At 53.1% G+C, this 446,087-nt stretch carries 470 protein-coding genes, 8 tRNA genes and 6 pseudogenes (1 of these 484 cut by a window edge); 263 read left to right on the top strand and 221 right to left on the bottom strand.

All coding sequences use genetic code 11. The annotated features are described in order from the left end of the window. The 7 genes from kdpB to ACYJL1_RS14685 all read left to right on the top strand — a co-directional run. Positions 1-318, top strand: partial view of a potassium-transporting ATPase subunit KdpB gene (gene kdpB / locus ACYJL1_RS14715; RefSeq protein ID WP_460896080.1) — the 3' portion only. The gene continues 1,731 nt to the left of window position 1, outside the view; the window shows 318 of its 2,049 coding nt (coding positions 1,732-2,049); its start codon lies off the left edge, out of view; it ends in the stop codon at positions 316-318. Between the two features lie 11 nt (positions 319-329). Next, complete coding sequence (kdpC, locus tag ACYJL1_RS14710; RefSeq protein WP_460896079.1) at positions 330-899, top strand: potassium-transporting ATPase subunit KdpC; 570 nt, start codon at positions 330-332, stop codon at positions 897-899. A gap of 13 nt (positions 900-912) precedes the next feature. Beyond that, complete coding sequence (locus ACYJL1_RS14705) at positions 913-3,600, top strand: ATP-binding protein (protein ID WP_460896078.1); 2,688 nt, start codon at positions 913-915, stop codon at positions 3,598-3,600. Next, positions 3,600-4,286, top strand: coding sequence for a response regulator (locus ACYJL1_RS14700; RefSeq protein ID WP_460896077.1), 687 nt, complete (start codon positions 3,600-3,602; stop codon positions 4,284-4,286). Before ACYJL1_RS14705 ends, ACYJL1_RS14700 begins: the two co-directional genes overlap by 1 nt. Positions 4,287-4,592: 306 nt before the next feature. Next, on the top strand, positions 4,593-4,799 hold the full coding sequence (locus tag ACYJL1_RS14695) for a CsbD family protein (protein ID WP_460896076.1): 207 nt from the start codon (positions 4,593-4,595) through the stop codon (positions 4,797-4,799). After that, the gene (locus tag ACYJL1_RS14690; protein WP_460896075.1) at positions 4,768-5,124 is read left to right on the top strand and encodes a hypothetical protein; all 357 of its coding nucleotides are present in this window, start codon (positions 4,768-4,770) and stop codon (positions 5,122-5,124) included. Before ACYJL1_RS14695 ends, ACYJL1_RS14690 begins: the two co-directional genes overlap by 32 nt. A gap of 60 nt (positions 5,125-5,184) precedes the next feature. Further along, positions 5,185-6,513: a chloride channel protein gene (locus ACYJL1_RS14685; RefSeq protein ID WP_460896074.1), complete on the top strand. Its 1,329-nt coding sequence runs from the start codon at positions 5,185-5,187 to the stop codon at positions 6,511-6,513. A 180-nt stretch (positions 6,514-6,693) separates the two neighbouring features. Here ACYJL1_RS14685 and ACYJL1_RS14680 read toward each other — a convergent pair whose 3' ends face one another. After that, positions 6,694-7,650: an IS481 family transposase gene (locus ACYJL1_RS14680; RefSeq protein ID WP_460896073.1), complete on the bottom strand. Its 957-nt coding sequence runs from the start codon at positions 7,648-7,650 to the stop codon at positions 6,694-6,696. A gap of 562 nt (positions 7,651-8,212) precedes the next feature. Here ACYJL1_RS14680 and ACYJL1_RS14675 point away from each other — a divergent pair. Then, positions 8,213-8,614 carry a hypothetical protein gene (locus tag ACYJL1_RS14675; RefSeq protein ID WP_460896072.1) on the top strand — a complete coding sequence of 134 codons (402 nt, stop codon included), beginning with the start codon at positions 8,213-8,215 and terminating at the stop codon, positions 8,612-8,614. A gap of 197 nt (positions 8,615-8,811) precedes the next feature. On the opposite strand, the gene ACYJL1_RS14670 is transcribed toward ACYJL1_RS14675, so the two are convergent. Next, positions 8,812-8,888, bottom strand: a tRNA-Pro gene (locus ACYJL1_RS14670). A gap of 185 nt (positions 8,889-9,073) precedes the next feature. On the opposite strand from ACYJL1_RS14670, the gene ACYJL1_RS14665 reads away from it, so the two are divergent. Continuing rightward, on the top strand, positions 9,074-11,320 hold the full coding sequence (locus ACYJL1_RS14665; protein ID WP_460896071.1) for an AGE family epimerase/isomerase: 2,247 nt from the start codon (positions 9,074-9,076) through the stop codon (positions 11,318-11,320). A gap of 134 nt (positions 11,321-11,454) precedes the next feature. Here the strand turns inward: ACYJL1_RS14665 and betB are convergent, their stop codons facing one another. From betB to betI, 4 genes are all read right to left on the bottom strand, one after another. Further along, positions 11,455-12,918 (bottom strand): betaine-aldehyde dehydrogenase, encoded by a 1,464-nt coding sequence (betB, locus tag ACYJL1_RS14660; protein WP_460896070.1) that lies wholly within the window; start codon positions 12,916-12,918, stop codon positions 11,455-11,457. 166 nt (positions 12,919-13,084) lie between these two features. Beyond that, complete coding sequence (gene betA / locus ACYJL1_RS14655; protein ID WP_460896069.1) at positions 13,085-14,734, bottom strand: choline dehydrogenase; 1,650 nt, start codon at positions 14,732-14,734, stop codon at positions 13,085-13,087. Positions 14,735-14,741: 7 nt separating this feature from the next. Then, positions 14,742-16,262 (bottom strand): choline-sulfatase, encoded by a 1,521-nt coding sequence (gene betC, locus ACYJL1_RS14650; protein WP_460896068.1) that lies wholly within the window; start codon positions 16,260-16,262, stop codon positions 14,742-14,744. Next, positions 16,259-16,861, bottom strand: a complete 603-nt coding sequence (betI, locus tag ACYJL1_RS14645) for a transcriptional regulator BetI (RefSeq protein ID WP_460896067.1) — start codon at positions 16,859-16,861, stop codon at positions 16,259-16,261. Before betI ends, betC begins: the two co-directional genes overlap by 4 nt. A 154-nt stretch (positions 16,862-17,015) precedes the next feature. Between betI and ACYJL1_RS14640 the strand changes: the two genes are divergently transcribed. Further along, positions 17,016-18,182 carry an acetyl-CoA acetyltransferase gene (locus ACYJL1_RS14640; protein WP_460896066.1) on the top strand — a complete coding sequence of 389 codons (1,167 nt, stop codon included), beginning with the start codon at positions 17,016-17,018 and terminating at the stop codon, positions 18,180-18,182. A gap of 10 nt (positions 18,183-18,192) precedes the next feature. On the opposite strand, the gene ACYJL1_RS14635 is transcribed toward ACYJL1_RS14640, so the two are convergent. Both ACYJL1_RS14635 and ACYJL1_RS14630 read right to left on the bottom strand, forming a co-directional pair. Further along, positions 18,193-18,864, bottom strand: a complete 672-nt coding sequence (locus ACYJL1_RS14635; protein WP_460896065.1) for a class I SAM-dependent methyltransferase — start codon at positions 18,862-18,864, stop codon at positions 18,193-18,195. A 165-nt stretch (positions 18,865-19,029) separates the two neighbouring features. After that, on the bottom strand, positions 19,030-19,770 hold the full coding sequence (locus ACYJL1_RS14630; RefSeq protein WP_460896064.1) for a DUF3750 domain-containing protein: 741 nt from the start codon (positions 19,768-19,770) through the stop codon (positions 19,030-19,032). 89 nt (positions 19,771-19,859) lie between these two features. On the opposite strand from ACYJL1_RS14630, the gene ACYJL1_RS14625 reads away from it, so the two are divergent. After that, positions 19,860-20,882, top strand: coding sequence for an asparaginase (locus ACYJL1_RS14625; protein WP_460898053.1), 1,023 nt, complete (start codon positions 19,860-19,862; stop codon positions 20,880-20,882). An 84-nt stretch (positions 20,883-20,966) separates the two neighbouring features. Here ACYJL1_RS14625 and ACYJL1_RS14620 read toward each other — a convergent pair whose 3' ends face one another. Further along, positions 20,967-21,113 carry a hypothetical protein gene (locus tag ACYJL1_RS14620; RefSeq protein WP_460896063.1) on the bottom strand — a complete coding sequence of 49 codons (147 nt, stop codon included), beginning with the start codon at positions 21,111-21,113 and terminating at the stop codon, positions 20,967-20,969. Between the two features lie 103 nt (positions 21,114-21,216). Between ACYJL1_RS14620 and greA the strand changes: the two genes are divergently transcribed. Then, on the top strand, positions 21,217-21,690 hold the full coding sequence (greA, locus tag ACYJL1_RS14615; protein WP_460896062.1) for a transcription elongation factor GreA: 474 nt from the start codon (positions 21,217-21,219) through the stop codon (positions 21,688-21,690). A 35-nt stretch (positions 21,691-21,725) separates the two neighbouring features. Here the strand turns inward: greA and ACYJL1_RS14610 are convergent, their stop codons facing one another. The 4 genes from ACYJL1_RS14610 to ACYJL1_RS14595 all read right to left on the bottom strand — a co-directional run bounded on the left by ACYJL1_RS14610 (position 21,726) and on the right by ACYJL1_RS14595 (position 26,533). Then, positions 21,726-21,890 carry a hypothetical protein gene (locus tag ACYJL1_RS14610; protein WP_460896061.1) on the bottom strand — a complete coding sequence of 55 codons (165 nt, stop codon included), beginning with the start codon at positions 21,888-21,890 and terminating at the stop codon, positions 21,726-21,728. A gap of 78 nt (positions 21,891-21,968) precedes the next feature. Then, positions 21,969-22,961, bottom strand: coding sequence for a magnesium transporter CorA family protein (locus tag ACYJL1_RS14605; RefSeq protein WP_460896060.1), 993 nt, complete (start codon positions 22,959-22,961; stop codon positions 21,969-21,971). 1 nt (position 22,962) lies between these two features. Continuing rightward, positions 22,963-25,095 carry a methylmalonyl-CoA mutase gene (gene scpA, locus ACYJL1_RS14600; protein WP_460896059.1) on the bottom strand — a complete coding sequence of 711 codons (2,133 nt, stop codon included), beginning with the start codon at positions 25,093-25,095 and terminating at the stop codon, positions 22,963-22,965. 4 nt (positions 25,096-25,099) lie between these two features. Continuing rightward, positions 25,100-26,533, bottom strand: coding sequence for a methylmalonyl-CoA mutase subunit beta (locus ACYJL1_RS14595; RefSeq protein ID WP_460896058.1), 1,434 nt, complete (start codon positions 26,531-26,533; stop codon positions 25,100-25,102). Positions 26,534-26,721: 188 nt separating this feature from the next. Between ACYJL1_RS14595 and ACYJL1_RS14590 the strand changes: the two genes are divergently transcribed. Then, entirely contained in the window at positions 26,722-27,486 is a 765-nt protein-coding gene (locus ACYJL1_RS14590; RefSeq protein ID WP_460896057.1) for an SDR family oxidoreductase, read from the top strand. Between the two features lie 57 nt (positions 27,487-27,543). Here ACYJL1_RS14590 and ACYJL1_RS14585 read toward each other — a convergent pair whose 3' ends face one another. Further along, the gene (locus tag ACYJL1_RS14585; RefSeq protein WP_115051976.1) at positions 27,544-27,909 is read right to left on the bottom strand and encodes a DUF2267 domain-containing protein; all 366 of its coding nucleotides are present in this window, start codon (positions 27,907-27,909) and stop codon (positions 27,544-27,546) included. A 337-nt stretch (positions 27,910-28,246) separates the two neighbouring features. On the opposite strand from ACYJL1_RS14585, the gene ACYJL1_RS14580 reads away from it, so the two are divergent. Then, complete coding sequence (locus tag ACYJL1_RS14580; protein WP_460896056.1) at positions 28,247-29,788, top strand: helicase HerA-like C-terminal domain-containing protein; 1,542 nt, start codon at positions 28,247-28,249, stop codon at positions 29,786-29,788. A 73-nt stretch (positions 29,789-29,861) separates the two neighbouring features. Here the strand turns inward: ACYJL1_RS14580 and ACYJL1_RS14575 are convergent, their stop codons facing one another. Then, entirely contained in the window at positions 29,862-30,572 is a 711-nt protein-coding gene (locus tag ACYJL1_RS14575; protein ID WP_460898052.1) for a L,D-transpeptidase, read from the bottom strand. 504 nt (positions 30,573-31,076) lie between these two features. Here ACYJL1_RS14575 and ACYJL1_RS14570 point away from each other — a divergent pair. The 7 genes from ACYJL1_RS14570 (at position 31,077) to ACYJL1_RS14540 (ending at position 36,411) form a co-directional block, all read left to right on the top strand. Beyond that, complete coding sequence (locus ACYJL1_RS14570) at positions 31,077-31,955, top strand: branched-chain amino acid aminotransferase (protein WP_460896055.1); 879 nt, start codon at positions 31,077-31,079, stop codon at positions 31,953-31,955. A gap of 154 nt (positions 31,956-32,109) precedes the next feature. Next, positions 32,110-32,709, top strand: a complete 600-nt coding sequence (locus ACYJL1_RS14565; RefSeq protein ID WP_460896054.1) for a superoxide dismutase — start codon at positions 32,110-32,112, stop codon at positions 32,707-32,709. Between the two features lie 285 nt (positions 32,710-32,994). Continuing rightward, positions 32,995-33,381, top strand: coding sequence for a hypothetical protein (locus ACYJL1_RS14560; RefSeq protein ID WP_460896053.1), 387 nt, complete (start codon positions 32,995-32,997; stop codon positions 33,379-33,381). A 256-nt stretch (positions 33,382-33,637) separates the two neighbouring features. Further along, entirely contained in the window at positions 33,638-34,357 is a 720-nt protein-coding gene (locus ACYJL1_RS14555; RefSeq protein WP_460898051.1) for a DNA helicase, read from the top strand. 137 nt (positions 34,358-34,494) lie between these two features. Further along, positions 34,495-34,944: a c-type cytochrome gene (locus ACYJL1_RS14550; RefSeq protein ID WP_460896052.1), complete on the top strand. Its 450-nt coding sequence runs from the start codon at positions 34,495-34,497 to the stop codon at positions 34,942-34,944. 10 nt (positions 34,945-34,954) lie between these two features. Next, on the top strand, positions 34,955-35,878 hold the full coding sequence (locus ACYJL1_RS14545) for a c-type cytochrome (protein ID WP_460898050.1): 924 nt from the start codon (positions 34,955-34,957) through the stop codon (positions 35,876-35,878). A 116-nt stretch (positions 35,879-35,994) separates the two neighbouring features. Then, the gene (locus ACYJL1_RS14540; RefSeq protein ID WP_460896051.1) at positions 35,995-36,411 is read left to right on the top strand and encodes a hypothetical protein; all 417 of its coding nucleotides are present in this window, start codon (positions 35,995-35,997) and stop codon (positions 36,409-36,411) included. A 32-nt stretch (positions 36,412-36,443) separates the two neighbouring features. Here ACYJL1_RS14540 and ACYJL1_RS14535 read toward each other — a convergent pair whose 3' ends face one another. Next, entirely contained in the window at positions 36,444-36,779 is a 336-nt protein-coding gene (locus tag ACYJL1_RS14535; RefSeq protein ID WP_460896050.1) for a metallophosphoesterase, read from the bottom strand. Positions 36,780-36,924: 145 nt separating this feature from the next. On the opposite strand from ACYJL1_RS14535, the gene ACYJL1_RS14530 reads away from it, so the two are divergent. Genes ACYJL1_RS14530 through ACYJL1_RS14520 form a run of 3 tightly spaced genes read left to right on the top strand, consistent with a single transcriptional unit; the run spans position 36,925 to position 38,171 of the window. Continuing rightward, complete coding sequence (locus ACYJL1_RS14530) at positions 36,925-37,254, top strand: ArsR/SmtB family transcription factor (protein ID WP_460896049.1); 330 nt, start codon at positions 36,925-36,927, stop codon at positions 37,252-37,254. Then, a complete protein-coding gene (locus ACYJL1_RS14525) occupies positions 37,251-37,715 on the top strand; it encodes an SRPBCC family protein (RefSeq protein ID WP_460896048.1) in 465 nt (154 codons plus the stop codon). Before ACYJL1_RS14530 ends, ACYJL1_RS14525 begins: the two co-directional genes overlap by 4 nt. A gap of 42 nt (positions 37,716-37,757) precedes the next feature. Beyond that, a complete protein-coding gene (locus ACYJL1_RS14520; protein ID WP_460896047.1) occupies positions 37,758-38,171 on the top strand; it encodes a GFA family protein in 414 nt (137 codons plus the stop codon). A 2-nt stretch (positions 38,172-38,173) separates the two neighbouring features. On the opposite strand, the gene bioB is transcribed toward ACYJL1_RS14520, so the two are convergent. The 5 genes from bioB to msrB all read right to left on the bottom strand — a co-directional run bounded on the left by bioB (position 38,174) and on the right by msrB (position 43,316). Next, entirely contained in the window at positions 38,174-39,154 is a 981-nt protein-coding gene (gene bioB / locus ACYJL1_RS14515; RefSeq protein WP_460896046.1) for a biotin synthase BioB, read from the bottom strand. Further along, the gene (locus tag ACYJL1_RS14510) at positions 39,151-39,726 is read right to left on the bottom strand and encodes a biotin transporter BioY (RefSeq protein ID WP_460896045.1); all 576 of its coding nucleotides are present in this window, start codon (positions 39,724-39,726) and stop codon (positions 39,151-39,153) included. Before ACYJL1_RS14510 ends, bioB begins: the two co-directional genes overlap by 4 nt. 213 nt (positions 39,727-39,939) lie before the next feature. Further along, on the bottom strand, positions 39,940-40,575 hold the full coding sequence (locus tag ACYJL1_RS14505) for a GntR family transcriptional regulator (protein ID WP_460896044.1): 636 nt from the start codon (positions 40,573-40,575) through the stop codon (positions 39,940-39,942). 71 nt (positions 40,576-40,646) lie between these two features. Beyond that, positions 40,647-42,752, bottom strand: a complete 2,106-nt coding sequence (locus ACYJL1_RS14500) for a S9 family peptidase (protein ID WP_460896043.1) — start codon at positions 42,750-42,752, stop codon at positions 40,647-40,649. Between the two features lie 159 nt (positions 42,753-42,911). Further along, entirely contained in the window at positions 42,912-43,316 is a 405-nt protein-coding gene (gene msrB, locus ACYJL1_RS14495; protein ID WP_460896042.1) for a peptide-methionine (R)-S-oxide reductase MsrB, read from the bottom strand. Between the two features lie 393 nt (positions 43,317-43,709). Between msrB and ACYJL1_RS14490 the strand changes: the two genes are divergently transcribed. Then, positions 43,710-44,147, top strand: coding sequence for a Ros/MucR family transcriptional regulator (locus ACYJL1_RS14490; RefSeq protein WP_460896041.1), 438 nt, complete (start codon positions 43,710-43,712; stop codon positions 44,145-44,147). Between the two features lie 154 nt (positions 44,148-44,301). On the opposite strand, the gene ACYJL1_RS14485 is transcribed toward ACYJL1_RS14490, so the two are convergent. Further along, a complete protein-coding gene (locus ACYJL1_RS14485) occupies positions 44,302-44,601 on the bottom strand; it encodes a cytoplasmic protein (RefSeq protein WP_460896040.1) in 300 nt (99 codons plus the stop codon). Between the two features lie 197 nt (positions 44,602-44,798). Between ACYJL1_RS14485 and ACYJL1_RS14480 the strand changes: the two genes are divergently transcribed. Both ACYJL1_RS14480 and ACYJL1_RS14475 read left to right on the top strand, forming a co-directional pair. Next, a complete protein-coding gene (locus ACYJL1_RS14480; protein ID WP_460896039.1) occupies positions 44,799-45,248 on the top strand; it encodes a helix-turn-helix domain-containing protein in 450 nt (149 codons plus the stop codon). Continuing rightward, positions 45,248-46,048 (top strand): DUF6456 domain-containing protein, encoded by an 801-nt coding sequence (locus ACYJL1_RS14475; protein ID WP_460896038.1) that lies wholly within the window; start codon positions 45,248-45,250, stop codon positions 46,046-46,048. Before ACYJL1_RS14480 ends, ACYJL1_RS14475 begins: the two co-directional genes overlap by 1 nt. A gap of 1 nt (position 46,049) precedes the next feature. On the opposite strand, the gene ACYJL1_RS14470 is transcribed toward ACYJL1_RS14475, so the two are convergent. Continuing rightward, positions 46,050-46,490 (bottom strand): SufE family protein, encoded by a 441-nt coding sequence (locus ACYJL1_RS14470; RefSeq protein ID WP_460896037.1) that lies wholly within the window; start codon positions 46,488-46,490, stop codon positions 46,050-46,052. Positions 46,491-46,554: 64 nt separating this feature from the next. Next, positions 46,555-47,016: a DUF5330 domain-containing protein gene (locus ACYJL1_RS14465; protein ID WP_460896036.1), complete on the bottom strand. Its 462-nt coding sequence runs from the start codon at positions 47,014-47,016 to the stop codon at positions 46,555-46,557. A 368-nt stretch (positions 47,017-47,384) separates the two neighbouring features. Here ACYJL1_RS14465 and ACYJL1_RS14460 point away from each other — a divergent pair, with 368 nt between their 5' ends. The 3 genes from ACYJL1_RS14460 (at position 47,385) to ACYJL1_RS14450 (ending at position 50,580) form a co-directional block, all read left to right on the top strand. Beyond that, entirely contained in the window at positions 47,385-49,238 is a 1,854-nt protein-coding gene (locus ACYJL1_RS14460; protein WP_460896035.1) for a sensor histidine kinase, read from the top strand. Continuing rightward, on the top strand, positions 49,213-50,088 hold the full coding sequence (locus tag ACYJL1_RS14455; protein ID WP_460896034.1) for a peptidoglycan-binding domain-containing protein: 876 nt from the start codon (positions 49,213-49,215) through the stop codon (positions 50,086-50,088). The genes ACYJL1_RS14460 and ACYJL1_RS14455 overlap by 26 nt, the downstream gene beginning before the upstream one ends. A gap of 144 nt (positions 50,089-50,232) precedes the next feature. Beyond that, positions 50,233-50,580, top strand: a complete 348-nt coding sequence (locus ACYJL1_RS14450) for a DUF1491 family protein (protein ID WP_460896033.1) — start codon at positions 50,233-50,235, stop codon at positions 50,578-50,580. Between the two features lie 177 nt (positions 50,581-50,757). Here the strand turns inward: ACYJL1_RS14450 and ACYJL1_RS14445 are convergent, their stop codons facing one another. After that, positions 50,758-51,696, bottom strand: a complete 939-nt coding sequence (locus ACYJL1_RS14445; protein ID WP_460896032.1) for a DUF2336 domain-containing protein — start codon at positions 51,694-51,696, stop codon at positions 50,758-50,760. 190 nt (positions 51,697-51,886) lie between these two features. Between ACYJL1_RS14445 and ACYJL1_RS14440 the strand changes: the two genes are divergently transcribed. After that, positions 51,887-52,078, top strand: a complete 192-nt coding sequence (locus ACYJL1_RS14440; protein ID WP_460896031.1) for a hypothetical protein — start codon at positions 51,887-51,889, stop codon at positions 52,076-52,078. Between the two features lie 13 nt (positions 52,079-52,091). Here the strand turns inward: ACYJL1_RS14440 and ACYJL1_RS14435 are convergent, their stop codons facing one another. The 4 genes from ACYJL1_RS14435 to ACYJL1_RS14420 form a co-directional block, all read right to left on the bottom strand. After that, the gene (locus ACYJL1_RS14435) at positions 52,092-53,135 is read right to left on the bottom strand and encodes a YdcF family protein (protein WP_460896030.1); all 1,044 of its coding nucleotides are present in this window, start codon (positions 53,133-53,135) and stop codon (positions 52,092-52,094) included. 75 nt (positions 53,136-53,210) lie between these two features. After that, positions 53,211-53,756 (bottom strand): DUF1254 domain-containing protein, encoded by a 546-nt coding sequence (locus tag ACYJL1_RS14430; RefSeq protein ID WP_460896029.1) that lies wholly within the window; start codon positions 53,754-53,756, stop codon positions 53,211-53,213. Continuing rightward, positions 53,749-54,333, bottom strand: coding sequence for a DUF1214 domain-containing protein (locus ACYJL1_RS14425; protein WP_460896028.1), 585 nt, complete (start codon positions 54,331-54,333; stop codon positions 53,749-53,751). Before ACYJL1_RS14425 ends, ACYJL1_RS14430 begins: the two co-directional genes overlap by 8 nt. A 35-nt stretch (positions 54,334-54,368) precedes the next feature. Continuing rightward, positions 54,369-56,516, bottom strand: coding sequence for a transglycosylase domain-containing protein (locus tag ACYJL1_RS14420; RefSeq protein WP_460896027.1), 2,148 nt, complete (start codon positions 56,514-56,516; stop codon positions 54,369-54,371). Positions 56,517-56,782: 266 nt separating this feature from the next. On the opposite strand from ACYJL1_RS14420, the gene ACYJL1_RS14415 reads away from it, so the two are divergent. From ACYJL1_RS14415 to ACYJL1_RS14320, 20 genes are all read left to right on the top strand, one after another. Further along, positions 56,783-57,412 (top strand): LysE family translocator, encoded by a 630-nt coding sequence (locus ACYJL1_RS14415; protein WP_460896026.1) that lies wholly within the window; start codon positions 56,783-56,785, stop codon positions 57,410-57,412. A 224-nt stretch (positions 57,413-57,636) separates the two neighbouring features. Next, positions 57,637-58,266: a phage distal tail protein, Rcc01695 family gene (locus tag ACYJL1_RS14410; RefSeq protein ID WP_460896025.1), complete on the top strand. Its 630-nt coding sequence runs from the start codon at positions 57,637-57,639 to the stop codon at positions 58,264-58,266. Next, on the top strand, positions 58,263-59,129 hold the full coding sequence (locus tag ACYJL1_RS14405; RefSeq protein WP_460896024.1) for a DUF2163 domain-containing protein: 867 nt from the start codon (positions 58,263-58,265) through the stop codon (positions 59,127-59,129). Before ACYJL1_RS14410 ends, ACYJL1_RS14405 begins: the two co-directional genes overlap by 4 nt. Beyond that, complete coding sequence (locus tag ACYJL1_RS14400) at positions 59,126-59,557, top strand: NlpC/P60 family protein (RefSeq protein ID WP_460896023.1); 432 nt, start codon at positions 59,126-59,128, stop codon at positions 59,555-59,557. Before ACYJL1_RS14405 ends, ACYJL1_RS14400 begins: the two co-directional genes overlap by 4 nt. A 25-nt stretch (positions 59,558-59,582) precedes the next feature. After that, complete coding sequence (locus ACYJL1_RS14395; protein ID WP_460896022.1) at positions 59,583-63,458, top strand: baseplate multidomain protein megatron; 3,876 nt, start codon at positions 59,583-59,585, stop codon at positions 63,456-63,458. A 30-nt stretch (positions 63,459-63,488) separates the two neighbouring features. Beyond that, positions 63,489-63,707 carry a hypothetical protein gene (locus tag ACYJL1_RS14390; protein ID WP_460896021.1) on the top strand — a complete coding sequence of 73 codons (219 nt, stop codon included), beginning with the start codon at positions 63,489-63,491 and terminating at the stop codon, positions 63,705-63,707. Between the two features lie 89 nt (positions 63,708-63,796). Next, the gene (locus ACYJL1_RS14385) at positions 63,797-64,051 is read left to right on the top strand and encodes a hypothetical protein (RefSeq protein WP_460896020.1); all 255 of its coding nucleotides are present in this window, start codon (positions 63,797-63,799) and stop codon (positions 64,049-64,051) included. Between the two features lie 27 nt (positions 64,052-64,078). Continuing rightward, on the top strand, positions 64,079-64,750 hold the full coding sequence (locus ACYJL1_RS14380) for a response regulator transcription factor (protein WP_460896019.1): 672 nt from the start codon (positions 64,079-64,081) through the stop codon (positions 64,748-64,750). A 105-nt stretch (positions 64,751-64,855) separates the two neighbouring features. Then, a complete protein-coding gene (locus ACYJL1_RS14375) occupies positions 64,856-66,157 on the top strand; it encodes an ATP-binding protein (RefSeq protein WP_460898049.1) in 1,302 nt (433 codons plus the stop codon). 69 nt (positions 66,158-66,226) lie between these two features. Continuing rightward, positions 66,227-66,652: a hypothetical protein gene (locus ACYJL1_RS14370; protein WP_460896018.1), complete on the top strand. Its 426-nt coding sequence runs from the start codon at positions 66,227-66,229 to the stop codon at positions 66,650-66,652. A gap of 92 nt (positions 66,653-66,744) precedes the next feature. After that, positions 66,745-67,905, top strand: a complete 1,161-nt coding sequence (gene ccmI, locus ACYJL1_RS14365; RefSeq protein ID WP_460896017.1) for a c-type cytochrome biogenesis protein CcmI — start codon at positions 66,745-66,747, stop codon at positions 67,903-67,905. Further along, positions 67,905-68,351, top strand: coding sequence for a cytochrome c maturation protein CcmE (gene ccmE / locus ACYJL1_RS14360; protein ID WP_460896016.1), 447 nt, complete (start codon positions 67,905-67,907; stop codon positions 68,349-68,351). Before ccmI ends, ccmE begins: the two co-directional genes overlap by 1 nt. Continuing rightward, positions 68,348-70,345 (top strand): heme lyase CcmF/NrfE family subunit, encoded by a 1,998-nt coding sequence (locus ACYJL1_RS14355; RefSeq protein WP_460896015.1) that lies wholly within the window; start codon positions 68,348-68,350, stop codon positions 70,343-70,345. The genes ccmE and ACYJL1_RS14355 overlap by 4 nt, the downstream gene beginning before the upstream one ends. Next, entirely contained in the window at positions 70,342-70,827 is a 486-nt protein-coding gene (locus tag ACYJL1_RS14350; RefSeq protein ID WP_460896014.1) for a cytochrome c-type biogenesis protein, read from the top strand. The genes ACYJL1_RS14355 and ACYJL1_RS14350 overlap by 4 nt, the downstream gene beginning before the upstream one ends. Positions 70,828-71,128: 301 nt before the next feature. Continuing rightward, positions 71,129-77,827: a YadA-like family protein gene (locus tag ACYJL1_RS14345; protein WP_460896013.1), complete on the top strand. Its 6,699-nt coding sequence runs from the start codon at positions 71,129-71,131 to the stop codon at positions 77,825-77,827. 11 nt (positions 77,828-77,838) lie between these two features. Next, a complete protein-coding gene (locus ACYJL1_RS14340) occupies positions 77,839-78,402 on the top strand; it encodes an invasion associated locus B family protein (protein WP_460896012.1) in 564 nt (187 codons plus the stop codon). A gap of 267 nt (positions 78,403-78,669) precedes the next feature. Then, positions 78,670-80,205 carry a Do family serine endopeptidase gene (locus ACYJL1_RS14335; protein ID WP_460896011.1) on the top strand — a complete coding sequence of 512 codons (1,536 nt, stop codon included), beginning with the start codon at positions 78,670-78,672 and terminating at the stop codon, positions 80,203-80,205. A 128-nt stretch (positions 80,206-80,333) separates the two neighbouring features. Continuing rightward, the gene (locus ACYJL1_RS14330) at positions 80,334-81,038 is read left to right on the top strand and encodes a response regulator transcription factor (RefSeq protein WP_460896010.1); all 705 of its coding nucleotides are present in this window, start codon (positions 80,334-80,336) and stop codon (positions 81,036-81,038) included. Then, positions 81,035-82,432 (top strand): sensor histidine kinase, encoded by a 1,398-nt coding sequence (locus ACYJL1_RS14325; RefSeq protein WP_460896009.1) that lies wholly within the window; start codon positions 81,035-81,037, stop codon positions 82,430-82,432. The genes ACYJL1_RS14330 and ACYJL1_RS14325 overlap by 4 nt, the downstream gene beginning before the upstream one ends. Next, positions 82,429-85,392 (top strand): bifunctional [glutamine synthetase] adenylyltransferase/[glutamine synthetase]-adenylyl-L-tyrosine phosphorylase, encoded by a 2,964-nt coding sequence (locus ACYJL1_RS14320; RefSeq protein ID WP_460896008.1) that lies wholly within the window; start codon positions 82,429-82,431, stop codon positions 85,390-85,392. Before ACYJL1_RS14325 ends, ACYJL1_RS14320 begins: the two co-directional genes overlap by 4 nt. 9 nt (positions 85,393-85,401) lie before the next feature. On the opposite strand, the gene ACYJL1_RS14315 is transcribed toward ACYJL1_RS14320, so the two are convergent. The 4 genes from ACYJL1_RS14315 to pepN form a co-directional block, all read right to left on the bottom strand. After that, positions 85,402-85,677, bottom strand: coding sequence for a type II toxin-antitoxin system RelE/ParE family toxin (locus ACYJL1_RS14315; RefSeq protein ID WP_460896007.1), 276 nt, complete (start codon positions 85,675-85,677; stop codon positions 85,402-85,404). Then, positions 85,664-85,966, bottom strand: a complete 303-nt coding sequence (relB, locus tag ACYJL1_RS14310; protein ID WP_460896006.1) for a type II toxin-antitoxin system RelB family antitoxin — start codon at positions 85,964-85,966, stop codon at positions 85,664-85,666. Before relB ends, ACYJL1_RS14315 begins: the two co-directional genes overlap by 14 nt. 72 nt (positions 85,967-86,038) lie before the next feature. Further along, a complete protein-coding gene (locus ACYJL1_RS14305) occupies positions 86,039-88,372 on the bottom strand; it encodes a PAS domain-containing sensor histidine kinase (RefSeq protein ID WP_460896005.1) in 2,334 nt (777 codons plus the stop codon). A gap of 250 nt (positions 88,373-88,622) precedes the next feature. Next, the gene (gene pepN, locus ACYJL1_RS14300; protein ID WP_460896004.1) at positions 88,623-91,268 is read right to left on the bottom strand and encodes an aminopeptidase N; all 2,646 of its coding nucleotides are present in this window, start codon (positions 91,266-91,268) and stop codon (positions 88,623-88,625) included. 368 nt (positions 91,269-91,636) lie between these two features. Between pepN and ACYJL1_RS14295 the strand changes: the two genes are divergently transcribed. Next, positions 91,637-92,560 (top strand): DMT family transporter, encoded by a 924-nt coding sequence (locus ACYJL1_RS14295; RefSeq protein ID WP_460898048.1) that lies wholly within the window; start codon positions 91,637-91,639, stop codon positions 92,558-92,560. Positions 92,561-92,563: 3 nt separating this feature from the next. Here the strand turns inward: ACYJL1_RS14295 and ACYJL1_RS14290 are convergent, their stop codons facing one another. From ACYJL1_RS14290 to ACYJL1_RS14280, 3 genes are all read right to left on the bottom strand, one after another. Next, positions 92,564-93,811, bottom strand: a complete 1,248-nt coding sequence (locus tag ACYJL1_RS14290) for an MFS transporter (protein ID WP_460896003.1) — start codon at positions 93,809-93,811, stop codon at positions 92,564-92,566. A 92-nt stretch (positions 93,812-93,903) separates the two neighbouring features. After that, positions 93,904-94,743, bottom strand: a complete 840-nt coding sequence (locus ACYJL1_RS14285; RefSeq protein ID WP_460896002.1) for a uracil-DNA glycosylase — start codon at positions 94,741-94,743, stop codon at positions 93,904-93,906. A 66-nt stretch (positions 94,744-94,809) separates the two neighbouring features. After that, on the bottom strand, positions 94,810-95,415 hold the full coding sequence (locus tag ACYJL1_RS14280) for a hypothetical protein (RefSeq protein ID WP_460896001.1): 606 nt from the start codon (positions 95,413-95,415) through the stop codon (positions 94,810-94,812). A gap of 295 nt (positions 95,416-95,710) precedes the next feature. Between ACYJL1_RS14280 and ACYJL1_RS14275 the strand changes: the two genes are divergently transcribed. After that, positions 95,711-97,378 (top strand): electron transfer flavoprotein-ubiquinone oxidoreductase, encoded by a 1,668-nt coding sequence (locus tag ACYJL1_RS14275; protein WP_460896000.1) that lies wholly within the window; start codon positions 95,711-95,713, stop codon positions 97,376-97,378. An 18-nt stretch (positions 97,379-97,396) separates the two neighbouring features. On the opposite strand, the gene ACYJL1_RS14270 is transcribed toward ACYJL1_RS14275, so the two are convergent. Together ACYJL1_RS14270 and ACYJL1_RS14265 are read right to left on the bottom strand one after the other, a co-directional pair. Beyond that, positions 97,397-98,407: an endonuclease/exonuclease/phosphatase family protein gene (locus tag ACYJL1_RS14270; RefSeq protein ID WP_460895999.1), complete on the bottom strand. Its 1,011-nt coding sequence runs from the start codon at positions 98,405-98,407 to the stop codon at positions 97,397-97,399. Between the two features lie 444 nt (positions 98,408-98,851). Then, entirely contained in the window at positions 98,852-99,298 is a 447-nt protein-coding gene (locus ACYJL1_RS14265; RefSeq protein ID WP_460895998.1) for a MarR family winged helix-turn-helix transcriptional regulator, read from the bottom strand. Between the two features lie 76 nt (positions 99,299-99,374). On the opposite strand from ACYJL1_RS14265, the gene ACYJL1_RS14260 reads away from it, so the two are divergent. Further along, a complete protein-coding gene (locus ACYJL1_RS14260) occupies positions 99,375-100,136 on the top strand; it encodes a VOC family protein (RefSeq protein WP_460895997.1) in 762 nt (253 codons plus the stop codon). 2 nt (positions 100,137-100,138) lie between these two features. On the opposite strand, the gene ACYJL1_RS14255 is transcribed toward ACYJL1_RS14260, so the two are convergent. Further along, the gene (locus ACYJL1_RS14255; protein WP_460895996.1) at positions 100,139-101,647 is read right to left on the bottom strand and encodes an AMP nucleosidase; all 1,509 of its coding nucleotides are present in this window, start codon (positions 101,645-101,647) and stop codon (positions 100,139-100,141) included. Between the two features lie 349 nt (positions 101,648-101,996). Then, a complete protein-coding gene (locus tag ACYJL1_RS14250) occupies positions 101,997-102,428 on the bottom strand; it encodes a winged helix-turn-helix transcriptional regulator (RefSeq protein ID WP_460895995.1) in 432 nt (143 codons plus the stop codon). Positions 102,429-102,517: 89 nt separating this feature from the next. Here ACYJL1_RS14250 and ACYJL1_RS14245 point away from each other — a divergent pair, with 89 nt between their 5' ends. From ACYJL1_RS14245 to ACYJL1_RS14230, 4 genes and pseudogenes are all read left to right on the top strand, one after another. Continuing rightward, positions 102,518-103,333, top strand: coding sequence for an oxidoreductase (locus tag ACYJL1_RS14245; RefSeq protein ID WP_460898047.1), 816 nt, complete (start codon positions 102,518-102,520; stop codon positions 103,331-103,333). A 36-nt stretch (positions 103,334-103,369) separates the two neighbouring features. Next, positions 103,370-103,510 carry a hypothetical protein gene (locus tag ACYJL1_RS14240; RefSeq protein ID WP_460895994.1) on the top strand — a complete coding sequence of 47 codons (141 nt, stop codon included), beginning with the start codon at positions 103,370-103,372 and terminating at the stop codon, positions 103,508-103,510. Positions 103,511-103,774: 264 nt separating this feature from the next. Further along, positions 103,775-104,638 (top strand): annotated as a pseudogene (locus tag ACYJL1_RS14235) (NADP-dependent oxidoreductase); the annotation flags it as partial. A gap of 139 nt (positions 104,639-104,777) precedes the next feature. Then, positions 104,778-105,479 carry a glutathione S-transferase N-terminal domain-containing protein gene (locus ACYJL1_RS14230; protein ID WP_460895993.1) on the top strand — a complete coding sequence of 234 codons (702 nt, stop codon included), beginning with the start codon at positions 104,778-104,780 and terminating at the stop codon, positions 105,477-105,479. A 65-nt stretch (positions 105,480-105,544) separates the two neighbouring features. Here ACYJL1_RS14230 and ACYJL1_RS14225 read toward each other — a convergent pair whose 3' ends face one another. Then, positions 105,545-105,874, bottom strand: coding sequence for a hypothetical protein (locus ACYJL1_RS14225; protein ID WP_460895992.1), 330 nt, complete (start codon positions 105,872-105,874; stop codon positions 105,545-105,547). 225 nt (positions 105,875-106,099) lie between these two features. Between ACYJL1_RS14225 and ACYJL1_RS14220 the strand changes: the two genes are divergently transcribed. After that, the gene (locus ACYJL1_RS14220) at positions 106,100-107,221 is read left to right on the top strand and encodes an ABC transporter substrate-binding protein (protein ID WP_460895991.1); all 1,122 of its coding nucleotides are present in this window, start codon (positions 106,100-106,102) and stop codon (positions 107,219-107,221) included. A 67-nt stretch (positions 107,222-107,288) separates the two neighbouring features. On the opposite strand, the gene ACYJL1_RS14215 is transcribed toward ACYJL1_RS14220, so the two are convergent. Beyond that, complete coding sequence (locus tag ACYJL1_RS14215) at positions 107,289-107,636, bottom strand: DUF2147 domain-containing protein (protein WP_460895990.1); 348 nt, start codon at positions 107,634-107,636, stop codon at positions 107,289-107,291. Positions 107,637-108,080: 444 nt separating this feature from the next. Between ACYJL1_RS14215 and ACYJL1_RS14210 the strand changes: the two genes are divergently transcribed. Both ACYJL1_RS14210 and ACYJL1_RS14205 read left to right on the top strand, forming a co-directional pair. After that, complete coding sequence (locus ACYJL1_RS14210; RefSeq protein ID WP_460895989.1) at positions 108,081-108,347, top strand: sel1 repeat family protein; 267 nt, start codon at positions 108,081-108,083, stop codon at positions 108,345-108,347. A gap of 196 nt (positions 108,348-108,543) precedes the next feature. Continuing rightward, on the top strand, positions 108,544-108,780 hold the full coding sequence (locus ACYJL1_RS14205) for a hypothetical protein (RefSeq protein ID WP_460895988.1): 237 nt from the start codon (positions 108,544-108,546) through the stop codon (positions 108,778-108,780). Between the two features lie 72 nt (positions 108,781-108,852). On the opposite strand, the gene ACYJL1_RS14200 is transcribed toward ACYJL1_RS14205, so the two are convergent. The 4 genes from ACYJL1_RS14200 to ACYJL1_RS14185 form a co-directional block, all read right to left on the bottom strand. Then, positions 108,853-110,832: an acetyl/propionyl/methylcrotonyl-CoA carboxylase subunit alpha gene (locus ACYJL1_RS14200; RefSeq protein ID WP_460898046.1), complete on the bottom strand. Its 1,980-nt coding sequence runs from the start codon at positions 110,830-110,832 to the stop codon at positions 108,853-108,855. 203 nt (positions 110,833-111,035) lie between these two features. Further along, positions 111,036-112,643, bottom strand: coding sequence for a carboxyl transferase domain-containing protein (locus ACYJL1_RS14195; RefSeq protein WP_460895987.1), 1,608 nt, complete (start codon positions 112,641-112,643; stop codon positions 111,036-111,038). A gap of 41 nt (positions 112,644-112,684) precedes the next feature. Beyond that, positions 112,685-113,848, bottom strand: coding sequence for an isovaleryl-CoA dehydrogenase (locus ACYJL1_RS14190; RefSeq protein WP_460895986.1), 1,164 nt, complete (start codon positions 113,846-113,848; stop codon positions 112,685-112,687). Beyond that, entirely contained in the window at positions 113,814-114,470 is a 657-nt protein-coding gene (locus tag ACYJL1_RS14185; RefSeq protein WP_460895985.1) for a TetR/AcrR family transcriptional regulator, read from the bottom strand. The genes ACYJL1_RS14190 and ACYJL1_RS14185 overlap by 35 nt, the downstream gene beginning before the upstream one ends. Positions 114,471-114,607: 137 nt before the next feature. Here ACYJL1_RS14185 and ACYJL1_RS14180 point away from each other — a divergent pair, with 137 nt between their 5' ends. Next, positions 114,608-115,087 carry a hypothetical protein gene (locus ACYJL1_RS14180; RefSeq protein WP_460895984.1) on the top strand — a complete coding sequence of 160 codons (480 nt, stop codon included), beginning with the start codon at positions 114,608-114,610 and terminating at the stop codon, positions 115,085-115,087. Beyond that, on the top strand, positions 115,087-115,359 hold the full coding sequence (locus tag ACYJL1_RS14175) for a hypothetical protein (protein ID WP_460895983.1): 273 nt from the start codon (positions 115,087-115,089) through the stop codon (positions 115,357-115,359). Before ACYJL1_RS14180 ends, ACYJL1_RS14175 begins: the two co-directional genes overlap by 1 nt. A 3-nt stretch (positions 115,360-115,362) precedes the next feature. Here the strand turns inward: ACYJL1_RS14175 and ACYJL1_RS14170 are convergent, their stop codons facing one another. Both ACYJL1_RS14170 and ACYJL1_RS14165 read right to left on the bottom strand, forming a co-directional pair. Further along, the gene (locus tag ACYJL1_RS14170) at positions 115,363-115,725 is read right to left on the bottom strand and encodes a DUF423 domain-containing protein (protein WP_460895982.1); all 363 of its coding nucleotides are present in this window, start codon (positions 115,723-115,725) and stop codon (positions 115,363-115,365) included. Between the two features lie 18 nt (positions 115,726-115,743). Further along, positions 115,744-116,844, bottom strand: coding sequence for a pyridoxal phosphate-dependent aminotransferase (locus tag ACYJL1_RS14165; RefSeq protein WP_460898045.1), 1,101 nt, complete (start codon positions 116,842-116,844; stop codon positions 115,744-115,746). A gap of 233 nt (positions 116,845-117,077) precedes the next feature. Here ACYJL1_RS14165 and ACYJL1_RS14160 point away from each other — a divergent pair, with 233 nt between their 5' ends. Beyond that, positions 117,078-117,596, top strand: a complete 519-nt coding sequence (locus ACYJL1_RS14160) for a DUF1236 domain-containing protein (protein ID WP_460895981.1) — start codon at positions 117,078-117,080, stop codon at positions 117,594-117,596. Between the two features lie 50 nt (positions 117,597-117,646). Here the strand turns inward: ACYJL1_RS14160 and ACYJL1_RS14155 are convergent, their stop codons facing one another. The 3 genes from ACYJL1_RS14155 to ACYJL1_RS14145 form a co-directional block, all read right to left on the bottom strand. Next, entirely contained in the window at positions 117,647-117,913 is a 267-nt protein-coding gene (locus ACYJL1_RS14155; protein ID WP_460895980.1) for a hypothetical protein, read from the bottom strand. 620 nt (positions 117,914-118,533) lie between these two features. Then, on the bottom strand, positions 118,534-121,752 hold the full coding sequence (locus tag ACYJL1_RS14150) for an efflux RND transporter permease subunit (RefSeq protein ID WP_460895979.1): 3,219 nt from the start codon (positions 121,750-121,752) through the stop codon (positions 118,534-118,536). Positions 121,753-121,873: 121 nt separating this feature from the next. Beyond that, positions 121,874-123,094: an efflux RND transporter periplasmic adaptor subunit gene (locus tag ACYJL1_RS14145; protein WP_460895978.1), complete on the bottom strand. Its 1,221-nt coding sequence runs from the start codon at positions 123,092-123,094 to the stop codon at positions 121,874-121,876. 181 nt (positions 123,095-123,275) lie between these two features. Between ACYJL1_RS14145 and ACYJL1_RS14140 the strand changes: the two genes are divergently transcribed. Further along, positions 123,276-123,863 carry a TetR/AcrR family transcriptional regulator gene (locus ACYJL1_RS14140; RefSeq protein WP_460895977.1) on the top strand — a complete coding sequence of 196 codons (588 nt, stop codon included), beginning with the start codon at positions 123,276-123,278 and terminating at the stop codon, positions 123,861-123,863. Positions 123,864-124,085: 222 nt separating this feature from the next. On the opposite strand, the gene ACYJL1_RS14135 is transcribed toward ACYJL1_RS14140, so the two are convergent. Together ACYJL1_RS14135 and ACYJL1_RS14130 are read right to left on the bottom strand one after the other, a co-directional pair. After that, entirely contained in the window at positions 124,086-124,247 is a 162-nt protein-coding gene (locus tag ACYJL1_RS14135) for a hypothetical protein (protein WP_460895976.1), read from the bottom strand. A 168-nt stretch (positions 124,248-124,415) separates the two neighbouring features. Then, positions 124,416-124,790, bottom strand: a complete 375-nt coding sequence (locus tag ACYJL1_RS14130; protein WP_460895975.1) for a hypothetical protein — start codon at positions 124,788-124,790, stop codon at positions 124,416-124,418. A gap of 167 nt (positions 124,791-124,957) precedes the next feature. Here ACYJL1_RS14130 and ACYJL1_RS14125 point away from each other — a divergent pair. The 3 genes from ACYJL1_RS14125 to dapA (ACYJL1_RS14115) all read left to right on the top strand — a co-directional run bounded on the left by ACYJL1_RS14125 (position 124,958) and on the right by dapA (ACYJL1_RS14115) (position 126,387). Beyond that, a tRNA-Ser gene (locus ACYJL1_RS14125) sits at positions 124,958-125,049 on the top strand. A 161-nt stretch (positions 125,050-125,210) separates the two neighbouring features. Then, positions 125,211-125,348: a hypothetical protein gene (locus ACYJL1_RS14120; RefSeq protein WP_460895974.1), complete on the top strand. Its 138-nt coding sequence runs from the start codon at positions 125,211-125,213 to the stop codon at positions 125,346-125,348. Between the two features lie 97 nt (positions 125,349-125,445). Further along, complete coding sequence (dapA, locus tag ACYJL1_RS14115; RefSeq protein ID WP_460895973.1) at positions 125,446-126,387, top strand: 4-hydroxy-tetrahydrodipicolinate synthase; 942 nt, start codon at positions 125,446-125,448, stop codon at positions 126,385-126,387. A 323-nt stretch (positions 126,388-126,710) separates the two neighbouring features. On the opposite strand, the gene ACYJL1_RS14110 is transcribed toward dapA (ACYJL1_RS14115), so the two are convergent. After that, positions 126,711-127,580 carry a LysR family transcriptional regulator gene (locus ACYJL1_RS14110; protein WP_460895972.1) on the bottom strand — a complete coding sequence of 290 codons (870 nt, stop codon included), beginning with the start codon at positions 127,578-127,580 and terminating at the stop codon, positions 126,711-126,713. Positions 127,581-127,692: 112 nt separating this feature from the next. Here ACYJL1_RS14110 and ampC point away from each other — a divergent pair, with 112 nt between their 5' ends. Continuing rightward, a complete protein-coding gene (ampC, locus tag ACYJL1_RS14105; protein WP_460895971.1) occupies positions 127,693-128,856 on the top strand; it encodes a class C beta-lactamase in 1,164 nt (387 codons plus the stop codon). Positions 128,857-129,165: 309 nt separating this feature from the next. Here ampC and ACYJL1_RS14100 read toward each other — a convergent pair whose 3' ends face one another. Continuing rightward, positions 129,166-129,525: a VOC family protein gene (locus ACYJL1_RS14100; RefSeq protein WP_460895970.1), complete on the bottom strand. Its 360-nt coding sequence runs from the start codon at positions 129,523-129,525 to the stop codon at positions 129,166-129,168. Between the two features lie 341 nt (positions 129,526-129,866). On the opposite strand from ACYJL1_RS14100, the gene ACYJL1_RS14095 reads away from it, so the two are divergent. Continuing rightward, positions 129,867-130,613: a L,D-transpeptidase gene (locus ACYJL1_RS14095; protein ID WP_460895969.1), complete on the top strand. Its 747-nt coding sequence runs from the start codon at positions 129,867-129,869 to the stop codon at positions 130,611-130,613. 220 nt (positions 130,614-130,833) lie between these two features. Here ACYJL1_RS14095 and ACYJL1_RS14090 read toward each other — a convergent pair whose 3' ends face one another. Further along, positions 130,834-131,067 carry a hypothetical protein gene (locus ACYJL1_RS14090; protein WP_460895968.1) on the bottom strand — a complete coding sequence of 78 codons (234 nt, stop codon included), beginning with the start codon at positions 131,065-131,067 and terminating at the stop codon, positions 130,834-130,836. A 131-nt stretch (positions 131,068-131,198) separates the two neighbouring features. Here ACYJL1_RS14090 and ACYJL1_RS14085 point away from each other — a divergent pair, with 131 nt between their 5' ends. Further along, complete coding sequence (locus tag ACYJL1_RS14085; protein ID WP_460895967.1) at positions 131,199-132,155, top strand: IS481 family transposase; 957 nt, start codon at positions 131,199-131,201, stop codon at positions 132,153-132,155. A gap of 55 nt (positions 132,156-132,210) precedes the next feature. On the opposite strand, the gene ACYJL1_RS14080 is transcribed toward ACYJL1_RS14085, so the two are convergent. The 3 genes from ACYJL1_RS14080 to ACYJL1_RS14070 all read right to left on the bottom strand — a co-directional run bounded on the left by ACYJL1_RS14080 (position 132,211) and on the right by ACYJL1_RS14070 (position 134,946). Next, positions 132,211-133,155, bottom strand: a complete 945-nt coding sequence (locus tag ACYJL1_RS14080; RefSeq protein ID WP_460895966.1) for a tyrosine-type recombinase/integrase — start codon at positions 133,153-133,155, stop codon at positions 132,211-132,213. Positions 133,156-133,542: 387 nt separating this feature from the next. Next, positions 133,543-134,556, bottom strand: coding sequence for a porin (locus ACYJL1_RS14075; protein ID WP_460895965.1), 1,014 nt, complete (start codon positions 134,554-134,556; stop codon positions 133,543-133,545). A 60-nt stretch (positions 134,557-134,616) separates the two neighbouring features. Next, positions 134,617-134,946 (bottom strand): DMT family transporter, encoded by a 330-nt coding sequence (locus ACYJL1_RS14070; RefSeq protein ID WP_460895964.1) that lies wholly within the window; start codon positions 134,944-134,946, stop codon positions 134,617-134,619. Positions 134,947-135,408: 462 nt separating this feature from the next. Between ACYJL1_RS14070 and ACYJL1_RS14065 the strand changes: the two genes are divergently transcribed. From ACYJL1_RS14065 to ACYJL1_RS14055, 3 genes are all read left to right on the top strand, one after another. Continuing rightward, a complete protein-coding gene (locus tag ACYJL1_RS14065) occupies positions 135,409-136,473 on the top strand; it encodes a porin (protein ID WP_460895963.1) in 1,065 nt (354 codons plus the stop codon). A gap of 152 nt (positions 136,474-136,625) precedes the next feature. Next, entirely contained in the window at positions 136,626-137,288 is a 663-nt protein-coding gene (locus ACYJL1_RS14060) for a BON domain-containing protein (protein WP_460895962.1), read from the top strand. Between the two features lie 255 nt (positions 137,289-137,543). Continuing rightward, on the top strand, positions 137,544-138,146 hold the full coding sequence (locus ACYJL1_RS14055) for a hypothetical protein (RefSeq protein WP_460895961.1): 603 nt from the start codon (positions 137,544-137,546) through the stop codon (positions 138,144-138,146). Positions 138,147-138,379: 233 nt separating this feature from the next. On the opposite strand, the gene ACYJL1_RS14050 is transcribed toward ACYJL1_RS14055, so the two are convergent. Together ACYJL1_RS14050 and ACYJL1_RS14045 are read right to left on the bottom strand one after the other, a co-directional pair. After that, complete coding sequence (locus ACYJL1_RS14050; protein ID WP_460895960.1) at positions 138,380-139,270, bottom strand: alpha/beta fold hydrolase; 891 nt, start codon at positions 139,268-139,270, stop codon at positions 138,380-138,382. Between the two features lie 16 nt (positions 139,271-139,286). Continuing rightward, positions 139,287-141,380: a lytic transglycosylase domain-containing protein gene (locus ACYJL1_RS14045; protein ID WP_460895959.1), complete on the bottom strand. Its 2,094-nt coding sequence runs from the start codon at positions 141,378-141,380 to the stop codon at positions 139,287-139,289. 548 nt (positions 141,381-141,928) lie between these two features. Between ACYJL1_RS14045 and dapA (ACYJL1_RS14040) the strand changes: the two genes are divergently transcribed. Both dapA (ACYJL1_RS14040) and smpB read left to right on the top strand, forming a co-directional pair. Further along, positions 141,929-142,810, top strand: a complete 882-nt coding sequence (gene dapA, locus ACYJL1_RS14040; protein WP_460895958.1) for a 4-hydroxy-tetrahydrodipicolinate synthase — start codon at positions 141,929-141,931, stop codon at positions 142,808-142,810. A 24-nt stretch (positions 142,811-142,834) separates the two neighbouring features. Continuing rightward, entirely contained in the window at positions 142,835-143,323 is a 489-nt protein-coding gene (smpB, locus tag ACYJL1_RS14035) for an SsrA-binding protein SmpB (protein WP_460895957.1), read from the top strand. A 7-nt stretch (positions 143,324-143,330) separates the two neighbouring features. Here the strand turns inward: smpB and ACYJL1_RS14030 are convergent, their stop codons facing one another. After that, positions 143,331-143,984: a uracil-DNA glycosylase gene (locus ACYJL1_RS14030; protein ID WP_460898044.1), complete on the bottom strand. Its 654-nt coding sequence runs from the start codon at positions 143,982-143,984 to the stop codon at positions 143,331-143,333. 66 nt (positions 143,985-144,050) lie between these two features. Further along, a complete protein-coding gene (locus tag ACYJL1_RS14025) occupies positions 144,051-144,626 on the bottom strand; it encodes a LabA-like NYN domain-containing protein (protein WP_460895956.1) in 576 nt (191 codons plus the stop codon). A 301-nt stretch (positions 144,627-144,927) separates the two neighbouring features. Between ACYJL1_RS14025 and rpoZ the strand changes: the two genes are divergently transcribed. The 19 genes from rpoZ to panB all read left to right on the top strand — a co-directional run bounded on the left by rpoZ (position 144,928) and on the right by panB (position 161,254). Next, entirely contained in the window at positions 144,928-145,326 is a 399-nt protein-coding gene (rpoZ, locus tag ACYJL1_RS14020) for a DNA-directed RNA polymerase subunit omega (RefSeq protein ID WP_460895955.1), read from the top strand. Positions 145,327-145,484: 158 nt separating this feature from the next. Beyond that, positions 145,485-147,689: a RelA/SpoT family protein gene (locus ACYJL1_RS14015; RefSeq protein WP_460895954.1), complete on the top strand. Its 2,205-nt coding sequence runs from the start codon at positions 145,485-145,487 to the stop codon at positions 147,687-147,689. A gap of 37 nt (positions 147,690-147,726) precedes the next feature. Continuing rightward, positions 147,727-148,305 carry an orotate phosphoribosyltransferase gene (gene pyrE, locus ACYJL1_RS14010; protein WP_460895953.1) on the top strand — a complete coding sequence of 193 codons (579 nt, stop codon included), beginning with the start codon at positions 147,727-147,729 and terminating at the stop codon, positions 148,303-148,305. Between the two features lie 63 nt (positions 148,306-148,368). After that, positions 148,369-148,926: a DUF2062 domain-containing protein gene (locus ACYJL1_RS14005; protein ID WP_460895952.1), complete on the top strand. Its 558-nt coding sequence runs from the start codon at positions 148,369-148,371 to the stop codon at positions 148,924-148,926. After that, a complete protein-coding gene (gene acpS / locus ACYJL1_RS14000) occupies positions 148,923-149,327 on the top strand; it encodes a holo-ACP synthase (RefSeq protein ID WP_460895951.1) in 405 nt (134 codons plus the stop codon). Before ACYJL1_RS14005 ends, acpS begins: the two co-directional genes overlap by 4 nt. A gap of 79 nt (positions 149,328-149,406) precedes the next feature. Then, the gene (gene lepB, locus ACYJL1_RS13995) at positions 149,407-150,189 is read left to right on the top strand and encodes a signal peptidase I (protein ID WP_460895950.1); all 783 of its coding nucleotides are present in this window, start codon (positions 149,407-149,409) and stop codon (positions 150,187-150,189) included. A gap of 7 nt (positions 150,190-150,196) precedes the next feature. Next, positions 150,197-150,913, top strand: a complete 717-nt coding sequence (rnc, locus tag ACYJL1_RS13990) for a ribonuclease III (protein WP_460895949.1) — start codon at positions 150,197-150,199, stop codon at positions 150,911-150,913. After that, complete coding sequence (gene era / locus ACYJL1_RS13985) at positions 150,906-151,844, top strand: GTPase Era (RefSeq protein ID WP_460895948.1); 939 nt, start codon at positions 150,906-150,908, stop codon at positions 151,842-151,844. Before rnc ends, era begins: the two co-directional genes overlap by 8 nt. A gap of 18 nt (positions 151,845-151,862) precedes the next feature. Next, positions 151,863-152,645, top strand: coding sequence for a DNA repair protein RecO (gene recO / locus ACYJL1_RS13980; protein ID WP_460895947.1), 783 nt, complete (start codon positions 151,863-151,865; stop codon positions 152,643-152,645). After that, on the top strand, positions 152,635-153,153 hold the full coding sequence (locus tag ACYJL1_RS13975) for a PaaI family thioesterase (protein ID WP_460895946.1): 519 nt from the start codon (positions 152,635-152,637) through the stop codon (positions 153,151-153,153). Before recO ends, ACYJL1_RS13975 begins: the two co-directional genes overlap by 11 nt. 185 nt (positions 153,154-153,338) lie before the next feature. Then, the gene (locus ACYJL1_RS13970) at positions 153,339-154,742 is read left to right on the top strand and encodes a PTS galactitol transporter subunit IIC (RefSeq protein ID WP_460895945.1); all 1,404 of its coding nucleotides are present in this window, start codon (positions 153,339-153,341) and stop codon (positions 154,740-154,742) included. Positions 154,743-154,765: 23 nt separating this feature from the next. Further along, the gene (locus ACYJL1_RS13965; protein ID WP_460895944.1) at positions 154,766-155,227 is read left to right on the top strand and encodes a PTS sugar transporter subunit IIA; all 462 of its coding nucleotides are present in this window, start codon (positions 154,766-154,768) and stop codon (positions 155,225-155,227) included. 27 nt (positions 155,228-155,254) lie between these two features. Next, positions 155,255-155,542 carry a PTS sugar transporter subunit IIB gene (locus ACYJL1_RS13960; RefSeq protein WP_460895943.1) on the top strand — a complete coding sequence of 96 codons (288 nt, stop codon included), beginning with the start codon at positions 155,255-155,257 and terminating at the stop codon, positions 155,540-155,542. A gap of 83 nt (positions 155,543-155,625) precedes the next feature. Next, positions 155,626-155,847: a hypothetical protein gene (locus tag ACYJL1_RS13955; protein ID WP_460895942.1), complete on the top strand. Its 222-nt coding sequence runs from the start codon at positions 155,626-155,628 to the stop codon at positions 155,845-155,847. A gap of 199 nt (positions 155,848-156,046) precedes the next feature. Next, positions 156,047-157,129 carry a quinolinate synthase NadA gene (gene nadA, locus ACYJL1_RS13950; RefSeq protein WP_460895941.1) on the top strand — a complete coding sequence of 361 codons (1,083 nt, stop codon included), beginning with the start codon at positions 156,047-156,049 and terminating at the stop codon, positions 157,127-157,129. Positions 157,130-157,146: 17 nt separating this feature from the next. Beyond that, entirely contained in the window at positions 157,147-158,706 is a 1,560-nt protein-coding gene (locus tag ACYJL1_RS13945; RefSeq protein ID WP_460895940.1) for an L-aspartate oxidase, read from the top strand. Then, the gene (gene nadC, locus ACYJL1_RS13940) at positions 158,706-159,575 is read left to right on the top strand and encodes a carboxylating nicotinate-nucleotide diphosphorylase (RefSeq protein WP_460895939.1); all 870 of its coding nucleotides are present in this window, start codon (positions 158,706-158,708) and stop codon (positions 159,573-159,575) included. The genes ACYJL1_RS13945 and nadC overlap by 1 nt, the downstream gene beginning before the upstream one ends. Further along, the gene (gene panC / locus ACYJL1_RS13935) at positions 159,572-160,417 is read left to right on the top strand and encodes a pantoate--beta-alanine ligase (protein ID WP_460895938.1); all 846 of its coding nucleotides are present in this window, start codon (positions 159,572-159,574) and stop codon (positions 160,415-160,417) included. The genes nadC and panC overlap by 4 nt, the downstream gene beginning before the upstream one ends. 21 nt (positions 160,418-160,438) lie before the next feature. Next, positions 160,439-161,254 (top strand): 3-methyl-2-oxobutanoate hydroxymethyltransferase, encoded by an 816-nt coding sequence (panB, locus tag ACYJL1_RS13930; protein WP_460895937.1) that lies wholly within the window; start codon positions 160,439-160,441, stop codon positions 161,252-161,254. A 5-nt stretch (positions 161,255-161,259) separates the two neighbouring features. On the opposite strand, the gene ACYJL1_RS13925 is transcribed toward panB, so the two are convergent. From ACYJL1_RS13925 to purC, 5 genes are all read right to left on the bottom strand, one after another. Further along, on the bottom strand, positions 161,260-161,676 hold the full coding sequence (locus tag ACYJL1_RS13925; RefSeq protein WP_460895936.1) for a hypothetical protein: 417 nt from the start codon (positions 161,674-161,676) through the stop codon (positions 161,260-161,262). A 71-nt stretch (positions 161,677-161,747) separates the two neighbouring features. Next, on the bottom strand, positions 161,748-162,407 hold the full coding sequence (locus ACYJL1_RS13920; protein WP_460895935.1) for a glutathione S-transferase family protein: 660 nt from the start codon (positions 162,405-162,407) through the stop codon (positions 161,748-161,750). A gap of 78 nt (positions 162,408-162,485) precedes the next feature. Next, entirely contained in the window at positions 162,486-163,154 is a 669-nt protein-coding gene (gene purQ, locus ACYJL1_RS13915) for a phosphoribosylformylglycinamidine synthase subunit PurQ (RefSeq protein ID WP_460895934.1), read from the bottom strand. Next, the gene (purS, locus tag ACYJL1_RS13910) at positions 163,154-163,393 is read right to left on the bottom strand and encodes a phosphoribosylformylglycinamidine synthase subunit PurS (RefSeq protein ID WP_460895933.1); all 240 of its coding nucleotides are present in this window, start codon (positions 163,391-163,393) and stop codon (positions 163,154-163,156) included. The genes purQ and purS overlap by 1 nt, the downstream gene beginning before the upstream one ends. Before the next feature lie 21 nt (positions 163,394-163,414). Then, positions 163,415-164,179, bottom strand: coding sequence for a phosphoribosylaminoimidazolesuccinocarboxamide synthase (purC, locus tag ACYJL1_RS13905; RefSeq protein WP_307283868.1), 765 nt, complete (start codon positions 164,177-164,179; stop codon positions 163,415-163,417). A 291-nt stretch (positions 164,180-164,470) separates the two neighbouring features. Here purC and ACYJL1_RS13900 point away from each other — a divergent pair, with 291 nt between their 5' ends. Continuing rightward, entirely contained in the window at positions 164,471-164,791 is a 321-nt protein-coding gene (locus tag ACYJL1_RS13900; protein WP_460895932.1) for a DUF1476 domain-containing protein, read from the top strand. Positions 164,792-164,944: 153 nt separating this feature from the next. Then, the gene (locus ACYJL1_RS13895; protein WP_460895931.1) at positions 164,945-165,709 is read left to right on the top strand and encodes an HpcH/HpaI aldolase family protein; all 765 of its coding nucleotides are present in this window, start codon (positions 164,945-164,947) and stop codon (positions 165,707-165,709) included. A 32-nt stretch (positions 165,710-165,741) separates the two neighbouring features. Here ACYJL1_RS13895 and ACYJL1_RS13890 read toward each other — a convergent pair whose 3' ends face one another. Then, positions 165,742-166,290: an RBBP9/YdeN family alpha/beta hydrolase gene (locus tag ACYJL1_RS13890; RefSeq protein ID WP_460895930.1), complete on the bottom strand. Its 549-nt coding sequence runs from the start codon at positions 166,288-166,290 to the stop codon at positions 165,742-165,744. A 174-nt stretch (positions 166,291-166,464) separates the two neighbouring features. Here ACYJL1_RS13890 and ACYJL1_RS13885 point away from each other — a divergent pair, with 174 nt between their 5' ends. Further along, a complete protein-coding gene (locus ACYJL1_RS13885; RefSeq protein WP_460895929.1) occupies positions 166,465-167,349 on the top strand; it encodes a VOC family protein in 885 nt (294 codons plus the stop codon). 13 nt (positions 167,350-167,362) lie between these two features. Here ACYJL1_RS13885 and ACYJL1_RS13880 read toward each other — a convergent pair whose 3' ends face one another. Genes ACYJL1_RS13880 through ygfZ form a run of 5 tightly spaced genes read right to left on the bottom strand, consistent with a single transcriptional unit; the run spans position 167,363 to position 170,860 of the window. After that, positions 167,363-167,869: a cupin domain-containing protein gene (locus tag ACYJL1_RS13880; protein WP_460895928.1), complete on the bottom strand. Its 507-nt coding sequence runs from the start codon at positions 167,867-167,869 to the stop codon at positions 167,363-167,365. Positions 167,870-167,878: 9 nt separating this feature from the next. Further along, entirely contained in the window at positions 167,879-168,835 is a 957-nt protein-coding gene (locus tag ACYJL1_RS13875; RefSeq protein WP_460895927.1) for an NUDIX hydrolase, read from the bottom strand. Then, the gene (locus tag ACYJL1_RS13870) at positions 168,835-169,356 is read right to left on the bottom strand and encodes a tyrosine phosphatase family protein (protein WP_460895926.1); all 522 of its coding nucleotides are present in this window, start codon (positions 169,354-169,356) and stop codon (positions 168,835-168,837) included. The genes ACYJL1_RS13875 and ACYJL1_RS13870 overlap by 1 nt, the downstream gene beginning before the upstream one ends. 3 nt (positions 169,357-169,359) lie before the next feature. Then, the gene (locus tag ACYJL1_RS13865) at positions 169,360-169,998 is read right to left on the bottom strand and encodes an HD domain-containing protein (protein WP_460895925.1); all 639 of its coding nucleotides are present in this window, start codon (positions 169,996-169,998) and stop codon (positions 169,360-169,362) included. 13 nt (positions 169,999-170,011) lie between these two features. Continuing rightward, the gene (gene ygfZ, locus ACYJL1_RS13860; RefSeq protein WP_460895924.1) at positions 170,012-170,860 is read right to left on the bottom strand and encodes a CAF17-like 4Fe-4S cluster assembly/insertion protein YgfZ; all 849 of its coding nucleotides are present in this window, start codon (positions 170,858-170,860) and stop codon (positions 170,012-170,014) included. Positions 170,861-170,934: 74 nt separating this feature from the next. On the opposite strand from ygfZ, the gene ACYJL1_RS13855 reads away from it, so the two are divergent. Continuing rightward, positions 170,935-172,269, top strand: a complete 1,335-nt coding sequence (locus ACYJL1_RS13855; protein ID WP_460895923.1) for a dihydroorotase — start codon at positions 170,935-170,937, stop codon at positions 172,267-172,269. On the opposite strand, the gene ACYJL1_RS13850 is transcribed toward ACYJL1_RS13855, so the two are convergent. From ACYJL1_RS13850 to ACYJL1_RS13820, 7 genes are all read right to left on the bottom strand, one after another. Then, positions 172,257-173,045 carry a PhzF family phenazine biosynthesis protein gene (locus tag ACYJL1_RS13850; protein ID WP_460895922.1) on the bottom strand — a complete coding sequence of 263 codons (789 nt, stop codon included), beginning with the start codon at positions 173,043-173,045 and terminating at the stop codon, positions 172,257-172,259. The genes ACYJL1_RS13855 and ACYJL1_RS13850 overlap by 13 nt on opposite strands. A 27-nt stretch (positions 173,046-173,072) precedes the next feature. Then, positions 173,073-173,891 (bottom strand): sigma-70 family RNA polymerase sigma factor, encoded by an 819-nt coding sequence (locus ACYJL1_RS13845; RefSeq protein ID WP_460898043.1) that lies wholly within the window; start codon positions 173,889-173,891, stop codon positions 173,073-173,075. A 58-nt stretch (positions 173,892-173,949) separates the two neighbouring features. Beyond that, the gene (locus ACYJL1_RS13840) at positions 173,950-174,405 is read right to left on the bottom strand and encodes a carboxymuconolactone decarboxylase family protein (RefSeq protein WP_460895921.1); all 456 of its coding nucleotides are present in this window, start codon (positions 174,403-174,405) and stop codon (positions 173,950-173,952) included. 92 nt (positions 174,406-174,497) lie between these two features. Continuing rightward, positions 174,498-175,292 carry a hypothetical protein gene (locus ACYJL1_RS13835; protein ID WP_460895920.1) on the bottom strand — a complete coding sequence of 265 codons (795 nt, stop codon included), beginning with the start codon at positions 175,290-175,292 and terminating at the stop codon, positions 174,498-174,500. Between the two features lie 20 nt (positions 175,293-175,312). Continuing rightward, the gene (locus tag ACYJL1_RS13830; RefSeq protein ID WP_122087663.1) at positions 175,313-175,570 is read right to left on the bottom strand and encodes a hypothetical protein; all 258 of its coding nucleotides are present in this window, start codon (positions 175,568-175,570) and stop codon (positions 175,313-175,315) included. Positions 175,571-175,672: 102 nt separating this feature from the next. Beyond that, entirely contained in the window at positions 175,673-176,041 is a 369-nt protein-coding gene (locus ACYJL1_RS13825) for a TIGR02301 family protein (protein ID WP_460895919.1), read from the bottom strand. Between the two features lie 70 nt (positions 176,042-176,111). Then, a complete protein-coding gene (locus ACYJL1_RS13820; RefSeq protein ID WP_460898042.1) occupies positions 176,112-176,552 on the bottom strand; it encodes an NUDIX hydrolase in 441 nt (146 codons plus the stop codon). 98 nt (positions 176,553-176,650) lie between these two features. Between ACYJL1_RS13820 and ACYJL1_RS13815 the strand changes: the two genes are divergently transcribed. Together ACYJL1_RS13815 and ACYJL1_RS13810 are read left to right on the top strand one after the other, a co-directional pair. Beyond that, positions 176,651-177,415, top strand: a complete 765-nt coding sequence (locus ACYJL1_RS13815) for an SOS response-associated peptidase (protein ID WP_460895918.1) — start codon at positions 176,651-176,653, stop codon at positions 177,413-177,415. 34 nt (positions 177,416-177,449) lie between these two features. Continuing rightward, the gene (locus ACYJL1_RS13810; RefSeq protein ID WP_460895917.1) at positions 177,450-178,064 is read left to right on the top strand and encodes a LysE/ArgO family amino acid transporter; all 615 of its coding nucleotides are present in this window, start codon (positions 177,450-177,452) and stop codon (positions 178,062-178,064) included. Here the strand turns inward: ACYJL1_RS13810 and ACYJL1_RS13805 are convergent. Continuing rightward, complete coding sequence (locus ACYJL1_RS13805) at positions 178,041-178,208, bottom strand: hypothetical protein (RefSeq protein WP_460895916.1); 168 nt, start codon at positions 178,206-178,208, stop codon at positions 178,041-178,043. The genes ACYJL1_RS13810 and ACYJL1_RS13805 overlap by 24 nt on opposite strands. Before the next feature lie 375 nt (positions 178,209-178,583). Between ACYJL1_RS13805 and cysS the strand changes: the two genes are divergently transcribed. The 4 genes from cysS (at position 178,584) to rarD (ending at position 183,191) form a co-directional block, all read left to right on the top strand. Next, entirely contained in the window at positions 178,584-180,038 is a 1,455-nt protein-coding gene (gene cysS, locus ACYJL1_RS13800) for a cysteine--tRNA ligase (protein ID WP_460895915.1), read from the top strand. Continuing rightward, the gene (locus ACYJL1_RS13795) at positions 180,035-180,529 is read left to right on the top strand and encodes a GFA family protein (protein WP_460895914.1); all 495 of its coding nucleotides are present in this window, start codon (positions 180,035-180,037) and stop codon (positions 180,527-180,529) included. The genes cysS and ACYJL1_RS13795 overlap by 4 nt, the downstream gene beginning before the upstream one ends. Further along, the gene (cimA, locus tag ACYJL1_RS13790; RefSeq protein ID WP_460895913.1) at positions 180,526-182,139 is read left to right on the top strand and encodes a citramalate synthase; all 1,614 of its coding nucleotides are present in this window, start codon (positions 180,526-180,528) and stop codon (positions 182,137-182,139) included. The genes ACYJL1_RS13795 and cimA overlap by 4 nt, the downstream gene beginning before the upstream one ends. A gap of 101 nt (positions 182,140-182,240) precedes the next feature. Continuing rightward, positions 182,241-183,191, top strand: coding sequence for an EamA family transporter RarD (rarD, locus tag ACYJL1_RS13785; protein ID WP_460895912.1), 951 nt, complete (start codon positions 182,241-182,243; stop codon positions 183,189-183,191). Here the strand turns inward: rarD and ACYJL1_RS13780 are convergent. Together ACYJL1_RS13780 and ACYJL1_RS13775 are read right to left on the bottom strand one after the other, a co-directional pair. After that, positions 183,188-184,177, bottom strand: a complete 990-nt coding sequence (locus ACYJL1_RS13780) for a CorA family divalent cation transporter (RefSeq protein ID WP_460895911.1) — start codon at positions 184,175-184,177, stop codon at positions 183,188-183,190. The genes rarD and ACYJL1_RS13780 overlap by 4 nt on opposite strands. 21 nt (positions 184,178-184,198) lie before the next feature. After that, the gene (locus tag ACYJL1_RS13775; protein ID WP_460895910.1) at positions 184,199-184,804 is read right to left on the bottom strand and encodes an LOG family protein; all 606 of its coding nucleotides are present in this window, start codon (positions 184,802-184,804) and stop codon (positions 184,199-184,201) included. 159 nt (positions 184,805-184,963) lie between these two features. Here ACYJL1_RS13775 and ACYJL1_RS13770 point away from each other — a divergent pair, with 159 nt between their 5' ends. The 5 genes from ACYJL1_RS13770 to pssA all read left to right on the top strand — a co-directional run bounded on the left by ACYJL1_RS13770 (position 184,964) and on the right by pssA (position 190,195). Further along, positions 184,964-186,187, top strand: a complete 1,224-nt coding sequence (locus tag ACYJL1_RS13770) for a LysM peptidoglycan-binding domain-containing protein (RefSeq protein WP_460895909.1) — start codon at positions 184,964-184,966, stop codon at positions 186,185-186,187. 88 nt (positions 186,188-186,275) lie between these two features. Continuing rightward, complete coding sequence (locus ACYJL1_RS13765; protein ID WP_460895908.1) at positions 186,276-186,635, top strand: ArsR/SmtB family transcription factor; 360 nt, start codon at positions 186,276-186,278, stop codon at positions 186,633-186,635. A gap of 71 nt (positions 186,636-186,706) precedes the next feature. Next, entirely contained in the window at positions 186,707-188,524 is a 1,818-nt protein-coding gene (locus ACYJL1_RS13760; RefSeq protein ID WP_460898041.1) for an ABCB family ABC transporter ATP-binding protein/permease, read from the top strand. A gap of 126 nt (positions 188,525-188,650) precedes the next feature. After that, positions 188,651-189,349, top strand: a complete 699-nt coding sequence (locus ACYJL1_RS13755; protein WP_460895907.1) for a phosphatidylserine decarboxylase — start codon at positions 188,651-188,653, stop codon at positions 189,347-189,349. Positions 189,350-189,352: 3 nt separating this feature from the next. Then, positions 189,353-190,195, top strand: coding sequence for a CDP-diacylglycerol--serine O-phosphatidyltransferase (gene pssA / locus ACYJL1_RS13750; protein WP_460895906.1), 843 nt, complete (start codon positions 189,353-189,355; stop codon positions 190,193-190,195). A 15-nt stretch (positions 190,196-190,210) separates the two neighbouring features. Here pssA and ACYJL1_RS13745 read toward each other — a convergent pair whose 3' ends face one another. Beyond that, positions 190,211-191,209 (bottom strand): alpha/beta hydrolase family protein, encoded by a 999-nt coding sequence (locus tag ACYJL1_RS13745; protein WP_460895905.1) that lies wholly within the window; start codon positions 191,207-191,209, stop codon positions 190,211-190,213. Between the two features lie 39 nt (positions 191,210-191,248). Then, on the bottom strand, positions 191,249-191,956 hold the full coding sequence (locus ACYJL1_RS13740; protein ID WP_460895904.1) for a hypothetical protein: 708 nt from the start codon (positions 191,954-191,956) through the stop codon (positions 191,249-191,251). Between the two features lie 143 nt (positions 191,957-192,099). Here ACYJL1_RS13740 and ACYJL1_RS13735 point away from each other — a divergent pair, with 143 nt between their 5' ends. Continuing rightward, positions 192,100-193,152, top strand: coding sequence for a helix-turn-helix domain-containing protein (locus tag ACYJL1_RS13735; protein ID WP_460895903.1), 1,053 nt, complete (start codon positions 192,100-192,102; stop codon positions 193,150-193,152). Positions 193,153-193,165: 13 nt separating this feature from the next. On the opposite strand, the gene ACYJL1_RS13730 is transcribed toward ACYJL1_RS13735, so the two are convergent. The 12 genes from ACYJL1_RS13730 to ACYJL1_RS13675 all read right to left on the bottom strand — a co-directional run bounded on the left by ACYJL1_RS13730 (position 193,166) and on the right by ACYJL1_RS13675 (position 205,704). Then, entirely contained in the window at positions 193,166-193,918 is a 753-nt protein-coding gene (locus ACYJL1_RS13730) for an SDR family NAD(P)-dependent oxidoreductase (RefSeq protein ID WP_460895902.1), read from the bottom strand. Between the two features lie 9 nt (positions 193,919-193,927). After that, a complete protein-coding gene (gene purF / locus ACYJL1_RS13725; protein ID WP_460895901.1) occupies positions 193,928-195,421 on the bottom strand; it encodes an amidophosphoribosyltransferase in 1,494 nt (497 codons plus the stop codon). Positions 195,422-195,555: 134 nt separating this feature from the next. Further along, on the bottom strand, positions 195,556-196,143 hold the full coding sequence (locus tag ACYJL1_RS13720) for a CvpA family protein (protein ID WP_460895900.1): 588 nt from the start codon (positions 196,141-196,143) through the stop codon (positions 195,556-195,558). A gap of 35 nt (positions 196,144-196,178) precedes the next feature. Beyond that, positions 196,179-197,579: a DNA repair protein RadA gene (gene radA / locus ACYJL1_RS13715; protein WP_460895899.1), complete on the bottom strand. Its 1,401-nt coding sequence runs from the start codon at positions 197,577-197,579 to the stop codon at positions 196,179-196,181. Next, on the bottom strand, positions 197,579-198,745 hold the full coding sequence (gene alr, locus ACYJL1_RS13710; RefSeq protein WP_460898040.1) for an alanine racemase: 1,167 nt from the start codon (positions 198,743-198,745) through the stop codon (positions 197,579-197,581). The genes radA and alr overlap by 1 nt, the downstream gene beginning before the upstream one ends. Positions 198,746-198,752: 7 nt before the next feature. Continuing rightward, positions 198,753-200,246 carry a replicative DNA helicase gene (locus tag ACYJL1_RS13705; protein ID WP_460895898.1) on the bottom strand — a complete coding sequence of 498 codons (1,494 nt, stop codon included), beginning with the start codon at positions 200,244-200,246 and terminating at the stop codon, positions 198,753-198,755. Positions 200,247-200,581: 335 nt separating this feature from the next. Further along, entirely contained in the window at positions 200,582-201,862 is a 1,281-nt protein-coding gene (locus ACYJL1_RS13700) for a class I SAM-dependent methyltransferase (protein ID WP_460895897.1), read from the bottom strand. A 191-nt stretch (positions 201,863-202,053) separates the two neighbouring features. After that, entirely contained in the window at positions 202,054-202,623 is a 570-nt protein-coding gene (gene rplI / locus ACYJL1_RS13695; RefSeq protein WP_460895896.1) for a 50S ribosomal protein L9, read from the bottom strand. A 27-nt stretch (positions 202,624-202,650) separates the two neighbouring features. After that, positions 202,651-203,622 carry a DUF2232 domain-containing protein gene (locus tag ACYJL1_RS13690; RefSeq protein ID WP_460895895.1) on the bottom strand — a complete coding sequence of 324 codons (972 nt, stop codon included), beginning with the start codon at positions 203,620-203,622 and terminating at the stop codon, positions 202,651-202,653. A gap of 155 nt (positions 203,623-203,777) precedes the next feature. After that, positions 203,778-204,026, bottom strand: a complete 249-nt coding sequence (gene rpsR, locus ACYJL1_RS13685; RefSeq protein WP_008128538.1) for a 30S ribosomal protein S18 — start codon at positions 204,024-204,026, stop codon at positions 203,778-203,780. Continuing rightward, positions 204,026-204,451 carry a 30S ribosomal protein S6 gene (rpsF, locus tag ACYJL1_RS13680; RefSeq protein ID WP_106664746.1) on the bottom strand — a complete coding sequence of 142 codons (426 nt, stop codon included), beginning with the start codon at positions 204,449-204,451 and terminating at the stop codon, positions 204,026-204,028. The genes rpsR and rpsF overlap by 1 nt, the downstream gene beginning before the upstream one ends. 281 nt (positions 204,452-204,732) lie before the next feature. After that, positions 204,733-205,704 (bottom strand): glycosyl transferase family 90, encoded by a 972-nt coding sequence (locus ACYJL1_RS13675; RefSeq protein ID WP_460895894.1) that lies wholly within the window; start codon positions 205,702-205,704, stop codon positions 204,733-204,735. 311 nt (positions 205,705-206,015) lie between these two features. Between ACYJL1_RS13675 and fabD the strand changes: the two genes are divergently transcribed. The 7 genes from fabD (at position 206,016) to gmk (ending at position 212,572) form a co-directional block, all read left to right on the top strand. After that, positions 206,016-206,960, top strand: coding sequence for an ACP S-malonyltransferase (fabD, locus tag ACYJL1_RS13670; RefSeq protein ID WP_460895893.1), 945 nt, complete (start codon positions 206,016-206,018; stop codon positions 206,958-206,960). A gap of 26 nt (positions 206,961-206,986) precedes the next feature. Then, entirely contained in the window at positions 206,987-207,724 is a 738-nt protein-coding gene (gene fabG / locus ACYJL1_RS13665; RefSeq protein WP_460895892.1) for a 3-oxoacyl-[acyl-carrier-protein] reductase, read from the top strand. Between the two features lie 291 nt (positions 207,725-208,015). Continuing rightward, entirely contained in the window at positions 208,016-208,252 is a 237-nt protein-coding gene (locus tag ACYJL1_RS13660; RefSeq protein WP_008128530.1) for an acyl carrier protein, read from the top strand. A gap of 108 nt (positions 208,253-208,360) precedes the next feature. Further along, complete coding sequence (gene fabF, locus ACYJL1_RS13655; protein WP_460895891.1) at positions 208,361-209,623, top strand: beta-ketoacyl-ACP synthase II; 1,263 nt, start codon at positions 208,361-208,363, stop codon at positions 209,621-209,623. A gap of 172 nt (positions 209,624-209,795) precedes the next feature. Further along, entirely contained in the window at positions 209,796-211,001 is a 1,206-nt protein-coding gene (gene mltG / locus ACYJL1_RS13650) for an endolytic transglycosylase MltG (protein ID WP_460895890.1), read from the top strand. A gap of 33 nt (positions 211,002-211,034) precedes the next feature. Continuing rightward, on the top strand, positions 211,035-211,925 hold the full coding sequence (locus ACYJL1_RS13645) for a YicC/YloC family endoribonuclease (protein ID WP_460895889.1): 891 nt from the start codon (positions 211,035-211,037) through the stop codon (positions 211,923-211,925). A gap of 32 nt (positions 211,926-211,957) precedes the next feature. Beyond that, positions 211,958-212,572, top strand: a complete 615-nt coding sequence (gmk, locus tag ACYJL1_RS13640; RefSeq protein ID WP_460898039.1) for a guanylate kinase — start codon at positions 211,958-211,960, stop codon at positions 212,570-212,572. On the opposite strand, the gene rsmA is transcribed toward gmk, so the two are convergent. From rsmA to ACYJL1_RS13610, 6 genes are all read right to left on the bottom strand, one after another. Next, positions 212,569-213,390 carry a 16S rRNA (adenine(1518)-N(6)/adenine(1519)-N(6))-dimethyltransferase RsmA gene (gene rsmA, locus ACYJL1_RS13635; RefSeq protein WP_460895888.1) on the bottom strand — a complete coding sequence of 274 codons (822 nt, stop codon included), beginning with the start codon at positions 213,388-213,390 and terminating at the stop codon, positions 212,569-212,571. The genes gmk and rsmA overlap by 4 nt on opposite strands. After that, positions 213,387-214,403, bottom strand: a complete 1,017-nt coding sequence (gene pdxA, locus ACYJL1_RS13630) for a 4-hydroxythreonine-4-phosphate dehydrogenase PdxA (protein ID WP_460895887.1) — start codon at positions 214,401-214,403, stop codon at positions 213,387-213,389. Before pdxA ends, rsmA begins: the two co-directional genes overlap by 4 nt. 48 nt (positions 214,404-214,451) lie before the next feature. After that, entirely contained in the window at positions 214,452-215,381 is a 930-nt protein-coding gene (locus tag ACYJL1_RS13625; RefSeq protein ID WP_460895886.1) for a SurA N-terminal domain-containing protein, read from the bottom strand. Between the two features lie 137 nt (positions 215,382-215,518). After that, positions 215,519-217,870: an LPS-assembly protein LptD gene (locus ACYJL1_RS13620; RefSeq protein WP_460895885.1), complete on the bottom strand. Its 2,352-nt coding sequence runs from the start codon at positions 217,868-217,870 to the stop codon at positions 215,519-215,521. 1 nt (position 217,871) lies between these two features. Beyond that, positions 217,872-218,960, bottom strand: coding sequence for an LPS export ABC transporter permease LptG (gene lptG / locus ACYJL1_RS13615; protein ID WP_460895884.1), 1,089 nt, complete (start codon positions 218,958-218,960; stop codon positions 217,872-217,874). Beyond that, positions 218,957-220,120 (bottom strand): LptF/LptG family permease, encoded by a 1,164-nt coding sequence (locus ACYJL1_RS13610; protein ID WP_460895883.1) that lies wholly within the window; start codon positions 220,118-220,120, stop codon positions 218,957-218,959. Before ACYJL1_RS13610 ends, lptG begins: the two co-directional genes overlap by 4 nt. 314 nt (positions 220,121-220,434) lie before the next feature. Between ACYJL1_RS13610 and ACYJL1_RS13605 the strand changes: the two genes are divergently transcribed. The 5 genes from ACYJL1_RS13605 to ACYJL1_RS13585 all read left to right on the top strand — a co-directional run bounded on the left by ACYJL1_RS13605 (position 220,435) and on the right by ACYJL1_RS13585 (position 224,290). Further along, on the top strand, positions 220,435-221,925 hold the full coding sequence (locus ACYJL1_RS13605; RefSeq protein WP_460895882.1) for a leucyl aminopeptidase: 1,491 nt from the start codon (positions 220,435-220,437) through the stop codon (positions 221,923-221,925). Between the two features lie 2 nt (positions 221,926-221,927). After that, positions 221,928-222,551, top strand: a complete 624-nt coding sequence (locus tag ACYJL1_RS13600) for a glutathione S-transferase family protein (RefSeq protein ID WP_460895881.1) — start codon at positions 221,928-221,930, stop codon at positions 222,549-222,551. A gap of 13 nt (positions 222,552-222,564) precedes the next feature. Beyond that, the gene (locus tag ACYJL1_RS13595) at positions 222,565-223,014 is read left to right on the top strand and encodes a DNA polymerase III subunit chi (RefSeq protein WP_460895880.1); all 450 of its coding nucleotides are present in this window, start codon (positions 222,565-222,567) and stop codon (positions 223,012-223,014) included. Between the two features lie 134 nt (positions 223,015-223,148). Next, positions 223,149-223,742: a hypothetical protein gene (locus tag ACYJL1_RS13590; protein ID WP_460895879.1), complete on the top strand. Its 594-nt coding sequence runs from the start codon at positions 223,149-223,151 to the stop codon at positions 223,740-223,742. After that, positions 223,730-224,290 (top strand): GNAT family N-acetyltransferase, encoded by a 561-nt coding sequence (locus ACYJL1_RS13585; RefSeq protein WP_460895878.1) that lies wholly within the window; start codon positions 223,730-223,732, stop codon positions 224,288-224,290. The genes ACYJL1_RS13590 and ACYJL1_RS13585 overlap by 13 nt, the downstream gene beginning before the upstream one ends. Here ACYJL1_RS13585 and ACYJL1_RS13580 read toward each other — a convergent pair. After that, positions 224,269-224,904 carry a helix-turn-helix transcriptional regulator gene (locus ACYJL1_RS13580; protein WP_460895877.1) on the bottom strand — a complete coding sequence of 212 codons (636 nt, stop codon included), beginning with the start codon at positions 224,902-224,904 and terminating at the stop codon, positions 224,269-224,271. The two genes, ACYJL1_RS13585 and ACYJL1_RS13580, sit on opposite strands and share 22 nt — an antisense overlap. Positions 224,905-225,021: 117 nt before the next feature. Between ACYJL1_RS13580 and ACYJL1_RS13575 the strand changes: the two genes are divergently transcribed. Then, a complete protein-coding gene (locus ACYJL1_RS13575; RefSeq protein ID WP_460895876.1) occupies positions 225,022-226,452 on the top strand; it encodes an MFS transporter in 1,431 nt (476 codons plus the stop codon). Positions 226,453-226,548: 96 nt separating this feature from the next. On the opposite strand, the gene ACYJL1_RS13570 is transcribed toward ACYJL1_RS13575, so the two are convergent. Together ACYJL1_RS13570 and ACYJL1_RS13565 are read right to left on the bottom strand one after the other, a co-directional pair. Then, complete coding sequence (locus ACYJL1_RS13570) at positions 226,549-228,444, bottom strand: ABC-F family ATP-binding cassette domain-containing protein (protein ID WP_460895875.1); 1,896 nt, start codon at positions 228,442-228,444, stop codon at positions 226,549-226,551. Positions 228,445-228,699: 255 nt separating this feature from the next. Beyond that, the gene (locus ACYJL1_RS13565; RefSeq protein WP_460895874.1) at positions 228,700-229,212 is read right to left on the bottom strand and encodes a DinB family protein; all 513 of its coding nucleotides are present in this window, start codon (positions 229,210-229,212) and stop codon (positions 228,700-228,702) included. Between the two features lie 66 nt (positions 229,213-229,278). Between ACYJL1_RS13565 and ACYJL1_RS13560 the strand changes: the two genes are divergently transcribed. Both ACYJL1_RS13560 and ndk read left to right on the top strand, forming a co-directional pair. Then, the gene (locus ACYJL1_RS13560; protein WP_460895873.1) at positions 229,279-229,971 is read left to right on the top strand and encodes a glutathione S-transferase family protein; all 693 of its coding nucleotides are present in this window, start codon (positions 229,279-229,281) and stop codon (positions 229,969-229,971) included. Positions 229,972-230,088: 117 nt separating this feature from the next. Beyond that, complete coding sequence (gene ndk, locus ACYJL1_RS13555) at positions 230,089-230,511, top strand: nucleoside-diphosphate kinase (protein ID WP_115051775.1); 423 nt, start codon at positions 230,089-230,091, stop codon at positions 230,509-230,511. A gap of 131 nt (positions 230,512-230,642) precedes the next feature. On the opposite strand, the gene ACYJL1_RS13550 is transcribed toward ndk, so the two are convergent. The 5 genes and pseudogenes from ACYJL1_RS13550 to ACYJL1_RS13530 form a co-directional block, all read right to left on the bottom strand. After that, positions 230,643-231,113 (bottom strand): molybdenum cofactor biosynthesis protein MoaE, encoded by a 471-nt coding sequence (locus tag ACYJL1_RS13550; RefSeq protein ID WP_460895872.1) that lies wholly within the window; start codon positions 231,111-231,113, stop codon positions 230,643-230,645. Between the two features lies 1 nt (position 231,114). Beyond that, positions 231,115-231,369 (bottom strand): molybdopterin converting factor subunit 1, encoded by a 255-nt coding sequence (gene moaD / locus ACYJL1_RS13545; RefSeq protein ID WP_460895871.1) that lies wholly within the window; start codon positions 231,367-231,369, stop codon positions 231,115-231,117. A gap of 3 nt (positions 231,370-231,372) precedes the next feature. Further along, a complete protein-coding gene (gene pgsA, locus ACYJL1_RS13540; protein ID WP_460895870.1) occupies positions 231,373-231,957 on the bottom strand; it encodes a CDP-diacylglycerol--glycerol-3-phosphate 3-phosphatidyltransferase in 585 nt (194 codons plus the stop codon). Positions 231,958-232,066: 109 nt separating this feature from the next. Further along, a pseudogene (uvrC, locus tag ACYJL1_RS13535) lies at positions 232,067-233,983 on the bottom strand (excinuclease ABC subunit UvrC); the annotation flags it as partial. A 155-nt stretch (positions 233,984-234,138) separates the two neighbouring features. Next, entirely contained in the window at positions 234,139-234,921 is a 783-nt protein-coding gene (locus ACYJL1_RS13530; RefSeq protein WP_460895869.1) for an SDR family oxidoreductase, read from the bottom strand. Between the two features lie 471 nt (positions 234,922-235,392). Here ACYJL1_RS13530 and ACYJL1_RS13525 point away from each other — a divergent pair, with 471 nt between their 5' ends. Beyond that, entirely contained in the window at positions 235,393-236,037 is a 645-nt protein-coding gene (locus tag ACYJL1_RS13525) for an outer membrane protein (protein WP_460895868.1), read from the top strand. A gap of 73 nt (positions 236,038-236,110) precedes the next feature. On the opposite strand, the gene ACYJL1_RS13520 is transcribed toward ACYJL1_RS13525, so the two are convergent. The 4 genes from ACYJL1_RS13520 to ACYJL1_RS13505 all read right to left on the bottom strand — a co-directional run bounded on the left by ACYJL1_RS13520 (position 236,111) and on the right by ACYJL1_RS13505 (position 239,052). Next, on the bottom strand, positions 236,111-236,707 hold the full coding sequence (locus ACYJL1_RS13520; protein WP_460895867.1) for a glutathione S-transferase: 597 nt from the start codon (positions 236,705-236,707) through the stop codon (positions 236,111-236,113). A 219-nt stretch (positions 236,708-236,926) separates the two neighbouring features. After that, complete coding sequence (locus ACYJL1_RS13515) at positions 236,927-237,673, bottom strand: ribonuclease T2 family protein (protein WP_460895866.1); 747 nt, start codon at positions 237,671-237,673, stop codon at positions 236,927-236,929. A gap of 13 nt (positions 237,674-237,686) precedes the next feature. After that, on the bottom strand, positions 237,687-238,133 hold the full coding sequence (locus tag ACYJL1_RS13510; RefSeq protein WP_460895865.1) for a hypothetical protein: 447 nt from the start codon (positions 238,131-238,133) through the stop codon (positions 237,687-237,689). 58 nt (positions 238,134-238,191) lie between these two features. Beyond that, a complete protein-coding gene (locus ACYJL1_RS13505) occupies positions 238,192-239,052 on the bottom strand; it encodes a 23S rRNA (adenine(2030)-N(6))-methyltransferase RlmJ (protein WP_460895864.1) in 861 nt (286 codons plus the stop codon). Between the two features lie 143 nt (positions 239,053-239,195). Here ACYJL1_RS13505 and ACYJL1_RS13500 point away from each other — a divergent pair, with 143 nt between their 5' ends. After that, positions 239,196-240,038 (top strand): EamA family transporter, encoded by an 843-nt coding sequence (locus ACYJL1_RS13500; RefSeq protein ID WP_460895863.1) that lies wholly within the window; start codon positions 239,196-239,198, stop codon positions 240,036-240,038. A gap of 70 nt (positions 240,039-240,108) precedes the next feature. Beyond that, on the top strand, positions 240,109-242,220 hold the full coding sequence (locus ACYJL1_RS13495; RefSeq protein ID WP_460895862.1) for a molybdopterin oxidoreductase family protein: 2,112 nt from the start codon (positions 240,109-240,111) through the stop codon (positions 242,218-242,220). A 316-nt stretch (positions 242,221-242,536) separates the two neighbouring features. Here the strand turns inward: ACYJL1_RS13495 and purN are convergent, their stop codons facing one another. Continuing rightward, a complete protein-coding gene (gene purN, locus ACYJL1_RS13490; protein WP_460898038.1) occupies positions 242,537-243,100 on the bottom strand; it encodes a phosphoribosylglycinamide formyltransferase in 564 nt (187 codons plus the stop codon). A gap of 44 nt (positions 243,101-243,144) precedes the next feature. Further along, on the bottom strand, positions 243,145-244,221 hold the full coding sequence (gene purM / locus ACYJL1_RS13485) for a phosphoribosylformylglycinamidine cyclo-ligase (RefSeq protein WP_460895861.1): 1,077 nt from the start codon (positions 244,219-244,221) through the stop codon (positions 243,145-243,147). Positions 244,222-244,383: 162 nt separating this feature from the next. Here purM and ACYJL1_RS13480 point away from each other — a divergent pair, with 162 nt between their 5' ends. The 5 genes from ACYJL1_RS13480 to ACYJL1_RS13460 all read left to right on the top strand — a co-directional run bounded on the left by ACYJL1_RS13480 (position 244,384) and on the right by ACYJL1_RS13460 (position 246,991). Further along, a complete protein-coding gene (locus ACYJL1_RS13480) occupies positions 244,384-245,580 on the top strand; it encodes an AI-2E family transporter (RefSeq protein ID WP_460895860.1) in 1,197 nt (398 codons plus the stop codon). A 34-nt stretch (positions 245,581-245,614) separates the two neighbouring features. Beyond that, on the top strand, positions 245,615-246,307 hold the full coding sequence (hdaA, locus tag ACYJL1_RS13475; protein ID WP_460895859.1) for a DnaA regulatory inactivator HdaA: 693 nt from the start codon (positions 245,615-245,617) through the stop codon (positions 246,305-246,307). Positions 246,308-246,446: 139 nt separating this feature from the next. Further along, a tRNA-Pro gene (locus tag ACYJL1_RS13470) sits at positions 246,447-246,523 on the top strand. A gap of 75 nt (positions 246,524-246,598) precedes the next feature. Then, positions 246,599-246,904, top strand: a complete 306-nt coding sequence (locus ACYJL1_RS13465) for an ETC complex I subunit (protein ID WP_460895858.1) — start codon at positions 246,599-246,601, stop codon at positions 246,902-246,904. A 10-nt stretch (positions 246,905-246,914) separates the two neighbouring features. Next, positions 246,915-246,991: transfer RNA gene (locus ACYJL1_RS13460), tRNA-Arg, on the top strand. A gap of 243 nt (positions 246,992-247,234) precedes the next feature. On the opposite strand, the gene ACYJL1_RS13455 is transcribed toward ACYJL1_RS13460, so the two are convergent. Continuing rightward, a complete protein-coding gene (locus ACYJL1_RS13455; RefSeq protein WP_460895857.1) occupies positions 247,235-248,095 on the bottom strand; it encodes a LysR family transcriptional regulator in 861 nt (286 codons plus the stop codon). A 95-nt stretch (positions 248,096-248,190) separates the two neighbouring features. On the opposite strand from ACYJL1_RS13455, the gene ACYJL1_RS13450 reads away from it, so the two are divergent. After that, on the top strand, positions 248,191-249,090 hold the full coding sequence (locus ACYJL1_RS13450) for a DMT family transporter (protein WP_460895856.1): 900 nt from the start codon (positions 248,191-248,193) through the stop codon (positions 249,088-249,090). A gap of 26 nt (positions 249,091-249,116) precedes the next feature. On the opposite strand, the gene ACYJL1_RS13445 is transcribed toward ACYJL1_RS13450, so the two are convergent. The 4 genes from ACYJL1_RS13445 to ACYJL1_RS13430 all read right to left on the bottom strand — a co-directional run bounded on the left by ACYJL1_RS13445 (position 249,117) and on the right by ACYJL1_RS13430 (position 251,249). After that, a complete protein-coding gene (locus ACYJL1_RS13445) occupies positions 249,117-249,641 on the bottom strand; it encodes an HD domain-containing protein (protein WP_460895855.1) in 525 nt (174 codons plus the stop codon). A 241-nt stretch (positions 249,642-249,882) separates the two neighbouring features. Continuing rightward, positions 249,883-250,134, bottom strand: a complete 252-nt coding sequence (locus ACYJL1_RS13440; protein ID WP_460895854.1) for a hypothetical protein — start codon at positions 250,132-250,134, stop codon at positions 249,883-249,885. Positions 250,135-250,433: 299 nt separating this feature from the next. Beyond that, positions 250,434-251,066, bottom strand: a complete 633-nt coding sequence (locus tag ACYJL1_RS13435; RefSeq protein ID WP_460895853.1) for a LysE family translocator — start codon at positions 251,064-251,066, stop codon at positions 250,434-250,436. Between the two features lie 15 nt (positions 251,067-251,081). Continuing rightward, on the bottom strand, positions 251,082-251,249 hold the full coding sequence (locus ACYJL1_RS13430) for a hypothetical protein (RefSeq protein ID WP_460895852.1): 168 nt from the start codon (positions 251,247-251,249) through the stop codon (positions 251,082-251,084). Here ACYJL1_RS13430 and ACYJL1_RS13425 point away from each other — a divergent pair. Continuing rightward, positions 251,233-252,219: an MlaD family protein gene (locus ACYJL1_RS13425; protein WP_460895851.1), complete on the top strand. Its 987-nt coding sequence runs from the start codon at positions 251,233-251,235 to the stop codon at positions 252,217-252,219. The two genes, ACYJL1_RS13430 and ACYJL1_RS13425, sit on opposite strands and share 17 nt — an antisense overlap. A gap of 284 nt (positions 252,220-252,503) precedes the next feature. Here ACYJL1_RS13425 and ACYJL1_RS13420 read toward each other — a convergent pair whose 3' ends face one another. Together ACYJL1_RS13420 and ACYJL1_RS13415 are read right to left on the bottom strand one after the other, a co-directional pair. Further along, positions 252,504-252,680, bottom strand: a complete 177-nt coding sequence (locus ACYJL1_RS13420) for a hypothetical protein (protein WP_460895850.1) — start codon at positions 252,678-252,680, stop codon at positions 252,504-252,506. Positions 252,681-252,873: 193 nt separating this feature from the next. Then, positions 252,874-253,206, bottom strand: a complete 333-nt coding sequence (locus ACYJL1_RS13415; RefSeq protein WP_460895849.1) for a hypothetical protein — start codon at positions 253,204-253,206, stop codon at positions 252,874-252,876. 488 nt (positions 253,207-253,694) lie between these two features. Between ACYJL1_RS13415 and ACYJL1_RS13410 the strand changes: the two genes are divergently transcribed. Further along, positions 253,695-254,033 (top strand): BRA0787 family protein, encoded by a 339-nt coding sequence (locus tag ACYJL1_RS13410; protein WP_460895848.1) that lies wholly within the window; start codon positions 253,695-253,697, stop codon positions 254,031-254,033. A 75-nt stretch (positions 254,034-254,108) separates the two neighbouring features. Here ACYJL1_RS13410 and copM read toward each other — a convergent pair whose 3' ends face one another. After that, complete coding sequence (copM, locus tag ACYJL1_RS13405; protein ID WP_460895847.1) at positions 254,109-254,495, bottom strand: CopM family metallochaperone; 387 nt, start codon at positions 254,493-254,495, stop codon at positions 254,109-254,111. A gap of 78 nt (positions 254,496-254,573) precedes the next feature. Beyond that, positions 254,574-255,743, bottom strand: a complete 1,170-nt coding sequence (locus ACYJL1_RS13400) for a cystathionine beta-lyase (RefSeq protein WP_460895846.1) — start codon at positions 255,741-255,743, stop codon at positions 254,574-254,576. A 95-nt stretch (positions 255,744-255,838) separates the two neighbouring features. On the opposite strand from ACYJL1_RS13400, the gene ACYJL1_RS13395 reads away from it, so the two are divergent. The 7 genes from ACYJL1_RS13395 (at position 255,839) to ACYJL1_RS13365 (ending at position 262,868) form a co-directional block, all read left to right on the top strand. Continuing rightward, positions 255,839-256,603: a phosphatase PAP2 family protein gene (locus ACYJL1_RS13395; RefSeq protein ID WP_460895845.1), complete on the top strand. Its 765-nt coding sequence runs from the start codon at positions 255,839-255,841 to the stop codon at positions 256,601-256,603. Positions 256,604-256,715: 112 nt separating this feature from the next. Continuing rightward, positions 256,716-257,744, top strand: coding sequence for an amino acid ABC transporter substrate-binding protein (locus ACYJL1_RS13390; protein ID WP_460895844.1), 1,029 nt, complete (start codon positions 256,716-256,718; stop codon positions 257,742-257,744). A gap of 288 nt (positions 257,745-258,032) precedes the next feature. Beyond that, entirely contained in the window at positions 258,033-259,061 is a 1,029-nt protein-coding gene (locus ACYJL1_RS13385; RefSeq protein ID WP_460895843.1) for an amino acid ABC transporter substrate-binding protein, read from the top strand. Positions 259,062-259,167: 106 nt separating this feature from the next. Then, positions 259,168-260,361, top strand: coding sequence for an amino acid ABC transporter permease (locus ACYJL1_RS13380; protein ID WP_460895842.1), 1,194 nt, complete (start codon positions 259,168-259,170; stop codon positions 260,359-260,361). A 2-nt stretch (positions 260,362-260,363) separates the two neighbouring features. Then, complete coding sequence (locus tag ACYJL1_RS13375) at positions 260,364-261,521, top strand: amino acid ABC transporter permease (RefSeq protein WP_460895841.1); 1,158 nt, start codon at positions 260,364-260,366, stop codon at positions 261,519-261,521. A gap of 12 nt (positions 261,522-261,533) precedes the next feature. Beyond that, a complete protein-coding gene (locus ACYJL1_RS13370) occupies positions 261,534-262,337 on the top strand; it encodes an amino acid ABC transporter ATP-binding protein (RefSeq protein ID WP_460895840.1) in 804 nt (267 codons plus the stop codon). 369 nt (positions 262,338-262,706) lie between these two features. After that, positions 262,707-262,868 (top strand): hypothetical protein, encoded by a 162-nt coding sequence (locus ACYJL1_RS13365; RefSeq protein ID WP_460895839.1) that lies wholly within the window; start codon positions 262,707-262,709, stop codon positions 262,866-262,868. Positions 262,869-262,976: 108 nt separating this feature from the next. Here the strand turns inward: ACYJL1_RS13365 and ACYJL1_RS13360 are convergent, their stop codons facing one another. Continuing rightward, the gene (locus ACYJL1_RS13360) at positions 262,977-264,272 is read right to left on the bottom strand and encodes an FAD-dependent monooxygenase (RefSeq protein ID WP_460895838.1); all 1,296 of its coding nucleotides are present in this window, start codon (positions 264,270-264,272) and stop codon (positions 262,977-262,979) included. Further along, positions 264,269-264,514 (bottom strand): zinc-finger domain-containing protein, encoded by a 246-nt coding sequence (locus tag ACYJL1_RS13355; RefSeq protein ID WP_115051746.1) that lies wholly within the window; start codon positions 264,512-264,514, stop codon positions 264,269-264,271. The genes ACYJL1_RS13360 and ACYJL1_RS13355 overlap by 4 nt, the downstream gene beginning before the upstream one ends. 238 nt (positions 264,515-264,752) lie before the next feature. Between ACYJL1_RS13355 and ACYJL1_RS13350 the strand changes: the two genes are divergently transcribed. The 3 genes from ACYJL1_RS13350 (at position 264,753) to ACYJL1_RS13340 (ending at position 269,723) form a co-directional block, all read left to right on the top strand. Further along, positions 264,753-266,888, top strand: a complete 2,136-nt coding sequence (locus ACYJL1_RS13350) for an RNA degradosome polyphosphate kinase (protein WP_460898037.1) — start codon at positions 264,753-264,755, stop codon at positions 266,886-266,888. A gap of 58 nt (positions 266,889-266,946) precedes the next feature. Further along, positions 266,947-268,458 (top strand): exopolyphosphatase, encoded by a 1,512-nt coding sequence (gene ppx / locus ACYJL1_RS13345; protein WP_460895837.1) that lies wholly within the window; start codon positions 266,947-266,949, stop codon positions 268,456-268,458. A 203-nt stretch (positions 268,459-268,661) separates the two neighbouring features. Continuing rightward, positions 268,662-269,723, top strand: coding sequence for a serine hydrolase domain-containing protein (locus ACYJL1_RS13340; protein ID WP_460895836.1), 1,062 nt, complete (start codon positions 268,662-268,664; stop codon positions 269,721-269,723). Here ACYJL1_RS13340 and ACYJL1_RS13335 read toward each other — a convergent pair whose 3' ends face one another. Then, the gene (locus tag ACYJL1_RS13335) at positions 269,724-270,644 is read right to left on the bottom strand and encodes a DMT family transporter (RefSeq protein ID WP_460895835.1); all 921 of its coding nucleotides are present in this window, start codon (positions 270,642-270,644) and stop codon (positions 269,724-269,726) included. A 214-nt stretch (positions 270,645-270,858) separates the two neighbouring features. Beyond that, positions 270,859-272,019 carry a ribonuclease D gene (gene rnd, locus ACYJL1_RS13330; RefSeq protein ID WP_460895834.1) on the bottom strand — a complete coding sequence of 387 codons (1,161 nt, stop codon included), beginning with the start codon at positions 272,017-272,019 and terminating at the stop codon, positions 270,859-270,861. A gap of 142 nt (positions 272,020-272,161) precedes the next feature. Here rnd and aspS point away from each other — a divergent pair, with 142 nt between their 5' ends. After that, positions 272,162-273,952, top strand: a complete 1,791-nt coding sequence (gene aspS, locus ACYJL1_RS13325; protein WP_460895833.1) for an aspartate--tRNA ligase — start codon at positions 272,162-272,164, stop codon at positions 273,950-273,952. A gap of 75 nt (positions 273,953-274,027) precedes the next feature. Here the strand turns inward: aspS and ACYJL1_RS13320 are convergent, their stop codons facing one another. Beyond that, positions 274,028-275,224, bottom strand: a complete 1,197-nt coding sequence (locus ACYJL1_RS13320; RefSeq protein WP_460895832.1) for a hypothetical protein — start codon at positions 275,222-275,224, stop codon at positions 274,028-274,030. A 225-nt stretch (positions 275,225-275,449) separates the two neighbouring features. On the opposite strand from ACYJL1_RS13320, the gene ACYJL1_RS13315 reads away from it, so the two are divergent. Next, positions 275,450-277,765 (top strand): DNA topoisomerase IV subunit A, encoded by a 2,316-nt coding sequence (locus ACYJL1_RS13315; protein WP_460895831.1) that lies wholly within the window; start codon positions 275,450-275,452, stop codon positions 277,763-277,765. A gap of 6 nt (positions 277,766-277,771) precedes the next feature. Here ACYJL1_RS13315 and ACYJL1_RS13310 read toward each other — a convergent pair whose 3' ends face one another. The 5 genes from ACYJL1_RS13310 to hemB form a co-directional block, all read right to left on the bottom strand. Continuing rightward, a complete protein-coding gene (locus ACYJL1_RS13310) occupies positions 277,772-278,671 on the bottom strand; it encodes a DMT family transporter (RefSeq protein ID WP_460895830.1) in 900 nt (299 codons plus the stop codon). Positions 278,672-278,749: 78 nt separating this feature from the next. Further along, a complete protein-coding gene (locus ACYJL1_RS13305; protein ID WP_460895829.1) occupies positions 278,750-279,499 on the bottom strand; it encodes an arginyltransferase in 750 nt (249 codons plus the stop codon). 103 nt (positions 279,500-279,602) lie between these two features. Then, the gene (locus tag ACYJL1_RS13300) at positions 279,603-280,019 is read right to left on the bottom strand and encodes a hypothetical protein (protein WP_460895828.1); all 417 of its coding nucleotides are present in this window, start codon (positions 280,017-280,019) and stop codon (positions 279,603-279,605) included. Between the two features lie 45 nt (positions 280,020-280,064). Then, a complete protein-coding gene (locus tag ACYJL1_RS13295) occupies positions 280,065-280,535 on the bottom strand; it encodes an RDD family protein (protein WP_460895827.1) in 471 nt (156 codons plus the stop codon). 69 nt (positions 280,536-280,604) lie between these two features. Beyond that, positions 280,605-281,642, bottom strand: a complete 1,038-nt coding sequence (hemB, locus tag ACYJL1_RS13290; protein ID WP_460895826.1) for a porphobilinogen synthase — start codon at positions 281,640-281,642, stop codon at positions 280,605-280,607. Positions 281,643-282,078: 436 nt separating this feature from the next. Here hemB and ACYJL1_RS13285 point away from each other — a divergent pair, with 436 nt between their 5' ends. From ACYJL1_RS13285 to ldtR, 3 genes are all read left to right on the top strand, one after another. Continuing rightward, positions 282,079-283,134 carry an enoyl-CoA hydratase/isomerase family protein gene (locus tag ACYJL1_RS13285; protein WP_460895825.1) on the top strand — a complete coding sequence of 352 codons (1,056 nt, stop codon included), beginning with the start codon at positions 282,079-282,081 and terminating at the stop codon, positions 283,132-283,134. Continuing rightward, a complete protein-coding gene (locus ACYJL1_RS13280; RefSeq protein WP_460895824.1) occupies positions 283,131-283,559 on the top strand; it encodes a DUF6163 family protein in 429 nt (142 codons plus the stop codon). The genes ACYJL1_RS13285 and ACYJL1_RS13280 overlap by 4 nt, the downstream gene beginning before the upstream one ends. Before the next feature lie 149 nt (positions 283,560-283,708). Beyond that, complete coding sequence (ldtR, locus tag ACYJL1_RS13275; protein WP_460895823.1) at positions 283,709-284,224, top strand: transcriptional regulator LdtR; 516 nt, start codon at positions 283,709-283,711, stop codon at positions 284,222-284,224. A gap of 67 nt (positions 284,225-284,291) precedes the next feature. Here ldtR and ACYJL1_RS13270 read toward each other — a convergent pair whose 3' ends face one another. Next, positions 284,292-284,960 (bottom strand): hypothetical protein, encoded by a 669-nt coding sequence (locus tag ACYJL1_RS13270; protein WP_460895822.1) that lies wholly within the window; start codon positions 284,958-284,960, stop codon positions 284,292-284,294. Continuing rightward, a complete protein-coding gene (locus ACYJL1_RS13265; protein WP_460895821.1) occupies positions 284,960-285,997 on the bottom strand; it encodes a hypothetical protein in 1,038 nt (345 codons plus the stop codon). The genes ACYJL1_RS13270 and ACYJL1_RS13265 overlap by 1 nt, the downstream gene beginning before the upstream one ends. A gap of 328 nt (positions 285,998-286,325) precedes the next feature. Here ACYJL1_RS13265 and ACYJL1_RS13260 point away from each other — a divergent pair, with 328 nt between their 5' ends. The 7 genes from ACYJL1_RS13260 (at position 286,326) to nusB (ending at position 292,563) form a co-directional block, all read left to right on the top strand. Further along, entirely contained in the window at positions 286,326-287,618 is a 1,293-nt protein-coding gene (locus ACYJL1_RS13260) for a L,D-transpeptidase family protein (RefSeq protein WP_460895820.1), read from the top strand. Between the two features lie 172 nt (positions 287,619-287,790). Continuing rightward, positions 287,791-289,083 (top strand): serine hydroxymethyltransferase, encoded by a 1,293-nt coding sequence (glyA, locus tag ACYJL1_RS13255; protein WP_460895819.1) that lies wholly within the window; start codon positions 287,791-287,793, stop codon positions 289,081-289,083. A gap of 155 nt (positions 289,084-289,238) precedes the next feature. Further along, positions 289,239-289,721, top strand: coding sequence for a transcriptional regulator NrdR (nrdR, locus tag ACYJL1_RS13250; RefSeq protein WP_460895818.1), 483 nt, complete (start codon positions 289,239-289,241; stop codon positions 289,719-289,721). Between the two features lie 5 nt (positions 289,722-289,726). Continuing rightward, the gene (ribD, locus tag ACYJL1_RS13245; RefSeq protein ID WP_460895817.1) at positions 289,727-290,821 is read left to right on the top strand and encodes a bifunctional diaminohydroxyphosphoribosylaminopyrimidine deaminase/5-amino-6-(5-phosphoribosylamino)uracil reductase RibD; all 1,095 of its coding nucleotides are present in this window, start codon (positions 289,727-289,729) and stop codon (positions 290,819-290,821) included. 10 nt (positions 290,822-290,831) lie between these two features. After that, a complete protein-coding gene (locus ACYJL1_RS13240; protein WP_460895816.1) occupies positions 290,832-291,446 on the top strand; it encodes a riboflavin synthase in 615 nt (204 codons plus the stop codon). A gap of 145 nt (positions 291,447-291,591) precedes the next feature. Next, entirely contained in the window at positions 291,592-292,053 is a 462-nt protein-coding gene (ribH, locus tag ACYJL1_RS13235) for a 6,7-dimethyl-8-ribityllumazine synthase (protein ID WP_460895815.1), read from the top strand. A gap of 3 nt (positions 292,054-292,056) precedes the next feature. Then, complete coding sequence (gene nusB, locus ACYJL1_RS13230; protein ID WP_460895814.1) at positions 292,057-292,563, top strand: transcription antitermination factor NusB; 507 nt, start codon at positions 292,057-292,059, stop codon at positions 292,561-292,563. On the opposite strand, the gene ACYJL1_RS13225 is transcribed toward nusB, so the two are convergent. Beyond that, the gene (locus ACYJL1_RS13225; RefSeq protein ID WP_460895813.1) at positions 292,564-292,905 is read right to left on the bottom strand and encodes a hypothetical protein; all 342 of its coding nucleotides are present in this window, start codon (positions 292,903-292,905) and stop codon (positions 292,564-292,566) included. Between the two features lie 230 nt (positions 292,906-293,135). Here ACYJL1_RS13225 and ACYJL1_RS13220 point away from each other — a divergent pair, with 230 nt between their 5' ends. After that, on the top strand, positions 293,136-295,292 hold the full coding sequence (locus tag ACYJL1_RS13220) for a sodium-translocating pyrophosphatase (RefSeq protein ID WP_460895812.1): 2,157 nt from the start codon (positions 293,136-293,138) through the stop codon (positions 295,290-295,292). A 103-nt stretch (positions 295,293-295,395) separates the two neighbouring features. Here ACYJL1_RS13220 and ACYJL1_RS13215 read toward each other — a convergent pair whose 3' ends face one another. Beyond that, the gene (locus ACYJL1_RS13215) at positions 295,396-295,902 is read right to left on the bottom strand and encodes an outer membrane protein assembly factor BamE (RefSeq protein WP_460895811.1); all 507 of its coding nucleotides are present in this window, start codon (positions 295,900-295,902) and stop codon (positions 295,396-295,398) included. Positions 295,903-296,026: 124 nt separating this feature from the next. Between ACYJL1_RS13215 and ACYJL1_RS13210 the strand changes: the two genes are divergently transcribed. From ACYJL1_RS13210 to ACYJL1_RS13185, 6 genes are all read left to right on the top strand, one after another. Continuing rightward, on the top strand, positions 296,027-296,587 hold the full coding sequence (locus ACYJL1_RS13210) for a ubiquinol-cytochrome C chaperone family protein (RefSeq protein ID WP_460895810.1): 561 nt from the start codon (positions 296,027-296,029) through the stop codon (positions 296,585-296,587). Positions 296,588-296,597: 10 nt separating this feature from the next. After that, a complete protein-coding gene (locus ACYJL1_RS13205; RefSeq protein ID WP_460895809.1) occupies positions 296,598-297,164 on the top strand; it encodes a YceD family protein in 567 nt (188 codons plus the stop codon). Between the two features lie 202 nt (positions 297,165-297,366). Next, on the top strand, positions 297,367-298,455 hold the full coding sequence (gene plsX, locus ACYJL1_RS13200; RefSeq protein WP_460895808.1) for a phosphate acyltransferase PlsX: 1,089 nt from the start codon (positions 297,367-297,369) through the stop codon (positions 298,453-298,455). Further along, positions 298,452-299,423, top strand: coding sequence for a beta-ketoacyl-ACP synthase III (locus ACYJL1_RS13195; RefSeq protein ID WP_460895807.1), 972 nt, complete (start codon positions 298,452-298,454; stop codon positions 299,421-299,423). The genes plsX and ACYJL1_RS13195 overlap by 4 nt, the downstream gene beginning before the upstream one ends. 122 nt (positions 299,424-299,545) lie before the next feature. Continuing rightward, positions 299,546-299,866 (top strand): integration host factor subunit alpha, encoded by a 321-nt coding sequence (locus ACYJL1_RS13190; RefSeq protein ID WP_460895806.1) that lies wholly within the window; start codon positions 299,546-299,548, stop codon positions 299,864-299,866. A gap of 168 nt (positions 299,867-300,034) precedes the next feature. Continuing rightward, positions 300,035-300,592, top strand: a complete 558-nt coding sequence (locus tag ACYJL1_RS13185) for a MerR family transcriptional regulator (RefSeq protein ID WP_460895805.1) — start codon at positions 300,035-300,037, stop codon at positions 300,590-300,592. A 30-nt stretch (positions 300,593-300,622) separates the two neighbouring features. Here ACYJL1_RS13185 and ACYJL1_RS13180 read toward each other — a convergent pair whose 3' ends face one another. From ACYJL1_RS13180 to ACYJL1_RS13170, 3 genes are all read right to left on the bottom strand, one after another. Next, on the bottom strand, positions 300,623-300,952 hold the full coding sequence (locus tag ACYJL1_RS13180; protein ID WP_460895804.1) for a hypothetical protein: 330 nt from the start codon (positions 300,950-300,952) through the stop codon (positions 300,623-300,625). A 14-nt stretch (positions 300,953-300,966) separates the two neighbouring features. After that, complete coding sequence (locus ACYJL1_RS13175; protein ID WP_460895803.1) at positions 300,967-301,218, bottom strand: hypothetical protein; 252 nt, start codon at positions 301,216-301,218, stop codon at positions 300,967-300,969. An 89-nt stretch (positions 301,219-301,307) separates the two neighbouring features. Next, a complete protein-coding gene (locus ACYJL1_RS13170; protein ID WP_460895802.1) occupies positions 301,308-302,045 on the bottom strand; it encodes a DUF899 family protein in 738 nt (245 codons plus the stop codon). 15 nt (positions 302,046-302,060) lie between these two features. Here ACYJL1_RS13170 and ACYJL1_RS13165 point away from each other — a divergent pair, with 15 nt between their 5' ends. Next, positions 302,061-302,651, top strand: a complete 591-nt coding sequence (locus ACYJL1_RS13165; protein ID WP_460895801.1) for a DUF982 domain-containing protein — start codon at positions 302,061-302,063, stop codon at positions 302,649-302,651. 223 nt (positions 302,652-302,874) lie between these two features. On the opposite strand, the gene ACYJL1_RS13160 is transcribed toward ACYJL1_RS13165, so the two are convergent. From ACYJL1_RS13160 to ACYJL1_RS13040, 25 genes and pseudogenes are all read right to left on the bottom strand, one after another. Then, complete coding sequence (locus tag ACYJL1_RS13160) at positions 302,875-304,017, bottom strand: tyrosine-type recombinase/integrase (protein WP_460895800.1); 1,143 nt, start codon at positions 304,015-304,017, stop codon at positions 302,875-302,877. A gap of 68 nt (positions 304,018-304,085) precedes the next feature. Continuing rightward, a pseudogene (locus ACYJL1_RS13155) lies at positions 304,086-304,196 on the bottom strand (helix-turn-helix domain-containing protein); the annotation flags it as partial. Next, positions 304,196-304,396 (bottom strand): hypothetical protein, encoded by a 201-nt coding sequence (locus ACYJL1_RS13150; protein ID WP_460895799.1) that lies wholly within the window; start codon positions 304,394-304,396, stop codon positions 304,196-304,198. The pseudogene ACYJL1_RS13155 and the gene ACYJL1_RS13150, both read right to left, overlap by 1 nt. Before the next feature lie 122 nt (positions 304,397-304,518). After that, positions 304,519-304,986: a hypothetical protein gene (locus ACYJL1_RS13145; RefSeq protein ID WP_460895798.1), complete on the bottom strand. Its 468-nt coding sequence runs from the start codon at positions 304,984-304,986 to the stop codon at positions 304,519-304,521. 87 nt (positions 304,987-305,073) lie between these two features. Beyond that, the gene (locus tag ACYJL1_RS13140; RefSeq protein WP_460895797.1) at positions 305,074-305,856 is read right to left on the bottom strand and encodes a Lar family restriction alleviation protein; all 783 of its coding nucleotides are present in this window, start codon (positions 305,854-305,856) and stop codon (positions 305,074-305,076) included. Continuing rightward, positions 305,853-306,308, bottom strand: a complete 456-nt coding sequence (locus ACYJL1_RS13135; RefSeq protein ID WP_460895796.1) for a hypothetical protein — start codon at positions 306,306-306,308, stop codon at positions 305,853-305,855. The genes ACYJL1_RS13140 and ACYJL1_RS13135 overlap by 4 nt, the downstream gene beginning before the upstream one ends. After that, positions 306,305-306,445: a hypothetical protein gene (locus ACYJL1_RS13130; protein ID WP_460895795.1), complete on the bottom strand. Its 141-nt coding sequence runs from the start codon at positions 306,443-306,445 to the stop codon at positions 306,305-306,307. The genes ACYJL1_RS13135 and ACYJL1_RS13130 overlap by 4 nt, the downstream gene beginning before the upstream one ends. Then, a complete protein-coding gene (locus ACYJL1_RS13125) occupies positions 306,442-306,843 on the bottom strand; it encodes a DUF968 domain-containing protein (protein ID WP_460895794.1) in 402 nt (133 codons plus the stop codon). Before ACYJL1_RS13125 ends, ACYJL1_RS13130 begins: the two co-directional genes overlap by 4 nt. Then, on the bottom strand, positions 306,843-307,253 hold the full coding sequence (locus ACYJL1_RS13120; protein WP_460895793.1) for a DUF7694 domain-containing protein: 411 nt from the start codon (positions 307,251-307,253) through the stop codon (positions 306,843-306,845). The genes ACYJL1_RS13125 and ACYJL1_RS13120 overlap by 1 nt, the downstream gene beginning before the upstream one ends. Beyond that, positions 307,250-307,456 (bottom strand): hypothetical protein, encoded by a 207-nt coding sequence (locus tag ACYJL1_RS13115; protein WP_460895792.1) that lies wholly within the window; start codon positions 307,454-307,456, stop codon positions 307,250-307,252. Before ACYJL1_RS13115 ends, ACYJL1_RS13120 begins: the two co-directional genes overlap by 4 nt. Further along, positions 307,453-307,869: a hypothetical protein gene (locus ACYJL1_RS13110; protein WP_460895791.1), complete on the bottom strand. Its 417-nt coding sequence runs from the start codon at positions 307,867-307,869 to the stop codon at positions 307,453-307,455. The genes ACYJL1_RS13115 and ACYJL1_RS13110 overlap by 4 nt, the downstream gene beginning before the upstream one ends. Further along, positions 307,866-308,057: a hypothetical protein gene (locus tag ACYJL1_RS13105; RefSeq protein WP_460895790.1), complete on the bottom strand. Its 192-nt coding sequence runs from the start codon at positions 308,055-308,057 to the stop codon at positions 307,866-307,868. Before ACYJL1_RS13105 ends, ACYJL1_RS13110 begins: the two co-directional genes overlap by 4 nt. After that, the gene (locus ACYJL1_RS13100; protein WP_460895789.1) at positions 308,054-308,467 is read right to left on the bottom strand and encodes a hypothetical protein; all 414 of its coding nucleotides are present in this window, start codon (positions 308,465-308,467) and stop codon (positions 308,054-308,056) included. Before ACYJL1_RS13100 ends, ACYJL1_RS13105 begins: the two co-directional genes overlap by 4 nt. After that, on the bottom strand, positions 308,464-308,886 hold the full coding sequence (locus ACYJL1_RS13095) for a hypothetical protein (RefSeq protein ID WP_460895788.1): 423 nt from the start codon (positions 308,884-308,886) through the stop codon (positions 308,464-308,466). Before ACYJL1_RS13095 ends, ACYJL1_RS13100 begins: the two co-directional genes overlap by 4 nt. Positions 308,887-308,928: 42 nt before the next feature. Beyond that, the gene (locus tag ACYJL1_RS13090) at positions 308,929-309,180 is read right to left on the bottom strand and encodes a hypothetical protein (RefSeq protein ID WP_460895787.1); all 252 of its coding nucleotides are present in this window, start codon (positions 309,178-309,180) and stop codon (positions 308,929-308,931) included. Next, positions 309,177-310,187 (bottom strand): recombinase family protein, encoded by a 1,011-nt coding sequence (locus ACYJL1_RS13085; RefSeq protein WP_460895786.1) that lies wholly within the window; start codon positions 310,185-310,187, stop codon positions 309,177-309,179. Before ACYJL1_RS13085 ends, ACYJL1_RS13090 begins: the two co-directional genes overlap by 4 nt. Before the next feature lie 10 nt (positions 310,188-310,197). Beyond that, complete coding sequence (locus ACYJL1_RS13080; protein WP_460895785.1) at positions 310,198-310,527, bottom strand: hypothetical protein; 330 nt, start codon at positions 310,525-310,527, stop codon at positions 310,198-310,200. Between the two features lie 2 nt (positions 310,528-310,529). Beyond that, positions 310,530-311,561: a hypothetical protein gene (locus tag ACYJL1_RS13075; RefSeq protein WP_460895784.1), complete on the bottom strand. Its 1,032-nt coding sequence runs from the start codon at positions 311,559-311,561 to the stop codon at positions 310,530-310,532. Beyond that, positions 311,558-311,746 (bottom strand): hypothetical protein, encoded by a 189-nt coding sequence (locus ACYJL1_RS13070; RefSeq protein ID WP_460895783.1) that lies wholly within the window; start codon positions 311,744-311,746, stop codon positions 311,558-311,560. The genes ACYJL1_RS13075 and ACYJL1_RS13070 overlap by 4 nt, the downstream gene beginning before the upstream one ends. Further along, a complete protein-coding gene (locus ACYJL1_RS13065; protein WP_460895782.1) occupies positions 311,743-311,994 on the bottom strand; it encodes a hypothetical protein in 252 nt (83 codons plus the stop codon). The genes ACYJL1_RS13070 and ACYJL1_RS13065 overlap by 4 nt, the downstream gene beginning before the upstream one ends. Continuing rightward, a complete protein-coding gene (locus ACYJL1_RS13060) occupies positions 311,991-312,215 on the bottom strand; it encodes a hypothetical protein (RefSeq protein ID WP_460895781.1) in 225 nt (74 codons plus the stop codon). Before ACYJL1_RS13060 ends, ACYJL1_RS13065 begins: the two co-directional genes overlap by 4 nt. Further along, positions 312,212-312,577, bottom strand: coding sequence for a hypothetical protein (locus tag ACYJL1_RS13055; protein ID WP_460895780.1), 366 nt, complete (start codon positions 312,575-312,577; stop codon positions 312,212-312,214). The genes ACYJL1_RS13060 and ACYJL1_RS13055 overlap by 4 nt, the downstream gene beginning before the upstream one ends. Continuing rightward, complete coding sequence (locus tag ACYJL1_RS13050) at positions 312,574-312,726, bottom strand: hypothetical protein (protein ID WP_460895779.1); 153 nt, start codon at positions 312,724-312,726, stop codon at positions 312,574-312,576. Before ACYJL1_RS13050 ends, ACYJL1_RS13055 begins: the two co-directional genes overlap by 4 nt. Further along, positions 312,727-312,903: a hypothetical protein gene (locus tag ACYJL1_RS13045; RefSeq protein WP_460895778.1), complete on the bottom strand. Its 177-nt coding sequence runs from the start codon at positions 312,901-312,903 to the stop codon at positions 312,727-312,729. 32 nt (positions 312,904-312,935) lie between these two features. Then, positions 312,936-313,241 (bottom strand): hypothetical protein, encoded by a 306-nt coding sequence (locus ACYJL1_RS13040; RefSeq protein ID WP_460895777.1) that lies wholly within the window; start codon positions 313,239-313,241, stop codon positions 312,936-312,938. 210 nt (positions 313,242-313,451) lie between these two features. On the opposite strand from ACYJL1_RS13040, the gene ACYJL1_RS13035 reads away from it, so the two are divergent. Continuing rightward, on the top strand, positions 313,452-313,700 hold the full coding sequence (locus tag ACYJL1_RS13035; RefSeq protein ID WP_460895776.1) for a hypothetical protein: 249 nt from the start codon (positions 313,452-313,454) through the stop codon (positions 313,698-313,700). Here the strand turns inward: ACYJL1_RS13035 and ACYJL1_RS13030 are convergent. Further along, positions 313,697-314,368, bottom strand: a complete 672-nt coding sequence (locus ACYJL1_RS13030) for a S24 family peptidase (RefSeq protein WP_460895775.1) — start codon at positions 314,366-314,368, stop codon at positions 313,697-313,699. The genes ACYJL1_RS13035 and ACYJL1_RS13030 overlap by 4 nt on opposite strands. An 84-nt stretch (positions 314,369-314,452) precedes the next feature. Here ACYJL1_RS13030 and ACYJL1_RS13025 point away from each other — a divergent pair, with 84 nt between their 5' ends. The 16 genes and pseudogenes from ACYJL1_RS13025 (at position 314,453) to ACYJL1_RS12950 (ending at position 324,201) form a co-directional block, all read left to right on the top strand. Further along, positions 314,453-314,644 (top strand): hypothetical protein, encoded by a 192-nt coding sequence (locus ACYJL1_RS13025; protein WP_460895774.1) that lies wholly within the window; start codon positions 314,453-314,455, stop codon positions 314,642-314,644. Then, positions 314,641-315,465, top strand: coding sequence for a DUF2312 domain-containing protein (locus tag ACYJL1_RS13020; RefSeq protein WP_460895773.1), 825 nt, complete (start codon positions 314,641-314,643; stop codon positions 315,463-315,465). Before ACYJL1_RS13025 ends, ACYJL1_RS13020 begins: the two co-directional genes overlap by 4 nt. A gap of 507 nt (positions 315,466-315,972) precedes the next feature. Beyond that, entirely contained in the window at positions 315,973-316,287 is a 315-nt protein-coding gene (locus ACYJL1_RS13015; protein ID WP_460895772.1) for a hypothetical protein, read from the top strand. 48 nt (positions 316,288-316,335) lie between these two features. Beyond that, positions 316,336-317,133 carry a hypothetical protein gene (locus ACYJL1_RS13010; protein ID WP_460895771.1) on the top strand — a complete coding sequence of 266 codons (798 nt, stop codon included), beginning with the start codon at positions 316,336-316,338 and terminating at the stop codon, positions 317,131-317,133. Then, on the top strand, positions 317,130-317,624 hold the full coding sequence (locus tag ACYJL1_RS13005; RefSeq protein ID WP_460895770.1) for a LexA family protein: 495 nt from the start codon (positions 317,130-317,132) through the stop codon (positions 317,622-317,624). Before ACYJL1_RS13010 ends, ACYJL1_RS13005 begins: the two co-directional genes overlap by 4 nt. After that, positions 317,621-317,797, top strand: coding sequence for a hypothetical protein (locus ACYJL1_RS13000; RefSeq protein ID WP_460895769.1), 177 nt, complete (start codon positions 317,621-317,623; stop codon positions 317,795-317,797). The genes ACYJL1_RS13005 and ACYJL1_RS13000 overlap by 4 nt, the downstream gene beginning before the upstream one ends. Positions 317,798-317,906: 109 nt before the next feature. Beyond that, positions 317,907-320,411, top strand: a complete 2,505-nt coding sequence (locus tag ACYJL1_RS12995; protein WP_460895768.1) for a DNA methyltransferase — start codon at positions 317,907-317,909, stop codon at positions 320,409-320,411. Continuing rightward, on the top strand, positions 320,408-320,734 hold the full coding sequence (locus ACYJL1_RS12990; RefSeq protein WP_460895767.1) for a hypothetical protein: 327 nt from the start codon (positions 320,408-320,410) through the stop codon (positions 320,732-320,734). Before ACYJL1_RS12995 ends, ACYJL1_RS12990 begins: the two co-directional genes overlap by 4 nt. Then, positions 320,704-320,871: pseudogene (locus ACYJL1_RS12985) on the top strand (helix-turn-helix domain-containing protein); the annotation flags it as partial. The gene ACYJL1_RS12990 and the pseudogene ACYJL1_RS12985, both read left to right, overlap by 31 nt. Before the next feature lie 207 nt (positions 320,872-321,078). Further along, complete coding sequence (locus ACYJL1_RS12980) at positions 321,079-321,591, top strand: hypothetical protein (RefSeq protein ID WP_460898100.1); 513 nt, start codon at positions 321,079-321,081, stop codon at positions 321,589-321,591. A gap of 10 nt (positions 321,592-321,601) precedes the next feature. Beyond that, positions 321,602-322,099: a helix-turn-helix domain-containing protein gene (locus ACYJL1_RS12975; protein ID WP_460895766.1), complete on the top strand. Its 498-nt coding sequence runs from the start codon at positions 321,602-321,604 to the stop codon at positions 322,097-322,099. Between the two features lie 36 nt (positions 322,100-322,135). Then, the gene (nusG, locus tag ACYJL1_RS12970) at positions 322,136-322,717 is read left to right on the top strand and encodes a transcription termination/antitermination protein NusG (protein WP_460895765.1); all 582 of its coding nucleotides are present in this window, start codon (positions 322,136-322,138) and stop codon (positions 322,715-322,717) included. A gap of 12 nt (positions 322,718-322,729) precedes the next feature. Next, complete coding sequence (locus tag ACYJL1_RS12965; RefSeq protein WP_460895764.1) at positions 322,730-322,900, top strand: hypothetical protein; 171 nt, start codon at positions 322,730-322,732, stop codon at positions 322,898-322,900. 178 nt (positions 322,901-323,078) lie between these two features. Then, positions 323,079-323,154, top strand: a tRNA-Met gene (locus ACYJL1_RS12960). A gap of 62 nt (positions 323,155-323,216) precedes the next feature. After that, a complete protein-coding gene (locus tag ACYJL1_RS12955) occupies positions 323,217-323,627 on the top strand; it encodes a hypothetical protein (RefSeq protein ID WP_460895763.1) in 411 nt (136 codons plus the stop codon). Between the two features lie 370 nt (positions 323,628-323,997). Then, a complete protein-coding gene (locus ACYJL1_RS12950) occupies positions 323,998-324,201 on the top strand; it encodes a hypothetical protein (RefSeq protein WP_460895762.1) in 204 nt (67 codons plus the stop codon). A 21-nt stretch (positions 324,202-324,222) separates the two neighbouring features. On the opposite strand, the gene ACYJL1_RS12945 is transcribed toward ACYJL1_RS12950, so the two are convergent. Next, positions 324,223-324,471, bottom strand: a complete 249-nt coding sequence (locus tag ACYJL1_RS12945) for a hypothetical protein (protein ID WP_460895761.1) — start codon at positions 324,469-324,471, stop codon at positions 324,223-324,225. A gap of 23 nt (positions 324,472-324,494) precedes the next feature. Here ACYJL1_RS12945 and ACYJL1_RS12940 point away from each other — a divergent pair, with 23 nt between their 5' ends. From ACYJL1_RS12940 to ACYJL1_RS12890, 11 genes are all read left to right on the top strand, one after another. After that, positions 324,495-324,899, top strand: a complete 405-nt coding sequence (locus ACYJL1_RS12940; protein ID WP_460895760.1) for a terminase small subunit — start codon at positions 324,495-324,497, stop codon at positions 324,897-324,899. Then, complete coding sequence (locus ACYJL1_RS12935) at positions 324,899-326,320, top strand: PBSX family phage terminase large subunit (protein ID WP_460895759.1); 1,422 nt, start codon at positions 324,899-324,901, stop codon at positions 326,318-326,320. The genes ACYJL1_RS12940 and ACYJL1_RS12935 overlap by 1 nt, the downstream gene beginning before the upstream one ends. Continuing rightward, positions 326,317-327,705, top strand: a complete 1,389-nt coding sequence (locus tag ACYJL1_RS12930) for an anti-CBASS protein Acb1 family protein (protein ID WP_460895758.1) — start codon at positions 326,317-326,319, stop codon at positions 327,703-327,705. The genes ACYJL1_RS12935 and ACYJL1_RS12930 overlap by 4 nt, the downstream gene beginning before the upstream one ends. Continuing rightward, on the top strand, positions 327,702-328,817 hold the full coding sequence (locus ACYJL1_RS12925) for a hypothetical protein (protein ID WP_460895757.1): 1,116 nt from the start codon (positions 327,702-327,704) through the stop codon (positions 328,815-328,817). Before ACYJL1_RS12930 ends, ACYJL1_RS12925 begins: the two co-directional genes overlap by 4 nt. Before the next feature lies 1 nt (position 328,818). Continuing rightward, positions 328,819-329,268, top strand: a complete 450-nt coding sequence (locus tag ACYJL1_RS12920; protein ID WP_460895756.1) for a hypothetical protein — start codon at positions 328,819-328,821, stop codon at positions 329,266-329,268. A 12-nt stretch (positions 329,269-329,280) separates the two neighbouring features. Further along, a complete protein-coding gene (locus tag ACYJL1_RS12915; RefSeq protein WP_460895755.1) occupies positions 329,281-330,339 on the top strand; it encodes a major capsid protein in 1,059 nt (352 codons plus the stop codon). A gap of 59 nt (positions 330,340-330,398) precedes the next feature. After that, on the top strand, positions 330,399-330,719 hold the full coding sequence (locus ACYJL1_RS12910) for a hypothetical protein (RefSeq protein WP_460895754.1): 321 nt from the start codon (positions 330,399-330,401) through the stop codon (positions 330,717-330,719). Between the two features lie 54 nt (positions 330,720-330,773). Further along, positions 330,774-331,268 carry a DnaT-like ssDNA-binding protein gene (locus ACYJL1_RS12905; RefSeq protein WP_460895753.1) on the top strand — a complete coding sequence of 165 codons (495 nt, stop codon included), beginning with the start codon at positions 330,774-330,776 and terminating at the stop codon, positions 331,266-331,268. After that, positions 331,268-331,630 carry a hypothetical protein gene (locus tag ACYJL1_RS12900; RefSeq protein ID WP_460895752.1) on the top strand — a complete coding sequence of 121 codons (363 nt, stop codon included), beginning with the start codon at positions 331,268-331,270 and terminating at the stop codon, positions 331,628-331,630. The genes ACYJL1_RS12905 and ACYJL1_RS12900 overlap by 1 nt, the downstream gene beginning before the upstream one ends. Positions 331,631-331,811: 181 nt before the next feature. Continuing rightward, positions 331,812-332,858 carry a phage minor head protein gene (locus ACYJL1_RS12895; protein ID WP_460895751.1) on the top strand — a complete coding sequence of 349 codons (1,047 nt, stop codon included), beginning with the start codon at positions 331,812-331,814 and terminating at the stop codon, positions 332,856-332,858. After that, complete coding sequence (locus ACYJL1_RS12890) at positions 332,858-333,304, top strand: HK97 gp10 family phage protein (RefSeq protein ID WP_460895750.1); 447 nt, start codon at positions 332,858-332,860, stop codon at positions 333,302-333,304. Before ACYJL1_RS12895 ends, ACYJL1_RS12890 begins: the two co-directional genes overlap by 1 nt. Here the strand turns inward: ACYJL1_RS12890 and ACYJL1_RS12885 are convergent. After that, entirely contained in the window at positions 333,282-333,491 is a 210-nt protein-coding gene (locus ACYJL1_RS12885) for a hypothetical protein (RefSeq protein WP_460895749.1), read from the bottom strand. The genes ACYJL1_RS12890 and ACYJL1_RS12885 overlap by 23 nt on opposite strands. 19 nt (positions 333,492-333,510) lie before the next feature. On the opposite strand from ACYJL1_RS12885, the gene ACYJL1_RS12880 reads away from it, so the two are divergent. The 13 genes and pseudogenes from ACYJL1_RS12880 (at position 333,511) to ACYJL1_RS12820 (ending at position 344,188) form a co-directional block, all read left to right on the top strand. Continuing rightward, positions 333,511-333,957 carry a phage tail terminator-like protein gene (locus tag ACYJL1_RS12880; protein WP_460895748.1) on the top strand — a complete coding sequence of 149 codons (447 nt, stop codon included), beginning with the start codon at positions 333,511-333,513 and terminating at the stop codon, positions 333,955-333,957. A gap of 61 nt (positions 333,958-334,018) precedes the next feature. Then, positions 334,019-334,507 (top strand): phage tail tube protein, encoded by a 489-nt coding sequence (locus tag ACYJL1_RS12875; RefSeq protein WP_460895747.1) that lies wholly within the window; start codon positions 334,019-334,021, stop codon positions 334,505-334,507. Between the two features lie 50 nt (positions 334,508-334,557). Then, positions 334,558-334,974 (top strand): hypothetical protein, encoded by a 417-nt coding sequence (locus tag ACYJL1_RS12870; RefSeq protein WP_460895746.1) that lies wholly within the window; start codon positions 334,558-334,560, stop codon positions 334,972-334,974. Then, positions 334,971-335,150 (top strand): annotated as a pseudogene (locus ACYJL1_RS12865) (phage tail assembly chaperone); the annotation flags it as partial. The gene ACYJL1_RS12870 and the pseudogene ACYJL1_RS12865, both read left to right, overlap by 4 nt. 9 nt (positions 335,151-335,159) lie before the next feature. After that, complete coding sequence (locus ACYJL1_RS12860; protein ID WP_460895745.1) at positions 335,160-335,342, top strand: hypothetical protein; 183 nt, start codon at positions 335,160-335,162, stop codon at positions 335,340-335,342. A 2-nt stretch (positions 335,343-335,344) separates the two neighbouring features. Next, positions 335,345-337,546 carry a phage tail length tape measure family protein gene (locus ACYJL1_RS12855; protein WP_460895744.1) on the top strand — a complete coding sequence of 734 codons (2,202 nt, stop codon included), beginning with the start codon at positions 335,345-335,347 and terminating at the stop codon, positions 337,544-337,546. Positions 337,547-337,549: 3 nt separating this feature from the next. Beyond that, on the top strand, positions 337,550-338,206 hold the full coding sequence (locus ACYJL1_RS12850) for a hypothetical protein (protein ID WP_460895743.1): 657 nt from the start codon (positions 337,550-337,552) through the stop codon (positions 338,204-338,206). A gap of 9 nt (positions 338,207-338,215) precedes the next feature. Next, entirely contained in the window at positions 338,216-338,872 is a 657-nt protein-coding gene (locus ACYJL1_RS12845) for a hypothetical protein (RefSeq protein ID WP_460895742.1), read from the top strand. Next, positions 338,869-339,288: a DUF6950 family protein gene (locus ACYJL1_RS12840; RefSeq protein ID WP_460895741.1), complete on the top strand. Its 420-nt coding sequence runs from the start codon at positions 338,869-338,871 to the stop codon at positions 339,286-339,288. The genes ACYJL1_RS12845 and ACYJL1_RS12840 overlap by 4 nt, the downstream gene beginning before the upstream one ends. 1 nt (position 339,289) lies before the next feature. Beyond that, positions 339,290-342,364, top strand: coding sequence for a phage tail protein (locus ACYJL1_RS12835; protein WP_460895740.1), 3,075 nt, complete (start codon positions 339,290-339,292; stop codon positions 342,362-342,364). Between the two features lie 119 nt (positions 342,365-342,483). Continuing rightward, positions 342,484-342,753 (top strand): hypothetical protein, encoded by a 270-nt coding sequence (locus tag ACYJL1_RS12830; protein ID WP_460895739.1) that lies wholly within the window; start codon positions 342,484-342,486, stop codon positions 342,751-342,753. Positions 342,754-342,848: 95 nt separating this feature from the next. After that, a complete protein-coding gene (locus ACYJL1_RS12825; protein ID WP_460895738.1) occupies positions 342,849-343,757 on the top strand; it encodes a pyocin knob domain-containing protein in 909 nt (302 codons plus the stop codon). A gap of 2 nt (positions 343,758-343,759) precedes the next feature. Then, the gene (locus ACYJL1_RS12820) at positions 343,760-344,188 is read left to right on the top strand and encodes a hypothetical protein (protein ID WP_460895737.1); all 429 of its coding nucleotides are present in this window, start codon (positions 343,760-343,762) and stop codon (positions 344,186-344,188) included. A gap of 190 nt (positions 344,189-344,378) precedes the next feature. Here ACYJL1_RS12820 and ACYJL1_RS12815 read toward each other — a convergent pair whose 3' ends face one another. Then, positions 344,379-345,455 carry a porin gene (locus ACYJL1_RS12815; RefSeq protein ID WP_460895736.1) on the bottom strand — a complete coding sequence of 359 codons (1,077 nt, stop codon included), beginning with the start codon at positions 345,453-345,455 and terminating at the stop codon, positions 344,379-344,381. Positions 345,456-345,652: 197 nt separating this feature from the next. On the opposite strand from ACYJL1_RS12815, the gene ACYJL1_RS12810 reads away from it, so the two are divergent. From ACYJL1_RS12810 to ACYJL1_RS12790, 5 genes are all read left to right on the top strand, one after another. Then, positions 345,653-346,297, top strand: a complete 645-nt coding sequence (locus ACYJL1_RS12810; protein WP_460895735.1) for a hypothetical protein — start codon at positions 345,653-345,655, stop codon at positions 346,295-346,297. A gap of 99 nt (positions 346,298-346,396) precedes the next feature. After that, positions 346,397-347,461: a glycoside hydrolase family 19 protein gene (locus ACYJL1_RS12805; protein WP_460895734.1), complete on the top strand. Its 1,065-nt coding sequence runs from the start codon at positions 346,397-346,399 to the stop codon at positions 347,459-347,461. After that, entirely contained in the window at positions 347,458-347,739 is a 282-nt protein-coding gene (locus ACYJL1_RS12800; protein WP_460895733.1) for a hypothetical protein, read from the top strand. Before ACYJL1_RS12805 ends, ACYJL1_RS12800 begins: the two co-directional genes overlap by 4 nt. A 96-nt stretch (positions 347,740-347,835) precedes the next feature. Then, on the top strand, positions 347,836-348,144 hold the full coding sequence (locus ACYJL1_RS12795; RefSeq protein WP_460895732.1) for a hypothetical protein: 309 nt from the start codon (positions 347,836-347,838) through the stop codon (positions 348,142-348,144). Positions 348,145-348,747: 603 nt separating this feature from the next. Next, positions 348,748-350,484 (top strand): DNA methyltransferase, encoded by a 1,737-nt coding sequence (locus ACYJL1_RS12790; RefSeq protein WP_460895731.1) that lies wholly within the window; start codon positions 348,748-348,750, stop codon positions 350,482-350,484. 454 nt (positions 350,485-350,938) lie between these two features. Here the strand turns inward: ACYJL1_RS12790 and ACYJL1_RS12785 are convergent, their stop codons facing one another. The 6 genes from ACYJL1_RS12785 to ACYJL1_RS12760 form a co-directional block, all read right to left on the bottom strand. Then, positions 350,939-351,136 carry a hypothetical protein gene (locus tag ACYJL1_RS12785; protein ID WP_460895730.1) on the bottom strand — a complete coding sequence of 66 codons (198 nt, stop codon included), beginning with the start codon at positions 351,134-351,136 and terminating at the stop codon, positions 350,939-350,941. 276 nt (positions 351,137-351,412) lie between these two features. Continuing rightward, a complete protein-coding gene (locus tag ACYJL1_RS12780; protein WP_460895729.1) occupies positions 351,413-351,724 on the bottom strand; it encodes a DUF982 domain-containing protein in 312 nt (103 codons plus the stop codon). A 310-nt stretch (positions 351,725-352,034) separates the two neighbouring features. Continuing rightward, a complete protein-coding gene (locus ACYJL1_RS12775) occupies positions 352,035-352,169 on the bottom strand; it encodes a hypothetical protein (protein WP_460898036.1) in 135 nt (44 codons plus the stop codon). 37 nt (positions 352,170-352,206) lie between these two features. Further along, positions 352,207-352,449, bottom strand: coding sequence for a hypothetical protein (locus ACYJL1_RS12770; protein ID WP_460895728.1), 243 nt, complete (start codon positions 352,447-352,449; stop codon positions 352,207-352,209). Further along, complete coding sequence (locus ACYJL1_RS12765; protein WP_460895727.1) at positions 352,446-353,156, bottom strand: SOS response-associated peptidase; 711 nt, start codon at positions 353,154-353,156, stop codon at positions 352,446-352,448. Before ACYJL1_RS12765 ends, ACYJL1_RS12770 begins: the two co-directional genes overlap by 4 nt. Next, on the bottom strand, positions 353,149-353,607 hold the full coding sequence (locus ACYJL1_RS12760) for a hypothetical protein (RefSeq protein WP_460895726.1): 459 nt from the start codon (positions 353,605-353,607) through the stop codon (positions 353,149-353,151). Before ACYJL1_RS12760 ends, ACYJL1_RS12765 begins: the two co-directional genes overlap by 8 nt. A 671-nt stretch (positions 353,608-354,278) precedes the next feature. On the opposite strand from ACYJL1_RS12760, the gene ACYJL1_RS12755 reads away from it, so the two are divergent. Then, positions 354,279-354,355 (top strand) — tRNA-Pro (locus tag ACYJL1_RS12755). A 224-nt stretch (positions 354,356-354,579) separates the two neighbouring features. Then, positions 354,580-355,233: a pentapeptide repeat-containing protein gene (locus tag ACYJL1_RS12750; protein WP_460898035.1), complete on the top strand. Its 654-nt coding sequence runs from the start codon at positions 354,580-354,582 to the stop codon at positions 355,231-355,233. A gap of 10 nt (positions 355,234-355,243) precedes the next feature. Here ACYJL1_RS12750 and ACYJL1_RS12745 read toward each other — a convergent pair whose 3' ends face one another. The 5 genes from ACYJL1_RS12745 to ACYJL1_RS12725 all read right to left on the bottom strand — a co-directional run bounded on the left by ACYJL1_RS12745 (position 355,244) and on the right by ACYJL1_RS12725 (position 360,193). After that, complete coding sequence (locus tag ACYJL1_RS12745) at positions 355,244-355,480, bottom strand: hypothetical protein (RefSeq protein WP_460895725.1); 237 nt, start codon at positions 355,478-355,480, stop codon at positions 355,244-355,246. 200 nt (positions 355,481-355,680) lie between these two features. Then, positions 355,681-356,943 carry an O-antigen ligase family protein gene (locus tag ACYJL1_RS12740; RefSeq protein ID WP_460895724.1) on the bottom strand — a complete coding sequence of 421 codons (1,263 nt, stop codon included), beginning with the start codon at positions 356,941-356,943 and terminating at the stop codon, positions 355,681-355,683. Beyond that, the gene (locus ACYJL1_RS12735; RefSeq protein WP_460895723.1) at positions 356,940-358,481 is read right to left on the bottom strand and encodes an undecaprenyl-phosphate glucose phosphotransferase; all 1,542 of its coding nucleotides are present in this window, start codon (positions 358,479-358,481) and stop codon (positions 356,940-356,942) included. Before ACYJL1_RS12735 ends, ACYJL1_RS12740 begins: the two co-directional genes overlap by 4 nt. A gap of 45 nt (positions 358,482-358,526) precedes the next feature. Then, complete coding sequence (locus tag ACYJL1_RS12730) at positions 358,527-359,663, bottom strand: glycosyltransferase family 4 protein (protein WP_460895722.1); 1,137 nt, start codon at positions 359,661-359,663, stop codon at positions 358,527-358,529. A gap of 8 nt (positions 359,664-359,671) precedes the next feature. Continuing rightward, on the bottom strand, positions 359,672-360,193 hold the full coding sequence (locus ACYJL1_RS12725; protein WP_460898034.1) for a polysaccharide biosynthesis/export family protein: 522 nt from the start codon (positions 360,191-360,193) through the stop codon (positions 359,672-359,674). 228 nt (positions 360,194-360,421) lie between these two features. Here ACYJL1_RS12725 and ACYJL1_RS12720 point away from each other — a divergent pair, with 228 nt between their 5' ends. Then, the gene (locus ACYJL1_RS12720; protein WP_460895721.1) at positions 360,422-362,575 is read left to right on the top strand and encodes a GumC family protein; all 2,154 of its coding nucleotides are present in this window, start codon (positions 360,422-360,424) and stop codon (positions 362,573-362,575) included. Here the strand turns inward: ACYJL1_RS12720 and ACYJL1_RS12715 are convergent. Then, positions 362,572-363,702 (bottom strand): GNAT family N-acetyltransferase, encoded by a 1,131-nt coding sequence (locus tag ACYJL1_RS12715; protein ID WP_460895720.1) that lies wholly within the window; start codon positions 363,700-363,702, stop codon positions 362,572-362,574. The two genes, ACYJL1_RS12720 and ACYJL1_RS12715, sit on opposite strands and share 4 nt — an antisense overlap. 154 nt (positions 363,703-363,856) lie before the next feature. Here ACYJL1_RS12715 and ACYJL1_RS12710 point away from each other — a divergent pair, with 154 nt between their 5' ends. Then, the gene (locus tag ACYJL1_RS12710; protein WP_460895719.1) at positions 363,857-364,873 is read left to right on the top strand and encodes a polysaccharide deacetylase family protein; all 1,017 of its coding nucleotides are present in this window, start codon (positions 363,857-363,859) and stop codon (positions 364,871-364,873) included. On the opposite strand, the gene ACYJL1_RS12705 is transcribed toward ACYJL1_RS12710, so the two are convergent. Further along, positions 364,870-365,085, bottom strand: a complete 216-nt coding sequence (locus ACYJL1_RS12705; protein WP_460895718.1) for a DUF2842 domain-containing protein — start codon at positions 365,083-365,085, stop codon at positions 364,870-364,872. The two genes, ACYJL1_RS12710 and ACYJL1_RS12705, sit on opposite strands and share 4 nt — an antisense overlap. A gap of 226 nt (positions 365,086-365,311) precedes the next feature. Here ACYJL1_RS12705 and ACYJL1_RS12700 point away from each other — a divergent pair, with 226 nt between their 5' ends. Together ACYJL1_RS12700 and arsK are read left to right on the top strand one after the other, a co-directional pair. Next, on the top strand, positions 365,312-366,409 hold the full coding sequence (locus tag ACYJL1_RS12700; RefSeq protein WP_460895717.1) for a COX15/CtaA family protein: 1,098 nt from the start codon (positions 365,312-365,314) through the stop codon (positions 366,407-366,409). 78 nt (positions 366,410-366,487) lie between these two features. Next, on the top strand, positions 366,488-367,705 hold the full coding sequence (gene arsK, locus ACYJL1_RS12695) for an arsenite efflux MFS transporter ArsK (RefSeq protein WP_460895716.1): 1,218 nt from the start codon (positions 366,488-366,490) through the stop codon (positions 367,703-367,705). Here arsK and ACYJL1_RS12690 read toward each other — a convergent pair. The 7 genes from ACYJL1_RS12690 to rplM all read right to left on the bottom strand — a co-directional run bounded on the left by ACYJL1_RS12690 (position 367,694) and on the right by rplM (position 372,583). Next, positions 367,694-368,548 carry an aminoglycoside phosphotransferase family protein gene (locus tag ACYJL1_RS12690; RefSeq protein WP_460895715.1) on the bottom strand — a complete coding sequence of 285 codons (855 nt, stop codon included), beginning with the start codon at positions 368,546-368,548 and terminating at the stop codon, positions 367,694-367,696. The two genes, arsK and ACYJL1_RS12690, sit on opposite strands and share 12 nt — an antisense overlap. Next, on the bottom strand, positions 368,536-368,919 hold the full coding sequence (locus tag ACYJL1_RS12685; protein ID WP_460895714.1) for a type II toxin-antitoxin system VapC family toxin: 384 nt from the start codon (positions 368,917-368,919) through the stop codon (positions 368,536-368,538). The genes ACYJL1_RS12690 and ACYJL1_RS12685 overlap by 13 nt, the downstream gene beginning before the upstream one ends. Beyond that, positions 368,919-369,155: a type II toxin-antitoxin system Phd/YefM family antitoxin gene (locus ACYJL1_RS12680; RefSeq protein ID WP_460895713.1), complete on the bottom strand. Its 237-nt coding sequence runs from the start codon at positions 369,153-369,155 to the stop codon at positions 368,919-368,921. Before ACYJL1_RS12680 ends, ACYJL1_RS12685 begins: the two co-directional genes overlap by 1 nt. 74 nt (positions 369,156-369,229) lie before the next feature. Continuing rightward, positions 369,230-370,162 carry an N-acetyl-gamma-glutamyl-phosphate reductase gene (argC, locus tag ACYJL1_RS12675; protein ID WP_460895712.1) on the bottom strand — a complete coding sequence of 311 codons (933 nt, stop codon included), beginning with the start codon at positions 370,160-370,162 and terminating at the stop codon, positions 369,230-369,232. Between the two features lie 222 nt (positions 370,163-370,384). Beyond that, a complete protein-coding gene (gene speB / locus ACYJL1_RS12670; RefSeq protein WP_460895711.1) occupies positions 370,385-371,338 on the bottom strand; it encodes an agmatinase in 954 nt (317 codons plus the stop codon). Between the two features lie 301 nt (positions 371,339-371,639). Beyond that, on the bottom strand, positions 371,640-372,116 hold the full coding sequence (gene rpsI, locus ACYJL1_RS12665) for a 30S ribosomal protein S9 (protein ID WP_460895710.1): 477 nt from the start codon (positions 372,114-372,116) through the stop codon (positions 371,640-371,642). 2 nt (positions 372,117-372,118) lie between these two features. Then, a complete protein-coding gene (gene rplM / locus ACYJL1_RS12660) occupies positions 372,119-372,583 on the bottom strand; it encodes a 50S ribosomal protein L13 (RefSeq protein WP_115051695.1) in 465 nt (154 codons plus the stop codon). Between the two features lie 301 nt (positions 372,584-372,884). Between rplM and ACYJL1_RS12655 the strand changes: the two genes are divergently transcribed. Both ACYJL1_RS12655 and ACYJL1_RS12650 read left to right on the top strand, forming a co-directional pair. Beyond that, entirely contained in the window at positions 372,885-373,163 is a 279-nt protein-coding gene (locus tag ACYJL1_RS12655; protein WP_460895709.1) for a type II toxin-antitoxin system RelE/ParE family toxin, read from the top strand. Between the two features lie 11 nt (positions 373,164-373,174). Continuing rightward, positions 373,175-373,462, top strand: coding sequence for a HigA family addiction module antitoxin (locus ACYJL1_RS12650; RefSeq protein WP_460895708.1), 288 nt, complete (start codon positions 373,175-373,177; stop codon positions 373,460-373,462). Positions 373,463-373,504: 42 nt separating this feature from the next. Here the strand turns inward: ACYJL1_RS12650 and cysK are convergent, their stop codons facing one another. Both cysK and ACYJL1_RS12640 read right to left on the bottom strand, forming a co-directional pair. Then, entirely contained in the window at positions 373,505-374,479 is a 975-nt protein-coding gene (gene cysK / locus ACYJL1_RS12645) for a cysteine synthase A (protein WP_460895707.1), read from the bottom strand. A gap of 141 nt (positions 374,480-374,620) precedes the next feature. After that, positions 374,621-375,241 (bottom strand): LysE family translocator, encoded by a 621-nt coding sequence (locus tag ACYJL1_RS12640; RefSeq protein WP_460898033.1) that lies wholly within the window; start codon positions 375,239-375,241, stop codon positions 374,621-374,623. Between the two features lie 434 nt (positions 375,242-375,675). On the opposite strand from ACYJL1_RS12640, the gene mbfA reads away from it, so the two are divergent. Then, positions 375,676-376,659, top strand: coding sequence for an iron exporter MbfA (gene mbfA, locus ACYJL1_RS12635; RefSeq protein WP_460895706.1), 984 nt, complete (start codon positions 375,676-375,678; stop codon positions 376,657-376,659). 201 nt (positions 376,660-376,860) lie between these two features. Here mbfA and ACYJL1_RS12630 read toward each other — a convergent pair whose 3' ends face one another. Further along, positions 376,861-377,277: a PaaI family thioesterase gene (locus tag ACYJL1_RS12630; RefSeq protein ID WP_460898032.1), complete on the bottom strand. Its 417-nt coding sequence runs from the start codon at positions 377,275-377,277 to the stop codon at positions 376,861-376,863. A gap of 92 nt (positions 377,278-377,369) precedes the next feature. On the opposite strand from ACYJL1_RS12630, the gene ACYJL1_RS12625 reads away from it, so the two are divergent. The 9 genes from ACYJL1_RS12625 to lon all read left to right on the top strand — a co-directional run bounded on the left by ACYJL1_RS12625 (position 377,370) and on the right by lon (position 387,356). Further along, entirely contained in the window at positions 377,370-377,915 is a 546-nt protein-coding gene (locus ACYJL1_RS12625) for a hypothetical protein (protein ID WP_460895705.1), read from the top strand. A 32-nt stretch (positions 377,916-377,947) separates the two neighbouring features. Next, on the top strand, positions 377,948-378,772 hold the full coding sequence (locus tag ACYJL1_RS12620) for an enoyl-CoA hydratase (RefSeq protein ID WP_460895704.1): 825 nt from the start codon (positions 377,948-377,950) through the stop codon (positions 378,770-378,772). 5 nt (positions 378,773-378,777) lie between these two features. Then, positions 378,778-379,302: a CoA-binding protein gene (locus ACYJL1_RS12615; RefSeq protein WP_460898031.1), complete on the top strand. Its 525-nt coding sequence runs from the start codon at positions 378,778-378,780 to the stop codon at positions 379,300-379,302. A gap of 243 nt (positions 379,303-379,545) precedes the next feature. Beyond that, on the top strand, positions 379,546-380,829 hold the full coding sequence (locus ACYJL1_RS12610) for an O-acetylhomoserine aminocarboxypropyltransferase (RefSeq protein WP_460895703.1): 1,284 nt from the start codon (positions 379,546-379,548) through the stop codon (positions 380,827-380,829). 4 nt (positions 380,830-380,833) lie between these two features. Further along, the gene (locus tag ACYJL1_RS12605) at positions 380,834-381,178 is read left to right on the top strand and encodes a cupin domain-containing protein (RefSeq protein ID WP_460895702.1); all 345 of its coding nucleotides are present in this window, start codon (positions 380,834-380,836) and stop codon (positions 381,176-381,178) included. Positions 381,179-381,234: 56 nt separating this feature from the next. Beyond that, positions 381,235-382,338 (top strand): NAD(P)/FAD-dependent oxidoreductase, encoded by a 1,104-nt coding sequence (locus ACYJL1_RS12600; RefSeq protein ID WP_460895701.1) that lies wholly within the window; start codon positions 381,235-381,237, stop codon positions 382,336-382,338. A 147-nt stretch (positions 382,339-382,485) separates the two neighbouring features. Further along, on the top strand, positions 382,486-383,115 hold the full coding sequence (locus ACYJL1_RS12595) for an ATP-dependent Clp protease proteolytic subunit (RefSeq protein WP_460895700.1): 630 nt from the start codon (positions 382,486-382,488) through the stop codon (positions 383,113-383,115). A gap of 217 nt (positions 383,116-383,332) precedes the next feature. Next, positions 383,333-384,607 (top strand): ATP-dependent Clp protease ATP-binding subunit ClpX, encoded by a 1,275-nt coding sequence (gene clpX / locus ACYJL1_RS12590; protein WP_008120789.1) that lies wholly within the window; start codon positions 383,333-383,335, stop codon positions 384,605-384,607. Between the two features lie 328 nt (positions 384,608-384,935). Continuing rightward, a complete protein-coding gene (gene lon, locus ACYJL1_RS12585; RefSeq protein ID WP_460895699.1) occupies positions 384,936-387,356 on the top strand; it encodes an endopeptidase La in 2,421 nt (806 codons plus the stop codon). Positions 387,357-387,695: 339 nt separating this feature from the next. On the opposite strand, the gene ACYJL1_RS12580 is transcribed toward lon, so the two are convergent. Then, positions 387,696-387,771, bottom strand: a tRNA-Val gene (locus tag ACYJL1_RS12580). Between the two features lie 188 nt (positions 387,772-387,959). Between ACYJL1_RS12580 and ACYJL1_RS12575 the strand changes: the two genes are divergently transcribed. Continuing rightward, positions 387,960-388,036, top strand: a tRNA-Asp gene (locus ACYJL1_RS12575). A gap of 155 nt (positions 388,037-388,191) precedes the next feature. On the opposite strand, the gene ACYJL1_RS12570 is transcribed toward ACYJL1_RS12575, so the two are convergent. Continuing rightward, positions 388,192-389,097 (bottom strand): LysR family transcriptional regulator, encoded by a 906-nt coding sequence (locus tag ACYJL1_RS12570; protein WP_460895698.1) that lies wholly within the window; start codon positions 389,095-389,097, stop codon positions 388,192-388,194. A gap of 134 nt (positions 389,098-389,231) precedes the next feature. On the opposite strand from ACYJL1_RS12570, the gene ACYJL1_RS12565 reads away from it, so the two are divergent. From ACYJL1_RS12565 to ACYJL1_RS12535, 7 genes are all read left to right on the top strand, one after another. Then, positions 389,232-390,005, top strand: coding sequence for an SDR family oxidoreductase (locus ACYJL1_RS12565; RefSeq protein WP_460895697.1), 774 nt, complete (start codon positions 389,232-389,234; stop codon positions 390,003-390,005). Positions 390,006-390,259: 254 nt separating this feature from the next. Continuing rightward, positions 390,260-390,442 carry a Flp family type IVb pilin gene (locus ACYJL1_RS12560; RefSeq protein WP_460895696.1) on the top strand — a complete coding sequence of 61 codons (183 nt, stop codon included), beginning with the start codon at positions 390,260-390,262 and terminating at the stop codon, positions 390,440-390,442. Positions 390,443-390,627: 185 nt separating this feature from the next. Continuing rightward, positions 390,628-391,845 carry an LL-diaminopimelate aminotransferase gene (locus ACYJL1_RS12555; protein WP_460895695.1) on the top strand — a complete coding sequence of 406 codons (1,218 nt, stop codon included), beginning with the start codon at positions 390,628-390,630 and terminating at the stop codon, positions 391,843-391,845. Between the two features lie 72 nt (positions 391,846-391,917). Then, positions 391,918-393,234, top strand: a complete 1,317-nt coding sequence (locus ACYJL1_RS12550) for a homoserine dehydrogenase (protein WP_460895694.1) — start codon at positions 391,918-391,920, stop codon at positions 393,232-393,234. Between the two features lie 170 nt (positions 393,235-393,404). Next, complete coding sequence (gene glpX / locus ACYJL1_RS12545; protein WP_460895693.1) at positions 393,405-394,394, top strand: class II fructose-bisphosphatase; 990 nt, start codon at positions 393,405-393,407, stop codon at positions 394,392-394,394. A gap of 62 nt (positions 394,395-394,456) precedes the next feature. Beyond that, positions 394,457-396,247: a single-stranded-DNA-specific exonuclease RecJ gene (gene recJ / locus ACYJL1_RS12540; RefSeq protein ID WP_460895692.1), complete on the top strand. Its 1,791-nt coding sequence runs from the start codon at positions 394,457-394,459 to the stop codon at positions 396,245-396,247. Positions 396,248-396,315: 68 nt separating this feature from the next. Then, positions 396,316-397,560, top strand: coding sequence for a Y-family DNA polymerase (locus tag ACYJL1_RS12535; RefSeq protein ID WP_460895691.1), 1,245 nt, complete (start codon positions 396,316-396,318; stop codon positions 397,558-397,560). Positions 397,561-397,594: 34 nt separating this feature from the next. Here the strand turns inward: ACYJL1_RS12535 and ACYJL1_RS12530 are convergent, their stop codons facing one another. Then, positions 397,595-398,239, bottom strand: coding sequence for an NAD(P)-dependent oxidoreductase (locus tag ACYJL1_RS12530; RefSeq protein ID WP_460895690.1), 645 nt, complete (start codon positions 398,237-398,239; stop codon positions 397,595-397,597). A 151-nt stretch (positions 398,240-398,390) separates the two neighbouring features. Between ACYJL1_RS12530 and ACYJL1_RS12525 the strand changes: the two genes are divergently transcribed. Further along, positions 398,391-398,807: a winged helix-turn-helix transcriptional regulator gene (locus ACYJL1_RS12525; RefSeq protein ID WP_460895689.1), complete on the top strand. Its 417-nt coding sequence runs from the start codon at positions 398,391-398,393 to the stop codon at positions 398,805-398,807. A 62-nt stretch (positions 398,808-398,869) separates the two neighbouring features. Continuing rightward, complete coding sequence (locus tag ACYJL1_RS12520; RefSeq protein WP_460895688.1) at positions 398,870-399,058, top strand: DUF3008 family protein; 189 nt, start codon at positions 398,870-398,872, stop codon at positions 399,056-399,058. Positions 399,059-399,074: 16 nt separating this feature from the next. On the opposite strand, the gene ACYJL1_RS12515 is transcribed toward ACYJL1_RS12520, so the two are convergent. Further along, on the bottom strand, positions 399,075-400,061 hold the full coding sequence (locus ACYJL1_RS12515) for an extensin-like domain-containing protein (RefSeq protein WP_460895687.1): 987 nt from the start codon (positions 400,059-400,061) through the stop codon (positions 399,075-399,077). A gap of 296 nt (positions 400,062-400,357) precedes the next feature. Between ACYJL1_RS12515 and rpsD the strand changes: the two genes are divergently transcribed. The 3 genes from rpsD to ttcA all read left to right on the top strand — a co-directional run bounded on the left by rpsD (position 400,358) and on the right by ttcA (position 402,899). Continuing rightward, on the top strand, positions 400,358-400,975 hold the full coding sequence (rpsD, locus tag ACYJL1_RS12510; RefSeq protein WP_008120815.1) for a 30S ribosomal protein S4: 618 nt from the start codon (positions 400,358-400,360) through the stop codon (positions 400,973-400,975). Between the two features lie 80 nt (positions 400,976-401,055). Then, a complete protein-coding gene (locus ACYJL1_RS12505; protein WP_460895686.1) occupies positions 401,056-401,982 on the top strand; it encodes a glutaminase in 927 nt (308 codons plus the stop codon). Between the two features lie 59 nt (positions 401,983-402,041). Then, positions 402,042-402,899 (top strand): tRNA 2-thiocytidine(32) synthetase TtcA, encoded by an 858-nt coding sequence (gene ttcA, locus ACYJL1_RS12500; RefSeq protein WP_460895685.1) that lies wholly within the window; start codon positions 402,042-402,044, stop codon positions 402,897-402,899. Positions 402,900-402,912: 13 nt separating this feature from the next. Here the strand turns inward: ttcA and ACYJL1_RS12495 are convergent, their stop codons facing one another. From ACYJL1_RS12495 to ACYJL1_RS12470, 6 genes are all read right to left on the bottom strand, one after another. Further along, positions 402,913-404,118, bottom strand: a complete 1,206-nt coding sequence (locus ACYJL1_RS12495) for a multidrug effflux MFS transporter (RefSeq protein ID WP_460898030.1) — start codon at positions 404,116-404,118, stop codon at positions 402,913-402,915. A 256-nt stretch (positions 404,119-404,374) separates the two neighbouring features. Next, the gene (gene grxD, locus ACYJL1_RS12490; protein WP_460895684.1) at positions 404,375-404,707 is read right to left on the bottom strand and encodes a Grx4 family monothiol glutaredoxin; all 333 of its coding nucleotides are present in this window, start codon (positions 404,705-404,707) and stop codon (positions 404,375-404,377) included. Positions 404,708-404,939: 232 nt separating this feature from the next. Then, positions 404,940-405,173 (bottom strand): BolA/IbaG family iron-sulfur metabolism protein, encoded by a 234-nt coding sequence (locus tag ACYJL1_RS12485; protein WP_008120822.1) that lies wholly within the window; start codon positions 405,171-405,173, stop codon positions 404,940-404,942. Positions 405,174-405,185: 12 nt separating this feature from the next. Further along, on the bottom strand, positions 405,186-407,417 hold the full coding sequence (gene purL, locus ACYJL1_RS12480) for a phosphoribosylformylglycinamidine synthase subunit PurL (RefSeq protein ID WP_460895683.1): 2,232 nt from the start codon (positions 407,415-407,417) through the stop codon (positions 405,186-405,188). A 168-nt stretch (positions 407,418-407,585) separates the two neighbouring features. Continuing rightward, the gene (locus tag ACYJL1_RS12475; protein WP_460898029.1) at positions 407,586-407,843 is read right to left on the bottom strand and encodes a YjhX family toxin; all 258 of its coding nucleotides are present in this window, start codon (positions 407,841-407,843) and stop codon (positions 407,586-407,588) included. A 228-nt stretch (positions 407,844-408,071) separates the two neighbouring features. Further along, the gene (locus ACYJL1_RS12470) at positions 408,072-408,563 is read right to left on the bottom strand and encodes an anthrone oxygenase family protein (RefSeq protein ID WP_460895682.1); all 492 of its coding nucleotides are present in this window, start codon (positions 408,561-408,563) and stop codon (positions 408,072-408,074) included. Positions 408,564-408,757: 194 nt separating this feature from the next. Here ACYJL1_RS12470 and gatB point away from each other — a divergent pair, with 194 nt between their 5' ends. The 5 genes and pseudogenes from gatB to ACYJL1_RS12445 form a co-directional block, all read left to right on the top strand. Further along, entirely contained in the window at positions 408,758-410,260 is a 1,503-nt protein-coding gene (gene gatB, locus ACYJL1_RS12465) for an Asp-tRNA(Asn)/Glu-tRNA(Gln) amidotransferase subunit GatB (RefSeq protein WP_460895681.1), read from the top strand. Next, positions 410,261-410,770: a GNAT family N-acetyltransferase gene (locus tag ACYJL1_RS12460; protein ID WP_460895680.1), complete on the top strand. Its 510-nt coding sequence runs from the start codon at positions 410,261-410,263 to the stop codon at positions 410,768-410,770. Next, positions 410,767-411,255 (top strand): GNAT family N-acetyltransferase, encoded by a 489-nt coding sequence (locus ACYJL1_RS12455; RefSeq protein ID WP_460895679.1) that lies wholly within the window; start codon positions 410,767-410,769, stop codon positions 411,253-411,255. Before ACYJL1_RS12460 ends, ACYJL1_RS12455 begins: the two co-directional genes overlap by 4 nt. 70 nt (positions 411,256-411,325) lie before the next feature. Next, positions 411,326-411,724, top strand: a complete 399-nt coding sequence (locus tag ACYJL1_RS12450) for an NADH:ubiquinone oxidoreductase subunit NDUFA12 (protein WP_460895678.1) — start codon at positions 411,326-411,328, stop codon at positions 411,722-411,724. Between the two features lie 191 nt (positions 411,725-411,915). Continuing rightward, positions 411,916-412,251, top strand: a pseudogene (locus tag ACYJL1_RS12445) (DUF2155 domain-containing protein); the annotation flags it as partial. A 12-nt stretch (positions 412,252-412,263) separates the two neighbouring features. Here the strand turns inward: ACYJL1_RS12445 and ACYJL1_RS12440 are convergent. The 8 genes from ACYJL1_RS12440 to ACYJL1_RS12405 form a co-directional block, all read right to left on the bottom strand. Then, positions 412,264-412,677: a VOC family protein gene (locus tag ACYJL1_RS12440; RefSeq protein ID WP_460895677.1), complete on the bottom strand. Its 414-nt coding sequence runs from the start codon at positions 412,675-412,677 to the stop codon at positions 412,264-412,266. Positions 412,678-412,761: 84 nt separating this feature from the next. Further along, positions 412,762-413,376 (bottom strand): leucyl/phenylalanyl-tRNA--protein transferase, encoded by a 615-nt coding sequence (gene aat, locus ACYJL1_RS12435; RefSeq protein ID WP_460895676.1) that lies wholly within the window; start codon positions 413,374-413,376, stop codon positions 412,762-412,764. A gap of 15 nt (positions 413,377-413,391) precedes the next feature. After that, a complete protein-coding gene (accC, locus tag ACYJL1_RS12430; RefSeq protein ID WP_460895675.1) occupies positions 413,392-414,750 on the bottom strand; it encodes an acetyl-CoA carboxylase biotin carboxylase subunit in 1,359 nt (452 codons plus the stop codon). Between the two features lie 28 nt (positions 414,751-414,778). Beyond that, complete coding sequence (gene accB / locus ACYJL1_RS12425; protein WP_460895674.1) at positions 414,779-415,246, bottom strand: acetyl-CoA carboxylase biotin carboxyl carrier protein; 468 nt, start codon at positions 415,244-415,246, stop codon at positions 414,779-414,781. Between the two features lie 39 nt (positions 415,247-415,285). Continuing rightward, positions 415,286-415,726, bottom strand: a complete 441-nt coding sequence (gene aroQ / locus ACYJL1_RS12420) for a type II 3-dehydroquinate dehydratase (protein WP_460895673.1) — start codon at positions 415,724-415,726, stop codon at positions 415,286-415,288. 115 nt (positions 415,727-415,841) lie between these two features. Further along, positions 415,842-416,633 carry a DsbA family protein gene (locus tag ACYJL1_RS12415; protein ID WP_460895672.1) on the bottom strand — a complete coding sequence of 264 codons (792 nt, stop codon included), beginning with the start codon at positions 416,631-416,633 and terminating at the stop codon, positions 415,842-415,844. Between the two features lie 33 nt (positions 416,634-416,666). Then, positions 416,667-418,076, bottom strand: coding sequence for a M48 family metalloprotease (locus ACYJL1_RS12410; protein WP_460895671.1), 1,410 nt, complete (start codon positions 418,074-418,076; stop codon positions 416,667-416,669). A gap of 173 nt (positions 418,077-418,249) precedes the next feature. After that, positions 418,250-421,156 carry an Rne/Rng family ribonuclease gene (locus tag ACYJL1_RS12405; RefSeq protein WP_460895670.1) on the bottom strand — a complete coding sequence of 969 codons (2,907 nt, stop codon included), beginning with the start codon at positions 421,154-421,156 and terminating at the stop codon, positions 418,250-418,252. Between the two features lie 779 nt (positions 421,157-421,935). On the opposite strand from ACYJL1_RS12405, the gene ACYJL1_RS12400 reads away from it, so the two are divergent. From ACYJL1_RS12400 to prfB, 3 genes are all read left to right on the top strand, one after another. After that, positions 421,936-423,165, top strand: a complete 1,230-nt coding sequence (locus ACYJL1_RS12400; protein ID WP_460895669.1) for an N-acetylmuramoyl-L-alanine amidase — start codon at positions 421,936-421,938, stop codon at positions 423,163-423,165. 249 nt (positions 423,166-423,414) lie between these two features. Beyond that, positions 423,415-425,874: a penicillin-binding protein 1A gene (locus ACYJL1_RS12395; RefSeq protein WP_460895668.1), complete on the top strand. Its 2,460-nt coding sequence runs from the start codon at positions 423,415-423,417 to the stop codon at positions 425,872-425,874. An 85-nt stretch (positions 425,875-425,959) separates the two neighbouring features. Further along, a protein-coding gene (prfB, locus tag ACYJL1_RS12390; protein WP_460895667.1) for a peptide chain release factor 2 occupies positions 425,960-427,088 on the top strand; the annotation gives its coding sequence in 2 pieces (ribosomal slippage) (positions 425,960-426,028 and positions 426,030-427,088; 1,128 coding nt in all). A 7-nt stretch (positions 427,089-427,095) separates the two neighbouring features. Here prfB and ACYJL1_RS12385 read toward each other — a convergent pair. Next, positions 427,096-428,361 (bottom strand): peptidoglycan DD-metalloendopeptidase family protein, encoded by a 1,266-nt coding sequence (locus tag ACYJL1_RS12385; protein WP_460895666.1) that lies wholly within the window; start codon positions 428,359-428,361, stop codon positions 427,096-427,098. Between the two features lie 104 nt (positions 428,362-428,465). Further along, positions 428,466-428,939, bottom strand: coding sequence for a peroxiredoxin (locus tag ACYJL1_RS12380; protein ID WP_460898028.1), 474 nt, complete (start codon positions 428,937-428,939; stop codon positions 428,466-428,468). 108 nt (positions 428,940-429,047) lie between these two features. Between ACYJL1_RS12380 and ACYJL1_RS12375 the strand changes: the two genes are divergently transcribed. Beyond that, positions 429,048-432,482: an RNA-binding protein gene (locus tag ACYJL1_RS12375; protein WP_460895665.1), complete on the top strand. Its 3,435-nt coding sequence runs from the start codon at positions 429,048-429,050 to the stop codon at positions 432,480-432,482. A 53-nt stretch (positions 432,483-432,535) separates the two neighbouring features. On the opposite strand, the gene tyrS is transcribed toward ACYJL1_RS12375, so the two are convergent. Next, complete coding sequence (gene tyrS, locus ACYJL1_RS12370) at positions 432,536-433,789, bottom strand: tyrosine--tRNA ligase (RefSeq protein ID WP_460895664.1); 1,254 nt, start codon at positions 433,787-433,789, stop codon at positions 432,536-432,538. A 107-nt stretch (positions 433,790-433,896) separates the two neighbouring features. After that, on the bottom strand, positions 433,897-434,571 hold the full coding sequence (locus ACYJL1_RS12365; protein ID WP_460895663.1) for an alpha/beta hydrolase: 675 nt from the start codon (positions 434,569-434,571) through the stop codon (positions 433,897-433,899). A gap of 208 nt (positions 434,572-434,779) precedes the next feature. Between ACYJL1_RS12365 and ACYJL1_RS12360 the strand changes: the two genes are divergently transcribed. The 8 genes from ACYJL1_RS12360 to ACYJL1_RS12325 all read left to right on the top strand — a co-directional run bounded on the left by ACYJL1_RS12360 (position 434,780) and on the right by ACYJL1_RS12325 (position 442,548). Continuing rightward, on the top strand, positions 434,780-435,955 hold the full coding sequence (locus ACYJL1_RS12360; RefSeq protein WP_460895662.1) for a cysteine desulfurase family protein: 1,176 nt from the start codon (positions 434,780-434,782) through the stop codon (positions 435,953-435,955). Positions 435,956-436,122: 167 nt separating this feature from the next. Further along, entirely contained in the window at positions 436,123-437,652 is a 1,530-nt protein-coding gene (sufB, locus tag ACYJL1_RS12355; protein ID WP_460895661.1) for a Fe-S cluster assembly protein SufB, read from the top strand. Beyond that, a complete protein-coding gene (locus ACYJL1_RS12350) occupies positions 437,652-437,861 on the top strand; it encodes a hypothetical protein (protein ID WP_460895660.1) in 210 nt (69 codons plus the stop codon). Before sufB ends, ACYJL1_RS12350 begins: the two co-directional genes overlap by 1 nt. Positions 437,862-437,936: 75 nt before the next feature. Beyond that, positions 437,937-438,692, top strand: a complete 756-nt coding sequence (sufC, locus tag ACYJL1_RS12345; protein ID WP_460895659.1) for a Fe-S cluster assembly ATPase SufC — start codon at positions 437,937-437,939, stop codon at positions 438,690-438,692. 2 nt (positions 438,693-438,694) lie between these two features. Then, complete coding sequence (gene sufD, locus ACYJL1_RS12340) at positions 438,695-439,975, top strand: Fe-S cluster assembly protein SufD (RefSeq protein ID WP_460898027.1); 1,281 nt, start codon at positions 438,695-438,697, stop codon at positions 439,973-439,975. Between the two features lie 39 nt (positions 439,976-440,014). After that, positions 440,015-441,256: a cysteine desulfurase gene (locus ACYJL1_RS12335; protein ID WP_460895658.1), complete on the top strand. Its 1,242-nt coding sequence runs from the start codon at positions 440,015-440,017 to the stop codon at positions 441,254-441,256. A 5-nt stretch (positions 441,257-441,261) separates the two neighbouring features. Beyond that, positions 441,262-441,657: an SUF system Fe-S cluster assembly protein gene (locus ACYJL1_RS12330; protein WP_460895657.1), complete on the top strand. Its 396-nt coding sequence runs from the start codon at positions 441,262-441,264 to the stop codon at positions 441,655-441,657. A gap of 651 nt (positions 441,658-442,308) precedes the next feature. Beyond that, positions 442,309-442,548: a hypothetical protein gene (locus ACYJL1_RS12325; protein WP_460895656.1), complete on the top strand. Its 240-nt coding sequence runs from the start codon at positions 442,309-442,311 to the stop codon at positions 442,546-442,548. A 28-nt stretch (positions 442,549-442,576) separates the two neighbouring features. Here ACYJL1_RS12325 and ACYJL1_RS12320 read toward each other — a convergent pair whose 3' ends face one another. Then, positions 442,577-443,164: a hypothetical protein gene (locus tag ACYJL1_RS12320; RefSeq protein ID WP_460895655.1), complete on the bottom strand. Its 588-nt coding sequence runs from the start codon at positions 443,162-443,164 to the stop codon at positions 442,577-442,579. Between the two features lie 126 nt (positions 443,165-443,290). Between ACYJL1_RS12320 and sufA the strand changes: the two genes are divergently transcribed. Continuing rightward, positions 443,291-443,665 carry a Fe-S cluster assembly scaffold SufA gene (sufA, locus tag ACYJL1_RS12315; RefSeq protein ID WP_460895654.1) on the top strand — a complete coding sequence of 125 codons (375 nt, stop codon included), beginning with the start codon at positions 443,291-443,293 and terminating at the stop codon, positions 443,663-443,665. Positions 443,666-443,675: 10 nt separating this feature from the next. Beyond that, on the top strand, positions 443,676-443,996 hold the full coding sequence (locus tag ACYJL1_RS12310) for a TfoX/Sxy family protein (protein WP_460895653.1): 321 nt from the start codon (positions 443,676-443,678) through the stop codon (positions 443,994-443,996). Between the two features lies 1 nt (position 443,997). Here ACYJL1_RS12310 and ACYJL1_RS12305 read toward each other — a convergent pair whose 3' ends face one another. Together ACYJL1_RS12305 and ACYJL1_RS12300 are read right to left on the bottom strand one after the other, a co-directional pair. Continuing rightward, entirely contained in the window at positions 443,998-444,405 is a 408-nt protein-coding gene (locus ACYJL1_RS12305) for an NUDIX domain-containing protein (RefSeq protein ID WP_460895652.1), read from the bottom strand. An 8-nt stretch (positions 444,406-444,413) separates the two neighbouring features. Continuing rightward, positions 444,414-445,934, bottom strand: a complete 1,521-nt coding sequence (locus ACYJL1_RS12300) for a DEAD/DEAH box helicase (protein WP_460895651.1) — start codon at positions 445,932-445,934, stop codon at positions 444,414-444,416. Positions 445,935-446,087: the final 153 nt, after the last annotated feature.

Genomic DNA, 446,087 nt, shown 5'->3' with positions numbered 1-446,087 from the left:
TTTTCGATCGCCAATGACGTGGCAAAGTACTTTGCAATCATTCCGGCGCTGTTTGTCGTAAGCTATCCCCAGCTCAACGCGCTGAACATCATGGGACTGCACTCGCCACAATCAGCAATCCTTTCGGCGGTGATCTTCAACGCGCTCATCATTATTGCGCTTATACCGCTGGCGCTTAAAGGTGTCTCATACAAGCCAGTCGGTGCTTCTGCTCTCTTGCGTCGCAACCTTCTGGTTTACGGCCTTGGCGGACTACTGGTGCCCTTTGTTGGCATCAAGGCGATCGATGTAATTGTCGCCGCACTCAATCTCGTTTGAAGGAAACTGCGATGCTCACTCAACTTAGACCGGCAATCGTACTTACGCTCATTCTCACAATCGCTACGGGATTGCTTTACCCGCTTGCGATGACGGGGATTGGCCAGACCCTGTTTGCGGCGCAGGCAAATTCCAGCCAGATAAAACGCGGTGATGTCGTTGTTGGCTCCACCCTGATCGGCCAGAACTTTACCAGCGACATCTATTTCTGGCCGCGCCCGTCAGCAACCGGTCCTGATCCCTATAACGCAGCTGCTTCAAGCGGCTCGAACCTTGGCCCGACATCGGCAGAACTTGTTGATCGTGTGAAAAACTCGGTCGAATCGTTAAAAGCATCCGGCGTAACGGCTGCTATTCCAGCCGATGCGGTGACCAGCTCCGCCTCCGGTCTCGATCCGGATATTTCGGTAGACTATGCAATGCTTCAGGTTACACGTGTGGCTCACGCCCGCGGCTTGTCTCCGGAAGTGGTTTCTCAACAGGTCAAAGCCAACACGCGGCAAGCTATCCTTGGTATATTCGGTGAAGTTAGGGTAAACGTTCTCGCGTTGAACCTGGCACTCGATGATCTGAAGAAGTAACCCCGAGGCATTTATGGCCGAGTACGGTCACCGACCTGACCCTGACAGATTGCTGGAGCTTGCCGCACGTGAAAAACGCGGCAAGCTTACTGTATTCCTTGGCGCTGCACCGGGCGTAGGCAAGACCTATGCCATGCTCCAGCGCGCGCGCAGGCTCAAGGAAGATGGCGTGGATATTGTCATCGGTCTTGCCGAGACTCATGGGCGCGGTGAAACCGCAGAGTTGCTCGAAGGTCTCGAAGTGCTTCCGCGCAAGCAAATCGACTACCGTGGTCGCCCGCTCGAAGAGTTCGATCTGGATGCCGCACTGGCGCGCAAGCCCAAAGTGCTGGTGCTCGACGAGATTGCCCATACCAATGCGCCCGGCAGCCGTCATCCCAAACGCCACCAGGACATTGAAGAACTGATCTGGCACGGTATCGATGTCTGGACGGCAATGAATGTTCAGCATCTGGAAAGTCTGTCTGATCTGGTGACAAATATCACCGGTGTGAAAGTGCGGGAAACCGTGCCCGATATTGTTATCAAGCGCGCCGACGACGTGCTGCTTGTCGATCTGCCTCCCGCTGAACTCATTGCTCGACTGAAAGAGGGTAAGATATATCTTCCCGGCAATGCGGAGCGCGCTGCCGAAGGGTTTTTCAAGCCGGAGAATCTAACCGCGCTGCGCGAACTCGCACTGCGCCGCACTGCTGACCGCGTTGACGATCAGATGATTGATCTGTTGCGGCAAAATGCAATTGAGGGGCCATGGGCTTCTGGAGAACGATTGCTGGTGTGTGTGGGGCCGGATAGCCTGTCGGAAAAGGTCGTGCGCACGGCCAGCCGCCTGGCTTCGGGTCTCAATGCGCGCTGGCTTGTTGTCTCGCTGACCAATGCCAGCACTGCTGGCATGGATGTTGCCGCGAGCCAACGCATCGACAAGATTTTGGACATGGCCGAAAGGCTTGGGGCTGAGACCCGCCGTGTCATCGCGCGGGATTTCGTCGAGGAAATCCATCGATTGTCCCGCCGCGAGAATATCACGCAAGTGGTGTTGGGACGTCCGAGGGGCAAGGCCTTTTCGAATCCGTTCAGACGTTCCCTGCCTGATGAGATAATGAAGCGCCTCACCGATGTCAGTGTGCACATCGTTACCGGCAATGAGGATGATACGGCTTACGTCGCGCCACCTCCCCAACGACGCTCAAGAGCTGAACTGGCGAAATCCATCGCCATCCCTGTCTTGGCGACTGCGGCAACAACATTGCTGGGACTTGGTGCAAGCAGTATTGTTCATCTGCAAAACCTGTCGATGCTCTATCTTGTTGCCGTCATCCTCTCGGCAATGTCGAGCGGTCGCTTTGCAGCCATCATTGCGGCGGGCCTGTCTTTTGTCCTGTATAATTATTTCTTCATCGAACCAGTCCACAATCTGAGCATTGCCAAACCGCATCAGCTGGTCTCATTGATCATTTTCCTCGCAGTAGCGCTCATGATAGGCGATCTGGCCGGGCGCCTGCGCGATCAGGTTGCCCGTTCGCGCAATCAGGCGAAGAGTACGCTGGCGCTTTACGAATTCTCCCGCAAACTTTCCGGTACAGCACGGCTTGACGATGTTCTGGTGGCCGGTGCCATGCATCTTCACGCGACACTGGAAACCGGGGTGGTGATCCTTTTGCCTGAAGACGACGAACTGCTCCTTCAGGCCGCATGGCCGCCGGATATGGTGCTCGATAGCACGGATATGACGGCTGCGCGATGGGCTTTCGACAAGAATGAACGTGCTGGGCACGATACGGCAACGCTGCCGCAAATTTCGTGGCAATTTCTACCCATAGTCGCATCCCATGGCGTTGCGGGCGTAACCGGCATTTCCATGGCAAACCATTCGGGTTCGCTGAGCGAAAACGAAGATCGTAAATTGACGGCTATTCTGGATCAGACTGCGATAGCCATCGACCGCGCTTTGCTCATGCGTGAAAATGCCAAGACGGCGGCGCTACAGGAAAGCGAAAAGCTGCATACAGCCTTGTTCTCCTCGCTGTCGCATGATCTGAAAACGCCGCTTGCATCAATCACCGGAGCGGTAACAACCCTGCGGCAACTCGGAAGCAAGATGAAGCAGGACAGCCGCGACGACCTGTTGCTTTCCATTGAAGAGGAGGCGGGTCGGCTTACCCGGTTTGTATCTAATCTTTTCGACATGACGCGTATCGAGGCTGGAACGCTGAAAGTCAAAAGCAGTCCGGTCGACGCGGCGGATGTCATTGCTTCGGCGATTGAGCGAATGAAACGGCTCAAGCCCGGGATCGCAATCGATACAAGTATTGCCACAGATCTTGCCGTTGCCAGCGGTGATTCCGGATTGCTTGGTCAGGTCCTGTTTAATCTTTTGGACAATGCCGCCAAATATGGCGGGGACAGCCCGATTGCCGTCTATGCCAAGAATGATGCGGGGCGCGTTATCATCAGTGTGACCGATCAGGGAAAGGGCATTCCCGAAAAAGACCTCGATCGCATTTTTGAAAAGTTCTACCGGCGTGTAAAAAGTGACGGCAGAGCTGCGGGGACGGGGCTTGGACTTTCTATTGCCCGTGGATTTGTCGAGACAATGGGTGGAACAATCAAGGCGGAAAGTCCGGCCATTCGAAAACGTGGCACACGGTTCGTCATTAGTCTTCCCACCTATGAAAATGCCGGAAGCGAGGCTGCAAGCTGATGAACGAGAACCGCATTCTGGTCGTCGATGACGAGCCGCAAATACAGCGGTTCCTGCATCCTGCTCTGACCGCATCCGGCTATGATGTCATGGCCGCAGCGACTGCCGCCGATGCGGAACGAATGATCGCGACCAGTGCGCCGGATCTCGTCATTCTTGATCTTGGACTGCCGGACAAGGACGGCAAGGAAGTCATACGGACAGTAAGAGCCTTTTCCGAAGTGCCGATCATTGTTTTATCCGCGCGTGATCGCGAGGCTGAAAAGATCGCAGCGCTTGATCTTGGCGCAAATGATTACGTCGAAAAGCCGTTTGGAATTGGTGAGCTGCTAGCTCGTGTACGGACAGCTTTACGGCAGAAGGCCGCTGGCGCCAGTGTGCCCTCGATATTCGAAAGCAATGGCCTCGTTGTGGACATGGTAAAACGCGTTGTTACGCTGAATGGCGAGGAAGTGCACTTGACCCGCAAGGAATATCAACTGCTGGTGCATCTGGTCCTTCATCCGGGGTTGGTAGTTACACATCGCCAACTTCTGGCGTCAGTCTGGGGCGCGGCGCATTTGGAAGATTTGCACTATTTGCGGGTGTTTGTGGGGCAATTACGCGCCAAGATTGAGGAGGACCCGAACCAGCCGCATTTTATTCGAACGGAGCCGGGTGTGGGCTACAGGTTTATTGCAAGCTAAGAACCTTCTTTCCTCTTTCCACGACCTTACTGGAGGTTTCGTGGAAAGTAGAGGCAACCCAACCATGTTGCGCCAATGCAGCCGACTATGAGAATGAAATCAAGCATGCAGACATGATGGTACATCAGTCGGCAATTATCAAGTCACATTAATGTTTGAAATATTTCGGGATTGCCGGGGCTCTTGGTGCAGGTGTTAAATCGGCTGAAGGGGCCGAGAGTCTGCCGCCCGACCAAGTCAGCTTAAACCAGGGAACCCTTTGTGCAGTTCTCACGTTGGTTTGCATTACCAACAAGGAGGAAAGTCATGGAATGGAACCGGGTGGAAGGCAACTGGAAGCAGATCAAAGGCAAGGTCAAGGAGCAATGGGGCAAACTCACTGACGACGATTTAGATGTCATCGCAGGCAAGAGAGACCAACTGGAAGGCAAAATTCAAGAACGTTATGGCAAAGCCAAAGACGACGCCAAGCGCGATGTCGATGACTGGTATAACAGCCAGACTTGGAATTGACGACGCGGAATCAGCGCTGTCCCATCCTGGAGGATGGGGCGGCGCTCACGAAGACGAGAAGCAGCGCGAGATGGAATACCGGGAGAAAATGCGAAACCGGTTCCTCGACAGGGTTTCTTCAAAAGAAATGTATGCAGTTCACCAGAAGGCAATTAAAGCCGGGTGGGGCATGCCGGAGGTGCAGTGCGCTATTGACCCTAAAGAAGGCCAAAGAGTCTGGGGAAGAATTGCCCAGTTAGTGCTGTCTCATTCTCGGGATGCTTTGTCGCATTCAGGCATTTGCGATCTTGACGGGAATGAACTCCGAAATCAGCTCCGTATTTGAAGTCAGTCGGTCATCGTGGTAGCAGACGGCATTCCGAACGAGAAAGCTTAGGCCAATCCTGTGCGTCCCATGTACCGAAAGTACTCAGTCTTCCGTCGATCCAGAGCAATGTGGGGCAATGTCAGAGTTTGGCGGCCGAGGCTTATATTCTGGGCAGGCGCACTTGCTATAGGGATAGTAAGCGTCATTTTCGCAAAACTTGCCGACCTTGCACAGCATCTTTTCATGTCCATGGTAGGATATGGTGGTCCAGCGCAATATCTGCCGTTAATCATTACGCCCATAGGCTTTATATTCTGCCTGTTCATAGCGCTTCGCCTTTTCCCCAATTCACAAGGCAGCGGGATACCGCAGGCAATAGCCGCAAGGCATCTGACTGACGATGAAGATCGGTCGCGGTTGTTGTCCTTGAAGATGGTATTTGGAAAGATTTTTCTCACCGTCGTAGGATTGTTTTGCGGAGCATCCATCGGAAGGGAAGGGCCAACAGTGCAGATTGGCGCTTCGCTGATGTTGCAGGCTGCGCGCTGGGGCGGCATGGCTCACGCTCGCGGCCTGATAGTCGCTGGATCAGCAGCGGGGGTCGCGGCTGCTTTCAACACGCCGTTGGCAGGCATTGTGTTTGCAATCGAAGAAATGGGCAGGTCTTACGAATCCCGGGCAAACGGACTTGTGCTGACCGCGGTTATTATTTCCGGTCTAGCTGCCATCGGGCTTGCGGGAAACTATACTTATTTTGGTGACAATGGCGTCACGGCGCATTTCTCAGATTGGTTTCTGGTGATTGTCTGCGGCATCGGTGGGGGCACTTGCGGCGCGTTGTTCAGTGCCGTTGCTCTCAGGGCTACAAGAAGAATCAAGCGATGGGCCGTTTCCGCGCCCCTTTATAGAATGATGCTGGTTGCTGGTGCATGTGGGTTAATTGTTGCAGTCATTGGGATCGTTTCGCAAGGAGCAACCTACGGAACCGGATATGAGCAGGCTCGAAGCGCTGTCGAGGGTGTGCCGCTGCCTTGGTACTACTGGATAGCAAAGCTTGTAGCGGGGCTTTTATCCATGATCTCTGGTATACCAGGCGGAATTTTTGCACCGTCATTGTCGGTCGGCGCTGGAATTGGAAGCGCTATTGGCCAATTGGTAGGAAGCAATATCGGGTTGGCGGCAATATTGGGCATGGCAGGTTATTTCGCAGGCGTTGTGCAAGCGCCAATGACTGCCTTTGTGATCATCCTTGAAATGACGGGCAGTCAGAATAGTGTAATAGCCTTGATGTGTACGGCCATGCTTGGGTACGGAACGGCCCGCTTAATATCACACGAGCCGCTTTATCACGCACTATCCCGAGTTTTCATTGCAGACGCCATCCGGCATAAACGGCACGCCCAATAATCTGCACCGCGCATCCCTAGAGCAAGTTTTGTTTATATAGAGTCATTCTGCCGGGTGAATTCTGGCCAACTCCATCGGGCTTCAGTCTCGTCCGATGGATAAACATCGCCCTCGCTAAACCCCTCGATCTTGTCCACGAATTCCCTCCGGCAGAATGACTCTATATAAACAAAACTTGCTCTAGCTGTGGAGCCTCAAGAGGTTGTCCCAGTTTAGACTGAGTCGACTGATGGGTGTTTGTGATTTTAGGCTGCCGTGCGGGCGATGCCAATTGTACATATGCGTCCACTGTGGGAGATGGGCTTTGCGGAGCTCTGACGAAGGATAGGCACGTGCATAGGCCCATTCTCGCAAGGCTGTCTGGATGAAGCGTTCGGCCTTGCCGTTGGTTTGGGGCGTATAGGGTTTGGTTCGGATATGCTTGAGACCGAGCGCCTTGCAGGCCTTTGCAAAGTCCTTGGCTTTGTAGCATGAGCCGTTGTCGGTCATGACGCGTGTGACGGTGACGCCGAGGTGCTTGTAGTAGGTGACCGCCGCCTTGAGAAAGGCAATGGCGCTGACGGCCTTCTCGTCGGGCAAGATATCTGTGAAGGCGATGCGGGAGGCGTCGTCGATGCAGACGTGAACGTATTCCCAGCCGACACCACGTGAGTTGCTCTGCCCTTTGCGGTCACCGGTGATGCGGTGACCGACCCGTTCGAAACGGCCTAGCCGCTTGATATCGAGATGGATCAGGCCACCTGGCTCACTATACTGGTAGCGCACCACCGGTTCGGCCGGTTCAATGTCCTTCATCCGCGAGAGCTTTGCGCGCCGCAGGATACGGCTGACGGTAGCGGGCGAGACGCCCGTTTCGAGAGCAATGTGCTTGCCAGTCAGGCGCTGGCGGCGAAGCGTGATGATACGCTGCGCCAGCGCCTGATCTGTCTGCTGTGGACTGTTTTGCGGGCGCGACGAGCGATCGATCATCTGGGCACGCCCACCCTGTTCGAAGCGTTTGACCCAGCGCGACACGATCTTGAGCGAAACGGCATAAACGCGGCCGGCTTCTGCCTTGGTCAGCGCACCGCAAAGAACCGCGACAGCCATTTCCTCTCGACGCAACGGGGTCAGTCGGGCATTCTTATGAATGTTCATTCGGAGCGATCCTGGAAAACTGAGGTGTGGTAACTCCAGTCTCCTAAATCCGCTCCGAATGGACAACCTCCTGAAAGCTCACATCTAGGGATGCGGAATGACTCTTCGCGAGCGAGCGAATTTACGACGAGAATTCCCGCAAAACTATAGAGACAGTCTCATGCTGTCGAAATGCAACAGTGACGTGCATTGGTCGTGACAAGCCCTTTGGGAAGGTTGGGAGGATTGTACATTTCCGCTGGTTCATTCCTGTGCCGGAAAAAATGAAAGCAATATATCCACATGGCAAAGATTAGAAAAAAATAGCTAAGAGGCTTTTCAATTATCCTCACTGCATTGGTGTTTTGATTTATTAAGGGATTGGGCTGCTCAATTCACAAGAAATTTTATTTGGCTATGAATTATCTATAGTTGCTGAAAAACTATTTTAAATTCCACGGGTTTGGGGCGCGTGACTAAATGAATATTGGTCGAGAAAATTTACATAATGTAACATATTGTGTTGATCCCTTCGTCATTATGCGCAATGCTAGAGGCATAAATAATCAAAAGGGAGTGAAGAATGCAGTTTCCAGTTTGGACAAAACCAGCGATATATGGCGTGGCGGTCGGGGCAGTTGCAACTATGATTCTCGGCTTTGGCTGGGGCGGATGGGTGACTGGCGGATCGGCTCAGGCGGCTGTGGATACTGCAGCCAAAGAAGCACGTACCGATATCGTCGCTTCGCTTTGTGTCAATAAATTCGCTTCTGCTCCAGATGCAAGGTCTCACTTCGACACGCTGAAAAAAGAGTCGTCCTGGAAGCGGGCCGAACTCATCGAAAAGGGTGGCTGGGCAACGTTTGCAGGTATTGAAGCTGTCAAAGGCGCTGCCTCAGCCTGCGCGAGCGAGCTTGCAGCTTTGGATGAGTTGCCAACGCCTGTCGTTCAGCCGAATATCGAACCAAGCTTAACCGAAGGCTGAAACACAATAACAGCCTGTATTCGGTGCCTAGACCAGTGTCCAGGGGCGGGCACTGGTCTTTTTTTATGCGCTTTTTATCATTTTTGAACGGAGGAAATTGCTCTAGCCGCTTGTGGGCAGTCAGCAGTTTGGAGCTGGGATAGATTGCGTAATCAAATCCATCGCCAATGTGATGATAGGCATGAATCGTAAAACACTGGTCGGAGTGAGAGGATTCGAACCTCCGACCCCGTCGTCCCGAACGACGTGCGCTACCAGGCTGCGCTACACTCCGCGACCAGTGGGGGCGGTATATAGCGCCGAGACAAGAGCGCTGCAAGCCGATTCAGAAGCACTTTTTAATTATAGAGGTGCGAAAATACGAGGTGTGAATAGTTAAGACTTTAGTCTGTGATGATTAGAATAAGTCCTGTATTCATTGAACAAGAAGTTTTGAAATGCTGAAATAACGGGGCGTAAATGACAATCGAAAAAGCAACAATTATCAGCTTCGTCATGAGTGGCGGTGTCGGTTCAAGGCTTTGGCCATTGTCGCGTGAGGATTTTCCCAAGCAGTTTCATAATTTGTCAGGGCAGGGCTCCATGCTGCTGCGCACAATCAAGCGCATGGCGGCGCGCAGTAGCACTGTCGTTCCCGTTTATCTGCTGGCATCGGAGCGTCATTCAGACCGCATCAATCAGGATCTGGCAGGGATTGAACTGGCGGGAGGGCGTCCCATTCTCGAACCAATGGGGCGCAACACAGCCTCTGCAGTCGTGCTGGCGACAGAAGTAACCTTGCGCGAACACGGCGACGAGCTGGTGCTTGTTGTGCCATCCGATCATGAAATTACCACCGACCGCGATTTCTGGAACACTGTTGAGGCCGGTGTCGAGGCGGCCAAAGCGGGGCGCATTGTTGTGTTCGGCATCAAGCCGGATCGTCCGGAGACCGGGTTCGGCTACATTGAAGTCAAACCCGAGGCGGCACTGACACGCGATGTCGTGCGCTTCGTGGAAAAGCCGAATGAGGAGACTGCAACGAAGTATCTGGCGTCGGGAAACTTCCTTTGGAATGCCGGTATCTTTCTTTTCCGCGCCAGCGTCATGCGAGACGCCTTCCGGCAACATGCCGGGGAGATTTGGGACAAGGCTATTGCGGCGCTGGATGAGGCAAGCACCAACATATCCGGCACCTATCTGCCGCATGATCTTTACGCTGCCGTGCCGTCCATATCCGTTGACTACGCGATCATGGAGCACGCAAAGGACATTGCGCTTGTGCCAGCGAAATTTCGCTGGAACGACCTTGGCTCCTGGCAATCCCTGTTGGAAGTCGGTTCAGTTGATGGCAATGGCAATGTGCTGGTCGGCGATGTCGTGGCTATTGATTGTGAGCACAGCTATTTGCGCAGCGAGGGACGTTTGCTCTCGGCAGTCGGCTTGCGCGATACCGCCGTTGTAGCAACCGCCGATGCAACCTTCGTGGCTCCTGTCAATGAGAGTCAAAATGTCAGGAAAATCGTCGAACAGCTTGAAAAGACAGGCAGGTTGGAAACCAAATTCACGCCCTCGCAGGACCGGTTGCCGCAAGTCGGCGCTTATGGGAACCGGGTGCGGCATTGGCTTTTTGACGAAACCTTGCCGCTCTGGTCAACGGTGGGCGTCGACACGCGCCATGGCGGCTTTCATGAAGCCATGTCGTTTGACGCCATTCCTATCACCAAGACCAAGCGTATGCGGACGATGGCTCGGCAGATATATGCCTTTGCCGTGGCCAAGGAGATGGGCTGGGATGGACCCGCACACGACCTTATCGAGCATGGCCTGAGCTTCATCACCAAAGGACGCACGGATCGTGGCGGCTGGGTCAAGACGTTCAATCCGGATGGCAGTGTACTGGATGCCTCGGAGGACACTTACGACCAATCCTTCGTGCTCTTGGCGCTTGCTCATGCGCATAAGGCCGGGCACCCGCAGGCATTGAGGCTCGCCACGGAAACCTTCGCTTTCATCGACGAGTATCTCGCAGATTCGCGCATGACCGGTTTTTTGGAAATGCCCGATGACAAGGGCTTGCGGCGTTCCAACCCGCATATGCACCTGCTCGAAGCTTTTCTGGCCTGGTATGGTGCAACGGGCAATCGCGATTATCTGCAACGCGCAGCGCGCATCGTCGATCTCTTCCGCCACCACATGTTCGATGCGGAAACCTGGACGCTTGGCGAGTATTTCAGCAATGATTGGGATCGCGCACCGGGCGAGCAGGGTGAATGGACAGAGCCGGGCCATCACTTTGAATGGGCGCATCTCCTGTCAGCCTTTGCAGCATCTTCGGGACAGAAGGATGCGGTCCGCTTCGCCCGCAAACTTTACGCATCGGCCATTGCCAATGGCCTGAACCGCTCAACGGAACTTGCCTATGGGGCAGTATCACGCCACGGTCTTCCGCTTGACACCAACTCCCGCAGCTGGCCGCAGACCGAAGCCGTCAAGGCGGCTATCGCGCTCGATGGCAATGGCGGGCCTGATCTGAAACCTGAAGTCGAAGCGCGGGTTGGACGGCTCTTCCGCTGGCATATTGAACCCGCACCAAAGGGACTATGGATTGATCTTATTGACGAGAAAGGGCGGGCCAAAGCCGAAGAGGTTCCGGCTTCGATCTTCTACCATCTGGTCAGCGCGCTGACGCAGTATGTCGATTATGTGGGCAAGCGCCCTCAATAGGTTAAGCGCTCACTTCGCCGTCATCCTCGGGCTTGACCCGAGGATCTATGCTTTGGGGAACTAATCACGACGACAATGGGTCCTCGGGTCAAACCCGAGGATGACGGAGAGGTTAGTGATTCTCGCAACGATCCTCAATAAGGGCTGTCCACATTGCCGGTCTCGACATAGACCGACTTGATCTGGCTGTAATGATAAAGCGCAGCCAGACCATTCTCGCGGCCAACGCCTGATTGCTTGAAGCCACCAAAAGGCATTTCCACCGGGGCGAGATTGTAGGTATTGATCCAGCAGGTTCCGGCTTTGAGCTGGCCGATCACGCGATGGGCGCGGGAAAGGTCCTTGGTGAATACGCCAGCCGAAAGGCCGAATTCCGTGTCATTGGCGCGGGCAATGACTTCTTCTTCGTCGGTGAAATCCAGCACTGCCATAACCGGCCCGAATATTTCCTCGCGCGCAATGACCATATTGTCAGTCACATTGGTGAAAATGGTCGGCTCGACGAAGCAGCCGCCTTCAAAACCCTGCATCTGGGGCACGCCGCCACCGAAATGCAATGTCGCGCCTTCGGCTTTGCCCTTTTCGATATAGGACACCACCTTGTCACGCTGTGCAGCATTGACGAGCGGGCCAAGATGGATCTCCGGATCAAGCGGGTCACCAAGGCGGATGGCTTTCGTGCGGGAGGTGAGGCGATCAAGAAAGTGATCCTTGATGCCGTTTTGCACGAAAACACGCGTGCCATTGGAGCAAACCTGTCCAGTTGAATAGAAATTGCCCAGAAGCGCGCCACCGACAGCATTCTCAACATCCGCGTCATTGAAAATGATCAGCGGTGACTTGCCGCCGAGTTCCATTGTGGCGTGCTTCATGTGCGAGCCGGCCTGCGCGAGCACACGCTTGCCTGTCGGAACCGAGCCGGTGAGGGAGACTTTGGCTACCAGCGGGTGATCGACAAGTTGTGAACCGACATCGCCAAAGCCCTGAATGACATTGAACAGCCCGTCGGGCAGGCCAGCTTCCTTGTAGACTTCGGCAAGTGCCAGAGCCGAAAGCGGCGTATTCTCCGATGGCTTGAAGATCATGGCATTGCCCGCGGCCAGCGCCGGGGCGGATTTCCAGCCTGCACCCTGAATAGGGTAGTTCCAGGCGCTGATGCCAACGCATACGCCTAATGCCTCGCGGCGCGTATAGGCATAGGAGCCGCCAAGCTCGATCATCTCGCCATTGAAGCCGGCAATGATACCGCCGTAAAACTCCAGCGCATCGGCAGCTGAAGCTGGGTCAGCGACCAGCGTTTCCTGAATGGCCTTGCCAGTGTCCAAGGTTTCAAGATGCGCGATTTCTGCATTGCGCTCGCGAAGTATATCGGCTGCGCGGCGAAGGATGCGGCCGCGTTCCACGGGCTTGAGAGCAGCCCATGCGGGCTGGGCGGCGTGAGCAGCCTGCACAGCCTGTTCGATGAGCGCTGGCGTTGCGCCGTATAGCTTGGCAATGACTTCACCCGTGGCCGGGTAGATCACGTCGAGAGGCTTGCCTGCCTTGTCTTCGACGAAACGGCCATTGATGAAATGCGATGCTTTCGGCTGCGCGCGCATGATGTTCTCCTTGAATTAAAAAAATAGCATAGGCGTTATGCGTGGTTCGACAAGCTCACCATGAGGGAGGTAGATGCTTGCACAAGCAAATCTCGATGGCGTTCCTGCAATGTACAACCTTCCTCATGGTGAGCTTGTCGAACCACGCATTATGGTATTTGCGGGATCATCTATCACTCACTTCCCAGCGCGGGTTGATCCAAGGTTCCTGATTGGAGCGGGGCAGAAGATCGCGTCCAAGAATGTGATCGGACGCCTTTTCACCAGTCATGATTGATGGGCCGTTGAGATTGCCATTGGTAACGCGTGGAAAGATTGAAGAATCCGCAACGCGCAACCCCTCAACACCGATAACACAGCACTGCGGATCGACCACCGCCATTGGATCGCTGATTGCACCCATTTTGCATGTACCGCATGGATGAAAAGCGCTTTCCGCATGCTCACGCAGAAAATCATCAATTTCATCGTCCGACTGCACATGTGCGCCGGGGGAAATTTCGCGGCCCCGATAAGGCGTCAAAGCAGCTTGGCCGAAAATCTCACGCGTGAGCCGGACCGCATGGCGGAAATCTGTCCAGTCATCGGGATGCGACATATAGTTGAAAAGAATCTTCGGTTTCTCGAAAGGATCAGAAGAACGGAGCGTGACGCTGCCACGCGATTTGGAACGCATGGGGCCGACATGAGCTTGAAAGCCATGGCCTTTGGCCGCGGCCTTGCCATCGTAACGGATCGCGGCTGGCAGAAAGTGATACTGGATATCCGGATAATCGACCCCGGGCTTGGACCGCACAAAGGCTGCCGATTCAAAATGATTTGTCGCTCCGTGACCCGACTTGAAGAAGAGCCATTGCGCGCCGATCAACCCTTTTGAAAACAAACCCAGCTTGGAATTCAACGTGATCGGTTTCAGGCTTTCCTGCTGGATGTAGACTTCCATATGATCTTGCAGGTTTTGGCCAACGCCTGGCCGATCTGCAATGACATTGATGCCGTGTTCTTTCAGATGGGCGGCAGGCCCGATACCCGACAACATAAGCAGCTTTGGCGAGTTGATGGAGGATGCCGCGATAATGACTTCGCGTCGTGCGCGGATCGTTTCAACTTTGCCGCGCCGCGTGATCTCAACGCCAACCGCCCGTTGATTCTCGATAACCACACGCCGGGCAAACCCATTGATCAGATTCACATTTTTCCGCTTAAGGGCAGGGCGCAGATAAGCATTGGCGGCCGACCAGCGGCGACCATTGTGGATGGTCTGCTCCATGGGGCCAAAGCCTTCCTGCTTTGAACCATTATAGTCTTCGGTAACCTCAAAACCCGCTTCTTGTCCTGCTTGCACGAAGGCGTGAAACAAGGGATTATTGCGGTGCCCGCGTCTGACATGCAGTGGGCCATCGGTGCCGCGCCATCCAGCTTCCCCGCCATGAGAATGCTCCATGCGCTTGAAGTACGGCAGCACGTCCGCATAAGACCAACCGGTCGCACCGCTTTGCGCCCAGTGGTCAAAATCATGCGCATGACCACGCACATAGACCATGCCGTTGATGGAGGATGACCCACCGATGACCTTGCCGCGCGGGGTGACAAGCCTGCGACCGCCTAAATGGGGTTCCGGCTCGGAGGCAAAGCCCCAATCATAGGTGCTCATATTCATCGGGAAGGAGAGAGCGGCAGGCATTTGGATAAACGGCCCGATGTCAGTGCCGCCAAATTCGATGACGATCACTGAATATTTTCCATCTTCCGACAGGCGGTAAGCCATGGCAGAGCCTGCCGAACCCGAACCAACTATGACGAAATCTGCTTCCACAATTGTCTCACTCGCCGCGCGGATAGCGGGCGTTCTCTTCCAGAACGTTCAAATCCATATGATTGCGCATGTAGCGCTCGGAAGCCTTTTGAAGCGGCTGATAATCCCATGGATAATAGGAGCCGTTGCGCAATGCCTCGTAGACAACCCAGCGCCTTGCCTGGCTCTCCCGCACATCGGCGTCGAAGGCTGCAAGGTTCCAGCGCTCCCGTACTTTAGCCGTAAATTCTGCCACTGTTTCAGCGAATGCCGGATCGCCTGCAAGGTTCGACAGCTCGCGGGGATCTGATTCAAGATCAAAGAGTTGCGGCGGATCGATCTCGCAATGCACGAACTTGTATCGGCCTGTTCGAATACACACGAGCGGAGCGTTCGAGCCTTCCGCTGCATATTCCATCAGCACAGGTCCATTGCGATCCTTGCCGCTTAGCAGCGGGGTTAAATCCTCACCATCGGTCCATGGGAGAACTTCCGCAATATCGATACCGGCAAGTGCGCCAAGCGTCGGGTTGAGATCGAGCGTCGAGACGGGCTGCTTGATCAATTGGGGGTTGATGCCCTTGCCTGCAATCATCAGCGGCACGCGTGCAGAGCCTTCAAAGAAGTTCATCTTGAACCACAGGCCGCGCTCACCCAGCATATCGCCGTGATCAGAGGTGAAGACGATGATGGTGTCGTCGAGCATGCGGGTTGTTTCGAGGGTTTCGAGAAGTTCACCAACCTTGTCGTCAATATAGGTGATGTTGGCGAGATAGCCTTGGCGTGCCCGGCGAACCTGCTCCGGCGTGATATCAAACGCTGTATGATCGCAGGCATGGAGCAGTCTCCGGGAGTGTTTATCCTGATCATCAAACGGGATAGCCGCGACTTGCGGATCAAGCGCAGGCGAATTCTCGTAAAGGTCCCAATATTTGCGCCGCGCCACATAGGGGTCATGCGGATGGGTGAACGAGACAGTCAGGCACCATGGGCGCCGCGCCGCATCCTCCGACTCTCGTGATAATTGGTAGAGTTTCTGGCGGGCGTGAAACGCCACTTCATCATCATATTCCATCTGGTTGGTGATTTCGGCAACGCCTGCGCCCGTGACTGAGCCAAGATTATGATACCACCAGTCAATGCGCTCTCCCGGTTTGCGATAGTCTGGTGTCCAACCAAAATCAGCGGGGTAAATATCGGTTGTCAGCCGCTCTTCGAGACCATGCAACTGGTCAGGCCCGACAAAATGCATTTTGCCAGACAGACCTGTGTAATAGCCGGCGCGGCGCAGATGATGGGCATAAGTGGGTATGTCGGAAGCAAATTCAGCCGCATTGTCATAGACGCGGGTTCGCGATGGCAATTGTCCAGACATCAGCGAAGCGCGAGCAGGCGCACAAAGCGGGGAAGCTGTATAACTATTAGCGAAACGCGCGGACGTTGCAGCCAGTGCCTTTAAATGCGGTGCATGGATGAAATCGGCTGGGCCATCGGGAAACAGCGTTCCGTTCAACTGATCGACCATGATGACAAGAATATTGGGCTTCATAGGGCAGCTCTTGAGCGTTCGGAGGCGGCAAGTTTGGTGGTGACGTAATCTTCTACAAGGGCAATGGCATTGGCAGCCTCAGGCGCGCCATTGCGTAGCGCGTGGCGGATATAAAGCCCGTCAATCATGGCACCAGTTCCCTCCGCTATTTGGAGCGCGGTTTCCCGGTCTGTCAGTTGCTGCAAGGCATAAGCAAGATTGGAATGCATCCGCCGTGCATAAACCCGCAAGAGGCGGCGCGTCTCATCGGACTGCTGCGCATGAACGTAGAACGTCAGCCAGGCCGCGATAGTTTGGGGCGCAAATTGCGCGGCCGAGAAGTTGACAGCGATGATAGCCGCTATGCGCGCCGCTGGCGTTCGCGCGCCATGCAATGCGCCAAGCAAATCCTGACCAAGTTCGTTCAGCAAATGCCGCATGGTGGCAAGGAGCAATTGCTCCTTGCCACCAAAATAATGATGCGCCAATGCAGCTGAAACGCCAGCTTCCTGCGCAATCTGCGCAACGGTTACATCCAAAGAACCGCGCTCGCCGATCGTGCGGATAGCCGCATCAATCAATGCCCGTTTGCGCAGTGGTTCCATTCCGATTTTTGGCATGAAAACATCCTCGTTCGCTAGGAAGGTTATTCTTGATTGACTGATCAATCAATAAAAAAATTGTGCTGATATTACGTGTTTATACGACATTTACCTTGAAGGGGGGCAGGTTCATGGTTAGCTCAAAGAACAGGACATTTTGTGGAGGAATAAAATGACAGCCTGTATCGTTGGATGGTCGCACTTACCGTTTGGCAAGCTGGAAGGCGAGACAGTCGAAACGCTGATCGTCAAGGCCGCGCTGGGCGCGCTGGATCATGCGGGCATCGGTCCCGAAGATGTCGATGAAATTGTGCTGGGTCACTTCAATGCGGGTTTCTCGCCGCAGGACTTCACCGCCAGCCTCGTTCTACAAGCCAGCGATGCTTTTCGTTTCAAGCCAGCGACACGGGTAGAAAACGCCTGTGCCACGGGTTCAGCCGCCGTCCATCAAGGCATCAAGACTATTCGTGCAGGCGCTGCAAAAGTCGTGCTGGTGGTTGGCGTTGAGAAGATGACCTCTACGCCGGGGCCGGAGATTGGCAAGAACCTGTTGAAGGCGTCTTATCTGCCGGAAGAAGGTGATATTCCAGCGGGCTTTGCCGGTGTGTTCGGCCAGATTGCCGCGGCCTACTTCCAGAAATATGGCGATCAATCCGACGCCCTTGCCACTATCGCTTCCAAAAACCACAAGAACGGTGTCAACAATCCTTATGCGCAGATGCGCAAGGATCTGGGCTATGATTTCTGCCGTCAGGAGAGTGACAAGAACCCATTTGTCGCTGGTCCATTGAAACGCACGGACTGCTCTTTGGTATCCGATGGTGCGGCCGCATTGGTGCTGACCGATACGCAGACAGCCTTGAGAATGCGCCGCGCAGTCGCATTCCGCGCTGCCGCCCATGTGCAGGACTTCCTGCCCATTTCCAAGCGCGATATACTGCAGTTTGAAGGCTGTGCGGAAGGATGGAAGCGGGCGCTCGATCAGGCTGGCGTGACAATTGACGATCTGTCATTCGTCGAAACCCATGATTGCTTCACTATTGCCGAACTGATCGAGTATGAGGCGATGGGGCTGGCGAAGCCGGGAGAGGGCGCAAAGGTAGCGCTGGAAGGTCAGACGGCAATGGGCGGCCGCCTGCCGGTTAATCCATCCGGGGGCCTGAAAGCCAAGGGCCATCCAATCGGCGCGAGCGGCGTTTCAATGCATGTGCTTTCGTCTATGCAGCTGACTGGCGAAGCCGGGGGCATTCAGGTGCCGGGTGCAAAGCTTGCCGGAATATTCAATATGGGCGGCGCTGCCGTGGCAAACTACGTTTCGGTGCTTGAGCGGATCAAGTAACAAGCTGGCATTATTTGTAGCCGACCCAGCCCTTGAATGTGAAACCGGCATAAAACAGCTCGACATTGGAGAACCCTGCCTCGCGAAGCAGGGCCTCATCCTGCTCAGGTGAAAGGACGGGCAATCGTTCTTTCATCGTTCGGATGCTGTTTTCAGATTGAAAAGCAGCCACGCCGGACATGGCCGCAAAAGCCGCATAACGCGCCAACCATTTATCTGCTTCTCCATCCTTGTTCGGAAAGCTGTGGTGCGCGACAATAAAAGGAGCGCCGGGCTTCAGTCGGCGCTGGATACCGCGTAATGTTTCCAGCCGCTCGTGCCGGGGCAGGAAGTGAAGCGTGAGGAGACAGATTGCAGCGTCGAAAGGGCCATCAGGCGCATTTTCAATATAGCCTTCCTGGAATGTAACGCGGGAAGCCAGCGAACCGAGGTTCGCCTTGGCCAATTGAAGCATCTCGACTGATGGATCGACACCAACAAAGTGCCAATCCGGCTGCATTTTGGCAAGCGCTCCAAGTTCCATTCCCCCGCCAGCGCCAAGGACGAGCACACGCGCATCAGCAGGCGACTTCTCTGCCAGTAGCAGACCGGCCATCTGGTGCAAATGGCGCAGTCCCGGCACGAGCTGCTCGGTTCTTGCAGCATATCCTGAAACAACATCGGGATCGGAAAAGGATGCCATTCAAAATCTCCATCTCGTTCAAGGCGCTGGCGGCAAATCAGGGATGACGGACCATATGATGCTTGTATTTCATGTAACTATATATGTTACAAATATGGCAGCCTTCAAAATGTCTCGAATTTTCAGGAAAAATTGTTTCGCAAAAGCGCGCCAATTATGCTGTTTCTACAAACCGATCCTGCCAAATCCGGGAACTTTAAGTCCCGGATTCAAAATATCCAGACCTGCGACCAAGCCCATGAATTGAATCTCGAATCCGCTGCGCGCACCGGCAGAGATCCCGGCATAGCCAAAGAGATTGGCGTGGAAGTTCTTCCAGTCATCATCGATAGCAAAAAATCTGCCTTCCGTGGGAAAGTCCCTGCCAACTGCATTTGAAGGCAGGACGATACCGATTTGCGGCACGGCTCGAAGTACATGCGCCACGAAGCTGTTTGAGTTGGGACCCGGCCAGATCACGTAATTGCCCGGAGCGGCGTAAGGATAGTTGGCAATAGCGTTTTCGATCTGTGGTATCAGTGATGCTGCTTCCTGACCGTGGATCTCATGGATGATGGCGGGCGTGTTGGAGTACCAGCTTCCATCCGCATCATAGGCATTCTTCCGTACTGGATTACCCCAGCCAACCACATCGTAGCGATCATAGCTTGTTGCGCCGGGGCGTTTCAGAACCAGCCAGCTATGCAGGGAGAGCGCGCCTTTGAGCCCGCCTGTGCGTGCCGCCATGATATAGATTGCGGCGTCGTTGACGGCAGGCCGCGCAAGCAGCACACCGCTTGAACTCCAGTCAGCGTCACGCCAGCTTGCTGCGCGAGTCTGTGTCATCCACCACCCGGTTGCCCCCAGGGCTGGGGCGAGAAACAGCACAAATATAAACAGCGCAAAATGACGGAAGAGTTTGAGCAAGCAGTTTCTCCATTGGAAAGGCACGCGGAGCGCATTATAACGGCATAAATTCGGGCCAATTTCAGCCCTATTGATGGGAAAATTTAGGTATCATGAGCAATCCGGTTCTGGTGGAAGTTTTTCGGGGTGAAACGTCAGAAAGCCGTCACCGTGGCGCTGTTGTTGTCACCGATGGTGATGGTAATGTTGTTTTCTCGCTTGGCGATATAGAGCGCCCTACATTTCCGCGCTCGGCAATCAAAGCGATACAGGCCCTGCCACTGGTGGAAAGTGGTGCCGCGGACGCCTATGGTTTTGGCAATGAGGAACTTGCCATGGCTTGTGCCTCTCATTCCGGCGAACAATTGCATGTGGCGAAAGCCGGGGAAATGCTTTCCCGTGCCGGACTTGATTCCACTGCCCTTGAATGTGGTTCTCACTGGCCATTTGAACAATCCGTGCTGATCGATCTTGCCAAAAGCGGTCAGACACCCACGCCTTTGCATAATAATTGTTCGGGCAAGCATGCTGGCTTTTTATGCACCTGCAAGCATCTTGGCGTCGAAACACGCGGCTATTCCGCTTTAGGTTCGCCGGAACAGGATATGGTTCGCGATGCGATGGAAAGCGTGACCGGCGCAGCACATACACTGGACCATTGCGGAACAGATGGCTGTTCTATTCCGACCTATGCAATTCCTCTTCGTAGCTTGGCCCATGGGTTCGCTCGCATGGCAACAGGAACCGGGCTTGAGCCTCAACGCGCCCATGCCGCAAGGCGGTTGCTGGACGCTGCCATGGCTGCGCCATTTTACGTTGCAGGAACGGGCCGGGCCTGCACGAAACTGATGGAAATGGCTCCGGGGCGCATATTCGTGAAAACCGGCGCGGAAGGTGTGTTTGTGGGCGCGCTGCCTGAGCTGGGTTTGGGTATTGCCGTTAAATGCGATGATGGTACGACGCGGGCTTCAGAGGCTATGATTGCAACAGTGTTGGCACGCATCTATCGCGGTGAAAGCGAACTGGAATCAAAGCTCGATCGCTTTGCCGACCGCGAAATGCGCAACTGGAACGGCGTGACTTTCGGTGTCGTCAGCCCCACAGAAGCGCTGACCGATGCAATGATCAACTGATCTAGAGCAAATTTTGTTTATATAGAGCCAATTCTGTTTCTCGGATGACGAGACAGTCCACGCGGAAGGTGGCGAGGTCGATGTTTATCCATCGGACGAAGCTGCCTGACAACGTGGGTGGCCGTCAGCCGGAATCCCGAAGGGCCGGGTGAATTCGCGCCAATTCCATCGAGCTTCAGCTTCGTCCGATGGATAAACATCGCCCTCGCTAAATCCCTTGATCTTGTCCACGAATTCCCTCCGGCAGAATGACTCTATATAAACAAAACTTGCTCTAGGCAGGGCTTTTCAGGTTGCCCTTGCCGCTGGCGCCTGCAATCCCCATCTTAATTGTATGAGTAGAGCTTTTACCAAAGAAGATGACAGCAATTCATCAATTGATCTGGGCGAGCGCCCCATAAGCCCACACCGCAATCTGGTGACGGCCGAAGGACTTGCCATGATTGATGCGGAATTGACTGCGGCCCATGCTGAACTGGCAAAAGGAAACGCCGAGGGCGATCGCAATGTGATTGCCAGGGCATCACGTGATTTGCGTTATTGGTCAGCACGGCGTGAAACGGCTGAACTCTCCCCTCCCGATCCGGACAGCGATGTCGTGCGCTTCGGAATGACGGTTACGATCGCCAATGAGGACGACAAGAAGCAGGTTTGGATGATCGTCGGTGAGGATGAAGCTGATGCCAGTCATGGAAAAATCTCGCACGTATCTCCGATTGCCAATCTGATGTTCGGCAAATCAGTGGGCGATAGCTTCGTGCTGAATGACCATGAGTGGGAGATTGTGGGTATCAAAATCGCCAAGTGATTAATGGAGTAGACGCTAACGCTACTGCTAAAATATCACCGTTCGTTTTGCAATTGTTGAGTGGGTGTAAATTGAAATCCGTCTTTCGTCTCAACCAATTTCAACTCATCGCCAAGCTTTAAGTTGTATTTGGCAATAATTTCTATTGGAAAAACGAAGCCTACCTCATCTTCTATTTCCAATAGTGTAATGGTTTTCATGATTGAGCTCCGTCGCACAAGGTAAAATTACAGCGGCAATTTACGAAGTAGTCAAGCTGACAGGCCTTATTATTTCGTCTAAAGCCAGCCCTTCTTCTTGAAGACGAGTAGCGGGATGATCGCCGAAGCAACCATAACGCCGAGAGCCATGGGATACCCCCATACCTTGTCGAGTTCGGGCATGAAGTGGAAGTTCATACCGTAGATTGAGGCGACCAGTGTGGGCGGCATGAAGGCGACGGCCGCCACGGAAAAAATCTTGATGATGGCGTTTTGCTCGATGGAGATGAGGCCAACCACCGTATCGAGCAGGAAAGTGATTTTGTTGGAAAGAAAATCCACATAGGTGCTGAGCGATTGCGTGTCGCGTTCAAGCGACTTGATCCAGGCGCGGGTTTCTTTCTTGTAGGCATTCTGGTCCGTGATTGCCGTCATATAGACCAACAAACGGCTGACGCCGGCAATGCTTTCACGAATTTTGGAAAGAAACGCGCCTTGCCCGCCAATGCGGGTGAGGCTGTCACGAAAATTCTTGGTTGTCATGGGCCGGTCTTTTTCTGACCGGCGGAAAATCGCAAATGAGCTATGATCGATATCACCCGCAACACCTTCGAGAATATCGGCAATGCGGTCCGTCACAGCTTCGATGATCCCGAGCAGAATCGTCACGCCACTGCATTTGGTGTTGATCAGCCCGTTGCGGGCTTTGGTGACGCGGCTGATATAAAGCGCAAAGGCTTTGGGCTCGCTGTATCGGACTGTGACCAGTTGAGAATCCGTCAGTATGAAGGTAATCGGCGCAATGCTGTGATGTTTACTCTCGGTTGAATGCAGGATGGAAGCCGTCAAATACTGCGAGCCATTGTCGGCATAGAACCGGCTGGACTCCTCAATCTCGATCATGTCTTCCCTGGTCGGAATGGAAGTATTGGCCCAGCCCTCAGTGTACACGTCTTCTTCATGCGTCGGATTCAAAAGATCGACCCAGACCGCATTGTCCGGAGCTGGATCACCAACTTGCACAATGTGAGGAACAAGACGATCGCCATCAAGGGTGTAAATCGTAATCATTTCAAAGCGAATCCAACAGTCTGTCGATCAGTTTCTCAGCTGCTTCGCCTATAACAGTTCCCGGAGGGAAAATCGCAGCCGCGCCAGCTTGCAGAACAGCATCGTAATCCTGTGGCGGTATCACACCGCCGACGATGATCAATATGTCCTCACGGTTTCGCCGTTTCAACGCCTCTTTAAGCTCAGGCACCAGAGTTAAATGTCCGGCTGCAAGCGACGAAACACCGACAATATGCACATTGCTTTCCGCTGACAGTTCCGCAACTTCTTCAGGTGTCTGGAACATCGCCCCAACAATCACCTCGAAACCAAGATCGCCAAAGGCCGTCGCTATGACTTTTTGGCCGCGATCATGACCGTCCTGACCCATTTTGGCGACAAGAATGCGCGGCTTTTCGCCAGTCCGCTTTTCATAGGCCGCACACTTGGCCTGAACGCGATCCATAACTTCGCTCTTGCCAACTTCCTTGCGGTAGACGCCGGAAATCGTATGGATCGTCGCGACATGGCGCCCATAGGCTTTTTCAAGCGCCAGTGAGATTTCACCCACTGTTGCCCTTGCACGAGCGGCCTTGACGGCAAAATCCAGCAGATTGCCCTTGCCGGATTTAGCAGCCAAGGTCAGTGCTGAGAGCGCACCATCAACGGCTGCAACATCACGCGTACCTTTAAGTTGCTGGAGCTTGGAAAGCTGGCGCGCGCGGACCTCGGCATTGTCGACCTTGAGCACATCGACCAGCGTGTCTTCTGTCGGGCGATAGGAATTGACACCGATCACCGGCTGCTGGCCGCTATCGATCCGCGCCTGCGTGCGGGCAGCGGCTGCCTCGATGCGCATTTTGGGAATGCCTTGCTCAATAGCCTTTGCCATGCCGCCCAGCGTTTCAATTTCTTCAATATGCGAAAGTGCGCGCCGCGCCAGATCATAAGTAAGCCGCTCGACATAGGCAGAACCACCCCATGGATCGATGATGCGCGTTGTTCCGGACTCTTTTTGCAGGATGAGTTGCGTGTTGCGGGCGATACGCGCCGAATGGTCAGTTGGCAGCGCCAAGGCTTCATCGAAAGAATTGGTGTGCAGCGATTGCGTATGCCCCTGTGTTGAGGCCATGGCTTCGATCATGGTGCGCATGATATTGTTGTGCGGGTCCTGCGCAGTAAGTGACCAGCCGGATGTCTGCGAATGAGTCCGCAATGATAGCGAACGCTCATCCTTGGGGTTAAAGTTCTTCTTCATCAAAACAGCCCAGAGCAGTCGCGCAGCGCGAAGCTTGGCCACTTCCATGAAGAAGTTCATGCCAATAGCCCAGAAGAATGAAAGCCTCGGCGCAAATGTATCGATGTCCTGACCTGCCGCAACGCCAGCGCGCGCATACTCGATACCATCGGCAATCGTATAGGCAAGCTCGAGATCCGCTGTCGCTCCGGCTTCCTGCATGTGATAGCCGGAAATCGAGATCGAATTGAATTTCGGCATGTTCTCGGACGTATAGGAGAATATATCCGAAATGATCCGCATGGATGGCTGGGGCGGATAGATATAGGTGTTGCGCACCATGAACTCTTTCAGAATATCGTTCTGAATCGTTCCGGCGAGCTTGTTCTGAGGCACGCCCTGTTCTTCCGCGGCAACGATGTATAGCGCCAGAATGGGGAGTACCGCGCCATTCATGGTCATAGAAACAGTCATTTCGCCAAGCGGAATACCGTCGAATAATTGCTGCATATCGAGAATGGAATCAATTGCCACGCCGGCCATGCCAACATCGCCTGCAACACGCGGGTGGTCGCTGTCATAACCACGATGTGTGGCGAGATCAAAGGCAACGGAAAGCCCTTTCTGGCCGCCGTTCAAGTTGCGGCGATAAAAGGCATTGGACTCTTCTGCCGTTGAAAACCCTGCATATTGCCGGATGGTCCACGGCTGCTGGACGTACATGGTCGGATAGGGGCCGCGTATGAAGGGCGCGGCGCCGGGAAAGGAATCCAGATGCGGCTGGCCCCGCAATGCTGAATCGCCGTAGGAGCGATTGACCTTGATGCCTTCCGGGGTTTTCCAGGCTGCATTGTCCGGCTTGGCGACAGAAGCTTTTGGTGCTTGCCAATCGATCTTGGTAAAATCGGGAATTCTCATTGGTTCAAGCCTGCAATGTTTCATCGATGCGCGGAAAAGTCAGTGGTTCGCAGTGAACCACGCCATCTGTCGGCAATGGCATATGCGGAGCGTCCAGCACTTTCACAGGCCGCTCGGTTACGGCCGGAAAGACAGTGGTACCCACGATGGAACGCTCGCCGGATTTATACTGCTCGGCGCGGGCATGGCGGGCGTTGACGATGCGCGCCTGAAGCTTGCCGTCAACAAGGCTTTGAAGAATGCCGCCATCACGCTCAAGGGTTTGAAACTCCTTCCAGGCGGCTTCGCACAGTGCTTCCGTCAAACTTTCCACTGCGCCGGAGCCACAGGCAGGATCGGCAACGAAGGCAAGATTGCTTTCATCGGCCACAATGAGCTGGGTGTTCCGGGCAAGGCGGCGTGCCGCGGCATCCGGTAACCCGTGTGAAAGAGTATGCGGCAGGATCGATATCGTATCTGCGCCGCCGATAGCTGCGGCAAAAGAAGCTATGGTGTTACGCAGAATATTGGTTTCAGAATCTAGCTTCGTCATCATCCGCATGGAAGTTTCTGCATGGATCATCGTTGCTGATGGCTTGATATTGCAGGCTTCCTGCAAGCGCGACCAAAGACGGCGCAGCGCGCGTATTTTCGCAATTGAGACGAACTGGTCCTGATCGACTGACAAGGCAAAACCAATATGTGGAGCGGCGAAATGGATGGGCTGGCGCGCCTCCTCAAACAGCCGGAAATGCCCTGCGGCAATGGAGAGCATGGCACCAAGTTCCTGCGCTTCCGTGGCTCCGGCATTGTGATAAACCCGGCCATCGGCCTCCAACACAATACCGGGCAAATCTTCGGAGAAAAATCCGGCAAGTGATTGAGGCAACGACGCTTTCAGCGCTGCGATGCTCATGCGCAAACGTCCGGTTCCCGCCAGCGTTGCCGCCGGATCGATACCCAAAGAAAAGCTGAGGGTCTTCGGATTAACATCGCGTGGTCGCATGTAATCGACAAACCAGTCGGCGCAAGCGCGGCTTTTTGGATGGACATCCATCCGCAGGTGAATCATGTCAAGATGAACACCCCGCAGCACCTGATCGACAGCTTCGCGGGTGGAGGGTAATCCATATCCGAAAGCGTTGGGTGCACCTTCAAAAACCAGCGCGATTCCAGTCGCTCCATTCTCCAGATCTTCCAGCAATTGCCTGTTTGCCCGGACAGGATCAGGATCATCAATCCGTTGCACGATGTGCCATGCTTGAGAGGGATTTTTGCGCGGTGTCAGCTGTGCCTTGCGGGCGCGCTGATACAATGGGTTGATGGCAATATCATCGTCTGTGCGAGAAATCAGGGTTTCGTCGAAATCTGCGCCTTTCAAGGCCTTTTGCGCAAGTTTTACCCACGTCTCATGGGTCGTCTGTGCGAATTCCGTTTCCTTGATTAGTGACGCGTCCATGCTTTCTCCCGGTAGTCTGTTCGTTGTGTACGACTTTAGGTGGAACCATGCTGCTTCGCAACAAAGCAAAGTGCCGCTAGAGCAACCCACTGAAAAGAATGGTGTTTTTCCTCGCTGCCGGTTTCGGGTGGCTGGCACCGGTGATCCATGAAACTTTGCCGGCACGAAACACTGAAAAGGTTCAATTTATGAAAACACTCAATGGAAAAACAGCCATTATTACAGGTGCAAGCTCCGGTATCGGCTATGAAACAGCAAAGCTTTTCGCAAGCGAAGGTGCTCATCTTGTTGTTGCAGCAAGGCGCCAGAACGAACTTGATAAGCTTGTTGCAGAAATCGAATCGGCTGGCGGCAAAGCTGTAGCGCTGGCGGGCAATGTTGCTGATGAAGCCTACGCCAAGGCATTGGTGGAGCTGGCAGAAACCACATTTGGCAGATTGGATATCGGCTTTAACAATGCGGGTACCAATGGTGAGATGGGACCAACGTCTGACATCTCATTGGAAGGCTGGCAGGGTGCACTTGATGTCAATCTGACAGGGGCATTTCTCGGCGCGAAGTACCAGATTCCGGCGATGCAAAAACGCGGCGCCGGTTCCTTGATTTTTACATCGACTTTTGTTGGCTACACTGTGGGAATGCCGGGAACAGCGGCCTATGCCGCAAGTAAAGCAGGTGTCATTGGCCTGATGAAAACTCTGGCCGCCGAGCTTGGGCCGCAAGGGATTCGCGTCAATGCGATTTTGCCTGGCGGTACTGCAACAACCATGGCGGAAGCCTGGGTCGATACACCTGAAAAGCTTGCCTTCGTCGAAGCATTGCACGCACTCAAACGCCGTGCAATGCCGGCGGAGATTGCCCGTTCAGTGCTTTATCTCGCTTCGGACGCTTCCAGTTTCACAACAGGATCAGCCATGCTCGTCGATGGCGGCGTGTCGATCAACCGGACCTGAAAACGAAAAACGCGCGCCGTGAAGCGCGCGTTTCCAACTGCGTCCTAAGAGCGGTACTTAAACGAACTGGCTAAGGCCCGGGATTGAGTTTACAACCTCGTCAACCGGGCCGCTTCCGGCCTTTTCACGAGCAAAAGCAATGGTTTCCTTGGAAATGCCGCTGATTTCGCCCATGCCAAGACCGATGCCCATCAGTTTCGAGCCAAGGCCCATCACGCCCGGCATAAGGCCGGACAGCAAGCCGCCGCTACCCTTGGCTTCAGCAATTGCCTCTTCGCTGCCAGGTACGCCAGCAATCAGCAGATCAACCTTATCGGCAGGGGCTTCCTTCTGCAAAAACGCCAAAATAAGCCCGACCGCTTTGCGCGCGGTCTCAGGATCGGTGCCGACATTGGCGGTAATGCGAGCGATAAGTTCATCCATAAGTGCAATCTCCCAACTGGCCTGAATTACGTTTACGTAATATGCATGAAATTCTTGTGACACAAGCCTTCGTTTTCATGTGGGTGCATGTTTTCAACCTTACGCCACTAAAATGCAATTGCAGATGGCAATTTTACCGCAAGATTCGCCGTTTTGCTGGGATCTTGTCGAAACCACTGGAAAACGGCCCAGCGCCCAGCACAGTCATCAAACAGGTATTGCAATGGGTGCTCGCCACCTTGTGCTTTTCTGCAACATCGACGTTCTGCCATTGTCGCACGGGATTTGGCTGTTTATACCATGGATGAAGTGACGACAGGGACGAGGACAGAACGATATGGCCGCAGACAGTATTTTCCTTGGTGCAAGCCGCAAGCCGGATGACAGCTACAGCCAAGCCGAGTCGTTGTTGCTCAAATTCGGCAATCGCCATGGGCTGATTACGGGCGCAACCGGCACGGGTAAAACCGTATCGCTGCAAGTTTTGGCGGAAGGCTTCTCCGCAGCCGGCGTTCCGGTTTTCTGCTCGGACATCAAAGGTGATCTTTCAGGGATCGCCGCCAAAGGTGAGGATAAGGATTTTCTCGTCAAACGCGCTGCCGATGTGAAACTCGATCCATACACACTTGCCGCATCGCCTGTCATATTCTGGGATATTTTTGGCGAGCAGGGGCACCCGATCCGCGCGACCATTTCCGAGATGGGCCCGCTGCTTTTGTCGCGGCTGATGAATCTGACGGAAGCGCAGGAAGGCGTATTGAATATCGCGTTCAAGATTGCCGATGAAGAAGGGCTTTTGCTTCTGGACATGAAGGACCTGCAATCGCTTTTGGTTAATATTGCAGAGCGGGCCGAAGAAATATCGGCGCGCTATGGCAATGTGACAAAGCCTTCGGTTGGGGCCATACAGCGTTCGCTTCTGGTGCTGGAACAACAGGGCGGCACAAAGTTCTTCGGAGAACCTGCACTGAAAATCGCCGATATCATGCGCACCGGAACCGATGGGCGCGGGCAGGTCAGCATTCTTGCCGCAGACAAGCTGATGATGAATCCCCGCCTATACTCAACCTTTCTGCTTTGGTTGCTCTCGGAGCTTTTTGAAGAACTGCCGGAAATCGGCGACCCGGAAAAGCCGCGTCTGGTCTTCTTCTTTGACGAAGCGCATCTTCTTTTCAATGAAGCGCCCAAAGCGCTGCTCAACCGCGTTGAGCAGGTCGTCCGGCTGATCCGCTCCAAAGGTGTCGGCGTCTTCTTCATCTCGCAGAACCCGCTGGACGTGCCGGAAACGGTGCTGGCACAACTCGGCAACCGCGTGCAGCACGCTTTACGTGCCTATACGCCGCGCGAGCAGAATGCTGTCAAAACAGCCGCCGATACATTCCGCGCCAATCCGGACTTCAATACATTCGAAGCAATCACCAATCTCGGCACAGGCGAAGCGCTGGTTTCCACCTTGGCAGAAAAAGGCGTGCCTTCCATGGTCCAGCGGACATTGATGCGTCCGCCCTCTGGCCGCATTGGTCCATTGACCAGTGATGAACGTCAAAAGCTCATCAATGCCAGCCCCGTCGCCGGTGTCTATGATGAAATGGTCGACCGCGAATCGGCCTATGAGCTTTTGCAGAAGAAGGCAGTACAGGCCAAGACCGAGGAGGAGGCTCAGGCGGAGCAGGCTCAGGGGGAGCAAGCCGATAACACGGGCGGCTGGAAACTTCCGGATTTTCTCGGCGGCGAAACCAAGACCGGCCCGCGCGGCGGTCAGACCCGCGGCCGCCAAACCGTAGCGGAAGCTGCAATGAAGTCAGTGGTTCGCTCCGTCGGCTCTTCATTGGGCCGCGCGCTGGTGCGTGGTATTCTCGGAAGCCTTAGCAAACGCTAATTTCAAATCTGCTGGAAACAAAGAAAAGGCCGATGGATCGCTCCATCGGCCTTTTGTGTGAATGTTCTCCGCTCTAAATGACCAGAATCGGCGTCTTGTTGGGAACGCGATCATAAAGATCGATGATGTCCTGATTGATGAACCGTACGCAGCCTGACGAAACGGCTTTGCCGATTGTCCACCATTCCGGTGATCCATGCAGGCGATAGAGCGTGTCGACGCCGTTCTGGAAAATATAAAGCGCGCGTGCTCCCAGTGGATTGGTCAGGCCCGGTGCCATGCCGCCATTGGCTGCGCTGTATTTTGCAAGTTCCGGCTGGCGGGCGATCATCTCATCCGGTGGAGTCCATTTGGGCCAATGGCGCTTCCACTGGACAATAGCGCGGCCCGACCATGCAAAGCCTTCACGGCCAAGACCGACGCCGTAGCGGATGGCCTCGCCATTTTCTCGCACCAGATAAAGGAATTTCGTGTTGGTGTCGACGACGATGGTTCCAGGCTGTTCGCCTGTGGGGTCACGAACGATCTGGCGTAGATAGCGCGGGTCCATCTTCTTTACCGGAATGGCCGGCAGCTGATAGCCGCCATCTTCGCGCGCTGCATACATGGCTTGATAGGAGGCTAAACCCGGATCAACGTTCGTTCCGGGTCTTAGCGGATTGCCATAATCATCGACCTTGATGACGGGCATATCACCGCGGATCTGAGCACATCCTGCAAGACCGGCTGCTGCGGTTGCAGTCATTGCGGTCAGAAAACCGCGACGGGTAAGTGTGTTTTGCATCATTCAACCAGGTTGGTGGCGGGAAAGTTCGGCAGGCAGTTACTGTTGAGGTAACGTGCTCTAAACGCACAAAGAATATGGCGATGAACCGTTAGCAATAGGGCATAAACAAGGCAAGGACACAACTGTTGCAAAAGGGCAACAAAAACGCAGTGCATCGATGGGTTTTGAATATCCCGTGACGATAAACACTTTGTGAGGTGGGTGTGGAGGGGGAGGCTGCGACTCACGCTGCCGTTTTCGCTCCCTTGCCACTGATAAGTTGATGCCGATTATCTCCCCCTTTGTGGGGGAGAAATCGCAAGAGAGGGGATTTGTCATGTCTGCTATCCCCTCTCTTGGATTTTCCAGGGATTTAGCAAGAATGGCTAAATCCGGGAAAATCCTTTCTCTCCCGCAAAGGGGAGAGATAAGCGGAGCCAAGTTTCACACTCAAGCATTGACCTTGGCCAGCAAATGGCTTTTCGATGCTCCAAGACAATCAGCATGAACGGAATCAGCATTATGGCAGTAAATTCAGCAGCGCAGTCCACAACCTGGACCTATGTCGATGGCGATTGGTATGAGGGCAATGTACCGCTGATCGGTCCGCGTACCCATGCGATGTGGCTGGCTTCGACCGTGTTCGATGGCGCACGCTGGTTTGAAGGCGTGGCGCCCGATCTCGATCTGCATTGCGCACGCGTCAACACCTCGGCCATTGCAATGGGTCTCAAGCCAACAATGAGCGCTGACGAAATCGTCGGTCTTACACATGATGGTCTGAAAAAATTTGACGGCAATACGGCGGTCTATATCCGTCCCATGTATTGGGGCGAACATGGCGGTTATATGGGTGTACCAGCCGATCCGGAATCCACCCGCTTTTGTCTGAGCATCTATGAGGCACCCATGCTTGAGCCAAGTGGTTTCTCGCTGAGCGTTTCTCCGTTCCGCCGTCCTACATTTGAAACAATGCCGACCAATGCCAAGGCCGGTTGTCTCTATCCGAATAATGGCCGGGCCATATTGGAAGCGCGCTCGCGCGGTTTCGAGAATGCGCTGGTTCTCGACATGCTGGGCAATGTGGCCGAAACGGCAAGCTCCAATATATTCATGGTCAAGGACGGGCATATTTTTACCCCTGCGCCCAACGGCACTTTCCTTTCAGGCATTACCCGCTCGCGCATCATTGATGTTCTGGCTGATTATGGTTTCCGCACAACGCAGACCACCTTGTCGGTACAGGATTTCCTTGAGGCGGATGAGATATTCTCGACGGGGAACCATTCGAAGGTTGTGCCCGTTATCAAGATTGAGGACCGGGAGTTGCAAGTCGGTCCCATAGCTCGCAAGGCGAGAGAGCTTTATTGGGAGTTTGCCCATGCAGGGCCAAAAATTTGACCTGATAATGCGTTCACGCCGAAATATTGATCCGTTTCGCATTGCTCCCGAACAAATACGGACCTATGTAACCAAGGCAGGTTTTGTCAGGATAGGCCATTCCCCGAACGGGCAGCCTATCCCGTCACAGATATAGATCGAAGAGGAGACTTCCATGGCTTTCGAATTGCCCGCACTGCCGTATGATTACGACGCGCTCGCACCTTACATGTCCCGCGAAACGCTCGAATATCACCACGACAAGCACCACAAGGCTTATGTCGACAACGGCAACAAACTGGCTGCCGAAGCTGGTCTTGATGGCCTCTCGCTAGAGGAAATCGTCAAGCAGTCCTATGGAAAGAACGCCGGCCTGTTCAACAATGCCGGTCAGCATTACAACCATCTGCATTTCTGGAACTGGCTGAAAAAAGACGGCGGCGGCAAGAAGATTCCCGGCGCTCTGGAAAAAGCTTTTGAATCCGATCTTGGCGGTTACGACAAGTTCCGCACGGATTTCATTGCAGCTGGCACAACACAGTTCGGTTCCGGTTGGGCCTGGGTTTCTGTCAAGGATGGCAAGCTTGAAATCTCTAAAACACCAAACGGCGAAAACCCGCTGGTGCATGGCGCAACGCCAATTCTGGGTGTCGACGTCTGGGAGCACTCCTATTACATCGATTATCGCAATGCGCGTCCGAAATATCTGGAAGCTTTTGTCGATAGCCTGATCAATTGGGACTATGTTGCCGAGCTTTACGAAAAAGCCAAATAACGCTTTTTCGGGTTCTGGTTTGAACGGCCTCGCTTCGGCGGGGCCGTTTTCATTTCAAACCGCGCCGGGCAGGTGTCTATATTTCAGGAACGTGGCTAGCCCCACAATGCCTTCACGGCGCACAAACAGCCCTTCATTGAAAAATTTTAGCGGAAATTTCACGCCTTCGGCTCGCCATATTGATTGTTCATCTGTCGTTCAGAGCGCTAGTCTTAAGTCTAATGCCTAGGGACTTTTAACATGCTGAACGCCTTCCTTTAGCGGGGGGCATTCACTGGAGGAACGATGAGAAAGCTGATTTCAGCAATTTGCGCTGTTTTGATATCGGTTGGCACTCTGGGAACTGCGGGAACGGCCAGCGCCGCGCCTGCAACGGTGCAAAGGCCAGTTGAAGCGGCAGGAACCACCGCTGACACACTGGTTCAGAAGGTCGATCACCGCCGCTGGCATCATCGCGATCGTTACGAGCGCCGCTGGGACCGTCGCGATCGTTGGGAACGCCGCCATCATCGCCGCTGGGATCGCCGGCATTACCGCCGATATGACCGGCCTTATTACCGCAGATGGGACCGTCCACATTATCGCCGCTGGGACCGCCGTTGGGATCGCCCACGTCACCATCGCCCGCATTACTACCGGACAGGTAACGCACAGATCATCTTCGATCTTTGACAGCTCCTTGCAGACAATGAAAAAGCCCCTCCATCGCAAGACGGAGGGGCTTTTGTTTGCGTTCGCAGGAAAGGTTGCCCGTTGCAGGACGCTCCAATGTTGCGCTATTATTTGATTCTGGCTCGGCCCGCGCCTCCTTCCCTCCATCAGGAAAGTATCATTCATGCGGGGCTCTATGGATTTTGAACCGTCTGTTCGAGCATGACGCATAAGGGGGGATTGCGGAATATAGCTCGCAATAGGAGGTTTGCCAGTGATGAAGTTCTCTGCTCCCATTTACCAGTTGAAGCGTAAGGCGAGGATTCTTTCCCGCTTGCAAAAAGTCCCGCTGCATGAGGCACTCGACAGTATTGCCGTTAGAGAGGGTTTCGGTAATTGGAGCCTGCTTGCAGCCACAATATCGACAGAACCCCACTCAGCCAAGCTCTTTGCACAGCTGGTGCCGGGCGATCTGATGCTGGTTGGAGCACGTCCAGGCCATGGTAAAACACTGCTCAGTCTGGAACTTGCCGTTGAGGCCATGAAGGCTGGCAAACCGGCTGCATTCTTTACGTTGGAATACACCCTTCAGGATATTCTGGATAGTTTTCGCGCTATCGGGGTAGATTGGGAAAAATTCAAGGAATCGTTTGATTTCGATGCATCAGATGCCATCAGCGCAGATTATATCGTCAGAAAACTCGCGTCTGCCACGCGCGGAACCCTGATTGTAATCGACTATCTGCAAATACTCGACCAGAAGCGCGATAAGCCGGATTTGATGTCTCAAATGCATACGCTGAAATCGTTTGCGGAGAGCAGGGGATTGATCATCATACTCCTATCTCAGATCGACCGCTTGTACGATCCAGCAAAGAAGGCGTGTCCCGACATAGCGGATGTCCGCTTGCCTAATCCAGTGGATTTGTCACTCTTTAATAAGACATGCTTCCTGAACAACGGCGAAGTGCAGTTCCGTAGGATTGAAGCTGCATAAACTTGTCATTTCAGTCACGTTCAAGCAAACGAAAATGTGATTGCGTTGCGCCCGTGCAATTCGAAATCTTTTGACTAAAGTGGTCCCAAGCCCTTGAAGCCAATTTGTTATTAGCCACAAGAGTAGGACTCTATTCGATGAAAAGACTGATTGCTTTGTCTGCCGCGCCATTGCTGGCACTTGCAGTTTTTGCCACGACGGCCAGCGCCGATTCCATAACCGACAGACAGGCACTCATGAAGGGGCAGGGAAAGGCCGTTGGAAGCATCGCTCCCATTGCCAAGGGTGAAAAGCCCTTTGACGCTGCTACGGTCATGACTGCGTTAAAAAAGATCAATGATGATGCGCAGAAGCTTGATCCTGCGGCGCTTTTCCCGGCAGGTAGCGATACGGGCGATACAACCGCTTCGCCAAAGATCTGGGAAGACAACGCCGCCTTTGTGGCTGCTATCGACAAATACAAGGACGATGCGGCCGCGGCTGTTGCCGCTGATCCGAAAGATCTTGAGAGCTTCAAGACAGCATTCAATCAGGTGACGCAGAATTGTGGCACCTGTCATCAGGATTTCCGCATAAAGAAGAATTGATTTTTCGGTGATGCGCTGGGTGTTCAAGCTCATCCTCAGCCTGCTGATTCTTGGCGGTGCAGGTTTTTGGCTGCTGTCTGCGCCAACCCGCCTTGACGAGGCAAAGCTTGCGGCCACAACGCCGGGTGATATAGCCCGTGGGCAGGGCATATTCTGGCAGGGGGGCTGTGCCTCCTGCCATGCTGCTCCGGGCGCGAAAGGTGATGCCAGACTGGTTTTGAGCGGCGGCGAGGAATTGGTCACGCCCTTTGGCACCTTCGTGACGCCGAATATTTCGCCTTCCAAACAGGGAATTGCCGACTGGTCGCTTTCTGATTTTGCCAATGCCATGACCCATGGCGTTTCGCCGGATGGAAGGCATTATTACCCTGCCTTTCCCTATACGTCCTATGCTCGCATGGAGTTGCAGGACATTGCCGACCTATATGCCTTTATGAAGACTTTGCCGCCTTCGGATCATGTTACGGGTCCGCACAAGCTGGGCTTCCCCTTTACCGTGCGGCGCGGGATCGGCTTGTGGAAGCGGCTTTATCTGTCCGATCAGCCGGTGCTGACGATTGCCAATGCAACGGATGCGATCAAGCGCGGTCAATATCTGGTCGAGGGACCCGGCCATTGCGGTGAATGCCATACACCGCGCAATGCCATTGGCGGGCCGGATAAGACATTGTGGCTCGCGGGGGCCAAGGCGCCTGAGGGTAAGGGCGTCGTGCCTAACATCACCGGCGGCGCCGGCGGTATCGATTCCTGGTCGGCGCAGGATATCGCTTATTCGCTCGAAAGCGGATTTACGCCGGATTTCGACTCGCTCGGTGGCTCCATGGCCGATGTGGTGCAGAATATGTCCCATCTGCAACCATCTGACCGCGATGCCATCGCGGCCTATCTGAAAGCTATTCCAGCCCACGCGAACGGTTATCCCGCAGCCCAGTGATTGGCTTTGGAGCATAAGATTTTCTTATGCGAACCCTTGGAATTCGTTGCTTGCAGCTTTTCTGTTTGTGTCATCCATTGGCGGCTTCAGTGGTGATAAGAACGACGGCCAGAACAATGTCTTCCAATTCAATCTGTAATTTCTGCATCGTTTTATTCATGGTAGGCGGTCTTGGCCATCCGGCATTGGCGCAAGGTACCGACTTTTCCGATCGCCCGGGCTTGGCTGGACCGGAAGAAATGCCCAAACAAAATGTATCTTGCGAAGGCGTGGCAGCAATGATTGCCGGACTTGAGACTCCTGAAGGCAATCGCATCGATCTGTGGGCTTCGGGACCTCTCAGCTACATACATAGCGACGAAGCGCTTTGGTATCTGGCCATATGTCCCGAACCCGGCGTGCAGGTGATGTGCATCACCTATTCAGGTAACGGGATGAAACTTGGTGACAATATCCTCATTCGCGGCGGCATGAGAATACTGGATAAAACGCATATCGTCCTCGATCCGTGCCTTGCCTCACGCGAAGAATAATGTGCTTTGTAGACATAGACAGGTAGGTGATTTTATCGCCGCTTGCAGCCAATCAGCACCGAATTTCCATCGGTATACTTGCTGCGCATCGTGTAGAGCCAGCCTTGGCATTCGTCCAGTGATCCAAAGCAACGCTGGAATGATACCGACGTCTGGTCACCACCAAAGGAGATCATGGGATTATCCGTGGTGCCGCTATAACGGCCAAAGACAATGCCCGAACCAACAGGCGGAGCGTTGCAGCGTTCACCGGCATATTCGCTGACATTTTTGCGAACGGCATGTGCCTGAGAGATATTCACCGACAAAAGTGCAGGCTGGATGGCGATAACCATGCCAAGCATCAAAAACTGAGTAATGCGCTTCATTCTACTTCTCCTATACGGAACCATGTGATCCCGCTTGGGGCATGGTTCAAGTATATGCCATTCATGGCGAGTCTGCAGCCAATTCATTTATGCAGCTTATTCAATTAGTGTTGACTAATGAATTAGTACACGCTAATGATTTAACATGATTGAAGCCGATCCCATAAACGCCGTCATGCGCGCACTTGCCGATCCTACGAGGCGGGCCGTATTTGAGCAGGTCGTCAACAGTGACGAGATTACTGTTGTTGAACTCACACAGGGGAGTGGTGTGACGCAGGGCGCTATTTCACAGCACCTGAAGACGCTCAAGCAGGCAGGTCTGGTTGCCGAACGACCAGAAGGTCGAAAAGTCTATTATCGTGCCCAGCCGGAAGGCCTCGAGCCGCTGGTCAACTGGATGGACCATTATGGCGCCTTCTGGCGCGAACGCTTTGCAAATCTTAGAACACTGCTGAAGGAAATTGATCCATGAACAACGTAGCATTAAAGCCCGACACGCAAGAAATAGTGGTCGACGAGATTTTTCCGCACACGCCAGAGACGATCTGGAAAACACTGACCACGGCCAGTTTGATGGGCCGCTGGCTAATGGTCCCAGCTGGATTTGAACCCGTGGTCGGCAAACAATTCACCTACAAGACGACGCCAGCTGGCGCATGGGACGGCACCATTCACTGCGAGGTACTTGAGATGAAGCCGAATGAGCGTTTTGCCTATGCCTGGAAAGGCGGTCATGAGGGGAATACCGGATATGGCTCACAGCTCGACACAGTGGTCACATTCATCCTTTCCAGGGTTCAAAACGGCACGCGCCTTCGCCTTATTCATTCCGGCTTTGTTTTGCCGAAGAATGACAGCGCCTTCAATAGCATGAGTGAAGGCTGGAAGAAGGTGGTCCAGAACATCGGCGCTATTGTCGATGAGCAGGACTGACGCGGCCGCACGGTCCTGGTCTATACCTATCGGGAGAGAGATATGAACAAGCCTTACACGGGCGGTTGCGCCTGCGGCGCAGTTCGCTATGAAATCAGCAGCGCACCCGTCTTCGAAAACCACTGCCAATGCCATGATTGTCAGAAACGCAGTGGCACGGGGCATGGCTCTTATCTGACGTTTCCCAGCAACAATATGACAGTTGCTGGCAAAACGAGCACATGGAATGTCGCGGGTGATAGCGGAAACGAAAAAATCCACGCCTTTTGTCCAACCTGTGGGACGCTGGTCTATCTGACATCGGTCGCAACGCCGGAAATGATTGCCGTCCCTGCGACCAGTCTTGACGATCCAAGCCGTTTCAATCCGCAGGTGGTTACCTATACTATCCGTGCCCATAAGTGGGACATGATCGACTCCTCGTTGCAGAGATTCGAGCGAATGCCACCCATGTGAAGTCAGGCACAGGCTCGTCGCTCCTCTGTCACCGGGCCGATCGTGGCGAACAATTCTGCGTCTTCACCTATGCCCGCATTGGGGGTCGTCAATAAAGTATCGCCGTAAAACAGCGAGTTTGCTCCAGCCACGAGACACAGTATTTGCGCCTCGCGGTTCAAATTGGAGCGTCCTGCCGAAAGCCGAACTGTGGAGGCAGGCATGACGAGACGGGCGGTAGCCACCATCCGCACCAATTCAAGGGGATCAATCAATGGTTGATTTGCCAAAGGTGTGCCGGCGACGGGGACAAGGGCATTAATCGGTACGCTTTCGGGGTGTGGCGCAAGCGTTGCGAGGATCTGCAACATGGATGCCCGGTCACGGGTGGTTTCTCCCATGCCGATAATGCCGCCGCTGCAAACATCAATGCCGAAAGACCGCACTGTTGCCAGCGTATCCAATCGTTCTTCATAGGTGCGGGTGGTGATGATACGGCTATAGAATTCGGGGCTTGTGTCGAGGTTGTGGTTATAGGCTGTCAGGCCAGCTGCGGCCAACCGTTCAGCCTGATGCGGCTTTAGCATTCCAAGGGTCACGCAGGCTTCCATGCCCAGTGCGCGGACGCCTTTGACCATTTCAACAACAGCGTCGAAGTCGCGGCCATCACGGACCTCCCGCCAGGCGGCGCCCATACAAAAGCGTTCAGCGCCTGCCTCTTTGGCAATGGCAGCCATCGCAACCACGCTTTCAGGGCGCATAAGCCTGTCACGCGTCAGATCAACCTCGCGATGATGCGCCGACTGCGGGCAATAGGCGCAATTTTCCGGACACCCGCCTGTTTTGATGGACAGAAGGCTGGCTTTCTGGACCTTGTTCGGGTCGTGATAATGCCGATGCACGGCGTTCGCCCGCCCGACCAGTTCGAGAAACGGCAAATTATGCAGACCAACGATTTCATCGACCGTCCAGTCGGCACGAATAACCCCATCTGTGACAGTCATTGGCGTTTGTCCAGAAACCGCTTGAGCGAGACGCCGCTCAGCATACTGCCGACTGCAACAAGGCCGATTTTTACCAGATCGCCAAGCACGAACGGCAATACACCTATCGCGAGAAGTTTACTGGCTGGTACATAGACCGCGAGCCATGCGATACCCACTGCGTAAACCACTGTCAGGCCCACCAGCATGGCTCCGATGCGACCTATGGTGCCTCTGCCAAGCGCCAGCACGCCGACCAGCCAGGAAGCAAACAGATATCCCAACAGATACCCACCCGTGGGACCAACCATATATGCAAGGCCAATGCCCCGCTCGGGAGATCCGGAAAAAACAGGCAAGCCAACAGCGCCCGCCGCAAGGTAAGCCACGAATATTGAAACGGCGATGCGCGGTCCAAATGTCACGGCAAATGCCATCACGGCAAGCGTGTGCAGCGTCATTGGTACGGGCCAGAACGGTATTTGGGTTTTCGCCGCAAGCGTCATTATTGCCACCCCGGCAATGACAGTCAGGGCTGTACGCAGCGACAGGGCGGTGCCGTATTCAGCGAGCAGAGCTGTGGGATTACGCATGGTCATTCCTTCATTGTAAAATTATAGATAATTTATAGAATCTATCTCTAAAAACTTTCATATAACTACAATAATGGCAAGCGCTACCGTTTTTAAATCATGGGGTGCCATTGCCTGTCCTAATAATGGTACAGACTCTAGATGCTCAGAAGGTGATTAAAAACAAGGGGATGGCGTGCTTCAACGCCTTTGCGCAAAACGTCGGCGACGCCCTTACAAACCCGATTTTTGCGGCTTGCGACTGCTCCACCTTATATGCCGGGTGAGTACAGAGGAGGCTAATTCTATTTGTCCGTCGCGCAAAGCAGCCAATATTGCGCGGTGATCACGATCCGTTGGTGCTTCCCATTCTGATCGCCAGCCTAAAAACAGGAACCGGGCGCTGGTTGTGTGCAGGTCATCAATGGCCTTCAGCAGCCGGGGCATACCGCATGGCGTGAGGATGATCCGATGAAAAGCCCTGTTCGCTTCTTCCCATGACTGTACATCGCCGGCCTTGTCTCCCGCTCGAGTGGCGTTTTCGGCTTGATCCAATATGGCTCTGGTCAAATGAGGCGCTGCATGTTGCAGGGCAAGAACTTCGAGGCTTGCCCGCATTTCGGCGACTTCCTTGACCTCATCAAGGCTGATACCTGCAACCCGCACTCCGCGGCGTGGCTCGCTTACGACCAGGCCTTGCGCTTCCAGACGCCGAAAAGCTTCGCGCACAGGGACATGGCTCGCGCCAAATTCCTCTGCAATATGGTTTTGTCCCAGTCTGGAACCCGGTTGGAGTGACCCTGCGATAATGCGATCAGCAAGCGCTCTGCTGATGCGCACCGCGAGTGTATCATCTTTGGCAGTCGTCATTTTTTATAGATAATTGGCAGGAAGTCCGCCGTCCATGGGGAATTACAAGGCATTGCGTTATATGCGCCAGCTCACTCTGTTGCCTTGCCGACCAGCTTCAACGCATAGGCCTGCGTATAGGCGACTTCCTTCAGTCTTGAAAAGCGCCCGGAGGCGCCTGCATGTCCGGCATCCATGTTGATGCGGAAGAGCACCGGATTGTCATCGGTTTTAAGCTCGCGCAGCTTGGCGACCCATTTTGCCGGCTCCCAATAGGTGACACGCGGATCTGTCAGGCCCGCCACGGCAAGGATAGGCGGGTAAGCTTGCGCAGTGATATTATCGTAAGGTGAATAGGATGCCATGTAGGAATAATCCGTGGCCGAGGTGATCGGATTACCCCATTCTGTCCATTCGGGCGGGGTGAGGGGCAGGCTATCATCCAGCATGGTGTTGATGACATCAACGAAAGGCACTTCCGCAATGATGCCGCCAAAGTTTTGCGGTGCCATGTTGACAATCGCGCCCATCAACATGCCGCCTGCCGAACCACCTTGCGCAATAATCCGGTCGTGGCTGGTGAAACCTTCCGCTACCAGATGTTCGGAGGCTGAAATGAAGTCTTTGAATGTATTCAACTTATTGAGGCGCTTGCCATTTTCATACCAGTCATAGCCCTTGTCCTTGCCGCCGCGAATATGGGCAATGGCGTAGATAAAGCCACGATCTGCCAATGAAAGGCAGTTGGTATTGAAGCTTGCAGGAATGCTGTGCCCGTACGAGCCATAACCATAAAGCAAGGCAGGGGCGGAGCCGTCGAGCTTGGTGTTTTTGTGATAGACGATAGAAACCGGCACGGTCTCACCATCATGCGCGGGTGCAAGCAGGCGACGGGTTATATAGTCTTCCGGATTGTGGCCGGAGGGCACTTCTTGCGTTTTAAGCAATGAGCGCTCGCGGGTGCGCATGTTGTAATCGTAAAGCTGCGTCGGCGTGGTCATGGACGAATAGGAAAAGCGGATGACTTCCGTGTCATATTCAGGGCTGCCGGAAAGGCCGAGCGAAAAGGCTTCTTCATCGAAAGCGATTGCATGTTCTTCGCCGGTTTGGCGATCACGAATAACAATGCGGGGCAGGCTGTTTTCACGTTCAAGCCAAACCAGGTGGTTCTTATAGGCCGAGTGTCCAAGCAGCAGACGTCCTGCCTTGTGGGCAACGACTTCTTCCCAGTTGGCTTTTTCCGGCGTTGCCACCGGAACGCTCATGATCTTGAAGTCCTTGGCGCCGTCAGCATTTGTGAGAATGTAGAAAACATCACCGCCTTCGGTAAGACTGTACTCAACGCCGGACTGCCGCTCTGCAACAAGCCTGGGCTCGGCAGAAGCATCATTTGCCGGGATCAGCCAAACCTCCGATGTCTCGTGATCGTGAATATCGATGAAGACGAAATCATTCAGTGAACTTCCGCCGACGCCCAGAAAGAAACCGGGATCCTTTTCTTCGTGTATCAGGCGATCTTCGCTCTCCGGCGTTCCAAGCTTGTGAAAAAACAGCCGCGAAGGGCGGTGATTGGCATCAACGCGCGTGTAGTAAAAGCCATCCGACTGGGCATTCCAGACGCCGCCGCCTGACGTGTCGCTCACTGTCTCAACATTGTCCTGCAATGTTGCAAGATCGCGCACTTTGAGCGTGTAATATTCTGAGCCCTTGTCGTCGAAGCCCCAGATCAGCTTCGTGTGATCGGGCGAGTGATCGGCAGAGCCAAGGCTGAAATAGGCTTTGTCCTGACCCTCAAGATCACCATCGAGCAACATTGTCTGCGCACCGCCATCGCGCGGTGTGCGGAAGAAGCGTGGATGCTGGCCCCCTGTCTTGAATGATGTTCCATAGGCATAGGGGCCGTCTTTGGACGGTACAGACGAATCATCCTCCTTGATACGCCCCTTCATTTCTTCAAACAGCTTGGCCTGCAGTGCCTTGGTGTCGGCCATGAGCGCCGATTGATAGGTGTTTTCTGCTTCCAAATGCTTGCGAATTTCCGGTTCCAGCGTCGATGGATCGCGGAAGACATCTTGCCAGTTTTCAGCGCGCATCCAAGCGTATTCATCAACGCGTGCAATGCCATGACGGGTATCGGAAACAGGCTTCTTTTCGGATTTGGGAGCGGGATGAGCGGAAAAGCGTGGCGAATTCGTCATGGAGAGCTTTCAAATGTTGGCGGGCAATGGAGGCAGAAATTCCACCCTGCGCCCGGCAGGATTGTTCCGGACTGCAAGGCAGATTTCATACAAGTCTGTACTGCGTCAATACGGCTTTGGTTGATAGTATGGCAGATTCGAAAGGAAGTATTTCATGCCCTATGCGGGATCAAAGATCAAAGCGTTGCCATTCATGCAATAACGCAAACCCGTAGGGGCTGGGCCGTCCGGAAAAACATGACCGAGATGGGCGTCGCAATCAGAACACTTGATCTCCGTACGGAGCATGCCATAGGAGCGGTCTTCCACAGCAATCACAGCATCAGGTTCGATGGGGTTTGTAAAACTTGGCCAACCTGTCCCGGACTCATACTTTGCTTCTGACTTGTAAAGGGCACGATCACAGCAAACGCACTTGTAAACACCTTCAAGTTTACTGTCGAAGTTAGGACTGGAGAAAGCGCGCTCCGTTCCATGGTTTCGCGTGATTTGATACTGTTCCGGTGTTAGCTGCGCACGCCATTCTGCATCAGTTTTTACCACTTTAAATGTTGTTATATTCATTTTATGCTCCTTTCGATGCAAATGTAAGCATGAACACTGCGCTCCACAACATCCGTTATTGTAGAATGCTTTGCGTGAAACGTTATATTCCTCATTTTTGCCATTTTTTGTCTTAGATGTAATTTTGGAATTCTCGGATGCACGCCCTGGTTGAGGAGTGCATTTGTTGAGTGGCGTTATTGTGGCTTCTTGATGTGATTGGTGGTTAATCTCTGAGTTTGACTTCATTTGAAATATTTCTTTTGTAAATGAAGTATTGATTTGACAAATTCATCAAAATCCGAAAAAGAAGGTCGCTAAAGGCGTCGGAAAACAGAACGCCATAGAACTTTATATTGGTGTTTTTTACCTCCTCTCCAGATATTTCAAATTAGACGAAGGAATTGGACTTTAATGACCACATTCGACAATTCAAACTCCACGGCCAGCGATGTTTTGCTTGAGCTGACGGCTGAATTGGTTGCTGCTTACGTCAGCAATAATTCCGTACCGGCCGGCGATCTGCCGACGCTTATCGCTGATGTGCATTCAGCTCTTGGTCGCGTTAGCGGCGGCTTAGAGGCGGTTGTTGCTGTTCAGGAGAAACCGAAACCTGCAATCAACCCAAAGAAGTCTGTTGCAGATGACTATATTGTCTGCCTGGAAGACGGCAAGAAGTTTAAATCATTGAAGCGTCACCTTATGACACATTATAGTCTGACGCCGGAACAGTATCGTGAGAAGTGGGATCTTGATCCTTCCTATCCGATGGTTGCGCCGAACTACGCAGCAGCTCGCTCGCGCCTTGCCAAGAACATGGGCCTTGGTCGCAAGCGCAAGAAGGCCGCTTAAGGCTTTTACTTCGATCTGATAGCTGTAACGGGTTTCACTCCTGCAGAGCCAATGGATTACATTTGCGAATGAGTCTGTTGGGTGATGGATGTGGGAAGACCGGATTATTATTCAGTTAACAGAACTGACAACGGCGCCTTGGGCGCCGTTTTTGTTATAGGACATTCGTTGTTTTTGCCGGAAACTGCAGCCTGTCTAGCGCCTGTTTCAAACCGATATGGCGATTGAGGTCGTAGCTCCAGTGCCCGCGTGTCCCCTTGAGTCGTTCACGCTCAATAAGACGTGAAAGACGGCGGCACATGTGGAGTCTGCTCGCCTCGTCCTGGGCAAGCAATTCGTCCAGATCGGCATTGCAGAACATTTGCAGCGCCAGACGTTGCCGTGCCTCACTCTCAATGAAGTCTCTTGCCGCCAGAAACGCGCCTTGCTCTTTCTTCCACTCATTTATCGACATCTGACCACTCCTTTCAGTGTGGCCGGTATTATCGCCGATTGACCGCAGTGTAGGATAAAAGACCTATTAATAGAAAGTGGAAAAACAAATAGTAATTTAAAAACAATAATTTATAGAAAAATCGGGCAAAAACTTATCCCCGTTCTTGATGGGAGGTGTATAAGAAGATATTCCTACTAAAGAGGTGGAGTAGCGTAATGGTCCCGAATTTCAGCCACACGATAAGGTCGCCAGCAGATGCGCGTAAAATGGTCAAAGCCCTGCGCGCTCATCGTTACGGGCCGAAGCTGGTACTGACTGTCATTGCTCAAGATGACACCCTTGACGAGCGGCCTTTCCAAATATGCGACCATGTTCTCGATATATTGTCGGCACTGTTTAACATTTCCGGTGGCGATCTGCGTTCAAACTCGCGTTGTGAGCAAGCCGTCGCGCGCGTTCGTCAAATAGGTATGTATGTGGTGCATGTGACACTCGGCATGTCGATGACGAAAGTTGGCCGCGTGTTCGGACGAGATCGAAGTACAGTTGCTCATGCCTGTCATCTGATTGAGGATATGCGCGAGGATGCGGATTTCGATCGCATCGTTCATATGGTTGAAACAGTCGTGCGGGCAGCATTCGTTCAAAGCGGGAGGGTCCGTTGATGAGTATGCACTCAAGGATTGATCAAGCCATGATCGCACGCCTTTTGCGATTTCTTGCCAAGGGCGCGGTGCAACTCTCAGAAACGGCATCGCCCGAAAAGTTGATGCTTGAGAGTGCCGCATATGGTGTGTTGAGCGCTAAAAGAGATGTTATCGCTCATGCAAAAATGGCGGGACTTGTGATGTCCCGTAAATCGGAATTGAGTATTACCGATGCAGGGACGGCATGGTTGCGGCGCGACGCGGATACTGGCACTGACCCTTTCGCCAGCCAGCACCGGCGCGAAGCCTTCATTACAATACGGAATGAAAACGGACCAAGCAAAGTTCGCGCTAATGAGGCCGAGTCGCCGCTGGCAAATTTGCGTAAACGCAAGGATGCCGCAGGCAGACCTTTGATCAATGAGGCGGCATTCAAGGCGGGTGAGCAATTGCGTGGTGATTTCACCCTTGGCAATCTGCTGCCCTCGATCGGCGTCAATTGGGATGTGAGCGGCAGTGGCTCGCGCACCAATGGCGTGCTTGAAATTACGGACGCGGCTTTGGCTGCACGCCAACGCGTCGAGCGGGCTCTTAATGCGGTCGGGCCGGAACTTGCGGGCGTACTGGTTGATGTGTGCTGTTTTCTCAAGGGATTAGAGTTGATCGAGCGTGAGCGGCAATGGCCGGTTCGTTCAGCAAAGCTGATCCTGAAAACAGCTTTGGCCGTGCTCGACAGACACTACAATCCGCCAGCGCCAGCCCGCCGTTCTTCGAGCATTATTCATTGGGGTGCAGAAGATTACCGGCCTGTGATTTGATTTAATGCTGGGTTGCATCCACCGAGCCGAGTGCGGCTTCCGCTTCACGGCGGATACGGGCGACCATCGAGCGCAGGCCATTGGAGCGCTGCGGCGTCAAGTTTTCATTGAGGCCCAGCTTGCGCAATATAGCTTCCGGGTCGATGGCGAGAATTTCTGAAGCTTTTTTGCCCGAATAAAGCGCCATCATGATGGCGACCAGACCACGGACGATATGAGCGTCGCTGTCGCCAACAAATTCGATAACGGGATCTGGTCCCGCCGAAAGCGTGCTTTTGAGCCAGACCTGACTGACGCAACCATTGACCTTGTGCACCGCATCGCGGGCTGATTCCGGATAAGGCTTGAGATCGCGACCGAGATCGATGACATAGCGATAGCGCTCTTCCCAATCGTCGATGAAGTCGAAATCGCCAATAATGTCGTCAATAGTCTGTGTCATGGTGTTGTCCTGTTCGGGTCACATATAGTGTCCCAAACCGCAAACGTCATCGTTTTTATGCGATTCAGTTCTTTATAACTGAGCCGGTGTGAGCCTTGGTGTCTACCTTGCTTGTCTCTTCACGCTCGCGGGTGGCGGCATTGATAATCTCGCGCAAAGCCATTTCACGCAGCTTTGCCTTGATTGCTTCAGCATCACCAGTGTCCGGAATATCACCATGCGCTCTGGCAACCACAGAGTCCGGGTCATCGGATTTTTTGCCAAGTTGAGCATCAATATACTCATATCCCATCTTGGCGGCTTCGCCCGCGCGTGTGCCAGCATTGGTAAGCGCCGCCTTGCCGGTTTCGCAGGCCTGAGGCTTGCGCGTACAGAAATCCGACAGATCGCTGATTGTATCCTGCGCTGCCAGCAATGCTTCAAGCGGGCTGGGGCCACCCTTTTCACTGGAGAGGGAAGGCATGAATAAAGACACGACTGTCATCCAGAAGCAGAACTTGATCGCAAATCTGATCAAAAAGAACATGGCCCGACCCTTTGGATCAAAATCAAATCGTCGCGAAGACAGTGACACAGGCTTTGCAACATTGGGTTGAAGCCTGCACCTCAATTTGAGCCACTATAGAAACCAAGCATTAACAAGTGCTGAGGCGCCGATCGGTGATTTTGCGATTCGAGGCGTAAAGAGGTCCTTATCCGAAACCCTTCATTTACCATGACTTCTACAATCGTTCGAAACCGGGTTTCCGGGTCACTCGATCCCCTCGCTTTATCCTTTCCTTAAAGCCTCGTCTGCAAAAGTTAACACCGACAAGAGTGCTTGTAAGAGCATTCGTGAAATGACCGCTTCATTCGGGCGCCAGCCGGGATTTTGCGGAAAGCAGGAAAAAATTGGTGCCGATTCATTCCGTCACACATTCTGACTTTGCCGATACTGGCTCGCGCCGGAGGCTTGATGTTGCCAGCCGCTTCCGTGATTTATGCGGGCGTTGGGTCAATACATCAATTGCCTGCCCTGTAACCCGTGATCGCGACACACGAATGGCCGGTGCATTCCTGGCAATGCCGTTGCTGCTCGCCATTGCCGCTTTAACCAATCACGTTTTGGCCGGTGAAATGGCCGGTATTGTGAGCATGGCTATGGGCGTTCTCGCCCTGCCGATGATTTTCTGTGGTGCATTGGCAATATCCAAAGACAGCCGGAGGATCGGCCTTGGCGCAATTATCACTTATGGCGCATCCATTTGCGCTATCGGAATTGCCTCGTCAGCGCCAAATCTGCTGCTATGGCTGTCAACAGCCGCCATTCCGGTTGAAGCATGGTTCGTCTATCGCACCAAACGTTCGCTGCGCGTGGCAGGCGGGATATCTGCAACCATACTGGCTGTTCTACTGATTGTGTCATTGGGCAAGAACGCTGAAGTCGGACTTTCGCCGCTCGTTCTGCTGGCTTCGCTGGCATACTCCGCAACACTGATTGTGCGGATAGCAAAAGGGATTGTTCAGAGCGCTGCTGCCGCACGCCGTGATGATCGTGTTGCGGACCTCGAGAGCGCCATTGACGGCGTGGTTCTGAGTCTCGGCGCCGATGGATTGGTAAAATCACTTTCGGCCAAGGCGCAGGAACAGTTCGGTATTGCCCGCAATCTTCTGATCGGCACACCGCTGTTTGAGCGCGTGCATGTGGCTGACCGCGTTCAGTTTCTTGGTTTCCTCAGCGATTTGAAACATGGTGCGCCAAAGGCCAATGTCGATGTGAAGCTGCGTTGTGTTGCGCCGGCAGAGAATTCCGGCCAGGCGCATCTTGTCAGGTTCGCAACCTATCAATTGAATGCTGTCCCTCACAGTCAGGGCGAGGATTTCCTTGTGGTCGCAACGGATATTTCGCAAGCTGTCGCAGATCGCAACGCGCTTGTTGCAGCACGCCGTGAAGTTGAAACAGTAGAGATAACGAAAGGCCGCTTCCTTTCGACCGTGAGTCACGAATTGCGCACGCCGCTCAATTCCATAATCGGATTCTCCGACATTCTCTTGCAGGAAATTTGCGGCAAGCTGCCGGATAGCCGTCAGCGCGAATATGTCGAGTTGGTCCATCGCTCGGGCAATCACCTGCTTTCCGTGGTGAATGCCATTCTGGACGTGTCGAAGATTGAAGCTGGGGCCTATCCTATCCATGCGGAAAGCTTTGCTTTCAAGGACACGGTAACCATGGTGTACGATATGATGGCGCATCAGGCCGCGCAGAAGCAAGTGACACTGTGCGACCGGGTGAGCCCGCGTATCGGCAATGTCGTTGCGGATAATCGCGCCATCCATCAGGTCCTGATCAATCTTGTATCCAATGCGGTGAAGTTCACGGAGACTGGAGGCGTCGTAACTATCGACGCGCAGATCGAGGATGACATGTTGGTGTTTTCTGTCAGTGATACCGGCATCGGTATTGCAGAAGCAGATTTGAAGACGTTGGGTCAGCCTTTCCGCCAAGTGCAGAATGACTATACGCGCGCTCAGGAAGGCACGGGCCTGGGTCTTGCCACAGTCAAGGGGCTGGTTGGTCTTCATGGCGGTGAATTGACGATCAGGAGCGTTCCGGGGCAGGGCACGATTGTGGATGTTCGCATCCCCCGTTCAGGGCGCATTTCCGCCTGTGATGACCGAAGAGAAGAACCCGCCGCAAATATTGTCGAGTTCAAAGAGATCAGCGATGTAAAGGGAGGTTCCCATGGGGAAGCCCGCAAGTCGGCCTAGCCGCCGCACCGCCAAGCGCCGCGCACCCAAACGAAGCCCTGCATTGCGGGCTTTGATTGCGACCGGCGGTTTGATCGCCAGCAATCCTGGCATTGCAGGCGGTACGACGGCCTTTCTGGTCACGCTTGGCTTCATCTCGGCCAATGCGCTGTGGTATCAGCCGCATGTGCATGAAGGCGTCTTTTTCTCGACGCGACCGGAGCTGGTATTCAAGCCAATAAAGCAGGAAAAGCCTGTCCTGTCGGGTGAGAAGCGAACATCCGTGGATGCGCCGATCCGCAAAGTGAACACTGTTCCGGTTCCCAAGAGCCAGGATGCAATTGCTGCTGCCATCAATGGCGATCCGGTTCTGGGACCGGGTGGCGATCCGGAAGTAGCGCAGCTACAGCAAAAATTGCTGGCGCTCGGTTTCTATAATGGAACTGTTGACGGTATTTCCGGCAAGGGCACGCGCGGGGCTATCGAGGCCTACCGTAAGGCCAGCGCCGAGCTTGGCGTTGATGCTGAAGCTGCGGTCGGCAATGCCGACGACACAACTGCCAGTATTGCAGTGCCGGCCAAAAAGCCGGACGCTGCACCGGAAAAAGCAACAGTACAGAAAATCTCCGCATCGTCGGATGACACAGTAGCGGGCAATCCCTCTGCTGGCCGATTGTCAGCGCCTGAGATCGTTCGCGTGCAAGCCGGCCTTCGCGCCTTTGGCAATGACAAGGTGGAAATCGATGGCAAGGTCAGTGAATCCACCAAAACAGCTGTCAGCGAATTCCAGAAGCTCTTCCGCTTGCCGGTAACGGGCGAGCCCGACACGAAGCTACTGGCGAAAATGCAGGAAATCGGCCTTATCAACTGAATTCACGCCCTGATGGCCTGCAAATGTCGTTTTTCTGTGCTCCGGTGCTCATGAACCCAAAAGTTCACTGCGCTCCGGTGCTCGAAATCCACCACTTTCGGCTCATCATGACGTGAATTCCCCTCCCACCAAGGATTTGTCCCCATGCGCCTGACATCTGATTTTTGGGTTTCAGCATTGGTAAGACGGGTCAATGATACCGGTGCATTTGCTGCTTTGAGCAATAGGGGTGCGATGGAAGCCGGAGCGATCTTCATCAAATTTCGCAATTCCGATGGCACATATGATTTGTTCGGTCCGGCTCCGCAAATGGTCTACGACGAAACGAAACCGGACGAGCGCCTGTTTACTCGACTGAAATCAGGATCGGCCGAGATGGACATCAATGACGATCTGGAAAAGCAGAAGCGTTGGGACCGCGATTTGTGGATTGTTGAAATAGAGGACTATCGCGGGGATCGCTCTGAGTTGTTTTCGGTGGTTGAGATTTAGACTGCAGTATTCTTAATGCGTGGTTCGACGGGGCTCACCATGAGGGAGGTTGTTGGTTGCAATGAGGGCGGCCCGATTACAACCATGTTGCAGATGCGCAAGTAGAATCTCCTTGCAAATATCCAACTTCCCTCATGGTGAGCCCCGTCGAACCACGCATGGAAGCATTTGCAGCGGTCAGGAAACCTTGCGTGCTGTGTTCTCGACATCCTTGGCCATTTCGCGCAATTTCTCGCGCAGCGCGGCAGAGTTTTCCTGAATCTTCCAGCGCGAAACTGTAATGCGGGCCTTTTCCTGGTCGATCTGGCGGTAGGATTGAACAAACAGGCGCAGTGAATGCAAATCCTTATGCACCAGTCCGAAGAGGCCCGTAAGGATCAAGTGCGCCGCTTCCGCCGAAAGACCGAGCGAGGCAAAAGCAATTGTCAGTTCAGCATTGAGCCCGTGGCCAATGATGCGCACAGTGTTCTCCAGGCCAAGGTCAAGCGCCTGCGCAAAATCTTCCTGGAAGGTTGTGGTCTGATCCAGCAGAGCTGCATCAATCAATCGATTGGCTAGCGCCTGATCGTCGGACTGCCCAATATTGCTGTTGAGCATCAGTTCCTTCAGCGCCTGCCGCGTTTCGCGAAGGCGCTCGGACTGAGGAACGGCAACCGTTTCCACTTCCATCGAGGGTTGAAACGCCAGTGTACGTTCAAGTGCGGGATCATTGAAACTGTGCAGCGCGTCAAGCAATAGCGGATCAGACGTTACCCGGCGGGCAATGGCACGTGCGTGGCCGAGACCTTTGCGCCGGATGATGTCGAGCAAGTCTCCGGTCTTGAATACGGGAGAGCGCAGCAGGATAGGCGCGGAAACATCCACATCATCCTCAGCAAGAGCCATGATGAGACGGCGTGGTGCATGGGATAATTCGGAAAGTACGGCTGCCGCATGTCGGCGCACCCGGGGGGAAGTGAGTGGCAGCAAAGGAACAGCGAGATCTTCAAGCAGTTGCGCATCGCTCTTCGCCGGTCTCGCGACGCTGCAGAACGCAGTAATGGACGCGGTCAGGAGATCGTCAGCCTTGCTGCCGCCGCTGCGGTCTTCAAGCGCCCGAAACTCAGGATACTTCACGAACAAACTCCAACACTGCACGCAACGCAATAACAGCTTCTAAAATTAGCCGCTAAGCGTTAGCAACCCGTTAACCATCGACGTGTCTTATTAAATAATGGCGCAAATCGCGCGTATACGGCATAAGTACCAACAGGCATCTGCGTAGCATTCGAGTTCAGGAGAGCAACGAACCTTACGGATGGGCCAAATGGGATTTGTAATTGCATTTCCGGGAAGCATCAGAACCCGAAGCAACCGGAACCAGAAGAAGCGACAGACAACAGCCGAGATCACGATTTTCCCCGGCGTGCGCTATGAGCATTATTCAGCCAAGCCGCAGAAACGTGACAAGGCCAAGCATTGCCCTCAGTTTTTCGACGACCTGCCCCAGCCGGGCTGATTTGACCTGCCTGTTACTGCTGAACGCCGGGATAAGCCCAAAGGCCCGATACCCGCATCAGATCCCGGTAGATCACCAACCTCTCATCGGCCGAGACCTTCGCAGCCTCTTCGACGGAAGGGGCATCCAGAGCCACAACCGGTACGACATTGGTGTCAAGATCATACTGCTTGAACGCATCTTCCAGCAGGGTGCGGGCACGGCGCATATGGCTTGAGCTCGTGACCAGAACAACGCTATCAGCGCTGTGGCGTTTAAGCAGATTGGCAACATTCAAGACGTTGCCGACAGTGTCCTTTGACTTGTCTTCAATGAGAATGCGGTCGCGGCTCACGCCGCGCTCAACCAGCCATTTCATCATGATGTCGCCTTCGGTAACGCCCGCCTGCGGCTGGCCACCTGTGACCATGATGCGCGCTGTGGGATTTGCCTGTGCAGCTTTCAACGCGACATCAAGCCGGTCCAGCAACGGCTTTTCTGCGGTTCCGTCCTTGGCCAAAGCATAACCCAAAGTGACGATCATGACCTTGCCCGAAAGAACAGGCACGTCTGTATTCGGTTTTTCAGCGATAATCTGTTCGGCGCGGACAAAGCGCTGGCGATAGGCTTCAGCGCGGTCGCGGTCGAGACCGGCCAATGCCTGATGCGCCAGACTGGCTTCGGTTTCGTCATTGCGGATACGGCCAAGCGCCTCCAACCATGCCTGCGCGTCGAAAGATGTCGGGTCCCTGACAAGAATTTCCTCATAGGTTGCTCTGGCGCCGTCGAGGTTCTTTTGCAGAATCTGCGAGGAGGCGACGGCAAAACGGAAATCCAGCCGCTCGGGCGCCAGCTTGGAGGCTTCTGCAAAAGATTGTTCGACCACATCATAGCGGCCATGCAAGGTGATGCCCTTGAAAATCTCGGCTTCGGCCTTCTTCACATCACCGCCCGACCAATAATATTGCATGCCGGTATCGACCAGCGTCTTGATGCGCTCGGCATTTTGCGCGTCATAGGCAAAGGCAAATGAAGTGCTTAGCATCAGGGCAAGGGTTGCAGCGGCAATCTTCTTCATGGCGTCACTCTCTTCATGGATTCGGTTGGTCGTATACTTGTTGTGTAACGGCGAAACGACAATTGGCCAAAGAGTTTAAAGGAGGGGTGTGCAGTTCGCATTCTTCAGGAAGGAGGCGACCTGTTCGGCCCAGGACTCATCGGGGACAAAACTGCGGATGACGACGAAACCCTCGTCCATATCAGCTTCGATCAGCACGGAGTTTTCAGCAGCAATGGGCTTGGATTTGGTGAGTTCGATCATTTGCAGAGGTGTTGCAATGACGAGATCCAGCTGATCGGCAATTGCTGTGCGGTCATTGATTGAATAGATATTTTCGCCTTGGCGATTGTAAACCGAGATCGACCAATAGGGCAGTGTTCCAATACCGGTAATATGGGCGGGCAGATCGGTTATATCGAAACGGCATGCGGCGGCTTGAAACAGCGGGTCTAACGCAAGGCGGACAGTACCGGGTCTGGTTTCACCCGTTGCCGTATGGAATTGCCAATCGCTGCCATAGGCTGAAATACGCGACCAGGCATTGCGATCCGAGTAATAGGGAACAAGAAGCACCACGGCGATGTGGATAATACCAGCACCCACCAGTCCGAACAGAAGGGTGCGTAAAATTTTACCCATCACAACTGATCCTTGTGATCGCCGGGAAGGTCATATCGACCAGACCCGAATTGCTGCCGACGGGCGTATCGTACAAAGTCATCACGAGCGTCATGCGCCCGTTGCCGGACGTGGCAAGCCAGTTTTCAGGCTGGGCCTTCGGTGAAATGGTAACGACGAATGCGCCATTCTCCCCGCGCAGAATCTGCCGTGAATGCAATGCAGGCAGGCGGCCAGTGCCGGGATCAAGTGGTAGCAATGCGCGATCTGCCGCATAAAGTGTCCAGAAACGCGAGTTCGGACTGTTTCCGCTCAAACTGTAGGTGCAATTGCGGTCAAGCGCGACGCCTTTATCATCATTGTAAGCGTAAAACGCCAGACCTTCGGCCGACCCTAGCGGAAAAGCGCCTTCGCGTGCGGCACGCGCCTTGGCATAGGGGTCGGAAAGAGGTGTGCCTGCGTCCGGATGGGCTGTCCATTGGCCAATGGCAAGTGCGTTGAAACCCTCGAAACGGTTCACCGCATACCATACGCTCAGTGTTCCGCCGCCGACGGCAATGACAAGCGCAATAAGGGCGAGGAAGACATCACGAAGCATGAATGATGACTACACGGCGATGTGGCCGCGTGCAATTAGCGCGCGGAAACTTTTGTAGGAAGCAGAGGCAATTTCAGCTTTGGCGATGTTCTCAATGCCTGATCGATCTCGCGGAGCACCTGTACAGTCGCATTGGAGAGAACGCGGGGACGTTCCCCGGCATTTATAACTTCGCTATCCGTATCGGCGGTGCGATTTTCGGCTACGGCCTTGTCTTGCTTGGGCAGGGTTGGGTCAATGCCGGGTATCGCTTTCAGATCGATATTCTGGTGCGCATAATTCATGAAGCGCTGCCACGTCATCGCGGGCAGAATGCCGCCTGTCAGTTCGTTGGTCGGCGTGAAATTGTCATTGCCGAACCAGACAGCTGCGGTGAAATTGCCAGTGAAACCGACGAACCATGCATCACGATAGCTCTGTGTCGTTCCCGTCTTGCCCGCTACGCGCGTCATGGGAAGGGCAGCACGACGTCCTGTACCCCATTCCGGCACCTGCGATAGCATGAAGTTCATATCGTTGGCGGCAGTTTCTGTCAGAACCCGGTGCGGTTTTGAACCATCTTTGCGCCAGTCCCACAGGGCTTCACCATTCTGGCTCGATATCTGTGTAAAGGCATGACGCATACCGACAATGCCGCCCGTGGCAAAGACATTATAGCCCGTAGCCTGATCCATGACTGTCATGCTGGAAGTACCGAGCACCATGGTCTTGTGCGAGCTGATGGGTGATTCAACACCCATGGCCTTTGCCAATGCGACAATGGGGGCTGTGGTCAGATAATCTTTGGCAAGACGCACGGGCACCGTGTTGATCGACTTGACCAGAGCGGTGGTGAGATCAATCTTGCCAAGATATCTACGGGAATAGTTTTGTGGTGACCAGTTGCCCCATGACACTGCGCCGCCCGAGACGAGCGTTTTGGGTGTCATGCCCTTTTCTATCGCGGCTGCATAGACATAGGGCTTGAAAGATGAGCCAGCCTGCCGGAGCGCAGCGGTGGCACGGTTGAACTGACTGAGGCCATAATCGCGCCCACCAACAATGGCCCTTACGGCTCCATTGTTTTCAAGAACAACTATTGCCGCCTGTGCAACGCGATATTCCTTGCCATACTGGCGCAGATGGTATTCGGCCGATTCTTCGGCGGCTTTCTGGATACCGGTATCGAGCGTGGTGCGCACAATCAATGTGTGTGTGCTGAAGTTCTGCGCGACCTTGCGAACCTCATCAAAGGCCCAGTCGAGAAAGTAATCAGGGCTTTCCAGACGTCCGCGATCAACCACGCTAGCGGGATTGCGCCGGGCGCCGACAACCTGACCTTCCGTCATCAGTCCGCCCTGAACGAGATTGCTCAGCACCACATTGGCACGCGCACGGGCGGCAGGCAGGTTGACGTGGGGCGCATATTTCGCCGGTGCCTTGAACAGGCCGGCGAGCATGGCCGCTTCGGCAAGATTGACGTCCTTGACGCTCTTGTTGAAGTAGAATTGCGACGCGGCAGCTATGCCGAATGTGCCCCCGCCCATATAGGCGCGATCCAGATAGGTCTGGAGAATTTCTTTTTTGCTCAAGTTCGCCTCGAGCCAAAGTGCAAGGAAGGCTTCCTTGATCTTGCGATCCAGACTGCGCTCATTGGTCAGGAACAGGTTTTTCGCCAATTGCTGTGTGATTGTCGATCCGCCCTGCACCACCGAATTGGCGCGCAGATTTTCGGTCATGGCCCGCGACAGGCCAAGGAAATCGATGCCGAAATGGTCAAAGAAGCGCCGGTCTTCCGTGGCAAGGACTGCCTTTATAACGTGGTCCGGCAGTTCATCAATCGGAACGGCGCTGCGGTGCAGAATGCCGCGCTGGCCGATTTCATTACCATAACGATCAAGAAAGGTGACGGCGAAATCATCACGGGTGCGCCAGTTTTTGTCTGTCTCGTGAAAGGCCGGAATCGCCAGTGTCAACATGACCACAGAGCCGGCTGCGCCCCAGGTGAAACCTTCGCTCAAGACTTCTATAATTGCACGCCGCCAGCTGGAGACATGGAAACGGCGGAAGAATATCGTCAGATCTTCCCAGGTTTCAGCAGCACGGAAACGCAGCTCGTAAAGTGTTGAATCGATCCAGGCATCAAGCCCTAGAAGTGGCGAGACTCTGAAACGTTTACGCTTGTCTGGCTCGGTCTCTTTCATCGAAACTCTGTGCCTGCCCTGTATCCACATTCCTCACGAAGAATATGGTGTAACCGATTACGCTTAACAGCTTCTGAAACTTGTAATTTTTCAAGCGCTGCCTTGTCATTTCACCCCAGAGGACAGATTAGCTCTTTTTTATGTCCGGCGACAAGAGAAGCCCGAAAAACTGGGTCTTTCGGGTATGGAATGCAGCTTTAATTTTAAGCTTGCAAATGGATCATTCTGATGGATTGCTGAACGCCAGTTCAAACAGGAGCAGGAACATGGCTATTGAGCATTGGTTGGCATTCGTGGCGGCATCAGCAATTCTTCTGGCTATCCCCGGGCCGACCATCCTTCTGGTGATTTCCTACGCGCTTGGCCATGGCAGGCGCTTTGCAATGGCAACTGTTGCAGGCGTTGCGCTTGGCGATTTTACGGCGATGACCGCCTCCATGCTTGGTCTTGGCGCGCTGCTCGCTGCATCAGCGACGATCTTTACCGCGTTGAAATGGATCGGTGTCGCCTATCTGATCTATCTCGGCATCAAGCTTTGGCGTGCGCCTGTGGCTGATCCTGTGACAGGAGAGGCGCCAGCAAAGAATGAGAAGGCGCTCCGCATATTCCTGCACACCTATGTGGTAACGGCGCTCAACCCGAAAAGCATTATCTTCTTCGTGGCCTTCCTGCCGCAGTTCCTTGATACGACACGGCCGATCCTGACGCAGATGGTGATTTTTGAGGCAACATTCCTTGTGCTGGCAACGCTGAATGCCGGGGCCTATGCGCTGATGGCATCCATGGCACGACAGACAATTCGCAAGCCCAGTGTCCAGCGCGTGGTCAATCGTACAGGCGGCTCGCTGATGATCGGCGCGGGGTTGTTGGCTGCTGGATGGAAGAAGACTTCATAAGAAAATTTACCTTTATAGGAAAATAGTCCTTGACTGCGTAACGGTGTTGCTGTAGATATTGGTCATCGTCGGAATTGTGACCAAAGGCCTTTCGCCGGTTAACGGGCATGCTGGCGCGCGCCGCACGCCGGGGCGCACGGACGCTTTAAGTCTTTGTTTTTACGCGATTCCGCACGCAAAAACCGCTTCACACTTTTGCTGGAATTGCTTCAAAAGGATACAACATGGCAGACTTTCACGACGTCCGCTTTCCGGCGGCTGTCTCCTTTGGTGCGACCGGTGGACCAGAATGGCGCAATGAAATCGTGCCACTCACATCCGGGTTTGAGCAACGCAATGCCCGCTGGTCGCAGTCGCGGCGTCACTACGATGCGGGCACAGGATTGCGTTCTCTGGCAGATCTTGAAGAAGTGATGGCATTCTTCGAAGCGCGGCGAGGCTCGCTGCATGCATTCCGGTTCCGCGATCCCTTTGATCATCTGTCATGTAAATCCGGCCAGACAATCACTCCCGCAGATCAACCGATTGGGCTGGGGAATGGGCGAAATGCAGTGTTTCAGCTCGTCAAGCGCTATGGCGAGCATGTGCGTCCAATCACCAAAGTGGCAAAGGACAGCGTGCGCATAGCCGTGGCAGGCGTGGAGCAGAGGGAGGCGGTCGATTTTGTTGTCGAACTGATCACCGGGAAGATCATTTTTCAGCCCGGAAGAATACCCAAGCTGGATGCAAAGGTGAGTGCAGGATTTGGTTTCGATGTGCCTGTCCGGTTCGATACGGATCGGCTGATGATCAGTCTCAAATCATTCAGTGCCGGTGATATCCCTTCCATTCCCATTATTGAGGTCAAAGCATGAGTTCACTGCCCGCTGCGCTTGAATCACATCTTTCAGGCGAGATAACAACACATTGTTTTTGCTGGATCATTCGGCGAGCAGACAAGGTTGTATTTGGTTTTACCGACCACGACAAAATATTGTTGATCGACGGTGTGTCGTGCGAACCACAAACCGGACTGAGTGCCAGCGAAGCTGCAAGCGCATTGGGGCTAAGTGTGGATACCGCAGAAATTGAAGGAGCGCTTTCCTCTCTTGCCATCTCCGATAGCGATATCGAGCGCGGTGCATTCGACGGCGCCTCGGTTGAGACGTTCCTTGTCAATTGGGCATCGCCGGAGCAATACAGCTTATTGCGCTCTTCTCGTATCGGTACGATCAGCCGCTCGGGCGGGCGTTTCGTGGCGGAATTGAAGAGTAGCTCTGTCGATCTCGATAAGATAAGTGGCCGCCGTGTAACCCGGCAATGCGATGCACAGCTTGGCGATAGTCGCTGTGGTTATAAAGGCCCTGCACAAAAGGCAAGCGTGACAAGGCTGATCTCGGACCGCGAGATTGTGGTGAACGGTTTGCGGCCACCGGACAGCAATTGGTTTCGCAACGGAATATTGAGCTGGGCAAATGGCAGCAGGAATGTCGTGCTGGCACACCAGACATATGGCGAGGGCATTCGCCTGAGCTTGCGGGACTCCCCAATTCCGGACATCAAAATAAGCGATACATTTCTGCTTAATGCAGGCTGCGACAAGAGCTTCGCACAGTGCAAGGCGAAGTTTGGCAATAGCGCAAACTTTCGCGGATTTCCGCATCTACCGGGCAATGATGCGATCTATAACTTTGCCAATGGCAAGGGTAATTTTGATGGCGGGCCGCTGGTACCATGACGATTGCACAGGAAGTTCTGTCTGAAACCCGGCATTGGCTTGGCACGCCGTATCGTCATCAAGGTTCCAGATGTCAGGTCGGGTGCGATTGTCTCGGTCTTGTGCGTGGCATATGGCGTGCGCTCTATGGCCGGGAGCCGCAGGATATTGCAGCCTACTCGCCGGATTGGGCCGAGTCTGGCGCTGGTGACGCGCTGCTGGAGGCAGCGCACGAGCACATGATTTCGAAAGCTCTGGCAGATGCGGTTCCTGGCGACATGCTTGTTTTCCGCTGGCGCGACGGCGTTGCTGCAAAGCATGTGGGAATACTGACAGGCCCAGACCGCTTCACCCATGCCTATGAAGGGCACTGCGTCATGGATTCAGCCCTGATCCCGCAATGGCGCAGGCGAATTGCGGGTGTGTTCGGATTTCCCCAAAGATTTTAAGCATTTGTCATAGGGACTTGATTGTATGGCGACGCTCGTTCTCACAACGGCCGCAAGCTTTATGTTTACGCAAGGTACGATGGCTGCAGCCTTGGCAACAGCCGGAGCCTCAATAGGCGGCTATCTTATCGATCGCGCGCTTTTCGGACAAAATGCCGAAGGCCCGCGCATGACATCAATGCGCCCGACTATGGCCGAAGAGGGCGCTGCGCTTCCGCGCGTCTACGGCGCGGCGCGCGTATACGGCGCGGCGCGCGTATCGGGTACTTTGATTTGGGGTACGCGTTTCGAGGAGCAGAAAACCAGAAAGCGCCAAGGTGGCAAGGGCGGGCGGAAGGTTGCTGAATATTCCTATTTTGGAAATTTCGCTATTGCGGTCGCAGTCGGGGAGATAAGTCTGATCCGCCGCATATGGGCTGACGGCAAGGAATATGATCAGACGCGGGGCACAATCCGCGTCTATTGCGGTGGCGAAGATCAAATGCCGGACCCCTTGATTGAAGGCAAGCAGGGAAACGGCAATGCGCCAGCATATCGGGGCACCGCCTATGTGGTTTTCGAGCGATTTCCGCTCGACGATTTTGGCAATCGCATACCGCAGTTTCAGTTTGAAGTGATCAGGGCAGTCGGTAGCGTTGCCAGCTCCCTCAAGGCAGTGGCTTTGATACCCGGTTCAACGGAGTTTGGCCTATCGCCGAGACTGGTGACCAATGAACCGGGTAAAGGTCAAACGAACGGTTTGAATCACAATTGCCTGAGAGGCCATACGGACTGGGAGGCATCCATGGACGAGTTGCAGGGACTCTGCCCTGCACTGAAACATGTTGCAATTGTAGTGCCGTGGTTTGGAGCCGATTTACGGGCCGGTTATTGCAGAATTCGACCGGGTGTCATGGATCGGAAACACAATAATGAAAGTGAAAAATGGTGGGCCGGGGGTGTAGATCGTACGGATGCGCATCTGATTTCCCGGACTGATAAGGGTGTGGTCTATGGCGGAACACCATCTGACGAGAGTATTATCGCAGCCATCCGCGACGCCAAGGCGAGAGGGCTGAGCGTTACGCTCTATCCGTTCATCATGCTCGATATACCGGCGGGTAATCAGCTACCTGACCCTTACGGCGCAACAAATCAAGCAACACATCCGTGGCGCGGGCGTATTACCTGTCATCCGGCGCCTTACCATGCGGGCAGCGTCAACAAGACAGCGGCAGCGAGCAGCCAGATCGCCACATTCCTTGGAAATGCCAAAGGGGAAGACTATCGCGTCAGGCATGGGCGCGTGCATTATCAAGGCAATGATGATGATTGGGGTTATCGACGTTTTGTCTTGCATCTGGCGCATTTAGCCCTCTGCGCTGACGGTGTGGATGCCTTTATCCTTGGCTCGGAACTGCGGGGCCTCACAATGATTCGCGGGCAGGGTAATAATTTTCCGTTCGTTGAGGGGCTTTGCAGCCTGGCGGCTGATATACGCAAGGTTTTGGGTCCGGACTGCAAGCTTACTTATGGCGCGGACTGGTCTGAATATTTCGGGCATCACCCGCAGGATGGTTCAGGCGATGTCTATTTCAACCTTGATCCGCTTTGGGCGCATCCAGCGATCAATGCTGTTGGTATCGACAATTACATGCCGCTCAGCGACTGGCGGGATGAAGATTATGGTGTGCCCAACCCCGATGGGTTCGCAACGCCCTATGATCTTTCCGCCTTGCGGGAACAGATTACCGCAGGGGAGGGTTACGACTGGTATTACGCATCACTGAGCGACCGGACCATGCGTATCCGAACGCCCATCTCAGATGGCTTGGGCAAATCATGGATTTACCGCTACAAGGACCTGTCCCTGTGGTGGAGGAATAGCCACTTCAACCGGATCGGAGGCGTGGAGCAGAAAACACCCACGGTATGGCAACCGGCTTCAAAGCAAATCTGGTTGACGGAACTCGGCTGTCCCGCAGTTGACAAGGGTCCGAACCAGCCCAATGTTTTTCCCGACATGAAGTCATCGGAAGGTGCATTTCCATACTTCTCCGATCAGGCAAGAGATGATCTTGCACAAAACCGGTACTTACGCGCCCATATTTCCCACTGGACAGACCTTTTCAGCTCTATGCTTGACAAGGACCGACTCTATGTTTGGGCTTGGGATACACGGCCCCACCCGGAATTTCCGCTAAACCGGAAATTATGGTCGGATGGTGATAATTGGTCATCGGGTCATTGGCTGAATGGCCGGCTTTCAGGAGTGGCGCTGGATGAGTTGATAGCAGCCATTCTCAATGATCATGGGGTCGCCGATTTTGATACATTGCATGTCGATGGATTTGTCAGCGGCTATGTGCTGGACGAACCGGCGAGTGTTCGCTCTGCAATTGAACCCCTGCTTGCGGTTTATGGCATAGACGCATTTGAAAGTGGAAAAACACTCGTCTTCCAAAGCAATGCCCGCACGGATGCACAAACACCTTTAATCGAAGAATTCGTCGAGAAAGAGGATGTTGCCGCACTGACATGGCGGCTGACGGAAATGATGGAACAGCCGGAACGAGTTGAACTGGCTTACCGCGACCCGATGCTGGACTATCAGGCGGCAATGGCTTTTGCCGAGCGTCAGAATGGCAAGGGAACAGAAAGTGTCGGCATTGCTGCCATGCTGGACAGCGGTCAGGCTAAATCCCTTGCCGAAGGATGGATGCAGTCACGAAGGGCATCGCGGCGATCGGTTACGTTTGAGCTACCCTGGAAGCAAGCTGGTTTAAAAATAGGGGACAGGATCAGAATCGCCGACCCGCATGGTACAACTGCGGCCGCGACAGGTGGTTTTGTTATTACCTCGATTGAAGATGGGGCAATAAGGCGTTTGGAGGCGCGGGCTGTACCACAACATATTCGGTATCCTGCTCAAACAGAACTGCCCGTTGCAGCAGACGCAGATGCCTCAATCCGCGGAAGACCGTATTTTGAGCTGATAGACCTTCCCATGTGGCCAGGGATAGAGCATCCCGCCAATCAATTCCGGATCGCTGCATTTTCCAGGCCCTGGAATGGCGTGAGCGTATTTGCTTCGCCGGAACATTCTGGCTTCGAACAGCGCGCAATGCTGACAAGTAGCGTCATCATGGGGGAGTTGGTCAAGCCATTGGATGGAGGCGCTAGCGGGCGCTGGCTTTACAATCAGGCACTGACGGTCAAACTCTATGCTGGAGAGTTGAGCTCAGTAACACATTCTCAGCTTTTTAACGGAGCCAACAGTGCACTTGTTGGAACGCTCGATGGTGAATGGGAACTGCTGCAATTTCTCGGTGCAGAGGAAACAAGCAGCGATGTGTGGCGGCTGACCGGGCTTTTGCGTGGCCAATGCGGTACAGAATCCGAAGCCATGCAGCTGAAAAATGAAGGAACGCCCTTCATCCTGTTGAACGACGCCGTTTCTCCGGCAGGCTTGAAACCACAAGAAGCGGGGCTGGAGCTCAACTGGCGCGTTGGATGTTCTGGCGAAGAGTTTTCCGATCAGTTCTACAGCACGAAGACGAAAATCGGAGGTCTGCGGGCAAGGCAACCGCTGTCGCCCGTTCATATCCGCCGCACAATGCGCTCAAATGGCGATATGGACATAGGCTGGGTCAGACGCGGGCGCATTGATGCAGATAGCTGGCTTTCTCCAGAGATACCGCTGGGCGAAGATCGCGAAGCCTATCATATAGAAATCCTGCTTGAAGGGCGGGTCGTACGCTCTCTTGAAGTTACCGCCAGCAATTGGACTTATAGCGCCTCTCAGCGGTTGAAGGATCTGGGCCATGCTGCTGCCGCTTTCGACTTCACAGTCGCCATGATTTCTGCCGCAGTCGGGCTTGGACAAAAGGCCCGCTGCAAATTTTTTCCAACGTCTTTTTAATCCGGCAAATATTTAAAAAGGAATTTGATAATGACCAACGAAAAATCCTGGTTTGCTTCCAAGACCATCTGGGCATCAATTGTAACCATTGGTCTGTCGTGCTCTGGTTTCTTCAATGGTTCGCTTGATGGTGCAGATCACGTATCCATTGCAGATACAATAGTGCAGTTTTTGACAGCAATTAGCGGTGTTGTGGCGCTATTTGGTCGTATTAGTGCAACGACTGTCATTTCACGTAAAGAAATATGATGTTAAAAGACGTGAACCTATGGCATTTGTAGCTACAAGGCACCAACTGTTCATTCATTGTTCAGACAGCAATTGATAATAATGGCAACATGATGAAACATTTACTCTTCTCCTTACCCTTGGCGGGTCTGATCTCGGGTGTCGGCGTCGTTTTCGCCGGTCCCGCTATGGCTGCGGATTGCTCTTCGGTGGGGCAGCGGGTAGCGGACTCGCAAGGTGGTACCCTTGCGCGTGCAACATCGGTTGTCCAAAACGGCAAAGAGGTCTGCGTAGTGGTTGTTCTGGTTCCCGGCAAGGACGGGGAACGACCGCGGCGTGTGGAAGTTGCTGTTCCGGCAAACTGATCTCATAAGCCCGCGAGGAAGTCCTGCATGAGAATACTTGTCGTCGAGGATGATCGCGACCTTAACCGTCAGCTCGTGGATGCGCTCACGGAGGCTGGATATGTTGTCGACAAGGCCTATGATGGTGAGGAGGGGCATTTTCTCGGCGATACCGAGCCCTACGATGCCGTTGTTCTGGATATCGGCCTGCCCCAGATGGATGGCCTGACCATACTTGAAAAATGGCGTCAAGACGCACGCATCATGCCGGTACTGCTGTTGACGGCCCGTGATCGCTGGAGCGACAAGGTTGCCGGCATTGATGCGGGCGCTGATGATTATGTTGCCAAGCCGTTTCATATTGAGGAAGTTCTTGCACGTCTGCGCGCCCTGATCCGTCGCGCGGCTGGTCATGCTTCGTCCGAAATTTCCTGTGGTCCGTTGCGTCTGGATACGAAAACATCCAAAGTCACTGTCAATGGAAACACGCTGAAACTCACTTCCCACGAGTTCCGGCTGCTTTCCTATCTCATGCACCATATGGATGAGGTCGTATCACGCACCGAGCTGGTCGAGCATCTTTACGATCAGGATTTTGACAGGGACTCAAACACGATTGAGGTCTTTGTTGGTCGGTTGCGCAAAAAGATGGGTATGGACCTGATCGAGACCATCCGCGGTATGGGCTATCGTATCAAGTCGCAAGACAGCAAGGCCTAGGCCTTTTAAAGAGGGCATTGCGTGGCAATCCGGCTGAGAAATTATCTCCCAAGCTTGCGATCTTTGTCGTTCCGCGTCATTTCGTTGTCGACCCTCTGGACCATCATCTCATTCATTGCCATCGCCACCATCATCTCGACGCTATATGGCGAAGAACGGTTGAAAAGCTTTCAGCAGTTGCTTTCGGCACATCTTTTCAGTGTTATCGCATCAGTCAGTGTCAATGACGGTACGTTGGCAGGGCGTCCTGATCCTGGCGAAGTGCGATATTCCAGCCCGCTTTCCGGTTGGTATTGGTCGGTTGAGCCCGCCGCAGACAATTTGAAAGGTTCGCTGCGCTCTGTCTCTCTTGGAGAGCGGAATATCGATTCGCCATCAACTCTCAATGTACCTTTCGATACGTCGTTTCAGCGCCAATATACGGAAGTTGGGCCGAACGGCCAGCAATTGTCGGTTGTCGAAACCGAAGTTGTGCTTGATGCGGAAAACCGGGTTGCACGTTTCAGGGTAATGGGAAATTTAAGTGAAGTTGAGGATGAAATCGCAGACTTCCGCTATACGTTATATTTCTATCTCGGCATTTTCGGTATCGGCGGAACCTTGATCAACGCTGCGGTTATCCTGTTCGGGCTTCGCCCACTTGATCGCGTGCGTCGTTCCCTTGGCGATATCCGCGAGGGCAAGGTCACACGTCTCGATGAAGACCTGCCTAACGAGATTGCACCGCTGGCACGCGAGATGAATGCGCTTATCGATAATAATCGGCGTATCATGGATCGTTCGCGCACGCAGGTTGGTAATCTTGCACATTCGCTCAAAACGCCTTTGTCTGTTCTGGTCAATGAAAGCCGGACAATCGGCGGGACAGAAGGCCGTCTCATTGCCGAACAGACTGTAGCCATGCAGGTTCAGGTACAGCATTATCTGCAACGCGCCCGTGTCGCTGCACAGCGCGACAGTGTTGTTTTCCGTGCACCGGTAACGCCGATTCTGCAACGGTTGGTGCGCGTTACCGCCAAGCTCAATCCTGGCATGGATGTCCAGTTCAACAATTACATGGATGATGCGATCTTTGCTGGTGAGCAGGAAGACCTTGAGGAGATCGTCGGCAATCTGATGGAGAATGCCGGGAAGTGGGGCCGTCAGATTATCAGACTGACACTTGCGCGTGTCGAGCAGGGATTTGAGATTAGCGTCGAGGATGACGGGCCCGGCCTTGCTTCCGAACAAATTCAGGATGCGTTGGCACGCGGCAAACGCCTGGATGAAACAAAGCCTGGAACGGGCTTGGGCCTGTCTATTGTGAACGATACTGTGCGCGAATATGGCGGAACCCTGTCGCTGGAACGCAGTTCTGTACTGGGTGGGTTGCACGCGAGACTGATTCTACCGACGGCTGCGAATTGAATGAAGCTTGCCAGCCGTCATTCAATCGGGTCATAAAGGCCTTAAGATTTATCTGAAAATGAGCTTGTGATGAAATTTCATATCGCTATTCCCCTTCTTGCAATTGCTGCGCTTGCCGGTTGTTCAACAACCTCCGGCGGCAAGGGCGATAGCGGAGTTCTAAGCTCATGGACGGGCGGTTCAAAGGCGGCAAAAGCCAGTGTTCTTGCGGCTCTTGGTAGTGGCCTGGTCGGTAACGCATCGCTGGAACCGGCGGACCGCAAGCAGGCTTTGCAGGCTGAGTATCAGACCTTGGAATATTCCCCAGCCGGCAAGGTCGTAGAATGGAAGAACAGTAGTAACAATCGTTCTGGTGAGGTGGTGGCAGCGCAACCCTATCAGGTTGGGTCGCAGAATTGCCGTCAATATACCCATACCATCCGTATTGACGGTACACCGCAATCCTCGCGCGGCACTGCATGTCGTAATGAAGACGGCAGCTGGACGCGATTGTGATGAGGCCCGTTTGAGAAAACGCATTTGCGGCGAATTGCCCTATCAATAAAATGCGTTTGGATTTTGTATAGGCGAGAGTCTATGTCTCACGCATGATTTTCTGGATTTTCGCTGCATTTCTGACCGTTGTCGCAACGTTGCTGGTGCTTTTGCCATTAACGCGGCGCACGAAGGCTTCTGTGTCGGACAATCAATATGACGTTGAGGTCTATCGAGACCAATTGCGCGAACTCGATGCTGACGAGAAACGTGGCTTGATTGATCCTGTTGCTGGCGAACAGGCGCGCGCGGAAGTCGGGCGCCGCCTTCTGAAGTCTGCCAGGGCTGCCGCAATGGACGAACAAGCGATTCGACCGGCCAAGAGCGCTACCCGCGAATGGATGACACTTGCAACAGTCATCGCTATTCCCCTGATTTCATGGGCTGTTTACGCGATGACAGGCAATCCGGATCTGCCCGGACAGCCGCTTGCAGAAAGGCTTGCGCGCCCGGCTGATCAAAGTACACCCGAAGAGTTGATTGCCCGTGCCGAGGCGCATTTGGCACTGAACCCGGATGACGGTCAGGGCTGGGAAGTCCTGGCACCTATCTATCTGCGCATGGGACGTCCTGCAAATGCTGTTGCCGCATACCAGAATATCATACGCTTGAATGGCGACAGCGCTGCACGGCAGCTCGGTCTGGGGCAGGCGCTTATTGCGGAATCGGGCGGTAAAACGACTGCTCGAGCGGAGGAAGCCTTCAACAAGGCATTGGCGCTGGATCCAAAAGACATGCGCCCGCAATTTTACATTATTGATGGCTGGATGCAGCAGGGCCGCCTGACTGAAGCGCGTGATCTCATCCGCAAACTGCTGGAGGAGGCTCCTCTCGATGTGCCATGGCGTGAACAGGCACAAGCTGCGCTGACCAAACTGGACGCCGAGATCAACGGTGATGCGCCCGATGTCAGCGATGTTGACAGAACCGCGCCGGATGCCGCGCAGGTACAGGCAATGATGGATGCTGACAGCGAAAGCCGTGCCACAATGATTGAAGGCATGGTTGCCAGCCTTGCTACAAAGCTGGAAACGTCTCCGGACAATGTTGAAGGCTGGGAAAGGCTGGTGCGATCCTATGTCGTGCTCAATCGACCCAATGATGCCATTGAAGCGTTGGATCGTGCCAGAAAAGCGTTGAGCGCTGAAAAGATGGCCCGTCTTGACGCTGTGGCCGAGGAGCTCGGTTTGGCCTATGAGCCGGAGAACGACTGATGACGCGCAAGCAAAAAAGACTCTCGGTAATTGGTGGCGGTCTGGTCGTTCTGGGATTGGCGGCCGCGCTTGTTCTGTTTGCGTTGCAGCAGAAAATCGCATTCTTCCGCATGCCTTCCGATATTCAGGCTTCCGACATTCAGTCGCAATCGCGCTTCCGCCTTGGTGGTCTGGTTGAAAAAGGAACAGTGGTTCGCGGCGAGGGAACCAAGATCAGCTTCTCGGTTACTGACAAGATCAAAAGCATCCCCGTCACCTATGAAGGCATATTGCCTGACCTCTTTCGCGAAGACCAAGGCGTGGTGATCGAAGGCGGCTTTTCGCCAGATGGCGCGTTCGTGGCTGACAGCGTACTGGCCAAACATGATGAAAACTACATGCCCAAGGAAGTCGCCGATAGTCTGAAGGCCAAGGGTGTCTGGCAGGAAGAGAGCAAAAAGCCATGATTGTCGAGCTTGGACATTTTGCGCTGGTACTCGCTCTTGCTTTATCCATTGTGCAATCGGTGCTGCCGATATTGGGTGCGCGTCGCAATGATGACCGGATGATGGCGGTTGGTGTTCCCGCTGCCTTTACCGTACTTGCCCTTATCGCAATTTCATTTGCCGCGCTGACAAGCGCCAATGTGCTTTCCGACTTTTCGGTCCAGAATGTCTTTGAGAATTCGCATTCGCAAAAGCCGTTGCTTTACAAATTTACTGGCGTGTGGGGCAATCACGAGGGCTCAATGTTGCTCTGGGTGCTGATCTTGAGCTTGTTCACAGCGCTCGTCGCCTTTTTCGGCAATAATCTGCCGCCTTCATTGAAAGCCAATGTACTTGGCGTTCAGGCATGGATCGGCACTGCATTTCTTACCTTTATTATTGCCACATCAAACCCCTTTGCGCGTCTTAATCCGGCACCGGTCGAGGGGCGTGATCTCAATCCGATCCTGCAGGATATCGGCCTGGCCATTCATCCGCCGCTGCTCTACCTCGGCTATGTCGGTTTCTCCGTCTGCTTCTCCTTTGCGGTTGCTGCCCTCATTGACGGTCGCATTGATGCCGCCTGGGCGCGCTGGGTTCGGCCGTGGACGCTCGTGGCCTGGGTGTTCCTGACAGGCGGTATCTCGATGGGCTCTTACTGGGCCTATTATGAACTGGGCTGGGGTGGCTGGTGGTTCTGGGATCCGGTAGAAAATGCGTCCTTCATGCCTTGGCTCGCTGGCACCGCATTGCTGCATTCTGCACTGGTCATGGAAAAGCGCTCGGCGCTGAAAATCTGGACGGTGCTGCTTGCAATCCTCACCTTCTCCCTTTCACTACTGGGAACATTCCTCGTCCGCTCCGGCGTACTGACGTCGGTCCATACATTCGCAACAGACCCCGGACGCGGCCTGTTTATCCTCGCCATACTTGTTATCTTTATCGGTGGTTCTCTGGCGCTTTTTGCATGGCGGGCACAAAGCCTTGCACCTGGCGGCTTGTTTCAGCCGATTTCGCGTGAGGGTGCGCTAGTCCTCAACAATCTGTTCTTGACCACAGCGGCCGCGACCGTTCTGATCGGTACCCTTTATCCACTTCTGCTGGAATTTCTGACAGGCGAAAAAATCTCGGTCGGCGCGCCCTTCTTCAATCTCACCTTCGGTCCTCTGATGATTCCGCTTCTGGCCGCCGTGCCATTCGGGCCGCTTTTGGCCTGGAAGCGCGGCGATCTTCTGGCCGTGGCGCAACGTCTCATGGCTGCCTTCTTTGTTGCCTTGCTGGTTGTTGCTGCCGTGCTTTACCAGACATCGGCGTCTGGCGTTTTGGCTGCCTTTGGCATCGGGCTTGCCGTGTGGCTCATGCTCGGCGCTCTTACCGATCTCGCTCTTAAAGCCGGTATTGGCAAAGCCTCTTTGAACATCACGTTGCGGCGTCTCATTGGCCTGCCGCGCTCGGTTTTCGGCACTGCCTTTGCCCATTTCGGCCTTGGCGTTACATTGCTGGGTATTGTTGCAACCACCACCTTTGCCACCGAAAGCGTCCTGGTTATGAAGCCGGGCGAAAGCATCCGGGCGGGCGGCTATACGCTGCGCTTCGATCAAATAGAGCCCTTCAAAGGGTCCAATTTCAGTGAAGAGCAAGGCCGGTTTACGGTCTTGAGCGATGAAGGACAGCCGGTAACGTCTCTCATGGCGGCCAAGCGCTTCTTTCCTGTCCGCAATATGCAGACAACCGAGGCTGGTATTCGCACCTTCACCTTCAGCCAGCTTTACGTGGCGCTGGGTGATGCGGCTGCCGATGGCGGCATCGTCGTGCGGATATGGTGGAAGCCACTGGTAACGCTGATCTGGCTTGGAACCGTGTTCATGATGGCGGGCGGCTGCCTGTCCTTGCTTGATCGCCGCTTGCGCATTGGTGCGCCCGCCAAGGGCAGGGCCACGCCCGCACGACCCGCAAAAAGCCGGGTGCCCGCATGAGCCGTGTCCGCAACCCAATGGCAGCTTTGCTTTGCCTGCTGCTTTGTTTCGGCGCAAGCAGCGCCTTTGCACTTTCCCCCGACGAAATGCTGACAAATCCTGTTTTGGAAAAACGCGCCCGCACCATTTCAGCGCAAGTGCGCTGCATGGTCTGCCAGAATGAATCGATTGACGATTCCAATGCAGACCTCGCCCGCGATCTGCGGGTCCTGGTGCGTGAGCGGATTGTGGCCGGTGATACCGACCCGCAGGTGCTGGAATTTCTCGTCGCCCGCTATGGCGAATTCGTACTGCTCAAACCCCGGCTGCAATTGAGCACGATACTGTTGTGGGGTTTTCCGATCGGCGCCTTGCTTCTTGGTGCTTTGGCTCTTGCCGTTTCGATAAGGCGCCGCCGCGCTGTTTCGATGGAAACAGCGCCTCTTTCCGACAGCGAAAAGAAGCAGATCAAGAAGCTCGTCGAAACGCTCGATCAGGAGTAAATTATAGTAAAGTATTATACTTTAGTACGATGGTATTATACTAAAGTATAATGATTTTTTGCTTAAAAAGTAAATTTAACGCGCTGAAAACTAGTTTTTACTCTTGTATTCTAGCGCTTTTCCGGTTATTCAGCCCGCAACAATAGCGGTAATGATTAAGTTCCGGTTTGGCATATTAGCTTTTCCAAGTAAAAATGATCCCGCAATTATACTTTTTTGATTCTTCGCAGTAAGAAATTGCTGTGCGTGCATATCTGTAAGCATATCTGATATTTACACAATATATTTTTTGAGGTCGATAATGAGCAAGGTTGACATCACCAAAGTCACGGCAACCATTTTCTCACCGAAAGCTGCACGTTTTGCCGGCAATTGGCTTGCAGGAGCGGCTGAGAGCCGTTCCGCCCGCCGCCGTCTGAATGCCATTTTACGCCTCGCCTGCCGCGTGCTGGGCGCGAAGCGCCGCAAGGGTCTGGGCATGCTTGGCGTGGCGGGCAGGGCAGCGCTGACCGGTGTTCTTACCGCCTTTTTGACGACCGGCGCATTGGCTGTCGACGAGACGCAGCTCGGCCCTGGCGCGACTGCAAATAGCAATTCTTCCACGGCCATTGGCCATAAGGCGAGCGCGACAGGTCTGCAATCGAGTGCCTTTGGTTTTGAGGCAAAGACGAACAATGAAGCCGCCGTCGCAGTGGGTCGAAAGGCCGCCGCACTTGGCCAGTTTTCCACAGCCATCGGCAATGAATCCGAGGCGACAGGTAAGAACTCGAATGCCATTGGTAATGGTTCGAATGCGGGTGGCATATATGCCACTGCGATCGGCACGCAAGCGATAGCAATGGGCGAGCTTGCTCAGGCTATTGGTGCCAAGACCCAAGCGCATGCAAAAAGTTCAGTAGCTATCGGCCGTTTTGCAGAAGTATCGGATAGCACGTTCGAATTCGGCACCGCCATTGGCAATCTTGCAAAGGTAACTGGCATAAACGGCGTTGCCATCGGTCTATCTGTGACGGCTGGTGCCAATGCCTCAGCCATGGGGGTGGATGCAAAAGCACTAGGCGAGTCGAGTGTGGCAGTCGGGCAGGCGGAGTCAGCAGACGAGAACAGCGTTGCTATCGGATTCGGAGCCAAGTCTCTAATGAAGAACAGCGTTGCTATCGGATACTTGGCTAGGTCTCACAATACGAGCGACCTCGCGCTTGGTGAGGGGAGCGCGGCATCGGGCGGTAACTCCACTGCCATAGGTGCTTTTACCAATACGTCAGGTGTGAATTCAGCTGCCTTCGGCTATGGTGCAAAAGCATCGGCTGAATCCGCCATCGCCATTGGCCGGGATGCGGCTGGGTCGGGCCTTGGCTCCGTTGCTATCGGCTCGAAAGTGGGTATCACAGATGATAAAGGCGTGACCACTACAGTCGCTGCACCCTCGGCGAGCAAGCTTGCCATTGCCATTGGCGCAGATGCCAATGCGTCAGGTGAGAACTCGGCTGCCGTCGGATTCGGAGCCAAGTCTCAAAATGTGAACGCCCTCGCGCTTGGCGTGTCGAGCGAGGCATCAGGCGGCGGCTCCATTGCCATGGGTTCTAATGTCAAAGCGGTTGGACTGCATAGTGTTGCAATCGGCGAGGAAGCCAATACAACCGGGACAGATAGCATTGCTCTCGGCGCGAAAGCCAAGGGCAGTCAGGCCAATGCAGTTGCCATTGGCGCTGGTGCCAATGCGTCAGGCGAGAACTCGGCTGCCGTCGGTATGTTGGCAAAAGCATCGGCTAAATCCGCCATTGCTATTGGCGTTATTGCCAAAGCGACGGACGCGAGCAGCGTTGCTATCGGATACGGAGCTAAGGCTGAAAAAGCGAGCGACCTCGCGCTTGGTCTGTCGAGCAGGGCATCGGGCGGCAACTCCATTGCCATGGGTACTGGGGGCAAAGCGATTGGATTGAATAGTATTGCAATCGGCCGTTATGCGGCTGCGGGTGGTGCAGATGGTCTGGCTCTTGGTCAGAATGCCAGCGCCAATGAGAATAACAGTGTCGCGCTGGGCGCAAATTCGCAAACAGAAGCGGTGCATGCGGTTGATGGCACTGTCACTTTGAATGGCAAGGACTATGCAATTGATACCGGGGCGAAGAGTGTTGTCAGTGTTGGTAATAATGAAGCCGACAAGTCCAAGCGTATCAAGCGGCAGATCATCAATGTCGCGGCGGGGCAGGTGAATGACACCAGCACGGATGCAGTCAATGGAAAGCAGTTGAATGCCGCCTATGATGGTATCAAGCGGCTTGGCGATAGCGCCGTTCAATATTCGGTAGCCACGGATGCGGCTGGCAATGAGGTGGTCGATTATACGAAAGTGCAGCTCAAGGGCAGCGGCGGCACAAAGATCAGCAATGTTGCCGAAGGTGTTGCCGATACGGATGCGGCCAATGTGGGTCAGCTCAAGAAGGTAAATCAGGCTGCGACGACGCTTGGCAATTCCGTTGCCAAGGCACTTGGCGAAGGCACGACGCTGGATAAGGATGGCAATCTTGATCTGCCGGACTTCGGCCTGACGAGCCTTGGCAAGGATGCTAATGGCAAGGACATTGCGCAGCCGACGACAGTGCTTGGCGGCTTGAAGGCGATTGACGGCGTTGTTGCCTCGCAGGGCACGCGGCTTGATACCTTGCAGCAGAATGCGCTGCTTTATGACAAGGGGCTTGGTGCCTATAGCGCTTCCCATGGCGGCGCCACGGCCAGCAAGATCAGCAATGTTGCCGAAGGTGTTGCCGATACGGATGCGGTCAATAAGCGCCAGCTCGACAAGGTTGCCGCTCAGGCGAATGGCACATCGGGCGTGATCAATGATTCCGGTGATGTGATCTCGGTTGGTTCCGATTCGGATGCGACGACGGTTGATCTTGGCCATCAGGTTGAGACGGTTGATGCCAATGGCAATAAAGTGACGGAGACGAAGGATCGTGTTCTGACGGGTATTGCCGATGGCTCTGACAAGAACGACGCGGTCAACAAGGGTCAGCTTGACAAGGTTGGACAGTCTGTTGCCGATGCACTTGGCGAAGGCACGACGCTGGATAAGGATGGCAAGGTGGTTCTGCCAAAATATGAACTGGCGAGCGTCAAGGATGCCAATGGCAACCCTGTGGAGTCGACGACAGTGCTTGGTGATTTGAAGGCGATTGACGGCGTTGTGGCCTCGCAGGGGGCGCGGCTTGATACGGCTGAGACGGATATTGATACCTTGCAGCAGGATGCGCTGCTCTATGACAAGACGCTTGGTGCCTATAGCGCCTCCCATGATAATGCCAAGACCAGCAAGATCAGCAATGTTGCCGATGGTACTGCCGATACGGATGCTGTCAACAAGCGCCAGCTCGACAAGGTTGCCGCTCAGGCGAATGGCACATCGGGCGGGATCAATGATTCCGGTGATGTGATCTCGGTTGGTTCCGATTCGGATGCGACGACGGTTGATCTTGGCCATCAGGTTGAGACGGTTGATGCCAATGGCAATAAAGTGACGGAGACGAAGGATCGTGTTCTGATGGGTATTGCCGATGGCTCTGACAAGAACGACGCGGTCAACAAGGGTCAGCTTGACAAGGTCGGACAGTCTGTTGCCGATGCACTTGGCGAAGGTACGGATCTGATCGATGGCAAGGTGGTTCTGCCAGAATATGAACTGTCGAGCCTTGGCAAGGACGCTTCGGGCAACCCTGTGAAGTCGACGACAGTGCTTGGCGGCTTGAAGGCGATTGACGGCGTAGTGGCCTCGCAGGGCACGCGGCTTGATACTTTGCAGCAGGATGCGCTGCTCTATGACAAGGGGCTTGGTGCCTATAGCGCCTCCCATGGCGGCACCACGACCAGCAAGATCAGCAATGTTGCCGAAGGTACTGCCGATACGGATGCGGCCAATGTGGGTCAGCTCAACAAGGTTGACGACAAAGTTACCGAAGTGAAGAAGACGGCGGATGCGGCAGAAACAAAGCTGACAGATGTCGACAAGAAGCTTGCCGATCTGTCGAAGGGTACATCGGGCGTGATCAAGGATGCCGGTGATGTGATCGCGGTGGGTTCTGATTCGGATGCAACGAAGGTGGATATCGGGCAGAAGACACCCAAGCTCGATGCCTCTGGCAATCCTGTTGTTGATGCCAATGGCAATCCCGTGATGGAGACGAAGGATCGTGTTCTGACAGGTATTGCCGATGGCGTTGAGAAGAACGATGCGGTCAACAAGGGTCAGCTGGATGTGGTTGACAACAAGGTTGCCGAAGTGAAGAAGACTGCGGATGCGGCGGAAACGAAGCTGACGGGTCTGACGGATGATACGGTTCAGAAGTCGATCGATACGGCTGCGACGAAGGTCGGCCAGTCTGTTGCCGATGCACTCGGCGGAGACGCGAAGCTGGTCGATGGCAAGGTGGTTCTGCCAGAATATGAACTGACGAGCCTTGGCAAGGACGCTTCGGGCAATCCTGTGAAGTCGACGACAGTGCTTGGTGGCTTGAAGGCGATTGACGGCGTTGTTGCCTCGCAGGGTACGCGGCTTGATACCTTGCAGCAGGATGCGCTGCTTTATGACAAGACGCTTGGTGCCTTTAGCGCCTCCCATGGCGGCACCACGACCAGCAAGATCAGCAATGTTGCCGAAGGTGTTGCCGATACGGATGCGGCCAATGTGGGTCAGCTCAACAAGGTTGACGACAAAGTTACCGAAGTGAAGAAGACGGCGGATGCGGCAGAAACAAAGCTGACAGATGTCGACAAGAAGCTTGCCGATCTGTCGAAGGGTACATCGGGCGTGATCAAGGATGCCGGTGATGTGATCGCGGTGGGTTCTGATTCGGATGCAACGAAGGTGGATATCGGGCAGAAGACGCCCAAGCGCGATGCCTCTGGCAATCCTGTTGTTGATGCCAATGGCAATCCCGTGACGGAGACGAAGGATCGTGTTCTGACAGGTGTTGCCGATGGCGTTGAGAAGAACGATGCGGTCAACAAGGGTCAGCTTGACAAGGTTGGACAGTCTGTTGCCGATGCACTTGGCGAAGGCACGGAACTTGTCGATGGCAAGGTGGTTCTGCCAGAATATGAACTGACGAGCCTTGGCAAGGACGCTTCGGGCAATCCTGTGAAGTCGACGACAGTGCTTGGTGGCTTGAAGGCGATTGACGGCGTAGTGGCCTCGCAGGGCACGCGGCTTGGCACGGCTGAGACGGATATTGATACCTTGCAGCAGGATGCGCTGCTCTATGATAAGGGGCTTGGTGCCTATAGCGCCTCCCATGGCACGGACAAGACCAGCAGGATCAGCAATGTTGCCGAAGGTACTGCCGATACGGATGCGGTGAACAAGGGGCAGCTCGACAAGGTTGCCGCTCTGGCGAATGGCACATCGGGCCTGATCAAGGACGCCAATGGTGTGATCGCGGTGGGTTCTGATTCGGATGCGACGAAGGTTGATCTTGGCCATCAGGTTGAGACGGTTGATGCCAATGGCAATAAAGTGACGGAGACGAAGGATCGTGTTCTGACGGGTATTGCCGATGGCTCTGACAAGAACGACGCGGTCAACAAGGGTCAGCTGGATGTGGTTGACAAAAGATCGGTCAAATATCGCTGGAACGACAAGAACAATAATAAAATTATCGACGATGGCGAAATCGAAACGACTGCCCTGATGCTGGAGGAAAATCAGGACAAGAATGGCAAGCCTGTCGGTACCAGATTGGGTAATGTGGCTGGCGGTGTGATCGATGCAACCTCGCTGGAAGCGGTCAATGGCGGCCAGGTCCATGCGGCAATCAATTCGGTCGCACAAAGTCTTGGCGGTGGCGCGTCTGTCGTTAATGGAATGCTATCGGCGCCGACTTTCAATTTGCCCAGTTTCACTATTGATGGCGGGTCTTCCCCGATGACGTTCAACAATGTCGGTGATGCTCTTGGCCAGCTCAGCTTAAACGATGAAATGTTCAACAAGCGCTTTGGACAATTAAAGTCTGAGGTTGATGGTTTACAGCAAGATGCACTTCGGTGGAACAAGACTATAGGGGCCTATGATGCCGGCCTTGCGTCAGATCAGCCAGTGCTGTCCCCCAGCAGTGACGCGGGCGCGGACGGCAGCGGCGCTCCCAGCCGAAAGAAACGATCGGTGGCCTCAAGCGCGCCCACAGCGAACGCAGCACCTGCAACCACCGCCAGCACTAACAGGATCACTGGCGTCGCCGACGGACGTATTGCGGCAGACTCCACAGATGCAATCAACGGTGGGCAGTTGAAAACCTTGAGAGACGATGTGGCCGATCTTTTTGGAGACGTTTCTGTGGTGGCGGCCGAGACGAATGATCGGCTTGAATCCCTTGAGGGTAATACCGTCCGGTATTCACCCGTTGGCGGGGCCAATACCAACGCACTCAGTCTCAAGGGTGGCAATCCCAACGCTCCGGTTGTTATCAGTAACCTGGATGAGGGCCAACAGGACGGTGACGCTGTTAATGTAAAGCAGTTGAACAAGGTAAAACAGCATGCCGACCAGCAGCTTGAACAGCAGCGCGTGACCTCGAAAGCCTATACGGATCAGGTTGGAGAGAAGGCTGTCAGCCGGGCGAAGGACTATTCGGATGATGCAAAAAAAGAAGCAATTTCTACTGCTCAAACCTATACGGATGAAAGAATTGATGGCACCAAAGATACGCCTGGCTTAAAACAGCAAATGGCTAACGGCTTCAACCAGCTTAGCTCGGATATTGCATCCGTGCGCAAGGAAGCACGGCAGGCAGCGGCCATCGGTCTTGCGGCATCCTCCTTGCGTTTCGACAGCACACCCGGCAAGGTGAGTGTTGCCATGGGCGGCGGCGTATGGCGCGATCAGGGGGCTTTTGCCTTCGGCGCGGGCTATACAAGTGAATCAGGCAAGGTGCGGGCTAATATTACCGGTGTCACCAGCGGTGGTCAGGTCGGCGTTGGTGCGGGGCTGAGCTTTACGCTTAACTAGAGAATCCATTGATGGTGAAGTTCGCTCGGATATTGCTCCTTTTCCTGTCTTTCCTGAGTGCTGGTTTGGCTGGCGCTCAGGAGGCGGGTGCGCCGCAATATCGCTTGAAGCCGTCTGATGTCGTTGTTCCAGAGGGGGCGGAGGTCGGCAAATACCGGCGTATTGTGCAACCTTTCGACAACTGGACCCTGATCTGCGACGAAGACCTGAAATCGATGAAGAAGGTCTGCAATATTGCCCAAACGATTGTAGATACCGCAGGTAAGACTGTTTTCAGCTGGTCATTGGCGGGTGATGACAAGGGCAAGCCGATGATGATTTTGCGGGTGCCGCCGTCAGTTGGCGAAGGCAAGGAAATTGTTCTGAGTTTTCCATCACGCAAGGAAAAGGCCGCTGTACCGGTCCGGGGCTGCACCGAAGTAATATGTTTGGCATATTTGCCGGTGGGGCCGGTCTTGCGTGAGGAGATCGGCAAGGAAGGAGCGGCGCGCATTTCCTATACCGGCCCTTCGGGCAGGGTTGATCTGCAACTGCCGCTTGCTGATCTTGGCAAGGCTCTGGCATCCATCAAGTAGGCCGGCAACTGGAAAACGACGTAGCGGGCCGGGATTACTTATCGGATGCATTTCCGTGCGTGGGTCCCTCGATGGGACGCCTCCCGGGCTCCCGGATCCAGTCTCTGATGCCGATTGCTCAAACGGCATATTCTGCGTGTTGTGCCCTTTCCTGCGAACGTTAAATATTTGTCATGATGCGGAAATGGTGGGGTAACCTTCTTATGTGTATCACTGATGGTACAAAACGATCATCAGCCGATCGCATTGCCTAAGGAGCACATCCAAATGTCTAATAATCTCAAATCTTCCCGTTACCGTAAGGGTATTGCCGCGGCCCTCCTGTCGTCGGCACTGGTCGGCGGCTTTTTGGCGACGGGCCCGCTCAGTGCTGTCGTTCCAGCGCAGGCAGAAGCCGTTCGCGTCGAGACTGCCCAGCAGCCCGGTTTTGCCGATGTCGTGGAAAAGGTCAGCCCTGCAGTTGTCAGCGTCCGTGTCAAAAGCGCCGTGAAGGAAACTGCCGATAGCGGCAACAGTTTCCCGGGCTTTGATCAACTGCCGGATGGCCACCCGCTCAAACGCTTCTTTTATGAATTTGGCGGACCCGATCAGTATGGCCGTCGTGGCATGGAACCACGTAAATCCCCACGTGATCAGAACCGTCCTGAACGTGTCCGCCCTACCGCGCAGGGGTCAGGCTTCTTCATTTCCGAAGATGGCTATCTCGTTACCAATAATCACGTCGTTGAAGACGGCTCTGCTTACAGTGTCGTGCTTGATGACGGCACGGAACTTGATGCAAAGCTGATTGGCAAGGACAAACGGACTGACTTGGCCGTATTGAAGGTCGATGACAAGCGCAATTTCACCTATGTTAATTTCGGTGACGATAACAAGGTTCGCGTTGGCGAATGGGTTGTCGCAGTCGGTAATCCATTTGGTCTCGGTGGAACGGTAACAGCGGGTATTGTCTCTGCTCGTGGCCGTGATATTGGCGCTGGACCTTATGACGACTTCCTGCAAATCGATGCGGCGGTCAATAAAGGCAACTCTGGTGGCCCGGCCTTCAATCTCAATGGTGAAGTGGTGGGCATCAACACGGCAATTTTCTCGCCCTCTGGTGGCAGCGTGGGCATCGCCTTCGCTATCCCTGCACAGACGGCAAAGCAGGTTGTCGACCAACTGATCAAGAACGGTACAGTATCGCGTGGCTGGATTGGCGTGCAGATTCAGCCTGTCAGCAAGGAAATCGCCGAATCCCTCGGCCTTGCCGAAGAGAAGGGCGCGCTTGTTGCTGATCCCCAAGCCAATGGCCCTGCTGCCAAGGCTGGTATTGTCGCCGGTGATGTGATTACAGCCGTCAATGGTGACAAGGTGAGCGATCCGCGTGATCTGGCCAAAAAGATTGCGGCCATCGTCCCGGGCAAGGAGGTCGAGCTGAGCGTGTGGCATAAGGGCGAGGCCAAGTCTGTCAAAGTATCGATCAAGGAAATGCCAGGCGACGAGCAACTCGCTTCGTCAAAACAGCAGCAGGACGACGGCAAGAAGTCGTCCGCTCTAGATGATTACGGCCTGACTGTCATGCCGGCCGATGACGGGCAGGGCGTTGTTGTTACCGATGTCGATCGTCAGGGCGATGCCGCTGACAAGGGTATCAGTACAGGCGACATTATTGTTTCGGTCAATAACCAGCCGGTCAAGAGTGGCGACGAAATAGAAGCTGCAATAGCCGATGCCACCAAGAGCGGTCGCAAAGCCGTGCTCCTGCAGGTGCAAACAAAGGACCAGTCGCGGTTCGTTGCCCTGCCTATCAACCAGGGTTGATAGCGGACGAAAAATGCCGCAGCGCTACACCCCACCCGTAAGCGCTAAAGCATCGGGCAACAGGTCTCTTCAACCTGTTGCCCCTTTTCTTTGTGGTTTCATTGAAGCAATCTGATTAGAGTAAGATCATGAAAATACTTGTTATTGAAGATGATCGCGAAGCAGCGCGCTATCTGGAAAAGGCATTCAACGAGGCCGGGCATTCTGCCGATATCGCGGGTGATGGCGAGACAGGCTATGCACTGGCCGAGCAGGGGTCTTATGACGCTCTTGTTGTCGATCGTATGCTGCCGCGCCGGGACGGGCTTTCTGTTGTGGCTGCGCTGCGCGCTCAGGGAAATGACACGCCGGCGCTCATCCTTTCTGCCTTGGGACAGGTCGATGATCGCGTTACGGGCTTGCGGGCAGGCGGGGATGACTATCTCACCAAGCCCTATGCCTTTTCAGAGCTGCTTGCACGGATAGAAGTCTTGCAGCGGCGGTCAAGCCCAAAGGAAGCTGAGACTGTCTATCGCGTCGGTGATCTTGAGCTTGACCGACTTTCGCACACGGCAAAAAGGGCGGGGCAGACAATTATTTTGCAACCGCGCGAGTTTCGCCTGCTGGAATATCTCATGCGCAATTCCGGTCAGGTCGTTACCCGCACCATGCTGCTTGAGCATGTTTGGGACTATCATTTCGATCCTCAGACCAATGTGATTGATGTTCATGTTTCGCGTTTGCGTGGCAAGATCGAAAAAGGTTTCGACACGCCCTTGCTGCATACGGTACGCGGTGCCGGATATATGCTGAAAGCGAACACATCTGAAACGACAGCCGGAAGCCATGGATGAGCCGCTTTCGCTCCATGCTGAAAATGACGGCGGTGAGGCTGTCAGCGCTCTATCTGCTGCTCTTTACGATCTGCGCCCTGGGCTTGGTTTTCTATATGACCAGTTCCTCCGTAAAGCTGCTGACCAGCCAAACGGAAGCGGCAATCAATGAGGAGATTGAAGGTATAGGCCGGGCCTATCAGCGCGGCGGCATAGCCAGCCTCGTACGTGCGATTGACCGGCGAGGCCGGCAACCAGGCGCTTTCCTCTATCTCGTTGCCGATCCCGCTGGACGCATTGTGGCCGGCAATGTGCAGAGTATTGAAATTGGTGTCCTGCAAACTGATGGCTGGATATCACGTCCCATAAGTTATGAGCGTTATAATGAGGGTACTGATCCGCAGACGCACACAGCAATAGCCCGCGTTATTGTTTTGCCCAATGGAATTCGCGTGATGGTGGGGCGTGATCTGGGCGAGCCGGAGCAGGTGCGTCTTGTGGTAAGACGCGCACTTTTCGCCGCACTGGGCACGATGGGTATCGGCGCATTTCTCATCTGGTTCTTTGTAGGTCGTCGTGCTCTGCATCGGATCGACGAAGTTTCAGTCGCTTCACAGCGTATCATGGGCGGCGATCTGGCAGGGCGGCTTCCGGTCAATGGTTCGGGCGATGAGTTTGATCGCCTGTCTGAAAACCTCAATGGAATGCTGGCGCGCATACAGGAATTGAACGAAGGTGTCCGGCACGTCTCCGATAATATTGCGCATGATCTGAAGACACCCCTGACGCGAATGCGAAACCGCGCTGAATCGGCGCTTTCCAACGCGAAAACTACAAAAGCCTATCGCGCCGCTATCGAGGATATGATCGGAGATTCTGATCTTCTGATACGTACCTTCAACGCCATTTTGATGATCTCGCGTCTTGAATCAGGCTATTCCAGCGAGACCATGGAGCTTTTGCCACTATCGGTGATCGTAGAGGACGTGTTTGAGCTATATGAGCCGTTGGCGGAAGAGGCAGGGATAACTTTATCTCTCGGTGAAATGAACGCAACGCCGGTCAGTGCCAATCGTGAGCTTGTCGGGCAGACAATCTCAAACCTTGTCGACAACGCCATTAAATATGCCGCTGGGGATAAGCCCGTCGAGATCAAACTGTCAGTAGAAAAGCACGATCGTGGCATCGAGATTGTCGTCAGTGACAATGGTCCGGGCATCCCCGCAGATCAGGTTGAGCGCGCCACGGAGCGGTTCGTGCGGCTGGAGGAAAGCCGTTCGCAACCTGGATCAGGTCTTGGGCTGAGCCTTGCCAAGGCAGTCATGAAATTGCACGGTGGTGTATTGGAGTTGCAAGACAATACGCCGGGCCTGCGTGCAGTGCTGGTGTTTCCGGTGGGAGGGGAAAATGTATGACGTCGAAAGAGGCAAGCGCTGCTGAACATCCATTCTTTGATAGTAAACTGCGCGACCTTACGCCGCTCGACAAGAAGCAGGCAGCAGCATTCCTGCAAGAGCTTGTCGAAAATGCTGAAGAAAAAGAACGCACAGTAACCTCAGCTTTAAAGCATAACAGAAAAGCCGCGGCTTTCCTTTCATCGGTTCTCGATCTCTCGCCTTACTTACGCAACGTCCTGTTGCGCCGCCCTGCAATAATCGAGCCCTTGTTCGCTCAGTCACTCAATGTTCGCCTGCAACAACTCATGCAGGAAATTGCGGATATCAGCCAAGTGGAAAGCGTTACAGAAACGTCGATTATGACGGCTCTTCGCCAAAAGAAGCTTGAAGGCCACCTATTAATCGCTTTGGGCGACCTGTCCGGTCAATTTGATACGAAGGATACGACCCTCTTCCTGTCTCAACTGGCTCAAACATGCGTTGAAGCAGCAGTACGCTTTCTATTGCGCGACGCACACAATGCGGGAAAGCTCAAACTGCCGGATCCTCGGAATCCGGACAAAAGTTGCGGTTGGATCATTCTGGCGATGGGCAAACTGGGTGCGTTCGAGCTGAATTACTCGTCTGATATTGATCTGATCGTTTTTATCGATGAACAAAGCCCTGCAATTACCGACCCTTATGAATGTGTCGAGACTTTTTCACGTTTGACGCGGCGGCTGGTGCGTATTCTTCAGGATCGCACAGCGGACGGCTATGTCTTCCGCACGGATTTGCGGCTGCGTCCCGACCCTGGCTCGACTCCGCTTGCTATCCCTGTTGGCGCAGCGCTGAATTATTATGAGGGGCGGGGACAAAACTGGGAACGTGCCGCCATGATCAAAGCCCGCCCCGTTGCCGGAGATATTGAGGCTGGTAAACAGGTGTTGGCGGAGCTTGCTCCCTATGTTTGGCGCAAATATCTTGACTATGCCGCCATTGCTGATGTCCATTCCATCAAACGGCAAATCCATGCCCATAAAGGCCATGGCGAAGTTGCGGTGCGTGGTCATAATGTCAAGCTTGGTCGTGGCGGCATACGTGAGATCGAATTTTTCGTGCAAACGCAGCAATTAATCGCAGGAGGCCGGTTTCCCCAGCTTCGCGGTTCAAGCACTGTTGCCATGCTGGGTGCATTGCAGGATTTGGGCTGGATCAACGCTGAAGCGCGCGACACGCTGGCAAAAAAGTATGGCTTCCTGCGCAATGTCGAGCATCGTATCCAGATGATCGCGGACGAACAGACCCACATATTACCGGAGGATGACGAAAACTTCCGGCGCGTTGCCCATATGATGGGCTACCGCGATACAGAAAATTTTACGGATGACTTCCGCGAAGCTCTCAAAACTGTTGAAACCCATTATGCAGCCTTGTTCGAACAGGCGCAGGACTTGGCGGGAGAGGCTGGAAATCTGGTGTTCACCGGCGATGTTGATGACCCGGATACGTTAGAAACCCTGACCAATTTCGGCTTTGAGCGGCCAAGCGATATCTGCCGCGTCATCCGTACATGGCATTTCGGACGCTACAGGGCGACGCAATCGGCCGAGTCGCGCGAGAGACTGACGGAGCTGACGCCGGTCTTGCTCAAGGCTTTCGGGGCCACGAGCCGCGCTGATGAAGCGCTGATGCGTTTTGACGAGATGATCAAGGGCTTGCCCGCCGGTATCCAGCTCTTCAGTCTGCTTCAGTCCAATCCGCGTCTGCTTGACTTGCTGGTTCTCATCATGGGTGCTGCGCCGCGACTGGCTGATATTATCACCCGCAAACCGCACATTTTCGACGGCATGCTCGATCCCGCAATTTTTGCCGATGTCCCCACGCGAGCATACCTTGCAGACCGACTGACCAGTTTTCTCGGACCTTCAAAAGTCTATGAAGACGTGCTGGACCGGCTGCGTATCTTTGCTGCCGAACATCGTTTTCTCATCGGCATAAGGCTGCTCACCGGCGCGATCGACGGAGCGCGTGCGGGCAAGGCGTTTTCCGATCTGGCCGATCTGGTCATTGATAGTGCGCTCCGTGCGGTTATTGACGAGTTTGATAGCAAGCACGGAACGATCAGCGGTGGGCGCATCGCTATTCTTGGTATGGGTAAGCTGGGTAGTCGTGAGCTGACGGCTGGCTCCGATATCGACCTCATTCTGCTTTACGATCACAATGATGATGCCGATGAATCCGATGGCGCAAAGCCTCTCGCACCCTCGCAATATTATATGCGGCTGACGCAACGTCTGATCGCAGCTTTGTCTGCTCCCACCGCCGAAGGTGTTCTTTACGAAGTTGATTTTCGTTTGCGGCCATCCGGCAATAAAGGGCCCGTTGCCACTCATATCGACTCTTTCCGCAAATACCAAAGGACCGAAGCTTGGACCTGGGAACATATGGCTCTTAGCCGCGCGCGTCCTGTTGCCGGTGATCATGCTTTTTTTGCTGAGATAGAGAAGGACATTTCGGACATATTGGCGCTTCCCCGCGATACCTCAAGAATCGCCAAGGATGTTGCCGAGATGCGCGCCATGATCGAGGCGGAAAAGCCGCCGCGTGATGATTGGGATCTGAAGCTGGTGCCGGGTGGCATTATCGATCTGGAGTTCATCGCACAATTTGCTGTGCTGTCTGGCAATGTGAGTGGCCCGGTCGTCGCGCAGACGACGGCGGAGGTACTGGGCAAAATCGGTCCGGCTTTAGCCGAACCTGCAACGATAGATACTCTGGTTGAAGCTGCAAATCTCTATACGGGCGTGACCCAGCTGATCCGCCTCTGCCTGAATGGCGATGTAAAGCGGGAGGATTTTCCGCCAGGATTGGTAGAGCAGCTTTGCCGGTCTGGTGATTTTCCAGACTTGCAGCGGCTGGACAGCCAGTTGAAGGGCAATTCGAAATCGGTGCGGAAGGTTTTTGATCTTGTGCTGAAGGGCACGAAGAAGAGATAATTTATTTGGTCACGGCCACTGCCGTGCCGCATGGAGAATTCGTAAAATCGAGATGGTTTGTTCACTCTCGGTATAGACCAAAATATAATTGGCCCGGATGATTAGCTCACGGGTTCCTTCAACTCGGCCAATCTTGCACAAGCGAGGGTATTCGGCCAAAGCAAGCACCCTCATCTCAATTTCGTTCTTTAGTCGTTGTGCGGCGGTCGGATTGTTATCCGAGATATAGTCCATAATTGCCAGCAAGTCGGCACGCGCAGTTTCGCGCCATTCAAGAGCCGGCACGATGGCGTTTTCTGTCGATCATGGTTTGCACCTCATCCATCACATCATTGTGGGGGACAGAGGGATTTTGATCCTTTAATGCCTGCTGCACTTTCTCGCGAAACCATTTGTCGTATGTTTCATCACCGGCAATGAGTCCAATAGGCAATGCCTGATCTTTCGCGATTCGGGTCAGTAAAATTCGAACGGCATCGGACACCGTCAAACCGAGTTGACTGAGCGTCTCAGTCGCTTGCATCTTCAGTTCATTATCAATTCTTACATGCAACATTGAGGTTTGCGTGGCCATGACAATCTCCTTGACCACAATAGTATGTATCTCAATTGAGATACAATCAACGTAAAGTTGAAACTGCTATTCCTACGCTGCTTCGGCAATATTACGCGTTGGAATGCGTACGGACACGATTGTGCCGACGCCTTCCTGCGAGCGGATTTTCAGCGCGCCGCCATGCAACTGTGTCAGCGAGCGCGAAATGGCGAGACCGAGGCCGGAACCAGCATGGGACTTGGTGAACTGGTTTTCCACCTGCTCGAAGGGCTGCCCGATTTTCTTCAAGGCAGATTTCGGAATGCCGCATCCTGTGTCCTCAATGGTTAAAACCAGTGCGCCGGAAACCTTGCGGGCGCGCACGGAAATGCGCCCGCCGGTGCTGGTGAATTTCACCGCGTTCGAGAGCAGATTGATCAGGATTTGCTTGATGGCACGGCGATCGGCGTCGAGTGTCACACATTCGTCGATGCGGGTGTCGACCTTCACATCTTTTGCCTGTGCCTGCAGCGAAACAACGCGTACCGTCTCACGGATGAGGGGGCAAAGATCGATTTCCTCCCGGTCGAGCGCAAAGTGTCCGGCTTCGATCTTCGACATATCGAGAATGTCGTTGATAACGTTCAGCAGATAATTGCCGCTGGTATGGATATCCTGAACATATTCGACATAGCGGTCTGATCCCAACGCGCCAAACGTCCCCGTATGCATAATTTCGGAGAAGCCGATAATGGCATTCAACGGTGTGCGGAGCTCGTGAGACATATTGGCAAGAAATTCGGATTTGGCACGATTGGCAGCCTCGGCCCGTTCTTTTTCCACCGCATATTTGCTGTTGAGTTCAGTCAATTCCAGGGTGCGTTCCACCTCCGATTTGCGGGCAAGGCTCAAATCGTGAATTGTTGCCATCAGACGGCGTTCACTGTCGATCAAGCGCTCTTCATGGACTTTCAGTTGCGTAATATCGGTGCCGACGGAAACCAGTCCACCATCTTGCGTGCGCCGCTCATTGACCTGTAGCCAGCGCCCGTCCGCAAGTTGCCGCTCATAGGTAAGCGCGCCATTGCGGCCATGTTCATTCGCCATGCGTTTTTCAGATGCGATAGCGCGAATACGGGGTTCCAATTCTTCGCGACTGATGCCAGGCAGCAGACATTCATTGGCGAGACCCGAATATTCATTGAATTTGCCATTTGACATGACAAGCCGGTTTTCCGCATCCCAGAGCACGAAGGTTTCGGAGATGCTTTCGATAGCTTCACGAATGCGTTGATCAGCTTGGGCAGTTGCCTGAACAAAACGATGCTGCTCGCTCACATCAACAGCCACACCCACGAGATGCAGGTCGCCGAGATTGTCAGTGTCAGCGACCTGAGCGCGAACGCGCATCCAGACCCAGTGACCCTCTGCGTGACGCATGCGGAAAACCCGGTCCATCTGGGTGATTTCGGAAGCCGCAACCTGCGCCGCGACACTATAGAGCTTGTCGTCATCTGGGTGAATGATTGCTGAAATGTCTCCAAGGGACAGGATTGAGTCATAAGCCTCATAGCCCAGCATCTCATACATGGAGCGTGACCAGTACACGCGGCCTCTTGCCATATCCCAATCCCACAAGCCGCTGCGCCCGCGCGCAAGCGCCGTATCCACCCGCGCCTGTGCGTGTTGATAAAGGGCATCGGCGTCCTGCGCCCGTGCCGATTGGCTGAAATATGCATAAAGCACGATCAGCAGGATGGTTGCCGTGCCTGCAAACATGGTGACATTTATGGAGACTGTGCTGCGCCATTCGGCGAAAATAGCTTCGACCGGATGCGCGGCCAGAACCGAATAAGCATTGTTTCCGGAACGGGAAAAGGCGGCGAGGGAGGGCGTGCCCTCAATCTTCACCGGCATTACGCCAGCGCGTGCTCCAAAAAGAAAAAGCGGCTGACCCTCAGTTATAAATGTTTCAAGGTTTCTGTTGCGCCAATGGTCGCTGCCGTTCGAGGCTGCAATAATATTGGCTTCTGGTGTTGCGATGGCAAACCACATTTCATCCGGAATAAGAGCGTTGGCACGCATGTCGCTAAGGATGTTCTGCAGGTCACCCGTGCTGAGCGTCTCACCCTTGTTCATGCGATTATCGATGACACTGGCGACATGGCTGGCAGCGATTGAAAGCGTTGCGCGTGCTGTGCGCTCCGCATCGTCACGCCATGCAAGCAATGACATGGAACGAACGATGGCAAGCACAACCAGGAAAATAATGATGAGCGGCGGGATGGCGCGGCGCAGATAGGGTTCGATCGCAAGGAGTTTGCCATAGGCAGGGTCAGCGAGAAGTCTTATGTGTCCGGAAAGCTTGTTGCGCGGCTGCGCCCCAGCCTTGCTTCCGGCATAATTCTTCCCCGTCGGCGCGCGATACGCGTCCGCATTTGCCATCGAATGGCCCCCTCATTTGCCTTTATATTCAGTGATTTGCTTCGACACGCCGCACATTCGAAGCACCTGTAGTGAATCAAAACTGATTCTTCGTGTCTAGTCCCTTTGTTAAATATTTATCAACACTTGTGGCAGCCGGAATCATAGTCAAAAGAAGAGCTTATAAGCCTTTGATATGACTCAAATTCCCTCCGGAGCTTGTCCGGAGGGAATTTGGAAATAGGTCAGTGGATAAGTTTTTTTCGGCCGTTCAGGCCAGCGTGCGTTCGACAATATCGCGCACATCAGTCGATAGTCCGGCGACAGACGCGATGCTGGCGAGGGCTTCGCGAGCATGTTCGCGGCGCTCCGGTTCGAATGATCGCCAGGAACGCATGGCTGTTAGAAGCCGGGCTGCAAGCTGGGCATTTTTCTTGTCGATTGCCAGGATCGTCTGCGCAAAAAATTGGTAGCCTTTGCCATCGGCGCGGTTGAATCCTGTCTGGTTTCCGCTTGAGAATGCGCCGATCAGCGAGCGCGTTCGGTTGGGATTGTCCAGAGAGAAGAGCCGGTGTGTCATCAATTCATGAACTTTGTCGAGCGCATTTTCACCCGGTTGCATCGCCTGCACGACGAACCATTTATCCATCACCAGCGCGTCATTTCCATATCGCGCTTCAAAGGCCTGCAAGGCATCATTGGTTGCACTGCTCGTACCAAAGCGCTGAACCAGCACGTTGAGCGCCGCAGCGCGATCGGTCATATTATTGGCCTGCTTGAACTGCTTGGCTGCACGCTTCGGGTTACCGTCAGCGACACTCAAATAATCCAGCAGAACATTGCGCAAGGAGCGGCGGCCCGCGCCAGCCGCATCCGGATTGAATGCACCGTGATGCTCCAGCTCATTATACAGCTGTTCAAACTTCTCCCCATGGGTTTCAGCAACAGCGCGGATAAGTGCATCGCGACTACCCAAAATGGCATCCGGGTCAACATTGGCACCCAGTTCGCGCGCAATATCACTTTCGGAAGGTATGCTGAGGCAAAGGGCGCGAAACGCTTCGTCCAAGGTGCTGTTGAAGGCCAACTCTCCCAGAAGCTTGATTGAAGAGCTTTCAATGGTCGCTGGCTTGCCGCCACGAACACGTTTTGAATTGCTGGTAAGCTTGGAATTGAGCAATTGCGTCAGAGCCTGCCAGCGCGTCACCTCATCGCGGTCATTGCGTGCAAGGAAGGCAAGGTCGGAGCGTGTCAACTCACTTGTCATTGTTACAGGTGCAGAAAAACCGCGTAGCAGCGAAGGTACAGGGCGCTCGGTGATGCCTGAAAAGGTAAAGCGCTCCTTACGTTTGCGCAGGTGGATAACATCATCCTTGACCAAGCCGCCTTTCGTCGCGCGCGGTTTGATCTCACGCCCTTTGGTCCCCAAAAGTCCAAACTGGATGGGAATGTGCATTGGCTTCTTGGAAGGCTGCCCCGGTGTTGGCTTTAAAGATTGCTCAATCTCGATCTCGAAAGTCTTGGTCGCCTGATCGTAATCATAGGTGATAGCCAGGTTTGGAGTTCCCGCCTGATCATACCACAGCGCAAACTGACTCAAATCCTCGCCGGAAGCATCTTCAAATACCTTGATGAAATCTTCGATAGTGGCGGCATCGCCATCATGGCGTTCAAAATACAGATCCATGCCTTTGCGGAAAGTCTCGGCACCAAGAATTGTGCGGATCATTCGCACCACTTCCGAGCCTTTTTCATAGACTGTCGAGGTGTAGAAATTATTGATCTCGCGGAACTGGCGCGGACGCACAGGATGGGCGAGGGGGCCTGCATCTTCCGGGAACTGATGGGCTTTCAGGCCCTTGACCTCGGCAATGCGTTTAACAGCGCGTGAACGCATATCCGCAGAGAATTCATGATCGCGATAAACGGTCAACCCTTCCTTGAGGCAAAGCTGGAACCAGTCGCGGCAAGTGATTCTGTTTCCTGTCCAATTGTGGAAATATTCATGGGCGATAACGGCCTCGATACCGGCATAGTCCACGTCGGTCGCTGTGTCCGGTTCGGCAAGAACATATTTGTCGTTGAAGACGTTAAGTCCCTTGTTCTCCATCGCCCCCATATTGAAGTCCGAAACGGCAACAATATTGAAAACGTCGAGATCATATTCACGCCCGAATTTCTCTTCGTCCCACTTCATGGAACGTTTCAGCGCATCCATTGCATATAGTGCGCGGCTTTCCTTGCCATGCTCGACATAGATTCCAAGATCGACCGAGCGCCCTGAAGCTGTGGTGAATGTGTCGGTTACAACGCCAAGGTCACCTGCGACCAAAGCAAAGAGATAGGCGGGTTTGGGATGCGGATCGTGCCAAACGGCGAAATGGCGGCCGCCATCAAGCGTGCCTTTTTCGCCCGGATTGCCGTTGGAAAGCAGCAGCGGAGCCGCGCTTGCCTCGGTTTCTATGCGTACCGTGTAGACAGAAAGCAGGTCGGGACGATCGAGATAATAGGTGATGCGGCGGAAGCCCTCCGCTTCGCATTGCGTACAGTACACATTGCTTGACCGATAAAGGCCGGTAAGCTGCCGGTTAGTGGTCGGGTTGATTTCGGTTGTAATCTCCAGCGTAAAAGTTTCGGCCTCGGGCAGTGCGCGAATTTCCAATCGGTCCGGCGTAACCACATAGGTATTATCACCCAGCGCCACGCCATCGACACGGATACCAACCAGCTTCAACTCATCGCCATCCAGAATGAGTGGCGTATCAAGCGCGACGCCTTCTCTACGTTCGATTTTCAGCGTGGATCTGACGATTGTCCGCTCCGGGTGCAGATGAAAATCGAGATGGGTCTCAGGAATGAGAAAATCGGTTGGCTTGTAGTCTTCCAGATGAAAAACCTGGCCGGTATCGGTACGCATAGATAACTGTCCTTTAAAAGCAATTCCAGGAAAAGTGGGAACCGGTTTTCCGTCCGGAGTTGCGTATAACAAAAAGATGGAACGGCACTGGAGATTCAATGAAGAAAACAGACCGTTCCATTTTGGCGGACCCTAACCGTGTTTTGCACCGCGCACAACAAATGCGAATGTTCACCCGATATATGGTGCAAAAACGCAACGTGATTGGTTTTCGTCTAGCGTGGCCCTGGAAACCGTCCTAAAGATATATCAGTTAAGTTTCCATACTATCATACCAAGTTGCTCCAAGTTTCAAGGAATATCCCACTGTGACTACTACCGTTCACCCTCAAGACGGTGAACCTCCTGTTGCGAACACGGTTCGCACAATGAATGTCATGCTCGGAATCGGCCTGAAGATCGCATCGGTATGTGTCTTCGTCGCCATGTCGAGCCTTCTCAAAGCCTCTGACGGCATTCCCGCGGGACAGCTTGTCTTCTTTCGCTCTTTCTTCGCGATCTTTCCCGTCATTGCCTTTATCGCGTGGCAGGGACAATTGGGAGTGGCGTTCAAGACGAATGAACCTTTCAGCCATCTCTGGCGCGGCTTTGTTGGCGTGAGTGCAATGAGCCTGAGCTTTTATGGTCTGACAAAACTCCCGCTGCCGGAAGCGATCGCCATAAGCTACGCAACACCGCTTCTGACTGTCGTGTGCAGTGCCATCTTCTTGAAGGAAACGGTGCGCTTGTATCGCTGGTCGGCAGTTGGCGTTGGCCTGATTGGCGTGCTCATCATTCTTTGGCCGCGCATGTCATTCTTCACGGGGCAAAGCGAATTTGGCGGCGATCAGGCTATCGGTGCTTTGGCGACGTTAGGCGGGGCGGGGCTTGCAGCGATCGCCATGCTGCTGGTGCGTAAACTGGTACAAACGGAGCGTACACCAACCATTGTTGTATATTTCTCTATTGCTTCCAGCCTGATTGCTTTGGTCAGCTTCCCCTTCGGCTGGGTATGGCCAACTGGCTTGCAGGCGATCTACCTGATCATGGCGGGGATTGCGGGCGGCGTTGCGCAGATCCTTTTAACCGAAAGCTATCGCCACGCGGATATGTCAGCGATTGCGCCGTTCGAATACACGTCCATGTTGCTCGGTCTGGTCATTGGATATCTTCTGTTTGGCGACATTCCTACTTGGCAAATGGTCGTCGGCGCGACGATCGTTATCGGTGCAGGCATTTTCATCATCTACCGCGAACATCGTCTTGGTTTGGCGCGTGCCCGTGCCAAGAAAGCATCAACGCCACAGGGCTGATGCTTACTCGTCGGGAACGCCTTCGCTCAGCGGATGAAGGTTGAATGTTTCCGGCGTTTGCGGCCTGTCATGAGCGCCAATGGCAAAGTCCGGGCGTTCTGAAGGCGCCTGCGAGGCACGGCGCAAGCTGCGCCAGAACGCATAGCCACCATAGGCAGCATAGGTAGTCGCCATGGTAACGAAGAAGCCGGATGGGCCATTCATATCCATCAGGCGGCCCGCGATCTGCGGCCCGATCATGCTGCCAATGCCATAAACGATCAGCAGCCCACTCGAAATTTTTACAAACTCGCTCGGCTCTGCAAAGTCATTGGCATGGGCGACATTGAGGGAATAGATCGGAAACAGAACAGTCCCGAACGCAAACATCAGCGTGTAAATCACCCATGGCGTCGTGGGCTGTAACAGGATCATCGTAATCGAGATCAAAACGCCGCCAATGCCTGCAACGACCATGACATAGCGCCGGTCAACGAAATCGGAGATGCGGCCAATGGGATATTGGAATAATGCGCCGCCGATCATCGAGCTTGCGATCATGGTCGCTATGCCAAATGTGGAAAGGCCAATGTCCCGACCATAGACAGCCGAAAGGAAGTTCCACGCACCGGCAATGATCCCTGCAAGCAGGGAACCCACCATTGCAGCCGGAGACTTTCGATAAAGACCTGGCAAATCCAGCGATACTTGCGTCAGCGGGCGAGGGGATTGCGCATTGGAAAGTCCGGTGGGAACAAGCGCAGAGGCGTAAATCAGTGCGCCAATCATGAAAAGCACATGAGTTGCCGGATTTCCGAACGGCAGTATGTATTGTCCCACCAATAGGCCCAGCATGGAAACGATCATATATATGGAGAAAACCATGCCGCGTGTGGCATTTGTCACGCGCTCGTTGAGCCAGCTCTCGATAACCATGTAGCTGCCTGCGAGCGAAAATCCTGCCAGCGCCCGGAACAATGTCCATGCCCACGGGTCCATGATGAGCCCATGCATCAGCATCGACATGCTCAGCAGCGTCAGCAGTACCGCGAAAACCCTGACATGCCCGACACGCCGTACCAGCCGGGGCACCACGATACAGCCGCCGGTGAAGGCAAGTGCGTATCCTGTTCCCATCCAGCCAATTGTCGTGGGAGACCAACCCTCCATGCCAGCACGCAGCGGCAGAAGAATGCCTGCCAGCCCTCCGGCTGTCAGCATCAAGAATGTGCTGGTCAATAATGCCGTGATGGGCAGGAGCTGGCGAAACATGGTTTTATCCTGATTGCACTCGAGCTTACAGCTTTCAAAGCCTGCATTGCGCCGGAAATAACGACACTGCAACTCCGGTTTTGCGGCAGCTTTTAATCGGTAAGGGCGCGTAGCCGCAATTTGACGCTGAGGAAATCTCTCCAGGCAAACTTTTTCTGTGCTGAATTGCGCAGCAGATATGCGGGGTGAAGCGTGGGCATGACGGGAATTTGATTGCCCGAAACCGTCAAATGGGTTTTCCAGTTTCCACGAAGGCGCAAAATGCCTTCGGGGGCCTTGGTCAATGCCTTTGCTGCAGGGCCACCGAGCGCCACAAGCAGTTTAGGATTTGCCAGCTCGATTTGCCGTTCGAAAAAAGGTCGGCAAATTTCAGTTTCCAATGGCGTTGGGGTCCTGTTTCCAGGCGGGCGCCATGGAATCGTATTGGCGATATATACGCTTTGCCTGTCGAGACCGATGGCAGCGAACATGCGGTCGAGCAACTGACCTGATCGACCGATAAACGGAATGCCTTCCAAATCCTCTTCACGGCCCGGCGCTTCGCCGACAAACATGATCGACGCTTGCGGATTGCCATCGGCAAAGACGAGATTCTTGGCCGTGAATTTGAGATTGCAGCCGTCAAATGCAGCAAGCTGTTCGCGCAACTCCTCTAATGTTTGCGCGCTCGCCGCCATCTGTCGGGCCATGGCAATCTTGGCGTCATCGGGCACGGACGCTTTGCTTAAGGTCGAGGGGGCTGTAGGGCTTGCATCAATGAATGGCTTGGCTGTGATCGACGAGGGCGCGCTCGCACGCGGAGCGGCAGGGGCCTGTTGTACTTGCGCCCGCTTGGCATCAATCTGCGAAAACCTGTCGACAGGTGCGTCGACAAGCGGAGTATCTACCCCCGCCTCGGCATAAAAGTGCAAGATTTCGCTTAACGTCGACAATGGATAATCCTTCTCACCCCTGAAGTCGCAAATTGCTGTGCGCAATGCAAGCAAAAGACGTCATATTTAAGAGGAGGGAATGCGCGGGTCCTGTACAAGATAAAATGTTCGTTTGGGCGTGAAGTCAGCTATCGGAAAGCCAAAGCTTGCCTTCTCGCCGGGGTCGATCTTTCCATCGCGGAATATCATCCGGTCATAAGGCTCGAAATCGTCGCTGAAACTTGCATAGCCGTGTGAGTCGATAGCGTCCTTCTTGTCACCGGGCTGATAGAAGGAAAGCCCATCGCTATAGTCGCTTGGCACATTCAACTGCTCCTGCAACTCAAAGCCAAATTCTACCCAAGGATGACCGCTGCCATTGATTGCTTCGACACGCAGGTAAAACAGAATGCCGATGTCTTTCGCTGGATCTTTCAGATTGGTCTGTTCGGTTCGAATGATAAGGACTGTAGGCGCGGTCGAATGGAACTCTTCAGTCAGGATAATCGGGTCTTGCCTTGTGCCTTTGCCGCTTACGCCCGTAATCGTAAAGCCCCCCATTTCATCGGAGAATGTGTAGCCGCCGGCGCTCCAACGTTTCCCCGATTGAGCAACGCCCGGGCCGATCGCTAGAAATAGCACGCAAATGAGGATCAGGCTTCTTAAGGGCCAGCGCAGACTTATCCACTTCATCCGGCCCTCCCAAGTGGTTTGATGTCAAACGTGGTCGGCAACTTGATCACAGGATTATGACGGAAAAGTCTGGAGGTGCAACTGCTGCCCGGGGCGAGGAGCCGCCCCGCACTTCCTTGCATATATTGACGTTTACGTTAAAGTAATTATAAAAATGATCGGCTGGTCGTGAAATGAGGGCAATTGGCCGCATCTGACAGGCGCGACTCGTTGTGGCAAACAGGTATTGTTGCGCTACAAATCAAAAAAACGACGCGCCGCGGGCGCATAAGGGAATTTACTGCAGGAGGAATGCATGAGCGAGACAGTTGAACTTCCAGAGCGCGAGAGCATGGAGTTTGATGTCGTGATCGTCGGCGGGGGGCCTTCCGGGCTTTCCGCTGCCATCAGGCTCAAGCAAATCAATCCGGAGGTTTCAGTCGTTGTCCTTGAGAAGGGCGGCGAGGTGGGCGCGCATATTCTTTCGGGTGCTGTTGTTGACCCGATCGGTGTAGACAAGCTGTTACCGGGCTGGCGCGAAGAAGAGGGGCATCCCTTCAAGACTCCAGTCACTGCGGATCATTTCCTTGTGCTCGGACCTGCCGGTTCGGTGCGGTTGCCGAATTTCGCCATGCCGCCACTGATGAACAATCATGGCAATTTCATTGTTTCGCTCAGCAATGTGTGCCGTTGGCTCGCAACGAAAGCAGAAGAGATCGGCGTCGAGATTTATCCGGGCTTCGCCGCGACTGAGGTGCTCTACAATGATGCTGGTGCTGTCATTGGCGTTGCGACGGGCGACATGGGCATTGAAAAGGACGGCTCACATGGTCCGGCCTATACGCGCGGCATGGAATTGCTTGGTAAATATACGCTTATAGCAGAAGGCGCACGCGGCTCGCTTGCCAAGCAGCTGATCAACCAGTTCAAGCTTGATGAAGGCAAGGAGCCTGCCAAATACGGCATAGGCTTGAAGGAACTCTGGCAGATCGATCCTGCAAAACACAAGCTGGGTCTCGTGCAGCATTCATTCGGCTGGCCGCTTGATATGAAGACAGGCGGCGGATCGTTCCTCTACCATCTTGAGGACAACACGGTTGCAGTCGGCTTCGTGATGCATCTCAATTACAAGAACCCTTATCTGTCACCCTTCGAAGAGTTTCAGCGTTTCAAAACCCATCCTGCCATTCGCGGTATTTTCGAAGGCGGCAAGCGCCTTGGCTATGGGGCCCGTGCGATCACCGAGGGGGGCTGGCAGTCCGTTCCGAAGCTCTCGTTCCCGGGCGGCGCGCTGCTCGGTTGTTCTGCCGGATTTGTCAATGTGCCGCGTATTAAGGGTTCGCACAATGCGATGCTGTCCGGCATGCTTGCTGCGGAGCATGTGGCGGAAGCGTTGGCTGGCGGGCGCGCCAATGATGAACTCATCACTTATGAGAACGCATGGCGCACCAGCGAAATCGGCAAAGATCTCAAGCGAGTCCGCAACGTCAAGCCAATGTGGTCAAAGCTTGGAACCATTGGCGGCGTCGCGCTTGGCGGTCTCGACATGTGGCTCAATACGATTTTCGGCGGTTGGTCGCCTTTCGGCACCTGGAAACATGGCAAGAACGATGCTGCCTCGTTGGAACCGGCTGCGAACTACAAGCCTATCGCTTATCCAAAGCCCGATGGTGTTCTGACTTTTGACCGTCTATCCTCCGTGTTCCTCTCCAATACCAATCATGAGGAAAACGAACCTGCCCATCTGATCGTCGCGAACATGGCGCTACAGAAGACATCCGAGCATGATATCTATGCCGGACCATCGACACGTTATTGCCCGGCGGGCGTCTATGAGTGGGTTGAGGAGCCAACCGGCCCGAAATTCGTCATTAATGCGCAGAACTGCGTTCACTGCAAAACGTGTGATATCAAGGACCCGAACCAGAATATTAATTGGGTACCGCCGCAGGGCGGTGAGGGGCCCGTCTACACCAATATGTAATGCTGCTCATATTGGGGGTTATGTTGCTGGTGTTTCGAGCATCACTGTCTGTTGTTCTGGTTCGTTACCATCATCTATGCCGGTAACCGAAAAGTGCAGCAGCAGCGGCAGGTGGTCGGAACCGACAGGTTCAAGCGTTTCAACGCGTGCCGCGGTAATCCTGTCTGAGACAAGTATGTGATCCAGCGGCAGGCCAATCCATTTGGCCGCGTGGGCCAGGGTGCCATTGAGCAGCCAACTCGGACGTACGCCCTCGGCTATGCGGGTTTTGCTGTACTGTCTGATGTTTTTTAGCGTCTGGCTCCATGGCGCAGCATTGAAGTCGCCGGAAATAATCAGCGGCCCTTGAAGCTTTTCGAAGTAAGGTTGAACTTCCTTGACGTTCCAGTCTTGCGCAAACGGCCATGGCCAATCCAGATGTAGCGATGCGATAATGGCGCTGCGACCTCCAAAATCGATCCGTGCAATGGCGACGAGGCTATCGATACAAATTGGCGTCGAACCCAATGCGAAAGGGCGTCGCGAAAGGATTGCTGCGCCGCCTATACGGCTCCGATTAGAGCAATAGAAAGTGTACGGATAACGCGCTTCAATAGCTTTAAGCCGGGGTCGCCAATTGTCGGAAACCTCCTGCAAAGCAATCACATCAGGCGACTCCCTGCCAATCAACCGAAAAACGTCTGCCTGCTGCTCATTGTCATAGCGCAGGTTCAGTTGCAGCAATTTGTACTGCGCCAACGCCGTTGAAGCGGCTTCTGCACTGGGGCCGGATGGCGGGGTCAGCACCGTCGCCAAAGCAGTCAGTGCCAATACAACGGCCATTATTCCTTCGCGCCAAAGACGAAAGAACAATGCTGGCACTGCCGATAAGGCCATGAGCACAGCAAGATGCATGCGAAAATGGGCGAAGGAATCGAAGGCTGGATGCGCTGCACCGAAAAAACCCAGCACCAGCGGTACAGAAAACAACACCGGTATCAATACGGCTGCGAGCTTGATCCAGGATTGCTTGTTCTTCGTCATCATCATTCCGCATTAACCCGGCAATTGCGACGCAATCAAGGTGCGATTTTCACTGGATGATAACAACCAGAGAGCCGCCCAGAACACAAATTATGCAACTCTGCGTTCGTTGCTCTCCACTGCGATCCAAGCCAAATGTTGGATAGTTTTATAGGCAGAAGCAGTGTGGGCCGAGCGAACCGGCCCATCGGGAAGATGGGCTTCCCGACTGGGCATCAGCCTTGCCGTTAAAACTGGAGGTAAACTATGCGGTACATGCCGTTTAGCGTTACGTTGACCATGAAAAGAACCCGGACGAGTTGGTCGCTCAGCTTCCGGGTTCAATTCAGATAATCAACAAAAAGAGGGGTGGGCGGAAGTCCGCCCCCTCACTCCACCTACAATATAGCACCATTAAAGCTATTTCCAAGCAACTTGTGGTTGGGCTTCAATATAGCAGGGCTGATTTTTTTAAAGCAACTTCCTTAGGTCATTGAGCAGGCGCCCTTGTTCTCCGGGAGTCAAAACCTGTTCAAGATCGCCATGTGTACTGATCCATATCGGCATAACGTCCGCGAGCAGGCGCAGGCCATCATCTGTCAAAGCGAGCAAGCGGCTGCGTTTGTCGTTCGGATCAACCATAATCTTGATCAGTCCACGCCTTTCCATGGGTTTTAACGCGGCAGTGAGTGTTGTGCGGTCCATGGCAAGCAAAGAGGCGACGGAGCTGAGATTTGGTGGCTCCGGCCGGTTCAAGGACATGAGCAAAGAAAACTGGCCATTGGTCAGGTCATGGGGGCGAAGCGCTTCATCAAACATTCGCGCCAGCGAGCGGGCGGCGCGCTGAACAGTCAGGCACATGCAATGGTCGTGAACATAGATAGTGGTTTCGTAAGTGACTGGCATCATCTTTGACATAGCCTAGTTATGTTGATATCAACATATTTGTCAATATTCAGGTACTGATCGCGCAAGACTCGGAGGAGGAACGATCATGAGCGGGAATTTCATCTGGTATGAATTGCTGACGAGCGATGCGGAGGCGGCCAAAGCCTTTTATACCCATGTTGTAGGATGGGGTGCGGAGGATTCGGTCAATTCTCCGGTCAAATACACCTTGCTGACCGTAGACAAGGCTCCGGTTGCCGGATTGATGTCGGCAAAGGATGCGAAGGTGGAAGGTGTGCCGCCCATGTGGTCAGGTTACATCATGGTCGATGATGTTGCTGCCTATGTGGAGCGCGTAAAGCAGGCTGGTGGCAAAGTTCACACAGAGATAACGGATATTCCGGGCGTTGGCACTTTCGCGGTTGTCGCCGATCCGCTGGGGGCTCCCTTCCAGCTATTCAAACCGTCTAAAGAGGCTCCGGACAACTATCCGGCCCCTTTTACGCCCGGCACCATTGGCTGGCATGAACTGGTTTCCAACGACGCAGAGAAAGCTTTTACATTCTATTCCGGCCTTTTTGGCTGGACCAAGGGCGAAGCTATGGATATGGGGCCAATGGGCACCTATCAGATATTCAATGTCGACGGCCAGATGTATGGCGGCATGATGACTAGCACCGATGCTTCCGATGTAAAGCTTTGGCGGTTTTATTTCATTGTCGATGACATCGATACTGCGGTTGCGCGCGTCAAGGAAAAGGGCGGGCAGGTGACAACCGAGCCCATGGCTGTCCCGGGCGATGCCTGGATTATCGAGGGCCGCGATCCGCAAGGCGCATATTTCGCCCTTACCGGACCGCGCAAATAATTCTATTGGAACGCCATCTCGAAGAAGCTGCGCAATTTTCGCGAGTGCAGCTTTTCGGGAGGCATTTCAGCCAGTTTTTCCAGAGCGCGAATACCAATCTGCAAATGCTGCGCCACCTGCCGCTTATAAAATTCGGTCGCCATGCCCGGAAGCTTTAACTCGCCATGCAATGGCTTGTCCGAAACACAAAGCAGCGTTCCATAAGGCACACGGAAGCGGAAGCCATTTGCCGCGATTGTGGCGGACTCCATATCGAGCGCAATCGCGCGCGATTGCGAGAGCCGCTTCACCGGTCCGCGCTGGTCGCGCAATTCCCAGTTTCTGTTGTCGATAGTGGCAACAGTACCCGTGCGCATGATCCGCTTGAGGTCATAACCTTCAAGGCCGGTAATCTCCGCCACGGCCTGTTCCAGTGCGACCTGAACCTCGGCCAAAGCGGGAATCGGCACCCATACAGGTAAATCATCGTCCAGAACGTGATCTTCGCGCACATAAGCATGGGCCAGCACATAATCACCAAGAGCCTGCGTGTTGCGCAGGCCTGCGCAATGTCCGAGCATCAGCCATGCATGTGGTCTCAGCACGGCAATATGATCGGTGATCGTCTTGGCGTTGGATGGGCCAACGCCAATATTGACCATGGTAATACCGGAGCCATCTTCACGTGCCAGATGATAGGCCGGCATTTGCGGCAACCTGCCAATAGGCACGCCGGACGTTGGCGATTCATCGCCTGCTTCCGTGATCAGGTTGCCTGGCTCGATAAACCGCTCATATCCGCCACCGCCAGCTGCCATGAGCCTCCGCGATAATGCGCAGAACTCGTCAATATAGAACTGGTAATTGGTGAAGAGCACATAGTTCTGGAAATGCATCGGGCGTGTTGCCGTATAGTGCGACAAGCGGTGCAATGAATAATCGACACGCTGCGCAGTAAATGGCGAAAGCGGCATGATGCTATCGAGATCGTCGGTTTCGTATTCGCCATTGACAATCCGGTCGTCGGTTGCAGCCAGATCCGGCACATCGAACAGATCGCGCAATGGTAATAGAAAACCGTCGGCGACCGAGGAGTCGACATGTGTGCCTTCCAGAAACGCAAAGTGAATAGGAATCGGCGTTGTCGACTCCTGCACTGTAACGGGGCGACCATGGTTTCGGATCAGCAGGCGTATCTGCTCTTCAAGATAATTGTCGAAAAGATCGGGCCGGGTTATTGTTGCCGAATACTGCCCCGGTGCCGACACATGACCAAAGGCAAGCCGCGAGTCGATCTGTGCATAGCTCGATGTGGAAAGGCGTATCTCTGGATAAAATGCGCGAAAATGCGTTGCGTCCCCGGCTTCACCTCGTGACACACTGTCGAAAGCATCCCGCAAAAACTGGGTATTGCGTTCATAAAGCGCGATTAGCGCCTGAACGGCCGCCTTGGCATCTGTAAATTCTTCTGCCTCAACATGGGCTGGCATGCTGATCGAGGCTATTTTCTTGGTTCCGATTCGTTTGTCCATTACCCAATATAGTGATTCAGTGCGACATTTGAAAAGCGGTCAGCTTAAACTCTTTGCAGGCTGACCAGCAAAACCAGGCCTATGCCACCATTCGAGGGCGACCGGCTTTCATAGCTTGCAGCAAAAGCGATGACAGGACCGACAAGGATTGCTGAAAATATTAATGCCCTAAGAAACAGCAGCGAGTAATTTACAGTTGAATTTAACATGGTCGTGTCCCTGAAGTGGCTTTCGCAATATCTGGTCACGACTTTGCATCGGCTTGACTGAACGAATGCTGATCTCGTCGTTCATCATCCGTTCAATTTTCTAACGCGGTTATCAGGCATTAGCCCGATATGGAGGCAGTTCACTCAGGTACAACAATGCGAATGGGACGTGTTCCGACCGGCGCGCCGGTCTCGCGGTCGATAGTGACGGCATCAATTTCCGTTCCGGCCTCGGCGTCGAAGAACCGGGTTACCTTGCCCCCACCGCGATGCTTGCGGCCCCACGCGCCAATGGAGAACAGCACCGGGAGCAAGTCTCTTCCGGCTTCCGTGAGTATATATTCGTCCCGTGGCGGTCGTTCCGAATAGCGGCGTTTCTCCAGCATTCCTTCTTCTGTCAGGGCTGATAGCCGCGCTGTCAGCATCGTCGGCGCTATGCCAAGACTTTTGCGGAATTCATCAAAACGGGTCAGCCCCGCATGGGAATCCCGCATGATCAGCATACTCCAGGCATCACCGATCAGGGCAAGGCTGCGGGCAATAAGACATGGCTCGTCTGAAAGATTTTTCATGTTAGTATCTTTTTGATAGTGACTTACTACTAAAATAATAGTAACTGATAGTCCATCAAATTTCCATAACAAAATGAAAGCTGAAGATGATGAGAAATAAAGAGCACAGGGTAGCTCTCGTAACGGGCGCTTCCTCTGGTATTGGACTGGTGACGGCACAAGCGCTGCGACGCGATGGCTATCGTGTATTCGGTACCAGCCGAAAGCCGATGTCCGATGGTCCGGATGGGATCACCATGCTGATCTGCGATGTTACCGATGATGTATCGGTGCGGTCGCTTGTCGACGAAGTTCTTGGCCGCACCGGGCAGATTGACCTTCTTGTCAACAATGCCGGGATAGGGCTGCTCGGCGGCGCGGAAGAGTCCTCTGCCGCTCAGGCACAGGCCGTGTTCGATGTGAATGTTTTTGGCGTGCTGCGGATGACAAATGCAGTTCTGCCCGTGATGCGACAGCAGGGCCGGGGACGAATTGTCAATCTGAGTTCCATACTTGGACTCATTCCCGCTCCGTATAACGCTCTTTATTCGTCAACCAAGCACGCTATCGAGGGCTATTCCGAATCGCTAGACCATGAAGTTCGCACCCAGGGCATCCGCGTTGTGCTTGTCGAGCCTGGCGTGACCCGCACGTCCTTTGAAGAAAACCTTACCCGACCGGACCAGCCGCTTCCCGTCTATGATACGATCCGTGGCTACGCCGAGAAGCTGATGCGTGAAATCATTGAAAAAGGTGACGCACCAGAGATCGTCGCAGCGACAGTTGTGAGGGCAGCCAATGCACCATCGCCCAAAAGACGTTACACTGTTGGTAAAGCAGCGCGGCAGGTTCGCTTTGTACGCCGCTTTTTCCCTGAGTCTTTCGTGGATAAAAATCTACGGAAATTCAATCGACTTCCCGACTGAATGTTCGCACCACCACAGAAACGAAGGCTGGTTCTTATGAAATCATTTCTGATTGATCGCTATGTGAAGGGTGGTGCGCTGCGTTTCACGCAAAGCCCGGAGCCGGAGTTGCGGAAAAATGACGTGATGGTGGAAATTCATGCCGCCAGTGTCAACGTTTTGGATGCCAAGATTTAGGGTCCGGACCTATTAATATGATCGAAATGGCGCCTGAAACGGCAAGAAGATGCGAGGAGAAGCGCGAAGGGCGGGGTCTTCCCCCCGGCCAAGCGGTTCGACACTGCAGCTTGCAGCCGTTTCGGCGTCCGCAGGATATGGTCTTTTCGCCCGCCTACTTCGTCGCAAAGGCTCGAAAATGAACCACATTGCCTTCGCCTTTGCTCCTTGTATCCAAACGAAAAGCCTCATACCATTTCGACCAGATTAATGGGTCCGGACCCTCAAGATGGAGAGTTCAAGCTCATCCTGCCTTATCGTCTGCCGCTGGTCTTGGGCAATGACGTAGCGGGCGTTGTGGTCCGGGTCGGGTCGGGCGTTCGGCAGTTCAAGCCCGGTGATGCTGTTTATGCCCGTCCAGCTCAGGACCGCATCGGAACATTTGCAGAATACATCGCCATCGACGAGGCCGATGTTGCGATGAAGCCAAATAACCTGACCATGGAAGAAGCCGCATCCATTCCGCTTGTCGCCTTGACAGCATGGCAGGTACTTGTTGAGCGAGCCAATTTGCAAAAGGGGCAAAAAGTTCTGATCCACGCTGGTTCGGGCGGTGTCGGCACAGTTGCCATTCAGCTCGCCAAGCATCTTGGGGGCCATGTGGCAACGACCACAAGCACAGCAAATATCGATCTGGTCAAAAGTCTCGGTGCAGATGTCGTGATTGATTACAAGTCGCAGAACTTCGAAGAAGCTCTGCAGGATTATGATGTCGTCCTGAATAGTCTTGGCAAGGACACGCTGGAGAAATCTCTTCGCGTGTTGAAGCCGGGCGGAAAGCTGATCTCCATTTCAGGGCCGCCGGACCCGGCTTTCGCCAAGGAGAATGGTTTCAACTGGCTGCTTCAGCAAATCACACGTCTGCTGAGTTTTGGCATCCGAAGAAAAGCCAAACGCCGAGGCATCAGCTATTCGTTCCTTTTCATGACAGCCAATGGTGAACAACTCGCTCAGATCACGTCCTTGATTGAGGCAGGAATCATTAGACCCATCGTGGATCGTATTTTCCCATTCGCAAAGTCCAACGAGGCCATGGCTTATGTCGAGACGGGCCGCGCAAAGGGAAAGGTAGTCATCACCACAAAGTGACTTTCGCATGAAGTGAGTGCCTTGCGGTCCGCGTGCTCTGACACTCGCGCCTGTCGTGAAATTATTCCCTTGTGAACAGATAACCGGTGCCTATGTTTAGGTCTGACTCTAAATTCAGGTGACATCCATGGAGACGGATATGACAGCCCAGACCAAGCCGATCGAGCTTTATTATTGGCCCACACCGAATGGATGGAAAATTTCCATCATGCTGGAAGAGCTCGACATTCCTTATGAGGTGAAGCTGGTGAATATCGGCAAGGGCGATCAGTTCGAGCCCTCATTCCTGAAAATTGCTCCCAACAATCGTATGCCTGCCATTATCGACCCCGAAGGGCCGGATGGGAAGCCGATCTCTGTTTTTGAATCAGGCGCGATTCTGCAATATCTCGGCCGGAAGTTTGGCAAGTTCTATCCGCAGGACGAACGTAAGCGGGTTGCTGTTGAGGAGTGGCTGTTCTGGCAGGTTGGCGGCCTTGGCCCCATGGCGGGTCAAGCCCATCATTTCCGCAATTATGCGCCGGAAAAGATCGAGTATGGCATTAATCGCTACACAAATGAGGTTAATCGACTTTATGGGGTGATGAATCGCCGCCTTGAGGGCAGGGACTATCTTGCTGATGAATATTCCATCGCCGATATCGCATCCTATGGCTGGACAATCTCCCACGCCAATCAGGGGCAGGACCTTGATGATTTCCCTAATCTGAAGCGCTGGTTTGAAGCCATCCGCGCGCGTCCGGCAGTTGAACGCGGGGTTGCGGTCGGTAGGGAAGAACGCCGTAATCTGGCTGATGACAAGGAAGCGCAGAAGATCCTGTTTGGGCAGACAGCCCGCTAATGCGCCGACGGCAACGAGGCTGATGCGCCGACGGCAACGAGGCTCATGCGCCGACGGCAACAAAGCTAATGCGCCGACGGCGATAAAGCCGATCCATTGAAGGAAAAAAAGCCGGTCAGCAGAAGGAAAAAAGCAGCCATGGGGAGAACTCCATGGCTGCTTTTGCTTGTCCCTAACCAGAAACGCTGGTTCAGACCTTGGCTCTGCTCGGTCAACCGAATAAAATACATCCGGGTAAGGCCATCAGAGCAACGATATTTGAAATAATCGCTACCCAGCCACCCTGCAGCTCTTAAAATCCACACGCCGGGAGGATACGTGTAGCATTGCTGGCCTCTTAGACATTCTTCGCAGAATAAAACAATCTTTATAATTGATACTTCAAACAGCAACATTCTGAAATATGCTCAATATATACTTCAGCTCGTTTTGCCGCGCAATTAGACCTTAGTCTAAGACTGTCGGATTAATTCAACTCGGTATTGCAGGTGTCTGACGTTTGCCGCTGGATATTGGCCAAGCGGGTATGGACACACTTCAACCACGCTTTAAAAATTCTGCTGGCGTGCGTTTAAATTGCATGTAGGCTCCACCTGCTTTTCTTTAAAAAAGGGGGAACCATGCCTTTCAAGAAAATTGTCTATGCGGGCCTGATTGCCGCTGCTTTGGGCGCTTCATCCGCTATGGCTGAAGATATCGAGATTGCAGTGGCTGGCCCGATGACAGGCCAACTTGCCAATATTGGCGATCAGTTCAAACAGGGCGCTCAGGCTGCTGCCGCGGCGATCAATGAGAAGGGCGGTATTTTGGGCCGCAAGATCAAACTCGTCATGGAGGATGACGTTTGTGATCCAAAACAGGCCGTATCCATCGCCAACCGCATTGTCGCTGCCGGTATCAAGTTCGTGGATGGTCATGCCTGCTCAGGTTCGAGTATTCCGGCTTCTTCGGTCTATGCTGAAGCTGGCGTATTGATGATGACACCCGCCTCGTCAAATCCGGAGCTTACCGACGCAGCCGCTAAAAATGGCTGGCCGACGATCATGCGGCTTTATACGCGTGATGACGCGCAGGGCGAATTCGTCGGACCTTGGATTGCCGAAAAATACAAGGGCAAGAATGTTGTCGTTCTTCACGACAAGGGCGCCTATGGCAAGGGGCTTGCGGATGCCGTCAAGGGCAAGATGAATGAGGCCGGACTGAACGAAATTCTGTATGACGGGATCAATGCCGGTGAAAAGGACTATTCAGCACTTATCACCAAGCTGAAGGATTTGAAGGCTGATTTTGTTTATTTCGGTGGCTATCATCAGGAAGCCGGGCTCATTCTGCGACAGGCAGCAGACCAGAATTTCAAATTTCAGCTCATGATGGGTGACTCCATAGCGTCGCCAGATTTTTGGGCGGTTTCGGGTCCCGCAGCTGAAGGCGTTATCTTCACATTCCCGGCCAATCCGCAGGTCCGGCCAGAAGCCAAGGCCGCAGTAGAAAAGATAAAGGCCGGTGGTTTCGTGCCTGATGGCTTTACCCTGTTTTCCTACGCGGTCATCGAAGCCTTTGCGCAAGGGATAGAGCGTGCAGGCAGCGATGATCCTGAAAAGGTCGCGGAAATTCTCAAGGATGGCACGCCGGTGAATACCGTTATTGGCCCTGTCGTTTTTGACGAGAAGGGCGACATCAAGGATGCCAAATACGATATCAATATCTGGCACGATGGGGCTTACGCACCGATCAAGGAGTAGTGTCGGGCCTTGTGAAAGTGAGCGGGCAGATTTATCTGCCTGCTCGTCTTGAGTTGATATCCCGGCGCTACTGGCGGGTGAGGCTTTCGCTTTTGCAGATGAGACCGCCCATCACGCATCCGGCCAGCGATAGTTTGCCGCCCTTGGCCGTGGCTTTGCCATTATAGGTCTTGCCTTCATCAAGTTTGTTGACGGTGCCCTTATAGGAGCCATCCTTGCCCGCCATTGAGCCGATCGACTTGCCCTTATATTCTCCGGTCATGACCGTACCGCAATATTTGTCGCCGCCGCAGGACGAATACTGGATAATCGTCCCATTCGAGCGCTTCCATGAACCAACGATAGGTTCTTCAGCTATTGCCGATCCTGTCATGAGGGCAAAGCTGGCGCCTGCCAGCAAAATTTTTAACTTCATAATATCCTCCCGGTGAAGCGAACCAAACTCTCCGTCTGTTCGCATGGTGCTTACGCGCACGTAAAGGTAATTTAAAATGCAAAGGAAGGGAAGTGCCGTCACAAAAGCCGAGGGAGCATTTTTTCACCTGATTAAAAAGAGTTCGGAAAGTAAGCCCATGGTTGCAATCCGATATGTGGTTAGCAAAAGCTTGAAATCGTACGCGCGCATTTTCGGCAAATGCCCGTATTTCCTGGAGCATTATATTTAACGAATTCCGAAGTTTACGAATTGTTTTTGTTTTGTTTGATCCCGGTTAAGCATGCCTTTTAACAGCAATTTCAAGCCTCTCCTGCATGATCGGAAACATCAAAAGAGCACGCCAAAAACAAACAGGCGGTTCTCAGAAGTCTGACAGGGCTTTCGTTTGTAAATACGAAATAGGTTCAACAGGGGTTTGGTAAAATGGCACGCTTTGATCTTCAAAATCTGGAAAATGGCCACGTGGCTGGCGCTGCGCAGACCGATATTCTTTTTGAAATGGGCATCATGTATGCGACCGGCCGCGACTGTGCCGTGGACCTTGTGGCAGCCCATAAATGGTTCAATATTGCTGCAATCAAAGGTTGCGATCGTGCCGCCAAGCTGCGCGCCGAGATTATGGCAACAATGCCAAAGGCTGATATTGCAACTGCGTTGCGGGAAGCACGCGAATGGATGACTTCTCACTGAGGTTCTTCAAAGGAACTGCAAAAGTATAAAATTTTAATCAAATGCTGCACATTCGGGCTTTTTGTGATGAATAGTGCGAATTGATTAGTTCACATATTTGTTTGTCCGGATATTTTGTTCGGACGGTAAAATAAATGGTATATTTTCGCCATATGTGCTTTGACAATTTTCAAACTTTTCGCGTATTGAAGATGCGGTGAAAAGCTACAACCTGCGCGTGCGCGCGATTGATAATGAAGACGGAAAACACATGTTGGACGATTTGGAGAGGTTGTTATCCAGTTTAATTGAAGCTCAAACACAACTCATAACGATGTGTGCCAAATCAAAAGCATTTCCTGACAATAATACTTTGCAGAAGATTGCCACACTTGAGCTTAACATTGCGGCTGTTGAAACCGCCATTGCCAATCTGCCAAAACAGGACGGATAAGCAAAACTTGCTCTAACATTCGCATCCGATTTCGATAACGCTGATGGTGAACCTTAGAATCAAGGGAACGCGCTAATCATTTGTCTCAAATCGCACCAGCGATGACTTCTCTTTTACCTGCGAGCCTTCCGTGACGATTTCAGCGATTTTGCCCTCATGCGGTGCGGTGATGGTGTGTTCCATCTTCATCGCTTCAAGGACCAGCAATATCTGACCTTTCTTGACCATATCGCCCGCTGAAACGCGAACGGACTTTACCAGGCCAGGCATGGGCGCACTAAGACGGTCTCCGGCAGTTCCTGCCGCCTCGGCAAGCAGGAATGGATCAGCGATGGCAAAGCTCGAAACTGTTCCTGTAGAAAGCACTGCGATACCATCGGGAATTGCAGCTGTCTTGGCACGAAGATTGATGCCTTTGCCGGTGACATGCCAGCCGCTTGCCTCCTTTCGGACTTTCACTTCAAGGTCGCCCTGTGTTCCGGAGAGCGCAAAGCGCTCATTGCCCAGCACAGTCACTCCATAGCGCGCCGGCTTCTCTTCTTCAAAAAGCATAACGGGATAGCTTGGCGATCCAAGATGGCTATAGCCGCGCAAGGCCGCCCACGGATCATTGGAGGTTGGTTTCTCCAACAATCCGCTTGCCACGATAATCGCCAGTTCCTTCGCACCGGCAGGCACGATTGTTGGTGTCACAAGGCTGGCAAGATCACGATCAATCAAGCCGGTATCGATATCGCCACTGCTGAAACCCTCGTGCCGAATCAAAGCTGACAGAAAGGCAAGGTTGGTCTTTGTTCCCGCAATCTCGGTCTGCATCAGCGCATTTTCCATCGCCGAAAAAGCAGAGGTCCGATCTGACGCATGAACGACAACCTTCGCGATCATCGGGTCATAGAACGGAGATATCGTATCGCCTGCGCGAACACCGGTTTCGATGCGAATGTCGCTGCGGGTCGGGAATGCCAGATGATGCAGCGTCCCAATGGCAGGCAAAAAGCTGCGGGCAGGGTCTTCCGCATAGAGCCGCGCTTCGACGGCGTGACCGTTCAGCGGGATTTGCTTTTGCGTCAAAGGGAGTTTTTCGCCCGCGGCGACGCGCAGCTGCCACTCAACCAGATCAAGTCCGGTGATCATTTCCGTAACGGGATGCTCGACTTGCAGGCGGGTGTTCATTTCCATGAACCAGAAGCGGTCAGGCTTTAGCCCTTCGCTCGCATCGACGATGAATTCTATGGTGCCCGCACCGGAATAGTTGATTGCCAAAGCAGCCTTGACTGCAGCGCTGGTCATTGCTGCGCGCATCTCGGCGGTAATGCCGGGGGCAGGGGCTTCCTCGATGACTTTTTGGTGGCGGCGCTGGAGAGAGCAATCACGCTCATAAAGATGCACGGCATTGCCATGATTATCGCCAAAAACCTGAACTTCGATATGGCGCGGCTTGGCGACATATTTTTCGACCAGAACACGGTCATCGCCAAAAGCGCTCTTGGCTTCGCGCCGCGCGCTGCCCAGCGCCTCGGCAAAATCATCGGGACTATCCACCTTGCGCATGCCCTTGCCGCCACCTCCGGCGCGGGCCTTGATCAGGACCGGATAGCCGATTTCCCGCGCCTTGGAGGCAAGCACGACAAGCTCTTGCGCTTCGCCATGATAGCCCGGAACAACAGGCACACCGGCTTTCTCCATCAGGCGCTTGGCGGCATCCTTCAAGCCCATGGCGCGAATGGAGTCAGCGCTTGGGCCAATGAAAACCAGTCCCGCTTTTACCACCGCATCGACAAATCCGGGATTTTCCGAAAGGAAGCCATAGCCGGGATGGATGGCTTCGGCTCCCGTGGCTAGCGCCGCCTCAATGATACGGTCGGCACGCAGATAGCTGTCTGTGACGGGCGCTGGTCCGATATTGACCGCCTCGTCGGCCATGGCAACATGCAGGGATTGCGCATCCGCATCGGAATAAACCGCAACAGTGCCAATCCCCATGCGCTGCGCGGTACGAATGACACGGCAGGCAATTTCACCACGATTGGCAATGAGGATTCTGGAGAACATTTTTGTCATTATTGCATCTCGCTTGTTCGGCATGTGCATTGTGCGTGGTTCGACAAGCTCACCATGAGGGAAGTTGCCGTTTTGCACGTTGGAGCATCTTGGGCTTTGCAATCCTCAGTTCTCCCTCATGGTGAGCTTGTCGAACCACGCTGGACCGGATTGCTAATGTGGGCTTTATTATGAGCATTGAAGGTGCCATCCCATCACATCCGGAACATGCCAAAGCGCGTTTCTTCCACGGGCGCATTGAGTGCGGCGGATAAGGAAAGCGCCAGCACTTCGCGGCTCTTTGCCGGGTCGATAATGCCATCATCCCACAGCCGCGCCGAGGAATAGAGCGGGTGACCTTCACGCTCATACTTCTCAAGGATAGGCGCACGGAAGGCTGCCTCTTCTGCGGCGGGCCATTCAGCGCCCTGGCGTTCAATGCCCTCGCGTTTGACCAGTGCGAGAACTGTTGCGGCCTGTTCGCCGCCCATAACGGAAATACGGGCGTTCGGCCACATCCACAGGAAGCGCGGCGAGAAGGCGCGTCCACACATGCCATAATTGCCAGCACCAAATGAGCCGCCGACGATCATCGTCACTTTCGGCACGCGGGCAGTTGCAACCGCCGTGACAAGCTTTGCGCCATCCTTGGCAATGCCGCGGGCTTCATAGGAGCGCCCGACCATGAAGCCGGTGATGTTTTGCAGGAAGACAAGCGGAATGCCACGCTGCGTGCAAAGCTCGATGAAGTGCGTGCCCTTTAATGCGCTTTCCGAAAACAACACGCCATTATTGGCGATGATCCCGACCGGCATGCCATAAAGATGCGCAAAGCCGGTAACCAGTGACGTTCCATAATTCTGCTTGAACTCGTCAAACTCTGATCCATCGACAAGACGAGCGATCAACTCGCGCGCATCGTAAGGCTGGCGCAGGTCAGTCGGCACGATGCCATAAAGCTCATGTGGATCATAAAGCGGCGGAATCACTTTGCGAAGGTCGAGCCCTATGTCTTTCTTTCGATTCAGGTTTCCGACGATACGGCGGGCAATGGCAAGCGCATGCGCATCATCCATTGCATAGTGATCGGCAACGCCGGAGTCGCGGGTGTGCACCTCGGCACCGCCAAGGTCTTCGGCCGAAACCTCTTCCCCTGTCGCGGCTTTCACGAGCGGAGGACCGGCCAGAAAAATCGTCGCCTGTCCTTTCACCATAATCGTCTCTTCCGACATGGCGGGCACATAGGCGCCGCCCGCCGTACAGGACCCCATGACCACGGCGATCTGCGGAATACCTGCAGCCGACATATTGGCCTGATTGTAGAAGATGCGGCCAAAATGCTCGCGGTCAGGGAACACCTCATCCTGATTGGGCAAGTTCGCCCCGCCGCTATCGACCAGATAAAGGCAGGGCAGATTGTTCTGCATGGCGATTTCCTGCGCCCGCAAATGCTTCTTTACGGTGAGAGGATAATAGGTGCCGCCTTTGACCGTCGCATCATTAATGACGATCATGACTTCCTTGCCGGAAACACGCCCGATCCCGGCAATCATGCCAGCCGAGGAGATGTTGTCGCCATACATATTCCAGGCCGCAAATTGGCCGATTTCCAGAAATGGCGAACCTGCGTCGAGAAGTTGTGCCAGCCTCTCACGCGGCAGCAGCTTGCCACGTGAGGTGTGCCGTGCGCGCGCCTCATCAGTCCCACCCTTACTGACAATTTCCGCCTTGGCGCGGATATCATCGACAAGTACCTGCATGCGCTGCGCATTGGCAGTAAAGCCTTCCGATCCGGTATCGATCTGGGATTGAAGTACGGTCATGCGGTCTCCTGCAGCTATTCGATGCTTGTGACAATATTGGTTCAGGCGCTTTCGGAAAACATCTCCCGCCCGATCAGCATACGGCGAATCTCGCTGGTACCAGCGCCGATCTCGTAGAGTTTGGCATCGCGCAGCAGGCGTCCGGTCGGGTAATCATTGATGTAACCATTACCGCCAAGCGCCTGAATGGCTTCAAGCGCACACCATGTTGCTTTTTCGGCTGAATAGAGAATACACCCGGCAGCATCCTTGCGGGTGGTTTCGCCTCGGTCGCAAGCCGAAGCCACGGCATAAACATAGGCGCGTGATGCATTCATCGTTGTGTACATGTCGGCAAGCTTGCCCTGCATCAATTGGAACTCGCCAATCGACTGCCCGAACTGCTTGCGTTCATGCACATAGGGAACAACCACATCGAGGCAGGCCGCCATAATGCCGATTGGCCCGCCAGCCAGAACAACACGCTCATAATCGAGGCCGGACATCAGGATTTTCACGCCCTTGCCCTCTTCGCCGAGCACGTTTTCAAACGGTACTTCGCAATCCTCAAACACCAGCTCACACGTGTTCGAGCCACGCATACCCAGCTTGTCGAGCTTTTGCGCGGTCGAAAATCCTTTAAAACCTTTCTCGACCAGAAAAGCAGTCATGCCGCGTGAACCGGCAGAGGGATCAGTCTTGGCATAGACAACAAGCGTATCGGCGTCGGGACCATTGGTGATCCACATCTTGTTGCCATTCAGCACATAGCGATCGTTCTTCTTGTCAGCGCGCAGTTTCATCGAAACCACGTCGGAGCCAGCGCCGGGTTCGGACATGGCCAGCGCGCCCACATGCTCGCCGGAACAAAGCTTTGGCAGATATTTCTCTTTCTGCTCCGTGGTGCCCCAACGGTTGATTTGATTGACGCAAAGGTTGGAGTGAGCACCATAGGAAAGGCCGATTGACGCCGACGCGCGGGAAATTTCTTCCATGGCAATAGCATGGGCCAGGTAGCCGAGACCCGAACCGCCGAAATCCGGATCAGCCGTCATGCCAAGCAGGCCGAGAGCACCCATTTCCTGCCAAAGATGCATTGGAAACTGGTTGTTTTTGTCCGTCTCCTCAGCCAAAGGCGCGACCTTTGCCTGCGCAAACCGTTGCACGGTTTCGCGCAATGCTTCGATCTCTTCAGAAACTCCGAATTTTAGGCCCGACTGGTACATTGCGTCCTCCCGCTTCAATTGTTTCGATCTTCTTGGCGCCAACAAGGCGCAATCCCAATTCGACGTAATTTTCGGCAACTTCGCTGGCCGTCAGCCGCTCATCTGCGCGAAACCAGACATTGACGCCCGTGGTCATGGCGATGATCGCCCGTGTCGTCAGCGCTATATCGGCAATGTCGAATTCTCGCCTTGCTACACCGTCTTCCAGAATATCACGCAGATTGTTTTCATAGGTGGAGCGCAGACCGACGATGGTCTTCAAATGCTCGCCCGAAAGGCTGCGCAACTCCATATTGGCGATGTGAACATCGTTGCGGCGCTCAACATGATATTGGATGTGGAAGCGGATGAAGGCAGAGAAACGTTTGTGCACGCCATGCGTCTCGCCGCTTTCCTGCTTCCACGCACCAAGCAGCCGCTCCATGTGGTCACGCATCACTGAAAACAGCAGTTCCTGCTTGTTGGGAAAGTAGCGGTACAAGGCGGCAGGTTGAACGCCCACTTCTTCCGCCAACTGACGCATCGACATGGCCTCATATCCAATGCGTGCAATCAGGCGTTTGGCTGCGGCATCAATCGCGCTGCGTGTCTTTTCTCCGTCTGATCCTGTCGTGCGAGCCATGGTAAATTAATAAAACGAACGTTCAATTAATTCAAGGGGGCATGTTAGACCTTTGTCCAATTGGAGAAAGCGCATCCATGCATATAGGATTGGACTCATTGCGAACCGAATACTCATTTCCAGAGAGTTGATTTTTAATGATAAATGCGCGCCTTACTGGGAGTGTTATAGCCGTTTTGGCCACGACACTTGCCTCGTTTGTTCTCGTTTCCCCTGCAAGTGCGATCACAATGAAAGAATGCAGCGTCAAGTATAAGGCGGCGCAAAGTGCTGGTGAGGCGGAAGGTGTATCGTGGAGCGCGTTCCGCAAAGCCCAGTGCTCTAAATTTACTGATGAGTCCGCCGGGAAGAAAGATGACAAAAAGCCAAAGAAGGTAAGCGAAAAAAAGCCGGTCAAAGCTGCGAAGAAATCGGAATCCGCGTCCAGTGAGATGAGTTTTCCATCAGCTATCGCAGCCAAGTTTGCCAGTGAAAAGCCAGCCAAGGCCCGCATGCATACCTGCCTGGAACAATATCGCGCAAACAAGGCGGCCAATACACTCGGTCGTATGCGCTGGATTGAGAAGGGTGGTGGTTACTACAAGAAGTGCAATGACAGGTTGAAGAGTAACGATTGATGGCTCAATCTGTTGCACGTGTAGGTCGCTTGAAGTCCGGCGATGGCAGTGGCACATTCGATGGCATGGAAACACGCGTCGCATTGCTGGAAAAATCATTTGAGAAGACAGATGCGAAACTGGACCTCCTTATAAGGGAAGTCTCGAGCTTAAAGAGCGATGTTTCCTATCTTAAGGGGAAGGTCGATATCCTTCCCACAACATTGCATTTGCTTGGCTTTGTGTTGGCAGTGCTAACTTTGGCTGGTTTTGCAAAGTATTTTACACCTTGAAAGTCAGGGGCGCTTGAAATCCAGCGCCTTGAAGGCCGTAGCGGCTACCACGATCCAGCCAAGAATGAGCAGCGAGCCGCCAAGGGGGGCAGCAAAGGTAAAGAGCCTGTCGCCGTTAAAGTCGCGGGAAACCAGATCGCCGATAAAGAAAAGTAACCCCAGGATCAGGATCAGTCCGCCCAGATAGGAAGCGCGGCTCAGTTTGCCGAGCAGGGAAAGCGATAGAAATGCTGGCGCGTGGATGAGCAGGATCGGCGCAATAGTTGCCATATGACCGCTCGTGCTGTGCGCAGCCGCTGCATAGGCAGCAATGCCCGCGGCACCGAAGAGACCGCCCAAACCAACAAAAACCCGATTAATTTCCACGCTTTTCTCCACGTCTTGCTATTTCGCGGCCTGCAACGCCAACGGCAATTGTTGTTCGAAAATATCGAGTTCGGCATCAAGTCCCACGCTGACCCTTATGCAGCGGTCAAGCCCTGGTGCCATTGGCTTGCGCACGAAGACGTCCTGCCCGATCAGTCGGTTCAATACGGAAAGTGCGTAAGCGCCATCTTTTCCGCAATCGATGGTGACAAAATTGGTAGCCGACGGAATGGCCTTTAATCCGTTCTCTTCGGCGATTGCGCCTATCCGGTCTCTTGCGGCTAGAATCTTGCCAACGACCTGTTGCAGATAATCCTGATCTTTGAGCGCGGCGAGCGCTGCAATTTGGGTCAGCTTGTTCATACCGAAATGATTGCGGATTTTATCGAAGGCAGTGATTTGCTGTTCTGCCCCGATAGCATAGCCGCAGCGCATGCCAGCCAGCCCATAGGCCTTGGAAAATGTGCGCATCCGCAAAACATTGCTTCGCGATACATCGATAGCAGGTTTGGCGCTGGCAGGTGCGGTCTCGCCATAGGCCTCGTCGAGGATAAGCATCGTCGTTGGTGGCAGTGCATCAATAAAGCGCTCAATTTCTTCTGCTTCCCACCAGGTTCCCATGGGATTATCGGGATTGGAGAAATAGACAAGCGGCGCATTCTCGCGCTTGACTGCTTCCAAAAGCGCATTCAGGTCTTCTCGGTCATCAAGATAGGGAACCGTTACCAGACGCCCGCCAAACCCGGCCACATGAAAATTGAATGTAGGATAGGCACCGAGCGATGTTACAACCGACGCACCCTCGCTGACATATTGACGAACGGCCAGTCCCAGCAACGTATCAACGCCTTCGCCGACGACAATATTGGATGGTGCAACACGCAGATGCCTTGCCAGTGCCTGTTTCAGGTCAAAGTTTTCCGGATCGGCATATTTCCAGGCTTCGGCGGCATGCTCCCGCATGGCGGCAATGACTGACGGGGCAGGGCCGAAACCATTTTCGTTCGCTCCAAGCCGGGCACGAAACAGGCGGTTGCGTTTTCGCTCAAGCGCCTCCGGCCCAACAAAAGGCACCGTTGAGGGCAGGGAATCTATAAGGGGAATAAGCTTCGGGTTCATAAGCAAAGCGATAGCAGTTTTATTGATCAAAACCAGCAAAACTTGATTGGAAATCTTCAGAAATCAGCCGAATTTTTTCGTTCTATCAACCTCTATCCCTTGTCACTTCGCTACCATCGACGGCGCTTATGTTTCAGCCTGTCGCATGACGTGCGCTCGAATCCGGGAACCAAATCTGCCTCTTCAATGTTTTGCAGCCAGTGGGACAATGAAGATAACAGAGAGGCCACAAAATGAAGAAGATTCTTGTACTGACCGCAGCGGCGCTGCTTGCCACCTCCGGTCTCACATTTGCGCAGGACACAGTGGTTATTGAAGTTCCACAGAGTGCACGGGATTATGTGATTGCCAATCCGTCCGATCCTGTGGTGATCGAAGATGAGTTGTCACCAGGCTATGTGGTGCCCGAAGACATTGTGATCCGGGAAATTCCCGAAAGCCCCGGCTACGGCTACATTTATGTTGATGACCGCCCGGTCATTGTATCCACGGATAATCGCCAGGTTGTCTACCTGTCCGATGCGGGTGCTCCAAGTGCCGGAGATGCGTTTCCCGATGAAGCTATCACTTATGTCGAGAAACACCCCAGCGATCCGGTTGTATTCGAGGGTGAATTGACAACAGGCGCGGTAATACCCGCCGATGTTCCGCTCGTTGAAGTACCGGATCAGCCTCGCTACTCTTATATCTATGTGGATGATCGTCCGGCGCTGATCGAAACAGAGACGCGCCGCGTCGTCTGGGTACGTTAAGCTCGAATAGTCAAAGGAAGCGTCCGCCGGTCAATTCCGGCGGCGCTTTTCTATCGCCGGTGGTGATGATGATATCTGCCGCCATAAAAGATGATAGGCGGGTTATTGTAGCGCATATTGTCAAGTTGAGCGCGCGATGCTGCCCGGCGGTCCAGCTCGAGATTGAGAAGGCAGGAGGCAAAGCCATCACCGCCGCGTTTGAACCCATAGGATGAGCAGGTCTGGCTATCGATTGCCCGGCGTTCTTCCGGTGTCATCGTCGTGCATCCGGCTATCACCAATGCGGCGAGCAATGCCGATCCAGTCAACAATCTCATAATATCCTCCACTGCAACCCGCAGTCATCTGAGCGATGCACTATGAAGGCATTTATATCATTGTGTTTGGGAAACGAATAGCAATCACAGATGGTGCCAGAGGACAATTTTTGACCAGAATGCGAGGTTTCAGCGTATCGCAACTGCAATTGGGCAGAGAACTATCTCAAACAAGCAGGAGACCAATAATCATTAAAAAGACAATTACCCCTGCCATTGCTGGCAGAAGCGAAAAATGTGATGCGGTGATTTGAGGTTTCAATACCAGTTTGGCAAAGCCAAAAGCACGGTAGCAGCCACTTGCGTCACGACCAGAAATGTAACCAGAGGAATGAAACCATCACTGATTTTGCGATTGTCATTGGCAGCGCTTGTCATGTGCATCTCCCGATTTGACGGCCTCGAAATACTGAGGTCATGATCGTTAGGCCGAACATCGGCTAGGTCACAAGACTGTAACATCCTGAAATCTTTTGTCACCCCTAAAAGAGCGGAAAAACAACTTCCAGTGGCAGTCTCGTGGTCTTGATGAAATTCCCAATGGAATAAATGCCGTTGTTCCAAAGGTTTAGTGGAAGTGGCGCAGGCAAATAAATTTATCTGCGCCACCGTATATTTTGTTACTCAGCCGGGGTTGCGGCGGGCGCAGGTGCGCCCGAATCGTGGCCGGAATCGCCGTCAAACGTGCTGGCATGATGGCTCTTGAGCGGGCGATTGCCCGTCATCGCGCGAACCAGAATATAGAACACCGGCGTCAGAAACAGGCCGAACAGCGTCACACCGATCATGCCGGCAAACACCGCCACGCCCATTGCGCTACGCATCTCGGCGCCCGCACCTGTCGAGGTGACCAGCGGCACGACGCCCATGATGAAGGCCAGCGAAGTCATCAGGATCGGTCGCAAACGCAGGCGGCTTGCCTCGATCACCGCCTTGAATGGCGTGGACCCCGCAAACTCCAGTTCCCGCGCAAACTCCACAATCAGAATGGCATTTTTGGCCGACAGTCCCACAAGCACAATCAGCCCGATCTGCGTAAAGACGTTATTGTCTCCGCCAGTCAGCCAGACACCGGTGAGGGCGGCAAGCAGTCCGAGTGGCACGATCATGATGATCGAAAGCGGCAGCGACAGGCTTTCATACTGGGCGGCGAGAACCAGAAACACCAGAAGGATCGATAGCGGGAAGATCAGATAGGCCGAATTACCCGCGATGATTTCCTGGTAGGTCAGTTCCGTCCATTCAAAGCCGATGCCCGCGGGCAAAGTTTCTGCTGCAATCCTTTCCACGGCAGCGCGAGCCTGACCGGAAGAAAAGCCCGGAGCAGCATTACCGTTCACGTCGGCGGCAAGAAAGCCGTTATAACGCTGGGCGCGGTCTGGTCCGGCCGTTGAGGTCACTTTAATCAGCGCCGAAAGCGGGATCATTTCGCCCGATCCGGAGCGGACTTTCAGATCGCCAATATCTTCTGCCTTGGCGCGGAAATTCGACTCCGCCTGCATGCGGACGGAATAGGTGCGCCCGAATTTGTTGAAGTCGTTGACATAGACCGAACCCAGATAGATTTGCAGCGTATTAAAAATCTCCGGCAGCGATACGTTGAGCTGGCGCGCCTTGGCGCGGTCAACATCGGCGTAAAGCTGTGGCACGTTGATCTGGTAGCTGGTGAACAGTCCGGTCAATTCCGGTGCTGTTGCTGCCTTGGCAAGGAAGCCCTTGGTTGCAGCGTCCAGCGCCTCATAGCCGAGACCATTGCGATCTTCGATCTGAAGCTTGAAACCGCCGATAGAACCAAGACCCTGAACCGGGGGAGGCGGGAACACCGCACTGAAGGATTCCTGAATACCGGCAAGCTTCTGGTTGAGCTGCATGGCGATGGCGCCAGCACTCAGTTCAGGTGTTTTCCGCTCCTCAAATGGTTTCAGCGAGACGAAAACCACACCGGCATTCGAACTATTGGTAAATCCGGCGATTGACAGGCCGGGGAAGGCGATCGTGCTTTCCACGCCCGGAATCGACAGAGCCATATCGCCGATACGGCGGACAACAGATTCCGTCCGGTCAAGCGTTGCGCCATCCGGCAATTGGGTGAAGCCAACCAGATATTGCTTGTCCTGTGGCGGTACAAAGCCACCCGGCACCGTACGGAACATCAGCGCCGTTGCGCCAATGAGCACAAGATAGATGCCCATCATGACAGTTTTGCGCGAAATCACGCCGCGTACACCCTTGCTGTAGCCGTTTGCGCCGCGCGTAAACACGGAGTTGAAGCCACGGAACAGCCAGCCAAGCGTTTTGTCCATAAACCGCGTCAAAGCATCTTTCGGCTGGTCGTGTCCTTTGAGCAGCAAGGCCGCAAGAGCAGGAGAGAGCGTCAGCGAGTTGAACGCGGAAATGACTGTAGAGATGGCAATTGTCAGCGCGAACTGGCGGTAAAACTGCCCTGTCAGACCGGTGATGAAGGCAAGGGGAACGAATACGGCAACCAGCACGAGTGCAATCGCAATGATTGGCCCGGAAACTTCCCGCATGGCCTGAATGGTTGCGGCACGCGGCGCCAGTCCGTTTTCAATATTTCGCTCGACGTTTTCCACCACCACGATGGCATCATCGACCACAATACCAATGGCCAGAACCAGACCGAACAGGCTCAGTGCATTGATGGAAAAGCCGAACAGATGCATGACGGCGAACGTACCGACAATCGATACAGGAACCGCAATAAGCGGGATGATCGAAGCGCGCCATGTCTGCAAAAACAGAATGACCACGAGAACAACCAGCAGGACGGCCTCAAGCAAAGTATGCACAACGGCCTCGATGGAGGCACGAACAAACTGCGTCGTATCGTAGACGATCTTGTAGTCCACGCCTTCCGGCATGGTCAGCTTGGCTTCTTCCATGGCAGCTCGAACCTGATCGGCGATCTGGATCGCATTGGAGCCGGGGGCCTGGAAGACCGGGACAGCCACTGCCGATTTATTATCGAGCAGGGAACGCAGTGAATATTGTGCTGAACCCAACTCGATTCGGGCAATGTCCCGCAAATGTGTAATCGCGCCGTTTGGCGCGGTTTTGACGATGATCTGGCCAAACTCTTCTTCGGTGGCCAAGCGGCCCTGCGCATTGACCGAGAGTTGCAGATTGACGTCATTCCCGTTTGGAGAAGCACCAATTGTTCCTGCTGCTGCCTGCACATTCTGGGCTCTGATCTCGCTCAGCACGTCAGTTGCAGAAAGCCCGAGTTCCGCGGTCTTTTGCGGATCAAGCCAGATACGCATGGAATAATCGCCTGATCCAAACAGCTGCACATCGCCAACACCGTCAATACGCGCAAGGCGATCCTTGATGTTGATCAGGGCATAATTGCGCAGATAGGTAATGTCGTAGCGATCATTGGGCGAAATCAGATTGACCACCAGCATCAGGTCTGGTGAGCTTTTCACCGTGGTGATGCCGAGCGCCCGCACTTCTTCCGGCAGGCGGGCTTCCGCCTGTGAAACGCGGTTTTGGACCAGCTGCTGTGCCTTGTCCGGGTCGGTGCCCAGAGCGAAAGTCACGGTCAGCGTCAACTGGCCATCCGATGTCGCCTGACTGCCCATATAGAGCATGCCTTCAACACCATTGATGGATTCTTCCATCGGCGTTGCAACCGTTTCCGCAATGACCTTGGGATTCGCGCCCGGATATTGTGCCCGCACCACGATGGATGGCGGAACCACGTCCGGATATTCGGAAACCGGCATTGTCGTCAGCGCGATGAGGCCGCCGAGGAAAATGATGAAGGACAGGACCCCCGCAAAGACCGGGCGATCAATAAAGAAGTTGGAGATATTCATAGCGATTCCGCCTGCCGATGAGCGCGCAAGGCCAAAAACCGTTCTCGGTTTTTGGCCGGTCTGCACGCATTTCAAATACCGCCATGCCGTGCCTCAATCTAAGCACACGGCGCAGCAGGTCTTATTGTTTGACGTTGGCCTGTTCGGCCTGCGCCTGTAACTGGTTGGATGCATTGGCGCCCATTGCCACCATTTCCGGTGCGACAAGCGAACCTGGCCGTATGCGCTGCAATCCGTTGACCACAACCTTGTCTTGCGCCTGCAATCCAGATGTCACGATCCGAAGCCCATCAGCTATGCCACCCAGTGAAATCTCGCGGTATTCAGCGACATTTTCCGGGTTTACCACCATCACAAACTTCTTGCTCTGGTCGGTGCCGACAGCTTTCTCATCCACCAGCAATTCCTGCCGTTCCGTTGCCTGACCCATGCGGATCTTGGCGAACTGACCCGGCATCAAACGACCATTGCTGTTGTCGAAAACGGCGCGTACTTCGACTGTGCCGCTGGTTGTTTCAACGCTGTTATTGATAAGCTGGAGCTTGCCTTCAATATCAGTCTTGTCCTGTACATCCATCTGAACAGGGATGCGATCAACGAAATCGCGGCTGTTCAGTCCTTCAGGCAGGTCAGCCAAAGCACTGGCAACGACATTTTCATCGGCTTCAAAGCTTGCATAGATAGGACTGATCGAGACCAGCGAGGTCAGCAAAGGCGCAGCCGGACCAGCGGCGATCAGATTGCCCTGCGTAATCTCGATACGTCCGACGCGCCCGCTGATCGGTGCGCGAATATCCGTATATTCCAGGTTGAGCGTTGCTGTCTTGAGCACTGCACGGGCAGCTTCAAGGTCAGCCAGCGCGCCAGCCTCTACGTTCTTGCGTTGATCGAAGTCACTCTGTGAAACAGTGCGGGAATCAATCAGGCGCTTGCCGCGTTCCAGCTCGTTTCTGGCAAAGGCCAGTCGCGATTCAGCCGCGCTGACTTGCGCCTTTGCCCGTGCAACCTCCGCCTCATAGGGCGCCGGGTCTATCTTGACGAGAAGATCGCCTTGTTTGACGACCGAGCCTTCCTTGAAGTGAATCGATTGCACAGCGCCTGCAACGCGGGAACGTACATCGACCTGATCAACAGCTTCTAGGCGGCCGGAGAATTCGTTCCACTGGCTGACAAGCTTGGGCTGTACCAATGCAACTGAAACGGGTGTTGCCTGCACGGGTGCCTGTTGCTCGCCTTCGGCATGGCTTTTGCTAAAGTCGAATAATTGGGAGCCGCCGGCCACGCCAAGCGCCAGAATAAGGCCGCCAATGGCGAGATTTCTTTTGAGTGTGCTGATTGACATGGTGGTCATCCTGCTTGAACTTTTCACCATTTGGGAGGACGGTGAACGGGAATCCGGTTAGCCGAATTCTTCATTGACGTTCCATACCGATCGGTATAGAAGGGTGATATAAGGCTGCGGCACAGCAGCTGTCAATGGAATTTTATACCGAACGGTATAATTCTTTTAGGGAGTATAGTCCATGGGACGCCCGAGGGAATTTGATGCGGACGATGCTCTGCAGACAGCCTTGGAATTGTTCTGGCGCAAGGGTTATGAAGGTACGTCAATCACTGATCTGACTGACGGCATGGGTATAACCAAGCCAAGTCTTTATGGCACCTTTGGCAATAAGGAAGAGCTTTTTCGTATGGCGCTTGAGCGCTATGAGCAGAATTATATGGCTTTCTTCTGGAAAGCTCTGGAGCAACCTGATGCGCGCTCGGTAGCGCGCGATGTGCTGTTCGGCTTCGCCAATGCGCAAACCTGTGATTGCAACCCCAGCGGATGCCTTGGAATAAATGCCGCGATGGGATGCAGCGAGGCCGCCGAGGCAGTTCAGAAAACCATTATTGAACGACGACAGATTGGCCAGAAGGCTTTGACGCGGCGGTTCGAACGCGCAAAGCGCGAGGGCGATCTGCCTTCTGATAGCAATCCGGAAGATCTGGCCCGATATATCCTTACAGTATCACAGGGAACTGCGGTTCAGGCTGCAAGCGGCATAGGGCGTGGAGAAATTCATCGTCTTGTCGATATCGCCATGCGGTCTTGGCCGGGATCGAATTAGGGGTAGTTTGCCTCATTATAGTTCGTGCAAATACGTATCTGCAATATCCGGCTCTTGGAGCCCCACCAATACCAGCCGCTACCTCTCCGTCATCCTCGGTCCTCGGGTTTTACCCGAGAATTGAACCGAGGATCCAAAACCTCCCTTAGAAAATCGTAAAAATAAAAAGCCCCGCTGACGGATATCCGTGCGGGGCTTTTAAAAGTCTGATGAGATGCAGTTTTACTGATGCTGCTCTTTTAATGGAACCTTGCGTCGAGGAGCCAAATTTTCCATCGGCTGCTCTTCAACGGCAGGCGTCTTTTCGGCAATCGCCTGACGCAGCATTTGCCACTCTCTTTCGTGACGAAGATAAATGTCCTGAGGAACAGTAGGTGTCGTCATCTGCAATCTCCCATTGAGGTATCTAGCCCCTATAATGTTCAGATAGGATGCTGGTTCCCGATTCTCAATTCAAGATTTGCGACTTTCATTTACACTCCGCATAGTTGCAAAAACCGCCTATGTGGCGCAGGAAAATTACAAAAAACAGCCGAATTTTTACCCGAAAAATCAAGGCTGTTTTTTCAATCGATTTAGCGATTCATAGCCGATCCGGACTTTTTCAGCGAGCGTTAGCAGCTTGTCTTTACAGGTCTTCGAATCAAGGTCGGTGGGTTGCTTTGGCGATGCGATAACCTCTTTGAGCCAGCCGCGCACGGTCCGGTCAGCCTCTTCAGATGACTTGCCAATAGCTCTAAGCACAGTTTCGCTGCTTTCAATGGCGGAATAGTGCGGCTCACGTCCAAGCGCTGCCTGACATTGGTAGGAAGTCACCACCAAGGCCTTGGCATCCGCTGTCACCTGATCCGTGCTGCCTCCTGTTGTTGTGCATGCGCAAATGCCCGTCAGAAGCAGCACCATTGCGATCTTGCCTGAAAATCTCATACCATCCCCCATCCACAAGTGCAGGCTATTCATCTGATCGGGCGATGTCGAGGGACGAGACAAATTTGCTCTGTTCAAAACCCATTGCAGTGCAGGATTTCGATTTTTGAGGAGCATTTGAACAAAACCCTTGCCAACAATGGGTTTCATCTTTAGTCAGCGTCCTCGGAGAGGTGGCCGAGTGGTCGAAGGCGCTCCCCTGCTAAGGGAGTAGACCCGTTAAACGGTCTCGAGGGTTCGAATCCCTTCCTCTCCGCCACTGACTTCGATGAAGAAATGATTTTCGCGTTCTCCATTGAGTGCGATCCTGCCAATTGCAGCAATATTTATAGTTTCCTTACAGTCTGAACCCCAACTCAGCATCGAAACCCAATTCTTATTTTTCTATTTTCATCCTGTGACCAAAATGGAGTTCACAGCATGAATATATTCTTCCGAACAGGGCGATCACGCTCTGTCGCTCCGTCCCGCTTCTGGTTGCATGCCGCAACGTTTCTGACCCTTGCGGTTTTGCTCGCGGCGGCAGTGAGCCTGCGTTTGCATTTGCATCTGCTTTAGGCGTTCCGGATCAATCCCACCCATCAACAAATTCACATTTTCAATCGGTTGCTACTGACCGGCTGCGGCCGGTTCGATTGCCCGATGAGAGGAAATCATGAATCAGCTTCGCAATCATCGCTTCGGCGGTCTTATCACGGCGCTTGTTACCCCGTTCAAAGACAATGCGGTCGACTATCCTGCGCTTGAAAATCTGGTTGAATGGCAAATCCAATCAGGCGTGGATGGCTTGGTGGTCTGTGGAACAACGGGGGAGGCGCCAACCTTGCATTGGGACGAACGCCTCAAGATCATTAAAGCTTGCGTTTCCAAGGCGAAGGGACGGATATCGATCATTGTCGGCACTGGCACCAACAGTACAGACTTGACAGTATCTCATACTTGTTCTGCTGCTGCCTGCGGTGCAGATGCCACCTTGATTGTGACGCCTTATTATAACCGGCCAAGTCAGGAGGGCATTGCCCGGCATTTCGAAGCCGTGGCCGCCAGCACGCAATTGCCGATTATCGCCTATACGGTCCCTTCGAGAACGGGGGTGGAGCTTACGATCAATACGCTGGATCGCCTCGCTCAAATCCCGTCAATCATCGGCATCAAAGACGCTACCGGCAATGAGAAAGGCGCAGAGCAGCTCAGATGTATTTTCGAAGATCGTTTTTTGCTGCTGTCTGGCAGCGACGAAACCGCATGTACTTTCAACCTGTCCGGCGGCGATGGGTTCATCTCCGTAATCTCGAATGTGCTGCCGCATATATATGTGGCTCTGCGCGATGCCTGCCGACAAAACGATTGGGCAACTGCCGCCTATATCGACAAAAAGCTACAACCGATCTACCGGGCCTTCGCAGTGGACACCAATCCATGTCCCGTGAAATATGCTTTGAAGCATCGCCGCGGAATAAGCGATGATGTCCGGCTCCCGCTTGTTCCAGTGAACGCGGATACGGCGGCGAACATCCGGCAGGCGTTGGATCATATGGGTTCGAACGGCGGTAAGCCGGACTGCCTGTCTTCGCCGACATTGGCTTGGCGTGTCTGACCAATCATCCGATCAACAGGACTGCCGGCTCGATCCGGCGTGTAGCAGATGAAACACTTCATTGATGATACTCCGAAATTGACCGGAAATTGCCGGTTTCTCGTTGGCCGGAATCTTGCTGGCGATTGGATCGTTTGCGATCGGAAAAAACGGGTGGGCGGCATCTTCGTCGATCAAGGCTCAGCCATTCACTTTGCAGAAAGTGAAACAAACCGGGAGCCCGGTTTGGTATGGTGCGTGGGCGAAGAAGCTTGTCTTCTCGCCGATCCTTGGGAAGATCTGAATCACTGATTTGAGCTTAAGGGGTTGCGAAAGATCGCCCTTTAAACCTGCCCTGTGATCCATCCGGAAAATGCTTCCATTGCCGGGGTGGGGAGGCGTGATTGCAGCCGCGTCAGCCAATAGCTTCCAAGTGAAATCGAAGTCTGGAAAGGCTGGCTGATTGCGCCGGATGAAAGTTGCCGCGAAAACATTGAGGGTGGGGCAAGGGCAATGCCGATTCCCTGCATCGCAGCCTCCATCATGGCAAGCGATGAATCGAACACGATGCCCTTGCTGACTTGCGGCGAGGCAGCAACGCCAGCCGCTTCAAACCATCGGCTCCATTCATCCTTGCGGTAGCTTCGCAACAGAGGTTGATTGGCGATATCTGCCGGTTCGTGCAATTTATCTGCCAGCTCCGGAATGCAAAGTGGTGATAATGGCGCCTCGAAAAGGCGGGTGGCCTCTGTTCCATGCCAGGAGCCGTCACCAAATCTGATGGCAAAATCCAGCCCTTCCGCCGCTGTATCGACACGATTATTGTTGGTTGAAAGACGCACATCCACAAAGGGAAATTGCCGCTGGAAGTCCGGCAATCGAGGCAGCAGCCAGCCCACGGCAAATGTTCCCACAGCGCCAAGAAAAAGCAGCTCACGCACATGGCCGCCCTCTATCCGTTCAAGCGTATTGGCCAACTGGTCAAAAGAGCCAGTCACGACGGGCAGGAGCGCTTCGCCCTCGGCGGTGATCTTCAACCCCCGTGGAAGACGCTGGAACAGCTGCACGCCAAGCCGCGTTTCAAGGCTTTTTACCTGTTGGCTGACGGCCGCTTGCGTCACATAAAGCTCGATAGCTGCCCGCGTGAAGCTCAGGTGCCTTGCAGAGGCTTCGAAGGCGCGAAGACCATTCAGGGGAAGAAAGGGACGAACCATGGATGACCTAGTTTTTCTAATATCTGACACCAGATATCATCGTTTGTCTTGAGATTACAGTGCCAATAGACATTTTCCCGGTAGCGATAACCGAGACAAGGAATTTAAAACGATGACACTGAAAACTGCTGCGGTTCTGACAGCCTCTCTTTTTGTCACCTGTGCATCTGTCACACTCAGCCACGCCGCGGATGATGCAAACAGGATTAAATCTCTTGTGGATGCCGCAATCCGCCCCGTTATGGAAAAGTACAAGATTCCGGGCATGGCGATTGGTGTGATTGCCGGCGGAAAATCCTACACTTTCAACTACGGTCTGGCATCGAAGCAACCCGCCAGGCCTGTAACAGCCAGCACCATTTTTGAAGTGGGTTCGATCAGCAAGACATTCACGACGACGCTTGCATCCTATGCACAGGCCAACGGCCAGCTTTCCCTGTCAGATCCAGTCAGCAAATATCTGCCGCAGTTGCAGGGCACCGAATTTGGCAAGATTGAGCTGTATCATCTCGCTACCCATACGCCAGGGGGCTTTCCGTTGCAGGTGCCTGATAATGTCAAGAATGACGATCAGATGATGACTTACTTGAAAAACTGGAAGCCTGCTTATGAGCCCGGCACCACCCGGACCTATGCAAATCCGAGCATTGGCATGCTTGGCGTCATCACTGCAAAGGCCATGAAAAAAGACTTTGCTGCCCTTATGGAGGGGCAGTTATTTCCCGCTCTTGGTCTGACCAGTACCTATCTCAATGTACCCAAGAACAAGATGAAAGATTATGCGCAAGGCTATACGAGCAAGGACAAGCCCGCACGCGTCAGCAAAGCCGTGTTGGCTGCCGAAGCCTATGGAGTGAAAACCACAGCCAGGGATCTTGTTCGTTTCATGCAGGCGAATATGAACATGGTCAAGCTCGACGATAAGCTCCAACAGGCAATTGCCGACACGCATGAGGGCTACTTCAACATCGGTGCAATGACCCAGGATTTGTTATGGGAACAATATGCCTACCCCGTTGCATTGGATGATCTGAGGCAGGGTAATTCACGGGAGATTTCCTCAAAACCCGTGCCGGTTCAACAGATCAATCCGCCAATGCCACCGCGTGAGAATGTGTGGATCAACAAGACCGGCTCAACCAATGGTTTTGGTGCCTATGTGGCTTTCGTTCCTGAAAAGAAGATCGGCATCGTCATCCTCGCAAATAAATACTACCCGAATGAGGAGCGTATCAACGCTGCCTATGAGGTTTTGACCAAGCTTGCCAACCGGTAAGAATTGCTGATGCAATGCGCTGACCGGCCTGGGGTCGGTTAGCGTATTGCCGCCGCGCAGGCGGTGCCGTGAGGTGGAATCCCGACGGAGTGGAACGGGGTTGGAAGGTTGGAAGGCTGGAACGACAAGCCGGCAAGCGGATATCCCCATGCCGTGCATTTCATCATGGCGGTCCGTGGTCCAAAGATTGGCAGAATGTTGACTATGGCGAGATCTGGACCAAGAAGGCATTCTTGATTTCGAAGGGCCGGTAAAGCACGATCATGATCGGGTAGGGCAGTCGCCGTCAATATCTGCACGGCAATGCCATCACTCTTTTGTTGGTTCCCAGAGCTCGACGGGATTGCCTTCAGGATCGTAAATCCGGGCAAAGCGACCCACTTGCGAGTTCCACTCGGACCGCGTTTCCACCGCAATCCCGTTAGCCTCCAAGTTTGCTGTGAGTCCATCGAGATCATCGACCCGAAAGTTGATCATCCATTGCTGTTCTTTTCGCCCGAAATAATCGGTGCTCGCAGCAAATGGCCCAAAAATTGTCATCCCTGCCTCTTGCTGCCACACGGATTTGTGTAAATCATCAACTCCAAGATGCTTCTCATACCACTCGGCGAGGCGCGCCGGATCGGTTGCCCTGAAGAAAACACCGCCAATTCCAACAACCTTCGGCATGAGAAACTCCTGAATCGAGAACAGACAAAATGCCGGTGAAGGTGCTGAAATGCAACTTGAGCTTGGCTTGTTTTCTGAGATTCGTAATGTTGGGCATGGCGCATCTGCTGTTTGATTTATCGTAGGCGGGCATTGCCCCTCCGGCCGAAAACCGATGCGCCCTACAGCAGCAAACAGGAATGTTAGTGCAACATAATCGTCACTTCAAGTCGGCAGATAAAGTGTCAATGAAGCATGAATAGCTTTTGGTTCTGGTTTCGATCACATCTATATGTTTAGACATGGGGGACCCGACGCAACTATTTAGCGTTCGAATCTTTATCCCATAAACGTGTTGGAATATGACCAGATCCATTCAATTATCCCGCCGCACTTTTGTTTTCGGCTCCATGGCGACGAGCGCTGCGCTTGCCGGATGCACAACGACAGCGACAACGCAACGTGCTGAGATTGCGCCCGAACCGCGTCCCGTAAGGAAACCTTTGCCTACGGGGGTAGCACCCGCATCGGAACTCGAATTGCGTTATGCCGCGGTTCAAGATGGGGGACACTCTATTCCCGCGATACCCTATCAGCAGATGGATCCGAAATATTATCGTCAGCGCGTGACAGATCCCACCGGCGAGCCCGCAGGAACTGTGGTCGTCGATACAGTCGGGCGCTTCCTTTATCTGGTGGAGCCGGGCGGTACAGCCATGCGCTATGGCGTCGGCATCGGCCGCGATGGTTTTGCCTGGCAGGGGGAGGGGATTGTGCATTGGCGGCAGCATTGGCCGCGTTGGAAACCACCAGCGGATATGATTGCAAGACAACCGGAGCTTGCAAAATACTCCGTCGAAAATGGCGGAATGGAACCGGGCATCAAAAATCCGCTCGGTGCACGCGCACTTTACATTTTCCAGAACGGGCAGGACACGCTTTATCGCCTTCATGGATCGCCGCAATGGCGGTCGATTGGCAAGGCTACGTCGTCCGGCTGCGTGCGGTTGATCAATCAGGACGCGATCGATCTATACGACCGCGTACCCTATCACGCACGAATCGTCGTTCATCAATCTCCCCTTGGCGCGCCGCAAATTCAGGCTTGATAGGGAGTAATCCGCCAACAGGCAAAGCCAGTAATAGAGTGTGAGTGCGGCATCTCACAGTTTTTATTGCTGGGTCGTTTTTGGGTGATTGATCGGTCCGGTTGGCTTGCGGCATGGTGGGGGAGCACCCGGATAAGCCGACCGTCCGCGATGCACATCTATCTGTTCACCGGAAAATTTTGATTGCTGGGCCAACAGACGGGGTGGCTGGTGGCCTACGTCAAACAGGTCCGGCAATTTTAAATAGAAGCAAATCTGTTTCACGGACGACGAGATCAATCCACGCGGAAGGTGGCGAGGTCGATGTTTTTCCATCGGACGAAGCTGCCTGACAAAATGGGTGGCCGTCAGCCGGAAACCCAAAGGGCCGGGTGAATTCGAGCCAATTCCATCGGGCTTCAGTCTCGTCCGATGGGTAGACATCGCCCTCGCTAAATCCCTTGATCTTGTCCACGAATTCCCTCCGGCAGAATGACTCTATATAAACAAAACTTGCTCTAGGTGTGAGCTTTCAGGAGGTTGTCCATTCGGAGCGGATTTAGGAGACTGGAGTTACCACACCTCAGTTTTCCAGGATCGCTCCGAATGAACATTCATAAGAATGCCCGACTGACCCCGTTGCGTCGAGAGGAAATGGCTGTCGCGGTTCTTTGCGGTGCGCTGACCAAGGCAGAAGCCGGCCGCGTTTATGCCGTTTCGCTCAAGATCGTGTCGCGCTGGGTCAAACGCTTCGAACAGGGTGGGCGTGCCCAGATGATCGATCGCTCGTCGCGCCCGCAAAACAGTCCACAGCAGACAGATCAGGCGCTGGCGCAGCGTATCATCACGCTTCGCCGCCAGCGCCTGACTGGCAAGCACATTGCTCTCGAAACGGGCGTCTCGCCCGCTACCGTCAGCCGTATCCTGCGGCGCGCAAAGCTCTCGCGGATGAAGGACATTGAACCGGCCGAACCGGTGGTGCGCTACCAGTATAGTGAGCCAGGTGGCCTGATCCATCTCGATATCAAGCGGCTAGGCCGTTTCGAACGGGTCGGTCACCGCATCACCGGTGACCGCAAAGGGCAGAGCAACTCACGTGGTGTCGGCTGGGAATACGTTCACGTCTGCATCGACGACGCCTCCCGCATCGCCTTCACAGATATCTTGCCCGACGAGAAGGCCGTCAGCGCCATTGCCTTTCTCAAGGCGGCGGTCACCTACTACAAGCACCTCGGCGTCACCGTCACACGCGTCATGACCGACAACGGCTCATGCTACAAAGCCAAGGACTTTGCAAAGGCCTGCAAGGCGCTCGGTCTCAAGCATATCCGAACCAAACCCTATACGCCCCAAACCAACGGCAAGGCCGAACGCTTCATCCAGACAGCCTTGCGAGAATGGGCCTATGCACGTGCCTATCCTTCGTCAGAGCTCCGCAAAGCCCATCTCCCACAGTGGACGCATATGTACAATTGGCATCGCCCGCACGGCAGCCTAAAATCACAAACACCCATCAGTCGACTCAGTCTAAACTGGGACAACCTCTTGAGGCTCCACATCTAGAGCACGCATTCTAAATGATACCGATATGATGACGTGCCGTAAGTGCAGATGTCTCCTATCCGCGTTCCAATACAGCCACGCAAGAGTCCAGATCATTGGTTCCCAGATGGGCATAGCGCATGGTCATGGACAAGGTTTGATGGCCAAGCCAGATTTGCACACGCCTGATATCAATGCCGCCGCGCACCAGACGCGATGCGCAGGTGTGGCGCAGGATATGCGGAACGACCTGATCGTCGCTGCCAAGCCCGACTTCCGCCTTTGCTTCATTCCAGATTGCCCGGAACCGGACCTGATTGAGCATGGCGAAGGGGCCTTTTAGCCTGCCATGGGGAATAAGGACTGTTTCTTGTGCGCGGGCCGTAAGCGGGACTGTGCGGCTACGCCCTGATTTTGTCAGCCAGAATGTCGAGCGGGCATCCTGCAAATCATTCCATGAAAGGCCGATGGCCTCCCCAAGCCGGCACCCGGTATCAACGAGGAACACACTCAGCCGGTAGCTGTCTTCACAACGCGACCTCACAGCGGAGAACAGCCGCGATTCTTCTTCCGTCTCAAGGAATCGAATGCGGCCTTGCCGTTCCTTTTGTCGTCGAAATTCCGGCAGATTGTAGATATCGCCCATCTTTGACGCTTTCCGGAGCAGTTTGCTCAACGCCGCCATCTTTCGATTGATGGTCGCATTGCTATTGCCACGTTCGCGTAGGGTTCCAATCACAGAATCAAGCATGTCTTGCGTAAAGACACTGAAACGCTGACCACTCAATATTTCACCGATCTCCCCGAGGAACGAACGCACATTGGTCTTGTGTGAGCCTTCATCCCAAAGAATGCTGATATATTGGGCCGTCAAATCACCCAGAGAATACTCTTTGACCAGTCTTTGCGTGCCTTGGGCAGTGGAGGAATAGCTGAGATCATAATCAAAGCGGGTAGAGAAAGCGGATTTAAAAGCGGTTGCACGGGGTGGCGGGGCAACTGCCGCAGATGAAGTCGTCATGAAAATCGCGCTCTGGTCAATAAAACAGCAAACCGGGTAATATCTGCCAAGTTGTAGCTGTCTTCGCAAAAAGCGCAATCCGTGTGCCTATACCTCTTTAGGTCAATAGACTTTCGTCTGATAAAGCCATAACCGGCTATATCAAGTTTCAACCCAAAGGGTCTCTGTCCAACCATCTCTCATCTCCTCGGCCTACGACCGGTCTGGAATCCTTTCTTCGCTTAATGTCTGTGCGTCGCTGGTGCAGACCCGAACCACAACGGTTTGAAGAGGGCTCTTGCACCGTTCGAAATCGCGAACGCTGAAAATGGCTTGTTGATTTATAGTTTAAGAGAAAAAGCCAACGCCGGGAAAACCCGGCGTTGGTCGTTTTAGCTAATCAAAGGATTAGAAGTTGCGCTGGAAGCGGATGATGCCACCGAATGCGTCATCGGAACCCTTGGCATCCTTATAGTCGACTTCTGGTGTGATGACGAAGCCAGGAACGATCTCGTAGTTCACATTCAAAGATGCTGCGATGATATCTGCTTCATCATAGGCAAGCTGGGCATTAACTTTCGCCTTCTCGGAAACCTTGGCAGTCAGACCGCCCCAGATTGCGTAGTCGCCAGTCCATGTACCATAGTAGTTCTTGGCTTTCGCCTCAGACTGATAACCACCCATGACGAAACCGGAGAGCGTGTCTGTGAATGTTACGTCCAAACGCACCTTACCAGCGAATTCTTCAACCACTGAGTCGTAAGCAGCAACACCGGAGATACCGCCCCAGGCCTGTTCAAACTTCGCACCAGCAACAACGTGCGGCATGTAATCTGTGATCAGATGGTCTTTATCACCCTGTTCCAAGCCAATAATGGCGGAGAAGCCATTTCCAGCGGCGAACGTGTAGTTGGCCTGATTGGTCTTCTCACCAGCGTAATCGATCATGTCGTCATTGATGACGTTGCCGCCGCCGGTCCAGCTGCTGAATGCAGTATCGGTTACACCGATGCGGAAGCCACCAAGCTCGATATAGGCGTGCGGAAGACCAACGCTATCGGCACCTTCATCAACAGTGAATTCGGTTGCAATGTAGGACTTGAGTGTGCCGAGCTCGGTTTCCGAACGGGCATCAAAGCGTACGACGCCGCGTGAACGGTGCTTGTAGCTTTCGAATTCGCTGTCTCCATCGGTATTGCGACCCCAAAGATCGCCACCCTTTACGTCAACGCGTACATAGCCGTCGACCTTCAGGCAGGTTTCTGTGCCTGGCATATAGAAGAAGCCAGCGCCGTATGTGTCGCAAACGCGAACGTACTCAACCGGTTCCGGTTCTGCAACGACAACTGCGTCTGCAGCGCGTGCGCCTGATACTGCAACGAGGGCTGCAGCGGAGCCGAGAAGTAGGCTCTTGATGTTCATTTCTGACCTCCAGTCAAGATTCGCCGGAGGTGAGGCCCGAAAGCCTGTTTTTAACGGATTTCAGTGGCCGACTGAGCTGGAAAACAGATTGACGATCAAAACGCCGGCTACAATGAGCGTCAGGCCGATGATTGCCGCAAGATCAAGGGATTGCCGGAACCAGAACCAGCCAACGGCCGCGATCAAAACGATGCCAGCCCCGGACCAGATGGCGTAGACCACGCCGACGGGGATCGTCCTGATAGGGATTGAAAGCAGGTAGAACGCCGCGCCATAGCCAAAGATGCAAACAAGCGAGGGCAGCAGGCGGGTGAAGCCCTCAGCCTGTTTCAGCGCAGAGGTAGCGATAACTTCAAAGATTATGGCAGCAACGAGGTAAACATATGTCATGCGGGATCACCATTGAATGCATAGCATCGCAAATGCGCCTCAAAGAACGATTCGTCGCCTTGGAGAGATGGTTGGCAAATATGCCGGATAAAGGCTTGATTCGATTCAGTGACTCGCCTTGCATAGCACGGTAATGGCTGATTCCGCGTTCAGATGCCGTTCAAATACCGGCAGGAGCATGCGAATTTTATTAAAATTCCGGTTACCTATATTAATGAGTGGTAAAGATATTGAAGATCAAACGGCGATTTCGTGGCTTTTGTGCAACAGCCCCCGGTCATAGAGCTTGCACAAGGCCCGCCAAAGGACATTCGTGGTTGAAACGCGAGCGCTGGCGAGTATGGTCTGTCGAGAGGAAGGGCGTTACAGCATTTCTTCTTGCACTTAGGGGATGGGGACAGGTTGTCCTTCAGCCAAATTGGAATGCCCAGACCCATTTTTAACTTTGACTGGAGGTCAGAAATGAACATTAAGAGCCTACTTCTCGGCTCCGCTGCAGCCCTCGTTGCAGTATCAGGCGCACGCGCTGCAGACGCAGTTGTTGTCGCTGAACCAGAGCCTGTCGAATATGTTCGCGTTTGCGACACATACGGCGCTGGCTTCTTCTACATCCCAGGCACCGAAACCTGCTTGAAGATCAGCGGTTACGTTCGTTACGATGCAGTAGCTGGCGACGATCCATACAACGGCGTTGAGCTGGACACATGGGCGAAGCAGGCACGTGCTACTCTCCGTTTCGACGCTCGTAGCGAAACTGAGCTTGGCACACTGCGTTCTTACATCGAAGCTCGCTTCGATCATAAGGCATACGGTGGTAGCGATGAGCTGCGCGACACACTTGATAGTGATGCATACTACAGCAATGGCGGCTACATCTCACACGCCTTCATCGAACTCGGCGGTTTCCGCGTGGGTGTTTCCGACTCGCAGTATGAAACATGGACCAATGCAGCTGGTAACGTAATCTCTGATGACGTTATCGATTATGCTGGCGGCCGTACAAACCAGATGAGCTATACCTTTGCTGGCGGCAACGGTTTCTCTGCTATGGTCGGTTTGGACCAGGGTGACTCTTCTCACCTGATCGAAGACTACATGCCGCATGTTGTTGCTGGTGTGAAGTTCGAACAGGCTTGGGGCGGAGTTTCGCTGGTTGGTGGCTACGACTCAGTGGTTGAAGAATTCGCTGGCAAGCTGCGTTTGGACGTAAAGTTCACAGATACAGTTTCCGGTTTCGTCATGGGTGGTTATCAGTCTGACGATAAGGTCGACAACTACTACGGTGCATGGAACGGCGACTACGCAATCTGGGGCGGTCTGTCTGCCAAGGTTTCCGAGAAGGCAACTGTCAACGCACAGGCTGCTTACGAAGAACAGGGCACATTCGCTGCTGCTTTGAACGTGAACTACGAAATCGTACCAGGCTTCGTAATCACACCAGAAGTAAACTACGCTTCGTTTGACGAAAGCCGTGGTTCAGGCGACGACGCTTTCACAGGTATCGTACGTTTCCAGCGTAACTTCTAATCCTTCACTGGATTGGTTGATTGAAACCCGGCAGCGCAAGCTGCCGGGTTTTCTTTGTTTACTCGCGCAATTCCCCGGTTGCTGCATGTTGATATCGCTGTCCACATCGGGCAGAACATCGGTGCAATATGCTGGAAAGGACAAGGTTTGAGATGCGCGCCCTGAAAAGCTGGTTCTGGCCAGGCATTATTACCGTCGCGCTTTTGACCGTTCTTGCTGGATGGTTTCTCGCCGGTCCCATTGACGCCCGTATTACCGAAGCGGCCAACACAGCACTTGTAGCGCAAAACGACTGGGCCAGTGCCGAAGTGGACGGTCGTGATCTTATCTTGAAGGGCGTAGCGCCTTCTGAAGATGCGCTGGCAGATGCGCTGAATATCACCAGCAAAATTCCCGGCGTCCGAATTGTCGATAATCAGACCACACTTTTGACCTTGGCCGAACCTTTCTCCTTTGTCGTCACCAAGTCGGATGATGGAATCCTGCTTTCGGGCAATGTGCCCTATGGGGATACGCGGGCAAAAATCCTTGCCGCGGCAGAGCTTGCCATGCCCGGCATAGAAATTCTCGATGAGATGGCCGTGGCGCGGGGTGCTCCGCCGGCATTCTTGGAACTTGCGCAGTTTGCCTTGGGACAGGCCGCGCAATTGACCAATGGTGAAGTGGAAATCTCGGGAAAAACCTATACGATCAGAGGCACTGCGGCGAGTTCCGCCGATTATGCTGCTATCAATGATGCCTTGCAAAAACCGCTGCCGGGGGATGCGGCTTTAAGCGAGATCAAACTGGTCCCGCCAGCCGGTCAAGGTGGCTGATTGTTGGATACCGGGAGAGGGGCTTTATAAATGTTGTATTTGATTTCACAGCTATGGTTCTTCCTGCTGATCGCTGTTCTTGTTGGATTCTACGTCGGCTGGTCCACGCATGACGGTAAAATTAGAGCAATTCCAGGAAAAGTGTGAGCGGTTTTCCGTCCGGAATTGCGTAAAAACAAAGACTTGGAGCGTCGTTTTGAATCTATCAAAACGACGCTCCAATTGAGCAGATTTGAAAGCGGGAGATAATCGGCCATGGTGACCTTTATGCTTCAATCATTATTTCTCATCGCGGCGGCATTTGTGGTAGGCGCTATTTTGGGTAATATTCTCAAAAGGTTATCGCCGAAAAAGCCATCGAGTGCCGATGATTCGACCCGTGCGGCCGATGCACGGCTTGCGTCTCAGTCCACGCTGGTGGCAGTCAATGACGATGTTAAAAAGTCGGCCATTGAGGCTGCTGCGATGATTCCTCCGGCAGAGCCTGTTCCGCCAAGACCGGTCAAGACAGCGCAAGAACCGCCAAAAGCAAAGCCTCAATCTGCAACGCGCAATCCCCGCCAGAACGATAGCAATCGCCCCGCTCTGCTCAAGAAGGCCCGCCGCGGCAAACCCGACAAATTGATCGAGATTGACGGGATCGGCGCCAGCATTGAAGCCCGCCTCTTCGCCCTCGGCATATTCCATTATGACCAGATCGCTTCATGGTCCGTTGAGCAAGCCGATTGGGTCAGCACCGAAATCGGCTTTGCGGGCAGGGCGGTGCGTGAGAGTTGGGTAAAACAGGCAGGGGTGCTGGTGAAGAAGGTGCCCGAAAAACCCGCCAAAAAACCCGTGCGTGGTTCGACAAGCTCATAAAACTGAGCGCCGTAGCTGTTAGAATAAACAAAAATGCTGATGCCGATTATCTCTCCCCTTGTGGGAGAGAAGGCGATTTCAGCACCTTAGCTCTTGCTAAGTGCTAGAAATCGCAAGAGAGGGGGATTTGCTCCATCGAACTACCCCCTCACTTGGATTTTCCAAGGGTTTAGCAAAGAGGCTAAACCCAGGAAAATCCTTTCTCTCCCACAAAGGGGAGAGATAACCAGTGCTCAATCAGCACGCAAATCCACACCCGCCACAAACGCAGCAATCAATTCGGGCAGTTGCCCCGTTTCCAGAAACGGAGCATGGCCCTGTCCGGAAACATTGATGAACTGGAGAGCCGGGTGGCGGCGCATCATTTCATCGACTGTTTCCTGCGCCAGCAGCGTTGTGTTCTCGCCCCGGATCACCAGCAACGGCAAATCGTTCATGAGTTCAAACTGTGTCCATAGATCCGGGAGTTTGACACTGAAATCAATTCCTTCCAGTGTTTTCAACAGGTTGGGATCATAGTCAGAACGGATTGTGCCGTTTTCATCGCGATAGATGGCGCGGGCAAAACGGTTCCAGTCTGCATCAACAAGCGCGGGAAAAGCCTTGCCATGAACTGCTTTTTGCAGCGCGGCCGCCTGCTTCCAATCGGCCGGATTTTTCGATTGGGACAGATAATCGCTGATCTGCCGGAAGCCCTCTGAAACAATCTCAGGTCCGATATCGTTGAGGATCACACCCTTTAAGACTTGCGGCGCGATGGCCGCCAGCACGTGAATGATAAAACCGCCACGTGATGTACCCAGAAAAGCCGCTTGCTCTATATCCAAGGCCTTCAGCCCGGCCAGAACGTCGCCTGCTTCGATACGGATATTGTAGTTTTTCCACTCCGGGTCATAGGCGGATTGCCCGCGCCCGCGATAGTCGAATGTCACGACTTTGCGGGGTGAATCCGGATCATTGGCAAGTATCAGCGCCAATTCGTGAAAATCGCGGCTGTTGCGCGTCAGGCCGGGTAGGCAAACAAGCGGCAAATTTTCGGTTTGGACGGCAGGTTGGTAGAGGCGGGCGTAAAGTTTTAGCCCATCCGGCGCGTCGAAGAAGATTTCCCTGAAAGAACTGCTCAAACTACCAGCTCCAAAATCAGCCGCGACGACCCGCTGTCAGATCGCTTTCGATCTGTGCCTTGCCGGTAAGCCGAGCCTTGTAGACCTGATAGTTTTCCATGACCCGCTGCACGTAGTTGCGGGTTTCGGTATAGGGAATGCGCTCGATCCAGTCCACGACCTCATCTACCGATTTACCGCGCGGATCACCGTATCGAGCTTTCCATTGATTGGCACGGGTAGGACCGGCATTGTAACCAGCAAAGGTCAGTACATATGAGCCATCAAACTTGGCGATTTGTTCGCCAAGGAATTTTGCACCAAGCGTCGCATTATAGGCGGCATCGGTGGTCAGGCGTGCTTGCGAATAGTTCATGCCAGCGCGGGTTGCCACGCCCTTTGCCGTACCCGGCAAAAGTTGCAGCAGTCCGCGTGCCCCGGCACTGGATACAGCGCCCGGATTGAACTCGCTTTCCTGTCGTGCAATTGCATAGGCCAAGGCGGTGCCGGAGCCGGAAATATTAGCATTGCCGGGAATAGCCCCAATGGGATGCGAAAGAGCACCGACATCAATCCCGCGTTGTGCAGCAGCCTTGCCTACGCGCAAGGAGACGAAATGGTTGTTCTTGCGCTCGGCCATTACGGCGAGAAGTGCCAGTTCGCCGGGGCTGTCGATTTCCTGTGCCAGACTTGTGTAGAGCAGGGCAGCGCGGCTCTCATAGCCGGTTTCCTCAAGCCTTTGGATGGCGCGCACAGCTTCGCGTGCCGCAAAGCGATTACGTTCGGCATCGGTGGGCTTGGGATAGGGCAATTGCAGGTTGTTTTGTCCAAGCTTGGCCGCTGCCAGCTGCCCGTAAAATGTCGTGCCATAGCGCGAGGCGCGTGCATAATAGTCCCGGGCACTGCCAGCGCTTCCTTCTTCCGCCGCACGGCCCAGCCAATAATATGCGCGTGAAGCGGACATTGGCCGCGAGGAAATCTCGGCGATCCGGGCAAAATGACGATGCGCGGTTTTGGGGTCACGCAGCGCACGTAGCGCATACCATCCCGCATGAAATTCAGCGTCAGCGGCAGCTGTTGGCGTTTCTGCACTATGCATCGCAGCCACGCGGTATGCTCGCTTGGCATCGCCAATATCCAACAATTCGCGCGAGAGAACCCGGCGCTCCGTCCACCATGCATCGGGGTCAACCAGTGAGGCAGCATCGCGCGGGGCAGTGTTGATCACATCGGCTGCTTCCTTATACTTTTCCTGACGCCGCAAATACTGGGCTTTGATGAAAGTATAGGCTGCGTTGGATTTCCAGGAGCTATCGATCGCTGCAAACTTCTTTCCAGCATCAGGGGATTTTTGCAACACGGCGGCAAAGCCCTGATAGAGCGAGGAAGCATTGGCAAGCTTGGCGACGCGTCCAGCTGATTTGACCTTGCCTTCGTAAAGCATTGTCAGCATGCGTGTCAGATGATCCGAGCGCGGTATGACCTGCGAGAACTCTTTGAGAATCATCGCTTCCTGATTGTCGTCCAGCTTCTTGTTGCGCCAGAATGGCCCCAGCACAGTTTGAGCTGCGCGGACATTGCCATTGGCCACATGCGCACGCGCAAGAATAATGACGCCTTCGACGGTCTGCGGCGCGGTATTGCCGAAAGCCCTGATGACAACCGAAGGAGCGGGATTTTCCTTGTAGAGCGCCCGCTCGGAATTGTTGCGGAAGGTCGCCATGCCCGGCCAGCCTGGAAGCTCGGCGGCGGCATTGGCGATCTCGGAAGAGGGCAGACCCGGTGCATTTGAAAGCCCGATTGCCCATGTCAGAATGTGGCGATCAAGAGCCTGCGCAGGTAGCCCGTTGCGAATGCCCACAGCACGCTGCACATCGCCTGAAGCGATGGCGTCCAGGCCGCTTTTCAGACTTCCCGCGATGGCTGATGGCTTTGAGGGTTGAGCTATCCCGGCCGTCGTAACCGGGTCCGGATGGGTTATCGCCTGCATGGCCGGACTGGTGCGGGTTTGGGTCGGTGCAAAGGGACGCAGCGCGGGTGTCGGCACAGCATTTTGAGCATGGGCTGTCGTTACCGCCAGAGTGCAGGCGGATCCGAAAAGAACAAGACGCAAAACATAAGTTCTCAGCATACAGATGACCGGTTGTTAGAGATTGGATCCATGTCGATGGCCCCTGATCCAGAGACCTGCAAATCAGATAATAATGGCGGACGTATGAAAGCGAGATTAACGAAAGGTTATCTGCAAAGTTTGGATTTGAACAGACCAGGTTGATTCTGCTTCTGTCTGATGCGCCGAATGCAACTCGCCTCACCTTGGGCGAGTGTGAAGTAAAAAAACAACCCCGACCATCATATGAATGATCATTTAATTGAACGGTTGTTCTATTAACTTTACCCGCTTTGCTCGGGTAAATGACGTTGAAGCAGGCATTATCCGCTTCTTTTGGCGGTGCTCGAGCATCGTTCAAGGCGTTTTGTGGCACAATAAGAAAAATCGACGGCAAAAGTTTAAAATTTTCCGGAAAAACAACAATCTGAGCGTGCAAAATGGTTGCTCGAGGTTGATGATTTACATAACGCAAATGAACTTGTGCCATAAGGCTCATCCGACTATGGTGCGCCACCTTCTTTCCGGTAGCGGAAAGGGGACAATTTTTTGTTATTCTGGAGTTTCCCATGCTGAAAGGCTCAATTACTGCACTCGTCACGCCATTTCTCGATGATGGTGCGTTTGACGAAAAAGCCTTTCGCAGCTTCGTTTCCTGGCAGATAGCTGAGGGAACGAATGGTCTCGTTCCCGTTGGAACCACAGGCGAATCTCCAACGCTTTCCCATGCCGAACATAAGCGTGTTGTGGAGGTTTGCATTGAGGAAGCCGCCGGAAAAGTGCCGGTTATCGCCGGTGCCGGGTCAAACAATACCCGAGAAGCCATTGAATTGGCTGAGTTTTCTGAAAAAGCCGGTGCGGACGCTATTCTGGTTGTCACGCCATACTACAACAAGCCGAGCCAGCGCGGTCTCTATGCCCACTATAAGGCCATTGCCGAATCCGTGTCGCTGCCCATTATTATTTACAATATTCCGGGCCGCTCCGTCATTGACATGACACCGGAGACAATGGGCCAGCTTGCCAATGATTTCAAGAACATAGCAGGTGTCAAGGATGCGACCGGCAAGATAGAACGTGTGTCCGAGCAGCGCCTGACCTGCGGCAAAGATTTTATCCAGCTGTCGGGTGAAGATGCGACTGCCTTGGGCTTCAATGCCCATGGTGGTGTCGGCTGTATCTCTGTAACCTCCAATGTTGCGCCGCGCCTTTGCGCTGAATTTCAGGCTGCAACGCTTAACGGTGACTACACTAAGGCATTGGAAATACAAGATAAATTGATGCCATTGCATAAGGCTTTGTTCATTGAGCCAAATCCAAGCGGTCCCAAATATGCCCTATCTCAGCTGGGAAAGATGCACAACGCTCTGCGTTCCCCAATGGTTCAAGTCGAGGCCGCGACCGCTGCCCGTCTTGATCAGGCCATGCGGCATGCAGGACTGGTTAATTAAGGTCCGGAATCCCATATAAATTGCATGAACAAGCCAAAATCTGCTTCAAAACCCATCACGGTTCGCAAAATCATTGCCGAAAACCGTAAAGCGCGCTTCAACTTCGAGATTCTCGACACGCTTGAGGCTGGCATTGTCCTGGCTGGTACGGAGGTCAAATCACTCCGTAACAACCAGTCAAACATTGCCGAAAGCTATGCGAGTTTCGAGAACGGTGAATTCTGGCTTATTAACTCTTACATTCCGGAATATCTTCAGGCAAACCGCTTCAACCACGAGCCGCGCCGCCATCGTAAGCTATTGATTAGCAAGCGTGAAATGTCACGACTCGGTCAGTCGGTGGATCGCGAAGGCATGACCATCGTGCCTCTCAAGCTCTACTTTAACGATCAAGGCAGGGCGAAGCTGGAGATTGCGGTCGCCCGCGGCAAAAAGCTGCATGATAAGCGCGAGACGGAAAAACAACGCGACTGGAACCGTGAGAAGTCACGGCTTCTGCGTGATCGCGGTTAAATCAAAATTACCCAGCAATATCATCAAGATAGTGTCTGACTTCAGCAAAGACGTTTCTGAACATTTCGCTCGTCAAACGTCCCGTATTGGTGTTGTAGCGCGAGCAATGATAGCTTGAGAAAATACGGATATTGCCGATGTCGTTTTGACCGCCATGGCTGAAGGGAAATTTCGCTACCGGTCGCCCAAATGCCCGGATCGTTGATTGGTGCGCAATGGTGCCCAGTGTAACAATCGCCCGTAAATTGGTGAATTGTTCTATCGTAGGCGTCAAAAACCTGCGGCAATTGCTGATTTCTCCGCCCACCGGCTTATTTTCCGGCGGAACGCATCGGACAGCATTTGTGATGGATGCATTGATCAGCTCAAGGCCATCATCGGGCCGAGCTGCGAATGTTCCGCGCGAGAATCCGTATTCAGATAATGTGCCATAAAGCAGATCGCCGGCATAATCGCCGGTGAATGGCCGCCCCGTGCGGTTGGCACCACGTACTCCGGGCGCAAGACCAACAATCAAAAGCTTTACGGAATCGACCCCTCCGACAGGCAGAAATGTCGGCACTGGGGCGTTGTGCCAGCTTGGCTCCTTTATTCGCCATTCGGCGATAAAGTCATGTAAACGCTGGCAAATCGGGCAATCGGGGGAGGGTTCGACACTCATAACCGTTAAAAAGCACAATGCCGCACGGATATCCATGCGGCATTTTCTTGCCCGGGTTTTATGGGCTTAATATTCGACTTGTTCTTCTTCGACGCGCTGACGTGGTGCGCGCTCGGAAGCTTCGCGGCCGATCTCGCTGCGCAATGAAGTCAGGTCAATGAAGTGATCCGCCTGACGACGCAATTCATCGGAGATCATCGGCGGCTGTGTAGAAAGTGTTGAAACAACGCTTACCTTGCGGCCTTTACGCTGTAGCGCCTCTACGAGAGAGCGGAAATCACCGTCGCCGGAGAAGATAACAAAGTGGTCAACTGTCTCAGTAAGTTGCATAGCATCGACAGCAAGTTCGATGTCCATATTACCCTTGATCTTACGGCGGCCAGCAGAATCGGTAAATTCTTTGGCAGGCTTTGTTACAACCTTGTATCCGTTGTAGTCGAGCCAGTCGATCAAAGGACGAATTGAAGAATATTCTTGGTCTTCAACCAACGCTGTATAATAATAAGCCCGCAATAAGTATCCGCGCTTTTGAAAAGATGTAAGAAGCTTGCGATAATCAATATCAAATCCTAGTACCTTGGAGGCGGCATAGAGATTTGCACCGTCAATGAACAAGACGATCTTTTCGCGGGGGTCAAACATAATAAGGTTCCATTTCAAAAATCTGAGCGTCAATTTCAAATGAGCTTGTTTTGTAAAGTAGCCCGATCTGATCTTATACGAAAGTCTGATATATTAAGTACGTCGAGTTCACAGAAAAGCCAAGACCCCGCATTGCAATTTTGTACACATAACTAGACAGATGTGTTCAAAATGCGCTGGATTTCCGGTTGGTGCGATTGGTCGCATTTAATCTCTGATGCGCTTTTGCTTGTTTTTTGCCAGCAACCGCGTTATGTCCGCAGTAATCCGCTAATTCGTTTAAAAATGAAAGGGGCAGTTCATGGCCCGCGTCACTGTTGAAGATTGCGTTGACAAGGTAGAGAACCGCTTTGAACTGGTTCTGCTTGCCAGCCATCGCGCCCGCCTGATCTCGCAAGGCGCTGCGATCACTATTGATCGCGACAACGATAAGAATCCGGTTGTTGCCCTGCGCGAGATTGCAGACGAAACACTTTCTCCCGGCGATCTCAAGGAAGACCTTATTCATTCCTTGCAGAAGCATGTTGAAGTTGACGAACCCGAAGCTGCTGCTTCTGTACCGGTTGCTGCCATTGAAGGTCAGGTCGCCGAGACAGTATCTGCCGACGATGACAATGTTTCATTCGACTCAATGTCCGAAGAAGAATTGTTGGCCGGTATCGAGGGCTTGGTGGCCCCGGAAAAAAGCGACGATTACTAATCAAATATCGCGCAAAAGCACGATAGTCAGCCAATTTTGGCTTTTGATGCGTCGCAGTTTCTGCGGCGCATTATTTTTGTGTCTTGGTAATTTAATTACCATATAGGTTGCATACTGTTCAGTATGTATTTGAATTTCCGTGTGTGAGGTGCCCGTCCATGATGCGTCAGTATGAGCTTGTCGAGCGTGTCCAGCGTTACAAGCCTGACGTCAATGAAGCGCTGCTCAACAAAGCCTATGTTTATGCCATGCAGAAGCATGGACACCAGAAGCGCGCATCGGGCGATCCTTATTTTTCCCACCCGCTCGAAGTCGCCGCTATCCTGACGGACATGCATCTGGACGAGGCGACCATCGCGATCGCGCTCCTGCATGACACGATTGAAGATACGTCAGCGACCCGCCAAGAGATTGATACTCTGTTCGGGCCGGATATCGGTAAGCTTGTTGAGGGGCTGACAAAGCTTAAAAAGCTTGATCTTGTTTCCAAGAAAGCTGTTCAAGCGGAGAACTTGCGCAAGCTTTTGCTTGCTATCTCCGACGATGTGCGCGTTCTTCTGGTCAAGCTCGCCGACCGTTTGCATAATATGCGCACATTACATCATGTGCCGGAAGACAAGCGTCTGCGTATCTCGGAAGAGACAATGGATATTTATGCGCCGCTGGCTGGCCGCATGGGTATGCAGGATATGCGTGAGGAACTGGAGCAGTTGGCATTCCGCTATATTAACCCGGAAGCCTTCAATGCGGTCACAAACCGGCTTGCCGAATTGATGGAGAAGAACCGCGCTACCCTGCAACAGATCGAGTCAGATCTTTCCAGCCTGTTCGAAAAGCATGGGATCAAATCCAGCGTTAAAAGCCGGCAGAAGAAGGCTTGGTCTGTGTTCCGCAAGATGGAAAGCAAGGGACTTTCTTTCGAGCAACTGTCCGATATTTTTGGATTTCGGGTCGTTGTTGATACTGTGGCCGATTGCTATAATGCGCTGGGTATTATCCATACAACCTGGTCAATGGTTCCGGGGCGCTTCAAGGACTATATCTCAACGCCCAAGCAGAACGATTACCGCTCAATTCATACAACCATCGTTGGTCCTTCGCGTCAGCGCGTTGAATTGCAGATTCGCACCCGCGAGATGAATGACATCGCCGAGTATGGCGTTGCTGCGCACTCGATCTATAAGGATCGCGGTAGTGCGCACAATCCGCATGTGATCTCTACAGAGACCAATGCCTATGCGTGGTTACGACAAACGATCGAAGCGCTGGCAGAAGGGGACAATCCGGAAGAGTTTCTTGAGCATACCAAGCTTGAATTGTTTCAGGATCAGGTGTTCTGCTTTACACCAAAAGGCCGCTTGATAGCCTTGCCGCGTGGGGCAACGCCAATCGACTTTGCCTATGCTGTTCACACCAATATCGGGGATAGCTGTGTTGGCGCGAAGGTCAATGGCCGCATCATGCCGCTTATGACTGTTCTGCAAAATGGCGATGAGGTTGATATCATTCGTTCAAAATCGCAGACCCCGCCTGCCGCCTGGGAGGGTATTGTTGTAACCGGAAAGGCCAGAGCTGCCATTCGGCGTGCCACGCGCCTTGCGGTGCGCAAACAATATTCCGGATTGGGGATGCAGATTCTGCAGCGCGCCTTTGAGCGGGCAGGGAAGGTCTATTCGCGGGATGAATTGAAGAAGGGCTTGCCGCGGCTTGCCCGCAAGGAACTCGATGACGTCCTTGCCGCCGTGGGGCGCGGCGAACTACCTTCTTCTGATGTGATGAAGGCGGTCTATCCAGAATATCAGGACGCAAAGGTCAAGCCAACTGCTACCGAGCGTGAAGAGGGCTGGGTAAACTTCCGCAATACTTCGGGCATGATCTTCAAAATGCCGGAAGGGGCCGAGCCGGGCGGTCCGCAAGCATTGCCGATCCGGGGCGCAAGCCATGATATGCCCGTGCATTTCTCGCCTGAGGGCGCGGTGCCGGGGGATCGCATTGTGGGCATACTTCAACCGGGTTCAGGCATGACAATCTATCCGATCCAGTCTTCAGCTTTGATGGCCTATGACGATCAGCCAGAGCGCTGGATCGATGTTCGCTGGGATGTGGATGAGAGTCGTCGTGACCGTTTTCCCGCACGCATCAATATTTCGGCAATCAACGCGCCGGGTTCGCTGGCCGAGATCGCCCAAATTATTGCAGAGAACGAGACCAATATTCACAATCTTTCGATGGTTCGTTCGGCACCGGATTTTACCCAGATGATCGTTGATCTTGAGGTTTGGAACCTGAAACATCTCAATCGAATATTGTCGAAGCTCAAAGAGAGCAATTGCGTCAGCGATGCCCAGCGCGTCAACGGATAGCAATTCTATTCAAGCCCAAACAGTTTGCGGGGAAAGCATGAACACAAATGAAGTCTTAGACGTTTTTCGCGAAGCCGGTGCGGTTTTGGAAGGTCATTTCATCTTGACATCGGGCCTGCGCAGCCCGGTTTTTCTACAAAAAGCACGCGTGTTCATGCACGCTGACAAGACCGAACGTGTATGTCGTGGGCTTGCGGAGAAGATCAAAAACGCAGGTCTCGGGCATATTGATTATGTCGTTGGGCCCGCAATCGGTGGCATTATCCCAGCCTATGAAACCTCTCGCCATCTTGGTATTCCGGCAATCTGGATTGAGCGCGAAAACGGCACGTTCAAGCTGCGCCGCTTTGAGATCGCCAAGGGTGCTCGCGTTGTCATTGTTGAGGATATCGTGACGACGGGCCTCTCCATTCGCGAAACAGTATCCTGCTTGCAGGAATTGGGTGCTGAGGTCGTGGCTGCCGCCTGCATCATCGACAGGTCTGCTGGCAAGAGCGATGTCGGTGTTCCACTGATTGCACTGGCGGAATATGAAGTTCCGGCTTATCCTGCCGACAAGCTTCCACCGGAACTTGCCGCAATTCCGCCCGTTAAACCGGGTAGCCGCAATATTTGATCGAACAACTATCCGCCGCGAGTCCCACCGGATTCCTGTGTGGATAAGAGGAACCAAACCAAAATGCTCTTCAGGCAGCGCAATGTTCCCGGCTTTCGCGAGCGGCTTCGCCTCGCGCTATGGCCGCGCCGCTCGATCAGCCGGTCTTTGCGCTATTTCGGCAAGCGAGTCCTACGTTTGCGTGCCACGCCGCATTCTATCGCAATAGGTTTTGCCTGCGGAATATTTGCCGCCTTTATTCCCATTCTCGGCGTGCATATTGCCATAGCGCTGGCGATCGCCTGGCTGGTCGGGGGAAATATTGCTGCGGCGGTTATTGGAACGACTTTGGGCAACCCTTTGATTTTGCCTTTCATTTGGGCCGCAACGCTCGAAGTTGGTCGTTTCGTCATGACCGGCAGCCTGAGTGGCGATCCATTGCCGCCGCACCTTGGGGGCATGTTGCGTCATCTGGACTTTGGCGTTTTATGGCATCCTCTCATTGAGCCGATGCTGATCGGGGCTATTCCGCTTGGGTTGGCAGCGGCAGCGCTCGCCTATTTACCCATCCGTTGGGCGGTTGCGAGTTTTCAAAGCAGACGCCCGGTTGCTCAACTGCAAAAGATTACTGAGACCACATGATTGTCGGCCTCGGAAGCGATTTGATCGATATCAGGCGGATCGAGAAAACCCTTGAACGCCATGGAAGGCGCTTCATCGACAGGGTGTACACGCCTGTTGAGCAGGCAAAATCCGAGCGTCGCAAACAAAGAGCTGCATCTTACGCGAAGCGCTTTGCAGCCAAGGAAGCCTGCGCCAAGGCTCTTGGCACCGGTCTGGCACAGGGCGTCTTCTGGCGCGATATGGGTGTCGTCAATCTTCCAAGCGGCGCGCCGACCATGAAATTGACCAATGGCGCTGCAGATCGTCTGACGAAGCTCATTCCTGCGGGATTTGCCCCACATATTCATGTGACCATCACTGACGATTTTCCCCTGGCACAAGCATTCGTGATTATCGAGGCGTTGAAAATCGAAGAATAGCCGTATTCAAAGGGCAATTGGCGGCATTGCTCCTCGAGCCCTCAGCGGTTAAGAGGGGGCACATTCTGTTTTTGGAGATATGAGAAGCGTGAGCGATAAAGCTGTTGTGAAAAATTCTGGTGGTCTTGGCGAGACGGTCAGCGTCATCGTGCAGGCGCTCCTGCTTGCGCTGGTAATTCGGACATTACTGTTCCAGCCATTCAACATTCCTTCTGGCTCGATGCGCCCGACCTTATTGGAGGGCGACTATCTCTTCGTTTCGAAATTCTCCTATGGCTATTCGAAATATTCGATCCCATTTGCGCCGGATCTGTTTTCTGGCCGTATATGGAGTGGTGATCCCCAGCGTGGCGACATCGCCGTATTCCGCAAGCCAAATGATACGTCGCTTGATTTCATCAAGCGTGTGATTGGTCTGCCGGGCGATAGGATTCAAATGCGCAGCGGTGTGCTTTACATCAATGATGTTGCCGTACCTCGCGAAAAGGTAGGCCAGATTGACAATCCGGATATCACCGAAGCGGAGGGGCCGGTGGACGTTTATCGCGAAGTCCTGCCGAATGGCATCACCTATGATACGCTTGACCTGACCCCTAATGGTGTTGGCGATGATACGCGCGAGTTTGTGGTGCCCGCCGGACATTATTTCATGATGGGCGATAATCGCGATAATTCCAGTGATAGTCGTTTTGATGTGGGCTATGTTCCGCTTGAAAACTTCATCGGTCGTGCGAATATTATCTTCTTCTCGATTGCCGGAAAGGCAAGCCCGCTTGAACTGTGGCGCTGGCCATCTGAACTGAGGTTCAACCGTTTGTTGCACAGCGTCAACGCAGCACCAAACTCTGAGCAGGGCAATTGATCTGACGATGAGCCTGTCCGCCGACTCTGTTCACAAGCTGGAAGAAAAAACGAAACATGTATTTCGTGATCTTGGACGTCTTGAGCGCGCATTAACCCATTCCAGTGCGCGGTCGTCGGCTGGTTCGGACTATGAACGGCTCGAGTTTCTGGGCGACCGGGTGCTTGGTTTGGTGATCGCGGACCTGTTGTTCCGCGCCTACCCGACAGCTGCCGAAGGTGAATTGTCGTTGCGATTGAATTCGCTGGTAAACGCCGATACTTGCGCTGCTGTTGCAGACGAAATCGGCTTGCATGAATTCATAAAGACAGGTTCTGACGTAAAAGGACTGGCGGATAAACGGCTCAAAAGCCTGCGTGCAGATGTCATTGAATCATTGATCGCAACGATTTATCTGGACGGCGGGCTCGAAGCGGCGCAACCTTTCATCGAGCGATACTGGGATGCGCGCTCGAAAGGAAGCAATTCCGCTCAGCGCGACCCCAAAACAGAATTGCAGGAATGGGCACATCAACAAAATGGTGCCCAGCCTTTGTATAATGTCGTTGAACGAACGGGACCTGATCACGATCCACAATTTACGATCCGGGTTATGGTAAAGGGCTTTGAACCGGCGATAGGTAAAGGCCGTTCCAAACGTTTGGCGGAGCAAGAAGCTGCCATTGCATTGCTTTATCGTGAAGGCGTTCGTCAGAAGACGCAGGAAGACATAAAAAATGACTGAACAAGATCAAACGCCCGCCAGTGAAGCCGAACAGGCTGTTCCGACGCGCTCGGGCTTCATCGCCCTGATAGGTGCTCCAAATGCCGGCAAATCGACGCTGGTCAATCAGCTGGTCGGTAGCAAGGTTTCAATCGTCACGCATAAAGTGCAGACGACGCGTGCACTCGTTCGCGGTATTGTGATTCACGAACAGACACAGATGGTGCTGGTCGATACGCCCGGCATTTTCAAGCCAAAGCGCCGTCTTGACCGTGCCATGGTGACGACCGCATGGGGCGGTGCCAAGGATGCTGATCTCATTCTGGTTCTGATCGATGTCGAGCAGGGCATTGATGATGAAGCCGAAATTCTTCTCGACAGCCTGCGGGATAAGAAGCGCAAAGTCATATTGGTTCTGAACAAGGTTGACCGTATCGAAGCGCCAATGCTGCTTGAATTGGCCAAGAAAGCCAATGAAAAGGTCAAATTTGATCAGACCTTCATGATTTCTGCGCTAAAGGGCTATGGCTGCAAGGATCTGCTGAAATATCTGGCGGAAAACCTGCCTGAAGGTCCGTGGTATTATCCGGAAGATCAGATTTCCGATATGCCCATGCGTATGCTCGCTGCGGAAATCACCCGCGAAAAGCTTTATCTGCGGCTTCACAATGAATTGCCCTATTCTTCCACAGTGGAAACCGAAAGCTGGGAAGAAAAGAAGGACGGCTCAGTTCGTATTCAGCAGGTCATTTACGTTGAGCGCGATAGCCAGAAAAAGATTGTTTTGGGCCATGAAGGTCAGGCTATCAAATCCATTGGTCAGGCAGCGCGCAAGGAATTGATGGAAATCCTCGACCAGAAGGTTCACCTGTTCCTTTTCGTCAAGGTTCGTGACAATTGGGGCAATGATCCGGAACGTTACCGCGAAATGGGACTTGAATTTCCGCAATAATAGCGCCAAGTCTCGGCTATGGAATGGCGAGACGAAGGCATAATCCTCGGAACGAGGCGGCACGGGGAAACCAGCGCTATCCTTGAACTGATGACCCGTGATCACGGTCGCCACCTTGGCCTTGTGCGTGGTGGACGTTCGCGCCGTATGCAGCCATTATTACAGGCCGGAAATCGTGTCGATGTCATCTGGCGTGCTCGTATGGATGAGCATCTTGGCATGATGCAGGTCGAGCCTGTCAGCTTTTCTGCCGCGCGCCTCATCGAACAGCCAGTTGCCCTCTATGGTTTGCAGCTTGCTGCATCACATCTTCGCCTTTTGCCGGAACGCGATCCCCATCAGAACCTTTTCGAAATTCTTTCTGTCATTCTTGAACATTGCGAAGACACGATGATCGCTGGCGAGTTGCTTTTGCGTTTCGAGGTGTTGATGCTGGAAGAACTCGGCTTTGGCCTTGATCTGGAAAAATGTGCCGCGACCGGTGTTGCCAGCGATCTGACTTACGTGTCTCCCAAATCGGGTAGGGCGGTATCTCGCGATGCCGGTGCCCCATGGGCAGACAAGCTGCTGGCCATGCCGCCTTTTATGGTCAACTCCAGCATTCGGGCCATGTCGATGGCAGAGATCAGCGACGCATTTCGTTTGACCAGTTTTTTCTTCACGCGGCATGTGTGGGAACCCAGGGCGCAAAAGCCACCTGAAGCACGCGACGGCTTTCTGAACGCCATAGCAAGATCATTGAAAAACAGCGATGGACAGAGCCAGTCCATCGACAAAGGGCCGGTTCATCATGAGTCATGATAATGTCGATGCTATCAATTTTCCGGCTGGAGTAGGAAAGCTCCCGCTTGGAGACCTGGCCGTACGCAGTGGTCTGGAGATGTTGCAGGCAATGCTGCGCGGCGAATATCCGGCTCCGCACATTGCCAAGACACTTTCCTTTACGCTTCATGAAGTAGAGCAGGATCGTGTAGTCTTCAAAGGGCTGCCCTCCACCGAACACCTTAATCCGATGGGCGGTGTACATGGCGGTTGGATTGCAACGTTGATGGATTCTGCTCTGGCTTGCTGTGTCATGACCACGCTGAAGCCGGGCGAAGCCTATACAACCGCAGAATTCAAGGTGAATCTGGTACGCCCGTTAAATTCAGGCATGGGTATGGTATTTTGCGAGGGGCGGCTCATTCATCGTGGACGTACGTTGGCGACGTCCGAAGCGTTTCTCAGGGATAAGAACGGGAAGTTGCTTGCACATGGCACTGAGACTTGTTCGATTTTCCCCCTCGAAAACTTCATTCGGACCAAATAACCGTTTGAGTTCGGTCTAACTTTTTTTGAAAACTGGCAGTTTTTTTACGAGCAAGTGGGACACGTTCAGGGTGTGCCCTGATGAAGTTATTGACTTGATAATGGAGCTGTGCTGAACATTAATACATAGCAGAATGCAAAAGTTCTGCTTGGGAGCGATCGAGGAGGATCGCGGGGGAGGAAATAATGGACAGTTTCTTGAGCGGCCTCAAGGCTGCGGTCGACGCAATGGGGCCAACGGTTCTGTTGCCTATTGTAATATTCATTATCGCTTTGATATTGGGCGCCAAGGTCGGCAGAGCTTTTCGTGCTGCTGTCACAATCGGTGTGGCTTTCATCGGTATCAATCTCGTTTTGGGGCTTATGCTCACATCCATTGGCGACGTAGCAAAGGCCATCGTAACCAATACCGGGATCAAGCGGGATATTGTTGACGTGGGCTGGCCATCGGCTGCGGCAATCGCCTTTGGGTCCTCAGTCGGGCTTTGGGTGATTCCGATCGCGATTGCTGTCAATATCGTCCTGCTTTTGACCCGAATGACCCGCACGCTGAATGTTGACGTGTGGAATTTCTGGCATTTTGCCTTTATCGGATCGCTTGCTGTCGCGGCAACCAATAGCCTTGTTTACGGGTTGATCGTGGCTGCGCTGATGGTTGCGCTTTGCCTGCTTTTCGCTGATTGGTCGACAAAGGCTGTGCAAAGATTCTACGGTATTCCAGGCATTTCCGTGCCGCATCTCGCATCTGCGCAGATATTGCCAATCGCTATCGTGCTCAATTGGATCATGGATCGCATTCCGGGCATCAACAAGATTGAACTTAGTACGGAAACATTCGAAAAGCGCTTTGGCGTCTTCGGTGAACCGGTCATTCTCGGCTTGATTATTGGTTTGGTGCTCGGCATCATCGCTTACTATAATGCCGGTGATTTCGGCGTCGTTCTCACCAAAGTCTTGCAGACCGGCATGACTCTGGCCGCGGTAATGCTGCTCTTGCCACGTATGGTTAAAATCCTGATGGAAGGTCTGCTACCGGTATCGGACGCAGCGCAGGAGTTTGTACGTAAACGGACAGGCGATCGCGAATTGCTTGTTGGTCTCGATTCGGCAATTCTGATCGGGCATCCAGCGGCAATTTCATCGTCGCTGATCCTTGTGCCGATCGCGATCATCCTTTCGGTAATCCTGCCCGGCAATCGCGTGATTCTGTTTGCCGATCTGGCGGTCATTCCCTTTATCGTCGCAATGACGGCGCCACTGTTGAGGGGAAATGTTTTCCGGATGGTGATAGTTGGCACATTCACGCTGGCTGTAGGCTTCTACGTCGCCAATGCGCTTGCACCGCTCTTTACAGCAGCTGCACAATCTTCAGGTTTCCAGATGCCTGAAAACGCTGTCCAGATCACAAGCGTGGTCGATGGTTTCCTTTGGATACCCTATGTCGTCATAGCGCTTATCAACAATCTGGGAGCATTTGGTCTTGCGGTATTGGCTGTGATTATTGCCGGTGCGTTCTGGGCTTACCGTCGCAACACAGCTGCTTGGGAACGGGCAGCTGGAGCTGGCGATGAGGCCAATGAAACCAACTGAGACACATTGAGTGGAGTAGCCAAATGGCGCAAGCCTTGATGAACTATCTTGACCCCGGAGCGATTATTCTCGGGGTCAAGGCTGAAACTGACCAAGAGGTCATAAGGCTTCTGGCCGAGCGGCTCCATTCTCTTGGATACGTCAAATCTAGCTTTGCTGACGCTGTGCTGGCAAGGGAAGCCCAGTTGCCGACGGGATTGCCGCTTGGTGGCGATAACAATGTTGCCGTTCCGCATACCGATCCGGAGCATGTTCTAAAACCCGGCTTGGCATTTGCGACGCTGATTCAACCTGTGGCGTTTGCCAATATGGAAGATCCGGAAGAGAAGCTACCCGTCAGGCTGGTCTTTCTCATGGCTCTTAATGATAAGGACAAGCAGGTGGAAATGCTTCAGGAAATCGCCGGTGCAATTCAATCGCCCGCAACCATTGAGGCGTTGATTCAATCGAAATCCGTGGAAGACGTCTCGCGCTTACTCGGCTAAGTTGTAGGCGTGAATCAGGGGGCATAAATGACTAAGCCAAAGACTGTACTATTTGCTTGCGGCACCGGCATTGCCACGTCGACCGTTGTTGCTCATGCGGTTGAAGATGCGTTGAAAAAGCGCGGCATAAGCATCGCAACCCGGCAGTGCAAAACCACTGAGGTTGCCAGTCATCTGGCAGACGTCGATCTCGTCGTATCAACCGCGCAACTGCCAAAAGACCTTGGCAAGCCCGCTATTACAACGCTGGCATTCCTTACCGGTATCGGCAAGGATGACGTACTCGACAAAATTGAAGCCATTCTCAAAGATTGAATCTGTCACAGTTTAAACAAACCACCCGCTCATTAATCCGGCGGTGGTTTGTTCTCATGACAGAAGTGTTCGAGGAAGATGAAATGAAATTAGCTCTGTCAGCGTTGGTTCTTGGAGCCATGACCCTTACAGGTTGCGCCAACTCGGGGAGTGTTAGTCCACTTGTCTGGTGCGACAGACCAACTGACAGGAACCCGACTGTGTTCACTAATTGCACGCAGCGTGTCGGTGGCGATAGCCCATATAAGCGCGAGCGGGAAAGCCGACGCTATTATGGCAATCGCTACTATAAAACCTCCAGTTAGCGCTTGTGTCGCTGCGGCGTCACCGCATGATCTTGATCAAGTTCGAAATCAAGCTCTTGAAGCTGACAAAATAATCCACTATTTAGAACATAGCGGCCTTGCCGTTTTTCTTTTGATCATAAATATGCTCATATTGAGTATAAATGATCGGTGACGGTGCCAAATTGCGCCGTATTGGATGTCCAGGAGGAATATGGATATGACCAACACTGTCCGCATCAAAGCTGCTGCAACGAGCAGTTCCGCGAGTCAGTCTGCAGCGGATCGCTTTGGTATCCTCGAGATGCCGGACCTGACTTATACGCCGGAAGTTGCTGCCGAGACCGAGCATCTTTATGCGCGCGTGGCCCACCATATTCCACGCATTGAATGGCCCGTCTATGCGCCTTATGTGGCTGCGATCAACCGGCTGAAGAAACAGCGCAATGCGGTGATCCTTGCTCATAACTACCAGACGCCGGAAATTTTCCATTGCGTTGCGGACATTGTCGGCGATTCACTTCAACTGGCAAAGGAAGCCACAAAAGTGGATGCGGAGATCATCGTCCAATGCGGCGTTCACTTCATGGCCGAGACATCAAAGCTACTCAATCCGTCCAAGACGGTATTGATCCCGGACATGAGGGCCGGCTGTTCTCTGGCAGAGTCCATTACGGGTGCCGACGTGCGTCTGTTGCGTGAAACCTATCCAGGCGTTCCGATCGTCACCTATGTCAATACCTCTGCCGAAGTGAAGGCGGAAAGCGATATTTGCTGCACATCAGCAAATGCCGTGCAAGTTGTTGAGAGCTTCGGTGTGGATCGCGTTCTGTGCATTCCAGACGAATTCCTGGCACAGAATGTTGCTGCGCAGACTGATGTGAAGATTTTGACCTGGAAGGGTCATTGCGAAGTGCATGAGCGCTTCACAGCGGATGAACTTCTTGCCTATCGCGCTGCCGACCCGGAAATTCAGATCATCGCTCATCCGGAATGCCCGCCCTCGGTCGTTGCGATTGCAGACTATACAGGTTCCACGAAAGGTATGATCGATTACGTCAAGGACAACCGTCCGGCCAAAGTTTTGCTGGTAACGGAATGCTCAATGGCGTCCAATATCGAATCGGAAGTGCCGGAGGTAAAATTTATCAAACCGTGCAATCTGTGCCCGCATATGAAGCGCATCACGCTGCCCAATATCCTTGAAAGCCTTGTCTATATGCGTGACGAAATTCATGTTGATCCGCTGATCGGCGAACGTGCGCGGCTTGCTGTCGAGCGCATGGTCAATCTGAACAACTGACGCCGGAGGCGACACTTATGTCAACTCAAAGCGATCCCGTCATCATCATTGGCGGCGGACTAGCAGGCCTGTTTTGCGCTTTAAAGCTGGCACCCCGGCCAGTCACAATTCTTGCCGCCGCCCCAATAGGGCGGGGGGCATCTTCTGCCTGGGCGCAGGCAGGTATTGCCGCAGCCGTATCGGAAGGCGATACCAAGGATAAGCACGTCGCTGATACGATTGCAGCAGGTGATGGCATCGTCGACGAGACCATTGCTTCGCTTATGGCCAGCGAGGCCGCTTCGCGCGTTCATGATCTGCTCGGCTATGGGGTGCCGTTTGATCGCGACTTGGAAGGAAAGCTGCAAGTTTCGCGCGAGGCCGCTCATTCAGAAAGCCGGATCGTCCGGGTTCGTGGTGACATGGCCGGCCGTGCCATTATGCAGGCGCTGGTCAAAACTGTCGAAGACACGCCTTCGATCCGTGTGATGGAAGGCTATGTCGTGGAAGATCTCATGACAAGCCGCGGCTCAGTTACAGGTGTGATAGCGCGTACGGAGGCAGGTCGCGGTCCGCAGGTGAAATTGTCATCGCGGACGGTCGTCATTGCCACTGGCGGCATCGGGCATCTTTATGCCGTGACCACCAACCCATCAGAAGCGCGGGGCGAGGGCATTGGTATGGCTGCCCGCGCTGGTGCCATGATGGCCGATATGGAATTTGTTCAGTTCCATCCGACTGCGCTGGATGTGAACAAGGATCCGGCACCCTTGGCTACGGAAGCACTGCGCGGGCATGGTGCTACATTGATCAACCGCGACGGAGAGCGATTCATGCTCAAAGTTGATCCAGACGCCGAACTTGCGCCGCGCGATGTTGTTGCGCGTGGAATTTACGCCGAAGTCATGAGTGGCCGCGGCGCCTGGCTGGACTGCACCAAAGCGGTTGGTGCTTCGTTCGCTGAGGAGTTTCCCACCGTCTACAAATATTGCCGCGATGCCGGTATTGATCCAGTAACCGAGCCCATACCTGTTGTTCCCGCAGCCCATTACTTCATGGGTGGAATTTTGACCGATGCAGATGGACAAACATCCATTGAGGGTTTGTGGGCATGCGGCGAATGCACGTCTACAGGTGCGCATGGTGCCAACAGACTTGCCTCCAATTCGCTGCTTGAAGCTGTCGTCTTTTCTGCGCGCATTGCCGCCAGAATTGGCACTGGAAATCAAGGCAAATCAGACGATTGGTCTAAAGGTTCAGTTGATCGAGATGATTTGATTGCCGAGGATGACACACCGGCAATGACCACCTTGCGCAAGACAATGAGTGAGAGCTTTGGAGTTGTCCGCGACAGAGACGGCATGATGGCAGGGCTAAGGGTCATCGTGGAACTAGAGCGCTCCAATAAGGATGCTGCCTTCCGTAATGTGCTTGCGACAGCCAAGCTCGTCGCTATAAGCGCTCTCAGGCGGCACGAGAGCCGTGGCGGGCATTTCCGTACCGATTTCCCCGAGAAACGTCCTGAATGGCAGCACAGGACGTTTCTGACGCTTGCTGATGCCGATTTGACGGTGAGTGAATTGATGGAGTTTGCCTGATGACCCAGCAACAAGCCTATCCTCCGTCGCTGCCACAATTGCTGGTGGATGAAGCTGTGCGTTCCGCTTTGCTGGAAGATTTGGGCAGGGCGGGAGATATTACCACCAATGCGACCTTGCCCGAAGACGCAACGGCCCGTGCCGTTCTATCGAGCCGTGAGACTGGAACCGTCTGTGGCATGGGCTTTGCCCGTACGGCCTTTGCGTTGATCGATCCTTCGCTGAACTTTGTTGCACTTGCAAAAGACGGTGCGCGTGTAAGGCCCGGAGAAGTCATTGCACGGATAGAAGGAAATGCACGATCCATTCTTTCAGCCGAGCGTGTCGCGTTGAATTTTCTTATGCATCTGAGCGGTATTGCCAGCTACACGGCCAAATTTGCTGCTCTGATTGTTCATACGAAGGCAAAGGTTTGCGATACGCGAAAGACAATTCCGGGAATGCGTGCTTTTGCTAAATATGCGGTGAAATGTGGTGGCGGATCAAATCATCGTTTTGGTCTCGACGATGCCGTTTTGATAAAAGATAATCATATTGCTGTGGCTGGCAGTGTAGCCAAGGCCATTCTCGCAGCGCGAGCCTATGCGGGACATTTGGTCAAGATTGAAGTGGAAGTGGACGGGATTGATCAATTCGAGGAGGCACTCAGCGTGAATGCCGATGTGATTCTTCTTGATAATATGCAACCGGAACTGCTTGAAAAAGCTGTAAAATTTAACGCCGGGCGCGCCAAGCTGGAAGCTTCCGGCAATATTGCCTTTGACACGATCAAAGCCGTTGCAGAAGCCGGTGTTGACTACATATCGACATCGAAAATCACAATGGCAGCACCAACGCTGGATATTGGACTGGATATCGTACTGACATGAAAGTCATTGCTACAATCGCAGAGCTTCGGACTGCGCTGAAGTCTGAACGCCAGCAGGGAAAATCCATTGGCCTCGTTCCGACCATGGGATATCTGCATGTCGGTCACATGGCGCTGGTTCATGAGGCCAAACGGGCTTGTGACATCACGGTTGTTTCCATTTTCGTCAATCCGACGCAGTTCGGCCCGAATGAAGATCTTACTGCCTATCCACGCGATATGAAGGGTGATCTTGCCAAGCTTGAGGCAGAAGGGGTGGATTATGTTTTTACCCCCGAGGTCGCCGAAATTTATCGGCCGGGCGCTCACACGATCGTCGACAATCCGCTCCTCTCACGTATCCTGATAGGCAAAATTCGTCCGGGACATTTCCGCGGTGTAACAACCGTCGTCACCAAATTGTTCAACATTGTGCAGCCAGACCATGCCTTCTTCGGCGAAAAAGACTATCAGCAGCTCACTATCATACGCCGCATGGTGACTGATCTGGACATGCCCATTGAAATTACCGGTGTTGCAACGGTACGCGAAGCTGATGGACTTGCCTGTTCATCCCGCAATGCGATGCTTAAACCGGAGGATCGTAAAGCCTCGGGGGTCTTGGCAAAGTCGCTCGCAAAAGCGCAAGAGATGGTAGCGCAGGGCCAGCGATCGGTGCCCGCGATACGCAATGCTGTCCGCGCCGTACTTGAGACGGAAAAGCGCGGGGACATTGAATCAGTCGATATTCGCGATGCAGAAACACTCGACCCCGTGTCGGGCAAATTCAAACAGCCCGTCGTTGTTCTTTTGACTGTGCGTTTTGGCAAAGTACGGCTGATTGATCAACAGGTCATTGGCTGAAGTCGATTTTGGGGGAGCATTATGAGCCAACATGTTGTTGCACGTCGGATAACTGCGCCGGAAATCAAGAGTCGTAAAGGGGCAACACCCATTGTTGCCTTGACATCCTATCACGCTACAACTGCCCGTATCGCTGATGAGCACGCGGATATTCTGCTCGTGGGCGATAGTCTTGGCATGGTCCTCTATGCGATGGATTCCACCTTGGGCGTGACGCTCGACATGATGATCATGCATGGCAGGGCAGTCGTGCGCGGTTCAAGCAAGGCAATGGTCACTGTTGATATGCCGTTTGGCTCATATGAGGAAAGCCCTGAAGCTGCTTTTCGTAGCGCCTCACGCATCATGCAGGAAACCGGGTGTGGTGCGGTGAAGCTTGAAGGTGGTGTTCAAATGGCTGAAACTATCCGCTTCCTCACCCAGCGCGGCATTCCGGTGATGGCGCATATTGGTTTAACACCGCAATCGATCAACACTCTCGGGGGCTTCAAGACTCAAGGCCGCGACAGGGCGCTTTGGCCCTTGATCAAAGCGGATGCACAAGCGGTAGCAGAAGCCGGAGCATTTTCGGTTGTTGTTGAGGGCGTTGTGGAGCCTCTGGCTGCCGAAATCTCCCGCGAACTTGCAATTCCCACCATTGGAATTGGTGGCTCACGCGAATGCGATGGCCAAATCCTCGTACTCGAAGACATGCTTGGTTATAATTCAAAGCCACCGCGTTTCGTGAAAGTTTATGGGGCAGTGGGCGAAGCTATCGACCAAGCGGTCAAGGCCTATGCGGAGGACGTTCGCTCCCGCCAGTTTCCCGGCGACGACAATGTCTATCCACTGAAATAGCTCGACTATCCCTTGGCGTTGCAATCCGATTGACCATCGACCCAACGGCGAACATCCGATGCGATACGATTGCCGACGGAATTGCTCATCAGCGGACCAAAGGCTTCAACTTTCGCCGGATTGCCTTCCGCATGAACCACCAGGAGAGGGCGCCCGCCAGGATTACTTCCGGGCACGACCAGAATACGTGGGCGGCCTGAAAACGAGTTGAGCTCGGGAGCAAGGCGATAAGGCTTGAAGCTTGAATCACCGGACTTGAACCAGCAACTATTGGCGGCAAGCGCAACGCGTTCCATTGTTGGAAGCGCTGCCTTGCTGGAGGAGAACGCCAATCCACCGGGGCCGGGCTTGCTATTGGACTGGCATCCTGCAAGTGCCGCAACTGCAATGACGACGGCAATACCCAATCCCGGTGTCTTCATATTCATTCTCCAGTACCCGGCCACGTACCGGCTGCCGCTCAGGGCATGGTATGTTTCTAATTCTGATGGCCTCAGGCAGGCTCAAGTTCTCCCAGAAACACTTTGAGGCCATCCGACATCTCGTACCAGACCAGTGATAGATCCGAATCCTGAAGAATCAGTTGCTGATAGGCATCGAATTTCGGATAAGTATTGAGCAGGTCTTCCCGGCCTGACATTTTCCGGAAATTGTTGAAGAGGAACCGCGTGGGCGTCAGCCAGGCATCGGCCAATGTCATTTCACCGCCGAGTGCATAGGGACCATCGCTCAAGCCTTTTTCCAGTTCTGTTAAACCGGCTTCCATCTGCTTGAACAGCTTGGTTATACGAGCGTCGTCTTTGGATTTCAGGTGGAATAGCTCGAACAATTCCATGACTGGCGCCAGAACTTCGAGTTCTGCAACACGTGTCATCATGCGCACAATGGCGCGATCGCGGGAATCGGCAGGTAACAATGATGGTTCGGGAAAATGCTCTTCCAGATATTCTGCGATGACAGAAGCTTCAATGATTGTAAGCCCGGAGCCGGTTATCAAAATCGGAATACGATTGAAGGGTGAGATGGCCCGGAATTCTTCGGGGATTGGAAAACCCGGGGGTGGAGCAACAACCTTGATCGGAGCCTTTTTGTAGTAGGCGATGCAGCGCACGATGGAGGAGTAGGGGGATAGTGGCCGCGAATAGAGTTTCATGTCTGGTTCCTCCGTTTGAAACGCTGTTTCAACGCACTCCCCGCTGAAACAGCATTCATCAAACGTATAGGATTCTACTCAGGCAGCAACCCCGAGAATACCAGCAAACAGTGCACGACCGTCGGTTCCGCCATGGGCGGCCTCGATCAGGTTTTCCGGATGAGGCATCAGGCCCAGAACATTGCCTTGTTTGTTGATGATGCCGGCAATGTCGTTGATTGAACCATTTGGGTTGGTACCTTCGGCATAGCGGAAAACCACCTGGCCTTCACCTTCGACACGGGCGAGTGTTTCTGCGTCGGCAAAATAGTTGCCATCATGGTGCGCAACCGGGCTGCTAATGATCTGCCCTTGCGAGTAACCGCGGGTAAAAGGCGTATTAGCGTTGGTGACTTGGAGCTTGACCTGACGGCAGACGAACTTCAAAGAGGCATTGCGCATCAACGCTCCCGGCAGAAGGCCTGCTTCCACGAGAATCTGGAAGCCGTTGCAAACGCCCATGACCATGACGCCTTTGCTGGCTTTTTCACGAATAGCCTGCATCACAGGCATACGCGCTGCAATCGCGCCGCAACGCAGATAGTCGCCATAGGAGAAGCCGCCGGGGATAACGATCAGATCGACGTCGGGCACTTCGGTATCCGTCTGCCAGACTGTCTGCGGCTCTACGCCGGAGATTTTTGTCAGAGCCGCAATCATATCGCGGTCACGATTGAGGCCGGGAAGGAGAACGACTGCTGATTTCATTAAAGAAGCTCCACCGAATAATCTTCAATCACAGTATTTGCGAGCAGCTTTTCGCACATTGCCTTGAGCTTTGTCTCGGCACTGGCTTTGTCGCTTGTATCCAGCTCGACATCAAATACCTTGCCCTGACGCACGGAGCCAACGCCGTCGAAACCAAGACTACCCAACGCGCCAACAATTGCTTTGCCCTGTGGGTCGAGAACGCCATTCTTCAAGGTTACAGTGACACGTGCCTTCATTACCTGTTTCTCCGTCGAGTGCTATTTTACCAGAACCGGCCCACTCGGGCGTGTCTGATCGTTTTCATTCATGATGCCAAGACGGCGTGCCACTTCCTGATAGGCTTCGATAAGCCCGCCCATGTCGCGGCGAAACCGATCCTTGTCCATCTTTTCGGCGGTCTGGCTGTCCCAGAGCCTTGCTGAATCCGGCGTGAATTCATCGGCGAGAACGATACGCATCATTTCGCCTTCATATAGCCTGCCGCATTCGATCTTGAAATCAACAAGCTGAATGCCAACGCCAAGAAACAAACCGCTCAAAAAGTCATTGATGCGAATGGCCAGCGCCATGATGTCATCAATTTCCTGCGGCGCAGCCCAGCCGAACGCAGTTATGTGCTCTTCGGAAACCATCGGGTCGTCAAGCTCATCATTTTTATAATAGAACTCGATGATGGAGCGAGGCAGCACAGTGCCTTCTTCAATACCGAGACGCTTGGCGAGCGATCCAGCGGCGATATTGCGCACAACGACCTGTAGAGGAATGATCTCGACTTCCTTGATCAACTGCTCGCGCATATTAAGACGGCGGATGAAGTGGGTCGGTATCCCCATACGGTTTAACTGCGTGAAGATATATTCCGAAATGCGGTTGTTGAGGACACCTTTGCCGTCAATCACTTCGCTTTTCTTCGGATGGAGCACTGTAGTATCATCTTTGAAGTGCTGCACCAGAGTGCCTGGTTCTGGTCCTTCATAAAGGATTTTGGCTTTGCCTTCGTAGACACGGCGGCGACGGTTCATTTAAAATCTCTGGTATTGGAGTTATCGGTCGGCCTTGGTCCAAGCCGTCATGTTGGCGCGCTAACTATCGCAAAAGCAAGCATTTCACAATGATGCATTGTAGAGCTCCCCTGTTTTATGGATTATAGAGTGCTGCTAAGGCGCTAAAGACAATGAAGTTGAATTGAGACTTTCGATTTTTTGCGAAGTGTTTATATGGGACTTGGACACGATCTATATGTGGTTCTGCCTGAAAAACGCCGCAAGACCAGATATATAGGGATTACCCAACCATTTGCGGGAGCAATAAAGATGAGCATGGAAGATCGCAAAAACGCAGCTGAAAATAAATACGCGCATGATGCCGAAATAAAGTTTCGCGCAGAAGCGCGGCGAAACAAGCTGCTTGGCCTTTGGGCTGCCGAAAAGCTGGGTAAAACCGGAGAGGAAGCTGAGGCCTATGCCAAGGAGGTTATCGTTGCAGACTTTCAGGAAGCGGGTGACGAAGACGTGTTCCGCAAGATCCGGGTCGATTTTGATGCAGCAGGTATTGATCAGTCAGATCATCGTATCCGCCGCACCATGGAAGAGCTGATGATCGAAGCTATTCGCCAGATCGAAAGCGCTTCGTAAGCAATACTGATTGTTTACATGAGAGCCGCCCTACGGGGCGGTTTTTTGTTGCGCCGGCTATTGCGATAACCCCACGAAGGATTTGTTTTCTTTGGCCTTGACCGGCATCGTTCCCCGTTTGCAATATGAATGGTCACAGGGAAGGTAAGAATCATGTCATTAGCATCGCGTCTTAGAGCCGGAGAAACTATTTATTCCGGCTGGTCCAGCATGACCGATACGCTGGTTATGGAAGCGCTTTGCCGTACGCAGTTCTCTGCTGTTTTACTCGATATGCAGCATGGTGCACATGATACAGCCAGCATTGTTGCTTTGACCGGCGTGTTGCGCAGTGCCGGTAAGCATACCGCGGTTCGCGTACCGGTTGGCCGGTTTGATATGGCAAGCAGAGCGTTGGATATTGGGGCCGAAGCGATTATTGCGCCGATGATCAACACAGTGGCCGATGCAAAGCTCCTTGCCGCAGCGACGAAGTATCCCCCATTGGGAGAGCGTTCCTGGGGGCAGTTGCGCGGGCGTCCGGGCGGTTATGTGACGGGCGGTTCCGGCGGATACCTTGCACAGACAAACGCGGAAACTCTATCCTTCGCCATGATTGAGACCCGCGCGGCATATGAAGCGTTGGATGATATCCTCGCTGTCGATGGAATCGACGGTGTTTTCGTCGGCCCTTCGGATTTCTCGATTGCGTGGAGCAATGGCGAGGAGGTGGATGCGGGCTCCAATGCGATCATCGAGCCCTTAACTGAAATAGCCAAACGCTCCAAAGCCGCTGGCAAACTTGCCGGTATCTATGCTGGCAATGCTGCGTTGGCGAAACGTTTTTCCGGTCTGGGATTTACCTACCTGCCGCTTGCTGTTGATACAACCTATCTGACGGACGGTGTGCAGAGCTTGCTGAACGCGATAGAAGCGTAAACCAAACCATGCGTCTCGAATTGCGCTGTGGATCAAAGCTTGGATAGAAACTGAGCAAAGACCATTGTACCCTCAGGCCAAGGTCCATGGCCGGACTCTGAATTGAGATGTCCGGACTCACCGGCATCCACGATCAGTGATCCCCAGGCCGCAGCCAAATCATCAGCAACTTCATAGCTACAATAGTGGTCGTTGCGGCTTGCGACAACCATCGACGGGAACGTGAAAGGCTCGCGCGGATAGGGACCAAAGGTCATGAGATGCTTTGGCCGGATTTTCGGATTGGCAACATCAGGCGGTGTGACCAGAAATGCGCCTTTGACCTTGTCGCCAATCTGGGGAATGGCATGAATGAATGTAGGTACGCCGAGAGAATGAGCGACCACAACAACGGGGCGCGTTGCCTCATTGACTGCCTTGACAACTTCGGCAACCCAATCTTCACGAACCGGCTTTGACCATTCGGCCTGTTCAACACGGCGTGCTGTGGAAAGCTTGCTTTCCCAACGGCTTTGCCAATGATCAGGACCCGAATTTGTGTAGCCGGGAATGATAAGAATATCGGTATCTTTGACTTTCATGCGCCGTACTTAGGAAAGTTGCTTTCATTTCGCAATATGGAAGGCAGCGGCGGCAGCCTTAATCCTGTAAACAATCTCCCCATCACAGTTCACTATTTGCGAACAGCCTGTTCGCCGCCATCGCTCTTGTGCCGGAGGTTCCGAAAGCTGATTTTCAGGTCAACGAAACAAACGATGCGAATTACACGCCGGAAACTGGTTGGTGAGACTTTAGCGCTCATCGGAACGGCGGTCAGTACCCGCACGGAGGCAAAAATGACGGATGTATCTTTTGCTGCAACAGCACCGACTTACGTGTCGAAGATCGGCATAAAGGCCAAGGATGCTGATCTGCTTTCGGCCTATTACCAGGATGTGGTCGGCCTGCGCGAAATTTCGCGTAAAGGGCAATCAATTATACTTGGTGCCGGTGAAACTCCGCTTCTAGAAATAGAACAAGCGCCCGTCCGAGCCGATGATCCGCAAAGCGCTGGGCTTTATCACACGGCTTTCCTGCTGCCGCAACGCGCCGACCTTGCACGATGGGCAAGGCGCGCGATCGATCAGCGCACACCAATTGTCGGCGCCTCGGACCATTTGGTCAGTGAGGCAATCTACCTGACAGACCCCGAGGGCAACGGGATCGAAATCTATGCGGACCGGCCACATGAGAAATGGGCATGGAATGGCTCGGCTCTGGCGATGGCAACAGAACCGCTTGATGTCGGCAATCTTCTAACCGAAGCCACTGGCGAGCCTTGGATGGCTGCTCCCGATGGAACCATGGTCGGCCACCTTCACTTGCGGGTGGGCAATGCCAAGGAAGCCGAAACATGGTGGCACAGCGAGCTTGGCCTGCAGACCGTTGCTACCTATGGCGCGGGTGCTGTGTTCATGTCCACGGGCGGCTATCACCATCATGTAGCTGCAAATGCCTGGCAGAGCAGGGGAGCAGGACGCCGCGACATTGACCGTTCAGGTTTGGCGTGGGCTGAATTCAGCTCAACGGACGCCAGGGAAGAGCGTGAGATCATCGATCCTTGGGGCAATGTTATTCGGATTGTTCCGGCGAAGGTCTAGAGCAAATTTTGCTCTAATCCGGCTTACCCGTATCGACACCTTCCCAATAGTCGATTTGGGAGGATCGCTTATAGCCTTCGCCCAGCAAACGAACGCCAACACGTTGATTTTCCGGATAGAAAACCACCTCATTGGGGCTTTTCTCTCCGATCATAAGGAAACGGCAGGGCGCATCGCCATGATTGTAAAATGAGTGTCCGGCCTTCTGGCCTGCTGGAAAGCAGATGTAATGCCCGGCTTTCATGACATATGTCTTGTCGCCAAGCTTCAAGGTCATCTCACCTTCGAGAACAAAAGCATGTTCCTCCTCAAGCATATGATAGTGGTTGAGGCTCGACTCCATACCCGGTGACAATTCTTCAAGCTGAACCCCGACATGCGTTGAGCCCCCATATCCTGAAAGATACTGGTACTTGCTGCCGAAACGTGTGCCTTGCGACCATTCTTCAACGGGAACAACCTGGGAGGAAAACGGCTCGAAAATGCCGTCGGCGTTCATGGAAGTGGGTTTGTCGTTCATTCGCAGCTCCTATGACCTGTTGCCAACCCTGAGGCCCGCTGCACTTCGCTCTTCAAGAACGTTATGCCTGAACCGGTAAAGTGCAGCAGGGCGGCCCCGTGCCTGTATCTGCTCTGCGCCGGTCGGCTCTACCAATTCCGTGGTTTCGACAAGCCGTCGAAAGTTCTGTTTATGCAGATGGCGTCCGGATATGGCTTCAACAGTTTCTTGAAGTGCCGTCAAAGTAAATGTTGGCGGCATCAGTTCGAAGACAACAGGGCGATATTTCAGCTTCGCACGCAATCTGGAAATCGCTGTCGCCAGAATGCGTCGATGATCAAAACTCATGGCGAGCCCCGGAAGGCAGAGGGAGGGTGGGCGATCAACCCTTCCGTCGCGAACGGCTTCTTCGATAAGCCCGGCCTCATATAAAAGCTCATAGCGCTCAAGCACGCGCTCTTCATCCCAAGCCATGTTCTCATCACCAAAGGCCATGCGAAAACGGCTCAGCCGCGATGGCAGTGTGTTTGCCTCCGCCCATTTCAGCAAAGCGGGACGAATTTCCTCATCGATCATGGCGGGCTTGCCACCGCGCCAGTCTTCCCACGGCAAAAAGGAGTACCAGCTTCGCCATCGTGCACCCGATTTACGAAGTTGCTCACTGCTGTTTTCGGTGATGCGGGTCAGCGCGAGATATCCAACAGAAACGACGTGTAATCCGCGATCTTCGACGGTTTTGTGCCTGCCTCTGTCACCAAACGTATAAAGCTGCTCGACATATCCGAGTTGAAGCGGCGTTTGCTCGGCTACCCATTCACGCAACCCGGCTTCGAAAGTGCGATGATCAAGTGGATTGAACGGGCCGAAAGGTAACTCATCCCTTTCCGGTTCACCGCTGGAGGATGTCGTTAATATAAGTGGATCATTATTGGCAACTGCTGCGATTGCTGCACTCAGGTTGATTTCAACAGCATTGAGCGTGGTCATCACGTGTCAGCCATCAGCGGTAGAATAAAAGGCGTACCCTCAAATGCGTCTTCGCCGCGACCAATAGCCTTGATCGCCTCCACCATGCGTCCCTTGCGACCAAGCAGATCATCAGCGAGGGCAACCAACAAAGCATTTGGTGTTGCAGATGGCGCGTTATGACGGAGAGTTTGCGCCAACTTGGCTTCGTCCAGATCCGGGTTGAGTGCGAGCGCAGTAATATAAGCCCCCGCAGTAGAGCGTGAGATTCCGGCATAGCAATGAATGAGCAAGGGAGCTTTTCGATCCCAGCGGCGCCCAAACTCGATAAATTGAGCGATATGATCGACTGAGGGATGAATCATGCCATCAGATGGTTCTGTGATGTCATTGAAACCAATGAATAAATGGCGCTTCTTCTCAATCTCAGCCGGGCGGTCGAAACGGGAGCCGACATTCATGAGAGTGAGCATATCGCGCGCGCCAAACCGTGACGCTGTTTCGACAATACGCGAGACGGGCGATACAATGAGATGAGGCATGGTCTATCCTTTGGTGCGCTGTTGATCTAACGCAGCAAAGCGCAATAAAAACTTGGTCTGTGCATTTTGGGTGGGAAGAGGCGTCAAGTCCAGACCTTGCGGATCGATACCGCGCGGGCGCCCGAAAAACTCGGTTGCTTCACTGGGCAAAAAGCCCGCAAGCAATGTCGCCTCGTGGTATGCAGCTACAGCATCAGCGCGCTTTATCTGCTTGCCAAGTTCCTGCTTGATCGCTGGAGCAAGCGAAAACCGCAAATGTATGGCGTGCTGCAATCGCAACTCCACCGCCTTGTAGTCACCGCCGACCACCGCTTTAAACGGCGAAATCATATCGCCAATGACATATTCCGGTGCGTCGTGCAAAAGTGCGATGAGCCTTTGCTCGGTTGTCACCTGTGGGAAGAGCTGCCCAAATATTTCCTCTACGAGGAGGGAATGCTGAGCGACAGAGTAAGCATGTTCGCCTGTTGTCTGGCCATTCCAGCGGGCGACCCGCGAAAGGCCCTGTGCAATGTCTTCGATCTCAATATCCAGTGGTGAAGGATCAAGCAAGTCGAGACGCCGCCCTGACAACATGCGCTGCCAAGCTCGCATTTCCGGCTTGGTTGAGCGTTCCTGTCTGGGCTTGGCCCTTTCTTGCATTGCAATTCCCCGGTTACGCTTTCTGCGCAGTCATGGGAAATGTAAACCGGTGTTCGGGTGGAATGGCAAGCTGGATCAAAATATCTCCTGCCAAAATAGGGGTAGCGCTGTCCATTGCATCTTTAACGCGGTCGATGCGGACAAGCGCCAGTCCGCTCCGCCCTGCAACGCTTCCCAGCGTGCCAACCTCACGTCCATTTGCCGTTATGGATGTTCCTGCCGGGGGCAAGTCGACCTTGCTATCAACAATCAGAATTCGTCGCCTGGCGGTGCCGCGATGCTGCATACGGGAAACAACTTCCTGACCAATGAAACAGCCCTTCTTGAAGGATACACCATTGATCTGGTCGAAATTAATGTCATGCGGAAAAGCATCGCCCGGCGTATAGTCTATGGGGGCTTCGGCTACTCCATGGGCAATCCGCAGACGCGTCCATGCGTCGACATTCTCGTTGAAAGCAGTGTTGCCGTAGTAGCGGAAAACTTCCAGATCGTCAGGAAAGCGCTCATCCTGAACCATTGAATCAGATTCTGAAACACCTGAATCATTTCCCCACGAAACAGCCACAAGCGATTCAGAATCAACGGCAATCTGCACTTTGGCGCGAAGCTTGTAGAGGCTTAGTCGCTTGGCAAAATCATCGACCGCAGACTGCAAAGTATCGAGACGCAAGCCATCGGCAGATCGTGAGACCAGAAACTCGAACATGATCTTGCCTTGAGGGCTGAGCAGGGCGCCGGGTTGAAGTTTGCCTTTTTGCAAATGGTCGAGATCTGTCGTGATCAGGTTCTGCAGGAAGTTTTCTGCTTCTTCGCCTGTAACGTTCAGGACCGCTCTTCCGCTTAAAAGTGCCGATGGCATTGCATTATCCTTGCCTTATCTGTTCCTGTTACGTAATCCGCTCGGGACAGGTTCGCAAGGTGAAGGAGATTGAAATGGCCCAAACATTCGACACGATTTATCGCAGTGGCATGGTGGTCAATCAGGATGGTGTCGGTTTGCGCGATATTGGTATCACCAATGGGCGCATTGCAGCTATCGGCAATCTTGGCACCGCATCGGCGCGCGAAATCATCGATGCGACAGGTTTGCATATCCTTCCCGGCGTCGTTGACAGTCAGGTGCATTTCCGTGAGCCGGGTCTTGAACACAAGGAAGATCTTGAGAGTGGCTCCCGCTCTGCTGTTCTTGGTGGTGTCACGGCGGTTTTCGAAATGCCGAACACAAAGCCGCTAACCACATCAGCAGAGACTCTTGAAGATAAGGTTCGTCGCGGCAAACATCGTATGCATTGCGATTTCGCCTTCTGGGTGGGCGGCACACGTGAAAATGCGCATGATGTTCCCGAACTGGAGCGCCTGCCGGGCGCTGCGGGCATCAAGGTTTTCATGGGTTCCTCTACCGGTGATCTTCTTGTTGAAGACGATGATGGTGTCCGTTCAATCCTCAAAAATACCCGCCGTCGCGCTGCCTTCCACTCTGAAGACGAGTTTCGCCTGCGTGAACGCGAAAGCTTCCGCGTGCAGAATGATCCTTCGTCGCATCCAGTCTGGCGCGATGAAATCGCGGCCCTTCAGTGTACCGAACGGTTAGTACGAATTGCCCGTGAAACGGGTGCCCGCATTCATGTTCTACATATCTCTACGGCAGAGGAGATCGATTTTCTTGCTCAACATAAGGATGTGGCGAGCTGCGAGGCCACGCCACACCATCTGACACTTGAAGCCAGCCTATATGCAACGCTTGGAACATTAATTCAGATGAATCCGCCAGTACGCGATGTCCGTCATCGCGATGGCGTCTGGAAAGGGATCGGGCAGGGGATTGTCGATGTGCTGGGTTCCGACCATGCACCCCACACATTGGAAGAAAAGTCCAAACCCTATCCCGCGTCACCTTCCGGCATGACCGGTGTGCAGACGCTTGTGCCGATCATGCTCGACCACGTAAATGCCGGGCGCCTTTCCATTGAGCGTTTCGTTGATCTTAGCTCGCATGGTCCAAATCGCTTGTTCGGGATGGCCCGCAAGGGGCGCATCGCTGTTGGCTATGATGCGGATTTGACCGTAGTCGACATGAAACGCCGTGAGACTATCACCAATGAACAGGTTGGTTCAAAGGCTGGCTGGACACCTTATGATGGCAAAATCGTTACCGGGTGGCCCGTAGGCACGATTGTGCGTGGCATCAAAGTCATGTGGGACGGCGAGATCGTTACCCCGTCACAAGGCGAGCCAGTGCTATTTGGAGAGGCGCTTCAAGGCAGATAAATCTCGGCCTTCATAAATGTTACCGCCGCTCCACTGATCAGCACACGATCATCGGCGAGTTCGCAAAGCAAATGCCCGCCACGCTTTGAGCGCTGAAAGGCGGACAGATGGTTTTTGCCGAGCTTGGCGGCCCAGTATGGTACAAGCGTCGAATGAATTGATCCTGTTACCGGATCTTCCGGAATGCCGGCATGGGGTACAAAATAGCGCGATACAAAATCATGCTCTTTGCCTTTGCCGGTAATCACCAGTCCGAACGGGTCAAGCAGTGTAATCTTCGGCAGGTTGGGAATGAAATCGAGGACGGCCTGCTCATTTTCCAGCTCAACAAAAACATTCTCAAAATTCTGGAACGCCGTAATATCGTCCAGAGGGGTAATATCTTTGAGTGCCGGGAGAAGATCGGTCGCTGGCTCTGGCGCAAAGCACGGAAAATCAAGCTGATAACCTGAATGCGTTTTGTTGACGCGCAAAGTTCCAACCCTCGTCTCAAATGACAGTTCACCTTGTACACCAAGCTCATGCAGCAAAACATGGGATGAGGCGAGGGTAGCGTGACCACAGAAGTTTACTTCGTGAACAGGCGTAAACCAGCGCAAATCCCAGCCATTTGAGTTGCGTTTGACAAAGGCAGTCTCTGCAAGATTATTCTCGGTAGCAATGTTTTGCATGGTTTCGACCGGAAGCCAGTCATCAAGCACGAGGACCGCTGCCGGATTGCCTCGGAAAAGCTCGTTGGTGAAAGCATCCACCTGATACATTGTCAGCGCGCTCATGGAACCTCTTGCGTCTCAAAAATGAATTCAAGCTGTACCTTTTGCCGGTAATTTCGCAAACTGCAAATGTTGGAGTTTTTCCGGGTTACGCATGACATAGATGGCTTTGATCTTGCCGTTCTCAATTTCCAAAGCAGTTGTTTGCGGCAGGTCATCGGACTCCATTGTTGCAAAGCCATGCAGGCCATCAATGAAGCCTTCAAACAATAATGTGGGCAGCTTGAATTCTGCGCGGCGTGAAACAGCTTCAAAGAACCGCGTAATATTCTCAGCCGTATAAATAGGATTGACCACCGAGAGCCTTATTCCTCCTCCATCGGCATACATGACAACATCATCTGCCAGAAGGCTTTGAAGCGTCTGTGTGTCACCAGTGCGTGAGGCATTGAAGAACGCGGCTGCAATTCTATTGCCTTGTTCATCAGAAACTGGAAATCGCGGCTTGGCCTTTTGTATATGGTTGCGTGCCCGGCTTGCGAGCTGCCTGCACGTTGCGGCATCCCGATCAATGGTCTCGGCGATTTGCTTGAAATCATGGCCGAATACATCGTGCAGCAAAAATGCGGCACGCTCAAGCGGCGACAGCCGTTCGAGGGCCACCATCAGGGTTAGCGTGATATCATCCTCAGACTCTTCTTCGTCCGGATTGAATATCGGTTCTGGCAGCCAGTCACCGACATATTTTTCCCTGCGGACACGTGCCGATTTCAAATGATCAAGGCAAAGCCGCGTGATTACGCTGACAAGAAAAGCTTCTTCGCTGCGCACATTAGACTTGTCGGTCTGGTGCCAGCGAATGAAGCCTTCCTGAACAATGTCCTCCGCCTCCGCGACTGACCCGAGCATGCGATAGGCAATCCGGGTCAGCCGCGGTCTGAGGCGGCTGAACGTCTCTAGTGTATTGTCAGGCTGCGACACTGGCTTTTGCTACCGGATGTATGGAGCGGAAACCGATCGCGATGCGGTTCCAACCGTTGATAGTGACAATGAGCATCGTCAGTTTCACAATTTCCTCCTCGGTGAAGTGCAGTTTGAGCGCTTCATAATCACTGTCGGGCGCATGCGTCTGCGAAACGAGAGTCAGTGCCTCCGTCCAAGCCAAGGCAGCCCGTTCCCTGTCGCTATATAATGGCGATTCTCTCCAACCGTTCAGCAAATAAATACGTTGCTCGGTTTCGCCATGCTTACGTGCATCCTTGGAATGCATGTCAAGGCAATATGCGCAACCATTGATCTGCGATGCACGCATCTTGACGAGTTCTTGCAGGCTTTTTTCCACGCCGTCGCCTTCAACGCTCTCACTCATGGTGAGCATTGGCTTGATGGCGTCAAAATTGATGGGGTTTAATCTGGCTTTCATGATCTGTCTCCTGTTTGGCATTCGGTTGCCTGAACATGAGACGAGATAGAGTTGCCGGATGTGACATTACATAAAAATAAACTGAATAAAAATCAGTCGCCAGTCACGAAAAAGCGCCAGCGGCCTTTCGGTGTAATACCCAGACGATAGAAAACATAAGCACCAAACTGCTTCATCTCATCATAATCGCCAGCTGTAACGATTTGAAAGAGTTCAACTTTTTGCTTTGCGTCAAGCTTGTCCAAGGGATAGGCGAAGAAATAGGGCCAAACATACAGCTCGTCCGCTGTATCTGCATCAATATGGACATAACCGGACTCAAGCACATCGACCAGAATGGCCAGTATTTCCTGCCCGTCCGGGTCTCCTGCCTGGCTTTTCAGATAAGTCAGTGGGTCGCCATCAACTTCGGCCAGCGAAAGCATGGTCACATCATCGCCAGATCCGATGAGGGGCCGCAATGCGTCAATATTGCCTGATTTCGCAGCTTCGAGGATAAGCTGATGCATTTTTTGTACCGGGAAGGGCAGCTTGGTAAGATCGTACTGAATCTCTGGCGTTTCCGCTCCATCCTTGGCATTCGGCAATGCCGGATTGGTAGCCTTGGCATCAGCATCGCCATCATCCGCCGCAGGTTGCGTTGGTGCAGCGGCCGGCGTGTCTGTCGGGGCGGGAGGAGGCGTCTGCGTTTCGCCAGTCGGCTGGTCAGCATTGGGCTTGGCCGGTTCTGCCGCCTTAGGCAGTTCTTCCTTTTTGATTTCGCTCAACGCAAGTTGTATCGGAGCAACCGAGTTTGCAGACCATGCGGGCATGCTCAATGCACATACCGCTGTCGCCAGCATGACGGTTCTGGCGAAAGGATAAGCGGAAAGATGCTTTTCAAGCATAAAGGTCACCCGGAATTGAATTACTGCAGAATGCGATTGGCGGAAAACTCGCCAGCAGAGATACGTTCGCGCAAGCCTTCGAGCAAGGCCAGCGCGGACACTTCACCGTTATCGCGGATAAGCTCGATCAGCGCCGTGGCAAATGCTGCTTCCGCCATAATCTCCGGTTCGATGCCTTCAAGCGTGCCGTCAGCCCAGACTTCATTCTGATATTCGATCGCTACAAGCTTTTTCTCTTCAGCAACCAACTTATCAATTTCTGTCGAGGTCATGTTCATGGTGTACCATCCTTGGCCGGAGCCAATTCTTAAAGTGCCGCTAAACAATACCATAGGTTTTGCTTAAAATGCGGTTCATTGGCTTCAACAGTTAAAGCCTGGTTAATTTCCATAGCCCGATACGATCTCGGAAGAAAGCTTTGTTCCTTCCTGCTCATAGCGGTCAATCGCCGCAATTGCCTGACTGGTACAGGCTGAATACGTCTCGTTGAAGGTCCGGTATCCCCGGTTGAAACTTGCTATCAGCCGCGCCTTACGCACAGGATCCGGGTTTTCTGCCAGCAAAAGCGCATCCATTCTGTCACGCCATTGGCTGCTGTTTTCGCCGCATATGTTGCGTAATGAGTGGATGGAGCCCAGCACTTCCGCCAGTCTTATCAGTTTGCTTTCGTAAAGCGGGTCAACCGCATAGGCAGGTGCAGTGCGAGAAATTGCCGTCAATGCCAATATGATAAACGCTATTCGACGCACAAAACTGCCTTGAGCTGAGTTCCCCAAGCTCTTGTCACCCGAAAGCAAGGCAGCTTCAAGGCACGCGTGGTTAATACCCTCTGCTTTTAAAGCCCTGCGAAAGTTCCTGCGCAACGTCAAGTACACTTTCCGTAACGTCGAACTGAGCCATTTCTTCGTATCGCAACCAATGAACTGCTGCCGCATCGTCAGCCGCGATTGCCTCACCAACGGCATTGTGTGCGAGAAAAACCGCAAGGCGAAAGGGTTTGGGAGAAGGGAATTCCGGTGTGGAGTAATCGAAAGTCACTGTCGTGAGGTAGGTGACCATCGCTGCCGTGAGGCCGGTTTCCTCCTGCAGTTCCCTTATTGCCGCTTCTTGCGGTGTCTCACCATCCTCCCGTCTTCCGCCGGGAAAGGCGAGCCAGCCTTTCGAGGGTTCACGGCCGCGCTCAACCAGAAGGAATGCGCCGTCACGCATACAGACTGTGGATACACCGTCGACAGTCGCGGAAAGAGGAATTTGGTCCATATCCAAGCGGTAAACTCAGCGACTCGATTTGACAAGATGATGGTACTTAAGCAAGTGGTGCAGATGCAAGATTACGACAATGTAGAAGCAGGTTAGACATGTGCGGACGCTTTTCACTTCTTGGGACCCCTGAAGAAATAGCCGCCTATCTTGCGCTCATGGAGCTGGAGGATTTTCCGCCACGCTTCAACATTGCTCCAACGCAGCCGATCCTGATGGTTGTGAGCGGCGAAACTCCGCCGCCTGGCAGCAATCGCCCGGATCGCAAAGCCCTGCTTGTCCGCTGGGGTTTCATTCCGGGGTGGGTCAAGAATACGGCTGACTATCAGCTGATGATCAATGCAAGATCCGAAACTGCAATCGAAAAGGCCTCGTTCAAAACAGCCATGCGCCATCGACGGGCTCTCATTCCGGCGTCCGGCTTCTATGAATGGCGACGCAGTGGAGACAAAAAATCTCAAGCTTACTGGATCAGACCCCGCAATGGCGGCATCATCGCATTTGCAGGGCTTTATGAGCCTTGGGCAAACGCGGAAGGCTCCGAAATGGATACCGGAGCCATACTCACGACGAGTGCCAATGATGATATTCGGCATGTTCACGATCGTATGCCTGTCATTATCGAACAAAAGGATTTTGCCCGTTGGCTTGATTGCAAAACGCAGGAACCGCGTCATGTTGCCGATTTGATGAAACCGGCGCAACCGGATTTCTTTGAGGCTATTCCGGTCTCGGATAAGGTCAACAAGGTCGCCAATACTGGTCCGGATATTCAGGACAGGGTGCTTGAAAACCTAAGCGAACCCAAAAAATCTGCTCGCAACAATCCCGAAGAACCTGATACGCAGATGAAATTATTCTAATTCATTGCCAATCAAATAACAGGAAACTCTCCGAATGTTCTCAGCCGCACTTTCCGGTTTTCTTCTTGGCGGTTCGCTCATTATCGCGATTGGCGCTCAGAATGCTTTCATACTGCGTCAAGGCCTGCTTCGCGAGCATGTGTTTATTCTCAGTTTAATCTGCGCTTTATCCGATGCACTGCTAATTACCGCCGGAGTCGCTGGCCTTGGCACATTGATTGCTCAGTCGCCCAAACTCATCTCATTTGTAACGCTTGGAGGCGCGATATTTCTGTTCTGGTATGCCTCGATAGCATTCAGGCGTGCGGTGCACCCAGAGGCGATGCAGGCTGCGCGTGTGGGTAGTAGCTCTTTGAAAGTCGCCATTGGCACGGTGCTGGCACTGACGTTCCTCAACCCGCACGTCTATCTGGATACAGTTGTCCTGCTTGGCGGCCTTTCCGCCCGCTTCGAAGGTGTCAACCGCGCGGCTTACGGCGCTGGCGCGGCGATTGCGTCCTTCGTCTGGTTTTTTGGTCTCGGCTATGGCGCGAGGCTGTTGCAACCGGTGTTTGCCCGGCCCGCTGCCTGGCGCGTGCTTGATGTTATCATCGGCCTTGTCATGGCCGGCATAGCGCTTAGTCTCTTAGTCCGTTTCCTGCACAATTGAAGCAAGCTTCAAAGGAGGACGCTGGCGAATGGAATTGAGAACTGCTGCCTGAATCGCTGCTGGACCGATTGCACGGTATTGCGAGGCGAGATGGTCGGCAAAGGTGCTTTCTCGCGGCTTTGCAGTTTGTTGCGTTGGCATCATGGGTCTGGTCCTTTTGGGCGGGGCCTATTCCCCTTTTGTATAAGACAGGAATCCCGTTCAAATTGGCCGGAAAAAAGGCACTTTCCGGGAGGATTTTAGGCTTTCCGGTTAATTTGCATTAACGATTATGATCCCGACAAATTTGCAACACCAGCTTCCAATCCGGCGCTTGACGATTGGCCTGCGCTCAATCATAAAGGCACCCATGAAAACGTTGCCAGTCACGATTATTATTATCTGTCGGACCATTATCAGCTAGCATTTGCTGGCCCGGCCGTTTTCATCTCAAATTTTCAGTACCAAAGATGCAAATATGCCGGTCAAGCGACCCGTCTGTTGATATCCTGTATGTTAACCTGAAAATTGAGACGATCCATGCCGCATGACATAAGCCTCTACAATACGCTGACACGCTCGAAGGAAAAATTCGAGCCAATCGACAGTAAAAACGTGCGCATGTATGTCTGTGGTCCGACGGTCTATGACTATGCCCATATCGGCAACGCCAGACCTGTCATCGTCTTTGATGTGCTGTTTCGGCTTTTGCGCCAGACGTATGGCGAGAACCACGTCACTTATGTCCGTAACATCACGGATGTCGATGACAAGATTAACGCACGCGCTGCCCGGGATTTTCCTGAACTGCCGCTGAATGAAGCTATTGGCAAGGTTACACAGGCTACGAACGCCCAGTTTCAGGCCGATGTGACAGCGCTTGGCAATCTGGAACCGTCAGCACAGCCCCAGGCGACCGAGTATATTGCGGAAATGGTCGCAATGATTGATCGCTTGGTAGAGCGCGGTGTTGCTTATGTTGCTGATGGGCATGTGCTGTTTTCGCCCTCCGCAATGAACGCGGCGAGGGGGCCGCGCTATGGGCTTCTGGCACGCCGTTCTGCCGATGATATGCTCGCAGGTGCGCGTGTCGACGTTGCTTCGTATAAGCGCGACGAGATGGACTTTGTTTTGTGGAAGCCTTCGAAGGAAGGGGAGCCCGGTTGGCCGTCACCTGCGGGGATTGAGGGTCTTGGTCGTCCCGGCTGGCATATAGAGTGCTCGGCAATGTCGATGGCAAAGCTATTGGAGCCATTCGGCGGCGGATTGCAATGCGATGATCCAATGAAGAACATCTTCGATATCCACGCCGGTGGCATCGATCTTGTATTTCCTCATCATGAAAACGAGATCGCCCAATCATGCTGCGCGTTTGGCACTGATCGGATGGCCAATATCTGGATGCATAATGGTTTTCTTCAGGTCGAAGGCCAGAAGATGGCCAAAAGTGCCGGGAATTTCTTCACCATCAACGAATTGTTGAACACAACGACATTCGGTAACCGGAAGTGGTCGGGTGCTGTACTGCGTCTGGCGATGCTCATGACCAATTATCGTGAGCCGATTGATTTCACTCTCAATCGGCTGGAGGAGGCCGAAAACGTTCTCGCAAAAGCGCGGGAATATGGGGGATCTGCCGCTGTCGGATGGGTGCCCGATGAGGCTTTGGAGATATTGTCCGATGATCTTGCAACGCCAGGACTCATTAACTGGCTGGCCACTGTGCGTAAATCCCGGGCGCTGGATCCTGCAGCCTATAAGGCAACATTTGCATTGCTCGGCATTGATTTGAGCGGCAATGCAGACGAAGTGTCGTCTGAATTCATTGCCGAGATTGAAGCCAAAATAACGCAAAGGCTGGAACTGCTCGGCGCCAAAGATTTTGCCGAAGCAGATGCTATCCGTTATGAATTGCTGGAAAAAGGCATTCAGCTGAAAGATGGCAAGGATGCGGTCACTGGCGAACGTGTGACGACTTGGGAGGTAAAGCGGTGAGTTTGGATAACAAACCAGTCTACACCGGAGGCTGTCAATGCGGAGCCGTGCGGTTCCGCGTTGAGGGCGCATTGGGAAGCCCATCAATCTGTCATTGCCGTATGTGCCAGAAAGCATTCGGCAATTTCTTTGCTCCGCTGGTTTCAGTAACGGATGCGGATTTGACCTGGACCCGAGGTGAACCAAAACGGTTTCAATCGTCCAATCATGTCAAGCGAGGCTTTTGCGCCGCATGTGGAACACCACTGACCTACGAAGCGCCCGATGGTATAGCTCTTGCCATTGGCGCCTTTGATGAGCCGGAAGAACTCGCGCCGACGGTTCAATGGGGACTTGAAGGCAAATTGCCTTATGTCGATAATCTCTTATCTTTGCCCGGATATACATCTGAGGGCGATCCTGACTCCGTCGATTTCTTGAAAACAATGGTTTCGTATCAGCATCCGGATTTTGATACAGACACATGGCCTGCGGAAGAGACCGACAAGTGAGCAAAGAACGCATCTACCTTTTCGACACGACTTTGCGTGATGGTCAGCAGACGCCCGGCATTGATTTCTCAGTCGAAGACAAGAAAGTCATCGCCGCAATGCTCGATGAGTTTGGCTTCGACTATGTTGAGGGTGGCTATCCCGGAGCGAACCCGACCGATACGGCATTCTTTGCTGAAAAGCGCACGAGCCGTGCAAAATTTGCCGCTTTCGGCATGACAAAACGCGCGGGTGTTTCCGTTTCAAATGATCCTGGTGTTACAGCGCTCATTAGCTCTTCTGCCGATACGGTTTGTTTCGTCGGCAAGAGCTGGGATTATCATGTTCGCGTTGCACTTGGTTGTACAAATGAAGAAAACCTTGAGTCCATAGACACATCGGTGAGGGCTGCTGTCAAAGCCGGCAAGGAAGCCATCGTTGACTGCGAGCACTTCTTTGACGGGTACAAAGCAAATCCTGACTACGCGCTGGCTTGTGCCAAGACCGCCTATGATGCGGGCGCGCGTTGGGTAGTCCTGTGCGATACCAATGGCGGCACGCAACCTGCCGAAGTGACGCAGATTGTCAAAGCCGTTACGAAATTCATCCCCGGTGACCACCTCGGTATTCACGCGCATAATGATACGGAGCAGGCTGTCGCAAACTCGCTGGCTGCTATCGATGCCGGTGTTCGTCACGTGCAGGGCACGCTTAATGGTATCGGGGAGCGCTGCGGCAATGCCAACCTGATCACCATTATCCCGACATTGATGCTCAAGCCCGCATGGGCGGATCGCTTCGAGACTGGCATCAGTCTTGAAAAGCTGAAGGGTTTGTCGCGTCTGTCACGCAGTTTCGATGAGTTGCTCAACCGCGCGCCGAACGCGCAGGGAGCATTCGTCGGCTCTTCCGCCTTTGCCACAAAGGCGGGAATTCACGCTTCTGCCCTGATCAAGGAGCCTGCGACTTATGAACATGTTCCGCCGGAAACGGTGGGCAATCGCCGCAAGGTCATGGTTTCTGACCAAGGCGGCAAGTCCAATTTTATCAACGAGCTGGAGCGGCGCGGCATATCTGTCAGCAAAACCGACCCACGTCTTGATACGCTGATATCTCTTGTCAAAGAGCACGAGGCCGAAGGTTATGCCTATGAAGGCGCTGATGCCAGTTTTGAGCTATTGGCGCGGCGCACGCTTGGCACCGTGCCGGAGTTTTTCAAGGTGGATTCATTCCGTTGCATGGTTGAGCGCCGCTTCGATGCCAACGGAAATATAAAAACTGTCTCCGAAGCTGTGGTTCGCATGGAGGTTGACGGCGAAATGCGCATGTCGGTGGCTGAAGGTCATGGGCCGGTTAATGCGCTCGATCTTGCCTTGCGCAAGGACATGGGCAGTTATCAGGATGAGATCAACGATCTTGTTTTGGCGGACTTCAAAGTCCGTATCCTCAATGGTGGTACGGAAGCGATTACCCGGGTTTTGATTGAATCGACCGATTCAACCAATGTCAGATGGTGGACGGTCGGAGTTTCCGACAATATCATTGACGCATCTTTTCAGGCGCTAATGGACTCTGTGGTCTATAAATTGATGAAAAATCGCGACCTTGCGGGAAAAATAGCGGCGGAATAGGTCATTTTGGCCGGAAAAATGCCAAAACATCAAATGGCTTGATGTTTCGATCATTCGAATTCAATGGACGTAGTGCAGGCTGAGGTCTAGGGATTCGCACCATGAGCGAACAAGCAAAAATGAATGCCGCAATCGAAGCTGTACCTTTGCCGGGTATGTCAGATGGCAAAAAGGGCTTTATATTTGCTCTCTCAGCCTATCTGCTCTGGGGTATTCTTCCGTTTTATCTAAAGTCGGTTGCGCACATCCCTGCACTTGAAGTTGTCGCGCACCGGATTGTCTGGTCTGTGCCAATTGCCGGGCTTCTGCTTTGGTGGCTCGGTCTGTTTGGCGATCTCAAGATTGCTTTGACGACGCCGCGCATGTTGGCGATGGCTACACTCACCGCCAGTCTGATCACTGTAAACTGGGGTACATATGTCTGGGCTATCGGTTCCGGCCATGCGATTGATACGGCTTTGGGTTACTACATAAACCCGCTGGTCAATGTTGTTCTTGGTGCAGTGTTTCTCGGGGAGCGCTTATCGAAGCCCCAAATGGTTGCAGTTGCCCTTGCTGCTTGTGCGGTGCTCCTTCTCACCATCTATTCGGGTGGTTTGCCATGGATATCGCTGGTTCTTGCCTTCAGCTTCGGGTTCTATGGTTTCTTCCGCAAGACTTTGCCTATCGGCCCGACGCAAGGTTTCATGCTGGAAGTTTTGATCCTGTCGATCCCTTCGCTTGTTCTGATCGGATGGACCATCATGCAGGGCACGAGCCATTTCGCTCAAGGCAGCGCGCATGATATCGGCCTCTTGCTCTTTGCGGGCCCTGCAACTGCCGTTCCGCTTATTCTTTACGCTTTTGGTGCGAAACTGCTCCGATACACCACCATTGGCCTGATGCAATATATTGCGCCGACGATCGTGTTTCTGAGTGCAATCTTTGTGTTTGGTGAGCCGTTCTCCCATATTCAGTTCATTGCGTTTGCTCTGATCTGGTCGGCGCTGGCTATCTATACCTGGTCCATGCTGCACGAAGCACGTAAAGCTCGTCCAGTTGCAGCAGTTTAACGCCGTGAGCCACCAATCTTGCGGACGAACAGATAGACCGTCACTGAAATAAACAGCGCTGCAGAGGCCACAATCCAGAATCCGTGTGGACTTTCCAGAAATGGCAACCCGCCAGTATTCATTCCGAACAGACCGCTGATCACTGTGGTGGGCAGCAGGACGGCTGTCATGATCGACAAAATATAAAGAAACTGGTTCGACTGGTCGGACAGTTTTGCCATAAGTTCATCCTGCAATAGCCGCGCGCGTTGCTGCAATTGCTCTCCCTCTGCGTGCAGAGTTTCTGCTCGGCGCGACAGACCCTCAATCAAATCATCCACATTCTCAGGAAAAGCGCGCCGGTCAGCATGGTCGATATGGCGAAAGAGGCTGGTCGCGGCTGTCAAATGACGATGAAACAGCACAATCTGACGCCTAACGGGCACGAGCCGTTCCCGTTCGCCCTGCCAATTTTCGCCAACAATATGATCTTCGATTGAGTCCAGCGTTTCGGAAAGCTTTGCGATTTCTGCTTTCAAAAGTTCGAGAAAACGCCGAAATATGGCGTTAAACAGTTCAAGCGGTGTCTCGGGTCTTATCTTGTCTCGCAGTATGAACTGCCGGACATCATCGACCGATTGCAGAGGATGTCTGCGCCCGCTGATGAAGAGTTTTTCATTTAAGGCGAAGCGGAAATAGCCCAGTTGGCGTGCGTCGCCATAATGCTCGTGCTGCAGGTCGGGGAGTTCACCGAAAAGCCAGCCATCTTCATAGCTGATCTGATATTGATCACCCGCAGCAAGCAATGTTTCTTTGACCGCTTCCGGCAGGGCGGTGTCAATATCCAGGCTGCGCTTGGCGCGCACGTCGACCAGCGCGTAATTTTTCCATGACCAGCTGATATCCGTTGCAACTTTGGTAGTCAGCGCGCCACTGGCATCAAAATTATGGACTATGACAAAATCGTCTATCCGGGGCGATACAGACTGGGGATCGAGCGTGTCCATGATGCTGATCCCTCTATCCTGTCAGAGCCGCTCAATGATAGCTTCATTGCCTTCCCGATCACCCTTGGATGCAGCATTAAGGATCGCAGGCACAATATCTTCCGGCCTGTCTACCACAATCGGATTGACCAAATGTGACGTATGAACGAAGCCTTCGGCCTTCATATGATTAATCAACGCCAGCATTGGATTCCAGAAACCATTGATATTGGCGAAGACCATTGGCTTTCTGTGACGGCCAAGCTGCGCCCAAGTCATGATCTCGACAATTTCCTCGACAGTCCCGATGCCACCGGGAAGGGTGACAAATGCATCGGAACGCTCGAACATCTTATGTTTGCGCTCGTGCATATCCTCAGTGACAATCAATTCGGAAAGCTGTTGCAATGAATGCTCGGTGGCTTCCTTGTTCATAAGGAATTTTGGTATGATGCCGGTTACCTTGCCGCCTGCAGACATAACGCCATCGGCAACAGCCCCCATAATACCTTTTGTGCCGCCGCCATAAATCAGCTCAAGGCCATGCTCAGCAATTGAACTTCCAAGCAGCTTGCCGCTTTGTTTATAAATTGGATCACGGCCCGGCGACGAACCGCAGTAAACACAAATGGATCGAATCTTGCTCATATAGCCTTGGTGCCTTTTGCTTTGCAGACAGTCAAGCGTGACAAATCGGGACACCCTACCGCTTTGGCTGGATCAAAGGTATAGTAGGGCAAGTTTGCGTCGTTTCTTGTAGAGAAACGTAAAAGACGCTAGAGCAAAAAGAACAAGAGGTAAAAAACAATGCTCAGCACACGATTTGCATTATTGGGGATTAGCGCCATTGTTGCGGCGGGGTTGGTTGCGCTTTATCTGGCAGATGTTTCGGGTAAAACAGACGCTGACAAACCAGCAGCCATTGCCGATATGGACACTTCGGCGAAACCCGCAGCGCCAGCGGTTGAACCGGCCGTTCCAGCGCCCTCTGCCGGGAATGCCCCAACACAACAGGCAGCAAAGCCGCAGCCAGAGCTAACAACGGTTCCACCAAGCTCTGGCGCCCCCACTTTTGATGTGCTGCGTGTTGAGCCCTCGGGATCGATTGTCATCGCCGGAAAGGCGTCAGCCAGTGCCACCGTTGATCTGCTTTCGCGCTCCAAAGTTATTGGTACCACCAAATCCAACGAAAGCGGTGACTTTGTCATTGCTCTCGATGATCCTTTAAAGCCTGGCGACTATCAGCTCGTGCTGCGTTCTACTGGTGCCAATGGTATAGCCATGACGTCGATCGAAACAGCGATAGTCTCCATTCCTGAATCCAAGACTGGACAGGTGCTGGCTCTCGTTGAACAATCCGGTCAGCCAAGCCGGATGATCACGACGCCGGAGGCCACACCCGCACCTGACGCAGGGCAGACAATTGCCAGCGCTGCACCCAAAGGCGACAAGCCTGTGGTCCAGCCGGCCGTCAAAGCCCGGATTGCTGTGGAGGCTGTCGAGATTGAAGGTAATAAGCTCTTCATCGCCGGAACCGCCGAAGCCGGTTCAACCGTGAAAGTTTATGCAAACAGCGATTTGCTTGGTTCGACGATGACAACACCCGAAGGGCGCTTTCTTGTGCAGACCGTAAAGGAATTGGCAGTCGGCGATTACATCGTTCGCGCCGATATGCTCGGGCCTGACGGGGTTACTGTTCTTGCAAAGTCTGCCGTACCTTTCAAGCGCGAGGCAGGCGAGCGTATCTCCGCCGTCGCATCTGCATCAGCTAACGGTGAACCTGTGCAGACAGAGAGTGCAACAGCGCAAGTTGCAACAGGCGATGCCGCCGCCCCGCTGCAAAGCGTTGAGGGTTCGGTCATTATTCGCCGAGGCGATAATCTGTGGCAGATTTCGCGCCGGACCTATGGCGAGGGGATGCGCTACACCACGATCTACCTTGCGAACAAGGAGCAGATCCGCAACCCTGACCGCATTTTCCCCGGCCAGGTCTTTACTTTGCCTGAGAACGACAAACCGGCTGTTCAGTAGAAATATCCACTGTGTTTCGGCAATTTTACGCAAAAGATTTGCAGGCGGCATTGCAATGATAGGTTGCATCGTTTATCGACGATGAACGATGACTTGCCAGAAAACCCTTGAGGATATTGAAACTGCGCGCATTCTTGCGGCGCTTGCTCATCCGGCACGTTTGCGCATCGTGCGCCAGCTCTCCTGTCTTGATGCATCATGCTGCAAGGATATCGTCGCTGGTCTGGATCTTGCCCAGTCAACTGTTTCGCAGCATCTCAAGATTTTGGTTGAAGCTGGATTGGTTCGTTACCGTCAATCCGGCCAAAGCTCACATTACAGCATCGATCCGGCAGCGTTCACCCATGTTGCGACGCTTGTAAACAATATGGCCGAGCTTTGCTGTCCACCGCAGAATATCACTCCACCGCAGCCGCAAGTCTGGCGCGAAAACGTGCTTGAGGATTAGAAGTGACCGATAAGACCGTATCATCCGAATCTGGAAAGACGTTTCAGACAATTCGAAACCTTTGGCCCTATATGTGGCCGTCAGAACGCCCTGATCTGCGCATGCGGGTCGTGTGGGCCACGGTCTACCTCGTCATTTCCAAAATTGTACTGATCCTCGTTCCCTATTTTTTCAAGTGGGCGACCGATGCATTGAACGGCAAGCTGGAGGTTTCCGAGCTTTTGCCGGTTTTGCTTATCGGCCCACTTATGTTGGTTGCCGCCTACAATGTGGCGCGCATTGTTCAGGCCGGGCTTAACCAGCTGCGCGATGCGTTGTTTGCCAGTGTCGGGCAATATGCCGTGCGCAAGCTTGCTTATAAAACGTTTGTGCATATGCACCAATTGTCTCTGCGTTTCCATGTCGAACGGCGAACCGGCGGCCTGTCGCGCATTATCGAGCGTGGTACAAAGGGCATTGAGACGATCGTGCGTTTCACGATCCTCAATACTGCGCCGACGGTGATTGAATTTCTTCTGACCGCCATCATATTCGCCGTGACATACGGACTTTCCTATGTGGCGGTCGTGGTAGCCACGGTCTGGCTCTATACCTGGTTCACGGTTCGGGCCAGCAATTGGCGCATCGGCATTCGCCGCGACATGAACGATTCCGACACGGATGCCAATTCCAAGGCCATCGACTCGTTGTTGAACTTCGAGACCGTTAAGTATTTTGGCAATGAAACCATGGAAGCGAAGCGTTTCGACGGGGCAATGGCGCGATACGAAGTCTCCGCCACCCGCATCTGGACGTCGCTCGGTTGGCTGAATTTTGGTCAGGCGGTGATATTCGGTATCGGCATGGCGGTCATGATGATCATGTCGGGCAGGGAGGTCATGGCGGGCACGCAGACAATTGGCGACTTTGTTTTCATCAATGCCATGTTGATGCAGCTTTCCATTCCGCTGAATTTTATCGGCTTCATTTATCGCGAAATCCGCCAGGGATTGACCGATATTGAGCAGATGTTCGATCTGCTCGATGTTGAGCAGGAAGTAATGGACAAGCCGAATGCGAAGCCTCTAGCTATCGATCACGGCACGGTTCGCTTTGACGATGTGCAATTTGCCTACGACCCAAAGCGCCCGATTTTGAAGGGGGTCAGCTTTGAGGTTCCTGCGGGCAAGACCGTTGCCATCGTCGGGCCCTCCGGCGCGGGCAAGTCAACACTGTCGCGCCTGCTGTTTCGCTTCTACGATATCCAAAGTGGCTCCATCAGCATTGACGGGCAGGATATCCGAGATGTGACGCAGGAAAGCCTGCGCTCAGCCATTGGCATGGTGCCGCAGGATACGGTGCTCTTCAACGACTCTATTGCTTATAACATCCGTTATGGCCGGATTAGCGCTACCGATGAGGAGATGCGCAATGCCGCGGAGCTTGCGCAGATCGGGCCATTCATCGACACCTTGCCTGAAGGTTATCAGTCTATGGTTGGTGAACGCGGGCTCAAGCTTTCAGGCGGTGAAAAGCAACGCGTTGCAATTGCTCGAACAATTCTCAAAGCACCGCCCATTCTCGTCCTTGATGAGGCGACCTCGGCTCTGGATAGCGCCACCGAACACGAAATCCAATCGGCACTCGATCTGGTCAGCCGTGACCGGACAACGCTGGTTATCGCACACAGGCTTTCGACCATTATCGGCGCTGATGAAATTATCGTTTTGAAGGATGGTGTGATCGCCGAGCAAGGTACACACACCAAGCTGCTGAAAATTAAAGGTCTGTATGCGTCGATGTGGAATCGCCAACGCGAAGCCACCGAGGCCGAAGAGCGGCTGCGCCGCGTACAAGCGGAAGACGATCTTGGTGTTGTTGTTCGTGGAAAGCCTGCTATGCCCGCGTGAATGGTTTGCCCCCGCAGCCAATCTCCGATAAGAACGCGCAAACGCGTTGAAAACTTGCCATCATGTAACGACATTGCGCAAAGCGCTTCGCGACCACATGATGCTGGCATAATCAGGATTAGATGAATGAGCCTTGTTGATACGATCCGCAATACTTTCGTGCCCATCCACAAGGAAGGCTATCCTTTCATCGCAGGCTTCGCCGTTGCCACCCTTATTCTTGGTTACCTTTGGGGGCCATTGTTCTGGATCGGTCTGATACTGACTGCCTGGTGCATTTATTTCTATCGCGATCCCCAACGCGTAACGCCAACCGACGACAAGCTGGTTATAAGTCCGGCAGATGGCCTCGTCTCGGCAGTGGGTCCGGCAGTGCCTCCACGCGAGCTTGGATTGGGCGATACGGAAATGACCCGGATCTCCGTATTCATGAATGTCTTCTCTTGCCACATTAATCGCGCCCCGGTTCGTGGCCGAGTTTCCACAATCGTCCACAAACCCGGCAAGTTTCTCAACGCCGAACTCGATAAGGCCAGCGCGGAAAATGAACGCAATGGTCTGGTTATTGAAAGCCCCAATGGCGAAGTGGCCGTTGTACAGGTTGCCGGTCTGGTTGCCCGTCGTATTGTATGCTGGGTTGATGAAAGCAATTCAATCTCTATCGGTGAGCGCTTTGGCTTGATCCGTTTCGGCTCGCGTGTCGATGTCTACCTGCCGCAAGGTTTTGTGCCGCGTGTTGCAGTTGGTCAAACAGCTGTTGGTGGAGAATCGGTCATTGCTGAATTTGGCGGCGAGCCAAGCGCTCCACTTGTCCGGATAAGCTGACCAATGCCATTGGAGCACGAAACAGACCCTTTGTTTGACGAGAAGCGTCAAAATGCAGAACCCAAAGGCAAGCGCATCCCACTGCGCTACCTGATGCCCAATGTCATTACGGTTCTGGCCATCTGCGCCGGATTAACCGGGATAAGACTGGCGTTTGAGAACAGGTTCGAATTGGCCGTTTCAATGGTCCTGCTTGCTGCATTCCTTGACGGCATTGACGGGCGCATAGCCCGCATGATGAAGGGGTCGTCCAATTTTGGCGCTCAGATGGATTCACTGGCCGATATCGTCAATTTCGGCGTTGCACCGGCTCTGGTCCTCTATGCCTATATGCTGGATCAGGCGCGTTCTTTCGGCTGGATTGCGGCTTTGCTCTATTGCATTGCCTGCTGCTTGCGGCTCGCCCGCTTCAACGTGATGCTCGATGTCGCTGGCAAACCGCTCTGGCAGAACAATTTTTTCACCGGCGTTCCTGCGCCTGCGGGCGCAATGCTGGTCATGTTGCCGGTCTATCTTGGCTTTCTCGGCCTTGTCCCGACGCGCACTTTCGCCTTTATAGCGGCCGCCTACACGGTTGGCGTTGCGATACTGATGATCAGCCGTTTGCCGGTCTATAGCGGCAAATCGGCTGGCACCAAGCTGCGGTCGGACTGGGTCATGCCGACCTTCCTGTTTATCGTGGTCTACGTGGCATTCCTGATGAGCTATACTTGGGAAACACTAACATTGACGACAATCGCTTTCTTCTTGACCCTGCCATTCAGCTACAGGGCATGGAAGCGTTATGAATCTGCGGATGCCGCTGCTGCATCGGCCGAAACGGAAACTTCCGAAGCCTCTTCCTGACTTCGGAGCGAACAGCTATTTGCTTATAATGCTCAAGTGCGTGCGAAAGAAAACAAGAATGTCAGCATTGAATTGCTTGTGAAATGCAACACGGTCGAAGCCTGGCTCATCGCTACAAAGTTCCGTATCGCCAGAATCGGCCGCAAGTTTTGCAAAATTGGGGGTGCATGGCGGCAGAAAGGAGAAATGGTTGGAGTTTGGGACAAAGTGAAAATCGGGTTGTTTCGGTAGGTTGCGGACGATGGTTGCAGCATCATCGGGAGACACGCCGTCGAGACCATGTTCTGAGCCCGATAGTTGCACAGGAACTGATACCTTATCCAAACCTTCTTCAGTAAACAGGCTGCCACCTGCTGGATCAACAATCACAGCAGCTTTGATGCGCTCATCACTTTCCATTTCTGTAACAGAACCGGACTTAATCTGCTCGCAAAAACGATTACCGGGGTAGGTCGGACAATTGTTGAGCAATAGCTTCCAGTCCGGTTGTCCTCCAATCATTGCAATACCGGTATTGCCACCTCTGGAAAACCCAAACACGCCTATAAGGGCTGGATTGATCTGGCCTGCGTCCGGCCATGAACCAAGCAGATAATCTGTCAGCCTTTTGATATCAGTAGGGCGCTGGGTCATCGCTGCTATATCGCCAGGATCGCGGGTTTTGGACTGGCCACTGTCTCGCGGGTGATTGATCGCGGCGACCACAAACCCATTGTCAGCAAGCATTTCCGCGAGGCCGTGATAATTGCCAATCCAGCCGCCAACACCATGTGAGACTACAATAAGTGGAAGATTTTTGCCCGTAACAGGACAATCTTTCACCGCTGTCGAAAAGGCAAAACCGATGTCGATTTTCTCCGGCTTGCCTTTACATGGATACCAGAGCGCACCGGTAAGCGCAGGGCCGCGGTTGTCGGCGGGTACCTCGATGAACTTCAGCCCGGCGGATTGGGCCTGCTGAAATGTGCTGAATGCAGCAACAGCGAGAATGGCAGCGAGTTTGAGAGTTTTCATGGTCTAATTTCCTGATTCGATTGGGGGGCGTTTGGGGCTTCAACGGATCGTTGCGCGCACATAATCGCTCGTGATGTTGATGGAGGGTTTTGCGTCGGGGGTATTTGCAAGTTTGCTGTCGATTAAAGAGGCTTTGGCATCGACCGCATAGCTGATCGGTGTGTCCTTCAAAAAACTGAACGTGGCATCGAGCGCACGAGATTCGAGGCGGATTGTTTCGTTATTGCTGCTTCGGTCAAAGCGAACGTCGCTGCGCACCGCGTCGCCCTTGATATCGAAGCTGGAGGCATAGCCAACCAACGAAAAATCCGCTGCATTTCCACGAATGCGGATGCTGCGATACTCACCGGTAAGACGGGCAAGCAGTGCATGCTGTTCAATGTTGATGTCAGCGCCCTTGGGCAGATTGACGATAATCCGAACTTCGCAATCTGAGACGCTGAGAAGTGGAGTCTCAGTAACGTCAATCGTTAATGTCTGATCTTTGATTTCAGTTGTCGTTTTCGTATCACAGCGGTTCGAGAACCAGCTGGAGTACCAGCTGGCGAGCCAGCTTGTCCGAGTGCCTGTGATAATAGCGGCGTAGGGAGATGTGTCTAAAGTCGTAAAATCCACACGACTGTTCTCGCCGGTAATGATCACCTGCTTGATGGCAGTCACATCCAGTTGAGCTGCGGTCTCGGCCTTGGCTGCGACCGGTGTAAGAGTGGTAAAGAGCAGGATAAGCGAAGCAAATAATCCTGGCATGTCAATCTCCTTGAAATAGGCGCTTGGATTAGCGCCAGCACCAGGAGGCAGCAGTGCTCAAATATTTTCGACCTGGATCATAATTAAGGTCGTCCGCAAACGCGATTGAGGACATATTGATTGAAACTCACTCGGATATTGAAATGCTTTTTGTACCTTTACCCTTTGTCGTTGCCCTGCTGCTTTTTATCCTTCTCATCCAAATGATCAGGCGGCAGGATGAGGGCGCGTCAAATCCGTTCTTCTTTGCTTGGCTTTCTGTTGCGGCGGTCCAATCGATAATTATAGGACTGCGCTGGGGCTATGATATGGTTGAAATATTGCCACTCCAGGCAATACTTGCCGCTGCCGCTCCGACATTGGCATGGTTGAGTTTCGATAGTCTGCGAACTGAACGATCACCATCGCGACGGCCTTATTTACTGCTTCATCTCCTGCCGACATTGTCGATTGCCTGTTTTGTCGCCTTCTGGCCCGATCCGATTTCGTTGGCGATCATCCTGATATTTTTGGGATACGGCTTGGCACTGGTGAGGCTTGCATGGTTAGGGCCCAATGTGCTTGGCGCTTCCAGATTGGATGGCGTCATCACATCGTATCGCGCCTTGCAGCTTACCGCGCTTTCCACGGTCGGCTCTGCCGTGATCGACCTGCTGGTAACTTTCGATTTCGCTGAAACCGGCGGGCTCAATTCTGGCCGCATTGTGGCTATAGCAAATATTGTTGGTCTTCTTGTTCTTGGAGCTGCGGCTACCGTTGCGGGTGCCAGCCAGCCTTCGGCTGAAGAAAGCGGTGACGAGCCTGCACTATCCAGTCAGCCAACCGCAGACGACGCAGCGGTAGCTGTTGCGCTTGATGAGTTTATGCAATCGCGTCAGCCATATCGCGACGTGGATCTCAATTTGAACAGGCTGGGCCGAAAAATGGGGCTTTCAGTCAGGCAAGTGTCCAATGCGATCAATCGCACCAAGGGGATGAGTGTTTCGCAATATGTGAATGACTATCGCGTGAGGGAAGCGTGCAAGCTTCTTCTGGAGACCGATGAGCCAATCACCCGCATCATGTTCGATGCGGGTTTTCAGACCAAATCAAACTTCAACCGCGAATTCCTGCGCGTTACCGGCATGAGCCCCAAAGCATGGCGGGCTCGTAACACAGAGGCCTGCGAGACGAATGTCATTCGCCTTACCGGTTAATGTGGTCGGTATATCAGCTTGGATTGTTATAGCTCAACAATTTGCCTGAGCGCACATTGTACAATTTGCCGGTGTCATCGATGGCCGGATCGCAGAGCAGGGCGATCTTTGCGGCAACCTCTGCCGGTGTGGGCAATGTCTCCGGGTCCTCGCCTGGAACAGCCTGCGCGCGCATTGCTGTGCGTGTTGCGCCGGGATCGACTGAATGCACGCGTAGCTTGGTCTGCCTGGTCTCTTCTGCCCAACTGCGCGCAAAAACCTCCACGGCAGCTTTAGAAGCAGCATAGGGAGCCCAATAAGCTCGAGCAGAATGCGCCACGCTGGAAGAAAGCAACAAAGCACGGCCAGCGTCGGAAAGTTTCAGCAAAGGATCGGTTGTCCGGATGAGCCGCCAAACGCTCGAGACATTGATTGTCATCAGCTTGTCAAACACCTTGGCCTCGACATGACCGATCGGCGAAATGGTTCCGAGCACGCCCGCATTGGCAATCATAATGTCAAGTTTGCCCCAGCGCTCATGAATCGAGCCGCCCAGCCGATCAATCGCAGGCAGATCAGTCAGATCAAGGGGAACCAGTGTCGCGGAACCGCCGGCCTTGGTAATTTCATCATCCAGTTCTTCAAGGCCGCCCACTGTACGCGCCACGGCAATGACATGTGCGCCGCGTCCAGCGAGTTCTTTTGCAAGGTGATAGCCAATGCCACGCGAAGCGCCAGTGACAAGCGCAAGCTTACCGTCCAGCCGAAAACTGCCGTCAGAAATCATGAAATGAACTCAACCGTTATTTGCGAGAAGCGAGAACTGACGGACATTGTCCGGGCCATCCTTGTCGAGAAGACGTGTCGGGTAGTCGCCAGTGAAATAGTGATCGGTGAAGAGTGGCGCGCCCGGATCGCGTGGTGCTCCGCTCACTGCCCTGTAGAGGCCGTCGATCGACAGAAAGGCCAATGAATCCGCACCGATATAGGCGCACATCGCATCAAGATCAGCATATTGGTTCGCCAGCAGCTTGTCCGCATCGGGCGTATCGATACCGTAGAAATCCGGGTGGAAAATCATCGGGCTGGCAACGCGGATGTGCACTTCGCTCGCGCCTGCATCGCGGATCATCTGCACGATTTTGACGGAAGTGGTTCCGCGAACGATGGAATCATCAATCAGAACAACCCGCTTGCCTTCAATGACTGCGCGATTGGCGGAATGTTTGAGTTTTACGCCGAACGCGCGAATAGACTGCGTTGGTTCAATGAAGGTCCGGCCAACATAGTGGTTGCGGATAATACCAAGCTCGAACGGAATACCGCTTGCCTGGGCAAAACCTATGGCCGCCGGTGTGCCACCGTCAGGAACAGGAACAACAACATCAGCCTCAAGCGGCGCTTCCTTGGCAAGGTTAATGCCCATGTTCTTGCGGGCCGTATAAACATTGCGGCCGCCAACAATGGAGTCAGGACGAGCGAAATAGACATATTCGAACAGGCATAGACGTTCGCGTTTTGGAAGCTGCGGCTTGAAGGTTTCGATGCTGATGGACCCATCGGCTTGAATCTCGCAAACGACAACTTCACCATTCTCGATGTCGCGGACGAATTTTGCGCCGATAATATCAAGCGCACAGCTTTCGGAAGCAAAAATCGGCTTGCCGTCGAGATCGCCCATGACGAGCGGGCGAATGCCGATTGGGTCGCGTGCTGCAATCAGCTTTGTACGGGTGAGGGCGAGCATCGCATAGCCGCCTTCCATCTGGCGAATCGCGTCGATGAAGCGGTCGCTGGATGAAGTGCTGCGCGAGCGGGCGATGAGATGCAGCACCACTTCCGTATCAGAATTGGACTGGCAGATGGCACCATCAGCGATGAGCTTGCGGCGCATCGTCAGGCCATTGGTGAAATTGCCATTATGGGCAATAGCAATCCCGCCAATTTCCAATTCAGCGAAGAGAGGTTGTACATTACGAAGAGCCGCATCACCCGTTGTCGAGTAACGGACGTGGCCTATGGCACGATCACCGGGCAATTGAGCCAATGTAGCCGGGTTTGTATAATGGTCACCAACAAGCCCCATACGGCGCTCAGAGCAGAACTGGTTGCCATCATATGAGACTATACCGGCGGCCTCCTGGCCGCGGTGCTGAAGCGCATGCAGCCCCAGGGCTGTCAACGTTGCTGCATCAGGATGCCCTAAAATGCCAAACACACCGCACTCTTCATGCAGTGTGTCATCATCAAGGGACATCAATTGGTTATCGTCACGAGAAATGTCGGTCATTGCCGCCAGCCCTTTCGCCCCAAGGTAAATTGGGATCGAGTCAATTGTGCCTAGTTTGTATTATGCCACACTATATGGGGTATTACCAAGCAAACCCCAAGAGCAGCATTGACGCAGTTTCATGCTTTGCCCTGTTATTCGGGCGCCGTGCCTTCCGAAGGAATGTCTTCCTTCGGTTCAGGCGTCGTTGTCCCATCCGTTGCCGCCGGTGTTTCCGGCTTCAATCGCTTGAGAATGGTTGTTTCCGGGTCCTCCGGCAAAAGTGCAACCAGTTTCGCACCAAGCTCATCGATCATGGGCTTTGATTTCGCCTGCGCCACCCATGCTGGCTGGTTTTCCGTAACAAGCCAGTTGAAAAACAGCATGGCAACCACAACGAGCAAAACGCCGCGTGCTGCTCCGAACAGAAAGCCAAGTGTGCGATCCAGTGCACCGATACGGCTATCAATAATGAAATCGGCGATCTTCATCGTAATAATTGAAACCACGATGAGCGTCACGATGAAAACCAGACCGGCAGCAGCAATCTGTACGATTGTTTCATTGCTGATGTAAGGGGCTAAAAAGGGCACAACCGGCTTGTAGAAAACGTAGGCTGCAACAGCAGCAGCGGCCCATGATACAACCGACAAGACTTCGCGTGAGAAGCCGCGAACCATGGCAAGGACCGCCGAGACAAGGGTGATGCCCAATAGTATTCCGTCAAGCAACGTTATCGGCATTTCATTTAGTCCTCATATCAAAACCAACCATCTGGTCAGTCTTCGCGTTGTCTCTTGCCCGGTCCGGATGCTGCTATCCGGGCCACAAGGTCCGGTAGCGAAGCAGTCTCGGTCAGACGAGCATTGCCGTTCTTTGCAACATCGTTGCTTCCCTTGGGAAGAACAGCCTGCTTGAACCCAAGCTTATCTGCTTCCTTCAGTCTTTGCACCGCATGCGCCACAGGGCGAACCGCGCCAGATAGACTGACTTCGCCGAAATAGACGCAATCGGCGGGAAGGGCAATACCGGCAATGGAGGAAACCAGTGCAGATGCGACCGCAAGGTCAGCCGCAGGCTCGGTTATTCGGTATCCACCAGCCACATTCAGGTAAACATCATGTTGTCCAAACCGCACGCCGCAATGGGCCTCCAACACCGCCAGAATCATCGAAAGACGGTTTCCGTCCCAGCCGACAACGGCGCGGCGCGGCGTGCCGAGTGTCGAGGGTGCGACCAAAGCCTGAATTTCAACGAGAATAGGCCGTGTGCCCTCCATCCCGGCGAAAACGGCGGCACCGGGCGATTTATCGTTTCGCTCGCCAAGAAACAATTCGGATGGATTGGCGACCTGACGCAGGCCCTTATCCGACATTTCAAACACGCCAATTTCATCAGTCGGTCCAAAACGATTCTTTACCGTGCGAAGGATACGGTAATGATGTCCGCCTTCACCTTCAAAATAGAGCACGGCATCGACCATATGTTCGATCACCCGTGGGCCAGCAATTTGGCCCTCTTTGGTCACATGGCCGACAAGAACCACCGCTGCGCCTGTTTGCTTGGCATAGCGAATCATCGCCTGTGCTCCGGCGCGGACCTGAGTTACCGTTCCGGGTGCAGAATCAGCGGCATCCGTCCACAGCGTCTGGATCGAATCGATAATGATCAGATCTGGTCGTTTCGCATCGGAAATGGTTGCAAGAATATCTTCGACATTGGTTTCGGCGGCAAGCAGCACATCAGTGTCGGCAGCATTCAGCCTTTGCGCACGTAGCCGTATCTGGGCCACAGCCTCTTCGCCTGATACGTAAACAATGCGGTGTCCCTGACGCGATAAAGCAGCAGCGGCCTGCGTCAGCAATGTGGATTTGCCAATACCCGGATCACCGCCAATCAAAATGGCCGATCCGCGTACAAAGCCGCCGCCGGTCACACGGTCAAGCTCGCCAATTCCTGACTGGATGCGTGGTGCGTCTTCGATTTCGCCGGACAAGGTGGTCAACGCAACGGCGCGGCCCTTGCGTCCTGAGAGCTTGCCGGGGCCACTGCCTATGCCGCCCGATGTGCCTTCTTCAACGAGCGTGTTCCATTCGCCGCATGAATCGCACTTGCCAGCCCAGCGCGTATGCACAGCGCCGCAGTTCTGGCAGATGAATTGAATTCTAGCCTTGGCCATTAAATCTCGTTTCCGCTGTAGAGGTAGCGGCGGTGATAGCGGTTTCCAAGGCTGGTAAGCAACTCATATCCGATTGTGCCTGCTGCCCGTGCCGCCTCGTCGAGGCTGATATTGGATCCAAACAGTTCAATATAGTCGCCCGGCTTAGCTTCGTCTTCCTTCAGTTCGGAAATATCGAACGAGGTCAGATCCATTGTCACGCGGCCAATGATCGGAACTCTCTTGCATGCGATAAAACCAGAACCACCACTATTGAGCGTTTGTCTTAAGGGTACGCCACTGCCGGAGGCCGAGCGCAAATAACCGTCGGCATAGCCAACAGAACAAATTGCAATCCGCGTATCTCGATCCAGCGTTGCAGTGGCTCCATAGCCTGCTGTCTCGCCTTTAAGCCCTGTGCGAATCTGAACAATCCGTGCTTCTGAGGTGACGACCGGACGCATTGGATTTGCGACGCCCGAAAGCGGCTCTCCACCATACATGGCGACGCCGGGGCGACTCAATTCATATCCAGTGTTCGAACTGTGGAAGATGCCGGGCGAGTTGGCGATGCTTGATTCAATTCCGGAGAAATTGGCACGAAGTTTTTGAAATGACTCAAACTGTCGCTGGCTGAGCTCATGCGTTGGTTCATCTGCTGTTGCTAGATGCGTGATTAGCAGCACTGGCCCATCATCGGCAGATTCGCCAGCAAAACGAATGGCTTCGCTCACGGTCAGGCCCAGCCGGTTCATCCCCGTGTCGACATGCAGGGCATAGGGTAGTTTCTCAGTCCGGCCAGCATTGAGTTCCCTCCAGTTTGCAAGTTCCTGCAACGACCCAAGCACGGGAATGAGGTTGGATCGTTCATAGATGGGAAATGCCTCAGCAAAAAAACCATTGAGGACAAAGACCTGCGCATCGGGCGCGACGGCTTTCACGCGCAATCCCTCTTCGGCCAGGGCCACAAAAAAAGTACGGCACCCGACACTCCATAAAACCGGAACGACGTGGACAATGCCAAGACCATAAGCATCCGCTTTAACCACTGCGGCGGTGCGCGCAGGTTTGGATTTCTCCGCAAGAAGAAGCCAGTTCGCAACCAGCGCATCGAGATCAATGGTTAAACGACCGCCTGCGAGCCGTGGATCAGCCCCGGTCGCGGTGACATGTGTAGTTTTTGCAATCAAATTCTTACTCGAAACGTTCGGGAATATGTGAATCCTCGGCAAGGTCGGTAAAGCGTGTGAATTCTGCCTGGAAGGCCAGTCGCACTGTTCCTGTCGGGCCGTGACGCTGCTTGGCAACGATCACTTCCGCCTTGCCGGTTGCCTCGTTCAAATCAGCCTGCCATTTGAAATACTCTTCAGTACCGGCCTTCGGTTCCTTGTTCTTGATGTAATACTCGTCACGATACACGAACAGCACAACGTCGGCGTCCTGCTCGATCGAGCCGGATTCACGCAAGTCAGAAAGCTGTGGGTGCTTGTCTTCGCGGCTCTCCACCTGACGGGAGAGCTGGGAGAGGGCGATAATAGGGGTATTCAACTCCTTGCCCAGAGCTTTCAGACCAGTGGTAATCTCGGTGATTTCCTGCACACGATTTTCCGAAGCGCGCTTGGATGATCCCTGCATCAGCTGAATATAGTCGATGACAATAACATCGAGGCCGCGCTGACGCTTCAACCGCCGGGCACGGGCTGCCAACTGCGCAATGGAGATACCACCTGTTTGGTCGATATAGAGTGGCACGCGCTGCATATGTTGCGAGCACGCAACGAGCTTTTCAAAGTCGGCTTCGCTGATTTCACCGCGACGGATTTTTGAAGAACTGATTTCTGACTGCTCGGAGATAATACGTGTTGCCAACTGCTCGGATGACATTTCCAGTGAAAAGAAACCGACCACGCCGCCATTCTTGGCTTTGAAACTGCCGTCGGCCAATTGTTCAGGCTCATAGGCTGCGGCAATATTGAAGGCGATGTTCGTGGCAAGTGAGGTCTTGCCCATACCCGGACGTCCCGCAAGCACGATCAAATCCGATGGCTGCAATCCACCCATGCGCGCATCAAGCGCGCGGATTCCCGTTGAAACGCCGGAAAGATGGCCGTCACGCATGAATGCCGCGTTTGCCATGTCCACAGCGTTCTTGACCGCATCAGTGAATGTCTGGAAGCCGCCATCATAACGCCCGGTTTCGGCAAGTTCGAACAGGCGGCGTTCAGCATCCTCGATCTGACCTTGCGGTGCCACATCGACTGGCGCATCATAAGCGATATTCACCATGTCTTCGCCGATGGTGATCAGCGCACGGCGCGTGGCAAGATCATAGATCGCGCGGCCATAATCTTCGGCATTGATGACAGTCACGGCTTCGGCGGCCAGCCGGGCAAGATATTGCATGACAGTCATGTCGCCGATCTTTGCGTCGGCAGGCATGAACGTCTTGAGCGTGACAGGATTGGCCATCTTGCCCATCCGAATCATATCGGAGGCGACCTCAAAGATTTTCCGGTGCAGAGGCTCATTGAAATGCGTCGGCTTCAGGAAGTCGGAAACACGATAAAACGCATCATTATTGACCAGAATAGCGCCCAAAAGGGCCTGTTCAGCCTCAATATTGTTGGGAGCCTCGCGATAAAGCGTGCCCTGCGCCTCGTTGATCTTGCGTACCGTAGCTTCAGCCATTTTGTATTTTCCTGTTCTCCTCTAATATGACCTAGCGTAGAAAAATGAGGACTGCTGTTTTATTCTTTTCCACACCACTTCACACAAATGCACTCGATCAATGAACAATCGGGAACGAGCGACGCAATAAAGCAGGAAATAAGATGAGCCATACTTGACTCTTACGGTAAACGTAAACCGAGTCGGGTGGAAAAGGCGATGCCACACAACCCACTTCACCGTCATCCTCGGGCTTGACCCGAGGACCTATCTTCATCGGCAAATAGTGGGTCCTCGGGTCAAGCCCGAGGATGATGGTGCGGTATGCGTTAAAGTATCGTCGGACTCACGTCCAATCACCGCCCGGCAATTGATTCCTTCGCGCTCGCTTGGCTATTGGCAGAGCTGCGTTGACATTCAAGCCGCTTGAGCCGCTTCTCTTCCCGTTCGATGTAGTTGCGGGTCAAAGGCACTACTTCCTGGCGATGAGCCAGCTGGATCTGGAACACCATCAGGTTTTGCCAGCGGAAAGCTGCTTCTGACGCCGCCAGATAGAATTCCCACATACGGCAAAACCTTTCATCATAGATCGCCTTTGCCTTGTCGCGGTTTGCCATGAAGCGCTCACGCCAGATCCGCAATGTATCGGCATAGTGCAGACGCAGAATTTCGATATCAGTAATAACCAGTCCGGCTTTTTCGATATGCGGAATAACTTCCGAAAGGGCAGGGATATAGCCTCCGGGAAAAATATACTTCTGGATGAAGGCATTGGTATAGGAAGGCCCGTCTGAACGCCCGATTGAGTGCAGCAGGAAGACGCCATCCTTCTTGAGCAGGCGCGCTGTGTGTTGGAAATATTCGGAGAAATGACCAATGCCTACATGCTCGAACATGCCAACCGAAACAATCCGGTCGAAACTGTTATCAATCGTACGATAGTCCTGCAGGTTGAATTGAGCCTGCGATGACAATCCTTCGTCGAATGCGCGCTTGTTGGCAATGCCGTGCTGTTCCTGTGAAAGGGTGACGCCTGTCACATTGGCTTCCAGGTGCCGTGCCAGATAAAGCCCCATGCCACCCCAGCCGCAACCGATATCGAGGGTCTTATGACCTTTTTGAATAAGCAATTTTGCAGCTATATGGCGTTTCTTGGCGAGTTGGGCCTCTTCGAGCGTTGCATCGGGCTTTTCGAAATAAGCGCAGGAATACTGCATGTCCGTATCGAGAAATAGCCGGTATAAGTCTTCTGACAGATCATAGTGGCGGTGCACATTGCTTGATGCGCGGGTCAGATTGTTCATCTGATGCAAGCGCCGGGTCGCACGGCGTATGCCCTCGATCGCAAGCATCCAAGGTTCCTTGGCTGCGGTAGCGCCCGTATTCTCAAAGATGAGCTTCAGAATATCGTAGATGTCGCCTTTAAGAACATCCATCTCGCTGTTCATATAGGCTTCTGCGAAATGCAGGGATGGATCAAATGCTATCCTGCGTTCTGCTGCGGCCGTATTGATGCGGAAGTGAAATTCCTCTCCGGTCCCGTCACCAAAGGTACGGACTTTGCCAGTAGAGTCGGTGACTTTTAAGGTGCCAGTGTGAATCATCCGCGAAAGGGCGGCTCGTAAAAGTGCGTTCATGAACAATCTCCATCATAGACGATAGAGCTCGGCCATAAGGTGACTCAAAGGGAGTCCTGGTCGGGCATGGGTGGACTCAGTAAATCTAATTGATTTTTTCAATCTGAAAAGAAAAAAAGTACCCGACATTGCTGCCGGGTACTTTTCATAAACAAAAACAACTCTTTCGAGTGCTTTGTATCTTCTTTAAATCAGGCGTTTTCTTCGCCGTCTTCGTCTTCTTCAAAGAACTCGTCCGAAAGCGGAGCCTCTTCAATGCCATAAATTGCTTCGGCAGAAGTAAGATCTTCACCCTTAACCTGACGCTCTGCTTCATCCGCAGTACGAGCAATGTTGATGGTAACTGTTGCTTCAACTTCAGGGTGGAGCGAAAGAACAATCTTGTGAAGACCAATGGTCTTGATCGGTGTGTTCAATTCAACCTGGTTGCGGTTGATGGAGAAGCCTTCTGCTGTGATCAGGTCGGCAATGTCACGGGTCGAAACTGAACCGTAAAGCTGACCGGTTTCACCAGCTGAACGAACTGCAATGAATGACTTGCCGTCAAGCTTATCAGCAATCGCCTGAGCTTCTGTCTTGCGCTCTAGGTTGCGGGCTTCAAGCTGTGCGCGCTGGCCTTCGAACTTCTTCTTGTTGGCTTCGTTGGCACGAAGCGCCTTGCCCTGTGGCAAAAGGAAGTTACGGGCAAAGCCGTCCTTGACCTTGACTGTATCGCCCATCTGGCCGAGGCGGCCAATGCGTTCTAGTAGAATAACGTCCATTTGAGTTTTCCTTATACGTTAGTGTCTTCAATTATCATTGCTGGGTGGGGTATTGTTTCCTGCCTTCGAAACCGGCGCGCTACGCGATGTGTCGAACAATCCGGCTACAAGAAAGAAGAAAAGCGTGAATGTGAAAATGATGACGGCAAGATAGGCCAGCCATAAAGCGATTGGCCTCCAGGTCGCGCCGCGCGTTCGGGAATGCATGATTGCAAAGCCTGCCATCAGGAATCCGGCACCGAGCGCCCCGGCGATTGCAGTTGCCGCATATCCGATACCGCCCGGCAGAAAACATGCTGCGCATGCCACGGCAAAAACAAAAAGTCCCGTGCGCGGCATACGCAATGCCCGCGGCCAATCATCTTTCGGGCGGCGCAGCTTACCCGATGCCGCAGTCAGTCGCAGCGCGATATATAGGTTGCCGACGATCAGGATGACCCATATTGCGGGCTGGATCGCAGGAAGCGCGCGCACGACGAATTCGGCAAGTCCCTGCGCAACTTCCGCATTGGGTGCAAGCTGAGGGTTGGTTGCCGCAAGCTGCTGGCTGAGGGATTTGATCAACGCCGCGGCAAACTCGTCACCATAGCCAATCAACATGCCGATTGCGATGAACGCCGCTGCCACGATCAGCGCAAGCCGCAGGAGCGTATCTGCCAGCGGATACCAGACATATGCGTCGCTCGGCCCGCCCACTTCAGAGGCAGGGCGCGCAAGTCCTGTGAAATAGGATGCGGCAGCAGCCGGAAGTGCGATAATCAAGACGAGAACGAGTGCAGCAGTAGGGGCGGCCAGCACAGATACGATGACCGCCATCGACAGCGCTGCGATAAAGCCGGTGGCAGTGCCCCAGCCGAGGGCCGCCATGAAAATGGGAAGGGGAGAGAATAACAGCAATGCCATGGCAAGGGTCGACTGCGCGATAACGCCAATCGACAGCAGCGCGGCTGCAAGCCCCGCCAATACTCCAACGCCAAAATCTTTTGCTGTAGGTAACATTTCGCTCGCTGTCCTGCTTGCATAAGCAGTTAGAGGAGGTTTTTAAACCGATGCCTCAACTTGGGTTTTGTTTTTCACCAATTCCGCGCCCATCGCGACTGGTGTATTTTAATTGCAGACAAAGGCGGCGATCTGATCGCCGCCTTAAATCAATATTACTTTACGACGTATGGCAGAAGGCCAAGGAAACGTGCGCGCTTGATCGCCTGAGCGAGTTCGCGCTGCTTCTTCTGGCTTACAGCTGTGATACGCGAAGGAACAATCTTGCCACGCTCGGAAATGTAGCGCGACAGAAGCTTTACGTCCTTGTAATCAATCTTCGGCGCATTCGCACCCGAGAACGGGCAGGTCTTGCGGCGGCGATGGAACGGACGGCGGGTCGGGATCTGATTGATGTCAACCATTATTCTGCTCCTTCACCGGCTTCGTCACGTGGACGGCGTGGGCGACGTGGACGGTCGTCATCACGGCCACCGAACTTGTTGTCATCGCGATCACGGCGATCGTCACGGCGAGCGAGCATGGCCGACTGGCCTTCCTCGTGTTCGTCAACGCGGATCGTCATGAAACGCAGGACGTCTTCGTTGATGCGCTGCTGACGCTCGAGCTCTGCAACAGCTGCTGCTGGAGCAGTGATGTTGAGCAGCGAGTAATACGCCTTGCGGTTCTTGTTGATGCGATATGTGAGAGCACGGAGCCCCCAGCTTTCGATACGCCCGACTGTGCCGCCATTGGTCTCGATGATGCCCTTGTATTGTTCTACAAGCGCATCGACCTGCTGCTGCGAAATGTCCTGTCGAGCAAGGAACACATGTTCATAAAGAGCCATTTGTCTTTGCCTTTCTTCGTTAATATTGCCCGGATCAACGGATGAACCTCTGCGAATCTCTCAGGCCGTTGAACGGCGAAGAAAGGACGCGTATGGAGACGATCGAGAGAGGAGACACGGGAGGCTGAAGCTTTGTCCTTCGACGGATAGAAATCCGGCCCTCCGTTCAGCCCCCAGCTGACGCCGAGCAATGAACGGGCGCTCTATACGGGCAAAACGTAAAAGAAGCAACCCGTCCGCCAATATTAATGATTTCGGGCTCTAAGCTCGGCTTTTGAAAGTCAGTCCCATAGGGTCGCGACCTTTGGAGTTGGCTCCCATTGCCCGCTCATTGCGAAATATTTACAAAGCACAAGAAGTGACAGCAATTTTTCCCGGGTCTGGTCATTGAATTGGCTGACATGGGCATTGGCATTTCGAATAATGGCAACTGCTTCGTCGACATGCTTGTTATAATAGCGAATCTTATCTTCCAGATCCGCAAAATCAGGACGCAATTGCACGTAGTGATGCCCTGGTATCAGGCGCCCTTCCATAAACCAGGTTTCATAGACAGGTTCGGGCATCATGCATAGTGATTGGGACGCCATTATCCATTGCAGGTTTGTCGCCACATCATGTCCTTCCACTGAGATTATGTAGCGGAACTGCCTTATCTGCTCCGCTGCTGACATGAATGGCTTGCACAAGGGGTCGGAGGTGTCATTATTCGTTATTCCAACATTGCACAGTGGGTGGTTGATGTAGCGCTTCACCAGAGAAAAGCGCTTTTCGTTATTGTTGCCGCCCCGCCATACTGCCAATGGCTGTTTTTCGGCGAAGGTGACAGGAACATTCAATTTTTGGAAATGCCGGAGCTTGTTGAGTTTCAGCAAAACGGATTCTTTATTGTCTCCGCGGATTGGGCGACTCTTTACAATTGAGGCTACCGGTGGGACGAAAGTCACGTCGCCGAAAACGGGACTTATGCGCAGTTGACACGGAAAATAGCGGGCATGTTCCTTAAGATCATAATAGTACATGCTCTGATTTCTCGGTAGATTGGAGATCCTAGAGCTTGCCTTGATACAAGGAGATCGTTCCCCGATCTTGTTGTAGTAATTCAGGCGGTATCTGAGGTAGTCCGCTTCGCATGTCTGGAAATCTTCACACAAAACATTCAGCTTCCTGCGAAACAAATATTGCGGCAGCAGGTCTCTGATGACGTTCTCAGAGTAGTATTCGATCTTCTTTATTGCTCTGGTGATGGACATGGCTTCAAAAAAACTGGCAACCGGACAAACCCTCCATCGCCGAAAAAGCTGGCTGAGCGCGTACTTCTAGCCACGATCAAAATCCGGGAAAAAACAGAGGGCATCCGAGGGTAAAATGGTTTAGCTGAAAATGCTTTGCGTTAGAATATGTTAGGTGGGATTGGACACTGTAATACTGGCCACATCGTGCATTGTGATGGTGTGATTTGCAAGCCAGTTTTTTCAAAGGCCCGTGAGAAAGCTTGACTTCGAGCTTGCTGATAGGCACACCGCGCGGCACATTGAGCTTGGTTTCATTTGGAGGCATTTCCATGTCTATAGCATTCACCTTTCCCGGACAGGGAAGTCAGTCCGTCGGTATGAGCAAGGCGCTTGCCGATAATTTTGCAGAAGCAAAGGCTGTATTCGACGAGGTGGATGAGGCTTTGGGTGAAAAGCTCTCCTCTATCATCTGGGAGGGACCGGAAGAGACTTTGACGCTCACTGCCAATGCGCAGCCCGCTTTGATGGCTGTATCCATGGCAGTCATCCGCGTGCTGGAATCGAAAGGCGTTTCGATCAAGGACAAAGTGTCCTTCGTAGCTGGCCATTCGCTCGGTGAATATTCTGCGCTTTGTGCAGCGGGTACGTTCTCATTGGCTGATACCGCCCGGCTGCTGCGTATTCGCGGCAACGCGATGCAGAAGGCTGTTCCAGCGGGCCAAGGAGCCATGGCAGCTATTATCGGTCTTGAACATGCGGAAGTTGAAGCCGTATGTGCCGAAGCGGCTGCGCAGGGGCCGGTTCAGATCGCCAATGACAATGGCGGCGGGCAATTGGTGATCTCAGGCGCAAAGGCTCCAGTTGAAGCCGCGGCTGCGCTGGCCTCTGCCAAAGGTGCCAAGCGTGCGATCATGCTGCCCGTTTCTGCTCCTTTCCATTCGGCTCTTATGGCGCCTGCCGCTGGTGCAATGCGGGAAGCGCTTGCAGCCGTTGCCAAGAATGATCCAATCGTGCCGCTTATTGCCAATGTACGAGCAGCGCCAGTCAGTTCCGCCGATGAAATCGCAGCCTTGCTTGTCGAGCAAGTGACTGGCCGGGTTCGCTGGCGCGAAACAGTTGAATGGTTCGGTGCCAATGGTGTAACGACGCTTTATGAAATTGGTGCAGGCAAGGTGCTTACAGGCCTAGCGCGCCGTATCAATAAAGATATTTCCGGTGTAGCTGTTGGGACACCGGAAGATATTGAAGCGGCTGTGGCCGCACTTAATGCTTGATAAATAGTAGAATAGAGGAACGCGCAATGTTTGACCTTACTGGCCGCAAGGCTCTCATTACGGGTGCAACAGGTGGTATCGGTGAAGCGATTGCACGCGCACTGCATGCCCAAGGTGCAATTGTCGGTTTGCATGGTACGCGCGTCGAGAAGCTGGAAGCGCTGGCAAGCGAACTTGGTGATCGCGTCAAGATTTTCCCGGCAAACCTTTCCAACCGGGACGAAGTGAAGGCTTTGGGTGAGAAGGCTGAAGCGGATCTCGAAGGCGTGGAAATCCTCGTCAACAATGCCGGCATAACCAAAGATGGTTTGTTCGTGCGTATGAGCGATGCGGACTGGGATAATGTTCTGGAGGTCAATCTGACCGCTGTATTCCGTCTCACCCGTGAGTTAACCCACCCTATGATGCGTCGCCGCTATGGTCGTATCATCAACATAACGTCGATCGTGGGTGTTACCGGAAATCCTGGCCAGACTAATTATGTGGCTTCGAAAGCCGGTCTCATCGGCTTCTCCAAATCGCTTGCCCAAGAGATCGCCAGCCGCAATGTTACCGTGAACTGCGTTGCGCCGGGCTTTATCGAATCAGCCATGACCGACAAGCTCAATGAGAAGCAAAAGGAGGGCATCATGTCTGCCATTCCTATGCGCCGTATGGGCACAGGTGACGAAATCGCTTCATCGGTCGTCTATCTTGCCAGCAGCGAGGCTGGTTATGTTACAGGCCAGACGATCCATGTTAATGGTGGTATGGCGATGATTTGATCATTCAATAGCCTGACGCCGTTGTGCATCCGGCTATCGAGTGTGGTAAAAGAAACAATCACATTTATGAGATTGAGGCCGCGAATAAAGCGTGATAAGTCGCGCACCAGTTGTGACATCAAATTGTTTTGCCAAATCGATTAGATGTTCGAGAAGTTCCGCAAGGAATAAGCCGCAGGGGTTGGTGTTTTAGCTGTTAAACAGCACTAAACTACCATCTTATTGCTTGATTAGAGTCATCCGTGCCGCTAACCAAGGCATAGAAAGAAACAAACAGGTTGAGGTTTCCACATGAGTGATACTGCAGAACGCGTCAAGAAAATCGTTATTGAACATCTGGGCGTTGATGCCGAGAAAGTCACCGATGGTGCGAGCTTCATCGACGATCTGGGCGCAGACAGCCTTGATACTGTCGAGCTCGTGATGGCTTTTGAAGAAGAATTCGGCGTTGAAATTCCGGATGATGCTGCTGAAACGATTTTGACTGTCGGCGATGCCGTCAAGTTCATCGACAAAGCACAAGCCTGATTTTTGTTATGCCTGGCAACGCATGAGTGAAAGAAGCGGCGTAAGGCCTTTCTCATTCATGCGTTCGAGGGATGCAACTATGTCGCATATGATGATTAAGGATCGGCCATGAGGCGCGTTGTCATAACCGGCCTTGGGCTGGTTTCTCCTCTCGCATCCGGTGTGGAGCTTACTTGGTCAAGGCTTTTAGCCGGCCAGAGCGGTGCCCGGCGCGTTACAGAATTTGATGTTGAAGATCTGCCCTGCAAGATCGCCTGCCGTATTCCCGTTGGCGATGGATCCGATGGTACGTTCAATCCTGATGATTGGATGGAGCCAAAGGAACAGCGCAAGGTCGATCCATTTATTGTTTACGCAATGGCGGCTGCCGATCAGGCGCTGGCCGATGCCAAATGGGCGCCTGAAAGCGATGAAGACCAGATTCGCACTGGTGTGCTCATCGGTTCAGGTATTGGTGGTCTCGAAGGGATTGTGGAAGCAGGTTATACGCTGCGCGACAAAGGTCCGCGCCGCATCTCGCCTTTCTTCATTCCAGGTCGATTGATCAATCTTGCTTCCGGTCAGGTTTCCATCAAACACAAGCTACGTGGCCCAAACCATTCAGTGGTTACTGCCTGCTCGACAGGTGCGCACGCTATTGGTGATGCGGCCCGTTTGATCGCCTTTGGCGATGCTGACCTCATGGTCGCTGGCGGAACGGAGTCACCAGTCAGCCGTATATCGCTTGCCGGCTTTGCGGCCTGCAAGGCGCTTTCCACAGAAAGAAACGATGATCCTACCGCTGCTTCCCGTCCGTATGACAGAGATCGCGATGGCTTTGTCATGGGCGAGGGCGCTGGTATTGTCGTTCTTGAAGAACTGGATCATGCATTGGCTCGTGGGGCCAAGATTTACGCTGAAGTCATAGGTTATGGCCTGTCAGGAGATGCCTATCATATCACTGCACCTTCCGAGAGCGGTGAGGGTGCGCAGCGTTCCATGGAAATGGCACTCAAGCGTGCGGGTATTACCCCAGCCGACATCGACTACATCAACTCACATGGTACTTCGACCATGGCTGATACAATCGAGCTTGGTGCGGTAGAGCGGGTTGTTGGCGATTCTGCACCAAAGATATCAATGTCATCAACGAAATCATCGATTGGTCATTTGCTCGGCGCTGCCGGCTCCACAGAAGCGATCTTCTGCGCTCTGGCGATTCGTGACAACATCGCGCCGCCGACGCTTAATTTGGATAACCCGTCTGTTGAAACCAAGATCGATCTGGTTCCGCACAAGGCGCGCGAACGGAAGATTGACATCGCCTTATCCAACTCTTTCGGGTTTGGCGGGACCAACGCTTCGCTTGTTCTGCGGCGTTATCAACAATGATCGAATTTTTGGCGAAGGCGCTTCACGCTTTCGCCATATTACAGTCGATTTTAATGCATAGTGCCTGAATCACTTTTGATTTGAGCTGGGCTATGCGCCATTTGCAAAGTTGCCGTTCCCTCATCCAACGGGTGGGCGGCAAATAACCGCTAATTCGTTCCGAGGTGCTTGCGTGAGTTCAGATCAGCAATCTGGAGAGACAAATAGTTCCGGTACGCCGGAGCGCAAGCCTATTGTCCCGCAGTCGGCATCTGAAGCTTTGCGGCCTGAACCCGGCACGCCACCGCCTGCGCCAAAGCGCCGCTCGCGCCGGGCGCGAAGTCAGATTGTCGTTTTTGCAAATTTCATGCTGTCGCTTGTCGTGCTCGTTGTGCTCGCCGCAGCTGCTGTTGTTTATTTCGGCAAGGTCGAATTCAACGAACCTGGCCCGATTGATGTTAGCACCAATTTCTTGGTCAAAAGTGGCTCAGGCATCATTGAAATTGCTGATGGGCTTGAGCGTCGTGGCATTATCTCTGACGCGCGCATTTTCAAGTACGGTGTACAGGCCTATGGCCATCAGCGCGATATGAAGGCTGGCGAATACGAAATCAAGGCGCACGCATCCATGCGCGAAATCATGGACCTGCTACGCAGCGGAAAATCTGTTCTGCATTCCCTCACCATACCGGAAGGCTTGACTGTTGAGCAGATATTTCAGCGTATCCAGGAGGATGACGTGCTGACCGGTGATCTACCAGCGATCATGCCAAAGGAAGGCTCGCTTTTTGCCAATACGATGCGTTTTTCCCGGGGTACGACCCGCGAAGAACTCGTGAAGAAAATGCTGGCGGACCAAAAGAAGCTGGTTGAAGATATTTGGGAGCGCCGCGATCCAAGCGTGCCGCTGAAAACGATCGAAGAGTTTGTTACACTCGCTTCCATTGTCGAGAAAGAGACTGGCAAGGCTGACGAACGCCCGCGCGTTGCATCCGTATTCATCAACCGGCTGAACAAGCGTATGCGTCTGCAATCTGATCCGACGATCCTTTATGGTATTTTCGGCGGTAAAGGGCGTCCTGCAGATCGCGCGATCCTGAAGTCGGATATCGAAAAGCCTACGCCATATAATACTTATACGATCAATGGTCTTCCGCCTGGTCCTATTGCCAATCCCGGTCGTGATGCTCTTGAGGCTGTCGCCCACCCCTCACAGACGAAAGATCTTTATTTCGTTGCCGATGGGACTGGAGGTCATGTTTTCGCAGCCACGCTTGAAGAGCACAATGAGAACGTGAGACGCTGGCGTCAGGTTGAAAAAAACCGGCTTGATGAAGCTGCCAAAGCGGCCACCGGGGACAAGAATGCAGTGCCGGTTGAGGGTGGCGTCGCAAATTAACCGGCATAAAATGCCGGGCCAAAGGGGAAGCATATGTCATTGCAGAGTATGACGGGTTTTGCCCGTCACCTCCGGACCTTTCCCGGAGTGCAGGTTTCGTGGGAAATCAAATCGGTAAACGGCAAAGGGCTTGATGTGCGCTTTCGCTTGCCGCAAGGCTTTGAGGCAATTGACCAGAAGGCTCGCTCGCTTTTTGGACAGCATTTCAAACGAGGTAATTTTCAGGCTGCCCTGACAATCGATAAAACGGACGGTGCTTCCGCCACGACAGTCGTTAACCGGCCATTGCTTGAGGAATTGACATCAATCGCCGGTCGCTTGCGTGAGGAGTTTAATCTGGCGCCTTCTACGCCGGAAGGATTAATGGCATTGCGCGGTGTACTTGAAGTGCCGCAGGATGTTGTCACGCCTGAAGACCAGTCGAAGCTGGATGATTTAGCGCTCGGCGTTCTCGAAGAGACACTCTTGCAGCTTGAAAAAAACCGGCAGGACGAGGGCAGAGCGCTCGGCGAGATATTGAAGCGGCAAGTTTCTGTCGTTGAATCACTGGTCGAGCAGGCAAAGCTTGATCCAAGCCGCTCACTTGAAGCAATAAAAAGCAGACTTTCTGCGCAAGTCGCTCTTTTGCTTGATGCTGCACCAGCTCTCGATGAGGCAAGGCTGCATATGGAGGCGGCATTTCTGGCAACAAAAGCGGATATTCAGGAAGAACTTGATCGCCTTGAAATGCATGTAGCATCGGCGCGGCTTCTTCTGGCAGACGGCAACGGTGTCGGGCGAAAGCTGGATTTTCTGACACAGGAATTTAACCGGGAAGCGAACACACTTTGCTCTAAGGCCAACGCGGCATCAATTACAACCATAGGGCTTGACCTTAAGGCTGTTGTAGATCAATTGCGCGAGCAGATACAGAATTTGGAGTAGATATGCTCAACGCTATCAAAAGACGCGGCCTTATGCTGGTGCTTTCATCACCTTCTGGTGCTGGCAAATCGACCATTGCCCGCCTGTTGCTGAACGATAAAGAAAAGCTTGAGCTGGCGCTGTCTGTCAGCGTTACAACGCGCGCACGTCGCCCCAGTGAGATCGAGGGCGTCCATTACCATTTTATTTCGGTGCGTGAGTTCGAACGCCTGCGCGACAGTGACGAATTGATTGAGTGGGCGGAAGTCCACGGTAATTTTTACGGCACCCCCCGCGAGGCCGCTGAGAATGCGCTTGCCGATGGCCAGGATATGTTGTTCGATATTGACTGGCAGGGCGCGCTGCAATTGCAGGAAAAGATGAAAGGCGATGTTGTCAGCATTTTCATTTTACCGCCTTCCATGGCCGATCTGAAGCAGCGTCTTCATCGCCGTGCCGAAGACACCGAAGAGGTCATCGACATGCGCCTGCGCAATGCGCGTAATGAGATCGAGCGTTGGCGTTCTTACGATTATGTCATCGTCAACAAGGATTTGGACCGAGCCTATAATCAGGTTCAGTCAATCGTCACGGCAGAGCGCCTGCGCCGGGATCGTTCTCCCGGTCTGTTTGATTTCGTCAATGGGCTTCTGGAAGAAAAGCTCTAAAGCGAATTCGCCAGGGCCACAAACTCGTCAATAGACAGTGTTTCGGCGCGTCGGGTCGGATCAATTCCTGCTTTTGCAAGCAATGCTTCGCCGCCCAGCGATTTCACGCTTTGGCGCAGCATTTTGCGGCGCTGGCCAAAGGCAGCCTGCGTAACCTTGCCTAAAACCGTAGCATCACAAGCCAATGGCGTTTCCCGTGGCGCCATATGCACCACTGAGGACGTTACTTTCGGCGGAGGGGTGAATGCCTGCGGCGGCACGTCAAACGTTATCCTCGCCTCTGTACGCCATCCTGCAAGCACACCAAGCCGACCATAAGAGTCTGACCCCGGTCGCGCGACAATGCGTTCAGCCACTTCGCGCTGGAACATCAACGTTAGCGAGGAATAGAATGGCGGCCAAGGCTCTGCCAAAAGCCAGCCGACCAGCAGTGGCGTCCCGACATTATAGGGCAGGTTCGCAACGATCTTTATTTTTCCATCGCCCGCCAGCGCTGCAAAGTCGGTTTCCATCGCATCACCCGGAATGACACAAAGACGGCCCGGATAATGATCGGAAATCTCCCGAAGCGCTGCCAGACAGCGCTCGTCCCGTTCAATGGCAATAACATTGGCGCCCTGTGCCAGCAGTGCGCGTGTCAGGCCACCGGGGCCGGGGCCAACTTCTATAACTGTCTGTCCTTCCAGTTCACCTGCCTGACGGGCGATCTTTGCGGTCAGGTTCAGATCGAAAAGGAAATTTTGGCCCAGCGATTTTCTCGCCATCAGTTCATGGCGTTCGATGACTTCGCGTAAGGGTGGAAGGTCGTCGATACTCATGCAGTATTCTTTTCTTTTTTGTTTGATACCAGTTCATCGGCGAGGCGAAGCGCTGCAATCAGACTGTCGGGCTTGGCCTTTCCATGCCCTGCAATATCAAACGCGGTGCCGTGGTCGGGCGAGGTACGTATGAAGGGCAGGCCAAGCGTAACATTGACACTGTCGTCAAATCCAAGCGTCTTTGCCGGTATCAACGCCTGATCGTGATACATGCAGATCGCAACGTCGTATGTTGCCCGGGCTGCCGCATGAAACATTGTATCGGCTGGCAGGGGGCCGCGTGCGTCAATACCTTCCGAACGAAGAATATGGATCGCCGGCCCGACGATGGTTTCATCTTCGGTTCCCATGCTGCCGCCTTCACCCGCATGGGGATTAAGGCCGGCTATCGCAAGCCGTGGTTCGGCAATTCCGAACTGGCTTTTGAGCGCGTCCGCAGTAATACGGGATATGGCAACGATGGTTTGAGTGTCCAGAACAAGCGGAACCTGAGCAAGGCCAATATGTATGGTCACGGGGACGGTTCTGAGCAACGGTCCGGCAAGCATCATGACGGGCGTCACCTCATGTCCGAGATGCTGGGCGGCAAGATGTGCAAGAAATTCCGTATGGCCGGGAAACCGAAATCCTGCGTCATAGAGTGGTTTCTTTGCAATGGGGCAGGTGACGACGGCCCGTGCTTCGCCCGAAAGGCTTAATGCAACTGCGCGCTCGATAGCCTCCATCGTCCCTGGGGCATTTTCGACCAGCGGTGTTCCAGGCTGGTCAACCTGCAGATTTTCGAGCGGCACTATGGGAAGCGCCTCTGTGAAAAGGTCTGAAGCCTTTGCCGGTGTTGAAACAGCAATCGTGCAATTCTGCCCGGTAAGCTTTGCCCGTGCTTCGATCAGTTTAGGATCAGCAAGCAGGAAAAATGGAGAAAGACGCAATTCCTTGCGTTTCAACCAACAGGCAATAGCAATTTCAGGACCTATACCCGAAGGGTCGCCGCAGCTTACAGCGATAGCAGTCATGGGCACGCCCCGTACTGTGTGAGATAGGCGTGCTGAAGGCCCGCCTTGTTATTCGTTGGTAATTTTCGCCTTGGCGCGCAACTCATCAAGATATTTCTTGTCGACTGCCTCTGCCGTCGCATTGCCCTTGCCGCTATTTTGTTCTTGGGCAAAGACCATGCGAGCCACACGGTCATCTGAAACCTGACGTGTCGCACAAACGCCCAGATATTCAACGCCTTTATCCGTATCAAGGGTAGCGGTGGCGTGGCCGGCCGATGTCGATTTTACCTGAGCTGCCCATTCAGGGGGCAGTTCCTGCTCGATAAATTTGCCAAGGTCACGCACGGTCACATCAAGTGTGCCCTTTGCGATATCCCGTGTGCCATCACAGCCATTGAATTTGGCGCGCATGGCATTGGCTTCGCTGCGGCGCTTTGCGATACTGTTACGCTGGTTTGCAGGTACCACAAAAATGACCTGCTGCAACTGATACTCGGTAGAAACAGGTTTCTTTCCGCCATCCTTGAGCATGCGTTGAACCGCGTCCTGCTCGGTAAATTTTGCACCGCCCTGTGAACGATTGCGAGTTGCCAATGCGCGGCCCCAGCTCATCTGGATGCGGATATATTCCTTGAAATGCTGCGCGGTCACGCCAGCCTTGCTCAAGACATCTTTGAGCTGAGCCAAAGTCATCTTGTTATTGGTCGCAAACCGGGCGAAAGCATCATTAACCTCGCCATCGCCGACAAGAAGATTGAGCCGCCGCAATTCTTGGCGCTTCAGTGCTTCTTCTGTCAATTCTGCTTTGGCATCGCCCTTTTTACGCTGCAGCTTGAGGAAGGCAGCGCGTCGGGAAATATCGTAATCGGTGATAGGGACACCATTGACCACAACTTTAATCTGGCTTGCGGTTGCGGGAAGCACAGCCCCAATCGTTAGACTGGAGCCGATTACGGCAAACAAAGCCGCTGCAATAACATGGTTCCTCGCCATCATTCCTAACTATCCAATCATTGTCCGCCCATAATAAGCGGGCTGTAGCCTTAGTGCTCTGGTGTTCGTATTTATTATTACTGTCGCTTTACTAAGGCAAAAGCATGACTGACCGCAAGAGCGGTCGTCAGGCGTAACAGTCAGATGCCGCCAATATCGACTGGTTCACCAACGCCCCAAAGCGTTCTGAACGAGATATTGAATCCGAATTTGGTCGTCTTGTCGCCTTCTGCACCCCTGGCGGTCACGGGCTGTTCTTGCTGATAATACATGCTGTATGTGAAGCATTCATCATCATAAGCCAGAGCTGCGGTCCGCTTCACCAACGTCTCGGATACGAGATCATATGTTCCTGATCCCAGAACGCGCCAGTTTGGCGTTATCTTGGCAGAGCCGCCCACCGTCACTTCGTGGCGGTCAGTCGGAAATCCATAGGTCTCCTGTTTGTCAATGAATGCATATTTGACAAAGGCTGAACCATACTTGCTGTCAGTTGTGCTGGCAACTTCAGCACGGCGCACTTCAAATGTGTCCTTGTCGAAGCGTCCGCCGGTGGTCAGGTTGAACCGGCCGTAATTGGCGCCAATCATGGCAACATAGTCGGAACGATCATCTTCAAGGCCGGACTCTGCTCCGACATTCACAAAGTCATTCGTATCGAACGAGTTTTGTCCAGCAATGTGGAATGATTGACCGGCAATACCATTCAGCGACAGACCGTTGCTGAATGTACCGGAATACCGAACGCCAAGATTGACACGTGTGCCGCCTTCAACCCGGTCATAGCCGGAGAATTTGTCACGTTCGAACAGGCTGGATGCATCGAAAACAAAGCTCTGCGCATCCTCGTTCGGCATTTCGCCCGCATAAGGCTCATTGTTGCGAACGAAAAGCTGAGCCGTTGGCTCGAGAACATGAGTCGCGCTCGTTGTCGAGAACAGGATGGGCCATCTGGCTTCAAGGCCCGCTGTTGCCATGCCGCGGAATGCTTCAGAACGCACCACACCAGCCGTATCGGAATCCACATACATTCCATCGCCACGCAAAGCGAGAAGAGGGGTGATGACAAGTCCGTTCGGTGCAATGAATGTGCGCTTCCACTCAGCTTCGGCAGTTAGTCGTCCGTTATTGCCTTCAACACCAGAAATATATCCACCATCACAAATCGTTGGTTCACCACGCGGAGTGGAACATGACGACCTGTCCCGATGTAGAGCTTGCAAGTTCACATCGAAGTTCAATTCGCCGCCTGCAACTGATTGAGTTGGTGTGTAAGCGTAATCCAAACTTGGCATTACCCAAGGTTGTTTCGTTTCCTGTGCGCGGGAGTTATTATTGTCAATCGATTCCTGAACAAGGAAATTATAGAACCGAAGATCGAAATAGTTTCGATCATTGATACCCGTTAGATATACCTGATTGGTGATATTGTAGCCGTCATAGTCGTCAATACCATATCGATAGGCGAATGCCTTGTCAGACTGAGCCATAACATTCCAGCCAACAGTCCATCGTGGATTGATCTTCAAAGCGCCCTTGGATGCGATCATGCCGCGACCATGGTTGTCGCGGTCAACATCCTCACCTTTGTCAAAAGCCCCGGGATCGCGCTGGCTGATGCCGGCAACCTTGATCGAATACTCGCCATTGTTCAGGCGATGGCGCCATTCAGCTTCACCGAGAAAACCCTGTTTACTATAATAGGTGCCGGTAAGCGTCAGATCATAATTGGGCGCAAGAGCCCAGAAATATGGGACAGAAACGCCTGATCCAAGGTCAGTTTCGTGCTTGTAGCTCGGAATGAGAAAGCCGCTTTTGCGCTTGACCGTCGGGTCAGCAATTTCGAAAGCCGGAAGGAAAGCCAACGGCATACCGAACATTTCAAAGCGGCCGCGCTCGAAACGAATAGTCTTTTTCTTGCCGTTCCAAATGATCTTTTGCGCGCGGACCTGCCACAGCGGGGCTCTGTCCGGCTTTGTTCGGCAAGGCTCACAGGCAGTATATATACCGTTGTTGAAGGTTGTAATTTCACCGCCAACACGCTCGGCGCTTTCAGCTGCGAACCGTGTATTGTCAGCGGACTCAACGCGCAGGGCGTTGACAAAGCCTTCGCGGAAATCATCGGTGACATCAAGGTTTTCAGCGTAAATCCGATTGCCGTCTTTTTCGACAATCTCGACCTTGCCCATGGCCTTCAGCCGGCCAGTCTTCTGATCATACGTAACCTGACGCGCAACAAGCCGGTTTCCATCATAGTCAATCTGCACGCCGCCGACGGCGGAAATCGTCTTGGCATTGATATCGTAGATAAGCTCGTCTGATTCCAGAAGAAGCTGTGCATTTGGATTTGTCTGGACAGTACCCGTAAGTGCATCACTCGTCTGGGCATAGGCTGGGAGTGAAATCCCGCCCGCTAGGCATAGCACTGCCGTCCCGCACAACAAGCGTGCGAGCCACGACGGTAACACCGAGCGCGTTATATTCAATCCCACTCTAACCATCCTCCTTGTGCAACAGAAAGGAGACCCCAAAGAATGTTGCAATCAACACGGGTGTCCATGCGGCAATGAAAGGCGGGACGAATCCCGCATTGCCAAATGCCTTGACCACAACAGTGACGACATAAAGCACGAAGCCCGCCAGGACGCCACCCAGAATCATCGTTCCGGATTGTCCAAAGCGAACAAATTTCAATGAAACTGTTGCAGCGATCAAAGTCATCGCCATCAATAGAGCCGGTAAAGCCAGCAAAGACTGGTAATGCATGTCAAAACTGTTGGCTGAATAACCGAAAGAGCGGGCTGCGGCAATTTTGTTACGTAGCTCGAAAAAAGGAATCGTTTCAGGCTTGGCGAGGCTTTCTTCAACGAATTCAGGGCGAAGATGCGTCGGAATGCGCACAGAAGCCAGCGGAACAGGGGTTTCGCCAAGCACAAATTTGGTCACATTGTTGAGTTCCCAATAGCCGTCTTTCAAATCAGCTGTTCGTGCATCAAGGCGTTCCTGAATGTCCTGATTTTTGTCCAGCCGAATGAAAGTGGCGTCAACCAATCGTAAACCACGATTGACGATAGATTTGGCTCCAATGATGGTTTCACCTTCTTCGGTCTTTTGCCGAAGCCAGGGCACGCGGTTCGTACTGACATCATTTGCTTTCCCGGAACGCCATTCCGAAGTGATCAGCTCACTTCGCTCGTAGCCATAAGCGGCGAGGGGATTGACCAGAAGTATGGCAATAAGACCAAAAAGCAAGGCACCCGCGCAGGCCGGTAGCAGGAACTGCCACGCTGAAACGCCGACTGAGCGTGCGACCACCAGCTCGTACTTCCTGTTGAGCGAAATCAGCGTTGCCATGGCAGAAAACAGGGCAATGAAGGGAAACACCTGCTGCATGATGAAAGGGATGCGCATCGCTGATATGCCGAATGCAGCGAGCGGCGAATAATCGGGCAATGGCGACAATTTGCCCGACAGCTCGGTAAAGTCGAGAATGAGCGCCAGCGCGAAGCTCCCCAGCAGAAAATATGCCGTGATCGTCACATAGCGCAAAAAGAAATAGCGACCCAGAGTCCAGCCTATCATTTGCGATGGCCTCCGCGTTTGCGCTTAAACAGCTTCGTGCTTACGCCTGCGAAGGCTTCCTGCCGTGCCGCCAGATTTGACTTCAGCCACTTTGTCCAACTGTCAGGAAGACCAATTTGCCGGTTCGTGGCCAGTGCATAGCTTGCCGCGAGACCTGCAAACAGCGGTATTGCTATCAAAAGCGGCAGCAAATTAGCGTTCTTGTTGGTGTTTTGACCTGTCGAGTAGGCCATCCAGAACACAATAAGGCTAAGCGTAATGGCTGTGAACGAGGCGGAGATTCGTGCTTCGCGATGGGAACGTGAGTCGGCGGCGGCTGCCAGTGCAATCAGCGCAAATACAAAAGCATAGCTCCACTCAGTGAAGCGCTTGTATATTTCAGACGTGAAACGCTGTGGATTGCTCTTGTATTGTTTGTCGTTTGGATCTGGATTTAACAACTGCTCCAGAGGGCGATCTTTTGCATAAATGGTGGGCTCGTGCTCGTCTGCTGCCAGAAATGCCGCCAGATCGAGTGCATATGTATTGAACTTGATGATGGAAACATTGCCGGTCTGGACGTCCCTACGATCAATTTCTCCATCTTTCATGACCAGAAGGCTCTGGCTTCCTGTTTCAACGACCAGCCCTTCCTTTGCATAATAGATCAGATCGGTCGTTGGATCGCGTGAATCGGAAACGAATAGCCCTTTGATCGAGCCATTGGAGTCGCGTGCTTCGATCTGGATATAGAGATCATCGGCCAATTTCTGAAAAGCACCTTGCTGCACCACAAGATTGACGACATCGGCATTCGCGTCGGCAATCATCTGGCGCATATTGAGGCTGGCATAGGGCGCAACGAAATTTGCAATGATGAAAGATGAAATCGACACGACTGCAGCAAAAACCAGAACAGGGCGGATAACAGCCGAGCGCGGCGCACCAGCGGCATTGATAACGACAAGCTCCGAATCCTGGTTCATTGTCGAAAGCGTCTGCGTAACAGCAATCACCAACGCAAACGGCATGACAAGTGGGAAGGCCGATGGAAGCAGATTGGAACTGAACTTGAGGATGTAAAAAAAGTTCTGTCCACTGGTCGTCAGGAAGTTGATACGTCCGAGCACCTGAACAATCCAGGTCACGCCGACTGCAGAAAGCAGGACAGCAAAAAACATGACGACGATCCGTCGCAAGATATATATCTCAATCAGGCGCATGTCATGTTTCGCAAGAAGAGTTCCGCCACCTTGTTTAACCACCGGACCGGAAAAGTCCGGGCTGTTCAATTTATCCCATGAACTTCATGGAATTTTGGGACGAACCCGTTACGTGTTCTATATACCGACTTTAGTTCAATCTAGTCAGGCTTGGCTAAAAATAGGCGAAGAAAGCTGGTTAACAAGGTGTTAGTCCACATCCTTCGTTGAGTTCCTTATTTCATCACGTTTGATAAATAAGAATATCACGTTTTGTTCAATCTGGAGATATCATGTCCAAACGCCCATCCATCAGTTTTGCAAAGCTCGCGCCAATCGAAGGTAATACCGCCGTTCTGCTGGCCGTTGCTGAAGGCAAGGTCGCTTCGGAGGCCGAATCCGTTATTGGTGCCGCTGCGCTGTCGCGTATCATCAATGTCTCGGATTTCAAAGGCAAACTGGCTTCAGCAATTTCCACAATCGCTCCTGCGGATACTCGCCTTGATCAGTTGGTGCTTATAGGAGCGGGTGATCCAGACAAACTTAAGGCCGATGATTGGCTGAAAATGGGCGGTGCCGCGCTTGCGAAAGTGGCCGGTGTGAAAAACATATCCGTGGTTCTGGCTCTTCCCGATATGGAAGTTGCGGCCACGAGTGCTGCTGATTTTGCGCTCGGCATGTTGCTGCGCTCCTATAGTTTCAACAAATACAAAACGAAAAAGAACAAGGATGGCGAAAAGGACTATCGCTCCACACGCATAACCATTCACGTTGCAGATCCTCAAGCAGCTAAAAAAGCCTTTGCTCAGGCAGAGGCTGTCGCAGAAGGCGTTATGCTGGCGCGCGATCTGGTGAATGAACCTGCCAATATGCTTGGGCCGATCGAATTTTCCGAACGTATCGAGGAATTGAAGAAACTCGATGTGAAGGTCGAAATATTATCTGAAAAGGACATGAAAAAACTGGGAATGGGCTCGCTTTTGGGCGTTGCACAGGGCTCTTCCCATCCGGCGCGTCTGGCTGTCATGCAGTGGAACGGGGGCAAGAACAAGGATGACCCTATTGCTTTCGTCGGTAAGGGAGTGACCTTCGATAGTGGTGGTCTGTCCATTAAAACGGCGGGCGGCATGGAGGAGATGAAGGGCGATATGGGTGGCGCTGCAGCGGTCACCGGCCTCATGCATGCTTTGGCCACGCGCAAGGCAAAGGTGAATGTCGTCGGCGTGATTGGTATCGTGGAAAACATGATCAATGGCGAAGCCCAGCGTCCGGGCGACATCGTGACCTCAATGTCGGGGCAGACAATAGAAGTGCTCAATACCGATGCGGAAGGACGTCTTGTTCTGGCGGATGCACTTTACTACTGCAATGACCGTTTCAATCCCAAATTGATGATCAATCTCGCCACGCTGACAGGGGCGATCATGGTGGCGCTTGGCCTTCATCATGCAGGCCTTTTCTCCAATGATGACGAACTGGCGGGCCAACTTTTAGAAGCCGGTCACGCCACAGGGGAAAAACTCTGGCGTATGCCGCTTGGACCAGAATATGACAAGCTTCTGGATACCAAGAATGCCGACATGAAGAATATTGGGGGACGTTATGGCGGCGCGATTATCGCTGCACAATTCCTGCAACGGTTCGTTGGCGATACGCCTTGGGCGCATCTGGATATCGCGGCCACAGCAATCGGCGCTCCCACGAATGAATACAGCCAGTCATGGGCTTCGGGTTTCGGCGTGCGACTTCTGGACAGGCTGGTTCAGGATAATTTTGAAGGTTGATCGTGGAAATTGCGCTCTACGGAACGTTTGAAAGCGTATATGTGCGCATTGTCAGACTTGTCCTCCTCGCAAAGGGGGCCAAGTTTGCAATGGTGGAATCCGATCCCTTCGAGGGCAATCTGCCTTCCGACTATGACCAACTGCATCCTTTCAGGAAAATCCCGGCGATAGAAATAGATGGTTTCCGTCTTTATGAGACTGACGCCATTGTCCACTATATCGACGCAATTTTTCACGATCCGAAATTGGTGCCATCATCCGCTAAGGATACAGCGCGCATGCGGCAACTCATGCGAATTATTGACGGCTATGCTTACCGGCCATTGGTTTGGGGGCTTTACGTTCCAGCTTACTGGCGCGGTGGCCTTGTTCCGACGCAAGAAGCAATCGACCAGTCACGGCAGGTTTTGGGTGTTTTAGAGGGATTTCTTAAAGAAGCACCTGCTGCCGCTTTTTCAGCACCCACACTTGCCACATTCTATATTCTGAGCACCTTGGCAGCCGCCGATACGGTAGAGCCCGGCACCACGCTGATTGACGAGAGGCCACACTTGCGGGAATGGTGGGATTCGATGCGCGTATCCGCCAGTATGGTCGAGACACGACCGGACTGCATGAAATTCTGACATACGGAACGAAATGACCGAAATTCTCTTCTACCACTTAACTGAATCAACGCTGGAAAATGCGTTGCCCGGACTTGTCGAGCGTTCACTGGACCGGAAGTGGAAGGTTGTCATTCAAACGGGCTCGGAAGAGCGGCGAGACTCTCTGGACAATCATTTATGGACGTGGTCGGATTCGTCATTTCTTGCTCATGGCACGGATCAGGAGGCAAACCCGGAGGAGCAGCCGGTTATCTTGACGACCACTGACGCCAATCCCAATGCAGCAACTGTCCGCTTCCTCGTCGATGGTGCGGTGCCGAGCGACGCTGAAAATTACGAGCGGCTTATTTTGATGTTCGACGGCCACGATCAGCATCAACTTGAGCAGGCCAGGGCCCAATGGAAGCTATTGAAAGATCAGGGCCATGCATTGACCTACTGGCAGCAAAATGCCGAGGGGCGTTGGGAAAAAAAGGCCTAAGCAATTTCAGGAAAAGTAGGAACCGGTTTTCCGTCCGGAATTGCGAAAAATCAAGATGGAGCAATTTCAGGAAAAGTGGGAACCGGTTTTCCGTCCGAAATTGCGTAAATTGGAATTGCTTTGAGGGGGCGCCGATGCGTTTCGTTTTCCTGATTCTGCTTGTGATCGGTGTTGTTTTCGGCATTGGCGGGCCATGGATGGCGTTGAATTTCTCTGGAGAGGAAATTGGAACCTGGCGTGTTTATGATCGCCCCGGTCCTTATAAGCCGGTAACAATTGCCTTGAAAGCTGAGGATGCGCCGATCCGTGCCTTTGTCGATATGCAAACGCTTCGCAATTTTATCCCGACCGTAAGCCGAACCGCTTTGACTGCGGTCGTCACGCATAAGGGCAAGGATGTCCTTGTTGAAACACTGAACTACACCGGTTCAAAAGCCACCAACAAAGGTTCGCCGCAGGGGCAGCAAATCTATCGCGATGAAATTGGCGATATCAATCTTACCGAGGACGGAGACTATCTCTTCACAATTGGACCTGGGGATTTTGACGGTTTGGAAGTGGCGCATGTTGATCTGGTTTTGCGCAAGAATGTCGCGGTCATTGACTGGCCTATCATGCCCGCAGGCATTGTTTTAACAGTGGTTGGCATTGTCGGGCTCCTGTTTTTGCGTCGCCGCCGCAAAGCAACGCCGCTTCCCGCTCCACCGCAGTCAAAATGGGGCAGGTAGTGGCCAGTCAGGCTGCAAAATTTCCTGTTATGGTCACGCAAAGGCTGCGCTTGCGGCAGTTCGAATCGAAGGATGACAAGGGTCTCCACGCATGCCTTGGCAGTCAGGAACTCGTGCAATATTGGGATTTTGCACCGTGCAGGAATATTCAGGAAACGCGTGGCTGGGTCCGGGCTCTTGCAAAAGTGGCGCAGCCGGAACAGGCGATGGCCTGGGCCGTGGCTGATATCAAGACCGATGAATGTATCGGAATGGTCAATTATCATCACCGCGAAGCCTATAGCCGCAAGCTTGAGATAGGCTATATTCTCCGGGCGGAGTATCACGGCCAGGGCCTGATGACCGAAGCGGTCAAAAAAATAATGACCCACTGCATTGATCAGCTGAAAACGCGGCGCATCGCGGCGATTATCCATCCGGATAATGCGCCGTCAATCCGGTTGGTGACGCGGTTGGGCTTCGAGTTTGAAGGCGGACCTCTTCGTGATTATTGGCGGGTAGGGGATCGTTTTATCAGTCCGGTGGTTTACAGTTTCATCGCAAGCTGATCGCTCTGTTTTGTCCTTGCTGTAATCGTATAGGCACAACGCCGAGCGCCCTTGAGGATATGCTCGAAACGCTTGACTTCAACATCGGGTCCAAGCGCGGCCTGAAATACCTCAAGTTCGGAGCGGCAAAGTTTCTGGCAGGCCTTTGCTGCAACGCAGATCGGGCAATGGTTCTCAACAAGAACGAGATTGCCTTCAGCATCGCGGGTGCTTGTGGCCATATATCCTTCCGCCGAACGAATGGCTGCAAGCTGTTCCACCTTGGCTTCAAGACTTTCAATCGGCTCAAGTGCGAGTTGATACTGATTAAGCGTAGCCTGTTCACGGTGGGTAATCAGTTGATCCAATCCGGCTTCCCCGAAAACCGCAGAGATTGAGGTGATGAGATCTCTGGTCAGTCCAGCATGGTTATCCGGAAATTGCCCGTTTCCGGCATCCGTTAGATGCCAGAACCTCTTCGGTCGCCCCACGCTTTCACGGCTGTCTTCATAATCGACAAGACCGGCTTCATGCAGTCGGCCCAGCATCTGGCGAACAGCGACCGCTGTAATATCCAGCCGCTCTGCCAGAGCCGTTGCCGTCTGGGCCCCGTTCACTTTCAAGGAATAAAGCATGCGATTTGTCGTACGATCCTGCATGGTGCCAATATAGATATAAAAATTAAAAAAGCTATTGCTTGTTTTATAAACGGGAATATAAAAAGAAAAATGTTGTTTAATTGAGGAAATGCCATGAGTGACCATGCTCAATCCAGCGAAGCCCGCTGGTCCGAACTTTTAACCGCTGATTATTCAGCAGCAACAACGACATTATGTCTGGGTGTTGCTCTTTTTGCATTCAACGGGTTCTTGGTGTCCACATCGCTTCCAACTGCTGTGGGTGAAATTGGCGGCATCGAGCTGATATCGTGGGCGTTTACGCTCTATCTGGTGTTTTCCATTGTCGGTGGCGCCAGTGGCGCCCTGTTGAAAGCCCGCTTTGGCTCACGCACCGCGCTTGTTGGCTCCGCCTTGGTATTTCTGGCCGGTACATTGATTGCGGGCTTTGCGTCATCCATGACCGAGGTTCTGATAGGCCGGGCCCTTCAGGGGGTGGGCGAGGGCATTATCGCTGCCACCTGTTACGCGCTGATCCCGGAACTGTTTCCATCGCGGCTTGTCGCCAAGGTCTTTGGTGCTGAAGCGGTCGTTTGGGCGATTGCGGCATTCGGTGGTCCGCTGGTATCCGGCATGCTGACAGAGAATCTGTCCTGGCGCGCTGCCTTCCTCATCAATGTGCCTTTGGGACTGATCTTCATTGCGCTAACATTCCGCATCGTTCCGCGTTTTTCCGGCGAGGTACAACGGTTAAGCGTACCATTTCTGCGCCTGTCTGCCATTGGTGCCGGTATCATGCTCGTTGCCTTGGCCAGCATCATGCAAAGCGTGCCGATGGAAGTACTTTTCGTCGCCGGTGCAGCCATCGTTCTTGCTTCGGTGGTTGCTCTTGATCGGCGCAGCGACACACCGCTCTTTCCATCAGACGCTTTCTCGCTCAACTCCACCGTTGGTATTGGTTTGTGGATTGTCTTGTTCATGCCGGTCGCACAAGCGTCAACTTCCGTCTATCTGGTCATGACCTTGCAGAACCTTTGGGGTTATGGCCCGACCAAAGCTGGTGCTTTCAGTGCAACTTTTGCAATTGCATGGAGCCTGTTTGCCATTCTTGTTGCCAATATTCAGGATCCTCGCCGCCGTGCGTGGATGATTCGCCTTGGACCAACACTGCTCGTCAGCGGCCTTGCCACCATCGTCTTTGGTTTCTCGTTGGACGAACCTCTGGTGGTTATGCTTGGGCAGATATTGATCGGCACGGGCTTCGGTATAAGCTGGGGCTTCCTTAGCCAGACAGTCATGGAAGCTGCCAAAAGCGGCGAGCGTGATCGCGCATCGGCCCTGCTGCCCACCCTGCAATCAGCAGGCTATGCCATTGGCGCTGCCATAGCGGGTCTTGCTGCAAACGCTGTCGGCTACCCGTCTGCTACAACGCCGGATGCATTGCGGGAAGCCTCTATTATGATTTTTGCAGTATCGACAATCATCGGGCTGGGCGCGCTGTTTGCTGGCTACGCACTGCCATTGCGTAAAAAGACAATGCTTGCAATCGACCTGCCCAAGCTTTGACAGGCTTTCAAGGGATAGGCTGTTGCTGAACCCTTGAAATATCCAGGAGAGGGGGCGGTTTCGACCTGCACGTCCCCTCTCTTGCGATTTTCTGAATTATAAGTCTGCCATGGCCGCTTCGTATTCGCTGGACAGCGCCAGCCATTCTTCCTCGGCACGCGCCAATGAAGACTTGGCATAGCCAATCTCTTTGCCGATCTGCGTCGCCTTTGCCGGTTCGCGGGAGTAGATAATCGGGTCTGCCAGCTGGATTTGTAGCGAGTCAATCTTCTTCTGAAAGCGTTGAACCTGTGCTTCGGCTTCCTGAATCTTTTTCTGCAATGGCTTCAATGCTTCGCGTTTTTGGGCGGCCAGCTTGCGCTGTTCTGCTTTGCTGAGCTTCTGGCCTTCTTCGACGACGATCTTATTGCCCGAGCGCTCGGCCTTGGCATCAGCCAGAACCAGCGAGCGGTAAGCGTCAAGATCGCCATCATAAGGCGCTACAGCGCCATCACGCACCAACCACAGCCGGTCCATTGTTGCTTCGATCAGATGGCGATCATGAGCAATAAGGATAACGGCACCGTCAAATTCATTGAGCGCATGCATCAATGCCTCGCGGCTGTCGATATCGAGATGGTTAGTCGGTTCGTCGAGGATCAGCAGATTTGGGCCTTCAAAGGTCGCAAGACCCATCAAAAGCCGGGCTTTTTCACCGCCGGAAAGATCTTTGGCTGCTGTATTCATCTTGACCGTAGCGAGACCCATGCGCGAGACGCGCGCGCGCACCTTCGCCTCCGGTGCATCCGGCATCAGCTTGCGGACATGCTCGATGGCATTGTCTTCCGGTACGAGATCGTCGAGCTGATGCTGGGCAAAGAAAGAAATCTTCAGATTCGATGCAACCGTGATCTTGCCTTTTTGCAAAGGCAGGCGCCCACTGATCAGCTTGGCAAGCGTCGACTTACCATTGCCGTTCGATCCGAGCAGCGCAATGCGGTCATCCGCATCGATACGCAGGTTCAAATGCTTGAGAATGGGTTTGCCGGGCGTATAGCCAACCTCACCGCTTTCAATCGCGATAATGGGAGAGGCCACAACCTTTTCCGGTTCGGGAAAATGGAACGGCATCACATGATCTTCGATATGGGCGGAAATCGGCTTCAGCTTCTGCAATGCCTTCAAGCGGGATTGAGCCTGCTTGGCCTTGGACGCCTTGGCGCGAAACCGCTCCACAAAGGCTTCCATGTGCTTTCGGTGCGCTTCCTGTTTCGTGCGTGCCTTTTGCTGAAGTTCCAATGCTTCTGAACGCAGGCGTTCGAACTGATCGTAATTGCCCTGCCAAAGCGTCAACTTGGTTTGATCCAGATGGATGATGGAATTGACAGCGGAATTCAAGAGGTCGCGATCATGGCTGATAAGGATGACCGTGTGCGGATAACGGCGCACGTAATCTTCCAGCCATAACGTGCCTTCCAGATCGAGATAGTTGGTCGGCTCGTCGAGCAGCAAAAGGTCCGGTTCAGCAAACAGCACCGCTGCCAGCGCAACACGCATGCGCCAGCCGCCGGAAAACGATGATGCCGGTCGTTTTTGCGCTTCCGCATCAAAGCCAAGGCCAGAAAGGATCGCTCCAGCACGTGCTTCAGCCGAATGCGCATCGATATCGGCGAGTCGGATATGAATATCAGCGATGCGATGCGGATCGGTTGCAGTTTCCGCCTCGGCCAGAAGTTCAGTGCGTTCCTTGTCGGCGGCAAGCACAATTTCAATCAGTGAATCTTCAGTACCGGGCGCTTCCTGTGCCACCTGACCGATACGGATATTCTTCGGCAAAAAGAAATCGCCGGTCTCCGCATGAAGTTCGCCTGTGATGACCTTGAACAGCGTGGATTTGCCCGCACCGTTGCGGCCCACAAGCCCGGCTTTTGTGCCGGATGGGAGATTGAGACTGGCGTGATCGATCAGCAAACGGCCGGCCATCCGCACGGAAATATCGTCGAGAATAAGCATGGCCGCGCTTTTGCACGGGAAATCTCATTTCCGCAAGTTATTCGTGTTTAAAAGTCAGATTGCACGGCTGCTATGCGTGGTTCGCCCTTCGACAAGCTCAGGATGGCTCACCATGAGGAAGGTTGATGCTCCGCAATAATGTCACTGAAGCTGCAATTTTTGGTGCCCTGCAACCCACCACCTCCCTCATCCTGAGCTTGTCGAAGGGTGCTATTGCGTTCTTGCAAAGATTTTCAATAGTTTGAAGCAAGAGTTCTAAGAATAGGGCCTGCCTTCTTCGGTCCTTTGAAATTGGATAAGATCGAACGAAGGCGCGGTCTTACCCAGCGCTGTTAAAATGGCGTGAGCCTGACCGCGATGATGAGTCTGGTGATTGAACAGATGGGCCAATGCAGGGGCAAGTCTTTGGCTAACGGTGCGCATATCGCTGACTGTCGTATAGGTGAAACGCCCGGCTATCGCTGCACTGTCCAACCCTCGCACCCAGTTGAAAATTCGGGCATCTTCCTGTTCGCGCGCTGCTTTCAACTCATCGAACTTGTCAAAGAGTATCGCATCGAGAGCCTTGGGAGCATCACTTTCACCGGTAAAGCGAAACATCCAGATGCGGTCAGTCACCAGCAGATGATTTAATGTCCGGTGCAGAGAGCCGAAAAAAGCGCCCATGTCACGACGATATTCCTCATCATCAAGCTCGACTGTTGCCATATAAAGCCGCTCATTCACCCAGCGGTTATATGCCGCCAGCATTTGAAAATGCTGTTCCATCCCGTTGACTTCCCCATCCCAAGAGTCAGTATTGCTGACATATTATATCGAGCGAGGTGATTTGCTATGGGAATTGTTCTGCACGAGCTTGTCGGCACTGACAAGAGCCGTCCATTTAGCCCTCATTGCTGGAAGACAGTGATGTCACTTGCTCATAAAGGACTGCCATTCGACAGGAATGCGGTATCTTTTATTGATATTCCGAAACTTGAAGATAGCTACTCCACCAAGGTCCCGGTGATGAGGGATGGCGGGCAGCTTGTGGCGGACTCATTCGACATCGCGCTTTATCTGGAGGAGCACTATCCGGATCGTCCCTCGCTTTTCAAGGGCGAGGGTGGGCGCGCTATGGCCCGCTTTGTCGAAGGCTATTCGCAGATGATCCTGCACCCGTTCCTCAATCTTGTTGTTCTGATGCCCGTTCATGATGTGCTCGACGCTCCCAACCAGGCCTATTTCCGCGAAAGCCGCGAACAGATTTTCGGACGCAGGCTGGAAGATGTCGCCGCTGACCGCGATGCAAAGCGCGATGCTTTCACCAAAAGCCTGGCCCCGATCCGCAAAATGCTGCTCTCGCAGCCCTTTATTGGCGGAGAAACGCCGCTCTTTGGCGACTATATTGTTTTCGGCGCGTTCCAGTGGGCAAGAGTATTGACGCCGTACAAGCTGTTTGACGATGGAGACCCGGTGGCTGACTGGTTCGAGCGGTGCCTCGATCTGCATGACGGCATTGCGCGCAAGGTAATGGCCGCGGTGTAAGAGGGGCACTTTGGGAGGGGTATTCAATCGCATTGGCTAAAAGGTCTCTTGGCAAATGGACCTCCTGCCGCTATAGACCCGCCATCCAATCTCCCCAAATGACAAGGTTTCATTTACATGGCAATTGAACGCACTTTCTCGATGATCAAGCCCGACGCGACCCGCCGCAACCTCACCGGCGCCATTACAGCCAAGCTTGAGGAAGCCGGTCTGCGTGTTATCGCTTCCAAGCGCGTCTGGATGAGCCGCCGCGAAGCTGAAGGCTTCTACGCAGTGCACAAGGATCGTCCTTTCTTCGGCGAATTGGTAGAGTTCATGTCTTCCGCTCCAACCATTGTTCAGGTTCTGGAAGGCGAAAACGCCATCCTTCGCAACCGCGAAGTCATGGGCGCGACCAACCCGGCCAATGCTGACGAAGGCACGATCCGCAAGACCTTCGCTCTTTCGATCGGTGAAAATTCGGTACATGGTTCCGATGCACCTGAAACAGCAGCGGAAGAAATCGCCTACTGGTTCTCCGGTACAGAAATCGTCGGCTGATTTTTAAGCTGATGGATGAGAAAAGCCGGGCTCGCCCGGCTTTTTTTATTGGCTTTAAGCCATGATTGACAGGGTAATAAGCACCAACACGGCGATAAAACCAACGACCAGCGAAAATATTGCAAGCCGGTTCAAAGACTATGCCAGCGCTTGAACGCTTCCTGATCCTTGGTCTTGGCTTCGATCCAACCGCGCTCTTCTCCGGTAATCAAATGTTCTTTCTTCCAAAATGGTGCCGTGTTCTTCAAATAGTCCATGAGAAATGATGCGGCATTGAATGCTGCCTCGCGGTGCACCGATGCCGCCATGACCAGCACAATATTTTCGCCAGGCTTGATCAGTCCAAATCGGTGGATGATTGTGAGACCGGTCAGCGTCCAGCGTTCCAGCACGTCGGCTGCAACGCGGCCCATTTCTGCTTCTGCCATGCCGGGATAATGTTCGATCTCCAGCGCAGCCAGCGTTCCGGCTTCATCGCGGCACAGCCCGCTGAATGTAACCACGGCGCCAATATTCCGGCTCTCTCCGGAAATTTGCCTCATCTCAGTGGCGATGTCGAAATCGTCGTGCTGAACTATGATCCGTGGCTGCACCGCGTCCATCTCATCCCCCGGTCATCGGCGGAAAAAGTGCGATCTCGGTTGCTCCCTTGATAGGGGCGTCGTGTTCCACATGTTCCTGATTGATGGCGACGCGGATCACATTCTCATATTCGAGAGCGGCGGCATATTCTTCGCCGCGGGTTTTCAAATGAGCCAGCAGGTCGCTGACTGTGATGATTGCTGGATCAAGCTCAATCACTTCCTCGCCTTTTCCGATCCGCTCACGCACCCATGCGAAATAGACGAGTTTAGTCATCGGTCAATCCACCACATGTTTCAGGCCAGCGCGGAAGTAATCCCAGCCAGTGTACAGCGTTATCAAGGCTGCGCTCCACAAAAACACGATACCAAGAATTGTGATGATTGGCACGATCTTGTCTCCCGCCGGGCCTGCAAGAAGAAATGCCACGGCGACCATCTGAATCGTGGTTTTCCATTTTGCCAATCGGCTGACAGGCACGCTGACTTTCAGTTCTGCCAGATATTCACGCAGGCCAGAAACCAGAATTTCGCGGCAAAGGATGATGATTGCCGCCCAGAGTGTCCAACCGGCAATTGTGCCATCAGCCGCCAGGAGCAGCAGGCAGGCGGAAACCAGCAATTTATCCGCGATCGGATCGAGCATGCGGCCTATGGTCGATGTCTGTTTCCATATGCGCGCCAGATAGCCGTCAAAGAAATCAGTAATGCTGGCCACGATAAATATGGCGAGCGCGCCCCACCGGGCTGCATCGCTGGATTGAAGACGTCCTTCAAGAAAAAAGCACAGGACAACCAGTGGCACTGCGATAATACGGGCATAGGTAAGAATATTCGGTAACGAGTAGGCGTTGTTTTTGGGCATATTTCCAACCATTCAAATCATTACCGATCAAAGGGACTTTAGCGCCTTACGTCAAGCTCATCATGGCCAAGTCAGGCGCAATTATGTCTGAAATCAACCAGCTCCGTCTCTATGTACGGAAATGATCGCGAATTGTAACCGCCATGGCTTCAGATATACCGTCGACCTTCATCAAATCTTCGACAGCAGCCCGAGAAACGGCCTTGGCAGTGCCAAATTGATGCAACAGCGCACGTTTGCGTGATGGTCCAATACCTGCAATCTCATCGAGCGGGTTCTTGACCATCTCCTTCTTGCGTTTCGCCCTGTGCGTACCGATAGCAAATCGATGTGCCTCATCACGCAGCCTCTGCAGGAAATACAGAACGGGATCGCGCGGGGGCAGGGTGAAGGCCGGCTTTCCTTCCATGAAAAAGCGTTCGCGGCCAGCATCGCGGTCTACACCCTTGGCGACGCCAATGGCAGTCACCTTGTCGGCAAGACCCATCTCGTTGAGGATGCCGCGCACGGCGCTCATCTGGCCCTGACCGCCGTCGATGAGGATAATATCGGGCCAGGCCGGAAACGCATCTGAATCATCGTCAAACTCATCAATTTCGACGTCCTGGGCTGGCATATCCTTGTTTTCCGGCGTGCCATGCTCCTTGACCAGACGGCTGAAGCGCCGCTCAATCACTTCCCGCATCATGCCAAAATCATCGCCGGGCGTAATATCTGTCGAGCGGATATTGAATTTCCGGTACTGGTTTTTGACAAAGCCCTCCGGCCCCGCAACAATCATGCCGCCAATCGCGTTGGTGCCCATAATGTGGGAATTATCATAGACCTCGATGCGCCGCGGCGTCTTTTCCAGTCCGAATGTCTCGGCCACACCTTTGAGCAGGCGGGACTGCGACGATGTTTCTGCCAGCTGCCGCCCCAAAGCTTCACGCGCATTGCTCAAGGCATGCTCGACCAGCTCTTTCTTTTCGCCGCGTTGTGGAACAAGGATTGTGACCTTACGCTCGGATTTGGCTGTTAGCGCCACTCCCAGCAATTCCTGATCCTCGACTGCTTCGGAAAGCAGGATCATCGAAGGGCAGGGCTTGTCATCATAAAATTGCGACAGGAACGCGCCCAGGACCTCTGCTCCCGACAATGATGGGTCCGCCTTGGGATAATAGGCGCGGTTGCCCCAGTTTTGCCCTGTCCGGAAAAAGAACACCTGAATGCAGGTAACGCCGCCATCCTGATAGATAGCAAAAACGTCGGCCTCCTCGACCCCCTGTGGATTGATGCCCGAATGCGATTGCACATGGGCTAACGCCGAAAGCCTGTCGCGATAAATGGCAGCACGCTCGAAATCGAGATCAGCGGAAGCATCGCGCATCGCATTGGAAAGATGGGTCTTTACCGCCTGACTCTTGCCCGAAAGAAACGCCTTCGTCTCGGCAACCAGTTCGTCATAGTCGCGCTCATCAATTTCCCCGGTGCAAGGGCCAGAGCAACGTTTGATCTGGTAGAGCAAGCAGGGACGGGTGCGATTCTCATAAAAGGAGTCCGTGCATGTGCGAAGCAGAAAGGCGCGCTGCAAGGCCGTAATGGTTCTGCCGACAGCACCCGCAGAAGCGAATGGGCCAAAATAGTCGCCCTTGCTCGACCGCGCACCACGATGTTTGAAAATGCCGGGCGCAATGCGCCGCTCGCCCGATTTTGGCGCAGTGAGCAAAATATAGGGAAACGATTTGTCATCCCGCATCAACACATTAAAACGCGGACGCAAGCGCTTGATCAGATTCGCTTCCAGCAGCAGAGCTTCGGTTTCCGTGCGGGTAACCACGAACTCCATTTTCATGGTTTCGCGGATCATGCGCGCAATGCGATTATTGTGGCCCTGTCCGCGCGCATAGTTCGAAACGCGTTTTTTCAGGCTGTGCGCTTTGCCGACATAAAGCACATCGCCTGCCTCATTGAACATGCGATAGACGCCCGGTTTATTAGGCAGGCGTTTGACGAGTTCGGCAATGACATCAGCACCGCTATTGCCGTCGCTGACGATTGCTGAATCCCATTCGATTGCACTGATAAGCGCTGCAACGTCCCGCACCGGTTCGCTGCCGCTATTGGACAGGTCAATATCTTCTGCCACATCGAGATCGGGATCGACCCCTTCAGAGGTGGTCAATTGTTTTGCCGGTTCGTTCATTCTGCAATTCCCGTCGCATCAGCCGTTTTCCAAGCCAGATGCTGCCCGCCATCAAGGGCGATCATTTGCCCCGTAATAGAGCGGGTCTCCCAAAGATAACGAATAGTGCGGCCAAATTCGGAAAGGTCCGGGCCACGCTCCAGCAAAAGGCTGCTGACCTGCTGATTGAAGTCATGCTGGTCCTGCCGGTCGCTCGGCATGGTCGGTCCGGGGCCGATGGCATTGACGCGAATGCGAGGCGCCAATGCCTGCGCCAGCGTTTGGGTAGCAGTCCAGAGGGCACTTTTCGACAAAGTATATGACAGGAAATTGGGTGTCAGTTTCCATACGCGCTGATCAATAATGTTCACAATCAGCCCATCCCGCCCATCGGGGAGAAGCGAGGCGACGGCGTCTGCAAGCAGCACCGGCGCCTTGACATGGACAGCGAAGTGATTGTCCCAAATGACATCATTGGCGAGATTGCCAATTGCGTCTTCCTGAAAGACAGAAGCATTATTGACCAAAAGCTGAACTGACCCAAGTCGATCCTGCACCTGGGAAACCAGTCTCCTTGCAGCATCGCTGTCCGTCAGATCTGCTTCTACAATGCAACCCTTGCCGCCTTTGCCCTCGATTGAGGCAAGCAGGGCCTCGCCCTCGGCGCGCGAATGATTGCTGTGTATTGCAACAGAAAATCCCTGGTCGGCCAGATCTTCAACAATTGCCTTGCCGATGCGCTTGGCACCACCAGTTACAAGGGCAATCGGTCGATCAAGCGTCACAGTTTTCTCCTTCATGGGTGATTCAACGTTAAATATAGGCAATCGATCGACCATGCGCGAGGGGATAACGTCAGCAATGAACAGTTCCAGTCAAACGCTATTGGATCTGGCTTTTTGGGAGGAATGGCACGTAGATCGCCGGTTTATCACGTCTTTCCCAAAGACCAATGCAAATATTAAGTAAGTGTTAAGTATACTATATTGCAATGCAATATTGTTTGACTTTAAAGCGAATTTTACACAAATAGTAATGGATTTCTATTTTGTCATCTTATTTGTAGACCATTGAATTTAATGGATAAATACAATTGTTGCTGAAAAACCACATCGCATTTCGGCCATTTTCCGGACAGTTTCTTTTCACAGTCCGGCACGAGTCCCGCCACATTGAAGAGCGAATGTCATCCTCGTCAAGCGGACGTAATTTGGTTTCCCCCCGACCAGAGGCCCGCTGCGTGTAAATAGAGTTAAAAAAAGGAGATTGCGATGCGCACTCTTAAAACAATGATCCTCGCTTCGGCGGCTGTGCTTACGCTCTCCGCCCCGGTTCTTGCTGCTGATGCTATTGTCGAACAGGCCCCAGCTCCTGAGGCTGTACCGTTCGAACAGCCCGTTGGCGGCTGGGATGGCGCTTATATCGGTGCTTATGGCGCCTACGGTTGGAACAAGAACAAGACATCTGAAGGTAAGCTTGATGCCGATGGTATGAAGGGTGGCGCTTATGGCGGTTACAACTTTCAGAACGGCCAGTTCGTTTATGGTGTTGAAGGCGATATCGGTTACTCCGGTGCCAAGGAACGCAGTTTTGGTTACAGAGCCAAACAGGGCGTAGAGGGTTCAGTACGTGCCCGCGCCGGTGTCGCTCTTGATCCGGTCCTGCTTTACGGCACAGGTGGTGTTGCCATGACCGAAGGCAAGCTCAGCGGTCCTGATGGCAGCGATTCCAAGACTCATGTTGGCTGGACAGCCGGTGTTGGCGCAGAAGCCAAGATCACGGAGAACATTGTAGGCCGTGCTGAGTATCGTTACACCGACTTCGGCAAGAAGAACTACGATCTTGGCGGTCTCGACGATGTGTCGAACAAGATCACAACGAATGAAATTCGTCTGGGTGTTGGTTACAAGTTCTAATACAGTCTGATTTGACGAAAAAGCCGGGCAGGAAACTGTCCGGCTTTTTTGTTATTGAGACGTTTAATAGCGATTATTTCGGCAGCAGTGCTGCCAGTTCCGGATGCAATTCCTCGAACCGCCTTTGCCAGCGTGTCAGTTTAGAGCGTCCTTTTTCCCATTTGCCTTCAAACCGCAGGCTGGCATAGCCGAGAGCCGCAGCCAGCGCGATGTGACCGCCATGCAGTTTTTTGCCAAGACGGGGAGGCGCTGCGTTCAAAACGTCCAGCACACGAATTGCCTTGACCCATTGACGATCCAGCCAAGGTTCGTAGACTTTCTCTTCTGGACGAAAACGGCGCTCATAGACATGCGCCAGCAAAACATCGCAAAGCCCATCGGCAATGGATTCAAGCTGTTCAGCTTCAAGGCGCTTTTCCGCATTGCGCGGGAAGAGCTTGTTGCCGGAAACCCGATTGAGATATTGCATAATGACGCGGCTGTCATAAATGGCCTTGCCATCATCAAGGATGAGCGTCGGAATTTTACCAAGCGGATTGGCACTGACCAATTCCGGCGGCTGGGCATTGCTGTCAACGAGAACGGACTCGATCGGGATAGCTGCATAGAGCGCTGCCATGCGCACCTTGGTGCTATAGGGAGAAGCAGGGGCATAAAGAACTTTGGTCAAAATGAACTCCAATGCGATTCGATATGAAACGGTAAACTTCATGTGGGCTTATGAAAAGGGCGTGCTTCGGCTGGCATTGCCATTGTGCGTGGTTCGACGGGGCTCACCATGAGGAAGGTTGTTAGTTGCAGTAGCGTCTAACCTCGAAATAACATGGTGCAGCCAACACACTTTCCTCATGGTGAGCCCCGTCGAACCACGCAGCTAAGGTAATGCAGATTAAAACGCTCCCGGCATATCGACCGCGTGCCTGCGGCAGGAGGACCTATCCACCTCCGGGCAAGAGCGGAAATTGAGATCCTTCGTCAGGCAGATGCGCACCTCCCGCAAATACTCACGATCACAGGTCACTGCGATGCCGTCTTTTTGCAGACCCGGATTGGCGGCCGCGAACGCTTGTTCGAGCAATTGAGGGTTAATGGCAGCGCGCTTGGTGGGTTGGCGATACGCAGAGGGAATGGAGACACGCTGCGCGGCCTGCCGCATCGTTGCAAAATAGTCCGGCTGTGTCAGACCACTGCAAGAGCCGTGTTTGCGCCACTGATAGGTGACCAGCCCTGTCGATGGCATGATATCGGAAAGTTGCCTGGCTTGGGCAAAGGGGACATTGCGAGGTTGTGATGTATCGCAGTCCTGCGGATACCCCTGTTCATATTGCGGCCAAAGTCCGTGCACCAGAAAACCATAAGGTCTGCCGGAGGCGCATTGTTGCCGGTTGGCGCGGTCACCTTCTGCAGCGCAATAGCTTGGAGACCATGAAAGCGCGAGAACATAATAGTCAAACCCGCTTCCAATTGCCAATGTCTCGCCCGTGGGCCGACTTGACGACCGACTTGTCGGCACCTGTTCTGCATCTTGCGTCGCAGTGCGGGGAACGGGCGCATCCTGCTCACGCAGATAAGTCAGAATGCTGATGCCGACCAGTGCTGCAAATAGAAGATAGCGCGCAAGCTTTCCAACCGGCATCAACTGACTTCAATCAGCGGAGTGTGCGGCAGCTTCCGTTATAGACGTGCCAGCGATCAAATCCGGCAAGGCAGAATTCGACATTATTGCCAACGCCGACAAAGCCTTGACCATGCTCCACCAGATACCAGACCGGTTGTTGGCTTCCATCCGAAAGATGAGCCGTGGCACGGCAATAATGCCGTTCAACAGCGTCCATTTCAGGATCAGCGCTTGGTTCATGGCGTGTCTGCTGCACATCGCTGAAATTATCGATGGCGACCTGCGGCAGGTTTGGAACATGCCTTACCTGATAGGAGAATTTATTGACGATGCGGTTGAGCACGCGTGCCTGTCCGCAGGTCTCGTCATAGCTTTGAGCCGGGCCTTCGACATAATCTGCGGCCATGACAGGAGCGGCAGATGAGAGAGCAACACCAACGGCGAAGCTTGCGGCAATGAATGACGAAAAGCGTGACATGGATTTATTCTCCGGGACATATTTATGTGTTGCAATTTCAACCAGCGATAGCGTCAGGTCAAGCGTCAACTTGCTCGCCGCGTATCCAATCGACCCTGAACCCTGCATTCGGCTGGTCACTGAGGATTTTCGACAACGCCGGAAGGATGATTCGCAACTCTGCTTCCAGCGTGAAGGGTGGGTTGACGATGATCATTCCGGTTCCGTCGAGCCTCGGTTCGGATGACGGCGCTCGAATCATCAGCTCTGTCCGCAATATCTTGGGAATACCGGTTTCCGACAGCATTTCCGTAAAGCGTCGCACTTGCGAGAGGTCTTTCACCGGATACCACAATGCAAATGTGCCGCCGGAAAAGCGTTTATGCGCGCGTGTCAGGCCGTCGACCAGTCTGTCAAACTCGCCGCCTACTTCAAATGGCGGATCGATCAGCACCAATCCACGCTTTTCTTTTGGCGGTAGGTGGGCTCCGAGCGCCAGCCAGCCGTCAAGCTCTGTCACGCGTGTTTGAAAATCACCTTCAAAAACCTCTGCCAGCAATTTTGCATCTTGTGGATGCAGTTCCAGCGCGGAAAGCCTGTCCTGCTTGCGCAGCAAATGCCGGATGATCAGCGGGCTGCCGGGATAATGACGCATCTGGCCATCGGCATTCTCCGCGCGGATGATGTCGAGATAAGGCGTCAGCAGTTCCGTCACAGGGGCGTCAAGCTTGGCCTCCATCAACCGCCCGATGCCGCTCACCCATTCGCCGGTTTTGCCTGCTTCCGTACCCGTCAGATCATAGCGGCCAATACCCGCATGCGTGTCCAAAACGCGAAACGCCTGTTCCTTGCGTTGCAGATAAAGGACAATGCGCGTCAGGATGATGTGTTTGACCACATCGGCGAAATTGCCGGCATGATAGGCGTGACGATAGTTCATGCGCCGCTTGTTTCATGATGTTCGCCTCGTCGCAAGATGGTTGATGTTAAAGTTGAAATTATACGACTTGCTGGCATTCATGGTTTTGTCATAGAGCAAGGCTGCATGCCCGATTACGCGGTGTGCGGCAGGTAGATCAATCAATGTCCGGAACAGTTGTCCTCGTCGTCCTGTTTGCAGCGCTCATGCATGCAAGCTGGAATGCTGTCGTCAAATCGGAGGGCGACAAGTTTCTCAATACGGTCGTGGTTGTCACCTCAGCGGGATTGATCGCCGCTGTCTGTCTTCCATTTTTGCCAGCGCCCGCCCGCGAAAGCTGGCCATTTCTGGCCGCATCAGGCGTAGCGCAGGTTATTTATCTCGCCTTGGTTGCTGCGGCCTATCGCAGTGGCGATATGAGCCAGGCCTATCCGATCATGCGGGGCACGGCCCCCTTGATCGTTGCCGTTGCCAGCGGTCCTCTAATCGGGGAAGTGCTTTCTTTGCAAAAATGGACTGGGATAGCCCTGATATGTGCAGGCGTTCTTGCGCTCGCACTGGAGTCGCGCCGCCGCGCCGGTGCAAATCGCGCCACGACTATTTTCGCCTTGATCAATGCAGTCGTGATTGCGTCCTATACCTTGATTGACGGATTGGGCGTACGCCATTCCGGCGCGCCTGCCGCCTATACAATGTGGGTATTCGTATTGAATGCTGTTCCACTTCTGGTCTGGACGCTTTTCATGCGGCGCGGCGAGCTCTGGCCGCATTTTCTCAAGCGTACCCGTCTGGCTACAATCGGCGGCGTTGGTACGCTTGGTTCTTATGGCCTCGCTCTCTGGGCAATGACCATGGCGCCCGTCGCTGCCGTGGCGGCCCTTAGGGAAACCTCAATCCTCTTCGCGGTCGCCATTTCCGCATTTATCCTGAAAGAACGAGTTGGCCCCAAGCGTCTGGCTGCTGTCGCGCTCATCGCCGCCGGTGCCGCCGTGATGCGGCTCGCCTGAATTGCCAAAGCTTGTCACCAAGACAAAAAGCTGCATTTCTGTCGTTGATATTTTGAGCTAGGTTTAAGCAATGAACAAGCCAGTCCTTCTCCGTACCGGGCATTCCGCTTGCCCTCATGATTGCCCGTCCACTTGCGCGCTTGATATCGAGATACTCGATTCAGGCATGATAGGCCGCGTTCGCGGTGCCAAGGACAACAGCTATACGGCAGGCGTGATCTGCGCCAAGGTTGCGCGTTATGCCGAGCGTATCCATCATCCGGATCGCCTGTTGAAGCCGCTGGTTCGCAGCGGTGCAAAAGGTGAGGGCATCTGGAAGGAGGCAAGCTGGGAAGCGGCGCTTGATCTGATTGCCGAACGCTTCCTCAAAGCTGAAGCCGATTATGGCTCCGAAAGCATCTGGCCCTATATTTATGCTGGCACAATGGGGCTGGTTCAGCGCGACAGTGTACACCGGCTTCGCCACGCCAAGAAATACACCAACACATTTGACAGTATCTGCACCAACCTTGCGACGACTGGCTTCTTTGCCGGAACGGGCAAGCTGGCTGGCGTCGATCCGCGTGAAATGGCGAAATCCGATTGCGTGGTGATATGGGGTACGAACGCTGCGGCAACGCAGGTCAATGTCATGACCCATGCCGTACGTGCCCGCAAGGATCGCGGCGCGAAGATCGTTGCCATCGATATTTATGAAACTGCGACAGTCCGTCAGGCCGATCTTGGACTTGTGCTGAAGCCCGGCACAGACGGGGCTTTGGCTTGCGCTGTCATGCATATCCTGTTCCGCGATGGCATGGCGGATTGGGACTACCTAAACGCCTATACAGATGATCCAAAAGGCTTGGAGCAGCATCTGCAAAGTCGCAATCCTGAATGGACCGCAGCGATCACCGGGCTATCAGTTGCTGAAATTGAAGAGTTTGCCAGACTTGTCGGCACAACAAAGAAAACCTTCTTCCGCCTTGGCTTCGGCTTTACCCGGCAACGCAATGGCTCGGTCAACATGCATGCCGCTTTGTCTATTCCCGCTGTCACCGGCGCATGGAAATATGAGGGTGGCGGGGCATTCTATTCCAACTCCGGCATATACAGCATGGACAAGCGGGAAATTGAAGGCCGTGCCTTTGCCGACCCTTCCATACGCCACATAGACCAGAGCCGTATTGGTGCAGCGCTGACGGGTGATCCGAGCGCGCTTTATGGCGGCCCGCCTGTCATGGCGATGCTGGTTCAAAACACCAATCCGGCCAATGTTGCGCCGGAACAGCGTCTCGTACGGCAAGGGATGCTGCGCGATGATTTTTTCATGGCTGTGCATGAGCAATTCATGACCGACACTGCCAAGCTGGCGGATGTCGTACTGCCGGCGACCATGTTCATGGAACATGATGATATTTATCGTGGCGGCGGCCAGCAGCACATTGTGCTTGGCCCAAAGCTGATTGATGGGCCCGGCAAAACGCGCCCAAATCTGTTCGTTATCAATGAGTTGGCAAATCGTCTTGGAGTTGGCGATCTTCCCGGTTTCGGCCTCGATGAAAAGACGCTGATCGACAATATGATGCATTCCAGCAATCTACCGGGCTTCGATATGCTCAAGCAATTGCGCTGGATCGATATGCAGCCGGATTTTGAAACAGCGCACTATCAGAAGGGTTTCAGCTGGCCCGATGGAAAATTCCGCTTCAAGCCTGACTGGACAGGAACGCTGTCGCCAAACAGACCACCGCAATCCATGGGACCACAGGGGCCATATAAAGCCTTGCCGCAATGGCCTGATTATTTCCAGTCTATTGAACTGGCTGACGAGAGGCATCCGTTCCGCTTGGCGACATCGCCAGCGCATAATTTCCTTAATTCCACCTTCGCCGAAACGCCGACATCCCTTCAAAAGGAGCGCAGGCCCGAATTATTGATCCATCCGGAAGATGCGGAAATGCTCGGTATTAATGAGGGCGACCGCGTGGAGGTTGGCAATGATCGCGGCGCGGTCATTCTTCACGCGCGTGTTCAGCCTTTGACGAAACGCGGTGTGGTGATCTCAGAAGGAATATTCGCCAATTCTTCCTTTGAGCGCGGCGAGGGGATCAATGTGCTCACCGGCGCTGATGCACCCGCGCCCTATGGCGGCGCGGCATTTCACGACAACAAGGTTTGGGTGAAGGTGGCTTTGGACTAAGGGGTTGTCCCGTTTTAGGCCGTGGCGGATGCACTTCTAATCGTAGAGAACTCTACCTCTCCGTCATCCTCGGGCTCTTGACCCGAGGACCCAAGAGCAGAAGCAATTCTCAATTGCAGAATAATTCAGTCAATGAATCGTTGTTAGAGAATCGGACCGAAAAGTGGAATTCCGATTTTCGGGTAATCCGATGCTAAAACAAGAGGATAGATCGCCATCTTGCGTCCGTGAGGACGTCTGGCGATCTAGCGGAATTTGGCTTGGATCCTCGCGTCAAAGCCCGAGGATGACGGAGAGGGTGGTGTGACGCTAATACCTAATCGCTGAAGACAGTCCGCCCGTCTTTCATGACAGCCTTGCCGGTTGCAACCAGCGCCAATGCGCGCGCATAGGTTTCGTGCTCGACTGAAAGCACGCGCTCGGCAAGCATATCCGGCGTATCGCCGGTTTTCACCGGCACCGCCGTCTGGGCGATAATCGGACCATCATCCATGCCGGCAGTTACAAAATGCACTGTGCATCCGTGAACACGAACTCCGGCCTCAAGCGCTTGCTCATGCGTATGCAGGCCCTTGAACAGTGGCAGCAATGAAGGGTGGATGTTGAGCATCTTCCCCTCCCATTTCGCCACGAATTCCGGCGAAATGATCCGCATATAACCCGCCAGACAGACAATATCTGCTTTGGCTTCAAGAAGCGCTGCAAAGACAGCTGCTTCATGCTCACTTTTTGATGCATAGTCGCGATGTGGAATGGCAATTGCTGCAATGCCTTCGGCGCGAGCTGCTTCCAGTCCGCCAGCATCCGCCTTATTGGCAATGACAGCAACGATCTCTGCCGGATAATCGGCGCGTTTTGCCGCCTCCACAAGCGCGCTCATATTGGAGCCGCGCCCGGAAATCAGCACTGCAACGCGTTTCTTGCTCACAGGGCCAGCGTGCTCTGATAGACAACACCACTGTCTGCACGCGCAACCATGGTTCCAAGGCATACAGCCTTTTCGCCCTGTCCGTTCAATGCGGCCAGTACAGTATCGACATTTTCCGGAGCAACCACGACGATCATGCCGATGCCGCAATTGAATGTGCGCAACATTTCATCGCGATCGACACCGCCGGTCTTCGCCAGCCAAGAAAATACCGCAGGCACGTTGATTGCAGAAAGATCAATGCTTGCCGTCAGGTCCTTTGGCAGCACGCGGGGGATATTGTCTGGAAAGCCGCCGCCGGTAATATGCGCCAGTGCCTTGATCGCATTGGTCTCGCGGATTGCTGCAAGCAGCGCCTTCACATAGATGCGCGTTGGCGTCAGCAGTGCCTGTCCCAGCGTCTTGCCGGTCTCGAATGGCGCGTCTGCATCCCAGCCAAGACCGGAAAGTTCAACAATGCGCCGCACCAGCGAGAAGCCATTGGAATGAACGCCGGAAGACGCTAGGCCAAGAATGACATCTCCCTCGACAATATCGCCAGTCGGCAAAAGCTGGTTCCGCTCGGCAGCGCCGACAGCAAAGCCTGCAAGATCATAATCGCCATCGCGGTACATGCCTGGCATTTCTGCCGTTTCACCACCAATCAGCGCACACCCGGCTTGCAGGCAACCTTCGGCAATACCGCCAACAATCGCTGCGCCCTGTTCCGGGTCGAGTTTTCCGGTAGCAAAATAGTCGAGGAAGAACAGTGGTTCTGCGCCCTGTACCACCAGATCATTGACGCACATTGCGACCAGATCGATGCCCACAGTATCATGAACGCCAGCATCAATGGCAATCTTGAGCTTCGTGCCTACGCCATCATTGGCAGCAACAAGTACCGGGTCCTTGAAACCCGCAGCTTTCAGGTCGAAAAGACCGCCGAACCCGCCGATTTCGCCATCGGCGCCCGGGCGACGTGTCGAGCGCACGAGCGGCTTGATTTTCTCGACAAGCAAATTGCCTGCATCGATATCGACTCCGGCTTGCGCATAGGTAAGGCCATTTTTGCCGGGCTGTTTTTCGGTGCTCATGGTCAACTCCAGATTATTGCCCGCGAAATGACACGACTCTGATCAAGCTGCAAGGTCTGAGTGCAGCAAGCGCATATAAAACGCCACTTATTGACAGTTAGAGCCTTGACCGCGGTAGTATCCACTGCCTATCTCCAGTCTGCACAACGAGAATGGCAGGTTATGAGCAAAACTCCAGGCAAGGCTGTAGCAGCAAAGAAACCTCCTGTTCCATTGGAGGTTTCCGACAAGGATATTCATGTCGAAGTCCAACTAAATTCACTCGGCAGCAATTTCCGTCGTCAGGCGGTATTCTGGACTGCTGCAATGGTTGTATTTGGGCTGTTCCTGTTTGTTTTCTCGTCGATCCTTCTGCCATTCGTGGCTGGCATGGTGCTGGCCTACTTTCTTGATCCCGTTGCTGACAGATTGCAGCGTCTCGGCTTGTCGCGCCTGCTTGCGACCATAGTCATCCTCGTCCTGTTCATTGTCACATTCACGATACTGCTCATAATTCTCGTGCCGGTTCTCGCGTCACAGATGAGCGATTTCATCGCTCGGCTTCCGAGTTACGTGTCGCGGTTGCAGGAACTGATCGCCAGCCGGGATTCGCAATGGTTGAAGGATTTCATCGGCGTTGATGCCGCTGTCATCCGCAACAGCCTCGATTCATTGCTTCAACAGGGTGCAGGCTTCCTCACCACCTTGCTGCAATCGATCTGGAGTTCGGGCAAGACGCTTATCGATGTTGTGGCGCTGTTCGTGGTGACGCCTGTCGTGGCTTTTTACATGCTGCTCGACTGGGACCGCATGGTTTCGAAGATCGATCAACTGGTCCCGCGCGACCATCTTTATACCGTGCGCGGCATCGCCACCGATATGAACAAGGCAATCGCCGGGTTCGTGCGCGGACAGGGCACCGTCTGTTTGCTGCTGGGTATGATCTACGCCGTCGGCCTTACTGTTGTCGGTCTCAATTTCGGCCTGCTGATCGGGCTTTTTGCTGGTCTCATCAGCTTCATTCCCTATGTCGGATCGCTGGTCGGTCTGGTGCTGGCTCTCTGCGTGGCGCTGGTACAGTTCTGGCCGGAATGGGGTGGCATTGTCGGCGTTGCTGTTGCATTCGGTATCGGCCAGTTCATCGAAGGCAATATTCTGCAACCGAAGCTCGTCGGTCATTCTGTTGGTTTGCACCCTGTTTGGCTGATGTTTGCGCTTTTTGCCTTCGGCTCCCTGATGGGTTTCACGGGCATGCTGATTGCCGTGCCAACAGCTGCCGCCATTGGCGTTCTGGTGCGCTTTGTCATCAATCGTTATCAGCAATCCCCGCTCTACACAGGTGATTTCCGCAAAACTGACGAGACCAAACAAATAAGGTGACAGTGCGCCGGGCTAGGTTGTATTTGTTCGCGCCATGAATGACACGACAAAGCCCCGCCAACTGCCGCTGGACCTTGGTCACGAGCCTGGCTACTCCCGCGATGATCTCATTGTTTCCGGCACCAATATGGCTGCTGTCGACATTGTAGACCGCTGGCCAAACTGGATTTCGCCGGTTGTGATACTGGCTGGTCCCACAGGCTCAGGCAAAACCCATCTTGCTGCTGTGTGGAAAGCGGAGTCGAACGCAACTATCGTCGATCCGCACAATATTGCTGCCGCTGCGGGGCAAACTGGACCTTTTCTGATTGATAATGTCGGCGCAGGGGCAATCGATGAATCCGCCTTGTTCCATTTGATCAATAATGTGCGTCAAAGCGGAAGTAGCCTTTTAATGACCTCACGCATCTGGCCGGCGAACTGGCCTGTAACTTTGCCGGACCTTGTCTCGCGTCTGAAGGCTGCGACCACTGTCGAGATAGGCGAACCGGACGACTTGCTGCTCTCTGGCGTGCTCTACAAGCTTTTTGCAGACCGCCAGATTGCGGTGGACCCGAATGTCATTGGTTTTCTGGTCAGCCATATCGAACGGTCGCTTTCCACCGCCAACCGGGTTGTGGAACGGCTCGACCGCGCCGCTTTGGAGAAAAAATCGAAGATAACCCGCGCTTTGGCAGCAGGGGTCGTCACGGCATTGGATGAAGGGCAGGCGGTTTTCGACCTTTAGAGCAAATTTGCTCTGGCGCTGCCAAAATCACCGTCAAACCTGCGACCTTCCGGCACGGTTCAATTTTTTATTGGATTTGTTGAATTTATAGCTTGCTTCTCGCCTCGGGAAACTCTAGTCAGGCAACCGTTGAAGAACACGGAGCGTAGCGCAGCCTGGTAGCGCATCTGGTTTGGGACCAGAGGGTCGGGAGTTCGAATCTCTCCGCTCCGACCACTTCAACAAAGATTGCTGCTGGAACTGAAGCAAAGCCTGTAATATATCGGAATTGCAGACAAAAGGATTTCTTCAATGGCCGCACGCATTTATCGCCCCGCAAAAACAGCAATGCAATCCGGCAAGGCCAAAACCGAAGCCTGGATATTCGAGTTTGAGCCGGAACAGCCACGTAAGGTTGAGCCGCTGATGGGTTACACCTCATCGCGCGATATGAAGAGCCAGATTCGCCTTTCCTTCGATACGAAAGAAGAAGCGATAGCCTATGCCCAAAAGAACGGCATTGCCTATTCGGTTCAGGAGCCGAAGGAAACGCGCCGCCGCGTGGTATCCTATTCGGAGAATTTCCGATTCGATCGCATGCAGCCTTGGACGCATTGATTAACGGATTGGTCCCGTAGCTCAGCTGGATAGAGCACCGGCCTTCTAAGCCGACGGTCACTGGTTCGAATCCAGTCGGGATCGCCACTTCTTCGAAACTTGTCACTGGCCAACGTATTTTACCTTTTTTGTCCAAAGCTTACCCTTTTTGCCCAGGTAAATTACCCTTGGGGATTTTTGGGCGAATGGACCTCGTATCGAGCCATCAAGAACAGATCATCAAAGCTTCTCATGCAAGTGAAGCCAAGGGATTTGCGGCAGGCTCGTTTCCGCCCTTCCGCTTCTTCGCAAATGATCAAATTAGCCCTTCGACATTTATATGTCTGCCGATTATATCGAGGCGACCTTCAAACGGTGCGCAAGATTGTCCGCGAATGCCGCTGTAACGCCGGTAAGGCTCGCGGCGCGATGGAATCTGATTTCGGCACCCGGAAGAACCGGCAGCATTTTCGCGCAATCGAGCTCTTTGAGCGTCTTTGGGATCATGCTTTTCTTAGCGACAGTAGCAGCGAGTCCCTGCGTGACGATGGCTTCGACTGCGGCCTGGCTTGTACTCACATATGCCAGCCGCCAGGCAATGCCGGCTTCGTCGAGCGCACGGCTGGCCCATTGCCGAAAGAGACAATCCCGTCCCGATAGTGCAAGCGGCAAAATCCCCGAACCGCCGACCTCGTAGCGAGGCGCTCCGATCCAGACGGGCTCTTCTTCGCAAATCAGCTCTCCGTCAGTGGAGCCGAGGGGGTGCATGGCGATCACAACGTCAAACGACGTTCCCGTGCGGGCAAGCATATTTGCCGTCAAGCCGATCTCCATTTCGATTTCCATGCGCGGGAATCGTTCTACCACTTCGCAGAGAACCTGCGGCAGCCGTTTGGTGCCATAATCCTCCATCACTCCGATCCGCATGTGGCCGGCATCCTGTCCGCCAGCGAGTTTTGATGAGATCTCGTTGTGGAGAGATATGAGACGCCGCGCATCTGCAAGGAACTCGCGTCCGGCTGAGGTAAGCCCAACGCGGGACGTCGAGCGGACGAACAATATCAGACCCAGGCGGGCCTCAAGGCGCTTGACCTGGAGACTGACTGCCGCCTGCGAGCGATTGAGATAAGTCGCAGCACGCGTGAACGACAAGCGATCGGCAACAGCCACAAAAGCTTCTAGAAGTTCGGGATCCAGTTTCAGTGCGCTCATACCATTCGTTATAGAGCCTATTAAATTAATTCGATAGTGTTATGACGGGCTCCGTTCTAACCTGCCTCCAACTTCGAAGAGAACGGAGACGAAGGATGGATTTTCGGGGGCCTCTTGCTGCGATCCTGTCGAGCGCGCTCGGCGGCACTGCTATCGGCGCAACGCGGTATCTTGCGGAAACGCTCGATCCGGTCACGATCGGAGCGATACGGTTTGGAGGTGGTTTTCTAGTCCTTGCTCCAATCGTCCTTATGCGCGGCGAGCGCTGGCCGGACAGAAAAGACTGGCTTTCCATCACCGGGCTCGGTTTCCTCTTCTTCTGCGTCTTTCCCTTACTGTTCAACGCGGCCCTGATCTATACAAGCGCCGCGCGTGGGGCGCTTGCGCTTTCCACGCTGCCCATGCTGACGATTGTCATCGGCACCGTTCTAAGAGTTGAGCGACCGACGGCGCAAAAGACAATCGGAGTCTTGGTGGCGATGCTCGGCGTCGCCATTGCGCTTGGAGCAGGTTACGCAGACGCACCCGTCGGAGCGTGGCGCGGCGACCTCCTGATGATGGCGGCAGCCTGTTGCATGGCCTTTTACAGCGTGCTCTCGCGACCGTTGCTCGCGCGAAACGGACCCTTACCATTCGCTGCGTTCGGCATGGGTGTAGGGGCACTTTTTCTAGGAGCCTTGTCAATCAACCCGGATGCCGGCTCTGCACTTCGCTCGATGAGCGCCATACAATGGATCTCGGCGGGGTATCTCGCTGTTGTTTGCGGTGCACTGATCTTCTTTCTCTGGGCTTTCGCGCTTCGACATACGACCGCGACCGTTGTTAGCGTGTCGATAGCCGTGAACCCGATAACCGCGGCAGTATACGGATCGCTCCTGCTCGGCGAACAGGCGGGGCCAAGCCTTGTCTTGGGACTGATTGCCGTTTTGCTCGGTATCTATATCACGCAATCAGGTCAATCGCATATCTCGACAGATTGTGCGCAGAGGCACTGAATGCATCCAACTTCACCGCGAAGCGATTATTGTCCTGGCGCACCGTACCAAAGCTTGGCCATTGCCAATGGTGATATTGAAAGCTTGTTTGCATTGTCCAGAATCATAGGGGTTAGGAACGGACGCTGCACCAGAGCTTGATTGAGACAAGCGATTGGGTCGCCGCTCGCTAATGCCTCCAGCATGGCACGGCGGCCAATATCGAGCTCGCCCACTGCCAAGGCGTCAGCCAGCTTCAATGCATCGGCTAGTATGGTATCCGACAGCACGCCTGTCCGGTGATCGTGCGACTGAATCGCCAGGAGGGCCACCGGGGGCAGATCTTGTTCCAGCCATTCTGCTGCCAAAATACCATGGCGGCGACGGTCCTCTTTGGTCTGGTCAAAATCCAGATCATGACAAATGCCGGTGATCTCCCAGAGAATGCTATCCTCGTTAAGGAGGTTAGCAAGCTGCTTCATCAGATAACCGACAAAGGTCGAATGGCGGGCTCGAATGCCATCTCCTAAGTGTTGAGCAAGCAGACTATTTGCTTCATCGATTGTGATCATACGCAAACATAGCGAACCAGCGCAAATGAGCAACCAAGCTTTAGCAGGCGGTGACGAGCGCGGCTTTTACATGATTTTCACAACAAGCTGACTCTGATAGCATCTTTTTCAAGTTCAAGGGTAATTTACCTTGGCAAAAAAGGTAATTTTGCTGTCGGTCGCCGAAGTTGACCTGTTGATTCTCAATGGGTTATACTGATCCCAAGGGTAATTTATCATGGCAAACGACAAAACTCAGTATTTATGAATTTTTAGATTCGTTCGGCTGAGCAGTAAGGCCATTTTTCAGGTCGTGCCGGGATACTACTTCGCGTAAATGATGGCATAGCCGCCGATAATGGTCTGCTGTCTGCATGGAAATATCTTCTTTTTGTCCATCCCGAGAGGACCGAAATACTTTTTCTTCGCCGCTTTCCAATCGGTGGATTCGCTCTTCATGCTCTTGAACAGCCTTTCTCAATCTTTCGATAAACTCGCTATGCATGGTTCCCATAGAACGGCTCCGAAAAATTCACTATCCAATGCAATCGATTTTTGTGCATGGCACGGACATTGATGCCGATTCACCGATCTGCTGCGAATGCAGTTCTCCCACCCACCCTAATATGACAATCTCTTCGTTGGTGCCTTTGACCAATATCAATGTCAGGTGAAAGTTCTTTGATATAATACTTAAAATTGTAATCATTGCATGTCGAGATTTCCCCGATCATGATTCACAATGTATCCGGCTGCCTGCAACGTCATTTACAGGCCACAATTTTCTCAGATCGCAGTTTGAAAGCTTATATGTCAGCTTGCCCGCCGATAGAAAGCAAGCGACCCTGCAAGTGCCAATAATGCGCCGCCACAAATCCGGTCCAGCCACAATGCACCGGAGTGCTTTAAGAGCTTGACGGCGCGCGATCCAAGGAATGCATAGCCGAGCATCACTATAGCGTCGATCAGGGCAAATGTGAGCGCCAGTGCGACATATTGCGGAAATTGAGGCTGATCAAGCACAACGAACTGCGGCAGAAACGCCGAAAAGAACAGGTAGCCTTTCGGATTTGTGATAGCGACAAAGAAGCTCTTGAGAAACACCGAGCGGGAGGAGGGAGCTTGGCCAGCCTCTATGTGCGAATTGGTTACGTCGAGCGTTCCTTTGGATCGTAAAAGCATGATGCCGAGAAAGGTCAGGTAGCCCACGCCGATCCATTTGACCACGGAGAACCAAAATTCCGATGCAGCCAAAAGTGCGCCAAGTCCAAGCGCCACTGCTCCGATGAGCACGAAGTCTGAAAGAACTGCCCCCAGCATCCCCACACTTGCCGTCCGGATGCCGTGGCGTGAGCCATTGGTCAGTGCCAGTAATACCGTGGGGCCGGGCGTGGCTATACCGATGAATGCCACCAACGCGAAAGCCAGAATTGTCAAACTTGTCATCGCTCACCCCTCGATCTATTCAGAAGGGTGACCTGATTTCTCCACAGCATCAATAGAAAAGATGCCATCAGCCAGAGCAAATTTGCTGTTGTGTTCTTCGCCATTGATTTGCTGTGACTTAAAGCGGTAATGCTGGACCATGAATTGCGGAGTTGCCTGATAATCGATGGAAACCAAGGCCAATTATTTTATCGTGGCGGTCTTTACGCTCGTTGTCGTGCTTCTGGCAGCAGGTTTCTTTTATTGGATCGGTCGCTATGGGGATCGGCGTGATACCAGCACACTTGAAATCAGGGTTCCCGGTTCAGTTACCGGACTTAACGTCAAAAGCCCGGTTTTCTTCAATGGCCTGAAAGTGGGTGGTGTAAGCAGGCTGTTTATCGATCAGAACAATCCTGAAGCTGTTATTGTTCAGACCGAAATCGTTTCCACGACGCCGATCACCCGCTCAACAGTGGCAACACTGGCTTTTGAAATACTTGCTGGCGCTGCGCGTATCGAGCTGACCGGTGGCAAATCCAATGAACCGAAGCTGCTTGAAGAGGCTGCAAGGGAGGACACTGTTGCGCGAATGGATGTTGATCCAAGCTCGTTGAAAACCTTGGTGCAAACCGCGCAGGATTGGATCGAGCGCGTGGACGAGGCAACCAATGTTACGGAGAAATACATTGAAGAGGCGCGAGGTCCTCTCCTTGAAAGCGTCCGCAGTGCCAAGGCTTTTTCCGAAGAACTGGCAAGCAGTACCGAAACAATTGATGAATATGGCCGCAGAGCGCAGAAGCTTGCAAGCACGATGCATGATGCACGCGATGTGATTTCGCGTGTCAACAAAGCTTCGGCGAAGATCGATGAAACGCTCGTGAAGGTCGATAGACAGCTTTCCAGCGACAAGGACAGCATGGTTAGCGAAATACGCGGCAAGCTCGAAGATTATCAGAAGCAGGCCAAGGAGCTCGATACGCGCCTGCAGGCAATCGCAGACAATCTCGATAAGCTTACCGGCGAGAGGCTACGCAACGCACAGAAGGTGATTTCCGAAAGCCGTCGCGCGGTTGAGAGCATTGAAAGAGGCGTCACGAACTTTCAGGACGATCCGCAAAAGATGCTCCTTGGAGACGACAATACTGTCCCTGAATATACACCCAAGCGTTGAAGAGTCACGTCAGTGACTAATCAAAGAATCGTAAAAGCCCACCATATTCGTGGCCCAGATATAATACGATCGGTATGATAATAAGAAAAAGGAACAGATAGCCCCAAACTGGCGTCAGGTATGGCGCGTAATCGTCTTTTTCTTTGTCATCCTCATCCATCATGGTTTCATGCTGCTTATAGGCGAAATGAAGGAAACGCCGTGCAAATCAAACTGCACAGCGTTCCTTCCTACATTATACCATAATGCTTACCTTGAAGCATATCCGCTTCAAGCACCTATAATTATTTAGAATTCTGCTTGAAGCGGCGATGAGTGAAGCCGCCTTTTGCACGTTTCAAAATGTCCGACAGCTTGTTGGTGCTGGCGGGTTTAATAGGCATTTCCGAGCGAACCTTCTGCAATATCTGTGGGGTCGCGCAGCAAGCATTATGGGGCGTATGAAGAATCACTTCTCCCATGTTTGTCACTCCCTGAAGAGACAAATAACATCCGGTTTAAGCCGGTACTTTCCACCCGAAGTACATAGCGTACGCCCAATTAATTATGGACACAATAAAATTTAACATGACGAATCGACCAGCGCGTACGGATGCATTCAACATGCCGTGATAGCTGGGATAACCCGAACGAATGGCTATTGCAGTATAGCGATCAGGCTGGCGTCCCGCACTTTCTGCGATCGATTGAACGGCTCATCGATTCAACCTGACCTTGCAGCGCTCCGGCCTTTTTCTGATTTTCTGTGCGATAATCCGGCAGGATGGGTCCAAGACCTATTATGACATCTGGATCCTGATAGCCTTGGCCATTGGTCAGTCGGCTGACTTCAGCCGCGGCCTGATTACGTTGTGCAATCAAGGAGGGGCATTGAATGGTGTCATAGCGCAGCGACGAAATTTTTTCGTTATCAAGCTGTCCCTGGATATTCCCGCAACCTGCAAGCAGGGTGGTGAACATGATTGCTGGAAAGAGCCTCGTTCTCATATGCCAATATCCTCGATGGTGGGCAGCGGGACATGAATGAGGCAATGATCTTGTTTTGGCAAGGCGAAACGCTGGTAATCTGCATCAAATTGCCAGTGATGGCTGTGTTTATGCCAGAATTGGCATCTCGCCGAGCGGAGGAAGTGATCCAGGAGCTTGGCCGAACCCGTTGTTCGCTTGCCAAACTCGATCAACCGGCGAATTCACGGTGCCTGAAAGTCGCTGAACGAGGCCAAACCCAGTCTAAACGATTAAATTTCGGATGGATATGAAGAAAATATTTCAATGTTATTAAGTACTTATAACAAAGCTATCAGATTATGAATTAATAATGAACAGTAAGCCTGATGCTATGGCTGGATTTAATTGAAAATGTAGATTGAATGAGTATGGATTAACAGTTTTGGCTTGCGGTTTGTGGTGTGTCGCACGTATGATTCTGTTTCCGGGAACCCCCGGCAGTGCAACACAAAAGTGAGGAGACAGGAATGCCTGGTTTGCTGCACCCACTTCATGAGGGCCATGCGCCTATCATCTTGCATAACGCCTTTCAGGACGCGATTGATGCCCTGGAGGACTGGGAACTCGGCAGGGACGAACCCGTAATAGACGTCAATGAGAGACAGGTCGCTATAAGCACTGTGTTCCGGCGTTTGGGAACCTGTACAGATATCCTCCCGGCGCGCACACTGGCTGTGGTGGAGGATCTTTTACCTCTGCGCTCAGCTGACTTCAAAGCCGGTACATCGACTTATGCCGATGCGGCCTACAGCCTTTGGGAACTCTGCCTGCAGAAGCGCGCTGCCAGCAGTGAAATGCGCCAGTAGGTTGAAACCGACCAGCACCCGCCGGTCAGACCAGCGGGTGTTTTGTTATTCAGTTCCTTTGAAACTTATCAAATCTCAGCCGCCGTTTTTCTCCAGCCATGCTTTCATGTCTTTGATTTCGCTTTCCTGAGCCGCGATGATCGTTTCGGCCAGCTTGCGGATTTCAGCATCTTTGCCATATTCGAGTTCGACCTTGGCCATATCGATCGCCCCTTGATGGTGGGCAATCATTCCGCGAACGAAGTCCTTATCGGCATTGCCTGTGAACTCGATGTCCATATCCTTGTGCATTTTGGTGTTGGCTTCCACGAAGGCTTTGGAGGAGGGACCCTGGTCGCCCTTCTGTGCCATCATGGAATCCTGCTTCATGGCATCATGTCCATTGTGTTCCTGCGCCAGAGCTGGCGAGGCAGAAGCGACGAGGCAGATAAAGGCAGCGGTTTGAATGGATTTCAGATTCATGATTAAGTCTTTCGTCTAAAATGATGGTGGCTAGCCTCGATAGCAGTCGTTCGCCATCACGGTAAAATCAACTTCGGGTTATACAGCATTGGCAGCCGCCAGCCCCTTTGCGATATCGGCGATCAAATCTTCCTTATCCTCCAGCCCGATCTGCAACCGGATGACTGGCCCTGCATATCCCTTGCCGGTGATTTGCCGGTCATTGAGTCGGACATGTACGGCCAGGCTTGCAAAACTACCCCAGGAATAGCCAAGCCCGAATATCTCGAGCGCATCCAAAAAAGCATGCGCCTGTGCCTTTCCGCCCTCAATAACTATGGAGAAAACACCGCCGCCGCCCGTAAAATCACGCTTGTAGATCGCGTGTCCCGCATGGCTTGGCAGTGCGGGGTGCAGAACTTCCAGAACGCCATTTTGGTTTTCCAGCCATTCGGCAATTGCCAACGCATTCTCCGCGTGCCGCTCCATGCGCAGCCCCATGGTTCGCAGGCCGCGCAGAACCTGATAGGCATCATCACCACTGACGCACAGACCCAGTGCCGTATAGGTCTGCTCCAGTGTATTGAAATGCTTTTCGTTGGCAGAAACCGTACCCATTAAAATATCGGCATGACCGGAGGGATATTTGGTCACCGCATGAATCGAAACGTCAACGCCATAGTCCAAGGCTTTGAAATGAATCGGCGTTGCCCAGGTATTGTCCATCATGACCACCGCTCCGGCTGCGTGCGCCTTTTCCGCAATTGCCGGAATATCTTGCATCTCGAACGTGTTGGAGCCGGGCGATTCGGTGAAAACCACTTTGGTGTTTGATTTTATCAGCTTTTCAATGCCGGCCCCGATCAGCGGATCATAATATTCGACTTCAACACCAAGTCTTTTCAGCGTTGTATTGCAAAAATGATGTGTATTGCCATAGCAGCTGTCGACCATCAGCAGATGATCTCCCGGCGAAAGGAACGCCAAAAGCGGCAGTGTTACCGCCAACAGGCCAGATGGTACGAGCAAGGTGCCCGCGGACCCCTCAAGTTCGTCAATAGCGCGGCAAAGCGCATCTGTGGTTGGCGTTCCGTGCGTTCCATATGTATAGGGCTGGTTGCCTGTTGCCATTGTCTGCGCGTCTGGAAAAAGCACTGTCGAAGCATGCACAACCGGCGGATTGACGAAACCATGATAATCAGCCGGATCATAACCGCCATGTGCAAGTCTCGTATTTATCCCAAGTTTTGAACGAGATTGCTTATCCATGGCAGGTCCTCCAAATTATCGGCTTATTTGTACGCTTGTAGAGTTACGTCGATAATCGCACTGCATTCCGGTTGCAACAGGAGAAGGGTTTTTGATTGGCTGATACATCATCCATCGCGCAACGATTGAGTCGTTCTCTTGCCCGCTATTTGCATGTCATCTCCGCACCACCACATCCGCAAGGAGCGCCGGTGTGGACTGCATCAATGTCCATGGCGGTTGCACTGATTGTCTTTCTGGTGCTGACACTGCACCCTTACGACGAATATCTGTCACGCATGTTTACGTCGCCAGACAGCGATCTGCGTTACCTGCGCCTGATTACAGATATCGGACTGTCGAAATGGTATGTAATTCCGGCTTTCATTATCATTGTCTGCCTGATCGCCATCGATTGGCAGCATCTGCCGCTCCCGCGGCGTAAAAGGCTCCATCTTGTCTATACGCAGGCCAGCTATGCCTTCTGGGCAATCTGTCTGGCCGGAATGTGTACTGCGATCTCTAAATTCCTGATCGGCAGGGCCCGTCCGCCATTCATTGATACGCTCGGCACGGGGCACTTTTCCCCCTTTGCAGGCAGTGATGATCTTGCGAGCTTTCCTTCCGGCCATTCGACCACCATGGGAGCGGTCGGGGCGATACTGGCTTTGTGGTTCCCGCGCTGGCGCGTTCCAATCATCCTTGCCACCATGTTCATCGCTTTTACCCGGATCATTGCGCAGGCGCATTATCCGACTGATACCGTTGCGGGCTACGCTATCGGGTTCCTGATCGCGATAACACTGGCCAGATTTCTTGCTCGCCGCGGCGCAGTCTTCCTTTGTAAAAGGGGGCAGTTTTTTCCGGTGATACATTCGTGAATGCCTTGTAATATCAGTATCCTGACCCTTGACTATGAATCTGGAATATCCTTCCTTATCAGTGATTTACTTATGGGCTGGCATTCGCTCAGTCATTTTCAGGGGAAATTCAATGGGCGTTTCACTGTCAAAAACCATTCTGGCAGCCTCTGCGCTGCTGCTGACTGCAAGCGGGGCGTCCGCAGCGACGCTTGATATTGTCAAGGAGCGGGGCTTCCTGCAATGCGGCGTGAATACAGGTTCTGCCGGTTTTGCATCACCCAACGACAAGGGGGAGTGGGCGGGATTTGATGTGGACTATTGCCGGGCCGTCGCTGCCGCCATTTTTGCTGACGGAACCAAGGTCAAATTTACACCGCTTTCCTCAAAAGATCGCTTCACCGCCATTCAGTCAGGTGAGATTGATGTATTGATTCGCAATACGACCTGGACGTTGAGCCGTGACACGCAAGGCTTGGATTTCACTGGCGTGAACTACTATGACGGGCAGGGATTCATGGTCAATGCCAAGAAGCTGCCGGAAATACAATCCGCCCGGCAATTGTCGGGAGCAACCGTTTGCCTTCAGGCGGGCACCACGTCAGAATTGAATGTTGCCGATTATTTCAAGGCCAACAATATGGAGTATAATCCAGTTGTTTTTGAGAAGCTGGAAGAGGTGAATAACGCCTATAATTCTGGGCGTTGCGATGTCTACACCGATGACCGCGCCAGCCTGCATTCCATTCGTCTGCGCCTTGCCGCTGTGGCCGATCATATCGTGCTTCCCGAAATCATCTCCAAGGAACCGCTTGGCCCTTCTGTGCGTCAGGGTGATCCGCAATGGGCGGATATAATCCGCTGGACGCATTATGCACTGCTGACGGCCGAAGAGCTTGGCATTACCAAGGCCAACGTCGATCAGATGGTCAAAAGCGACAGTCCTGAAATACGCCGCGTGCTTGGACAGGAAGAGAATTCCAAGCTTGGTACCGATCTTGGCCTGACCAATGAATGGGTGGTGAACATGGTGCGGGCTGTCGGCAATTACGGCGAGATTTTTGATCGTGATCTTGGTGCGGGCAGCCGCCTGAAAGTTGATCGTGGCATCAATGCTTTGTGGTCCAAAGGCGGCTTGCAGTATGCGATGCCAATTCGCTGATTCTTGAATTCCAGCTTGTGGGTGTCAGTTTGGGAATTTGACACCCCATTTTCACCAAGAAAGTCAGATTGTGCGGAAAAACAGCGAACATTTGCTTCGCGTGCAGCATTTTTGACGCTCTTGCTTCAATATTGGGCAAATATTCTCCCTTGACCAAACCCTCAGAATGCCCTTCGATAGATGGGTGAATGGGAGAAGCATTGGGGCTCTTTTCGGGGCTGGGGTAATTAACCGATGTAAACTTATCTCTCTGGGAACGACTACAACAAACCAAAGGGCAAATTTATTATGAAAAATCTTGTTTTGAAGGGCGTGCTGGCAGCTTCGGCGTTGGTCCTTCTTGCCAACGTCGCTTCAGCAACAGTGCTTGAAGATGTGAAGAAAAAGGGATTCTTGCAGTGCGGTGTTAACACTGGTCTTCCTGGCTTCGCAGCACCAAATGACAAGGGCGAATGGTCCGGTTTCGATGTGGACTACTGCAAGGCACTTGCTGCTGCCGTTTTTGGCGACGCAAGCAAGGTCAAGTATACGCCTCTGTCTGCGAAGGATCGTCTTCCTGCGCTGCAATCCGGCGAAATCGATGTGCTGGTTCGCAACACGACATGGACGCTCAGCCGCGATACGCAGGGTTTTGATTTCCCCGGCGTCAACTACTATGACGGTCAGGGCTTCATGATCAACGCTAAGAAGCTTTCGGGTATCAATTCCGCGCTGCAGCTTTCAGGTGCGTCGGTATGCGTTCAGGCCGGTACAACGACCGAACTTAACCTGGCTGATTACTTCCGGGCCAACAAGATGGAATACAATCCTGTTGTGTTCGAGAAGGTTGAAGAGGTTAACGCAGCTTACGACTCCGGTCGTTGTGATGCATATACAACTGACCAGTCCGGCCTCTATGCCTATCGTCTTGCGCTGACTGCTCCAGATGATCACGTGGTCCTGCCGGAAATCATTTCCAAGGAGCCGCTTGGACCGGTTGTCCGTCAGGGTGACCCGCAATGGGCCGATATCGTTCGCTGGACCCACTACGCTTTGCTGACTGCTGAAGAGTTCGGCATTACCCAGGCCAATGTGGATGAGCTGAAAAAGGGAGAAAACCCGGAAGTCAAGCGCATCCTCGGTGAGGAAGCCAATACCAAGCTTGGGACAGACCTCGGTTTGACCAATGATTGGGTTGTCAACATCGTCAAGGCTGTGGGCAATTACGGCGAGATTTTCGAGAAGAACCTCGGTTCTGGCAGCCCGCTCAAGATTGCCCGCGGCATCAACGCGCAGTGGACCAAGGGCGGCTTGCAATACGCGATGCCAATTCGCTAATCGCATATACCTGACGATATAATCTGAGAGGGGGCATTGGCCTCCTCTCAATTTACTATAATAATAAAAATAATAAGAACAAGAACTTAGAAGAAATGAGGGGCCAATGGCATCGCAGGATATTTCGCCTGGCACAGATGGCGGCAAAGTTTCGCTTTTAAATGACCCAAAATTCCGTGGTTATCTTTTTCAGGCTTTGGCACTGCTTGTCATAGTTGTGCTGGGATACTGGATCGTCAACAACACGATTGCCAACCTTCAGCGGGCGCGTCTCGCTACGGGTTTTGGCTTTCTGGATGGCCGTGCTGGTTTCGACATCAGCACCAGCCCATATATCGCCTATTCAAGCAATTCGACTTTCGCCAGGGCTCTTGTTGTCGGCATCCTGAATACGTTGACTGTGGCAATTGCGGGTATCATCACCGCAACGATTATCGGATTCATCATCGGCATTGGCCGCTTGTCGCATAACTGGCTTATCCGCAAGATTTGTACGGTTTATGTGGAACTCTTTCGCAACATTCCACCGCTTCTGGTTATTTTCTTCTGGTATTCCGGTGTACTTGCTGTGTTGCCGCAGGCACGCCAAAGCATAGACATGCCACTGGGAACCTATCTGAATAATCGCGGATTTTATGTTCCCTCCCTGATTATGGGCGAGGGCGCTTGGCTGGCAGGTGTGGCTCTCATAATAGCTGTTGTGGCAACTTTTCTGGTCCGGCGCTGGGCGCATAAGCGCCAGATGGCAACAGGTCAGCCCTTTCCGGTTGGCCTGACATCGATTGCCCTGATTATCGGATTGCCGCTATTGGCGCTCGCCATCAAGGGTTTTCCGCTGTCATGGGACTATCCAATCCTAGGCACCTTCAATCTGAGAGGCGGCACGCAGATCACGCCTGAATTTATCTCGCTCTATTTGGCTCTGTCATTCTATACAGCGTCCTTTATCGCCGAGATTGTCCGGGCTGGCATTCGTGGTGTCGGCAAGGGACAGAGCGAGGCTGCCCACGCTCTGGGCTTGCGTGCCGGTACAACAACACGGCTTGTCGTTGTGCCGCAGGCAATGCGCATCATCACGCCGCCGCTGGCAAGCCAGTATCTAAATCTGACCAAGAATTCGTCATTGGCGATTGCAGCGGGTTATCCGGATCTCTTTGCCGTTGGCGGAACGATCCTGAACCAGACTGGCCGCTCGCTGGAAGTGGTTGTTATTTTCATGGTCGTTTACTTGAGCCTGAGTATTGTGACGTCGCTGTTTATGAATTGGTACAACGCCAAAATGGCACTGGTGGAGCGCTGATCATGACAGATACCAATATTCATTTCGTTCGTCAGGAAATGCTGCAGGGCCAGACGCCGCCCTTGGGTGAGCGTGGGATTGTGCGATGGGTGCGGGTTAATCTGCTCGCGACACCCGTCGATGCTGTCATGACCATCTTAGCGCTTCTGGTTCTGGCATGGTTTCTCCCGCCGCTTATCAACTGGCTGTTCATTGAAGCCTCATGGGTTGGCGCGGACAGGTCGGTCTGCGCGACCGTGGCGCAGGGTGGCTCGCAGCCGGAGGGCTGGTCCGGCGCATGCTGGGCCTTCGTAAACGCCAAATTTGGCCAGTTCATGTATGGGCCTTATCCCATTGACCAACGTTGGCGGGTCAATCTCGTGGGCATCATGTTTGTTGCCCTCCTGATCCCCCTTCTTGTGCCACGGGTGCCCTACAAGGTACTGAACGCGATCGTATTCTTCTTCATTTTCCCGATCATCGCGTTTTTTCTGCTGGTTGGTGGCTGGTTCGGCCTCTCTTATGTCGAAACCTCCGTTTGGGGTGGCCTGCTTGTTACGCTGGTTATTTCCTTCGTCGGTATTTCCGTCTCGCTGCCGCTCGGCATTGCACTGGCGCTTGGACGGCGTTCGAAAATGCCGGTTATCAAGATGCTCTGCGTCATTTTCATCGAAATGGTGCGTGGTATTCCGCTGGTGACGGTTCTGTTTATGGCAAGCTATATGCTGCCACTGTTCCTGCCGCCGGGTGTTTCATTCGATAAGTTCCTGCGGGCACTGATCGGTGTTGCGCTGTTTGCTTCTGCCTATATGGCGGAGGTCGTGCGTGGTGGTCTGCAAGCTATCCCCAAGGGACAGTATGAAGGTGCGGATTCGCTTGGGCTTGGTTACTGGCAAAAAACCGGCCTTATCGTTCTGCCACAGGCGTTGAAACTGGTTATTCCAGGTATCGTCAACACCTTCATCGGTCTTTTCAAGGACACGTCGCTTGTCTCGATCATCAGCATGTTCGATTTGCTCGGAACAGTGCGCCAGCACTTTAACGATACAAATTGGTCATCGCCGCAAACCCCCATGTCCGGTCTGGTTTTTGCCGGTTTCGTCTTCTGGATTTTCTGCTTCGGCATGTCGCGCTATTCCATTTTCATGGAAAATCGTCTCGACACTGGCCACAAACGTTAGGAGCATACGCATATGACAACTGAAAACATTATCGACCCGGAAAAAATCCATGTCGACCATTCGCTCCTGCAAGTCTCCACGACAGACGTTGCCGTTGAGATCATCAATATGAACAAGTGGTACGGGGATTTTCATGTTCTCAAGGACATCAACCTCAAGGTGATGCGTGGCGAGCGCATTGTCATTGCTGGTCCGTCCGGTTCGGGTAAATCCACCATGATCCGCTGCATCAACCGTCTGGAAGAGCACCAGAGCGGCAAGATCCTTGTTGACGGTATCGAACTCACCAATGATTTGAAAAAGATCGATGAAGTTCGGCGCGAAGTTGGCATGGTGTTCCAGCACTTCAATCTGTTCCCTCATCTGACGATTCTTGAAAACTGCACGCTGGCCCCGATCTGGGTGCGCAAGATGCCGAAGAAGAAGGCGGACGAGATTGCGATGCACTTTCTCGAGCGCGTCAAGATTCCCGAGCAGGCAAACAAATATCCGGGCCAGCTTTCCGGCGGTCAGCAGCAACGCGTGGCGATTGCCCGCTCGCTGTGCATGAACCCGCGCATCATGCTGTTCGATGAGCCGACTTCAGCGCTTGATCCGGAAATGATCAAGGAAGTGCTCGACACCATGGTGCAGCTTGCCGAAGAAGGCATGACGATGGTTTGCGTGACCCATGAAATGGGCTTTGCCCGTCAGGTCGCAAACCGCGTTATCTTCATGGATCAGGGCCAGATCGTCGAGCAGAACGCCCCTGCCGAGTTCTTTGACAATCCGCAGCACGAACGCACCAAGCTGTTCCTCAGCCAGATCCTTCATTGAGCTAGATTTTCTACAATGCTATTAACGGCGGCCTTTATGGCCGCCGTTTTTTTATACTCCATTTTTGCATCTAAGCATTTCGTACGAGGTTTTTATGAGTGATAATTTTGAGCAAACGCCCAGCAAGCAATTGCAGGAGGTCATTGCACTTGAAAAAATGCGCAACAATGAACTTCAAAAATATATAGCTGCTGCGTTAGATAGACTTTCAACCGCCTCGGCTGTCGTTGGAATCCTTAGTCCCGTAGTCTACATGATAACCACCGGCGTTGGATTTCTTTCGCAACTAGCGATAATTGCGTATAGTGCCGGTCTATCAACGGCACTTCACGTATCTGGGCGAGTCATACTCAGAAGAGGATTGAGATAATGGCTATTGATGTTTTTTCCTTGATGTTTTGGATGACAGTTATTGGTTTTATGGCGATACTGCTAGCTACGTATGAATCGGATAAAATTCAAAAGAGTACCGACGAACGACTTGCCGAAATTGCTAAAGAATTGAAGCGTCGAGTTACGCCCGCCGAATAGCTGCTGAGAACCGCTTTTATAACATAAAGCCAGTCCAGCTATGACCATGATGCATGCTATTGCATGCAAGCCCGTTTGGGCGAACGTATAGCAAGCCTGTTTGGGCGCTCATGACCCTCGCTTCGGCGAGGGTTTTTGTATTTGGCTCTCATCATCATACCCGTAAAGCCAATCCAGCCCTTCGATAAACTTCTCAGCCGGGCGCTGACGCATGATCATATTGCGTGCCATGGCGATCGGGCCTTTGGCACGATAGGCGAGGTGGTTCAGCGCTCCGCGCCGCACAACTGCCTTGATGCGTTTACTGCGTTGCTGGTCAAATGCCGCTAGAGCCGCTGGCCACCCTGCGACATCTTCATCCAAAGCGGATGCCAGCGCCCATGCATCCTCGATAGCCATTGCGGCCCCCTGCGCTGCATAAGGCGTCATCGCGTGGGCGGCATCGCCGATCAGCACGAGGCGATCCTTTATCCGGTAGCGACATTTTCGCAACTCAAACAACGGCCAGGAAGTCCAGGGTCTTCCCGCCAGCATGATTTCGCGAATGCCCGGATGCCAATGATTGAACTCGTGGATAAAATTCTGGCTTGGCGTTTCCGGCATTGCCCTGGCATCCCACCGCTGACCACCCCGGCGATCAGGGGTAACCGCGATGAAATTGAACATCTCTCCGGTGCGTATCGGATAGGCGACCAAGTGGGCGTTTGAGCCGGTCCAGGCGACCACATTGGTGCCCGGTGGCAATAAGGAGGCAAAGCTCTTCGGCAACTGGTCAGCCGCGACGGTCGAACGCCAGGCAATCGTCGATGTATAGCGCGCGCGTTCCGTATCGGACATGGCATTGCGCATACTCGACCAGACACCATCAGCACCCACAAGCAATGCCCCGCGATTTTCCTCGATGCGATCGTGATATTGAACGCGAACAATAATGCCATCTGCGTCAGGCCTGTACTGTGTCACGGCCGATTGCAGCTGGATGGCGATATTCGGCTGGCTTCTCGCTTGATCAAGCAGGGCATTTTGCAGATCGGCCCGGTGGCAGACAATATAGGGGGAGCCCCACCTCGTGCGTGCCACATCGCCAACGGCCAGCGAAAGCAGCATTTTGCCGCTTGAACCATCAGAAAGGCAAATTGCCTGCGGCTCAACCGAGGACAATGCCAATTGTTCGAGCACACCGACCCGCTGAAGTATCCGCGTTGCATTGGGCGAGAGCTGTACCCCGGCACCAGCTTCGGTCAGCTTTGCGCTTTTCTCAAATATCTGAACTTGAAAACCCTTGGCGCTCAGTGCGAGCGCCAATGTAAGTCCTGCAATACCAGCGCCTGCGATAATAATCTGGTCAGGATTGGGATCGCGCCTGTTTCGTTCGGTCTTTAGATCGATGAGCGATGCGTTCAAGCGGCCCTGTCCACATAGGTGCAACCTGCCGGGACGGTTTCGTCGGCATGAAGCGAAGCATCATACCGGTAGAGCGTGGAGCAGTAGGGGCAGACTTTCTCGTTGTCATCGCCCAGATCAAGAAACACATGCGGATGGTCGAAAGGCGGGTTGGCACCCACGCACATGAATTCCTTCACGCCGATGGCGATGGTCGCATGTCCTGCGCTGTTCTGGAAATGAGGGATGCTGTGGCCAGCCATGTTTCGCTCCTGAATCGTCATGCCAAATGCGCCTGTGCGGCATTTGACTTCTCTTTCTCTTCGGTTTGTATCATCCTGATTACGATTTCAAGACGATTGCTATCAAACTGTCAAAAGACTTGTCTATGGTGCGCGCATAAGTCCGCATTTTGCGGGGGAATTTTTTAGCTGGAGAATATTGATGAACGACCAATCGCCTACCATTCCGCAGCCCGTCGAGAAGGTGTCTCTGTCGGATATGCACACCAGCGTGGATCGTTTCGTCAATCGCGAATTCTCCTGGTTGCAATTTAATCGCCGTGTGCTCGAAGAAGCCCAAAATACGAACCAGCCACTGCTTGAGCGCCTGCGTTTCCTGTCTATTTCAGCTGCCAATCTGGATGAGTTCTTCATGGTGCGCATTGCCGGTCTTGCCGGGCAGGTACGCGAAAACGTCTCCAGTCGCAGTGATGATGGACGCACCCCGCAAGAACAGTTGGAATTCGTTCTTGAGGAAGTCGGCAAACTTCAGGTCGCCCAGCAGTTGCGTCTGGGTGCGCTACGAGATGAATTGATCAAGGAGAACATCGAGATCGTTCGGCCTGACCGTCTGACCAAGGCGGAACGGGATTGGCTGGAGGATCATTTCCTCGAAACCATCTATCCTGTGCTGACCCCACTTGCCATAGATCCGGCGCATCCTTTTCCGTTTATCCCAAATCTCGGCTTCACCATCGCCATGCTGCTCAACCGCAGCACGGATAACCGCCCGATGACAGCGCTCCTGCGTCTTCCGCAGGCGCTCAAGCGCTTCATCCAGATACCGGATGATAGCGGCCGTCACCGCTTCTTGTCCCTTGAAGATGCAATCAGCCTTTTCACCGGGCGGCTTTTCCCCGGCTATGAGGTCAAGGGGGCCGGCACATTCCGCATCATCCGCGACAGCGATATTGAAGTTGAGGAAGAGGCGGAAGATCTGGTCCGATTGTTCGAAAGCGCCTTGAAGCGCCGCCGCCGCGGTCAAGTGATCCGTATCGAGTTCGATGATGAAATGCCCGAATCCCTGCGCAGCTTTGTCGCCACCGAACTGGGTGTGCCGGATAACCGAATCAGCGTGCTTGGTGGTCTGCTTGCCCTGAACATGATTTCGGAAATCGTCAGTATTCCACGACCGGATCTGAAATTTGTTCCCTATAATCCGCGCTTTCCCGAACGTGTGCGCGAACATGGTGGCGACTGCTTTGCAGCGATCCGCGAGAAGGACATTATCGTCCACCATCCTTACGAATCATTCGACGTCGTGGTGCAGTTCCTGCGTCAGGCCGCCGCCGATCCGGATGTCGTTGCAATCAAGCAGACGCTCTACCGGACCTCAAATGACAGCCCCATCGTGCGTGCGCTGATTGATGCCGCTGATGCGGGCAAGTCGGTCACTGCCTTGATCGAATTGAAGGCACGCTTCGATGAAGAGGCCAATATTCGCTGGGCACGCGATCTGGAACGCGCGGGCGTACAGGTCGTATTCGGCTTTATCGAGCTGAAAACCCATGCGAAAATGTCGCTGGTCGTGCGACGCGAAGAGAGCAAGCTGCGCAGTTATTGTCATCTGGGCACCGGCAATTACCACCCGATCACTGCCAAGATTTATACCGATCTGTCATTCTTTACTTGCGAGCCGTCAATCGGCCGCGATGTGGCGCAAATCTTCAACTACATTACAGGCTATACGCCGCCTTCCGGCGAGATGAAGATCGCTGTTTCGCCGATTACGCTGCGCCCTCGTATTCTTCAGCATATTGCCGAAGAAATTGCCCACGCCAAGGCTGGCCGTCCTGCCTCGATCTGGATGAAGATGAATTCGCTGGTTGATGCGAAGATTATCGATGCACTTTATGAAGCGAGCGCCGCCGGTGTGGAGATTGATCTTGTCGTACGCGGCATTTGCTGCCTGCGTCCGCAGCTGCCGGGCCTTTCGGAGAATATTCGGGCAAAGTCTATTGTAGGGCGCTTCCTTGAACACAGCCGTATTTTCTGTTTTGGCAATGGCAAACCACTCCCATCGGAAGGTGCTCTGGTCTATTTTGGCTCAGCTGATATGATGACCCGCAATCTCGACCGCCGTGTCGAAACTTTGGTGCCGATCACCAATCCAACTGTGCATCAACAGGTTCTTTCACAGATTATGCTGGCAAACCTTCTCGACAACCAGCAGAGTTATGAGCTACTTGCAGATGGAACTTCGCGGCGGATCTCTCCTGCCGACGGGGAGGATGCTTTTAATGCGCAGGAATATTTCATGACCAATCCCAGCCTTTCGGGCCGCGGCAAGTCGCTGAAATCTTCTGCACCTCGTTTAATTGCCCATCGCAAGCGGAAAGCGGCGAAAGAAAAATGAATTTGATTGAGACTATCCCTGTTGGCTGCCGATATACCGGTCCGGGAACCCAGACTGTATGATATCCGCAGCACAGGGACGTGTGCAGGGACGCAGACCGGCCGCTGTCATCGACATTGGTTCGAATTCCGTGCGTCTTGTGGTTTACGAAGGCGTCACACGTTCACCCACAGTTCTTTTCAACGAAAAGATATTGTGCGGTCTCGGCAAAGGACTGGTCAAAACCAAAAAGCTGAACGCCAAAGCTGTGCAGAGCGCTTTACGCGCGCTTCGCCGGTTTCGCGCGCTGGCCGAACAGGCGGGGGCGGTATCGCTTGACGTGCTTGCCACCGCGGCAGCACGGGAAGCGGAGAATGGCTCGCAATTTATTCAGGAGGCCGAAGCCATCCTGAAGGAGCCGATCAAGGTTCTGTCGGGGCGGGAAGAAGCCTATTATTCAGCGCTTGGCATCATTTCCGGCTTTCATGATCCGGATGGCATTGCAGGCGATCTGGGTGGCGGCAGTCTTGAACTTGTCGACGTCAAAGGCCGCAAAATCGGTGACGGCATTACCCTGCCGCTCGGTGGCCTGCGCCTGCAGGATATGTCTGACGGCGATCTGACCGAGGCGCTGAGCATCGCCCAGAAAACGCTCGGTACGGCCAAGCTTCTTGCCAATGGCAAGGGCAGGGCTTTCTACGCAGTTGGAGGAACGTGGCGAAACCTTGCCAAGCTGCATATGAGCGCGGAGCATTATCCGCTGCATGTCATGCACCATTACGAAATTCCGTTTGAGGAAGCCCAGCGCTTCCTCAAACGTGTTGCTGTCGGTGATGTAGACACCATGCGCGGCATTGAGGATGTCTCGAAAAACCGCCGTGCGCTTTTGGCTTATGGAGCCATTGCGTTGCTTGAAACGATCAAGATCATGAAGCCATCGAAAATTGTCTTTTCGGCACTTGGCGTTCGTGAGGGTTTTCTCTATTCGCTGCTGCCTGAGGGCGAGCAGTTGAATGATCCACTCATTTCTGCCGCCGAAGAACTGGCCACGCTGCGTGCGCGTTCGCCCGCTTATGCGCGTGAGCTTGCCGATTGGAGTGGAGAGGCTTTCGCCGCACTTGGCTATAAAGAAACCGACGATGAGAAGCGCTACCGGCGGGCGGCGTGCCTGATTGCAGATATCAGCTGGCGGGCTCACCCCGATTATCGTGGCAGCCAGGCGCTGAACATGATTTCCAACGCTGCCTTTATCGGCATTGATCATCCGGGCAGGGCGTATATAGCGCTTGCCAATTTCTTTCGTCATGAAGGTGTTGCCAACAGCGTTCCGGATCCGGAACTTGCAGCCATAGCCAGCCCACGTTTGTTGGAGTTCTCGCGTCTGCTGGCTGCCATCATGCGGATCACCTATCCATTTTCGGCTTCAATGTCCGGTGTCGTTCCTCATCTTTCGTGGAAAAACACATCCGAGGGCATAAGCCTCGTTGTGGACAAGTCGAAAGCTGATCTCATCGGCGACGTGACCGAAGGGCGCTTGCAGCAATTGGCGAAGCTCACCGGCAAGACGCTTAAAATAGAAGTTGGCAAGTAACCTTGTTCAGCACGCCGCCTCTACCTGCGAAGCGTCTTCAGCGAATTACGCCAGAACGAGCGAACCAGCGACAATAAAACCCGCCGCCAGATTACGCCTGGCCATTGGCTTGAGAGCCGCTTTGGGGCTTTACTGGTGTATAATCACACGCATGTGAGCGAAGTTGAGTTGCTGTACCGCTTTGTGCTCGTCAAAGTCGGTGCATGAAAACCTATCCGGTTAGCCGTCGCAGCTTCATCTTGGCCATCCTTGCGGGTGGAGCGGGTGCTTTGGCACCGTCCATCTCCTTTGCACAAGCACCAGGCAAAGCGGCGGCTTTGGATAGCGTTGCGACAAGCCAGATCATTGAATTGGCTTCGTCTTTTCCCGCGCTTCAGACGATGATTGTTTATGCTGGAGGGAGAACCCAGATCGAGCATCGCTTTCACGGACCCGCCCCGGATCGTCCCGTCAATGTCAAATCTGTATCCAAGACCATTATTGCGACCTTGGCTGGCATAGCCATTGAGCGCAAAGTCTTTTCCGGACTGGACGAGCCTGTTGCGCCGCTCTTGTCGAATAAACTGCCGCAGAATCGCGATCCTCGGCTGGCGCGGGTGACACTCGGTAATCTGCTTTCCATGCAAGCCGGATTGGAGCGAACTTCAGGACCCAATTATGGCCGCTGGGTCGAGAGTTCTGATTGGGTACGCTATGCACTTGCCCGCGATTTCGTCGATGAGCCGGGCGGGCGCATGCTTTACTCAACAGGTAATTCGCATCTCGTATCGGCGATGCTGACACGAAAGACGGGCCGCACGACATTGCAGATTGCCCGAGACTGGCTGGGCGAACCGCTGGAAATCAATATTCCATCCTGGCCCCGCGATCCGCAGGGTATTTATTTTGGCGGCAATGATATGGAATTGTCGCCGCGTGCCATGCTCGCCTTTGGCAAGATGATTCTTGAAAAGGGAAAGAGCGGCGGCAAGCAAATCGTACCAGCTGCCTGGATCGAAGAATCATGGAAGCCTCGAACCAACTCGCCATTTACCGGTGATAGCTATGGTCTGGGCTGGTTCATTTCCTATCTGCCGGATGGCAAGCCGTTCTATTACGCTTGGGGTTATGGCGGCCAGATGATCTATGTTGTGCCTCATATTTCCGTGGTGGCGGTAATGACCTCAAACACGGCAGCGCCTTCCGGCCGCTCCGGCTATGTGCGTCAACTGCACGACCTTTTGACCACCCGGATTGTCCCGGCAGCGGAAGCTGCCATAGGCTGATCAGGCGGGCGTGGAAGCCATCTTCTTGCGCGATGGTAGGGTCATGGCGGCAACGCCTATCACAACAAACACAAGTCCAAGCCAAGCGGTTGAGGCCAGCGTTTCACCAAGGAAGATTATGCCGATCCCTACACCGATCGGAACGCGCAAATAAGCCTGCGATGTTGTGCTGACCGAGCCAAGTGTATGGATCAGCCGGAAGTAGATGACAAAGGCGAGGGCGGTGGAAAATACAGAGAGACCGAGTAGCGCGACGATCGAGTCAGCCGATGGCGCAATGTTCCATGGCTGATCCACAATCAGGCTGATCGGAATAAGTATCACTGCGCCGCAAATCATTGAGCCGGCAGCAGGCATCATCGGATCAAGCCCTTTGAAGCCTCGCCCGAATATCGCAGCTGTTGCATAGGAGATTGTCGCAGCCACAATTGCCAGTTGCGCCACCAGTTCCTTGCCGATGCCCTGAAATGCTTCCATGCCGATAATCAGGCTGATCCCGACAACACCGGCAATTGTCCCGAAAAGCTTGCGGGTTGTCACCGCTTCATGCCGTGTAATGAGCACTGTCAGCAGAAATGCGAAAATCGGCGTGGTCGAATTGAGAATAGTCGCCAGTCCGGCATTTACGGTCTGCTCAGCCCACGCAATCAGGGTGAAGGGGACAACACTGTTGATGCAGGCTTGAACAAAAAAACGCTTCCAGATCGCCGGATCTTTTGGCAGTGACAGCCCACGCATTCTAATAATCGCCAGCAACAGAACTCCGGCGATCAATGTTCGCGCTGCTATGAAGGTGATGGGCGGAATGGTTTCAACACCGATTCTGATGAATGTATAGGAAGCACCCCATAAAGTTGCAAGAACAGCAAGGAGCGCAACCTCTTTGGCGAAGGAAGGTGTGGGGGTAGACGAAGCGGTCATGTTTTCACTTTCGCGGCATGGATCATGATGATGATCAATGCCCTGAATCCTCGCCTGATGCTTCGATGAGAGCCGAACTATTAAAACTCAATATAGCCGATTGGCGCAATTGAGAGATTTGCAAGAAAACAGCCGAGTTTGACAGAAAAACCAGCTATTTCGACAGAATTTTTGTAACTACTGGCTGCAAAATAGTTGCAGCCAGTTGAAATTCCTATTCGCTTGGAAGAACCAGCGCCGTGATTTTCTTGTTTTCGAATTTCAGGCAAAGTTCGCCATTGATAAGCTGAAGCGCCTTTTCTCCGAAGACTTCGCGCCGCCATCCCTGCAAGGCCGGAATGTCATCAACATCGCCTTCCGAGGCGATCCTGTCGATCTCATCCGAAGTCGCCACAACCTTTGCGGCAACGCCATGCTCTTCCGTAACCAGCCGCAACAGCACCTTCAAAAGCTCCGAAGCTGCTCCTGCACCTTCCGGTGAAGCGCTTTGTTTCGGCAGGCGCGGCATCTCATCTTTCGGCAGATCAAGCGCCAGATTGACGGCATTGAGCAAGCCTGTTGCCATGCTGGAGCGTTCCCAACCCTTTGGAATCGTTCGCAAACGTGACATTGCTTCCGCATCGCGCGGCTGCTGTTGTGCGATCTCGTAGATCGCGTCATCCTTGATGACACGTCCGCGCGGCACATTGCGCTCGCGCGCTTCCCGCTCGCGCCAGGCGGCGACACTGCGCAGAACCGCAAGTTCCACCGGCTTGCGCAAGCGCATCTTCAGCCGCTTCCAGGCATCGTCCGGGTGCATGTCATAGGTTTCGCGCGCGGTGAGAATTTTCATCTCATCCAGAACCCATTCGGTGCGCCCCTCGGCTTCGAGGCTTTTCTTCAAATGTAGGTAAATATCGCGCAGATGTGTCACATCGGCCAAAGCGTAATCGAGTTGCTTTTCAGAAAGCGGTCGTCTGCGCCAATCGGTGAATCTCGAGGATTTATCGATTTGTGCGCCAACCACCTTTTGCACCAATTGGTCATAGGCAATCGCATCGCCAAAGCCGCAAACCATGGCTGCAACCTGCGTATCGAACACCGGATGCGGAATCAGATTGCCGAGATGGAAGATGATTTCAATGTCCTGTCGTGCAGCGTGAAACACTTTCACGATGGTTTCGTCTGCCATCAGCTTGAAAAACGCAGCAAGATCAAGGCCGGGCGCCAGCGCATCGACAATCGCCGTGTGATCTGGCGATGCCAATTGGATAACGCAAAGCTCCGGCCAGAATGTGGTCTCGCGGATGAATTCCGTATCGACAGTCACGAAGTCTGATTGGGAAAGGGCGGCAACAGCCTGTTCAAGCTGATCTGTAGTTGTAATCATGGTCATGATTTTTCTATAGCGAATGAGAATGCGTTTGTCTCGGTTCTTGACAAATCAGCTTCAAAATGCGCTTGTCCGCCCAAATTCTTTGGCGTGTCGAGGGCTTATCCTCGGTCTTTTCGCCATATTTAATCAGAGGCACATAATCATGCACCGTTACCGCAGCCATACCTGCGCCGCCTTGCGTAAATCGGACGTTGGTTCGACAGTTCGTCTTTCCGGTTGGGTCCACCGCGTCCGCGACCATGGCGGAATTCTCTTTATTGATATTCGCGACCATTATGGCCTGACTCAGATCGTCGCCAATCCTGATTCGCCAGCCTTCAAGCTTGCCGAAACCGTGCGTGGTGAATGGGTTATCCGTGTTGATGGTGAGGTGAAGGCGCGTACCGAAGATACGGTAAACGCCAACATGCCGACCGGCGAGGTGGAAGTTTTCGCGCGTGAGATCGAAGTTCTCTCGGCGGCGAAGGAGCTGCCTTTGCCGGTGTTTGGCGAGTTGGATTATCCGGAAGATATTCGCCTGAAGTACCGCTTTCTTGATCTGCGCCGCGATACGCTGCACAGGAACATTATGCAGCGCACGAAGATTATTGCCGCGATGCGCCGCCGCATGAGCGAAATCGATTTCACTGAATTCTCGACGCCTATCCTGACGGCTTCCTCGCCGGAAGGCGCGCGCGACTTCCTCGTGCCGAGCCGTATTCATCCCGGCAAGTTTTACGCTTTGCCGCAGGCGCCGCAGCAGTACAAGCAATTGATCATGATGTCCGGTTTCGATCGTTACTTCCAGATCGCACCGTGTTTCCGCGATGAAGATCCGCGTGCAGATCGTTTGCCGGGCGAGTTTTATCAGCTCGATGTTGAGATGAGTTTCGTTGAACAGGACGACATTCTTTCTACTATGGAACCTGTTTTGCGCGGCGTTTTCGAGGAGTTTGCCGAAGGCAAGCGCGTCACCAAGGAATTCCCGCGCATCGCCTATGATGATGCCATGCGTAAGTATGGCTCTGATAAGCCCGATCTGCGCAATCCTATCGAGATGCAGGCTGTGACCGAGCATTTTGCAGGTTCCGGCTTCAAAGTCTTCGCCAACATGATCGCCAATGACCCAAAGGTCGAAGTCTGGGCCATTCCGGCCAAGACCGGCGGATCACGTGCATTCTGTGACCGCATGAACTCCTGGGCGCAGAGCGAAGGCCAGCCGGGGCTTGGCTATATCTTCTGGCGCAAGGAAGGCGAGGCCCTTGAAGGCGCTGGCCCGCTCGCCAAGAATATTGGACCAGAACGCACGGAAGCCTTGCGCGTGCAGCTCGGGCTTGATGATGGCGATGCAGCCTTCTTCGTTGCCGGCGATCCAAAGAAGTTCGTGTCTTTCGCAGGCGCTGCCCGTACGCGTGCTGGTGAGGAACTCAATCTCGTTGATCGTGATCAGTTCGCGCTTTGCTGGATTGTTGATTTCCCCTTCTTCGAATGGCTCGAAGAAGAAAAGAAAATCGATTTTGCCCACAATCCATTCTCAATGCCGCAAGGTGGTATGGATGCGCTGGAAAATCAGGACCCGCTGACAATCAAGGCATTCCAGTACGATATGGTTTGCAATGGCTTTGAAATCGCCTCAGGCGGTATCCGGAATCATCTGCCGGACACGATGGTCAAGGCGTTTGAAGCTGTTGGTCACTCACGCGAAACGGTGGAAGAGCGCTTCGGTGGTCTTTATCGTGCGTTCCAGTATGGTGCGCCGCCCCATGGCGGCATGGCTGCCGGTGTTGACCGCATCGTCATGCTGCTCGTCGGCGCAAAGAACCTGCGTGAAATCACCATGTTCCCGATGAACCAGCAGGCCTATGATTTGTTGATGAACGCGCCTTCGGATGTTTCGCAAGCGCAATTGCGCGATCTGAATATCCGTCTGAACCCGGTGAAGAAAGAGGTTTAAAGACCTCTTCTAACAGACTCTGAACAAGCAAAAATCCCGGCATCGCTGCCGGGATTTTTGTTGTTATGGTCAAGTTTACTGGTTTGCAATAACCGTGACACCCAGTGTCTTGAGCAGCGACTTTGGATCAGCCATACCGCCCGCAGCAATAATCGCGAATGGAACGGACTTTGGTGGCGCTGCCTTGATCTCGATCGTCTTTGGATCGTCCAGATATTCGCCAACTGCCGTACCGAGATTCTGTGCGAATTCTGCATCACCGAGCTGTGCGGCAGCCATTGGCACGATTGCCTTTGCCTGATTGATCAGATCCTGGCGTTTTGCATTCTGCTGCTTGGCAACATAGTCGAGCGCCTTGTAGGTGACGGAGTCGTCTTCGAAGCGGATTGAAGCGCCGGTAAAGCTGAGTTGTTGCATAAGACCGAGCATCGCCATGCCCTGCGCATCATTAGGTTTGCCTTCCATATTCTTGGTGGCTTCCTGAAGCCCCTTGATGAAATCGAGTGTGTAGCCCGAAATATCGAGCTTGACACCAAGCGTTCCGGCATCATCGGTAATGAAATCCATCTTTTCAACATTCAGGCGGCCATCCGGAATATTCCAGGTGCCATTAATGTCGATCTTGCCGGTGAGGGTCTCATAACCAAGAGCGGTAACGGCCTCCTTGGCCTTTGGGTCTTCCACGCCTGAAAGATCAACCTTGAAGCTTTCAACATTTGTGGTGAAAGCCACAGGAGAGCTTTCCGTCAGCGGTGAAATTGTCGCTGTGATTCCATCCGCCAGAAATACGTCCTTGCCCTTGGAATTAACGCCGATGTGTTTAACTTCGGCCTTTTCATATTGAAGCATTTTTGCCAGCGGCTCTGTTGCCCCTTCGGCAGGAAGCGTGATGCCTTCAAACGCAATGCCTTCAACCGTAACTTTACCCTTGTCATCACCTTCCGGCGTGAAGCTGATGTCGGGTATGGACAACGAGCCGACCTCGAAGCCACCGCCAGAAACATCGCTGACATCGGAGAGTGTAACATCACCGGCATTGAATGCTTCTTTGATGCCGGCTGTTGAAACCTTCGTTTCCTTCAGCACCACTGTCGTGCCGTTGGTTTCAACATTGCTGTACTCTAGGACACCGCCCTGTTCGGCATAGACAGCCTTCAAGCGCGCAGCGACAGCATTTCCGTCGATGGCATAGGCTGAACCGGCAAATATAACAACGAGAGCAGAGGTTGCAGCCAGCAGACGCAAGCCGGACTTCACAGGGTTTGGACGCATAATTTATTCCTTGTTGGTATTAGTATCGTACCTATTGCATGATGCGCGGCAAAACTGTGACAGCCGTCGACCAGGCGGTAATATTTACAATTCGGGCGCTAGAAAGTCAGATTTGGTGCTCGAAGGCAAGCTTTGTTCAGCACAACGCGTTATATATGACTATCAGCCTGTGATCTGGGCGAATCATTGCTTGCTCGCGAATCCTTGTCTTGATAGTCCATTCACATGGGAAAAAGCCTGATTCCGCCAGACGATGGCGATGATAATGTCGAACCGGTTGATCTAAAGGCAGCGCTGGAAGAGCGCTATCTTGCCTATGCTTTGTCAACGATCATGCATCGCGCCTTGCCGGATGTGCGGGACGGGTTAAAACCCGTTCACCGCCGTATCATGCATGCCATGCGCCTGCTGCGCCTGTCGCCCGACCAGTCCTATGCCAAGTGCGCCCGTATCGTCGGCGAGGTGATGGGTAAGTTCCACCCCCATGGCGACCAATCGATCTATGACGCGCTTGTTCGCTTGAGCCAGGATTTTGCCGTGCGCTATCCCGTGGTGGACGGGCAGGGCAACTTCGGCAATATCGATGGCGATAACCCGGCAGCGATGCGTTATACCGAAGCGCGCATGACCGACGTTGCCATGCTGCTGCTTGAAGGCATCACGGAAGATGCTGTCGATTTCCGCCCAACCTATAATGAGGAAGACGAAGAGCCGATCGTTCTTCCGGGAGCCTTTCCAAATCTGCTTGCCAATGGTTCGTCCGGCATTGCGGTCGGCATGGCCACATCCATTCCACCGCATAACGTATCGGAACTGTGCGCTGCGGCGCTGCATTTGATCAAGCATCCGGATGCGACGGTTGAAGAGCTCATGACTTCGCCCGAGGAGTGGGCGGCAATCGAAGCTTTGGCCAAGGAAGATCCTAAAGCGCTGCTCACCTGTAAGGTGCGTGGTCCCGATTTCCCGACAGGCGGCATTCTCGTCGAGAGCTGGGACGCGATTGTCGAAGCTTACAAGACCGGTCGTGGCGGTTTTCGTCTGCGCGCACGCTGGGAAACCGAAGATCAGGGGCGCGGCACCTGGAATATCGTCATCGGCCAAATTCCCTATCAGGTTCAAAAATCACGCCTGATTGAAAAGATCGCAGAACTCCTGATCGCCAAGAAGCTGCCATTGCTGGATGATGTGCGCGATGAGTCGACCGAAGACGTTCGCCTTGTGCTGGAGCCCAAGAGCCGCAGCGTCAATCCGGACATTCTCATGGAGTCGCTGTTCAAGCTGAGCGAACTTGAAACGCGTTTTCCGCTGAATATGAATGTTCTGTCGCATGGCAAGGTGCCAAACGTTCTTTCCTTGCGTGAAGTGCTCAAACAGTGGCTTGAACACCGCAAGGACGTGCTTATCCGCCGGTCGCGCCATCGCCTCGGTGAAATTGAGCGCCGTCTCGAAATTCTCGGCGGCATGCTGATTGCCTATCTGAATATTGATGAAGTCATTCGCATCATCCGTGAGGAAGATGAGCCGAAGCAGGAGATGATCCGCCGCTTCGAACTGACCGATAATCAGGCAGAAGCCATTTTGAACATGCGCCTGCGTTCTTTACGCAAGCTGGAAGAGTTTGAAATCCGCAAAGAGTTTGACGGCCTCACCGCGGAGAAGAAGCAGATCGAGGAACTGCTGGGTTCAGAACCAAAGCAGTGGCAGACGATCTCGTGGCAGATCGCCGAAATGCAAAAGAAGTACGGACCGGAGACCCTTGTCGGCAAGCGCCGCACCACCTTCGCCGAAGCGCCGACGCATGATCTCGCGGATATTCATCATGCCATGATTGAGCGCGAACCTGTAACAGTTGTTGTGTCAGAAAAGGGCTGGCTGCGCGCCATGAAGGGGCATCTGCCAGACTTTGCCGCCTTGACCTTCAAGGAAGGTGACAAGCTGAAACTGGCATTCCACGCTGAAACCACAGACCGCATCCTCGTTCTGACGACCGGCGGCAAGTTCTATACTATCGGAGCGAATAGCCTTCCAGGTGGTCGCGGCCATGGCGAGCCGATCCGCATTATCGTCGATATGGAGAATGATCAGGATATTGTCACGGCTTTCGTGCATAATCCTGAACGCAAGCTCTTCCTCTCCTCGCATGTCGGCAACGGTTTTATCGTGCCGGAAGCCGATGTCATTGCCAATACGCGCAAGGGCAAGCAGGTGATGAATGTCAAAGCGCCGGACGAAGCACGCCATTGCGTGCCGGTTATTGGCGACAGCGTTGCCATTGTCGGTGAAAACCGCAAGCTTCTGGTTTTCCCGCTGGCCGATGTGCCGGAACTTGGACGCGGCAAGGGCGTGCGCCTGCAACGCTACAAGGATGGTGGCGTTTCCGATATCCGCATCTTTACCATGGAGCAGGGGTTAACTTGGCAAGATGCTTCCGGCCGCAGCTTCACGCGTGGAAAACTGGAGCTTCTGGAATGGGTCGGCCCGCGCGCCACAGCTGGCCGCATGGTCCCAAAGGGCTTCCCGCGTTCGGGCAAGTTCTCGTAAGTGGCTCTAGATCGGATGGCGGATTGCCGTCGTCCGGGCTCGCCTGCGCGAGTGGACCATTTGCCAGAGCGAATGGCCGATCAAAGCAGAAATGATGATGATGCCACCCAAAAGGGTGGCGTCGGTTGGGCGTTCGGAAAACACCAGCCATACCCAGATGGGCGTCAGCACTGTTTCAAGCAGATAAAACATCGCCACTTCCGGTCCTGAAAGAAAGCGCGGACCTGTTGCAAGGCAGATGAAGGCGATTGTGGTGACCACCGCGCCATTGAAGATGATCCAGCCGGGAACAGCGACACTGAAACCGTTTTGCGATACCATGACCGCAGCAACCACTATAGGCACTGCGGTGCCCATCATCGCGGCAAAGCTCATATCCTTGCCAGATGCACGGGTGACCGTGATGGCCGATGCGAGAATGAAAGTCGACAACAGGCCCATCAAATCGCCGAAGACATGACCTGCCGATAAGCCTTCATACACGATGATTCCGACGCCGATCAGCATCAGGAACATGGCAATGAAAGTGATCGCCTTGGGCCGTTCTTTCAGAAATACCCAGGACAAAAGCGCAGCAAATACGGTGTTGAACGCCAAAATGAAAACGAGATTGGCTGTTTTCGTATTATAAACAGCAATCATGAAGGCGATTGAAGCCAAGCCATACAGCGCTGCAACCAGATACCCGATCTTGCCCGGAAGCACTTTTCGGCGCGTTCCGGTAACAAGGTTCCAGACAGCCCAGATGATCAGTGCGCAGATGAAGGTCGTCGAACTGCGCAGCAGCAATGTGGACCATGTTTCCCCTTGGCCAAGGCGCAGCAAGGGAATGTCCGCAGAAAGCACCAGTCCTCCGATACCGGTGATGAGCAGACCTTTGCGATGATCGAGGTGAAGCTGGGACATGCGGCGCAATTTCCGGGGATTCTTTGTGATTATGCCGCGTTGTCTAGCGGTAGAGTAGGTCGGCGTCCAGCGTTCCGATCAAGGTGCGCGCCGCTCCCAGCCTTTCATGCCCAGATGTTCCTGCGGCTGATAGCGGATTTTGTACTGCATCTTGCGCGAGCCCTCGACCCAATATCCAAGATATACGTGCGGCAGGCCTGCGGCGGCGGCACGCTGTATATGGTCGAGGATCATGAATGTACCGAGCGAACGGCTTGCATGGTCGGGATTGAAGAACGAATAGACCATGGAAAGCCCGTCACCCATGACATCAGTCAAGGCCACGGCAATCAGTTCCCCTTCGCCCGTTTGTGTAATGAAGCTATCGGGGCCGCGACGACGGTATTCGATGATCTGAGTGGGAACATGGGTATCTTCCACCATCATGGCATAGTCGAGAACGGTCATTTCCGACATGCCGCCCTTGTTATGGCGCGCATTGAGATAGTGCCTGAACAGGGAATATTGCTCGGTCGATGGTTCAGCGTGATGGATATTGCCGATCAGGTCGCGGTTGCGATTCCACACGCGTCGCATGGATTTATCCTGTGTGAACTCACCGGCAAGAATACGCACGGAAACGCAGGCCCGGCAGTTCTCGCAGGCAGGACGATAGGCGATATTCTGCGAGCGTCGAAAGCCGCCTTGTGTCAACAGATCATTCAGTTCACTGGCGCGTCCGCCAACAAGGTGGGTAAATACCTTGCGCTCAAGCTGTCCCTCAAGATAGGGGCACGGCGAGGGGGCCGTTAAAAAGAACTGCGGTGATTGCTGTGGTTGATGGGTCATCCAAGTTCCTGGGAACGCTTTGCAATTGCCATAGAATCGTATGACCGCCTCAAACGTCAATTCAATTATATTGCATCGCAGAGTGAATGTCGCGTGTGTCGTATCAGGGCGTTGGCGTTGGCGGGCAGCGTGTACCGCTCCATGAGTGGATTGGCGGGTCGAAACGGCCATTGGTTGAACCGCCCCATGCCGCCTTGAAACCCTGATAATCGCTGCTGAAATGTAAAGACACGAGGCCCGTACCATCCTTGTCTGTCCAGATCAGTGTGCGTTCTGTCAGGCTGGTCCGGTCTTTTTCAATGACATTGCCGTCGGTACGCCCGGCAAGTCCATCTATTTTATACGTGCCGGTGATACGTCCATCACGGTCAACGTTCAGATTGGTCTGGATATCCTGATAATCGCCATAGGAAATAACTTCGCCGCAGAACTTTCCTGCAGGCGAAGCCGCATAACTTACGCCACCTGACAAAACGAGCAAGGTAGCTGCTACAGCAATGGATTTGTATCTGTTCATCATTTCAATGCCGAAGAAGAAAGGCTCCCGGATGGGAGCCTTTGGAGTTTAATTATATGCTCTGACGACAACTGTTCCGAGCAGGAGGTCATGTAGAGTCCGTTTACGATCAAGGAAGAAGGTTGCCAGAAGGATAAAGGGCGTCAACACTACATTGAGACCCCAGAATAAAACTGTATGAACAATTGCAAGCAGGCCATCCACTTTTACGCCGTCCAGGCGCTCCAGCTTCAATCCCATCATTTGCATGCCCTTGGTTGCCTGACGAGGACCGCCGAGCGTGCTGTAGATATAGAGCAAGGCAACTGCGGGAAACATGATGCCATAAAGCATCCAACCAAGCCCCAGCGTGGCAATCCCCAGAATGAAGACGAGGATAGCTACTGGGATGCAAAGCAGAAACACGATCGCATAGTCGATCAGGAAGGCAAATACGCGGCTGGTGCGTACACCCTGATACAAGCGCCAATCTTCGAGACGATCCGTAATTATTTCGCCATCAAGAGTTTTCGCGTTCATTTCGTTTCCTGTTTTCAAGTGACGGCCAAATGGCCATTACCCTGAAATTGGGAATTCAGGCGGATAAATTCAAGCGCCAGCCTTTAATCGTTCTGCAACTATGGGTGCGAAATAGGTGAGAATGCCATCGCAGCCAGCGCGTTTGAAGGCCAGCAATGTTTCCATCATCACCCGATCTTCGTCGATCCAGCCATTGGCTCCGGCGGCTTTGATCATCGTATATTCGCCGGAAACCTGATAGGCAAAGGTCGGAACGGAGAAGGTGTCCTTCAATCGGCGGATAATATCAAGATAGGGCAGGCCGGGTTTCACCATCAGCGAATCCGCGCCCTCGGCAAGGTCCTGCTCTGCTTCCCGCACTGCTTCATCCGCATTGGCAGGATCGATATAATAGGTTTTCTTGTCGCCCTTCAGCCGCCCGGACGTGCCGATGGCTTCGCGGTATGGGCCATAAAACGCAGAAGCGAATTTGGTCGCATAGGCCATGATCGCCACGTCCTGAAAGCCGTTCTGATCCAAGGCATCACGAATGGCGCCGATGCGGCCATCCATCATGTCCGATGGCGCAATAATATCTGCACCCGCTGCTGCTTGAAGAACTGCACCTTGTGTAATTTGAGCGACAGTCTCGTCATTGACGATTATACCGTCGCGCAAAATACCGTCATGGCCGTGGCTTGTGAATGGATCGAGCGCGACATCGGTAATCATGCCGATTTCAGGCACTGCATCTTTGATAGCGCGTGTAGCCCGGTTTATAAGATTGTCAGGATCAAGAATCCCTGAACCCGTATCGTCACGCAGCTCCGCCGCAATATTGGCAAATGTCGCTATGGCGGGAATGCCAAGCTTGGCTGCCCGCTCTGCTTCACGCACAGCCATATCGACCGAAAAGCGCTGAACGCCCGGCATGGCGGCAATATCCTCGCGTCGGTTTTTGCCTTCGCAAAGGAATATTGGCCAGATCAGATCATTGACTGTCAGCTGGTTTTCCTGGACCAGACGGCGCGACCAGTCGGCCTTACGCATGCGGCGCAAGCGTCGGCTCTGGGTAATTTCGTCGACGGTCCTTGGCGCGTGCCTTTGAAATGCGGGATGTTTGTTCATATTCTCTGCCTGCTGTTTGGAATAGTTTTAACAGGATCGCCATAATTGTATAACCCCAAAACTGCGGGTCGTTCTTGGACCAAATGCCTAGGGTCCGGACCTATTAATATGATCGAAATGGCGCCTGAAACGGCAAGAAGATGCGAGGAGAAGCGCGAAGGGTGGGGTCTTTCCCCCAGCCAAGCGGTTCGACACTGCAGCTTGCAGCCGTTTCGGCGTCCGCAGGATATGATCTTTTCGCCCGCCTACTTCGTCGCAAGGTCTTGAAAATGAACCACATTGTCTTCGCCTTTGCTCCTTGTATCCAAACGAAAAGCCTCATACCATTTCGACCAGATTAATAGGTCCGGACCCTAGGTCCGAAGCTCTCGTTTTTCATCCATTGACGTGGCCCGCCGTAGTTTCCTACCTTCGCTCGCAAATAACGGAGAAATGCATGGAAATCGATTTTGGCGGGATGGATGAAATCGCATTTGAGCGGCGCGGCAAGGCTGGCCTCGTTCGGTTGACGCGGCCAAAAGCGCTTAACGCGCTGACGCGGGTTATGGTCAATGCATTGCATCGTGCTCTTATCGCCTGGTCTACCGATGAAACAGTCCATTGTATTATCGTTGAAGGAGAGGGGCGGGCTTTTTGCGCCGGCGGCGACATTCTTGCCGTCTATCATGCCGGGCGCTCTGGTGCCCCACTTTATGATTTCTTTGCCGACGAGTATCGCCTCAACGCTTATATACGCCATTATCCCAAGCCCTATATCTCGCTGATCGATGGCATTGTCATGGGCGGCGGTGTTGGCATTTCTGTGCATGGCTCGCATAGGGTGGTCACGGAAAACGTCACTTTTGCCATGCCCGAGGTCGGCATCGGCTTTTTCCCGGATGTCGGCGGCAGTGCGTTCCTGCCGCATCTGCCGGAACATTTCGGCACTTATCTCGCTTTGACCGGCAACAGGATCAAGCAGGGCGATTGCCTGCAAAGCGGTATTGCCACCCATGCGATCAAGGCGGAAAACAAGGAAAAGCTCAAACGCAGCCTGATCAGATCGGGCGATCCCGAAAAGGCATTGAAGGGCAAGACCATCAATCCTGACTTTGAGACGTCTGAAGCAATGCGCGACATGATCAGCGTTTTGTTTGATTCGCCGATATTGAGCGGCTGTCTCATTCGGCTGGCTGCCGCTGGGGTGAATGGCAGCGAAGAAGCGCAGAAGCTTCTTGATCTGATCAAGACACGCTCGCCCACAAGCCTCCATGTCAGCTTCCGGCAAATAGAAGAGGGCCGCGAACTTGATATGGATCAGTGCATGCAGATGGAATACCGCATTCTCTGCCGTATGCTCGAAAATCACGATTTTTATGAAGGTGTGCGGGCACTTCTTGTGGACAAGGATAATTCGCCCGTGTGGAGTCCCGCAAAAATCGACGATATAACGCCGGAAATGGTCGATGCCTATTTTGCATCCTTGGGCGAGCAGGAACTGCAACTGACATGAATGACAAGCCCACCCATTTGCCTTTCGATCCCACGATGGCACAAACCGGCTTTGTCTGGTTGCTGCGGCTTGTCGCTATTTATTCACTCGTCGCCGGGGTAAGTTATTGGGCGCAGATCAGCGGCTATTATGAGGGACTGCTCTGGCGCTTCGATCTTATGCCCTGGCAATGGAAAGTTGCTTCAGTCTCGCTGGCAATGCTTTATCCCGTCGCTTCAACTGGCCTTTGGATGATGGTGTCCTGGGGACCCGTCATCTGGTTTGTCGCTGCACTTGGTGAAACGCTGATGTTTACAGTGTTCTCCGAGTTCTTCTTTTACAGGCCCCAGATTGCTATCATTCATGGCTGCGTTGCGCTGCTCTATGTCAGCTTCCGGATCGTGCTGTTTTTGCAGAAACGTCAGCAGGCAAGGCCAGTCCGCTGACCGCGCGGTAAGTCTTCATTAAGGTAGAAATTGATTCAGTGACGGTAAGATACTGTTAAGTCTATGTTTTAAGTCGAATTTTATGCGTATTCGATAGTGTCTGCTCAACGGTGAGAAAAATACACCGAAACAACAGTGAGGCAGGTATTATGAACAGCATACAGAGAAAGTCTGACGCAAGCTCGCATTCTACAGTCAATGATACAGCATTGCGTACGTTATATCTTGAAGCACTTCAGTTGGTCGAGCGTTTACATCGCCGGTTGCTTGATGTTGTCAAAGATGAATTTGACCGCAATGGGCGCAGTGACATCAACGCCATTCAGGCATTGCTGCTTTTCAACATCGGCAATGCTGAATTGACCGCTGGTGAACTGCGTAGCCGCGGTTATTATCTCGGCTCGAATGTTTCCTACAATCTCAAGAAACTCGTCGAACTCGGCTTCATCTCTCATGAACGCTCACGCACCGACCGTCGTTCGGTCCGCGTCAGCCTGACGGAGAAGGGCACAGAAGTAGCCGAACTCGTTGCCGGTCTCTACGAGCGTCACGTTGCATCAATCGAGCATGTTGGTGGCATCAAGGCTGAAGAATTCCAGTCAATGAACAAGGCACTTCAACGTCTTGACCGCTTCTGGAACGACAGCATCGCCTACCGCATGTAATTTGCGGTAGTCCAAACAACAAAAGCCCGGCTTTGCGCACAGCAAAGGCGGGCTTTGTCTATTGGTCCTATAGTTCCAGTGGGAAGGGTGTTCGCTCCCAATATTTCTCGATCTTCAATTTCTTCACCGCGTCAGCCTCCCACTCGTGCAGGATTTTCGCCACGGCCTCCCGATCGTTAGCCTTAAGTGCTGGATAGAATCCTGGCTGAAAGCGCTCTGTGTTGCCTAGTTTTTGAGGGTTGCGTTCCAGTTCTACAAGCATGGGCTTGAAGTCACCGTGTAACAAGGGAACGAATTTATCGAGATACTCAAGCAATGCAGGGTTGTCATAGTTCGCCGGTATGTTTGAAACAAACTCACGATAGTCTTCAAATGTTTGTATTTCTCGCAGTCGCGGCAGTTCATCCTCGATGGTTTGAAACATATTTTCCATAATTTCAGGTCGGGTAATATCCCAAAAATGCCTGTGAATGTCCTCCAGCCTGTATGGGCCATACACGTGTCTAAACAATCGTTTACCACAACCGCGTGTTTCAGATGCAACAACAGAGGCCAACTCGCTAACTGAAAGATAGGGGTGAAGGTCGCTGGAACACCATCGGCTGTTCGCAATGAAGATCCCTCGGTGCAAATGATGGATTGGTTTGAGGTAGAGGCACCGCCCTACCAATACGAGATCGCTGTGCCGATCTGTGAGTGGTTTGAGGGCTTTTCTTAGGTCGGAACCTTTGGCCATTATTGAGGCCCTCGGATGATTGCATCCGCACTTGGACGGATTTGAATGGTAAAGAAGTTTTTCACTCCAGGATATTTTTTGGCAACCGCATGAGATAATTGTGACATTCTCTTGCTTGTGAAATTCCTTTTGCCTGTCTTTATGTCATAGATGCAGACAAGATCATCATTAACCTTCTCAAAAACGTCGAGTTCTAATGTGTGTTTATTGCCTCGTGTTGCAGCCGTGTTGTCCGGCGCCTCAGCCAAGGCATCCCAAAGCACATACTCGGCTTGCAGTGCCGGACTAAACATTGAGTTTATCTGCCGTTCCAAAATTTTGTGCACACGTGTTCTATAGGCACCAGCATCCGTATAATTTGAAACTGAACCTGCAGCAAATGCGGCGATATCTGTCTGGGTTTGCACTGTAAAATAGTGCTGACATACTTTGCTAACCTCCCCAATGTCGGCTTTACGCACGCTGGCCCAAGTCTTCGTGTCAGAATCATCGTTCGTGAATGCACGGGCACGCGACGATATAATTGGTATTGCCGTGGGGTCATCATCTATCGCAATGGCATTGAATTGAGCGATTGCCTGATCAATTGGATATTCAAGTTCGGGAGTTTTCAAGAACGAGAGCAACGTCGTTGCGGAGCGTAAGACGGGGTTCGTCACAGCTGATCGCAAGGGAATTTCGCGATTAACTTGCCGCACGGTACTCTGGAGCCATGAGCTAGGCTGTGAACTTGCGGCGCCTAAAGTTGATCCCGTTGTTATGGGATCTACACCGCCAGCGCCGCCATCTGTCCATTGACCGCCATCCGAGTTGCCGGATGGCACTCGCGGTTGGTTCGGATCGTACTTGTTGCTTAGCTCTGTCAGAGCGCGGAGTTGTTCTTCCAACTCCTTTTGTTCGCTCTCCACGATGCGGGATATGCGACGGCCATGTTCTGATAAGCGCCCTATGCGATATGCGGCAAGAACTGCTTTATTCCCCGCAATCTGGTGTTTTAGCCGTGCTGCAATATAGTCAGGCTGATCAATGAGTTTCATGAATAAAATCCCGTTAAAAGGACAATATTCCTTTAAGCGTCGTGCGCGTCAATTCGACTTTGGTACGGGTAGGGGATGCTTTGTGTCTGAATGACCGCTCCACCCAAGTCATTAATCTGCCATAATGGAATGCAACTGCACGATCCAATACTTTACGTCAGTGCAGCATCGTCATCGCCTCAAGGGGCGCGTATCGCGTAATCATCACAATCACGCTATACTTCGCGGAAAGTTGATGTTTATTAACGATGTTCCTGATATTTTTTTGGAAACCATATCTGCTCGTGCGCATTGCTGTGAGCAGCTTGACTGCTAAGCTTCCAACAGGTTGGACAAGAACATGAAAAAATTTGGATCGTCAGCGCTGGACCGCCGCGCATTTTTGACCGGTGTCGCGACAGCAGGCATGGCGGCCGTTACCTCGTCCGCCTTCGCACAACAATCCGACATCAGCGACATCCTTGCCTCTCCCAGGCGTGGCAACTGGGATGACCAGTTTGATGCGCGCTCGACAAGCCGTGGCAAGGTTGCAAGCTTCCAGCCGATTGCCAGCCCTGAAACGGTTTTTTATATCGAGAATGCCATCAACACCTATAGCCAGATTGTCAGCAATGGTGGTTGGCCAATGGTCCCCGGCAATGTGAAAATGAAACTCGGCGTGGTTGATCCTGCGGTTTCGGTCATGCGCAAGCGTTTGATCATTGCAGGTGATCTTTCGCAGAGCGCCGGCATTTCCAATTCCTTCGACACTTATGTCGATGCGGCAGTCAAACGCTTTCAGTCACGTCATGGCCTGCCAGCGGATGGCGTCATGGGCCAATATTCGCTCGCAGCGATGAATGTCACACCTGATGTTCGTCTTGGTCAGCTGCAGACAAATCTTGAGCGTGTTCGCAAGCTTGCTTCCGAAGATCTGGGCGCCCGCTACGTCATGGTCAATATTCCGGCCGCGCAAATTGAAGCGGTTGAGGCTGGCCGCGTTGTCCAGCGTCACACCGCTATTGTTGGCAAGATTGACCGCCAGACGCCGATCCTCGACTCCAAGATCCACGAGGTTATCCTCAATCCATACTGGACCGCGCCAAAGTCGATCATCCAGAAGGATATCATTCCGCTGATGCGAAAGGATCCGACTTATCTGGAGAAGAACAAGATTCGCCTTTTCGATGAGCGCACCCGCGAGGAAGTGTCGCCGGAGAGCGTCGATTGGTCGACCGACGATGCCGTCAAGCTGATGTTCCGTCAGGACCCCGGCAAGATCAATGCCATGTCCTCGACCAAGATCAACTTCGTTAATCCCCATGCCGTTTACATGCATGACACGCCATCGCAGGGCCTGTTTAACAAGCTGATGCGTTTCGACTCGTCCGGCTGTGTTCGTATTCAGAACGTACGCGATCTCAATGTCTGGCTGTTGCGTGACACGCCCGGCTGGGACCGCCAGACAATGGAGGCGACGATCGCCTCCCGGGTTAACACACCGATTTCCGTGACCAATCCTGTTCCAGTGCATTTCGTCTATGTTTCGGCTTGGTCGACGGGCGATGGTGTTGTTCATCTGCGTGATGATATTTACGAGATGGATGGACAGGCTGCCCTGTCGATTGGCACCAACACCTGATCGAAGTTTTCAATGAAAAGTTGCAAAAGGCCGCATCCAAGCGGCCTTTTGCATGATGGCGGTTTCAAACCATTGGTTTTCGCCCATCGGCCATTGGCCTTGGCCATTTAAGTATGATAATGCGCGCCAACTACCCACCACTATCCAAATGGCAAATGAGGGTTCAGGCACCATGTCGAATGCAGATACTTTTTTTAACGCATCGCTCGAAGATATCGATCCGGAAATTTTCAGCTCGATCCGCAAAGAGCTGGGCCGTCAGCGCCATGAAATTGAATTGATTGCATCAGAAAATATTGTCTCGCGCGCTGTGCTTGAAGCGCAGGGTTCGATCATGACCAATAAATATGCCGAAGGCTATCCGGGCAAGCGTTATTATGGCGGCTGTCAGTTCGTTGATATTGCTGAAGAACTCGCGATTGAGCGTGCCAAGAAGCTGTTCAGCTGCGACTTTGCCAATGTGCAGCCCAATTCCGGCAGCCAGATGAATCAGGCCGTGTTTCTGGCTCTGTTGCAGCCCGGCGATACATTTATGGGCCTTGACCTCAATTCCGGCGGTCACCTGACCCATGGCTCGCCGGTTAATATGTCCGGTAAATGGTTCAAGGTTGTTTCCTATGGCGTCCGCGAGGACGATCACCTGCTTGATATGGATGCCATTGAAAAGCAAGCGCTGGAAACCAAGCCGAAGCTGATCCTGGCGGGCGGCACTGCCTATTCCCGCGTTTGGGATTGGGAGCGGTTCCGCAAAATCGCCGATAGCGTCGGCGCCTATCTAATGGTTGATATGGCCCATATTGCCGGTCTGGTTGCCGCTGGTGTTCACCCTTCACCTGTGCCGCATGCGCATGTGGTCACCACCACCACGCATAAATCATTGCGTGGTCCTCGCGGCGGCATGATCCTCACCAATGACGAGGGTATTGCAAAGAAGATGAATTCAGCCGTATTCCCCGGCTTGCAGGGCGGCCCATTGATGCATGTCATCGCTGCAAAGGCCGTTGCCTTCGGCGAAGCACTCAAGCCGGAATTCAAAGTCTACGCACAGAACGTTGCCGACAATGCCAAAACATTGGCCGCAACCTTGAAAAAGAATGGCCTCAATATCGTCTCCGGCGGTACAGATAATCATCTGATGCTTGTCGATCTGCGTCCGAAGAATGCAACGGGCAAGCGCGCCGAACAGGCTCTCGGCCGCGCGAATATCACGTGCAACAAGAACGGCATTCCTTTCGATCCGGAAAAGCCATTTGTCACCTCCGGTGTCCGTCTTGGAACACCCGCCGGCACAACGCGCGGATTTGGCGCGGCAGAGTTCACTGAAATCGGCAATCTCATCACCGAAGTTCTTGACGGGTTGAAAGTCGCCAATTCCGATGAGGGCAATGCCGCCGTAGAAAAGGCAGTGCAGCAGAAGGTTATCACGCTGACCGACCGCTTCCCCATGTATTCTTATCTGGGTTAAGCAACCACTCTTCCGTCATCCTCGGGTTTGACCCGAGGACCGAGGATGACGGAGAGAAGGGTACTTTATGATTATGAATGTAGCGACGCTTTAATCTCGCTTCGAAAAACACTATCTTCGCGGTGATCTCAGAATCATCTTCGGAAAGTTCCTCGATGCGTTGTCCATATTGCCAGTCTGAAGACACCCAGGTGAAAGATTCGCGTCCCGCCGAGGACGGTGCGGTCATTCGCAGGCGCCGCATTTGCACCGTGTGCGGTGGACGGTTTACAACATTCGAACGCGTGCAACTGCGCGATCTTCTGGTCATCAAGAAAAGTGGCCGTCGCGTGCCTTTCGACCGCGACAAGCTGATGCGTTCCGTTGAGGTCGCTTTGCGCAAGCGTGAGGTCGATCAGGAGCGGGTTGAACGCGCCGTGTCCGGTATCGTGCGCCAACTGGAAAGTTCTGGCGAACCTGAGGTCAGTTCCGACGAGATTGGCCGGCTCGTCATGGACGCCCTCAAAGGCATTGACGATATTGCCTATATCCGCTTTGCCTCGGTTTATCGCAACTTCAGCGAAGCCAAAGACTTCCATGATGTCATTGATGAAATCACAGCAAGCGACATCGCTACCGGGCCGATTGAGGACGATTGATTCAGATGGCAGCATCCGCACTTGATCGCCGCTATATGGCCGCTGCCATTCGGTTTTCGCGCCGCCATCATGGGCTAACAGGCACCAATCCTTCTGTTGCCACGCTCATCGTCAAGGATGATATCATTGTCGGCCGCGGTGTGACGGCAATCGGCGGGCGTCCTCACGCGGAAACGCAGGCATTGCTTGAGGCAGGGGATCTTGCACGCGGCGCGACTGCTTATGTTACGCTTGAGCCCTGTGCGCATCATGGCAAAACGCCGCCCTGTGCCAATGCGCTGGTCACTGCGGGTATAGCCCGCGTCGTGTCGGCGGCAAGTGATCCGGACGAGCGGGTAGCCGGCAAAGGCTATGCTATTTTGCGTGACGCAGGCATTGAGTTGGTAACAGGTGTGCTTGCCGAAGAAGCAGCCGATGAGTTGGCAGGCTATTTGATTCGATCTTCCAAAAAACGCCCGGAAGTGACTCTAAAACTTGGACTTTCTACCGATGGCTTCATTGGCAGGCAAGGCGAGGGACAGATAGCGATCAGCGGTCCCGTATCGAGAGCGCAGGCGCATGTCATGCGCGCAGAAACTGACGCGATCCTGGTCGGCATTGGAACGGTGCTCGCTGATGACCCGCAACTGACGTGCCGTTTGGCGGGTCTTGAGCAACGCTCGCCAATCCGGATTGTTCTCGACAGCCAGCTGCGGATACCGATGGACAGTGAGTTGGTTAAAACGGCCACAACTGTCCCGGTGTGGATTGCCGCCAGCGCAGATGCAGACCCGGCCAAACGGCAGGCGCTTATTGCAGCAGGATGCAGAATTTTAGCCACTGAAACCGATTGCGGAACGACAGCACTTCCCGAACTGATGGATGATCTTGCCGCACAAGGCATCTCAACATTGATCGTTGAAGGCGGGGCCGTGGTGGCCGCCTCGTTCCTCGAAGAAAAATTGGTTGACCGCATTGTGCTGTTTGAAGGTCCGGTGGAGATCGGCGAGGGTGGGGTTGCGGCCCCCGATCTGCACTCCCATATGGCTCATGAATTCAAGCTGTTATACGAATCCCGCTTTGGCGATGATCGTTACAGCGAATATGTAAGACCGCTTTAAGGAGCCGCGAATGTTCACGGGGATTGTTACAGATATTGGCAGGGTCGGACAGATCAAGCGGCTGAATGAAGGTGTGTTGCTGCGCGTCGAGACCAATTACGACCCCGAGACAATTGAAATCGGTGCATCCATTTCCTGCTCGGGTGTTTGCCTGACTGTAACAACATTGCCGGAAAAGGGCTCCAATGCCCGCTGGTTTGAGGTTGAAGCGTGGGAAGAAGCACTGCGCCTGACCAGCATTGCCGATTGGAAGGCTGGCACACGGATCAATCTTGAACGCTCACTGAAACTGGGTGATGAAATGGGCGGGCATCTCGTTTCCGGTCATGTCGATGCAATGGCAGACCTGATCAAGCGCGAAGAGGAGGGCGATGCCGTTCGCTTTACCTTGCGTGTGCCGGAACATCTTGCACGCTTCATTGCGCCAAAAGGCTCTGTGGCGCTCGACGGCACGTCGCTGACAGTCAACGCGGTGAATGGCAATGAATTTGACGTTCTCCTCATTCGTCACTCGCTTGAAGTAACCACTTGGGGCGATCGCAAGGTCGGAGACAGGATCAACATCGAAATTGATCAGATGGCTCGATATGCTGCGCGACTTGCGGAATATCCGAAATCAGCCTAAAGCATCGAACCGAAAAGTGGAATCCGGTTTTCGGATAACCCGATGCAATAATAAAAGCCAGATCGCCACTTTGCGCCCGTAAGGGCGTATAGCGATCTGGGACGACACAAACGGCCTTAGCCGACCAAAATTTCCTGGAGCCAGCATGTCCAAAAACAAGGCGCGTGCGCCACATCTGTTGATTGTGGAAGCACGTTTCTATGACGAACTGTCCGATGCACTGCTCAACGGCGCCAAGATTGCGCTGGATGAAGCCAATGCGACTTATGATGTTGTAACTGTTCCAGGTGCGCTTGAAGTGCCTGCCGTCATTTCGTTTGCCCTTGATGGTGCTGAGGATGGCGGCAAGAAATATGATGGCTTTGTTGCCCTTGGCACAGTCATTCGCGGTGAGACCTATCATTTCGATATTGTTGCCAACGAGTCATGCCGCGCTTTGATGGATCTGGCCGTGGCTGAAAGCATTGCCATCGGCAATGGAATTCTCACTGTTGAAAGTGAGGAACAGGCTTGGGTTCGTGCGCGGCGCGAAGACAAGGATAAGGGTGGCTTTGCTGCCCGTGCAGCGCTGACAATGATCGCCCTCAAGGATAAGCTCGGAGCCTGAACCATGGTCAATTCTAACGATGGACAGACCCCGGCGGTCAAGACCGCAAACAAACGTGGCGTAGCGCGGCTGGCTGCTGTGCAGGCTCTTTATCAGATGGATGTCGCCGGAACCGGCGTGCTGGAAGTCGTTGCTGAATATGAAGCGCATCGGCTGGGCAAGGAAGTGGACGGCAAGCAATATCTGGATGCTGATCCGCAATGGTTCAGAGGCATTGTATCCGGCGTTGTGGCTGATCAGACTGTGCTCGACCCGATGATCCGGCAGGCCCTGACTGAGGATTGGCCGCTATCGCGCCTCGATTCGACATTGCGCGCCATATTGCGTGCAGGGATTTGGGAACTTCGCGGCAAAGCCGACGTGCCGACTGCTGTTATTGTCTCCGAATATGTAGATATCGCCAAGGCGTTCTATTCGGAGGACGAGCCGAAGCTGGTTAATGCTGTACTTGATCGTTTGGCTTTTGAGCTTCGCGGTGAGAGCAAAGGCGTCAAAGGCCCGAAGCGCTGACTATTTTATGTTGTGGCGGTGCTTGTGCTTTGCTGGATATTTCAAGTCATAAAAAAGAACAGCTCCAGCGAGCAACAGACCTGCCGCAGGCATAACCATAAATGAGATCATTTGAAGGGTCGTCATTGCTTCATCCTTCAGGAAACGGCTTGCTATATAATGTAATGCAATAGCGGTAAGAAAACAAACGGCACTCATAAAAGAGATAAATAATGTTGGGCCTGTCTGCCCGTTAAAGCTCGTGATCAAGGGCGCTAATCCTCCAACCGCGAATATTGCAATACCCACGCTATTCAGGAATGTTGCAAATAGTTTGATCCGTTCATTGTAAATCGCGTCCACTCGCTGTCTTTCCTGATCGCTGGCAGGAGTAACATTGGCTCGCCATTGCCCTGTCGGCAATCCCTACTTTGGTCTATCGTTTTGATCTGAATACGAAAGACCTTGACGTTTTCGCATTTGCTTCGTTACTCCTTATACATGCGGTCGCGTTTCTGCCGGCCTGGCAGCTGCGTGTGCCGTACTGAACCTGACCCGGGGAGGGGTTTTCCGGTCAAATCTGAGGGAGTGGCATGACAATACTGTTTCTGGTCATTGCCTGCGGTCTGCTGTCCATCGTCTATGCAGTTCTAGCTACCAAATCGGTGCTTGCTGCGGACCAGGGTAATGCGCGCATGCAAGAAATCGCCGGTGCAATTCGAGAAGGCGCACAGGCATATCTCACACGTCAATATACCACGATAGCCATAGTCGGCGTGGTTGTATTCATCGCCGTCTGGTTCCTGCTTACGGGCACTGCGGCTATTGGTTTTCTCATTGGAGCGGTCCTCTCGGGTTTGGCAGGCTTTATAGGCATGCATGTCTCGGTTCGCGCCAATGTGCGCACGGCACAGGCAGCCTCGCGCAGTCTGGCTGCGGGACTTGAGATTGCGTTCAAGTCCGGTGCCATTACCGGCATGTTGGTTGCTGGCCTCGCCTTGCTTGGTGTCGCTGTCTATTATTGGGTGCTCACCGGTCTTCTCGGCTATTCTCCAGCAGACCGCACAGTCATTGATGCGCTGGTATCACTTGGCTTCGGTGCTTCGCTTATTTCCATTTTTGCGCGTCTTGGCGGCGGTATCTTCACCAAGGGTGCGGATGTTGGCGGTGATCTCGTCGGCAAGGTGGAAGCTGGTATTCCCGAAGATGACCCGCGCAACCCTGCAACGATTGCGGACAATGTTGGTGATAATGTTGGCGATTGCGCTGGCATGGCTGCGGATCTGTTCGAAACCTATGCGGTGACGATTGTTGCGACAATGGTTCTTGGCGCGATCTTCTTTGCTGCAACGCCCGTATTGAGCAACGTCATGCTCTATCCGCTGGCAATCTGCGGTGCTTGCATTCTCACTTCGATTGCGGGCACTTTCTTCGTCAAGCTTGGTGCTAACAACTCCATCATGGGCGCCTTGTATAAGGGCCTGATCGTGACAGGGCTTCTGTCGATCGTTGGTCTTGCCCTGGCAACCTGGGCAACAATCGGTTGGGGGGAGATCGGTACAGTTGATGGTCAGAGTATCACTGGTCTCAATCTGTTCTATTGCGGCATTCTCGGTCTGGTCGTGACGGCGTTGATCGTGGTGATTACGGAATATTACACCGGCACAAACAAGCGCCCGGTCAATTCGATCGCTCAGGCTTCAGTTACAGGTCACGGAACGAACGTGATCCAAGGGCTTGCCGTATCGCTTGAATCGACCGCCCTGCCTGCATTGGTTATTGTTGGCGGCATCATCTGGACCTATCAGCTGGCTGGTCTGTTTGGCACAGGCATTGCCGTCACTGCCATGCTCGGCATCGCTGGCATGATCGTTGCGCTGGATGCATTTGGTCCTGTCACCGACAATGCCGGTGGTATTGCCGAAATGGCGGGTCTTGACCCGGAAGTCCGCAAATCCACTGACGCGCTCGATGCGGTCGGCAATACCACCAAGGCCGTGACCAAGGGCTATGCCATTGGCTCTGCGGGTCTTGGTGCGCTTGTTCTCTTCGCTGCCTATTCCAATGATTTGAAGTTTTTCATTGCGGAGGCCGACAAGGCAGGCGCTACGGCGTTCTCCTACTTCAAGGGGATTGGCGCAGTGTCGTTCGAACTGTCCAATCCCTATGTCGTCGCTGGACTGATCTTTGGCGGTCTTATCCCCTATCTCTTCGGCGGTATCGCAATGACGGCCGTTGGTCGTGCAGCGGGTTCTGTTGTTGAAGAGGTTCGCCGCCAGTTCCGCGAAAAGCCCGGCATCATGGCAGGCACAGAGCGACCGGATTACGCCCGCGCGGTGGATATCCTGACGCGTGCTGCCATCAAGGAAATGGTGATCCCGTCACTCCTGCCGGTTCTTGCGCCGCTCGTCGTTTATTTCGGCGTGCTGCTCATTTCCGGCTCAAAGGCCTCTGCCTTTGCTGCGCTTGGCGCCTCGCTTCTGGGTGTGATCATCAATGGTATCTTCGTTGCTATCTCGATGACCTCCGGTGGTGGTGCCTGGGATAATGCGAAGAAGTCCTTTGAGGATGGTTTTGTTGACAAGGACGGTGTGCGCCATCTCAAGGGCTCCGATGCTCACAAAGCATCGGTAACGGGTGACACGGTTGGCGATCCTTATAAGGATACTGCCGGTCCAGCCGTTAATCCGGCAATCAAGATCACCAATATCGTGGCCTTGCTTTTGCTTGCGGTGCTTGCGCACGGATAACTTGCATTGAAGCGGCTTCAAAATTTCTGAACCGCTTCAAAATACCAGCAACAAAAAACCCGCGAGAGACTTGTTTCTCGCGGGTTTTTTATTGATCGAATCTTTATTGACCGGTTGGTCCGCCGCCACCAAGAGATGGCGGGGCTTTGCCTACACCTTGCAGCAACTGGCCAAGGAAGGTCAGGTCTTTACCACCGGTAGGTGTGGTTCTGCTGATGAAGTCGAAGACCTTACCATCTTGCAGGCCGTAATTGGCTATGCTGGAAACCCTGCTGTCCTTGTCGAAGTAGACAGCAAGGATGCGCCTGTCGGTAACCTTGGGCTGCAGGAAGGCCACGCTGCGTTGCCGCTTTTGCGAAATATAGTAGAACACTTCATTGTCGAAGGTCGCAGTTGTCGACGGACTGCCAAGCGAAAGAACGACTTGTTCCCGGCTCGATCCGACAGGAACGAACTCAAGCGCCTTCTCGTCGAGAACATAACCTTGGCTCAATGTTTCCGAAGGATTGAGGCTTGCGGTATTGCAACCGGCAAGTCCTGTAGCCAAAACGAAAGTTCCCGCGAGAAAATATCCGCGTGAACTATGGGTCTTGAAAATCCGCTGCAGCAACGACATCTCCATTTCAAAGTGGGCGCAAGTCTTTCGCTGCCCGCAGAACTTCGGTAAACCACCTTGAAGTCCGATGCAACACGCGACTCGTGTTGTGTCCCCGGTTCAAGCGAAAGCCTAATTAATGATTCTCAGTTTATTCAGCCGCAAGGCCAAGGCAAATGAGGCGATAACAATCGCCATCTACGAAACAATCGTGGCAGCGGCGCGGCAGCCATATTTTTATTCGGATATTGACGTGCCGGATTCACCCTTGGGTCGATATGAAATGCTGTCTTTGCACATTTTTCTGTTTATCCGGCGCATCAAGGGCAGGGGTGACGCTCTCAAATCAATCGGGCAGGAAGTCACGGATGAATTTTTCCGCGATGTTGATCACTCCTTGCGGGAACTTGGAATCGGCGATTCCGGTGTGCCAAAACGCATGAAGAAACTTGCGCGGATGTTTTATGGCCGCGTTGAGTCTTACGACAAGGCGCTTGGAAATAATGATCAGGCCGAATTGGCGACTGCCTTGGCGCGAAATATCCGTCCCGATAATGCTGATTGGAGTGGCGGTGTGGCGCTGGCAAATTATGTTGAACAGGTGGTATTGCTGCTGGAAACGCAGCCGGATGATGTTCTGGCAAGCGGAAAAGTGGTATTCCCGGATGCCGCGACTACGCTGTCCGAGCAGCAGGCATAAGGAAATCTAGATGACTAGAAAAATGGATGGGGCTTTGAGTTTTCCAGTTCAGGTCAAGCGGCTGCCGCAAAAAGGCCTGACGATCAAAATCGAGGCAGACACTAAAGAGCGCGATGCATTGCGCGATTTTCACGAGCTTGAAGACGTAAAATCCTTCAAGGCTGATTTGCAGATCATCCCTTGGAAGAAGGATGGCATCCGTGTCCGCGGCACGGTCAAGGCAGATATCGTTCAATCCTGTGTCGTGACGCTCGAACCTATCGATGCAAAAATCGATGCGGAGATCGATAGCCTCTTCGTTCCACAGGATTCACGGCTGGCACGCCTGCCGCTGGATGAGAATGGTGAACTCATCATCAGCGCCGATGGTCCCGACATACCGGAGACATTTTCTGGCGATAGTCTGGATGCCGGAGCGATAGCCGAGGAGTTTTTCGAGCTGGCAATCGACCCTTACCCGCGCAAGCAGGAGGCTGAAGCCGCCCCGCCAGTGGAAGTAACATTTGGTACGGAAGGAGCCGATGAAAAGCCCGTCAATCCATTTGCTGGCCTGAAGGACTGGAAACAGAAAACCTGATAGGCATTATCTGTGCGGCTGAGTAACGGGTTTGCCCATCCGCATGTCAATTTGGTGCTGGTGTGAGGAGAAGAAGTTGACGATTATTTCTCCCCAGCAAGCCGGCGTAGTTAGAATCCGGTTGTGTCTGCGAGCAAAATGGCTATTTTCGCCGAGTCTTTTCAAAAAACATTAAGAACTGAACAGGACAGGACAATCAAGAGTGATTAGAATTTCTATTGACGCCATGGGCGGCGATTTCGGTCCTGAGATCGTAGTTCCCGGCATGGCGACGGCGCTGGAGCGCCACCCCGATATCCACTTTGTGATTTTCGGGCGAGAAGAAGAAGTTCAGCCGCTCTTGGCAAAGCATGAGGCCTTGTCCAAAGCGTCTACGTTTCACCATTGCGACGTGTCAGTGCGTATGGATGAAAAGCCCAGTCAGGCTTTGCGTAACGGCCGCTGGAAGTCATCCATGTGGCGTTCGATTGAAGCGGTTAAAACGGGCGAGTCGGATGTGTGCGTTTCAGCAGGCAATACAGGCGCGCTGATGGCCATGTCGAAATTTTGCTTGCGTACTATGGCGAGTGTTGAAAGACCGGCAATTGCGGGCATTTGGCCGACGCTGCGCGGCGAAAGCATTGTTCTGGATATCGGTGCTACCATTGGTGCCGATGCTCAGCAGCTTGTTGATTATGCCGTTATGGGTTCCGCCATGGCGCGCGCGCTCTTTGAGATCAAGCGCCCGACGATTGGACTTTTAAATGTCGGTGTTGAAGAGATAAAGGGCCAGGATGATGTGAAGGATGCAGCGCGCATCCTGCGTGAAATTCCTCTGCCAAGTCTGGAATATTACGGCTTCGTTGAAGGCGATGATATTGGCAAGGGCACAGTTGATGTCGTTGTCACCGAAGGTTTTACCGGCAATATCGCGTTGAAAGCTGCGGAAGGCACGGCAAAACAGTTTGCCCAGTATCTCCGCGAAGCCATGAGCCGTACGCTGATGGCAAAGATCGGTTATATTTTCGCCAAGGGTGCATTTGAGCGCCTGCGGGAGAAGCTCGACCCGCGCAAGACCAATGGCGGCGTCTTTCTCGGATTGAATGGAATTGTTATCAAGAGCCATGGCGGCACTGATGCCCTCGGCTTTGCTGCTGCCATAGATGTAGGTTACGACATGGCCAAGAACGGGTTGCTCGACAAGATTGCAGCCGATCTCAGCCACTTTCACAAGAGCCCGGTCGGTGTTGCATTCAAAGGTGAGGGTGACACGGAAGCTGAGGTCGAAACAGACCAACAGGAAATTAAATGATCCGCTCCGTCGTCAAAGGGATAGGTTCGGCCAAGCCGACACGTGTCGTAAAAAATGCCGATCTTGAAGGCGTCGTTGAAACCACCGACGAATGGATCGTACAACGGACAGGTATCCGCCAGCGCTACATTGCGGGCGAAGGTGAGACAACTGCATCGCTTGGCGAGGCAGCAGCGCGCGCCGCGCTTGATAATGCGGGAATGACACCCGACGACATCGATCTTATTATTCTGGCAACGTCGACGCCGGACAATACGTTTCCTGCCTCGGCAGTGGACATTCAGGCTCGGCTTGGCATGACGCATGGGTTTGCCTTCGACATGCAGGCTGTGTGCTCTGGTTTTGTTTACGCTGTCACGACGGCTGATCTGTATATTCGCGGCGGTATGGCCAAACGCGTTCTTGTGATTGGCGCTGAAACATTCTCGCGCATTCTCGACTGGAATGATCGCACCACCTGCGTTTTGTTTGGTGACGGTGCCGGGGCGCTGATTCTTGAAGCCAATGAAGGGCGCGGCCTGACGTCTGATCGTGGCGTCCTGACAGCCAATCTTCGTTCGGATGGCTCCCATAAGCAAAAGCTGTATGTTGACGGCGGACCGTCTTCGACAGGGACGGTTGGGCACCTGCGCATGGAAGGCCGCGAAGTTTTCAAACACGCTGTGGGCATGGTTACGGATGTCATTGAAGCATCGCTTTCCGATGCTGGAATTACGGCGGCGGATATTGATTGGTTCGTTCCACACCAGGCCAATAAGCGCATTATTGATGCGACTGCAAAGAAGCTGGATTTGCCTTCCGAAAAGGTTGTCATAACAGTTGACCAACACGGAAATACCTCTGCTGCTTCAGTACCCTTAGCGCTTGAGACGGCCGTTGCGGACGGTCGAATCAAAGAGGGCGATGTCGTGCTGCTTGAAGCCATGGGTGGGGGCTTTACGTGGGGTGCAGTTCTGCTACGTTGGTAGCAACCCGGTTGGGTCGGCAGATTAGGTAACGAAGTTTCCCATCCTGCTTGCCCGATCAGTTTTCATCCTATAACTTCCGCTGTCACCGATAGTTTTGCAATAAACGAGAGCTTTGAGATCGTATGGGGGGTAAAACCATTACGCGCGCTGATCTGGCTGAAGCAGTCTATCGCAAGGTAGGGCTTTCACGCACCGAGTCAGCGTCACTTGTCGAGACCATTCTTGACGAGGTTTGTGATGCAATTGTTCGCGGCGAGACCGTGAAATTGTCATCTTTTGCGACATTTCAGGTCCGGGACAAAAATGAACGGATCGGGCGCAACCCGAAAACAGGTGAGGAAGTTCCGATCCTGCCGCGTCGCGTCATGACGTTCAAGGCGTCCAATGTTTTGAAGCAACGCATTTTGCGTTCGCATCAAACCCGGAAGAAAAAATCGTCCTGACGGTATTGTCATGGGTGCTTGGATGAGATTGCTGTGGGCAGTCTCGCACTGAGCTTGAAAAATTACTGATAAACCGCTGAAATACACGTCGAATCAGAATTTCTCCTTACTGCGCCGTGCGCATAGCGCATAAAGGATGCAGTAACGCTTTGGCTCCAAGGTGAAATCATGGACAAGAGTCCCGACGCATTTAGAACCATCAGCGAAGTTGCCGAAGATCTGGACTTGCCGCAGCACGTCCTGCGATTTTGGGAAACCAGATTTACACATATCAAGCCGATGAAGCGCGGCGGCGGACGACGTTATTACCGTCCGCTGGACGTCGACCTGCTCAAGGGCATCCGTCATCTTCTTTATGATCAGGGCTATACGATCAAGGGTGTCCAGCGCCTTTTGCGCGAGAATGGGACGCAATTCATCATCGCTCTTGGCAGTGGGGACATTGCTGCAGCTGAAACGATCAGCCAGCAAAAACAGGCCCATGCCCGCCAGGAAGAAGCTTTGGCGGCAGAACAGAGCAGGGCAGACGCTGATGAAGAAGCAGCTGTTATGGGCGCACCCAAGGCAGCGCCGCACGGGCGCCGCCTTTTTGGATTAATCAAAGCCGACGATGAAGGGCCAGTTGCTGCCGATGGCAAGCGCTTGTCGAAGGATAATCGCGCCCTGTTGCAGGAAACTCTGTTTGATCTTCTTGAATGCAAGCGTCTGCTGGATCAGGTGCGTTAGAGCAAGTTTGCCTACTAAAAGAACCCGGCGCTAAGGCCGGGCTGCCAGCATTCCGATGATAACGCCGAGACCGGCAATCATTACCAAAGTGGAAATCGAATTCTGGGTCGGAATATCGCCAATGCGTTTGGCCTGATGACCGATTGCTCCGGCAGCTTGGATACCTCGACGCTTGATCATATGCGCGGTGGAGGAATGGTCCTCGTCGTCATCTTCCGTAAGATCGTCAAAAACCTTGGCTCCCTTGTCGGCCAGCGTTTTCGTAATCGCAGCAAGATCACGCTTTAACTGGGCGATCTCGCTTTTCAGGCGGGCCTTGTCGGCCTCGCTCTGAATTGTATCGGCTATATTGTCCATCATGCTGATCCTTCAGATTAACGACGCGAAAAAAGACCGATCAACAATGCTGCACCTGCGACAATAGCAAGCGTGGCAACCGGGTTTTGCTTTGCCGTATCGGCAGCGTAACGCGCCTGTTTGGCCGCGACCCGCTTAACCTCGTCAAATCGCTCTGAGCCCAAATCCGACAGACTAGAAGAAATCTTTGAAATTTCCTTGCGTAGTGCAGCAATCTGCGCCTCTACGTCACCCTGGATGTCGTCTGCGTTCTTGGAAAATATCGCCATGGTTAAATGCTCCTGTTTAAGACACGAGCTATAACGATCTGCTTCAGCGAATGTTCCCCGCATTATCAGCTGGGTGTACTTCGCGTTGCTCAACTTTGGTTAAGAAGGTCGGGAACGGGCCTTACGCCCCCGTAATCCAGCTCGGGATACCAGTCGCTGCCTCTTCCTTCCGGCGTCATGTCGAGAATTGTCCAAAGGGGCATCGGGTCTGGCGCGCCACGAGGATCCTGTCCCGGATCGGCCGTTGCTCCACCCATCTCGCCGCTCCAGAAATGCCGGATTGTGCCGTCCCGCCGGGTAAATACGTTGATGGCCGCATCATCATCGCCTTCAGCGCTTACATAGTCCCGGCTATAGTCTCCCGTCAGATCGGTATAGAGATTCAGACCCGTCCAGCCGCGCTCATTCTTGAATGCTTTCAGCCGATCAATGGGTGATCGCGCAACAACAGCAAGCGCGGCGCGCTGTTCGACGTCCTTTGCCTCTCCATCCCAAGCAGACAGTAGCGAGGTGCACATCGGGCAGGGCCTCTGTCGTTGAGGTCCGAACATGTAGCTGTAAACGATCAATGTCTGTTTATCGCCGAATAGGTCAGCAAATTCCGCGGCCCCATTTTCTCCTTCAAATTTGTAGGCCGCCATTACTTCGCCACCCGGTGGCAATGCCCGGCGTTGCTGCGCCACGCGCTCAATATGTCTGCGAAGTTCGATCTCTTCGGCAAGCAGGGCATTGCGGGCACTGCGATATTCTTCGCTCTCATTGGGATAGCGTGCACCATTTTTCAGGGCCAGTTCTTGTGCGGGTACAAGCGTTTCTTTGCCATTCATTGTGCATCTCCTCACATGATTTCAATCTTGCATTTCGGCAATAATAAGTTGATATCAACGTATAAGCAAGTTGTCAGGGCAGCAAGATTTTGGAGCCGCCGATGGCCAGGAAACAAACTGTTCCAGACCGGGAACTTCGTGCTGTGGCACTCCGCCGAAGAATATCAGAAATTTGATCGCATTGACGCGTCACTCCCGCGTCACGGTGGCAAGAGTATTGCCAGTATATCGACTCACCAATGTGAAAATCATATCAGTCTTGGGCGTCAACCAGGACGGAAACCCCTTACTAAGAATAGGGGAATAAATGGGGTCCTAATGGCTAAGCTTGAATTTCCTCCAGTCGTCTTGGAAAACAGTCAGATCGGTCGAACCGAAACCATTTCATCAATAAGCCAAGCAGCGGCTTTTTTGCTCAATGGCTGGCCAAAAAAGAAATCACCTGCGCATTTGGAAGCGCGCGTAGCTTGCTATGAGGCGCAATCCGGACTCGTTTCGGTTGACGCTGCGCGCGTGGTGTTTGTTGAGGCCGCAATTGAAGCCGATATTTATGTCGGTCAGAAACCTCCTGCCACTCTATACAGCCTGTGCCAGAGCAGAGGCTAAAACTGCTTGGCATCTGCCATTGAATGCTTGCACAACGCGCATTGTGTGGAGTTTGTCTTATTTCTTTGGCTTTGGGTATTGCTATCAAAAGCTCAGTAATCTAGGGATTTCGCCGTGATTGCGTATCATGCAACCCGGCAAAGCTTGGTTGCACGACGCACGTACAGAAAATGTCGGAGTGTAGCGCAGCCCGGTAGCGCACTTGACTGGGGGAAAAAGAGCCTCAGCCCGATTTCTTGTTATCTCCCAATGCTTTATCTGTTGACCTTGTATTGTCCGTGGGACTTTCCGTGGGACTTATTGCATCCAAGCCGTTTCTGACGTCTTCCACCATCGCATGAGCATACTTAGTGGTGGTCTTGATATCCTCATGACCGAGAAGCTTTTGAGCCACGCGCAGGTTGGTAGCACGTAGTACCCGAGTTGCTACCGTATGCCTGGTGTCGTGAAAACGGAAGTTGGTGACGCCAGCATTTGGTACAGCCCGACGCATCGCAGTCTTGAGCCCCGATTCCGTCAGCGGATAGCGCTGGCCTCTGATGAGCTTGTATCGCTTCGACGTGCGCGCAGCCACGTAGGTAAAGACCTTCTCCGGGTGCCGATCGCGCTCTTCCCACAACAAAGAAAATATGGCTTTCGACATTGGAATGACGCGGGGCTTTTTACCTTTGCCAATGACCGTGATCGACTTTGAGAAGAAGTCAACGCGGGACCAGATCAGGCCTAATATCTCCATGCGCCGGCAGCCGGACAAGAAGGCGAACTTTACGGCCACATCGTAACCGCGCTCCAACTCTCCCATGATTGCTTTTTCTTCATCGGGCGAGGCTTCGCGAACGCGTTCTCCCGGCTCTTTCAGCAAATGCTCTGACCAGTCAATCTTTGCGACTTTGACATTCCATATCTTTTCAGCGCGGATAATGATCTCACGCAATGGTTGTGTCATCGTCCGGTTTACCGTGGACGGACCTACCTTTACTGGGTTCTTTCGACGGGGAATTAACTCATTGCGGCGCTTTGCAACCAGCTTTGCCACGGTATTATCAGTGACATCGCGAAGCAGGGTTTTCTTCCCGATCTCTTTTTCAAGCCACTCGAGCGACCAAGTCGTCGTCTCTGCATTCTCGTGGTATTGCCCAATCTCCAGCCAATAGCGCGAGGAAGCTATTTCAAACGTCATTTCCTCGGAGTTGAATTCCTTCTCCTCCAGGATCTGCTGTTCAGCTTCTTTTCGCTTCGTACGCTCTACTTGTTTCGCTTCGCGTTCCGTAGTTCGTTCCGTATTGCCCGAAAATCTACGACCTTGTAACTGGAACTCATATGAGTACGTGCCGTCTTTGCTGTCTTTTCTGATGTAGACCGACATGCCGATTGTTTCCTTTGGGCTTTGAAAGCCTCGATATCTGAAGGATCATATCGCCGCATAGTCCTTTTTCCACGTCCAATATTTATAAACGGAAGTTCCCCATCTTCCGTGAAGTAAAGCAACTGACGGCTCGATACGTTGAGTTCCGCGGCTGCCTCATCTGGTGTCAACAGGGGCATCAGACATTACCCCCGTTGTTCTGCTTATCAACAGCCTGTCTTACTCGCTTGAGCAACAGTGCAATTTCATTTTCAGCTTTGATAATAGCTTTGGCTGCTCTCAGATCGTCACCTGAATCTATAGGCGGGTGAGCGATCAATGCCCACTGTGTAAACAGTTTTGCCAGCGCCAGTCGTGTTTCTGGAAAACGTGTTCTCATCTACTCACCTTTCCCTAACGGACTGGAGAGGGCGGATGCGGAGAGCATTGCAGTCCAAGCAGTCGTTGCATTGATGTGTGCATGGAAGCCGTGACGATGGCAGTCCTGATAATATGCCTCAATCATTGCTTCGGATGGTTTTTGCAAAGCCTCATAGACAGCGGAGAGGGCTGCTGTGGCGGCATATCGCCAGTGATGAATTTATCTAAGTCGTGGTGCTCGACTTCAAAGTTTTCGCCAGACGCTATGGGATATTCCCCCTTGCGCCACGTTCCGCCGCTGTTTTCACAAATAGCCCGCGCAACCTTCTCAATTAAGTCTTGATGATTAGACATTGCTTGCCTCCGACAGTAGTTTAATCGTGGATATAGCGTCCAATCCCAACCGCCAGCCAATCCATTGCGAACTAGAGATTGCATGGACTGAGAACTAAATCCGTAGGCATTCGGCCAACAGTAATTTGGTTCAAACGTCTGCCATGAAAGGGCAAAGTCCGAAGTTGTGCCGGGATAATTATTCAAAAAACTATCGGCCTGCTCCTGCAAACAGATAAGCGCTTCCATCTGTCCCTTTGTCAGCTTAATTCCCATGACGCATGCCCCACAGCGAGCCGACAATAATGATTATGAAGGGTGAGACGATGACTAAGGCCATCGCCACATCCGGCCATGTCGCGCTCATTTGCCACCCTCCGTTTTCAGGGCGGCGAGGGCGCGGATATCAGACGCGGATTTCCTATGTGTTTTCTCCATTAATTTGTGAAAATCACTCCCGTCATCTTCGTGGGATGCAGCATGTTGATTTTCTAAGTCATCGTGATATCTGGCTGCTATCTCAATCCCATCCCGCTCTGCTTCCAAACCCGCTGTTACTGGTTGATGGGCGAGGGTGGGGCGACGAAGGTGCGCGATTGTTTCATCAAACAGTTTTATGAAACGACTGGATATCGGATTAACATGATGAGGGTTGCTTCTGTATTCCGACAAACGAGCCGCTAACTCCAGCGCTTTCTCCGGCTCTTGTAGCGTCGTAGAGAGGGCGGAGCGAATGCGAGCGTCGTAATCAGCTTGTGCAGCGGCTTTGGCGGCGGCAAGGGTTGGGTAAGTTTCTCTTGAGTAACGACCACCCAATGAAAACATATATGATGCGCCACCGAGTTGAATTTCATAGGGGCCTACAACACTGTCTGCATCTAAGTATCCGCTACCGTGGCGTTTCCACTCAAGCTCTTTTACCTTCACGCCCCCTTGTGTAAGAGCGGATAGGGCACGGGAGTTCCAGCGATTGATTGCGTTCTCCGTGGTTTCATATGGGATAGTGATGCAAACGGGGTTGCTGCAAGCTATGCTCGCCATAGACGTGTCTGCCTTGTTATCTCCGCCAATTGATGGAGAATAACGAATGCGGGCATCACTGCCGCACATCGGGCATGGCTTTAGCTTATCCTGTGTCTCGCTCATGTCTTGGCACTCCGATCAATAAGGGTGAGTATCGTGTCGTAGACTTCGAACGCGCCCTGCTGATAAATTGAATGCGATGTATCGACAGACGCTTCGCCGTAATAATGGCCGTAATCGGATACCTTACGCGCTATCTCAGCACACTCTCTTACGGCCTGCTCGCGTGCTGTTTGCACCATTTCAAGAAGGTCAGTGATAACCTCATCATAGTGTTCGGCTGGCGACCAGTTATGTAATGGGCTGGTCGGGTCTGCCACCTCAGTTCCTATTGCCGATATGATTGCGCGGCCTATATTGGCGTCTTCGGTTTCTGAGCGGATACGGGCGATGAGTTCCATGACAACCTGGTCTTGCCAAACGCGCATTCCACGACGCTTCGTGCAGGCAGTAATGTAGTGTTCTATCTCCGCATCCGTAGCTGGCACTGTCTCTTCGCTTGCTGGTAGGGTCATGATCGTTCCTTGAGGACTTTCACCTTTGTGACACGGCCGGATTTTTGCTGGTTTGCTTGCTGGCGAGCATCGGTTGGATCTTCAGCTTCAACATCAATGAATGAGCCGGATTCGTAGTGGACGCGGAATGTCGTCATGAGGATTTCCTCGCAATGCTACGGATGATGACAAGGCCCACGTCAGTGTCGCCAGAGACGCCGTAAAGGGCCGCCGCAACCTTGAGGGGATCAATGCCGACGGAATTCCAGTAAGCGCGCTCGTCGCCCATTCTGTGCTGTTTGGCATGTTCTTCCCGGCATAGTGGAACGGTCCAGCGGTCATCAGCCTTTTCAGATTTACCGCGCTCCCGCTTTCCATAGGCTGGATCGGCATAGCTGATATGGGCAGCTTCGATTGGACGGCGGCCAGTGACAACACATGGAAGCTCGTGCAACCATTTCAAATGGTCAGCATCCTTGACGGCCGGACGCTTCCTAGTCGTCACAGGTGACATGCTGAAAGCTGTAGGTTCTCTGAGAACTCGGAAACCAGCCATTATGCAGCCCTCCGATAAGACAAGGTGAAGGGTAGGCGATTCGGAACAACCCACATGTGATACATGTCAGCTTCGTCAACGAGTTCCGATGCGGGCGGCATCACTTGGACCGCGGTGGATTCCTCGCTGCAGATTTCGTTCTTGATCCGCTGCATATCGCGCCATGGCGGCTCTAAGTTTGAAGCCGTGCGTATTGCGAGGTGTATGACTTCGTCGCCATTGTCATCCGTGAACGGACGGATCAGCACGGCATACAGATTATTCGCCCAAGCGGAGCGGACTTGCTTGCACCAGCCGGAGCCGCCGGGAATACCGTTTGGTAGAGTTGTTTTTCGCCAATCTCCCCATTCGCCTCGCAAGGCGCGACGTTCAAAGGATCGAGCGGCTAATCGTTGTTGACGGTTGATCATACTGCACCGCCAGTCACCGGCCAGATCGTCACCGTCTCGCCGTGCTCAAGGGCATCGCGAACCAACCAAACTATTGACTCGTCGTTCTCAAACGGCGCGTGGGTTCGGCATAGGTGGCCGTCGGCATCGCGGGTTTCCGCCTGCCATCCTGCCTTTCGCACATCTTCGGATGTCATAAGGTGTATCGGAGAAGGGTTTTTCATGCTGCTTCCTCCGGCTCGAAAGCGGAAATCTTTTCGGCCGTCTCCCAAACTTGCTGGCAGATATCGTTCATGGATGTGCGGCGCTTGTCGTGCCACTGGGCGCGGTATGCCTTGGCCTCAGCATCGCTCATTCGCGATACTGCTTCCTCTAAAAGCTCACGCTCGGATCGGCTTCCGACAAGGAAGGATCGATAAGCATCTGCATAAGATGCGAGCTTTTCCGCGCTTTTCCATATGGCGTCGTACTCAGCTTCTAGACCTTCTACGTTGGGCTCTTCGCCGGTTTCAGCATCCTTGACAAAATACCAAGCAGGGCGAAGCCTATCTGCGATGCAAGCTGCTTCAACAAGAGTAGCGCGAAATGTGATCGGGTCGGATGGATTGACGACTTCGTAAAGGCGTTTCTCGCTCATGCTGCAGCCCTCCGCGAGCGCTTCACTGCGCGTTCGACCATTGCGCAAAGCTCGGCTTCCATCTGGGTGAAAGCTCGTTCATTTTGGGCGCGTTCGATGCGAAGGCGCAGATGCGTTGCGTCGTACTGCGTCGCAAGTTTCCGCGATCTGCGCACTTCATAGGGGGCGTGGAGAGGAATGGAGGTCATGCTGCCACCTCACGAGCGATGCCGCTGACATTGCTGGCTCGCACCCACTCTAAAAACTCATGCTGCGGCACAACTGAACGAATGTAGGTCAGCAAGGCCCGATCCCGCTCGCGCTGAAATGCTTTCGTTTCTTCGGCGCCGATACTGCCGCGCTTGAAACCAACAATCTGAAGTGCCGCTTTTTTGTATTTCAATGCGCAACGAGCGCGAGCAATCCACACGGCATCCTGTTTCGACACATGGGCTGCTTGCGCCATATCGATCTGGTACTCAATCGAAGCGCAAGCCGACATGAGGTAAGCAAATGCGTCGTTGCAATCGTCAATTGTTTTGATATCCGATACTGGCCACCCTTCGGTGATCTCAATATCTGGAATGTCGATATCGTCTAAATGCTGAAAGCTACTCATGCTGCGTCATCCAGAAAATGGAGCGGGTCATAGCCAATCGCATCGGCCAGTTGTTCCATCGCTCGGTTGAAATATTCACCGAATTGCTCTGCGCTCATCGCGTCGAAGGCGGTGCTATCGGTCGTTAAAAACTCGTCGCCGTTCAGCATCACATTGATGGTGACGTATCCGCAGGCGCGTTTGAGCGCATCGTGGAGGTGTTCCGGCGTCGGCCACTTGTTGGTGGAACGACAAACAACAGACAGGGCCTTCCAATAGGTCCGATGTTGCGGAAGGCTCCGCTTGGTCAGGCATGTCAACCGGAACTCAGTCCCTAATGCCTTTCCCATCAACAGCTCGGCGTCGAACCCGGACACCGGCGACAAGCCTCTTGGCGTCTTCCGTACGATGATAGTCTGTGCTTCGCGCTTGTTTGCCATATCCTGTCCTTTCCGGGGCATTCGCGCCCTTTGTCTGGTTGCTTAAAACGGGATGTGATCGTCGGTATCGGTGCTGTTTTGATAAGCAGACCAAATGATTTCGGGTTCGGGTAATTTCGCTTTGACGCTCGTTACCGCCTTCAACACGACAAACTCTTGTCCGGGATTTTGAACAGCCAGGCGCAATGCCTCTTTATCGGCCAAGGCTCGGGTAAGATGGCGGTGAGCGGATGTGGAAACCGCACGGTTGCTATTCCAAACCAACCAGTAACGCGTTGCTTTCCCTCTGCTCATGGCGTCACCCGGTCATAGGCGCGCTGCATGATATCGACGAGCTTGTCCCAATCTGGCGGGAAGAATGTCTCCTGCAGGTGCGAGAACTCCGAGCGAAGTTCTTCCCAATCGCCTTCGTCTTGAACGCAAGCAAAGCGGGTTTCGGCATCGGCGATTATTGCTGCCGGATCCTCGGAGTTGCCTTGCGTTGCTGGCTTCGAAGGTGAGGGTGGCGACAGGTCCATTGTTGACTGTTCAGTCTCAACGTCCTCGACCTCGTCATTCCCACGATCATTGTCGAAACCGTTGTCAGGTATCGGATCAATGCCGCGAGGCTTAGTAGGCGATGGAGGATTGAGGATCTTGGCCGATTCCGGTTCGTAAACCTCTCCGGCAATCTCGCGAGCCTCGTATTCGTCGGTAATGCCACCAAGAACATCGGCAAACAGTTCGCGTAAGCAGTATCCAGCGGCGCGCCACTGCTGCATGCGCTGCGGATAGCGGAACCATGGTGCTTCGTTTGGCACCTCATTCCATTGCTTTGTATTCCAATCCTGCTTTTTGACGGTAGGCCGATCATCCCAAAGGCCAGCGCGCTTGGCATCTTCAACCGAGAATTCTACACGTTTAGTTTCGCCGGTATCGGCACGCTTTGCCTCACACCAACCGACATTGCGGTCTATGTCATAGCCAGTGCGGATATATGCGGCCTTCTTGGAGCGCCGTGCGACATTGATAATCCCGTCGCCATATAGTGCGGGCCGTCCGCCGATAACTGTGAAGCTGCGAAGAGCAACCATAGGTGGCAAACCAAGCTCGGCGCCCGCCATGATGGAAATTGCCACTGCGCTAACCGCATCATCTCCAGTTTTCTTGCCAACGAGCGCTTTTGGCGCCAGTCCGGCCATAACGACCATTTTGGACACGCGCCAGATTTCCTCAATTGACTGAGGAACAATGGCATTCACATTGCCGCCTACCATTAGCGCAGGGGGACGGGCATCAAGGATTTGTGCTGGAGCGTTCATAGCGATGTTCCTACTCGTCTACGTCATCGAAGATTGAGCGATTGCCATGTTCATCGAGCATGGTTCCATCGCGGGAAAAGACCGGAAATCCATTGGAATGCTTGGCGGCTCGTTGATCGTCCGTGCGAATGTCGTCAAAGACGTAACGCAAGACCAACTTCTCAGCCGCGTCGGATTCGGATTTGATCTCGACAATTTGCGCTTTGGTTTCGCCGCGCTTTGTCTCGACGAAAACCTTCTGACCCAACTCGACTGGAAAATCAGAGAAGTAGTCGTAGGTTTTGTCTCCGAAACCGAACTTGACGGCGACGATCATTCGCTTGTTGAGAGCTTCTTCCATGGTCAAGCTGCCCTCTGTTCAGAAGCTATTTCCATTCCGGCAAGTTCAACACCTGAACGTGCTGCGCGATTGGCAAGGGTTTCGACAACTTCTCGAATTTCCGGCCGATCCTTGAGCGCCACCAAAAGAGCGTCGTAATCAGTGATGCGAGCAGATACGAAAGTGCGAAGCGAGACCTTTGAACCCGTGCGGCCGGCGGTTGCATTGCGCGCTTGAGCATCGCGTTCGGCGTCGGCAGCTTCCTTAGCCAATCTGTCGGCTTCTGCCTTTGCAGACAGATCAACCGGATCATTTGGGTTGGTGGAAATGTCTGCTGCCTTACGAGCTGCTTCCTCGGCTTCACGGCGTTTACGATCTGCCTCAGCTTGTGCCGCCGCCTGACGCTCGCGTTCCTTCCGCTGCTCTTCCAACAGATAAGCATCCATGTGGCGCTTCATCTTCGTGGAGAGGTTCTTTGGCTCTTCCTTGAGATCGCGCCATTTCTCATCGACTCGGCGGCTCTCGTCCAGGCTCGGCTGTTTTTCGACCTTGTGCAGACCGACTGCCTTATTGGCGATTGCGGACAGTCGCTTTGTCCAAGTTGCCGCCTTGTCGGCTTGTTCCTTGGTCTTGATAGGCGTCTTGAGGAAAGCCTCGGCAATTTCTCGATCACTTTCAAACTCTGCTTTCAGGGCTTCGAAAGGATCGGAATGAACATTTGTCAGCGCAGGTGCAGGGGCCGGTTCGCCGGGCCAATCATTGCCACCGCGCACAGCATGGTAAGTTTCCTCGCTGATCGGATTACGGCAAGCAAAGGTCCAAACGCTTTCGGCATCGGTCTGGCGACCATCGACGAGGCACACTAGGCGGCCAGTAGCATCAAGCCAGATTGCTACAGTCTGCCAAGGGCCGTCCTTATGTGAGCGACGGCGAAAGAAACCTGGCTGGGGATCGGATTCCGATACGCCAAGAGTTTTCATATGTTCCCGGGAAAGCTCGCCGCAATCGCCGACCAACTCCAAAGCCTTAAAATACCATGCGTATTGATCGCTCATGATGCTTTCCTCATTCTGTCCTGAAAATTGCTGACCATGTCGTCGGCAAGCATGCGGGCACCTTCGGCCCCATAAACTGCGACGGCTTCTTGAATTGCCTTGCGGAGCTGGTACTCGACGTGTCCATCAGCGCGGTTCTGCGCTTGCTCAACGATGCGGCGGATAACTACTGATGGCGATGTCATGCTGCACCGTCCAAACTTTTACGCTGCAGATACCATCCGGTTGCCGCACACTCGCTGAGAGAGGGGCCGGCGCTGCCGAGTACGGTTTGACCCCAGACATGGTTCTCAATGCAGCTGGTCTGAGCGTCAGGCGTGTACTGTGTCGCAGGTGGAAGCTTCTCCAGAGCGGCACAGCCGGTAAGTTGTAGGGCAGCGGTTACAACAACGACGATGAAGGCAACGCCGGATAGGTCTAGTAGCTTTCTCATGCTGATATCCTCGCGCCTTGAACCAAGTGCAAAGCACGGTTCTGCCGGTTGATTTTTCGAGTGAGTTTGTTTGAAGCAATCAGGCTGGAGACGATCTCGTCTATGATCTCGTCATCGAATATCGAGAGCCCTTCGCGGTGAAGGATGTTCCCGATTTGGGTGCGGACTTTGCTCTCGCCGAAGCTGTTGATGTACTGTTCTTTTTTCTGGCGGGAGGTCATTGAATGATCTCCGTGCGTCCGCCATGGCGAAGAACTTCACCGTGCTTACCAATGGAAACCTGAGCATCGGAATACTGCCGGAGCGCTTTCTTTACGGCGGTTTCGGCATCACCCTGATAAGCTTCGAACTCCTTCTGCAAGCGATCAAATTTCGCCTTCCATTCGCGTTCAATCTCATTGAGGCGATCAGACGGTGGCGGCGAATAAAACGCCATGCCATAGCATTCGTGGGAAGTTGCCAATGCATCGCCTAGTTCGGCGCGCTGCTCTGATGTCATAGCTTCCACAATGTGGAAAAGCCCCATCTCATCGAGAGCTACCTCGAATGCTTCCTTCCAGTAATCTTTTGGCTCGTAGCTCATTGGAACAACCCCACTGCGATACGGGACCAGAAGTAGAGGCAGCCCAAGACGAGGATTGCCCAGACAAGGGTACGTTCCATGCGGCGGGCGCGGCGATCTTGAGCGTCGGCCATGTCTTCGAGTTCGGTTGTGGGAATGTGCGGAGTCATTTACGCCGCCTCCTTTTCATACTTCTCGCCGCAGAACGGGCAGAAGCTGGGAAGCATCGCGACGGCTTTCTGCTTGCCGCGACCTTTTTCAATTTGTTCAGTTCCAATGCTCGGAAAGGCGTCAAGCGTCGAACCAAACGTGATGGTCAGCGACAGCTTGGTATTGCGAGGCTTCAAGAGCGCGTCGACTTTCGAGAGGCAATCGCACATCAGCGTTTCCCCGCAATGTGAAGGCATTCTTCAAGGGAGATTTCGCGAGGGCCGCGCTTTTCAATGCGCATGTCCAGATACGCATTGCGGAGATACATGCCGAACTGAGCGCGGTTGAAGCGGCGAGGCGGGACACCCTGACGCTGTTCGTATCCGATCACCCATTCGCGATATGAAGCCCAAGCAGTACGCAGGGCAGATGATGCAGTTGCATTCGACCGGACATGCTTTGCCACTGCTGGCTTAGCGATCAGGCCTGTAAGAAACTGGCCGAGGCCTGTACTGGTTGTGTGGAAAGCGGTCATTGCGTCCATCCGTTGTTTGATGAACTGACAATAGGGAAATTCCTATATCTCGTCAATAGGAAAAAAACTATATGATAGGAATAATCGAAACCGGATAGGAATTTTGCTGGTGCGACCGAATCACCTGTTAATAAGTTTGTTCTTGTTATGTTCTGTAAACTGAGTCAGGATGTCGCATAACGCAATAAGAAAACAGGGAGTTCAAATGTTATGAGTGCGTTCTTCGTGGTACAAAGTTTTTCGAAGATTAAGGGCGGGCTGCGCCCCGACCTACCGGTACAAGCGCAGAATACGGCGCATGCTCGCAGAATGGCAGAAAGGCTGTCTTTGCAAAAGCCTGCCGTGGTCGCCTTCATGCGAGAAGGCGATCCATCAACCGGCGATTATGATGATCCCCGGTTAATCGCTACGTTCGGCGAGCTGCCAGACGAGGTTTACGAGTTGGAGCGGGTGAACTAGCGCGAGCTGTACTTTCCAACAACACGATGACAATACGGCCAAGAGGCGCGAGGCTCTGAGAACTCCTTGGCCGGATTGTACTGCTTAAGTTTCCAGTCCTGATCGTTGAATCCGACAAGCCGCTTAATGATGCACTCGGCCTCCTGAGCAGGTGGCACATGGAATAAAACTACGTCTTTGCCTCGCGCTGGCGGCAAATGAGGATGGATAAGAGCCATATCGCCCGGCTCATAAACCGGATCCATAGAATCCCCGACAATGTAGACGCCATAAGCATCCTTTACGTTTTCAAGTATCGAGGGGCGCTTAACGTACTCAATAGCGTCGAAAGTGATAATGGCGTGACCGTCGCCGCCCATTGCAGCAGCGTAAACTGGAAAATTGCGCTCTCCAACCAATTGCTTGCCGGGAACGATCTCTGGTTTGAAGCCTGGTGTTCTGGGAACCTGTTGGGTTTGGGCAGAGATCGGCGCTCCAAGCTCTGCCTCGGGAAGTTCAAGGAGCCCGGCAAGTTTATACCGGTCATCTTCCTTCAATTTTACGGGTACGCCTCTTTCAATGAATTGCTGCATATAAGCGTGGTTTTTGCCGATGTGCAGAGACAAATCCTTGAGGGTTAGCCCCTTGGCGGCGGCTGCCGAAAGTATCCGTGTTCTAATTTCATCCATTCCCTATTTTCGCATTTCTCCTATTTTTGTTCCAATAGGATTATTCCTCTTGCATGATAGTGTTTTACCTATTATACAGGTGGCATGAACGAGATCGAAGTATTCCGAAACAAAGTTGAGCAGTTCATCAAAGCGCACGGCATGACGCCTACGCAGTTCGGCAAGGAATATGCTCGTGACCCGCTATTCGTGTTCCAGCTTCGGCGGGGCCGCGAGCCAAGAACAGGCACTCGCCAGAAAATACTCCACGCTCTCGAAGGGGAGCGCGCAGCATGAGCGACGTTGTTGCAGTCGGCCAATTGCGAGCATTCGTCGAGCGCGTAGAGCGCCTTGAGGAAGAAATCAAAACGCTTAATGACGACAAATCCGAAGTCTACAAGGAAATGCGCGGCTTTGGCTTCGACGTGAAGGCAGTCCGCAAAGTCGTTGCGAAGCGCAAGCTTGATCCGTCTGTTGCCAATGAACAAGACGCTGTTTTTGATCTGTATTGGGACGCGCTGACAGGTGCCTCTCACGTGCACGTACACGAGGAAGGCAATTCCTATGCCGCTGAAAAGGGCATTGACCGTGAAGCCCGCCGCAAACAACGCATGTCCGAAAGCATGGATGATAGCATTGCGCTGTCTGCCGAAGCTGTTGCGCTCGGCCTGATCGATCCAGCAGCGCATGAAGAGACTGTTCGCATAGCGGACGCGGTTGCTCGCAAGTTCGGCAACGGTCCACTCAACGAGCAGATAGACCCGGATACGGGTGAGATAACCAATTCGCCGGAAACGGCAAACGAGGTCCCAGCGCAGGACGGCAAAGGCACAGGATTTGGCGAAAGCCTCTCCGGTAAGTCCAATGCGGCGCGACCGGCATCTGTAGATGCTCAACTGAACGTCGAAGGAATGGCGGGAGAGGTCATTGATCGGGGCGTGACTGCTGGAGAGACAGCACAAAATTTCGAGCCACCGGCGTTCCTGCAATCGAAGCCACTGAAAACAGCGCGAGACTATCGTCCGCACTGTCAAAAGCCTGATGCGTGTGGCGCTTCCGGTCTGCAGCATTGCTACTCCTGTTCAAAGCTCATTCCAGAAAAAGGCGAGGCCGCATGAACCTCGCATCACAAATCGCCAGAGTAGGTAACACTACGATATTTCGGTTCCCGTCGTTTCGTCTGCGCGTCAGGCGGTTGCTGGCGTCGGGAAGGGTCTCTTGCCTCTTTAGAACCTTGGACAGCCGGTACAGCGCCGCCGCTCCGTTTCCTATTGCTCGCCACATCCTCCCGACCTCCCAAGCTGGCTTGAGCAATGCTGACGGAGGGCGCCACGGCGTTGGCACCCTCCGTCCTTTTTCTCGCCTTGGCTACGTCGGACAGGACACGCGCTGCGAGAAATCCAATCTGTTTTTCCGACCAATCATCAACCTCGTGATCCCCATCGCTCCGGTTGCTGGTCGCTTCATCCATCGTTGTTCAATGTCTCCATGCCTGAGGGCCTTTGCTCATGTGGTCAACCATATGAGCGGAGTCACCCAAAGTGCTGGAAACATCGGCCATCAATTCGGAAATCAAATCCGGAAACTTGGAAATCTCACCCAAATCAAAGTCGGAAGGACCAGCCATGTCTGATGCTGATCTAGCCGCCAACCTGCTTGAAGACGTGATCGGCTATCGCGGTGTTCGCGAGCCCGTCAAGAGCATGCTGGACCGTGCATATCGTGCCTTGAGTAAAAGCAATAGCGAATGGACGCGCCGGAGAGTGCGTTCAATTTTCAACAAAGAAACTACACGGATTGACCACCGCGAAATCGAAGAGATGCGCGCAGTGATCCGAGCGAGGGAAACCCATGCAGCATTCAAAACCGAAACCACCCGTATTGCTGCGATGGCTGTCAACCGAGCGCCGGCTGAAGATCGCCGCCAAGCTCCGCGATAAAGCAGCTTCGCTGGCTGAATGGATCGCTCCTGAGATCAGAGGTGTGAAATGACTGACCTTTTGACCCACATCGAACCGGCTGCGAAGGTCACGTCTGGCATGATTAAGGCTGCCATTCGTGCCAGCTACGCGGCGCCAGCGTATCAAACGTTCTTCGAGGTTTCTAACGATACAGGCAGCAGGATCAAGACCTATGCCGATGCTGTATCAATCGGCATCTGGCCATCGACAGGGCATCAGGTTCATGGATTTGAGGTCAAAGTATCCAGGACAGACTTCCTCAATGAAATGAAAAATCCCGGCAAGTCGATGCCGATATTCAAGCACTGCCATCGTTGGTCGCTCGTCTGTCCGCAAGGCATGGTGAAAAGCGACGAGTTGCCGCCAAATTGGGGATTGCTCACGTTCAAGGATGGTTCGCTTCGTAATGCGAAGAGTCCGCCATTGCTCCAACCCGAGGCCATGACGCCGGGATTTGTAGCTGCTCTTGTTCGCCGCGCCGGTGAACTCGACAATGAGATTGTGGCCTCTGCCGTTCAAAAAGCTCGTCTTGAAGAAAGAGCTGTCTTTGCGCGCAGCAAGGAACAAGAAATCCATCGCCTTGCTGGAAACCACAATGAACGGGCTGCGGCGGCACTAAAGTTCCTCGAAAGCTTTGAAAAGGCCATGGGTTCGAAAGTCTACTCATTCGGTGTCGAGGAGTATGCGCCGATTATTGCGCTCTTGCACAAAGCTGGCCTCGACAGGTCTTGGAACGGTCCATCGCAGATCGCGAAGCAGCTCGAAGCTTCTGCCAAACAGATACGCGATGCGGTCAAAGAGTTCGGCGCAGGAGTAGTCAAATGACAGATACAACGCTTTGGGCTGTCAACATCCACGGGCCAGACGACTTAATTGCTGTACCGGATTATGTAACTGCAATCAAAATTGCCATGCCATTCAACTATTGGTGGTTGAAGCGGGTTCAAGCTGATTATCACGAATACGATCCTCGCATGTGGGCGGTACCGGTTGAATGGCCACATTCGCCAGATTCTCATGCTGAGGCCTTGGCTTCTGAAAATTCAGAGTATCAATGGCTTTTCGATGTGGTCGCCAAAGCGGACGCAGTGGCAAAGCCGAGAATGAGCTTGCTGCCAACCCACATCAAGGCACTGGAGTTTATCACTCGCAGGTTAGCAGCTGGTGAGACGGCACCATCCGTAGGCGAAATGGCTAAGGAACTTGGCCTTTCTTCGAGGTCAGGAGCCCATAGAATTATCGTAGCGCTGGAAGAGCGTGGTCATATTGTGCGCATGCATGGTCGTTCTCGCTGCATTCAATTGGTGCAGCCATGAAGCAGATGAGCCAACGGGAAATTCATCTTCTGACGGAAGCAGTATTGCGCGCCGAGGTAATCAAGCGCGGCGGTCACTCTCTGTTTGAACAATGGGCAAACAACTTTGCAGCTCGTGCTGCTGCGCTCAGTCCAGCGCCGGCACAACTCGACCTGTTTGGCGGTGCGTCATGAACGACAACAACGACAGTGTAAGCCTTCTCAACATTGTTCTGGGCGTTTGCCTGGCAGTCGTCACCGTAGCTTGGCTTCTTGCTCCTTGGATATTCGGGGAGGGGTTCTGATGGGATACGTAGATTTCCTCAAGAACAAGGTTCGCCTCGCTCCTGTGTCTGGTTTCGAGATATCAGATGATGAGGTCAATCCAATCCTCAAACCGCATCAGGCCGCTATTGTCAAATGGGCGGTACGTGGTGGCAAGCGAGCAATCTTCGCCGCTTTTGGCCTTGGCAAGTCTGTTATCCAGATTGAAGTTCTCCGTATTGTGTCGGAGAAGGCCAAGGGCAGGGGATTGATTGTTCTCCCGCTTGGTGTTCGACAAGAGTTCCGTCGTGACGGCCGTATGCTTGGCGTCGAGATAAAGTTCATTCGCAGCATCGCAGAAGCGGGCGAAACCGGCCTCTACATGACCAACTATGAGACCGTCAGGGATGGTAAGATCGATCCAAACGATTTTACGGCTGTCACCTTGGATGAGGCTTCCGTGCTTCGTTCCTATGGCTCAAAGACCTACCAAACATTTCTCACGCTGTTTGACGGTGTGCGGTACCGCTTCGTTGCGACCGCAACGCCCAGCCCGAACCGTTATAAAGAGCTGATCCACTACGCCGGTTTCCTCGGCATCATGGACACCGGCCAAGCGCTGACCCGGTTCTTTCAGCGCGACAGCACTCAAGCAAACAATCTGACCCTTTATCCGCACAAGGAAAAGGAATTCTGGCTGTGGCTCAACTCGTGGGCCATCTTCCTGCAAAAGCCGTCAGACCTTGGCTTTTCGGATGAAGGCTACAGTCTGCCGCCATTCAAGGTCATCTATCATGAAGTTCAGTCCGATATTGCCGATGGCGGTACCGACCGTGACGGCCAGACTGCCTTATTCAAGGATACTGCGATAGGTGTTGTCTCCGCTTCGAAAGAGAAGAGGGATACGCTCGAGGCTCGCATTTCCAAGATGCAAGATATCCTTGCAGGTTCGCCGGCGGATCATTTCATCATCTGGCATGACCTCGAGGACGAAAGGCGCGCTATCGAAAAGGCGGTGCCAGGATCCGTGTCGATCTACGGAACGCAGGATCTCGACAAGCGCGAGCAATCCATTGTCGATTTCAGTGATGGCAAGTTCCAGCATCTTGCGGCAAAACCGGTCATTGCAGGATCCGGGTGTAACTTCCAGCGTCATTGCCACAAGGCAATCTTCCTAGGCATCGGCTTCAAATTCAACGACTTCATTCAGGCGCTGCACCGAATTTACCGGTTCCTGCAAACTGAACAGGTCGAAATTCACATCATCTATGCCGAGAGCGAGCGCGAAGTGCTGCGGACTCTGCAGGGCAAGTGGGAGGCGCATAATCGCATGGTCGAGAACATGAGCGAAATCATCCGTGAGCACGGTCTGGACAAGCTTTCTGCCGCTGATGTTCTGACACGTTCAATCGGTGTTGAAAGGATCGAAGCAAAGGGCGAGGGCTGGCTTGTTGCGAATAATGATTGTGTGGCAGAGGCCCAATCTATGGCTGATAATTCCGTTGACCTCATCGTCACGTCAATTCCTTTCTCCAATCACTACGAATACACGCCGAGCTATAATGACTTCGGCCATACTGACAGCGATGCTCATTTCTTCGAGCAGATGGATTTTCTCACGCCGGAACTTCTTCGGATCCTGAAGCCCGGCCGTCTTTACGCCTGCCATACCAAAGACCGGATCATGTTCGGCAACGTGACCGGCATGGGTATGCCGACAGTCAATCCGTTCCACGCCAAGACGATGTTCCACACCATGTCCCACGGCTTCGCCTACATGGGCATGATCACGATCAACACTGACGTGGTGCGTGAGAACAATCAGACCTATCGACTTGGCTGGACTGAGAACTGCAAGGACGGTACCAAGATGGGCGTCGGCTCGCCTGAGTACGTTCTGCTGTTCCGCAAGCTGCCTTCTGACACATCCAAGGCTTATGCCGATGAACGCGTGGCAAAAGACAAGGAAGATTACACCCGCGCTCGCTGGCAGGTTGACGCACATGCGTTCTGGCGCTCATCCGGTGATCGTCTTCTTACGCCTGACGAGCTCGCATCCATGGGGCCTGATCTTCTCGCAAAGGCCTTTACGGAATGGACGCTTAAGAACGTCTACGATTATGAAACCCATATCCGTATTGGCGAAGCACTAGAGGCTCGCGGTGCACTGCCATCCTCTTTCATGAGCCTTGCGCCCGGCGCGCACGATGAATTCACCTGGCACGATGTAAACCGCATGCGGACGCTTAATGGCGATCAGACCAAAAAGGGCCTTGAGAACCATATCTGCCCGTTGCAGTTCGATATCGTTGACCGGCTGATCAAGCGGTTCTCGAATGAGGGCGATCTGGTATTCGATCCGTTCGGCGGCTTGTTTACCGTTCCTTATCGTGCACTCAAAATGAAGCGCCGCGGTCGCGCATCAGAACTCAATCCCGGCTATTTCCTCGACGGCATCAAATACCTTCAGGCTATGGAGCGCGAAGTCTCCACACCTACAATGTTTGATATATTCGAAAGCAATCACTTGGAGGCCGCCGAGTGAAAGAGAGTGACATCCATAAGGCTGTCATAGACCATTGGCGCGCTGTCGGATTACCGGGAACGCTCGTGGCAACGCTCCCAAACATGGGCGCCATGGGACAGCACGGCCTCACCAAGGGCCTGCCGGACCTTATGGTTATAGCTCCCGGCCTTCCAATCGGGTTTATCGAATTGAAGGCTGACAGAGGAAATGTGACTGGCGCGCAGCGCGATTTTCAATTGCTCTGTCTGCAGCGCGGAATTCCAATCGCAATCACCTTCGGCAGAGATCAGCCAATTCATGTTCTTGAGCATTGGAACGTGGTCCGGAGGGCTGCATCTTGAGCCACCACGCGACAAATTGGGCAATCCGCCAGCGTGGACTAAAGCCAGCGACGAAACTCGTCCTATGGCAACTCTGCGACCGGCATAACCCCGATCAAGGTTGCTTCCCTTCACAGGATAAGCTTGCCCATGATTGCGAGATGTCTAGATCGTCGCTTAATGAGCATTTGAAATCTCTTGAAGAGAAGGGGCTGATCCGTCGGGAGCAGCGCATCAATGAGACTACCCGGCGACAGCAATCAACGAGCTATGTCTTCGCATTTGAGGATGGTTTCTTTTGTGCGTCAAAAGATGAGCCAACACCACATCTAGATGTTCCGTGTCCGGATTCTGGACACGGAGCCGTGTCCGAAAAACAGCCTGAGCCGTGTCCGGAAAATGACGAAAGCCGTGTCCAGAATCCGGACACTAATCTTGTAAGGGAACCAGTAAGAGAACCATCCGGAGCGCGTGAACGCGCTGGAGGGTCGGCTTTCTCAAAATTGTGGAATGAATGGAATGATGCTTATCGACCAGAGAAGCGGGAAGCGGCAGAAGCAGCTTTTCTAAAGCTTATAGCATCCGATCAGATCGCAGCGGTTGAGCATGCTGGAGAATATCAGCGGATCCAAGTCCTTCGCTCGAAGCCATCCTTGATGTTCCCATATCTTCGCAATCGTCTGTTCGTTGATCTGATCAATGCGCCTGAGACCGACAAGGATGGCGAATTCATCATCACCCCTGATCGTCCAGAATGGTCTGAATGGCTTGGCGAAATGCGCCGGCGTCATGGCGAGGCGATAGTGCAGGGCATCGTTCGGCAGAAGAAAATCATCGTAAAAACCCGCTGGCCCGTTCGCCAGTCGCAAGCAGCGTAGGAGTAAGTAAATGTTCGATGCGAGTTCAGTAAGAATACCAGATCCACGCTATCGGGGGATGAATCCGGAGTTTGTCAAAGCTGTCTGGGCGAAGCGGCGCGCAGCGTTGCCACGCCAGAAGCCCGGGCCTAAGCCCATGACAGAACGGAAGATTGAGCAACCCAAACTGGTTCAATCAATTCAACAGCCCTTGATCAGCACGGAAGTGATCGTCGCAAACTTTCGCGTCATCGTGCCAGGCGAATCTTCAATTTCAAAGCTCAAGGGCAAAGACATCATCAAGCGGGTCTGCTGGGAGTATGAGATGGATGTAGCCTCGGTGCTTGGGACTTCAAGAAACAAGAAGGTCGTAAAGGTCAGGCAATTGGCAATGGTAGCAGTCCGGCGGCTGCGCCCCGATCTGCACCTCACGGACATTGGACGGCTCTTCAACCGCGACCACACAACGGTTCTCCATTCCCTAAAAAAGCATGGCGTCTGGCACGGCGACACACAACAAGCAGCTTAAACGGGGAAGCGGCGCCCCTTACGGACAGGACAGGACATGAAACCCGGCATAGACAAAGACAAGCACTGGTATGTCGTAAGGACTACCGTGAAGGGAGAAGAGAAGGCTTTCGAGAACATCCGTAAGGCTGGGTACGATAACTATCTTCCCAGACAGCGCATTGAGGTGCAGAACCACAAGACTCACACCTATGCTGTTCGGGAAAGCCCGTTGATGCCTCGCTATCTGTTTGTTGGCTTTGCGAGGAAGGATATGAACTTCTACCGCGTTACTGGCTGTGATGGCGTTGAGGCCATCCTTGGAATAGACGGCTGCCCGATTCCGGTATCAGCAAAGGATGTAGAATCCATATTCCTCGCTGAGATTGATCTTCAGTTTGATGATACCCGAGAAGCACGGATCCACCGTAAGGAAGAACTGGAATCGGCAAAAGACAACACCAAGCGGGAGTTTCCTGCCGGCCGCAATGTCTTTGTCACAGATAAGGGAAATCCATTTGCTACATTCGGTGGCGTGGTTGAGGAAGTCACCAAATCCGGCAAGGTCGTTGCGCTTATCGAGCTGTTCGGGCGCATGACGGCGGTTCAGTTTGATGGTAAACAACTGACGCCAGTCTAAGTCGAGGTTGCTATGAAAGCCCCCCGAGAGCTTGCCGCCCGCGCACTATGTCGCAAACACGGCTTGCCGGAAAACACCAAGTTCGAAGGCAAACCCATGTGGCAGTCATACCTTGAAGAGGTTGAGATTGTTCTCGCTGCCGTTAAATTTGATGAGCTCGTTGCAAAAGCAAAGCTGCAATAGGCAATTATCCCCAGATCAAGAGAAAATATCCCTTCCACATAGGAAGCAAATCAGATATACGCGCATACAGGTGATTTGCGGCTGACTGGCGGACCTTTGGACAGGGAATACTCGCCGAGTGCATGGGAAGAGCTTCACGGCTTCCCACCATGGAAACCTATTCACCAAATTTCAGTTTCGCAGGATGGCGCAGTTCGGTAGCGCGCTTGGCTCATAAGCAAGAGGCGTCGGTGCAAATCCGGCTCCTGCAACCATCCTCCGCACATTGGTGCGCTTGCTGCAGTCTTCCGACTGTCGTTTCCATATGAGGCTAGTCATGGATCTCGATCTTGCTCGCGGGATGATGGTCTATGCCGCCGATCTACTTAACTACCGCCGCCCAGATGATTTGCCTGAGATACGGATTGAGCCCGAGCTCGATTGCCTGGGCCAAATCAGATGGCCACTCCTTCAGCAACCAGTCATAGCGCTGCGCCACTGGAGAGAGGGCAGCCTGAAAGACCGGGGCGTACTCGTTCATGAGCTGGCCCACTGGATTCAGCACTGCAATGGTGTCGAGATGAAGGGCAACAACTTCTACCAGTTCGATCAGACTGAGGTTGAAGCAATCACGGCGCAATGCCGGTGGCTTCAGTCGAAGGGTGAAAACCCGAAAGACCACTTGTCCGAAGCTTCTATCTACAAGATGACCGGCGACGCGGATTTTTCGCGGCTTGGATGGCTGTAATGCGATGCACCCACTTCGTCGGGTTCAAGGGCGACGAATATCACTCAGCGGTAAAGGCGTTCGGTCCACCGCATTTCATACATCGAGGTTGGGACTTGCGCGCACGGCGGGAGATTGCCGACGGCGACATGATCGTGTTCGCGACTGGCAGCGCAGACCAAGAGCCTCGGCGAAAGAGCTTTAACGACATAACGGAGTAGCATCATGAGCGTATTCGGAACATTGCTGCCGACAAATTCGTTGTCATCAATCCATTGGATAAGATGCGCGTTCGCACTCTAAAGGAAATATCGCGGGTGCTTGGTTCAGTTGATATCTCGGACGCGCACATCAACAACCTGATTGTCGGCACAGTCATCGGTGTAAAAAAATGAGATGGACCAAAGGTGAGCCAGAGCCAGAAACACCTGACACCATAGTCGTGGTGCACAAAAATCATGGCCCGATGCTTGCAACCTGGCAGCCCCATCGTAGCGCTTTCATCGGGGTAAAGCCAACAGGGGACACCTACGGCCCGTTCTTCCAAACCAATCTGGAAGCAGGCTCAATCCTCAAGTGGATGAAGATCGGTTGAGACAATGGAATGTGGACGTATTCAAAGTCTGTATGCGCGCATTTCACTAGCCGCCAACTGTACGAGTTTGGCAGCTATTATCTTTTCTCCAAGTGATCCCAATAGTTTTGCCGCTTCATAGACTTCGCTCCGCCTCCTGCCTATTGGCGGTGTGTGCATTTCATCAGCTATTAGTCCCAGCTTGTCAGCAATGCTTGAATAGCGGGAGTTTTCTTCTCGCAGCAGCACACCCCAATGCCGCAGTTTTCGCTCTGCTTCAAATCTATCCATATGTGTCCTAGCCAAGGTTTGTCATGCCAGTACTGAAAAACGCACGGCACGAGAAGTTCGCTCAATGCTTGGCAAAGGGCAAGAGCGCCACGGATGCATATGCAGAAGCTGGTTACAAAGGCGGACGCAAAGCAGCATCCAATTTATGGACAAATGTGGACATCGTTGCTCGTGTTAAGGAACTACAATCCGCAGGAGCAGAACGCACTCTTGTCTCGATAGAGAGCCTTACGGATGAGCTTGAAGAAGCCCGACGCTTGGCCATGGCTGATGAGAAGGGCGCAAGCGCTGCTGTTGCTGCCGTAATGGGCAAGGCAAAGCTGCACGGCCTGCTGATCGAGAAGAACGAACACACCGGCAAGAATGGCGGACCTATCCAGACCGAGACACGCTCGTGGCGTGATGTTCTGCGCGAAGAGAGTAAATAGTGAATGCGCATGTTTCCCTCACAAATCCTGCGCTGTTTGATTTCTGGGAGCAGGTTTTCCTAGGGCAGGCCGATATCGCCGTTTTGCACGGTGGCCGGTCAAGCTCAAAGACAAGAGACACAGCATGCCAGTTGGTCAGGCTTGTTGATCATGTAGCAGTCAAGATGCGCGTATTGTGCATCAGACGGTTTCAGAACCGAATTCAGGAATCGGTCTACACCGAGCTGAAATGGGCGATCAGTCATCTGGGGCTATCTGAAGCCTTTGATGTCCAGAAGACAACGATCATCCACAAGGCTTCAGGCTCAGAGTTCATTTTCTACGGGATCGAGCGAAACCTTGATGAGATCAAAGGTACGTCCGATATCGACATCCTTTGGGTGGAAGAAGCAGAAAAGCTCACCAAAGATCAGTGGGAAGTTATAGCGCCGACGATCCGCAAGGAAGACAGTCTGGCGATCCTGCTGTTCAACCCGAAATTAGTCACCGATTATGTGTGGAAGAACTTCGTAGTCAACGTGCCACCACACTGTGTCGTCCGGCGCATCAATTACACGGAGAACCCATTCCTATCGCAAAAGGCACTGCGCGACATTGCAGTAATGAGGGAGCAGGATCCGGAAACGTTCGAACACATCTATGGTGGCGTTCCTCTCGGCGATAGTGAACTCTCCATATTCAAGCGCCGTTGGCTCGATGCCTGTGTCGACGCTCACCTCGTTCTGCAAATCAATCTTACAGGCCGGAATGTCATAGGGTTCGATCCTGCCGATGACGGCGAGGACAACTGCGCCACTGCCGATAAGATTGCAGGCATCTTTACAGATGCAAATGATTGGGTGTCTGGCAAGGATGAGCTGGTTCAGAATGCCAAGCTGGTCTGGGCAAAGGCTAAAAACAGCGGTGCGCTCGTTTCCTACGATACTATCGGTGTTGGCGCCTTTGTTGGTGGCTACATTGATGAGCAGAACAAGGCTAACGGGGCAAAGGTGAGGCACTACGCCTTCCATGCCGGCGGCGCCGTTATGGACCCTGACAAACCTAGTGATCCGAGCAACAGCAAAAGCCCGCACAACAAGGACGAGTATCTAAACCTCAAAGCGCAGTCTTGGGCAAACACATCTCGCCGCGCCATGCTCACGTTCAACGCCGTTACGCGCGGCCAATCGATCAAGCCCGAGGACATCCTATCGTTCTCTTCGCAGATGGGCCCAGAAAAGCTGGAAGCGCTGTTTACTGAGCTTTGTGTGCCTTGGTGGGTGGAGAGCGAAGGAAAGAAGCGCGTTGTTCCAAAGTTAAAGCTCAAGAAGGACTTGGGCGTCAAATCTCACAACTTGGCTGACGCCGTGATTGCTGCCGACAACGTCAATGTGGCCGGTGTGGCTGTCGCCATGTTCCTGAAGAAGAAGCACCGCTCATGAACGCACTAGCAAGAGTTACCAATGCGCTCACTCGGCGCATGGATACCATGTTCCCGGGCTTTTTCCCGCAGGCGAAACACAATCATTATGCCGACTTCGGTTATCCAACCGATCTTACGTTCAAACAGCTTTACGACATATACTCTCGGAATGGGATTGGCCACGCTGGCGTAGAGAAAACCATCCTTAAGACATGGCAGGAAATGCCATTTCTGCTTGAGAAGGAGCGGGACGGCAGCGAGGGCAAGCAAACCGAGGAAACCAAGCTTGAGAGTGACATCCGCCAGCGCTTTGCCGATCTTCGGTTCTGGCAAAAATTGTCTGAAGCTGATCGCCGGTCACTCGTTGGGGGCTATTCCGGTGTCATCCTGCGCCTTGCCGACAGCAAGAAGTTTCAGGAGCCAGTAGACACGGTTCCCGGCGGCACGCTTGGTCTAGTCGAGCTCATCCCCGCGTGGAAAGCCCAATTGACTGTCTCGCAGTGGGACACGGACGAAACATCTGAGACCTATGGTCAGCCGCTCATGTTTCAGTTCAATGAGGCCAATGTAGCAACCGGCCAACAGAACAACAGGCAATTTCAGGTTCATCCTGACCGTGTTGTCATTTGGTCGTCGGACGAAACAGTCAATTGCGCATCACTGCTTGAGCCTGGCTACAATGATCTAATGACGCTAGAGAAAGTCAGCGGCGCAGGCGGCGAGGGCTTTTGGAAGAACGCTAAGTCATCGCCAATTCTCTCGGTGGACAAAGACGCTCGCGTAGAGGACATGGCGCGCGTCATGGGCGTTCCAGTCGAAGAGATCGCCGACAAGATGGATGAGCAGGTAGGGGATTGGCAGAAGGGTTTCGACCGCCTGCTTATGATCCAAGGCATGACTGCCGATACCTTGGCTGTCACGCTTCCTTCGCCCGAGCATTTCTTTGCCATAGCGCTTCAGTCGTTCGCAGCATCCATCCCAATTCCGATGAAAATCCTTGTCGGATCGCAGTCGGGTGAGCGCGCAAGCACAGAAGATGCAGAGGAATGGGCAGAGACCAATATGTCTCGCCGTAAGAACGTGGTCATTCCAAACACCATGTCGGTCATCAACCGACTGGAGCGATTCAATATCCTGCCGGAGAAAGACTGGTTTCTTCAGTGGAAGAGCCTGCTGGATCCGGGTCCGAATGAAGTTCTCGATCGAGCCGACAAAATGGCCGACGTCAATGTGAAGATGAAAGACACTGGCGAGTTCGTGTTCACGCCAGAGGAAATCCGCGCCGAAACCGGACGTGAACCCCTTTCAGATGCTGAGAAGTATCGGGATACGGACACAGACGACGACAAGGAAGGCGCACAGACGCCACCTGCCAAAACCCCTGCAAAGGAAGAAACCCAATGAAGCACGTCCGCGTGAATATACGCTCGACAGCCAATACCAAGGCTGTCCGCAATGAAAAGCGCAACGGGCGCGATGTGATCATCGTTCCAAGTGCAACGCTGCCAGACAACATCGTCATGAACGAGATCATGTATCCGGCAGATGAGATCGCGAAGAGCTTCGTTGGCCTCAACCGTACGCCTGCGCCGCTCGGCCATCCGACGATCAACGGCAAGTTCGTCTCTGCCAGTGACCCGGAAGGCATCAACATCGGCTGGATCGGCGCTTGGAACGAAAATCTGCGCCGTGAGAATGGCCGTGTCTTTCTCGACAAGGTGATTGACGTTGCTCGCGCCAATGAATCCGAAGGCGGCAAGGCTGTTCTGTCAGCCATCGAGAAGGGCGAGGCCATCCATACCTCAACTGGCCTCTACTGCATGATGGAAGATGCCAATGGTGACGTTCCATACAAACAGATCGCTCGCGACATCGTGTTCGACCATGACGCCATTCTGCTTAATGCAGAAGGCGCTGCCACTCCTGAACAAGGCGTCGGCATGCTGGTCAATGCGAAAGGCGAGACTGAAGAAATCGAAGTCATCAATTCCGCGATAGACGAAGCGGATCGTGACTTGGATTGGGCACTGGATTCAGTGGCCCGAGCTCTGGAGAAGCGCCAGCGCGCGCCGGTCCTTGAGCGAATGAAAACCGCAATAATCGATGCATTAGGCCTCGAGCGGGAACCCTCTGCAAATCGAAAGGAAGCAGACATGACTGTATCGAAAGAGCAGTTCGATGCGCTTTCCGCGAAGGTGAATACCCTCTCGGAAGGCCTCGACAAGATCGGTGAAACGATCGCCAACGCTGTTACAGAGGCAGTAAAGCCCCTGACAGACAATCTCACTGAATTGCAGAACAGCCAGAAAGCCAAGGATGAAACCGAATTGGCTGGGCTGGTTGCCGAAATCGTCAAGGCAAACATCCTTGATGAGGAAACTGCCAAGGATTTGACCCTCAACGCCGCTCGCAAGCTGGCCGAGAAGGCAAAGCCGGGCAAGGCGGCAGCGCTCAACGGTGCCTTCAAGGGCAACGGTGACAAGCCAGCATTCCAGCTTCCGGAAGGAGACAAGTAAGATGGCCCGCCATAACAAAATCTTTGCTGGCCCCTTCACTGAGGCCACACCGCAGGCTCAGGAGCGCATCTGCGCTGCTGAGATACTGCCAGGCACTGCACTGGTTGAATCCGGCGCAAACTTTGCGCAGGCCGGTGCGGACAGCAACCTCAAGATCTACATCGCTCAGGATAACTACCTGACACTCAAGGGTGTTGACGATGCTTGGGAGGCTGGCGACCGTGTGATCGGCATGGAAATGCTCGATGAGCAGTTCTTCAACGTGCGCGTGCCAACAGCAGTCAACGTCGCTCGCGGCGCTGCACTCACAACCGATACTACCGGCAAGTTCATCTTGGCGGTTACTGGCAATCGCATCATCGCTTTCGCTGAGGAAGCATACAACAACACCTCTGGATCAGATCAGCTTGTTCGCGCACGTGCGGCCAAGGGCAATCTGGCCGCCGCTTAAGGAGAACTGGCCATGCGCTATTTCGATCAACAGCTCGTTGCCAACTCCCGGCCACACGCGGCTTGGTGGGGTGAGCTCTCGGTGGAACGTGAACACTTCCATCGTACCGAAGAAATTCACGCCAATCTGATGCAGGAAATGCTCGGCAATGCCGCTGCCATCCTTCCTCGCGATGCCTGGCTTGATCTGGACGGCATCACACGCCGCGTCATGCGTAACGACGAAGGTCAGGTCTACATGGCTGATCTTATGCCGCTCGCAAAGGCCGTAAACATCGGCAAGCTTGTCCACCTTAACCGCGTGTCTTCGGATGCCGGTACTGTGGTTCGCTCGATGTCCGGTCAGGTGCCTGTTCCTCTCGATAAGGTCACCTATGCCTACCGCGGTTCTCCCGTGCCAATCTTCTCGACTGCCTACGGTCGTGAATGGCGCGAGTGGAACACGCTTCAATCTGAGAACTTCGACGCTCTGTCAGATGATCAGGAAGCACACACAGCGAAGATCCGTCGTGACATGGCGCTCTACGCTCTGGATGGCGATTCCACGATCGATGTTGGCGGCTATCAGGCATATGGCATTCGTACTTCTCCACTTTCCAAGTCCATCAATCTGGGCTCGGGTGCCGGCGGTGCGAATATTGATCTGACGACTGCTACGGCAGACGAGATCGATGCATTCTTCTCCGGCCCATTCGGAGCAATGCTCGATGCGAACCTGATCACTGGCAAGGTGAACCTCTACATCTCGCCGGAAATCGCCCGTGCATGGGACAAGGCTTATTCCGCTGCTGCTGGCTTCAAACCCGGCACCATCATGGAGTTCGTCGCCAAGAACCGCCGGATCAACAAGATTGCGGTGACCTATGAGCTGACCGGTAATGCGTTCTTCGGTTTCGTGCCGAACTCGGATTACATCCGTCCGCTTGTCGGTATGGCCGTGAACACGACTGCCAAGACCCGTCAGAACCCGACCGATAACTATCAGTTCCTCATCATGGGCGCGATGGGTATCGAAATCCGGGCTGACTACAACGGCAAGTCCGGCGTGTTCTACTCGGTCGTCGTCAACTGATCCATTGCCTCGCCTTCGGGCGGGGCTTTCCCTTTCACTCATGGCTTGGAGATAAGCACATGAAAATCAAGATCACAAAGGGCGGGATTTACGGCGCTGATGGCGAAATTGCTATCGGGTCTACTGTGACCGTCAAGGAAGAACCAACCGGCTGGGCCGGACGCTACGAAGTCATTTCAGGCGACACGAAGGATAAGGAACCTGTCGTCAATCCTAAAAAGGCTGATGACGCTCCAAAGACAGCCGAGCAGGTTCTTGAATTGCAGACTGGCAATTTCATGACCTTCAAGGCGGAAGCAAAGAAGCTGCTTGGCGAGAATACGCCTGGCACCAAGGAAGACATCATTGCTGCTCTCGAAGACCTCGCAACGCAGCCTTGATTATCTGCCCTGCTGGAAACGGCAGGGCACCTCATTTCACCGGAGAATAGAAGCATGGCTGGATATGGCACCGACGAGCTGTTCGCTACATGGTTGAGCGAGAATGGTTATTCGCTCCCAGTAGAAGCGCCCGCGCCAGCTATTCTCCGTCAGCGTGGCAGCCAGTACATTGACAGCCTTTATGGAGCGCGGTTCGTTGGTGAACCTGTCGATCCATTCGGGCAAGATCGTGCTTGGCCGCGCCGCAATGCTGTTGTTGGTGGCGTTGCCATCCCGGAAACAACCATTCCCAACGCTGTCATCTATGCCAGCTTCTATGCGGCATTTCAGGAAGCAACCAATCCGGGCAGCCTGACTGCTGTTGGTTCTTCATCTTCCAGCGTAAAGCGCAAGAAAGTCGGAGAGCTGGAGGTTGAATATCAAAGCTCATCAAGCAGCGGTTCATTCGTGGATGGCTTGACGCCGATCATGACGGTAGTCGATGGGATGCTCTCTCCATATCTCCGCTTCGTTCCCGCCCAATCAATTGGCATTTGGTCCATAGGCTGATGGCAAAGTTCGATTACATCGATGCGCAGAATACAGCGCTGGAGCTTATTGATGAATTCGGCGCTGCTGGCTCTATCGTGCGCGACATGCCCGGCGGAGGCCCTGACTGGGATCCGGGTGATCCAGTGCCAACGCCGTACTCATGCATTGCAGCGATACTTGCTATTGAATTGAAGGATGTTGACGGCTCACTCGTCAAATCGACGGATAAGACTGCCTACGTCGCTGCAAAGAGGCTCGCTATCGAGCCAACCACAACTGACCGCCTGCTGTTCAACGGCAAGAGCTACACCATCATCAAGGTTGCGCCACTCCAACCGGCTGCAACTGTTGTTTACCACAAGCTGTTTGTCCGCGCTTAATCGCCACCCAGATAGATAAACCAGATCACGCACGCGACGACCAGCAACGCGTTGGCGTAGATCAGATAAATAAACCAGTTATCGTGCATTGGATGTCTCTCAGTAGGGCAGTGGCACACAGTAACTCCTGAGAAGGGATTTGGTTGATGCTAAAACGCCTTTCAGCCTGTGAGAAGTACTAATGGCCAGCAACCGCAGTATCTTCGAGCAACTCTTGGACAAGTACGATTCCACACTTGCAGAGGCATTCTTTCAGGGTATCGACGCTATCAAGTCCCAGATCACTCTGCGCATTGTTGTCGAGCGCTTGGAACGCGGTGACATTGCCGGTGCTATCGACGCGATGCAAATCGAGCAGGAAGCATTCTCAGCTTTGGAGATTGCCTTACGCGAGGCATACAACGCTGGCGGAGTGAGCTTTGTCGAGAACCTGCCGAAGCTGAAGGATCCGGAAGGCAATCGCGTCATCTGGCGCTTTGGCGTCCGCGACTATGCCGGTGAGGCATTCTTGCGGGATCACTCGGCGCAGATGGTCACGCGGATAGTGGAAGATCAGCGGGTTGCTGTTCGGCAGGCTCTTGAGACGGGACTTTCAGAAGGCAGGAATTCACGCTCCACCGCTCTTGATGTTGTTGGACGGATCAATCGGGTTACAGGCAAGCGGGAAGGCGGCATAATTGGACTGACAAGCCCGCAGGAACGTTTCGTCGCATCGGCGCGCGCAGAGCTTCTTTCAGGCAATCCAGAGCTTCTGCGGAACTATTTGACACGACAGCGTCGCGATAAACGCTTCGACCGCACTGTGATGGCTGCAATCCGTGAGGGTAAGCCTATCTCGGCAGAGATGCTTGGTCGCATGGTTGGCCGCTATTCGGATCGGCTACTTCAGCTTCGCGGCGAAATGTTGGCTCGCACTGAAACCATGATGGCAATCGGAACTGCTCGCGAGAATGCCATGCGCCAGCAGATTGATGCAGGGAAGGTCGCCTCTCAGGACGTTCAGAAGATTTGGCGCTCTGCTGCTGACGGCCGGGTGCGCCACACACATAGAGTTCTGAATGGACAAGCAATCAGTTTCGAAGCTGCATTTCAGAGTGTTTCGGGTGCTCGCCTTCGCTTCCCCGGTGATCCGGATGCACCAATCAATGAAATCTCCGGATGCCGCTGCCATCTGGAATACAAAGTCGATTACTTCGCATCTGTCGTTCGGCAATATAGGGCTGCATAATGGCCAAGTTATCATTCAGTGCCCAGGTCGCAGCATTCGCGGAGAAGATTCCGGGCGCTTGTGAAGCAGTATTCAAGGAATCCGTGCAGGAAGTTGTTTCGGATATGCAAACGCCGATTGGTGCAGGCGGACGGATGCGGGTTGATACCGGATTTCTTCGTGCTTCCCTGATGGCTTCAACCGCCGCAATGCCTTCGATAAATTCAAGCAAGAAGCCCACCAGTGGTAGCTCTTACTCCTACGATCAAGGCGATATCGAAGCTGTGATCTTGGGTGCCGATATCACTGACACGCTCTACGTTGGATACACAGCTGCCTATGCTGCACATCGTGAGTATGGAGTGGAAGGCCAAGCGCCCGACGCTTTTGTCCGATCAGCAGCACAACGCTGGAATGCTATCGTTGAAGCGAGGGCGAAAGAGCTCAAGTCCCGGTTGGGTCTTTGATCGCTATGTTCTTGTCGCCGTTCTCATCCATGGCTTTCAGCAAGCCCATCTGAAGAAGAGCTAAAGCCCGACGGGCAGCCTTGAGACTTGTATCGCCACGAACAGTTTCACCTTCCTCCTTGCCAAGGGCGAGAAGGGCGGAATGCAATCTCTCGTAGGTCTGATCGTCGGAAAGTTTATCGGCCATTGCCGGAAGGATTAACACGATGGCAACGAGTGTTGAAGGTACAATCTTGAGTTTGCTGCTTGCAAGGCTTGCAGCGCTCGTATTGACGCCTGCATTACCGATTGCCCAGCCTGGAATACCTTTTACAGCGCCAACCGAAACTTCGGGGCCGAATATCGGAAAGCCGAAACCTTACCTACGCGCAGACTTCATCCCGAACCGCACTGACAATCTCGGTTTGGCGAACGATGCAAAGGCCAGACATCAGGGATTGCTGCAAGTGATGGTCGTCTATCCACCCGGTGTAGGCGTGGTCAAACCAACAGACATTGGTGGATCCATCGCGGCACACTTCGCCAAGGGAACGATCATGTACGGGTCTGGCGTCAAGCTGAAGGTCTACCAGAAGCCAAATGTCGGCGCTCCCATGATCGAGACCGACAAAATCTATGTGCCCGTAACAATCCTCTGGCGCAGCTTCAACTGAAACCCGGACACTCCGGTCTAACCCGCCCCGATCCGGGGTTCTCACTCCGAAAGGAAATACCATGACCATCACTACGGCAACTGGTGCCCGTTATTTTATCGGCGGGACAACAGCAATCGATTATACAACTGACGCGGGAGCCATCGCCGCATTCGAAGCCCTAACATGGGTGGAAATCAAAGAAGTCGAAGACGGCGGCGAATTCGGTGACGAATCCTCTGACGTAACCTTCCAGTCTCTTGGCGATGGCCGCGTGCGGCATCTCAAAGGTGCCCGCGATGCTGGTACAATCTCTCTCGTTGTCGGCGATGATCCACTTGATGCAGGCCAGATCGCGGCGCGTGAAGCTGAAAAGACCAAGTTCAACTACAATTTCAAGGTCGAGTACGAGGACGCACCAAGCGAACTCTATGAGAACAGCGTGGACTACTTCCGTGGTCTGGTCATGTCGGCTCGAAAGAATGTCGGGACGGGCGACAATGTACTTCGCCGGACATTCAACCTGGGCATCTCCACGAAAATCCTGACCGTCGATACGGCCCTTATCTAATCCCCTTGGCCGGTTAATCGCCGGCCGTCCATCCCCGGAGTATATTCCAAATGACATCTGATCTATCGCAATTCAGCGGTATTGCTGCGAAACTTGAAGATGGTTTCGACCTCACTATTGTTCATCCAGCAACGGGCGAACCGACGGAGATCGTGATCAAGGTCGCATCTTATCGGTCAGAGCGGGTGAAGCGCGTACAGCGCCGTCTTGCCAATGCCGCCATTCGCGAGGGGAAGAAAAACCCCAAGAAGGTCGGTACGGTTGAAGAGATCGAGGAAAAGACCAACGAGATTGTTGCAGCTTCCGTGATCTCATGGAACCTCACACAAGGCGGCAAGGCTGTCGAATGCACGCCGGAAACCGTTCTCAATGTCATTTCCAATCCCGATTACTTCTTCATCTCAGAGCAGATCGACAAAGCTGCTGACGAAGATGCAAATTTCGTGAAGCCCTCGCTGAAGAGCTGATCGCCTTCGCGAGGGCGCATTTCACCCCGCGCCGTAAGAACGATCCGGAACCCGAGACACCGGAGTACACCGATTATATCTGGGACTGGTTCGTTCAGCTTCACAATTCACGCCAGACCGGCTTTAGCGCCAACCCGATCAGCTTCCTTGAGATAGAGGCATTCTGCCGGGTGTCAGGCGCATTAATGGATCCTTGGGAACTCTCGGTAGTTCGCCGCATGGATCAGGCAGTTCTCGCGATCATCAACAAGACCGGAAAAGCTGAGGTTGTACCCAGCCAGGCAACACCCGCAGACGTGCAAGAGGCCAAGCTTCGGATCAGAGGCGCGGCGAAGGACAGGCGCGTTGTAGAGCGCAGCAAAGGTTAGACATGGCCGAACTTGCAACACTTGGAATTGAAGCCAAGGCGACGGGCGTTGACCAAGCTGCCAAAGCTATGGATCGCCTCACAGGCGCTGCTCAGCGTGTGGAAGCCGCTACCTCTTCAATTGGCCCTACATCCGCCAAGGCAGGCGCAATGGCCGCGCAGGCAGCCAATTCTCATGCGACCGCACTCAATGCAGAGGCAGCCGCAGCTACCAAGGCTGCCGGAGCGATGCGTGTCCACACCCAAGCCGCAAACCAGAATATTCGGGGTAGTGGCGCTGCTGCTGCGAACGTCGGCAATCTGGCAGCACAGTTCCAGGACATCGGCGTCTCGGCAGCAATGTCGATGAACCCACTTCAGATTGCCCTGCAACAGGGCACGCAGATCAGCGCGGTGCTTGGTCCAATGGGAGCAGCCGGGGCACTCAAGAGTCTTGGCAATGCCTTTTTGTCAGTTATCTCGCCTGTAAGCCTTGTTACAATCGGGCTCGTAGCAGCCGTCGCTGCTGGTCTGCAGGTAGTCAATTGGGCAAAGATCGGCGCGGCGGCCCTTGTTGGGCTTGCTGATAGCCTTCAGGTTATCGCGCCATATGCCATGGGCGCAGCCGCTGCACTTGCCTTGCTTTATGCCCCTGCAATCATCGGAGGGATTGTTCAGGTTATTGCATTGCTTGGCCGTATGGCGGTTGCTGCAACAATCGCTGCTGCAACCATGGCTGCCGCAAATCCGGGACTGGCCTTCATACTGGGCGTAACTGCCGCTGTTGCTGCTGCAAACCTATTCCGCGACGAACTCACACAGATATTCGGCTTCGATATCGTCAAGGCGGCAAAGGATGGTGTGAACGCCATCATCGCCACCTTTGTTGGCGCCTATCAGGGCATCAAGGCGACTTGGAAGCAGTTGCCATCTGCCATCGGCGATATCGTTTACCAGACCGTCAACGCCACGATCAAAGGCGTTGAATCCATGATCAATTCTGTCGTCAAGTTGATGAACACCTATATTGGTGGGCTCTACAACAGCATTGGCGGTCTGGCCTCGAAACTCGGTGTCGATATTGGCTCGTTTTCGGAAATCGGGCAGGTTTCGTTCGGCGGCGTGGACAATCCCTATGCCGGTGCTGCAAGCTCGGTTGATGCGGGCATCGCCGATGCGATCAAGTCGGCACAAGGCACTGACTATGTCGGGAACTTCGGTTCGGCCATTGCGAAGGGTGCATCTGCGGCTTCTGCAAAGCTGAAAGAGATGGCGAAGGATTTGCTGTCTGTCGAGGATAAGTCGAAGAAAAAGAAGGGCGCAGGCGGCAAAACCGACGAGGAAAAATACTCCGATATCGTCAAGGGTGCCGAACGCCGTATCGCCTCGCTGAAAGCAGAACAAGCCGCTGTCGGGTTGACCGAAGAGGCCGCTTCCAAGTTGCGCTTCGAACAGGATCTGCTCAACCAGGCACAGCAGAAGGGCATCATTCTCACTGCTGCGCAGAAGACAGAGTTGTCTGGCTTGGCCGGTACAATGGCATCCACAGAGGCCGCGACGAAGAAAGCGCAGGAAGCGCTCGACTTCGCAAAGGACGCGACGGGCGGCTTTCTATCCGATCTCAGGTCGGGACTGCAAAACGGCGAGGGCTTTTTCAAGTCGTTCGGCAACGCCGCTCTTAATGTTCTCGATAAGATCGTCAACAAAATTCAGGATGATCTTGTTGATGCACTGTTCAGCATCGGTGGTTCTGGCGGCGGCTACCTTAGTTCCTTGTTCGGCGGCCTCTTTGGAGGTGGCTTCAAAGTGACACCCGGCGCGGGGTTGTTTGCTTCCGGAGGATATACTGGCAACGGTGCGGCCAATCAGGCGGCAGGCATTGTCCATGGCGGTGAGTATGTCTTCTCGAAGAAAGCCACCATGCGTCTTGGTGTTGGCAATCTTGAGGCAATGCACAATCGTGCCAAGGGCTACGCTTCCGGTGGGTATGTCGCTACCACGACCAGCACTCCGGCAGCTTCTGCATCGAACAACACAGCGCCGCAAGGTATTCACGTCACCATAGGCTGGGCGCCCGGCTCAGACGGCGATTTGAAGCCTGTCATTCGTTCCGTATCCCGCGAAGTCGCCAACGACGTTTCATCTGCACACATTGATCAGTACAACCGTCAGGTTCTCCCTGCGCGCGTAAACCAGATCAATGAAGACCCACACGCAAGGGGATAATCAATGGCTTTGACTTATCCGCTTTCGTTGGCTCAGTTCGCCGACAAGCTCAACATTGCGACGGTAAGCTGGCGGTTGAAGGAACAACAGCAGATTACCGGCCTTGGGTCTGGTGAAATCCTTGCTGCTGATATGGCGCCAGCACGGGTTGAAGCTCAGGTTGATCTTAACCCGATGTATCATGAAGATGCAGCCGAAGTTCAGGCGATGATAGAGGCATTGGACGGTTCTATCGGGACATTTTACCTTCATAGCCCGCAGAAGGCTTATCCTCGGATGGATCCCAAAGGAACAATCCTTGGAGCTTCCACAGTAACCATTAACGCTATCGTTTCGAATAACAAGGAAATGCGGCTCGGTGGCTTGCCCGCCGGTTATGTCCTTTCAGGCGGTGACTTGCTGTCCTTCAATTACGGTACGTCACCGGTTCGTCGCGCGCTCCATCGCATCGTACTCCCTGTAATAACAGCGGGGACGGGAATCACGCCGATATTCGAGGTTCGCCCTTATATCCGCCCCGGCGCTTCCGATGGCCTGGTTGTGACGTTGATTAAGGCCGCTGCCAAGGTCAAAATGATCCCCGACAGCTTCAATCCCGGCACCAATGACAGCGATGGCATCACTCGCGGTATGTCGTTCCAGGTTCGTCAAACCCTTTAAGGCAATTCAATGCGTGACAATGATCCAGCTGTAACGGCTCACCTACAGAGCCGACAGGGTACGATTCCGCGTTCATTCGTCTGGATTACGGCGAAGAACCGTTCTTCCGGCGTGGCTGAAAGTCTTGGCTTCTGGAATGGCGACGACACCGTAGTTGTGACTGTTGTCAGCGGCGTGACTGGCCTGCCGGTGTCCCGTACCTATCACGGCTGGGGTGAGCTGCTCGGCATCGACGCGATTCCGCTGGTATCCGATCTCACGATCCGGACTATTCAGATTGCTCTCAGTCCTATTTCCGAAGCGGTGAGGCTGGCGTTCCGTCAGTATGATGCGCGCCTTGCTCCGGTGGAAATTCATCGCGGTTTCCTCGATCTGAATACACATAACCTAATCGCAAATCCGCGTCCTCGGTTTGTCGGCTGGGTCAATGCCTCTCCGATTGAAACGCCAGCAGCGGGCGGTGAGGGGAAGCTGAGCGCTTCAATCGTCTCTCACACCCGCGCTTTGACCAAGATCAATCCTGCCAAGCGCTCCGATGAAACCCAGAAGCAGCGCAGCAATGACCGCTTCCGCCGGTATGCCGACGTTGCCGGCCAGTGGACGTTCTTCTGGGGTGAGCACAACAAGGTTGATGGCGGCAACAAGAAGGGCTTGGGCCGTAAATGACAGAGCGATATTCATTCTGGCGCTCTGCGCTGGCAGCCTACATCGATGAGTGCATGCAGAAGCCTTTTCAGTGGGGAAGTCACGACTGCGCATTGTTTGCAGCCGGTGCTGTCGAGATCATGACCGGCTCGGATTTCGCAAAGCCGTACCGAGGCAAATACAAAACGCTCAAAGGTGGTTTAGGTCTGCTCAAGCGCAAGGGATTTGCCAATCACGCGGAGCTTGCAGCGTCAAAGCTTGAAGAAATACCCGTCTCCATGGCGGCGGTTGGTGATTTGGCAGCCGTAAGGGTGTCCACCAGTGGGTTCTATGCTCTTGGTGTCGTCAATGGCCCTCGCATCTATCTATGCCGCCCTGACAGCCTTGGACTTGGCACTGCCGATCTCTTGACCGCCGAAAGGGCTTTCAGGGTCTAGCATGAAAATCATTCGTACCCTTTGCCTCGCTGCATGGTTCATGCTGGCGGCGATGACCGCTGCCTATGCTGAGCCAATCTCAGGGCTAATCGGTCTACTCGTTACGTCAATTGGTAGCCTTGGTGCGCTTGGGCAGGCTATCCTTGGCGCTGCTCTCAGCTTTGGCTCATCGCTTCTGCAAAGGGCTCTTACCAAGAAGCAGACGCAACAGGTTCCGGGTATACAGGGGCAAATTCAGGTTGGTGGCGACAATCCTTTATCGTTCATCGTCGGAACGTATGCCACAGCCGGACAGCTTGAATATGTCAATACAGGCGGCGATTCCGGCAAAACTCCGAACGCCTATCTGACGCAGGTCATCACGGTCTCCGATATACCGGTAACTGCAATCCTCCCAACGCCTTGGATCAATGGTGAGCACTGCACGATATCGGACACACTTGATCCCGGAGGCAGGGGCAATCAAGTCGATCAATACCGCACGGCACCGGGCAGCAATAATCTTTTCATAATACGCTATCTCGGCACGCAAACCGCTGCTGATCCGTTCCTGCTGTCGCAGTTTGGTAGCGATACTCAGCGGCCTTGGACTTCGGATATGATCGGTCGCGGCCTTGCCTATGCGATCGTCACAGCTCAGATCAACCGGGAGCTATTTACTGGACCGCCACAGTGCCGCTTTGAGGTGCAGGGTATTGCGCTTTACGATCCTCGCAAGGATTCAACAGTTGGCGGTTCCGGGACGCAGCGTCGTGCTGATCCAGCTACATGGACATTCTCGGATAATCCTGCCGTTGTCATCTACAATATTCTGATCGGCAACTACTACGGTACGCAGTGGATTTACGGCTTGCAGAACTTGCCAATGACGCGCTTGCCGCTGTCAAACTGGTTCGCGGCAATGAACGAATGCGACCGGATTGTCGGCGGTGTGAGGCAGTTCCGATGCGGTGCGGAGATACGCACCAATGAACAGCCGCTAGACGTCATCAATGAACTGCTGAAGTCCTGCAATGGCCGCATGGCCGAAATCGGCGGCATCTACAAAATCCGCGTCGGGGCGCCGACATTGCCGGTTTATGCGTTCACAGATGAGACAATCTCGGTAACGGACTCCCGCAGTTTTGATCCTTTCCCCGGTCTGGAAGGCACGCATAATGGTGTGCAGTATTCTTATCCGGAGCCGGAAGCTGCTTGGGAAATGAAAGATGCACCTGTCCGGCTGCGCTCCGATCTTGAAGCTCAGGATGACGGGCGTCGGTTGATTGCAGAAGTTGACTTCAACTATGTGCCGTTCCCAATTCAGGCGCAGGTTCTTGCAAAAGCTCTGATCGAGACGAACCGGAAATTCCGCAAGCACAAGGCCACACTTCCACCAGAAGCATATGACCTTGAACCTCTCGACGTGATTTCATGGACAAGTGCCAGCGAAGGCTACAGCGCCAAGCTATTCGATATCGAAAGCATGGACGATCTGGAGAACGTCAATCAGGCAGTTGCAATTCGTGAAGTTGATCCATCCGACTATGACTGGAACCCCTCGACTGATCCTCTACCGTCCTCTGTAGGTTTCCTTGGGCCAATCCGCCCAGCCCCACAGCCAATGGTGGCTTGGTTTGCCGAACCGTCAGAAATTGAAGACAATGCTGGTAATGCTCGCCGCCCTGCAATTTTGTTGTCTTGGGATAACGAGCAGCCGGATATCATCGGCATCGAATACCAAACCCGCAACGCCACCACGTTAGTGGAAAGTGATCCGGGTCGCGTCGAATATCAGCCAGATCGAAATTCGGTTAAGATCAGCCACGGCATAATCAACGCCATGACGTATGGCGTTCGTGGTCGATATATACCCGGAACGCCACGCGAGACACTCTGGTCTGGATGGATGAACGTCACGACGTTCGATATCCGATTAGGGGCAGATGACGTCTATCTCCCCGGTATGGTGGATGACGTTCTTGCCAGTCTTAATGCAAAACTGGATTGGATTGGCCAGTCACTCCGCTTTGCATCCGACGCCCGCCAGCAGCATATGGCTCTCATTGCTGAAGCGGGGGCTCAGTCGGAGAACGACAAGAAAGAGATCAAGGCTTCGGTCGGCAACTTCTCGGCCCAGTTCAGTCAGGAAATCTCTGTCGTAGCAACGCAAACGGCGGCAGCGGTTCTCAGTATTACTGAACTCAATGCAAGGATGAACGATCCGACTACCGGCCTCTCTGCTCTTGCAAGCATCACGAATACACTTTCCACTTCCGTCAGCACCATCAATGGGCAACTTACGGCTGTCACAAACCGGGTCGATGTCAATGAAGCCCGTATCGGCAATGTCTATGCGAATGGCATTCTTCGTTTCGAGCAGATAGCTACGCAGGCTGGAGCTCTGTCATCAGCAGCCATGAGCGTTTCCGCGACAAGCGGAGGTCCGACCAGTCAGGCTGCAATTATTCTCAATGCTATTTCTGGCGGGCTCAGCGAAGCATTGGTCTACGCTGACAGGTTCGCAATTATTGGCTCGGGATCGGCCAAGAAATATCCGCTGATATTTCAGGGAAGCACGCTTTATCTGAATGACGTCCGCGCCAATAATCTTGAGGCCATTTCAAGTGTTCTCGGCAATGTCGATATAAGCAATGCCATAATCGGCAATCTTATCGTTGGCACATCCAATCTGGGCTTTCGTGCTGTTACTGCGAACGTAGATTATAGTTTCCCGCAGCAAACAGGCACCCAAACGACTTGGACAGTTGGTGCAACGGCAACTACTCAGAATCCAGAACAAACGCCGGTTTTCTGTGAATACGGGCTGTTTACAAACGTCAAGAGCACACAGGGCTTTATCAATTTTGCTGAGGCGAGATGGCGTCACGTTCAAAGCGGCGATATTCTCAAGTCGGTGTCGAACACTATCGACTACGCTGGCGGACAGATAACAAACAATACGGGTTTCTTTCTGCATACCACCCCAGCGCTGGGCACTAACACATACGTTCTGGAATACCGGAACCAGACCCAAGGGGCGGGAAACTTTGCTCTGGTGAGCGCCTACGTCAAATCCGTCTGGTGGAAGAAATAGCCAGTTAATCCACAACACACCACCAACCACCACTACACCCCGCCAGCGCGGGAAGGAGAACCTATGTCCGACTCAACCCAACCACAGAACCTGGTGCCTTCGAAGCTATAGCGGAAACAATGACCCCATCCGAACCGGAAATTCAGGCAATCGACCATGCTGAAGAGTTGATGGCGCTCAAAGCATATTATGAGGCCAGAACTGTTGGCCTTCGTGGTGCACTTCGTCGCGAGCAAAAGAAGAATGCTGATCTTGTCGACATGAACAAGCAACTAACTGAACGCTTGGAAGTGGCTGAGAAGGGTGTGGAAGAGGTTCGTGAGGAAATCGCGAAGCTTACCGCATCAAAGCCTTCCGAGGCTGATGGTAAGGCTGGAAAGGCAAACTGATGGCCGAAAATCCTGATGTAACCGGCGGCACCGTATCGGTCACTGCCGGAACAAAGACCGTTACCGGTGTCGGAACATTCTGGACAACCTACGGATTGCTTCCCGGTGATATGTTCGGCAGCGATGGATATCCGCCTGCGCGCATTGATACTGTCAACAGCGATACATCGATCACGCTCAAGGACAACTGGCGTGGCGTGACGCTGACTGCAAGCGCGAATTATTACATTCGCTATCAGGCCGACAGCTCGCGATACTCTGCCCTTCTCGGACAGGTCCGCAAGATGTTGTCTCAGCCCAGCGTTGCGGCACTGTCTGCATTAACCGGCGCTGCAAACAAACTGCCGTTCTTCACCGGCGCTGATACAATGGGCCTGACCGATTTGTCGCCCTTTGCGCGAACCTTGCTGGATGATGCCAGCGCAGCGGCGGCGTACACGACATTAGGTGCTATACCTGACGCCCAGCTACCGGCTGGTGTAAATAGGATTACTTCTGACAACCCGAACGCTAACGCGAACCTTATTCTTGAAAACGGCACGTTTCTTGTTGGCGGTTCGTCGCTTAACATTCCGATAGCCAATTCCGGCTTCATAGTCATGATGCGGCAAACCGCAAATTTTGGTCGGCAAATATACTATCAGCGGGACTCTTCAAGAATTTTTACTCGAAATTGGACAAACGGCACATTTGGTGCTTGGACCGAAATTGGTGGTGGAGTTTTAAGCCAGAATGGTTGGGTGCAATTACCGAGTGGACTGATTATTCAATGGGCTAATCAGGTTGCAATGTCGCAGGCTTCGACGTTGGTTACATATCCTTTACCGACGACTTTTCCAACTGCGGCGGTTATTGCCGTAGGGCAAAATGCTGAATGGGGAACGACAGCGGCGCGCGGTCAAGGATACACAACTTATTCGATAAGCACCACAAATGTAACATTCGCCACCAACGTTACTCCTGCACAGAATTTGAGAACTAATTATATAGCGATTGGGTGGTGATCATGAGCAAATTTGCAAAGATCGATGAAAATGGGTTTGCCATTGCCTTCTATGATGAAGCTTTGCATGGCCTGGATAACATTCCTGCCGATGCTATCGCGATTTCCGAAGGCGAATGGATGGAACTTGTAGAGTACAACGGCCTCCGCAAGTGGCAGAATGGCAAAATCGTTACCTTTGAGCCGCCAGTGCCAGAACCAATCATTCCGGATCGGCTGTCCCGCCGCCAGTTCCGCCTCGCGCTCATTGATGCGGGTTTGCTTGAACAGGTAGAGGCATGGGTTGCCACTCAGGACGTTCGCACTCAGGCAGCCTATGCCGACAGCAGTACGTTTCTGCGCACCGATGAAATGCTCCAGCAGGGTTTTTCGGGTCTCGGCTTTACGGAAGAGCAAGTTGATGAGTTTTTCGTGGGTGCTGCTTCGTTGTAAAGAAAAACGGTGAGCCGTTAAGCCCACCGTTTTTGTCAATGTGATGTGACTGGAGATCTCATCACGACCAGTAGCGCAGTCCTTCTACGCTGCTGAAGACACAATCAAGCATTACGCGAAATTGAGAGAAAGTCAAAAAAAATCAGAGGACCGAAGCCCTCTGATCTTTCAACCTAAATCCAGTAAAGGATTAGAAGTTACGCTGGAAACGTACGATACCTGTGAAAGCATCGTCTCCACCGCTACGATCTTCGTCAAACGAAGCGTAGTTTACTTCTGGTGTGATTACGAAGCCTGGTACGATTTCGTAGTTCACGTTCAAAGCAGCAGCGAATGTGCCCTGTTCTTCGTAAGCAGCCTGTGCGTTGACAGTTGCCTTCTCGGAAACCTTGGCAGACAGACCGCCCCAGATTGCGTAGTCGCCGTTCCATGCACCGTAGTAGTTGTCGACCTTATCGTCAGACTGATAACCACCCATGACGAAACCGGAAACTGTATCTGTGAACTTTACGTCCAAACGCAGCTTGCCAGCGAATTCTTCAACCACTGAGTCGTAGCCACCAACCAGCGAAACTCCGCCCCAAGCCTGTTCGAACTTCACACCAGCAACAACATGCGGCATGTAGTCTTCGATCAGGTGAGAAGAGTCACCCTGGTCCAAACCGACCATAGCAGAGAAACCGTTGCCGCCAGCAAAGGTATAGCTCATCTGGTTTGTACGGCCGCCAGCATAATCGATAACGTCATCAGAGATTACGTTACCAGCTGCATTGGTCCATGTTTCATACTGCGAGTCGGAAACACCCACGCGGAAACCACCGAGTTCGATGAAAGCGTGTGAGATATAACCGCCGTTGCCGTAGTAGCTGTCCAGCTCTTCGCCATCAAACAGGCCATCACGCGAGCTATCATTGCCGCCGTATGCCTTGTGATCGAAGCGAGCTTCGATGTACGAACGCAATGTGCCAAGTTCAGTTTCGCTGCGAGCGTCGAAACGGAGAGCAGCACGTGCCTGCTTTGCCCATGTGTCCAGCTCGTAGCCGTTGTATGGATCGTCGCCAGCAATTGCGTCGTAACGAACGTAACCGCTGATCTTCAAGCAGGTTTCGGTGCCTGGGATGTAGAAGAAGCCAGCGCCGTATGTGTCGCAAACGCGAACGTATTCGACTGGTTCTGGTTCTGCAACAACAACTGCGTCTGCAGCGCGTGCGCCGGATACTGCAACGAGAGCTGCAGCGGAGCCGAGAAGTAGGCTCTTAATGTTCATTTTGACCTCCAGTCAAAGTTTCAACGTAATGTCTTGTGGACCAACACTGTTTAATCCAATTTTATCGGATACAGCAATCACCAAGTCATGTTTGAGTAGCGCTTGATGCCTTGGTGTTGCCATTTTATCACGAAAATGGCCACATTTAACCACTTGTTAACGCCAAGTCCTTGTAATCATTAAGAAACGGTAAAGAAATGACGGAGTTTGACGCTGTTAACAACGGGCTTAAGCCAGTAAAGATGGTGTCAAAAGTTATTGTCAGTGAGGCAGATATCCTTTCCACGAGGCAATTTGTTCAATTAACCGCCAAAGCAACGCGATGGAAAGACCCTGTTCCGGACCCGGCAGAGAATCAGTGTTGCGTGATTGTGAGGATCGATACTGCCACTCATGTCTTTCTTCAGTTTGATGGATTGGTGCAGTTTCCAATCTCGGTGGCAATGGGTGCCATAACGGTAAATCGTGCGCATATTCTCCCATCGACGAATAGACATGGGGAGATAATGACAGCAGCGAAACAGTTCGCTCTGTCAATTACGCCATCTAAGGCCACGACAAAGCCGGATGCGAGTTTGGCGCTTATCAACAAGTTCATCACGATGTGGCGATCACTGGACGAAACCGGCGAGCCAAAATCGTCTTTCGAAATATACAGAATGTTTGCAGCCTCTCCCGAAGCAAACGAATTATTGAAGCAAGTCCGCCAGCAGTTCTCTCCTTATATACATGGAGAGTTTAATCGCTTTCAGCAGATGGACGAATACCTGTCATCCAGACCAGATCGGTTCGCAACCGAATTATCCCTGATCGCTGGCAACAAGCTATGGGCGATTAAATAGCTCTATCGAGGTCACTATGAAGCGTTGACTGGCGAACGTGATTGTTCGCCTTCTGCTGCTGCGCTTCGTGCGCCGCTAATCCACAACAAGGAAATCATCATGAAACTGACAGCAGAAATGCTGCGTCGGATCGCTATGTCGAATCCGAATGCAAATATCGTTGCTCTGATCGTTGATGGGATCAACACCCATGGCGACAGGTTCGGCATCGACCAACCGCACCGGATGGCGCACTACCTCGCCAATGTCGCGCTGGAAAGCGGCGGTTTCACGCGCCAGACCGAGAACCTGAACTATACGAACGCACAGCGCATCTATGATGTGTTCAAAGGCTCCAGAAAGAATCCTCGGTTCAAATCTGTGGCTGATTGTCAGCCCTATGTTCGCAATCCTGAAAAGCTGGCGAACAAGGTCTATGGCAATCGTATGGGTAACACCAAGCCGGGCGACGGCTGGCTCTACCGTGGCAGAACTCCCAAGCAGCTAACGGGCAAGTCTAACTACTCTGCGTTCACCAAATGGGTTCGCGGCATTTTTGCAGACGCGCCGGACTTCGTGGCCGAACCCGATGCGATCACTGAAAACCCATGGAGCTTTCTTGCAACCGTCTGGTTCTGGGATGTAAACGACTGCAACCGCTATGCGGACAGAAATGATCCCGAGAACCTTCGCAGGGTCATCAACGGCGGGCTAAACGGCTATGCCGATGTGTTGGTGTATTATGATCGCGCAGCACTGGTTCTGCTCGGGTATGGCGTCAATGAGCTGGTCCAATTCCAGAAAGACGCCAAGATCGATTACAAGACAGGATCAGGCCCGATTACACGCGGAGCGCTGCACAAGGCCCTCGTTGCGTTGACAGCCAAGCCGGAACAGTCGAGGGCCATTCAAGCGGCTCCAGTGGTTGAAGTAGAGAGGGTTCCCGTCAAACTCGGTAATTCGGAGAAGCCTTGGTATCAATCGAGAGAGGTTGTTGTGCCTATCCTTACTGGTGGCGGCATTACCGGCGCTGGAACGCTTGTAGAGAAGTTCGGCGGCATTCCTTGGCAGAACCTCATTGTTATCGTTGTGGCAGTTGCTGCTGCCGCCATTGGCTATGGCCTGTATGCTCGCCACCAGGATCGACGGAAGCAGCACGCGACGGCGGAGGCAATCAAGTCATGATTGGGCCTCTCAGCTACATCCAGATCGGGGCAGGGGTAGCGCTCGGCGTGCTTCTCGCCTCTGGCCCCGTCTATCTCTACGGCAAACATGAAGGCCGTCAGGAAGTCGCCATCGAGCGATTGCAATCAGACATCAAAGCAGAGCGCGAAAGGATCGATAGCGATGCGAAAGTACAAAACCTCAGTGATTACGACTTTTGTGTTCAGTCTCTTCGTTCTCGCGGGATGCGGGTCGAATCCTGCGAACCCTTGCGCGGGATTCCGAAAAGCAAACCTTAATGCAGCGGCCACGGTCGCAGTTATCCAGCTGGACCGCCCCGGTGCAGAGCGCATCGAAGGCAATGATCAGAATGGCGCAAGACGAGGATGCTGGAAATGACTGACCGGCAGATGATGGGAATGAGCATAGATATGAAAATGAGCTTGGGAAACATCCTCACGATTCTAACGGTAGTTGTGGGTATTACCCTCTCATATGCAGTTATCCGAGAAGGTGTAGACCGCACAAGGATTGATGTTACCAAGCTCGAAACCCGGATTGAGCGGCTGGAAACCCAGAATGGTGACGTTCGGGATCGCATGACCCGTATGGAAGTCACGCTGCAGAACATGGCAATCAATATTGACCGCGTAGCAAGGTATGTGGATAGCACACAAGCCCCGAGGGCCATGGTTCCTAAATAATGGCAGGCAAATCTGACAAATTGCAATTTAAAGCGTGGTGTGATGTCTTGAGATATGAATTGGCAAGGTCAAACTGACGTGCAATCCCAGAAGGAAATAATTTATTGGTCGAAGGCAGAGATGCAAATCTGCCATCGATTTTATCCGAACTATACAATTTTAGCAGCTAAGCTTCCGGGCCGCTCACGTTCTGCAATTCGTGTTCAATGTCGACGGCTGGGCCTTTCCACTTCGAGACATCATTGGACAGACGAGGAGATCAGCCGTTTGCGCCAGCTTTTCCCAAACTCGTCATGGCAGACGCTTCTCGAAGAGTTCCCGTTTGCGACAATGAAGATGATCCAACATATGGCACGTAAGCACGGATTGCGTCGCACGATCGAACAAAATCAAAGATATGCGGGCAATGAGTCTGGATAGCACGCGACGCCGAGCTTTTGCGTGTGTTGGATCGGCTGGAGCGAATAGAGCGTGACCGTAGAACAGCCAGTCCGGGCGGCTGAGTGCGACCGACGGCAGGCAATACATTCTGTACTTCAGTAAAGCTAAGATTATTTATTAACCAATTCGTCGAATACTTTAACGGCTTTCATGGGGGTGGGAATGAACAAGCTTTTCTTCGGCGACAACTTACACGTATTAAGAGAGCGCATCAAAGCGGAAACTGTTGATCTTGTTTATCTTGATCCTCCGTTTAACTCGAACGCGAATTACAATGTCCTCTTCAAGGAAGACGGACGTGGAGAGTCTGAGGCGCAAGCAGAAGCATTTAGAGATACATGGAGCTGGGGTGAGCATGCTGCTGAAGCATATGATGACGTTATGAAATCCTCGGGCGATGTTGCCCTTGCATTGCGGGGGTTGAAATCGTGGATTGGACAAAATGCTATGATGGCGTATTTGGCCATGATGAGCGCTCGATTGATAGAACTTCGCGAAGTTCTCAAACCCACGGGTTCCCTCTATTTACACTGTGACCCCAAAGCCAGCCATTATCTAAAGACTCTGCTCGACTCTATTTTTGGTCCTGAGAATTTCCGTAATGAAGTTATCTGGAAGCGAACATACGCTCACGGTGGTTCGAAGCGCTGGGGTGATGTCCACGACTCGATACTTTTCTACTCCAAAGGCGATGAATTCACGTGGACAAGACCCCTACAAGCGTATTCCGACACCTATGTTGATGGGAAATACAGATATCAAGATGTCAGAGGTAGATATCGTCTTGTCGTTTTGACTGGTCCGGGAACGACAAACGGTGCTTCTGGTCAACTTTGGCGAGGGTATAACCCGACTCTTGCCGGCAGACACTGGGCGGTTCCGAAAAGAGCTCTCCAGGCACTGGAGGAAGAAGGGCATACCATACCAAATGGTTTGCACGAGCAATTGGAACTTTTGTATCAGACCGATTTCATTCGTTTTCCCGAAAAGCGAGACGGAAGTTTGGGTGTTCCAGAGTTCAAGCTTTACCTACCGCACGGTCAACCGGTTCAAGACATCATAACGGATATTCCACCGATTAATTCGCAGGCCAAAGAACGTTTGGGTTACCCAACCCAGAAACCTGTCGCTCTTATGGAACGTATTATTGCAGCATCCTCAAACGAAGGAGATGTTATCTTGGACCCGTTCTGCGGTTGCGGAACAACGATTGAGGCTGCAGAACAGATGAAGCGTAATTGGATAGGAATAGATGTTACTCACTACGCCGTTACTTTAATAGAAGCTCGTCTTCGTTCCAATCACCCAGCTGCGCAGTACACTGTCCACGGCAGACCTACCGATTTGGCCGGAGCTCGCGATCTTGCGCGTCGCGATAAGCACCAATTCCAATGGTGGGCTGCTTGGCGATTGGGCGCGCAAACCTACCGAGAGGAAAAAAAAGGAGCGGACCGGGGAATCGACGGCAACATATTATTCAAAAACGGCCCATACGGAGACGGCAGGATCATCATTTCTGTGAAAGGTGGCGAGAATGTTGGGGCTCTCATGGTGCGCGATCTTAGAGGCGTCATAGAGCGCGAAACTGCAGAGATGGGGATATTGATTTCCTTAGCCGAACCCACATCCGCAATGCTTAGAGAGGCAGCGGATGCCGGATTTATCGAAAAATCTGCACATGGCAGAATTCCTAGAATACAAATCGTCACCATTGAAGATATGTTATTGGGTCGTATGCCGAAAATGCCTCCGCTACCCGTTCCTGAGCGCCCAGTGAAACCAAACCGCAAGCAGAAGAATAAGGATCAATTGGAGCTTTTACTTCCCTTTGCAGGCGAAAAACTTACCCCTATAAAAGGAACAATTATCGACCCGCGCTTTGTCGAACTTGCCGGATGAAACGTTGCGCCGCTCTATCCTTCGGGATGGGGCGGCGCTTTTTTGGTATAACTACTCTGACAATCTCTGCATTAGACAGTACGCAACCTCTTTGACGTAAAAGTCTGTCAGGCTGCCCAGATAAGGAGAACTGTACCCCTTCCAGCATCCGAAGAAATCTTCATTCCAAGGCAGCGTTAGAATGTTGTCGAGATCGAACCGTGTGGCCTGCGGCAATCCAAATCGGTCAAGTGTTTCTGCGTTCTGTACAATTAAATCTAAACGCAAACGTTGAGTAATTTTTAAATGCCGGGTTCCATACGCCACTTTACAAGCGTACTCGCCGCTCGTTTTACCCTTTAAGACTTCTAGAATTAGTGTTGGTCTCAGCTTGAGGCAACCATCGGGCTTGGGGTCACTCTCCGGAAAGAAGCATGTGACGATATCAAACGCCGATGGCTGCGTGACCACCCAATTAGGAGCGACCAATGCCGAAACCGTCGATCTTAACCCACTCTTCGGAATTAATACGAGGCGCAGCCTTCTCACGCATGCGCTTCACAGCCTGTTCGGTCACATCGTCGACGGATTCATATGCTTCCTCAGGATAACGGCGAGCGCTATAGAGGGAGTCGTCCATTGAATGGTCATCCCGCTTTTTTAATGCACTCATTTTTCTACTCCTGTTGGATCATCATCTATATATGAACACTACGCACAAGTTTTCAACGCAACGGAATGAAGATCGTTCCGTTCTTCTTAACAAATGCGAATTGATGAATGATGAACGTAGCCCCCGACTAATGCGTTAAGCACTGTATTTGAATGCGTATCACACATTCTGGCAAGAGCGAAATGACATTTATGTCACACGGCATCACTACAAAGTCTTAAATACCTAAACACTGTGACGAAAATTAGCCTATTCTAATGACTAGGTTTCTACCGTTCAAGCCCCACACCGCATCTTGCCCTTGCGCCACTTCTCCAGCTTGCCTGTTGATACCGGACGGCCTGCAGCCTCGATGTAGATATCAGCTTCCTTGGCAGCTTCTATGAAAGCAGCGCGGGCAGTGTCGGACGATATTTCTCCATCGTAAGCCTTTACAAGCGCGTGCGAAGCAACATCCAGTCGTTCGGTGGAATCTCCCGGCCATTCCCGCAGGATGTACTCTGCCGCCTGGACGATCGACGTGATCACCCGCAATTTGCCGACATGGCGCGTCATCACGGTCACTTCTTTAAAGGGTTGGTCTTCCATGGCGTTTGAAACTCTCCCATTGCGAATTAGTTCCTAACTTGACGCGATCATTGGGTCCCGTTACTCAAATGTGGGGGCAATCATGCAGCAAACCATTTTTCGCATTATCATGGCAGTTATGGCAATCCTCGCGGTCGCAGCACTTTGGCAAATGCAGCAAAACGGAAGATATAGCGCTGGCAGTCTAGGTGGGGACGCGGCATTTATTCTAGACAGCCGGACTGGCACAATCAGGACGTGCATTGCACAAGGGCTATTGATGGAAAATAAGTGCCAGACGTTCAGAGAGATACAAGGAAGGTGATTGGGATCAGACCTTCCCTTCGCCCTTATGCTCTCCACAATACCAGCTAATCCCGTAGCGGCCCGTAAACCCAAAGCTGCCCCACGCCTTGCATCCCGGATGATCGCACCAATGTTCCACAATCTTCTGTGGTGCTTCCATGTGCGTCGGATATTCAGGCTTGAGTGAGGGCGGTATTTCAGACATCGGGTTTCTTCATTAATTTCGATAAATGGATATTGATTGACTGAGCTACACTCACGTCAAGCGCAAGGGACGTGTTGTCAGCCACGTCAATAATTGCGGCAAGCACTTCTGCTTTGCCCCAGCCTGCAAGATGAGCGCCTTCGACTATGGCGAGAACTGCATCTTCCACGGCCATCTGACAATCAATCTCACGCTCTGGATACGGCCCATTCCGTTTGGGAACAACGATCATCATAGCAATCGCGGCTCATCTTCAATCAATGGCTCCGGCGTTGGTATTGGATCAACAGTGGGCTTTTGCTCTTGTGGCAGTACAATCAGGTTTGAATCTGGCAATGGCCGTTGTAGCTGCAATGCTTCCCGTGTTGGACCATTCAGCCAAATGTCAATTTCTTCCGGTGTTCTGAGAATAACTGGCATCGCTTTAGGATGGATCGGCTTAACGACACCATTCGCGTCCGTTGTGAGGAACCCAAAGACCTCCACATCGATCTGACCTTCCTTCGCCTTCCTGATGCCACGCCAAGGCGTCCACAGTCCGGCAAAGCAAAACATTGGCTGATCCTCACTAAGAGCAAACCAATGCAAGGGCAGGCGCTTGGTAACCGGATCGCGCACCTGACCATATTCGGAAAAGCTCGTTGCCGGAACGATGCATCGGCTTTCAGGCCCCAGCCAACGCCGCCAATGCGGTGACTTCACGTTCCTTACGTTTGTCACACCATAATCCACGGTGCCTTTCATCACTGATGGTGGCGTTGGCATGCCCCAACGGAGCATGGAGACTTCCAGCCCGCCGCTTTCATCCTTTCGCGCCACAGGCGCTGGATAGTCTGGATAAATATCGTGGTTGAAATCGGTGATGTTTGTCCGGTTGCCGATCCCGTTGAAGAGATTGCGGACCGCATCGAAACCAGTGGATATTTTATAGAGGTTACACATAGTCTTCCTCGGTCAACGCCTCCAGTGGCGTTTTGTCATGAATCCATCGATTGTAGTTCCGGTCAACTCTGCCCGCCCTGATATCCTCAATCCGCTTCCAGAAGGCATCAGGCTTATTCTTCTTCAACCAGCCAAGATTTTGCGATGATGCATCGGGCGGGTATTCTTCAGGTTCAAGCCCCATGCCGCCGCCTTGGTCGGGCGGTGTGGTGATATACAGCTTATACCACTCTTCAATTCTGTCGGCGGCAGCTTGCTGGCCCAGTTCATAGCCGTTGCCATTCCGCGAGAAGGGCGGATGTCCGACAACAAACCCCCAACTCCAAACATTCTTTCGGTCCGACATGGTAGCTTTATAAATGCGACCGATACCGACGCCGTAAACATAGGCGTAGAAGTCATCCGGTCGCACGATCTTAGCAATGCAGGTAGGTTTCCATCGTATTTTCATTGTGTCCTGCGTCATCATTGAACTTGACGGTTTGGCATTATGTTCTCATTCTGTTCTCATGACAACCACCATTAAAAGATTGGGTCAAGCGGCTCGGCACGGCATGTTTTTGCTCGTGTGCTGCCGCGCTTGCGAAAAGGAGACGACTTTCTTTGCCCGTGATGTTGCCTTGATATGCAACCCTGAGACGCCTTTGGAGCAATTGCCGTTCCGGTGTTCCCGCTGTGATGCAAGGGCAACCGATGTAATGGCATATGAAGTGTGTCGGGACCGATCAAACAAAAAGGTGATGGTCTGGCGACCGGTTGAAATGTGATGGGTGTATTTCGTCTAAGAGGGCCGCGACGAATTATTGGCAGGAATCAAAGCCTGTCAGCTCATTGCAATAGTTGTGGGCATGAAGCCGAAATCGATTCGTCAGCAATATCCAACAGTGCTGATATCCAACGTCTGATCGCTAAACTTAAATGCTCGAAGTGCGGCTCGAAGGACGTTGAGTTGCTGGTTTCGGGCCGATGACGGCGGAACATCCGAAGAACATCCGTGGGATTCTTCGTGGGACTTTTGGTGCGAATCATTACCACGACGTGCTTTTGTGTGCAGTTTGTTCCATTTCTTCAATTTTGCCTATTGCTATAGAATGCCCAGTATTCTAGGGGTTTCCGCAATGGCGGAGTGTAGCGCAGCCCGGTAGCGCACTTGACTGGGGGTCAAGGGGTCGTCGGTTCGAATCCGGCCACTCCGACCATTTTCTGTAGGAACTGCAAAGAGTTAAGGTAATTCCAGATCGTGAGAAGGTCCGGCACTGGTTGCTCGGCCTTTTTTGCCATTGGCACTGTTATTCTGCCACGCACAGAGCTACTAAAATAGAATGACTGGCTAAAACAGGTCATGGGAGCGATTGAAATGCGTGTTCTTGTCACCAATCTGCGGATTACGCGCCATTTTTTGGCAACGCTTGCCGTCTTGACGATGCTGGGCGGCAACGCCATTGCCGCGCAATGTGGAAGCATGGCGAAGCCCGGCCTTGACTGGAGCGAATGCAATAAACGCAGCATCATCATTCCTGGAAGCAATCTTGAGGGTGCAAACCTTTCGGGAACCGATTTTAGCAGCACTGATCTGAGCACGGCCAATGTGAATGCTGCCAATTTTGAAAAGGCCACGCTGATACGTGCCTCGCTTGCCGATGCACTTGCTACGAAAACCAACTTCAATCGTATTGAAGCCTATCGTTCGAATTTCACCAAGCTTTCCGCTGCCAATGCCACGTTTGTCAATTCGGAGTTGCAGCGTGCAAATTTCACGCAAGCGGATTTATCATCGGCCAATCTGGCCAAGGCCGAGCTTGGGCGCGCCATTTTCCAGAAAGCCAATCTTTCAGGTGTCAATTTCGCTCTGGCCAATCTTTCTCGCGCTGACCTGACGGGGGCGACGACCGAAGGAACGCTAAACTTCGATAAAGCATTCATGTTTCGTACCCGAATAGAAGGGCTGGATCTTTCATCGTCCAAGGGGCTGCAGCAGATGCAGCTTGATCTGGCATGCGGTGACAGCGCGACCAAGCTGCCACAAGGGCTGACCGCACCGGCCGACTGGCCTTGCCCACCCGATCAACCCGACTAGGAACGCAGCTTCACAGACGTGAGTTTTTACGTCTGATAAGAATTGCATCTACAGCGAAATTCGCAATGGCTTCAGCATCGCGATTGCCGATAATGAAGGCTGCACGAACAAACCGGATCAATGAGGTCCGCTCATGTTTGGTTTCATCGGTAATACCAAGTTTCGCGGTGGCGATATCCAGCGCCCGCTGCATGAGTTCCCCATCAGACTTTGTATAGTTCGGGTTACTCTCTTTCAAGAAACTCAAGTATCAATTCCATCCTGTTTTTGTTTTTGGATGTTGTTTTTGGGACTGTAGTTCTCGCTTTGAAGTCGTTCAGACTTTTAGAAAAGCGATGAGTATAGCGGGAAAAATATCATTGGGATTTGACTTGTTCAATTCCGGAAAACGACAGCAGCACTATGAAAAGCGCTGGCGCCAATATCGGGACGCTACGTTACTTTCTTCTAATGCGGCGTCAGAGCTGCTGCCGCTTTTTGGGGTTTATTGGCGATTTCAAGCGCAACGCATCCCCATATGATTCCGACCAACAAATAAAAGTGACGCCAATGGTCTGTGTCGATAACGTTTCCCACCACCACATGCGTGACGTAAGCGAGATAGGCGCACAGGAGATAGGGCTGCCAGGCTCTGTCACGGAAAAGAATACGTAACCCAAGCCCCAAAGTGAGCATGGTTAGCGTCAAATAGCTGGCAAAGCCGATCCAACCATAATCCAGCAAAGCTTTGAGCCAGATATTGTGGGTGTCTTCGCCATAGATCGGGCCAAACTCCAACGGCCCTATACCGAACGGATGATCGATGGATAGCAGCAGCCCGTACCAATGCCGGGCAAAGCGACCAAACTGCGCATCATCATAATCCTGAACCAGTTGTGCTCTTGCATTGAAGAGTTCTGCCACGCTGGGAACTTGCAATGCGATGACGATGGCGATCAATGCCAAAGCAACTGCCACAATTGCCATGACGATAATTCTCAGGCGGAACAAGGGACTGGGATTGCGCATGAACAGCAGTAGCGCCATTCCAATAATAATGAGCAGCGCCATGCCCCAAGCTGCACGTGAAAATGAGAGAAAGATCGCCAAGGTCAAAATGAGGATGGGTACAAGACGCAAGGGCAGGGCGCGCAGGCTCCCCGCCAATATGCCGTGTAACAACCAGGCAAAGGGCAGCATGAGAAAAGGCCCGAAAACATTGGGGTCCTGAAAAGCACCCATCGCCCGCCCGTAGCGGGTGAATAGTTCCGATCCGGGAATAATGCTGAAATAGCCGAGAATGCCAAGCAGCGAGGTGCATATGGCTGCGAGCACATAGCCGCCAAAGATGATCCTCAGCACACGGTAGTCATTGCTGACAATGGCAGCGATAAACACTGCGGTCAGGGAAAGAAATAGGGATACAGCCAGATACATGGGCGCGCTCTTCAGATCGGACATCTGTCCCATCGAGATAACACCGCCAATGTTGAAGATAACCAGTATGGCGAGCAACGCGCTGCTCATCTTCGAGAGTCTCAAGCCGAACAGAGCCCAGATCGCAATCAGGCCAGCCATGTAAAGTTCGTAGGGAGCAGGTTCATCAATGACGAAACCGCTCAAGAATACACCAAAACCCACTGCAAAATTTGAGACAAGCCTGATCAGCGCGCGGTTTTTGGTGGCGCGATCAATCTCGCCTGGCAAGGCTCCATGGGCGACAGTACTCAATAGGCATTGTCCGTGTTCAGCAGGCGTATTGGTGTAAGAAACAGAATTTTTAGATCAAGCCAAAGCGACCAGTTTTCAATGTAATAGAGATCGAATTCCGTTCGCATCTTGATCTTGTCATCAGAATCGATTTCACCGCGCCAGCCATTAATTTGTGCCCATCCTGTCACGCCTGGCTTTACCCGGTGCCGGGCGAAGTATCCATCGACAACATCATTGTAGAGAAGATTGTGCGAGTGGGCTGCTATGGCATGGGGGCGAGGGCCGACAAGCGACAGAGTACCCATTAGCGAGTTGAAGAATTGGGGCAGTTCGTCAATGGAGGTCTTGCGTATGAAACGCCCCACACGGGTTACGCGCGGGTCATTCTTGACAACCGCATTTCGCGCCGTCGGGTCACACATTTCCGTGTACATGGAACGGAATTTCCAAACCTCGATAATCTCATTGTTGAAACCATGACGCTGCTGTTTGAAGATGACGGATCCTTTGCTTTCCAACCTGATCGCAAGGGCTGTCGCCAGCATGATGGGGCTGAAAACAAGAATGCCGAAAAGGCTGAAGAAGATGTCGAACGCGCGTTTGGCGACAGAGTCCCAATCATTGATCGGCTTGTCGAACAGGTCGATCATGGCGACAGAGCCGATATAGGAGTAGGCGCGCGGGCGAAATTGCAGATGATTATTGTGGGCTGACAGCCTGATGTCGACGGGCAGCACCCAGAGTTTCTTCAAAAGCGAAAGCACGCGCTCTTCAGCTGTTATCGGCAGGCAAACAATAAGCATGTCGATATGGGCTATACGCGCAAATTCGATCAGCTCTGAAATATTGCCAAGCTTGGGATAACCGGCGACGACTGGCGGCGAGCGTTTTGCATCGCGATCGTCAAAGACACCGCAGATACGAATATCATTGTATGGCTGCTGCTCAATGGAACGGATAAGATCTTCGGCAGGTTTGCCACCACCGACCAGAACGGCGCGCCGTTCCATCTTGCCATTACGCGCCCAGCGGCGGATCAGCCGCGACATGATCAGCCGAAAAACAACAAACAACACCAGTGCGGAAAGGAACCAAACGCCAAACCAGACACGCGAATAGTCTTCGGACATTTTCAGGAAAAACGCTGCCAGCGACATCATCGCGAAAACGCCGGACCATGTGAGGACAAGCCGCCCGAACTTGCTGAAAGGGTCGCGCATCGTGGCCAGCTGGTAGCTATCAGTCAGTTCCAGCATGAAAACGATCACGGTTGCCGTTACCGCAACCGCCAGCAAATAATGCAGAAAAAAACTCGGCGATGCGCCGACGTAGAATATATAGACGGCGATGCCTGTGATGGCGACGATCATGAACTCAATGATCCGCATGATTCCGCTGATCATGACCGGCGAGTTCGTCGACTGCGCATATTGCGATGCAATCGTATAGGCAACAGGGCTCAGGCTGCTTTTCACCGCAGACGATTTGTCAGTATCCGGCGGCAGATTGCGAACGGATTCACGTGTAAGTTTCGGCTTGGGGTTATTATCTCTCATAATACTACCTTAGGTAGCATATAGGCACTAAGAAAGGTTTGATAATTAGCGGCCAAGTGAGATGAAATATTCGGATTCCAGTCGGGCGGCCATGCTTGTGGCGCTGAAGCTTTGTTTCAGGTCGTCCATGTCTGGCAGGCATGTTCGATAGGCGGCAACATCGTCAATTGCCGTTGCCATTTTCTGCGCAAGATCGGTTGCCTCGGGCCGTACCAGTGCGAGTGATTGATCACCAAGAATTTCCGGAATTCCGCCGACCCGGCTTGCTATCAAAGGCTTTCCGGCTGCCAATGCCTCCAGAACGATATAAGGCAAGGCTTCAGCGCGCGAAGGCACCACCACAATCTTTCCAAGAGGAAAAGCACCCCGAGCCTTCATGGGAGGTAAAAACTCTATGTCGGCCTGCTGTTGTGCATCCTTGGCTTGTTTGACAAGCATTGCGCGGTCTTTGCCTTCGCCCACAATCACAGCCGTCAGTTTCCGAGTGCTTGCCGCGCTTGCCCTTGCCAGAGCTTCAATGAAAATATCAGGCCCCTTCAATATCCGCAGTTCACCAATGAACAGAAAGTCAGCGGCGTTGTCATTGTCCACGACCGGATCAAACTCTTCTGCCGACAGTCCATTGTGGATCAGGGCGCTTGCACAATGCGGTTCTCCAACTTTTCGCACATAGGTCTCGCGCTCGAACTGCGAGACGAAAATGATGCGATCCGTCATGCGCTCCATTAGCCTTTCAATCCGAAAGATCAGCTTTCCCGAAAGTTTCGTGGGATCGTAATGGAGACTACCGCCATGCGGCGAATAAAAACGGGCAACGCCAACACCAGATACCCGCAACAGTGAGCCAAAAACTCTTGCATAGGTGCCGCCTTTCGCACCGTGCCCATGCAGAATCTCGGGCTTCAATTTCTTGATTGTCTTGTATGTCTGAAATGCCGCGATGGCATCCCTTGGCCCAATCTGCCTTTGCATCGCAATACGTGTCAGCCCCAGAGCCAGCTTGTCACCAAGTTCGGCGAGAAGTTGTTCTTCAAGCGCGCTTCCAATTGTTGCGTCGCAGATAACGCCAACTTGATGGCCTGCTGCATTTTGTGCGGAAACCAGATCACGCACATGGCGAAACACGCCACCTACGGGAGCGCGAAAGCAGTGAACGATACGAAGTGACCGGCTGGCCTTCATGTCCGGGATCAGAAAAAGCGTTCGCGCACGTAGATCGTGTCGCCGGGCAATACCTGATCGGAAATAGTCACGCGCCCGGTCAGGCTTTCACCATTGAATTGCCGCGTAATATCCACATCGCTTTGATTGGCGCGGGCGCTAAATCCGCCTGCCGCAGCAATCGCCTTCTGTGCGGTCATGCCGGGAACATAGGAATATTGGCCGGCAGCCCCCACTTCCCCCATGATGAAGATGGGCCGGTAACGGTCGATCTCGACGGCAACGTCCGGATCGCGCAGATAGCCCTGCTTGAGCTTGGCTGCCACGGCTGCCTCGATCTGCTGGATGGTCTTGCCGCGCGCAGGCACGCTGCCAATCAGCGGAATGGAAATATAACCGGCCTGATCAACGCTATAGGTGTTGGTAATACCTTCCTGTTCAAAAACCGTCAGGCGGATGCGATCGCCAGCATCAAGCATATAGGGCTTGTTGATTGCCTCGTTGAATGCTGGCGGCGCAGGGCGGTAACTGGCGCAGCCGCCAAGCGTCATGCAGATAACGCCGATAGACACCAGAAATATCTGCTTGCTGAACACGGTTCGGACCCTAACTTGGCAATGCGCTTGTCGATTCTCTGGATGCATTATCAATTCATTAGGGTTAATGGCTGGTAAAAGCCGCTCGACATAGGCTTGAGGCGCATGCGGTCTTTTTAGGTGTCTTAACTTGGTGGTTACCATAAGTCTTTACTCTTAAGGCATATGGTGTGGGGTGATCGGATGGCTCAGGCCCAATCTACAGGCAATGATGTAGACATTGATATGGGTGCGCTGTTTGCCAGTCTCTGGCAAAACAAGCGTCGCATCATCTTTGGTACATTGCTGATCACCGTTCTGACCTTCATTGCCCTGTCCATGGTTTCGCCCAAATATCGCGCTGAAACGCGCATTCTCATCGAAGCCCGTGAATCGGTGTTCACGCGTCCTTCCAACCAGCAAACGGATGATCGTCCTGTGGTTGATCAGGAGGCGATCAAAAGCCAGGTTGAACTGATCGGTTCATCCGATGTCTTGCGCAATGTCATCACCAAGCTTGATCTTGCAAAGAACGCCGAGCTGACAGCAGACGCCGAACCTTCAGCGCTGTCCAAGCTTCTGGGTACCATAGGCCTTGGACGCGATATAAGCGAGGAAACCCGCACAGATTATATTCTCAAGGCACTGCGTGACCGTCTGCTTGTCTATAGTGTGCAGGAGTCCCGCGTTATCGTGGTGCAGTTCTCGTCGAAAGATGCGGAGCTTTCTGCCTCCGTCGCCAACGCCATTGCCGATGAATATATGGCCATGCAGCAGGCGGCGAAATCCGAGATTAATACGGATGCCACAGGCTGGCTTCAGCCCGAGATTGCCGATCTCAGCAAACGGGTCAAGGATGCGGAGGCGAAAGTTGCCGCCTATCGCAGTTCGTCCGATCTGCTGATCGGCCAGAATAATGCGGTGCTGGCGACCCAGCAGCTTTCGGAACTGTCCAGTGAACTGTCACGTGTTCGCGCCAACAGGGCCGCAAGTGAGGCGCGTGCCGCAAGCGTGCGGGCAGCCCTGCAAAGCGGCGCACAGGCGGAAACCCTGCCGGATGTCATCGCTTCGCCCCTGATCCAGCGGCTGCGCGAACGGCAGGTGCAGCTCAACAACGATATCGCCGACCTGTCGGCCTCTCTGCTCAGCGGGCATCCGAGGATCAAGGCATTGCGCTCGCAGCTTGCCGATTTGAACAACCAGATACGGCTTGAAGCGCGCAAGGTCCTCGCAAGCCTTGAAAATGAAGCGGAAACGGCACGCTTGCGTGAAGCGGAGCTGAACCGTTCGCTGAACCAGCTCAAGGCGCAATCATCGCGGGCCGGTGAAGAAGAAGTAGAGCTGCGGGCGCTGGAACGTGAAGCCACGGCGCAGCGCCAACTGCTGGAATCCTATCTCACACGGTATCGGGAAGCCTCGTCGCGTACAGACCGGGGTTATATGCCTGCTGATGCGCGCATTTTTTCCCGTGCGGATCGCCCCATCGAGCCTTATTTCCCCAAGAAGGTTCCAATGACGCTCGCAGCTTTTGTGGCTTCATTGCTGATATTGAGCATTGGTACGCTTCTCCACGCCTTGTTCAGCGGTCGGGCATTGCGGCCTGCATCGGATTCTTATTTCATCCCGGCGCAACCGATCGTTCAACCTGCCGCCATGCCAGAGCTTGTCAATGAGCCTGTACAGCCAGTTGCTGCTCCACCAGCCGAGGAAGAAACCCGGGCTGAACCTGATAATTTTTCCCCGTCACCTGTTCCGACCGATCATACTGGTATCGCCAATGTCGCTGACCGGCTCATGGCAAGTGGCGCGGCGAGGGCAGTTGTCGTCTCTCCGGAGGGTGATGAAGCGTCCGCTTTGACGATCCTGCTGGTCCGTGAGCTGGCGGATAGGGGCGTGCGGGTCATTCTCGTCGATATGACCGGCTCACCAGAGATCGGGCGCGCGATGCTTGATGACGGCAATTTGCCCGGTATTACTGATCTGCTTGTATCGGAAAAACATTTCAGCGAGGTTATCCATCTCGATCATTACTCGCAGGCTGAAGTCATTCCACTGGGAAATCACGACCCTGTAAAGGCCATGCAGTCGGCCGGGCGTCTGCCCATGATTTTGACCGCCTTGCAGTCCGCCTATGATCTGGTCGTGGTCGATAGCGGTCCGGCAACAGTCGCCGAGTTGAGGCATTTGATGGTTGAGGGCACAGAGCTTATTCTTGGTGTTGTCAACCCGGATGATCCGGACGTGGCTGTCACGGTGAGGGCCGTTTTCGAAGCCCGCTTCCTTGAGCCAAATCTGTTGACGCCTTTTGAAGCGGATGCGTTGCGGCTGGATGCTGGCAAGCTCGTGCGCCGGGCTTAGCGAGCGCCGCGCATGATTGAGCGAAGTTTTTTCACCTTCGACCAGACAAATTCATTCTTCTTGATCGTGCGCACCAGCTTGCGGCGGACACGAAGCCATGCCTCATAAATCCGGCCCTTCGCTGTCAGACTAATATCGGTATCATAGGTCGGTCGTTCGATATCACACCAGCTGCGTTTATAGGGCTCGTCGCCTATACCGAAACTATAGACCTTAAGATCGGTTTCGCAGCTTGCGGCAATATCCTCGAAGAATAGAAATTCGCCCGGACTTGCACTGACCAGATCATCCTCCGTAATGCCGACAAAATCGATAAAGGTCTGGCGTGCAGCATAAGACTTTCCCAGAACTGCCCGGTACTGCCCCGCGACTTCCAACGCTTTGAGTTGAAAGCGATGCGATGCGCCGACAACTTCTTCTGCAAAAAGTCTTTTGAAGAAATCTTTTACGCCCGCCGGATCATAGGTGTTTTTAATCCCCGCCTTTGCCAATCGTGTTGCTTTGCATTCGAAATAAGTGTCGAGCATTGCATTTGTCTCTACCGGCGTAGTCGCGGTTATGATTTCAAAACCGCCTGCATCTTCAAAACGGCGCATATTGTGCCTGTGCTTTTTCTTTTTTCGCTTCGAATTGCTCCTAGCGAGAACCATCTCGAAATTCCCATCCAGCGTGACACCGAGACTTACATTTGCGTTTACCCGGCTTGGCATTTGCAGGAGGGGATTTGAAATACCACCAAGTTCACCCATCTGGCGGGTCAGAGACACGAGATCAATGTCAGGCCGTGCACGGTGCAGGGCATCAAAAAGCAAGCGAAGCGCTTCCGCAGATATGCTTTGACCCATTGCAACTGCCGGGAAATTACAGTTCGCATGGGGGCCGCCCGCGTAGATCGCGATGCGCAGCGGCCCGGTCCGTTGGATTTCCAGCGGCAGCATAAGGACCGGCTGCTCCTTGGAGTAAAGCGCTGCGACGAGACAATCGTCATTGACCAGAGACTGCCATAGCGCATGCCACCGTGCCGTTTGCGAGGCTCCTGAAATGAAATCCGCGCCCAGTCCATCCCAGGCAGCCTGAATATCATGGGAATCGACGAGTATTTTCGTTTCAAGCTGCCGATTGTCCATTCTTGCGTTCCACAAAAAGAAAATTTACGAGGTATTTGATATATCTTCAGCATTCACTGTGCTCTATTTGAGCAATAACTATCCGGTTGCTTCTACATAAAGTAAAATTGGTGAAGGAATGGTCCACGCGGCCGATTTAATACGTAAGGCCGTGATGAGGCTTGCCTGGCATAGCGGCTTCGCATCGCGAGCCCGTGCGCGCCTTGGCGGCCTCGGCTCGATTATCATGTTGCACAGGGTTCGCCCGGACTGCACAAGTCCGCTCGGCGTCAACCGTTCGCTCTGCATCTCGCCAGCGTTTCTCGATACAATATTGACTTCGCTAAAGTCAGAAGATGTCGATCTGGTTTCAATGGATGAGGCCGTTGCCCGCATTGCATCCGGGTCGCAGGGCGGACGCCGCTTTGCGGCGATCACGCTTGACGATGGATATAATGACAACCTCCATCATGCCTATCCGGTTTTTCAGAAGCACCGTGCGCCATTTACCATTTATACGGCGCCGGGTCTTGTGGAAGGCGCGACTGTTTTGTGGTGGGAGGTGTTGGAACTACTGGTTGCCAAGGCAAACTTTATCAAAGCGCCCAATGGTCAGGAATGGCGTTGCACGACGATGTTCCAGAAGCGCGCAGCGTTCCACGCCCTTATGCGCTATTTCACTGAAACATTGACCGAACTCCAGCAAATGCCTGTATTGCGGGAAATGTGTGACGCGCAGAATATGCTTTGCGGGGTTGCTGCGGATCGCGATGTCATGAACTGGAAGGAACTGCGTCAGATTGCCAGCGATCCGCTATGCACCATCGGCGCACATACCGTTCATCACTACAACCTCAAGAGACTTGCCCCTGAAATAGTTTCTTTCGAGATGCGGCAATCAGCTGATATGCTGGAAGACAAGTTGGGCAAACGACCGCAGCATTTCGCCTATCCTTATGGCTCGGCGAAAGCCGCGGGTGAGCGAGAAGCACTACAGGCAGCAAAGGAAGGTTTTCTTTCGGCAGTGACGACCCGCCACGGCACTATTCAGGCCGAACATCGTGCCCATATGCACTCATTGCCGCGCATTTCCATCAATGGTCGGTTTCAGGAACTGGTTTACGCCAGAACCATGATGAGCGGTATCACCACGCCTATCGCCAATGCGGGCAGGCGTGTTGTTCAGACTTAAACCTTGTTCTTGGGCGCTTTTTCCATCCAGCTAATGATGAACATGGCCGGGACCACCCATAATATGCCCGTACCGAAGAAGTAGAGCAGATGGATCCACGGGCTGGCATTGCCTAAAAGCGCCACGGCAAAAATCGTCGCGACTATGGCGTAGACACAGACCAGCGCTACCAGAAAAAATGTTCCGATGAGTTTTTTCAGCCTTACGGGCATATTGCCATCCAATTGAGCAATAGAGCAATTCCAGCAAATGTGTGAAGCGGTTTTGCATCCGGGATTGCGTTAAAAAACGCTCTGGGCTTGATCTATCTGTTTAATCTCTATCCGAAAAGCGAAAAAACCCTTTGCGTCCCATAAACGCGACTGCTTGTCGCGTAAGCGCCGCTTGTCATACACCGCAAGATGCTTCACCTATCCGCTCTGTACAGGAGTGTTTTGCATGGCCGCCCATATTACGTCCGAAGACGCACTCGTCTCGGTGCAGGATAGTGAAGCCAGAAACCGCCATTATATCCGCATCTGGTTGTATGTGGTGCTGGTGGTGCTCGCAGCCATCGTGTTTGTAGGCGGTGCCACCCGTATGACGGGCTCTGGCCTGTCAATCACCGAATGGAAGCCAATCCACGGCATTATTCCGCCCTTTGGCTATGACCAATGGATGGAAGAGTTTGATAAATACAGGCAGATTCCCCAATATCAGCAGTTGAACAAGGGCATGAGCCTCTTTGAGTTCAAGCAGATATTCTGGTGGGAGTGGTCCCATCGTTTCCTTGCCCGTGGTGTAGGTTTCCTCGTTGCTCTGCCTTTGGCATTCTTCTGGCTCACAGGTCGGCTTGAGCGGCGTCTCAGATGGCCCATGATTGGCATTTTGGCGCTTGGCGGCCTGCAAGGTGCCGTTGGCTGGTGGATGGTCGCCTCTGGACTTTCGGTTCGTGTTGATGTCAGCCAGTATCGCCTCGCCACGCATTTGACTTTGGCCTGCATCATTTTTGCGGCCGTCATGTATGTGGCAAGAGGCTTGGCAATCTATACGGAAAAACCGGCAGACCGCGCAATTCAGCGCTTTTCCGGCTGGATGGTCCTTCTTGTGCTCGTCCAGATTTATCTCGGCGCTCTGGTGGCCGGCCTTGATGCGGGATTATCCTATAATACCTGGCCTCTGATGGATGGCGCGATCATCCCGGGTGATATGTTCCCGATCCAGCCCATCTGGCACAATTTCTTCGAAAACCCGAAGACCGTGCAATTCGTCCATCGCATCTTTGCTTATTTCGTCTTTGCGATGGCGATCTGGCATGCGATCTCGACTATGCGCCTTGCTCCAGATACAACCCATGCTCGCCGTGCCGTTTTCCTCGCGCTGCTGGTTGCAGCGCAGGCCGCAATCGGTATCACCACGCTGCTCATGCAGGTGCCGATCGGGCTTGGATTGCTCCATCAGATTTTCGCAATTGTGCTGCTTGGTTTTGCTGTGGCCCATTGGCGCGCCACAAAAGGCGCATATCCGCTTGAAACAAAGATTGTGCCGGGAAACTGACTGTTCTTGGTGAGAGACTCGGTTTAATCTGACAGCACAATCCAGTTCAATATGCAGTAATATCGGAAACTGAAAACCATGATCATCAGTGCGAGGCGGTCGCTGGCTACGGTTGTCGGCCTCGGTATCACGCAGATCATCGGTTATGGTACACTTTTTTACAGTTTCAGCATTCTGGCGCCCGTCATCGGGCAAGAGTTCGGTCAGACACGCGAATGGCTGTTCGCTGCGTTTTCCGGGACATTGTTGATCGGCGGTGTCGTATCGCCATGGTCTGGCCGCTGGGCTGACAGGTTCGGGGCAGGGCGCGTCATGACGCTCGGCTCACTGGCTGCGGCACTCTCCCTTGTCTTTTGCGCATTCTCGACCAATTGGTGGATGTTTGCGACCGCTTTGATCACAACAGGCATCGCCACACCTTTCATCCTTTATAACACTGCCTTTGCCGTTCTCGTACAGGTCGATCCACAGCTTGCGCCGCGCCGGATAACCTATTTGACGCTGATGGGCGGCTTTTCTTCCACTCTGTTCTGGCCATTGGTGACTGCGCTTTTGCACAGCTTCACATGGCGTGAGATATTTCTGTTTTACGCAGTATTGCAAACTGGTCTTTGCTTCCCGATCCATTTCTGGTTGTCACGAATGACGCGCCGTTCGCTGAAGCTTCCACCGGACACCACGCCTCAGCCGCTCGCGAGGGGCGTTGAAGGGTCTCTACAACACCATGATCGTAGAGGCGCGCTTGTGCTTTTGGCGGTAGGCTTTTCGCTGACGAGCTTCGCGCTTTCATCAATGCTGGTTCATTTTGTACCAGTGCTCGGCGCGGTTGGTCTTGGTGCTTCGGCAGTTTTCGTTGGAACGATGTTTGGTCCGGCTCAGTTCGCAAGCCGTCTCATCAATATGCTTCTGGGTGGCCGGTTCTCGGCGATGATCATTACGATCATTTCCACTGCGATGATTCCGCTAGCCTTCATGATGTTGTTGCTGCCTTCATCCATCCCAATCATTGCCGGCGCAGTCTTGTTCGCCATCCTGTTTGGCATGGGCTCAGGATTAAACAGTATTGTGTTGGGGACACTGCCCTTGGCGCTGTTCGGTCATCAGGGCTATGGTGAAATTCTTGGCAAGATCACATCTTCCCGTCTGATCGTGTCCTCGGTAGCGCCATTTATTTTCGCAACTCTGCTTGAACATTTCGGCCCGACGACAGCGCTTCTCGTCGTTGCAATCGTTGGTACGCTCGGCGTCGTCACCTTCGTTGTGGTGGCACGGCTCGTCAAACGTTCAACAAATTGATGCGATTGCCTTGCCGATCGTCGTCGCGACGGCAAGGCTGCGATCCCGCTCTTCATCGTTCCCATCTTCATCATGCCATGAGGCGGACAGGCACGCATGCGTCATGCCGAACTCAAGATAATCTTTGCGATCTCGCTTGAAAACGTCTTCGAAAATCTTCGCCATTGAGGCAACACGTTTGGGATCAGTGCGCAGATCAGTCCGTTCCACCGGATTATAGAACATATTGGCTGCGTCATAGGCCGGGTCGCCCAGCAACGCCTGCGGGTCAATGACAAGCCAGCCGCGTTTGCCGAAAAGGATATTTTCGTGGTGTATATCGCCATGCAGGGGTTGGATATCCCGCTGGTTGTCCAAAAGGCGGTCGGCAATGGCGGCCCCTTCTACAAATATGCTTTGTTTACCAGCCTTTTGGTCTTTCTCAGCCTTCTTGAACAGGCTGGAGAACTGTCTGCGCAACGGCACAAAATCCGGCGAAACGGGCTTATGACTGCGAAAGGTTTCCTGCAATCGCAAGAAAACATCGGTGAAGACCAATGTCGCTGATTCATCGCCACGTTCGTTCAGATGATCGAGAAGGGTCCGCGAGCCGCCATATTCGAGCAGCAGATTATTGTCTTTTTGTCTGAGGACGCGCACACAGCCGTGGCCGTCATGCCATTGCAGATAGTGCGTGCCACGCAATTCGTTTTCCATGCCGGTCGCGTTCAACTGTTTGACAACAGCCTGCTCACCATTTTCCAACCGCACCATGATGATGCGGCTGGTATGGGTTTCAGTGAACAGCTCCGGTTCTAAAAGACGCCATTCGGCTGGCAGACTTTGCAATGTCAACGAGCCCAAAGTTGTGCTATCCCTTTATAATCATGGATAATACCATCGGCATGCACGAGAACCATATTTTCTGCCTGCGATTGAGCCACCAGCATCCGGTCGAATGGATCAGAATGACTCCAGTCCAGATTTCCTGCCATCTCCGCATGATGTAGTGAAATCGAGAGCGGCAAAAACCCGTTGCGTTCGATTGCGGAAGTGGCCGGCCCTGTAAAGTGCAATTTTCCCTTGGCGCTTTTAATGGCAATTTCCCAGACAGAGGCTGCACTAATATAAATCTGGTTATCGGGATTGGCGATAGCAGTGCGCACTTCTGAACCGAGCTGATCAGCACCACTATCCCACCAGAGAAACGCATGTGTATCCAACAGAAGATTCATTACTGGCCTTCGTTGAATAATGCCGCGATTTCGGGATCAACCGCGTCGAAGTCCTCTGCGATATATGTAATCCCAAGGGCATGTGCAGGCACGCGCGGCTCAGTTTGCTTGTGCAGGGGGCCGAGCAGCGCAAGTGGTATGCCGTTCTTTGCTATAATCACTTCCTCGCCGGAAGCAGCACGGTCTACCAAGCTGGAAAGATTGGTTTTTGCATCATAGAGATTGACGTGATTCATGGCCAGCTCCTAACCAAGTTAACCAACAATCCATAACATGATTTGACGTGATTGGTCAACTTGGTCAAGCGCACTTAGCGACCCAACATGAGATCAAGGTTCTGCACTGCTGCGCCCGAAGCGCCTTTGCCGAGATTGTCCAGCAGCGCCACGAGGTTGACCTGGCCGGAGCCTTCTGTGCCAAACACATAAAGCTTCATAATGTCCGTATCGCGTAGCTCTTCAGGGTCGAGACGGGGCAGGGTGGCGCTTGTCTCAAGTGGCACAACCTGCACAATGTGCTGGCCTTCATAATGGGCGACCAGCGCGGCGTGAATGTCAGCCATTGAAGCGCCACCATTCAGGTCGCCCGTATGGATCGGCACCTGCACAATCATGCCTTGGGCAAAGCGGCCAACGCTTGGGCTGAAGATCGGCTTGCGGTCGAGACGACCATGCATCTGCAATTCCGGCACATGCTTGTGCTTGAGTGGCATGGCATAGAGAAAATGGTTGGCGGCGATATGGTCCGGTGCATCAGGATTTTCCATCTGCGCGATCATCTGCTTGCCGCCGCCCGTATAGCCGGAGACTGCGTTGACCGAAATCGGATAATCGGCAGGCAATATACCAGCATCGCGCAAGGGGCGGATCAGCGAAATCGCGCCGGTCGGATAGCAACCGGGATTGGCAACAAGCCGCGCTTGCGCGATCTTTCCGCGCTGCGCATTATCAAGTTCCGCAAAGCCATAGGCCCAGTCAGGATGTACGCGGTGCGCTGTCGCCGTGTCGATGATCTTCGTGGAATTGTTTCCTTCAAGGATCGATACCGCTTCCTTTGAAGCCTCATCCGGCAGGCAGAGAATCGCTACATCCGCAGCCTTCAGAAACTCTTCGCGCAAATCCTTGTTGCGCCGCTCGGCTTCAGGAATGGAGATTACTTCGAGGTCATCGCGCCCCGCAAGCCGCGTGCGGATTTGCAAACCTGTGGTGCCGTGTTCGCCGTCGATAAAGATTTTGGGTTTCATGGAAATGCCCTTGGATGCTTTGAATTCAGATAGTTAGAGAGAAAAGCGGATTCAATATGGAAGGTTGGCAGAAAAGCCGTGCGTGGTTTGCCCTTCGACAAGCTCACCATGAGGAAAGTGAGTTGGTTGCAAGGAGTTATTTCCAGCAATGCTCACTAATTGCAATCAGTCCACATTCCTCATGGTGAGCTTGTCGAACCACGCATAACGTCCTTGCCATACTTATCGTCGGTTGGCCTTTTGTTCGGCCAATATACCTAAGTAATACATCGCTATTGTGGCACCGGCGATTGCTGTCACATCCGCATGATCGTAGGCGGGCGCAACCTCCACCACATCGGCACCGACAATATTAAGTTCGGTCAGATGACGCAGTACCGAGAGAATCTTTGCCGACGAAGGGCCGCCTGCAACGGGCGTTCCGGTCCCCGGTGCAAATGCCGGATCAAGGCAATCAATATCGAATGTCAGGTAGACCGGCTTGCCGGCTGTGCGCGCGATGATCTGCCGGGCAATTTCCGCTGCCGAAAGTACCTCGACCTCGTAGCCATAGACAATCTTGAGGCCGCAATCATCCGGTGCATGGGTGCGGATGCCGACCTGAATCGAGTGCGCGGGATCAATCACGCCATCGCGCGCTGCACGGCCAACAAATGAACCATGATCAATGCGCTTGCCATCATCATACCAGGTGTCCTGATGGGCATCGAACTGCACGAGCGCAACCGGTCCATGTTTCGCCGCGTGGGCTTTCAGGATCGGCCATGTCACGAAATGATCGCCGCCGAGCGAAAGCAGAAATGCGCCCGATTTGATGATTTTGGCCGCTTCTCTCTCGATTGTGGCAGGTGTCTTTTGATGATTGCCATAGTCAAGTAGACAATCGCCATAATCAATTGCCGCCAAATCTTCGAACAGATCGCGCTGGAAAGGGTATTGCGGGTCATTGTCAAAGATTGCCGAGGCGCGGCGTATTGCCTGGGGACCGAAACGCGCCCCGGGCCGGTTGGAAACAGCAGCATCAAATGGAATGCCCCAGACCACGGCCTCTGCCCCATTGAGATTCTTGGTGTAGCGTCTGCGCATGAAGGACAGCGCTCCCGCATGGGTGGGGTCGGTGGCAGCGCTGGTCAATGTGCGTGCTGTAAAAGCATGATCGATGGTTTTCGATGGCATTGGATTTCTCACTCCGGGAGCACAACGTTTATCTCCCCCTTGGTGGGGGAGAAAGGATTTTCTTGAATTTAGCTCTCTTTGCTAAATTCTTAGAAAATTCAAGAGAGGGGGTAGTTCAAGAAAGTAAATCCCCTCTCTTGCGATTTCTAACACTTAGCAAAGGGGCTAAGATGTTGAAATCGCGTTCTCTCCCACAAGGGGAGAGATAAGGGTGGCAAGATTTTCGCTTATCAACCCATCTCAGCGCAACAAAAAAGCGGACCCGAAGGCCCGCTTTCTGTTCTGTCCGTATAAAGCGATATTAGCGCTTCGAGAACTGGAACGAGCGACGGGCTTTCGCCTTGCCGTACTTCTTGCGTTCTACAACGCGGCTGTCGCGTGTAAGGAAGCCGCCCTTTTTCAGAACACCGCGCAGCGCAGGTTCGAAATAGGTGAGGGCCTTGGAAATGCCATGACGAACAGCACCGGCCTGACCGGAAAGACCACCACCGGCAACAGTAGCGATGATGTCATACTGACCAGCACGGTTGGCGGCAACGATTGGCTGTTGCAGGATCATCTGCAGAACCGGACGAGCGAAATATGCAACATATTCCTTGTCGTTGACGAAAATCTTGCCGGAACCTGGCTTGATCCAGACGCGAGCTACCGCATCCTTACGCTTGCCGGTTGCATATGCGCGGCCCTGGGCATCGAGCTTCTGGACATGAACGGGTGCAGCAGCCTGCGTTGATGCAGCAGCTGTACCGAGTTCTGCGAGCGAGTTGAGCTCAGCCATTCTTATGCGCTCCTTTTGTTCTTGGAATTCAGCGCGCCAACGTCGAGGACTTCAGGTGCCTGCGCTTCATGTGGGTGGTTGGAACCGGCATAAACGCGCAGGTTCTTCATCTGGCGACGGCCGAGCGGTCCACGTGGAACCATGCGCTCAACTGCCTTTTCAACAACACGCTCAGGAAAACGGCCGGAAAGCAGCTGACCAGCTGTACGTTCCTTGATGCCGCCTGGGTGACCGGTGTGCCAGTAATAAATCTTGTCCGAAAGCTTCTTGCCTGTGAAGGCAACCTTGTCGGCATTGATGATGATAACATTGTCGCCATCGTCAACATGCGGGGTGAAGGTAGCTTTGTGCTTGCCGCGCAGGATGTTTGCGACGATGGTGGCGAGACGACCAACGACGAGATCCGTCGCGTCGATCAGGATCCACTTTTTCGTCACATCTGCCGGCTTCTGTGTGAAGGTAGCCATTTGTGTTGTCCTTGAGATCATCCTTCATAAAAGAAGGCTTTTCTTGTTGCTTGGGTTGTGAAGATCATTGAAATCCACACAACAATGAAAAACGGCGGGAACCCCCACCGCAGTCATGCGTCTCAATAAAGGCTCAAATGGAGAGCGTCAAGTCGTTAGTTTTGGCATGTAATTTAAATACATTAGTAAAATCAAGGACTTGTAAGAAAGGTATTATATTACCACATCTCGGCGCGCTGTTTTTGCAGCTTGCAACCGGACGTTGGTTGCGATATGTGATCTATTGCATCACATTCGGAGAATGATCCGAAGTTTTCGCCATAAGGGGTTGAAGGTTTTCTTTGAAACGGGTTCCACACGAGGGATCAACGCTGCGCATGTGAAGCGGTTGTCTCGTATGCTTGCCTTTCTGGATCGCGCCTCCGTGCCGGATGATCTCTCTATACCGGGCTGGAGACTTCACCGGCTTCAAGGGTCCTTGGACGGTTATTGGTCGATCTCGGTCAGCGGAAATTGGCGTATCATATTCAGGTTCATCGAAAGCGATGTCGAATTGGTCGATTATCTGGATTATCATTGAGGACTAATGACATGGGACAATTCAATCCCCCGCATCCAGGTGAAACTCTCTTGGAGGACGTTTTGCCGGCGCTTGCCATAACCACGACTGAACTTGCCCGGCGGCTGGGCTTTGCGCGGGAAACACTATCCCGCATCATGCACGGCCATGCACCTATAAGCCCCGACCTTGCAGTTCGCTTGGAGCGTGCAGGCATTGGCAGGGCAAAGGTTTGGCTCAGTGTGCAGACTGATTACGATTTATGGCAGGCGGAACACCGCGAGCAGCCACCTATCGAACGTTTTGCCAATCTGGCTTAGTTAGGAAGAATGCTCCCGGAATAAGCGCATTCTTCCCTCATATCAGCCATCCAGCCCGTCAAATAGCGCCGTTGATAGATACCGTTCAGCGAAAGAGGGGATGATGATAACGATATTCTTGCCTCTGTTCTCCGGACGCTTGCCGACTTCAATCGCCGCTGTCAGCGCAGCGCCCGAGGAAATACCCACCGGCAGGCCTTCAATACGCGCGACCAGCCGCGCATTCGCAAAGGAATCCTCATTCGAAACCTGTATGACTTCATCGTAAATATGCGTGTCGAGCACACTCGGTGCAAAGCCAGCGCCAATCCCTTGAATTTTGTGTGGTCCGGGATTGCCGCCCGACAGCACGGGCGAATCCTTTGGCTCAACCGCGATGATCTGCACGCTGGGTTTACGCTGTTTCAGCACCTGACCAACGCCAGTGATCGTCCCGCCGGTTCCAATTCCGGAAATGAGAATGTCGACGCTCCCGTCCGTGTCGTTCCAGATTTCCTCAGCTGTCGTCTTGCGATGAATTTCGGGATTGGCGGGATTGTCGAATTGGCCGGGAATGATTGCGTCTGGCGTGGTTTCGACGAGTTCATTGGCTTTGGCGATAGCGCCTTTCATGCCCTTCGCGCCTTCCGTCAGCACCAGCTCGGCCCCGAGCAGCTTGAGCATTTTTCGGCGCTCGACGGACATGGTTTCCGGCATGGTGAGGATAAGGCGATAGCCCTTGGCGGCAGCGGCAAAGGCCAGCGCAATGCCTGTATTGCCTGATGTCGGCTCCACAAATACGGTCTTGCCGGGAACAGCCTTGCCTTGATCTTCCAGTGATTGGATCAGGGCGACACCGATACGATCCTTGACGCTGGAAATCGGATTGAAGAATTCGAGCTTGCCCAAGAGATTCGCAACGACACCGTTTTCCTTGGCAAACTTGTCGAGGCGCACGATTGGTGTGTCACCGATAGTATCGACGATGGAGTTGTAGATACGGCCACGGCCCGGCTTGCGTAGCGTGTCGCTGCTCATGATGTTCTCCCGAAATTGATGTTGTTCTGCACGCGATCTTATGGCCCTTGGCGGAAAATTCATAGTCGGGCACATGCACAAACGGAAGCATGAATGGAAAATTAAACTAATAATCCGCATCTATTAGAATACAAATCCGGGTTAGCCGGCGCGTCCTGCAATTGCCAATGCTGCGCCAGCCATAAAGGCAGCGGCAGTGCGGTTCAGACGCCTTAATGCGCGGGGTGAAGCCAGAAGACCGCGTGCCTTGGCAGCCAGCGCAAGATAGGGCACGAGCACAATCATCAACACGATCACCGTTATGACCGCCAGAATGGAATAGTCTCCCAATGTGATCGACTCCAGATCAACAAGCGTCGGTGTCAGCGCGATGTAGAAAAGCATGGTTTTCGGGTTGCCAAGCGTGAGCGTCAGTCCAGCCAGAATCGCGGAGATGTTGCCGCCGCGACTTTTCTTTGCTTCAATTCTTTCGGTTGAAATGCCAGTCGTCCACAGCTTCCATGCCAGATAGCTGAGATAGGCAACGCCAGCCCATTTGATGATCAGGAACAATGTACCGAATGTCTGCGCCACAACCGCAAGGCCGAGCACGACCGCAGTAAGATAGGTAAGGTCGCCGAGCACAAGTCCGATGGACATGAACAGGGACGAGCGGAAGCCAGATCCCAGCGCTCGTGCGACAAGAGCAGTCACGCCCGGGCCGGGAATGGCAGCGGCAATAGCGAGTGCGCCCGAATAGGCGATAAAACCTGCAAGTGTCATGGTGAAAGCCCGGTAGTGGTGATCAACGCGCCGAACATAGCCTCGCATGGAAACACTGTCTATTGGCTGATTTCAACAGTATTTATCAATTTCTTTGATGATTGTGGGGGCGGTGCATGAGGGCCGAGAGTGCTACAACCGGCGATGCCGATTATCTCTCCCCTTGTGGGAGGCCGAAGGCGGCGAGACCCGTGGCTCGCCCGTAGGGATTTTCTTGGGTTTAGCTTTGTTTGCTTAATCCATAGAAAATCCAAGAGAGGGGACTATTCTGACTCATCGTGCACTATCCCCTCTCTTGTGATTTCTAGCACTTAGCAAGAGCTAAGATGCTGAAATCACTTTCTCCCCCGCAATGGGGGGAGATAACTAGCGCCTACCTTGAAATCCCACCTCAAATCCCATAGTTTAGAATTATTCTAATCTAGATGTTTGCTATGCTCAGCCGTTTCTTTGGTAACCGTCGCCACGATCTCTCCTCTCTTTCGGAACAGCAAATTCTCGCCCTTGCCATTTCCTCTGAAGAGGATGATGCGCGCATCTATCTCGCCTATGCCGATGGCTTGCGTGATGATTTTCCGCAAAGCGCCAAAGTGTTCGAGGATATGGCGGAGGAGGAAAACAGGCATCGTCAGGCACTCATCGATCTGCATATCGAGCGATTTGGCAGTCGCATTCCATTGATCCGCCGCGAGCATGTGCGTGGCTATATTGAGCGCAAGCCTGACTGGCTCGTCCGTCCGCTTGGAATCGACAAGGTGAGGGAGATGGCTGAAACCATGGAGGGGCAGGCCTATCGTTTTTATATGGAGGCAACAAAACTCGTCACCGATGCCTCGACCCGTAAATTGCTGGGCGATCTGGCTGCTGCCGAAAAAGCCCATGAATCGCTCGCGCATCGCCTTGGCCTGCAACATGCGCCTCTTGATGTGCAGCAGGAGGAAAGGCAAACGGAGCGTCGTCAATTCCTGTTGACCTATGTCCAGCCAGGTCTGGCTGGTCTCATGGATGGTTCAGTTTCCACCCTCGCTCCAATATTTGCCGCCGCCTTTGCCACGCAGGATACCTGGCAGACGTTTCTCGTCGGCCTGTCTGCATCGCTTGGTGCGGGTATTTCCATGGGCTTTACTGAGGCGGCACATGATGACGGCAAACTGTCCGGGCGCGGTTCACCGCTCAAGCGTGGTCTTGCCAGTGGTCTGATGACCGCGATCGGCGGTCTCGGTCATGCCCTGCCTTATCTCATCACGAATTTCTGGACCGCAACGGTGATCGCCGCGCTGGTGGTCTTCGTTGAGCTTTGGGCAATTGCATTTATCCAGCACAAATATATGGAAACGCCATTCTTCCGCGCTGCAATTCAGGTCGTGCTCGGTGGCAGTCTGGTGCTGGCCACGGGCATATTGATCGGCAACGCGTGACGCTCTATCGGAGAGCTAAAGAACTTTTGGCATGAAGGGAGTGCGTGCTTCGACAAGCTCAGCATGAGGGAGGTGGTCTGATTGAATGGAGGTGCTATTCTGTTATGTGGAAAATACTGCAATCATTAACTTCCCTCATGCTGAGCTATCCTGAGCTTGCCGAAGGGCGAAGCACGCAAAGCAGAAAATTTGAGGCGAGCATCAGCCTCGTGGCGGGATTGAATAGGTTGCCGTTGCATGGGCAACAAGCTCGCCGCTGGTCACGCTGGTGATTGCAATATCCACAACGGCCAAACGCTTGCCGAGTTTCAGCAGCGTGGCTTTGGCTTCCACCGGGCCGATCTCCGGTTTGCGCAGGAAATTGATATTGAGATTGGTTGTTACCGCCAGAGCGACAGGACCAATTTGCGCAAGAATGGCGACATATGCAGTGATGTCAGCCAGTGCAAACAGGGTTGGCCCCGAAACTGTGCCGCCGGGGCGTAGGTGCTTCACTGTCGGGTCTAGCCGCATCACAGCATAGCCGTCAGCAGCGTCGGTTACTGTGTAAGCAATGCCATCCGTGTTAACCTGCGGAAACTCAGTTTCCAGAAAGGCGGATAGGGCTTTTACATCCATTCTTACGGCCAATATCGCCTCCCTTGCTGTTTTGTTTACACTTAGGCTGTTACTATTGAGGCTGCTTGATCTTTGCAAGGATGGGCCGTTTTATGAAGCCGCCAGGAATAGTTGTCACCTCTGTTTTGCTCACCGTGGGATATGCAGGTTTTTTTGCCACGCGGCCTCCGCCTCCCTTGGCGCCCGTCATCGAGCGTTATCAATTGCCGGAGCGGGCCGTGGCCTTGAATGAGAAGCTTGTGACCCGCTTCCTTTATGGCTATGCACCCGTTGCCGCCACAGCGCTCGAACTTGATGACGACGGCGAAGCATCCGGCCGGATTGCAATACTTGATGCGAAAGCGCAAGAATTTGGTTTTGCCAGCTATGCCGATTGGCTCGACACAAACAACACGATCATGGTGACCTATCATTGGGCCACCCATCCACAGCCGCAACAGGAAGTGGAAAAGGCGATTGCGTCGATCCCCACGATGGTTAATCTATCTCCAGAGCAAAAAGCAGAAGCCATCAACGGATTGAAAAGCGGTCTGACCCAGGTTCAAAATTCCAGACCATCACTGCAAAACATCGTGATTGTAGAGCGTCATTTGCGCTCGTTGAAGCCGTTCTATAATCAATGGGCACGACAACAATAAGTAATGACGCCTGATAAATAACGAGGAATCCCATGGGAGAAGTGCACGCCATCCGCAAGGAAGGGTCGACCGGTCCTATTGTCGGCTATGAGTTGTCAGAAGGCATTTTGCGTCTGACAATGCAGAACGCTCCGGCGAACGCTCTTTCGATTGCGATGATGCAATTGCTGTTGGAACATCTTCAATCGGCGAGGGAAGACAAGACAGTTCGCGTTATCATTATCGATTCATCGTTGAAATTATTCTCCGCCGGTCATGATCTTAAAGAGCTTTCGAGCCATCGCCCGGATGATGATCGCGGTCGTGCCTTCTTCGAGAAGACAATGCGCCTTTGTGCCGAGTTGATGCAGGCGATTGTAACCCACCCAAAGCCAGTGATTGCAGGCGTTGACGGACTTGCAACTGCTGCGGGATGTCAGCTCGTCGCCTCATGTGATCTTGCTGTCTGTTCGGACAAATCGACCTTCTGTACGCCGGGTGTCAATATCGGACTTTTTTGTTCGACGCCGATGGTTGCACTGTCACGCAACGTATCGCGCAAACAGGCCATGGAAATGCTGCTGACCGGCGAAACAATTGATGCTTCCACTGCGCGAGAGTTCGGGTTGGTTAACCGGGTCGTGCCACAGGAATATCTGAATCAGATTGTCAGGAAATATGCGCAAGCCATTGCTGCCAAATCACCTTTGGTGCTAAAAATCGGCAAGGAAGCATTTTACAAGCAGGCGGAAATGGACCTTGCAAGCGCCTATGATTACACGGCGCAGGTCATGGTCGAAAATATGCTGGCCCGAGATGCCGAAGAGGGCATCAGCGCCTTTATTGAAAAGCGTAAACCAGAATGGACGGGCGAGTGAGCTTTATGGATCACGACCATTATCCCGACGATTATATTCGCAGCATTCTCTCGTCTGTTAAAACTATCGCCATGGTGGGTGCTTCAGCCAATGAAGTGAGGCCGAGCTTCTTTGTAATGAAATATCTTTTGGCCAAGGGCTATAAAGTTATCCCTGTTAATCCGGGACAAGCAGGCAAGGAAATTCTCGGGCAAATGGCCTATGCGCGTTTGGCGGATATTCCCGATCCCATTGATATGGTCGATGTGTTTCGTGCTTCCGATGCTGTCCCTGCCATTGTCGATGAAATTCTGGCGTTAAACCCTTTGCCGAAAGTCATCTGGACACAACTTACGGTACGTCATGATGAAGCTGCGCGAAAAGCGGAGGCAAGTGGAATTCAGGTGGTCATGAACCGTTGCCCGAAAATCGAATATGCGCGCCTTTGTGGTGAGATCGGATGGAGCGGGGTGAACTCGCGGGTGCTTTCTTCCAAAAAACCTGTCTTGGGAAAAGGCTTTCAAAGTTTTGGCTTAAACCGGTCAAAGTGAGCGGACAGCTCCGACCTGCTCGATGTTCTGAAGCGCGTTGGCGAGACGAAATGGATTTTACTGCAAGACGTAGGTGTTTCGCAGAAAAATCGCTGAAAATGACTGAAGAATTAAAATCTAAAGATGCAATTTAGTTGTGGTCGGTTGAGGCTACCAAATTGTGCGGATTGAAAAATCTTTCCTTGGCGGGGGGCAGACTATCCCATAGCTTGCCTCCATCAACTGCTTTGGAGGAAATAGAATATGGCAAATCGCGCACCCGGAATTGAAACATTGGCGATTCACGCCGGAGCACAACCGGATCCGGCAACCGGGGCGAGAGCCACTCCGATCTACCAGACCACTGCTTTCGTTTTCGACGATGCTGATCACGCTGCCTCTCTCTTTGGCCTCAAGGCCTTCGGCAATATCTACACGCGAATTACCAATCCAACCAATGCTGTATTGGAAGAACGTGTTGCAGCACTTGAAGGCGGCACCGCTGCACTCGCGGTTGCATCAGGTCATGCGGCGCAACTTTTGGTTTTCCACACGCTGATGCAACCTGGAGACAATTTTGTTGCTTCCAACAAGCTTTACGGCGGCTCGATCAATCAGTTCGGTCAGTCATTCAAGTCTTTTGACTGGCGCGTTCGCTGGGCTGACGGCACGGATCCAGCTGCTTTTGAAGCTCAGATCGACGAGCGCACGCGTGCAATTTTCATTGAGAGCATTGCCAATCCGGGCGGTATCATTTCCGACATTTCCGCTATTGCGGAAATTGCCCATAAGCGCGGTATTCCACTCATCGTAGACAACACTTTGGCATCACCCTATCTCATTCGACCAATCGAGCATGGTGCTGATATTGTTATACATTCCGCCACGAAGTTCCTCGGTGGCCATGGCAATTCCATGGGCGGCGTCATCGTTGATGGCGGCACGTTTGACTGGTCGAAGTCTGGCAATTACCCACTGCTTTCCGAACCTCGTTCGGAATATAACGGCATTGTTCTGCACGAGACTTTTGGCAATTTTGCCTTTGCCATTGCTGCGCGGGTTCTTGGCCTTCGCGATCTTGGTCCAGCTCTTTCACCCTTCAATGCATTCCTGATTGCGACTGGTATTGAGACTTTGCCCCTGCGCATGCAGCGTCATGTCGATAACACGCTTGAAGTCGCGAAGTGGTTGAAATCTCATGAGAAAGTCAGTTGGGTGAGTTATGCGGGATTGCCGGATGATCCTTATAATACGCTTCAAAAGAAATATTCGCCCCATGGCGGCGGTGCTGTTTTCACATTCGGCCTGAAAGGTGGTTATGATGTGGGTGTGAAGCTGGTTGAAAATCTTGAGCTTTTTTCGCATTTGGCAAATATTGGCGATACAAAGTCGCTGGTCATTCACCCGGCCTCAACCACCCATCGTCAATTGGGCGACGCGCAGAAGACAGCTGCTGGCGCTGGCCCAGACGTTGTGCGCCTGTCGATTGGTATTGAGAACCTCGCAGATATTATCGCTGACCTGGATCAGGCCCTAGCAAAAGTGTAAGCCTATGAAAAAACTTGTTAAAATAGATATTGGTGCCATCGACCCAGAGCACGGCGCGCCGAATCCGGATCGCATCATTTCCGGTGATCCGCAGTTCCGAACCTGGAACTGCGATGAATCTGACGGTGGTATTTATGCCGGGATTTGGGAGGCTACGCCCGGCAAATGGCGCATCGCTTATGATGAATGGGAGTACTGCCACATCCTTTCCGGGCGATCGATTATTGCCGAGGATGACGGTGAGGAGTGGCATATTGGAGCTGGCGATAGTTTCGTGTTGCGTCCGGGTTTTCGCGGAACTTGGGAAGTGCTTGAAACCACGCGCAAAGAATATGTGATAAGACTTTGACGAATGATAACAGGTTCGCTAGCTTCGCTGAAATTCAGTAAAAACAGAGTCTTATCATGAAAATCACAATCGTCGGCGCGGGTATTGGCGGCCTGTCAACGGCTTGGTCTTTGACCAAGGCGGGGCATTCCGTTACCCTTGTTGAACAAGGTGCTATTCCCAATCCACTGGCCGCATCGGGCGATCATCACCGTATTATAAGGCGCGCCTATGGCGCTGCTGGCGGCTATGCCAATGCGATCTCCGAAGCCTATGAGGCGTGGGACGAATTGTGGGCGGATATTGGTGCTGTCCATCTGGATTCACGCGGCTTTATCGCCGTATCACGCGAGGCTGGGGACGAAGCAGAAGAATATCGGGAAGGCCTGGAGCATGGCGGCTATCCCATTGAAATATATGATCCTGCTGAAGCTTTGAAGCGCTATGCTTATCTGGAAGAGGGGACGTTTAAATATGCGTTCTTCTCGCCGGAAGGTGGGGCTTTGCACTGCAAGAAGATCGCAACTGACATGCTGCGTTGGCTGCGTGAAAATGGTGCGGAAGTCCTTGAAAATACGCAAGTTATCGCCGTCGATACTGAAAATGGTGGCGTTACCACTTCAGATGGCTCAAAGATCATAGCGGACAAGGTCATTGTGACGGCTGGTGCGTGGGTCACGAAGTTGTTTCCGGACATCACTGCGCATTTAACAACTTATCGCACTGCCGTTGTCTATCTTGAACCTCCAGCAGACCTAAAAGCCGCATGGGATGCGTCTCCTGTGGTTCTTGATGTCGGTGGGCGTACAGACGGCTATATTCTCCCCCCAAGTGGCGGTGGTGGCTTGAAGTTTGGCTCCGGCCTTCACAAGCGCGAGACACCCAGTGCTGACCTTGATCGCGTGCCGGTCGATGGGGAAGGTGAAGCTATTCGTGATCTTTTCGCGCCGCCTTTAAAGCGTCTTGCCGAATACCGCGTTACCAACATTGTCACCTGCGCTTACACTTTCACCTCCGATGAACGCTTTTTTGCGACAGAAATGGGCAAATGCCTCGTTGTTTCGGCCTGCTCAGGGCACGGCTACAAGTTTGGCGCAGCAGTTGGCCGACGGATCGCGCAGACCATCGAGAATGGTGACGTACCACTGTTAAAGCGTTGGTTGAGAGCCGAAACGCACTGATCTCGGGCCATTTGCCTCGATATTGAACCGGCATCCTGGCGCGAACATCTTGCGGAAACGGGTGCCAACACCCTATGTAACGAATCCTTGTTCCACGAATCTGAGGCGGTACCCGCCCCGTATTCTCTTAAAAGCTGAGGCCCACCGATGAGAGATCCAATCGAAACAGCTATGAATCTTGTTCCAATGGTCGTCGAACAGACCAATCGGGGCGAGCGGGCCTATGATATCTTTTCACGCCTGCTAAAAGAACGCATTATTTTTATTACCGGACCGATCGAAGATGGAATGGCGACGCTGATTTGCGCGCAGTTGCTGTTTCTTGAGTCGGAAAATCCGAAAAAAGAAATCAATATGTACATCAACTCGCCCGGCGGTGTGGTAACATCAGGCATGGCGATTTACGATACCATGCAGTTCATTCGCCCCGCCGTATCGACCCTTTGTTTTGGTCAGGCTGCATCAATGGGGTCGTTGCTGCTGACCGCTGGCGAAAAAGATATGCGTTTCGTTCTTCCGAACGCCCGTATCATGCTTCATCAGCCATCCGGTGGTTTCCAGGGGCAGGCTTCGGATATTGAGCGTCATGCGCAGGATATCATCAAAATGAAGCGCCGCCTCAATGAGATCTATGTTAAACATACAGGTCAGGACTACGAGACAATCGAGCGTACGTTGGACCGCGATCACTTCATGACGGCGCAGGAATCACTTGATTTCGGATTGGTCGACAAGATGTTTGAATCGCGTGCGGCGGTTGAAGGCGAGACAAAGTAATCGGCTAAATTGCTCGCTTGGGTCAAAAATGAACTTTTTTTGACCCAAGTGGGGATTTTCTGCCACATATGCGGCTTGCATAGAGGCGAGCAGACGCTACGTTAAGTTATTGGTGAGTTTGCGGAGCTTATTCTACCAATAATTGATCGAATCACTTCCAACCAAAGGGAGTGGCGGCCCCCGGAAGTGGAGGGGTCGATACTGAAAGGAAACTGCAATGAGCAAAGTCAGCAACGGCGGCGGCGATTCAAAGAATACGCTTTATTGCTCGTTTTGCGGGAAGAGCCAGCACGAAGTTCGCAAGTTGATTGCGGGTCCGACTGTTTTCATCTGCGATGAATGCGTGGAATTGTGCATGGACATCATCCGCGAGGAAAACAAATCCTCGATGGTGAAATCTCGTGAAGGCGTCCCGACGCCGCAGGAAATCATGGCTGTTCTGGATGATTATGTCATCGGTCAGAACCATGCCAAGCGTGTTCTATCTGTCGCGGTCCATAACCACTACAAGCGGTTGGCCCACGCATCGAAAAACAATGAAGTCGAACTGGCGAAATCCAACATCCTTTTGGTTGGTCCTACCGGTTGCGGCAAAACATATCTGGCGCAATCGCTTGCCCGCATCATCGACGTGCCATTTACAATGGCAGACGCGACGACGCTGACGGAGGCGGGTTATGTCGGTGAAGATGTCGAAAACATTATTCTGAAGCTGCTTCAGTCCGCCGACTACAATGTCGAACGGGCGCAGCGCGGTATCGTTTATATTGATGAGGTCGACAAAATCAGCCGCAAGTCGGACAATCCTTCCATCACGCGTGACGTATCGGGCGAGGGCGTTCAACAGGCTCTGCTGAAGATCATGGAAGGTACTGTCGCTTCCGTGCCGCCGCAGGGTGGCCGCAAGCATCCGCAGCAGGAATTCCTGCAGGTGGATACGACGAATATTTTGTTCATCTGTGGTGGTGCATTTGCCGGGCTCGACAAGATCATCTCCGCTCGCGGTGAAAAGACGTCGATTGGCTTCAGCGCAGCAGTCAAAGCACCCGATGATCGCCGTGTTGGCGCAATCTTCCGTGAACTTGAGCCCGAGGATCTGTTAAAGTTCGGTCTCATCCCCGAATTTGTGGGTCGTCTGCCTGTTATTGCAACGTTGGAGGATCTCGATGAGGTCGCTCTGGTGCAAATATTGTCCGAACCAAAGAATGCTCTGGTGAAGCAGTATCAGCGTTTGTTCGACATGGAAAATGTCGAACTGACGTTCCATGAGGATGCATTGAAGGCAATCGCAAAGCGCGCGATCGCTCGCAAGACAGGTGCTCGTGGTTTGCGCTCGATCATGGAGAAAATCCTGCTTGATACGATGTACGAACTGCCGACGCTTGATGGCGTTCAGGAGGTTGTCATCTCGGGCGATGTGGTAGAGGGCAATTCACGCCCGCTTTATATCTATGCTGAACGCAAGGAAGAAAAAGGCAATGTTTCCGCGTAACTCTTCGGAAATAGCGCAAAATAACGAGGAGCTCCGCGTCGTGCGGAGCTTTTCTGTTTTCAAAACTGTGTACGGCGTCGCAAAAGATTGCGCTCCATCTATCCGGAGCGCAGGATAGATTACGATTCTGTGAAGATGCTTGGAATCTGGTGACTTGAAACGGAAGAGTCGCCACTCCAAGTAATAGATAAGCCGCATAACTGGTAGTACGCCGCTCTAGCATGAACCCGGGATTGGAGTTCTTTCCCTTCCATTTTCGGAAAACCATGCAACCAAAGGGTACCCGGACGCGGTGATCTGGCCGAATGGCCTGAGAAAGGACATAGAAATGACGGTTGCAAGCAAGAAGACACTGGCGGGTGGTGAGAGCGGGCTTTATGCCGTTTTGCCGTTGCGCGATATCGTTGTCTTTCCTCACATGATCGTCCCACTCTTCGTTGGACGCGAAAAGTCAATTCGCGCACTGGAGGAAGTGATGGGCGTCGACAAGCAAATCCTGCTTGCCACACAGAAAAACGCTGCGGATGACGATCCCCAAGCCGACGCTATCTATACGGTTGGTACAATCGCCAACGTCTTGCAATTATTGAAATTGCCGGACGGTACAGTCAAAGTGCTGGTGGAAGGTATTGCTCGCGCTGAGATTACAAGTTTCAGCGATCGCACAGACTATCATGAAGCCAATGCCACGACGCTGGTTGAGCCCGAAGAGGATCCGGTTGAGGTTGAGGCGCTGGCCCGCTCTGTGGTGTCGGATTTTGAGAATTATGTAAAGCTCAACAAGAAGATTTCGCCTGAAGTTGTTGGTGCCGCCGGTCAGATCGAGGATTATTCGAAGCTCGCCGATACGGTTGCGTCGCATCTGGCAATCAAGATTCCTGAGAAGCAGGACATGCTGTCCATTCTTTCCGTGCGTGCACGGTTGGAAAAGGCGATGTCGTTTATGGAGTCTGAAATTTCGGTTCTACAGGTGGAAAAGCGTATCCGTTCACGCGTCAAGCGTCAGATGGAAAAGACCCAGCGCGAATACTATCTGAACGAGCAGATGAAGGCCATTCAGAAGGAGCTTGGTGACGGCGAAGACGGTCGTGACGAAGCTGCCGAGCTGGAGGACCGCATCAAAAAGACGAAGCTTTCGAAGGAAGCTCGTGAAAAGGCCAATGCCGAGCTCAAGAAGCTGCGTCAGATGAGCCCGATGTCTGCTGAGGCAACGGTTGTTCGCAATTATCTCGACTGGTTGCTGTCCATTCCATGGGGCAAGAAGTCGAAGGTCAAGAACGATCTCAACCTTGCGGATGAAGTGCTGGACGCCGAACATTATGGTTTGGACAAGGTCAAGGACCGTATTGTCGAGTATTTGGCAGTGCAGGCTCGTTCGACCAAGATCAAAGGCCCGATCCTTTGCCTCGTTGGTCCTCCCGGTGTTGGCAAGACGTCACTGGCCCGTTCGATTGCCAAGGCAACCGGCCGCGAATATGTCCGTATGTCGCTAGGCGGCGTGCGTGATGAGGCTGAAATCCGCGGTCACCGCCGCACTTATATTGGCTCCATGCCCGGCAAGGTCATTCAGTCGATGAAGAAGGCAAAGAAGTCCAATCCACTCTTCCTGCTCGATGAAATCGACAAGATGGGTCAGGATTTCCGTGGTGATCCATCTTCCGCATTGCTCGAGGTGCTCGATCCGGAACAGAACTCAACCTTCATGGATCACTATCTTGAGGTCGAATATGATCTCTCGAATGTGATGTTTGTAACGACTGCCAATACGTTGAACATTCCAGGTCCTTTGATGGATCGTATGGAGATCATTCGTATCGCCGGTTACACCGAAGATGAGAAGCTGGAAATTGCCAAACGGCATCTGTTGCCCAAGGCAATCCGCGATCACGCTCTGCAGCCGAAGGAGTTCTCGGTCTCTGAGGATGCCATCCGGGCTATTATCCGCAGTTATACGCGGGAAGCCGGCGTCCGTAGTCTTGAACGTGAGTTGATGAAGCTTGCTCGCAAGGCAGTCACGGAGATTCTGAAGTCCAAGAAGAAATCAGTGAAGGTGACGGCAGCCAACATTGATGACTATCTCGGTGTCGAGAAATTCCGTTTTGGCCAGATCGATGGCGAAGATCAGGTTGGTGTGGTTACAGGGCTTGCCTGGACTGAGGTGGGCGGCGAATTGCTGACCATTGAAGGCGTCATGATGCCCGGCAAGGGCCGTATGACTGTCACAGGTAATCTTCGTGATGTGATGAAGGAATCAATCTCGGCGGCGGCATCCTATGTCCGCTCCCGAGCCATTGATTTCGGAGTCGAGCCACCTTTGTTTGATCGCCGTGATATCCACGTGCATGTGCCGGAAGGTGCTACGCCGAAGGATGGCCCATCAGCCGGTATTGCGATGGTGACAGCCATTGTATCGATACTGACTGGTATCCCGGTTCGCAAAGACATTGCCATGACTGGTGAGATCACCTTGCGGGGCAGGGTGCTACCTATCGGCGGGCTGAAAGAGAAGCTCTTGGCTGCCTTGCGTGGTGGCATCAAGACAGTTCTCATTCCGGAGGAAAATGCCAAGGATCTGGCGGAAATTCCGGACAATGTGAAGAACGGCCTTGAGATCATTCCGGTTTCGCATGCAAACGAAGTTATCAAGCATGCTTTGGTACGCCAACCGGAACCGATTGAGTGGACTGAACCGGCTCATGTTCCGACGCCTGCCGTCGAAGATGACGCCGCTGCACAGATCGCGCATTAGCATCTGACAAGCTCAGAAAAGGCCGGGTAAGCCATTGCCCGGCCTTTTTGATTCCTAGGCTATCCTCCAAGCCCTGACGCACGCTGACGGCCTGCTGTGCCTTCCAGCGCGGTGGAAACAGCGTCGTGCCAGTCGGCGGCGATGAAACATGCCCAGGCGAATCGCCGAGGTATGTGATCTTGTGCATCTCTAGGCGATCGACAACAATGTGGATTGTCGATCAAAGAGGTTGCTGTTCGGTGGAGTGTTGCATTCACGAATGCCGGATTTTCCCCAAATCAAACCAATCCAAGCCAGCTGCGAGGCCATCTTGTAACATTCTAATCTTGGGGAAGGGAATGGTGGGCGATGAGAGACTCGAACTCCCGACATCTTCGGTGTAAACGAAGCGCTCTACCAACTGAGCTAATCGCCCTTCACAGGGTGTGTTCCGGAGCGTTTAGGCGTTTCGAACGATAATGGCAAGAGGGGATGTAGCACTTTTATGAATTGTTTGAAGAGTTTTTCACAATCGCATTTTTCATGGCTACTTGCGCTTGACACTCTCCCGCGAACCCCTTAAACGACCGCTCACGCCGGACAAATTGTTCGGTACGAAAGTGCGCGGGTGTAGCTCAGTTGGTTAGAGTGCCGGCCTGTCACGCCGGAGGTCGCGGGTTCGAGCCCCGTCACTCGCGCCACTTTTCCCCTAGACAAATCAAAATCTTGTTTGCCTACCGGAAAAGTGGCGGGCCCCGCTGCTTTTGCTATTTGATGACCCTGTGAACAATGACTTGGAAATGATAGACCGCATTGTCACAGTTTCGATTTTGCCGCTCATGCCTGAATATCCCAGCTAAGCAGCGAGCAGCTCTCGCTTCAAAAGTTCTTCAAGCCAGTCGGCGAAGACCTGCAATCGTCCGGAGAGGTGCTGGCGATGGGGATAAAGCAAGGTCATAGGCATGGGAGCAGCCCGATATCCCGGCAAAACTTCGACAAGATCACCCGCATCGATATGGGACCGAACATCGTAGGCTGGTATTTGAATGAGTCCGAGACTTGCCAGGCAACAGGCTATATAGGCTTCGGCGCTGTTGACGGTGACACGGCTGGGCATTTGCAGTGCGCATTGCTCGCCATTTTCAAACCATTCCCATTCCATTGTACGTCCGGAAGAGGGTGAGGCGTAATTTACCGCCCAATGAGAAGTCAGTTCGACAGGAGAAACAGGAACACCAAACCGTTTCAGATATTCAGGGGTGGCAACATTTATTAGCGGTAATGCGCCGATTGTTCGCCCTATCAAGCTTGAGTCGTTGAGCGGTCCGACTCGCAATACGCAATCAATGTTGTCTTCCACAAGATCGACTGCGCGATCCGTGACGCCAAGATCGATGTGGATTTGTGGATATTGGTTAAGGAAGTCCGGGAGTGCTGGTGCAATAATCAAGCGCCCGATGCGACCTGGTACATCGATTCTGAGCTTGCCCGATGGCCTGGCTGCTGTTTGTTTGAACAGGTTTTCAGCGTCCTCAACGTCAGAAATAAGCCGCTGGCAGCGATCATAAAATACAGTGCCATCGTGAGTAGGGGATACCTTGCGTGTGGTTCTATGCAGAAGGCGGGCGCCGACTCGTCTCTCGAGTTCCACAATTGCCGCTGACACCGAGGAACGTGGAACGCCGAGCGTGTCCGCAGCGCGTGTGAAGCTTGAACACTCAACGACCCGAGAGAAAACGCGGAAGAGGTCAATACGGTCCATTGCTGTCGCTTTCATTGTTCGGAAATTCTGACAGGTGATGTCCAATTCTCCAGCTTTATCCAAAAAATCTAGCCTATATCCTTGATGCCTGAAAGCCCCGCATAACGCGGGTCGCATTAAAGGAGGTCGACTATATGCCCGATCACGGTATCAAAGGAAAAACTGTCATTATCGCTGGTGGGGCGAAAAACCTTGGTGGGTTGATCGCTCGCGATCTGGCCGCGCATGGGGCCAAGTCAGTTGCTGTGCACTACAACAGTTCGGCAACGAAGGCAGATGCGGATGCTACTGTCGCTGCAATCAAGGCTACGGGTTCGAATGGAATGGCGTTTCAAGCGGACTTGACCACCGCAGATGCTATGGAAAAGCTTTTCGACGATGTGGTCGATGCAATGGGGCGTCCCGATATTGCCATCAACACCGTAGGAAAGGTGTTGAAGAAGCCGATCGCAGAGATTTCGGAAGCTGAATATGACGAGATGAGCGCGGTTAATGCCAAAACGGCATTCTTCTTTCTCAAGGAGGCGGGCAAAAATCTCAACGATAACGGAAAGATTTGTACGCTTGTTACCTCTTTGCTGGGCGCATTCACACCGTTTTATGCAGCCTATGCAGGGACCAAGGCTCCAGTGGAGCACTTTACACGGGCAGCTTCAAAGGAATTTGGTGAGCGGGGCATCTCGGTGACGGCAATTGGTCCAGGCCCTATGGACACACCGTTTTTCTATCCCGCTGAAGGTGAAGATGCTGTCGCTTACCATAAAACGGCTGCTGCCCTTTCAAAGTTCTCCAAGACGGGCCTCACTGACATAGAAGATATCGTGCCTTATATCCGTTTCATGGTTTCGGAAGGCTGGTGGATGACTGGCCAGACCATTCTCGTAAATGGTGGCTATACGACGAAATAAGATTGGTTTTGTTCAGGCGGCCATTTGGGGCGGCCCGGTTGCGCACCTCCGGCATGGGTGCCGGAGGATTTTCTATGCAGCCATGCCCAATAAATTTTAATTAGATTTAATCATGGTCGGTAAAGGCCGATTAAGCAATAAAACCAGATAGTTTTCAGTAACCATCTCCATTAAGGACCGCGCAATTCCTGCCGATTTATGGTCATGGCGGGTCAACAAAAAATAATTCAAAGTCAGTTAAACAGGACAGGCAAATGAAAACTCTCTTTACTCGTTTCCTTAAGGACGAATCCGGCGCAACTGCAATCGAATACGGTCTTATCGCAGCCCTGATTTCCGTTGCAATTATCGGTGCAGCGTCAACATTGGGTGACAGCGTTAAAACGACTTTTTCGAACGTCACCGGCAATACGGATACACCAACTCCAGCCAAGTAATATCGATTTTTGGCGCCAGCCAGAGTGGCTAAAGGGTCTAAAGTGAACCAGACTGTCCTCCAGCAGTCTGGTTTTCATTTTGATCCCTATCTACAATCATCTCATCACAATGATCTCTCGACCGTGGTTCCGTTTAGGTGTATAGCGCACGCCCATTGCAGCTATTTTTAACCGGACCCAAGAATATGGAAGAATTTCATAAAGTTCGCCGCCTCCCGCCTTATGTTTTCGAGCAGGTTAATCGCCTGAAGGCCAGTGCGCGAGCCGCGGGTGCGGACATTGTTGATCTTGGCATGGGCAATCCGGATCTTCCTACCCCCCAGAGTGTTGTCGACAAGCTTTGTGAAGCCGTGCAAGATCCGCGTACGCATCGATACTCCTCGTCAAAGGGCATTCCAGGTCTACGCCGCGCGCAGGCCGCCTATTACGAGCGCCGTTTCGGGGTGAAACTTAATCCGGACACACAAATTGTAGCGACTCTCGGCTCGAAGGAAGGCTTCGCCAATATGGCGCAGGCTATTACTGCGCCGGGTGATGTCGTTCTTTGTCCGGACCCGACCTATCCGATCCATGCTTTCGGTTTCATCATGTCAGGAGGCGTTATTCGCTCGATTCCTGCAATGCCTGATGATCATTTCATCCCGGCTCTGGAACGCGGCATCCGCCATTCGATACCCAAGCCACTGGCTTTGATTTTGAATTACCCATCCAATCCGACAGCCCATGTTGCTTCACTGGATTTCTACAAGGATGTCGTGGCGTTTGCGCGAAAGAATGAAATCATCATTCTTTCGGATTTGGCCTACTCGGAAATCTACTTTGATGGCGCACCGCCGCCCTCAGTATTGCAAGTTCCTGGAGCGATGGATGTCGCAGTTGAGTTTACCTCAATGTCGAAGACCTTTTCCATGCCTGGCTGGCGCATGGGATTTGCAGTTGGCAATGAGCGGCTGATTTCCGCACTGACGCGGGTCAAATCCTATCTGGATTACGGTGCATTTACACCTATTCAGGTCGCAGCTGCTGCTGCCTTGAACGGTGACGGCTCGGATATTGCCGAAGTTCGCGCTATCTACAAGCATCGCCGAGATGTGTTGGTGGAAAGTTTCGGCCGTGCCGGTTGGGACATTCCAGCTCCTGCGGCGACAATGTTTGCCTGGGCACCGATACCTGAGAAGTTCCGTAGCCTTGGCTCATTGGAGTTTTCCAAGCTTCTGATTGAGCATGCGGATGTTGCTGTTGCGCCAGGTATCGGTTTTGGCGAACATGGCGATGACTATATCCGTATTGCTCTGGTTGAGAACGAACATCGTATTCGTCAGGCTGCCCGCAGTTTGAAGCGCTTCCTCAGCACTGCTGATGAAAAGCTTCATAACGTTATTCCCCTGAATGTGCGCCGTTAGACTGGCGTAGACCGAAGCGGAATTGGCGGCGCTATCTGGCGCCGCATCAATGAAAATCCAAGGAAGTGAACGATGAGTGAAGCGCTGCGCGTAGGAATCGCCGGACTGGGTACTGTTGGTGCATCGGTCCTGAAAATTTTGCGGGACAAAGGTGAAATGCTCACCCGTCAGTGCGGAAAGCAAATCATCGTCACGGCAGTATCAGCGCGTGATGCTAAGCGTGATCGCGGTGTGGATTTTTCGTCTGCCACGTGGTTCAACGATCCAGTTGAGCTGGCCAAGTCTAACGAGATCGATGTTTTTATCGAGTTGATCGGCGGCGATGAGGGGCCTGCGCGAGCTGCCGTCGAGGCTGCTCTTAAATCCGGCCGTCACGTTGTCACTGCAAACAAGGCTCTTCTAGCAAAGCATGGTGTCTATCTCGCGAAGATCGCCGAAGAAAAAGGTGTGCTCTTAAACTTTGAAGCAGCCGTAGCCGGCGGTATTCCAGTGATTAAGGCGCTTCGTGAATCGTTGACAGGCAATACTGTATCGCGCGTTTACGGCATCATGAATGGCACGTGCAATTATATTCTGACCAGAATGTGGGACGAGGGCATCTCCTTTGAGGATTGTCTCGCGGATGCGCAGCGCCTCGGCTATGCGGAAGCTGATCCAACCTTCGACATTGAGGGCAACGACACAGCACACAAGCTCGCAATCCTGACCAGCCTTGCATTCGGAACGCAGATTGCTGCTGATGACATTTATCTTGAAGGTATCAGCAATATCTCCCTGGCCGACATTAAAGCTGCTGACGAACTTGGTTACCGCATCAAATTGCTCGGTGTTGCCTTGAAGACTGAAAGCGGCATCGAGCAGCGTGTGCACCCCACTATGGTCCCGGTTGAATCCGTTATTGCGCAGGTGCATGGGGTTACCAATGCCGTTGCAATTGAAACTGACCTTCTTGGCGAGTTGTTGCTTTCCGGACCGGGGGCCGGTGGGGCGGCGACTGCATCTGCTGTCATTGGCGATCTGGCCGATATCGCAAAAAGCCGGCCAGGATTTCAGCATGGTCCGGTTTTCAGCACACCCGCAAAGGCACTGGCACCTTACAAGCGCGCTAAAATGCGTGCTCACGAAGGGGGGTATTTTATTCGTCTTACCGTCCACGACCGGGCGGGAGTGTTTGCTGCAATAGCCAAACGCATGGCAGATAATGATATTTCTCTTGAGTCGATCGTGCAGCGGCAAAGTGCCGATAGCCAGCCTGAAGCGACCAAAACCGTCATTCTGGTAACGCATGAAACGACGGAAGCAGCGGTCAAAAAAGCGCTGGATGGGATCGTTAAGGATGGTCATGCAACCGACAAACCCCAGATGATTCGTATTGAAAGAGCAGGCTAAAAACCGGCATTCCCCGTTTAATCGATTAGCTTTTTCAGCAAGTGGCTTTTCTTCGGTTTAAGCCCTTGCCGCGTGGTTGCGACTTTGACAAAAGATTTGCATAGCGATGCTACTAAAGCCGCATTGCTGATCTTGAAATGCGGCTGTCTCCACAAAAAGCAGGAAAAACTATGCCGAAAACTTCCGACCAGACCGACGTAGGCCTTGACCGTATTTTGACCCTTGAGCTGGTCCGTGTAACTGAGCGCGCCGCTGTTGCCGCCGCTCGCCTACGTGGACGAGGCGATGAAATGGCTGCCGATCAGGCCGCTGTGGATGCAATGCGTCAGGAACTGAATCGCCTGCCAATTGCTGGAACCGTTGTCATCGGTGAAGGCGAACGCGATGAAGCGCCAATGTTGTATATTGGCGAGGAGGTTGGAACACGCAGCGGTCCTGAGGTCGATATTGCGCTTGATCCGTTGGAGGGCACGACGATCTGCGCCAAGAACTTGCCTAATTCCTTGGCAGTTATCGCAATCGCCGAAAAGGGTAACCTGCTCTATGCGCCGGATGTGTATATGGAAAAGATTGCTGTTGGTCCGGGCTACCCGGCCGGGATTGTCAATCTTGACGCGCCAGCAATCGAAAACATCATGGCAGTGGCCAAGGCAAAGGACGTGCCAGTGGGTGAAATAACAGCCTGCATCATGGACCGGCCGCGCCACGCGCGTCTCATTGAGGAAGTTCGTGCCACTGGAGCTTCTATACGCCTGATCGGCGACGGAGACGTTGCAGGCGTTATCCACACGACTGATCCTGATGAAACTGGAATCGACATTTACATCGGCATCGGTGGAGCGCCGGAGGGAGTTCTGGCCGCCGCTGCGCTTCGTTGCATTGGTGGGCAGATGCAGGGACGCTTGCAACTGAACAGCGATGACAAGATAGCCCGCGCGGCCAAGATGGGTATCAGCGATCCCAAGAAAATCTACACGATGGAAGAAATGGCCAAGGGCGACGTGCTTTTCGCCGCAACCGGTGTAACGGATGGCAACATGCTTTCCGGTGTCAAGTTCGCGCGCGATTATATCCAGACCCATACGGTGGTGATGCGTTCTCATTCGCAGACAGTCCGCGAAATCAAGGCGAAGCATCAGGATATGAGTAAGTTCCAATAATAGGCGCTGGATTGGACTTTCGGGGCATTGCATTCCGAGCCGCCGGGTGATTGAACGCTCAGATGAAATCTGAACGGCTCTTCCTCGGCGTGGCACAATCGGCAACTGGTCTGAAGTGGGTCGACCGGCTCGGTCAGCGCGAGGCAAATATCGCGCTGGCCATGGCGCAAAACCACGGCTTCCCGGATATTGTTACACGCGTCCTTGCCGGCCGCGGAGTTGGCCTGGATGACGCGGCTGCCTTTATGGAGCCGACACTTAAGAGCTTGATGCCAGACCCTGCATCTTTGACTGATATGGTGCCTGCGGCAATTCGGATTGCCAGAGCCATCTCCGCTCGTGAGAGTGTTGCAATCTTCGGCGACTATGACGTCGATGGTGCTTGCTCCTCCGCCATTCTCTCGCGTTTTCTGACCCATTATGGCATTGCCAACCGGATATACATTCCAGACCGGATTTTTGAAGGTTATGGCCCCAATCCTGCCGCCATGGAGGAGCTGGCGAAAGAAGCTTCACTGATTGTCACGGTTGATTGCGGAACAAACAGTGCTGCCGCTATTGATGCGGCCAAGGCTGCTGGCGCCGACGTTGTTGTTCTGGATCATCATCAAGTGGGTGGTGATCTGCCTGCAGCCGCACAGGCTATTGTCAATCCAAACCGTGAAGACGATTTGTCCGGTCAGGGACATCTCTGTGCTGCGGGCGTCGTTTTTCTGACGTTGGTGCAAGTATCAAGGGTCTTGCGCGAGCAACAGGTGAAACTCGATACCCACGCCCCAGACTTGCTGTCTTTGCTCGATCTCGTTGCCTTGGCCACAATCTGCGACGTTGTGCCATTGAAAGAGTTGAATCGCGCTTTTGTTGTAAAGGGGCTGCTTGTGGCACGTACCCAGCAAAACATCGGCCTTGCGGCACTGGCGCGCGTCTCGCGGATTGGTGAGCCACTGAATGCGTTTCATTTTGCTTATTTAATCGGTCCGCGCATCAATGCCGGTGGGCGGATTGGCGATGCTGGCTTGGGCGCCCGCCTTTTGACGCTGGACGATCCAGATGAGGCCATGCGTATCGCCCAGGAGCTGGATCGGCTCAACCAAGAGCGTCAGGCGATGGAAGCAATCATGCTTGAACAGGCGGAGGCGGAGGCCATGCTGGAGCTTTCTTCCGCCTTTGGTCCGGCCGTTCTCGTCACAGCCAGCGACGGCTGGCATCCCGGTATCGTTGGGTTGATCGCTGCGCGACTGAAAGAGCGGGCACGCCGTCCGGCTTTTGCCATCGCCTTCAATGCAAATGGCACTGGCAGCGGCTCCGGAAGATCGATCAATGGCTTTGACTTGGGGAAACTTGTAAGAGGCGCAGTGGATCGGGGCCTGCTGGTTAAAGGGGGGGGGCATGCAATGGCTGCTGGAATCACCGTCGAGCGTGGGAAAATGGGCGCTTTGCGGGCATTTTTCGAAGAGCAATCTGCTGCGATGGTCGGACAGTTGCGCGAGAACGCATCGCTCGCGATTGATGGAGCGTTGAGCGCTGCGGGCGCTACAGTTCCACTTTATGAAACGATGGAAAAAGCTGGTCCGTTTGGTTCGGGGCATCCCCAACCAGTGCTTGTTCTTCCCCATCACCGATTGATTGACGCCCGATCCGTGGGGACCAACCATATCAAGGCTACTCTCGCTGGCGCTGACGGCAAACGCATCAATGCAATTGCCTTTCGAGCAGTGGGAAGTGATCTTGGCGACTTCCTTTTCAAACAATTAGGTCAATCCATTCATGTTGCCGGCAATCTAGCGCTCAACCATTGGAACGGGTCAACGACGACACAGTTCCGCATTCTTGATGTGGCAAAAGCTGTCTGAAGCGACACTGCCCTTGCATTTACATCATGCTTATGTTCTTATTTTGTTCTCAATCGAGAACTTTCAACATGCGCAAGCCGACCCACGCAGAAAAGCTCTACCTGGATTTTGACAGCTTTTTTGCCAGCGCTGAACAGCAGCTGAATTCTGCACTGCGAGACAGACCCGTAGCCGTGGTGCCACTGGACTCGCCGCACACAAGCGTTATTGCCGCTAGCCGCCAAGCAAAGCCCTATGGGATCAAGACCGGCACGTCTGTGCGTGAGGCGCGGGAGATGTGCCCGGATATTGTGTTTGTTTCGGCGAGGCCGGATGTTTATGTAAAACTGCACAATCGCATTCTGGAAACAATCGAAAGATGTGTGCCGATTGCCGCAGTGCGTTCGATTGATGAAGTAGCCTGCCATTTGTTGGAGTCGGAGGCGCGGCAAGCGCAGGCTCTAGCAGCAAGAATCAAACGTTTACTGCACGATGAAATCGGGCCGGTTCTGACCTGTTCGATAGGCATCTCTCTCAATGAACTTTTGGCAAAGATTGCAGCGGAGATGGACAAGCCGGACGGATTTGTTTTGCTTGATCATGAAGACCTGCCAGGCAGGCTGTTTGATCTGAAGTTGCGCGACCTGCCGGGTATTTCCAAAGGTATGGAAGGCAGGTTGGAACAGGCCGGGATTGCAGATGTCAGAGGGTTGTGGAACCTTGCGCCCAAGCATGCACGGGCTATCTGGAACAGCGTCGAAGGAGAGCGGTTTGTTTCAGCGCTGCACGGTTATGCGATTGAGAAGCCGGAAACCACAAAGCGTATGTTCGGCCATGGTCGTAATCTGCCTGCGGACTGGAGGGCGCCGGAAAAGGTGCTGCAATGCGCAAGGTTGCTGACATTGAGTGCCGCCCGTCGCCTGCGTCGCTCCCACTACAAAGCCGCGGCAATGAGTTATACGGTTGGTGTTCGGCGTGACAGCCGCGTGACGCTGGAGGGCCAATTCCGGCCTGCGCGTGATGATCGTAGTTTTCTCGATTGTCTCAACAACCTGCACCGGAAAATGATTGAAGCAGGCGAAATGCGAAATATAAGCTCAGTAACAGTGGTCCTGCATGATCTTTCACAGGAGAAAGATGGCGCCGACGATTTGTTTGACACAGGAGAGAGTATCAAGCGACGTGCGCAGTGGGAACGTGTCTCTGATCTGGTCGACGAAATTCGCGTCCGCCATGGATCGAAAGCGCTTAACCTGGGATCGGCTCAAGGCCCTGGTGATTATATTGGCTCAAAGATCGCGTTCGGACGTATTCCTGAACCGGAAGATTTTTAGCTGCCCCAGGAGCTAACTTGAGGCAGCTGAAAAATCAGTAAGCTGCAGTAAAGCGTTGCTGCCTGTGGTTGGGATTGTGAGCTTCATCGAGAATAGCAACCGCAAGATCACTTGCGCTGATTGCACTCTTGCCGTCTGCGTCAAAAACCGGGTTTTCCTTGCCTAGACGATACTTTCCGGTACGCGGGCCAGGCGCAAGACTAAACGGGGGTGAAACGAAGCTCCAGTCGAGTGCGGTTTCGGTGCGTAGATCGTTTAGTGCCTGACGCGCACCAAGTGCACCTTCCTTATATTCAGCTGGAAAATGTTCGCCGTCTACGAACTGTGTGCCGTCCTCTGCATAGAGGCTCCCCGCACCACCAATAACGATCAGACGCTTCACGTCTGCCGACTTGGTTGCCTCGGTAATTGACTTGCTGGCTTTGATGTGGACGGCTTGAATATTCGGGTCTGTCCATCCCGGATTATAAGCAGAAATTACAATGTCATGGCCTTTAAGTTTTTCCGATAAGGCAGCAGTATCCAAAGCATCTGCCTCAATCGCAGTCACGGCACTCAATTTTTCAACGTTTGCGGGATTGCGCACCAAAGCGGTAACGCTGTCGCCGCGCGAAACGGCTTCTTTCAGGATTTCCTTGCCTACAAAACCGGTGGCGCCGATCAATGCAATTTTCATCATATGCTCCTTGATGCAGGTACGCATCGTTTTCTGGTTACTAACGATAACTATCTATGCTAGATGCATTGGTCTGAAAAGAACGCACTTTTTCCGTTTCAGGGCACGCTGGGGTAACCGCCACTGTGTGATATCCAATTTGGGTGATGAAGCTATGACTGTATATGCAAATACCAGTGAGAACGTGCCATTGCTTGAATCCATGCCCGCTATGAGGGCCGAGGATGGTGGATTATGTCCAATGCGGGAGGTACTCGATCTCGTGGGGGATTCGTGGAGCCTTTTGACGATTATCAACCTGCAATCCGGACCGCGCCGCTTTAATGTATTGCGACGCATGATCCAAGGCATTTCGCAGCGTATGTTGACCGTGACCCTGCGTTCGCTGGAACGCGATGGACTTGTGTTGCGCACAGTAAAGCCGACGTCTCCTCCAGAAGTCACTTACGCACTAACCGAGATTGGCCACTCAATAGCGGTGCCAGTGGGGGCTTTGGGCGAGTGGGCGGTTAAAAATCGTGATTATCTGCGAAAGGCACGCGCTGAGTTCGATTTATCGAAATCAGAATAACGGAACTCTGCCCATCGCCTCGCGTTTCTCTAGTTCAAGCAACTTTTGAAAGGAGAATGAAAATGCCGGCAAAATCCCAGGCTCAGCAAAAAGCAGCAGGGGCAGCACTTTCCGCTAAGCGGGGCGACACCAAAAAGAGCGAGCTGAAAGGCGCATCAAAAGGCATGTACGAGTCTATGAGTGAAAAGCAGCTCGAAGAGTTCGCTGAAACCGATCGGAAACATCTGCCTGAGAAAAAAACAAAGCATTGATGACTGGGCGCGTATGCTACTGACAGATGCGCGCCTTACAGCTTTTGCCGTGACATCCGAGATCCAGATGCAAGTTACCCTGATGTGCAGCATCGCCATCCGGACCAATGACGGTCATGAACCGCGCGCAACTTGCTTTGTGCAGCGATGACCAGAACGCCTGCTCTTCCGGCTTGCCTTTCCAACCTGAGCCCAGCTCTGTTGTCTTGCCGTTCTCGAATTTGAACGAAATTATATCGAGCGCGTTGGCAAATGCGTGTTCGGAGACTCGGCCTTTGTGGCCGTTATTGACCTTGCGGCACTGATAGTCCGAACCGGTTGTAATGCTCTCGATCTTCGTCCCGAAATTTTTTCGGGCTTCTTTTTGGATTTCTACTATCCAATTCGCCAATGATCCGGCCATTGCACAATTTGTGATAACAGGCGCTACAAATTTCACAGGATTGTCCTTGCCAATAGCCGTGATTTTCACCGGCGAGCGTTCGCCGCATGCTCCTTCTGAAAGAGGTGGTATTAGCTCGCCCTGTACCTCGCCATTCATAATTGCCGGACAAGCATTTTGGTAAATTCGGTCCGGTGAAACAGCAGGATCAGATTTTTTCATTGTCTCGTCCGGCTCAGGCTCTTTTTCATCATCCCTCTGATTTAGCATAGGACCTTGTTGCTCGGCCTTTGGTGCTTCAGCAGGTTTTGTACCGGGAGTGGGCTGCATCGTTGGTTTCTGACCAGGCACGGGTGTCTCCGGAGCATCGGTCTTTTGTATCTCGCTGGCAGGTTTCGCTTCTGGTTCTGGGGCTTGCGGTGTTGCGGTTACGCGCGGGTTAGCGAGTGGAACTGGTGGAACGCTAGGCAAGGCAGGTTTTGCCGTCCTGCTTTGATGACCGTGCCTGTGCCGCGCATCGACATCGCTGGTGAAACTTACCAATGTGAGACTTGAAACAGATGCAATAAGGGATAGAAGGGTGACTAGATCAAAACGCGATGGACGCGAGAATAGGGTCATTATCGGCTCTACTCCTGTTTGAGCGTATACCCTAACGTGCGAAGTCCGATATCGGTTTCAATTTATATGAGCCGCTGAAACATCGGTCACGCTTGACATCTTCGAACCTTCCAACTAGAAGCCACAACAACGCAGGGCCTAACAGCTCTGCGTTTCATTTGACGTGTCCCGTGGGTGATCTCGCAAAGCGTGCGTGGGTCGCTCTGTCAGTCTTCGAAAACGGAAGGCAGAGGAGGGCGCGTTTCCTTGAATCAGGGTTTTTACGCCTTGGTTTGGTTTTGTTGAAAGGAAATGCGATGAGCAAGCGCGAATCGTCCAAGTATAAAATTGATCGCCGTCTTGGCGAAAACATCTGGGGCCGTCCGAAATCCCCTGTAAACCGCCGTGAATATGGCCCAGGCCAGCACGGTCAGCGTCGCAAGAGCAAGCTGTCCGACTTCGGTGTTCAGCTGCGCGCAAAGCAGAAGCTTAAGGGCTTCTACGGCGACATTTCGGAAAAGCAGTTCCGCAAGACTTATGAAGAAGCTTCCCGTCGCAAGGGCGACACAGGCGAACAGCTCATTGGTCTGCTTGAGTCGCGTCTGGATGCGATCGTGTACCGCGCCAAGTTCGTTCCAACGATCTTCGCAGCGCGTCAGTTCGTCAACCACGGCCATGTTAATGTTAACGGTCGTCGCACCAACATCCAGTCCTACATCTGCAAGGCTGGCGATGTGATCGAAGTTCGCGAAAAGTCAAAGCAGCTCGTGATTGTTCTGGAAGCCGTTCAGCTTGCTGAGCGTGATGTTCCAGAATACATCGAAGTTGATCACACCAAGATGGTTGCCAAGTACAATCGCGTTCCGGCCTTCTCCGATGTGCCATATGCCGTACAGATGGAACCAAATCTGGTCGTCGAATTCTACTCGCGTTAGTCGGGTTTTGAAGTTGTTGAAGAAGCCGCCTGGAGCAATCCTGGCGGCTTTTTTGTTCGAGGACCATAGAGGATGCGGGAATGACTGACCTAAAATCCATCGTCGACAGCGTTTATCACGATCTTTCAGACCGGATCGGTGAGGGCAAACTTGCCGACTATATTCCCGAATTAGCGACAGTGGATCCCAAGCAGTTTGGCATTGCTCTGGTCACGACGGATGGAAAGCTCTACTCTGCCGGCGATGCCGATACGGCTTTCTCGATCCAGAGTATCTCAAAGGTTTTCACCCTCACTTTGGCGCTGGGCAAGATCGGCGACGGGCTGTGGAAAAGAGTTGGTCGCGAGCCTTCAGGCAATGCATTCAATTCCATTGTGCAGCTAGAGCAGGAGAAGGGAAAACCGCGGAACCCCTTTATCAATGCCGGCGCAATTGCGGTGGCGGATGTGGTTTTGGGCGGGCATGTTCCCAAAGAAGCCATTGGCGAGATCGTGCAGTTCATTCGCCAGTTGGCCGATGATGATACAATAGCGATTGATCACAATGTGGCCCGTTCGGAGACAAATACCGGATATCGCAATGTTGCGCTCGCTAACTTCATGCGATCGTTCAACAACCTCAATCATCCTGCCGAGCATGTTCTGGGCGTTTACTTCCATCATTGCGCTGTAGCCATGACTTGCCATCAGCTAGCCCATGCGGGGCTCTATCTTGCGTCGGGCGGCCGCAATCCTCTAAGTGGCGGGAGTGTCGTTTCCCCCAGTCGTGCACGCCGGATCAACGCATTGATGCTCATGTGCGGGCATTATGATGGTTCCGGCGATTTTGCCTATCGCGTTGGGCTTCCGGGCAAAAGCGGTGTCGGTGGTGGAATTCTGGCTATTGCTCCGGGGAAGGCTTCGATTGCAGTGTGGTCTCCAGGGCTGAACGAGAACGGTAATTCACAGCTTGGCTCGGCAGCTCTTGAGCTTTTGGCCCAGCGAACCGGCTGGTCGGTATTCGGATAACGACCAAGCATTGCATTGCCGGCATTTGCAATGCAATGAAGGCATAGTGAGGTGTTTCCATGACTATTCATAATCTGGATATTGCAGAGAACTCTGGCTGCCATCCGATGTTCTTAGGGGCGCCATCCGGCGTTGAATTCAACAAGCTGCGCAAGCGGCTGCTGCGTAATACGCGGCAGGCACTTGAAGATTTTGCCATGGTAAAACCAGGTGAACGTTGGCTTGTGGGGCTTTCTGGTGGCAAAGACTCGTATGGACTGCTCGCACTGTTGCTTGATTTGAAATGGCGTGGGCTGCTGCCAGTTGATCTGATTGCGTGCAATCTCGATCAGGGCCAGCCAAACTTTCCAAAACATATCCTGCCGGAATTTTTGACCCGCAACGGCATTGAACATCGCATTGAGTATAAAGACACCTATTCAGTCGTCACTGAAAAGGTTGCGGAAAACCAAACCTATTGCTCTCTTTGCTCACGACTAAGGCGCGGTCACCTTTATCGCGTGGCGCGCGAGGAGGGTTGTTCCGCACTGGTTCTTGGGCACCACCGCGAAGATATTCTCGAAACATTTCTAATGAATCTCTTTCACGGGGGCAGGTTGGCGGCAATGCCGCCAAAATTGCTGAACGATGATGGAGATCTAATGCTGCTCCGACCGCTAAGTTATTGCGCTGAAGATGATCTGGAGAAATTTGCGCAGACAATGCAATTTCCTATCATACCTTGCGACCTGTGCGGCAGTCAGGACGGGCTTCAGAGAAACATGATGAAGGCCATGCTTGCCGATATCGAAAAACGCATGCCGGGACGCAAGGAAATTATGATTCGCGCTCTTGCCAACACACGTCCCAGCCATCTACTGGACCGCAAGATTTTCGATTTTACAGGCCTTTCCTTGAAGGAAAATACCGGCGAATAAGGTTGAAAAGGCCTCAAACGGGATTGTTGTGTGGCCTGAACAGTTTGCCCCGCTCCGCGATGAGAACGAACACCAGACCGATCAATGACAGTACAAAGAAGCCTGCGACTAATGGCGTTGTGGTGCCATCAAAGGCCTGCCCGATCAAAGCGCCAATTGCGCCGCCACCAGCCGTCCCCATAAAGCCAAGAACCGACGACGCGGTACCCGCTACGTGCCCCAATGGTTCCATCGCAAGAGAGTTGAAGTTGGAACCGATCCAGCCGAATTGGAACATGGCTACTGCAAAGAACAGAAAATAGAGCACAAATGGCGTGGGATGAGGTCCGAGCAATGTCACCAGCAGCCAGAGGCCATTAATTGTTAGAAAGGCCAAGAGCGCGCCGTGGGACAAGCGGCGCATGCCAAAGCGGCCGACGAAACGTGAATTCACGAATGACGAGAACGCCATCGTTACGGCTACACCTGCAAACGCGACGGGAAACCACACGCCGAGCTGGTAAATGCCGACATAGATCTGCTGTGCAGAATTGATAAAGCCGAACAGCGCGCCAAAGATGAATGCACTTGCCAGCGTATAGCAAAGGGCCACGCGGTTCGTCAGAACAATGATGAAACCACGGCTTACCGATTTCAATGTAAAGGGCCGCATATCCGCTGGATCAAGTGTCTCAGGCAAGCGGATATAGACCCAGCACATCACGGCAGCTGCGATAACTGCCATGAAGATGAAGATCAGATGCCAATTTCCGAAAAGCATAACCGCTTGGCCGGTTCCCGGAGCAATGACCGGAACGACCATAAATACCATCATGATGAGAGACATGACTTCCGCCATCATCCGTCCACCGTAAACGTCGCGAACAATCGAGATCGTTATTACGCGTGTTGCCGCTGATCCGATACCTTGGAGCAAGCGGAAAAACAGCAAAGAAGCAAAACTTGGCACGAACACGCATGCCAATGCGGAAAGGATGTAAATCACCAATCCGACGAACATAGGTTTGCGCCGACCAAAACGATCAGAGATCGGGCCGTAGAAGAGCTGCGAAACCGCAAAGCCCATGAGATAGGCTGAAATTACATACTGGCGATGATTTTCGCTGGCCACGCCAAGGCTCGCGCCAATTTCCTGAAGGCCGGGTAGCATGATGTCGATGGCAAGGGCATTGAGTGCCATTAAAGCCGCCATCATTGCGATAAACTCAATCTTGGTCATACCGCCAAGGCTGGGACTTGAAGTTGAGTTAGACGTATTCATTTCAAACCTGCAAACGCTACCCGTTAAAGCCCAGGCAGTGACAGGTAGGAAGTGCTTTTTGAGCGTCGATCGACGATAGCTCCAAACCACAACACTGTGCTGTCATCACTGAAATCTTTACGGACCCTGAAACAACGACAAAGGCGTCGGTGTGCCCGACGCCTTTAGAATGTAATTCCGCTAAAGCGCGGAACAGATTGAATTAATTGCGTAATCAGGCGGCCTTTGTGGCAACACCCTTTTCGCTGAAGAGGGATTGAAGTTCGCCAGCTTGGAACATTTCACGGATAATATCGCAACCGCCGACAAATTCGCCTTTAACGTAAAGCTGTGGGATTGTCGGCCAGTTCGAATACTCTTTGATGCCTTGGCGCAACTCGTCGGAGGTAAGGATATTCACACCCTTATAGTCAACGCCCACATAATCGAGTATCTGCACGACCTGACCGGAAAAGCCGCACTGAGGAAACCCCGGTGTGCCTTTCATAAAAAGAACAACGTCATTGCCCTTCACTTCATTGTCGATAAATTCATTGATACCGCTCATTTCGGCAAACCTTCCTACCAAATACGACGAATCGCAATTATTGGTCCAAACTGATCTTTATAACAAATAGCGCTTCAATTCTGCCAAAACAAGGCTAGTGCCCATATCAACTTTCCAATTTGCCTTGTTTTTTGATGATGGCAGTATCAAAGTCACCCGTCAGCTTAGCGGAAAGATTGATGGAAAAACATCGACCGCCAGCGCTGATCATGGCAATATTTGGACCAAAAACCTATTCCGGTGCGCTGGTCTGTAGGGCGAGGGCATGCAGGACGCCGCCCATATTACCTTTCAGAGCGTCATAAACCATCTGATGCTGCTGAACGCGAGACTTACCGCGAAAGCTCTCGGCCACAACTTCCGCGGCATAGTGATCGCCGTCCCCCGCCAGATCTCGAATGGTAATTTTTGCATCGGGAATGGCGTCTTGAATCATTTTTTCGATATCACGTGCGTCCATTGCCATGTGTCGTTCTCCTCAAGCGGCCTGATCTTTTTGGTTCGCCAGTCCGTTCATATAGTCAGGAAACCACGATTCGTGAGCGGTTGTCAGGTCTGCTACTGATATGGAGAGCAACTGTCCGATCGTCAATGTATCGCCTTCAACGGTACCGAGCTTGCGGAACGGAATTCCGGAGCCTTCAGCATTGAGCGTCACGAAATTTGCCATATCAGCCGGTACGGCGATAACGTACCGCGCCTGGTCCTCACCGAAGAGCAAGGCGTGCGGCGAATCTTCACCAACCGCTACTGAAGCGCCTTTGCCGGATGCCATGCACATTTCAGCCAGAGCAATGGCAAGCCCGCCATCTGACAAATCATGGCAGGCCGTCACTTGGTCATTGCGAATTGCCGAACGGACGAAATCGCCATTGCGCTTCTCGACAGCAAGGTCAACGGCTGGAGCCGGTCCATCCGAGCGGCCATGGAGATCGCGCAGATAGATTGATTGCCCGAGATGTGCGCCATCGGCACCAATGAGGATCAGGACGTTCCCATTTGCCATTCCGCCGATCTTGGCCGTTTTGGACCAATCTGGAATGAGACCAACACCGGCAATCGTTGGGGTTGGCAAGATGGCTTGTCCATTGGTTTCATTATACAGCGAGACATTGCCAGAAACGATCGGGAAGGCGAGTGCACGGCAAGCATCGCCTATGCCCCCAATAGCCTTGACCAACTGGCCCATGATCTCAGGCCGCTCCGGATTGCCGAAATTAAGATTGTCAGTGGCGGCGAGCGGCTCTGCGCCGACAGCCGTAAGGTTACGCCAGCATTCAGCAACAGCCTGCTTGCCGCCCTCATAAGGGTCAGCCTCGCAGTAACGTGGTGTCACGTCTGACGAGAAGGCGAGTGCCTTCGTAGGATGACCTTCAACGCGAACCACGCCGGCATCGCCGCCAGGCAACTGCAACGAGTTGCCCTGAATCAGCGTATCATACTGCTCATAAACCCAGCGGCGTGATGACAAATCTGCCGAATTGAGCATCTGCAACAATGCTGCGCCGTAATCGTCAACCTGCGGAACATTTGCGGCAGGCAGCGGAGCATGTTTGCCGGGCTCCATCCAAGGGCGGTCATATTCCGGAGCTTGATCGCCAAGATCCTTGATGGGAAGATTGGCCACTTCATCGCCCTGATGCATGACGCGGAAGCGAAGGTCATCGGTGGTGTGGCCGACAATGGCAAAATCCAAACCCCATTTTTTGAAAATGGCCTGCGCTTCTTCTTCTTTTTCCGGACGTAGAACCATGAGCATGCGCTCCTGGCTTTCGGAAAGCATCATTTCGTAAGCGGTCATACGCTCTTCGCGGACCGGCACCTTGTCCAAAATGAGTTCGATACCGAGATTGCCCTTGGCGCCCATTTCGACAGCAGAACAAGTCAGACCAGCAGCGCCCATATCTTGAATGGCGATCACCGCTCCTGAGGCCATCAGTTCAAGCGAGGCTTCCAGCAAGCACTTTTCAGTAAAGGGGTCGCCGACCTGAACAGTTGGACGCTTTTCTTCGATTGACTCGTCAAATTCGGCAGAAGCCATCGTCGCGCCGCCAACACCATCGCGTCCGGTTTTGGCACCGAGGTAAACGACGGGAAGGCCAACACCCTTGGCTTCTGACAAGAAGATTCCATCCGTTTTGGCCAGACCAGCGGCGAATGCATTTACGAGGATATTGCCATTGTAGCGCGCGTCGAAATTGACTTCGCCGCCAACTGTCGGCACGCCGAAAGAATTGCCATAGCCGCCAACACCTTCGACGACGCCGGATACAAGGTGGCGGGTCTTGGGGTGCGCAGGTTCGCCAAAGCGCAAGGCATTCATTGCGGCAATCGGGCGGGCACCCATGGTGAACACATCGCGCAAAATGCCGCCAACGCCAGTGGCAGCGCCCTGATAGGGTTCAATATAAGATGGATGATTGTGGCTTTCCATTTTGAAGACAACACAGTCGCCATCACCAATATCGACCACTCCGGCATTTTCGCCAGGACCCTGGATGACCTGCGGGCCGGTGGTCGGCAATGTGCGCAGCCATTTCTTGGATGATTTGTACGAGCAATGCTCGTTCCACATGGCGGAGAAAATGCCAAGCTCGGTAAAGCTGGGCTCGCGTCCGATCAGATCGAGAATGCGTTGATATTCGTCCGGCTTCAGCCCGTGCGAGGCGATGAGTTCCGGTGTGATCTGAACTGTGTTGGAAAGACCCATGAGCAATATCAATTCCGTTGTGCGTTAAGCGGTTCTCTTAGAGCAATTTGCAACGGGAATACACCATGTGAGAGTGAAAAAAGCACGGGGAATCACCGAAAAATACCCTATCAAGCGCTGGTAGGTAATGCTGTGACGGCTGGCGGCGGTTTGCGCCGCCAGCCAGCTTCAACGATTGTCGAGTTCTGACCGGACCAGTTGCAGGCCCCGTCGCGTTACCCGATAAGGTCCGCCACCCGACGAGGCGATTGCTTTCTTTTGTTTCAGTTTTCGAAATAGCCTTAGATCACAGGCGGTATATCGGGCACCATCGCGTGTAAGGCATATGATGTCTCGGATAGTCTTGCGCTCATCCTTTTCAAGAAGAATTTTGCCGCCTTGGGCGAGCAGGTGAAGAATGCGCTGTTCATCGCGCGAAATGTCCATTTTATCAAGTCCCGGAAAACGGGCAAAAATGCCCATAAGAACACGTCCGCAGCCGGTTTGAATTGGCGCGGGGCTCCTGTTTTCATGCCCCTGACTTCAAAGAAGTCGGGGCTTTAGCGGGACTCAGACTGATTGGACATAAAAACTCCATCGGGATGATGGTTATATAATGATGCAGAGAAGGACTGTCAAAGGAGGTGTGCTTGCCCTCTCATTTTCGCGCGAATTTCAAACTGTGGTCAGTCTCCCATAAGCCAGAATGAACGCGATTAACGATCCCATGCTTGCAAGGGTGCGGACGTGATTCCATGGCACCCACTCAGCGAGATAGCGCGTCCACAGCGCCGTGCCTTCTGTGCTCGCAGGTTCGACGGCTTGCAGCGCGTCATTGAGCGGGACATTAAACAGTATGGTAACGGCGATTATGCCGATCAAGTAAAGCACACTGCCTATGAGCAGCCATGCCGAACCCGGATCTGTCCAGCGCAGCACGCTGATAACACCGAGCGCGATACACAACAGAGCGGTGCCGAAGAAGGCGATGCCGAATGTTGCGTTCAGGATCGTCGCATTAATTGAGTTCATGGCGGCAATACCCTGTTCGGGCGGAAGCTTTGAAAATGCTGTCATGATGAAGCTGGAAAATGCGAAGAAAAGGCCTGCCATAATGCCGCTTCCCAAGGCAGCAATTACGGTTAGAGCGGGCAAAAGCATAATCATATTCTCTTCTCCAAATTCCGGTGGCTATTAAGGGGGCGGTCTTGGCAGAGGTTGAGCATTTCAAGCGTATAATTATATGCGACAGGAGGGAAGATGCGAAACTTCCAAGCTGAAAACGTCAGAATCACTTGCCTCATAAGCCGGATTGCACTAGCCACTATTCAGATATTTTCAGTCAGGAACGACAGAACAGCATGACTCTTGTTGATACCCGCACGCCCGAACCCAAGCGTTTTGTTTCAGGTGCCACAGGCGATTGGGAAATCGTCATCGGTATGGAAGTCCATGCCCAGGTAACATCCAATTCAAAGCTGTTTTCTGGTGCATCCACGACATTTGGCGCAGGCCCTAACGAGAATGTTTCACTGGTGGATGCCGCAATGCCCGGTATGCTTCCGGTCATCAACGAATGGTGTGTGCGTCAGGCGATCCGCACCGGTCTTGGCCTCAAGGCACAAATCAATCTGAAATCCGTGTTCGATCGCAAGAACTACTTCTATCCGGATTTGCCGCAAGGCTATCAGATTTCACAATTCAAGCAGCCAATTGTCGGCGAAGGTACGATGATTATTTCGGTCGGCCCCGATAAAAAAGGCGAGTTTGAAGACATTGAAATCGGCATTGAACGCCTGCATCTGGAACAGGACGCCGGCAAGTCGCTGCATGATCAGAACCCCACAATGTCCTATGTGGATTTGAACCGTTCCGGTGTTGCTTTGATGGAAATTGTATCCAAGCCGGATATGCGCTCTTCAGACGAAGCCAAGGCCTATTTGACCAAGCTACGCACAATTGTGCGCTATCTCGGTACCTGTGACGGCAACATGGACGAAGGTTCCATGCGCGCTGACGTTAACGTTTCTGTGCGTAAGCCGGGCGGTGAGTTTGGTACGCGCTGCGAGATCAAGAATGTCAACTCAATCCGCTTCGTTGGTCAAGCAATCGAATATGAGGCGCGTCGCCAGATCGCTATCCTCGAAGATGGTGGCTCCATTGATCAGGAAACCCGCCTGTTTGATCCGACAAAGGGCGAAACACGTTCCATGCGCTCCAAGGAAGAGGCGCATGATTACCGCTATTTCCCCGATCCTGATTTGCTGCCACTGGAGTTTACGCAAGCCTATGTCGATGAGTTAAAGGCTGATCTGCCGGAACTACCTGATGATAAGAAAGCGCGGCTGGTGTCCAGTCTTGGGCTATCTGTTTATGACGCCTCCATTCTTGTTACAGAGAAGGCGATTGCCGATTATTATGAAGCAGTTGCCAAAGGTCGTGATGGCAAATTATCGGCAAATTGGGTGATCAACGATCTTCTCGGTGCATTAAACAAGGCCGGTAAGGGCATTGATGAGTCGCCTGTCACGCCAGACCAGCTTGGTGCGGTAATCGATCTTATCAAAGAGGGCGTTATTTCCGGTAAGATTGCCAAAGATTTATTCGAGATTATCTGGAACGAAGGCGGCGACCCGCGAGAAGTGGTCGAAAGCCGCGGTATGAAACAGGTCACGGATACCGGCGCCATCGAGAAAGCCGTTGACGAAATCATCGCTGCCAATCCCGATAAAGTCGAACAGGCCAAGGCTAAGCCTAGTCTTGCTGGCTGGTTTGTGGGGCAAGTCATGAAATCAACTGGTGGCAAGGCCAACCCACAGGTCCTAAGCGATCTGGTCAAGGCCAAGCTGGGGATCACCGAATAAATGTGGGTCCGCAGCGCAACCAAGGAAGATCTGAGCGCTGTCCGCGACTTGCTGGTTGAGACTTGGCATGCGACCTATGATGATGTGTACGGGGTTGAGAAGGTCAACGACATCACAGCCCGCTACCATTCGCTGGAAGCGCTCAAGAAGCAACTGGCAAAGCCTTATTCAGAATTTATCATAGTGGATGATGGCGCCGACATTCTCGGCATGGCCTATGCTTCGCAAAGAGATCACAAGCTTTCAATTCTCAATCAGCTTTATGTCCACCCCCAACACCAGAAGAAGGGCGTCGGCTCATTGCTGCTAGCTGAGGTCGAAAGTGCATTTCCAGGCGTTTTTACTTTGCAACTGGAAGTCATCGATAAGAATCAGAATGCCATTGAGTTCTATGAGAGCAGGGGATTTGAGAAAACCAGCACTCGCATTGACGATTGGGGGCAGCTCAATTCCGGTATTTCAGTGATTGTTCTTGAAAAACCTCTGACAGGATATGAACTTGCCCCATGAGCTTCGGAGTTGATATCAGTTTCCGTGAAGCAATAGTTGAAGATCTGCCCATACTCGTAGCATTATTTGCAGATGATCCCGTTGGGGACCATAATGATACCACCGATGTCATGGCTTTTCCCGCCTATGAAAATGCGTTTTCTGCAATCCAGGACAGCGCGAATGATCGGATTTTCGTTGGCGTTCTAAACGGTGAAGTCGTTGCAACAGCACAAATTACGTTCATAACGTCGCTCACAGGGCGTGGAAGTACGCGCATGATGATCGAGGCAGTTCAAACGCGCGCCGATATGCGCGGCAAGGGAATTGGACGGCTTTTGATTACGCATTGCCTGCAAGTCGGACGCCAACACGGTGCTGATTCAGCACAACTGACATCGAACAATCAACGACAGGATGCTCATCGTTTTTATGAACGGCTGGGTTTTGAGAAGTCCCATTCAGGCTTCAAACTGAAATTGAAAGCCGGTCCAGCGTCAACTTGACCCTTGCTATCGGCCAATGATACGACCATAAACCCGATAACAAAACGACTTCGTTGCAAGCAGGATTGCCATGAAAAACCTCATCACCCAAATCTTCACATGGTGGAACGGTCAGACTATCGGCACGCGTTTCTTTACATGGCGCAAGGGCACGAAAGTCGGCGAAGACCAGTTTGGTAATGTCTATTACGAAGGTACATTCGACTCAGAAGGGCGCAAACGCCGCTGGGTGATTTATAACGGATATGCAGAAGCTTCTGCTATTCCTGCAGGCTGGCATGGTTGGATGCACCACCGGGTTGCGACCGCGCCTTCACAGGAAGACTACAAACCGCACCCATGGGAAAAGAATCATCAGCAAAATATGACGGGTTCTTCAGCTGCATACCGGCCAAAAGGCTCCATTGCCCATGGGGATAATCGACCAACTGTTACTGGCGATTACGATGCTTGGACACCGGGCAATTAGGCTGATTTTTTGTCGCCACAATTAATCTTTATCGACGAAGGGGAAATCGCACCCTTTGTCGTACCCGCTAAACCGGAAGTGAAATGATCCGTCAGACCCAGTTCTTTCCCTTCTCCCAAGGTCAAATTGTCATCGGACTGTTTGCTTGTATCGCTGCGTTTACAAGTTTTACGACTAATGGTTTGGCTCAAGAAAAAATCGCCAACCCAGTTGCGGTCTTTTCCGGCCTCGACAAGATTACCGGCCGGATCACAACATTTGACGTCTACATCAACGAGACAGTACAGTTCGGTGCGCTGCAATTGACGCCGCGCGTTTGCTACACGCGTCCCGATACGGAAGCGCCAAAAACGGATACCTTCGTTGAAGTTGACGAGATCACACTCGACCGGAAAATTCGCAAGATTTTTTCTGGCTGGATGTTCGCCGATAGCCCGGGGCTGAACGCTGTCGAGCACCCGGTCTACGATGTCTGGCTAAAATCTTGCAAGCAGAAGTCGGACATACCTGCGCCCGACAAAAGCTGATCTACGTACCGCTTACGTCGGCTTTGCGCAGTTAACGATCCACGGCGTACCGAAGCGGTCCGTAAACATGGCGAACTGCTGAGCCCATGATGTTTCACTCAGCGGCATCACAATGCTTTCCGCATCCTTTGAAAGGTCTGCAAATAGACGTTTTGCTTCGTCAGGAGTATCGACATTGATCGCGACCGTCATGCCCTGTGCTTTTTGAAAATAGGGCGGTGGGGCATCCGAGCCCATCAAAACGTTGTCACCTATGGTCAACAGAGCGTGCATGACATTCTTTGCCGATTCGGGCGGAAAGTCCCCGCCCTCCGGCATTTCATCATAACGGATAATCGCTTCTATCTTGCCGCCAAGGACACTTTCATAGAACTTGAAAGCCTCTTCGCATTTTCCATTGAAATTGAGATAAGCATTGATTTTCATCACAGTTCTCCTGTTTGGGCCATTCCCGACCAAAGGACGAATGAAAAACTATAAATGCTACTCTGTAACGAAAATATTTTTTGGTCAAAACTCAGCAGGCTGGGTGAGGGCATTCTCCAGCATCTGCTGGTACTGGCGGCGCGGTACCTCAACCGCGCCAAAGGACGCAAGATGGTCAGTGTTAAACTGTGTATCCAGCAGCGTGAAGTTCTTCTCGATCAAATGGCTAACCAGATGAACGAGGCAGACCTTAGAAGCATCGCGTTTTCGCGAGAACATGCTTTCGCCAAAGAATGCCGAGCCAAGAGATATTCCGTAAAGGCCACCGACGAGTTGATTATCGAGCCAGGCTTCAACCGTATGGCAATAACCAAGCTTGAATAGCTTGCCATAGGCTTCGCGAATTGGTTGGTTTATCCACGTACGGGCACGCTCACCACTGCCGCTTGCGCAACCATTAATCACGCCTTCGAAATCAGTATCGTAGCGAACATCGAACACCGCCTTACGCACCGTCTTGCGCAGGCTACGTGATACGTGGAAATTTTCGAACGGGATTATACCGCGTTTTTCGGGACGTACCCAGAAAACTTCCGGATTGTTCGCCTCTTCTGCCATGGGAAAGACCCCGGTTGCATAGGCGCGAAGCAGCAATTCGGGGTCCAGTACAGACGTATTATCCGGGTTACGCCCCGCCATTCATAAAGCCTTGAATTATTCTTCGGCTGCTTGAGCATCACCAGCCAGATATTTTTCCAGCCAGTGAATATCATAGTCCCCATTAGCGATGTCAGGATGGTTGATCAAATCCTGAAACAGGGGCAGCGTCGTCTTCACGCCATCAACGACGAATTCGTCGAGAGCACGGCGAAGACGCATCATGCATTCGACGCGGTTACGACCATGTACAATAAGCTTGCCGATAAGACTGTCGTAATATGGTGGAATTTTATAGCCCGTATAGACACCTGAATCGACACGGATACCAAGACCGCCCGGCGTGTGCCAATGGGTGATCTTGCCAGGAGATGGCGTGAATGTTCGCGGATCTTCTGCGTTGATCCGGCATTCAATAGCATGGCCGGAAAAGCGGATATCTTCTTGCTTCACTGAAAGGCCACCACCGGAAGCAACGCGTATCTGCTCGTGAACAAGATCGATGCCGGTAATGGCTTCCGTCACGGGATGCTCAACCTGAAGACGCGTGTTCATCTCAATGAAATAGAACTCGCCGTTTTCGTAAAGGAACTCGATCGTACCTGCACCGCGGTAGCCCATGTCGGCCATAGCATTGGCGCAGATCATCCCGATTTTTTCGCGAGCATCTGAATTGAGAGCGGGAGAATTCGCTTCCTCCCACACCTTCTGGTGACGGCGTTGCAACGAGCAGTCACGTTCACCCAGATGCACGGCATTACCGAAGCCATCACCCATGATCTGAACTTCGATGTGGCGAGGTTTCTGTAGATACTTTTCGATATAGACTGCATCATCGCCAAAAGCCGCGCCAGCTTCGCTGCGTGCAGTCGACAGGGCAACGGAAAGTTCATCCTCGTTTAGTGCGACCTTCATACCGCGACCACCACCACCGGCCGAGGCCTTGATGATCACTGGATAACCGATCTCGGCGCAAATACGCGCTGCTTCAGCATCATCGGTCACGCCACCATCAGAGCCAGGGACGACTGGAATGCCAAGGCGCTTTGCAGTGCGTTTAGCTTCAATCTTATCACCCATGACTCGTATGTGGGCGGCGGTGGGGCCGATAAAGGTAATATTGTGCGCTTCAAGAATTTCTGCGAATTTTGCATTCTCCGACAGAAAGCCATAGCCGGGGTGAATTGCATCCGCGCCGGTTATTTCGCAAGCAGCTACAATCTGATGAATATTCAGATAGCTATCGCGCGAAGGGGGTGGACCAATACAGACGCTTTCGTCGGCGAGGCGTACGTGCATGGCATCCGCATCGGCAGTGGAGTGGACGGCGACCGTCTGAATGCCAAGCTCTTTGCACGCGCGAAGGACGCGCAGGGCAATTTCACCGCGATTGGCTATGAGTATTTTCTGAAACATTGCGCTCTCGATCTAATAACGGTTCCGTCTATTCGATAACGACCAGAAACTCGCCATACTCAACTGGTTGGCTGTCTGAAACGAGGATCGCGGTGACCGTGCCGGCGCGCGGCGAGGCAATCTGGTTCATCGTCTTCATGGCTTCGATGATTAGAAGCGTCTGGCCTTCCTTGACCTGGGTACCAACCTCAATGAACGCGCGAGCGCCAGGGGCCGGGGACAGATATACGGTGCCAACCATGGGGGAGGGAACTGCATTCTTTGATGGGTCGCTGGCCGGAGCGACGGGCGCTGGTGCAGAAGCGGCAGGTGCTGCTGCAGCAGGTGCTTGGGCTTGCGCATAAACAGGAGCGCTCGCCTGCATTGTTATTTGCCGCGACACGCGAATGCGAAGATCGCCCTGTTCAATTTCAATATCTGTAAGATCCGTATCGTTCAGGATTTCCGCAAGATCGCGGATCATGACCTTATCGATCCCGTTGGTTTTGGTAGCCATGCTTTTTCAAGCCCCTTATTGCTGTTTGGCGAATGCCGATTACTGCGGCGCCAGCTTGATGAGTGCGCGTAGACCCATGACATAGCCATCAACTCCGAAGCCACATAGCACCCCTTTGGCCAAAGAGGAAACGTAAGAGTGATGGCGGAATGACTCGCGCGCGTGAATATTTGAAATATGGACTTCGACCAGAGTAACCCCGGCAGCACGAATAGCATCGTGTAGCGCCATGGAAGTATGGGTGTAGGCGGCAGGATTAATCAGCACCAAAGCACGGCGCTCTCCTGCTTCCTGAATCCAGTTTACCAGATCACCTTCGTGATTGGATTGGCGAAACTCAATGTCGACACCGAGAACCTCGCCCTCCGCCCGGCACAAAGCCTCGATATCGCTCAATGTCGTCGCACCATAAATCCCGGGTTCACGCTTTCCCAGCATGTTGAGATTTGGGCCGTTGAGGATGAAGACTTGTTGTTTCATGTTTACCGGGCAGGTTGAAAGGTTCTGGTCCCATATAGACGGCTTATGGCCACGCGGAAAGCCTGCAAATACGCCTTATTGCTTGTCCACAATTCGTTTTGGCAAGAAGCAACAACTATTTGTTGCGAATGTGGCTGATTTTCTCCGCCAGTGCATCGGCACCCAAAGCCCCGGGCACCACTTCATTGCCTATAATATAAGAGGGAGTGCCGGTAATGCTCAGGCTTTGTGCCAACTCGAAATTGGTGCGAAAAGCGTTTGCAATCTCGGGCTGCTTCATCGTTTCACGCATTTTGGCCTCGTCGGCTCCCAATTTGATGGCGATTGCCATTGCCGATTCTTCTGTCGCACGCCCTTCCGTCCCAAGGAGATCCCGATGGAATTCCAGGTATTTTTCGGGCATCAATGTTTTGAAAGACTTGGCAACAAGATGAGCTCGTGTGGAATCAGGGCCAAGAATTGGAAATTCTTTCATAACGAACCTTAGATTGGGATCGCTCTTAAGCAGGGCATCCATATCTGGCAGGGCCCTTTTACAATAGCCGCAATTGTAGTCGAAAAACTCCACTATTGTTACGTCGCCATTGGGATTTCCGAAAACCGCGTCCATAGGTGATTGAAAGATCTTGTCTTTATTTTCACTGATGATCTCGGTGGAAGCTTCCTGCTGAGCCGCTTCCTGCTTTTCGTTGAGTGCTGTTTGAACCTCGATCATGACCTCCGGATTGTTAATCAGGTAGCTTCTGACGATCCCCTCAATCTCTGTCCGGTCGATTGCCGGTGCAGCAATGGTCACCGGTTCAGGCGCAGCGCGGGCCACATCCGACCGACCAGCCTGATAACCAAGTGCCACAGCGCCGACACCGATAAGCCCGGCAGCAATGCCGATGAGTGGGGCTTTTGTCATATTATCGATCCTTTTCAATAGATTGGCAGGCAATCATTTTTTCTTGCTGCGCTTGGCATTAATTATGTCTTGCGCCTGTATCCACTCGGGTGATCCCTTTGGCAAGGCGCGTTGAGCGCGGATTGCAAAGATTTGGGCATCTTGAATTTTCCCTGAGTAGTATTTTTCCTCGGCACTCGCCAAGTCAGAACGTGCTTTATCGCCAAGTTGCCCGTAAGCCTGCGCCAGATAAGCATAGCCTGTAGGAGATTCCCGATCTCGGTTGATGCTTGCCTTCAACTCACTCACTGCGGTTTTAAGATTGTCCGGTTTGCCCGTAAGCATGAGCGTGCGACCGTAATTCATCCGGATCAGGCTGGATTTTCTCGGATCCAAACTGCTAGCTCTTCGAAAAGCTTTCGCTGCCTGGTCAAGCCTTTTTTGCTTTAACAATATCTCGCCGCGGATTTCTTCGAAATATGGATTCTTTGGTTGTTGTTTGATCAAGGCGTCGATCTTGCCAAGTGCAGATTCTGTAGAGCCATTGAGAAAGGTCGCAATGGCGTCACCATAGCGCGCCCCAATATTAGTCGGGTCTTTGCGGAATGTTTGGAGTACTCTGGCTCCTCCGCTTGTATAGGCGGCAATTTTGCCGCGCATAAGATCATGCCGTTGCTGTAGCGCTGGGCTGTCTTTTTTGTCGAAATTCGGACTTGCCCGTGCCAATGTCTCAAGATTTGCTATGCGCTCACGCGGCATTGGATGGCTGATACGATATGGATCAACGCGCGTTCCTGTGAGCGACAAGGCATTTGAGAAACGCTCAAATGTCGTCAACATGCCTTTGGCGGATTGGCCGGTATTTGCCAGATAGGTAATAGCAGAACGGTCGGCGGTCATTTCTTCGGTACGCTGGTAATTTAGTAAATTACGCATTGCAGCCTCCGGAGCACCCATGGCAAGACCACCACCAGCCTGCGCCAAACCACTTTGCTTGCTGGCAGCACCGGCAACCGCAGCGCCGATGCCCAGCAACCCGGCAACTACGGCCATTGTCCTTGCTGCCGCAAGTTGTTCGCGCAGTTTGAATTGATGGCCACCGGCAAGATGACCTGCCTCGTGAGCCAACACGCCAATGATTTCGTTGGGTGTTTCCGCTTCAAGCAACGCACCGGTATTGATGAAAATACGCCGACCATCCACAAATGCATTGAAGCTGGGACTATTGACCAGAACGATTTTGATGGATTGTTTGCCAAGGCCAGCTGCCTTGATGATGGGGGCGGCATAGTCGGTCACCAGCGCCTCGATCTCAGCATCGCGAACGATCGGCACAGAGGACGATTGAGCGAAGGAAGTGCCTGTCGGAACAACGCACAGCGCACAGGCAGTAATTGCGGCGATGGCTCCACGCACCAAACTTGCGAAAGACCCAAACGAAACTGTCTTTTGTAATACGGTCATGTCTATTCGTACCCAAATCAATCTTTGAATGAAAGAGTACTTCCAAAAGCTCCTTGAAATGTGAAAAGACGGTTTATACAGGCAAAATTTGGATGTTCTCAAAACAAAAAATGCCAAAAACATAGAAAAACCGGCTAGCAGCCGGTTTTTCATTTTCAATAATGCAGGATTTCCTAGAAGAAACCCTTCTTTTGCCACCAGCCTTTTTTGGGTGCTGGTTCATTATCGGCATTCTTGTCTTTTCCGGTCGAGGTTATAACAGGCGCGCTATCCTCAACTTTCTTACGTGCGGGTTTAGCCTCAACGACTGGTTCCGTTGAAGGCTCGATCTTTGGCTCTGTTGCTTCGACTATCGGTGCGGCAACTACGTCTTCATCAACTACAGCAGTTTCAGTCTTTTTAGCAGATTTGCGCGGCGCACGCTTTGGTTTGGCCGGAGCTTTTTCAGGCGCCTCGGCGACAGCAGTTGCTACTTCAGCCTTCTCAGCGCTGGCTTTGGCACGGGAACGACGCTTGGCTGGGGCTTTGACAGGTGTTTCTTCAACAGGAGCTGCTTCAGCAGCTATTGCCTCTGGGACCTCTGTTACCACAACCGGAGCCTCGGCAATCGCAGCCGAAACATCTGCAAGCTTGGCTTTGGAGAAGTCGGGAAGAGGGATCGAGACAAAAACGGGCTCGGCATCTGGCACTGCATTCACAACATTGCGGTTTGCGTCGTCACCGCCTTCAAAACGCTTGTTCTTGCGACCGCCGCGACGTCCGCGCCGACGCTTTTTGCGACGTTCATTTTCTTCCTCGCGAGCTGCCGCTTGAGCAGCATTCTCACCCTCTACAGGAGGTTGTTCTGCATCATCGGAGTCGTCGTCGCCGACCAACTGGTCATTTTGCTCAGAACTGGCGTTTTCATGACGGTCGCGACCGCCGCGCCGCCGCCGCTTGCGCTTGCGCTTGCGTGATGCATCATCTTCTGAACGCGAAGTTTCAGTTGATGCGGTCTCTGCCTCGTCATCAATATCCTCGATAACCGGATCACTCTCATCAAAATCTTCAGCGATACCAAGTGATTGCGTTTCCGAGAGAGGCACAATTGGACCAAGTGCCAAAGAGCCCTTATCGATAGCAAAATGCTGAGCACCAACACCATCATCGGCCTCAATGCTTATGGTCAAACCAAAGCGATTTTCTAGATCTGCAAGATTTTGACGTTTCTGATTCAACACATAAAGTGCCGTTGCAACTGTTGTGCGGACAACGATGTTGTTCTGTGAATGGCGCAGCAGGTATTCCTCGATCGAACGCATCACATGAAGCGCTATAGATGAGGCGGAGCGAACGTGACCCGTGCCGCCGCACATGGCGCAGACCTGCGTTGTGCTCTCCAAAACACTGGCGCGGATGCGCTGGCGGGACATTTCGAGTAGTCCGAAATGCGAGATGCGACCAACCTGAATACGGGCACGATCATCTTTAAGACAATCCTTCATCCGCTTCTCAACCGCGCGATTGTTGCGGTTTTCTTCCATATCGATGAAGTCAATAACGATAAGACCGGCAAGGTCGCGTAGACGCAACTGGCGTGCTATTTCATCCGCCGCTTCCAGGTTTGTCTGGAGCGCTGTGTCTTCAATCGAATGTTCTCGGGTTGAACGGCCCGAATTGACGTCAATCGCGACCAGAGCTTCCGTCTGGTTGATGATAATGTAACCGCCCGATTTCAATGTAACCTGCGGTTGCAGCATGCGGTCAAGCTGCGCCTCAATTCCATTGCGGGCAAAGATTGGCGTCAGATCACGATAAGGCTGGACAACCTTCGCATGGCTCGGCATGAGCATGCGCATGAAATCCTTGGCTTCGCGATAGCCGTTTTCACCAGCGACTTGAATTTCAGTAATGTCCTTATTGTAAAGGTCCCGGATCGAGCGCTTGATCAGGCTGCCTTCCTCATAAACGAGGGTAGGGGCGCTGGATGCTAAGGTAAGACTGCGCACATTTTCCCAAAGGCGCATCAGATATTCATAGTCGCGCTTGACTTCAGGCTTTGTGCGCATGGCACCGGCGGTACGTAGGATAACACCCATGCCTTTCGGCACTTCCAGATCCTTCACGATATCCTTCAGCCGCTTGCGATCCTGTATGCTGGTGATCTTGCGCGAAATACCGCCGCCACGGGCTGTATTCGGCATAAGCACTGAGTAACGACCGGCGAGCGACAGGTAAGTTGTAAGGGCAGCGCCTTTGTTGCCGCGCTCTTCCTTGACGACCTGCACGAGCAGTATCTGGCGGCGCTTGATAACATCCTGAATATTATACTGGCGGCGCTGGAAACGCTGATGCGTTGGAACTTCCTCCATTGCGTCTTCAGCGCCCACGGACTCAACTTCGTCAAGCTCGTCGGGTGATTCTTCCTTGTCGTCGTTCGAGCGGTTGCGTGAACGTCTGGAGCGCGTTTGACCACCTTCCGATTCCACGATCTTGTCGTCATCGTCAGACGTGTCATCCAAGTCAGATTGGACCGCTTCTGAAATGACGTCCGTCTCAACGGCTGCGGCCATTGTCTGGCCATTGCCGTCATTGTCTTCCGGATCGATGAAGGGTTGTTCTGCTGTTTCAGAGACATTGGCGTCGTCAAGAGCAACAGGGTTATCATCCGAATCTGCAGAGTCGAGCTTTACAGCATCATCACCTTGGCGCGAACCGCGGCGCCCGCGCCGCCGATTGCGCGAGCCGCGATCACTGCGATCACGCGTGCGCTGTTCACTGATGTGCTCTTCGTGATCTTCATCCTGACTGGCAGCTTCTGCTTCCGCCTCGATGAGCGCCTGACGGTCTGCAACCGGAATCTGGTAATAGTCAGGATGGATTTCGCTGAACGCAAGAAAGCCATGGCGATTACCGCCATACTCGACAAAAGCTGCCTGAAGAGATGGCTCTACGCGCGTTACACGCGCCAGATAGATATTACCTTTGATTTGCTTCTTATGTTCCGATTCGAAATCAAATTCTTCAATTCGATTGCCGCGAACCACGACAACCCGTGTCTCCTCCTGGTGGGAGGCGTCGATTAGCATTTTGTCCGACATTATATCTGTTCTCCCCGGCTAAAACGCTGGCAACGCCAAACGACCAAGATGCCCGTAAGGCTCTTGACGTAGCGTGTTCACATTTGCCGGATATATTAAAGTTCGCAGGAACAGACAGAACTGGCGTCGCGCGAAGCTGCCCTGGGGCAGCCGCGGCTTGCAAGCCGGTTATGATACTGTCTGTTACAAACATTCCTGTTCCTGACGAAACGACCTCATGAATGGCACGCTTTCACGCTGTGCCGACCCGTTACTGCGTCGTGCGTCCTTAAACGCACTAAGGACGCAGTAACAAACTTAAGTTTCTGCATGATTCAAAAATCGAAGATTTTTGGACCATGCGGTAACACCCCTTTGATAGGGCTGGCGTGATGCGCCTTGTCCGGGCGAACTGCCGTTCACAAAAGCGCTACAGACAATCCCTGTCCGCACGCGCCAAATTCTTTTTCGGTCAGCCACAGCGAAATCGCTATCGCCACTCCAGATCATGTACCTTTTGTCATCCGGTCAGTAGCCGTGACATTAAAGTTCGTGATTCCAAGGGGCATGAAACTAACCCACCTTTGCTTTTAGGAGGTGTGCTGCCTTATGACAAGGGCTTCTTCATAATCGTGTCATTCTGGTGTCCGGAAGACGCCTCTGTAAGACAATATTAACCATGGTTCCCTACCTAATAATCATAGGACGTCGCCCGTGCGGGGTGCAACTACGTGCCTGATCTGATACAGAAGACGCGCCTGTAGGGATATTCATCCCAACTGGTCTCGATCGGTAAAGAGATGAATGTGATCTGTCGGATAGTTTTGGCTGCATTTGCGGGCTTGTTCGTTTTGACATCGGCGATTGGAGGGTCTTATGCGTCCGATGGATTGGCTGCGCTGACCTATCAGGCCGCCGGCGATGAACTGCGTACACGCATTGTCATCAACTTCGACCGTGAGCCCGACATATCGACCATGCTGCTCGATCATCCGCATAGGCTTGTTGTGGACATGCCCAAGACAGTTTTCGCCTTCGACAAAAAATCCGTTGAGCCGCGGGGCCTTGTGGATGATGTGCGCTATGGAATGCTCGATTCGGAGCGTTCCCGGCTTATTTTCTCGCTCAAGGGACCATTTGCTGTAGAGCGCATCGACGTTATCAAGAATGACAATAGTCCCGGCTACCGGATGGTTGCCGATCTTATTGCATCGTCGGACAGAAAATTTACTGAGGATCTAAGGACACAGAACGCCACCACCGCGTCTACTGAGAGTACTCCAACGCGGGACAGGATCGCATCGTCAACGCACGAAGAAAAGAGCAAGGCACCGAAACCGTTTACTGTCGTCATTGATCCCGGACATGGTGGTATCGATAGCGGTGCTGAAAGCGTGAGCGGCATCATGGAGAAGAGCGTTACGCTAATGTTTGCCCAGCAGTTGCGCGACGAGCTTGCCAAAATCCCTGGCCTGCGCATTGAAATGACCAGAACGGACGACACGTTTCTGCGCCTTACGGAACGCGTTCGGATTGCACGCCAGTATGAAGCAGATCTGTTTATATCACTGCATGCGGATACGATTAATCGAGGCAGTATTCGCGGCGCCACGGTTTACACTGTTTCTGACAAGGCTTCAGATGCCGAATCACGCGCCATGGCTGACCGTGAGAACCGGGCCGATGCGGTGGCAGGTATTGCGTTTGACAGTGAGACGCCGGAAATTGCCGATATTCTTATGGACCTGACACGACGCGAAACCCATAATTTCTCGCTGCGTTTCGCCAAGAATGTGGTAAGTTCGCTCAAAAAAGACGTGAACATGATCAATAATCCGCACAGATTTGCAGGGTTTCAAGTCTTGCGCGCGCCGGACGTGCCGTCTGTTCTGGTTGAAATCGGTTATCTCTCGAATGCTGAAGATGAAAAACTCATGCTTGATCCGGCGTGGCGCACACATGTGGCAACAAGACTTGCAACAGCTGTCGCTGAGTTTTCAGGATTAAAGACGGTCGGCGCGCAAAATTAGAGCTGGCCAGTTCATTAATGCGTGCGTTGCCGAAACTCCACAATTAGTATTTAAATTGTGAATGCAGATGGGTTGTCCTTGCCTTTGTCACATTTGTCGCCCAATTGCGTCAGCTACATCCGGCTTTCGTCAATGTGATACCGGATATGGAAAACCCTTCGGGGGCTGGTGTTTTCTGTGACGCGACCTGCACGACTTCAAATGCAGTATTGTTAAATGCCAACTGGGTAAAATGGATTCCGCATACAAATGATACGCTTGATCGGATATTTTTTCGGAATCGGCACTGTGATGGCGCTATTGGGTGCTGCAGGCGTGGCTCTTTACGTTGTCAGTATTTCGAAAGATTTGCCGGACTACGAAGTTCTGGCAAAATATGAACCTCCTGTTATGACGCGGGTTCACTCTTCCGACGGACAACTTATGGCAGAATTTGCCCGCGAGCGCCGGTTATACTTGCCAATTCAGGCAGTTCCGGATCGAGTGAAGGCGGCCTTTATCTCTGCCGAGGACAAGAATTTCTACCAGCATCCCGGTGTTGATATCAGCGGCTTGGCCCGTGCGGTCGTGGTAAACATTCAGAATTGGGGATCGCGCCGTCCCGTTGGTGCCTCAACCATCACCCAGCAGGTTGCGAAGAACTTTCTTTTAAGTAACGATCAGACCATTGGCCGAAAGGTCAAGGAGGCCATCCTTTCATTCCGTATTGAGCAAGCCTATTCGAAGGACCGCATTTTAGAGCTTTATCTCAACGAGATTTTCTTCGGTCTAAACTCTTACGGCATTGCCGGCGCAGCACTGACCTACTACAACAAGTCAGTCAATGAACTGACTATTGCGCAGGCAGCCTATCTTGCCGCCCTGCCAAAGGGTCCTTCCAATTATCATCCTTTCCGCCAGCCAGATCGCGCAATTGAACGGCGTAACTGGGTTATCGATCGCATGGCCGAGAATGGTTATATAACTGCGGAAGAGGCCAAGGAAGCAAAGGCCGAGCCGCTGGGTGTAACGCCACGACATACAGGCAATTACCTCTTTGCGTCGGAGTATTTCACTGAAGAAGTGCGCCGCCAGATCATTCAGCGTTATGGCGAGAACGCATTGTACGAGGGCGGGCTTTCTGTCCGTACGACCCTCGATCCGAAAATGCAGGTTCAGGCGCGCGCTGCATTACAGCAAGGCCTCTTCAAATTTGATGAAGGCAAAGGTTATCGCGGTGCATACAAGACCATCTCGACTGCGGGTGATTGGGGCATTCCACTTTCCGAGATCAAAGAGTTTTCAGATGTTCCCGATTGGAAGCTAGCCGTTATTCTGGAAGTGACTGCGCAGCAGGCGGTTATCGGTTTGCGACCGGCGCTGGATGCATCTGGCAAAGTTGTACAGGAGCGCAAGCAGGGCACAATCGCTGCTGACGATATCAAGTGGGCGTTCCGTGTAATAGACGGTGACAAGCGCACCACCGTCAAATCGCTCGAAGACGTGTTCAAAGTCGGCGATGTTGTATTTGTGCAGAAGAAGGAAGGCAGCGAGACGGAATTTGACCTGCATCAAATTCCCAAGATCGAAGGTGGTGCTGTTGCCATGGATCCGCACACAGGGCGTGTCCTTGCAATGGTTGGCGGTTTCTCCTTCACTCAGTCAGAGTTCAATCGCGCCACGCAGGCCATGCGTCAGCCAGGTTCTTCCTTCAAGCCGTTTGTTTACGCAGCGGCGCTCGATAATGGATATACACCTGCTTCCGTGGTTCTCGATGGCCCAATCTCGGTTGACCAAGGTGGTAGCCTTGGCGTTTGGGCGCCAAAGAACTACAGCGGCAAATTTGCCGGACCATCGACCCTGCGCTACGGCATTGAACAGTCCCGTAACTTGATGACTGTCCGTCTCGCTCAGGACATGGGCATGAAGCTCGTCGCCGAATATGCCGAACGCTTTGGCATCTATGACAAGATGCTGCCGGTTCTGGCAATGTCACTCGGATCGGGTGAAACCACTGTGCTACGCATGGTGACTGGCTATTCGATCATCGCCAATGGTGGCCGCAAAATCACGCCGTCTATGGTTGACCGCATTCAGGATCGGTACGGCAAGACGGTCTTTAAACATGACGAGCGAAAGTGCGAAAAGTGCGTCGCCGAAGAATGGCATGGTCAGGATGAACCGGAACTGATTGATGATCGCGATCAGGTACTCGATCCAATGACCGCTTATCAGATCACTTCCATGATGGAGGGGGTGGTACAGCGCGGTACAGCGACTATCCTCAAAAGTTTGAACCGCCCGATCGCTGGTAAAACCGGCACCACGAATGATGAAAAAGATGCGTGGTTCATTGGATTTACACCTGATCTCGTTTTCGGCGTTTATCTTGGTTACGATAATCCGCAGCCTATGGGACATGGTTTTACAGGGAGCGGTCTTGCTGCTCCCGTATTCAAGGCTTTCGCTGAAGCTGCTTTGAAAGATCAAAGGTCTGTTGACTTCCGGGTGCCAGAGGGCATGACTTCGATTGCCATTGATCGAAAAACCGGTATGCGTGCCGCTGAAGGTGGTGCAAATGTGATTATGGAGCAGTTTAAACCAGGCACCGGACCAGCCGATAGTTATTCGGTTATTGGCATGGATACCTTCTCCGAAGGATCGCCTGTGGAAGTTCAGTCGCCTAATGTCAATCGCGCAATACAGGGCGGCGGCGGCGGTCTCTTCTGATTGCCATTCCGTTGAGACTTTACATCGCGCGGACCAGTCAATATGGTCCGCCGAAATTTGAATGAACTTTAAGGAATAACACCCCATGCGCGCCGAAATCGAGACGCTGGTCGATGAGATCAAGCAGGCCATAAGCCTGCTGAGGAGGCATCTTTGACTGGGATACTTCAATCAAACGCTTGGGCTATCTGAACCAGCTTGCTGAAGATCCAGCTCTATGGAATGACGCGCAGGAAGCACAAAAACTGATGCGTGAGCGCCAGCAGCTTGAAGACAGCATCAACTCCATTCGTACGCTGTCGCAAACACTCGAAGATAATATCGAGTTGATTGCCATGGGTGAAGAGGAGGGCGACAAGTCGATTGTTGACGAGGCTGAGGCCGCTATCCGCGACATTAAAACCGAGGTCGACAGACGGCAGATTGATACGCTTCTTTCAGGCGAAGCTGATGCCAACGACACCTATATCGAAGTACATTCCGGCGCCGGTGGTACGGAAAGCCAAGACTGGGCCAACATGCTTTTACGCATGTATACGCGTTGGGCTGAACGCAAGGGCTACAAGGTAGAATTGCTTGAAGTTCATTATGGAGAAGAAGCGGGCATCAAGTCTGCGACGATTCTCGTTAAGGGGCACAATGCCTATGGTCTGATGAAGACGGAATCCGGTGTGCATCGTCTGGTGCGCATCTCGCCTTACGATTCCAACGCGCGGCGACACACTTCGTTCTCCAGCATTTGGGTCTACCCCGTTGTTGACGATAATATCGATATCGCAGTCACGGAAGCGGACGTTCGTATCGATACATATCGCGCGTCAGGTGCCGGAGGCCAGCACGTCAATACGACCGATTCGGCGGTGCGTATTACGCATATAGCCACTGGAATTGTTGTGCAGTGTCAGGCTGAACGTTCGCAGCATAAAAACCGCGCAACGGCATGGTCAATGTTGCGCGCACGTCTTTATGAAGCCGAACTTGAGAAGCGCGAGCAGGCAGCCGACGCCATCTCTGCTTCAAAGACTGATATTGGCTGGGGACATCAAATTCGTTCTTATGTTCTTCAACCATACCAATTGGTCAAGGATCTGCGAACAGGTGTTGAAAGCACCAGCCCTCAGGACGTGCTGGACGGCGAAGTCGATATGTTCATGGAGGCCGCACTTGCGCACAGGGTCCACGGCACGGATGTTGAAGTAGAAGATATCGCCTAAACCGCTCTTATAGCTCGGCTGCAATCTGGCGGCCGACGCTGAGATAGCTGGCAGGGTTGACTGCGTTGCCACTTTTTCGGACCTCGTAGTGTAGGTGAGGGCCCGTTGAGCGACCGGTGCTACCGGCTTTGCCGATCACGTCGCCAATATTCACCTGTTGTCCAGCTGTTACGAGGATTTGGCTCAAGTGACCGTAGCGGGTCGATAGACCCTTCTCGTGGTCGATATCAACCATATAGCCATAACTGCCATTATACTCAGCAGCAGCCACTGTTCCATCGGCGGTGGCAAGAACTGAATTTCCGCTTGCCGCCCGAAAGTCCATGCCAGAATGGAACGCCATCAACCCAAGCAGCGGGTCTTTGCGGGTGCCAAATGAGCTTGTAACCGGCATGCCGGGTACAGGGTGCGCGATTGGAACTGAGTTGGCCGCAGTTTTAGCGCGCTCAAGCTGTACAAGTGCGGCATCAAAATCAGAGATACTTGTCTCAAAATCTGTTGCTGAGGTCGCATTTAACAGAAGGAGCGGCCCGCCTGTGCCGGTTCGCTCGTTGACTGCAGGCAAAGTTATGCCGGCACTTGCAAGTGCGTCCTTAATCAGATTGGCGCGTTCATAGGCCTTATTTGATAAGGCTTGCACTCGCTTTATCTGAAGTGTTTCAAGCATATCAAGTGAGTGATCTGCACGATCGAACAACGATTCTGCTTTTTCAATAGCTCGTTTGGCGGGCTTTCCTTGGTCAGGAACCGTTTTCCGGCTTGAAGCGGTCGGGCCTGTAATGATGGGATCAATACCGTAAAACCCATCGGACTTCTCAGAATCTCCAAGATCAGAGATATTGTTCTCTGCACGGAGATCCGCGGGGAGGCTTTCGCTTGCGCGTTCGAGCACTGGCGCCAAACGATTAGTCTGCGCGTTCAATGTTTTCTGGCGATCAATGAGTTCGCTGATCTTGCCTTCCATCTGCTTTTGATCAAGCATCTGGCGACTCGTGACACGATCAAGCTGCGTCCGTAGTGATGCAATGCGATCTTCATAAGCTTGTTGCAGACGTGCTTGACGAGCAACGCTGCCGTGGATGAGGTCGTCGCGGAAAATCAAATAGGATGTAGCCAGTAGATAACAAGCGGCCAATCCGATCGCGAGTGAGGCCGTTACAATCGTCATCCAAGGTTTCAAGGTGAAATGACGAATAGTGTTGCCCCGCGCGATGATGATCGTGTGGGGCTCACTTATGCCGTTGAAGATACGTTGATTCTGTAGTTTCTTCACTGCGGCTACACCATTGTTGGCAGCTTTAATCGTTCAGAGCATTAGACTTTAGTAAGGTTAATAAACTCTGCTAGCGGGCAAGCTTTAATGCTCTCGACACCTTGTCAGACAAAGAGAGCCTTAGTCTCTTTTAACACCTCGGCCGCGTGACCAGGAACTTTAACCTTGTTCCAGATTTTTGCGATTTTGCCGTCGGTCCCAATGAGGAATGTTGTGCGTTCGACGCCCATATATTTGCGGCCATACATGCTTTTTTCGACCCAAAGGCCATATGCTTCAACAATTTTCTTGTCTTCATCCGCGACCAGATCAATCTTCAGATCGTGCTTGGCGATAAACTTGTCATGTTTTTTTACGGGGTCCGGCGACATTCCTATGACCTTCGCACCAAGCTTTTCAAATTCGGATTTTAGTCCCGAAAACTCGATAGCTTCCTGCGTGCAGCCGCTAGTATCGTCCTTGGGATAAAAATATAGGACAACAGGAGCGCCATGTAGCGCTGACAATGTGATCGCGCCGCCGCCATCTTTCGGCAATGTAAAATCCGGTGGGGTGTTACCAATTTCGAGAATTGTCATAGGAATGCCTTTCTTTGGTTCTTGTGTGCGGTCTTCAATTGCGTAACTATAGAGAGGTAAGGGAATCATCTACGGTTTCCCAATTGATTCCTCAATTGGCTTGGGAATTTGACAGAGAAACCGGAAAAAGTCCGCTTTACGAAGCGTGATTTCACAAAGCTGCACAAACACCCTTCTGCCAGCACGCAAACTCAGGCGCCTGTTTCCTGTTTGCGCCGGCGTTCGCTCGCATACAAGCTCACAGGCGCTTGTTTTTCCCTTATTATTCTCCTGGCAGTACTCGGCGGAATTGCATTCGTTGTCTTACGCGTCGGAGTCGGGGGCGTCGCGCTAACGCAACGTGCCGAGCAAGCGCTGAAATCAGTTGCGGGTCCCGAAGCGAAGGCAACTATTAAGTCTGCACAAATTTCGCTGGATCAACGGCGACATGTGGCTTTAGAGGCGCGCGATGTAAACATCATTGATGAGAAGCGCGGCATTGCAATCAACAATGTGCGTGCGGTGCGTATCGGTTTGGCTACTTTGCCTTTGTTGCAAGGCAAAGTGCGCGTTGAGAGACTTGAACTGGAAGGTGCTCAGATCAAGGTTACGTCGCATGGACCATTCGATTTCATGAGTCTCGTTCCCAAAGATGAACGTGGACTTATCGATATGGATGGGGCATCGGAAGCAATTTTCGCAAGTCTCGAGAGTGCTGTGTCACTGTTGGATCAACGTGAAACACGAGATATCTCCATCTCAGATACTGCTTTTGACTTTACTTTGGCCGGTCAACCTAAACGTTTGCGCATTGTAAAGCTGGATTTGTCGGAGACAGGAGGGCCTGTTGCGATTAGTGGCGTTGTCGACTGGCAAGGCAAAAAGGTTGAAATTGCTGCAAAAGCGAGCAGATCGGCTACCGGCGGAAAAATTGAAGCTTTCTCATTAGCGATCAACAAAATTCCCATGAAGGCGAAGTTTGGTACTGCGCCTGTCCCTGATATTGATGGAATTAAACCCGACGGGGCCTATCTTGCCTATGATAATGTTTCCGACCTGAAGCTCGATGGAATAGCAGCTAATGCGGCTGAGCCTGCAAAGCTATGGGGAACCGTCAATATTGGAGAGGGGCCTGTCACTATAGGCAACGTAGATGACATAAATGTTGCCTCCGTTATTACATTTGAACACATATCCGGCTCGGATAAGATCGAAATTAAACCCTCCAAACTTCATTTCGGTGCTTTTAACGGTGTAATCGAAGGAGCGATCGGACCAGAGCCCGCTAGAAAAGACGGCACTGCCGCATCAAATCCCGGTTACCGATTTGAGCTTGTGACTGAACGGGCGAAATCCGCGCCGCAGGATTCGACCGAACAGCCCCTTATCTTCAATGCACGAATCGCCGGCCGATATGATCCCGTTGTAAAAAAACTGGATGTTTCAGAAATTGCAGTTCGCGGTAGCGACGAAAGTGAACTGTACGGACAGGCAGGAGCAACGTTTGGGCAGGGGTCTCCTGCCATGAGTTTGGATTTACGCATTCCCAAAATGCCAGTCTCGCAGGTGAAACAGTTATGGCCAACTTGGGTCGCCACCGGAGCAAGGCGCTGGGTGCTCGACAATCTTTTTGGTGGTATGGCGAAGGACGGTCGTATTGATGTTGTGTTTCAATCAGGGCGCTTCAATGGTCCGGGGAAGCCTCCGCCGCTGACTGCCGATGAAGTGCAGGTTAATTTCACTGTTGAAGATTCACGTTTTGATATTGTTGGTGACCTGCCGCCAGTGCGCGATGCCAACGGACAGATCAGCGTAAGAGGGTCTTATACAACCATCACACTTGAAAAAGGTTCCTCCTTCACTCCAAACAACCGCGAGGCACGGATCATCGACGGCAAGCTCATCATACCATGGGGCCCACAAAGGCCGGTTCTGTCAGAGCTTGATCTTAATCTGGAGGGAGATGCCTCCGCTGTTGCTGAAATTATTGGTTTCAAGCCGATAAATGGCCTGAAAAGCCTACCTTTCGGTCCCGACGACATCAAAGGGAATGTAAAGTCGCATGTATTGGTAACGTTTCCGGTCACGCGACATGCTCCGGTGGGTAGCCTTAAATGGTCCGCCGATATGCAGCTGTCCAATATCTCGATCGGGAAGAAAATCGACGGCCAAAAGGTCGATAATGCCGATGGCAGTTTGTTTGTTACTCAGTCGGAAGCTCGTATTGATGCTGAGGCGGAGCTCAACGGTGTCCCAGCTGATATTAAGCTTTTCGAGCCGTTGGGCGACAACACCGCCCAACGTGAGCAGAAAGTCACGCTTAAACTCGACGATAAAACCCGCAACGGTCTTTTCCCTGCGCTGGCCCCGCTTCTGTCCGGACCAATTTCTGTAGATATTGAGAAGGCACCTGATGGCTCAAGGCTTGCGGTGGCTGATTTGAGCAAGGCTGAGATCAGGCTGGTCCAGCTCGGCTGGACAAAGGGGGCAGGCGTTAAAGCCAGTGCCAAATTTGCGATCCAGCAGGATGGCGATAATGTGGAGATTAACAATCTCGACGTGGCCGGAGATACATTCCGACTTCGAGGCGACGTGAGCGTCGTCAATGGTGATTTGACAACGGCTGAATTCAGCACAGCTAAGCTCAATCGCGGCGATGATGTTGCAGTGAAAGTGACGCGCACTCCGTATGGTTATCGTGTCGACGTAAAAGGGGATGCATTCGATGCAAGACCTTTGCTCAATCAGATTACAGAGCGAAAACAGCGTGGAGAAAATAGCAATGCGGGCGGTAAACAGCGCATTCTGGTCAACGCTGATATAGGCTCGGTTACCGGGTTTTATTCAGAGAATCTCAGCAATGTCTCGCTCTCTTACGAGGGAGTTGGGTCCGCCGTCTCAGGTCTCGCGTTCAACGCGTCAACGAAAACCGGGCGAAAAATATTTGCAGCAGATAGCTCGGAAAGTGGGTCCCGTTCCATAAGCCTACAGTCGAGGGATGCCGGTGCTGTACTTCGCTTCTTTGGCTTTTACGACAAGATGCAAGGTGGCGACATCAATGTAACGCTGGATTCTAAAGGCGAAGGCCCGCTGCACGGTCAGATCGATGCTCGCAATTTTACGCTCGTCAACGAGCCAAGACTGGCAAGTCTTGTTTCCTCCTCTCCAAATGGGACGAGCCTTAACGAGGCAGTAAAAAAGAAAATCGATGTTTCGACAGTCACATTTGAGCGAGGCTTTTCACAGATCGAAAAGGGCGAGAATTATATCAATCTTGCAAACGGGGTTATTCGCGGTTCGACCATCGGAACCACGTTTCAGGGCGTATTGAGCGATCCCAAGGGCAACATGGCGCTGACTGGCACCTTTATGCCTGCTTATGGGATCAACCGGATATTTGGTGATTTGCCGGTATTGGGGTTATTCTTGGGCAATGGTCGCGATCGCGGTTTGATCGGTATTACCTATAAGCTGGTGGGGCCTTTGAAGCAGCCACAAATCATCGTTAATCCGATATCGGTGATCGCACCGGGTATTTTCCGCTCAATATTCGAGTTTCAGTAATTTTTGATCGATGTTGTGCGCGGCTTTGAACACGCACAACATCGGCATGGTCCTCACACAGGACGTACCAGAATGTGTTTCTTTTTGCCGAGCGATAGTTTGAAGACGCCATCAGCCGTCACTTCCGACGCTCCCACTTGAGATTTTTCGTCCGAGACGCTTACATCATTCACACGTACGGCACCGCCTTGAATGTGGCGGCGAGCTTCCCCGTTTGATGCTGCAAGACCAGCCTTAACCAGAAGCGTAAGAATGCCGATTCCAGCTTCCAGTTCGCCGGCAGCAACTTCGACAGTCGGCAGATTGGTTGCCAAAGCGCCTTCTTCGAACGTTTTTCGAGCGGTTTCCGCTGCTTCTTCGGCTGCTTGTCTGCCATGCAGCAGAGCCGTGATCTCCGTCGCAAGCACTTTTTTGGTTTCGTTTATTTCTGCGCCATCCAAAGCACCGAGCCGCTCAATTTCATCCAGTGGCAGGGTTGTGTAAAGCTTAAGAAAGCGGGTCACGTCGGCATCTTCCGTGTTGCGCCAATACTGCCAGAAGTCATAGGGGCTGAGCAGATCGGCGTTCAGCCAGATCGCGCCGTTCATGGACTTGCCCATTTTGGCACCGGAAGATGTGGTCAGCAAAGGCGAAGTCAATGCATAAAGTTGCGGTGTCCCAAGCCGATGGCCGAGATCAATGCCATTGACAATATTACCCCACTGATCAGAACCACCCATCTGCAGTCGAAGACCGTAGCGCTTGTTCAACTCCACAAAATCATAAGCCTGTAAAATCATGTAATTGAATTCGAGGAATGAAAGTGATTGTTCGCGATCAAGCCGCTGTTTGACTGAGTCGAACGACAGCATGCGGTTGACAGAAAAATGCTGGCCCACATCACGTAGAAACTCAAGATAATTCAACGGCAGCAGCCATTCGGCATTATTGACCATCAGTGCGTCTTGCGGTCCATCACCGAAGCTCAGGTAGTTGGCGAAAACTTGCTTGATGCCGTTGATATTGTTCTGGATGATTTCAGGCGTCATCAGTTTGCGCGCCTCGTCCTTAAAGGAAGGATCGCCGACCATGCCTGTGCCACCGCCCATCAGCGCGACGGGTCTATGGCCGGTCTTTTGCATCCAGTGCAGCATCATGATCTGAATCAAACCGCCCGCATGCAGACTGGAAGCTGTGGGATCAAAGCCGATATAGGCGGACACGGTTTCCTTGGCGAAAAGCGCATCCAGACCCGCATCGTCGGAAGTCTGATGGATGAAGCCGCGCGTGGAAAGCGTATGCAAGAATTCGGATTTGAAGGCAGACATGGATTTATTCCTGGTTAATCCGGCGCTGCGAAAGCGGCGCTATGGAAGGCATCTGTGGTCAGGCGTGGCACATGGCGCCCCGATTTTTCAGGGTGCCATGTATCAGCTCAACGCAGACGTTTAGGTTTTGCTTCGACCAGTTCGCCGTTGAGGCGGCGGTCAAGGTAATCAGAGCATTCTGCAATAACTTCATCAGACATGCCGGAGAAGAAGTGGTTTGCACCAACCATCGTTTTCTGCGTGATCGTTATGCCTTTCTGCGTCTTCAGCTTGTCTACCAGACCTTGCACATCCTTTGGTGGTGCGACCTTGTCTTGATCGCCATGGAGAATCAGCCCGGACGAGGGGCAGGGTGCCAAGAACGAGAAATCGTAGGTATTTGGTTGCGGGGCAACGGAGATGAATCCTTCGATCTCAGGGCGGCGCATAAGCAGCTGCATGCCGATCCACGCACCAAAGGAATAGCCTGCAACCCAACACGTCTTTGAATCTGGATGTAGTGACTGCACCCAATCGAGTGCGCCCGCAGCGTCCGACAATTCACCTGATCCGTGGTCGAATTCGCCCTGGCTGCGGCCAATTCCGCGGAAGTTGAACCGCAGTGTCGTGAACCCGCGTTGCTGGAACATATAGAAAAGATCATAAACGATCTTATTGTTCATCGTACCGCCAAACTGCGGATGCGGGTGCAGAATGATGGCTATAGGAGCATTCTTTTCCATCGAAGGCTGATAGCGGCCTTCAAGGCGTCCCGCAGGTCCATTGAAAATTACTTCAGGCATGTATACTCCAGTCTTCGCCAACGGGCTCTTCTTTGATCAGCCGGGCTTGACGGCAATCAACAGCACCCATAAAACCAGTTTAGAACCGTTCAAAACTGGTGTAGAAACTATATCGAAGCGGCTTAATAGGCTGGTCCGAGGGGCAATTTCAAGAAAATTGCGCTTTCAGACCGTATAGACCGCAAAAGAACAGGATTTAAACACCGATATGGCCCGCAATCGCGTCTATCTCGACTACAATGCCAGCGCTCCGCTCATCGATGAGGCGCGCAACGCGATTGTCGATGCGCTGGCGCTGACGGGTAATCCGTCATCGGTACATATGGAAGGCCGTGCTGCTAAGGCAATTCTTCAGGCGGCACGCCGCGATATTGCTGCACTCGTAAATGGCCAATCCGATCATGTATTCTTTACATCGGGAGCCACAGAGGCAGCTTCAACCCTGTTGACGCCTCACTATGCAATGGGGAGGGCAGAAATGCGCCTCTCACGGCTTTACGTTAGCGCGACTGAACATCCGTGCATTCTCGCGGGTGGTCGATTTGCAGCGGATCAAATCGAAATTATCCCTGTGGATGGCAGCGGCTTATTGAATCGTGATCGGTTACGGGAAATTCTGACAGCGCATGATCGCAATCAAGGCTTGCCACTAGTTGCAGTGCAGGCTGCCAATAATGAGACCGGCGTTTTGCAGCCAATTGCAGAAATTGGTGCCTTGGTTAAGCAGTTTGGCGGATTGTTCGTTATTGATGCCGTACAAGCTGCTGGTCGGGTTGCATTAGATATTACAACAAGTTCTGCGGATTATCTCATTTTGTCTGCGCACAAGATCGGTGGGCCGAAAGGGGTTGGCGCAATTATTGCCGTTTCAGACCTGATTATGCCTAAAGCGCTCATACGTGGTGGGGGGCAAGAAAAGGGGCATCGTGCCGGAACTGAAGCCTTGTCGCTGATTGTCGGCTTCGCAGCTGCCGCGCGAATTGCGCGCGAACAAGTTGAGCAGGGCGGCTGGCCTGTTTTACAGCGCGATAAGATTGAGCTTGGTCTTCGTGCCATTGCACCAGATGCAATAATTTATGGCTCCGATGTAGATCGGTTACCAAACACGACCTTCTTTGCTTTGCCACACGCCAAAGCGGAAACAGTACAAATAGCTTTTGATCTTGCAGGGATTGCGCTATCTGCAGGCTCTGCGTGTTCGTCCGGCAAAGTTGGCCCCAGTCATGTTCTGGCGGCCATGGGGCATGGTGATGGTACGGGGGGGGTGCGCGTATCAACCGCGCCGAAAACGAGTGACGATGACATCGAATTGTTTCTTGATGCGCTGAAGAAAATCATTGCCCGGAGAGATCGTTCGGGGGCAGTCGCTGCTAATGCGGCATAAAAATTTCAATTATTGGCGTTTTTTCGTCGATAGTTGCAAAAAATCCGGTGAATGCCGGTGTTAAATCGTGCGAATGCACATTACATAAAGGCAAATATTCAAGACGACATACTGCCTTGACGTTTGCAACTGCGGGACCTTGACCCCCGCGAGGATGGAGAACGCCAATGCCTGCAGTGCAGGAAACCATTGACCGGGTCCGTACGCTTGACGTGGACCAATATAAATACGGCTTTGAAACGCTTATCGAAATGGATAAAGCGCCAAAAGGCTTGAGCACCGACATTATCCGGTTCATTTCCGCCAAAAAGAATGAGCCTGAATGGATGCTGGAATGGCGCCTTAAAGCCTATGAGCGTTGGTTGACAATGGAAGAGCCTACATGGGCGCGCGTCAACTATCCCAAAATTGATTTTCAGGACATGGTCTATTATGCCGGCCCAAAGAATCAGACCGGCCCGACATCGCTTGCCGAGGTCGATCCGGAGCTTCTGCGTACCTATGAAAAACTGGGTATTCCTCTGAAAGAGCAGGAAATTCTCGCCGGCGTCCGCAAGGTTGGCGAGGCCAGCCCAGGCGACGAAGACGAAGAAGCAAGTGATAATGTCTATAAGTCGGGCCGTGTAGCGGTAGATGCCGTGTTTGATAGTGTCTCCGTTGTAACGACATTCAAGGCAGAGCTGGCAAAGGCCGGTGTCATTTTCTGCTCTATTTCCGAGGCCATTCGCGAGCATCCGGAACTGGTGAAGAAGTATCTCGCATCTGTCGTGCCTGTCTCGGATAATTTCTACGCGACGCTGAACTCTGCGGTCTTCACGGACGGTTCATTTGTCTATGTGCCCAAGGGTGTGCGTTGCCCAATGGAGCTTTCAACCTATTTCCGCATCAATGAACGCGATACGGGCCAGTTTGAACGTACATTGATCATCGCGGAAGAGGGGGCCTATGTATCTTATCTGGAAGGATGCACAGCACCGCAGCGCGACGAAAATCAGTTACATGCCGCAGTTGTTGAATTAATCGCTCTCGATGATGCCGAGATCAAATACTCAACCGTGCAGAATTGGTTTCCAGGTGATGCGGAAGGCAAGGGCGGTATCTACAACTTTGTCACCAAGCGTGGTGATTGCCGCGGTGTCAATTCCAAGATCTCCTGGACGCAGGTTGAGACGGGCTCAGCGATCACGTGGAAATATCCATCGGTTATTCTACGCGGCGATAATTCACGCGGCGAATTCTATTCGATCGCCGTTTCCAACGGCCATCAGCAGATCGATAGTGGCACCAAGATGTTGCATCTTGGCAAGAACACATCGAGCCGTATCATCTCCAAAGGCATTTCCGCTGGTAAGTCCAACAATACCTACCGCGGTCAGGTTTCTGCCCATCGCAAGGCTGAAAACGCGCGTAACTTCACCCAGTGTGACTCGCTGCTGATCGGCAATGATTGTGGGGCGCATACTGTGCCTTACATCGAAGCGAAGAATGCCACTGCTCAATTCGAGCACGAAGCAACCACGTCGAAAATCTCCGAAGATGCACTGTTTTATGTCATGCAGCGTGGCATTCCCGAGGAAGAAGCAATTGCTTTGATTGTCAATGGTTTCGTTAAGGAAGTCATTCAGGAGTTGCCGATGGAGTTTGCCGTGGAAGCCCAAAAACTAATCGGCATCAGTCTTGAGGGGAGCGTCGGATAATGGCTGTCACTGTCACGAAGGAAGAGCTGGACCGGCTGCGCAAGCGCTACAAAGAGCTTGGTGATGTCATTGACGATCTGACCGACACGCTGGCCCGTTCTTCCTCCGCGACAGAGCGCGTTCTTGAACCGGAACTGATGCGCGCTCGCAAAGAGCTTGTTTCGGTTGTTGAGCGCCTCAAAAGCCTAAGCGGCGACAGTTCGTCCTAATCCGACGCCGACAGCCACACAGAATTTATCATTCGGATCGCCACTGCTGATCACGGAATATCAAAGGGTACTAAAATGCTGGAAATCAGAAACCTTCATGCGAAGATCGCGGATACGGATACGGAAATCATTCGTGGCCTTAATTTGTCAGTAAAGGCTGGTGAAGTCGCGGCTATCATGGGGCCGAACGGTTCAGGAAAATCGACACTTTCATATATTCTCGCCGGTCGCGAAGACTACGAGGTCACCGAAGGCGATATTCTTTATAATGGCGAGTCCATTCTGGAACTTGATCCGGCCGAGCGTGCAGCCAAAGGTATTTTCCTGGCATTTCAATATCCAATGGAGATACCCGGCGTAGCGACAATGGAGTTTCTGAAGGTTGCCTTGAACTCCCAGCGCAAGGCACGTGGTGAAGAGCCATTGAAGATTCCAGACTTTATTTCCCGCATTAAAACAGCGGCAGGATCGCTGGACATGGATCTGGCGATGCTCAAGCGTCCACTGAATGTTGGTTTTTCGGGCGGTGAGAAAAAGCGTGCTGAAATCTTGCAGATGAAGTTGCTGGAGCCAAAGCTGTGCGTACTCGATGAGACAGATTCCGGCCTTGACATTGATGCGTTGAAGATCGTGTCCGATGGCGTGAATGCACTGCGTTCGCCCGATCGGGCTGTCGTTGTAATCACTCACTATCAGCGCCTACTCGACTACATCGTACCGGACAGCGTGCACGTGCTCTACAAAGGTCAAGTCATCAAGTCTGGCGACAAGAATCTTGCACTTCATCTCGAAGAGAATGGCTATGCCGATATCATCGGCGAAGCTGCTTGAGGATTGATGTCATGAATGTTCACACAGGGCGTCAGCCCACCGCAGCAGAATCGGCTTTGGTCGATGCTTTTGTCGATCGCATGGGTGAATTGCCGGGCGATGGCGAAGTTGTCAGCGCCCGCGATAACGCTATTGAGGCTTTGAAAACACAAGGACTGCCATCAAGGCGGATCGAAGCTTGGCATTATACCGATCTTCGCACTTTGTTACGCGACATACCTGACTATGATTCATCTGCCGGTAGCGCTGCCCTACCTTCGGTTATTGCAGGATCGTCAGTAGCAACCGTTTCAAACGGTATTGCGCTGAATGCACCGAAAATCGATTCTGTCACATTCACCAAGTTTAGTGAGTCACTCGCCAATGGCTCTGCGATACGGCATTTGGCCATCCGCGACGGCGATGACGCGATTGGTCAGATCAATGCAGCCTATGTCACCGACGGCTGGGATATTGTCGTTGCAGATGGGGCTATAGTAGAGGAGCCACTGGAGATCCAGAATGCGCAGCTTCGCGGGCAAGGCCATGTGCGCTTTCCGGTTCAGTTTGGCAAAGGTGTCAAAGCTACCGTCATTGAGCGCCAAACCGGCGGTACAAGCGAAGGTTTCTCAACAAGCGTCAGCAATTTGACAGTTGCAGATGACGCTGAAGTGAACTGGATCATTTTACGCGAGCAGGGTGCTAATGCGACCCAACTGGCGCAGTTCACAGCGACCCTTGGTACCAATTCAAAACTTACACTCTATGTCGTCAATGCGGGTGGTAAGCTTGTACGTCAGGAAGTGCATGTGCTGGTAAAGGGCGAAGGCTCTGATTTCCAGTTGCGCGGTGTGAATCTGCTTGCAGGCGATACGCATACCGACATTACAATGACCCTGGCTCATCTGGTTGAAAATACGACTTCGGTTCAGGTTGTTCGCAATGTCGTTACGGATCATGCTCGCGGCGTGTTTCAAGGCCAGATTAAGGTGAACAGGATCGCACAGAAGACAGATGCACGCATGGCGTGCAACACGCTTCTGCTATCCGACGATAGTGAATTCGACGCCAAACCGGAACTTGAAATCTTTGCCGATGATGTTGCCTGTGGTCACGGGGCTACAGTCACTGAAATCGATGGCAACCACCTGTTCTATTTGAAGGCGCGCGGGATACCTGAAAACGAGGCACGCGGCCTTTTGATCAAGGCTTTCGTTGCAGAAATTATTGAAGAGCTTGAGAGCGAACCGCTAGTCGAAGCGCTTGAGGCAATTCTCGACAAATGGCTGAGCGCGCACATCTGATCGACAGGCGCGACAACTTCAAGGACAAGTGCAGCTATCATGGATACGAAGATCATCAATAGCGTCTATGATGTCGATGCAATCCGGCAGGATTTTCCGATCTTGTCGCGTGAAGTCTATGGCAAGCCACTTGTCTATCTTGACAATGGAGCTTCAGCACAAAAGCCGCAGGCCGTCATCGACAAGATCTCGAGCACTTACTCCAACGAATATTCCAATGTGCATAGGGGGCTGCATTTTCTCTCCAACGCTACCACTGACGCTTATGAAAAAGCGCGGGAGAGCGTTCGGCGCTTTATAAATGCTGCATCGGTCGACGAAATCGTTTTCACGAAGTCAGCTACGGAAGCCATCAACACAGTTTCTTATGGCTATGGTATGCCGAATATCGGCGAGGGCGACGAGATTGTTCTGTCAATTATGGAGCATCATTCAAACATTGTGCCCTGGCATTTTATCCGTGAGCGGCAAGGTGCGAAACTCGTCTGGATACCTGTCGATGAACAGGGTGCGTTTCATATCGAAGAGTTTGAGAAGCGCCTGACAGACCGTACAAAGCTCGTTGCTATTACGCATATGTCGAATGTGCTGGGAACCATAACGCCAATCAAAGACATTGTGCGTATAGCCCATGCGCGCGGTATCCCGGTGCTTGTCGATGGCAGTCAGGGAGCCGTGCATTTGCCTGTTGATGTACAGGATCTCGGTTGTGACTGGTATATTTTCACTGGTCACAAAATTTATGGTCCTTCCGGTATTGGCGTACTTTACGGTCGTAAACAGATGCTGGAATCGATGCGACCGTTTCAGGGTGGCGGCGAAATGATTGAGGAGGTGAGCGAAGATGATGTCACCTATAATCATCCGCCGCATCGCTTTGAGGCCGGTACGCCACCGATAGCGCAGGCAATCGGGCTTGGTGCTGCAATCGAGTATGTTGAGAAAATTGGACGCCATGCCATTTTGGCGCATGAAGAAGATTTGCGCGACTATGCCCATGAGCGGCTGCGCGAGATCAATTCGTTGCGTATTTTTGGCGATGCCAAAGGAAAAGGCGCCATAATATCATTTGAGCTTCAGGGCATTCACGCGCACGACGTGTCGATGGTCATTGACCGCGCAGGCGTGGCAGTGCGTGCCGGGACACATTGCGCACAGCCGCTCTTGAAACGCTTCGGCGTAACATCCACATGCCGTGCATCGTTTGCAATGTACAACACAAGAGACGAGATCGATGTTCTCGCCGCTGCGCTTGAAAAAGCGCGAAAGTTTTTTGGGTGATGATCATGACCGATAAAGTCGAAACGGAAAACGTGGACGTCGGGGCCACGCAGACAGTCGATTCGAAACAAATCTCTGCCATTCCTGCCGACGAATTGGCGCGCATGACGGATGATGTTATCGGCGCTTTGAAAACTGTCTATGATCCGGAAATTCCTGCCGACATCTATGAACTCGGTCTTGTCTATAAGATCGATATTGAAGATGATCGCTCGGTGAAGATAGAGATGACGCTCACTGCGCCGGGTTGCCCGGTTGCCGGTGAAATGCCCGGCTGGGTGCAGGATGCAGTCAGTGCTGTAGAAGGCGTGAGTTTCGTCGACGTAACCATGACATTCGATCCACCATGGACACCAGACCGCATGTCTGAAGAAGCACAGGTCGCCGTTGGCTGGTACTGATAATGAGCTCTTTTTTCTCAGAGAGTTAGACTAAAGTCTGGCTAGAAACGACTTATTCTTTTCGTTAGGTAAGTATTATTCTTTGACGTGATTTTCTTGTACTGATTTATCCATTTTTGCTCGTTATTTTATTGCGGAATCATAATGTTTGACGGTCTCTTGATGGTGAGGGCCGCCTTAGCGTCGGCTAGCCTGTTTTTCGCTTTAAAAGCTTGCTGGCACTGGCATGGATCAACTGAAACCTTGAACGAGGCAGATATTGCAGGGCTGTCCGATGGGCGTTGCATTGCGTCACTTGTAGCTGGGCTGGAAGAAGAGCGAAGGAAGCTGCGGGGCAAGACCTTGGTCTCCGTCAGCTTGGCCGCCACTTCTGTCATAATAGTGATTCTACTGAACTTTTTATAACTGAAGCGCAGTCCTCATTGGAGCGTAACATTATAAGCGGACCGCATTGCTGATCGCCGAGTAAGCCCCGATTCTTATAGAGTCATCATCAAATGTGCTGGCGAATTAGACTATAGGTGTACGACTAAGGTATGGGTTGTTCCTGCGATTTTTCCATCGTAATACAACCAGCAGGTGAGTGCGATACTATGCAAACGTGCTTCTCATTAAGACCAGCGCCTTTTTATCTCTATTAGAGTGATATTGATGGAAAATTTTGTCACCTTGGTGAATGTCAGTTTTTTGATTACGATTTTCTTCGGTTGCCTCATGGGGTGTCGGGAATCTCTATCCAGAACTAGCCTGGCTGATGGTTTCGGCACCCCCGATCTTCCTCGTCTGATTATGGCCGCTCATAAACGCGCAACAACGAAAGAAAGAAAAAACCGCACAGTAGAATTGCTGAGCTGGTTGGCAATCATCGGGGCAGTAGTCTGCTATATCTGAATTCCATTTGAGAAGGTGCCATCAAGATTTATGGTGCTTCGCAACCCTCCGGTACGCTTTCTTCCATGCTTTTTTCGGATTTTTGCAATGTGCCACCTATCAGTGACAGTGGCACGAACGGAACGCCCTGTATGGCGGGGTTGGCCAACTTGAGACGATAACATCCATAATAAACGTTGACTGATCCGTCTTTTTCTTCAGACTTTACAGCGACAGGCTGACTCCAATAGGCAGATCCTGCAGCACCTTCACCCTCGGCCTTACCAAACTGGACTGTCGCCGATGCGGTGTTTTCATACCCTGCCTGAAATTGTGGAAATGGCTGGGGAGGGCCGTCTGGTGTATAATAGCTGTAGGCTCTCGCATATTCTTCCCGATTAATAGCGTTGTAATAGGACTTGATGAGAGTTTCCGGTGTGCTTCGATCGTCAAGATATTCTGGTGGTGTCTGAGTTGCGGTCTGTGTCGGCGGATCAATTTGGGAAGTTGGAGCAGACCCCGCAGGTGCTTCTACGGATGGCGGTTTGGCTTCGGGCGTTTTTGACTCTTGTGAGATAGCTGGAGTCAAAGGAAAAAGTGCCGCGATGCCAATAAGGACACAATAACGATTTTTCATGGTCATTGCCTTCCGCTTGTCTTGTTTATGAGCTCATGTGTATTGTGAACACTTGCAGTGACGTCCGTGTAACACTAACTATGTTGAAAGGTGTTTGTTGCACCACTTGAACAAGAGAGCTGATAAATGGGTCGTTTTTCTGTCATCACATTGACTGACGCCGCCGTAAGCCGTGTCGGGGAAATTGTGTCGACGCGTGAAGGTGCGTTGGGTATCCGCGTTGGTATCAAGAAGGGCGGCTGTGCGGGCATGGAGTATACGATTGATCTCGTTACTGAGGCTAAGCCCGGGGATGACGTCATCGAGAAAAACGGTTCCAAAGTCTTTGTTGCTCCCGAAGCCGTGCTTTATCTGCTCGGCACGGAAATGGATTTTGAAGTTACCAAATTGCGCACGGGCTTTGTATTCAACAATCCGAATCAGACGTCTGCCTGTGGTTGCGGTGAATCGGTAGAGCTGACACCCGCAAAACCCGATGCTCTAGCGTCTGCTGTTTCCTGATTCCCATCTCATGGAAAATGATGCGATCCGTGATCTGTTTGCAGGACTGGGCCCAGTCAGCATTCGGAAAATGTTCGGTGGGAAGGGCATCTATTTCGAGGGGGTAATTATCGCCCTCGAGCTCTCGACAGGAAGTGTTCTCCTCAAGGCCGATGAGATATCAATTCCGGAATTTGAGGCAGCAGGTTGCGAGCAATGGACTTACGATGGAAAATCCAAGCTTGTAAAAATGCCCTATTGGACTGTTCCGGATGAGGCTTATGATGATCCGGAAATCATGACGGAATGGGCCAGACGAGCTTATGAGGCTGCTCTTCGTGTAGCCAAGTAGATCAAATCAGGCCACGTCGCTGTAAAAGATTGAGAGCGTGCCTTGTCGGCATCGTCAACAAATCCGGTAATTTCTTGAGTGGGAACCAGTCTATTCCCCCATGTTTCTCGGGTTCGAGCAATTGAACTTCGCCTGAGAAGTCCTCAGCAAGGAAAAGGATTCCCAACCAGTGTTGTTGCTCGTCATGGAATAGCTGCTCGCTTATTCCGAGCAATCTCATTGTGCCAGCAATAAGCCCCGTTTCTTCGAGCGCTTCCCGCCGCACGGCACATTCTGCCGTTTCGAGAAAATCCACTTTACCGCCGGGTATGCCCCAGAAACCAACCTCTGGACTCTTCTTGCGTTGCAGAAGGAGAATATGGTCGTCTTTCAGAAAAACAACGCCGCACCCAACGCCAGGGCTATTCATACCAATGCTCAGATTTTAGTATCGATCAGCATAAATGCTGGAATTTCATCACCAAAGCCGATGGGGGCTGCTCCCATGTCATCGCGATCCCTGCGATGATCACGGCGTGGTTCTGACCGCTCCGACCGTGCCGGGGCAGGACGAGCGCGACGTTGTTCGTTCTCGGCTTTGATGGCAGCCTTGTTCGGCTTCTCCGCCGTATGGATAACGGGCTGATCATCCTGAACTTCAACTTCAATGTCTTTTGACTTTTCTGCAGCTGCGATAATGTCAATCTCAGACTGCGGACGCTCGCGCTCACGGCCTTCATTGCGGCGACGCTTTGGTGCAGGCTTGTCGCGTCCACCACGTCCGCGGCGAGGTGCTTCATCTGGCTCGTTTGATACGGGCAGTGTCGACAAATCGCCATCGTGCCAAGTTATATCTTCGCCGATTAGTTTTTCTATGGATGCCAGATATTTGACGTCCGCCTGCGTCACGAGCGTAAACGCTTTGCCCGAACGCCCTGCGCGCCCCGTGCGACCAATACGATGAACATAATCCTCAGAATGGATCGGTACATCAAAATTGAATACGTGGCTTACGTCCGGTATATCAAGGCCGCGTGCTGCAACATCGGATGCGACAAGTATTTTGAGTTTGTTGTCCTTGAAATTCGCCAACATGGTTGTGCGTGCACGTTGATCCATATCGCCGTGGAGTGCGCCAGCGTCAAACTCGTGCTTGACGAGGGAACGAAAGAGCTCCGAAACATCTTTCTTGCGGTTGCAGAAGATGATTGCATTTTTGAGTCCGTCCGCCTCGGCGCGGATCAGATCGCGCAGGATTGCCCGCTTCTCCCAATCCTTCTTGCCAGACTTTACCAGCTTCTGCTCGACAGTCTTTGCAGTCGTTGCGGCCTTCGCCACTTCGATACGTACTGGCGAATGCAGGAATTGTTCCGTCAGCTTGGTGATCTCAGGCGGCATAGTAGCCGAGAAAAACAGCGTCTGCCGTGTAAATGGGATGAGTTTGCAGATGCGCTCGATATCCGGGATAAAGCCCATATCCAGCATCCGGTCGGCTTCGTCGATGACGAGAATATCGACTGCACTCAAAAGCAATTTGCCTCGTTCGAAATGATCAAGCAAACGCCCTGGCGTAGCAATCAATACGTCTGCGCCACGTTCTAGCTTGCGCAACTGATCGTCAAAAGACACGCCGCCAATGAGCAATGCGACGTTCAGGCGGTGGTTTTTACCATATTTAACAAAATTTTCCTCCACCTGTGCTGCGAGTTCGCGCGTAGGCTCAAGGATCAAGGTGCGAGGCATGCGAGCGCGAGCGCGCCCTTGCTCAAGCAGCGTCAACATGGGTAATACGAATGAAGCGGTTTTACCGGTTCCCGTCTGGGCAATGCCGAGCACATCCTTGCGTTGCAGCGCATGTGGAATGGCGCCTGCCTGGATGGGTGTCGGGATCGTATATCCTGCTGCTTCTACAGCATCGAGCACTTTCGGTGAAAGGCCCAGATCAGCAAAGGTGGTCAATGGAGATTTAACTTTCTATCTGCAGTCGGTACCATGCATGCCGGTTAATGGCGTAAAGCCGCATTTGCCAGAAGCATCTGACGCTTAATTGCATAGCGTTTGCTGCAATTGCGTTACGGCGCATGTCAGCAAAAGTCAACTCTTGGCTATGAT

This window comes from Phyllobacterium sp. K27, assembly GCF_054796155.1.
The sequence above is the reverse complement of the archived record's forward strand: the minus strand, read 5'-3'. Positions and strand labels throughout refer to the sequence as shown.

Coding starts and splice junctions, on each gene's coding strand:
- kdpC (WP_460896079.1), top strand. CDS start 330: ATGCTCACTCAACTTAGACCGGCAATCGTACTTACGCTCATTCTCACA.
- ACYJL1_RS14705 (WP_460896078.1), top strand. CDS start 913: ATGGCCGAGTACGGTCACCGACCTGACCCTGACAGATTGCTGGAGCTT.
- ACYJL1_RS14700 (WP_460896077.1), top strand. CDS start 3,600: ATGAACGAGAACCGCATTCTGGTCGTCGATGACGAGCCGCAAATACAG.
- ACYJL1_RS14695 (WP_460896076.1), top strand. CDS start 4,593: ATGGAATGGAACCGGGTGGAAGGCAACTGGAAGCAGATCAAAGGCAAG.
- ACYJL1_RS14690 (WP_460896075.1), top strand. CDS start 4,768: ATGACTGGTATAACAGCCAGACTTGGAATTGACGACGCGGAATCAGCG.
- ACYJL1_RS14680 (WP_460896073.1), bottom strand. CDS start 7,650: ATGAACATTCATAAGAATGCCCGACTGACCCCGTTGCGTCGAGAGGAA.
- ACYJL1_RS14675 (WP_460896072.1), top strand. CDS start 8,213: ATGCAGTTTCCAGTTTGGACAAAACCAGCGATATATGGCGTGGCGGTC.
- ACYJL1_RS14665 (WP_460896071.1), top strand. CDS start 9,074: ATGACAATCGAAAAAGCAACAATTATCAGCTTCGTCATGAGTGGCGGT.
- betB (WP_460896070.1), bottom strand. CDS start 12,918: ATGCGCGCGCAGCCGAAAGCATCGCATTTCATCAATGGCCGTTTCGTC.
- betC (WP_460896068.1), bottom strand. CDS start 16,262: ATGAAGCCCAATATTCTTGTCATCATGGTCGATCAGTTGAACGGAACG.
- betI (WP_460896067.1), bottom strand. CDS start 16,861: ATGCCAAAAATCGGAATGGAACCACTGCGCAAACGGGCATTGATTGAT.
- ACYJL1_RS14640 (WP_460896066.1), top strand. CDS start 17,016: ATGACAGCCTGTATCGTTGGATGGTCGCACTTACCGTTTGGCAAGCTG.
- ACYJL1_RS14635 (WP_460896065.1), bottom strand. CDS start 18,864: ATGGCATCCTTTTCCGATCCCGATGTTGTTTCAGGATATGCTGCAAGA.
- greA (WP_460896062.1), top strand. CDS start 21,217: ATGAGTAGAGCTTTTACCAAAGAAGATGACAGCAATTCATCAATTGAT.
- ACYJL1_RS14610 (WP_460896061.1), bottom strand. CDS start 21,890: ATGAAAACCATTACACTATTGGAAATAGAAGATGAGGTAGGCTTCGTT.
- ACYJL1_RS14605 (WP_460896060.1), bottom strand. CDS start 22,961: ATGATTACGATTTACACCCTTGATGGCGATCGTCTTGTTCCTCACATT.
- scpA (WP_460896059.1), bottom strand. CDS start 25,095: ATGAGAATTCCCGATTTTACCAAGATCGATTGGCAAGCACCAAAAGCT.
- ACYJL1_RS14595 (WP_460896058.1), bottom strand. CDS start 26,533: ATGGACGCGTCACTAATCAAGGAAACGGAATTCGCACAGACGACCCAT.
- ACYJL1_RS14590 (WP_460896057.1), top strand. CDS start 26,722: ATGAAAACACTCAATGGAAAAACAGCCATTATTACAGGTGCAAGCTCC.
- ACYJL1_RS14585 (WP_115051976.1), bottom strand. CDS start 27,909: ATGGATGAACTTATCGCTCGCATTACCGCCAATGTCGGCACCGATCCT.
- ACYJL1_RS14580 (WP_460896056.1), top strand. CDS start 28,247: ATGGCCGCAGACAGTATTTTCCTTGGTGCAAGCCGCAAGCCGGATGAC.
- ACYJL1_RS14575 (WP_460898052.1), bottom strand. CDS start 30,572: ATGCAAAACACACTTACCCGTCGCGGTTTTCTGACCGCAATGACTGCA.
- ACYJL1_RS14570 (WP_460896055.1), top strand. CDS start 31,077: ATGGCAGTAAATTCAGCAGCGCAGTCCACAACCTGGACCTATGTCGAT.
- ACYJL1_RS14565 (WP_460896054.1), top strand. CDS start 32,110: ATGGCTTTCGAATTGCCCGCACTGCCGTATGATTACGACGCGCTCGCA.
- ACYJL1_RS14560 (WP_460896053.1), top strand. CDS start 32,995: ATGAGAAAGCTGATTTCAGCAATTTGCGCTGTTTTGATATCGGTTGGC.
- ACYJL1_RS14555 (WP_460898051.1), top strand. CDS start 33,638: ATGAAGTTCTCTGCTCCCATTTACCAGTTGAAGCGTAAGGCGAGGATT.
- ACYJL1_RS14550 (WP_460896052.1), top strand. CDS start 34,495: ATGAAAAGACTGATTGCTTTGTCTGCCGCGCCATTGCTGGCACTTGCA.
- ACYJL1_RS14545 (WP_460898050.1), top strand. CDS start 34,955: ATGCGCTGGGTGTTCAAGCTCATCCTCAGCCTGCTGATTCTTGGCGGT.
- ACYJL1_RS14540 (WP_460896051.1), top strand. CDS start 35,995: ATGTCTTCCAATTCAATCTGTAATTTCTGCATCGTTTTATTCATGGTA.
- ACYJL1_RS14535 (WP_460896050.1), bottom strand. CDS start 36,779: ATGAAGCGCATTACTCAGTTTTTGATGCTTGGCATGGTTATCGCCATC.
- ACYJL1_RS14530 (WP_460896049.1), top strand. CDS start 36,925: ATGATTGAAGCCGATCCCATAAACGCCGTCATGCGCGCACTTGCCGAT.
- ACYJL1_RS14525 (WP_460896048.1), top strand. CDS start 37,251: ATGAACAACGTAGCATTAAAGCCCGACACGCAAGAAATAGTGGTCGAC.
- ACYJL1_RS14520 (WP_460896047.1), top strand. CDS start 37,758: ATGAACAAGCCTTACACGGGCGGTTGCGCCTGCGGCGCAGTTCGCTAT.
- bioB (WP_460896046.1), bottom strand. CDS start 39,154: ATGACTGTCACAGATGGGGTTATTCGTGCCGACTGGACGGTCGATGAA.
- ACYJL1_RS14510 (WP_460896045.1), bottom strand. CDS start 39,726: ATGCGTAATCCCACAGCTCTGCTCGCTGAATACGGCACCGCCCTGTCG.
- ACYJL1_RS14505 (WP_460896044.1), bottom strand. CDS start 40,575: ATGACGACTGCCAAAGATGATACACTCGCGGTGCGCATCAGCAGAGCG.
- ACYJL1_RS14500 (WP_460896043.1), bottom strand. CDS start 42,752: ATGACGAATTCGCCACGCTTTTCCGCTCATCCCGCTCCCAAATCCGAA.
- msrB (WP_460896042.1), bottom strand. CDS start 43,316: ATGAATATAACAACATTTAAAGTGGTAAAAACTGATGCAGAATGGCGT.
- ACYJL1_RS14490 (WP_460896041.1), top strand. CDS start 43,710: ATGACCACATTCGACAATTCAAACTCCACGGCCAGCGATGTTTTGCTT.
- ACYJL1_RS14485 (WP_460896040.1), bottom strand. CDS start 44,601: ATGTCGATAAATGAGTGGAAGAAAGAGCAAGGCGCGTTTCTGGCGGCA.
- ACYJL1_RS14480 (WP_460896039.1), top strand. CDS start 44,799: ATGGTCCCGAATTTCAGCCACACGATAAGGTCGCCAGCAGATGCGCGT.
- ACYJL1_RS14475 (WP_460896038.1), top strand. CDS start 45,248: ATGAGTATGCACTCAAGGATTGATCAAGCCATGATCGCACGCCTTTTG.
- ACYJL1_RS14470 (WP_460896037.1), bottom strand. CDS start 46,490: ATGACACAGACTATTGACGACATTATTGGCGATTTCGACTTCATCGAC.
- ACYJL1_RS14465 (WP_460896036.1), bottom strand. CDS start 47,016: ATGTTCTTTTTGATCAGATTTGCGATCAAGTTCTGCTTCTGGATGACA.
- ACYJL1_RS14455 (WP_460896034.1), top strand. CDS start 49,213: ATGGGGAAGCCCGCAAGTCGGCCTAGCCGCCGCACCGCCAAGCGCCGC.
- ACYJL1_RS14450 (WP_460896033.1), top strand. CDS start 50,233: ATGCGCCTGACATCTGATTTTTGGGTTTCAGCATTGGTAAGACGGGTC.
- ACYJL1_RS14440 (WP_460896031.1), top strand. CDS start 51,887: ATGGGATTTGTAATTGCATTTCCGGGAAGCATCAGAACCCGAAGCAAC.
- ACYJL1_RS14435 (WP_460896030.1), bottom strand. CDS start 53,135: ATGAAGAAGATTGCCGCTGCAACCCTTGCCCTGATGCTAAGCACTTCA.
- ACYJL1_RS14430 (WP_460896029.1), bottom strand. CDS start 53,756: ATGGGTAAAATTTTACGCACCCTTCTGTTCGGACTGGTGGGTGCTGGT.
- ACYJL1_RS14425 (WP_460896028.1), bottom strand. CDS start 54,333: ATGCTTCGTGATGTCTTCCTCGCCCTTATTGCGCTTGTCATTGCCGTC.
- ACYJL1_RS14420 (WP_460896027.1), bottom strand. CDS start 56,516: ATGAAAGAGACCGAGCCAGACAAGCGTAAACGTTTCAGAGTCTCGCCA.
- ACYJL1_RS14415 (WP_460896026.1), top strand. CDS start 56,783: ATGGCTATTGAGCATTGGTTGGCATTCGTGGCGGCATCAGCAATTCTT.
- ACYJL1_RS14410 (WP_460896025.1), top strand. CDS start 57,637: ATGGCAGACTTTCACGACGTCCGCTTTCCGGCGGCTGTCTCCTTTGGT.
- ACYJL1_RS14405 (WP_460896024.1), top strand. CDS start 58,263: ATGAGTTCACTGCCCGCTGCGCTTGAATCACATCTTTCAGGCGAGATA.
- ACYJL1_RS14400 (WP_460896023.1), top strand. CDS start 59,126: ATGACGATTGCACAGGAAGTTCTGTCTGAAACCCGGCATTGGCTTGGC.
- ACYJL1_RS14395 (WP_460896022.1), top strand. CDS start 59,583: ATGGCGACGCTCGTTCTCACAACGGCCGCAAGCTTTATGTTTACGCAA.
- ACYJL1_RS14390 (WP_460896021.1), top strand. CDS start 63,489: ATGACCAACGAAAAATCCTGGTTTGCTTCCAAGACCATCTGGGCATCA.
- ACYJL1_RS14385 (WP_460896020.1), top strand. CDS start 63,797: ATGATGAAACATTTACTCTTCTCCTTACCCTTGGCGGGTCTGATCTCG.
- ACYJL1_RS14380 (WP_460896019.1), top strand. CDS start 64,079: ATGAGAATACTTGTCGTCGAGGATGATCGCGACCTTAACCGTCAGCTC.
- ACYJL1_RS14370 (WP_460896018.1), top strand. CDS start 66,227: ATGAAATTTCATATCGCTATTCCCCTTCTTGCAATTGCTGCGCTTGCC.
- ccmI (WP_460896017.1), top strand. CDS start 66,745: ATGATTTTCTGGATTTTCGCTGCATTTCTGACCGTTGTCGCAACGTTG.
- ccmE (WP_460896016.1), top strand. CDS start 67,905: ATGACGCGCAAGCAAAAAAGACTCTCGGTAATTGGTGGCGGTCTGGTC.
- ACYJL1_RS14355 (WP_460896015.1), top strand. CDS start 68,348: ATGATTGTCGAGCTTGGACATTTTGCGCTGGTACTCGCTCTTGCTTTA.
- ACYJL1_RS14350 (WP_460896014.1), top strand. CDS start 70,342: ATGAGCCGTGTCCGCAACCCAATGGCAGCTTTGCTTTGCCTGCTGCTT.
- ACYJL1_RS14345 (WP_460896013.1), top strand. CDS start 71,129: ATGAGCAAGGTTGACATCACCAAAGTCACGGCAACCATTTTCTCACCG.
- ACYJL1_RS14340 (WP_460896012.1), top strand. CDS start 77,839: ATGGTGAAGTTCGCTCGGATATTGCTCCTTTTCCTGTCTTTCCTGAGT.
- ACYJL1_RS14335 (WP_460896011.1), top strand. CDS start 78,670: ATGTCTAATAATCTCAAATCTTCCCGTTACCGTAAGGGTATTGCCGCG.
- ACYJL1_RS14330 (WP_460896010.1), top strand. CDS start 80,334: ATGAAAATACTTGTTATTGAAGATGATCGCGAAGCAGCGCGCTATCTG.
- ACYJL1_RS14325 (WP_460896009.1), top strand. CDS start 81,035: ATGAGCCGCTTTCGCTCCATGCTGAAAATGACGGCGGTGAGGCTGTCA.
- ACYJL1_RS14320 (WP_460896008.1), top strand. CDS start 82,429: ATGACGTCGAAAGAGGCAAGCGCTGCTGAACATCCATTCTTTGATAGT.
- relB (WP_460896006.1), bottom strand. CDS start 85,966: ATGGCCACGCAAACCTCAATGTTGCATGTAAGAATTGATAATGAACTG.
- ACYJL1_RS14305 (WP_460896005.1), bottom strand. CDS start 88,372: ATGGCAAATGCGGACGCGTATCGCGCGCCGACGGGGAAGAATTATGCC.
- pepN (WP_460896004.1), bottom strand. CDS start 91,268: ATGCGTACCGATACCGGCCAGGTTTTTCATCTGGAAGACTACAAGCCA.
- ACYJL1_RS14295 (WP_460898048.1), top strand. CDS start 91,637: ATGAATGTCATGCTCGGAATCGGCCTGAAGATCGCATCGGTATGTGTC.
- ACYJL1_RS14290 (WP_460896003.1), bottom strand. CDS start 93,811: ATGTTTCGCCAGCTCCTGCCCATCACGGCATTATTGACCAGCACATTC.
- ACYJL1_RS14280 (WP_460896001.1), bottom strand. CDS start 95,415: ATGAAGTGGATAAGTCTGCGCTGGCCCTTAAGAAGCCTGATCCTCATT.
- ACYJL1_RS14275 (WP_460896000.1), top strand. CDS start 95,711: ATGAGCGAGACAGTTGAACTTCCAGAGCGCGAGAGCATGGAGTTTGAT.
- ACYJL1_RS14270 (WP_460895999.1), bottom strand. CDS start 98,407: ATGATGATGACGAAGAACAAGCAATCCTGGATCAAGCTCGCAGCCGTA.
- ACYJL1_RS14265 (WP_460895998.1), bottom strand. CDS start 99,298: ATGTCAAAGATGATGCCAGTCACTTACGAAACCACTATCTATGTTCAC.
- ACYJL1_RS14260 (WP_460895997.1), top strand. CDS start 99,375: ATGAGCGGGAATTTCATCTGGTATGAATTGCTGACGAGCGATGCGGAG.
- ACYJL1_RS14255 (WP_460895996.1), bottom strand. CDS start 101,647: ATGGACAAACGAATCGGAACCAAGAAAATAGCCTCGATCAGCATGCCA.
- ACYJL1_RS14250 (WP_460895995.1), bottom strand. CDS start 102,428: ATGAAAAATCTTTCAGACGAGCCATGTCTTATTGCCCGCAGCCTTGCC.
- ACYJL1_RS14245 (WP_460898047.1), top strand. CDS start 102,518: ATGAGAAATAAAGAGCACAGGGTAGCTCTCGTAACGGGCGCTTCCTCT.
- ACYJL1_RS14240 (WP_460895994.1), top strand. CDS start 103,370: ATGAAATCATTTCTGATTGATCGCTATGTGAAGGGTGGTGCGCTGCGT.
- ACYJL1_RS14230 (WP_460895993.1), top strand. CDS start 104,778: ATGACAGCCCAGACCAAGCCGATCGAGCTTTATTATTGGCCCACACCG.
- ACYJL1_RS14225 (WP_460895992.1), bottom strand. CDS start 105,874: ATGTTGCTGTTTGAAGTATCAATTATAAAGATTGTTTTATTCTGCGAA.
- ACYJL1_RS14220 (WP_460895991.1), top strand. CDS start 106,100: ATGCCTTTCAAGAAAATTGTCTATGCGGGCCTGATTGCCGCTGCTTTG.
- ACYJL1_RS14215 (WP_460895990.1), bottom strand. CDS start 107,636: ATGAAGTTAAAAATTTTGCTGGCAGGCGCCAGCTTTGCCCTCATGACA.
- ACYJL1_RS14210 (WP_460895989.1), top strand. CDS start 108,081: ATGGCACGCTTTGATCTTCAAAATCTGGAAAATGGCCACGTGGCTGGC.
- ACYJL1_RS14200 (WP_460898046.1), bottom strand. CDS start 110,832: ATGTTCTCCAGAATCCTCATTGCCAATCGTGGTGAAATTGCCTGCCGT.
- ACYJL1_RS14195 (WP_460895987.1), bottom strand. CDS start 112,643: ATGACCGTACTTCAATCCCAGATCGATACCGGATCGGAAGGCTTTACT.
- ACYJL1_RS14190 (WP_460895986.1), bottom strand. CDS start 113,848: ATGTACCAGTCGGGCCTAAAATTCGGAGTTTCTGAAGAGATCGAAGCA.
- ACYJL1_RS14185 (WP_460895985.1), bottom strand. CDS start 114,470: ATGGCTCGCACGACAGGATCAGACGGAGAAAAGACACGCAGCGCGATT.
- ACYJL1_RS14180 (WP_460895984.1), top strand. CDS start 114,608: ATGATAAATGCGCGCCTTACTGGGAGTGTTATAGCCGTTTTGGCCACG.
- ACYJL1_RS14175 (WP_460895983.1), top strand. CDS start 115,087: ATGGCTCAATCTGTTGCACGTGTAGGTCGCTTGAAGTCCGGCGATGGC.
- ACYJL1_RS14165 (WP_460898045.1), bottom strand. CDS start 116,844: ATGAACCCGAAGCTTATTCCCCTTATAGATTCCCTGCCCTCAACGGTG.
- ACYJL1_RS14160 (WP_460895981.1), top strand. CDS start 117,078: ATGAAGAAGATTCTTGTACTGACCGCAGCGGCGCTGCTTGCCACCTCC.
- ACYJL1_RS14155 (WP_460895980.1), bottom strand. CDS start 117,913: ATGAGATTGTTGACTGGATCGGCATTGCTCGCCGCATTGGTGATAGCC.
- ACYJL1_RS14150 (WP_460895979.1), bottom strand. CDS start 121,752: ATGAATATCTCCAACTTCTTTATTGATCGCCCGGTCTTTGCGGGGGTC.
- ACYJL1_RS14145 (WP_460895978.1), bottom strand. CDS start 123,094: ATGTCAATCAGCACACTCAAAAGAAATCTCGCCATTGGCGGCCTTATT.
- ACYJL1_RS14140 (WP_460895977.1), top strand. CDS start 123,276: ATGGGACGCCCGAGGGAATTTGATGCGGACGATGCTCTGCAGACAGCC.
- ACYJL1_RS14135 (WP_460895976.1), bottom strand. CDS start 124,247: ATGACGACACCTACTGTTCCTCAGGACATTTATCTTCGTCACGAAAGA.
- ACYJL1_RS14130 (WP_460895975.1), bottom strand. CDS start 124,790: ATGAGATTTTCAGGCAAGATCGCAATGGTGCTGCTTCTGACGGGCATT.
- ACYJL1_RS14120 (WP_460895974.1), top strand. CDS start 125,211: ATGAATATATTCTTCCGAACAGGGCGATCACGCTCTGTCGCTCCGTCC.
- dapA (WP_460895973.1), top strand. CDS start 125,446: ATGAATCAGCTTCGCAATCATCGCTTCGGCGGTCTTATCACGGCGCTT.
- ACYJL1_RS14110 (WP_460895972.1), bottom strand. CDS start 127,580: ATGGTTCGTCCCTTTCTTCCCCTGAATGGTCTTCGCGCCTTCGAAGCC.
- ampC (WP_460895971.1), top strand. CDS start 127,693: ATGACACTGAAAACTGCTGCGGTTCTGACAGCCTCTCTTTTTGTCACC.
- ACYJL1_RS14100 (WP_460895970.1), bottom strand. CDS start 129,525: ATGCCGAAGGTTGTTGGAATTGGCGGTGTTTTCTTCAGGGCAACCGAT.
- ACYJL1_RS14095 (WP_460895969.1), top strand. CDS start 129,867: ATGACCAGATCCATTCAATTATCCCGCCGCACTTTTGTTTTCGGCTCC.
- ACYJL1_RS14085 (WP_460895967.1), top strand. CDS start 131,199: ATGAACATTCATAAGAATGCCCGACTGACCCCGTTGCGTCGAGAGGAA.
- ACYJL1_RS14080 (WP_460895966.1), bottom strand. CDS start 133,155: ATGACGACTTCATCTGCGGCAGTTGCCCCGCCACCCCGTGCAACCGCT.
- ACYJL1_RS14075 (WP_460895965.1), bottom strand. CDS start 134,556: ATGAACATCAAGAGCCTACTTCTCGGCTCCGCTGCAGCCCTCGTTGCA.
- ACYJL1_RS14070 (WP_460895964.1), bottom strand. CDS start 134,946: ATGACATATGTTTACCTCGTTGCTGCCATAATCTTTGAAGTTATCGCT.
- ACYJL1_RS14065 (WP_460895963.1), top strand. CDS start 135,409: ATGAACATTAAGAGCCTACTTCTCGGCTCCGCTGCAGCCCTCGTTGCA.
- ACYJL1_RS14060 (WP_460895962.1), top strand. CDS start 136,626: ATGCGCGCCCTGAAAAGCTGGTTCTGGCCAGGCATTATTACCGTCGCG.
- ACYJL1_RS14055 (WP_460895961.1), top strand. CDS start 137,544: ATGGTGACCTTTATGCTTCAATCATTATTTCTCATCGCGGCGGCATTT.
- ACYJL1_RS14045 (WP_460895959.1), bottom strand. CDS start 141,380: ATGCTGAGAACTTATGTTTTGCGTCTTGTTCTTTTCGGATCCGCCTGC.
- dapA (WP_460895958.1), top strand. CDS start 141,929: ATGCTGAAAGGCTCAATTACTGCACTCGTCACGCCATTTCTCGATGAT.
- smpB (WP_460895957.1), top strand. CDS start 142,835: ATGAACAAGCCAAAATCTGCTTCAAAACCCATCACGGTTCGCAAAATC.
- ACYJL1_RS14030 (WP_460898044.1), bottom strand. CDS start 143,984: ATGAGTGTCGAACCCTCCCCCGATTGCCCGATTTGCCAGCGTTTACAT.
- ACYJL1_RS14025 (WP_460895956.1), bottom strand. CDS start 144,626: ATGTTTGACCCCCGCGAAAAGATCGTCTTGTTCATTGACGGTGCAAAT.
- rpoZ (WP_460895955.1), top strand. CDS start 144,928: ATGGCCCGCGTCACTGTTGAAGATTGCGTTGACAAGGTAGAGAACCGC.
- ACYJL1_RS14015 (WP_460895954.1), top strand. CDS start 145,485: ATGATGCGTCAGTATGAGCTTGTCGAGCGTGTCCAGCGTTACAAGCCT.
- pyrE (WP_460895953.1), top strand. CDS start 147,727: ATGAACACAAATGAAGTCTTAGACGTTTTTCGCGAAGCCGGTGCGGTT.
- ACYJL1_RS14005 (WP_460895952.1), top strand. CDS start 148,369: ATGCTCTTCAGGCAGCGCAATGTTCCCGGCTTTCGCGAGCGGCTTCGC.
- acpS (WP_460895951.1), top strand. CDS start 148,923: ATGATTGTCGGCCTCGGAAGCGATTTGATCGATATCAGGCGGATCGAG.
- lepB (WP_460895950.1), top strand. CDS start 149,407: ATGAGAAGCGTGAGCGATAAAGCTGTTGTGAAAAATTCTGGTGGTCTT.
- rnc (WP_460895949.1), top strand. CDS start 150,197: ATGAGCCTGTCCGCCGACTCTGTTCACAAGCTGGAAGAAAAAACGAAA.
- era (WP_460895948.1), top strand. CDS start 150,906: ATGACTGAACAAGATCAAACGCCCGCCAGTGAAGCCGAACAGGCTGTT.
- recO (WP_460895947.1), top strand. CDS start 151,863: ATGGAATGGCGAGACGAAGGCATAATCCTCGGAACGAGGCGGCACGGG.
- ACYJL1_RS13975 (WP_460895946.1), top strand. CDS start 152,635: ATGAGTCATGATAATGTCGATGCTATCAATTTTCCGGCTGGAGTAGGA.
- ACYJL1_RS13970 (WP_460895945.1), top strand. CDS start 153,339: ATGGACAGTTTCTTGAGCGGCCTCAAGGCTGCGGTCGACGCAATGGGG.
- ACYJL1_RS13965 (WP_460895944.1), top strand. CDS start 154,766: ATGGCGCAAGCCTTGATGAACTATCTTGACCCCGGAGCGATTATTCTC.
- ACYJL1_RS13960 (WP_460895943.1), top strand. CDS start 155,255: ATGACTAAGCCAAAGACTGTACTATTTGCTTGCGGCACCGGCATTGCC.
- ACYJL1_RS13955 (WP_460895942.1), top strand. CDS start 155,626: ATGAAATTAGCTCTGTCAGCGTTGGTTCTTGGAGCCATGACCCTTACA.
- nadA (WP_460895941.1), top strand. CDS start 156,047: ATGACCAACACTGTCCGCATCAAAGCTGCTGCAACGAGCAGTTCCGCG.
- ACYJL1_RS13945 (WP_460895940.1), top strand. CDS start 157,147: ATGTCAACTCAAAGCGATCCCGTCATCATCATTGGCGGCGGACTAGCA.
- nadC (WP_460895939.1), top strand. CDS start 158,706: ATGACCCAGCAACAAGCCTATCCTCCGTCGCTGCCACAATTGCTGGTG.
- panC (WP_460895938.1), top strand. CDS start 159,572: ATGAAAGTCATTGCTACAATCGCAGAGCTTCGGACTGCGCTGAAGTCT.
- panB (WP_460895937.1), top strand. CDS start 160,439: ATGAGCCAACATGTTGTTGCACGTCGGATAACTGCGCCGGAAATCAAG.
- ACYJL1_RS13925 (WP_460895936.1), bottom strand. CDS start 161,676: ATGAAGACACCGGGATTGGGTATTGCCGTCGTCATTGCAGTTGCGGCA.
- ACYJL1_RS13920 (WP_460895935.1), bottom strand. CDS start 162,407: ATGAAACTCTATTCGCGGCCACTATCCCCCTACTCCTCCATCGTGCGC.
- purQ (WP_460895934.1), bottom strand. CDS start 163,154: ATGAAATCAGCAGTCGTTCTCCTTCCCGGCCTCAATCGTGACCGCGAT.
- purS (WP_460895933.1), bottom strand. CDS start 163,393: ATGAAGGCACGTGTCACTGTAACCTTGAAGAATGGCGTTCTCGACCCA.
- purC (WP_307283868.1), bottom strand. CDS start 164,179: ATGAACCGTCGCCGCCGTGTCTACGAAGGCAAAGCCAAAATCCTTTAT.
- ACYJL1_RS13900 (WP_460895932.1), top strand. CDS start 164,471: ATGAGCATGGAAGATCGCAAAAACGCAGCTGAAAATAAATACGCGCAT.
- ACYJL1_RS13895 (WP_460895931.1), top strand. CDS start 164,945: ATGTCATTAGCATCGCGTCTTAGAGCCGGAGAAACTATTTATTCCGGC.
- ACYJL1_RS13890 (WP_460895930.1), bottom strand. CDS start 166,290: ATGAAAGTCAAAGATACCGATATTCTTATCATTCCCGGCTACACAAAT.
- ACYJL1_RS13885 (WP_460895929.1), top strand. CDS start 166,465: ATGCGAATTACACGCCGGAAACTGGTTGGTGAGACTTTAGCGCTCATC.
- ACYJL1_RS13880 (WP_460895928.1), bottom strand. CDS start 167,869: ATGAACGACAAACCCACTTCCATGAACGCCGACGGCATTTTCGAGCCG.
- ACYJL1_RS13875 (WP_460895927.1), bottom strand. CDS start 168,835: ATGACCACGCTCAATGCTGTTGAAATCAACCTGAGTGCAGCAATCGCA.
- ACYJL1_RS13870 (WP_460895926.1), bottom strand. CDS start 169,356: ATGCCTCATCTCATTGTATCGCCCGTCTCGCGTATTGTCGAAACAGCG.
- ACYJL1_RS13865 (WP_460895925.1), bottom strand. CDS start 169,998: ATGCAAGAAAGGGCCAAGCCCAGACAGGAACGCTCAACCAAGCCGGAA.
- ygfZ (WP_460895924.1), bottom strand. CDS start 170,860: ATGCCATCGGCACTTTTAAGCGGAAGAGCGGTCCTGAACGTTACAGGC.
- ACYJL1_RS13855 (WP_460895923.1), top strand. CDS start 170,935: ATGGCCCAAACATTCGACACGATTTATCGCAGTGGCATGGTGGTCAAT.
- ACYJL1_RS13850 (WP_460895922.1), bottom strand. CDS start 173,045: ATGAGCGCGCTGACAATGTATCAGGTGGATGCTTTCACCAACGAGCTT.
- ACYJL1_RS13845 (WP_460898043.1), bottom strand. CDS start 173,891: ATGCTCGGGTCAGTCGCGGAGGCGGAGGACATTGTTCAGGAAGGCTTC.
- ACYJL1_RS13840 (WP_460895921.1), bottom strand. CDS start 174,405: ATGAAAGCCAGATTAAACCCCATCAATTTTGACGCCATCAAGCCAATG.
- ACYJL1_RS13835 (WP_460895920.1), bottom strand. CDS start 175,292: ATGCTTGAAAAGCATCTTTCCGCTTATCCTTTCGCCAGAACCGTCATG.
- ACYJL1_RS13830 (WP_122087663.1), bottom strand. CDS start 175,570: ATGAACATGACCTCGACAGAAATTGATAAGTTGGTTGCTGAAGAGAAA.
- ACYJL1_RS13820 (WP_460898042.1), bottom strand. CDS start 176,552: ATGGACCAAATTCCTCTTTCCGCGACTGTCGACGGTGTATCCACAGTC.
- ACYJL1_RS13815 (WP_460895918.1), top strand. CDS start 176,651: ATGTGCGGACGCTTTTCACTTCTTGGGACCCCTGAAGAAATAGCCGCC.
- ACYJL1_RS13810 (WP_460895917.1), top strand. CDS start 177,450: ATGTTCTCAGCCGCACTTTCCGGTTTTCTTCTTGGCGGTTCGCTCATT.
- ACYJL1_RS13805 (WP_460895916.1), bottom strand. CDS start 178,208: ATGATGCCAACGCAACAAACTGCAAAGCCGCGAGAAAGCACCTTTGCC.
- cysS (WP_460895915.1), top strand. CDS start 178,584: ATGCCGCATGACATAAGCCTCTACAATACGCTGACACGCTCGAAGGAA.
- rarD (WP_460895912.1), top strand. CDS start 182,241: ATGAGCGAACAAGCAAAAATGAATGCCGCAATCGAAGCTGTACCTTTG.
- ACYJL1_RS13780 (WP_460895911.1), bottom strand. CDS start 184,177: ATGGACACGCTCGATCCCCAGTCTGTATCGCCCCGGATAGACGATTTT.
- ACYJL1_RS13775 (WP_460895910.1), bottom strand. CDS start 184,804: ATGAGCAAGATTCGATCCATTTGTGTTTACTGCGGTTCGTCGCCGGGC.
- ACYJL1_RS13770 (WP_460895909.1), top strand. CDS start 184,964: ATGCTCAGCACACGATTTGCATTATTGGGGATTAGCGCCATTGTTGCG.
- ACYJL1_RS13765 (WP_460895908.1), top strand. CDS start 186,276: ATGACTTGCCAGAAAACCCTTGAGGATATTGAAACTGCGCGCATTCTT.
- ACYJL1_RS13760 (WP_460898041.1), top strand. CDS start 186,707: ATGTGGCCGTCAGAACGCCCTGATCTGCGCATGCGGGTCGTGTGGGCC.
- ACYJL1_RS13755 (WP_460895907.1), top strand. CDS start 188,651: ATGAGCCTTGTTGATACGATCCGCAATACTTTCGTGCCCATCCACAAG.
- pssA (WP_460895906.1), top strand. CDS start 189,353: ATGCCATTGGAGCACGAAACAGACCCTTTGTTTGACGAGAAGCGTCAA.
- ACYJL1_RS13745 (WP_460895905.1), bottom strand. CDS start 191,209: ATGAAAACTCTCAAACTCGCTGCCATTCTCGCTGTTGCTGCATTCAGC.
- ACYJL1_RS13740 (WP_460895904.1), bottom strand. CDS start 191,956: ATGCCAGGATTATTTGCTTCGCTTATCCTGCTCTTTACCACTCTTACA.
- ACYJL1_RS13735 (WP_460895903.1), top strand. CDS start 192,100: ATGCTTTTTGTACCTTTACCCTTTGTCGTTGCCCTGCTGCTTTTTATC.
- ACYJL1_RS13730 (WP_460895902.1), bottom strand. CDS start 193,918: ATGATTTCTGACGGCAGTTTTCGGCTGGACGGTAAGCTTGCGCTTGTC.
- purF (WP_460895901.1), bottom strand. CDS start 195,421: ATGACCGACATTTCTCGTGACGATAACCAATTGATGTCCCTTGATGAT.
- ACYJL1_RS13720 (WP_460895900.1), bottom strand. CDS start 196,143: ATGCCGATAACGTTGCTTGACGGAATACTATTGGGCATCACCCTTGTC.
- radA (WP_460895899.1), bottom strand. CDS start 197,579: ATGGCCAAGGCTAGAATTCAATTCATCTGCCAGAACTGCGGCGCTGTG.
- ACYJL1_RS13705 (WP_460895898.1), bottom strand. CDS start 200,246: ATGGCTGAAGCTACGGTACGCAAGATCAACGAGGCGCAGGGCACGCTT.
- ACYJL1_RS13700 (WP_460895897.1), bottom strand. CDS start 201,862: ATGAACGCACTTTTACGAGCCGCCCTTTCGCGGATGATTCACACTGGC.
- rplI (WP_460895896.1), bottom strand. CDS start 202,623: ATGGACGTTATTCTACTAGAACGCATTGGCCGCCTCGGCCAGATGGGC.
- ACYJL1_RS13690 (WP_460895895.1), bottom strand. CDS start 203,622: ATGTTACCTACAGCAAAAGATTTTGGCGTTGGAGTATTGGCGGGGCTT.
- rpsR (WP_008128538.1), bottom strand. CDS start 204,026: ATGGTTGACATCAATCAGATCCCGACCCGCCGTCCGTTCCATCGCCGC.
- rpsF (WP_106664746.1), bottom strand. CDS start 204,451: ATGGCTCTTTATGAACATGTGTTCCTTGCTCGACAGGACATTTCGCAG.
- ACYJL1_RS13675 (WP_460895894.1), bottom strand. CDS start 205,704: ATGTCCATCACCAGAGCAATAAAGAAGATCGAATACTACTCTGAGAAC.
- fabD (WP_460895893.1), top strand. CDS start 206,016: ATGTCTATAGCATTCACCTTTCCCGGACAGGGAAGTCAGTCCGTCGGT.
- fabG (WP_460895892.1), top strand. CDS start 206,987: ATGTTTGACCTTACTGGCCGCAAGGCTCTCATTACGGGTGCAACAGGT.
- ACYJL1_RS13660 (WP_008128530.1), top strand. CDS start 208,016: ATGAGTGATACTGCAGAACGCGTCAAGAAAATCGTTATTGAACATCTG.
- fabF (WP_460895891.1), top strand. CDS start 208,361: ATGAGGCGCGTTGTCATAACCGGCCTTGGGCTGGTTTCTCCTCTCGCA.
- ACYJL1_RS13645 (WP_460895889.1), top strand. CDS start 211,035: ATGTCATTGCAGAGTATGACGGGTTTTGCCCGTCACCTCCGGACCTTT.
- gmk (WP_460898039.1), top strand. CDS start 211,958: ATGCTGGTGCTTTCATCACCTTCTGGTGCTGGCAAATCGACCATTGCC.
- rsmA (WP_460895888.1), bottom strand. CDS start 213,390: ATGAGTATCGACGACCTTCCACCCTTACGCGAAGTCATCGAACGCCAT.
- pdxA (WP_460895887.1), bottom strand. CDS start 214,403: ATGACTGCTATCGCTGTAAGCTGCGGCGACCCTTCGGGTATAGGTCCT.
- ACYJL1_RS13625 (WP_460895886.1), bottom strand. CDS start 215,381: ATGATGGCGAGGAACCATGTTATTGCAGCGGCTTTGTTTGCCGTAATC.
- lptG (WP_460895884.1), bottom strand. CDS start 218,960: ATGATAGGCTGGACTCTGGGTCGCTATTTCTTTTTGCGCTATGTGACG.
- ACYJL1_RS13610 (WP_460895883.1), bottom strand. CDS start 220,120: ATGTTTTTTGCTGTCCTGCTTTCTGCAGTCGGCGTGACCTGGATTGTT.
- ACYJL1_RS13605 (WP_460895882.1), top strand. CDS start 220,435: ATGTCCAAACGCCCATCCATCAGTTTTGCAAAGCTCGCGCCAATCGAA.
- ACYJL1_RS13595 (WP_460895880.1), top strand. CDS start 222,565: ATGACCGAAATTCTCTTCTACCACTTAACTGAATCAACGCTGGAAAAT.
- ACYJL1_RS13590 (WP_460895879.1), top strand. CDS start 223,149: ATGCGTTTCGTTTTCCTGATTCTGCTTGTGATCGGTGTTGTTTTCGGC.
- ACYJL1_RS13585 (WP_460895878.1), top strand. CDS start 223,730: ATGGGGCAGGTAGTGGCCAGTCAGGCTGCAAAATTTCCTGTTATGGTC.
- ACYJL1_RS13580 (WP_460895877.1), bottom strand. CDS start 224,904: ATGCTTTATTCCTTGAAAGTGAACGGGGCCCAGACGGCAACGGCTCTG.
- ACYJL1_RS13575 (WP_460895876.1), top strand. CDS start 225,022: ATGAGTGACCATGCTCAATCCAGCGAAGCCCGCTGGTCCGAACTTTTA.
- ACYJL1_RS13570 (WP_460895875.1), bottom strand. CDS start 228,444: ATGCTTATTCTCGACGATATTTCCGTGCGGATGGCCGGCCGTTTGCTG.
- ACYJL1_RS13565 (WP_460895874.1), bottom strand. CDS start 229,212: ATGGAACAGCATTTTCAAATGCTGGCGGCATATAACCGCTGGGTGAAT.
- ACYJL1_RS13560 (WP_460895873.1), top strand. CDS start 229,279: ATGGGAATTGTTCTGCACGAGCTTGTCGGCACTGACAAGAGCCGTCCA.
- ndk (WP_115051775.1), top strand. CDS start 230,089: ATGGCAATTGAACGCACTTTCTCGATGATCAAGCCCGACGCGACCCGC.
- ACYJL1_RS13550 (WP_460895872.1), bottom strand. CDS start 231,113: ATGGACGCGGTGCAGCCACGGATCATAGTTCAGCACGACGATTTCGAC.
- moaD (WP_460895871.1), bottom strand. CDS start 231,369: ATGACTAAACTCGTCTATTTCGCATGGGTGCGTGAGCGGATCGGAAAA.
- pgsA (WP_460895870.1), bottom strand. CDS start 231,957: ATGCCCAAAAACAACGCCTACTCGTTACCGAATATTCTTACCTATGCC.
- ACYJL1_RS13530 (WP_460895869.1), bottom strand. CDS start 234,921: ATGAAGGAGAAAACTGTGACGCTTGATCGACCGATTGCCCTTGTAACT.
- ACYJL1_RS13525 (WP_460895868.1), top strand. CDS start 235,393: ATGCGCACTCTTAAAACAATGATCCTCGCTTCGGCGGCTGTGCTTACG.
- ACYJL1_RS13515 (WP_460895866.1), bottom strand. CDS start 237,673: ATGCCGGTTGGAAAGCTTGCGCGCTATCTTCTATTTGCAGCACTGGTC.
- ACYJL1_RS13510 (WP_460895865.1), bottom strand. CDS start 238,133: ATGTCACGCTTTTCGTCATTCATTGCCGCAAGCTTCGCCGTTGGTGTT.
- ACYJL1_RS13505 (WP_460895864.1), bottom strand. CDS start 239,052: ATGAACTATCGTCACGCCTATCATGCCGGCAATTTCGCCGATGTGGTC.
- ACYJL1_RS13500 (WP_460895863.1), top strand. CDS start 239,196: ATGTCCGGAACAGTTGTCCTCGTCGTCCTGTTTGCAGCGCTCATGCAT.
- ACYJL1_RS13495 (WP_460895862.1), top strand. CDS start 240,109: ATGAACAAGCCAGTCCTTCTCCGTACCGGGCATTCCGCTTGCCCTCAT.
- purN (WP_460898038.1), bottom strand. CDS start 243,100: ATGAGCGCGCTTGTGGAGGCGGCAAAACGCGCCGATTATCCGGCAGAG.
- purM (WP_460895861.1), bottom strand. CDS start 244,221: ATGAGCACCGAAAAACAGCCCGGCAAAAATGGCCTTACCTATGCGCAA.
- ACYJL1_RS13480 (WP_460895860.1), top strand. CDS start 244,384: ATGAGCAAAACTCCAGGCAAGGCTGTAGCAGCAAAGAAACCTCCTGTT.
- hdaA (WP_460895859.1), top strand. CDS start 245,615: ATGAATGACACGACAAAGCCCCGCCAACTGCCGCTGGACCTTGGTCAC.
- ACYJL1_RS13465 (WP_460895858.1), top strand. CDS start 246,599: ATGGCCGCACGCATTTATCGCCCCGCAAAAACAGCAATGCAATCCGGC.
- ACYJL1_RS13455 (WP_460895857.1), bottom strand. CDS start 248,095: ATGAGCGCACTGAAACTGGATCCCGAACTTCTAGAAGCTTTTGTGGCT.
- ACYJL1_RS13450 (WP_460895856.1), top strand. CDS start 248,191: ATGGATTTTCGGGGGCCTCTTGCTGCGATCCTGTCGAGCGCGCTCGGC.
- ACYJL1_RS13445 (WP_460895855.1), bottom strand. CDS start 249,641: ATGATCACAATCGATGAAGCAAATAGTCTGCTTGCTCAACACTTAGGA.
- ACYJL1_RS13440 (WP_460895854.1), bottom strand. CDS start 250,134: ATGGGAACCATGCATAGCGAGTTTATCGAAAGATTGAGAAAGGCTGTT.
- ACYJL1_RS13435 (WP_460895853.1), bottom strand. CDS start 251,066: ATGACAAGTTTGACAATTCTGGCTTTCGCGTTGGTGGCATTCATCGGT.
- ACYJL1_RS13425 (WP_460895851.1), top strand. CDS start 251,233: ATGGAAACCAAGGCCAATTATTTTATCGTGGCGGTCTTTACGCTCGTT.
- ACYJL1_RS13420 (WP_460895850.1), bottom strand. CDS start 252,680: ATGGGAGAAGTGATTCTTCATACGCCCCATAATGCTTGCTGCGCGACC.
- ACYJL1_RS13415 (WP_460895849.1), bottom strand. CDS start 253,206: ATGAGAACGAGGCTCTTTCCAGCAATCATGTTCACCACCCTGCTTGCA.
- ACYJL1_RS13410 (WP_460895848.1), top strand. CDS start 253,695: ATGCCTGGTTTGCTGCACCCACTTCATGAGGGCCATGCGCCTATCATC.
- copM (WP_460895847.1), bottom strand. CDS start 254,495: ATGAATCTGAAATCCATTCAAACCGCTGCCTTTATCTGCCTCGTCGCT.
- ACYJL1_RS13400 (WP_460895846.1), bottom strand. CDS start 255,743: ATGGATAAGCAATCTCGTTCAAAACTTGGGATAAATACGAGACTTGCA.
- ACYJL1_RS13390 (WP_460895844.1), top strand. CDS start 256,716: ATGGGCGTTTCACTGTCAAAAACCATTCTGGCAGCCTCTGCGCTGCTG.
- ACYJL1_RS13385 (WP_460895843.1), top strand. CDS start 258,033: ATGAAAAATCTTGTTTTGAAGGGCGTGCTGGCAGCTTCGGCGTTGGTC.
- ACYJL1_RS13380 (WP_460895842.1), top strand. CDS start 259,168: ATGGCATCGCAGGATATTTCGCCTGGCACAGATGGCGGCAAAGTTTCG.
- ACYJL1_RS13375 (WP_460895841.1), top strand. CDS start 260,364: ATGACAGATACCAATATTCATTTCGTTCGTCAGGAAATGCTGCAGGGC.
- ACYJL1_RS13370 (WP_460895840.1), top strand. CDS start 261,534: ATGACAACTGAAAACATTATCGACCCGGAAAAAATCCATGTCGACCAT.
- ACYJL1_RS13365 (WP_460895839.1), top strand. CDS start 262,707: ATGGCTATTGATGTTTTTTCCTTGATGTTTTGGATGACAGTTATTGGT.
- ACYJL1_RS13355 (WP_115051746.1), bottom strand. CDS start 264,514: ATGGCTGGCCACAGCATCCCTCATTTCCAGAACAGCGCAGGACATGCG.
- ACYJL1_RS13350 (WP_460898037.1), top strand. CDS start 264,753: ATGCACACCAGCGTGGATCGTTTCGTCAATCGCGAATTCTCCTGGTTG.
- ppx (WP_460895837.1), top strand. CDS start 266,947: ATGATATCCGCAGCACAGGGACGTGTGCAGGGACGCAGACCGGCCGCT.
- ACYJL1_RS13340 (WP_460895836.1), top strand. CDS start 268,662: ATGAAAACCTATCCGGTTAGCCGTCGCAGCTTCATCTTGGCCATCCTT.
- ACYJL1_RS13335 (WP_460895835.1), bottom strand. CDS start 270,644: ATGACCGCTTCGTCTACCCCCACACCTTCCTTCGCCAAAGAGGTTGCG.
- rnd (WP_460895834.1), bottom strand. CDS start 272,019: ATGACCATGATTACAACTACAGATCAGCTTGAACAGGCTGTTGCCGCC.
- aspS (WP_460895833.1), top strand. CDS start 272,162: ATGCACCGTTACCGCAGCCATACCTGCGCCGCCTTGCGTAAATCGGAC.
- ACYJL1_RS13320 (WP_460895832.1), bottom strand. CDS start 275,224: ATGCGTCCAAACCCTGTGAAGTCCGGCTTGCGTCTGCTGGCTGCAACC.
- ACYJL1_RS13315 (WP_460895831.1), top strand. CDS start 275,450: ATGGGAAAAAGCCTGATTCCGCCAGACGATGGCGATGATAATGTCGAA.
- ACYJL1_RS13310 (WP_460895830.1), bottom strand. CDS start 278,671: ATGTCCCAGCTTCACCTCGATCATCGCAAAGGTCTGCTCATCACCGGT.
- ACYJL1_RS13305 (WP_460895829.1), bottom strand. CDS start 279,499: ATGACCCATCAACCACAGCAATCACCGCAGTTCTTTTTAACGGCCCCC.
- ACYJL1_RS13300 (WP_460895828.1), bottom strand. CDS start 280,019: ATGATGAACAGATACAAATCCATTGCTGTAGCAGCTACCTTGCTCGTT.
- ACYJL1_RS13295 (WP_460895827.1), bottom strand. CDS start 280,535: ATGAACGCGAAAACTCTTGATGGCGAAATAATTACGGATCGTCTCGAA.
- hemB (WP_460895826.1), bottom strand. CDS start 281,642: ATGAACAAACATCCCGCATTTCAAAGGCACGCGCCAAGGACCGTCGAC.
- ACYJL1_RS13285 (WP_460895825.1), top strand. CDS start 282,079: ATGGAAATCGATTTTGGCGGGATGGATGAAATCGCATTTGAGCGGCGC.
- ACYJL1_RS13280 (WP_460895824.1), top strand. CDS start 283,131: ATGAATGACAAGCCCACCCATTTGCCTTTCGATCCCACGATGGCACAA.
- ldtR (WP_460895823.1), top strand. CDS start 283,709: ATGAACAGCATACAGAGAAAGTCTGACGCAAGCTCGCATTCTACAGTC.
- ACYJL1_RS13270 (WP_460895822.1), bottom strand. CDS start 284,960: ATGGCCAAAGGTTCCGACCTAAGAAAAGCCCTCAAACCACTCACAGAT.
- ACYJL1_RS13265 (WP_460895821.1), bottom strand. CDS start 285,997: ATGAAACTCATTGATCAGCCTGACTATATTGCAGCACGGCTAAAACAC.
- glyA (WP_460895819.1), top strand. CDS start 287,791: ATGTCGAATGCAGATACTTTTTTTAACGCATCGCTCGAAGATATCGAT.
- nrdR (WP_460895818.1), top strand. CDS start 289,239: ATGCGTTGTCCATATTGCCAGTCTGAAGACACCCAGGTGAAAGATTCG.
- ribD (WP_460895817.1), top strand. CDS start 289,727: ATGGCAGCATCCGCACTTGATCGCCGCTATATGGCCGCTGCCATTCGG.
- ACYJL1_RS13240 (WP_460895816.1), top strand. CDS start 290,832: ATGTTCACGGGGATTGTTACAGATATTGGCAGGGTCGGACAGATCAAG.
- ribH (WP_460895815.1), top strand. CDS start 291,592: ATGTCCAAAAACAAGGCGCGTGCGCCACATCTGTTGATTGTGGAAGCA.
- nusB (WP_460895814.1), top strand. CDS start 292,057: ATGGTCAATTCTAACGATGGACAGACCCCGGCGGTCAAGACCGCAAAC.
- ACYJL1_RS13220 (WP_460895812.1), top strand. CDS start 293,136: ATGACAATACTGTTTCTGGTCATTGCCTGCGGTCTGCTGTCCATCGTC.
- ACYJL1_RS13210 (WP_460895810.1), top strand. CDS start 296,027: ATGATTCTCAGTTTATTCAGCCGCAAGGCCAAGGCAAATGAGGCGATA.
- ACYJL1_RS13205 (WP_460895809.1), top strand. CDS start 296,598: ATGACTAGAAAAATGGATGGGGCTTTGAGTTTTCCAGTTCAGGTCAAG.
- ACYJL1_RS13195 (WP_460895807.1), top strand. CDS start 298,452: ATGATCCGCTCCGTCGTCAAAGGGATAGGTTCGGCCAAGCCGACACGT.
- ACYJL1_RS13190 (WP_460895806.1), top strand. CDS start 299,546: ATGGGGGGTAAAACCATTACGCGCGCTGATCTGGCTGAAGCAGTCTAT.
- ACYJL1_RS13185 (WP_460895805.1), top strand. CDS start 300,035: ATGGACAAGAGTCCCGACGCATTTAGAACCATCAGCGAAGTTGCCGAA.
- ACYJL1_RS13180 (WP_460895804.1), bottom strand. CDS start 300,952: ATGATGGACAATATAGCCGATACAATTCAGAGCGAGGCCGACAAGGCC.
- ACYJL1_RS13175 (WP_460895803.1), bottom strand. CDS start 301,218: ATGGCGATATTTTCCAAGAACGCAGACGACATCCAGGGTGACGTAGAG.
- ACYJL1_RS13170 (WP_460895802.1), bottom strand. CDS start 302,045: ATGAATGGCAAAGAAACGCTTGTACCCGCACAAGAACTGGCCCTGAAA.
- ACYJL1_RS13165 (WP_460895801.1), top strand. CDS start 302,061: ATGATTTCAATCTTGCATTTCGGCAATAATAAGTTGATATCAACGTAT.
- ACYJL1_RS13160 (WP_460895800.1), bottom strand. CDS start 304,017: ATGTCGGTCTACATCAGAAAAGACAGCAAAGACGGCACGTACTCATAT.
- ACYJL1_RS13150 (WP_460895799.1), bottom strand. CDS start 304,396: ATGAGAACACGTTTTCCAGAAACACGACTGGCGCTGGCAAAACTGTTT.
- ACYJL1_RS13145 (WP_460895798.1), bottom strand. CDS start 304,986: ATGGGAATTAAGCTGACAAAGGGACAGATGGAAGCGCTTATCTGTTTG.
- ACYJL1_RS13140 (WP_460895797.1), bottom strand. CDS start 305,856: ATGAGCGAGACACAGGATAAGCTAAAGCCATGCCCGATGTGCGGCAGT.
- ACYJL1_RS13135 (WP_460895796.1), bottom strand. CDS start 306,308: ATGACCCTACCAGCAAGCGAAGAGACAGTGCCAGCTACGGATGCGGAG.
- ACYJL1_RS13130 (WP_460895795.1), bottom strand. CDS start 306,445: ATGACGACATTCCGCGTCCACTACGAATCCGGCTCATTCATTGATGTT.
- ACYJL1_RS13125 (WP_460895794.1), bottom strand. CDS start 306,843: ATGGCTGGTTTCCGAGTTCTCAGAGAACCTACAGCTTTCAGCATGTCA.
- ACYJL1_RS13120 (WP_460895793.1), bottom strand. CDS start 307,253: ATGATCAACCGTCAACAACGATTAGCCGCTCGATCCTTTGAACGTCGC.
- ACYJL1_RS13115 (WP_460895792.1), bottom strand. CDS start 307,456: ATGAAAAACCCTTCTCCGATACACCTTATGACATCCGAAGATGTGCGA.
- ACYJL1_RS13110 (WP_460895791.1), bottom strand. CDS start 307,869: ATGAGCGAGAAACGCCTTTACGAAGTCGTCAATCCATCCGACCCGATC.
- ACYJL1_RS13105 (WP_460895790.1), bottom strand. CDS start 308,057: ATGACCTCCATTCCTCTCCACGCCCCCTATGAAGTGCGCAGATCGCGG.
- ACYJL1_RS13100 (WP_460895789.1), bottom strand. CDS start 308,467: ATGAGTAGCTTTCAGCATTTAGACGATATCGACATTCCAGATATTGAG.
- ACYJL1_RS13095 (WP_460895788.1), bottom strand. CDS start 308,886: ATGGCAAACAAGCGCGAAGCACAGACTATCATCGTACGGAAGACGCCA.
- ACYJL1_RS13090 (WP_460895787.1), bottom strand. CDS start 309,180: ATGAGCAGAGGGAAAGCAACGCGTTACTGGTTGGTTTGGAATAGCAAC.
- ACYJL1_RS13085 (WP_460895786.1), bottom strand. CDS start 310,187: ATGAACGCTCCAGCACAAATCCTTGATGCCCGTCCCCCTGCGCTAATG.
- ACYJL1_RS13080 (WP_460895785.1), bottom strand. CDS start 310,527: ATGGAAGAAGCTCTCAACAAGCGAATGATCGTCGCCGTCAAGTTCGGT.
- ACYJL1_RS13075 (WP_460895784.1), bottom strand. CDS start 311,561: ATGAGCGATCAATACGCATGGTATTTTAAGGCTTTGGAGTTGGTCGGC.
- ACYJL1_RS13070 (WP_460895783.1), bottom strand. CDS start 311,746: ATGACATCGCCATCAGTAGTTATCCGCCGCATCGTTGAGCAAGCGCAG.
- ACYJL1_RS13065 (WP_460895782.1), bottom strand. CDS start 311,994: ATGAGAAAGCTACTAGACCTATCCGGCGTTGCCTTCATCGTCGTTGTT.
- ACYJL1_RS13060 (WP_460895781.1), bottom strand. CDS start 312,215: ATGACCTCCCGCCAGAAAAAAGAACAGTACATCAACAGCTTCGGCGAG.
- ACYJL1_RS13055 (WP_460895780.1), bottom strand. CDS start 312,577: ATGAGCTACGAGCCAAAAGATTACTGGAAGGAAGCATTCGAGGTAGCT.
- ACYJL1_RS13050 (WP_460895779.1), bottom strand. CDS start 312,726: ATGACTCCGCACATTCCCACAACCGAACTCGAAGACATGGCCGACGCT.
- ACYJL1_RS13040 (WP_460895777.1), bottom strand. CDS start 313,241: ATGACCGCTTTCCACACAACCAGTACAGGCCTCGGCCAGTTTCTTACA.
- ACYJL1_RS13035 (WP_460895776.1), top strand. CDS start 313,452: ATGAGTGCGTTCTTCGTGGTACAAAGTTTTTCGAAGATTAAGGGCGGG.
- ACYJL1_RS13030 (WP_460895775.1), bottom strand. CDS start 314,368: ATGGATGAAATTAGAACACGGATACTTTCGGCAGCCGCCGCCAAGGGG.
- ACYJL1_RS13025 (WP_460895774.1), top strand. CDS start 314,453: ATGAACGAGATCGAAGTATTCCGAAACAAAGTTGAGCAGTTCATCAAA.
- ACYJL1_RS13020 (WP_460895773.1), top strand. CDS start 314,641: ATGAGCGACGTTGTTGCAGTCGGCCAATTGCGAGCATTCGTCGAGCGC.
- ACYJL1_RS13015 (WP_460895772.1), top strand. CDS start 315,973: ATGTCTGATGCTGATCTAGCCGCCAACCTGCTTGAAGACGTGATCGGC.
- ACYJL1_RS13010 (WP_460895771.1), top strand. CDS start 316,336: ATGACTGACCTTTTGACCCACATCGAACCGGCTGCGAAGGTCACGTCT.
- ACYJL1_RS13005 (WP_460895770.1), top strand. CDS start 317,130: ATGACAGATACAACGCTTTGGGCTGTCAACATCCACGGGCCAGACGAC.
- ACYJL1_RS13000 (WP_460895769.1), top strand. CDS start 317,621: ATGAAGCAGATGAGCCAACGGGAAATTCATCTTCTGACGGAAGCAGTA.
- ACYJL1_RS12995 (WP_460895768.1), top strand. CDS start 317,907: ATGGGATACGTAGATTTCCTCAAGAACAAGGTTCGCCTCGCTCCTGTG.
- ACYJL1_RS12975 (WP_460895766.1), top strand. CDS start 321,602: ATGTTCGATGCGAGTTCAGTAAGAATACCAGATCCACGCTATCGGGGG.
- nusG (WP_460895765.1), top strand. CDS start 322,136: ATGAAACCCGGCATAGACAAAGACAAGCACTGGTATGTCGTAAGGACT.
- ACYJL1_RS12965 (WP_460895764.1), top strand. CDS start 322,730: ATGAAAGCCCCCCGAGAGCTTGCCGCCCGCGCACTATGTCGCAAACAC.
- ACYJL1_RS12955 (WP_460895763.1), top strand. CDS start 323,217: ATGGATCTCGATCTTGCTCGCGGGATGATGGTCTATGCCGCCGATCTA.
- ACYJL1_RS12950 (WP_460895762.1), top strand. CDS start 323,998: ATGAGATGGACCAAAGGTGAGCCAGAGCCAGAAACACCTGACACCATA.
- ACYJL1_RS12945 (WP_460895761.1), bottom strand. CDS start 324,471: ATGGATAGATTTGAAGCAGAGCGAAAACTGCGGCATTGGGGTGTGCTG.
- ACYJL1_RS12940 (WP_460895760.1), top strand. CDS start 324,495: ATGCCAGTACTGAAAAACGCACGGCACGAGAAGTTCGCTCAATGCTTG.
- ACYJL1_RS12930 (WP_460895758.1), top strand. CDS start 326,317: ATGAACGCACTAGCAAGAGTTACCAATGCGCTCACTCGGCGCATGGAT.
- ACYJL1_RS12925 (WP_460895757.1), top strand. CDS start 327,702: ATGAAGCACGTCCGCGTGAATATACGCTCGACAGCCAATACCAAGGCT.
- ACYJL1_RS12920 (WP_460895756.1), top strand. CDS start 328,819: ATGGCCCGCCATAACAAAATCTTTGCTGGCCCCTTCACTGAGGCCACA.
- ACYJL1_RS12915 (WP_460895755.1), top strand. CDS start 329,281: ATGCGCTATTTCGATCAACAGCTCGTTGCCAACTCCCGGCCACACGCG.
- ACYJL1_RS12910 (WP_460895754.1), top strand. CDS start 330,399: ATGAAAATCAAGATCACAAAGGGCGGGATTTACGGCGCTGATGGCGAA.
- ACYJL1_RS12905 (WP_460895753.1), top strand. CDS start 330,774: ATGGCTGGATATGGCACCGACGAGCTGTTCGCTACATGGTTGAGCGAG.
- ACYJL1_RS12900 (WP_460895752.1), top strand. CDS start 331,268: ATGGCAAAGTTCGATTACATCGATGCGCAGAATACAGCGCTGGAGCTT.
- ACYJL1_RS12895 (WP_460895751.1), top strand. CDS start 331,812: ATGGCCAGCAACCGCAGTATCTTCGAGCAACTCTTGGACAAGTACGAT.
- ACYJL1_RS12890 (WP_460895750.1), top strand. CDS start 332,858: ATGGCCAAGTTATCATTCAGTGCCCAGGTCGCAGCATTCGCGGAGAAG.
- ACYJL1_RS12885 (WP_460895749.1), bottom strand. CDS start 333,491: ATGGCCGATAAACTTTCCGACGATCAGACCTACGAGAGATTGCATTCC.
- ACYJL1_RS12880 (WP_460895748.1), top strand. CDS start 333,511: ATGGCAACGAGTGTTGAAGGTACAATCTTGAGTTTGCTGCTTGCAAGG.
- ACYJL1_RS12875 (WP_460895747.1), top strand. CDS start 334,019: ATGACCATCACTACGGCAACTGGTGCCCGTTATTTTATCGGCGGGACA.
- ACYJL1_RS12870 (WP_460895746.1), top strand. CDS start 334,558: ATGACATCTGATCTATCGCAATTCAGCGGTATTGCTGCGAAACTTGAA.
- ACYJL1_RS12860 (WP_460895745.1), top strand. CDS start 335,160: ATGGATCCTTGGGAACTCTCGGTAGTTCGCCGCATGGATCAGGCAGTT.
- ACYJL1_RS12855 (WP_460895744.1), top strand. CDS start 335,345: ATGGCCGAACTTGCAACACTTGGAATTGAAGCCAAGGCGACGGGCGTT.
- ACYJL1_RS12850 (WP_460895743.1), top strand. CDS start 337,550: ATGGCTTTGACTTATCCGCTTTCGTTGGCTCAGTTCGCCGACAAGCTC.
- ACYJL1_RS12845 (WP_460895742.1), top strand. CDS start 338,216: ATGCGTGACAATGATCCAGCTGTAACGGCTCACCTACAGAGCCGACAG.
- ACYJL1_RS12840 (WP_460895741.1), top strand. CDS start 338,869: ATGACAGAGCGATATTCATTCTGGCGCTCTGCGCTGGCAGCCTACATC.
- ACYJL1_RS12835 (WP_460895740.1), top strand. CDS start 339,290: ATGAAAATCATTCGTACCCTTTGCCTCGCTGCATGGTTCATGCTGGCG.
- ACYJL1_RS12830 (WP_460895739.1), top strand. CDS start 342,484: ATGACCCCATCCGAACCGGAAATTCAGGCAATCGACCATGCTGAAGAG.
- ACYJL1_RS12820 (WP_460895737.1), top strand. CDS start 343,760: ATGAGCAAATTTGCAAAGATCGATGAAAATGGGTTTGCCATTGCCTTC.
- ACYJL1_RS12815 (WP_460895736.1), bottom strand. CDS start 345,455: ATGAACATTAAGAGCCTACTTCTCGGCTCCGCTGCAGCTCTCGTTGCA.
- ACYJL1_RS12810 (WP_460895735.1), top strand. CDS start 345,653: ATGACGGAGTTTGACGCTGTTAACAACGGGCTTAAGCCAGTAAAGATG.
- ACYJL1_RS12805 (WP_460895734.1), top strand. CDS start 346,397: ATGAAACTGACAGCAGAAATGCTGCGTCGGATCGCTATGTCGAATCCG.
- ACYJL1_RS12800 (WP_460895733.1), top strand. CDS start 347,458: ATGATTGGGCCTCTCAGCTACATCCAGATCGGGGCAGGGGTAGCGCTC.
- ACYJL1_RS12795 (WP_460895732.1), top strand. CDS start 347,836: ATGACTGACCGGCAGATGATGGGAATGAGCATAGATATGAAAATGAGC.
- ACYJL1_RS12790 (WP_460895731.1), top strand. CDS start 348,748: ATGAACAAGCTTTTCTTCGGCGACAACTTACACGTATTAAGAGAGCGC.
- ACYJL1_RS12785 (WP_460895730.1), bottom strand. CDS start 351,136: ATGAGTGCATTAAAAAAGCGGGATGACCATTCAATGGACGACTCCCTC.
- ACYJL1_RS12780 (WP_460895729.1), bottom strand. CDS start 351,724: ATGGAAGACCAACCCTTTAAAGAAGTGACCGTGATGACGCGCCATGTC.
- ACYJL1_RS12775 (WP_460898036.1), bottom strand. CDS start 352,169: ATGGAAGCACCACAGAAGATTGTGGAACATTGGTGCGATCATCCGGGA.
- ACYJL1_RS12770 (WP_460895728.1), bottom strand. CDS start 352,449: ATGATGATCGTTGTTCCCAAACGGAATGGGCCGTATCCAGAGCGTGAG.
- ACYJL1_RS12765 (WP_460895727.1), bottom strand. CDS start 353,156: ATGTGTAACCTCTATAAAATATCCACTGGTTTCGATGCGGTCCGCAAT.
- ACYJL1_RS12760 (WP_460895726.1), bottom strand. CDS start 353,607: ATGAAAATACGATGGAAACCTACCTGCATTGCTAAGATCGTGCGACCG.
- ACYJL1_RS12750 (WP_460898035.1), top strand. CDS start 354,580: ATGCTGGGCGGCAACGCCATTGCCGCGCAATGTGGAAGCATGGCGAAG.
- ACYJL1_RS12735 (WP_460895723.1), bottom strand. CDS start 358,481: ATGAGAGATAATAACCCCAAGCCGAAACTTACACGTGAATCCGTTCGC.
- ACYJL1_RS12730 (WP_460895722.1), bottom strand. CDS start 359,663: ATGAAGGCCAGCCGGTCACTTCGTATCGTTCACTGCTTTCGCGCTCCC.
- ACYJL1_RS12725 (WP_460898034.1), bottom strand. CDS start 360,193: ATGACGCTTGGCGGCTGCGCCAGTTACCGCCCTGCGCCGCCAGCATTC.
- ACYJL1_RS12720 (WP_460895721.1), top strand. CDS start 360,422: ATGGCTCAGGCCCAATCTACAGGCAATGATGTAGACATTGATATGGGT.
- ACYJL1_RS12715 (WP_460895720.1), bottom strand. CDS start 363,702: ATGGACAATCGGCAGCTTGAAACGAAAATACTCGTCGATTCCCATGAT.
- ACYJL1_RS12710 (WP_460895719.1), top strand. CDS start 363,857: ATGAGGCTTGCCTGGCATAGCGGCTTCGCATCGCGAGCCCGTGCGCGC.
- ACYJL1_RS12705 (WP_460895718.1), bottom strand. CDS start 365,085: ATGCCCGTAAGGCTGAAAAAACTCATCGGAACATTTTTTCTGGTAGCG.
- ACYJL1_RS12700 (WP_460895717.1), top strand. CDS start 365,312: ATGGCCGCCCATATTACGTCCGAAGACGCACTCGTCTCGGTGCAGGAT.
- arsK (WP_460895716.1), top strand. CDS start 366,488: ATGATCATCAGTGCGAGGCGGTCGCTGGCTACGGTTGTCGGCCTCGGT.
- ACYJL1_RS12685 (WP_460895714.1), bottom strand. CDS start 368,919: ATGAATCTTCTGTTGGATACACATGCGTTTCTCTGGTGGGATAGTGGT.
- ACYJL1_RS12680 (WP_460895713.1), bottom strand. CDS start 369,155: ATGAATCACGTCAATCTCTATGATGCAAAAACCAATCTTTCCAGCTTG.
- argC (WP_460895712.1), bottom strand. CDS start 370,162: ATGAAACCCAAAATCTTTATCGACGGCGAACACGGCACCACAGGTTTG.
- speB (WP_460895711.1), bottom strand. CDS start 371,338: ATGCCATCGAAAACCATCGATCATGCTTTTACAGCACGCACATTGACC.
- rpsI (WP_460895710.1), bottom strand. CDS start 372,116: ATGGCTGAGCTCAACTCGCTCGCAGAACTCGGTACAGCTGCTGCATCA.
- rplM (WP_115051695.1), bottom strand. CDS start 372,583: ATGGCTACCTTCACACAGAAGCCGGCAGATGTGACGAAAAAGTGGATC.
- ACYJL1_RS12655 (WP_460895709.1), top strand. CDS start 372,885: ATGATCCGAAGTTTTCGCCATAAGGGGTTGAAGGTTTTCTTTGAAACG.
- ACYJL1_RS12650 (WP_460895708.1), top strand. CDS start 373,175: ATGGGACAATTCAATCCCCCGCATCCAGGTGAAACTCTCTTGGAGGAC.
- cysK (WP_460895707.1), bottom strand. CDS start 374,479: ATGAGCAGCGACACGCTACGCAAGCCGGGCCGTGGCCGTATCTACAAC.
- ACYJL1_RS12640 (WP_460898033.1), bottom strand. CDS start 375,241: ATGACACTTGCAGGTTTTATCGCCTATTCGGGCGCACTCGCTATTGCC.
- mbfA (WP_460895706.1), top strand. CDS start 375,676: ATGCTCAGCCGTTTCTTTGGTAACCGTCGCCACGATCTCTCCTCTCTT.
- ACYJL1_RS12630 (WP_460898032.1), bottom strand. CDS start 377,277: ATGGATGTAAAAGCCCTATCCGCCTTTCTGGAAACTGAGTTTCCGCAG.
- ACYJL1_RS12625 (WP_460895705.1), top strand. CDS start 377,370: ATGAAGCCGCCAGGAATAGTTGTCACCTCTGTTTTGCTCACCGTGGGA.
- ACYJL1_RS12620 (WP_460895704.1), top strand. CDS start 377,948: ATGGGAGAAGTGCACGCCATCCGCAAGGAAGGGTCGACCGGTCCTATT.
- ACYJL1_RS12615 (WP_460898031.1), top strand. CDS start 378,778: ATGGATCACGACCATTATCCCGACGATTATATTCGCAGCATTCTCTCG.
- ACYJL1_RS12610 (WP_460895703.1), top strand. CDS start 379,546: ATGGCAAATCGCGCACCCGGAATTGAAACATTGGCGATTCACGCCGGA.
- ACYJL1_RS12605 (WP_460895702.1), top strand. CDS start 380,834: ATGAAAAAACTTGTTAAAATAGATATTGGTGCCATCGACCCAGAGCAC.
- ACYJL1_RS12600 (WP_460895701.1), top strand. CDS start 381,235: ATGAAAATCACAATCGTCGGCGCGGGTATTGGCGGCCTGTCAACGGCT.
- ACYJL1_RS12595 (WP_460895700.1), top strand. CDS start 382,486: ATGAGAGATCCAATCGAAACAGCTATGAATCTTGTTCCAATGGTCGTC.
- clpX (WP_008120789.1), top strand. CDS start 383,333: ATGAGCAAAGTCAGCAACGGCGGCGGCGATTCAAAGAATACGCTTTAT.
- lon (WP_460895699.1), top strand. CDS start 384,936: ATGACGGTTGCAAGCAAGAAGACACTGGCGGGTGGTGAGAGCGGGCTT.
- ACYJL1_RS12570 (WP_460895698.1), bottom strand. CDS start 389,097: ATGGACCGTATTGACCTCTTCCGCGTTTTCTCTCGGGTCGTTGAGTGT.
- ACYJL1_RS12565 (WP_460895697.1), top strand. CDS start 389,232: ATGCCCGATCACGGTATCAAAGGAAAAACTGTCATTATCGCTGGTGGG.
- ACYJL1_RS12560 (WP_460895696.1), top strand. CDS start 390,260: ATGAAAACTCTCTTTACTCGTTTCCTTAAGGACGAATCCGGCGCAACT.
- ACYJL1_RS12555 (WP_460895695.1), top strand. CDS start 390,628: ATGGAAGAATTTCATAAAGTTCGCCGCCTCCCGCCTTATGTTTTCGAG.
- ACYJL1_RS12550 (WP_460895694.1), top strand. CDS start 391,918: ATGAGTGAAGCGCTGCGCGTAGGAATCGCCGGACTGGGTACTGTTGGT.
- glpX (WP_460895693.1), top strand. CDS start 393,405: ATGCCGAAAACTTCCGACCAGACCGACGTAGGCCTTGACCGTATTTTG.
- recJ (WP_460895692.1), top strand. CDS start 394,457: ATGAAATCTGAACGGCTCTTCCTCGGCGTGGCACAATCGGCAACTGGT.
- ACYJL1_RS12535 (WP_460895691.1), top strand. CDS start 396,316: ATGCGCAAGCCGACCCACGCAGAAAAGCTCTACCTGGATTTTGACAGC.
- ACYJL1_RS12530 (WP_460895690.1), bottom strand. CDS start 398,239: ATGATGAAAATTGCATTGATCGGCGCCACCGGTTTTGTAGGCAAGGAA.
- ACYJL1_RS12525 (WP_460895689.1), top strand. CDS start 398,391: ATGACTGTATATGCAAATACCAGTGAGAACGTGCCATTGCTTGAATCC.
- ACYJL1_RS12520 (WP_460895688.1), top strand. CDS start 398,870: ATGCCGGCAAAATCCCAGGCTCAGCAAAAAGCAGCAGGGGCAGCACTT.
- ACYJL1_RS12515 (WP_460895687.1), bottom strand. CDS start 400,061: ATGACCCTATTCTCGCGTCCATCGCGTTTTGATCTAGTCACCCTTCTA.
- rpsD (WP_008120815.1), top strand. CDS start 400,358: ATGAGCAAGCGCGAATCGTCCAAGTATAAAATTGATCGCCGTCTTGGC.
- ACYJL1_RS12505 (WP_460895686.1), top strand. CDS start 401,056: ATGACTGACCTAAAATCCATCGTCGACAGCGTTTATCACGATCTTTCA.
- ttcA (WP_460895685.1), top strand. CDS start 402,042: ATGACTATTCATAATCTGGATATTGCAGAGAACTCTGGCTGCCATCCG.
- ACYJL1_RS12495 (WP_460898030.1), bottom strand. CDS start 404,118: ATGACCAAGATTGAGTTTATCGCAATGATGGCGGCTTTAATGGCACTC.
- grxD (WP_460895684.1), bottom strand. CDS start 404,707: ATGAGCGGTATCAATGAATTTATCGACAATGAAGTGAAGGGCAATGAC.
- ACYJL1_RS12485 (WP_008120822.1), bottom strand. CDS start 405,173: ATGGCAATGGACGCACGTGATATCGAAAAAATGATTCAAGACGCCATT.
- purL (WP_460895683.1), bottom strand. CDS start 407,417: ATGGGTCTTTCCAACACAGTTCAGATCACACCGGAACTCATCGCCTCG.
- ACYJL1_RS12475 (WP_460898029.1), bottom strand. CDS start 407,843: ATGGACATTTCGCGCGATGAACAGCGCATTCTTCACCTGCTCGCCCAA.
- ACYJL1_RS12470 (WP_460895682.1), bottom strand. CDS start 408,563: ATGATTATGCTTTTGCCCGCTCTAACCGTAATTGCTGCCTTGGGAAGC.
- gatB (WP_460895681.1), top strand. CDS start 408,758: ATGACTCTTGTTGATACCCGCACGCCCGAACCCAAGCGTTTTGTTTCA.
- ACYJL1_RS12460 (WP_460895680.1), top strand. CDS start 410,261: ATGTGGGTCCGCAGCGCAACCAAGGAAGATCTGAGCGCTGTCCGCGAC.
- ACYJL1_RS12455 (WP_460895679.1), top strand. CDS start 410,767: ATGAGCTTCGGAGTTGATATCAGTTTCCGTGAAGCAATAGTTGAAGAT.
- ACYJL1_RS12450 (WP_460895678.1), top strand. CDS start 411,326: ATGAAAAACCTCATCACCCAAATCTTCACATGGTGGAACGGTCAGACT.
- ACYJL1_RS12440 (WP_460895677.1), bottom strand. CDS start 412,677: ATGAAAATCAATGCTTATCTCAATTTCAATGGAAAATGCGAAGAGGCT.
- aat (WP_460895676.1), bottom strand. CDS start 413,376: ATGGCGGGGCGTAACCCGGATAATACGTCTGTACTGGACCCCGAATTG.
- accC (WP_460895675.1), bottom strand. CDS start 414,750: ATGTTTCAGAAAATACTCATAGCCAATCGCGGTGAAATTGCCCTGCGC.
- accB (WP_460895674.1), bottom strand. CDS start 415,246: ATGGCTACCAAAACCAACGGGATCGATAAGGTCATGATCCGCGATCTT.
- aroQ (WP_460895673.1), bottom strand. CDS start 415,726: ATGAAACAACAAGTCTTCATCCTCAACGGCCCAAATCTCAACATGCTG.
- ACYJL1_RS12415 (WP_460895672.1), bottom strand. CDS start 416,633: ATGACAAAAGCCCCACTCATCGGCATTGCTGCCGGGCTTATCGGTGTC.
- ACYJL1_RS12410 (WP_460895671.1), bottom strand. CDS start 418,076: ATGACCGTATTACAAAAGACAGTTTCGTTTGGGTCTTTCGCAAGTTTG.
- ACYJL1_RS12405 (WP_460895670.1), bottom strand. CDS start 421,156: ATGTCGGACAAAATGCTAATCGACGCCTCCCACCAGGAGGAGACACGG.
- ACYJL1_RS12400 (WP_460895669.1), top strand. CDS start 421,936: ATGAATGTGATCTGTCGGATAGTTTTGGCTGCATTTGCGGGCTTGTTC.
- ACYJL1_RS12395 (WP_460895668.1), top strand. CDS start 423,415: ATGATACGCTTGATCGGATATTTTTTCGGAATCGGCACTGTGATGGCG.
- ACYJL1_RS12380 (WP_460898028.1), bottom strand. CDS start 428,939: ATGACAATTCTCGAAATTGGTAACACCCCACCGGATTTTACATTGCCG.
- tyrS (WP_460895664.1), bottom strand. CDS start 433,789: ATGTCTGCCTTCAAATCCGAATTCTTGCATACGCTTTCCACGCGCGGC.
- ACYJL1_RS12365 (WP_460895663.1), bottom strand. CDS start 434,571: ATGCCTGAAGTAATTTTCAATGGACCTGCGGGACGCCTTGAAGGCCGC.
- ACYJL1_RS12360 (WP_460895662.1), top strand. CDS start 434,780: ATGGCCCGCAATCGCGTCTATCTCGACTACAATGCCAGCGCTCCGCTC.
- sufB (WP_460895661.1), top strand. CDS start 436,123: ATGCCTGCAGTGCAGGAAACCATTGACCGGGTCCGTACGCTTGACGTG.
- ACYJL1_RS12350 (WP_460895660.1), top strand. CDS start 437,652: ATGGCTGTCACTGTCACGAAGGAAGAGCTGGACCGGCTGCGCAAGCGC.
- sufC (WP_460895659.1), top strand. CDS start 437,937: ATGCTGGAAATCAGAAACCTTCATGCGAAGATCGCGGATACGGATACG.
- ACYJL1_RS12335 (WP_460895658.1), top strand. CDS start 440,015: ATGGATACGAAGATCATCAATAGCGTCTATGATGTCGATGCAATCCGG.
- ACYJL1_RS12330 (WP_460895657.1), top strand. CDS start 441,262: ATGACCGATAAAGTCGAAACGGAAAACGTGGACGTCGGGGCCACGCAG.
- ACYJL1_RS12325 (WP_460895656.1), top strand. CDS start 442,309: ATGGAAAATTTTGTCACCTTGGTGAATGTCAGTTTTTTGATTACGATT.
- ACYJL1_RS12320 (WP_460895655.1), bottom strand. CDS start 443,164: ATGAAAAATCGTTATTGTGTCCTTATTGGCATCGCGGCACTTTTTCCT.
- sufA (WP_460895654.1), top strand. CDS start 443,291: ATGGGTCGTTTTTCTGTCATCACATTGACTGACGCCGCCGTAAGCCGT.
- ACYJL1_RS12310 (WP_460895653.1), top strand. CDS start 443,676: ATGGAAAATGATGCGATCCGTGATCTGTTTGCAGGACTGGGCCCAGTC.
- ACYJL1_RS12305 (WP_460895652.1), bottom strand. CDS start 444,405: ATGAATAGCCCTGGCGTTGGGTGCGGCGTTGTTTTTCTGAAAGACGAC.